Origin of the sequence: Salana multivorans, assembly GCF_003751805.1 — a bacterium.
In the GTDB taxonomy this organism is placed as follows: Bacteria; Actinomycetota; Actinomycetes; order Actinomycetales; family Beutenbergiaceae; genus Salana; species Salana multivorans.
Genome location: NZ_RKHQ01000001.1, coordinates 225,979 through 687,351, shown reverse-complemented (window position 1 = coordinate 687,351; position 461,373 = coordinate 225,979). Strand labels below are relative to the sequence as shown.

Annotated in this window: 391 protein-coding genes, 8 tRNA genes, 3 pseudogenes and 1 riboswitch (2 of these 403 cut by a window edge); of the genes and pseudogenes, 222 read left to right on the top strand and 180 right to left on the bottom strand. The window is 72.8% G+C overall.

Features of this window, described 5'->3' with window-relative positions; genetic code table 11:
- The 9 genes in view from nuoH to EDD28_RS03150 are tightly spaced (at most 15 nt apart) and all read left to right on the top strand, a layout consistent with a single transcriptional unit that may run on beyond the window.
- Nucleotides 1-634: the final stretch of an NADH-quinone oxidoreductase subunit NuoH gene (gene nuoH / locus EDD28_RS03190; protein ID WP_123738300.1), read on the top strand. Its footprint begins 746 nt before the window's first position; 634 of the gene's 1,380 nt are visible here — the last part of the coding sequence; the start codon falls outside the window, past its left edge; it ends in the stop codon at nt 632-634.
- Nucleotides 627-1,346: an NADH-quinone oxidoreductase subunit NuoI gene (gene nuoI, locus EDD28_RS03185; protein WP_123738299.1), complete on the top strand. Its 720-nt coding sequence runs from the start codon at nt 627-629 to the stop codon at nt 1,344-1,346. Before nuoH ends, nuoI begins: the two co-directional genes overlap by 8 nt.
- Nucleotides 1,346-2,332, top strand: a complete 987-nt coding sequence (locus EDD28_RS03180) for an NADH-quinone oxidoreductase subunit J (RefSeq protein ID WP_123738298.1) — start codon at nt 1,346-1,348, stop codon at nt 2,330-2,332. The genes nuoI and EDD28_RS03180 overlap by 1 nt, the downstream gene beginning before the upstream one ends.
- Nucleotides 2,329-2,628, top strand: coding sequence for an NADH-quinone oxidoreductase subunit NuoK (nuoK, locus tag EDD28_RS03175; RefSeq protein WP_123738297.1), 300 nt, complete (start codon nt 2,329-2,331; stop codon nt 2,626-2,628). Before EDD28_RS03180 ends, nuoK begins: the two co-directional genes overlap by 4 nt.
- 2 nt (nt 2,629-2,630) lie before the next feature.
- Entirely contained in the window at nt 2,631-4,562 is a 1,932-nt protein-coding gene (nuoL, locus tag EDD28_RS03170; protein ID WP_123738296.1) for an NADH-quinone oxidoreductase subunit L, read from the top strand.
- Nucleotides 4,563-4,577: 15 nt separating this feature from the next.
- A complete protein-coding gene (locus tag EDD28_RS03165; protein WP_123738295.1) occupies nt 4,578-6,125 on the top strand; it encodes an NADH-quinone oxidoreductase subunit M in 1,548 nt (515 codons plus the stop codon).
- Nucleotides 6,122-7,696 carry an NADH-quinone oxidoreductase subunit NuoN gene (gene nuoN / locus EDD28_RS03160; protein ID WP_123738294.1) on the top strand — a complete coding sequence of 525 codons (1,575 nt, stop codon included), beginning with the start codon at nt 6,122-6,124 and terminating at the stop codon, nt 7,694-7,696. The genes EDD28_RS03165 and nuoN overlap by 4 nt, the downstream gene beginning before the upstream one ends.
- A 5-nt stretch (nt 7,697-7,701) precedes the next feature.
- Nucleotides 7,702-8,772, top strand: a complete 1,071-nt coding sequence (locus tag EDD28_RS03155) for a polyprenyl synthetase family protein (RefSeq protein WP_123738293.1) — start codon at nt 7,702-7,704, stop codon at nt 8,770-8,772.
- Nucleotides 8,735-9,589 carry a putative protein N(5)-glutamine methyltransferase gene (locus EDD28_RS03150; RefSeq protein WP_123738292.1) on the top strand — a complete coding sequence of 285 codons (855 nt, stop codon included), beginning with the start codon at nt 8,735-8,737 and terminating at the stop codon, nt 9,587-9,589. The genes EDD28_RS03155 and EDD28_RS03150 overlap by 38 nt, the downstream gene beginning before the upstream one ends.
- A gap of 16 nt (nt 9,590-9,605) precedes the next feature.
- Here the strand turns inward: EDD28_RS03150 and eccCa are convergent, their stop codons facing one another.
- Complete coding sequence (gene eccCa / locus EDD28_RS03145) at nt 9,606-13,613, bottom strand: type VII secretion protein EccCa (protein ID WP_123739895.1); 4,008 nt, start codon at nt 13,611-13,613, stop codon at nt 9,606-9,608.
- 117 nt (nt 13,614-13,730) lie between these two features.
- On the opposite strand from eccCa, the gene EDD28_RS03140 reads away from it, so the two are divergent.
- The 14 genes from EDD28_RS03140 to EDD28_RS03075 all read left to right on the top strand — a co-directional run bounded on the left by EDD28_RS03140 (nt 13,731) and on the right by EDD28_RS03075 (nt 29,791).
- Complete coding sequence (locus tag EDD28_RS03140) at nt 13,731-15,335, top strand: hypothetical protein (RefSeq protein WP_123738291.1); 1,605 nt, start codon at nt 13,731-13,733, stop codon at nt 15,333-15,335.
- On the top strand, nt 15,308-16,291 hold the full coding sequence (locus tag EDD28_RS03135; RefSeq protein WP_123738290.1) for an RDD family protein: 984 nt from the start codon (nt 15,308-15,310) through the stop codon (nt 16,289-16,291). Before EDD28_RS03140 ends, EDD28_RS03135 begins: the two co-directional genes overlap by 28 nt.
- A gap of 38 nt (nt 16,292-16,329) precedes the next feature.
- The gene (locus tag EDD28_RS17120; RefSeq protein ID WP_170169329.1) at nt 16,330-17,664 is read left to right on the top strand and encodes an EsaB/YukD family protein; all 1,335 of its coding nucleotides are present in this window, start codon (nt 16,330-16,332) and stop codon (nt 17,662-17,664) included.
- The gene (locus EDD28_RS03125; protein ID WP_170169328.1) at nt 17,664-19,190 is read left to right on the top strand and encodes a type VII secretion protein EccB; all 1,527 of its coding nucleotides are present in this window, start codon (nt 17,664-17,666) and stop codon (nt 19,188-19,190) included. The genes EDD28_RS17120 and EDD28_RS03125 overlap by 1 nt, the downstream gene beginning before the upstream one ends.
- Entirely contained in the window at nt 19,187-20,464 is a 1,278-nt protein-coding gene (locus tag EDD28_RS03120; RefSeq protein WP_148059531.1) for a S8 family serine peptidase, read from the top strand. The genes EDD28_RS03125 and EDD28_RS03120 overlap by 4 nt, the downstream gene beginning before the upstream one ends.
- 192 nt (nt 20,465-20,656) lie before the next feature.
- Entirely contained in the window at nt 20,657-20,968 is a 312-nt protein-coding gene (locus EDD28_RS03115; RefSeq protein WP_123738287.1) for a WXG100 family type VII secretion target, read from the top strand.
- A 25-nt stretch (nt 20,969-20,993) separates the two neighbouring features.
- Complete coding sequence (locus tag EDD28_RS03110) at nt 20,994-21,278, top strand: WXG100 family type VII secretion target (protein ID WP_123738286.1); 285 nt, start codon at nt 20,994-20,996, stop codon at nt 21,276-21,278.
- Nucleotides 21,279-21,462: 184 nt separating this feature from the next.
- Nucleotides 21,463-21,936: a hypothetical protein gene (locus tag EDD28_RS03105; protein WP_123738285.1), complete on the top strand. Its 474-nt coding sequence runs from the start codon at nt 21,463-21,465 to the stop codon at nt 21,934-21,936.
- Nucleotides 21,936-23,477, top strand: a complete 1,542-nt coding sequence (locus EDD28_RS03100) for a hypothetical protein (protein ID WP_123738284.1) — start codon at nt 21,936-21,938, stop codon at nt 23,475-23,477. The genes EDD28_RS03105 and EDD28_RS03100 overlap by 1 nt, the downstream gene beginning before the upstream one ends.
- The gene (locus tag EDD28_RS03095) at nt 23,474-24,892 is read left to right on the top strand and encodes a S8 family serine peptidase (RefSeq protein ID WP_123738283.1); all 1,419 of its coding nucleotides are present in this window, start codon (nt 23,474-23,476) and stop codon (nt 24,890-24,892) included. The genes EDD28_RS03100 and EDD28_RS03095 overlap by 4 nt, the downstream gene beginning before the upstream one ends.
- An 81-nt stretch (nt 24,893-24,973) precedes the next feature.
- Nucleotides 24,974-25,261 (top strand): type VII secretion target, encoded by a 288-nt coding sequence (locus EDD28_RS03090; RefSeq protein ID WP_170169327.1) that lies wholly within the window; start codon nt 24,974-24,976, stop codon nt 25,259-25,261.
- Nucleotides 25,261-27,633, top strand: coding sequence for a DUF6571 family protein (locus EDD28_RS03085; protein WP_123738281.1), 2,373 nt, complete (start codon nt 25,261-25,263; stop codon nt 27,631-27,633). Before EDD28_RS03090 ends, EDD28_RS03085 begins: the two co-directional genes overlap by 1 nt.
- Before the next feature lie 38 nt (nt 27,634-27,671).
- Complete coding sequence (locus tag EDD28_RS03080) at nt 27,672-28,235, top strand: hypothetical protein (protein ID WP_123738280.1); 564 nt, start codon at nt 27,672-27,674, stop codon at nt 28,233-28,235.
- Between the two features lie 158 nt (nt 28,236-28,393).
- Nucleotides 28,394-29,791 carry an FAD-dependent oxidoreductase gene (locus EDD28_RS03075; protein WP_123738279.1) on the top strand — a complete coding sequence of 466 codons (1,398 nt, stop codon included), beginning with the start codon at nt 28,394-28,396 and terminating at the stop codon, nt 29,789-29,791.
- A gap of 186 nt (nt 29,792-29,977) precedes the next feature.
- Here the strand turns inward: EDD28_RS03075 and EDD28_RS03070 are convergent, their stop codons facing one another.
- Nucleotides 29,978-30,262 carry a hypothetical protein gene (locus EDD28_RS03070; protein WP_123738278.1) on the bottom strand — a complete coding sequence of 95 codons (285 nt, stop codon included), beginning with the start codon at nt 30,260-30,262 and terminating at the stop codon, nt 29,978-29,980.
- A gap of 169 nt (nt 30,263-30,431) precedes the next feature.
- On the opposite strand from EDD28_RS03070, the gene EDD28_RS03065 reads away from it, so the two are divergent.
- From EDD28_RS03065 to EDD28_RS03055, 3 genes are all read left to right on the top strand, one after another.
- Nucleotides 30,432-31,193, top strand: a complete 762-nt coding sequence (locus EDD28_RS03065; RefSeq protein WP_211339193.1) for an ABC transporter ATP-binding protein — start codon at nt 30,432-30,434, stop codon at nt 31,191-31,193.
- A 13-nt stretch (nt 31,194-31,206) separates the two neighbouring features.
- Nucleotides 31,207-33,852 carry an ABC transporter permease gene (locus tag EDD28_RS03060; RefSeq protein WP_123738276.1) on the top strand — a complete coding sequence of 882 codons (2,646 nt, stop codon included), beginning with the start codon at nt 31,207-31,209 and terminating at the stop codon, nt 33,850-33,852.
- Nucleotides 33,853-34,140: 288 nt separating this feature from the next.
- Nucleotides 34,141-34,833, top strand: coding sequence for a hypothetical protein (locus EDD28_RS03055; protein ID WP_123738275.1), 693 nt, complete (start codon nt 34,141-34,143; stop codon nt 34,831-34,833).
- 190 nt (nt 34,834-35,023) lie between these two features.
- On the opposite strand, the gene EDD28_RS03050 is transcribed toward EDD28_RS03055, so the two are convergent.
- Nucleotides 35,024-35,635, bottom strand: a complete 612-nt coding sequence (locus EDD28_RS03050) for an MBL fold metallo-hydrolase (protein WP_123738274.1) — start codon at nt 35,633-35,635, stop codon at nt 35,024-35,026.
- A complete protein-coding gene (locus EDD28_RS03045; RefSeq protein WP_123738273.1) occupies nt 35,632-36,771 on the bottom strand; it encodes an S-(hydroxymethyl)mycothiol dehydrogenase in 1,140 nt (379 codons plus the stop codon). Before EDD28_RS03045 ends, EDD28_RS03050 begins: the two co-directional genes overlap by 4 nt.
- Nucleotides 36,772-36,838: 67 nt before the next feature.
- Here EDD28_RS03045 and EDD28_RS03040 point away from each other — a divergent pair, with 67 nt between their 5' ends.
- The 4 genes from EDD28_RS03040 (at nt 36,839) to EDD28_RS03025 (ending at nt 42,425) form a co-directional block, all read left to right on the top strand.
- The gene (locus tag EDD28_RS03040; protein ID WP_211339099.1) at nt 36,839-37,219 is read left to right on the top strand and encodes a MazG-like family protein; all 381 of its coding nucleotides are present in this window, start codon (nt 36,839-36,841) and stop codon (nt 37,217-37,219) included.
- Nucleotides 37,216-37,716 carry a hypothetical protein gene (locus EDD28_RS03035; RefSeq protein WP_123738271.1) on the top strand — a complete coding sequence of 167 codons (501 nt, stop codon included), beginning with the start codon at nt 37,216-37,218 and terminating at the stop codon, nt 37,714-37,716. The genes EDD28_RS03040 and EDD28_RS03035 overlap by 4 nt, the downstream gene beginning before the upstream one ends.
- A gap of 129 nt (nt 37,717-37,845) precedes the next feature.
- Nucleotides 37,846-39,120 (top strand): exonuclease SbcCD subunit D, encoded by a 1,275-nt coding sequence (locus EDD28_RS03030; RefSeq protein WP_123739894.1) that lies wholly within the window; start codon nt 37,846-37,848, stop codon nt 39,118-39,120.
- Nucleotides 39,117-42,425 (top strand): AAA family ATPase, encoded by a 3,309-nt coding sequence (locus EDD28_RS03025; protein ID WP_123738270.1) that lies wholly within the window; start codon nt 39,117-39,119, stop codon nt 42,423-42,425. Before EDD28_RS03030 ends, EDD28_RS03025 begins: the two co-directional genes overlap by 4 nt.
- A 120-nt stretch (nt 42,426-42,545) precedes the next feature.
- Here the strand turns inward: EDD28_RS03025 and EDD28_RS03020 are convergent, their stop codons facing one another.
- From EDD28_RS03020 to EDD28_RS03005, 4 genes are read right to left on the bottom strand one after another with little or no spacing between them, the layout of a single operon-like run.
- Nucleotides 42,546-43,916 (bottom strand): ADP-ribosylglycohydrolase family protein, encoded by a 1,371-nt coding sequence (locus tag EDD28_RS03020; RefSeq protein ID WP_211339098.1) that lies wholly within the window; start codon nt 43,914-43,916, stop codon nt 42,546-42,548.
- A 3-nt stretch (nt 43,917-43,919) separates the two neighbouring features.
- Nucleotides 43,920-45,170: an ABC transporter ATP-binding protein gene (locus EDD28_RS03015; RefSeq protein ID WP_170169326.1), complete on the bottom strand. Its 1,251-nt coding sequence runs from the start codon at nt 45,168-45,170 to the stop codon at nt 43,920-43,922.
- A complete protein-coding gene (locus EDD28_RS03010; RefSeq protein ID WP_123738269.1) occupies nt 45,163-46,194 on the bottom strand; it encodes an ABC transporter ATP-binding protein in 1,032 nt (343 codons plus the stop codon). Before EDD28_RS03010 ends, EDD28_RS03015 begins: the two co-directional genes overlap by 8 nt.
- Nucleotides 46,191-47,375 carry a LacI family DNA-binding transcriptional regulator gene (locus EDD28_RS03005; protein ID WP_170169325.1) on the bottom strand — a complete coding sequence of 395 codons (1,185 nt, stop codon included), beginning with the start codon at nt 47,373-47,375 and terminating at the stop codon, nt 46,191-46,193. Before EDD28_RS03005 ends, EDD28_RS03010 begins: the two co-directional genes overlap by 4 nt.
- A gap of 395 nt (nt 47,376-47,770) precedes the next feature.
- On the opposite strand from EDD28_RS03005, the gene EDD28_RS03000 reads away from it, so the two are divergent.
- The 7 genes from EDD28_RS03000 to EDD28_RS02970 all read left to right on the top strand — a co-directional run bounded on the left by EDD28_RS03000 (nt 47,771) and on the right by EDD28_RS02970 (nt 57,280).
- Entirely contained in the window at nt 47,771-49,774 is a 2,004-nt protein-coding gene (locus EDD28_RS03000) for an ABC transporter substrate-binding protein (protein WP_148059530.1), read from the top strand.
- 82 nt (nt 49,775-49,856) lie between these two features.
- Nucleotides 49,857-50,840, top strand: a complete 984-nt coding sequence (locus EDD28_RS02995; protein WP_123738266.1) for an ABC transporter permease — start codon at nt 49,857-49,859, stop codon at nt 50,838-50,840.
- An 18-nt stretch (nt 50,841-50,858) separates the two neighbouring features.
- Nucleotides 50,859-52,064: an ABC transporter permease gene (locus EDD28_RS02990; protein WP_123738265.1), complete on the top strand. Its 1,206-nt coding sequence runs from the start codon at nt 50,859-50,861 to the stop codon at nt 52,062-52,064.
- A gap of 18 nt (nt 52,065-52,082) precedes the next feature.
- Nucleotides 52,083-53,483 carry a glycoside hydrolase family 32 protein gene (locus EDD28_RS02985; RefSeq protein WP_123738264.1) on the top strand — a complete coding sequence of 467 codons (1,401 nt, stop codon included), beginning with the start codon at nt 52,083-52,085 and terminating at the stop codon, nt 53,481-53,483.
- A 61-nt stretch (nt 53,484-53,544) separates the two neighbouring features.
- Complete coding sequence (locus EDD28_RS02980; RefSeq protein ID WP_123738263.1) at nt 53,545-54,639, top strand: glycoside hydrolase family 172 protein; 1,095 nt, start codon at nt 53,545-53,547, stop codon at nt 54,637-54,639.
- Nucleotides 54,640-54,681: 42 nt separating this feature from the next.
- A complete protein-coding gene (locus EDD28_RS02975) occupies nt 54,682-56,256 on the top strand; it encodes a glycoside hydrolase family 32 protein (protein WP_123738262.1) in 1,575 nt (524 codons plus the stop codon).
- Nucleotides 56,257-56,389: 133 nt separating this feature from the next.
- Nucleotides 56,390-57,280, top strand: a complete 891-nt coding sequence (locus EDD28_RS02970) for a hypothetical protein (protein WP_148059529.1) — start codon at nt 56,390-56,392, stop codon at nt 57,278-57,280.
- Between the two features lie 16 nt (nt 57,281-57,296).
- On the opposite strand, the gene EDD28_RS17825 is transcribed toward EDD28_RS02970, so the two are convergent.
- The gene (locus tag EDD28_RS17825; protein WP_123738260.1) at nt 57,297-59,936 is read right to left on the bottom strand and encodes a helix-turn-helix transcriptional regulator; all 2,640 of its coding nucleotides are present in this window, start codon (nt 59,934-59,936) and stop codon (nt 57,297-57,299) included.
- Nucleotides 59,937-60,201: 265 nt separating this feature from the next.
- On the opposite strand from EDD28_RS17825, the gene EDD28_RS02960 reads away from it, so the two are divergent.
- The 11 genes from EDD28_RS02960 (at nt 60,202) to EDD28_RS02910 (ending at nt 72,412) form a co-directional block, all read left to right on the top strand.
- Nucleotides 60,202-61,590: an MFS transporter gene (locus EDD28_RS02960; protein WP_123738259.1), complete on the top strand. Its 1,389-nt coding sequence runs from the start codon at nt 60,202-60,204 to the stop codon at nt 61,588-61,590.
- A 2-nt stretch (nt 61,591-61,592) separates the two neighbouring features.
- Nucleotides 61,593-62,603 (top strand): alpha/beta hydrolase fold domain-containing protein, encoded by a 1,011-nt coding sequence (locus tag EDD28_RS02955; RefSeq protein WP_123738258.1) that lies wholly within the window; start codon nt 61,593-61,595, stop codon nt 62,601-62,603.
- Nucleotides 62,604-62,674: 71 nt separating this feature from the next.
- Nucleotides 62,675-63,808 (top strand): crotonobetainyl-CoA dehydrogenase, encoded by a 1,134-nt coding sequence (gene caiA / locus EDD28_RS02950; RefSeq protein WP_123738257.1) that lies wholly within the window; start codon nt 62,675-62,677, stop codon nt 63,806-63,808.
- A 35-nt stretch (nt 63,809-63,843) separates the two neighbouring features.
- Nucleotides 63,844-65,061 (top strand): L-carnitine CoA-transferase, encoded by a 1,218-nt coding sequence (gene caiB / locus EDD28_RS02945; RefSeq protein ID WP_211339097.1) that lies wholly within the window; start codon nt 63,844-63,846, stop codon nt 65,059-65,061.
- A 51-nt stretch (nt 65,062-65,112) separates the two neighbouring features.
- A complete protein-coding gene (gene caiC / locus EDD28_RS02940) occupies nt 65,113-66,711 on the top strand; it encodes a crotonobetaine/carnitine-CoA ligase (protein WP_123738256.1) in 1,599 nt (532 codons plus the stop codon).
- 3 nt (nt 66,712-66,714) lie between these two features.
- Nucleotides 66,715-67,569 carry a MaoC/PaaZ C-terminal domain-containing protein gene (locus tag EDD28_RS02935; protein WP_123738255.1) on the top strand — a complete coding sequence of 285 codons (855 nt, stop codon included), beginning with the start codon at nt 66,715-66,717 and terminating at the stop codon, nt 67,567-67,569.
- A gap of 57 nt (nt 67,570-67,626) precedes the next feature.
- On the top strand, nt 67,627-69,072 hold the full coding sequence (locus tag EDD28_RS02930; protein ID WP_123738254.1) for an MFS transporter: 1,446 nt from the start codon (nt 67,627-67,629) through the stop codon (nt 69,070-69,072).
- Nucleotides 69,073-69,086: 14 nt separating this feature from the next.
- Nucleotides 69,087-69,860, top strand: coding sequence for an electron transfer flavoprotein subunit beta/FixA family protein (locus EDD28_RS02925; protein ID WP_123738253.1), 774 nt, complete (start codon nt 69,087-69,089; stop codon nt 69,858-69,860).
- Nucleotides 69,861-69,904: 44 nt separating this feature from the next.
- Nucleotides 69,905-70,816 (top strand): electron transfer flavoprotein subunit alpha/FixB family protein, encoded by a 912-nt coding sequence (locus EDD28_RS02920; protein WP_123738252.1) that lies wholly within the window; start codon nt 69,905-69,907, stop codon nt 70,814-70,816.
- Between the two features lies 1 nt (nt 70,817).
- Nucleotides 70,818-72,128 carry an FAD-dependent oxidoreductase gene (locus EDD28_RS02915; protein ID WP_123738251.1) on the top strand — a complete coding sequence of 437 codons (1,311 nt, stop codon included), beginning with the start codon at nt 70,818-70,820 and terminating at the stop codon, nt 72,126-72,128.
- Between the two features lie 5 nt (nt 72,129-72,133).
- A complete protein-coding gene (locus tag EDD28_RS02910; protein ID WP_123739891.1) occupies nt 72,134-72,412 on the top strand; it encodes a ferredoxin family protein in 279 nt (92 codons plus the stop codon).
- 265 nt (nt 72,413-72,677) lie between these two features.
- Here EDD28_RS02910 and EDD28_RS02905 read toward each other — a convergent pair whose 3' ends face one another.
- The 3 genes from EDD28_RS02905 to EDD28_RS18035 are packed head-to-tail and all read right to left on the bottom strand — an operon-like array spanning nt 72,678 to nt 74,485.
- Nucleotides 72,678-73,358, bottom strand: coding sequence for an alpha/beta hydrolase (locus EDD28_RS02905; RefSeq protein ID WP_123738250.1), 681 nt, complete (start codon nt 73,356-73,358; stop codon nt 72,678-72,680).
- 19 nt (nt 73,359-73,377) lie between these two features.
- Nucleotides 73,378-73,872 (bottom strand): YajQ family cyclic di-GMP-binding protein, encoded by a 495-nt coding sequence (locus EDD28_RS02900; RefSeq protein WP_123738249.1) that lies wholly within the window; start codon nt 73,870-73,872, stop codon nt 73,378-73,380.
- A 58-nt stretch (nt 73,873-73,930) separates the two neighbouring features.
- On the bottom strand, nt 73,931-74,485 hold the full coding sequence (locus tag EDD28_RS18035; RefSeq protein ID WP_123738248.1) for a TetR/AcrR family transcriptional regulator: 555 nt from the start codon (nt 74,483-74,485) through the stop codon (nt 73,931-73,933).
- 149 nt (nt 74,486-74,634) lie between these two features.
- Here EDD28_RS18035 and EDD28_RS02890 point away from each other — a divergent pair, with 149 nt between their 5' ends.
- A complete protein-coding gene (locus EDD28_RS02890; protein WP_123738247.1) occupies nt 74,635-76,356 on the top strand; it encodes a 3-ketosteroid-delta-1-dehydrogenase in 1,722 nt (573 codons plus the stop codon).
- A gap of 67 nt (nt 76,357-76,423) precedes the next feature.
- Here EDD28_RS02890 and EDD28_RS02885 read toward each other — a convergent pair whose 3' ends face one another.
- Complete coding sequence (locus EDD28_RS02885; protein ID WP_123738246.1) at nt 76,424-77,404, bottom strand: NAD-dependent epimerase/dehydratase family protein; 981 nt, start codon at nt 77,402-77,404, stop codon at nt 76,424-76,426.
- Between the two features lie 327 nt (nt 77,405-77,731).
- Here EDD28_RS02885 and EDD28_RS02880 point away from each other — a divergent pair, with 327 nt between their 5' ends.
- The gene (locus EDD28_RS02880; RefSeq protein WP_123738245.1) at nt 77,732-78,604 is read left to right on the top strand and encodes a histidine phosphatase family protein; all 873 of its coding nucleotides are present in this window, start codon (nt 77,732-77,734) and stop codon (nt 78,602-78,604) included.
- 69 nt (nt 78,605-78,673) lie between these two features.
- Here EDD28_RS02880 and EDD28_RS02875 read toward each other — a convergent pair whose 3' ends face one another.
- From EDD28_RS02875 to rarD, 3 genes are all read right to left on the bottom strand, one after another.
- Nucleotides 78,674-80,569, bottom strand: a complete 1,896-nt coding sequence (locus tag EDD28_RS02875; RefSeq protein ID WP_123738244.1) for a BCCT family transporter — start codon at nt 80,567-80,569, stop codon at nt 78,674-78,676.
- A gap of 321 nt (nt 80,570-80,890) precedes the next feature.
- A tRNA-Tyr gene (locus EDD28_RS02870) sits at nt 80,891-80,971 on the bottom strand.
- Between the two features lie 43 nt (nt 80,972-81,014).
- On the bottom strand, nt 81,015-82,073 hold the full coding sequence (gene rarD / locus EDD28_RS02865; protein WP_123738243.1) for an EamA family transporter RarD: 1,059 nt from the start codon (nt 82,071-82,073) through the stop codon (nt 81,015-81,017).
- Between the two features lie 57 nt (nt 82,074-82,130).
- On the opposite strand from rarD, the gene EDD28_RS02860 reads away from it, so the two are divergent.
- From EDD28_RS02860 to EDD28_RS02840, 5 genes are all read left to right on the top strand, one after another.
- Nucleotides 82,131-82,203 (top strand) — tRNA-Thr (locus tag EDD28_RS02860).
- A gap of 67 nt (nt 82,204-82,270) precedes the next feature.
- Nucleotides 82,271-82,347: transfer RNA gene (locus tag EDD28_RS02855), tRNA-Met, on the top strand.
- A 98-nt stretch (nt 82,348-82,445) separates the two neighbouring features.
- Complete coding sequence (gene rpmG / locus EDD28_RS02850; protein ID WP_123738242.1) at nt 82,446-82,616, top strand: 50S ribosomal protein L33; 171 nt, start codon at nt 82,446-82,448, stop codon at nt 82,614-82,616.
- A 30-nt stretch (nt 82,617-82,646) separates the two neighbouring features.
- The gene (locus EDD28_RS02845; RefSeq protein ID WP_123738241.1) at nt 82,647-83,099 is read left to right on the top strand and encodes an FAS1-like dehydratase domain-containing protein; all 453 of its coding nucleotides are present in this window, start codon (nt 82,647-82,649) and stop codon (nt 83,097-83,099) included.
- Nucleotides 83,096-83,557, top strand: coding sequence for a MaoC/PaaZ C-terminal domain-containing protein (locus EDD28_RS02840; protein ID WP_123738240.1), 462 nt, complete (start codon nt 83,096-83,098; stop codon nt 83,555-83,557). The genes EDD28_RS02845 and EDD28_RS02840 overlap by 4 nt, the downstream gene beginning before the upstream one ends.
- Before the next feature lie 14 nt (nt 83,558-83,571).
- On the opposite strand, the gene EDD28_RS02835 is transcribed toward EDD28_RS02840, so the two are convergent.
- The gene (locus tag EDD28_RS02835) at nt 83,572-84,666 is read right to left on the bottom strand and encodes a LacI family DNA-binding transcriptional regulator (RefSeq protein ID WP_123738239.1); all 1,095 of its coding nucleotides are present in this window, start codon (nt 84,664-84,666) and stop codon (nt 83,572-83,574) included.
- 127 nt (nt 84,667-84,793) lie between these two features.
- On the opposite strand from EDD28_RS02835, the gene EDD28_RS02830 reads away from it, so the two are divergent.
- From EDD28_RS02830 to EDD28_RS02780, 11 genes are all read left to right on the top strand, one after another.
- Entirely contained in the window at nt 84,794-86,161 is a 1,368-nt protein-coding gene (locus EDD28_RS02830; protein WP_123738238.1) for an MFS transporter, read from the top strand.
- Between the two features lie 49 nt (nt 86,162-86,210).
- Entirely contained in the window at nt 86,211-87,296 is a 1,086-nt protein-coding gene (locus EDD28_RS02825; RefSeq protein ID WP_123738237.1) for a UDP-N-acetylmuramate dehydrogenase, read from the top strand.
- A 64-nt stretch (nt 87,297-87,360) separates the two neighbouring features.
- Entirely contained in the window at nt 87,361-87,981 is a 621-nt protein-coding gene (locus EDD28_RS02820; protein WP_123738236.1) for a PadR family transcriptional regulator, read from the top strand.
- Nucleotides 87,978-88,760, top strand: a complete 783-nt coding sequence (locus tag EDD28_RS02815) for an ABC transporter ATP-binding protein (RefSeq protein WP_123738235.1) — start codon at nt 87,978-87,980, stop codon at nt 88,758-88,760. Before EDD28_RS02820 ends, EDD28_RS02815 begins: the two co-directional genes overlap by 4 nt.
- A gap of 10 nt (nt 88,761-88,770) precedes the next feature.
- Entirely contained in the window at nt 88,771-91,554 is a 2,784-nt protein-coding gene (locus tag EDD28_RS02810) for an FtsX-like permease family protein (protein WP_123738234.1), read from the top strand.
- A 199-nt stretch (nt 91,555-91,753) separates the two neighbouring features.
- The gene (locus EDD28_RS02805; RefSeq protein WP_123738233.1) at nt 91,754-93,373 is read left to right on the top strand and encodes a xylulokinase; all 1,620 of its coding nucleotides are present in this window, start codon (nt 91,754-91,756) and stop codon (nt 93,371-93,373) included.
- Between the two features lie 32 nt (nt 93,374-93,405).
- Nucleotides 93,406-94,101: an L-ribulose-5-phosphate 4-epimerase gene (locus EDD28_RS02800; RefSeq protein WP_123738232.1), complete on the top strand. Its 696-nt coding sequence runs from the start codon at nt 93,406-93,408 to the stop codon at nt 94,099-94,101.
- A gap of 55 nt (nt 94,102-94,156) precedes the next feature.
- The gene (araA, locus tag EDD28_RS02795) at nt 94,157-95,692 is read left to right on the top strand and encodes an L-arabinose isomerase (protein ID WP_123738231.1); all 1,536 of its coding nucleotides are present in this window, start codon (nt 94,157-94,159) and stop codon (nt 95,690-95,692) included.
- Nucleotides 95,693-95,743: 51 nt separating this feature from the next.
- The gene (locus EDD28_RS02790) at nt 95,744-96,202 is read left to right on the top strand and encodes a hypothetical protein (RefSeq protein ID WP_123738230.1); all 459 of its coding nucleotides are present in this window, start codon (nt 95,744-95,746) and stop codon (nt 96,200-96,202) included.
- Nucleotides 96,203-96,349: 147 nt separating this feature from the next.
- Nucleotides 96,350-97,144, top strand: coding sequence for a DsbA family protein (locus EDD28_RS02785; protein WP_123738229.1), 795 nt, complete (start codon nt 96,350-96,352; stop codon nt 97,142-97,144).
- Nucleotides 97,145-97,246: 102 nt separating this feature from the next.
- Nucleotides 97,247-97,323 (top strand) — tRNA-Thr (locus EDD28_RS02780).
- A 209-nt stretch (nt 97,324-97,532) separates the two neighbouring features.
- On the opposite strand, the gene EDD28_RS02775 is transcribed toward EDD28_RS02780, so the two are convergent.
- The 15 genes from EDD28_RS02775 to EDD28_RS18185 all read right to left on the bottom strand — a co-directional run bounded on the left by EDD28_RS02775 (nt 97,533) and on the right by EDD28_RS18185 (nt 110,626).
- Complete coding sequence (locus EDD28_RS02775) at nt 97,533-97,958, bottom strand: hypothetical protein (RefSeq protein ID WP_123738228.1); 426 nt, start codon at nt 97,956-97,958, stop codon at nt 97,533-97,535.
- Between the two features lie 56 nt (nt 97,959-98,014).
- Nucleotides 98,015-98,305, bottom strand: a complete 291-nt coding sequence (locus EDD28_RS02770; protein WP_123738227.1) for a hypothetical protein — start codon at nt 98,303-98,305, stop codon at nt 98,015-98,017.
- 3 nt (nt 98,306-98,308) lie between these two features.
- A complete protein-coding gene (locus EDD28_RS02765) occupies nt 98,309-99,595 on the bottom strand; it encodes a M15 family metallopeptidase (protein ID WP_123738226.1) in 1,287 nt (428 codons plus the stop codon).
- Between the two features lie 131 nt (nt 99,596-99,726).
- A complete protein-coding gene (locus tag EDD28_RS02760; protein WP_123738225.1) occupies nt 99,727-100,374 on the bottom strand; it encodes a hypothetical protein in 648 nt (215 codons plus the stop codon).
- Nucleotides 100,375-100,397: 23 nt separating this feature from the next.
- Nucleotides 100,398-101,324, bottom strand: a complete 927-nt coding sequence (locus EDD28_RS02755) for a hypothetical protein (RefSeq protein WP_123738224.1) — start codon at nt 101,322-101,324, stop codon at nt 100,398-100,400.
- On the bottom strand, nt 101,317-102,495 hold the full coding sequence (locus tag EDD28_RS02750; protein WP_148059528.1) for a hypothetical protein: 1,179 nt from the start codon (nt 102,493-102,495) through the stop codon (nt 101,317-101,319). The genes EDD28_RS02755 and EDD28_RS02750 overlap by 8 nt, the downstream gene beginning before the upstream one ends.
- 51 nt (nt 102,496-102,546) lie before the next feature.
- Nucleotides 102,547-103,368 (bottom strand): hypothetical protein, encoded by an 822-nt coding sequence (locus EDD28_RS02745; RefSeq protein ID WP_123738222.1) that lies wholly within the window; start codon nt 103,366-103,368, stop codon nt 102,547-102,549.
- Nucleotides 103,362-106,244 carry a tape measure protein gene (locus EDD28_RS02740; protein ID WP_170169324.1) on the bottom strand — a complete coding sequence of 961 codons (2,883 nt, stop codon included), beginning with the start codon at nt 106,242-106,244 and terminating at the stop codon, nt 103,362-103,364. The genes EDD28_RS02745 and EDD28_RS02740 overlap by 7 nt, the downstream gene beginning before the upstream one ends.
- 347 nt (nt 106,245-106,591) lie before the next feature.
- Nucleotides 106,592-106,900, bottom strand: a complete 309-nt coding sequence (locus tag EDD28_RS02735; RefSeq protein WP_148059526.1) for a hypothetical protein — start codon at nt 106,898-106,900, stop codon at nt 106,592-106,594.
- Between the two features lie 32 nt (nt 106,901-106,932).
- The gene (locus tag EDD28_RS02730; protein WP_123738219.1) at nt 106,933-107,613 is read right to left on the bottom strand and encodes a hypothetical protein; all 681 of its coding nucleotides are present in this window, start codon (nt 107,611-107,613) and stop codon (nt 106,933-106,935) included.
- A 105-nt stretch (nt 107,614-107,718) separates the two neighbouring features.
- Nucleotides 107,719-108,246, bottom strand: a complete 528-nt coding sequence (locus EDD28_RS02725) for a phage tail tube protein (protein WP_123738218.1) — start codon at nt 108,244-108,246, stop codon at nt 107,719-107,721.
- A gap of 408 nt (nt 108,247-108,654) precedes the next feature.
- Entirely contained in the window at nt 108,655-109,482 is an 828-nt protein-coding gene (locus EDD28_RS02720) for a hypothetical protein (protein WP_148059525.1), read from the bottom strand.
- Between the two features lie 49 nt (nt 109,483-109,531).
- On the bottom strand, nt 109,532-109,939 hold the full coding sequence (locus EDD28_RS02715; protein ID WP_123738216.1) for a hypothetical protein: 408 nt from the start codon (nt 109,937-109,939) through the stop codon (nt 109,532-109,534).
- 162 nt (nt 109,940-110,101) lie between these two features.
- Complete coding sequence (locus EDD28_RS02710) at nt 110,102-110,377, bottom strand: hypothetical protein (protein WP_123738215.1); 276 nt, start codon at nt 110,375-110,377, stop codon at nt 110,102-110,104.
- A 66-nt stretch (nt 110,378-110,443) separates the two neighbouring features.
- Nucleotides 110,444-110,626, bottom strand: a complete 183-nt coding sequence (locus EDD28_RS18185; protein ID WP_425469975.1) for a helix-turn-helix domain-containing protein — start codon at nt 110,624-110,626, stop codon at nt 110,444-110,446.
- A gap of 127 nt (nt 110,627-110,753) precedes the next feature.
- Here EDD28_RS18185 and EDD28_RS02700 point away from each other — a divergent pair, with 127 nt between their 5' ends.
- From EDD28_RS02700 to EDD28_RS02690, 3 genes are read left to right on the top strand one after another with little or no spacing between them, the layout of a single operon-like run.
- Entirely contained in the window at nt 110,754-111,155 is a 402-nt protein-coding gene (locus tag EDD28_RS02700) for a helix-turn-helix domain-containing protein (protein WP_123738213.1), read from the top strand.
- A 9-nt stretch (nt 111,156-111,164) separates the two neighbouring features.
- Nucleotides 111,165-111,569 (top strand): ImmA/IrrE family metallo-endopeptidase, encoded by a 405-nt coding sequence (locus tag EDD28_RS02695; protein WP_123738212.1) that lies wholly within the window; start codon nt 111,165-111,167, stop codon nt 111,567-111,569.
- Nucleotides 111,566-111,847: a DUF3263 domain-containing protein gene (locus EDD28_RS02690; protein WP_123738211.1), complete on the top strand. Its 282-nt coding sequence runs from the start codon at nt 111,566-111,568 to the stop codon at nt 111,845-111,847. Before EDD28_RS02695 ends, EDD28_RS02690 begins: the two co-directional genes overlap by 4 nt.
- A 127-nt stretch (nt 111,848-111,974) precedes the next feature.
- Here EDD28_RS02690 and EDD28_RS02685 read toward each other — a convergent pair whose 3' ends face one another.
- Nucleotides 111,975-112,463, bottom strand: a complete 489-nt coding sequence (locus tag EDD28_RS02685; protein WP_123738210.1) for an META domain-containing protein — start codon at nt 112,461-112,463, stop codon at nt 111,975-111,977.
- Between the two features lie 209 nt (nt 112,464-112,672).
- Nucleotides 112,673-113,545 (bottom strand): SGNH/GDSL hydrolase family protein, encoded by an 873-nt coding sequence (locus EDD28_RS02680; RefSeq protein ID WP_123738209.1) that lies wholly within the window; start codon nt 113,543-113,545, stop codon nt 112,673-112,675.
- 63 nt (nt 113,546-113,608) lie between these two features.
- On the opposite strand from EDD28_RS02680, the gene EDD28_RS02675 reads away from it, so the two are divergent.
- The 9 genes from EDD28_RS02675 (at nt 113,609) to EDD28_RS02635 (ending at nt 131,123) form a co-directional block, all read left to right on the top strand.
- Complete coding sequence (locus tag EDD28_RS02675; RefSeq protein WP_123738208.1) at nt 113,609-114,283, top strand: uracil-DNA glycosylase; 675 nt, start codon at nt 113,609-113,611, stop codon at nt 114,281-114,283.
- A gap of 162 nt (nt 114,284-114,445) precedes the next feature.
- Nucleotides 114,446-114,754 (top strand): DUF3263 domain-containing protein, encoded by a 309-nt coding sequence (locus EDD28_RS02670; RefSeq protein WP_123738207.1) that lies wholly within the window; start codon nt 114,446-114,448, stop codon nt 114,752-114,754.
- Nucleotides 114,755-114,782: 28 nt separating this feature from the next.
- Nucleotides 114,783-115,415 (top strand): LytR C-terminal domain-containing protein, encoded by a 633-nt coding sequence (locus EDD28_RS02665; protein ID WP_123738206.1) that lies wholly within the window; start codon nt 114,783-114,785, stop codon nt 115,413-115,415.
- A 19-nt stretch (nt 115,416-115,434) separates the two neighbouring features.
- The gene (mqo, locus tag EDD28_RS02660) at nt 115,435-116,955 is read left to right on the top strand and encodes a malate dehydrogenase (quinone) (RefSeq protein WP_245967892.1); all 1,521 of its coding nucleotides are present in this window, start codon (nt 115,435-115,437) and stop codon (nt 116,953-116,955) included.
- Between the two features lie 186 nt (nt 116,956-117,141).
- The gene (locus EDD28_RS02655; protein ID WP_123738205.1) at nt 117,142-119,319 is read left to right on the top strand and encodes a prolyl oligopeptidase family serine peptidase; all 2,178 of its coding nucleotides are present in this window, start codon (nt 117,142-117,144) and stop codon (nt 119,317-119,319) included.
- Nucleotides 119,320-119,517: 198 nt separating this feature from the next.
- Entirely contained in the window at nt 119,518-121,143 is a 1,626-nt protein-coding gene (gene groL, locus EDD28_RS02650; RefSeq protein ID WP_123738204.1) for a chaperonin GroEL, read from the top strand.
- 384 nt (nt 121,144-121,527) lie between these two features.
- A complete protein-coding gene (gene pulA / locus EDD28_RS02645; protein ID WP_245967891.1) occupies nt 121,528-127,659 on the top strand; it encodes a pullulanase-type alpha-1,6-glucosidase in 6,132 nt (2,043 codons plus the stop codon).
- Nucleotides 127,660-127,776: 117 nt separating this feature from the next.
- Nucleotides 127,777-130,518, top strand: coding sequence for a pullulanase-type alpha-1,6-glucosidase (pulA, locus tag EDD28_RS02640; protein WP_123738203.1), 2,742 nt, complete (start codon nt 127,777-127,779; stop codon nt 130,516-130,518).
- Nucleotides 130,519-130,655: 137 nt separating this feature from the next.
- Nucleotides 130,656-131,123 carry a DUF4190 domain-containing protein gene (locus EDD28_RS02635; protein WP_123738202.1) on the top strand — a complete coding sequence of 156 codons (468 nt, stop codon included), beginning with the start codon at nt 130,656-130,658 and terminating at the stop codon, nt 131,121-131,123.
- 96 nt (nt 131,124-131,219) lie between these two features.
- On the opposite strand, the gene EDD28_RS02630 is transcribed toward EDD28_RS02635, so the two are convergent.
- The 5 genes from EDD28_RS02630 to EDD28_RS02610 form a co-directional block, all read right to left on the bottom strand.
- A complete protein-coding gene (locus EDD28_RS02630) occupies nt 131,220-131,801 on the bottom strand; it encodes an RNA polymerase sigma factor (protein WP_245967890.1) in 582 nt (193 codons plus the stop codon).
- On the bottom strand, nt 131,798-132,460 hold the full coding sequence (locus EDD28_RS02625) for a hypothetical protein (protein WP_123738201.1): 663 nt from the start codon (nt 132,458-132,460) through the stop codon (nt 131,798-131,800). Before EDD28_RS02625 ends, EDD28_RS02630 begins: the two co-directional genes overlap by 4 nt.
- 85 nt (nt 132,461-132,545) lie before the next feature.
- On the bottom strand, nt 132,546-133,463 hold the full coding sequence (locus EDD28_RS02620; protein ID WP_123738200.1) for a DUF4031 domain-containing protein: 918 nt from the start codon (nt 133,461-133,463) through the stop codon (nt 132,546-132,548).
- Nucleotides 133,464-133,474: 11 nt separating this feature from the next.
- Entirely contained in the window at nt 133,475-134,068 is a 594-nt protein-coding gene (locus tag EDD28_RS02615; RefSeq protein WP_245967889.1) for an NUDIX hydrolase, read from the bottom strand.
- The gene (locus EDD28_RS02610; RefSeq protein ID WP_123738199.1) at nt 134,065-135,519 is read right to left on the bottom strand and encodes a glycoside hydrolase family 32 protein; all 1,455 of its coding nucleotides are present in this window, start codon (nt 135,517-135,519) and stop codon (nt 134,065-134,067) included. The genes EDD28_RS02615 and EDD28_RS02610 overlap by 4 nt, the downstream gene beginning before the upstream one ends.
- Before the next feature lie 189 nt (nt 135,520-135,708).
- Between EDD28_RS02610 and EDD28_RS02605 the strand changes: the two genes are divergently transcribed.
- Nucleotides 135,709-135,996 carry a hypothetical protein gene (locus EDD28_RS02605; protein WP_123738198.1) on the top strand — a complete coding sequence of 96 codons (288 nt, stop codon included), beginning with the start codon at nt 135,709-135,711 and terminating at the stop codon, nt 135,994-135,996.
- A gap of 401 nt (nt 135,997-136,397) precedes the next feature.
- Here EDD28_RS02605 and EDD28_RS02600 read toward each other — a convergent pair whose 3' ends face one another.
- From EDD28_RS02600 to EDD28_RS02560, 9 genes are all read right to left on the bottom strand, one after another.
- Nucleotides 136,398-136,691, bottom strand: a complete 294-nt coding sequence (locus EDD28_RS02600; protein WP_123738197.1) for a WXG100 family type VII secretion target — start codon at nt 136,689-136,691, stop codon at nt 136,398-136,400.
- Between the two features lie 57 nt (nt 136,692-136,748).
- Nucleotides 136,749-137,822, bottom strand: coding sequence for an HD domain-containing protein (locus EDD28_RS17645; protein WP_211339096.1), 1,074 nt, complete (start codon nt 137,820-137,822; stop codon nt 136,749-136,751).
- A 128-nt stretch (nt 137,823-137,950) separates the two neighbouring features.
- Entirely contained in the window at nt 137,951-139,534 is a 1,584-nt protein-coding gene (locus EDD28_RS02590) for a sensor histidine kinase (protein ID WP_123738196.1), read from the bottom strand.
- Nucleotides 139,531-140,271 carry a response regulator transcription factor gene (locus tag EDD28_RS02585; protein ID WP_123738195.1) on the bottom strand — a complete coding sequence of 247 codons (741 nt, stop codon included), beginning with the start codon at nt 140,269-140,271 and terminating at the stop codon, nt 139,531-139,533. The genes EDD28_RS02590 and EDD28_RS02585 overlap by 4 nt, the downstream gene beginning before the upstream one ends.
- Before the next feature lie 644 nt (nt 140,272-140,915).
- Complete coding sequence (locus tag EDD28_RS02580) at nt 140,916-141,482, bottom strand: NYN domain-containing protein (RefSeq protein ID WP_123738194.1); 567 nt, start codon at nt 141,480-141,482, stop codon at nt 140,916-140,918.
- A 266-nt stretch (nt 141,483-141,748) separates the two neighbouring features.
- Nucleotides 141,749-142,516: a PspA/IM30 family protein gene (locus EDD28_RS02575; RefSeq protein ID WP_123738193.1), complete on the bottom strand. Its 768-nt coding sequence runs from the start codon at nt 142,514-142,516 to the stop codon at nt 141,749-141,751.
- A gap of 89 nt (nt 142,517-142,605) precedes the next feature.
- On the bottom strand, nt 142,606-144,681 hold the full coding sequence (locus EDD28_RS02570) for a TPM domain-containing protein (protein WP_123738192.1): 2,076 nt from the start codon (nt 144,679-144,681) through the stop codon (nt 142,606-142,608).
- A 78-nt stretch (nt 144,682-144,759) separates the two neighbouring features.
- Nucleotides 144,760-146,457 (bottom strand): DNA repair helicase XPB, encoded by a 1,698-nt coding sequence (locus tag EDD28_RS02565; RefSeq protein WP_123738191.1) that lies wholly within the window; start codon nt 146,455-146,457, stop codon nt 144,760-144,762.
- Between the two features lie 80 nt (nt 146,458-146,537).
- Nucleotides 146,538-148,526 carry a helicase-associated domain-containing protein gene (locus EDD28_RS02560; RefSeq protein WP_123738190.1) on the bottom strand — a complete coding sequence of 663 codons (1,989 nt, stop codon included), beginning with the start codon at nt 148,524-148,526 and terminating at the stop codon, nt 146,538-146,540.
- Nucleotides 148,527-148,625: 99 nt separating this feature from the next.
- On the opposite strand from EDD28_RS02560, the gene EDD28_RS02555 reads away from it, so the two are divergent.
- The 4 genes from EDD28_RS02555 (at nt 148,626) to EDD28_RS02540 (ending at nt 151,746) form a co-directional block, all read left to right on the top strand.
- A complete protein-coding gene (locus tag EDD28_RS02555) occupies nt 148,626-149,009 on the top strand; it encodes a cold-shock protein (protein WP_123738189.1) in 384 nt (127 codons plus the stop codon).
- Nucleotides 149,009-149,848 (top strand): DUF3027 domain-containing protein, encoded by an 840-nt coding sequence (locus EDD28_RS02550; RefSeq protein WP_123738188.1) that lies wholly within the window; start codon nt 149,009-149,011, stop codon nt 149,846-149,848. Before EDD28_RS02555 ends, EDD28_RS02550 begins: the two co-directional genes overlap by 1 nt.
- Before the next feature lie 159 nt (nt 149,849-150,007).
- Entirely contained in the window at nt 150,008-150,442 is a 435-nt protein-coding gene (locus tag EDD28_RS02545) for a MarR family winged helix-turn-helix transcriptional regulator (protein ID WP_245967888.1), read from the top strand.
- Complete coding sequence (locus EDD28_RS02540) at nt 150,439-151,746, top strand: MFS transporter (protein ID WP_123738187.1); 1,308 nt, start codon at nt 150,439-150,441, stop codon at nt 151,744-151,746. The genes EDD28_RS02545 and EDD28_RS02540 overlap by 4 nt, the downstream gene beginning before the upstream one ends.
- Before the next feature lie 135 nt (nt 151,747-151,881).
- On the opposite strand, the gene serC is transcribed toward EDD28_RS02540, so the two are convergent.
- On the bottom strand, nt 151,882-153,054 hold the full coding sequence (gene serC / locus EDD28_RS02535) for a phosphoserine transaminase (RefSeq protein WP_123738186.1): 1,173 nt from the start codon (nt 153,052-153,054) through the stop codon (nt 151,882-151,884).
- A gap of 100 nt (nt 153,055-153,154) precedes the next feature.
- Between serC and EDD28_RS02530 the strand changes: the two genes are divergently transcribed.
- The 6 genes from EDD28_RS02530 (at nt 153,155) to EDD28_RS02505 (ending at nt 162,456) form a co-directional block, all read left to right on the top strand.
- The gene (locus EDD28_RS02530) at nt 153,155-153,841 is read left to right on the top strand and encodes an iron-dependent transcriptional repressor DtxR (protein WP_123738185.1); all 687 of its coding nucleotides are present in this window, start codon (nt 153,155-153,157) and stop codon (nt 153,839-153,841) included.
- A 254-nt stretch (nt 153,842-154,095) separates the two neighbouring features.
- A riboswitch (cyclic di-AMP (ydaO/yuaA leader) is annotated at nt 154,096-154,265 on the top strand.
- A gap of 9 nt (nt 154,266-154,274) precedes the next feature.
- Nucleotides 154,275-155,057 (top strand): C40 family peptidase, encoded by a 783-nt coding sequence (locus EDD28_RS02525; protein WP_123738184.1) that lies wholly within the window; start codon nt 154,275-154,277, stop codon nt 155,055-155,057.
- 243 nt (nt 155,058-155,300) lie between these two features.
- The gene (locus tag EDD28_RS02520; protein WP_123738183.1) at nt 155,301-156,248 is read left to right on the top strand and encodes a universal stress protein; all 948 of its coding nucleotides are present in this window, start codon (nt 155,301-155,303) and stop codon (nt 156,246-156,248) included.
- A gap of 71 nt (nt 156,249-156,319) precedes the next feature.
- A tRNA-Arg gene (locus EDD28_RS02515) sits at nt 156,320-156,392 on the top strand.
- A gap of 70 nt (nt 156,393-156,462) precedes the next feature.
- Nucleotides 156,463-157,440 carry an aldo/keto reductase gene (locus EDD28_RS02510; RefSeq protein WP_123738182.1) on the top strand — a complete coding sequence of 326 codons (978 nt, stop codon included), beginning with the start codon at nt 156,463-156,465 and terminating at the stop codon, nt 157,438-157,440.
- Between the two features lie 123 nt (nt 157,441-157,563).
- Complete coding sequence (locus EDD28_RS02505) at nt 157,564-162,456, top strand: hypothetical protein (protein ID WP_148059523.1); 4,893 nt, start codon at nt 157,564-157,566, stop codon at nt 162,454-162,456.
- A 118-nt stretch (nt 162,457-162,574) separates the two neighbouring features.
- Here the strand turns inward: EDD28_RS02505 and mscL are convergent, their stop codons facing one another.
- From mscL to EDD28_RS02485, 4 genes are all read right to left on the bottom strand, one after another.
- On the bottom strand, nt 162,575-163,009 hold the full coding sequence (gene mscL / locus EDD28_RS02500; RefSeq protein ID WP_123738180.1) for a large conductance mechanosensitive channel protein MscL: 435 nt from the start codon (nt 163,007-163,009) through the stop codon (nt 162,575-162,577).
- Between the two features lie 63 nt (nt 163,010-163,072).
- Complete coding sequence (locus tag EDD28_RS02495) at nt 163,073-163,732, bottom strand: SAF domain-containing protein (RefSeq protein ID WP_123738179.1); 660 nt, start codon at nt 163,730-163,732, stop codon at nt 163,073-163,075.
- 110 nt (nt 163,733-163,842) lie between these two features.
- On the bottom strand, nt 163,843-164,202 hold the full coding sequence (locus EDD28_RS02490) for an FmdB family zinc ribbon protein (RefSeq protein WP_342769918.1): 360 nt from the start codon (nt 164,200-164,202) through the stop codon (nt 163,843-163,845).
- Nucleotides 164,203-164,327: 125 nt separating this feature from the next.
- Nucleotides 164,328-165,002 (bottom strand): 5-formyltetrahydrofolate cyclo-ligase, encoded by a 675-nt coding sequence (locus EDD28_RS02485; RefSeq protein WP_245967887.1) that lies wholly within the window; start codon nt 165,000-165,002, stop codon nt 164,328-164,330.
- Between the two features lie 82 nt (nt 165,003-165,084).
- On the opposite strand from EDD28_RS02485, the gene EDD28_RS02480 reads away from it, so the two are divergent.
- Entirely contained in the window at nt 165,085-165,744 is a 660-nt protein-coding gene (locus tag EDD28_RS02480; protein ID WP_123738178.1) for a GNAT family N-acetyltransferase, read from the top strand.
- Nucleotides 165,745-165,915: 171 nt separating this feature from the next.
- Nucleotides 165,916-166,890, top strand: a complete 975-nt coding sequence (locus EDD28_RS02475; RefSeq protein ID WP_123738177.1) for a hypothetical protein — start codon at nt 165,916-165,918, stop codon at nt 166,888-166,890.
- 111 nt (nt 166,891-167,001) lie between these two features.
- Here the strand turns inward: EDD28_RS02475 and EDD28_RS02470 are convergent, their stop codons facing one another.
- Entirely contained in the window at nt 167,002-168,777 is a 1,776-nt protein-coding gene (locus tag EDD28_RS02470) for a phospho-sugar mutase (RefSeq protein WP_123738176.1), read from the bottom strand.
- 116 nt (nt 168,778-168,893) lie between these two features.
- The gene (locus EDD28_RS17815) at nt 168,894-169,796 is read right to left on the bottom strand and encodes an EamA family transporter (RefSeq protein WP_123738175.1); all 903 of its coding nucleotides are present in this window, start codon (nt 169,794-169,796) and stop codon (nt 168,894-168,896) included.
- A 178-nt stretch (nt 169,797-169,974) separates the two neighbouring features.
- Here EDD28_RS17815 and EDD28_RS02460 point away from each other — a divergent pair, with 178 nt between their 5' ends.
- Nucleotides 169,975-171,222, top strand: coding sequence for a carbohydrate-binding domain-containing protein (locus EDD28_RS02460; protein ID WP_123738174.1), 1,248 nt, complete (start codon nt 169,975-169,977; stop codon nt 171,220-171,222).
- A gap of 245 nt (nt 171,223-171,467) precedes the next feature.
- Nucleotides 171,468-171,851: a helix-turn-helix domain containing protein gene (locus EDD28_RS02455; protein ID WP_148059522.1), complete on the top strand. Its 384-nt coding sequence runs from the start codon at nt 171,468-171,470 to the stop codon at nt 171,849-171,851.
- 47 nt (nt 171,852-171,898) lie between these two features.
- Here EDD28_RS02455 and EDD28_RS02450 read toward each other — a convergent pair whose 3' ends face one another.
- The 5 genes from EDD28_RS02450 to EDD28_RS02430 all read right to left on the bottom strand — a co-directional run bounded on the left by EDD28_RS02450 (nt 171,899) and on the right by EDD28_RS02430 (nt 178,347).
- Entirely contained in the window at nt 171,899-172,255 is a 357-nt protein-coding gene (locus tag EDD28_RS02450) for a sulfate permease (protein ID WP_123738172.1), read from the bottom strand.
- Between the two features lie 248 nt (nt 172,256-172,503).
- A complete protein-coding gene (locus tag EDD28_RS02445; protein ID WP_123738171.1) occupies nt 172,504-173,796 on the bottom strand; it encodes a hypothetical protein in 1,293 nt (430 codons plus the stop codon).
- On the bottom strand, nt 173,793-175,994 hold the full coding sequence (locus EDD28_RS02440) for an ATP-binding protein (protein ID WP_123738170.1): 2,202 nt from the start codon (nt 175,992-175,994) through the stop codon (nt 173,793-173,795). Before EDD28_RS02440 ends, EDD28_RS02445 begins: the two co-directional genes overlap by 4 nt.
- Nucleotides 175,991-177,160 carry a TRM11 family methyltransferase gene (locus EDD28_RS02435; protein WP_123738169.1) on the bottom strand — a complete coding sequence of 390 codons (1,170 nt, stop codon included), beginning with the start codon at nt 177,158-177,160 and terminating at the stop codon, nt 175,991-175,993. Before EDD28_RS02435 ends, EDD28_RS02440 begins: the two co-directional genes overlap by 4 nt.
- A 176-nt stretch (nt 177,161-177,336) precedes the next feature.
- The gene (locus EDD28_RS02430) at nt 177,337-178,347 is read right to left on the bottom strand and encodes a helicase C-terminal domain-containing protein (protein WP_211339095.1); all 1,011 of its coding nucleotides are present in this window, start codon (nt 178,345-178,347) and stop codon (nt 177,337-177,339) included.
- 35 nt (nt 178,348-178,382) lie between these two features.
- Between EDD28_RS02430 and EDD28_RS02425 the strand changes: the two genes are divergently transcribed.
- A complete protein-coding gene (locus EDD28_RS02425; protein WP_123738168.1) occupies nt 178,383-179,945 on the top strand; it encodes a recombinase family protein in 1,563 nt (520 codons plus the stop codon).
- A gap of 323 nt (nt 179,946-180,268) precedes the next feature.
- Here the strand turns inward: EDD28_RS02425 and EDD28_RS02415 are convergent, their stop codons facing one another.
- The 5 genes from EDD28_RS02415 to EDD28_RS02395 all read right to left on the bottom strand — a co-directional run bounded on the left by EDD28_RS02415 (nt 180,269) and on the right by EDD28_RS02395 (nt 186,656).
- On the bottom strand, nt 180,269-181,141 hold the full coding sequence (locus EDD28_RS02415) for an exopolyphosphatase (RefSeq protein WP_123738166.1): 873 nt from the start codon (nt 181,139-181,141) through the stop codon (nt 180,269-180,271).
- A 459-nt stretch (nt 181,142-181,600) separates the two neighbouring features.
- Complete coding sequence (locus EDD28_RS02410) at nt 181,601-184,228, bottom strand: ABC transporter permease (protein ID WP_123738165.1); 2,628 nt, start codon at nt 184,226-184,228, stop codon at nt 181,601-181,603.
- Complete coding sequence (locus EDD28_RS02405; RefSeq protein WP_123739884.1) at nt 184,225-184,911, bottom strand: ABC transporter ATP-binding protein; 687 nt, start codon at nt 184,909-184,911, stop codon at nt 184,225-184,227. Before EDD28_RS02405 ends, EDD28_RS02410 begins: the two co-directional genes overlap by 4 nt.
- Nucleotides 184,912-184,993: 82 nt before the next feature.
- Nucleotides 184,994-185,959 carry a sensor histidine kinase gene (locus EDD28_RS02400; RefSeq protein WP_211339094.1) on the bottom strand — a complete coding sequence of 322 codons (966 nt, stop codon included), beginning with the start codon at nt 185,957-185,959 and terminating at the stop codon, nt 184,994-184,996.
- 10 nt (nt 185,960-185,969) lie between these two features.
- The gene (locus tag EDD28_RS02395) at nt 185,970-186,656 is read right to left on the bottom strand and encodes a response regulator transcription factor (protein WP_123738163.1); all 687 of its coding nucleotides are present in this window, start codon (nt 186,654-186,656) and stop codon (nt 185,970-185,972) included.
- A 224-nt stretch (nt 186,657-186,880) separates the two neighbouring features.
- On the opposite strand from EDD28_RS02395, the gene mobF reads away from it, so the two are divergent.
- Both mobF and EDD28_RS02385 read left to right on the top strand, forming a co-directional pair.
- Nucleotides 186,881-190,348 carry a MobF family relaxase gene (gene mobF / locus EDD28_RS02390; protein WP_123738162.1) on the top strand — a complete coding sequence of 1,156 codons (3,468 nt, stop codon included), beginning with the start codon at nt 186,881-186,883 and terminating at the stop codon, nt 190,346-190,348.
- Between the two features lie 10 nt (nt 190,349-190,358).
- Nucleotides 190,359-191,231, top strand: a complete 873-nt coding sequence (locus tag EDD28_RS02385) for a serine hydrolase domain-containing protein (RefSeq protein WP_123738161.1) — start codon at nt 190,359-190,361, stop codon at nt 191,229-191,231.
- 19 nt (nt 191,232-191,250) lie between these two features.
- Here EDD28_RS02385 and EDD28_RS02380 read toward each other — a convergent pair whose 3' ends face one another.
- The 3 genes and pseudogenes from EDD28_RS02380 to EDD28_RS17810 all read right to left on the bottom strand — a co-directional run.
- Complete coding sequence (locus EDD28_RS02380) at nt 191,251-191,829, bottom strand: GNAT family N-acetyltransferase (RefSeq protein WP_123738160.1); 579 nt, start codon at nt 191,827-191,829, stop codon at nt 191,251-191,253.
- Nucleotides 191,830-191,911: 82 nt separating this feature from the next.
- Nucleotides 191,912-192,937: pseudogene (locus tag EDD28_RS02375) on the bottom strand (AAA family ATPase); the annotation flags it as partial.
- Between the two features lie 15 nt (nt 192,938-192,952).
- A pseudogene (locus tag EDD28_RS17810) lies at nt 192,953-193,177 on the bottom strand (relaxase domain-containing protein); the annotation flags it as partial.
- 490 nt (nt 193,178-193,667) lie between these two features.
- On the opposite strand from EDD28_RS17810, the gene EDD28_RS02370 reads away from it, so the two are divergent.
- The gene (locus EDD28_RS02370; RefSeq protein WP_148059521.1) at nt 193,668-194,909 is read left to right on the top strand and encodes an ImmA/IrrE family metallo-endopeptidase; all 1,242 of its coding nucleotides are present in this window, start codon (nt 193,668-193,670) and stop codon (nt 194,907-194,909) included.
- A 219-nt stretch (nt 194,910-195,128) separates the two neighbouring features.
- The gene (locus EDD28_RS02365; protein ID WP_245967886.1) at nt 195,129-196,277 is read left to right on the top strand and encodes a DNA cytosine methyltransferase; all 1,149 of its coding nucleotides are present in this window, start codon (nt 195,129-195,131) and stop codon (nt 196,275-196,277) included.
- 44 nt (nt 196,278-196,321) lie between these two features.
- On the opposite strand, the gene EDD28_RS02360 is transcribed toward EDD28_RS02365, so the two are convergent.
- Complete coding sequence (locus EDD28_RS02360; RefSeq protein WP_211339093.1) at nt 196,322-196,852, bottom strand: aspartate/glutamate racemase family protein; 531 nt, start codon at nt 196,850-196,852, stop codon at nt 196,322-196,324.
- A gap of 143 nt (nt 196,853-196,995) precedes the next feature.
- On the opposite strand from EDD28_RS02360, the gene EDD28_RS02355 reads away from it, so the two are divergent.
- Nucleotides 196,996-197,652, top strand: coding sequence for a helix-turn-helix domain-containing protein (locus EDD28_RS02355; RefSeq protein WP_170169323.1), 657 nt, complete (start codon nt 196,996-196,998; stop codon nt 197,650-197,652).
- 81 nt (nt 197,653-197,733) lie between these two features.
- On the opposite strand, the gene EDD28_RS02350 is transcribed toward EDD28_RS02355, so the two are convergent.
- Nucleotides 197,734-198,135, bottom strand: a complete 402-nt coding sequence (locus EDD28_RS02350) for an MmyB family transcriptional regulator (RefSeq protein WP_211339092.1) — start codon at nt 198,133-198,135, stop codon at nt 197,734-197,736.
- Nucleotides 198,136-198,208: 73 nt separating this feature from the next.
- Between EDD28_RS02350 and EDD28_RS02345 the strand changes: the two genes are divergently transcribed.
- From EDD28_RS02345 to EDD28_RS17800, 4 genes and pseudogenes are all read left to right on the top strand, one after another.
- On the top strand, nt 198,209-198,727 hold the full coding sequence (locus EDD28_RS02345; protein WP_123739882.1) for a hypothetical protein: 519 nt from the start codon (nt 198,209-198,211) through the stop codon (nt 198,725-198,727).
- Nucleotides 198,727-198,933, top strand: a complete 207-nt coding sequence (locus EDD28_RS02340; RefSeq protein WP_123738156.1) for a hypothetical protein — start codon at nt 198,727-198,729, stop codon at nt 198,931-198,933. The genes EDD28_RS02345 and EDD28_RS02340 overlap by 1 nt, the downstream gene beginning before the upstream one ends.
- Before the next feature lie 160 nt (nt 198,934-199,093).
- Nucleotides 199,094-199,690 carry a recombinase family protein gene (locus tag EDD28_RS17805; RefSeq protein ID WP_245967885.1) on the top strand — a complete coding sequence of 199 codons (597 nt, stop codon included), beginning with the start codon at nt 199,094-199,096 and terminating at the stop codon, nt 199,688-199,690.
- An 18-nt stretch (nt 199,691-199,708) separates the two neighbouring features.
- Nucleotides 199,709-200,161: pseudogene (locus EDD28_RS17800) on the top strand (recombinase family protein); the annotation flags it as partial.
- A 72-nt stretch (nt 200,162-200,233) separates the two neighbouring features.
- Here EDD28_RS17800 and EDD28_RS17795 read toward each other — a convergent pair.
- The 4 genes from EDD28_RS17795 to EDD28_RS02325 form a co-directional block, all read right to left on the bottom strand.
- Nucleotides 200,234-200,422 (bottom strand): hypothetical protein, encoded by a 189-nt coding sequence (locus EDD28_RS17795; protein ID WP_245967884.1) that lies wholly within the window; start codon nt 200,420-200,422, stop codon nt 200,234-200,236.
- A gap of 78 nt (nt 200,423-200,500) precedes the next feature.
- On the bottom strand, nt 200,501-200,761 hold the full coding sequence (locus EDD28_RS17790) for a hypothetical protein (protein WP_245967883.1): 261 nt from the start codon (nt 200,759-200,761) through the stop codon (nt 200,501-200,503).
- Nucleotides 200,762-200,788: 27 nt separating this feature from the next.
- Nucleotides 200,789-200,864 (bottom strand) — tRNA-Ala (locus EDD28_RS02330).
- A 132-nt stretch (nt 200,865-200,996) separates the two neighbouring features.
- Nucleotides 200,997-202,715: a dolichyl-phosphate-mannose--protein mannosyltransferase gene (locus EDD28_RS02325; RefSeq protein ID WP_170169321.1), complete on the bottom strand. Its 1,719-nt coding sequence runs from the start codon at nt 202,713-202,715 to the stop codon at nt 200,997-200,999.
- 39 nt (nt 202,716-202,754) lie between these two features.
- Between EDD28_RS02325 and rsmI the strand changes: the two genes are divergently transcribed.
- Together rsmI and EDD28_RS02315 are read left to right on the top strand one after the other, a co-directional pair.
- A complete protein-coding gene (rsmI, locus tag EDD28_RS02320; protein ID WP_123739881.1) occupies nt 202,755-203,681 on the top strand; it encodes a 16S rRNA (cytidine(1402)-2'-O)-methyltransferase in 927 nt (308 codons plus the stop codon).
- Between the two features lie 254 nt (nt 203,682-203,935).
- Nucleotides 203,936-205,399 carry an asparaginase gene (locus tag EDD28_RS02315; RefSeq protein ID WP_245967882.1) on the top strand — a complete coding sequence of 488 codons (1,464 nt, stop codon included), beginning with the start codon at nt 203,936-203,938 and terminating at the stop codon, nt 205,397-205,399.
- 84 nt (nt 205,400-205,483) lie between these two features.
- Here the strand turns inward: EDD28_RS02315 and EDD28_RS02310 are convergent, their stop codons facing one another.
- Nucleotides 205,484-206,059 carry an isochorismatase family protein gene (locus tag EDD28_RS02310; RefSeq protein WP_123738153.1) on the bottom strand — a complete coding sequence of 192 codons (576 nt, stop codon included), beginning with the start codon at nt 206,057-206,059 and terminating at the stop codon, nt 205,484-205,486.
- Between the two features lie 129 nt (nt 206,060-206,188).
- On the opposite strand from EDD28_RS02310, the gene EDD28_RS02305 reads away from it, so the two are divergent.
- The 5 genes from EDD28_RS02305 (at nt 206,189) to rsmA (ending at nt 212,623) form a co-directional block, all read left to right on the top strand.
- The gene (locus EDD28_RS02305) at nt 206,189-207,385 is read left to right on the top strand and encodes an aminotransferase class I/II-fold pyridoxal phosphate-dependent enzyme (RefSeq protein WP_123738152.1); all 1,197 of its coding nucleotides are present in this window, start codon (nt 206,189-206,191) and stop codon (nt 207,383-207,385) included.
- A 314-nt stretch (nt 207,386-207,699) separates the two neighbouring features.
- Entirely contained in the window at nt 207,700-209,529 is a 1,830-nt protein-coding gene (gene metG, locus EDD28_RS02300; protein WP_123738151.1) for a methionine--tRNA ligase, read from the top strand.
- Between the two features lie 2 nt (nt 209,530-209,531).
- Nucleotides 209,532-210,488, top strand: coding sequence for a TatD family hydrolase (locus tag EDD28_RS02295; RefSeq protein WP_123738150.1), 957 nt, complete (start codon nt 209,532-209,534; stop codon nt 210,486-210,488).
- 141 nt (nt 210,489-210,629) lie between these two features.
- Nucleotides 210,630-211,688, top strand: coding sequence for a resuscitation-promoting factor (locus EDD28_RS02290; RefSeq protein ID WP_170169320.1), 1,059 nt, complete (start codon nt 210,630-210,632; stop codon nt 211,686-211,688).
- A gap of 41 nt (nt 211,689-211,729) precedes the next feature.
- Nucleotides 211,730-212,623, top strand: a complete 894-nt coding sequence (rsmA, locus tag EDD28_RS02285) for a 16S rRNA (adenine(1518)-N(6)/adenine(1519)-N(6))-dimethyltransferase RsmA (protein ID WP_211339091.1) — start codon at nt 211,730-211,732, stop codon at nt 212,621-212,623.
- 46 nt (nt 212,624-212,669) lie between these two features.
- On the opposite strand, the gene EDD28_RS02280 is transcribed toward rsmA, so the two are convergent.
- Nucleotides 212,670-213,302, bottom strand: a complete 633-nt coding sequence (locus tag EDD28_RS02280) for a helix-turn-helix domain-containing protein (protein ID WP_123738148.1) — start codon at nt 213,300-213,302, stop codon at nt 212,670-212,672.
- A gap of 28 nt (nt 213,303-213,330) precedes the next feature.
- Here EDD28_RS02280 and EDD28_RS02275 point away from each other — a divergent pair, with 28 nt between their 5' ends.
- From EDD28_RS02275 to EDD28_RS02260, 4 genes are read left to right on the top strand one after another with little or no spacing between them, the layout of a single operon-like run.
- The gene (locus EDD28_RS02275; protein WP_123738147.1) at nt 213,331-214,299 is read left to right on the top strand and encodes an NAD(P)/FAD-dependent oxidoreductase; all 969 of its coding nucleotides are present in this window, start codon (nt 213,331-213,333) and stop codon (nt 214,297-214,299) included.
- On the top strand, nt 214,296-214,946 hold the full coding sequence (locus EDD28_RS02270) for a class I SAM-dependent methyltransferase (RefSeq protein WP_123738146.1): 651 nt from the start codon (nt 214,296-214,298) through the stop codon (nt 214,944-214,946). The genes EDD28_RS02275 and EDD28_RS02270 overlap by 4 nt, the downstream gene beginning before the upstream one ends.
- Before the next feature lie 4 nt (nt 214,947-214,950).
- Complete coding sequence (locus EDD28_RS02265) at nt 214,951-216,060, top strand: CobW family GTP-binding protein (protein WP_245967881.1); 1,110 nt, start codon at nt 214,951-214,953, stop codon at nt 216,058-216,060.
- A gap of 48 nt (nt 216,061-216,108) precedes the next feature.
- Nucleotides 216,109-216,837, top strand: a complete 729-nt coding sequence (locus EDD28_RS02260; protein WP_211339090.1) for an SAM-dependent methyltransferase — start codon at nt 216,109-216,111, stop codon at nt 216,835-216,837.
- 121 nt (nt 216,838-216,958) lie between these two features.
- On the opposite strand, the gene EDD28_RS02255 is transcribed toward EDD28_RS02260, so the two are convergent.
- Nucleotides 216,959-217,252 carry a hypothetical protein gene (locus tag EDD28_RS02255; protein ID WP_123738144.1) on the bottom strand — a complete coding sequence of 98 codons (294 nt, stop codon included), beginning with the start codon at nt 217,250-217,252 and terminating at the stop codon, nt 216,959-216,961.
- Nucleotides 217,249-217,593, bottom strand: coding sequence for an ArsR/SmtB family transcription factor (locus tag EDD28_RS02250; RefSeq protein ID WP_123738143.1), 345 nt, complete (start codon nt 217,591-217,593; stop codon nt 217,249-217,251). Before EDD28_RS02250 ends, EDD28_RS02255 begins: the two co-directional genes overlap by 4 nt.
- Before the next feature lie 191 nt (nt 217,594-217,784).
- Between EDD28_RS02250 and EDD28_RS02245 the strand changes: the two genes are divergently transcribed.
- The 3 genes from EDD28_RS02245 to EDD28_RS02235 are packed head-to-tail and all read left to right on the top strand — an operon-like array spanning nt 217,785 to nt 220,546.
- The gene (locus EDD28_RS02245) at nt 217,785-218,492 is read left to right on the top strand and encodes a TetR/AcrR family transcriptional regulator (RefSeq protein ID WP_123738142.1); all 708 of its coding nucleotides are present in this window, start codon (nt 217,785-217,787) and stop codon (nt 218,490-218,492) included.
- Entirely contained in the window at nt 218,489-219,772 is a 1,284-nt protein-coding gene (locus EDD28_RS02240; protein ID WP_123738141.1) for an MFS transporter, read from the top strand. Before EDD28_RS02245 ends, EDD28_RS02240 begins: the two co-directional genes overlap by 4 nt.
- An 18-nt stretch (nt 219,773-219,790) precedes the next feature.
- The gene (locus tag EDD28_RS02235; RefSeq protein WP_123738140.1) at nt 219,791-220,546 is read left to right on the top strand and encodes a Pr6Pr family membrane protein; all 756 of its coding nucleotides are present in this window, start codon (nt 219,791-219,793) and stop codon (nt 220,544-220,546) included.
- Here EDD28_RS02235 and EDD28_RS02230 read toward each other — a convergent pair.
- From EDD28_RS02230 to EDD28_RS02200, 7 genes are all read right to left on the bottom strand, one after another.
- Entirely contained in the window at nt 220,474-221,445 is a 972-nt protein-coding gene (locus tag EDD28_RS02230; protein ID WP_123738139.1) for an alpha/beta hydrolase, read from the bottom strand. The genes EDD28_RS02235 and EDD28_RS02230 overlap by 73 nt on opposite strands.
- A 1-nt stretch (nt 221,446) precedes the next feature.
- Nucleotides 221,447-223,294 carry an ABC-F family ATP-binding cassette domain-containing protein gene (locus EDD28_RS02225; RefSeq protein WP_123738138.1) on the bottom strand — a complete coding sequence of 616 codons (1,848 nt, stop codon included), beginning with the start codon at nt 223,292-223,294 and terminating at the stop codon, nt 221,447-221,449.
- A 189-nt stretch (nt 223,295-223,483) separates the two neighbouring features.
- The gene (locus EDD28_RS02220) at nt 223,484-223,699 is read right to left on the bottom strand and encodes a helix-turn-helix domain-containing protein (protein ID WP_123738137.1); all 216 of its coding nucleotides are present in this window, start codon (nt 223,697-223,699) and stop codon (nt 223,484-223,486) included.
- On the bottom strand, nt 223,699-224,175 hold the full coding sequence (locus EDD28_RS02215; RefSeq protein WP_123738136.1) for a DUF2975 domain-containing protein: 477 nt from the start codon (nt 224,173-224,175) through the stop codon (nt 223,699-223,701). The genes EDD28_RS02220 and EDD28_RS02215 overlap by 1 nt, the downstream gene beginning before the upstream one ends.
- An 84-nt stretch (nt 224,176-224,259) precedes the next feature.
- A complete protein-coding gene (locus tag EDD28_RS02210; protein ID WP_123738135.1) occupies nt 224,260-224,793 on the bottom strand; it encodes a gamma carbonic anhydrase family protein in 534 nt (177 codons plus the stop codon).
- Nucleotides 224,790-225,395 carry a MarR family winged helix-turn-helix transcriptional regulator gene (locus EDD28_RS02205; protein ID WP_123738134.1) on the bottom strand — a complete coding sequence of 202 codons (606 nt, stop codon included), beginning with the start codon at nt 225,393-225,395 and terminating at the stop codon, nt 224,790-224,792. The genes EDD28_RS02210 and EDD28_RS02205 overlap by 4 nt, the downstream gene beginning before the upstream one ends.
- Before the next feature lie 91 nt (nt 225,396-225,486).
- Nucleotides 225,487-226,083: a TetR/AcrR family transcriptional regulator gene (locus EDD28_RS02200; RefSeq protein ID WP_123739878.1), complete on the bottom strand. Its 597-nt coding sequence runs from the start codon at nt 226,081-226,083 to the stop codon at nt 225,487-225,489.
- A 135-nt stretch (nt 226,084-226,218) separates the two neighbouring features.
- On the opposite strand from EDD28_RS02200, the gene EDD28_RS02195 reads away from it, so the two are divergent.
- The 3 genes from EDD28_RS02195 to EDD28_RS02185 all read left to right on the top strand — a co-directional run bounded on the left by EDD28_RS02195 (nt 226,219) and on the right by EDD28_RS02185 (nt 228,964).
- Nucleotides 226,219-226,290, top strand: a tRNA-Gln gene (locus EDD28_RS02195).
- 125 nt (nt 226,291-226,415) lie between these two features.
- A complete protein-coding gene (gene glmU, locus EDD28_RS02190) occupies nt 226,416-227,987 on the top strand; it encodes a bifunctional UDP-N-acetylglucosamine diphosphorylase/glucosamine-1-phosphate N-acetyltransferase GlmU (protein ID WP_123738133.1) in 1,572 nt (523 codons plus the stop codon).
- A complete protein-coding gene (locus tag EDD28_RS02185; protein WP_123738132.1) occupies nt 227,984-228,964 on the top strand; it encodes a ribose-phosphate diphosphokinase in 981 nt (326 codons plus the stop codon). The genes glmU and EDD28_RS02185 overlap by 4 nt, the downstream gene beginning before the upstream one ends.
- A gap of 56 nt (nt 228,965-229,020) precedes the next feature.
- Here EDD28_RS02185 and EDD28_RS02180 read toward each other — a convergent pair whose 3' ends face one another.
- Nucleotides 229,021-229,872: an inositol monophosphatase family protein gene (locus EDD28_RS02180; RefSeq protein ID WP_170169319.1), complete on the bottom strand. Its 852-nt coding sequence runs from the start codon at nt 229,870-229,872 to the stop codon at nt 229,021-229,023.
- 8 nt (nt 229,873-229,880) lie between these two features.
- Nucleotides 229,881-230,540, bottom strand: a complete 660-nt coding sequence (locus EDD28_RS02175; RefSeq protein WP_245967880.1) for a CYTH domain-containing protein — start codon at nt 230,538-230,540, stop codon at nt 229,881-229,883.
- Between the two features lie 243 nt (nt 230,541-230,783).
- Here EDD28_RS02175 and EDD28_RS02170 point away from each other — a divergent pair, with 243 nt between their 5' ends.
- From EDD28_RS02170 to EDD28_RS02150, 5 genes are all read left to right on the top strand, one after another.
- Nucleotides 230,784-231,365: a 50S ribosomal protein L25/general stress protein Ctc gene (locus EDD28_RS02170; protein ID WP_123738130.1), complete on the top strand. Its 582-nt coding sequence runs from the start codon at nt 230,784-230,786 to the stop codon at nt 231,363-231,365.
- A 94-nt stretch (nt 231,366-231,459) separates the two neighbouring features.
- Complete coding sequence (pth, locus tag EDD28_RS02165; protein ID WP_123738129.1) at nt 231,460-232,056, top strand: aminoacyl-tRNA hydrolase; 597 nt, start codon at nt 231,460-231,462, stop codon at nt 232,054-232,056.
- A gap of 10 nt (nt 232,057-232,066) precedes the next feature.
- The gene (gene mfd / locus EDD28_RS02160; RefSeq protein ID WP_123738128.1) at nt 232,067-235,852 is read left to right on the top strand and encodes a transcription-repair coupling factor; all 3,786 of its coding nucleotides are present in this window, start codon (nt 232,067-232,069) and stop codon (nt 235,850-235,852) included.
- Between the two features lie 45 nt (nt 235,853-235,897).
- A complete protein-coding gene (locus tag EDD28_RS02155; RefSeq protein WP_123738127.1) occupies nt 235,898-236,422 on the top strand; it encodes a hypothetical protein in 525 nt (174 codons plus the stop codon).
- Nucleotide 236,423: 1 nt separating this feature from the next.
- Nucleotides 236,424-237,272 (top strand): MazG family protein, encoded by an 849-nt coding sequence (locus tag EDD28_RS02150; protein ID WP_245967879.1) that lies wholly within the window; start codon nt 236,424-236,426, stop codon nt 237,270-237,272.
- A gap of 6 nt (nt 237,273-237,278) precedes the next feature.
- Here EDD28_RS02150 and arfA read toward each other — a convergent pair whose 3' ends face one another.
- The 6 genes from arfA to EDD28_RS02120 are packed head-to-tail and all read right to left on the bottom strand — an operon-like array spanning nt 237,279 to nt 246,027.
- A complete protein-coding gene (gene arfA, locus EDD28_RS02145; RefSeq protein ID WP_123738126.1) occupies nt 237,279-238,814 on the bottom strand; it encodes an arabinosylfuranosidase ArfA in 1,536 nt (511 codons plus the stop codon).
- Nucleotides 238,811-240,661 carry a glycoside hydrolase family 2 protein gene (locus tag EDD28_RS02140; RefSeq protein ID WP_123738125.1) on the bottom strand — a complete coding sequence of 617 codons (1,851 nt, stop codon included), beginning with the start codon at nt 240,659-240,661 and terminating at the stop codon, nt 238,811-238,813. Before EDD28_RS02140 ends, arfA begins: the two co-directional genes overlap by 4 nt.
- Nucleotides 240,658-242,793: a glycoside hydrolase family 2 TIM barrel-domain containing protein gene (locus EDD28_RS02135; protein WP_123738124.1), complete on the bottom strand. Its 2,136-nt coding sequence runs from the start codon at nt 242,791-242,793 to the stop codon at nt 240,658-240,660. Before EDD28_RS02135 ends, EDD28_RS02140 begins: the two co-directional genes overlap by 4 nt.
- A 58-nt stretch (nt 242,794-242,851) precedes the next feature.
- Nucleotides 242,852-243,733 carry a carbohydrate ABC transporter permease gene (locus tag EDD28_RS02130; RefSeq protein ID WP_245967878.1) on the bottom strand — a complete coding sequence of 294 codons (882 nt, stop codon included), beginning with the start codon at nt 243,731-243,733 and terminating at the stop codon, nt 242,852-242,854.
- Between the two features lie 3 nt (nt 243,734-243,736).
- Entirely contained in the window at nt 243,737-244,666 is a 930-nt protein-coding gene (locus EDD28_RS02125) for a carbohydrate ABC transporter permease (RefSeq protein WP_123738123.1), read from the bottom strand.
- Nucleotides 244,663-246,027 carry an ABC transporter substrate-binding protein gene (locus tag EDD28_RS02120; RefSeq protein WP_123738122.1) on the bottom strand — a complete coding sequence of 455 codons (1,365 nt, stop codon included), beginning with the start codon at nt 246,025-246,027 and terminating at the stop codon, nt 244,663-244,665. The genes EDD28_RS02125 and EDD28_RS02120 overlap by 4 nt, the downstream gene beginning before the upstream one ends.
- Before the next feature lie 164 nt (nt 246,028-246,191).
- On the opposite strand from EDD28_RS02120, the gene EDD28_RS02115 reads away from it, so the two are divergent.
- From EDD28_RS02115 to EDD28_RS02100, 4 genes are all read left to right on the top strand, one after another.
- Nucleotides 246,192-247,187 (top strand): LacI family DNA-binding transcriptional regulator, encoded by a 996-nt coding sequence (locus EDD28_RS02115; protein ID WP_123738121.1) that lies wholly within the window; start codon nt 246,192-246,194, stop codon nt 247,185-247,187.
- Between the two features lie 281 nt (nt 247,188-247,468).
- A complete protein-coding gene (gene eno, locus EDD28_RS02110) occupies nt 247,469-248,746 on the top strand; it encodes a phosphopyruvate hydratase (RefSeq protein ID WP_123738120.1) in 1,278 nt (425 codons plus the stop codon).
- A 316-nt stretch (nt 248,747-249,062) separates the two neighbouring features.
- Nucleotides 249,063-249,599 carry an FtsB family cell division protein gene (locus EDD28_RS02105; RefSeq protein ID WP_123738119.1) on the top strand — a complete coding sequence of 179 codons (537 nt, stop codon included), beginning with the start codon at nt 249,063-249,065 and terminating at the stop codon, nt 249,597-249,599.
- Nucleotides 249,600-249,891: 292 nt separating this feature from the next.
- Nucleotides 249,892-250,326, top strand: coding sequence for a DUF501 domain-containing protein (locus EDD28_RS02100; RefSeq protein ID WP_245968021.1), 435 nt, complete (start codon nt 249,892-249,894; stop codon nt 250,324-250,326).
- A gap of 30 nt (nt 250,327-250,356) precedes the next feature.
- Here EDD28_RS02100 and EDD28_RS02095 read toward each other — a convergent pair whose 3' ends face one another.
- Entirely contained in the window at nt 250,357-250,605 is a 249-nt protein-coding gene (locus tag EDD28_RS02095) for a PLDc N-terminal domain-containing protein (RefSeq protein ID WP_123738118.1), read from the bottom strand.
- 111 nt (nt 250,606-250,716) lie between these two features.
- On the opposite strand from EDD28_RS02095, the gene EDD28_RS02090 reads away from it, so the two are divergent.
- Nucleotides 250,717-251,241 (top strand): hypothetical protein, encoded by a 525-nt coding sequence (locus EDD28_RS02090; RefSeq protein WP_123738117.1) that lies wholly within the window; start codon nt 250,717-250,719, stop codon nt 251,239-251,241.
- Here EDD28_RS02090 and dinB read toward each other — a convergent pair.
- A complete protein-coding gene (gene dinB / locus EDD28_RS02085) occupies nt 251,222-252,388 on the bottom strand; it encodes a DNA polymerase IV (protein WP_123738116.1) in 1,167 nt (388 codons plus the stop codon). The genes EDD28_RS02090 and dinB overlap by 20 nt on opposite strands.
- A gap of 98 nt (nt 252,389-252,486) precedes the next feature.
- On the opposite strand from dinB, the gene EDD28_RS02080 reads away from it, so the two are divergent.
- The 4 genes from EDD28_RS02080 to EDD28_RS02065 all read left to right on the top strand — a co-directional run bounded on the left by EDD28_RS02080 (nt 252,487) and on the right by EDD28_RS02065 (nt 255,733).
- The gene (locus EDD28_RS02080; protein ID WP_281272542.1) at nt 252,487-253,434 is read left to right on the top strand and encodes a Ppx/GppA phosphatase family protein; all 948 of its coding nucleotides are present in this window, start codon (nt 252,487-252,489) and stop codon (nt 253,432-253,434) included.
- A 110-nt stretch (nt 253,435-253,544) separates the two neighbouring features.
- On the top strand, nt 253,545-253,871 hold the full coding sequence (locus EDD28_RS02075; protein WP_123738115.1) for a PadR family transcriptional regulator: 327 nt from the start codon (nt 253,545-253,547) through the stop codon (nt 253,869-253,871).
- 1 nt (nt 253,872) lies between these two features.
- A complete protein-coding gene (locus EDD28_RS02070) occupies nt 253,873-255,168 on the top strand; it encodes a hypothetical protein (RefSeq protein WP_123738114.1) in 1,296 nt (431 codons plus the stop codon).
- A gap of 79 nt (nt 255,169-255,247) precedes the next feature.
- Complete coding sequence (locus EDD28_RS02065) at nt 255,248-255,733, top strand: aminoacyl-tRNA deacylase (protein WP_123738113.1); 486 nt, start codon at nt 255,248-255,250, stop codon at nt 255,731-255,733.
- 29 nt (nt 255,734-255,762) lie between these two features.
- Here EDD28_RS02065 and EDD28_RS18180 read toward each other — a convergent pair whose 3' ends face one another.
- Nucleotides 255,763-256,062 carry a response regulator transcription factor gene (locus EDD28_RS18180; RefSeq protein WP_123738112.1) on the bottom strand — a complete coding sequence of 100 codons (300 nt, stop codon included), beginning with the start codon at nt 256,060-256,062 and terminating at the stop codon, nt 255,763-255,765.
- Between the two features lie 97 nt (nt 256,063-256,159).
- On the opposite strand from EDD28_RS18180, the gene EDD28_RS17115 reads away from it, so the two are divergent.
- From EDD28_RS17115 to EDD28_RS02015, 9 genes are all read left to right on the top strand, one after another.
- Nucleotides 256,160-256,948: a hypothetical protein gene (locus tag EDD28_RS17115; RefSeq protein ID WP_148059519.1), complete on the top strand. Its 789-nt coding sequence runs from the start codon at nt 256,160-256,162 to the stop codon at nt 256,946-256,948.
- A gap of 55 nt (nt 256,949-257,003) precedes the next feature.
- Nucleotides 257,004-257,312 carry a hypothetical protein gene (locus EDD28_RS02050; protein ID WP_148059518.1) on the top strand — a complete coding sequence of 103 codons (309 nt, stop codon included), beginning with the start codon at nt 257,004-257,006 and terminating at the stop codon, nt 257,310-257,312.
- A gap of 90 nt (nt 257,313-257,402) precedes the next feature.
- A complete protein-coding gene (locus EDD28_RS02045) occupies nt 257,403-258,809 on the top strand; it encodes an NAD(P)/FAD-dependent oxidoreductase (protein WP_123738109.1) in 1,407 nt (468 codons plus the stop codon).
- Between the two features lie 18 nt (nt 258,810-258,827).
- Nucleotides 258,828-258,900, top strand: a tRNA-Leu gene (locus EDD28_RS02040).
- A gap of 229 nt (nt 258,901-259,129) precedes the next feature.
- Nucleotides 259,130-260,632, top strand: coding sequence for an MFS transporter (locus tag EDD28_RS02035; RefSeq protein ID WP_123738108.1), 1,503 nt, complete (start codon nt 259,130-259,132; stop codon nt 260,630-260,632).
- A 52-nt stretch (nt 260,633-260,684) separates the two neighbouring features.
- Nucleotides 260,685-261,257 (top strand): TetR/AcrR family transcriptional regulator, encoded by a 573-nt coding sequence (locus tag EDD28_RS02030; RefSeq protein ID WP_123738107.1) that lies wholly within the window; start codon nt 260,685-260,687, stop codon nt 261,255-261,257.
- A gap of 89 nt (nt 261,258-261,346) precedes the next feature.
- Nucleotides 261,347-262,156 (top strand): YggS family pyridoxal phosphate-dependent enzyme, encoded by an 810-nt coding sequence (locus EDD28_RS02025; protein ID WP_123738106.1) that lies wholly within the window; start codon nt 261,347-261,349, stop codon nt 262,154-262,156.
- A gap of 5 nt (nt 262,157-262,161) precedes the next feature.
- Nucleotides 262,162-263,019 (top strand): bifunctional hydroxymethylpyrimidine kinase/phosphomethylpyrimidine kinase, encoded by an 858-nt coding sequence (locus EDD28_RS02020; protein ID WP_148059517.1) that lies wholly within the window; start codon nt 262,162-262,164, stop codon nt 263,017-263,019.
- Nucleotides 263,020-263,080: 61 nt separating this feature from the next.
- The gene (locus EDD28_RS02015) at nt 263,081-265,018 is read left to right on the top strand and encodes a bifunctional 3'-5' exonuclease/DNA polymerase (RefSeq protein ID WP_245967877.1); all 1,938 of its coding nucleotides are present in this window, start codon (nt 263,081-263,083) and stop codon (nt 265,016-265,018) included.
- Nucleotides 265,019-265,181: 163 nt separating this feature from the next.
- Here the strand turns inward: EDD28_RS02015 and EDD28_RS02010 are convergent, their stop codons facing one another.
- From EDD28_RS02010 to EDD28_RS01990, 5 genes are all read right to left on the bottom strand, one after another.
- The gene (locus EDD28_RS02010; protein WP_245967876.1) at nt 265,182-265,769 is read right to left on the bottom strand and encodes a GNAT family N-acetyltransferase; all 588 of its coding nucleotides are present in this window, start codon (nt 265,767-265,769) and stop codon (nt 265,182-265,184) included.
- A 154-nt stretch (nt 265,770-265,923) separates the two neighbouring features.
- Nucleotides 265,924-266,595 (bottom strand): response regulator, encoded by a 672-nt coding sequence (locus tag EDD28_RS02005; RefSeq protein WP_123738104.1) that lies wholly within the window; start codon nt 266,593-266,595, stop codon nt 265,924-265,926.
- On the bottom strand, nt 266,592-268,076 hold the full coding sequence (locus EDD28_RS02000) for a sensor histidine kinase (protein ID WP_123738103.1): 1,485 nt from the start codon (nt 268,074-268,076) through the stop codon (nt 266,592-266,594). The genes EDD28_RS02005 and EDD28_RS02000 overlap by 4 nt, the downstream gene beginning before the upstream one ends.
- A 45-nt stretch (nt 268,077-268,121) precedes the next feature.
- A complete protein-coding gene (locus tag EDD28_RS01995) occupies nt 268,122-269,000 on the bottom strand; it encodes an ABC transporter permease subunit (protein ID WP_123738102.1) in 879 nt (292 codons plus the stop codon).
- Nucleotides 268,997-269,959 (bottom strand): ABC transporter ATP-binding protein, encoded by a 963-nt coding sequence (locus EDD28_RS01990; protein WP_123738101.1) that lies wholly within the window; start codon nt 269,957-269,959, stop codon nt 268,997-268,999. The genes EDD28_RS01995 and EDD28_RS01990 overlap by 4 nt, the downstream gene beginning before the upstream one ends.
- Before the next feature lie 247 nt (nt 269,960-270,206).
- Here EDD28_RS01990 and EDD28_RS01985 point away from each other — a divergent pair, with 247 nt between their 5' ends.
- The 5 genes from EDD28_RS01985 (at nt 270,207) to EDD28_RS01965 (ending at nt 276,694) form a co-directional block, all read left to right on the top strand.
- The gene (locus EDD28_RS01985) at nt 270,207-271,115 is read left to right on the top strand and encodes a Bax inhibitor-1/YccA family protein (protein ID WP_123738100.1); all 909 of its coding nucleotides are present in this window, start codon (nt 270,207-270,209) and stop codon (nt 271,113-271,115) included.
- A gap of 85 nt (nt 271,116-271,200) precedes the next feature.
- Nucleotides 271,201-272,187, top strand: coding sequence for an acetylxylan esterase (locus tag EDD28_RS01980; RefSeq protein WP_123738099.1), 987 nt, complete (start codon nt 271,201-271,203; stop codon nt 272,185-272,187).
- A 134-nt stretch (nt 272,188-272,321) separates the two neighbouring features.
- Nucleotides 272,322-272,732: an FKBP-type peptidyl-prolyl cis-trans isomerase gene (locus EDD28_RS01975; protein ID WP_123738098.1), complete on the top strand. Its 411-nt coding sequence runs from the start codon at nt 272,322-272,324 to the stop codon at nt 272,730-272,732.
- Between the two features lie 137 nt (nt 272,733-272,869).
- Complete coding sequence (locus EDD28_RS01970; RefSeq protein WP_123739870.1) at nt 272,870-273,910, top strand: PHP domain-containing protein; 1,041 nt, start codon at nt 272,870-272,872, stop codon at nt 273,908-273,910.
- A gap of 312 nt (nt 273,911-274,222) precedes the next feature.
- Nucleotides 274,223-276,694 carry a glycogen/starch/alpha-glucan phosphorylase gene (locus EDD28_RS01965; RefSeq protein ID WP_123738097.1) on the top strand — a complete coding sequence of 824 codons (2,472 nt, stop codon included), beginning with the start codon at nt 274,223-274,225 and terminating at the stop codon, nt 276,692-276,694.
- 72 nt (nt 276,695-276,766) lie between these two features.
- Here the strand turns inward: EDD28_RS01965 and EDD28_RS01960 are convergent, their stop codons facing one another.
- The 3 genes from EDD28_RS01960 to msrA form a co-directional block, all read right to left on the bottom strand.
- A complete protein-coding gene (locus tag EDD28_RS01960; protein ID WP_148059516.1) occupies nt 276,767-277,549 on the bottom strand; it encodes a lipase family protein in 783 nt (260 codons plus the stop codon).
- On the bottom strand, nt 277,546-278,472 hold the full coding sequence (locus EDD28_RS01955) for an alpha/beta fold hydrolase (RefSeq protein ID WP_123738095.1): 927 nt from the start codon (nt 278,470-278,472) through the stop codon (nt 277,546-277,548). The genes EDD28_RS01960 and EDD28_RS01955 overlap by 4 nt, the downstream gene beginning before the upstream one ends.
- An 85-nt stretch (nt 278,473-278,557) precedes the next feature.
- Entirely contained in the window at nt 278,558-279,196 is a 639-nt protein-coding gene (msrA, locus tag EDD28_RS01950) for a peptide-methionine (S)-S-oxide reductase MsrA (protein ID WP_123739869.1), read from the bottom strand.
- Nucleotides 279,197-279,271: 75 nt separating this feature from the next.
- Here msrA and EDD28_RS01945 point away from each other — a divergent pair, with 75 nt between their 5' ends.
- On the top strand, nt 279,272-280,555 hold the full coding sequence (locus EDD28_RS01945) for a threonine ammonia-lyase (protein ID WP_245967875.1): 1,284 nt from the start codon (nt 279,272-279,274) through the stop codon (nt 280,553-280,555).
- 142 nt (nt 280,556-280,697) lie between these two features.
- On the opposite strand, the gene greA is transcribed toward EDD28_RS01945, so the two are convergent.
- Both greA and EDD28_RS17785 read right to left on the bottom strand, forming a co-directional pair.
- Nucleotides 280,698-281,180, bottom strand: a complete 483-nt coding sequence (greA, locus tag EDD28_RS01940) for a transcription elongation factor GreA (protein ID WP_281272541.1) — start codon at nt 281,178-281,180, stop codon at nt 280,698-280,700.
- 141 nt (nt 281,181-281,321) lie between these two features.
- Nucleotides 281,322-281,861, bottom strand: a complete 540-nt coding sequence (locus EDD28_RS17785) for a DUF4307 domain-containing protein (RefSeq protein WP_245967874.1) — start codon at nt 281,859-281,861, stop codon at nt 281,322-281,324.
- A 163-nt stretch (nt 281,862-282,024) separates the two neighbouring features.
- Between EDD28_RS17785 and mca the strand changes: the two genes are divergently transcribed.
- The 3 genes from mca to EDD28_RS01920 are packed head-to-tail and all read left to right on the top strand — an operon-like array spanning nt 282,025 to nt 284,202.
- Nucleotides 282,025-282,897: a mycothiol conjugate amidase Mca gene (gene mca, locus EDD28_RS01930; protein WP_123739867.1), complete on the top strand. Its 873-nt coding sequence runs from the start codon at nt 282,025-282,027 to the stop codon at nt 282,895-282,897.
- Nucleotides 282,894-283,325 (top strand): hypothetical protein, encoded by a 432-nt coding sequence (locus EDD28_RS01925; protein ID WP_123738092.1) that lies wholly within the window; start codon nt 282,894-282,896, stop codon nt 283,323-283,325. The genes mca and EDD28_RS01925 overlap by 4 nt, the downstream gene beginning before the upstream one ends.
- Before the next feature lies 1 nt (nt 283,326).
- A complete protein-coding gene (locus EDD28_RS01920; protein ID WP_170169317.1) occupies nt 283,327-284,202 on the top strand; it encodes a nitrilase-related carbon-nitrogen hydrolase in 876 nt (291 codons plus the stop codon).
- A 54-nt stretch (nt 284,203-284,256) separates the two neighbouring features.
- Here the strand turns inward: EDD28_RS01920 and EDD28_RS01915 are convergent, their stop codons facing one another.
- Together EDD28_RS01915 and trhA are read right to left on the bottom strand one after the other, a co-directional pair.
- Nucleotides 284,257-285,321 (bottom strand): PPK2 family polyphosphate kinase, encoded by a 1,065-nt coding sequence (locus EDD28_RS01915; protein ID WP_123738090.1) that lies wholly within the window; start codon nt 285,319-285,321, stop codon nt 284,257-284,259.
- Between the two features lie 81 nt (nt 285,322-285,402).
- Nucleotides 285,403-286,200: a PAQR family membrane homeostasis protein TrhA gene (gene trhA / locus EDD28_RS01910; RefSeq protein ID WP_123738089.1), complete on the bottom strand. Its 798-nt coding sequence runs from the start codon at nt 286,198-286,200 to the stop codon at nt 285,403-285,405.
- A 221-nt stretch (nt 286,201-286,421) separates the two neighbouring features.
- Here trhA and EDD28_RS01905 point away from each other — a divergent pair, with 221 nt between their 5' ends.
- The gene (locus EDD28_RS01905; RefSeq protein ID WP_123738088.1) at nt 286,422-287,192 is read left to right on the top strand and encodes an isoprenyl transferase; all 771 of its coding nucleotides are present in this window, start codon (nt 286,422-286,424) and stop codon (nt 287,190-287,192) included.
- Here EDD28_RS01905 and EDD28_RS01900 read toward each other — a convergent pair.
- On the bottom strand, nt 287,189-289,696 hold the full coding sequence (locus EDD28_RS01900) for an MMPL family transporter (RefSeq protein WP_123738087.1): 2,508 nt from the start codon (nt 289,694-289,696) through the stop codon (nt 287,189-287,191). The two genes, EDD28_RS01905 and EDD28_RS01900, sit on opposite strands and share 4 nt — an antisense overlap.
- Before the next feature lie 133 nt (nt 289,697-289,829).
- Between EDD28_RS01900 and EDD28_RS01895 the strand changes: the two genes are divergently transcribed.
- The 4 genes from EDD28_RS01895 (at nt 289,830) to EDD28_RS01880 (ending at nt 293,483) form a co-directional block, all read left to right on the top strand.
- Nucleotides 289,830-290,456 (top strand): TetR/AcrR family transcriptional regulator, encoded by a 627-nt coding sequence (locus EDD28_RS01895; RefSeq protein ID WP_170169316.1) that lies wholly within the window; start codon nt 289,830-289,832, stop codon nt 290,454-290,456.
- A gap of 223 nt (nt 290,457-290,679) precedes the next feature.
- A complete protein-coding gene (gene phoH2, locus EDD28_RS01890) occupies nt 290,680-291,981 on the top strand; it encodes an RNA 5'-3' helicase PhoH2 (RefSeq protein ID WP_245968020.1) in 1,302 nt (433 codons plus the stop codon).
- A 120-nt stretch (nt 291,982-292,101) separates the two neighbouring features.
- The gene (locus tag EDD28_RS01885) at nt 292,102-292,455 is read left to right on the top strand and encodes a TIGR04076 family protein (protein ID WP_123738084.1); all 354 of its coding nucleotides are present in this window, start codon (nt 292,102-292,104) and stop codon (nt 292,453-292,455) included.
- Nucleotides 292,452-293,483, top strand: a complete 1,032-nt coding sequence (locus tag EDD28_RS01880) for an LLM class flavin-dependent oxidoreductase (RefSeq protein ID WP_123738083.1) — start codon at nt 292,452-292,454, stop codon at nt 293,481-293,483. Before EDD28_RS01885 ends, EDD28_RS01880 begins: the two co-directional genes overlap by 4 nt.
- Before the next feature lie 127 nt (nt 293,484-293,610).
- Here the strand turns inward: EDD28_RS01880 and EDD28_RS01875 are convergent, their stop codons facing one another.
- The 6 genes from EDD28_RS01875 to EDD28_RS01850 form a co-directional block, all read right to left on the bottom strand.
- Nucleotides 293,611-294,354 (bottom strand): hypothetical protein, encoded by a 744-nt coding sequence (locus tag EDD28_RS01875; RefSeq protein ID WP_148059515.1) that lies wholly within the window; start codon nt 294,352-294,354, stop codon nt 293,611-293,613.
- A 175-nt stretch (nt 294,355-294,529) separates the two neighbouring features.
- Nucleotides 294,530-295,180, bottom strand: coding sequence for a carbonic anhydrase (locus EDD28_RS01870; protein ID WP_123738081.1), 651 nt, complete (start codon nt 295,178-295,180; stop codon nt 294,530-294,532).
- Between the two features lie 29 nt (nt 295,181-295,209).
- Entirely contained in the window at nt 295,210-296,136 is a 927-nt protein-coding gene (locus EDD28_RS01865) for a carbohydrate kinase family protein (protein ID WP_123738080.1), read from the bottom strand.
- Nucleotides 296,133-296,417 carry an exodeoxyribonuclease VII small subunit gene (locus tag EDD28_RS01860; RefSeq protein WP_123739866.1) on the bottom strand — a complete coding sequence of 95 codons (285 nt, stop codon included), beginning with the start codon at nt 296,415-296,417 and terminating at the stop codon, nt 296,133-296,135. The genes EDD28_RS01865 and EDD28_RS01860 overlap by 4 nt, the downstream gene beginning before the upstream one ends.
- Nucleotides 296,418-296,431: 14 nt before the next feature.
- The gene (gene xseA, locus EDD28_RS01855) at nt 296,432-297,889 is read right to left on the bottom strand and encodes an exodeoxyribonuclease VII large subunit (RefSeq protein WP_245967873.1); all 1,458 of its coding nucleotides are present in this window, start codon (nt 297,887-297,889) and stop codon (nt 296,432-296,434) included.
- Between the two features lie 30 nt (nt 297,890-297,919).
- A complete protein-coding gene (locus tag EDD28_RS01850; protein WP_123738078.1) occupies nt 297,920-299,386 on the bottom strand; it encodes a DNA recombination protein RmuC in 1,467 nt (488 codons plus the stop codon).
- A gap of 69 nt (nt 299,387-299,455) precedes the next feature.
- On the opposite strand from EDD28_RS01850, the gene ychF reads away from it, so the two are divergent.
- Nucleotides 299,456-300,535 (top strand): redox-regulated ATPase YchF, encoded by a 1,080-nt coding sequence (gene ychF / locus EDD28_RS01845; RefSeq protein WP_123738077.1) that lies wholly within the window; start codon nt 299,456-299,458, stop codon nt 300,533-300,535.
- Between the two features lie 105 nt (nt 300,536-300,640).
- On the opposite strand, the gene EDD28_RS01840 is transcribed toward ychF, so the two are convergent.
- The 3 genes from EDD28_RS01840 to EDD28_RS01830 form a co-directional block, all read right to left on the bottom strand.
- On the bottom strand, nt 300,641-301,057 hold the full coding sequence (locus EDD28_RS01840) for a barstar family protein (protein ID WP_123739865.1): 417 nt from the start codon (nt 301,055-301,057) through the stop codon (nt 300,641-300,643).
- Between the two features lie 81 nt (nt 301,058-301,138).
- Nucleotides 301,139-301,696 (bottom strand): dihydrofolate reductase family protein, encoded by a 558-nt coding sequence (locus EDD28_RS01835; RefSeq protein ID WP_123738076.1) that lies wholly within the window; start codon nt 301,694-301,696, stop codon nt 301,139-301,141.
- Nucleotides 301,697-301,834: 138 nt separating this feature from the next.
- Nucleotides 301,835-302,134 carry a DUF1905 domain-containing protein gene (locus EDD28_RS01830; RefSeq protein WP_123739864.1) on the bottom strand — a complete coding sequence of 100 codons (300 nt, stop codon included), beginning with the start codon at nt 302,132-302,134 and terminating at the stop codon, nt 301,835-301,837.
- A gap of 168 nt (nt 302,135-302,302) precedes the next feature.
- On the opposite strand from EDD28_RS01830, the gene EDD28_RS01825 reads away from it, so the two are divergent.
- Both EDD28_RS01825 and EDD28_RS01820 read left to right on the top strand, forming a co-directional pair.
- Nucleotides 302,303-302,830 (top strand): DUF1697 domain-containing protein, encoded by a 528-nt coding sequence (locus EDD28_RS01825; RefSeq protein ID WP_123738075.1) that lies wholly within the window; start codon nt 302,303-302,305, stop codon nt 302,828-302,830.
- 58 nt (nt 302,831-302,888) lie between these two features.
- Complete coding sequence (locus EDD28_RS01820) at nt 302,889-303,149, top strand: hypothetical protein (RefSeq protein ID WP_211339089.1); 261 nt, start codon at nt 302,889-302,891, stop codon at nt 303,147-303,149.
- A 30-nt stretch (nt 303,150-303,179) separates the two neighbouring features.
- Here EDD28_RS01820 and EDD28_RS01815 read toward each other — a convergent pair whose 3' ends face one another.
- The 5 genes from EDD28_RS01815 to EDD28_RS01795 all read right to left on the bottom strand — a co-directional run bounded on the left by EDD28_RS01815 (nt 303,180) and on the right by EDD28_RS01795 (nt 307,987).
- Nucleotides 303,180-303,857: a class I SAM-dependent methyltransferase gene (locus tag EDD28_RS01815; RefSeq protein WP_245967872.1), complete on the bottom strand. Its 678-nt coding sequence runs from the start codon at nt 303,855-303,857 to the stop codon at nt 303,180-303,182.
- 49 nt (nt 303,858-303,906) lie between these two features.
- Nucleotides 303,907-304,857 (bottom strand): hypothetical protein, encoded by a 951-nt coding sequence (locus EDD28_RS17625; protein ID WP_211339088.1) that lies wholly within the window; start codon nt 304,855-304,857, stop codon nt 303,907-303,909.
- A gap of 645 nt (nt 304,858-305,502) precedes the next feature.
- Nucleotides 305,503-305,946 (bottom strand): AAA family ATPase, encoded by a 444-nt coding sequence (locus EDD28_RS01805; protein ID WP_123738073.1) that lies wholly within the window; start codon nt 305,944-305,946, stop codon nt 305,503-305,505.
- 225 nt (nt 305,947-306,171) lie between these two features.
- Nucleotides 306,172-307,398 carry a pyridoxal phosphate-dependent aminotransferase gene (locus EDD28_RS01800; RefSeq protein WP_123738072.1) on the bottom strand — a complete coding sequence of 409 codons (1,227 nt, stop codon included), beginning with the start codon at nt 307,396-307,398 and terminating at the stop codon, nt 306,172-306,174.
- Between the two features lie 52 nt (nt 307,399-307,450).
- Nucleotides 307,451-307,987 (bottom strand): helix-turn-helix domain-containing protein, encoded by a 537-nt coding sequence (locus EDD28_RS01795; RefSeq protein WP_123738071.1) that lies wholly within the window; start codon nt 307,985-307,987, stop codon nt 307,451-307,453.
- A gap of 119 nt (nt 307,988-308,106) precedes the next feature.
- Here EDD28_RS01795 and EDD28_RS01790 point away from each other — a divergent pair, with 119 nt between their 5' ends.
- The 5 genes from EDD28_RS01790 to EDD28_RS01770 all read left to right on the top strand — a co-directional run bounded on the left by EDD28_RS01790 (nt 308,107) and on the right by EDD28_RS01770 (nt 315,992).
- Nucleotides 308,107-309,375 carry a metal-dependent hydrolase family protein gene (locus EDD28_RS01790; protein WP_123738070.1) on the top strand — a complete coding sequence of 423 codons (1,269 nt, stop codon included), beginning with the start codon at nt 308,107-308,109 and terminating at the stop codon, nt 309,373-309,375.
- Nucleotides 309,372-311,066: a DUF885 domain-containing protein gene (locus EDD28_RS01785; protein ID WP_123738069.1), complete on the top strand. Its 1,695-nt coding sequence runs from the start codon at nt 309,372-309,374 to the stop codon at nt 311,064-311,066. The genes EDD28_RS01790 and EDD28_RS01785 overlap by 4 nt, the downstream gene beginning before the upstream one ends.
- 226 nt (nt 311,067-311,292) lie before the next feature.
- Nucleotides 311,293-313,143 (top strand): ABC transporter family substrate-binding protein, encoded by a 1,851-nt coding sequence (locus EDD28_RS01780; RefSeq protein WP_123738068.1) that lies wholly within the window; start codon nt 311,293-311,295, stop codon nt 313,141-313,143.
- Between the two features lie 189 nt (nt 313,144-313,332).
- Nucleotides 313,333-314,874 (top strand): ABC transporter permease subunit, encoded by a 1,542-nt coding sequence (locus tag EDD28_RS01775; RefSeq protein WP_123738067.1) that lies wholly within the window; start codon nt 313,333-313,335, stop codon nt 314,872-314,874.
- Nucleotides 314,871-315,992 carry an ABC transporter permease gene (locus tag EDD28_RS01770; protein WP_123738066.1) on the top strand — a complete coding sequence of 374 codons (1,122 nt, stop codon included), beginning with the start codon at nt 314,871-314,873 and terminating at the stop codon, nt 315,990-315,992. Before EDD28_RS01775 ends, EDD28_RS01770 begins: the two co-directional genes overlap by 4 nt.
- A gap of 5 nt (nt 315,993-315,997) precedes the next feature.
- Here the strand turns inward: EDD28_RS01770 and EDD28_RS01765 are convergent, their stop codons facing one another.
- Nucleotides 315,998-316,645, bottom strand: coding sequence for a PH domain-containing protein (locus tag EDD28_RS01765; RefSeq protein ID WP_123738065.1), 648 nt, complete (start codon nt 316,643-316,645; stop codon nt 315,998-316,000).
- 26 nt (nt 316,646-316,671) lie between these two features.
- Between EDD28_RS01765 and EDD28_RS01760 the strand changes: the two genes are divergently transcribed.
- Nucleotides 316,672-318,681 (top strand): dipeptide ABC transporter ATP-binding protein, encoded by a 2,010-nt coding sequence (locus tag EDD28_RS01760; RefSeq protein ID WP_245967871.1) that lies wholly within the window; start codon nt 316,672-316,674, stop codon nt 318,679-318,681.
- Nucleotides 318,682-318,722: 41 nt separating this feature from the next.
- On the opposite strand, the gene EDD28_RS01755 is transcribed toward EDD28_RS01760, so the two are convergent.
- The 4 genes from EDD28_RS01755 to EDD28_RS17235 are packed head-to-tail and all read right to left on the bottom strand — an operon-like array spanning nt 318,723 to nt 324,914.
- The gene (locus EDD28_RS01755; protein ID WP_123738064.1) at nt 318,723-319,490 is read right to left on the bottom strand and encodes an ABC transporter ATP-binding protein; all 768 of its coding nucleotides are present in this window, start codon (nt 319,488-319,490) and stop codon (nt 318,723-318,725) included.
- On the bottom strand, nt 319,487-320,338 hold the full coding sequence (locus tag EDD28_RS01750) for an ABC transporter ATP-binding protein (protein ID WP_123738063.1): 852 nt from the start codon (nt 320,336-320,338) through the stop codon (nt 319,487-319,489). The genes EDD28_RS01755 and EDD28_RS01750 overlap by 4 nt, the downstream gene beginning before the upstream one ends.
- Nucleotides 320,335-323,082, bottom strand: coding sequence for an FtsX-like permease family protein (locus EDD28_RS01745; RefSeq protein WP_123738062.1), 2,748 nt, complete (start codon nt 323,080-323,082; stop codon nt 320,335-320,337). The genes EDD28_RS01750 and EDD28_RS01745 overlap by 4 nt, the downstream gene beginning before the upstream one ends.
- Entirely contained in the window at nt 323,082-324,914 is a 1,833-nt protein-coding gene (locus EDD28_RS17235) for a hypothetical protein (RefSeq protein ID WP_170169315.1), read from the bottom strand. Before EDD28_RS17235 ends, EDD28_RS01745 begins: the two co-directional genes overlap by 1 nt.
- A gap of 198 nt (nt 324,915-325,112) precedes the next feature.
- On the opposite strand from EDD28_RS17235, the gene typA reads away from it, so the two are divergent.
- From typA to EDD28_RS01725, 4 genes are all read left to right on the top strand, one after another.
- Nucleotides 325,113-327,059: a translational GTPase TypA gene (gene typA, locus EDD28_RS01740; RefSeq protein ID WP_123738061.1), complete on the top strand. Its 1,947-nt coding sequence runs from the start codon at nt 325,113-325,115 to the stop codon at nt 327,057-327,059.
- A 17-nt stretch (nt 327,060-327,076) separates the two neighbouring features.
- Nucleotides 327,077-328,576 (top strand): PIG-L family deacetylase, encoded by a 1,500-nt coding sequence (locus EDD28_RS01735; protein WP_123738060.1) that lies wholly within the window; start codon nt 327,077-327,079, stop codon nt 328,574-328,576.
- A 2-nt stretch (nt 328,577-328,578) separates the two neighbouring features.
- A complete protein-coding gene (locus tag EDD28_RS01730) occupies nt 328,579-329,064 on the top strand; it encodes a flavin reductase family protein (protein ID WP_123738059.1) in 486 nt (161 codons plus the stop codon).
- A 147-nt stretch (nt 329,065-329,211) separates the two neighbouring features.
- Nucleotides 329,212-331,449 carry a VanW family protein gene (locus EDD28_RS01725; protein ID WP_123738058.1) on the top strand — a complete coding sequence of 746 codons (2,238 nt, stop codon included), beginning with the start codon at nt 329,212-329,214 and terminating at the stop codon, nt 331,447-331,449.
- Nucleotides 331,450-331,477: 28 nt separating this feature from the next.
- On the opposite strand, the gene EDD28_RS01720 is transcribed toward EDD28_RS01725, so the two are convergent.
- Complete coding sequence (locus EDD28_RS01720) at nt 331,478-331,735, bottom strand: putative acetyltransferase (protein WP_123738057.1); 258 nt, start codon at nt 331,733-331,735, stop codon at nt 331,478-331,480.
- Between the two features lie 59 nt (nt 331,736-331,794).
- Between EDD28_RS01720 and fdxA the strand changes: the two genes are divergently transcribed.
- From fdxA to EDD28_RS01705, 3 genes are all read left to right on the top strand, one after another.
- Nucleotides 331,795-332,118: a ferredoxin gene (gene fdxA / locus EDD28_RS01715; protein ID WP_123738056.1), complete on the top strand. Its 324-nt coding sequence runs from the start codon at nt 331,795-331,797 to the stop codon at nt 332,116-332,118.
- A gap of 7 nt (nt 332,119-332,125) precedes the next feature.
- Nucleotides 332,126-333,334, top strand: coding sequence for a succinyldiaminopimelate transaminase (gene dapC, locus EDD28_RS01710; protein ID WP_123738055.1), 1,209 nt, complete (start codon nt 332,126-332,128; stop codon nt 333,332-333,334).
- A 97-nt stretch (nt 333,335-333,431) separates the two neighbouring features.
- Nucleotides 333,432-334,754, top strand: coding sequence for a citrate synthase (locus EDD28_RS01705; protein WP_123738054.1), 1,323 nt, complete (start codon nt 333,432-333,434; stop codon nt 334,752-334,754).
- Nucleotide 334,755: 1 nt separating this feature from the next.
- Here the strand turns inward: EDD28_RS01705 and EDD28_RS01700 are convergent, their stop codons facing one another.
- Together EDD28_RS01700 and EDD28_RS01695 are read right to left on the bottom strand one after the other, a co-directional pair.
- On the bottom strand, nt 334,756-335,724 hold the full coding sequence (locus EDD28_RS01700) for a hypothetical protein (RefSeq protein WP_245967870.1): 969 nt from the start codon (nt 335,722-335,724) through the stop codon (nt 334,756-334,758).
- On the bottom strand, nt 335,721-336,848 hold the full coding sequence (locus EDD28_RS01695; RefSeq protein ID WP_123738053.1) for a DapH/DapD/GlmU-related protein: 1,128 nt from the start codon (nt 336,846-336,848) through the stop codon (nt 335,721-335,723). Before EDD28_RS01695 ends, EDD28_RS01700 begins: the two co-directional genes overlap by 4 nt.
- 325 nt (nt 336,849-337,173) lie before the next feature.
- Here EDD28_RS01695 and EDD28_RS01690 point away from each other — a divergent pair, with 325 nt between their 5' ends.
- Complete coding sequence (locus tag EDD28_RS01690; RefSeq protein WP_148059514.1) at nt 337,174-347,061, top strand: DUF7933 domain-containing protein; 9,888 nt, start codon at nt 337,174-337,176, stop codon at nt 347,059-347,061.
- Between the two features lie 284 nt (nt 347,062-347,345).
- Here EDD28_RS01690 and EDD28_RS01685 read toward each other — a convergent pair whose 3' ends face one another.
- The 5 genes from EDD28_RS01685 to EDD28_RS01665 form a co-directional block, all read right to left on the bottom strand.
- Nucleotides 347,346-349,217, bottom strand: coding sequence for an ATP-binding protein (locus EDD28_RS01685; protein ID WP_123738051.1), 1,872 nt, complete (start codon nt 349,215-349,217; stop codon nt 347,346-347,348).
- Nucleotides 349,218-349,448: 231 nt separating this feature from the next.
- Nucleotides 349,449-350,186, bottom strand: a complete 738-nt coding sequence (locus EDD28_RS01680) for a Maf family protein (RefSeq protein WP_123738050.1) — start codon at nt 350,184-350,186, stop codon at nt 349,449-349,451.
- A 19-nt stretch (nt 350,187-350,205) separates the two neighbouring features.
- Nucleotides 350,206-351,885 (bottom strand): DUF885 domain-containing protein, encoded by a 1,680-nt coding sequence (locus tag EDD28_RS01675; protein WP_123739861.1) that lies wholly within the window; start codon nt 351,883-351,885, stop codon nt 350,206-350,208.
- 96 nt (nt 351,886-351,981) lie between these two features.
- Nucleotides 351,982-352,395, bottom strand: a complete 414-nt coding sequence (locus EDD28_RS01670) for an acyl-CoA carboxylase subunit epsilon (protein ID WP_123738049.1) — start codon at nt 352,393-352,395, stop codon at nt 351,982-351,984.
- Nucleotides 352,392-354,017, bottom strand: a complete 1,626-nt coding sequence (locus tag EDD28_RS01665; protein WP_245967869.1) for an acyl-CoA carboxylase subunit beta — start codon at nt 354,015-354,017, stop codon at nt 352,392-352,394. The genes EDD28_RS01670 and EDD28_RS01665 overlap by 4 nt, the downstream gene beginning before the upstream one ends.
- A gap of 32 nt (nt 354,018-354,049) precedes the next feature.
- On the opposite strand from EDD28_RS01665, the gene EDD28_RS01660 reads away from it, so the two are divergent.
- Nucleotides 354,050-354,868: a biotin--[acetyl-CoA-carboxylase] ligase gene (locus tag EDD28_RS01660; protein ID WP_123738048.1), complete on the top strand. Its 819-nt coding sequence runs from the start codon at nt 354,050-354,052 to the stop codon at nt 354,866-354,868.
- A gap of 16 nt (nt 354,869-354,884) precedes the next feature.
- Here EDD28_RS01660 and EDD28_RS17620 read toward each other — a convergent pair whose 3' ends face one another.
- Nucleotides 354,885-355,133: a type II toxin-antitoxin system VapC family toxin gene (locus EDD28_RS17620; RefSeq protein WP_211339086.1), complete on the bottom strand. Its 249-nt coding sequence runs from the start codon at nt 355,131-355,133 to the stop codon at nt 354,885-354,887.
- Nucleotides 355,134-355,349: 216 nt separating this feature from the next.
- On the opposite strand from EDD28_RS17620, the gene EDD28_RS01650 reads away from it, so the two are divergent.
- From EDD28_RS01650 to EDD28_RS01630, 5 genes are all read left to right on the top strand, one after another.
- Nucleotides 355,350-356,411: an adenylate/guanylate cyclase domain-containing protein gene (locus tag EDD28_RS01650; RefSeq protein WP_170169292.1), complete on the top strand. Its 1,062-nt coding sequence runs from the start codon at nt 355,350-355,352 to the stop codon at nt 356,409-356,411.
- Between the two features lie 195 nt (nt 356,412-356,606).
- Nucleotides 356,607-356,813 (top strand): hypothetical protein, encoded by a 207-nt coding sequence (locus tag EDD28_RS01645; RefSeq protein WP_123738046.1) that lies wholly within the window; start codon nt 356,607-356,609, stop codon nt 356,811-356,813.
- An 82-nt stretch (nt 356,814-356,895) separates the two neighbouring features.
- Nucleotides 356,896-357,579: a response regulator transcription factor gene (locus tag EDD28_RS01640; RefSeq protein ID WP_123738045.1), complete on the top strand. Its 684-nt coding sequence runs from the start codon at nt 356,896-356,898 to the stop codon at nt 357,577-357,579.
- A 29-nt stretch (nt 357,580-357,608) separates the two neighbouring features.
- A complete protein-coding gene (locus EDD28_RS01635; RefSeq protein ID WP_123738044.1) occupies nt 357,609-358,934 on the top strand; it encodes an ATP-binding protein in 1,326 nt (441 codons plus the stop codon).
- A 63-nt stretch (nt 358,935-358,997) separates the two neighbouring features.
- On the top strand, nt 358,998-359,612 hold the full coding sequence (locus EDD28_RS01630; protein WP_211339085.1) for a GtrA family protein: 615 nt from the start codon (nt 358,998-359,000) through the stop codon (nt 359,610-359,612).
- A 33-nt stretch (nt 359,613-359,645) separates the two neighbouring features.
- Here the strand turns inward: EDD28_RS01630 and purE are convergent, their stop codons facing one another.
- Together purE and EDD28_RS01620 are read right to left on the bottom strand one after the other, a co-directional pair.
- On the bottom strand, nt 359,646-360,197 hold the full coding sequence (gene purE / locus EDD28_RS01625; protein WP_123738043.1) for a 5-(carboxyamino)imidazole ribonucleotide mutase: 552 nt from the start codon (nt 360,195-360,197) through the stop codon (nt 359,646-359,648).
- Nucleotides 360,194-361,372, bottom strand: a complete 1,179-nt coding sequence (locus tag EDD28_RS01620; RefSeq protein WP_123738042.1) for a 5-(carboxyamino)imidazole ribonucleotide synthase — start codon at nt 361,370-361,372, stop codon at nt 360,194-360,196. Before EDD28_RS01620 ends, purE begins: the two co-directional genes overlap by 4 nt.
- Before the next feature lie 89 nt (nt 361,373-361,461).
- On the opposite strand from EDD28_RS01620, the gene manA reads away from it, so the two are divergent.
- Nucleotides 361,462-362,694: a mannose-6-phosphate isomerase, class I gene (gene manA, locus EDD28_RS01615; RefSeq protein ID WP_123738041.1), complete on the top strand. Its 1,233-nt coding sequence runs from the start codon at nt 361,462-361,464 to the stop codon at nt 362,692-362,694.
- A 5-nt stretch (nt 362,695-362,699) separates the two neighbouring features.
- On the opposite strand, the gene EDD28_RS01610 is transcribed toward manA, so the two are convergent.
- The 4 genes from EDD28_RS01610 to tagD form a co-directional block, all read right to left on the bottom strand.
- Nucleotides 362,700-364,154, bottom strand: a complete 1,455-nt coding sequence (locus tag EDD28_RS01610; RefSeq protein WP_245967868.1) for an LCP family protein — start codon at nt 364,152-364,154, stop codon at nt 362,700-362,702.
- Nucleotides 364,155-364,230: 76 nt separating this feature from the next.
- Complete coding sequence (locus EDD28_RS01605; RefSeq protein WP_123738040.1) at nt 364,231-365,526, bottom strand: LCP family protein; 1,296 nt, start codon at nt 365,524-365,526, stop codon at nt 364,231-364,233.
- A gap of 106 nt (nt 365,527-365,632) precedes the next feature.
- A complete protein-coding gene (locus EDD28_RS01600) occupies nt 365,633-366,640 on the bottom strand; it encodes a glycosyltransferase (RefSeq protein ID WP_123738039.1) in 1,008 nt (335 codons plus the stop codon).
- A gap of 75 nt (nt 366,641-366,715) precedes the next feature.
- Nucleotides 366,716-367,111, bottom strand: coding sequence for a glycerol-3-phosphate cytidylyltransferase (gene tagD / locus EDD28_RS01595; RefSeq protein WP_123738038.1), 396 nt, complete (start codon nt 367,109-367,111; stop codon nt 366,716-366,718).
- Between the two features lie 111 nt (nt 367,112-367,222).
- On the opposite strand from tagD, the gene glf reads away from it, so the two are divergent.
- Genes glf through EDD28_RS17225 form a run of 3 tightly spaced genes read left to right on the top strand, consistent with a single transcriptional unit; the run spans nt 367,223 to nt 369,914 of the window.
- Nucleotides 367,223-368,362, top strand: a complete 1,140-nt coding sequence (glf, locus tag EDD28_RS01590) for a UDP-galactopyranose mutase (protein ID WP_123738037.1) — start codon at nt 367,223-367,225, stop codon at nt 368,360-368,362.
- A 14-nt stretch (nt 368,363-368,376) separates the two neighbouring features.
- Nucleotides 368,377-369,195 (top strand): NAD-dependent epimerase/dehydratase family protein, encoded by an 819-nt coding sequence (locus tag EDD28_RS17230; protein WP_170169314.1) that lies wholly within the window; start codon nt 368,377-368,379, stop codon nt 369,193-369,195.
- A complete protein-coding gene (locus EDD28_RS17225) occupies nt 369,192-369,914 on the top strand; it encodes an IspD/TarI family cytidylyltransferase (protein ID WP_170169313.1) in 723 nt (240 codons plus the stop codon). The genes EDD28_RS17230 and EDD28_RS17225 overlap by 4 nt, the downstream gene beginning before the upstream one ends.
- Here EDD28_RS17225 and EDD28_RS01575 read toward each other — a convergent pair.
- The 8 genes from EDD28_RS01575 to EDD28_RS01540 all read right to left on the bottom strand — a co-directional run bounded on the left by EDD28_RS01575 (nt 369,898) and on the right by EDD28_RS01540 (nt 378,693).
- On the bottom strand, nt 369,898-370,194 hold the full coding sequence (locus EDD28_RS01575) for a hypothetical protein (protein WP_123738035.1): 297 nt from the start codon (nt 370,192-370,194) through the stop codon (nt 369,898-369,900). The genes EDD28_RS17225 and EDD28_RS01575 overlap by 17 nt on opposite strands.
- The gene (locus EDD28_RS01570) at nt 370,194-371,777 is read right to left on the bottom strand and encodes a class I SAM-dependent methyltransferase (protein WP_123738034.1); all 1,584 of its coding nucleotides are present in this window, start codon (nt 371,775-371,777) and stop codon (nt 370,194-370,196) included. The genes EDD28_RS01575 and EDD28_RS01570 overlap by 1 nt, the downstream gene beginning before the upstream one ends.
- 102 nt (nt 371,778-371,879) lie before the next feature.
- On the bottom strand, nt 371,880-372,788 hold the full coding sequence (locus EDD28_RS01565; RefSeq protein WP_245967867.1) for a glycosyltransferase: 909 nt from the start codon (nt 372,786-372,788) through the stop codon (nt 371,880-371,882).
- A 32-nt stretch (nt 372,789-372,820) separates the two neighbouring features.
- A complete protein-coding gene (locus EDD28_RS01560; RefSeq protein WP_123738032.1) occupies nt 372,821-373,696 on the bottom strand; it encodes a glycosyltransferase family 2 protein in 876 nt (291 codons plus the stop codon).
- Between the two features lie 70 nt (nt 373,697-373,766).
- Nucleotides 373,767-374,741 (bottom strand): glycosyltransferase, encoded by a 975-nt coding sequence (locus EDD28_RS01555; RefSeq protein ID WP_123738031.1) that lies wholly within the window; start codon nt 374,739-374,741, stop codon nt 373,767-373,769.
- The gene (locus EDD28_RS01550; RefSeq protein ID WP_123738030.1) at nt 374,738-375,028 is read right to left on the bottom strand and encodes a DUF6752 domain-containing protein; all 291 of its coding nucleotides are present in this window, start codon (nt 375,026-375,028) and stop codon (nt 374,738-374,740) included. Before EDD28_RS01550 ends, EDD28_RS01555 begins: the two co-directional genes overlap by 4 nt.
- Nucleotides 375,025-376,608, bottom strand: coding sequence for a class I SAM-dependent methyltransferase (locus EDD28_RS01545; RefSeq protein WP_123738029.1), 1,584 nt, complete (start codon nt 376,606-376,608; stop codon nt 375,025-375,027). Before EDD28_RS01545 ends, EDD28_RS01550 begins: the two co-directional genes overlap by 4 nt.
- A gap of 180 nt (nt 376,609-376,788) precedes the next feature.
- Nucleotides 376,789-378,693 carry a glycosyltransferase gene (locus EDD28_RS01540; RefSeq protein WP_123738028.1) on the bottom strand — a complete coding sequence of 635 codons (1,905 nt, stop codon included), beginning with the start codon at nt 378,691-378,693 and terminating at the stop codon, nt 376,789-376,791.
- A 286-nt stretch (nt 378,694-378,979) separates the two neighbouring features.
- Between EDD28_RS01540 and EDD28_RS01535 the strand changes: the two genes are divergently transcribed.
- Both EDD28_RS01535 and EDD28_RS01530 read left to right on the top strand, forming a co-directional pair.
- Complete coding sequence (locus EDD28_RS01535; RefSeq protein ID WP_123738027.1) at nt 378,980-380,476, top strand: excalibur calcium-binding domain-containing protein; 1,497 nt, start codon at nt 378,980-378,982, stop codon at nt 380,474-380,476.
- A 156-nt stretch (nt 380,477-380,632) separates the two neighbouring features.
- On the top strand, nt 380,633-382,576 hold the full coding sequence (locus tag EDD28_RS01530; RefSeq protein ID WP_342769916.1) for a DUF6541 family protein: 1,944 nt from the start codon (nt 380,633-380,635) through the stop codon (nt 382,574-382,576).
- Here EDD28_RS01530 and EDD28_RS01525 read toward each other — a convergent pair.
- The 13 genes from EDD28_RS01525 to EDD28_RS01460 all read right to left on the bottom strand — a co-directional run bounded on the left by EDD28_RS01525 (nt 382,560) and on the right by EDD28_RS01460 (nt 396,486).
- Entirely contained in the window at nt 382,560-383,675 is a 1,116-nt protein-coding gene (locus EDD28_RS01525; RefSeq protein ID WP_123738025.1) for a glycosyltransferase family 4 protein, read from the bottom strand. The genes EDD28_RS01530 and EDD28_RS01525 overlap by 17 nt on opposite strands.
- Nucleotides 383,672-384,922 (bottom strand): lipopolysaccharide biosynthesis protein, encoded by a 1,251-nt coding sequence (locus tag EDD28_RS01520; RefSeq protein ID WP_123738024.1) that lies wholly within the window; start codon nt 384,920-384,922, stop codon nt 383,672-383,674. The genes EDD28_RS01525 and EDD28_RS01520 overlap by 4 nt, the downstream gene beginning before the upstream one ends.
- A gap of 15 nt (nt 384,923-384,937) precedes the next feature.
- Nucleotides 384,938-385,792 (bottom strand): LicD family protein, encoded by an 855-nt coding sequence (locus EDD28_RS01515; protein WP_123738023.1) that lies wholly within the window; start codon nt 385,790-385,792, stop codon nt 384,938-384,940.
- Between the two features lie 3 nt (nt 385,793-385,795).
- A complete protein-coding gene (locus EDD28_RS01510; protein WP_123739856.1) occupies nt 385,796-386,188 on the bottom strand; it encodes a DUF2304 domain-containing protein in 393 nt (130 codons plus the stop codon).
- A 5-nt stretch (nt 386,189-386,193) separates the two neighbouring features.
- The gene (locus EDD28_RS01505; RefSeq protein ID WP_123738022.1) at nt 386,194-386,904 is read right to left on the bottom strand and encodes a glycosyltransferase family 2 protein; all 711 of its coding nucleotides are present in this window, start codon (nt 386,902-386,904) and stop codon (nt 386,194-386,196) included.
- The gene (gene galE, locus EDD28_RS01500) at nt 386,901-387,878 is read right to left on the bottom strand and encodes a UDP-glucose 4-epimerase GalE (RefSeq protein WP_123738021.1); all 978 of its coding nucleotides are present in this window, start codon (nt 387,876-387,878) and stop codon (nt 386,901-386,903) included. Before galE ends, EDD28_RS01505 begins: the two co-directional genes overlap by 4 nt.
- 78 nt (nt 387,879-387,956) lie before the next feature.
- Entirely contained in the window at nt 387,957-388,937 is a 981-nt protein-coding gene (locus EDD28_RS01495; RefSeq protein WP_123738020.1) for a DMT family transporter, read from the bottom strand.
- The gene (locus EDD28_RS01490) at nt 388,934-390,748 is read right to left on the bottom strand and encodes a phosphotransferase (protein ID WP_123738019.1); all 1,815 of its coding nucleotides are present in this window, start codon (nt 390,746-390,748) and stop codon (nt 388,934-388,936) included. Before EDD28_RS01490 ends, EDD28_RS01495 begins: the two co-directional genes overlap by 4 nt.
- A 214-nt stretch (nt 390,749-390,962) precedes the next feature.
- On the bottom strand, nt 390,963-393,365 hold the full coding sequence (locus EDD28_RS01485; RefSeq protein ID WP_123738018.1) for an LGFP repeat-containing protein: 2,403 nt from the start codon (nt 393,363-393,365) through the stop codon (nt 390,963-390,965).
- Nucleotides 393,362-393,637 carry a hypothetical protein gene (locus EDD28_RS01480; RefSeq protein WP_123738017.1) on the bottom strand — a complete coding sequence of 92 codons (276 nt, stop codon included), beginning with the start codon at nt 393,635-393,637 and terminating at the stop codon, nt 393,362-393,364. Before EDD28_RS01480 ends, EDD28_RS01485 begins: the two co-directional genes overlap by 4 nt.
- 365 nt (nt 393,638-394,002) lie before the next feature.
- A complete protein-coding gene (gene rfbB / locus EDD28_RS01470; protein WP_123738016.1) occupies nt 394,003-394,992 on the bottom strand; it encodes a dTDP-glucose 4,6-dehydratase in 990 nt (329 codons plus the stop codon).
- A gap of 31 nt (nt 394,993-395,023) precedes the next feature.
- Nucleotides 395,024-395,884: a glucose-1-phosphate thymidylyltransferase RfbA gene (rfbA, locus tag EDD28_RS01465; protein WP_123738015.1), complete on the bottom strand. Its 861-nt coding sequence runs from the start codon at nt 395,882-395,884 to the stop codon at nt 395,024-395,026.
- A complete protein-coding gene (locus EDD28_RS01460; protein ID WP_245967866.1) occupies nt 395,884-396,486 on the bottom strand; it encodes a dTDP-4-dehydrorhamnose 3,5-epimerase family protein in 603 nt (200 codons plus the stop codon). Before EDD28_RS01460 ends, rfbA begins: the two co-directional genes overlap by 1 nt.
- A 275-nt stretch (nt 396,487-396,761) precedes the next feature.
- On the opposite strand from EDD28_RS01460, the gene EDD28_RS01455 reads away from it, so the two are divergent.
- Nucleotides 396,762-397,844: a glycosyltransferase family protein gene (locus EDD28_RS01455; protein ID WP_123738013.1), complete on the top strand. Its 1,083-nt coding sequence runs from the start codon at nt 396,762-396,764 to the stop codon at nt 397,842-397,844.
- Complete coding sequence (locus EDD28_RS01450; protein WP_148059511.1) at nt 397,841-399,016, top strand: MATE family efflux transporter; 1,176 nt, start codon at nt 397,841-397,843, stop codon at nt 399,014-399,016. Before EDD28_RS01455 ends, EDD28_RS01450 begins: the two co-directional genes overlap by 4 nt.
- Nucleotides 399,017-399,060: 44 nt before the next feature.
- Here EDD28_RS01450 and EDD28_RS01445 read toward each other — a convergent pair whose 3' ends face one another.
- Entirely contained in the window at nt 399,061-399,756 is a 696-nt protein-coding gene (locus EDD28_RS01445) for a TIGR03089 family protein (protein WP_123738011.1), read from the bottom strand.
- Nucleotides 399,757-399,902: 146 nt separating this feature from the next.
- Here EDD28_RS01445 and EDD28_RS01440 point away from each other — a divergent pair, with 146 nt between their 5' ends.
- From EDD28_RS01440 to EDD28_RS17220, 3 genes are all read left to right on the top strand, one after another.
- Complete coding sequence (locus EDD28_RS01440) at nt 399,903-400,205, top strand: WhiB family transcriptional regulator (RefSeq protein ID WP_123738010.1); 303 nt, start codon at nt 399,903-399,905, stop codon at nt 400,203-400,205.
- Nucleotides 400,206-400,271: 66 nt separating this feature from the next.
- The gene (locus tag EDD28_RS01435; RefSeq protein WP_148059510.1) at nt 400,272-403,649 is read left to right on the top strand and encodes a glycosyltransferase; all 3,378 of its coding nucleotides are present in this window, start codon (nt 400,272-400,274) and stop codon (nt 403,647-403,649) included.
- Nucleotides 403,646-405,724, top strand: coding sequence for a DUF5719 family protein (locus EDD28_RS17220; RefSeq protein WP_170169312.1), 2,079 nt, complete (start codon nt 403,646-403,648; stop codon nt 405,722-405,724). The genes EDD28_RS01435 and EDD28_RS17220 overlap by 4 nt, the downstream gene beginning before the upstream one ends.
- A gap of 39 nt (nt 405,725-405,763) precedes the next feature.
- On the opposite strand, the gene rfbD is transcribed toward EDD28_RS17220, so the two are convergent.
- On the bottom strand, nt 405,764-406,606 hold the full coding sequence (gene rfbD / locus EDD28_RS01425) for a dTDP-4-dehydrorhamnose reductase (RefSeq protein WP_123738008.1): 843 nt from the start codon (nt 406,604-406,606) through the stop codon (nt 405,764-405,766).
- Nucleotides 406,607-406,667: 61 nt separating this feature from the next.
- Nucleotides 406,668-407,168, bottom strand: coding sequence for a metallopeptidase family protein (locus EDD28_RS01420; RefSeq protein ID WP_245967865.1), 501 nt, complete (start codon nt 407,166-407,168; stop codon nt 406,668-406,670).
- An 88-nt stretch (nt 407,169-407,256) separates the two neighbouring features.
- On the opposite strand from EDD28_RS01420, the gene EDD28_RS01415 reads away from it, so the two are divergent.
- From EDD28_RS01415 to EDD28_RS01380, 8 genes are all read left to right on the top strand, one after another.
- Nucleotides 407,257-407,610 (top strand): DUF3499 domain-containing protein, encoded by a 354-nt coding sequence (locus EDD28_RS01415; RefSeq protein ID WP_123738007.1) that lies wholly within the window; start codon nt 407,257-407,259, stop codon nt 407,608-407,610.
- A gap of 2 nt (nt 407,611-407,612) precedes the next feature.
- Nucleotides 407,613-407,849, top strand: coding sequence for a Trm112 family protein (locus tag EDD28_RS01410; RefSeq protein WP_342769915.1), 237 nt, complete (start codon nt 407,613-407,615; stop codon nt 407,847-407,849).
- 68 nt (nt 407,850-407,917) lie between these two features.
- Nucleotides 407,918-408,736 carry an ABC transporter permease gene (locus EDD28_RS01405; RefSeq protein ID WP_245967864.1) on the top strand — a complete coding sequence of 273 codons (819 nt, stop codon included), beginning with the start codon at nt 407,918-407,920 and terminating at the stop codon, nt 408,734-408,736.
- Complete coding sequence (locus tag EDD28_RS01400) at nt 408,736-409,488, top strand: ABC transporter ATP-binding protein (protein WP_245967863.1); 753 nt, start codon at nt 408,736-408,738, stop codon at nt 409,486-409,488. The genes EDD28_RS01405 and EDD28_RS01400 overlap by 1 nt, the downstream gene beginning before the upstream one ends.
- A gap of 73 nt (nt 409,489-409,561) precedes the next feature.
- Nucleotides 409,562-410,503: a cation diffusion facilitator family transporter gene (locus EDD28_RS01395; protein ID WP_123738005.1), complete on the top strand. Its 942-nt coding sequence runs from the start codon at nt 409,562-409,564 to the stop codon at nt 410,501-410,503.
- 158 nt (nt 410,504-410,661) lie between these two features.
- Nucleotides 410,662-411,624 carry a PDDEXK family nuclease gene (locus tag EDD28_RS01390; protein WP_148059509.1) on the top strand — a complete coding sequence of 321 codons (963 nt, stop codon included), beginning with the start codon at nt 410,662-410,664 and terminating at the stop codon, nt 411,622-411,624.
- Between the two features lie 100 nt (nt 411,625-411,724).
- Complete coding sequence (gene ahcY, locus EDD28_RS01385) at nt 411,725-413,293, top strand: adenosylhomocysteinase (RefSeq protein WP_123738003.1); 1,569 nt, start codon at nt 411,725-411,727, stop codon at nt 413,291-413,293.
- A 392-nt stretch (nt 413,294-413,685) separates the two neighbouring features.
- Complete coding sequence (locus EDD28_RS01380; RefSeq protein WP_123738002.1) at nt 413,686-419,790, top strand: discoidin domain-containing protein; 6,105 nt, start codon at nt 413,686-413,688, stop codon at nt 419,788-419,790.
- Between the two features lie 94 nt (nt 419,791-419,884).
- On the opposite strand, the gene EDD28_RS01375 is transcribed toward EDD28_RS01380, so the two are convergent.
- Nucleotides 419,885-420,859 (bottom strand): hypothetical protein, encoded by a 975-nt coding sequence (locus EDD28_RS01375; RefSeq protein ID WP_123738001.1) that lies wholly within the window; start codon nt 420,857-420,859, stop codon nt 419,885-419,887.
- 18 nt (nt 420,860-420,877) lie between these two features.
- Here EDD28_RS01375 and mtrA point away from each other — a divergent pair, with 18 nt between their 5' ends.
- The 8 genes from mtrA to secA all read left to right on the top strand — a co-directional run bounded on the left by mtrA (nt 420,878) and on the right by secA (nt 433,010).
- Nucleotides 420,878-421,561, top strand: coding sequence for an MtrAB system response regulator MtrA (gene mtrA / locus EDD28_RS01370; RefSeq protein ID WP_123738000.1), 684 nt, complete (start codon nt 420,878-420,880; stop codon nt 421,559-421,561).
- Nucleotides 421,545-423,191 carry an MtrAB system histidine kinase MtrB gene (mtrB, locus tag EDD28_RS01365; protein ID WP_245967862.1) on the top strand — a complete coding sequence of 549 codons (1,647 nt, stop codon included), beginning with the start codon at nt 421,545-421,547 and terminating at the stop codon, nt 423,189-423,191. Before mtrA ends, mtrB begins: the two co-directional genes overlap by 17 nt.
- On the top strand, nt 423,188-425,116 hold the full coding sequence (locus EDD28_RS01360) for an LpqB family beta-propeller domain-containing protein (RefSeq protein ID WP_170169311.1): 1,929 nt from the start codon (nt 423,188-423,190) through the stop codon (nt 425,114-425,116). Before mtrB ends, EDD28_RS01360 begins: the two co-directional genes overlap by 4 nt.
- 28 nt (nt 425,117-425,144) lie before the next feature.
- Nucleotides 425,145-426,026: a ComF family protein gene (locus EDD28_RS01355; protein ID WP_123737998.1), complete on the top strand. Its 882-nt coding sequence runs from the start codon at nt 425,145-425,147 to the stop codon at nt 426,024-426,026.
- Between the two features lie 311 nt (nt 426,027-426,337).
- Nucleotides 426,338-426,988 (top strand): ribosome hibernation-promoting factor, HPF/YfiA family, encoded by a 651-nt coding sequence (gene hpf / locus EDD28_RS01350; RefSeq protein WP_123739851.1) that lies wholly within the window; start codon nt 426,338-426,340, stop codon nt 426,986-426,988.
- A 114-nt stretch (nt 426,989-427,102) separates the two neighbouring features.
- Nucleotides 427,103-428,338 carry a winged helix-turn-helix domain-containing protein gene (locus tag EDD28_RS01345; protein ID WP_123737997.1) on the top strand — a complete coding sequence of 412 codons (1,236 nt, stop codon included), beginning with the start codon at nt 427,103-427,105 and terminating at the stop codon, nt 428,336-428,338.
- 112 nt (nt 428,339-428,450) lie between these two features.
- Entirely contained in the window at nt 428,451-429,803 is a 1,353-nt protein-coding gene (locus EDD28_RS01340; protein WP_245967861.1) for a threonine/serine exporter family protein, read from the top strand.
- Between the two features lie 231 nt (nt 429,804-430,034).
- Nucleotides 430,035-433,010 (top strand): preprotein translocase subunit SecA, encoded by a 2,976-nt coding sequence (gene secA, locus EDD28_RS01335; RefSeq protein WP_425469959.1) that lies wholly within the window; start codon nt 430,035-430,037, stop codon nt 433,008-433,010.
- 889 nt (nt 433,011-433,899) lie between these two features.
- Here secA and EDD28_RS01330 read toward each other — a convergent pair.
- Together EDD28_RS01330 and EDD28_RS18030 are read right to left on the bottom strand one after the other, a co-directional pair.
- Nucleotides 433,900-434,388, bottom strand: a complete 489-nt coding sequence (locus EDD28_RS01330; RefSeq protein ID WP_123737995.1) for an Rv3235 family protein — start codon at nt 434,386-434,388, stop codon at nt 433,900-433,902.
- A complete protein-coding gene (locus EDD28_RS18030; protein WP_123737994.1) occupies nt 434,385-435,560 on the bottom strand; it encodes a LysM peptidoglycan-binding domain-containing protein in 1,176 nt (391 codons plus the stop codon). The genes EDD28_RS01330 and EDD28_RS18030 overlap by 4 nt, the downstream gene beginning before the upstream one ends.
- A 161-nt stretch (nt 435,561-435,721) precedes the next feature.
- Between EDD28_RS18030 and EDD28_RS01320 the strand changes: the two genes are divergently transcribed.
- On the top strand, nt 435,722-436,222 hold the full coding sequence (locus EDD28_RS01320) for a hypothetical protein (protein ID WP_148059508.1): 501 nt from the start codon (nt 435,722-435,724) through the stop codon (nt 436,220-436,222).
- Nucleotides 436,223-436,229: 7 nt separating this feature from the next.
- Here the strand turns inward: EDD28_RS01320 and EDD28_RS01315 are convergent, their stop codons facing one another.
- Nucleotides 436,230-436,442: a helix-turn-helix domain-containing protein gene (locus EDD28_RS01315; protein ID WP_123737992.1), complete on the bottom strand. Its 213-nt coding sequence runs from the start codon at nt 436,440-436,442 to the stop codon at nt 436,230-436,232.
- Nucleotides 436,443-436,580: 138 nt separating this feature from the next.
- On the opposite strand from EDD28_RS01315, the gene EDD28_RS01310 reads away from it, so the two are divergent.
- Genes EDD28_RS01310 through EDD28_RS01300 form a run of 3 tightly spaced genes read left to right on the top strand, consistent with a single transcriptional unit; the run spans nt 436,581 to nt 439,069 of the window.
- Nucleotides 436,581-437,231: a hypothetical protein gene (locus EDD28_RS01310; protein WP_123737991.1), complete on the top strand. Its 651-nt coding sequence runs from the start codon at nt 436,581-436,583 to the stop codon at nt 437,229-437,231.
- Nucleotides 437,224-438,597, top strand: coding sequence for a CpaE/TadZ family protein (locus tag EDD28_RS01305; RefSeq protein ID WP_148059507.1), 1,374 nt, complete (start codon nt 437,224-437,226; stop codon nt 438,595-438,597). The genes EDD28_RS01310 and EDD28_RS01305 overlap by 8 nt, the downstream gene beginning before the upstream one ends.
- Nucleotides 438,566-439,069 carry a DUF6912 family protein gene (locus EDD28_RS01300; RefSeq protein ID WP_123737989.1) on the top strand — a complete coding sequence of 168 codons (504 nt, stop codon included), beginning with the start codon at nt 438,566-438,568 and terminating at the stop codon, nt 439,067-439,069. The genes EDD28_RS01305 and EDD28_RS01300 overlap by 32 nt, the downstream gene beginning before the upstream one ends.
- Before the next feature lie 43 nt (nt 439,070-439,112).
- On the opposite strand, the gene EDD28_RS01295 is transcribed toward EDD28_RS01300, so the two are convergent.
- From EDD28_RS01295 to EDD28_RS01280, 4 genes are read right to left on the bottom strand one after another with little or no spacing between them, the layout of a single operon-like run.
- The gene (locus tag EDD28_RS01295; protein WP_123737988.1) at nt 439,113-439,913 is read right to left on the bottom strand and encodes an inositol monophosphatase family protein; all 801 of its coding nucleotides are present in this window, start codon (nt 439,911-439,913) and stop codon (nt 439,113-439,115) included.
- Nucleotides 439,910-440,989: a ribosome small subunit-dependent GTPase A gene (gene rsgA, locus EDD28_RS01290; protein WP_123739849.1), complete on the bottom strand. Its 1,080-nt coding sequence runs from the start codon at nt 440,987-440,989 to the stop codon at nt 439,910-439,912. Before rsgA ends, EDD28_RS01295 begins: the two co-directional genes overlap by 4 nt.
- Nucleotides 440,990-440,994: 5 nt before the next feature.
- Complete coding sequence (gene aroA, locus EDD28_RS01285) at nt 440,995-442,365, bottom strand: 3-phosphoshikimate 1-carboxyvinyltransferase (protein WP_123737987.1); 1,371 nt, start codon at nt 442,363-442,365, stop codon at nt 440,995-440,997.
- A 9-nt stretch (nt 442,366-442,374) separates the two neighbouring features.
- A complete protein-coding gene (locus tag EDD28_RS01280) occupies nt 442,375-443,079 on the bottom strand; it encodes a DoxX family protein (RefSeq protein WP_123737986.1) in 705 nt (234 codons plus the stop codon).
- Nucleotides 443,080-443,236: 157 nt separating this feature from the next.
- On the opposite strand from EDD28_RS01280, the gene EDD28_RS01275 reads away from it, so the two are divergent.
- The 4 genes from EDD28_RS01275 (at nt 443,237) to EDD28_RS01265 (ending at nt 445,546) form a co-directional block, all read left to right on the top strand.
- A complete protein-coding gene (locus tag EDD28_RS01275) occupies nt 443,237-443,923 on the top strand; it encodes a sigma-70 family RNA polymerase sigma factor (RefSeq protein WP_123737985.1) in 687 nt (228 codons plus the stop codon).
- The gene (gene rsrA / locus EDD28_RS01270) at nt 443,920-444,210 is read left to right on the top strand and encodes a mycothiol system anti-sigma-R factor (protein WP_123737984.1); all 291 of its coding nucleotides are present in this window, start codon (nt 443,920-443,922) and stop codon (nt 444,208-444,210) included. Before EDD28_RS01275 ends, rsrA begins: the two co-directional genes overlap by 4 nt.
- An 88-nt stretch (nt 444,211-444,298) precedes the next feature.
- Complete coding sequence (locus EDD28_RS18175; RefSeq protein WP_425469974.1) at nt 444,299-444,373, top strand: 50S ribosomal protein bL37; 75 nt, start codon at nt 444,299-444,301, stop codon at nt 444,371-444,373.
- A 177-nt stretch (nt 444,374-444,550) separates the two neighbouring features.
- A complete protein-coding gene (locus tag EDD28_RS01265; protein WP_123737983.1) occupies nt 444,551-445,546 on the top strand; it encodes a zinc-binding dehydrogenase in 996 nt (331 codons plus the stop codon).
- 39 nt (nt 445,547-445,585) lie between these two features.
- Here EDD28_RS01265 and EDD28_RS01260 read toward each other — a convergent pair whose 3' ends face one another.
- Nucleotides 445,586-446,179 (bottom strand): GDSL-type esterase/lipase family protein, encoded by a 594-nt coding sequence (locus EDD28_RS01260; RefSeq protein WP_425469973.1) that lies wholly within the window; start codon nt 446,177-446,179, stop codon nt 445,586-445,588.
- Nucleotides 446,180-446,447: 268 nt separating this feature from the next.
- Between EDD28_RS01260 and EDD28_RS01255 the strand changes: the two genes are divergently transcribed.
- From EDD28_RS01255 to EDD28_RS01230, 6 genes are all read left to right on the top strand, one after another.
- Nucleotides 446,448-446,942: a septum formation family protein gene (locus EDD28_RS01255; protein ID WP_123737981.1), complete on the top strand. Its 495-nt coding sequence runs from the start codon at nt 446,448-446,450 to the stop codon at nt 446,940-446,942.
- Nucleotides 446,943-447,156: 214 nt separating this feature from the next.
- Nucleotides 447,157-448,158, top strand: coding sequence for a DUF2510 domain-containing protein (locus tag EDD28_RS01250; protein WP_170169309.1), 1,002 nt, complete (start codon nt 447,157-447,159; stop codon nt 448,156-448,158).
- A gap of 121 nt (nt 448,159-448,279) precedes the next feature.
- On the top strand, nt 448,280-448,795 hold the full coding sequence (locus tag EDD28_RS01245) for a type III secretion system chaperone family protein (RefSeq protein WP_245967858.1): 516 nt from the start codon (nt 448,280-448,282) through the stop codon (nt 448,793-448,795).
- Nucleotides 448,796-448,797: 2 nt separating this feature from the next.
- The gene (locus tag EDD28_RS01240) at nt 448,798-449,322 is read left to right on the top strand and encodes a type III secretion system chaperone family protein (protein WP_123737978.1); all 525 of its coding nucleotides are present in this window, start codon (nt 448,798-448,800) and stop codon (nt 449,320-449,322) included.
- Nucleotides 449,323-449,332: 10 nt separating this feature from the next.
- Nucleotides 449,333-451,249 carry an HSP90 family protein gene (locus EDD28_RS01235; RefSeq protein ID WP_123737977.1) on the top strand — a complete coding sequence of 639 codons (1,917 nt, stop codon included), beginning with the start codon at nt 449,333-449,335 and terminating at the stop codon, nt 451,247-451,249.
- Entirely contained in the window at nt 451,246-453,315 is a 2,070-nt protein-coding gene (locus EDD28_RS01230) for a hypothetical protein (RefSeq protein WP_123737976.1), read from the top strand. Before EDD28_RS01235 ends, EDD28_RS01230 begins: the two co-directional genes overlap by 4 nt.
- Nucleotides 453,316-453,487: 172 nt before the next feature.
- Here EDD28_RS01230 and EDD28_RS01225 read toward each other — a convergent pair whose 3' ends face one another.
- From EDD28_RS01225 to EDD28_RS01215, 3 genes are all read right to left on the bottom strand, one after another.
- Entirely contained in the window at nt 453,488-453,661 is a 174-nt protein-coding gene (locus tag EDD28_RS01225; RefSeq protein WP_123737975.1) for a YbdD/YjiX family protein, read from the bottom strand.
- A gap of 65 nt (nt 453,662-453,726) precedes the next feature.
- Nucleotides 453,727-456,081 carry a carbon starvation CstA family protein gene (locus tag EDD28_RS01220; RefSeq protein WP_123737974.1) on the bottom strand — a complete coding sequence of 785 codons (2,355 nt, stop codon included), beginning with the start codon at nt 456,079-456,081 and terminating at the stop codon, nt 453,727-453,729.
- Between the two features lie 179 nt (nt 456,082-456,260).
- Nucleotides 456,261-460,049, bottom strand: a complete 3,789-nt coding sequence (locus EDD28_RS01215) for a multifunctional oxoglutarate decarboxylase/oxoglutarate dehydrogenase thiamine pyrophosphate-binding subunit/dihydrolipoyllysine-residue succinyltransferase subunit (RefSeq protein WP_123737973.1) — start codon at nt 460,047-460,049, stop codon at nt 456,261-456,263.
- 314 nt (nt 460,050-460,363) lie between these two features.
- On the opposite strand from EDD28_RS01215, the gene EDD28_RS01210 reads away from it, so the two are divergent.
- On the top strand, nt 460,364-461,149 hold the full coding sequence (locus EDD28_RS01210) for a hypothetical protein (protein WP_148059506.1): 786 nt from the start codon (nt 460,364-460,366) through the stop codon (nt 461,147-461,149).
- A gap of 24 nt (nt 461,150-461,173) precedes the next feature.
- Here the strand turns inward: EDD28_RS01210 and EDD28_RS01205 are convergent, their stop codons facing one another.
- Nucleotides 461,174-461,373 carry the end of a HAMP domain-containing sensor histidine kinase gene (locus EDD28_RS01205; RefSeq protein ID WP_123737971.1) on the bottom strand. The gene runs 904 nt beyond the window's last position, so only the last 200 of its 1,104 coding nucleotides appear in the window; its start codon lies off the right edge, out of view — the gene reads right to left on this strand; it ends in the stop codon at nt 461,174-461,176.

Below are 461,373 nucleotides of genomic sequence, written 5' to 3'. Positions count from 1 at the left end.
CGCCTGGTTCTTCCTCGCCGAGTACATCAACATGTTCAACGTCTCGGCGATCGCGACGACGCTCTTCCTCGGCGGCTGGCGCGCCCCGTGGCCGATCTCGGCCATCGCGGGCGGCATGTTCAACGAGGGCTGGTGGCCCTTCCTGTGGTTCTTCCTCAAGATGTGGCTCGTCATGTTCTTCTTCTTCTGGGTCCGCGGGACGCTGCTGCGCTTCCGGTACGACCAGTTCATGAACATCGGCTGGAAGGTCCTCATCCCGACGGCGCTCGTGTGGCTCGTCGCCGTCGTGGCCGTGCAGGCGACGCGCCAGTTCGCTGAGGTCCAGCTCTCCACGCTCCTGTGGTGGATCGCGATCCCGCTCGGGGTCGCCCTCGTCCTGCTCCTGGTCTGGCCGACCAGGAAGGAACCCGAACCGGTGGTCGCCGCGACCGTCCCGCGGGAGTACGACCCGCTGGCGGACGGCTACCCCGTCCCGCCGCTGCCCGGCCAGGTCCTCCCGCCGGCCCCCCGGCGTCGCACCGTGTCCGTCGGGCTCGTCCCGGGCACCGCGACGGCGGGCACCGGCCCGGCCGCCGACGCCGGTGCCACCCCATCGTCCGCACCGTCCGGAAACGAGGAGTCCAGCCATGGCTGAGCCAGAGCAGAGGGCCGGCTCGACGGGGTCCAGCACGCCGATCACGGACGCCGCCGTCGCCAGGCGCGGCAGCGCGATCGCGGAGCTGTTCGCCCCCGTCGCCGGCTTCGGCGTCACGTTCTCGAACATGTTCCGGCCGATGGTCACGGAGCAGTACCCGTTCGTGAAGCACCCGACGCAGCCGCGCTACCACGGCCGCCACCAGCTCAACCGCTACGCGGACGGGCTGGAGAAGTGCATCGGCTGCGAGCTGTGCGCGTGGGCCTGCCCGGCGGACGCGATCTTCGTCGAGGCCGGCGAGAACACGCCAGACGAGCAGTTCTCGCCCGGCGAGCGCTACGGCCGCGTCTACGAGATCAACTACCTGCGGTGCATCTTCTGCGCCCTGTGCATCGAGGCGTGCCCGACGCGCGCGCTCACGATGACGAACGAGTACGAGCTCGCCGGCCCGACCCGCGAGGGCCTCATCTTCACCAAGGACGAGCTGCTCGCCCCGCTCAGGGAGGGGATGCTCGCCGCGCCGCACCCGATGGTGGAGGGCACGACGGACCGCGACTACTACGCGGGCGACGTCACCGCGCCGACCCCGTCCCAGGTGGCCTGGGTGGAGCGGGAGCGTCCCGAGGACCCGAGCCTCCCGGCGGCCGTCAAGGCGGCCGGCGCGGCACCGGCTGGATCCGCGGGCGCCTCGTCCGCCAAGGGGAGGGACTGATGGACTCCGTCGTCGGAACCGGCGGGGAGGTCGCGATCTTCTGGATCATCGCGCCCCTCATGGTGATCGCCGCGCTCGCGCTGCTGTTCGCGCGCAAGCCGGTGCACGCCGCCGTCGGGCTCATCTTCGTCATGATCGGCATGGCGTTCCTCTACACGATGCTCGAGGCGCCGTTCCTCGGCGTCGCTCAGGTGGTCGTCTACACCGGCGCGATCATGATCCTGTTCGTCTTCGTGCTCATGCTCGTCGGGGTCGATGCCGCCGACGCCGCGGTCGACACGCTCAAGGCGCAGCGCTGGGTCGCGTACGTCCTCGGGGCCGGCCTCGTCGCCGTCCTGGCCGGCGTGATCGTCACGGCGACGCTGCCGGACGCCGTCGGGCTCGAGGTCGCCAACGCCAACACGAACCCGGCCGGCGTCGCCCACGTGATCTTCGGCGCGACCGTGTTCACGCTCGAGCTCGTCGGGGTGCTGCTCATCGTCGCGGCGCTCTCGGCGATCACGCTGACCCACCGCGAGGCGCTCCAGCAGGCCCGCAACCAGAAGGCGACCGTGCGGCTGCGCCAGCGCGCCTACGCGCGCGGCGAGGGCTCGCAGGTACTCACCCCGATGCCGGCGCCCGGTGTCTACGCCGAGCACAACGCCGCCGACGTCCCGGCCCTCGACCCGTACGGCCGCCCGATCGACATCTCGGTCCCGCGCGTCCTGCGCATCCGGGGCCAGGAGCTGGACCCGGCGAGCTTCGACGGTCACGTCGCCCAGATCGCCGAGGGCCGCTACCTGTCCCGGCCGCCCGCGCCAACGCCCGAGCAGTCGGCGGCCGCGCTCGCGGCCGAGGCCGACGTCGAGCGCGCGGTCGTGACGGAGACGGTCGAGGACATGCTCGCCGAGGAGCGCGGCGACCTGCCGGAGCCCGAGTCCGATCACGAGTCGGAACCGACCGACGACGGCCGGTCCGACCTCGAGGAGAAGGGGGACCGGTCGTGACCCTCATGCACTACCTGGTGCTCTCGAGCATCCTGTTCACCATCGGGGCGGTGACCGTGCTCACCCGCCGCAACGCGATCCTCGCGTTCATGGGTGTCGAGCTCATGCTCAACTCGTGCAACCTCGCCCTCGTCACGTTCTCCCGCGTGCACGGCCAGCTCACCGGTCAGGTCATGGCGTTCTACGTCATGGTCGTCGCGGCGGCCGAGGTCGTCGTCGGGCTCGCGATCATCGTGTCCATCTACCGCGCCCGACGGACCGTCTCCGTCGACGAGCCGAGTCTCCTGAAGGGCTGAGGATGATCGAGTACTCCTGGCTCGCCATCGCCGTCCCGCTCGCCAGCTCCGGGCTGCTCCTGCTGCTCGGCCGGCGATCGAACGCGTGGGGCCACCTGCTCGCGACGGTCGCGTCCGCCGCGTCGTTCGTCGTCGGGCTCCTCGTGCTGCTCGAGGTGATGGGTCGCCCCGTCGCCGAGCGCGTGATCGACGTCCCCCTCTACGACTGGCTGCCGGCCGGCGACCTGTCGGTGGAGGCCGGGCTGCGGATCGACCCGCTGTCGCTGACCTTCGTCATGCTCATCACGTTCGTCGGCACGCTGATCCACGTCTACTCGATCGGCTACATGGCGCACGACCGGGCCCGCCGCCGGTTCTTCGCGTACCTCAACCTGTTCGTCGCCGCGATGCTCGTCCTGGTGATGGCGGACTCCTACGCGCTGCTGTTCGTCGGCTGGGAGGGCGTCGGTCTCGCGTCCTACCTGCTCATCGGGTTCTGGAACTTCCACACCCCGAACGCGGTCGCGGCGAAGAAGGCGTTCGTCATGAACCGCGTCGGTGACATGGGGCTCATCGTCGCGATGGGGCTCCTGTTCGCCACGTTCGGCAGCGTGAGCTTCGCCGACGTCGACGCCGGTGTCGCCGCCCTCTCGACCGTCAACTCCCCGATGCTGATCGCCACGGGCCTCATGCTCCTGCTCGGCGCGTGCGGCAAGTCGGCCCAGGTCCCGCTGCAGGCGTGGCTCGGTGACGCGATGGCCGGCCCGACGCCGGTCTCCGCGCTCATCCACGCCGCCACGATGGTGACGGCCGGCGTCTACCTCATCGTCCGGTCGGCCTCGATCTTCGACGCGGCGCCGACCGCGCAGCTCGTCGTGGTCGTCATCGGTGCCGTGACACTCCTGTTCGGGGCCGGCGTCGCCTGCGCCAAGGACGACATCAAGAAGTCGCTCGCCGGCTCGACGATGTCCCAGATCGGCTACATGGTGCTCGCGGCCGGGCTCGGCCCGATCGGGTACGCGTTCGCGATCTTCCACCTCGTGACGCACGGCTTCTTCAAGGCCGGTCTGTTCCTCGGGGCCGGCTCCGTCATGCACGGGATGGGCGACGACGTCGACATGCGCCGCTACGGCGCCCTGCGCAAGTTCATGGTCGTCACCTGGCTGACGTTCGGCGCCGGCTGGCTCGCGATCATGGGCGTCCCGCCGTTCGCCGGGTTCTACTCCAAGGACAAGATCATCGAGGCGGCGTTCGTCGGCTCGGGCTGGCAGCCCTGGGTGCTCGGCACCGTGACGCTGGTCGGCGCGGGCATCACGGCGTTCTACATGTCGCGGATGTTCTTCATGACCTTCACCGGCAAGGCGCGCTGGGTCGACAACGCCGACCTGCTCGGTCCCGACGACCGGCGCCCCGTCCGCCACCCGCACGAGTCCCCGGCCGTCATGACGATCCCGATGATCGTCCTCGCGATCGGGGCCGTGACCCTCGGCTTCCTCCTCTCGCTCGGCGACGGCATCGTCGGCTGGCTCGAGCCGGTGACGGGTCACGTCGACCACGAGGCGCACCCGCCCGTGCTCCCGGTGCCGGTCATCATGGGCGTCTCGCTCGCGCTCGTCGCGGTCGGGATCCTGCTCGCGTGGCGGCAGTACGGGCGCAACCCCGTCCCGATCACCCCACCGACCGGCAGCGTGCTCACCCGCGCGGCCCGGCAGGACTTCTACGGCGACGCCGTCAACGAGGCGGTCTTCCAGCGCCCCGGCCAGGACCTCTCGCGCACGCTCGTCTACGCGGACACCGCCGTGGTCGACGGCGCGATCCGGGGGGCCGCCGAGGGCACCGTCGGGCTCGGGCGGGCGCTGCGCAAGCTCCAGAACGGCATGGTGCGCAGCTACGGCCTCATGATCCTCGGCGGGTTCGTCCTCATCGCCGTCGTCCTTCACTTCGTCCGGATGTAAGAGAGGAGGAGACACTTGAGCACCCTGCCCTGGATCACCGTCCTGATCGCGCTGCCGATCATCGCGGCGGCTCTCCTCTGGTTCGTCCCCGCCCTGCACAAGGTGGCCCGCGCGTACGGCCTCGTCGTCTCGCTCGTCGTCGTCGCGATCGCGGTCGCGATGGCGACGCAGTTCGACGTCGCCGACGCCGCGCGCGTCCAGCTCACGCAGACGGCGCCGTGGATCCCCGCCATGGGCGTCAGCTACGCGGTGGGCGTCAACGGCCTCGGCCTCGTCATGGTCCTCCTGGCCGTCGGGCTCGTCCCCGTCGTCATCGCGTCGGACTGGCGCGCCGTTCCCGACGACGACGCCGACCCCGCGCTCGTCGCCCGGCGCCGCGCGACGTTCATCGCGCTGCTGCTCTCGCTCACCGGCCTCATGGTCGCGGTGTTCGCGGCACGCGACCTGTTCCTGTTCTACGTCGTGTTCGAGGTCATGCTGCTGCCCGTCTACTTCCTCATCGGGATGTTCGGCGGACCGAACCGGCGGGCGGCCGCGGTCAAGTTCCTGCTGTACTCCCTCGCGGGCGGGCTGGTCATGCTCGTCGGCGTCGTCGTGACGTTCCTCAACGGGCCGGGCGGGGAGCAGGGCTTCCTCATCGACAACCTCGCCGGCGTCATCGCCGACCCGACGATGGAGAAGTGGCTGTTCGTCGCGTTCTTCGTCGCCTTCGCGGTCAAGGCCCCGATGTGGCCGGTCCACACCTGGCTGCCCGACGCGACGGCGCAGGCCACGCCGGGCACCTCCACGCTGCTCGTCGGCGTGCTGGACAAGGTGGGCACCTTCGGGATGCTCGCGCTGTGCCTCCCGCTGTTCCCGAACGCCTCGCGCTGGGCCGCGCCGGTCATCGTCGTGCTCGCGATCGTCTCGCTGCTCTACGGCGCGCTGGTCGCGATCGGCCAGCAGGACCTCATGCGGTTCATCGCGTTCACGTCGGTGTCGCACTTCGGGTTCATCGTGCTCGGCATCTTCATCGGCTCGCAGGTCGCGCTGACCGGTGCGATGTTCTACATGCTCGCGCACGGCCTGTCGATCGCCGGGCTGTTCCTCCTCGGCGGCTTCCTCACGGAGCGCTCGCTCGAGGGCGGCCCGACGTCGCCGCAGGCGCGCCGGATCGCGGCCTGGGGCGGGATGCAGAAGGTCACGCCGATCCTGGCCGGGCTGTTCCTGGTCTCCGGCCTCGCCTCGGTCGCCCTGCCCGGCTTGTCCGGGTTCGTCGGGGAGTACCTCGTCCTCATCGGGTCGTTCCCCGAGTCGATCGCCGCCGGCGTGGTCGCCACGCTCGGCGTCGTGCTCGCCGCGGTCTACTTCCTCCTCGTCTACCAGAAGGTCTTCACGGGCCAGCCGTCGGAGGAGGTCGCGCAGGCCGCCGAGTCGGGCCGGATCACCGACCTGTCCGCGCGTGAGCGCTGGGCGATGGTCCCGGTCGTCGCCGCGATGCTGATCCTCGGGTTCGTCCCCGGGCCGGTCCTCGACCTGCTCACCCCGATCTCGCAGGTGCTCGCCATGGGAGGCGCCCAGTGAACTCGTTCGTCGCACCCGAGATCCAGTGGGCTGCGCTCTCGCCGATCCTCGTCGTCGTCGGGGCCGCGATCCTCGGGGTCGTGGTCGCCACCTTCGTCCCGAAGACCTCCCGCCGCACCGTCCAGGTGTTCGTCGCGCTGGCCGCGCCGCTCGTGGCGCTCGTCCTCGTCGCGTGGCGCTGGAGCGTCGTCGTGGGCGGGGGCGAGTCGACCCTCGTCGCCGGCCAGCTCGCCGAGGACGGTCCGACGCTCGCCATCCAGATGGTCCTCTGCCTGGTCGCGCTCGTCGGCTTCGCCGTCATGGCGTCGCGGCTGCCCAGCGGCGAGGAGGCGTTCGCGCCCCAGGGGGCCGCCGCGCCCGGCTCGCCGTACGAGGAGGCCGCCCGCAAGGCCGGCCTGGAGCAGACCGAGGTCTTCCCGCTCGCGCTGTTCAGTCTCGCGGGCATGCTCGTCTTCCCGATGGCGAACGACCTGCTCGTCCTGTTCGTCGCCCTCGAGGTGCTCTCGCTGCCGCTGTACGTGCTGACCGCCCTCGCGCGGCGGCGCCGCGTGCTGTCCCAGGAGGCGTCGCTCAAGTACTTCCTCCTCGGCGCCTTCTCCTCGGCCCTGTTCCTCTTCGGCGTCGCGCTGCTGTACGGCTTCTCCGGCTCGCTCGGCTACGCGGACCTCGGGACGGCGGCCGAGATGACCGTCGGGATGGACGGGATGGCCGTGATCGGCTTCCTGCTCGTGCTCGTCGGGCTCCTGTTCAAGGTCGGCGCCGTGCCGTTCCACGCGTGGGTCCCGGACGTCTACCAGGGTGCCCCGACCCCCGTGACGGGCTTCATGGCCGCCGCGACGAAGACGGCGGCGTTCGGCGCGATCCTGCGCCTGCTCTACGTCGCCGCCCCCGGCTTCGGCTGGGACCTCGAGCCCGTGCTGTGGACGGTCGCGATCGCCTCGATGCTCGTCGGGACCGTCCTCGCGATCGTCCAGACGGACATCAAGCGGATCCTCGCTTACTCCTCCGTCGCGCACGCCGGGTTCGCGCTCGTCGCCATCGCGACGCTGTCCCCCTCCGGCCCGTCGTCGCTCATCTTCTACCTGCTGGCGTACGGCCTGGCGACGGTCGGCGCGTTCGCCGTCATCACCCTGGTCCGCGAGCGCGACGCCGAGGGCAACGTCACCGGCGAGGCGACCCACCTGTCGCAGTGGGCCGGGCTCGGCCGCCGCCACCCGGTGCTCGCCGGGATGATGACGCTGTTCCTCCTGTCGTTCACGGGCATCCCGCTGACGGCCGGCTTCGTCGGGAAGTTCGTCGCGTTCGTCTCGGCCGTCGAGGGCGGCGCGTGGCCGCTCGTCGTCGTCGCCGTCGTGGCCTCGGCCGCCGCCGCGTTCTTCTACGTCCGGATCATCGTGCTCATGTTCTTCACCGAGCCCGAGGAGTCCGAGCGCCCCGGATCGGACGCGGTGACGCCGGGTGCGCTCACGGGCGTCGCCCTGTGGGTGTGCGCGATCGCGACGGTGGTGCTCGGTGTCTGGCCGACGCCCGTGCTCGACCTGCTCGCGCAGGCGGCTAAGTTCGTCGTGTGACTGACGTGACGACGACCGGGGACACCGGGGCTCCCGCGAGCCCCGGGGGCGCCCCGCCCGCGGGTCCGGCGGCCGCCTCGGCCCCGCTCCCGACGAACGACCCCGAGCTCGAGGCCGCCCTCGTCGACGGTCTCGCCGAGATCGAGCGCCGCCTCGAGGCGGCCGTGTCGGCGACCTCGGTGCTCGACGACGCGCCGTCCTCCCACCTGCTCAGCGCGGGCGGGAAGCGGATGCGCCCCGCGCTCGCGCTGCTCGCCGCCCAGCTCGGGACGGGGACGAGCGAGGAGGTGCTCGAGGCCGCCGTCGGCGTCGAGCTCACCCACCTCGCCTCGCTGTACCACGACGACGTCATGGACTCGGCCGCCACCCGGCGCGGGGTCCCGACGGCGCACGAGGTCTGGGGCAACTCCGTCGCGATCCTCGCGGGCGACCTGCTCTTCGCGCGCGCCTCGCAGACCGTCGCCGGGCTCGGTCCGGTGGCCGTCCGGATCCAGGCCGAGACGTTCGAGCGGCTCTGCGTCGGACAGCTCCACGAGACGCTCGGCCCCCAGGAGGGCGACGACCCGGTCGAGCACCACATCGGCGTCCTGGCCGGGAAGACGGGGTCGCTCATCGCGGCGGCCGCGCACTACGGGGCCATGTTCGCCGGCCTGTCGGGCGAGGAGCTGCGCGCGGTCGTCGAGTACGGCGAGCGCGTCGGCGTCGCCTTCCAGCTCGCCGACGACGTCCTCGACCTGACCTCCTCCGCCGAGGTCCTCGGCAAGACGCCGGGGACGGACCTGCGCGAGGGTGTCCCGACGATGCCGGTGCTGCTGCTGCAGCGCCGTGCCGCCGACGGGAGGATCGACGACGAGGGGACCGCGATCCTCGACGCGCTCGCGGGCGACCTCGGTTCGCCGGAGGCGCTCGAGGCCGTGGTCGCCCGACTCGCGGCGCACCCCGTCATGGAGGAGGCGCGCGAGATGGCTCGCGCCGTCGCCGCCGAGGCCGTCGCTCAGCTCGACGTCCTGCCCGACTCCGTGGCCAAGCGGGCCCTCGGTGAGTTCGCCGACGTCGTGGTCGAGCGCCTCGCCTGAGACCGGGCGGGCCGCCGCGGCCGGCGACCCGCCCGCCGGCGACCCGTCCGCCGCCGACCTGGTCGCGCGGCTGCGCGCCGCCGGCTGCGTCTTCGCCGAGGACGAGGCCCGGCTCCTGGGTGAGCTGCCCGAGGCGGGCGGGGCCCGCGAGGCCGCCGTGCGCCGCCGGGTCGCCGGCGAGCGGCTCGAGCACGTGCTCGGCTGGGCCGAGCTCTCCGGCGTGCGCATCGCCGTGACGCCGGGCGTCTTCGTGCCGCGCCGCCGGACGGAGGCGCTCGTCGCCGTCGCCCGACGGCTGCTCGCCCCCGGCGGCGTGCTCCTGGAGGTGTGCTGCGGGTCCGGCGCGATCGCCCGCGTCCTCGCCGAGCTGTGCGGGCCGGCGCGCGTCCACGCGAGCGACGTCGACCCCCGGGCCGTCGCGTGCGCCGAGCGCAACCTCGCGGGGTGGGGCGACGTGAGCGTCGCCGACGTCGTCGACGGGGTGCCGACCGACCTGCGGGGACGGGTGACGCTGCTGGTCGCGAACGTGCCCTACGTCCCGACGGACGAGCTCGACCTGCTGCCGCGCGACGCCCGCGACGGGGAGCCGCGCCGGACCCACGACGGTGGCGACGACGGGCTGGACGTGCTCCGGCGCGTGCTCGCCGCGGCGGGGGAGTGGCTCGCCCCCGGAGGCGCGACCGTGAGCGAGCTGGCCCCCGGCCAGGGCGCGGCCGCGATCGCGGCCGCGGTGCACGCCGGTCTCGCGGCGCACGCGGTGCTGGCCGACGACGAGGACGGGGCGGGGACGCTCGTCCTCGTCGCCCGCCGCCCCTGACCCGGGGCGCCGGGACTCAGGCGGTCGGGGCCGTCCAGGCGAGCTGGGCCACGCGCGTCCCGTGCTCGCGGGAGACGAGCTGGGCGCGTCCCGGCACCGCCCGGCGCGCCTTGACGGCACCGATGAGCTGGCCCTCGGCTGGGTCGCCGGAGAGCAGGACGCCGGGGGAGGCGAGGTCGCGGAGCGCCTGGACGACCGGGTCGTACAGCGCCCGGCTCGCGCCGCCGCTGCGCCGGGTCAGCACGACGTGCAGACCGACGTCCCGCGCCTGCGCGAGCAGCGGGACGAGCGCGGCCAGCGGGTTCCCGGCGGACGTGGCGACGAGGTCGTAGTCGTCGACCATGACGACGACCTCGGCCCCCGACCACCACGACCGCGAGCGGAGCTGGGCCGGCGTGACGTCGGGACCCGGCAGCCGCGTGCGCAGGTAGTCGGCGAGGTCGCGGAGCTGGGCGGTCGCCTGGTCGTGCGTCGTCAGGTAGCCACCGAGGTACTCCTCGGGGATCTCGCCGAGCAGCGCCCGGCGGTAGTCGACGGCGAAGATCTGCACGGCGTCCGGGGCGGCGACGCGGCGCAGCTCGGCCGCGTACGCGCGCAGGAACGCCGACTTGCCGGAGCCGGTGTCCCCGAACAGGTACAGGTGCGGGTCGTGCGCGAGGTCGAGCCGCAGGGGCGCCAGCGCGGCCTCGTCGATCCCGAGCAGCAGCGGCGCCGGCCGACCACCGCGCCGGACGGGCGCCACCGTGGGGTCGGCCCCCGCGAGCGTGCGGACCTCGGCGAGCGTGATCCGCTCCGGCAGCAGCCGCAGCTTCGGGCCGGCGGGACCGGTCCATGCGCGCTGGACCACCTGGACGAGGTGGTCGACCCCGTCCGCGAGCGTCGCTGCCCGCGGACGCCCGTCGATGCGCGGGAGCGCGAGGAGGACGTGGTTCTTCGTCGTCGCCAGCCCTCGGCCGGGGCGTCCGGCCGGAACCGTCGCCGCGACCCGTCGGTCCACCTCGGAGTCGGTCGGGTCGCCGAGCCGCAGCTCGACGCGGCTGCCGAGCACGTCCTTCATCGGCGCGCGGAAGTCCATCCAGCGCCCAGCGGCGACCACGACGTGCAGGCCGTACGTGAGACCGCGCGCGGCCAGGGCCTGGATCTCGACCTCCATCTGGTCGAAGTCGGCCCGCAGCGTCGACCAGCCGTCGATGACGAGGAACACGTCGCCGTAGCCGTCGTCGATGCCGCCCTGCTCCGGTCCCCGGCCGGGGACGCGTCGCGCCCGGTAGGTGTCGATCGAGTCGACGCCGATCTCGCGGAAGAACCGCTCCCTGGCGTCGACGATGCCGCGCACCTCGGCGAGCATCCGGTGGACGATCTCCTCCTCGCTGCGCGTGGCGATCCCGGCCACGTGCGGCAGGTCCCGCAGCGGCGCGAACGTCCCGCCGCCGAAGTCCATGACGTAGACCTGCACCTCGAGGGGCGAGTGGGTCAGCGCGAGCGCCGTGACGACCGAGCGCAGCGCCGTGCTCTTGCCGCTGCGCGGGCCGCCGACGACGGCGAGGTTGCCGCCGGCCCCCGACAGGGTGACCGTGAGCGTCTCGCGCCGCTGCTCCAGCGGGAGGTCGACCATGCCGAGGGGCAGCACGAAGTCGCCGGCCGCCCGCCACGCCGGCGAGTGCAGGCCGCGCCCGGGCAGGACCGCGAGGTCGGGCATCAGCTCGTCGTAGGTGAGCGGGGTCTCCAGCGGCTCCAGCCAGACGCGGTGCGCCGGGCGCCCGTGCCCGGCCATCCGCGAGACGGCGATGTCGAAGGTCGCGCGCGCGTCGTCCGGCTCCGCTCGTCCGGGCTGAGCCGCGTCCGCGGACTCCGGCTGCGCCGAGCCGACCGGTGCCGCCGTGAACGGCACGAGACTGACCTCGCCGTGCACGGCCGACGCGTCGGCGCCGCGCCGGCGACGCCGCCGGGGCGGCGGACCCGAGACGTACGCGGCGCGGAACTGGAGCATCGTCGTCGTGTCGGGCTTGAGGTAGCCCGTTCCCGGGATCGACGGCAGCTCGTAGGCGTCCGGCACCCCGAGCACGGCGCGCGACTCCTGCGCCGAGAACGTGCGCAGCCCGATCCGGTAGGACAGGTGCGACTCCAGACCGCGCAGCCGGCCCTCCTCCAGCCGCTGGGAGGAGAGCAGCAGGTGCATCTGGAGCGAGCGGCCCAGCCGCCCGATGGCGACGAACAGCTCGGTGAACTCGGGCTTGGCCGAGAGCAGCTCGGAGAACTCGTCGCACACGATGAGCAGGGCCGGCAGCGGCTCCAGCTCGGGCCGGTCGGTGGCGCGCGCCTTCTCGTACTCCGTCACGTTCGTGAAGTTGCCGGCCGCGCGCAGCAGCTCCTGGCGTCGCGTCATCTCCCCGCGCAGCGCGTCCTGCATCCGGTCGACGAGCGAGAGCTCCTGCCCGAGGTTCGTGATGATGGCCGAGACGTGCGGCAGGTCGGACATCCCGGCGAACGTCGCGCCGCCCTTGAAGTCGACGAGGACGAAGTTGAGGTCCTCGGAGGAGTGCGTCATCGCGAGCGCCAGCACGAGGGTGCGCAGCACCTCAGACTTGCCGGAGCCGGTCGCGCCGATGATGAGGCCGTGCGGCCCCATGCCGCCCTGCGCCGCCTCCTTGATGTCGAGGTGGACGGGCTGGCCGTGCGGCGTGAGCCCGATCGGCACGCGCAGGCGGTCGCGCAGCGCTCGGCGACGCCAGGAGCTCGTGACGTCGAGGTCGCGCACGTCGCCGAGCCCGAGGAGGTCGACGAGCTCGGCCGACGTCTGCGGTCGCGTCCCCTCGACCTCGGAGCTGGGCAGGCCGTGACGGGTGAGCCGGCGCGCCGCCGCCTCGGCCTCGGCGACGCCGAGCGCGTCCGCCCGCGCGAGGACGCCCGGGACGCCGGGGCGCAGCAGCTCGACCTGGATGCCGCCGGGCTCGCCGGGCCGGCCGCGCAGCAGGAGCCGGGCGCGGGCCGGGTCGTCGAGCTCGTTCCAGGCGGCCGGCAGGTCCAGGACGGTGACGCCCTGGAGCCCGGCCGCGAGGTCGTGCCCGAGCGGCGGCGTCACCCCGTCGAGGACCACGACGACGTGCGGGAGCTCCTGCGTCCCCCGCGCGGAGAAGTCGGGCCGGCCGAGGATGCCGGCGAGCTCGAGCGCCTCGTCGACGTCGTTCGTCACGAGCCGCCGGGGACCGGCGCCGTCGCGAGCGCTCGGCGACCACGCGTGCGGCAGCCACTTGACCCACTCCCACTCCGGGGCGGCCGAGGCGCCGGCGACCACGACGATCCGCAGGTGCTCGGGCGAGGCGAACGCCGCCAGGTGGACGAGCATCGCCCGCGCGAGGGCGCGCGCCGGGGCCTCGAGCCCGGCGACCTCGACGTGGCTGTGCTGCTGCAGGTCGAGCGGCAGCGGCAGGTCGTGCGCGATCGCGTGCGTGAGGAGGAACCGGTGCGCGGCCGACGCGGCGACCGGGTCGAGCTGCGCGAGCGGCGCGGTCTCCGGTGGCAGCAGCTCGAGGCAGAGCTGCGCGTCGCCCGTCCCGAACCGCGCGTGGAGGAAGTCCGGGTCGACGGGCGCGCGCTCCCAGACACGCGAGCCCTCCTCGACCAGCAGCGGCAGCATCGGGGGGTCGGGGAGCTGCCACAGCGCCGCGCGGCGCTGCCGGGCGCCCGCGGCGCGGACGGACTCGCGCAGGTCCGCGAGGTAGAACAGGTACTCGCGCCGGTTCGATGTCACCCGCGCCCGGTGCTGGCTGCGCTGGCGCAGCAGGTTGACGACGACGAACCCGAGCGAGGCGACGAGGATGCCGGCGCCCATGAGGATGCGGGTCTGGCCGCCTGGCCCGCCGGCCCCGAACGAGATGAGCGCGATCGAGCCGACCGACCCGACGACGGGCATGATCGACATGAGCGCGCCGCTCGCGCCCTCGGGCCGCACGAGCTCGGGCGGGGGCTGGAGCGTCACCGTCCCGGAGGGGACGTCGGGCGCCGCCAGACGCCCCACAACCACGCTGGGCTCCGCGCTCATCGGGTCTGCACCGTCCTAGTCGTCACGCACCGAGCCTAGAGGGCCCCCCACTAGACTCACCGTGCCACTCGTACGCGCCTGGGGCAGGAAGGGGCACCGGTGGGACCGCAGTCGACGCAGGGCCTGTCCCTCTCCCTGCTCGAGCGCGGCGACCGCCGCGACGTGCTCGTGCCCGTCGGGGCCCGCGCCGCCGACGTCGCGCGGGCGCTCGCCGCCCGCGAGCTGCTGCTGCCCGACGGCACCCCGCTGGACTCCCGCGCCGTCCTCTCCGACGTCGTCCCGCCCGGCCAGGTGCTCGTGCTGCGGGGAGCTCCGACCCACCCGGGCGACCCGGCCGACCCGGGCGACGCCGCGGACCGTGCCGCGGACGCCGGCCGGCCCCCGGGCGCGACGGGGCCGAGGACGCGCGCCGAGCTGCGCGCCGGCCGCGCGGCGACCCGGACCGGCCGGGGGGCCCGCGGCGCCTCCGCCGGGTGGACGCCCGCCGCGGGGAGCGCCGGTGCCGTCCGCGACACGCGCCCCGGCGTCGCCCGGGCGGGCACCGCCGCGGTGCCGGAGCCGACCCGGTCGACGCTGGTCGCCGCGTGGAGCGCCGCGGCCCTGCTCGCGACGGGGGTCGCGCTGCGCGTGCTCGCGCTCGTCCTGCCCGGCGACGGCGGCACCGGTCTCGCCGCCGGGTCCGCGGCCCCGATGCCGGCCGTGGTCGGCATCGGCGTGGCCGCCGTCCTGGCCGCGCTGGTCCCGGCGCCGGGGCTGCCGGTCGGCACGGACGATGCCGCCCGCCCGGCGCACGTCGTCCGCGCGGGCGTCGCCGACGCCGTCACCTCGGCGGTCTGGCTGCTCGGCGCGCTGGCCGGCCTGCTCGCCGCCGATGCCGCCGGCGTCGCCGGCGTGTCCCTCCCGGTGACGCTCGGGCTCGTCGCGGCCTGCGTCGTCACCGCCGTCCGGCTCGCGCGGATCCGGGAGAGCACCGCGCAGCCGCTGGCCGGCCTCCTCCTCGCCGTCACGGCGCTCCTGGCGCTCGCGGGCGTCGTCGCGCTCGAGCTGCGCGAGGTCTACCCGGCCGCGGTCGTCCTCGGCGCGCTGCCCGTCGCGCTGCGCGCGCTGCCGTCGTGGAGCTTCGACGTGCCCGACGGCGTGCTGCTCGACCCCGAGCCGGCGCAGCGCACCGCGATGGCCGTGCGCGTCCGGCCGACCGTCTCGCCGGCGAGCGTGCGGCGCTCGACCGTCGAGCGCAGCGTCCTCGACGCCCGCTCCCGGGCCCGGTGGTCGGGCCTCGTCCTCGCGGTCTGCGGGGCCGCGCTGGTCGTCGCGACCGCGCTGCGGGAGCCCGGCGACCTCTGGGAGACGCTCGGTACCGGCCTGCTCCTGCTCGCCGTCCTCACGGCGGCGGCGCTGCTGCCGCGGGGCCGGCGCGGCGGCGTCGAGCGCGCGGCGCTCCGCTCGCTCGCGGTGCTGACGCTGCTCGTCTCGGGGGCCTGGCTGCTCGGTCGCGGCGTCCCCGGGGTCTGGCTGGCCGGCGGCGCCGCGACCCTCGCCGTGGTCGCGATCGCCTCCGGCGTCGGGATCGGCCGCGGCTGGCGGTCGGTCCGGTGGTCGCGCGCGGCCGACCTGGTCGAGTCCCTCGCGGTGGCGTGGGCCCCCGCGCTCGGTCTTCTCGCGGGAGGGGTGGTCGCATGGATGCGCCTGCTGGCGTCCGGGTGAGGTCGGGGCGGCGCGCGGCCGGCGCGCGCCCCACCGCGCACCGGCTGCTGCTCGAGGACGGCGACGGCGCGACGTTCGCCGCGTCCGCCGGCCGGCGGCTCGGCGGGTACGCGGTCGACGGGGTCGCGGTCCTCGCGCCGAGCCTCGCCGCGCTGCTGCTCCTGCGCAGCCCGGCCCTGGCGCTCACGGTCGGCGTCGAGCTCGTCCTCGTCCTCGCGCTGTGGGAGGCCCGCACGGGTCGCACCCTCGGCAAGCTCCTCCTCGGCCTGCGCGCCGCCCGCGTCGACGCCCCCGTCGCACCGGGGCTCGGCCGCAGCCTCGCGCGCGCCGTCCTCGTCGTCGGCGCCCAGCTCACTGCTGTGACGGTCCCGCTGCTGTGGTTCCTCGGCGTCGACCGGCGCGGTCAGGCGGGGCACGACCGGATCGCCGGGACGCGCGTGGCGACGCGTCGCCCGCCCCGTCCCCCGCGACCGCGGGGCGACGCAGCCGCGCCCGGTGCGGCCGCCGCGGGGGCGGGCACCGTCGGTGCGGCCGCCGTCGGCGCCGGTGCGTCGGTCGCGACGGGTCATCCCGGCGGTGTCCGGCTGGGCAGCGGCGACTCGCCCGAGGCGACCACGGCCCAGATCCCCGTCGTGGCCTCGGTCACGCTCGTCCTCCCGGACGGACAGCGGCTCACCCTCGTGCGCGACGCGGTCGTCGGCCGCGCGCCGGAGCCGCTCCAGCGCGGTCAGGAGGCGCTCGTCCTCGCGGACGCGACGAACTCGGTCTCGCGCAGCCACGCGCTGCTGCGGCTGCGCGGCGGTCAGCTCTGGGTCGAGGACCTCGGCTCGGCGAACGGGACGACGCTGGTGCGCCCCGACGGGCACGTGCACTGGGTGGAACGCGGCGAGTCCAGCAGGGTGGAGCCCGGGATGCGGATCGGGTTGGGACAGATGATCGTGACGGTGGAGCTGTGAGCGACGTGGGTGGAGCTGTGACGAGTACCAACGACCTGGTGAGGCTCACGGTCGTCGGCGGCCGGCGCCGGCTCGACCTGTCCGTGCCGTCGGCCGTGGCCGTCGCCGAGCTGCTGCCGGCCCTCGCCCGGCGCCTCGGCCTGCTCGACCCCGCGCTCGCGCACTCCGAGCTGCGCCCGACGACGGCCGGCGGCCTCGTGCTCGCGACCGACCGGAGCCTCGGCGACCAGGGCGTGCGCGACGGCGACGTCCTCACGCTCGTCGTCGACGCCGACCCCGGGGCCGTCCCGCGATACGACGACATCGTCGAGGCCGTCGCCGACGTCGTGGAGAGCGCGACGCCCGCGTGGACGCCGGCGGACGGCGCCCGGACCGCAGTCGGCGCGGCCACCGCGCTGCTCGTCACCGGGGCCGGCCTCGTCGTCCTGTCCGACCTCGGCGCGGCGGCCGCCGCCGCGATCGTCGGGTCGGCCGCGCTCCTCGCGCTGCTCGCCGCCGTCGTCCTCGACCGCGCCGACGCGCCCCGCGGGGCCGGCGCCGTCATCGGCGTGGTCGGGTGCTTCCTCGCGGGGCTGGCCGGCTACCTCGGGCTCGGCGGACCGACGGACCTCGCGCCGGGATCGGGCAGCCCGGCCGCGCTCGGCGTCGGGGCCGGCGTCGCCGCGCTGGCCGCCGGCATCCTCGCCGCGAGCGTGCGGACGCTGCGCCAGGCCGCGGCCGTTCCCGCCGTCGTCGCGCTCGCCGCCGCGGTGGTCGCCGGAGCCGGGACGTTCGGTGCCGCGCCCACCCGGATCGCGACCGTCACGGCGTTCGCGCTGCTGGGCTGCGCGCCGCTGGTCCTGCCCTGGCTGGCGCTCGCCGCCACCCCGATCCGCGTCCTGTCCCCGCGCGAGGACGCCGAGATCCTGGCCGAGCCGCCGGTCATCGACCCGGCGCTCGTCCGGCTCCAGCTCCTCCAGGGCCACTGGCTGCTCGTGTCGCTGCGGATCGGCGCCGGGATCGCGCTGCTCGGGCTCACGCCCAGCGTGGTCGGCACCGGGTGGCCCGGTGTCGCGCTCGCCCTCGTCGTCTACCTCGCCGTGCTGCTCGACGTGCGGGACAGCGCCTCGCGCGCCGACGTCGCCACCGGCGTCGTCGTCGGGGTCGTCGGCGTGCTCACGACCGCCGTCGTCGTCGCGCTCGTCGCGCCGGCCTGGACCGCGGCCCTCATGGTGACGCTCCTGGTCGCGGGCGTCGCCGTCCTGGTGCTCGCGCTGCTACGCACGGAGCGCCACGTGCGGCTCGAGCGCGTCGCGGACGTCGCCCGCGGGGTGCTGCTCGCCGCGGTCCCGCTGCTCGGCGTCGTCGCGGCCGGCGGCGGAGGGGTTCTGTAGTGGCGACGAAGAAGGAGCTGCTCGAGGCGCAGTCGTTCTCGCGTCGCCGGCTGCTGACGGCGTTCACCTCGGGCGCGCCCGGCGGTCGCGAGCTCGAGCCGGCCACCCCGCTGCGCGGCCTCGTCGCCGGCATCGTCCTCGCCGCGCTCGTCGTCGCCGGATCGTTCGCGGCCGGGCTGTTCAACCGCGCGCTGCCCGACGGCTGGGACAACGGCGCGATCATCCTCGTCAAGGACAACGCCGCGCGCTACGTGAGCGTCGACGGCAGCCTCGTCCCCGTGCCGAACATGGCGAGCGCGCGGCTGCTCGCCCCGGCCGACGCCCCGATCATCACGGTCGCCGCGGACAAGGTCTCCTCGGTCGAGCGGCTCGGCCAGGTCGGCATCCTGACGGCGCCGGACTCCCTTCCCGCCCCGGCGAACCTCGTGACGGACGGGTGGCAGGCGTGCCTCGCGCAGGACGGGACGACCTCCGTCGCGGTGCTCTCCGGCGCGGTCGGACCGGGGGCCGCCGCCTCGCCGGCCGCGTCGTCGACGCGCCCGCCGGGGCCGGTCGACGATGCGGCCGACGACGCCCCGCCGCCCGAGGGCGAGGTGAGCGCGCTCGTGCGCGTCGCCGACTCGCTCTACCTCGTGCAGGGGACCCGCCGGCACCTGATCCCCGAGACCGATCACACGCTCGGCGTGCTGCGCGCGCTCGGCTACGTCCCGCAGGACGCGCGGCCGGCCGAGGCCGGCTGGCTCGCGCTGCTGGAGGAGGGCAGCGACCTCGACCCGTTCGAGGTCGCCGACGCCGGCTCCCCGGTGCCGGGCGACCTGGCCGACGTGCCCGGCGTCGTGGTCGGCAGCGTCGTCGTGCCCGACGGCGCGAGCGCGGCCTACGTCGTGACGGCGGACGGCGAGCTGGCGCGCCTCGACCCGTTCGCGCGCGAGCTGTACCGCACCGGACCCGGTGGGCTGCTCGGCGAGGAGGTGGTGCCGGCGGCGGTGCTGTCGTCGGTGCCGGACGTGCTGCCGGACGACTCGCCCGTGCCGCGGGACTGGCCCGTCGCGGTCGTCCCGCCGACCGACGACGGCGCCTGTCTCGTGCTCGACCGGTCGTCCTTCACGTCGGTGCTCCTGCCCGGCCCGAGCCCGGCCGTCGGCGGCGTCTACGTCTCGCCGGGCGCCGGAGCGCTCGCGACGTTCGCCGCGACGCCGGACTCGACGGCGGGCGTGCTGCGCCTCGTGGACGAGAACGGCGTCGCGTTCCCGATCGAGGGCTCGGCCGAGGTGACGCTCGCCGAGACGCTGCGCCGCCTGTTCGGGACGACGCCGGGGGCCGAGCCGGTCACCGTGCCGTACGCGTGGGGCGACCTGTTCCCGTCGGGACCGGTGCTGTCCGTCGACGCGGCGGCGCTCCCGGCCGGCGTCGCCGCCGACCCCTCGGCGGGTCCGACCGCGTCCGCGTCGGTCTCCCCGTCCGCGTCGCCCTCGCCCACCGCGTCGCCCACCGCGTCCGGCGACCCGTCGGACGGCGCGGGATGAGCAGCCGCGCCGGATCGGCACGGCTCGCGGGACTCGTCGGGGCCGGGGCGATCCTCGGCTCGCTCCTCGCGACCGGACCCGCCCTCGCGCCGCTGCCGGCGCCGCCCGCCGCCGCCGGGACGCAGCCCGCGCAGTGCGAGGACGGGGCGGGGCTCGTGGCCGAGCCCACGTGGAACGTCGAGGCGCTCGACCTCGCGGGAGCGCACCGGCTCGCGACGGGTGCCGGGGTGCGCGTGGCCGTCGTCGACTCCGGCGTCGCCGCCGACGGCCCGCACCTGGAGGGGGCGGTCCTGCCGGGCGTCGACGTCGTCGGGGCCGACGCCGAGGTGACCGACGGGCGAGCGGACGCCTACGACCACGGCACCGCCGTCGCGACCCTCCTCGCCGGCCGCGCGACCGAGGGGTCGGGGTTGATCGGCGTCGCCCCCGACGCCCTCGTCATCCCGATCCGCGTGTACTACGCCGTCGGGGACGACGCGGAGCGGCGGGGCGTCGAGCTCACCGAGGCGAGGCTCGCCGCCGGCATCAGGGCCGCGATCGACGCCGACGCGGACGTCGTGGTCGTCGCCGTCTCCTCCTACCGCGACGATCCGGCGGTCCGGGCGGCGGTCGAGGCGGCCGAGGCGGCCGGCGCGCTCGTCGTCGCGAGCATGGGCAACGTCACGCGGGACGCCGCCGAGGTCGACCGGCCGCGCTATCCGGCCGCCTACCCGGGTGTGCTGGCCGTCGCCGGCATCGGGGAGGGCTGGCAGGACGGCGGCGGTCACGTGGGGGAGCACGCCGACCTGGCCGGACCGGGGATCGCCGTCCTCGCCGGCCTTCCCAACGGCTCCGACTGCGTCGTCGGGGAGGCCGGGAGCTCGACGAGCTGGGCGACGGCCCAGGTCGCCGGCGCCGCGGCCCTCCTGGTCGAGCGGTTCCCCGACGAGGGGCCGGAGATGCTGGCCTACCGGCTGACGGCGACGGCCGCCCGCCCGGACCCCGACGGCTGGTCCGAGGCGACCGGGTGGGGACTCGTGCAGCCGCGTGCCGCGCTCGAGCTGGTCGACGACGGGAGCCGGCGCGGAGTCGACTCCCCGCGGGTGGTCCGACCGTCGATCGACCCGGTCGCGGTGGAACCTGTCAAGGTGATCCCCGTCACAGATCCGTGGGTCGACACGCGCCGCACCGTCGCCTGGTGGGCGGTGGCCGGCGCGGCCGCGCTCCTGGCCGTCGTCATCACGGGATCGCGCAGGTCAGGGCGGGTCGTCGACCGTCCCGGACGCCGTTCCTGAGGGCCTCGGGAGCGCCTCGTCGCGGCCCGGCCGCGGGTGTCGAAGGCGCAGAACATGCGATTTACCCACATCGGCGCGCCGGCGTCAAGGGGCTGTTAGGTGAAGTTCGGCGCGTCCAGTCTCCGTGCTACGTTGTTGACCACATCGGTGGCGCCCCGGTCCGAGGCGCCCACGAACCCGGAAGGGGTGGGTATGGCTGAGAACGTTCGTGTAGCAGAAGGCGCCATCCAGCGGGGGGCCGACATCGTGTCCTCCTCCCGCGTGGAGCTGCGTCGTGAGCTGGACGCCCTGCAGGGGCGCCTCGCCTCGCTGCCGTCGCGGTGGAAGGGGCTCGGCTCGGTCGCCTTCACGTCGCTGATGGAGCGGTGGCAGGGGGACGCGACCCGGATCATCGCGGCGCTCGACGAGTTCGAGGCGCAGCTCCTCGGCTCGCAGAAGTCCTACGACGAGTCCGACGAGGCGGCCCAGGTCTCGATGAACACCCTCACCGCTCGGCTCGGCTGAGCGACGGACCGGAAGGAACAGACACATGCCTGAACTCGCATTCGACCCGGCCTCCATCGCGACGGCCTCGGGCGACATCAGCACGGGTGCCAGCGGCGTGCGCCGCATCCTCGACGACATGGACGCCCAGCTCGCGCCGCTGCGCGAGACCTGGACCGGTGAGGCGTCGAGCGCCTACACGGCCGCGCAGTCGAAGTGGAACGCCGCCATCGCGGACATGAACCTGCTCCTGCAGGACATCAGCCGCGCGGTGGGCGACGGCGGTCAGAACTACGACGCGACGGAGCGGAAGAACACCGCACGCTGGTGATCTGAGGTTCTGACCGGGCCGGCGCCCTCGGGTGCCGGCCCGGTTCTGTCGCAACCGGGGTGGCGCGGCCGCCTCAGGTTGCGTATTGTTCGTCGGTTCGGCTGCCGCCGTCGGGGTGGCGCGTCGAGCACGACGGGATCCCGGGGGGATCCGCGGTGATCAGGACGGATGGCAAGGGGAGGACATGGTGTTCACAACGGTGACGCCGGAGCGGGTCACGCAGCTCGTCGGCCGGCTCGACGACCTCGTGGCGCGGTTCGACTCGCAGCTGGCGGCGCTCGCGCCGGTGCGGGTCCAGCAGGGGTCGGGCGTGTGGTCGGAGTTCTCGCCTGCGGCGAGCTTCGGCTGGAACGTCTCCGCCGCCGTCGGCTCGGCCATCCTCGACGTCGAGGCGTCCCGGGAGCAGGTGCGCACCCTGGCCGAGAACCTCCGGCTGACGCTGTCCTCCGTCCTCGCGACCGACGAGTCGGTCCAGGAGTCGTTCGCCGCGATCCAGGCACGCCTGGACGCGCCCCCCACGACGACGGTGCTCGAGTGCACCGCCAACGACCTTCTCGGCACCTACGACGCGCCGACCGCGCAGGTGCCCGGCTCCGCGGCCGAGGCCCCCGAGGTGGTCCGCGTGCCCGAGGCCGACACCGACGAGGGTGAGGGCTGATGGGTCAGTACACCGACCTGCTGCGCAGCGTCGCCGATGCCGCCGACGGCGGCGCCGACAGCCGTCTGCGCGACCGCGACCGGCTCAAGGAGCTGCACGCGACGCTCGGCGAGATGATGGACGTCATCTCCGACGCCGCCGCCGACGTCGGGCACGAGGGACCGGCCGCGCTGAACGCCCAGGACGCGTTCGTCAGCTACCGCGCGCGGCTGTCGACGATCCAGAGCAGCGTCGTCGCGCTGCACGATGCGCTCGGCACGGCCGACACCGCGATGAAGACGGCGCGGGACGCGCACGCGGCGCTCCCGTCCAGCGGTCTCAGCCCCGCGGAGAACGCGCTCGTCCGAACGGCCATGACGACGGGCGTGGTCGGCGCCGCGACGGGCATGGTGCCGGTCGCCGGCGTCGGTGTGGTGACCGCTGGCGTCGCGTCGTTCATCTTCGCCCAGCGCGCCGAGGCCGAGCGCGAGGACGCGGCGCTCGCGGCGCTCCAGACGCTGCAGGGGAGCCTGCCGGGCGTGGCGTGGGACAGGGGTGCTCTCGACGACGGGCAGTCGGAGCCCACGGGCGACGGCGTCGAGTCCTCGGGTCCGTCGCCGCAGTGGTCGCCGAGCACGGGGACCAGCTCCGGGGTGACGGCGGGCGCCATCGGTGCCACCGGACCGGCCGTCGCGGCGTACGTCCCGACGGGATCGCGTCCGACGGGTTCCAGCGGCGACGGGACGCAGACCGGGCGCCTGGAGCCGATCGCGGGCTCCGACGGTGCGGGCGCGCGGCCGGGTGCCGTGGGGCCGTCGCCGGCTCCGATCGGGGCGGGCGGGCGCATCTCGCCCGACGGCCTCCTGCCGAGCGGGACCGGTGGGGCGCCGGCGGCGGCGGGTGGCCTCGGTGTCGGGGCCGGCAGCGGCTCGGGGACCACGGGGGTCTTCACGGGGCCCGGTGCCGGTTCGACGGGCGCCGCGGCCGGCGGTCTCGGGACCGCGGCCGGTGGCCTTCTGCTGGGGCGTTCGGTCCTGGGCTCGATGAGCGCGGTCGCCGGCGGCACGGGCTCGATGCTCGGGGCCAGCGGGGCGACCCTTGGCGCGGCGGGCGGCTCCGGAGCGCCCGGTATCGGCGCCCCGGGCGTCACGCAGACGGCGGCCGGTGCGCGGCCGGGTGCGATCGGCGCCGGGTCGCGGGCGGGTGCGGCCGGCTACGGCGGCGGAGCCAGCACGGGCTCGGCCGGTGCGGGATCGCGTGCCGGCACCGCCGGCGGCTCGGCCCTCAGCACGCGTAGCGGGCTCGGTACCGGGCCGGGGTCCTCGTCGTCGTCCGGCTCGGCCGGGAACGGCGCCGCGGCCGGCGGTCGCGGCAGCGGCATGATGCCCGGGGGCTCGGCCGCGGGTGGTCGGGGTGAGGAGAAGCGTCGCGAGCGTCGCGGTCTCGCTCTCGCGGCCGCGCCCGAGATCGAGGACGTCGCACCCGAGCTGGACGACGTCGCCCTGGCCGGGAGCCGCGGCGAGACGTTCGACCCGATCGAGCTGGGGGACGACTCCTGGTGACCGCGGGGCGCTCGTCGCGAGCGTCGCGACGACTCGCCGCGACGGCGGTCCTGGCGGTCGGCGCGCTGCTCGCCGCCGTGGGCGCCGCCCCGGCGGCCGCCGCTCCGACGGACCCGGGGCTGTGGTACGCCGACGTGCTCCGGCTCGACCAGGTGCACGCGGTGACGCGGGGCGAGGGCGTGACCATCGCCGTGATCGACAGCGCGATCAACCCGGCCCAGCCCGAGCTCACCGGGGCCGACCTGGAACCGTATCCGGACAGCCTGTGCCGCCTGGCCAGCCCCGACATGCTGGGGGACGCGCCGGTGACGACGAACGACAGCGCCGGGTTCCACGGGACCGCGGTGGACATGCTCCTGGTCGGGAACGGGGTCGGCCCCGGCGGGGCGCCGGGGGTGCGGGGGATCGCGCCGGGGATCCGGCTGCTGCACTACGCCAACTCGATGAGCGCGACCGGTACCGAGCTGTGCAGCTTCGGTCAGGCCGTGGCACTCGGGATCGATCTGGCGGTGGAGGCGGGCGCGGACATCATCTCGCTGTCCCAGGGGTCCTACTCCGATGCCGCCAAGTACACCGGTGAGATCGCCGACTGGGACACCGTCATGCAGTATCCCGACAGCCGGGCGGAGGTGGAGGCCCTCGTGCGGGCGCAGCAGGCGGGGGTGATCGTGGTCGCCGGGCACGACAACGCGACCGATGGGCCGCCGCCGTTCGTCGGGATCCCCTCGGGGGTGAACGGTGTGGTCGGCGTCGAGGAGTACGGGCCCGACGGCGTGGACCAGCCGCAGTACACCGGGCCCGAGGTGGGTCTGGTCGGGCCGGGGACGGACATCCTCACCTACCGGGCGAGCTTCCTCGAGGAGGTATGGACCGAGCAGCAGCTGAGCTCGGGCACCTCGTTCGCGACGCCTCTGGTGTCGGGGACGATCGCGCTGGGGATGGCGGCGTGGCCGGACGCGACGCCGAACCAGATCCTCCAGCTCGTCGCGTCGACGGCGACCCCGGTGACGGGTGCACAGGGCGAGCACACGAACGACTCCGGGTTCGGCCTGGTCGACCCGCTGGCGGTGGTGACGACGGACCCGAGCGGTCTGCCGGACGTGAACCCGTTCCTGCGCGCGGACGGGTTCCCGGCCGCGGAGGAGATCCTGGCCGGAGGCGAGAGCCCGACGACCGACCCCACCGCGGACCCCTCGGCGGCCGCCTCGCCCGAGGAGAGCGACGCCCCGGCGTCCGCCGACCCGGGTGGGACCGACGAGCCGGCCGCGAGCGAGTCGCCGGCCGTGACCGGTCCCTCCGGCCCGGGCGCGCTGCCGATCGTCCTCGGCGCTCTCGCGCTCGTCGTGGCCGTCGGCGTCGTCGTCCTGGTTCTGACGCGGCGTCGCGCGAGACCGGGGAGCGGGTCGGATGCGTGACCGCGCCGGGCGACACCTCGCCCGCGCCGCCCGTGCCATCCGCGCCGCTCGCTCGACCACTCGATCCGAGGGAGGCCACTCGTGGGAACGGTGAACACGGCGGAGCTGCGCGCCGCCGCCACCAAGCTCGACTCCGCGTCGGAGACGATCGGGGCCAACGTCCCCGCGCTCTCGGGTGTCGGGACGGCGCTGCCCGGGAGCACGAGCGCGGGCGCCGCGACCTCGCTGGACTCGGCGTGGAGCACGGCGTTCGAGGGCCTCGGTGAGCGCGTGAGCGCGAGCGCGACGAGCTACCGCGCGTGCGCCGACGCCTGGGACGCCACGGACCAGACGGTCGCGGACTCCCTCGACGACGACGGGGAGGGCTGATGGCGACGCTGGAGGACGTCCGGTCCTGGGAGCCCGGGACGCTGTCATCGGCGGCCGACACGCTCGTCGCCGCCCGCACCAAGCTCGTGCACGGCAGCGACGACCTCGTCGACGGCCGTCCGCCGGCGAGCTGGACGACGGCCGACGCGACCCCCGCGGCGACCGAGATCGCGTCGATCGAGTCGAGCCTCGCCACGCAGGTGGCGGAGATCTCGACGGTGGTCTCGGCGCTGGACGCCGCGTCGTCGTCGATCGCCACCGCCAAGAACGACATCGAGGCGGCGCTGGGCCAGGCGTCGGCGAACGGCATCACGGTCGACCTCACGACCGGCGCGGTCACCTCCACCAGGACGTTCACGCAGGAGCAGGAGGCGGAGCGGCAGGACCTCCAGCGGATCGTCGACGACGTCGCGGCCCAGCTCACCTCCGCCCTGGAGGCGGCGACGACGGCGGACGCGGACCTCAGCGCGGTCCTGACGTCGGCCGCGACGACCGACGACGCGGCCGGGCCCTCGCTCGAGGCGATCGACGCGTTCCTCGACCTGCCGCCGGGAAAGAAGGTCGACTACCTGCTCGACCACCCCGAGCTGGCCGAGGGCCTGCTCCCGTACGCGAGCGACGACGTCAAGGACGAGGTCGGCCGCGAGCTCGGCGAGCGGTTCGACGCGATCGGCCGCGACCCCCGGCAGACGATGCTCCAGGACCCGGAGACGCTCGCGCGGTACACCGCCTACCTCGAGGGCTTCGGCGGGGACGGGACGGTCATGGCTGCGTTGTACACGCGGCTCGGACCGGACGGGCTGACGGCGGCGCTCGGCACGATCGGCGACTCGATGCTCAACTCGGCCTACTCCGAGGAACAGGCGGACCTCGCGGTCAGGCTGCGGGACGGGCTCGGGGTCGCGTCGACGTCGGACGGGTTCGACGGCGAGAGGTTCGGGCGGGACCTCGTCCGCTACGCCGCACCGTCGGGACGCTCGCCGCTGTCCGAGGACGAGCTGCGCCTGTTCGATGACGCCTACCCGTACGCGGGATCCGACCCGTCCGTCCTCGACTTCCTCATGCGGGACGGCGACTACTCGGGCCAGCTCGTGCGGGGCGTCGCGGACGAGCTGGACGCGTTCGAGCGCGCGGACCCGATGTCGGCGCAGACGTGGTACTCCCACGGCGCCTCGCCCCTCGGCACGATCGGTCTCGGGCCCGACGAGTGGGCGCGGCCGACGGATCCGATGGCCGCCGTCATGGGGCAGCTCGGCAGGCACCCGGAGGAGGCGCTGCGGTTCTTCGATCCGCCCAGCCCGTACTGCACGGCCGACGTCGACGTCGACGCGCAGTCGCGGGCGCAGTACTACTTCGCCGAGCGCGACTGGCGCAGCGACGGGTACGAGGGCGTCTCCCAGGCGGTGCACGCGATCGGCACCGACCCCGACCTGCGGGCCGCCGAGCCCGGTCGGACCGCGATGACCGTCTCGCGCTTCTTCGACGAGATCACGGACAACGATCACTTCACCGCGGACGACGCGAAGCCCGCCTCGCCGATCATCGGCGACCTCATGAAGCACTACATGCCGTCGCTGCAGTCCTCGATCAACGCTCCGGACTCGGGTCCGGACACGATCGACTTCGACCGGGACCAGTACCTCCCGGAGCTCCTCGACCAGCCGCAGCTGGACGACGCGGCTGGCCGGTCCCTGCTCGCGGTCGCCATGGCGTCCGACGAGGGGATGGCCCGCGTCGCCGAGGGCTTCGCCGGCTATCGGCAGATGCTCTTCAACTCCTTCGCTGGTGCGGGCCTCGACGTCCGCGCCGACGGCGAGGTGCTGCGCAACTACATGGAGAGCGCCGCGACCCTGGAGGGGCACGTCCAGAAGATCGCCGGCGACGCCGCGATCGACCGGGGGCGCGAGGTCGACGCGCAGATCGCGACCTTCACCGACCTGGTGTCGGATGCGGCCGGCTGGATCCCCGTCCCCGGCGCGGACGTGGTCGGGGACGTCGTCGGGACGGTCGGGAAGAACGCGTACACCTGGATGGTGAGCGAGGGGCGCTCGTGGTCCGTCAGCGAGATCAACGGGCTCGTGGCCGACAACGAGTCCACGGCGAGAGCCCTGGCCAACGAGGAGGCCCGGGTCGGTCAGGACAAGGTGTTCGTCTCGACCTACCTGGCGTTGGCTGAGGCCGGGATCGTCGACCTTCCGGCCGACTGGCGGGTCGGCGCCGACGGGGCTCCCGTGCAGGTCTCGGACATCACGGTCCAGCAGCTGCAGCAGTACCGCGCCGACGTGACCGGCGGCGGGGTCGCCTTCCTGAACGAGCAGAACCTGCTCGACGCCTACGGTCGTTCGTTCGAGACGTACTGGGCGGACAGGTGAGACGCGCGGAGAGGACGTCCCGGTTGCTCCGTGCTGCGGTGACCGCGCTGGCTCTGACGGCCGTGGTCTCCTGCTCGGAGCCGTCCGCGACGGTCCTGGATGCCGACGACGTGCCCGAGGCGAGCGAGGTGGTTCACGCGACGGGGGAGCGCGAGGGCTCGGTCGGCTGGGGTTGGTTCCCGGGGTGCGACGACCTGTCCCTGAGCTCGCAGGTCCGGCTCCCGTACGACGCCACCTGGATGAGGCTTCCCGGGTCCGACGGTGTGGACTCGTCGCTGGGCGCGATCCTCGGGGCGCCCTTCACCACGCCGCAGCCGCCCTCGCTGGAGGAAGCGACGGCGGAGCTCGCCGGCGACCTCGAGCTCTGCGGCGAGCACACCACCACCGAGGTGGTGCCGCTCGACGGGCTGGGGACCGAGGCGGTCGGATGGCGGGTCACTCCGCGGGACCGGGACGAGGTGTGGAGCGAGCTCGCCGCCACGATGGTGGGGGATCGCCTCCTCATCGTCCAGGTGAGCACCGCCGAGGACGAGCTGCCGTACTCGATCGAGGACGTGCTCGCGCTCGGGCTGGCGGGCGCGGAGCGGGTCGCCGGGTCGTGAGGGTGGTCGCGGGCCGGCCCGCGACGAGCGGCCGGCGGTGGCGCACATCACCCCGTCGTCGGGGCGATCCGACGTAGACTGCTGAGCGGTCCAGCGCCCGGCATCCGCCGGCCTCGTCGCCCAGTGGCGCGGCCCACCGACTCCTCCGTCTCCCACCGATGAGGTCCGACGTGACTTTCCGTGTTGCCGTGGTCGGTGCCGGTCCTGCCGGCATCTACGCCTCCGACATCCTCTCCCGCGCCCTGCCCGGCACGGAGATCGACCTGTTCGATCGCCTCCCGGCGCCGTACGGCCTCGTGCGCTACGGGGTCGCGCCGGACCACCCGAGGATCAAGGCGATCGTCGGGGCGCTCGACAAGATCCTCGCGCGCGGCGACATCCGCCTGGTCGGCAACGTCGAGATCGGCGACGCCGAGAACGGCCTGTCGGTCGCGGAGCTCGGCCGGTACTACGACGCCGTCGTCCTCGCCACCGGCGCCATCCGCGACGCCGACCTCCCCATCCCCGGGATCGACCTGCCCGGCAGCTTCGGCGCCGCCGACTTCGTCTCCTGGTACGACGCCCACCCCGACTACCCGTCGGCGTGGCCGCTGGAGGCCCGCGAGATCGCGGTCATCGGCGCCGGCAACGTCGCGCTGGACGTGGCCCGGATGCTGGCCAAGCACCCGCGCGACCTCGCCTCGACCGAGATCCCCGAGCAGGTGATGCGCGGGCTGGAGGCCTCGCCGGTCACGGACGTCCACGTGTTCGCGCGCCGCGGGCCGGCCCAGGCGAAGTTCTCGCCGCTGGAGCTGCGCGAGCTGGGCCACGTCCCCGACGTCGACGTGCTCGTCGACCCCGAGGACTTCCAGTTCGACGCGGGCTCGGAGGAGGCGATGGCGTCCTCCAACCAGACGAAGCAGGTCGTCGCGACGCTCATGGACTGGGCCCTGGTCGACCCGAGCGCGTCCACCGCCTCGCGCCGCATCCACCTGCACTTCCTCCACCGCCCCGTCGAGGTGCTGGGCGGCGTGGACGACGACGGCGTGACCCGCGTCGCCGGCCTGCGGACCGAGCGCACCGAGCTGGTCGGGGACGGCACCGCCCGCGGCACCGGCGTCCTCGTCGACACCCCGGTGCAGGCGGTCTACCGCGCCGTGGGGTACTTCGGCTCCCCGGTGCCGGGCGTCCCGTTCGACGACGCCCGCGGCGTCATCCCGAACGCCGGCGGTCGCGTGCTGGACGACGCGGGCCGTCCGGTCCCCGGCCTGTACGCCACCGGCTGGATCAAGCGCGGCCCGGTCGGGCTCATCGGCTCCACCAAGTCGGACGCGCAGGAGACGATCCGCCACCTGAGCGAGGACCTCGCGTCGGGGATCGCGCTGGGCTCGACGCCCCGCTCCGACGAGGACGTGGTCGAGGTGCTCGCGTCGCGCGGGATCCCGGTCGTCACCTGGGAGGGGTGGGAGCTCCTCCAGGCCCACGAGCGCGCGCTCGGCGCCGAGCAGGGGCGCGAGCGGGTCAAGGTGACCACGCGCCAGGAGATGACCGACATCAGCCGCGGCGCCCGGGTCTAGCCGGCGCCGGGTCCGCCGGGGCCGGTCCATCGGGGCCGAGGGCGTCCGCTCTGCGCGGATCCGCGGCGGCGGCTCCCGCCGAGCAGCGGCGTGTCGTCCCAACGCGCCGCGGTTCCCCCGCGGGACGTCCCGGTCGATCCGCACGGAGCGGACCCCCGGACGCGCGCGACCCGGCTCAGCCGTGTGTCACCACTGCCAGCCGCGCGAGGCGAGGTCGAGCTCGAGCGAGACGACGTCGCCCGGGCCGTGGATCTCGTCGTTGGTGCCGACGTGCCGCAGCGACTGCCGCAGCGTCGTCTCGTAGGCGCTCAGCGCGGCGCGCGAGTGGTGCGCGGCCGCGAACCCGCGATGCGTGTCGCAGCGACGCAGCTCGGCGGCGAGTCGGCCGAGGCGCGTCTGGAGCTCGAGCGTGCGCATCGGGTCCAGCGTCGGCGTGCGCCAGCCGCGCAGCAGACCCCACCACTCACCCATGGCAGCTCCTCGGCAGCGAGGGCTCGAACTCGGTCCCTCAAGCGTAGGAAACGGATCGGCCGATGACCAGGGGTCGGCGCCGGTGAACGGTGCCCGGCTCACCCGGCCGGGTGCCGTCCCGCGTGCGAGACTGAGCCGCGTGAGTCCCAAGCACGCGGCGGCCCCCGACCTGCCGCACGGCACCACCCCCAGCGCGACCGGAGAGGTCATCGCGAGCGCGCGTGATCTGCGCAAGGTCTACGGACGCGGCGACACCGAGGTCCGCGCGCTCGACGGCGTCGACGTCGACCTCGAGCGCGGGTCGTTCACGGCGATCATGGGCCCATCGGGCTCGGGCAAGTCGACGCTCATGCACTGCATGGCCGGCCTTGACCGCCCGACGTCGGGCAGCGTCGTCGTCGACGGCGAGGAGATCGCGACCAAGAGCGAGCGGCAGCTGACGCGGCTGCGCCGGACGCGGCTGGGCTTCGTGTTCCAGGCGTTCAACCTCATCCCGACGCTCACCGCGCGGGAGAACATCACCCTGCCGCTCGACATCGCGCGGCGTCCGGTCGACGAGGACTACCTGCGGCTCGTGGTCGACGCCGTCGGTCTCGCCGACCGGCTGGACCACAAGCCGGGCCAGCTCTCCGGCGGTCAGCAGCAGCGGGTCGCCTGCGCGCGAGCGCTCGTCGCGCGGCCGGCCGTCGTGTTCGCCGACGAGCCGACGGGCAACCTCGACTCGACCTCGTCGGGGGAGGTGCTCTCCTTCCTGCGCTCGAGCGTGGAGGAGCTGGGCCAGTCCGTCGTCATGGTGACGCACGACCCCACCGCGGCCTCCTACGCGCACCGCGTGCTGTTCCTCGCGGACGGCCGGCTCGTCGCCGAGCTCGCCGACCCGACACCCGACTCCGTGCTCCAGGCGCTCGCCGGCCTCCGGCGCGCCGGCTGAGGCCGCGCCCACCATGCTCAAGGTCGCCCTGCGCGGGATCCGGGCCCACCTCGTCCGGTTCCTCATGTCGCTGCTGGCCGTCGCCCTCGGCGTCGCGTTCGTGGCGGGGAGCTTCGCGCTGCGCGCGATGCTCTCCGGCACGTTCGACCAGATCGTTGACGCCTCGACGCCGGCCGACGTGTACGTCCGCGTCGCTCCCCAGGGGTCCGGCGACGGCGGCGACCCCGATGCGGCCGACGGCGGGTCCGGTGACGCCGGCGGGTCCGGCATGGCCGCGCTCGCCGGCGCGGCCGCACCCGTCCCGCCCGAGGCGCAGGCCGTCGTCGAGGCCGTCCCGAGCGTCGCCCAGGTGCTGCCGGAGGTCCAGGGCAGCCTCGTGCTCGTCGGGGCCGACGGGACGGCCGTCGCCGCGGCGGGCGGGGCGCCGACCTACGGCCTCGCCTACTACCCGGACGACCCCGCGACGCGGATCGTCGCGGGCCGTGCCCCGACCGGGGACGCCGAGATCGCGCTCGAGAGCGGCGGCCTCGCCGTCTCGGGGCTCGCGGTCGGGGACACCACGACGATCGTCGTCGCCGGCGACGTCCGCGAGGTGACCGTCGTGGGCGAGGTCGCCTACGACACCCCGGCGGCCGGGACGACGCTCGTGCTGTTCCCCGCGGACGTCGCGCTGGCGGCCTTCGGCCCCCTGGGTCCGGCGCAGCTCGCGATCTACGCGGCCGACGACGTCGACCCGGAGACGCTGGCCGCCGACGTCGGGGACGCCCTCGCCAGCGCGCAGGCGGCCGGGACCGTGCCCGCGAGCGACCTCGAGGTCGTGACCGGCGAGCAGCTCCGGCAGGAGAGCAAGGACGCGATCGGCGAGGTCCTCGGGTTCATCACGACGTTCCTGCTCGTCTTCGCCGCGATCGCGCTGTTCGTCGGCGCGTTCATCATCTCCAACACCTTCGCGATGAGCGTGCGCCAGCGGATGAAGGAGTTCGCGATGCTCCGCGCGGTCGGCGCCTCGCCGACACAGGTGTTCGTCTCGATCCTCGTCCAGGCCGCGGTCGTCGGGCTCGTCGGCTCGGCGTTCGGCCTCGCGGGCGGCCTCGCGCTCGTCGAGGGCCTCCAGGCGTTCCTCGCGGCGATGGGGATGGAGCTCGGCGGGTCCGTCCCGGTCGACGCGCCGACCGTCGTCGTCTCCGTCCTCGTCGGCACGGTGGTGAGCGTCGTCGCCGCGGCGGTGCCGGCGCGCCGCGCGGCGCTCGTGCCGCCCGTCGAGGCGATGCGCGAGGAGGTCACGACGACGGACGCCTCGCTCGTCCCGCGCTCCGTCGTCGGCGGGGTGCTCGTCGCGCTCGGGGTCGCGGCCGTCGCGCTGGCGACCGCCGACCCCGGCCGCGCCCAGGTCGGCTGGTGGCTGGGTGCCGGCGCGGGCGGCGTCCTCGTCGGCGTGCTGCTGCTCGCGCCCGTGCTCGTCCGGGCCGCGCTCGGCTGGCTCGCCTGGCCCTTCGCCGTCGCCGTCCGGCCGATGGGCGGTCTCGCCCGCGGGAACGTGACGCGCAACCCGCGCCGGACGGCGAACACGGCCGGTGCGCTCATGATCGGGATGGCGCTCGTCGGCGCGGCCAGCGTCATCGCCACGTCGACGCAGGCGAGCGTCGCCGACATCGTCGCCGAGCAGACGGACGCGGACCTCATCGTCACGTCGGCGTCCGGCGGCGTGCCGGACGGTGTCGCCGACGCGGTCGCGGCCGTGCCCGGCGTCGGCCGCGTCGACGAGGTGAGGTACGCCCAGGCGGAGCTGCGGGACGCGGCCGGAGCCTCGCTGACGGACGGGCCGGGGCCGGGGCTGGTGGTCGCTCTCGGGCCGGGGACGCTCGGCACGACACTGCTCGTCGACGTGGTCGACGGCGATCCCGACGCGGCGCTCGCCGCAGGCGAGGCCGTGGTCAACCGGTCCATCGCGCCCGACCTCGAGGTGGGGGACACCGTCGACGTGGTCGGCGCCACGCGGCTGACGCTGACGGTCGGGGCGGTCATCGACGGCTCGGTGCCCCGCGGCCCCTTGACGGTGAGCCGCGAGGTGCTCGACGAGATCGCGCCGCCGGCGGCGCAGGTGGTCGACTCGCTGTTCGTCCAGGCGGCGGACGACGATCTCGACGCCGACGGGCTCGCCCGGCTCCAGGACGACGTCAAGGCGGCGGTCGTCCCGTTCGTCGTCGTCTCGGTCCTCACGAGCGACGAGTTCGTCTCGCAGCTGTCGAGCCAGGTGGACCAGGTGCTCGCCATCCTCTACGCGCTGCTCGGGCTCTCGATCGTCATCGCGGTGCTCGGAATCGTCAACACCCTGGCGCTGTCCGTCATCGAGCGGACGCGGGAGATCGGGCTGCTGCGCGCGGTCGGGCTCGGCCGGCTCCAGCTCTCGGTGACCATCGTCATCGAGTCGGTGCTCACGGCCGTGTTCGGGACGGCGGTCGGGCTGGTCATCGGGGTCGGGCTCGCCGCGACGCTGCCGACGATCTACGCCGACCAGGGGCTGTCGGAGCTGGCGATCGGGTGGGCCAACCTCGCCCTGATGCTGCTCGTGGCGGTCGTGGTCGGCGTGCTGGCCGCGGTGTGGCCGGCCGTCCGGGCGTCGCGGCTCAAGGTGCTGGACGCCGTCAGCTACGAGTGAGACGCGGGCGCGTCGGTGCCGCCGGACCCCGGGTGGCACGGGCGCCGGGCACCCCTCTCGGAGCCCGGCGGAGTCGATGTCGGGGTGCACGTTGGGTACTACGTCCCTTGTCGGGCGCCGGGCGGTTTCGGTGGTGGCGTCGGACACACGGCCCGCCCGCGCTTCCGGGCCTAAAGTCCCCGGTCCGGTGGCTCGCCGTCTGACACTTTGGTTACCGTTCAACTTAGTTCGTGGCAGCCTGTCACGACCCGGCGGGAAACTTCCCACACACCGAAAGAGAGGAATGCCATGCGCTCGGCATTCGACAAGCTCATCTCCTGGACCGGCTTGGCCCTGGCCCTCGTGCTGCTCGTGGCCGGCGGCCTCCTGACCTGGGCGTCGTCCTTCGTGGACTCCCAGGTCAAGAGCCAGTTCGCCATGCAGGACATCACGATGCCGGTCGACGCGGCCATCGACGCCCAGGTCGAGTCCGGCAGCCTCACGGAGGCGGACGCGGCGGCGCTGCGTCCCTTCGTCGGCACCGAGCTCGACAGCGGCGCCAAGGCCCGCGCCTACGCCGACCACTACATCCTGGCCCACATGAACCACGGCACGACGACGCTCGCCGAGAGCCTGTCCGAGTTCGGCATCGACGCCGAGTCGCTCGAGGGCTGGAAGGAGCCGCTGACGTACGAGGCCGCCGGTACCGTCGCCAAGTCGATCGGTGCGGACGACACGCTGAGCGAGGACGACCAGACGGCCGCCGTCGCCGCGGTCAACACCTTCCGGTCCGAGACGCTCTTCAAGGGCAACACCCTGCGCGGTCTGCTCCTGTACGGGTACGCGTTCGCCACGATCGGTGAGATCGCCGGCATCGCCGCGATCGTCTGCTTCGTCGGCGCCGCCGGGCTCGTCGCCCTCGGTGTCCTCGGCCTGCGCCACGCCGGCAAGGTCGCCGAGAAGGAGAGCGCCGAGCTGTCGGCAGCTGGCGCCTCGGCCTGACGCGACTCGTCGGGTTCCCGGCACCACGCCGAACCACACCACGAGGCCCGGACCTGATGGTCCGGGCCTCGTGCCGTGTCCGGGTGGTCACGGGGCTCGTGGTGGTCACGGGGCCGGCGGTGGCCACCGTAGGACCGGCTGCGGGCGGCGAGGCGGCCCCGGCGTGGCCACGGCGACCGCGATGGCCCCGTCAGCGACCCAGCGCGAGCGCCTCCGCGCCGATCGTCGTCGAGTCGCCGTGCCCGGTGAGGACGAGCGTCCCGTCCGGCAGGGCGAACAGGATGCGGCGGATCGAGTCGACGATGAGGTCCGCGTCGGAGAACGACCGGCCGGTCGCCCCCGGACCGCCGTTGAACAGGGTGTCGCCCGTGAGCACGACGCCGAGGTCCGGCGCGTGCAGGCACACCGCGCCGGGTGTGTGCCCGGGGGTGTGGAGCACCGTCAGCTCCGTCCCCCCGATCGCGATCAGCTGCCCGTCGGCGAGCCCGGCGTCGGGGTCGACGTCGGGGTGGGTGAGCCGCCAGACCGGCTCGTCGGCCGGGTGCAGGAGGATCGGGGCGCCCGTCGCCTCGCGCAGGGCCGGGGCCTGGCGCACGTGGTCGTCGTGCGCGTGCGTGCACACGATGGCGACGACGCGGCGGTCCCCGACGACGGCGAGCACGTCCTCAACGGAGTGCGGGGCGTCGATCACGAGGCACTCGGTGTCGTCGCCCACCACCCAGACGTTGTTCTCGACGTCGAACGTCTCGCCGTCGAGCGAGAACGTGCCCGAGCTCGTGCCGTGGTCGATCCGGGCGGTCATGCCGGGACCCCCGCCCGCTCGCCGTCGTGCTCGCGGTCAAGGACGACGACGCTGCGCAGCACGTCGCCGCCGTGCATCCTCTCGAACGCCGCCTCGACGCCGTCGATGCCCGTGGTCTCCGTGACGAACGCGTCGAGCGGCAGCCGGCCCTGCAGGTAGAGGTCGATGAGCATCGGGAAGTCGCGGCTCGGCAGGCAGTCGCCGTACCACGAGGACGTGAGCGCGCCGCCGCGGCCGAACACGTCGAGCAGCGGGATGTCGGGGATGCGCATCTCCGGCGTCGGCACGCCGACGAGGACGACGGTCCCGGCCAGGTCGCGCGCGTAGAACGCCTGCCGCCAGGTCTCGGGCCGGCCGACCGCGTCGACCACGACGTCGGCGCCGTGGCCGCCGGTCAGCTCGCGGACCGCCTCGACGACGTCGACCTCACGCCCGTCGACGGTGTGCGTCGCGCCCAGCTCGAGCGCCCGGTCCAGCTTCCGCCGGTCGACGTCGACGGCGATGATCGTGCCCGCCCCGGCGAGCCGGGCTCCCACGACGGCCGCCATGCCGACGCCGCCGCAGCCGATGACGGCGATCGAGTCGCCGCGCCCGACGGCGCCCGTGTTGATCGCGGCGCCCAGGCCGGCCATGACGCCGCAGCCGAGCAGGCCGGCGACCTCCGGCGCGGCGGCCGGATCGACCGTCGTGCACTGACCGGCGGCGACCAGCGTGTAGTCGGTGAACGCCCCGATCCCGAGCGCCGGGGAGAGGGCGGTGCCCGCGTCCGGGCCGTCGGCGATCGTCATCCGCTGCGTGGCGTTGTGGGTGGCGAAGCAGTACTGCGGTCGGCCCCTGGCGCACGCGCGGCACTGGCCGCAGACCGCGCGCCAGTTGAGCACGACGTAGTCGCCCGGCGCCACCTGCGTGACGCCGTCGCCCACCTCCTCGACGATCCCGGCCGCCTCGTGCCCCAGGAGGTACGGGAAGTCCTCCCCGATGCCGCCCTCGCGGTAGTGCAGGTCGGTGTGGCAGACCCCGCACGCGAGCACCCGGACGACGGCCTCGCCGGGCCCGGGATCGGGGACCTCGATCGTGACGAGCTCGACGGGCGCGCCCTTGGCCCGGGCGATCACCCCGCGGGAACGACGTGGCATGGTGACTCCTTCGTCGGCGGTGACGGTCGGTCCTGCGACTCTAGCCCGGCGGGGGAGAATGGCCGGCGTGACCCCGACCGAGAAGCTCGTCGCGCTGTCCCGATGGATCGACGCGCCCAACGCGCACCGCGACCCCGAGGCGCAGGCGTGGAGCCGGATCGCCAAGGTGTCGGAGGAGAACGGCGAGGTGGTCGCGGCCTTCATCGGCGCGATCGGCCAGAACCCCCGCAAGGGCGTGACGCACACGCGGGAGGACGTCGTCGAGGAGCTGCTCGACGTGGCCCTCACGGCGCTCGCGGCCGTCGAGCACCTGCGCGGGCACGACGGTGCCGCGCTGGACCTGCTCGACGACAAGCTCGACCGGGTGGCCGCGCGAGCCGGCGTCGTCACCGACCAGCCAGCCGACGCCGCGCGGGCGGCCCGGCCCCGACCCGAGGGAGCAGCATGACCACCGAGCCGCCCACACCGGCCGAGTCCCCGACGCCGACCGAGTCCGAGTCGACGACGCCTGAGCCGACGGGGTTCCCGTCGGCGGAGACCATCGCGAGCATCGACGCCCGGGCGGCCGCGTGGCGCGAGCACCTCGACGACGTCGAGCTCCAGGCCGCGCTCTGGCGCGAGGTGTTCGCGCTGGAGCACTGGTTCTTCGTGCCCCGCGGCACGCCCGAGGCGCCGCAGCCGCTCATGCTGACCCTCTCGGAGGGGCCGGCGATCCTCGCGTTCACCTCGCCCGACCGGGCCCGGGCCGCGGCCCAGGGGCTGGGGCTGCCGGCGGAGGCGACGGACCAGGTGATCTCGGTCCAGCTCCCCGACGCGATCGAGTGGGTCGCGGGCCTCGCGCAGCACGGCGTCCGCGTGGCGGTGTTCGACTACGGCGTCCAGGGGTACCTGGCGCAGCTCGGCAACCTCGTCCCGATCCGCGACTGGCTGGCGGCGCGCGGCTGACGAGTCGGCGCGACGACCCCGTCGCGTCGGGAGGCGGTGCGCCCGCGGGAAGGGTGCGCCGACGCCGTCGTCCACAGGACGCGGCGTCCCTCCCGCTCGATGTCGGCCGGCGCGGATAGCGTGACGGACATGCGGATCCTCCACACCTCCGACTGGCACATCGGGCGGACCTTCCACGGTCACTCGACGGACCAGCACCTCGAGCTGGTGCTGACTGCCCTGGCTGAGTCGGTGCGGGAGCTGGCGGTCGACGTCGTGGTCGTGGCGGGGGACGTGTTCGACCACTCGGCGCCGAAGGCCGACGCCTTCGCGCTGCTCAACCGGGCCGTCGGGCGGCTGCGTGAGGCCGGGGCCGTCGTCGTCCTCACCTCCGGCAACCACGACGGGCCGGCGCGGCTCGGTCACCTCGCCGAGTTCGCCGCCCGCGGCGGCGTGCACGTGCGGACCTCGCTGGCGTCGCTCGGCGAGCCGGTGATGATCGACGCGACGGGTGCGGATGGTGCGGCCGATGGCGACGCGGGGCCGGTCGCGTTCTACGGGCTGCCCTACCTGCACCCGGCGCTGCTGGCGGCCGAGCACCCCGAGTTCACGGGGACGACGCACGCGGAGGCGCTCGACTTCGCGATGGGCCTGGTGCGCGCCGACCACGAGTTGCGGGGCGGCCGGTGGGTGGTCGCCGCCCACTGCTTCGCGCAGAACCTGGCGGCGGACGAGGACGCCGGCCGCGACGCGCGGACGAGCGACGCCGCGGAGCCGGTGCGCGAGACGCGCGAGGACGGCGGGCTCACGGAGGAGCGGGACATCACGCGGGGCGGTCTCGACCTCGTCCCCGTCTCGGTGTTCGACGGGCCGGACTACGTCGCGCTCGGGCACATCCACGGCCGGACGACGTTCTCACCCCGCGTGCGCTACTCGGGCGCGCCGCTGCGGTTCTCCTTCGGCGAGCGGGACAAGCCGCGCGGGGCGTGGCTCGTCGAGCTCGGGGAGCCCGGTGGTGGCGACGACGGCCGGGCGGCGCTCACGGTCGAGTGGCTCGACCTCCCGGTGCCGCGCGAGGTGGCGCGCCTGCGGGGCACGCTCGCCGAGCTGCTCGCCCCCGGGGCGCACGAGGACGCCCGGGACGCCTGGGTCGAGGTCGTCCTGACCGATGACGTGCTGCCGCACGAGGCCATGCGCAGTCTCCGCGAGCGGTACCCCTACGCCGTCACGCTGGCTCACCGTCCAACCCACGCGTCCCGGCCGGAGGCCCGCAGCTACGCCGAGCGGGTGCGCGGCCGCTCCGAGACCGAGCTGGTGGAGGAGTTCCTCGTCTTCGTGCGGGGCGGGGCCGGGTCGAGCGCCGCGGAGCGCGAGGTGCTCGCCGAGGCGATCGCGCTGCGGGATGCGACGGAGGCCGCCCGATGAGGATCCTCGGGCTCGAGATCGAGGGGTTCGGGCCCTATCGCGAGCGGCAGACGATCGACTTCCGCGCGTTCGAGCGCGCCGGGCTGTTCGCCATCACGGGTCGGACGGGAGCCGGCAAGTCGACCGTGCTCGACGCGGTGCTGTTCGCGCTGTTCGACGCGGTGCCGCGCTACGAGGGCGCCGAGCGGAGCGTGCGGAGCGACTTCGCCCGCCCCGAGGACCCGACGCGGGTCCGGCTCGACTTCGAGGTCCGGGGCGAGCGCTACCGGGTGACCCGGACGCCCGCCTACCTGCGACCGAAGCGACGCGGGACGGGAACGACCGAGGAGAAGGCGACGGCCCTGCTCGAGGTCTGGGAGCCGCGAGGGTCCGTGGGACCGGGACCGGGACCGGCGGCCGAGGGGCCGGTGGGCGAGGGGTCCGCCGGCGGGTCGATCGGTGACGGGGGTGGGCGGGCAGCTGACCGCGGCACCTGGCGCGCGCTCGACGTGCAGCCGCGCGAGGTCGGGCCCCGGGTCAGCGCGATCCTCGGGCTGGACGCCGCCCAGTTCCGCCAGGTGATCCTGCTGGCCCAGGCGCGGTTCGCCGAGTTCCTCCACACCGACACCAAGACGCGGCGCGGCGTGCTGCGGACGCTCTTCGACACCGGCCGGTACGAGCACCTCGAACGAACGGTCCGGGACCTCGCGCGCGCCGCGGAGCGGGAGGTCGCGGACGTCGACCGGGCGCTCGCGGCGCTGCTGGACCAGGCGGTCGAGCTCGCTGCGACGCCGGAGCTGGTCGGGGCCGGGGTCGGCGTGGCCGGTGCGTCGCCCGACGGCGCCGGGCAGCTCGGAGGCGCCGGGTCGTTCGACGGCGCCGGGCCCTCGGACGACGCCGGGCTGTTCGAGGGCACCGGACTGCTCGGTGGTCCCGGCTCGCTCGACGACGCCGAGCGGTCGGGCGGCGCCGAGGCGAGCGTCGGCCAGGGACCGCCCGTCCGGGGCGAGGAGGAGACCTGGTTCCGCGTGCACGCCGAGGCCCTGGCCGGTCTGGCCGAGCGGGCCCGAACCGTCGAGGAGGCGGCCGAGGCCGCGGCCCGGCGGGCCGCGTCGACCTGGGAGCGCGCGCGGGGCGAGGAGGCGGCACGGGAGCGTCGCCGGCTGGCCGAGGCGCACCTGGCGGGGCTCGAGTCGCGTCGCGAGCGGGCCGAGGAGGACCGGGCGCGGCTCGCGGCCGCCCGTCGCGCGGCGCCGATCGACACGGCCGCCGCCAGCCTGCGCCGCGCCGAGTCGGCGGCCTCGGCCGCGCGCACCGTGGCCGAGGCCGCCGCGCGAGCGGTCGCGGACCTCGACGGCGGGCGCGCGCTGCCCCCGTCGTTCGCCGCGCTCGCCGGCGACGCCGACCACCTGGCCGCCGCCTCGGCCGCCGACCTGAGAGAGGTCGCGGCGCAGCTCGCCGCGGTGTCGGGCGAGCTGCGCACGGCGCTCGCGGCCGAGACCGAGCTTCCCGGGCTCGTCGGGGCGGTCGGGACGGCCGAGACGGAGCTGCGGCGCTCCGTCGATCGCCGGGTGGAGCTCGCGGAGCGGCGCGCGGCCGCGCCGGCCGAGACCGCGCGGCTTCTCGCCGTGCTCACCGAGCACGAGGGGGTCGCCGCCGGGATCGAGGAGCGGATCGGCGCACACGCGTCCGCCCGGGACCGGGTCGCGGCGCACGCGGAGGTCGAGCGGCTGACCGTCGCCCTCGCCGCCGCCCGGACCGCGGAGGCCGAGGCCTCGGCCTCCGCCCTCGCCGCGCGGGCCCGGCACGACGCGCTGCTGCGCGCGCGCCTCCAGCAGTCGGCCGCCGTGCTCGCCCGGGAGCTCGCGGCCGACGAGCCGTGCCCGGTCTGCGGGTCGGTCGAGCATCCGGCACCCGCCGTCGCGTCGTCCGACGACGTGACGGACGAGGCGGTCGACGCGGCCGCGCTCGCCGCCCACGAGGCCCTCGGTGCGCTCGGCGCCGCCACGGAGAAGGCCGCCGCCACGGCGACGGCCCTGGCCGGGGCGACCGCGTCGGCGGAGGGCACCCTCGCCGAGGCGAGGGCCGAGCTGGAGCTGGCGAGCGCGGAGCTGGAGCGTGCTCGCACGGCCAGGGTCGAGGCCGTCGAGGCACGTGCGGCGCTCGAGCGGCACCGCACCCAGGTCGAGACCGACCGCGAGGCGATGGCGGAGCTGGACGTCGAGATCACCCGTCTGACGTCCGAGCACGCCGCAGCGGTCGCGGAGGTCGCCCGCGTCACCTCGCTCGTCGACGCCGCCCGCGGTGAGGCCGAGTCGGTCGCGGCGCTCGCTCGCGTCCTCGGGGCCGCGCGGGAGGCGACGACGGCGCTCGCCGCCGCCCGCGAGGCCGAGGCCGCCCGGAGCCGGGAGGCGGAGCAGCGCCGGACGGAGCTGACCGAGGCGGTCGCGATCTCCGGGTTCGACTCGGTGGACGAGGCCCTGGCGGCCGCCCTGCCCCGCGCCGAGCTGGAGAACCTCGAGGTCGAGGTGGCCGAGTTCGACCGCGCGCTGGCGGCGGCCCGGGGCAAGCTGGACGAGGCGAGCGCGGTCGCGGTCCCCGACGAGCCGGCGGACCTGGCGGGGCTCGAGACCGCCAGCCGCGACGCCGCGGCGGCCCGGGCCGACGCGGCCCGGGCGGCGACGCTCGCCGAGGCCGACCGCGCCCGGTTCGAGGCGCTGCGCGCGGCCTACGCGGAGACGGCCGCGGGATCGCGGGCGACGCGGGAGCGGGCCGACGTCGTGCGGGCGCTCGCGGCGACGCTCGAGGGCGGCGGCGGGAACACGCGGCGGATCCGGCTGGAGTCGTTCGTGCTGGCGGCGCGCCTGGAGTCGATCGTGGCCGCGGCCAACCGCCGCCTGCTCGCCATGACGAGCGGTCAGTACGCGCTCGAGGTGGACGACGGGCACCAGTACCGCAACGTCGAGTCGGGGCTCGGGCTGCGGGTCGCCGACGCCCACACGGGCGTCTCCCGCTCGACGGCGTCGCTCTCGGGGGGCGAGACCTTCCTCGCCTCGCTCGCGCTGGCGCTGGGCCTGGCGGAGACCGTCGCGGCCGAGGCCGGCGGCATCCAGCTCGACACGCTGTTCATCGACGAGGGGTTCGGCGCCCTCGACGCCGACACGCTCGAGATCGCGATGGCGACGCTGGAGGATCTGCGCTCGGGCGGGCGCGTCGTCGGGCTCATCTCGCACGTCGAGGCGATGAAGGACGACATCCCGGCTCAGCTCCGCGTCACCCGGCTCCCGGACCGCTCCTCGCGCGTCGAGGTCGTCGCGCCGGCCTGACCCGGGCCGCGGCGGTCCGTCGACGCAGGGCCGGCGCGCTGCTGCCGCTCGGACCGCGTCGGCGGGCGGCGACGGGCGGGCGGGCGCGACCCGAGCGGCGACGGGCCGCTCGGGGACGGGCTACTCGGGGACCAGGGCGAGCGTGCGCTCGGCGAGGTCGGAGATCCGCGACCCGTCGTAGCCGTGCACGGCGCTGGAGATCCGGTCCTCCAGCGGGTCGACCAGGTGCGCCGGCAGCGCCTCGACCCCGTGCAGGGCCCCGAGCACCGAGCCGACGGTCGCGGCCGAGGAGTCGGTGTCGAGCCCCGCCTGGACGGTGAGCCCGAGGCTGCGCGCCACGTCGTCCTCGCCCCACAGCAGTCCGGCCGCGATCGCCACGACGTTGCCGAGCGTGTGCACCCACGAGTGGTCGGCGAACGCCGCGTCGAGCCAGGCCATCGCCTCGTCCCACGTGGCGCCCGACGCGTGGAGCCGGATCGTCTCGCCGAGGGCGGCGTCCAGCCGCGACCCCGCCGGCACCCAGGCGCGCGAGCGGAGCACGGCGTCGCGCGTGTCGTCGGCGACGAACGCGCCGGCGATGAGGGCGGCCGCCCACAGCTCGCCGTAGACCCCGTTCGCGGTGTGGGACAGCGACGCGTCGGCGTAGGCCATCCGGACGGCACCGAGCGGGTCGCCCGGGTTGACGTACCCGAACAGGTCGGCGCGGATGAGGGCCCCGATCCACTCCCGATAGGGGTTGTCGCGGGTCCCGGCCTGCGCCACCGGCAGCCCGGAGACCAGGTTGCGGTACGTGACCCGCTCGGCCGTGCAGACCTGGAGGAACGGGAGCAGCGTGAGCCACGCGTCCGCCACGTCGTCCCGGGTGAACGCGCGCCCCCTCGTCTCCACGAGGTGCAGCGCGAGGATCGTGTAGTCCATGTCGTCGTCGCGGGGCATCCCGTGCACCCGGCCGCGCGTCGCGACGGTCCACCACGGGTTCTGCCACGGGACGGGGGTGGGGTCCAGCAGGGGGACGTAGTCGGTCAGCGGCCAGGCGTCGGCGGCGCGCAGGTAGGCGCGGATGTCCGCCGTCGTCATGCCCTCGACGGGCTTGCCGAGGCAGCACCCAGCCGACCGCGCCAGCCACGCCCCGTGGATCCGGGACCGCAGGCGTCCGCGGTCGAGGCCGCGACCCGCACCCGTCGCCCCGGGCACGTTTCCGCCCGACGCGACGGACGCGTTCCCGCCCGACGCCCCGGGCGCACCCGCACCCGTCGCGCCGGGCATGGCCGCGAGGATGTCGTCGAGCTCCTCGGGCTCGCGGTAGGGCCAGTCGGCCCGGCGCGGGACGCGCCCGAGGTCGGGCAGCAGCGCCAGGAGCCCCGCCCGGTCCCCGGCCGCCGCGGCGGAGCGCACGGCATCGCGCAGCGGCGGCGGAACGTCGTACCCGGAGGTGAGGAGCTGGTCGAGCTCGTCGGGGACCGTGTCGCACGGGTCCATCACGTCGTGCACGGACTACTGCTCCCCCTGCTGCCAGAGCTGCTCCTGCACCCGCTCCTCGAGCGCCTCGCGCTCGGCGCGGGCCTCGTCGACCGCCTGCTCGGCGGCCACGGCCTCGACCGCCTCGTCCTCGACGACGTCGGCAACGGCCGCCAGCGAGGACGCCCGCTCGAGCAGCGCGGCCTCGGCGGGATCGAGCGGCGGTGCGACGGGGCCGGCGAGCTCCAGCTCGTCGGCGAAGTGGCACGCGGCGAGGTGCCCCGGCGCGACCTCGCGCAGCACCGGCGCCTTCTCCGCGCAGACGTCCTGGGCGTACGGGCAGCGCGGGTGGAAGTAGCAGCCGGACGGCGGCGACGCCGGGTTGGCCACCTCGCCCTTGAGCACGATCGTCGGACGCGACCGCTCCTCGTCGGGGACGGGCGCCGCCGAGAGCAGGGCCTCCGTGTACGGGTGGCGCGGCCGCGCGAACAGGTCCGTCGTCGGCGCCGACTCCACGACCTGCCCCACGTACATGACCGCGACGCGGTGCGCGAGGTGCTCGACGACCGCGAGGTCGTGCGTGATGAACAGGTAGGACAGGTCGAGGTCGCGCTGCAGGTCCTTGAGCAGGTTGAGGATCTGCGCCTGGATGCTCACGTCGAGCGCGGAGACGGCCTCGTCGCACACGATGAGGCTGGGCCGGCAGGCGAGCGAGCGGGCGATCCCGATCCGCTGGCGCTGTCCGCCGGAGAACGCGTTCGGGTAGCGGGTGAGGTGGCGCTCGCCGAGCCCGACCAGCTCCAGCGTCTCCAGCACCCGGGCGCGCAGCTCCGGCCCGCGCAGGCCGAGGTTGTTGACCAGCGGCTCGCCGACGATCTCCTCGACCGTCATCCGCGGGTTCAGCGAGGAGTACGGGTCCTGGAAGATCATGTGGAAGCTGCGGCGCGCGCGCTTGAGGTCGCCGGGGCTCGCGGCCGTCACGTCGACGAGCTCGCCGCGGTCGTCGCGGATCAGGACGGTGCCCGTCGTCGGCTCGATCGCCCGGACGATGACCCGCCCGAGGGTCGTCTTGCCCGAGCCCGACTCACCGACGATCCCGAGCGTCTCGCCCTTGCGGAGAGTGAGCGTCACGTCGTCGACGGCGTGCACGACGCCGCGCGACCCGCCCCACATCCCGCCGCGGATCGGGAAGTCCTTGCTCACGTGCTGCACGGCGAGGACGAGGTCCTGCGCGATCTCGTCGACGAGATCCTCCACCGTCGCGGTCGACGTCCGGGACTCAGACATTGCTCCACTCGCTCTCTTCCTCGACGGCGTCCGAGTACAGGAAGCACCGGACGGCGTGCTGGGCGCCCTCGTCGTCGGTCACGGTCGTCATGGCCGGGACGGCCACGTCGCACACACCCTCGATGGCCTGCTGGCAGCGGCTGTAGAAGCCGCACTGCGGCCGCAGCCCGATCGGGATGGGGACCGAGCCCTCGATGATCTCGAGCCGGTCGACGGGGTGGCCGGGCTTGGGCACCGAGCGCAGGAGCTTCTGCGTGTACGGGTGCCGCGGGTTCGCGAACAGCTCCTTGGTCGGGGCCGACTCCACGACCCGGCCGAGGTACATGACGTAGACCCGGTCGACGTGCTCGGCCACCACGCCGAGGTTGTGCGTGATGTAGAGGACCGACATGTGCTCCTCGGCCTGGAGGTCCTTGAGGAGCTGGAGGATCTGCGCCTGGATCGTCACGTCCAGCGCCGTCGTCGGCTCGTCGGCGATGAGCAGGGCCGGCCCGCAGGCGAGCGCCATCGCGATCATGGCGCGCTGGCGCATGCCGCCGGAGAACTCGTGCGGGTACTGGTCGAACCGCTGCTCGGGGTTGGAGATCCCGACGCGGCGCATGAGGTCGACGACGCGCTCCTCGATCTCGTCGTCGTCCAGGTCGGTGTGCTGCTGCAGCATCTCGCCGATCTGCGACCCGATCGTGTGGACGGGGGAGAAGCTCGCCATCGGCTCCTGGAAGATCATCGCGACCTCGTTGCCGCGGATGTCGCGCAGCTCGTCCGAGTCCGGCTCGAGCGCGAAGACGTCCCGCCGCGTCCCGTCCTTGAGCCGGACGACGGCGGTGCCGTCGACGATGTCGCCCGGATCCTGGATGAGCCGCAGGAGCGAGTGGGCCATCGTCGACTTCCCGCACCCCGACTCGCCGATGACGCCGACGGTCTCGCGCTCGCCGATCGTCAGGTCGACCCCGTCGACGGCCTTGACCACCCCCTCGTCGACGAAGAAGTAGGTGCGCAGATCCTTCACGTCGAGCAGGCTCATGACGTGACCTCCAGGGGGACTCGTTCGCGTGGTGCTGGGGCGTCGATCGGTGACCCGACCGGGTGCTGGACGCGAGCTCGGGGCCGGCTGCTGGGCGCGGCGACGGACTGACGGATGACGGGCTCGCAGGCGATCTCGGTCACGTGGGAGCCGGTCGCCCCGCTCGTCGTGCTCGCGACGACCCGCGTGCCACCCGCGGCACCGGTCGCGGCCCCGGCCGTCCCGCCTGCGCCGGCCGCGGCTCCGCCCTTCCCCGCGCGCTCGGGGGCGAGGAGGAGGTCGACCGCGGCCAGCCCCATCTCGTAGTACGGCAGGCTGACGGTCGTCATCGCGGGGACGGCGTGCTCCGAGAACTCGGTGTGGTTGTCGTACCCGACCACCGAGAGGTCCTCCGGGATGCGCAGCCCGCGCTGGTAGGCGGCGTAGTAGGCGCCGACGGCCATCCGGTCGCTGGCGCACATGATCGCCGTCGGCGGGTCGGCGCGGTCCAGCAGCGCCATGGCGTGGCGGTAGCCGCTGTCGGTCTCGTAGGTGCCGGAGCGCACGAGGGTGCGGTCGTACTCCAGGCCCGCCTCGCGCAGGGCGTCGCGGTAGCCGAGCCGGCGCTCGCCCGCGGCCCAGGTCGTGCGCAGACCGTTGATGAAGCCGATCCGGGTGTGACCGGCGTCGATCAGGACCTTGGCGGCACTGCGGGCGCCGGCTCGCTCGCCCGGCAGGACCGTGCGGTAGCCGTCGCCCGAGAAGCAGTTGAGCAGGACGAGCGGCATGGCGGCGAACTCGCTCGGCACCGTGACCTCGTGCGTGTACGCGGTCGTGACGATGACCGCGTCGAACTGGCGCGCCAGCACCATCTCGACGGCGTGCGCGGCGAGCTCGGCGTTGTCGTCGGTCGTCATCGTCGTGACGAGGTAGCCGCCGGCCCAGGCGCGCTCCTGGACGCCGCGGATCGTGGAGTTGGCGAACGGGACGGCCGTGAGGTGGTCGGTGAGCACGGCGATCGAGTGCGACCGCTGCGTGCGCAGACCCCTGGCCTGCAGGTTGGGCCGGTAGTCGAGCATGCGAACGGCCTCGAGGACCCGGTCGCGGGTCGCCTGCGTCAGTGTCTTCGCCTTGGGGTCGTCGTTCACCACGAACGAGACCGTCGCGATCGAGACCTCCGCGAGCCGAGCGACCTGTGCCATGGTCGCTCGGTTACGAGACTTCGGTGTCTTCACGGCATTGCCTTCCGTCTGGTTAAAGGAATAACAGGACGGCTGGCCGGCGTCAACCCCGACGGCCTCCGTCGCCCGCGGGGCCGTGAGCGTGTGGCCCCCTGCACATCCCATGCTTCTCCATCGTGGCGCATCGTTCAAGGCGGCTCGCCGCTATCTTCTAAGGGAATCCTGTGTGACCTGGCTCACCTCGTGACCAGATCGTGACCTGCCGTCGAGGCGGATCGCCTTGACGTGGCGCGAAGCTCGCTGCTAGACCTGTGGCTGGTTAAACGTCTAACGGCGCGGCGTAGGAGTCGCGTCGGAAGCCCGGGCACAAGGGCCGCGGGCAGGACAACCATCCGAGCAAGGGAGCTTCGGCAGAGATGAGTCGGAAGAGTGCGAAGCGCCGCAATCGGCTGATTGCCGGTGGTGTGGTCGCAGCAGTGGTGATCGGCGGAGCAGCCTTCGCCATCGCGAACATGGGCGGCAAGGACGACGGGGGAGGTGCCGCGGCCGCGGAGGACATCACGCCATCGGAGCGTGGCTTCCTCGAGCCGCCGATCTTCGCCGATCGCGTCGAGGCGGGCGAGCTGCCGCCGATCGACGAGCGGATGGTCCCGGACCCGCTGGTGGTCGGTCCGGGGACCTACCTCCAGGAGGAGTACCTCGACTGGCAGAACGGTCGCTACGGCGGTGAGATCCAGTTCTCGGCGCTCGCCTCCAGCGGCTTCGTCAACATCGTCGGCAGCACGATCCTGCGCTCGCCCGGCCAGACCACCGAGGCGAGCGTCCCGAACGTCGTGAGCGAGTTCGAGCACAACGACGACTACTCGGCCTACACGATGTCCTTCCGTGAGGGCCTGCGGTGGTCCGACGGCGAGCCCGTCACGACCGAGGACGTCCGGTTCACGCTCGAGGACCTCTACGGGAACCCGGACGCGAACCGCCCGGCCCCGAGCTGGCTCTACACGCAGGGCAACCCGGCCAAGCCGCTCGCCCAGCTCGAGATCAAGGACGAGCGCACGTTCACGCTGACGTTCGCCGAGCCGTACGGCCAGTTCGTCGCCGACCTCAACTCGTGGATCCCGAGCTACGCCGAGCTGGTCAAGCCGGCGCACTACCTCAAGCAGTTCCACGCCGACTACGCGGACGCGGCGACGCTCGACGCGCTGGTCAAGGAGAACGACCGCAACGACTGGCAGTCGCTGCTCGACTACAAGGACGTCCCGCACTGGGACGTCGGCGAGCCGCGCGGCATGGGCCTGCCGACCCTGAACCCGTGGATCCTCGTCGAGTCCGGCGAGAACCTCACGGTGTTCGAGCGCAACCCGTACTTCTGGCAGGTCGACTCCGACGGGCACCAGCTCCCGTACATCGACCGCGTCGTCGTCAACCGGGTCGTCGACTCGGACGCGCGGACCAACGCGATCCTCGCGGGCCAGGTCACGCTCGCCTCCGGTGGCGAGGTCTCGCTCAACAACATGCCGATCTACAAGCAGAACGCCGAGCGGGCCGGGCTGACCGTCTTCACGACGGGCTCGTTCAACAACCCGCTGCAGCTCTTCCTCAACCGCGACTACGAGTGGGACGTCGAGGGCAGCCAGTGGCAGGCCGTGATGAACGACCCGGACCTGCGGTTCCAGAAGGCGATCGCCGCGTCGATCGACGACAAGGCGGTCAACGACGCGGTCTACTTCGGTCTCTACGAGGACCTCGACCCGTCGTGGCGCACCTACGACCCCGAGCAGGCGGCGACGCTGTTCGACGAGCTCGGCATGACGGCCGGTGCGAACGGCCAGCGGACCTTCCCGGACGGCAGCCCGTTCGTGCTGACGCTGACCTACACGGGTGGCCAGTCCGACTTCAACCCCGTCGCGGAGCTCCTGCGCGAGCAGCTCGGCGCCGTCGGCATCAACGTCCAGCTCGAGGCGGTCGACGACACCCTGTGGGGTCAGCGCAAGGACGCCAACCAGGTGATGGCCTCGATCATGGGCAACGACGGTCCCGGCTGGCCGTCCGGCATCTCCGAGGACTACCTGCCGGCGCACAAGGGCCCGTGGGCGCCCGAGCAGTACCAGTACTTCCTGTCCAACGGCGAGCGTGGCCGCGAGCCCGACGCCGCGCTGCAGGAGTTCTTCCAGCTCCACACCTCGCGCAAGGAGGTCCCCCCGCAGTCCGAGGAGGGCGTCAAGCGCTGGGAGGCCCTCGAGACCTGGTTCAAGGAGAACTACGCCTTCATCCCGATCACGGGTGCCCAGGTCACGCCGACGGTCGCCGACCAGCGGCTGCAGAACCTCCCGAAGGAGGGGTCGCCGGTCAACCTCGACGTCTACATCGGCTCGCCGGGTCTCTGGTTCGCCGACGCCGACGAGAGCGCCGCCGAGTAGGCGACGGACCAGTCGACACCGACCACTAGGCATCTAGACCGATGACCACCCCGACGTCCAGAACCAGTCCTGGGAGCCAGTCATGACGCAGTTCGTGATCCGACGGCTACTCCTGCTCATCCCGTTCCTCTTCCTCATCTCCGTGGTGGCGTTCGTCATCATCCAGCTCCCGCCGGGTGACTTCGTCGACACCTACATCCGGAACCTGGAGATGCAGGGCGGAACGGTCAACCAGGCGCAGATCGACGCGCTCCGTGCCCGCTACGGGCTCGACCGGCCGCTGATCGCCCAGTACTGGCTCTGGATGTCCAACCTGCTCCGCGGGGACTTCGGCAACTCCTTCCTGTACGACAGGCCGGTTGCCGCGGTCCTCGCGGAGCGGATCCCCCGCACGATCGCGCTCGCCCTCGTCTCGATGCTCGTGACGTGGGTCATCGCGATCCCGGTCGGGATCTACTCGGCGCTGAAGAAGTACTCCTTCGGCGACCACCTCGTCACGTTCCTCAGCTTCGTCGGCGTCGCCGTCCCGCCGTTCCTGCTCGCGCTCGTGTCGATGTACCTCATCTTCGACAACACGGGCTTCCTCATCACGGGGCTCTACTCGCCGGAGTTCCGCAACGCCCCGTGGTCGGTCGCCAAGTTCCTCGACCTGCTGAAGAACACGTGGCTGCCGATCGCCGTCCTCGCCATCACCGGTGCGGCCGGCACCATCCGCGTGCTGCGCTCCTCGCTCCTGGACGAGCTGAAGAAGCTGTACGTCACGACGGCCCGGGCGAAGGGCCTCCCGGAGCACAGGGTGATCCTCAAGTACCCCGTCCGGATCGCGATCAACCCCCTGGTCTCGACCATCGGCTGGATGCTCCCGGCGATGGTCGGCGGCGAGGTCGTCGTGTCGAAGGTGCTCAACCTGCCCACCACGGGACCCGTCCTGCTCGAGTCGATCCTGTCGCAGGACATGTACCTGACGGGGGCGATCGTCCTCATCCTGAGCGCGCTCACGATCGTCGGGACCCTGCTCTCGGACATCCTGCTCGCGGCCATCGACCCCCGCATCCGATACTCCTAGCGCGGCGAGGAGACAGCCATGACCGTCGTAGAAGAACGACCCGTCGAGACCGAGGAGCACTACGTCCGCGAGCGGGGGCAGGAGCGGCTCAAGCAGCTGCGGTCCCGGCGCGGGGCACGGGCCCGTCGCACGCAGGAGCGACTGCGCGACGCCTCCCAGGGCAAGCTCGTCTGGCACCGGTTCCGCAAGCACAAGCTGGCGCCGATCGCGCTCGCCCTCCTCGTCCTGCTGTACGTGATCGCGCTGTTCGCCGACGTCGTCGCGCCGTACCGGGTCCAGCAGCAGTTCCCCGAGCAGCAGTACTCCCCGCCGACCCTCGTCCGCATCGTCGACCGGGACGGCGGCTGGCACCTGCCGTTCATCTACGAGACCGAGACGGCGCTCGACCCCGACACGTTCCGGTACGAGACCGTCATCCCCGAGGACGCCGAGCGCATCCCGGTCCAGCTCTTCGTGAAGACCACGCCGTACAAGGTCCTCGGGCTCATCCCGGCCGACCGCGTGCTGTTCGGGACGCCGGAGGGGGCCCAGCCCGTCCTGCTCTTCGGGGCCGACAACCTCGGCCGCGACCTGTTCTCCCGGATCGTCGTCGCCTCGCGGGTGTCGCTGTTCGTCGGCCTCGCCGGGGTCGGGATCAGCTTCGTCCTCGGCGTCGTGCTCGGGGGCATCTCCGGCTACTTCGGCGGCCGGATCGACTCGGTCATCCAGCGCATCATCGACTTCATCATCTCGATCCCGCTGATCCCGCTGTGGATGGCCCTGTCCGCGGCGATCCCCCGGTCGTGGAGCGGCATCCAGACCTATCTAGCGATCACCGTCATCCTCTCCCTCGTCGGCTGGACCAACCTCGCCCGCGTCGTGCGCGGCAAGCTCATGTCCCTGCGCGAGGAGGACTACGTCACCGCGGCGCGGATCTCCTCGGCCAGCCACAGCAAGATCATCGGCCGCCACCTCCTGCCGGGCGTCACGAGCTTCCTCATCGTCCACGTCACGCTCGCGATCCCCGGGATGATCCTCGGCGAGACGACGCTCAGCTTCCTCGGCCTCGGCATCACGCCGCCCGACGTGAGCTGGGGGACGCTGCTGCAGCAGGCGCAGGACGTCACCGTCGTCGCGAACTACCCGTGGCTCCTGCTGCCGGCCGTCGTGCTCGTCTATGCCGTCGTCCTGTTCAACTTCGTCGGCGACGGGCTGCGCGACGCGGCCGACCCGTACTCGCGCTGACCCGTCGATCGGAGAACCGTGGAGATCTTCTACAAGCCGGAGTTCGGCGTCGTCGGGGACTGCATCCCCTACTACTACGACGGCCGCTACCACCTGTACTACCTGCGCAACTACCGCGACACCGACTCCCACGGCTGGGGGAGCCCGTGGCACCACGTCTCGACGCTGGACGGCGTCACGTTCGTCGACCACGGCGAGGCCATCCCCAAGGGCGGTGACGCCGACCAGGACCCGGGCGTCGGGACGGGCTCGGTGTTCACCGACGACGACGGCCTGCACCACATCTACTTCACCGGGATCAACCCGCTCTTCCGCACCGACGAGCTGCGGGAGCAGGTCGTCCTGCACGCGACGAGCCCCGACCTGGACCACTGGACCAAGGACCCCGACTTCGAGCTCGTCGCCGACGAGAGCCGGTACGAGCGCCACGACTGGCGTGACCCGTTCGTCTACCGTCACCCCCTGACGGGCGACGTCACGATGCTCGTCGCGGCGCGGACCCGGTCCGGCGAGCCGACGGGGCGCGGCTGCACGGCCGTCCTCACGAGCAGCGACCTGCGCACCTGGGAGCACGTGCGCGACTATGCCCCCGGGCGCTACCACGGTCACGAGTGCCCCGACCTGTTCCGGATCGGCGACTGGTACTACCTCGTCTTCTCCGAGTACACGACCCACACCGCGACCCGGTACGTCATGAGCCGCAGCCCCGACGGCCCCTGGATCACCCCGCGGGACAACCAGTTCGACAACCGCGCGTTCTACGCGGCGAAGTCGGCCGGCCCCGAGGACGGCAGCGGCCCGCGGCTGCTGTTCGGCTGGAACCCGACCAAGGTCGAGGACCGCGACGACGGCGACTGGCAGTGGGGCGGGTGTCTCACGGTGCACGAGATCGTCCAGCGCGAGGACGGGACGCTCGCCGTCCGGCCCCCGCTGGCGCTGCCGGACCGGTTCGGCGAGCCGGAGCGCGACCCCGTCGACCTCGTGGTCGACGCGGCGTACGAGCGCCGGACCGCGGTCCTCGGCCGGCTGCCGTCCGCGGCGCTCCTCGAGGGCGAGCTGACCCTCGCGTCGAGCACGGGCTCGGCCGGCATCCTCCTCGACGTCGACGAGAACGGCGAGGGCGGGTACTTCCTCCGGCTCGACGCCGAGCTCCAGGTCGTCCAGCTCGGCCGCGTCGGCGGCTACCGGAGCTGGTACGTCGACCACTTCCCGGAGCTGGACCGTCCGCTCGCCATCGAGCCGGGTCGAGCGATCCCGTTCCGGATCGTCCTCGACGGCTCCGCCGTCGTGGCCTACGTGGGCGACGTCGCGCTCAGCGGCCGCGTCTACCACCGTCCGCGTGGCTGGTACGGCGTCGTCGCCGACGGCACGCGCGCCGAGCTGCGCCACCTCCTCGTCCGCCCGCCCGTCCTCGCCTGACGTCCGCCCGGCCGGCCCCGAGGCCCGTCCGACCGTCCCCCGACCACCTGACTGGAGCGTCTTGTCCGTCTTCTCCACCGTTCCGCCCGTCGGCACGGGTCTGCTGTCCCGATCGATCACCGCCGAGAACCCCGACGGAGCCCCGGGGGGCGGCGGCCACGCCGTCTCCGACCTCGGCCCCGGGCGGAAGGGGCGCCCGTGCCTGACCCTCCCGAGGGGTGAGGAGACCGTCCTCGCCGACATCGACGGCGCCGGCGCGATCACCCACCTGTGGTTCACGACGGCCGACCACACGAACGCCGTCGGTTTCGTCCTGCGCGACCTCGTGCTGCGGGCGTACTGGGACGGGGAGGAGACGCCGAGCGTCGAGGTCCCGCTCGGCGACTTCTTCTGCTGCGGGGCCGGCGCGCGCACGCTCGTGACGTCGGTGCCGATCGTCGTGGCGCCGTCCGGCGGGTTCAACAGCTACTTCACGATGCCGTTCGGCTCCCGCGCCCGGATCACCGTGACGAACGAGCACCCGGTCGACGTCGAGGGCTTCTTCTTCCAGGTCGACTACACGCTCGACCCGCGCGGCCAGGCCGACCCCGCCCGGTTCCACGCGCAGTGGCGCCGGGAGAACCCGACGACGCTCGGCGTCGACCACACGATCCTCGACGGCGTGCGGGGCCCGGGCGCCTACGTCGGCACCTTCCTGTCGATCACCTGCCTCGAGCGGTACTGGTACGGCGAGGGCGAGGTGAAGTTCTTCATCGACGGCGACGACGAGCACCCCACCATCTGCGGCACCGGGACGGAGGACTACGCCGGGGGAGCCTGGGCCTTCCAGGACCGGCTGTCCTCCGAGGTCGAGCCCGAGGTGCTCACGTTCAGCGCCCCGTACTGCGGCTACCCGCAGCGGCTGGTGGCCGACACCTCGCGCCAGTCGGTGTACGCGACGCCGATGGCGCCCGTCCACGGTCTGTACCGCTGGCACCTGCCGGACCCGATCCACTTCTCCGACTCCCTGCGGGTGACGCTGCAGCAGATCGGCCAGACCGGGCCCATCCTGTTCGAGCGCAGCGACGATGTCGCCTCGGTCGCCTACTGGTACCAGGTCCCGCCGCACGCCCCGTTCCCGCCGTTCCCGACGCGTGAGCAGCGCCGCCCCCGCTGACGCCGCCCACCCCATCCCCCCATCCCCGCGATTCGGAGTGTCATGACCAACCCCGCAGCCTGGCAGCACGCCTTCCACCTGACCGTGCCCGACCACTGGCTCAACGATCCGCAGCGCCCCATCCACACCGGTGGCGCATACCAGTACTTCTACCTCTACAACGCCGACTACCCGCTGCCGACCGGTACCTCCTGGCGCCGGGTCTCCACGACCGACGGCATGCGCTTCCGTGACCACGGCGTCCCGATGGACAAGTGGTCCCAGCCCAACCGCGACCTCTGGTCGGGATGCCTCGTGGTCGACGAGGAGGACACCGCCGGGTTCGGTCCCGGCGCCGTCGTCGCCCTCGTGACGCAGGTGGACCGGGCCAGCGGCCAGAACGGCCAGGCGCAGTTCCTCTGGTACTCCACCGACGGGGGCGAGACGTTCACCAACCTCTCCGACACCCCCGTGCTCGCGAACCGCGGGTGGGAGCACTTCCGCGACCCGAAGATCGAGCGGGTCGACGGCCGCTGGATCATGGTGCTCGCCGAGGACACGGACCTGGGCTTCTACGCCTCCGACGACCTGCGGACCTGGACCGAGGTGAGCCGGTTCCACGAGGACCGGATCGGGATGCTCGAGTGCCCCGACCTGTTCCGCATGACGGCCGACGACGGCACCTCGCACTGGGTGCTCGCGGCGAGCCCGCAGCGCTCCGACCCCTCCCGGGCCGACCGCCCCGGCACGTACGCCTACTGGGTCGGCGACATCGAGGGCGACCGGTTCGTGCCGGTCGACCGGGAGCCGCGCTGGCTCGACTTCGGCTTCGACTGGTACGCGGCGGTCAGCTGGCCGGTGCACGACGCCGACGGCGTGGCGACCACGGACCGCCGCTGGGCCATCGGTTGGATGAACAACTGGGCCTACGCGATGAGCGTGACGCCGGTCGGCGACGGGAGCGGCGAGGTGGTCGGGCACCCCGACGCCGACCGGGTCGGCCGCGAGATGGCGGCCGCCGGCGCCGAGGGCCGGCCGGAGGTCGGCGCGCGCCTCCTGCGCGACCTCGAGGCGTCGTTCTCGATGGCCCACCCGCCGACCTGGACCGAGAGCGGCTACAACGGCATCGACTCCGTCGTCCGCGAGCTCACGCTCGTGCGGACGGACCGCGGGTACGAGCTGATCTCGCGCCCGCTGCGCGAGCTGGCGGGCGCCTACGAGCCCCTCGCCGCGGGTGACGCGGTCCAGGCGGCGCCGGCGGCGGCGTCGGTCCTCGCGCGCGTGACCCCGGCGCCGGAGGGTGCCGGCGTCCGCGTCAAGTGCTCGGCCGACGCCTCGCGCGGGGTCGACGTCCTCGTGACGCCGACCGAGATCAGGGTCGACCGCGGCAGCTCCGGCTGCCCGGGTGACGGCACGCTCGCGCTCGCCCGCGCGCCGTGGCGCGGGGGACCGGTGGACCTGGAGATCCTGGTCGACCGCGCGACGGTGGAGGTGTTCGCCGACGGCGGGCGCATCGCGCTCAGCATGCTGTCGTTCGCCCCGGCCGAGGACACGGGCGTCCAGCTCGTCGGTCCGGCCGGGAGCGTGACGGACGCCGCCGTCGCCGAGGTGGCGGCGACGGCACTCCAGGAGGCCTGAGCTCGCCCGCTCCGGTCTGCGCTGGCCGGCTCCCGCCGTTCGTGGCTCGCCCCCCGGGGCCGCGAGCGGCGGGAGCGCGCCCCGGTGTGGCATGCTGTCCGGTTCGCCCGAACGGGAGAGCTGGGAGGAAGCGATGAGCGAGGACGAGCGGGACCCGGTCGACTGGTGGGGTGCTCAGGGCCCGAGCCGCCTTCCGGGGGTGCCCGGAGCGACGGGCGCGCCCGGTGCGTCTGGACCCGGTGCGCCTGGTGCGCCGGTCCCGGGAGACGCGCCGGCGGGGCCGCCGGTCGGCGTGCCCGTCAGCCCGTACCGGACGGGACCGTCGACGGGAAGCGGCTCCGGCACGGGCCGTGGTCTCGTCATCGGCGCCGTGGCGGTGGCGGCCCTCGTCGTCGTCATGGCGCTCGTCGTCATCCTCCTCGTGATGCGTCCCGGCCCCGCCGGGCCGGACCCGGTGGCGTCCCCGGCGCCGGCCTCGACACCTGCCCCCGCGACCTCGTCCCCGGCCTCGTCGCCCGATTCGACGGGCGCCTCACCCGAGGCGACGGGGGATCCGAGCGCGGACCCGACGGGGGACCCGAGCGCGTCGGCCGACCAGCCGTTCGACGTGGTGGACGGCCGCGTCGTCCTGCCGGAGTGGTTCTCGTTCGCACTGCCCGACGGCTTCGAAACGGAGGGCGGCGACGGCGCGATCGTCCGGACCTCCGACGGGACGGTCGACCTCGTGGTCTACGAGCTCGCCTGGTACGGCGCGAGCGACGCGACGGACCGGTGCATGCGTGAGCTCGACGTGGTGCAGATCTGGAGCCCGGACGGGACCGTCGAGGCGCTCCCCGAGATCCAGCTCGACGGTCTGCCGGCCGGGGGCGGCAGCTTCGCCAGCCCGGAGGGCCGGTACGTCGAGATGTACTGCATCGACGTCGGCGGGCGGATCGTCAATCCCGTCGCCAGCTCCCCGTACGAGTGGGGCGACGCAGCGCACGCCGCCCTCACCGAGGTGATCGACTCCTGGCGCTGGGAGTGACGCCCGGCCGGCGACGCTAGAACGCCTGGCAGGACAGCCAGGTGCGGGCCACCTTGGCGAGGCGGTCACGGCTGTCGAGGCCGAGCTTGCGGCAGGCGGAGAACACGTGGTTGTCGACCGTCCGCACGCTCAGCACGAGCCGCGTCGCGATCTCCGGCGAGGACATCCCCTGTGCCACGAGCACCGCGATCTGGCGCTCGCGGCCCGACAGGCTGACGGCCCGGTCGAACGGGCGGAACAGCCCGCACAGGTCCCGACCGCGCAGCCCCGCCCTGCTCCACGCCTCGTCGGCGCGCTCGATCGCTGCCTCCCGGTCGCCCTCGCTCAGCAGCTCCATCGCGCAGGAGACGGCGGCCCGCACCGCGTGCAACCGCATCCCGGCCGCGCGCAGCCGCGGCTCCAGCGCGGCGAGACCGGCCGGGTCCGTCGCGAGCGTCCGCGCGTAGTCGGCGAGGTGCCGCAGCAGCGGCGCGCCGCTGCCCGCGGCTGCCTCCGCGATGCGTCGCGCGCGGGCTGGGTCGGCCCGGCGCTCGATCGATGCGACGCCGACGACGACGCCCGACGCGACGTACCCGTGCTCCAGCCGCTCCTCGGCCAGGTCCCACAGCGCGTCCGCCGGTCGTGCCCCGTCCTCGACTAGCCGCGCGATCGCCTCGGGCACGAGATAGGGGTGCGCGCCGGGTGCCGGGGGCAGCCCGACGGACTGCGCCGCAAGCGACTCGGCGTAGTCGTGCCGGTTCTGCCAGCGCGCCGCCTCGGTCGCCAGTGCGGCGATCCCGACGTCGATGGCCGGCTGGTGCGCCGACCCCCCGGTGAGGGCGAGGCTCGCGCTGGCGACCGCCTCGAGCTCGACCGCCCGGCCCTGGAACGCGAGCGCGAGCCCGGCGACGTAGCTGTGGACGGAGACGGCGCCGACGTCGAGCGCCGTGCGGGCCTGCCGCAGCCGCCGCCGCGCGCGGTCGAGCGCCTCGTCGAACCGGCACAGGTAGACCAGCGCGAGCCCCGTGGCGAGGTCCGCGCCGAGCGCGACGGTGCGATGACGGGGGCGGAAGCCGTCGAGCGTCGCGAGCGCCTCCTCGGCCCGCCCGGCCGCCACCAGGGACTCCGCCCGCACGACCGTGAGCAGGTCCCGGGCGAGGTCGTCGTCGTCCGCGCCGGGGACGAGCGCGTCGGGGTCGGGGACGGCCTCGAGCTGGAGGGTGAGGTAGGCGTCGAACGCGCGCAGCGCGCCCGCGGCACCGGGGGCGAGGCCGCGGGCGGCCGCGAGGGCCTCGCGGCCCACGTCGACCGACTGCGTCAGCATCGCCTCGTACACGGCGGCCCAGCCCGCGGCGCAGGTGGTCGCGGAGCCGGCGGCGCCGCTCGGCCCGGCGGGTCCGATGCCGTCGACGACGCCGGACCCGGTCCGGGTGCCGTCGATGACCCGGCGCACGTCGTGGGGACGTGAGCGCAGCGTCAGCATCGTCTCGAGCACGGTCGCTGCGTGCTCCGGCGTCGGGCTCTCCTCCCAGGCGCGCCGCTGCGCGCGGAGCTGGTCGGTCCAGTGCGCGTGCACCGTCCGCGAGTAGATGGCGCTCGTGCAGGCCCCGTCGTCGAGCAGGAGGACGGCGGAGCCGTCGGGGTCGCGGTCGCTGCCGGGACCCACCCCAACGCCGGCGTCGGGACCGGCACCCGGACCGAGCGTCTCGACGGCGAGCAGGTGCCGCGTGAGCGCCCCCTCGTGCCGCAGGTACTCGGCGATGAGGGGCGGGAAGATCCCGAGCCCCGCGCGCTCGCCGTCGGTCAGCACCTGCACCAGCCCGAGGTCGTCGAGCTGGGTCAGGGTGCGCGCGTGGATGTGCCGGCGCGCCACCTCCAGCGGGAGCTGGGGACGCAGCGCGAGCAGCGTCAGCGCGTCGACCATCTCCTCGCCGAGGTCGGCCAGGTAGGGCTCGACCGCCTGCGCGAGGGCCGGCGTCCACAGCTCGTCGCGGAAGGTCCAGAACCCGCGCCGCGGCAGGAGTCGCTTGCCGCGGCGCGCCGCGTCGACGATCGCCACGACGAGGCCCGGCAGCCCGCCCGACCACGCCGCGATCTGGGCGACGGCGTCGGGGTCGACGGGGGCGTTGAGCGTGTCGTGGACCAGCCGGTGGACGCGGTCGAAGGACAGCGGGCCGAGCGTCACGCTCGCGGCCGGACGAAGCTGCAGGTGGGGCGGCCCACCGACGAGACCGTCGGCGCTGCCCCCGGGGCCGGACGCGCGCCGCGCGAGCGGGCGGCGGGACATGACGGCCGGGATCCCGGCGCGGGTGCAGGCGGCGACGATGACGCCGGCCGTCGCGGGGTCGAGGTCGTCGGCATCGTCGACCAGGACGACGCCGGGTCCCTCCTCCAGGAGGGACAGGAGCAGCTCGACCGCGGAGGACAGGCCCTGGAGCGACCCAGGGCCGGGGGCCACGCCGGCCACCGAGAGGGCGCCCAGCGGCCGGTCGGCGAGCGCGCGGACGCCGTCGATCCGGACCACCCGCGTGCCCTCCCGGGTCAGGCGCTCGGCGATCCGGCGCAGCACCGTCGAGCGCCCGGAGGACAGGGGGCCGACCAGCGTCACGGTGGTGCCGTCGTGGAGGTAGCCAAGGGTCTGCTCGATCTCGTCGGCGTACAGCTCCGGTGCGTCCACCCCTCGAACGTATCGGCCCGGACGCGTGGAAGCTCGGGACCTGTGGCCGCTCCGGGCGGCTCCCGACCCGGCGGGCTCGGCCGATCCGGCACCCAACCCGGGATGTGGCGCACACCACTGCCTGGCGGCCGGTTACTCACTTCCTCCCCGACCGTTACCCAGTGCCCCGTCCCGGGACAACAAGTCCCAGGTCGCCCGACGGCCGCGTTGCGATGGTTGCCGCGGTGCTCGTCGGCGTGGGTTCGGCGGCACCAGGAGGAAGACGATGGCCAAGAGCGCCAGAGTGGAAAAGAGCGCGCGGGAGCTCGGTGCCGCGCGACGATGGATCGTGCTGATCCTCGTCAGCATGGGCAGCTCGACGATCTACGCCCCCGCATACCTGAAGAACACGTTCTACGATGCGCAGCTCCAGGCGCTGAACATCACGAACGTCCAGGTGGGGCAGCTGATGAGCGCCTACGCATGGACCGCGGTCGCGGTCTACCTGTTCTCCGGGCTCATCGCCGACCGGATGCGCATGCGGACCCTGTCCGCGACGGGCTTCTTCCTCACGGCGATCCTCACGTTCCTGTACGCGATGCTCCCGTCCTTCACGATCCTCATGCTGGTCTTCGTCGGCATGGGCTTCTCGACGATCCTCCTGTGGTGGGGCGTGCGCTACAAGCTGGTGCGGCTCGTCTCCGAGGAGGAGGAGTACTCCCGCAACATCGGGATCAGCTACGGCTTCTACGGCGTCGCCGGCCTGCTCATCGGCGTCATCGGCACCACGGTCCTCGGGGCCTTCTCCGCCGACCCGGCCCGCGCCTTCCAGGTCTTCCTCGTCGTCATCGGCATCCTCATCGCGACGCTCGGCGTGCTCTCGCTCGTCTTCATCCCGTGGTTCGAGGGCGAGGTCGCCCCGGCCGGCAGCGGAGCGAGCAGCGTCAAGGCCGTCATGGGCGACGCCGTCGCCGCCCTGCGCAACCCGGTCGTCCTGCTGACCTCGGTGACGCTGTTCTTCGTCTACTTCTTCTACACCTGCACGTCCTACACGGCTCCCTACATGACGGCCCTCGGCGCCGACGCCAACGTCACGAACATGGTGAGCGTCGTGCGCACCTACGGCATCACGCTCCTGGCCGGCCCGATCTTCGGCTTCCTGACCCACAAGGCCGGCAAGTCCTCGCTCGTCATCTGGATCGGCTGCGCCGTCGCGGCCGTCACGTTCGGCATCGTCGCGATCCTCCCGCAGTCCTCCGGCATCATCGTGACGCTGGCCGGCCTCGCGATCGCGCTCGGGTTCATCTCCAACGGCGTGTTCGGGATCGTCTCGGGCATGTTCACGGAGGGCAAGGTCCCGCTCGCCGCGTTCGGTGCCGCGACCGGCGTGCTGTCCGTCATCGGCTTCCTGCCCGACACGTTCTCCTCGATCTGGCTCGGCTCGTTCCTCGACAGGGCCGAGGCCGCCGGCGACGTGACGACGGCCTACCCGACGATCTTCTGGATCCTCGCCGCGATCGCCGCGATCGCCGCCGTGTGCGCCCTCGGCCTGTCCGCCTACGTCAAGGCGAACCGGGCCCGGCTCGACGCGGCGTACGAGGAGTCGGAGCGGATCGCCGCCGAGGCGGCCGAGCTCGCCGCCACCGGTTCGACCGAAGCGGTCGGGGTCGCCTGATCATGGCGGTCCTCGACGTCCTCGCCCGCACCTCGCCGCGTCAGCTCGAGGCGCTGGCGATCCAGGAGCGGCTCGCGGGAGACGCGTTCGCGACGGACGCCCCGCTCGCCACGATGCGCGAGCGGTACACCGTCGAGCGCGCCTTCTGGAACGAGGGCGGCCCGGTCATGGACCGCACGGACGACGACGTGGTGCCCGGCCCCGCCGGCCCCGTCGCCGTCCGGGTCCACCGGCCCGGCCCGGGACGTCGAGGCTGCCTGGTCTACCTGCACGGCGGGGGCTTCGTCCTCGGGAACCTCGACACGCACGACCGGATCATGCGCACGCTCGCCGAGCGCTCGGGTGCCGTCGTGGTCGGCGTCGACTACACGCTCTCGCCCGAGGCGAAGTTCCCCCGGGCCATCCACGAGGCCGGCGCGGTCGTGGCGTGGCTGGCCGAGCGCGCCGACGACCTCGGTCTCGACGGGACGATCTCGCTCGCCGGCGACTCCGGCGGGGCGATGCTGGCGCTCGCGACGGCCACCTGGCTGCGGGACACCGGCGGTCCGGCGATCGAGCAGCTCCTCCTCTACTACGGCATGTACGGCCTGGCCGACTCCGCGTCGCGCCGCCTCTACGGCGGCCCGTGGGACGGGCTGACCCGCGAGGACCTCGCGTACTACCTCGACGCCTACACCGGTGGACCGGACGACCTCGCCTCGCCGTACCTCGACCTGCTGGCGAGCGACCTGTCCGGCCTCGGCGCCTGCTTCGTCGCCGCGGCGGAGCTCGACCCGCTGATCGACGACTCGGTCCTGCTGGACCGGGTCCTCGCCGAGGTGGGGACGGCCCACGAGCTGCGCGTCTACGACGGCGTGCTGCACGGGTTCCTCCACCACTCGCGCGTGCTCCCGGAGGCGCTCCAGGCGCTCACGGACGGCGCCGACTTCTACCGCGCCTACCGCGCGCACCTCGCCGGGGACGCCACCGAGGGCGCGACCGACGACCCGCGCGCCGCCAGCCTCCCGTCCTGACCCGCCCGCCCGGACCAGCCCGGCCATCCGGCCCACACCTCACGACCAGACCGAACGAAGGATCGATACCGATGGACTTCAGCCTCACCGAGGACCAGCAGCTCATGGTCCAGGCCATCCGCGAGCTCATGTCGCGCGAGAACTGGGAGGCCTACTTCGCCGAGTGCGACGCCGCCCACACCTACCCGCAGCGCTGGGTCGAGGCGCTGTGCGAGATCGGCGTCGACACGATCCTCCTGCCGGAGTCGGCCGGCGGGCTCGACGCGGGCTGGGGCACGATCGCCGCGGTCTGGGAGGAGCTGGGCCGCTGGGGCGCCCCGACGTACGTGCTCTACCAGCTCCCGACGCTGTCCTCCGTCCTGCACGTCGGAACGCCGGAGCAGCAGGAGAAGATCCTGTCCTACGTCGGCACGGGCAAGCAGATCTGGAACTTCGCGATGACGGAGCCGGGCGCCGGCTCGAGCTTCAACGACATGGCGACGACCTACACCCGCCGCGACGGGAAGGTGTACCTGAGCGGGCACAAGACGTTCATCACGTCATCGCTCGGCGTCGACCAGCTCGTCATCATGGCCCGCAACGCCGAGGACATGAGCCAGTACACCGAGTGGTTCGTCGACATGTCCCTCCCGGGCATCACGAAGGAGCCGCTGGACAAGCTCGGCCTGCGGATGGACTCGTGCTGCGAGATCTACCTCGACGACGTCGAGCTGCGCGAGGAGGACATGTTCGGCGAGGAGGGCCAGGGCTTCGCCCGGACCGTCGCCGACTTCGACCTCGAGCGGTTCCTCGTCGCGGCCTGCGACTACGGCTGGGCGCTGTGCGCCTTCGAGGACGCGGCCCGGTACGCGAACCAGCGCGTCCAGGGCGGCCAGGCGATCGGGCGCTACCAGCTCATCCAGGAGAAGGTCGCGTCGATGTGGACCGAGCTCACCAACATGCGCAACATGATGTACGAGGTCGCGTGGAAGGCGGACACGGACCAGCTCGGCAGGGGCGACTGCTCGATGCTCAAGCTCTACTGCACGCAGGCCGCCTCGCGCGTCGTCGACCAGGCGATCCAGATCCTCGGCGGCATCGCCGTCACCGGCAACCACCGCGTCGCGCGGTTCTTCCGCGACCTCCGCGTCGAGCGGATCTCCGGCGGCACCGACGAGATGATGATCCTCACGGCCGGGCGCGCCGCGCTCAAGGAGTACCGCTGAGGATCCCCGGGAAACCAAGGAAGGAGAGAACTCCCGTGACTCAGCGCAGCACGTCAGCCATCCCCGGCTTCGGCCCTCTCGAGGGGGTCAGGGTCGTCTACTCGGCCGTCGAGATCGCCGCCCCGACCGCCGCGGCCCTGCTCTCGGAGTGGGGCGCCGAGGTGATCTGGATCGAGAACACCCGCACGGGCGACTCGATGCGTGACACCACGTACGTCAAGGAGCTCGAGCGGCGCAACCAGCGCAGCATCGCGATGAACCCGTTCAGCGAGGAGGGCCGGACGGTCCTGTTCGAGCTGCTCCGGGACGCCGACATCTTCATCGAGTCCTCCAAGGGCCCGACCTACGCGCGCCGCGGCCTGACCGACGACGTCCTGTGGGAGCACAACCCGGCCCTCGTCATCGCCCACGTGTCCGGGTTCGGCCAGTACGGCGTGCCGGAGCGGGTCAACCGCGCCGCCTACGACCTCACGGTCCAGGCCTACTCCGGGTATCTCGCGCAGAACGGGACGCCCGAGCAGCCGATGGCACCCCTGCCCTACGTCGGTGACTACTTCACCTCCGAGATGGTCGCGGCGTCGGTCCTCGCCGCCCTCACCAAGGCGCGCGCCACGGGCCAGGGCGAGAGCATCGACATCGCGATGTACGAGGTGATGCTCCGCATCGGCGCGTACTACTACATGGACTACCTCAACGCCGGCACGCGCTACCCGCGCCCCGGCGCCCGTCACCCCAACCTGTGCGGCATCGGCGAGTACGCGTGCAAGGACGGGTACATCGGCCTGTGCGTCTACGGCGTCCCGCAGAACAAGTACCTGCTCGAGCGGATCGGGCTGGGCCACCTGTGGGGGACGGAGGAGTACCCGGAGGACACGGCGGCGCTGTGGCTCGACGGGCCGAAGGCCGAGCTGATCGAGCAGAGGCTCGACGAGTTCTGCCTCACCCAGAACCGCTTCGAGCTGGAGGAGGAGTTCTCCGCCGTCGGGATCGCCGCCAACGCGATCCTCGAGTTCGAGGACCTCGACCGCGAGGAGCACCTGCGTCAGCGCGAGGCCATCGTCGAGTGGGAGAACACCGCCGGCGACACCGTGCGCGGGATCGGCATCGTGCCGAAGTTCACCAGGAGCCCGGGACGGATCTGGCGGCCGATGCCGGAGCTCGGCCAGGACACGGACGCCGTCCTGACCGAGGCCGGCTTCACCCCCGAGCGGATCGCCGAGCTCGAGGCCAACGGGACGATTCGGAGAGGATGACACCCGCCTCCGGGGCGCGCCTCACCGCGCGCCCCGGACGAGGTGACGCACATGGACATCGTCGCTAGCCGCACGGTCGCCGACCAGTGGCGCGAGCTCGCCCGGACGTGCCCCGACCACACGTTCCTGGTCCACGAGGACCTCGACGGGCGCACCCGCGAGCTCACCTACGGGCAGGTCGCCGACCAGGTGGTCCGCACCGCGAACCTGTTCCACGACCTCGGCGTGCGCCGCGGCGACGCGGTGGCGCTCCACCTCGGCAACACCCCGGAGATGGTGCAGTGCCTGTTCGGGCTGACCGTCCTCGGCGCCGTCGCCGTGCCGCTGCACCCGCGGGTGGGCGCGCAGGAGTGCCGCGACGTCCTCGAGCGGGTGCGGGCCAGCGTCGTCGTCGCCGAGCCGGCGACCGCCGGGATGTACGACCGCGGCGGCGCGACGGGTGGCGTGCGCGTCGATCGCGTCGTCGTCGCGGGGACGGGGGAGCCGGGCGGGTTCGAGGACCTGCGCGACCGCCGGGGTACCGAGCCGGTCTTCGACGAGGAGCCCACCAGCGACGACCCGGCGACCATCGTGTTCACCTCGGGATCGACGGCCCGCCCGAAGGGCGTCGTGGTGACGCACGCGAACCTGCTGTTCTCCGGCATCTTCGTCGGCTGGCAGGCGTCGCTGCGGCCGGAGGACCGGCTGCTCACGACGATGCCGGCCTGCCACGTGAACTTCCAGCTCAACGCACTCATGCCGGTCGTCATGGCGGGGGCGACGCTCGTCATGGTCGAGCGCTACTCGGCGAACCGGTTCTGGGGCCAGGTGCGCGCGCACGGCGCGACCGTCGTCCAGGCGATCGCCACGATCCTGCGCACGCTGCTGCTCCAGCCGGAGCGCGCGGCGGACCGGGACAACGACGTGCGGGAGGTCCTCTATTACCTCCCCGTCACCGACGAGGAGAAGGAGCGGTTCGAGGACCGGTTCGGCGTGCGGATCCTCAACTCCTACGGCAACAGCGAGTGCCTCGTCGGCGCCATCACGGACCCGCCGCTCGGTGAGCGTCGCTGGCCGTCGATCGGTCGCGTCGGGCTCGGGTACGAGGCCCGCGTCGTCGACGAGGACGGGCGCGAGGTGCCCCCCGGCGTCGAGGGGGAGATCCGTCTGCGCGGCGTGCGGGGACGGACCCTCATGCTCGAGTACTTCGAGGACCCCGAGGCGACGGCCGCCGCGTTCGACGCCGACGGCTGGCTGCTCACCGGCGACATCGGCTACGTCGACCACGACGGCTGGTTCTACTTCGTCGACCGGCGCAGCCACTTCATCAAGCGGGCGGGGGAGAATATCTCCCCGGCCCAGGTCGAGGGCGTGCTCACGAGCCACCCCGACATCGCGGACGCCGCCGTCGTCGGCATCCCCGACCCGATCCACGACGAGGCGGTCAAGGCCGTCGTCGTGCCGCGCCCCGGGGCTCGGCTCGACGTCGAGGCGGTTCTCGCCTACTGCCGCGAGCGCCTCGCCGACTTCAAGGTGCCCGGCGTCGTCGAGGTGGTCGACCGACTGCCGCAGACCCGCAGCCTCAAGGTCGCCAAGACCGAGCTGACCGCCGCCGCACCTCCAGCACCGAGGACGACCCCCGTCCGCACCCCGTCAGAGAAGGAGAACTGAACGATGGCGATCAAGACCGAGATGGTGGGCCAGACCTTCGGCCCGTTCGAGCGCGACTACACGACCCGCGACCTGAGCCTGTTCGCGCTCGGGTCGGGCTGCGCGATCGACGGCAAGCAGGACCTGGAGTACGTCTACGAGAAGGACATGAAGGTCCTGCCGACGTTCTGCGCCATGCCGATCGTCGACTCCGAGGTCACCCGGACGATCGACTACGGCTACAACTACGCCGGGTCGCTGCACTGGAGCTTCGACGTCACCTTCCACCAGCCGATCACGCGGCTGAACGGGAAGCTCTCGACGAAGGTGCTGCTCAAGGGCCTGTACGACCGCGGTGAGGGCAAGGGCCTGCTCGCCCAGCACGTCGGGGACACCTACGACGAGGACGGCACCCTCCTGTTCACCAACGAGAGCTGGGACTGCCTCATCTACGACGGCGGCTGGGGCGGCCCGGCCGCGCCGAAGGACATCGTCGAGATGCCGGACCGCGAGCCGGACATGGTCGTCACCGAGCGCATCCCGGAGAACCAGGCGCTCATCTACCGCCTCTCCGGCGACTACCACCCGCAGCACGTCGACTGGGAGTACGCCGCGGCGAACGGCATGCCGCGCCCGATCCTGCACGCGGTCAGCTTCGCCGGTGTCGTCTGCCGGCACTTCATCGCCAGCGTCATCCCCGGCGAGCCCGAGCGGATGACGCGGTTCAAGACCCGGATCACCGCGCCCGTCCTGCCGGGAACGACCGTCCGGACCGAGATGTGGCGGATGGACGACGGCCGCGTGCACTTCCGCCTCGTGAACGCCGACGACCCCGCCGCGAAGCCCTTCCTCAACTGGGGCGTCATCGAGTGGCGGTGAGCGAGGGCTGAGCAGGTGACCGACGAGACAGCGACCCCCCGGAAGGAGCCGAGGACCATGACGAGCGAGCCGACAGCGGCGAGCGCGAGCGCGCGGACGAGCGCGGCGAGTGCGCGGACGCAGCTCGACGACGTCGAGATGACGCCGTTCCTCAAGCGCGTCACCCTCTTCTCCGCCGGGGGGCCGTTCCTCGACGGGTACGTGCTCTCGATCATCGGGGTCGCGCTCATCCAGCTCACCCCGAGCCTCGACCTCGACGCGACGTGGATGGCGCTGACGGGTGCCGCGGCGCTCGTCGGCATCTTCCTCGGCACGTCCGTCGGCGGGTACCTGACCGACCTGATCGGCCGCAAGCGGATGTTCGTCATCGACATCGTCGGCATCGCGGTCATCTCGCTCGCGACGGCGTTCGTCCAGGCGCCGTGGCAGCTCGTGGCGATGCGGTTCCTCATCGGGATCGTCATCGGCGCCGACTACCCGATCGCCACGTCGATGGTCGCGGAGTTCACCCCGCGCCGGTACCGGGCCATCTCGATGGGGTTCATCGCCGCTGCCTGGTACCTCGGGGCGAACGCCGCCTATCTCGTCGGCTACTTCCTGCTCCCCGTCGACGGCGGCTGGCGGTGGATGCTGGCCAGCGCCGTCGTGCCCTGCCTCGTCATCCTCATCGGCCGCTGGGACATCCCCGAGTCACCGCGCTGGCTGTCCCGCAAGGGCCGGTCGGCCGAGGCCGACGAGATCGTCCACCGCATCTACGGCACCCAGGTCGAGCTGGAGCCGGAGGCCGTCGTCAAGACGCGCTACTCCGTGCTGTTCCGGCCGCGGAACCTCGGCACGTGGGTCTTCGTCGGGACCATCTGGCTCTGCCAGGCCGTGCCGATGTTCGCGATCTACACCTACGGCCCCGAGATCATGCGCCAGCTCGGCTTCGGCGAGAACCAGGTCGCGACGCTCGGCGAGATCGCCATCGGCACGTTCTTCCTCATCGGCTGCATCCCGGCGATGTTCTGGGCGAACTCGCTCGGCCGGCGCAAGCTGCTCATCGGCAGCTTCGCGCTCATGACGGTCGCGCTCGTCGTCCTCGGGCTCGTCCCCACGCCGGCCGTCGTCGTCATCATCGGCTGCCTCGGCACGTACGCCTTCTTCTCGGGCGGCCCGGGCAACCTGCAGTGGCTCTACCCCAACGAGCTGTTCCCGACGGAGATCCGCGCCTCGGCCGTCGGCGCCGCCATGGCGTTCAGCCGGATCGGGACCGTCATCACCACCTACCTCCTGCCGGGGTTCCTGCTCACGCACGGCACGCGCGCCACCCTCCTGGTCGGCGCGGCCATCTCCGGCATCGGCCTGATCGTCTCGGCGCTGTTCGCGCCCGAGACGCGCGGGCTCACCCTCGCCCAGTCCTCCCGGATGGGTCTCGGTCCGCGCGCTCACCACGAGGTGACGCCGGACGCCACCGGCACCGACCCCTCCGACCACCCAGAGACCTCGCCGCAGCGCCGGTGAGGAAAGGAGCAACCATGAAGATCGTCGTCGCCTACAAGTGGGCGCCGAACCCGCAGGACGCCTCGGTCGGGTCCGACGGCTCCGTCGACTTCTCGCGAGCCAAGCCGGCGCTGTCGGAGTACGACCCCGTCGCGATCGAGCTCGGTCGGCGGCTCGCCGACGCGAGCGGCGCGGAGCTCGTCGGCGTGAGCGTCGGCGGGACGGACGTCGCGAGCGCGCTCGCGAAGAAGGCCGTGCTCTCCCGCGGGCTCGACCGCGCGGTCGTCACGGCGGACGACGCCCTCGTCGGGGCCGACTCCGCCCGGACCGCCGCGGCGCTCGCCGAGGTCGTCCGCGGCCTCGACGACGTCGCCGTCGTGCTGACCGGCGACTCCTCCGTCGACGTCGGGGCGCAGCTCGTCCCGACGCTGCTGGCGGCCCAGCTCGGCTGGCCGGCCCTCACCAACGTCACGGCCGTGTCGGGGACGGCCGGCGACCTCACGGTCGAGCGGGCGCACGAGGGCGGCTCGCAGGTGCTGCACGCCACCGGTCCCGTCGTCCTCGCGGCCGCGACCGACGCCGTCGTGCCGCGCGTGCCCGGCATGAAGGACATCCTCGCCGCAGGCAAGCGTCCGACGGACGAGGTCGCGCTCGACGCGGCCGCCGCGGGTGCCGTCGCCGCCGTCGAGGTGGTCCGGACCGCCCCGCCCGAGCTGCGCGCGCGCCGCGGCGTCGTCATCGACGGTTCCGACGCGGCGGCCGCCGCGGCCCAGCTCGTCGCCGCCCTGCGTGCCGACGCGCGCATCTGACCGCCCCGACCCGTCTCTCAAGACTCGCTGAAGGAACACGACTCATGAGCACCTCCTACCTCCTCGTCGCGGGCGACGCCCGGATCGAGACCCTCCTGTCCCTGGCCGCCGGCACGACGACCACCGCCGTCGTCGTCGGCCCGCGCGCCGTCGCCGAGACCGTCGCGGCCTCGGGCGTCGACGCGGTCACCTGGCTCGGCGAGCCCGGCGACACCCCGCTCGAGGCCTACGCCGTCGCGGTGGCCGGGATCGTCGGCGCCGCGCGGCCCGACCTGGTCCTCGCCTCGGCCCGGCCGGCCGACCGCGTCCTCGCCGGCGCCGCGGCCGTTGCGCTCGGTGCCCCCGCCTTCACCATGCCGACCGCCGTCGCCGTGGTGGACGGCGGCGTCGAGATCACCCGGTCGGTCTTCGGCGGCATCGCGCTCGAGACGGACCGCGTCGCGGGGCCCGCCGTCGTCGTCGTGGACGGCGGTGGCCTCGTCGCCGGCGCGGACGACGCGGCCGGGGCGGCCGAGATCGCCGAGGTCGCGGCCGCGCCCGTCGGCACGCTCACCGTGGTCGAGACACGTCCGGCGACGCGGGCCGAGGTCGACCTCGGCAAGGCCGGGCGGATCGTCGCGGTGGGCCGCGGGCTGAAGAGCCAGGACGACCTCGCGCTCGCCGAGGCGCTCGCCGCCAAGCTGGGCGCCGAGCTGGCCTGTTCGCGGCCGCTGGCCGAGGGCCTCGGATGGTTCACGCACGACCGCTACGTCGGGGTGACCGGCGCGCACGTCGCCCCCGAGCTGTACGTCGCGCTCGGCATCTCCGGACAGCTCCAGCACACCGTCGGCGCACGCGCCGCCGGCACGGTCGTCGTCGTCAACACCGACGGGAACGCGCCGTACGTCAAGGAGGCCGACTACGCGGTGGTCGGCGACCTGTATGACGTGGTGCCCGCCCTGACGGAAGCGCTGTGACGTGAGTGAGGAGCTGGAGCCGGACTTCGACGTCATCGTCGTCGGGGCCGGGATCGCCGGGTGCGTCACCGCGTACCGGCTCGCGCAGGCGGGCCGGTCGGTGGTGTTGATCGAGCGGGGTGAGGCGCCTGGGTCGAAGAATCTGTCGGGTGGGGTGTTGTACTCGCGTGTGATGGAGGAGGTGTTCCCGGGTTTCCTTGAGCGGGCGCCTGTTGAGCGGCGGATCACGCGGAACTATGTGCAGTTCTTGAATGCGTCTTCGTCGGTCGGGATCGATTACGCGGATGAGCGGCTGGGTGATCCGGTGAATGCGGTCACGGTGCTGCGGGCCAGGTTGGATGCGTGGTTGGGGGAGCAGTGCGAGGAGGCGGGGGTGTTCCTGATGCCTGGGGTGCGGGTGGATGAGGTCCTGCGCGCGGGTGGTGAGGCCGGCCCGGTGGTGGGGGTGCGGGCTGGTGAGGACGAGCTGCGGGCGCGGGTCGTGGTCGCGGCGGACGGGGTGAACTCGTTCCTGTCCCGCGCGGCGGGGCTGCGGGGGAAGGAGCCGGAGAACCATCTGGCGATCGGGGTCAAGGCCGTCGTGAGGTTGGGCGAGGAGCGGGTGCGTGAGCGGTTCCACCTGGGCCAGGACGACGGTGTGGCTTATGCGGTGGTGGGGGACTGCACGCTGGGGGTTGGTGGTGGCGGGTTCCTGTATACGAATCGGGACTCGGTCTCGATCGGTGTGGTGCTGCGGCTGGATGATCTGATGGCGCGGGGGTTGGAGTCCTCGGTGGTGTTCGATCACTTCCTCGCGCACCCGTTCGTGGCGCCGTTCCTGGCCGGTGGGGAGGTCTCGGAGTACGCGAGCCATCTCGTGGCTGAGGGTGGGATCGCGATGCTGGGTGAGATCGCGACCGATGGGCTGGTGGTCGTGGGTGACGCGGCCGGGTTGACGCTGAACACGGGGTTGACGGTGCGGGGGATGGACCTCGCGGCGGCCTCGGGCATCGCGGCCGCGACCGGGATCGAGGCGGCGCTGGAGAGTGGTGACGTGTCGAAGGCGGGGCTGGCGGGCTACCGGGAGGCGCTCATGGCGTCCTTCGCCGGACGTGACATGGCGACCTATGCGAAGGCGCCGGCGTTCTTGGAGCGGCCGCGGATGTATGCGGAGTACGGGCAGGTGCTGGCGGATGTGTTGTACGGGGCGTTCGACCATGATCTGACCCCGCGCAAGCACCTGGTGGCGTTGGCGCGGGGTGTGGTGAAGAAGTCGGGGGTGCGGATGCGGGATCTGGTGTCCGACGCGATGGCGGGGGTGCGGGCACTGTGAGGCAGATGTCGATTCCGGAGCGGCTGGCCGCGAACCGGTATGAGACCGACGAGGAGCAGTCCCACATCCACGTCGATCAGGACCTTGCTCGTTCGACCGGGACCGGTGAGCGGATCATCGCGGTGTGTCCGGCGAAGGTCTACGCGCGGGAAGCGGACGGAAGGATCTCGGTGGAGTACGCCGCGTGCTTCGAGTGCGGGGCGTGCCTGGCCGTGGCCGCGCCGGGGGCGTTGGAGTGGCACTACCCGCGCGGCGGCATGGGCATCCAGCTCCGCGAAGGCTAACCACCACCCACCCCGAACCAGGCCCGCCGGGCCTGGCCGCCGGGCCGGGCCGGCTCGGGGCGGGGCAGTGGGGGGTCGAGCGGGGTCCGGGGCGGACGAGTAGAGCGCACTCGTCCGTCCCGGACCCCGCTCGACCACCACCGGAGACCCGCCGCTCGGCAGCCCGGCTCACGCCCCCACACCCTCCGATACCGGGGTAGAACCGATCGCGAATCACGACCCGATCCACCCCACCACCGGAGACCGACCGCTCGGCAGCCCTGGCTCAGGCCCCGCGCGCCCGGACTCCCGCGAGGAAGCCGCGCGCGTCGCGCAGCTCGGTCGCGTCGACCGCGTGCGCCAGACCCGGGTAGATGCGCTCGGTGAGGTCGGTGTGTTCGCGGAGCCAGCGCAGGGTCCGCTCCTCGACGTGGGGCGGGACGACGGCGTCGACGTCGCCGCGGCCGTGGAAGACCGGGACCCCGTGGGCGCGCAGCGCGTCGTCGTTCGTGGTCATGGCCGGTTCGTCGACGCCCTCGACATAGCCGGACAGCGAGACGAGGCAGGCCACCCGCTCGGGCGCGCGGCGCAGCAGCTCGATCGCCATCGCCGCCCCCTGGCTGAACCCGACGAGGACGACGGGAGCGGCGGGTGAGTGCGCGTCGAGCAGGGCCAGGAGCTCCTCCGCCAGGGCCGCGGTCGCCTCGGGCTGCGGGGCGAAGCCCTCGTCGCCGGCGACGTCGCCGAGCCAGGCCCACGCGTCGGGACCGAACCCGGCGCCGAGGCGGATCGGGGCGCGCGGCGCGAGCGCCGGCCCGGTGTGCCCGAGCAGGTCGACGAGCGGAAGCAGGTCCCGCTCGTGCGCGCCGTAGCCGTGGAGCAGCACCAGGAGCTGCGCGTCGTCCGGGCGGTCACCCGACCCGTCGGGCCGGGCCGGCACGCGGACGGTGGCGTCGTCGTCGATCACCGCACCGGGCTCCGCCGCGTCAGCGGTAGTTGACGAACTGGACCGCGAAGTCGAGGTCCGCGCCCTTGAGCAGCGCGATGACCTCCTGGAGGTCGTCGCGGCTCTTGCTCGTCACGCGCACCTCGTCGCCCGTGATCTGCGTCTTGACGCCCTTGGCGCCCTCGTCGCGGATGAGCTTGGTGATCTTCTTCGCGTTCTCGGAGCTCAGCCCCTCGCGCAGCGTCCCGGCGAGCCGGTACTCCTTGCCCGACGCCTTTGGCTCCTTCTCCCCGAAGTCCAGCGACTTCAGCGAGACCCCGCGGCGGACGAGCTTGGTCTCGAACACGTCGAGCACCGCGAGCACGCGCTCGGCCGAGTTCGCCACGATGACGACGGAGTCGCCGCTCCACTCGATGGACGCGCCGACGTTCCGGAAGTCGTACCGCTGCGCGACCTCCTTCGAGGCCTGGTTGAGGGCGTTGTCGACCTCCTGCCGGTCGACCTTGCTCACCACGTCGAACGAAGAGTCAGCCACGAGATTGCTCCTTGGGTACGGGTTCGGCTCTCCTCCCACCGTAGCGCGCGACGCCCGGTCACCAGGGACCGAGCAGCGCCTCGCCGACCTCGACGATCCCCGCGCGCAGGTCGTCGTCGGCCATCGTCGCGAGCGTCGCGTCCGCGGTGTGCGCGGCGAGACCGGACAGGAACATCCCGACGCGCACGACGGTGGCCGGCGTGCCGTCCGGGCCGATGAGCAGCGCGTGCAGCTCGTCGAACGCGGCCGTGGCCGCGCGGGCGGAGTCCTCGGCGAGGACGGCGCCGACGGCGACGTCGCGCAGCATGACCGCGTACACGGCCCGGTTGCCCACGGCGTTGGCCGCGAGGTCGTGGACGAGGAGCCGGCGCCGCTGCGCGAGGTCGGGCACGGTCCGCGCCGCGGCGGTGGCCCGCGCGACCTCGTCGAACGCCGGCGCGAGCACGGCAGCGACGAGCGCCGACTTCGTCCGGAAGTGGTGGTAGACGGCCGCCTTGGTGACGCCGAGGGCGTCCGCGATCTGCTGGAGCGAGGTGCCGGCGACGCCGTTCCTCGCGAACAGGCGCAGGGCGACCTCGAGGATCAGCTCGGCGGGGGCGTCGCCGCGGGGCATGCGGGCTCCTCTCGGGTGGCCGGTGGATCCGGCCGGTGGTGCGGGGCGTGCCCAGTCTTCCGGCTCGCCGGGACCTTTGGAACTTTACGATCGGCTAGGAGCGAGGGATGCTGGAACCACGCCAGACGATCGAGACACGAGGAGCGACGATGCCCACCACCACGACGTCAACCCCCAGGGGGCCGCGAGCCGTCGACGCGACGGTCGACCTGCTCGTCATCGGCTCCGGCACCGGCATGGCCGCCGCGCTGGCGGCGACGGAGCTCGGCCTCGACGCGCTCGTCGTCGAGAAGACCGAGCTCGTCGGCGGCTCCACCGCGCGGTCCGGCGGCGCGTTCTGGGTCCCGGCCAACCCGGCGCTGCTCGCCGACGGCTCCACCGACACCCTGGAGCAGGGGGAGACCTACCTCGACGCCGTCGTCGGCGACTCGGCGCCCAAGGCCCGCCGCGACGCGTTCCTGCGCAACGGTCCGGCCGCCGTCGCGATGCTCCAGCGCCTGACGCCGCTGGAGTTCTTCTGGGCGCGGGGCTACTCGGACTACCACCCCGAGCTGCCCGGGGGGATGGCGGTCGGCCGCACCTGCGAGGCCAAGCCGTTCAACGCGGCGGTCCTCGGGCCGGAGCTCGCCCGACTGCGCGGCGGTGTCGTCGAGGCGCCGGTGCCGATGCCCGTGACTGGCGCCGACTACAAGTGGATGAACCTCATGATGCGCAAGCCGCTCGTGGCCTGGCCGAAGATCCTCAAGCGCGCGACGCAGGGGATCGGCGGGATGGCCGTCGGTCGGCACTACACCGCGGGCGGTCAGGCGATCGCCGCCGGCCTGTTCGCCGGGCTCGTCAGCGCCGGCGTCCCGGTCTGGACGCGGACCGCGCTGACGGAGCTCGTCGCCGAGGCCGGCCGCGTCGTCGGCGCCGTGCTGACGCAGGACGGGCGCGAGGTGACGGTCCGGGCGCGACGCGGCGTCGTGCTGGCCGCCGGCGGGTTCGACCACGACATGGCGTGGCGCCACCGCTACCAGTCGCCGTCGCTGCTCCCGGACGCCTCGCTCGGCTCGCCCGGCAACACGGGCGACGCGATCAGGGCCGGCCTCGCGGTCGGCGGCGAGCTCGACCTCATGCGCGAGGCGTGGTGGTTCCCGGCCGTCGCGCCCGCTGGCCCGGACGCCGCGCCCCAGGTGCTCCTGGCGGAGCGCTCGCTGCCGGGCTCCTTCATCGTCGACCAGGACGGGCGGCGGTTCCTCAACGAGGCCGAGGACTACATGTCCTACGGCCAGCGGGTCCTCGACCTCGAGGCCGCGGGGACGCCCGTGACGCAGATGTGGCTCGTGTTCGACCAGACCTACCGCAACCGGTACATGTTCGCCGGGTCGGTCTACCCGGGCGCGCCGCTCCCGAAGGAGTGGTACGAGGCGGGGATCGCCGTCCAGGCCGACGACGCCCGCGGGCTCGCGGCCGCCGCCGGGCTGCCCGAGGACGACTTCGTCGCCCAGCTCGAGCGGTTCAACCAGCTCGCGTCCTCCGGCGTCGACGGCGACTTCGGACGCGGCAACTCCGCCTACGACCGCTACTACGGTGACCCGACCGAGCAGCCGAACCCCAACCTGCGTCCGCTCGGCGGGAAGCTCTACGCCGTCCGCGTCGTGCTGTCCGATCTCGGCACGTGCGGTGGTCTGCGGGCCGACGAGCACGGGCGCGTCGTTCGTGCCGCCGCGGACGCGTCGACCGACGGCGCGGTGGTCGAGGGGCTGTACGCCCTCGGCAACACCGCGGCCAACGCGTTCGGCACGACCTATCCCGGCGCGGGCGCGACGATCGGGGAGGGCCTCGTCTACGGCTACATCGTCGCGAGGCACGCCGCGTCGCTCGGCTGACCGCGGCTCGATCGACGCCGGACGGCCCCGGCGCGATCGCGCCGGGGCCGTCCCGCGTCGGCGGGTGCTACACGGTCGCCGGGTGGGCGACGCACCAGGCGAAGGTCTCGCGGATGGCCGCCGGCACGTCGTCATCACCCATCCCGAGGACGGAGCTCAGCCCCGGGTCGGACACCGCGTCGCGCGCCTGGAACTCGGCGGTGTCGACCATGTGGATGCCGTGCTCGAGGCCCGCGGCGGCCGTCTGCGCGTCGATCTGCGCGAACGCCGGGAGGAAGGCCTCCTTCGGTGCGACGACGACGTCCCGCGGGTCGCGCCCGATCGCCTCGCAGGCGAGCCGGTGGAGCTCGGCGTAGCCGAGGTCGTAGGCGTTGATGGGGTACCGGCCGCCGTGCGTCCCGTGCTCCATGGCGCCGACCGCCGCCCGGCCGACCTGGCGCGCCGTGACCGACGACGTCGATCCCGCGGGGACCGCGACGACCGGCTGCTGGCTCGCGACGACGTCCAGGACGAACTGCCACAGCGGCCGCTGCCCGGCGACGAGCCCGAAGATGTAGGGCAGGCGCAGCGTCATGACGTCCATCGCGCCGATGCCCTCGAGCTCGGCGATCTCCTCCTGGGCGAGGCGGGTGCGCGGGTAGCCGTTCGCCGCGTAGGGGATGTCGGTGTACTCCTGCGCGAACTGCGCCGTGTACGAGCCGAAGACGACGAGCTTGCGGACGCCGGCCCGGCGCGCGAGCCGCGCGAGCCGCTGGGTGGAGCGCACGTTGGCCTCGTAGAAGAAGTGCGCGGCCGGCGCGGGTGGCGTCGTTCGCTCGTCGGCGCCGATGGCGTAGAAGACGGCGTGCTTGCCGTCGAGCAGGGCGAGGACGTCCTCGTCCGGCATCTCCTCGAGGTTGCCCCAGACCGCCTCGACCCGCTCGGGCAGCAGGCCGTCGGGCGCTCCCGGCAGCGCCAGGCTGGTGACGTCGTGCCCGCGCTCCAGCAGCTCGGTGACGGTGTGGAAGCCGAGGAGGCCGGTGCCTCCGACGACGAGGGTTGCGCTCATGCTGGCTCCTGGGGGCGGGCCGCCGCGGCTGGTCCGGGCGGGCGGGGAGGTGCGGTGGTCACCGGTCCCGGTGACCCATCTCCCACGCTAGGAGCCGTCGGGTCGCGGGTGCCGGGCCCAAGTACCTAGCCGGTCGGCAAGGTAGTGCTCTGGTCACGACTCGACCACGATCGGTCGACGAGGAGTCAAGTCGTCGTACAACCTGTGCCGCGAAAGCGACAGGTTGTGCATGCGCCGCCCGCAAGAAACCGGGCGGCTGGTTCGGTGTCGGTGTCGCGACATGGCCGTCGCGACTCGTTCCCCGTCCGATCCAACGAAGGACCGTTCATGAAGGCACTCACGAAGACCGCAGCGGCCGCAGTGCTCCTGGTCGCCCTCGCCGGCTGCACCCAGGCGCCGGCGGGCCAGAGCCCGACCGAGGCGTCGTCGACCCCGTCGTCCGACGCCTCCGCCGGGGCATCGACCGACGGCTCGGCCGAGCCGACCGGCGAGGTCACCACCGACGAGATCACGATCTACGTCGTCCGGCACGGACGCACCATGCTCAACACCACCGACCGCGTCCAGGGCTGGTCGGACGCCGTCCTCACGCCCGAGGGCGAGGAGGTGGTCGAGGCGGCCGGGCGCGGTCTCGCCGACGTCGAGTTCCAGTCCGCGTACAGCAGCGACAGCGGCCGCGCCATCCAGACGGCCGAGATCATCCTCGCGGCGAACGGTGCCTCGGGGGACCTCGCCCTCGTCCACGACCCGCGGCTGCGCGAGTTCAACTTCGGCACGTGGGAGGGCGACCTCAACCACACGATGTGGCAGGCCATCGCCGACGACCAGGGCGTGACGCTGGAGGAGTTCCAGGCCACCTTCACCCCCGAGGTCTTCGCGAACTCGGTCGCGAAGCTCGACGCCCAGAACCCCGAGGCGGCCAAGAACTGGCCCGCGGAGGACTACGCGACGATCGAGGCCCGGCTGAGCGAGGCGCTGGACGAGATCGTGGCGACCGAGACGGCCAAGGGCAACGGCAACGTCCTCCTCGTCTCGCACGGGCTCAGCATCTCGGCCCTGTTCGACATGCTCATCGAGGACTACGAGGGACCCCAGGGCGGCCTGAAGAACGCGTCGGTGTCGATCCTGAGGTACGCCGACGGTGAGTACACGCTGGAGTCGCTCAACGACGTCAGCTACATCGAGGCCGGCCAGGGGTAGCCGGCGGACCCCGGTCGCCGGGCGGGCCTCCCGAGGGTCCGCCCGGCGACCGGGGCCAGCCTCGCGGGGCTAGGGGGCGCGGCCGTCCGTGCCGGCGTCCGCGTCCCGTCCCGCGGCGTCGGTGCCTCGTCCCGCGGCATCGGTGCCCACGCCCGCGGTGCTCGTCCCCGGGTCCGCCGCGGTGCCCGGGCGCGGCTCGCCGTCGTCCGAGCCGCGCGGCGGGCGCAGGATCGGCATCTCGAGCGCGCGGATGACGCGGCGCCCGAGGTCGCGTGCCGGCGGCCGTCGCCACGGGGTGATCGGCGGCGCCGGCTCGGTGATCGCGAGGACGAGGGAGTCGCGCAGCTCGGGGTCGTTCGCGACGGCCTCGACGACGTGCGCCGCCACCTCGTCCCGGTCGGCCAGCCGGTCGCGCACCTGCAGGCGCGCGTTCTCCCGGGAGAGCGACTTCGCCAGCGCCACCATCATCCCGATGAGGACGACGCTGAACGGCAGCGCGATGAGGATCGTCGCCGTCCGCATCGTGTCGAGGCCGCCGCGCAGGAGCAGGACGATCCCGACCGCGCCGAGCGCCGCCGTCCACAGGATGCGCATCGGGATGGACGGCTCCGTCCGGCCGGAGGAGAGCATCCCGACGACGAGCGCGCCGGAGTCGGCGGAGGTGACGAAGAAGACGGCGATGAGCAGGAGCATCGCGGCGATCCCGATGCGGCCGGCGCCGAGTCCGTCGAGCAGGTCGAACATGACGAAGTCGACGGGGACGTCGCCGTTCGCGTCGGTGAGGTCGCCGGGGCCGAAGAGCTGCCGGTGGATCGCCGCGCCGCCGAAGACGCCGAACCAGACGAACGTCACGAGCGTCGGCGCGAGCATCGTCCCGAGCACGAACTGCCGGATCGTCCGCCCGCGCGAGATGCGCGCGATGAACAGCCCGACGAACGGCGCCCAGGAGATCCACCAGCCCCAGTAGAAGACCGTCCAGGACTGCTTCCACTCGGCTCCGGCGTCGCCGTCGTAGGCGAGCAGGTCGAAGGACAGGCCGACGTAGCCCTGGAGGAAGGCGCCGATCGACTCGATCGTCTCGCGCAGGAGGAACAGGGTCGGGCCGAGCGCGACGACGACGAGCAGCAGGACGCCAGCCAGGACCATGTTGAGGTTCGACAGGATCCGGATCCCGCGGTCGACGCCGGAGACGACGGAGATGGTGGCGAGGATCGTGACGGCGACGACGACCACGACCTGGACGATGGGGGTCGCGGGGGCGAGCCCGGTGTGGTCGAGGCCGGCGGTGATCTGGAGGGCGCCGAAGCCGAGCGTCGTCGCGACGCCGAAGACGGTGCCGAGGACCGTGACGATGTCGATCGCGTCGCCGAGCCCGCCCTTGACGCGGCTGCCGAGCACGGGCTCGAGCGCCCAGCGGAAGGAGAGCGGGCGACGCCGCCGGTGGAGCGTGTAGGCGATGGCGAGGCCGACGGCCGCGTAGATCGCCCAGGCCTGCGGACCCCAGTGCAGGAACGTCTGCACCATCGCGGCCTGCGCGAGCTCAGGGCCGGTCCCCGTGGTCCCGGGACGCGGGTGGACAAAGTGGGACAGCGGCTCCGCCGGTCCCCAGAACACCAGGCCGATGCCCATGCCGCAGGCGAAGACCATCGAGAACCACGCGCCGAGGGAGAACTCGGGTGGCTCGTCGTCGCGGCCGAGCCGGATGCGCCCGCTCGGGCCGAACGCGAGGATGAGGCAGAACACGACGAGCGCCACGACCAGCAGCGTGTAGAACCAGCCGAACGAGCCGATGACGTTGCGCTCCAGCCAGGTGAGGGCCCGCTCGGTCTGCTCGGGCAGCAGCAGCGTGACGGCGAGGAACGCCAGGATGAGGGCGACCGAGACGCGCAGCACCGTCCCGGCGCTGGCCTCGCTGCGGCGCTCCGCGGCCGACGGACGCGGCGGGGTCGGGACAGGGGTGCTCATGGATCGGACGTCCTTCCGGCTCTCGGCGTCGTGCCGACGGCGCAGTGTCCGGACTCTCCGGCACCCACTGCAGGACGGGGCTCTCCCGCCGGTCCGCGAGCCCAGGGCTGGGCGCGACCGACTCGTCGGGAGCGGGTGCGGACCGTACGCCCGGGGTGGCGTCGGACGCGCTCGACGCGGTCCCGATCCCCGGACGTAGGCAAAGACCTTACCAAGGGATGGTGCGCGGCCGGTCCCGTCGTGGCGGCGCGGCGGTGGCCACGGCGGCCCGGATGCGACGAGGGCCCGGAATCTCGGCGATTCCGGGCCCTCGTCCTGAGGTGGCGGGTGAGGGATTCGAACCCCCGAAGCTCTCGCAGCTGATTTACAGTCAGCCCCCTTTGGCCACTCGGGTAACCCGCCGTGTTCAGTTGTCGCCGTGCCCGGGAGCGGTCGTCCGCCCCGGTCAGGGCCGGTCAATCGTAGCCGACGTTCCGCCGTTCCGCGAAACCGGCGGCGCCGGCCTCGGCTCGGGTGCCCCGTCGGGTTCCGTCGCGGGCGTCGGCCCGCCCTCGGGATGGGCCGCCTCCTCCCCGTCCCGGTCCCCGGCGCGACGCGGCCGCGGCGTCCGGCGCAGGCGGCGGAGGCCGTCGGCGGTCAGGACGAGAAGGCCGACCCAGACGAGCCCGAACCCGATCCAGCGCGCCGTCGGCATCGGCTCGCCGATCACGAGGACCGCGACGAGGAGCTGCATGACCGGCGCGATGTACTGCAGCGATCCCATCGTCGCGAGCGGCAGCCGCCGCGCTGCCGCGGCGAACAGCAGGAGCGGCACGGCCGTGATCGGCCCGGACAGCGCGAGCGCGACGCCGTACCAGACCGGGTCCGGGACGTGGACGCCGGGGTGCCCGAACGCCGCGATGCCGCGCGCCTGGAGCCAGCCGAGGTAGCCGATCGCCACCGGGGCGAGCACGAGCGTCTCGACGGTGAGCCCCGGCACGGCGCCGACCCGGCCGCCGATGCGGTTCTTGATCAGCCCGTACAGCCCGAACGAGAACGCGAGGACGAGCGAGATCCACGGGACGCGCCCGTACCCGACGACGATGACGAGGACCGCGGCCGCCGTGAGACCGAGCGCGACCCACTGCGCCGTCGCCAGTCGCTCGCGCAGGACGAGGAGGGCGAGCAGCGACGTCACGATCGGGTTGATGAAGTACCCGAGCGCGGCGTCGGCCGCGTGCGCCGTGGCGACCGCGTAGACGTAGGTGATCCAGTTGACGGCGATGAGGACGGCGGCGACGGCGAGCGTCCCGAGCGTCCGGCCCTCGCGCAGGAGCGCGAGGAGGTCGCGCCAGGAGCGGGTGAGGACGAGCAGGAGCGCGCAGAAGCCGAGGCTCCACAGGATGCGGTGCGCCACCACCTCGACGGGCGCCGCGGGCGCCAGGACGAGGAAGTAGAGCGGGAGGAAACCCCACAGCACGTAGGCGCCGAGGCCGGTGAGCAGACCACCGCGGGAACCAGGCACCGGTCGAGGCTACGCGATTTCGCATCCGCGGCGGGTTGCGTGTACCCTCGCATGGCTGCCCCAATAGCTCAGTCGGCAGAGCGTCTCCATGGTAAGGAGAAGGTCAAGGGTTCGATTCCCTTTTGGGGCTCTGATTGCTGCCTCTCGCAGGCGTGCGACACTACGGTGTCGCCTCTCGCGAGAGGTGGGCGATCGGCGGCGGGATAGCTCAGACGGTTAGAGCGCACGACTCATAATCGTGAGGTCGCGGGTTCGATCCCCGCTCCCGCTACCAGACGCGGCTCTCGGGCCGCTTTTCGCGTGCCATCGCCCGGGCTGCAGCGGTGGCCCGGGCAGGACCAAGCAGTCGCCAGCTGAGAGAAGGACCAGGCCGTGGCCAGCAAGACCTCTGACATCCGCCCGAAGATCACGCTCGCGTGCTCGGAGTGCAAGGAGCGCAACTACATCACGCGCAAGAACCGTCGGAACAACCCCGACCGGCTCGAGCTGAAGAAGTTCTGCTCGCGCTGCAACGCCTCCACCTCGCACCGCGAGACCCGCTGAGCCCTCGGCTCCTGCGGTAGGCGCACGAGCGTGGGCGACGTCGATCTCTCCCGGGTCGGGAGTGTCTTCACGGGCACTCCCGCGTACGAGGTGACGCGCCGCGCCATCGCCGCCTTCGCCGACGTCACCGGCGCCGCCAGCCCGATCCACCGCGACCCCGCGGCCGCTCGGGCTGCCGGCTTCTCCGACGTCGTCGCCCCGGTAACCTTCGCGGTGGCCGTCGCCCAGGAGGCCGAGTCGGAGTACATCGCCGACCCGGCCTCCGGCATCGACTTCTCGCGCGTCGTCCACGCCGACGAGACGTTCACCCACCACCGGCCGATCGTCGCCGGCGAGTCGCTCAGCACGGCCGTCCACGTCGACGCCATCACGGCGCGCGGCGGGTTGACGCTGGTCACCACGCGCACGGAGATCAGTGACCCGGCCGGGGAGCCCGTCGCCTCGGTCGTCTCGACGCTGGCCGTCCGCGGGGCCGACGCATGAGCGCCGGGGTCGCGGAGAACCCGCTGGTCTCGGCCGCGGTGGGCGACGTGGTCGTCGAGCGCGAGGTCGAGCTCTCGCGCGACCGCCTCGTGCGGTACGCCTCCGCGAGCGGCGACTTCAACCCGATCCACTACAACGACGCGTTCGCGCAGTCCGTCGGCCTGCCCGGCGTCATCGCGCACGGGATGCTCACGATGGGCGTCGTCGGTGGTGCGCTGACCGACTGGCTCGAGAGCTGGGACCCGGCCGGCATCGCCCGCGTCGCCCGCTACGGGACGCGGTTCGCCCGTCCCATCCCCGTGCCGGCGCTGGAGTCGGTGCGCGTCGTCGTCACCGGCACCGTCGGGGCCTTCGGCCTCGCCGACGACGCCGGGGCGCCCTGCGTCCGCGTCGACCTCAGGGCGACGCTCGACGGGGTCTCCGTCCTGGCGAAGACGCAGGCGCTCGTCCGCGTCTGACCCGTCGCGCCGTCCTACCGGCGCGGTGCCGGACCCAGCGTCGTGCCCGGCCGCGGCGTCACCTCGAGCACGACCTGCCTCGGCTCCTCGCCCCGCGACATCGCGATCGCCAGCTCGCTCGCGAGCTGACCCTTGCGCACGGCCGGCTGCTCGACGGACTCCAGGACGTCGGGCGCCAGCCACGGCAGGTCGACCCCGTCGAAGCCGGTGACGCTGAGGTCCTCGGGGATGCGCAGCCCGGCCTCGCGCGCGGCGAGCACGACACCGGCCGCCAGCAGGTCGGACAGCGCCATGATCGCGGTCGGCGGCTCGGGCAGGGCGAGCAGCGCCTTGGCCGCCTCGAAGCCCTCCTCGACCAGCGAGCCGCGCGTCTCGTAGACCGCGACCGGCTCGATGCCGCCGGCCAGCAGGCCGGCCATGCGCTCGGACGTCCAGCGGGGTGCGCCGAGGGCGACCTCGAGATCGTCGCGCAACCCGGGTCGGGCCGGCCACGACCAGGGCAGGGTGACGAAGGCGACGCGCTCGTGACCCGCCCGCCGGACGCGGCGCGCCAGCTCGGCCAGCCCCTTCGCGTCGTCGACGACGACGCTGGAGACGTCCGGCGCGACGGACTCCATGAGGACGACGGGGACGCCGCGCGCGACCAGCGCGCGGACGACCGGGTCGTCCAGGTCGGGGCCGTGCAGGAAGATGGCCGCGTCCATCGCGGCCTGGGCCGCGAGGCCGGGCCCGGGCGCGACCGGCTCGTCCACCCCGGGCGCGACGTTCGCCCAGTGGGCGACCGGGTCGGCGCCGGCCCGGATGAGCAGCATGCCGCGGTCGTGCGCGTCGAGCGCGTCCGCGATGCCGTCGATCGTGCGGATGCCGACGGGGTCGCGCAGGTGCAGCGCGAGCTCGCCGTGGGCGACGACGCCGATGACGCCGCTGCGGCCGCGGCGCAGGGAGCGGGCGAGCGGGTCGGGGCCGGTGAACCCCAGCTCCTGGGCCGCGGCGAGCACGCGCTCGCGAGTGGCGGCGGAGACGGGGCCGGTGCCGGAGAAGGTGAGCGAGGCCGTGGAGGGCGACACCCCGGCCAGCCGCGCGACCTCGGCGAGCGTTGGACGGGCCATGGCGGACTGCCTTCGTGTCGGGAGCCGGCGGGCCGGGTCGGCCCTCCGGGACGACGGCGCCCGCGCCCGGTGCCGGAACCCGGTCCGGCGGTCGCGAGCCGCCCTCGTCGTGCCCCACACTAGTGGTATGGGTCGAAACGATTCGACGGAGCCCGTCGCGACGTCCGGCGCCACCCCGTCGCGAGGGGTCGGCGCGCTCGGGTCGCGCGCACCGAGGCCGCGTGCGCCGCGCCGGGTCCGCGCCGCCTCGTGGGCCGTGTTCGGCGTCTTCGTCCTCAACGGGTTCATCTTCGCGTCGTGGGTCTCGCGCATCCCCGCCGTCCGCGACGGGCTGGAGCTGCGTCCGTCGACGATCGGTCTCGTCCTGCTCGTCGGCTCGCTCGGCTCGGTGGGGTCGCTGCCGCTCGCCGGCCCCCTGGCCGAGCGGATCGGCACGAGGCGGACCGCGATGCTCGGCGCGTGCGTCGCGTGCCTCGGCTACCTCGGCGTCGTCGGCGCCTACCTGATCGGCAGCATCCCGCTCATGGCGGTCGCGATGGCGTTCGGGTCGGTCGGGATCGCGACCTGGGACGTCTCGATGAACCTCGAGGGCGCCATGGTCGAGCAGGGCCTCGGGCGCTCGATCATGCCGGTCTACCACGCGGGGTTCTCCGGCGGGACGGTCATCGGCGCCGGGGTCGGGACGCTCGCGGCGCGCGCGGAGATCCCGTTCGAGGTGCACGTGCCGGTGGCCTGCGTGGTCGCGGTCCTCGCCGTCGTGGTGGCGGTGCGCTGGTTCCTGCCGGAGCGGACGGGTGTGGACGGGGCCGTCGGGAGCGGAGCGGACGTGCCCGCCGCGACGACCGCGCCGGGCGCCACGGCCGCGACGTCGCCGGCCGTGCGGAGCAACCCGTTCGGCGCGTGGCTCGAGCCGCGCACGCTGCTCATCGGCCTGCTCGTGCTGTCCGCCGCGCTGACCGAGGGCTCCGCCAACGACTGGCTCAGCCTCGCCAGCATCGAGGCGTTCGACCTCACGAACTCCGGCGGCGCGGCCATGCTGACCGTCTTCCTCGTCGCCATGACGAGCATGCGGTTCCTCGGGACGCCGCTCCTGGACCGGCTGGGCCGCGTCGTCGTGCTCCGGGTGTGCATCGTGCTCGCGCTCGTGGGGCTGGCCCTGTTCGGGTTCGCGCCCGTCCAGTGGGTCGCGATCGTCGGCGTGGTGCTCTGGGGCTGCGGGGCGGCGCTCGGCTTCCCGGTCGGGATGTCCGCGGCGTCCGACGAGCCCGAGCGGGCCGCGGCGCGCGTGTCCGTCGTCGCGACGATCGGGTACACGGCGTTCCTCGCCGGGCCGCCGATCCTCGGCTTCATCGCCGACCACGTCGGCTACCGCGGCGCGCTCCTGTGCATCCTCGTGCCGCTCGGCGTCAGCCTGTTCGTCACGCGGTCCGCCGCCCCGCCGCCCGGCTCGGTCGGTGCGACGGAGGATCCGGTGGACGTCCCGCTCGTCCGCTGACCCCCTCGCCGAGGGTCCGGCGGCCGGCCCTGGAACTACGCTCGATCCCATGACGACGCTCGCCGACCTCACCACCCTGCGCGTCGGCGGCCCGGTCGCCGAGTACGTCGAGGCGACGACGGAGGCGGAGATCCTCGACGTCGTCCGCCGGGCCGACGCCGAGGGGCGCCAGCTCCTCGTCCTGGGCGGCGGGTCCAACCTGCTGGCATCGGACGAGCCGTTCGACGGCGTCGTCGTCCGCGACCTGCGCCGCGGTCTCGCGCTTCGGGAGTCCTCGGCGTGCGGCGGTGCCGACGTTGTCATCCCCGCCGGGCACGGGTGGGACGACGTCGTGGTCGAGGCGATCGAGAACGACTGGTCGGGGATCGAGGCCCTGTCGGGGATCCCGGGGTCGGTCGGCGCGACGCCGGTGCAGAACGTCGGCGCCTACGGCCAGGAGGTCGGGGACGTGCTCGCATTCGTGCGGACGTGGGACCGCGGCACCGGCCGGATCAGGACGCTCGCTCGCTCCGAGCTGGGCCTCGGCTACCGCACGTCGATCCTCAAGCGATCGATGCGGGACGGCGACCCGGTCGGGGACGACGGCGAGCCGGCCCGCCGCTGGGCGCCGACGCCGCGCTACGTCGTGCTCGAGGTCGGCCTCCAGCTCCCGCTCGCGTCGCGCTCGGCCCCGGTGCGGTACGCGGAGCTGGCGCGGACGCTCGGCGTCGAGGTCGGTGCCCGCGTGCCGTCGCGCGACGTGCGCGCCGCGGTCCTCGGGCTGCGTCGCGGCAAGGGCATGGTGCTCGACGCGGCCGACCACGACACCTGGTCCGCCGGCTCGTTCTTCACCAACCCGATCGTCTCCGACGCGGTCGCCGCCGGCCTGCCCGAGGGGGCGCCGCGCTTCCCGCTCGGGGACGGGCGGGTCAAGACGTCGGCGGCCTGGCTCATCAGCACGGCGGGGTTCGAGCGGGGGTTCGGCCTGCCCGGTCCGGCGTCGCTGTCGACGAAGCACTCGCTGGCGCTGACCAACCGCGGCACGGCGACGGCGGCCGACCTCCTCGCCCTCGCCCGGACCGTGCGCGACGGCGTCGCCGCGGCCTTCGGCATCGTCCTGGAACCGGAACCGGTGCTGCTCGGCGTGGAGCTGTAGCGCTCGGCGGTGGTTTCCGAGTAACGTGCAGTCAGCGGTTACCCGGAAACCATCGGAGGATTCCATGTCGGTACGCAACGGGCTGGTCGCGCTCCTCGCCGAGCGCCCCATGGGCGTCTACGAGCTGCGCAAGGAGTTCGACGCGCGCACGGGCGGCACCTGGCCGCTCAACATCGGGCAGGTCTACACGACCGTCCAGCGCCTGGTCCGGGACGGTCTCGTCGAGCCCGTCCCCGAGGAGTACGAGGCCGGCGACGTCGACCCGTACCGCCTCACCCGGGCCGGGTACGACGAGGCCGAGAGCTGGTGGCGCCGTCCGGTCGACCGCGCGACGCCGACCCGCGACGAGCTCGCGATCAAGCTGGCGCTCGCGGTGACGTCGCCGGACGTCGACGTCGCGGCCGTCGTGCACGCGCAGCGCGTCGAGTCGATGCGGGCCCTGCGCGACTACACGCGGCTCAAGGCGCGGCTGCCCGAGCGCCCCTCGTCCGGCGACCTCGCCTGGTCGCTCGTGCTCGACAGCCTCGTCTTCGCCGCCGAGGCCGAGGTCCGCTGGCTCGACCACGTGGAGGCCGCGGTCGCCCGCGCCGAGCTGGCGCACGGCGCGTCGGCGTCGGACGACTCGCCGGGGGCGTCGGACACCCCGCCCGTTCCGCGCCCCGCGACGAGCAGGACGCGGCGATGAGCCCCGCGACCGAGGCGTCCGAGCCCTCGCCCGTGCTCCTCGAGCTCGTCGGCGTGACCCGGGTGCACGGCGACGGGGAGCGGCGCGTCGTCGCCCTGCGCGAGGTGGACCTGCGGGTCCGGCTCGGCGAGCTCGTGGCGGTCATGGGGCCGTCCGGGTCGGGGAAGTCGACGCTGCTCAACGTCGCCGGCGGGCTCGACACGCCGCAGTCCGGCGCGATCCGGCTGGGCCGGGACGTGCTGACGGACCTCGACGTCGCCGGCCGCGCCGCGCTGCGCCGACGCAAGGTCGGCTACGTGTTCCAGGACCTCAACCTCATCCCGGCGCTCACCGCCGCGGAGAACGTCTCGCTCCCGCGGGAGCTCGACGGCGTCCCCTCGCGCCAGGCGCGCAAGGAGGCGCGGGCCGCGCTCGCCGAGGTCGGCGTCGTCGAGCTCGCGGACCGGTTCCCCGAGGAGATGTCCGGCGGGCAGCAGCAGCGGGTGGCGATCGCGCGAGCCCTGGTCGGCCCGCGCCGGCTCGTCCTCGCCGACGAGCCGACCGGCGCGCTCGACTCCCACACGGGCGAGGCGGTCATGCGGGTCCTGCGCCAGCGCGTCGACGCGGGTGCGGCCGGCCTGCTGGTGACGCACGACCCGCGGTTCGCGGCCTGGGCGGACCGGACGGTCTACCTGCGCGACGGCGTGATCGTCGACGCGACCTCGGACGACGACGCGTCGGAGCTGCTGGTCGGCGCCGGGACGGGGCGCGGGCGGCACGCCGGCGACGCCGGGGACTGAGGGCGGCGCGATGACGACGACGATCGAGCGCCCCGCGGCGCCGGCCCCGCCGCCCGAGCCCGAGCCGGCGGCGCCGGCGCGGGGTCGCCGCGGCCCGGCCGGATGGGCCGTCCGCTGGCGCGTCGCGCTGCGGATCGCGACGCACAGCGCCCGACGCAACCGGCTCTCCACCGTCATCGCGACGACGATGATCGCGCTGCCGGTGGCGGCCGCGGTCTTCCTGCTCTCCGTCATGGCGTCGGCGAGCGGCACGGCGATCACGACGTTCGAGGCGAGCTACGGCGCGGACACCCAGGCCTACCTGCAGGTGCCGCCGGCGTGCGAGGGCTGCACGATCGAGCAGTCGCCGGACGGAGCGGGGTGGGGCGGCGACCGGGCGACGGGCACGGGAACCGCCGCGACGGACGCCGAGGTCCGCGCGCTGCTCCCCGCGGTCGCGCCCGCCGACATCGTGCCGCAGCACAGCGGGACGCTCGTCCTGGAGCGCGACGAGGGCGTCCGCCGTCCGTTCGGGGTCGTGTCGCTGCCGGCCGACCGGGTCGGGGAGATCTTCGCCGCGCGGACCGGCCGGCTGCCCGAGAACGACCGCGAGGTCGCGCTCTCCTGGCGCGACGCCGAGTGGCTCGGCGTCGAGATCGGCGAGCAGGTGCGGATCGGGACGGTCGACGCGACGCTCACGGGCATCATCGACTCGCGCAACCGGCCCGTGGCGGGCGTCCTCACGGTCGGTGACGCGCTCGACCTCCCGGAGTCCGCCTGGTACGTGCTCGGCGACACGCCCGTGACGTGGGCGGACGTCGAGGGGCTCAACGCGATCGGCGTCTTCGCGATCTCCCGGTACGTCATCGACAACCCGCCGCCCGACGAGGAGTCGTGGACCAGCTCGGCGCTGGACGCGCAGGGCGTCGGGATCGGAGCAGCCGTCGCCGCGATCGCCGTGATCGAGGCCGTCCTGCTCGTCGGCCCGGCGTTCGCGGTCGGCACCCGGCGGCAGACGCGTCAGCTCGCGCTCGTCGCCGCCTCCGGCGGGTCGCGTCGGGACAACCGCCGCATCGTCCTGGCGACCGGGCTCGCGATCGGGCTGGCGGCCGGCGTGGTCGGCGTCGTCGTCGGCCTCGCGGCGCTGACCGCGGTGTGGCTCGTGCTCGCGCAGGGGTGGGACCCGCTCCCGCGGTTCGCGGTCCCGTGGTGGGCGGTGCTGCCCCCGGTGGCCTTCGCCGCTGGGCTCGCCCTGCTGGCCTCGCTCGTCCCGGCGCGGAGCGTCTCGCGGCTCGACGTCGTGGCCGCGCTCGCCGGGCGCCGAGCCGAGGCGACGCCGCGCGGGCGCGTCCCGTGGATCGGTGTCGCCTTCGCCGTCGTGGGCCTCGGCGTGGCGGTGACGGGCGGGGTCACCTCGTCCATGCTGCTCGTCGTCGTCGGGATCGTCGTGCTCGAGCTCGGTATGGTCCTGAGCACGGGCGGGATCCTCTCGCTCGTCGGGCGGCTCGCCCCGCGGCTCGGGGTCGCCGGCCGGTTCGCGGTGCGGGACGGGCTGCGCCAGCGCTCGCGCACGGTGCCGGCCGTCGCCTCCGTCATGGCCGCCGTGGCGGCCGTCGTCGCCGGCTCGGTCTACGTCGCCACGGCCGAGGCCGAGCAGCGCGCGGTCTGGCGGCCGGGCGTCGGCGTCGGGCTGATCTCGCTGCAGGGCGACTACCTGCTCCGGTCGGACGAGGTCGCCGACGCCGTGCCGGAGGCCATCGCCTCGATCGAGGAGAACGTGGCGCTCGAGGGGTGGGCCTACACCTACGACATCCGCACGCGCGAGACGCTGGAGAGCATGCCGACCGCCTCCGTCGAGCTGCTCATCAACCCGGACCGGGACTGCCCCGCCACCGAGGACACGACCCAGGCCGAGTGGGAGGAGCTGCAGCGGGACGACCCGCGCTGCGTCGGGCGGTCGTACTCGCAGTCGTTCTGGTCGCCCTACGGCGACGGGTTCCTCGTCGACGACGGGTCGGTCGTCTCGCTGCTCCTGGCCGACGGGGCGGCCGACGCGGCGCGCGCGCTCGCGGCCGGTTCGATCGTCGTCGAGAACGAGGACGACGTGTGGGACGACGGGACGGCGCACCTGCAGATCTCGTTCGTCGACGAGACCGATCCCGAGGTGCCCGGACGGGTCGAGACGATCGTCGCGCCGGCCGTCGTGAGCGGGCTGAGCGTCTCGCGGGCGATCGTCCCGCCGGCGCTCGTCGAGGGCGTCGAGGGCGCGGAGACCGTGCTCATCGGGGCGGTCGCCCGGCCCGCGGTGCCGTACGAGGCCGAGTGGGCCGATCGGATCACGGGGCAGCACGGCGGGATCGACGTCGACGTCATGCGTCCGTTCCAGTCCTCGATGGACGTGCTCATCGCGGCAATCGTCGGCGTGGCGACCGTCATCGCGCTCGCGGCGACGTGGCTGAGCGTCGCGCTGGCCGGGGCCGAGACGCGGCCCGATCTCGCGACGCTGTCCGCCGTCGGTGCCGGACCCGGCGTGACGCGCCGCGTCGCGGGGGCGCAGGCCGCGGTGGTCGCGGTCGTCGGGGTGGGCGTCGGCATCGTCCTGGGGCTCGCGCTCGGCTGGGTCCTGGGGGACTGGACGCTGCGGACCAACGAGGCGCTGGCCGAGCTCGCGCGCGAGGGCGGCCAGGTGCCGTCGGTGACCGTGCCGTGGCTGTGGCTCGTGGTGATCGCGGTGGTGCTGCCGGCGCTCGCGGTCGCGGGTGCGTGGCTGACGGCGCCGCGGCGGCTCCCGCTCGTGCGGCGGCTGGCGCAGTAGGAGCCCGCGCGGCGCCGGGCGGGCGGCGACGGGGCCTGCGCGGGGGCGACGGCGCCCCGCGCTGGCCCGGCGCAGCCGGCCTCCCGTCCCGATCCCGCGGGTGCCGCCGGTCCGCTGACACCGCCGGGTCGCGGTGCTAGTGTGAACGCTCACAACCACTGACCGCCCGGCGTCGACGCCGGCCGTGGAGGGAGACCCGATGAGCGACACCCCGGCAGCGCACGCGCTCGCCTCCGGCACCGCGGTCCTCGGGATCGAGCTGGGCTCCACGCGCATCAAGGCCTGCCTGCTCACGCCCGGCACCTCAGCCGAGCCGCACGCCGTCATCGCCACCGGCTCGCACGCCTGGGAGAACCAGTTCGTCGACCGGCTGTGGACCTATCCGATCGACGACGTCTGGACCGGCCTGCGGGCCGCCGTCGCCGATCTCCTCGCCGACGCGGAGCTCCGCCACGGCATCCGGCCGTCGGGTCTCGGTGCCATCGGCGTCTCCGCGATGATGCACGGCTACCTCGCGTTCGACGCCGCGGGCGAGCTCCTCGTCCCGTTCCGCACCTGGCGCAACACGAACACCGAGGCCGCGGCGCGGGAGCTGACCGACCTGCTGGACCACAACGTCCCGCTGCGCTGGTCGATCGCCCACTACGCGCAGGCCGTCCGCGACGCCGAGCCGCACGTGAGCGACGTCGCCTTCCTCACGACGCTGTCGGGCTACGTGCACTGGCGGCTCACGGGGGAGAAGGTTCTCGGCGTCGGGGACGCCTCGGGCATGTTCCCGATCGACCCGGACACCGGGACGTACGACGCGGGGCGCCTCGCTCTGCTCGATCGTCACCTGGCCGAGGCGGCCCCCGGCGCTCCGGCGCCGAGCTCGCTGCTGCCGACGGTCCTGCGGGCGGGCGAGGCCGCCGGCTCGCTCACCGCGGAGGGCGCGGCCCTCCTCGACCCGACCGGCGCCATCGCTCCCGGCGTCCGGCTGTGCCCGCCCGAGGGCGACGCCGGCACGGGCATGGTCGCCACCAACGCCGTGACGAGGCGCACGGGGAACGTGAGCGTCGGCACGAGCATCTTCGCGATGATCGTGCTCGAGCGGCCGCTGGCGGCGGTGCACCACGAGATCGACCTCGTCACGACGCCCGCCGGCGACCTCGTCGCGATGGTCCACTGCAACAACGGCGCGAGCGAGCTGGGGGAGTGGGCCGGCGTCTTCGGCCAGTTCGCCGCGGCGCTCGGTCACGAGACGGCGGACGACGACGTCTTCGGCGTCCTCCTGCGCGCCGCCCTCGACGGCGAGGCCGACGGCGGGGGCCTCCTCGCCTACAACTACCTGTCCGGCGAGCCGGTGACGGGCCTCGCGGAGGGGCGGCCCCTCGTCGTCCGCACGCCCGACTCGCGGCTCACGCTGGCCAACCTCATGCGCGCGCAGGTGTACGGCGTCTTCGGCACGCTCAGCCTCGGCATGCGCATCCTCGAGGCCGAGGGCGCCGGGGTCGACCGGCTCCTCGCGCACGGCGGCGTCTTCCGCACGGCGGGTGTCGCGCAGCGCTTCCTCGCGGCGGCCGTCGGGACCCCCGTCGCGGTCGGCGAGACCGCGAGCGAGGGCGGGGCGTGGGGCATCGCGATCCTCGCCGACTACCTCCTGGCCCGGGCCGACGCGCCCGGTCTGTCGCTCGCCGACTACCTGGACGAGCGCGTGTTCGCGGGCGCCGACGTCGTCGTGGTCGACCCCGATCCCGACGACGTGGCGGGCTACGCGCGCTACCTCGCGACCTACGAGGCCGGCCTCGCCGTCGAGCGCGCCGCCGGCGACGCACTGTAGCCCCCACCCGGGCGAAGGACGAAGGAGCTCCCATGGGCACCATCCCCGAGTCGATGCGCGAGAGGGTCGAGGAGACCCGCCGGATCGTCTCCGACCTGCACGCCGAGCTGCCGCGCTGGGGCCTGGTCGTGTGGACGGCGGGCAACGTCTCCCAGCGCGTGCGCGGCGAGGCCGCCGACGGCAGCGACGACCTGCTCGTCATCAAGCCGTCGGGCGTCACCTACGACGAGCTGACACCCGACGCGATGGTCGTGTGCGACCTCGACGGCGCGCTGGTCGACGGCACGCGCTCCCCGAGCAGCGACACGGCGGCGCACGCCTACGTCTACCGGCACATGCCCGAGGTCGGCGGCGTCGTGCACACGCACTCGACGTACGCGACGGCGTGGGCCGCGCGGCGCGAGCCGATCCCCTGCGTGCTCACGATGATGGCCGACGAGTTCGGCGGTCCCGTGCCGATCGGCCCGTTCGCCCTCATCGGCGACGACTCGATCGGCCGCGGCATCGTCGAGACGCTGCGGACCTCGCGCAGCCCGGCCGTCCTCATGGCGAACCACGGGCCGTTCACGATCGGGAAGGACGCGAGGTCCGCCGTCAAGGCCGCCGTCATGGTCGAGGAGGTCGCGCGGACGATCCATGTCGCCCAGCAGCTCGGCCAGCCGCACCCGATCGACGCGGCCGACATCGACTCGCTGTACGACCGCTACCAGAACGTCTACGGGCAGTAGCGCCCGCGCCGCGTCCGACCCACCAGCCCGAGCCCGACCCTCCGAGGAGTCCGACATGACCGTCCCGCCCACCAACCCCACGTCGGCCGACCCGTTCTCCGGTCGCGAGATCTGGTTCGTCACCGGCAGCCAGCACCTCTACGGCCCGGAGACGCTCGAGGAGGTCGCGGCCAACTCGCGCGAGATCGTCGCGCAGCTCGATGCGGCGGGGGAGATCCCGGTCCGGGTCGTGTTCAAGGAGCTGCTCACCGACACGGAGGCGATCCGCGCCATCGCGAACGAGGCGAACGCGAACGACGCGGTCGTCGGCGTCATCGCCTGGATGCACACGTTCTCGCCGGCGAAGATGTGGATCACCGGCCTCGACGCGCTGCGCAAGCCGTTCCTGCACCTGCACACGCAGGCGAACGTCGAGCTGCCGTGGGCCGAGATCGACATGGACTTCATGAACACGAACCAGGCGGCGCACGGTGACCGCGAGTTCGCCTACATCGCGACCCGGCTCGGGGCGCCTCGCAAGACGGTCGTGGGGCACGTCAGCTCGGCCGACGTCCGGGAGAGCATCGGCACCTGGGCCCGCGCGGCGACGGCCTGGGCGCACGTGCGCGGCCTGCGGCTCGCCCGGTTCGGCGACAACATGCGGTTCGTCGCCGTCACCGAGGGCGACAAGACGGAGGCCGAGCGGGTGCTCGGCGTCCAGGTCAACACGTGGGGCGTCAACGAGCTCGCGGCCCGCGTCGCCGAGGTGACGGACGCCGAGGTCGACGCGCTCGTCGCCGAGTACCTCGACGCGTACGACGTCGCCGAGGAGCTGCGTCCCGGCGGTGAGCGGCACCAGTCCCTGCGCGACGGCGCCGCGATCGAGGCGGCGCTGCGGGCGTTCCTGGTCGAGGGCGGGTTCAGCGCGTTCACCACCTCCTTCGAGGACCTCGGCGAGCTCAAGCAGCTCCCCGGCCTCGCGGTGCAGCGGCTCATGGCCGAGGGCTACGGCTTCGGCGCCGAGGGTGACTGGAAGACGGCCATCCTCATCCGCGCGGCCAAGGTGATGGGGCACGGGCTGCCCGGCGGCGCCTCGCTCATGGAGGACTACACCTACGAGCTGAGCGAGGGGCGGCAGAAGATCCTCGGTGCGCACATGCTCGAGGTCTGCCCGTCGCTCACGACGTCCCGGCCCCGGCTCGAGGTGCACGCGCTCGGCATCGGCGGCAAGGAGGACCCGGTCCGGCTCGTGTTCGACACGGACCCGGGCGCGGCCATCGTCGTGGCCATGTCCGACCTGCGCGAGCGGTTCCGCCTCGTCGCGAACGTCGTCGAGGTCGTGCCGCCCGACGCCGAGCTGCCCAACCTCCCGGTCGCCCGCGCGGTCTGGGTCCCGGAGCCCAGCTTCAAGGTGTCGGCCGAGGCGTGGCTGACGGCCGGCGGCGCGCACCACACGGTCATGTCGACGGCCGTCGGGGCCGAGGCGTTCACGGACTTCGCCGAGATCGCCCGGATGGAGCTCGTGCTGATCGACGCCGACACCACGATCCGCGGACTCAAGAACGAGCTGCGCTGGAACCAGGCGTACTACCGGCTCGCGCAGGGGTTCTGAGGCCGGGTCGGTCGGCGGGCCGCGCGGCGGTCGGTCCCCTACACTGAGCCGATGACCCGGAGGCCGACGGCGCTGCTCGCCGCTCTCCTCACGCTGCCGCTGTGGGTGGCCGCCGTGAGCGGAGCGGTCGAGGTTCGCGCCTGCGTGCCGGTCGGGTCGCCGCTGCTCGGCGCCGAGCTGCTGCTCCTGCGGCCCGACTCGGCGTGCACCAGCGGCCAGGCGCTCGGCGACGGCGCGCTCGTCGTCGTCGGGACGATCTGCCTGGTGACGCTCGGCGCCGGCCTCGCGTCGCTCGCGGCGCTCGCCGGGCTCGGCTCGGTGCTCGCGCGTCTCGCCGGGCTGATCTCCCGCCTGGTTGACGCCGTCACCCCGTGGCGGCGCGCGCCCCGCGGCCTGTTCTCGATCTCGTCCCGGTTGCGTCGCGCGCTCGCGTCGAGCCGGGTCGTCCCGGTGCTCGAGCGGGTGCTCGACGCCGCCGTCCCGCGTCGCGGGCCTCCCGCCCTCGCCTGACCGAGGTCGCGTCGCCGCAGCTCGTCCTGTCGGCGCGTCCGCCTCGGCTCCGTCCGCGCGCACCTCTCCCGGGCCGGCGCGCCTCGACCGCGCGGCACTCGCCGCGTCGTCGATACCGGGACCACGAACTCAGCGAAGGAACATCCCATGACCGCATCACGCGAGGAGCGCCGCCAGGCGGCGCGCACCAAGGCCGAGAAGCTCCGCCAGGAGCAGGCGGCCCGCGAGCGGCGCAGCCGCAACATCCTCATCGGCGTCCTCGTCGGCATCGTCGCCCTGGTGGCCGTCGTCGGCGTCTTCATCTTCCAGGAGTCGAAGAAGACGCTGCTCGACGACTTCGCCGGCGCGAAGCCGGCGAACGCCGACAACCACGGCGGCATCGTCGTCGGCGCGACCGGCACGGCCGGGGAGAAGACCGGTGGGGGCAAGAACCTCCAGGTCTACCTCGACTTCATGTGCCCCTACTGCGGCGACTTCGAGGCCGCGAACGCCACCGACCTCGACGACCTGCGGGCCAGCGGTGGGCTCAACGTGACCTACCACGTGATGTCGAACCTCGACGGCCTCTCCTCCGGCACCGCGTTCTCGACGCGGGCGGCCAACGCCGCCGCGACCGTGGCGAGCGAGTCGCCCGAGCACTTCGTCGCGTTCGTCGAGGGCATGTTCGCCAACCAGCCCGAGGAGAACTCCACCGGCCTGACCGACGAGGAGATCGCGTCGATCGCGGTCACCGCCGGCGTGCCGCAGGAGGTCGCCGACACGTTCGCCGCCGGCACCTACACCGAGTGGGTGGGCGTGGCGACGCAGCAGGCCAAGCGCGACGGTGTCGGCGGCACCCCGACCGTCCTGTTCAACGGCAAGAAGGTCGAGCAGGTCGCGTACTACACGCAGGGCGAGCTGGCGACCTGGCTCAAGGACCAGGGCGTCTCGATCGGCGACTGACCGCCCGACCCGTCCGCCGGGACCGGCCTCCGTCCGACGCGCCTCGCGCCGGGCCGGGGCCGTTCCCGGCGGGGTCGGCGCCCGCCTATGATGGCGGCGCCCGCCTCCTTAGCTCAGCTGGCCAGAGCAGCTGTCTTGTAAACAGCAGGTCGTCGGTTCGAATCCGACAGGGGGCTCCACCCGTCCGGGACGGTCGACCGCGCGTGACGTCTCCCGGGGGCCAGGAGCAGGTCGGCCGCGGCGGCTGGCGTCCGTCGTCGCGGCGGGCGCCAGCCGTCCCCGTCGTCGTCGCAGCAGGCCCGGGCCGCCGCGCGGCTGCGGTAGGCGCTCTCGCATGCGTCGCACGTCCACTCGTCCGGGTCGTCCCACCGCGGTCGGCGCGACGCCATCAGAACGGGTCGACCCTCGGCGAGACGGTACCGGGGAGCCACGACGGACCGGCGTGTCGAAGCTCGTGGGCGACGGACACGGCGAGCTCGGTCGGATCGATGTACGGCTCGCCGGTCGCGGGGTCGATCACGAGCCGCGCCAGGGCGGAAGAGGTGAGGACGTCGAGAAGCGCGTCCCGAAGGTCGTCCTCCGCGGGGCGCGAGGTGACGTGGCCCGGCCCGGGCGCGGCGTGAGCACCGACCGGGATCGTGTTCGCGGCCGCGACGAGGCCGACGGCGGCGCCGACATAGGCGTAGATGGACAGCGCGCTCGCAACCCAGATCGCGTCCGTCGCGATGTCGATCGAGCCGAGGACGATGCCGAGGACGGCGTAGACGATATAGAGAGGCTGGCGCACGCCAGCCGGGAGGATGTCGATGAGCACGGGATCTCCACGTTTCTGGTCGGATGGACGATGCTCTGAACCGGGTGGTCCGAGGATCAGATGCCGTCGGGGCGTGGCGGCGGCGGGGGTGGCTTGCCGGCCCAGATGTGGGCTTCGAGAGCGTCGATGAAGTCGCCGAGCTGGCGGATCAGCACGGCATCGTCGCGTCGCCGGGCCTCGAGGCTGTCGACGCGGGTCTCCAGGGCCGTGATCCTGGCGTGGTCGGTCTTGCGGACCTCCAGCGCGAGCACGGCGGCCTGGGAGCGGCGGGATGCCGTGGCGGCGATGACGGCGGCGACGATCATGCCGGCCGTCGACACGCACGCCACGACGATCGAGACCAGCACGGGTCAGCCCACATCTGGCTTCGCGGGGATGCCGAGGGCGACGATCGTGTATGGGCCGACGACGCGGTCCGGTCTCGGGCCGAAGTGTGTCGGGTTCGCCTTCTGCGCCTGGTAGACGGCGCGATCCGTTGCGGAGGCGTAGTCCCCGTCGACGAGGAGCTGTGGTCTCACGGCCTTCCACCGGTTGAGGGCGGTCTGGAGCTGGCGGACCCACGCGCGCCAGCGCTGCGACTTTGGCCCGTCGATGCCGTCCTCGACCAGACCCGCGCGTCCCCATCGGTTCTGGCGCTGCTGCCACGCGAGGTGTTGGGCTTCGTCTGCCGACGTCGTCGGGAGCGACGTCGTGGGAGCCGACGGAGTCGGCGTGCCAGGTGGGACGTACGGCGCCGAGCCGGGAGTGACGCCGAAGGCGCGGAAGTCGATCTCGGGGTCGCGTGTCCTGCCGTGTGCGTTCCACACCTCGAAGTGCAGGTGGTAGCCGGTCGTGATCCCCGACAGGTCGGTGACGCCCGAGCGGTCGCCGACATCGACCGTGTCGCCGACCCTGAGCCCGGCGTCGACCGTGACGTGACCGTAGAGCTGGCGTTCCCCGTCCGGGTTGCGGACGACGATGCCGTTCCCGGACCGGCCCGGTGCGAGCACGGGGCCGGTCGACGCAGGCTGACCGGGGCGACGTCCCCGGACGATCCGCTCGACGGTGCCGGCGAATGCTGCGCGGACGACGCGGGGGAGACCGCCCCCGGCGATGTCGAGCCCGGCGTGGAAGCCACCCGACCGCGAGCCGTAGCGACTCGAGACGTGTCCCTGGGCGGGGCTGGTCATGCGAGGTGCTGCCATGGTGGTCCCTCCCAGGGTCGCGGCGAATGCGGTGAGTGCCGTCGGGGCGACCCGGATCTCGACGTGCATCTCGTCGAGCTCGGACGGTGGCCAGTCCCCGCCCCACCGCAGGACGGGGTAGCGGACCAGGAGTGCGCGGATCGCCGCCCTCTGGGCCGCGGTGTAGGTCGAGCGGAACTCGGGGTGGCGGGAGGCGTTGATGTCGATCGCCGTCCCCGAGGCGTGGTTGGACCAGCGGGTCGAGCCGTGCTGGCGACGTGGCGCATACCCCCACGAGTCGGCCGTCACGATCGGCTCGACCTCGCGCGCGAAGTCCTCGCAGAACGCGGCCAGCACGGCCGCGACGTCGCCGGCGCGGACGTTCCCTCGGCCGGCGACCGCACCGAGGGTCCCCAGCGCGGGGTCGCCGTAGTCGGGAACGACGGCCCACCCGTTGGGCGTCGTGACGGTCACGTCAGCTCGTCCCCGTGCGTGCTCGTCGTTCCGCCCCCCGGGGGACGGAACCGGATCGGTGGGGTCACGGTGCCTCCTCGGACATGGCGGGGCCCCCGCGCCGGATGACGCGGGGGCCGACGAAGGGCCGTCTACGGCTCCGGATAGTTGAGAAGAACGTTGACGCTGTACTCACCCGCGGTGCCGTAGGTCTGGATCGAGGAGCCGGGAGGCCCCTGGACGATCTCGACGCGGCCCGTGGGCCAGACACGACCCATGCCGCCCCGAACACCGCCCGAGGTGTGACGGAAGACGATCGGTGCCGGATGGAGGTACTGCGGTGCCCATGCGGAGTTGATCGTGGCGATCTCGACCGTCGCGAAGACGCCGTTGGCGTCGGGGCTGATGACGCCAGCGGTGCGTCGTGCACGAAGTGAGCCCCAGATCCATCCCGCGCGCCGATAGATGACGGAGTTGAGCGTCGGCTCGAGAGACCAGCCGGATGCTGCGGTCGCGAACCCGTCGCCGCTCCAGTTGTTGTAGAGGCTTCGCCAGGTCGTGCCGTTGGTCGTGAGCTCGATCTCCCATCCCGTGGCCGCGTTGGCGCGGTGCACGTACAGCGGCCGGGTCGGCGTCGGGGTCCACCCCAGGCCGGCCACGAGCGCGTCGCGACCGACGGTGTTCGCGACGGGGACGATGCTCGATCCCCCGATCGACGACGCCAGCTTGCGCATGTCGCCGGATGGATCGAAGGTGTCGGAGTCGAGCGGGACCCGCAGGTTGATGTCGTTGAGGGCCATGGGGTTGTTCTCCTTAGGTGGTCTTAGGTGGTCCAGGCAAGTGACAGGGCCCCGGACCGGGGGTCGTTGGTGATGCCGACGACCCCCAGGTAGGGGGCGCCGGAGATGCTGATCCCGCCACCGCCGTCGACGATGGACTGCCCCCAGGCAGCCGGGATCTCGAGCCACCCGCCGCTCCACTGGTCGATCGGCGCAATGGTGACGGAGTGGGGCCCGGCGACGCGGGTGACGTCGCCGGAGGGGCGGGTGCTGCTGGTGTGTCGGTAGAGGTTGATCGCGAGCGGGGTGTTGTAGGAACCGACACGAACGCGGGCCGGGACGTACACCCGGGCCTGCGTGATCGTCTTCCCGCGGAGCGCGGTGGGTCTGGACCCGTAGAACCAGGCTCCCGTCGACGGCACCTCAGACGAGTAGCGCCACTGGCGCACGCTGTCGCCGTAGCGCCGCCAGCCGGACGCGGTGCCGTAGGTCGAGGACTCCACCGCCGCGAACTCGTTCTCGCCCGTTCGGGGCGGAGGCGGTGGCGGCGGTGGCGGCGTCGGTCCCGACCCGTCGGACTCCGACTCCGAGGACGCGACCGCGGCGAGCGGCCAGATCCACGGTGTCGCACCCGCCCAGTCGAGCCGGACGAGAGAGCCGGTCGCCGGAGGTGTCCCGACGTAGCGGCATCGCAGCACGCCCGTGGCGGTGGTGACCGGCACGAGGCCCCCGAGTGCGGCTCCCGTGATCGTGCCCGTGAGCGGACGTGCCCCGACGTGCGCGTGACCGAGCACGTAGGCCGAACCGGCGCGGACGATGACGACGACGGAGTCCCCCGCGGTCGGGATGTAGGCCCCGAGCCACAGCGGATCCAGCAGGACGCCGGCGACGTTGACTGCCAGGGTCGAGTCCTCGCGCGCCTGAACGGTTCCGAGGGTCAGGTCCCACGGCACCTGCGCCGGGCTACCCATGGAGGGCTACCCGGTGCGCGATGGTCTCCAGCCGGTCGCTCGGGACGGCCACGACCAGGGACATGTGCTTGCTCGGGGTGGCACCGCCCCCGGAGATGGACGACGCGGAGATGCCGACGACGCGACCGGAGAGCGACTCGTCGCTCCCGACGGTCGGCGCGACGACGCCCACCCAGTCGTGGATCTGGATGCCAGGATGGAAGAGACACTCGACGTCGATCTCGACCTCACCCTGGGTCTGACGGCTGGTCAGAAGTGCCTCCGCATCGGCGGCGGCGCCCGCCTGGGAGGTCGCCGCCGACTGGTGGAAGAGGGGCTGTGGTCCGAACGGGCCGTCCCAGGCCAGGGGACCGGTGGAGATCCGCGCCCGCCCGACGATCTGGGAGCGCGTGCCACCGGAGCTGATCTCGGCTCGCGACGTGACGCCGTTGTAGACGTCCCTGTCGGACAGGGAGGTCTCGATCCCGATGAGCGCCCCCTCGTCGCCGCCCTCGATGGTCCAGACGGGGTCCATGACCGTCGGCACGATCTGGAGGGATCCGTCCGGTCCCATCCGTTGGGCCGCGTCGAGCTGGACGAGGTGGTCACGCACCGCGTCCAGGCGGCCGTCGTCGTACACCAACCCCGACGGGCACGGCTTGTCCGCGACGCCCTGGACGTCGACGCTCATCCCGATGAGGTTCATGAGACGGCGCACCTCCCCGAGACGCGACGTGCTCGACGGCACGTCCGCGTCGAGACGGCACCGATCGGCCGTGCACTGAGGGTCGGAGTCGGCCGTGAGGCGGACCTGTCCGCCGCCGTGGATCCGCCGGATCCCGTCCTTGGCGACGAGCCACTGCGTCCGCGGGTCCGCCTTGCGGAGCCGAAAGACTCCCCAGGGCACGCGAAGGCCGGTGCTACCGCTCACCCAGGCGACGGAGACCCGTGAGCCGAACGGCGCCAGGGTGTCCGATAGGCCCCACGGTGTGAGGAGGCCGTCCCGGTCGTCGACCGTGAGGGTCAGCTGGTCGGGGATCGCCCGATCCGCCGACGAGATGGCCCACGAGACGACGTCGAGTCGGAGAGGGGGACTCGAACCGCGCCAGGCGATGACCTCCAGACCGTCACCCCGGCTGGTGCCGATGACCTCGGCCGCCAGGTCTTCCCACACGTCAACGGGTACACGCACGAACACCACCACCTAAGAGAGAACGAGAGAGCCGACGACCAGAGCGTTCGGTCACGGCTCGGGGGTGCGCAGCCAGTCGATGTACGACTCGCCGGGCCTGGCGGACCTGACGTCCGCATAGGAGGTCGGCCACATCTCCCGCACCTGCTGATACGTCCAGAACGGAACACTGATGCTCATGTTCATGGGCCGTGTCTGATGAACGGTGAGCCGCCAGTCGGCCAGTGCTCCAACGACCCCGCCCACGACCGGGAGGACGTCCACGTCGGGAGCGGTCACGTGTGCCACCGCGTCCAGCCCGAGCACAGGCGGCAGGCCGCGAAGCACGATCTGGGTGCCGGAGGAGATCAGGGCGCGCATCGCGTTCACGAGCTCGCCCTGCGCCGAGGCCGCGGCACGCAGGTGGAGACGCATGTCCGCCGGGGCGAGCCGTGGCCCGAGCGCCGCGACCGGATAGACCGAGTCCTGCACGGTCACCATGTCGACGACCTGCCGTCGTGACTGCTCGCCCAGTGACGGTGACAGCAGCGTCAGACCCCCCTCTCCGCGGTGACAGAGCACCGGGACCGCGCCGCGCGGGTCGAGCGGGTCCTGCACCCACGCGACGTCGGATGGCACCGTGACCGGCTCCGCCGTCGTCGTGATCTCGTTGACCGTCACCCGGTAGATGGCCGGCACGTTGAGCGGCGCCACGTGATCGCGCACGTAGGTGGAGCCCACCACGGTCGTCGAGCGAGCCCGCACGCGTCGCCACGACGTACCTCCGTCCCAGGACACCTCGAACCGGGCTGGTCCCGTGCCGGCGCCCGTGAGAGTCAGGCCCACCATCGGCGGCGGACCGTCGAGAACCTCGGCTACCAGCGTCGTCACCACATCGGCCCCCTCGTCTGGAACTCGCTCCCCTGCGATCTCGCGGCACCCGCGAGGTTCGACTGGGAGATGTCTGCTGCTGCTGTTGTCGATACGCGCGCGAACTCCGAGACGGCGTCCCGCACGATCTGTCGCACCGCCGAGAGGTCGGCCGTCGGTGTCGTGTTGACGTACACCTGCGGGGAGACCCGAGGCGTGAGGTACCGGGGCTCGATGCTCCCGCCCCCGGCTCGGTAGCTGACCCGTCCGGTGAGCGCTGCGCGGCGCAGCCGCAGCATCTCCCCGTGCCCTCCGACGGCGGCCGTCTCGCGTGCCGTCCATACGTGCTCTCCGTTGGAGAGCTGGTACCGGGACCCGAACGGACCGGTTGCCGGAACGCTGTCGCTCGTACCGGTGCCAGGCCCGTGGACGGGGCCGCCCGCTGCGCGATACGTCACGGGTCCGCCCTCGCGAAGCCCGAAGAATCCCGGGATGAAGGCCGAGACGGACACCCTCCGTGCCCGGGTGAGCACGGAGATCTTCTCCTCGGCATCCGACGTCGACGCGGACACCTGGATCGAGGCGCGACGTTCGTTCGTCGTGCCGACGAAGTTCGTGACCGTCGTCTCCGCGCCGCCGGTCCCGGCGTCGACCTGCACCTCCGAGCGGGAACCGTCCGCCCACGTGATGAAGGCACTGACGCTGCCCGTCGCCTCGTCGGTGGAGGCACTGAACCTGGCGCTGGGGTCGAGGCTCTGGACCCAGCTCGTGAATGCGTCCACCGTGACGGTGGCCTCTCCGGTGTCGGCATCGCACACGATGATCGGCTCCGTCGACTGTGCCCACGCGAGGAACTCCTCGGCGATCGTGCGGGCTGGTCCAGCGCTCGACAGGATCGGCACGACGACATTCGCGTCGCCGGCATAGGCGAGCATCTCGTCGAGCGTGAGCGTGGCCGGCGTCGTGTCGGCGTCGACCTGAGTCGTCGTGGTGGTGTCGAGGAGCTGCTCCTCGAGCTCGCGCACCTTCTCCTCCGCAAGCGCGGTGCGTGCCAGGACGTCGATGGTCGGAGGCGTCTCGCCGACGAGATCCGTCGCGAGGTTCTTGCCGTCGAACGCCCTGATCATCTCCTGACGCCACTCCGGTGTGCCATCGACCCAGGCCTGGAGCATCGGCATTCCATCGGCCCCCTTGGCGACCAGGTCCTGGATCATCGCAAGCGCTGACTCCTGAACCTCAGCCGGCATCCCGCGCACCTGGGTCATCGCCGTCTGGTAGTTGCTCGCCCAGTTCTCGGTGGCCCGCTGCTGCTCCTGCATCTGAGCTAGCCAGTCGTCGTGCGAGACGGACATATCTTTGTAGAAGTCCGTCCACGACTTCAGGCTCGCGTCGTTCGCCGCGAGCCCTTCATTAGCCCGATCTGCCTCGCTCTGCGCGATCTCTTTGTTCTTCTCGATCACGGCGTCGTAGGCGCTGCTGATCGTCCCGAACGTGTTGCCCGCGCCTTGGGCCGTCTCCAGCCACGCCTGCGCGAACTGCTGCGCGGCTTCGGCAGCAAGACGCGTCTGCTCGGCTTGTTCCTCGGTGAGGAAGGTGGTGCCCGCCGTGAGCTCCTGGAAAATTCTCTGTGCCTCGGCCGCCGCCTCCATCGCGGTTCGTTGCTCACCAATCTTGTTGAGGTACTCCTGGCCAACACCGGTCCCGTAGCCCATGGCCGTGGACGTATCGAGGATCGACTTGCTGTAGGCGTCATACTCTTCCGAGCTCATTGAGAGCGAGCGCGAAATGTCGTCCGCGGACTGGCCCAGCATGGAGGCTGCCTCCACGAACGACTCTGCTCCCATCTCAAACCACTCGGTGCGAGTGTTCCATTTCTCGAACCAGCCCCAGTCCGAGTTGGTTCCGGTGAGGAGGTTGTTGGTTGCGGTCGCCACGGTACTCGTCATGTTCCCGATGGTCTCCGAGAATGAGTCGACCCGAGACTTCGTCGCCGCTGATTTCTCGCCCCAGATCATGAGCGCTATCGACGCAGCCGCGAAGACCCCGGCCAGGGGAAGGGCGGCGGCGCGAAGGAGGCCCACGGCCTTTCCGGCGGCCCCGGCTGTTGTGATGAAGCTATTGAGCGAGTCCTTCCACTTGACCCACTTGGGATAGGAACTGACCAGGGCCCCGGAGAGCAGAGAGATCCCTCCCGTGACTCCCGCGACCGTCGTGGTCGCCGCCTTGACCGGGTCTGGCAGCGCCTGGAAGTTCCGCATGAGATCGGCGGCACCATTGGCGAGGCCCACGAGGATGCCGCCACCGTCGGTGCCGACCAGTGGCTGCGCAAGCTCGGAGGTCAGATCGCTCCAGGCGCTCTTGACCCGCTCGAACGCGCCGGCGAAGGTGCTCTTGACGTCGCTCGCAGCCCCGCCGTACCGGCTCTGCATACCTGCGGCGAGTGCGTCGAGGGCGGTACCGGCATCGAGCGTGCCGGCCGTGATCTCCTCGCGGATCTGTGTCCCGGTCCGACCGAGCTGCGAGCCGATCAGCTCCGCGGCGTCGACGCCGTGCTGACCGAACTGGGTCAGATCGCCGGCCGTGATCCTCGACGCCGCGGAGATCTGCGACATGATCGACGAGATGTCGGTGATCTGCTGGTTGGACCCGCCCATCGCGGCGACGGCGTTCTGGACGGCGTCCAGGTAGGGGAGCACCTTCTGCGTGGCGACGCCGAAGCCGAGCATCTGCTGCTGCGCCGTGACGAACGTCTTCTTCGCGAAGGGAGAGTTCCGCGCGAAGTCGTCCAGCCTGCCCATCTGCGCGGCGGCCGCCTCCGCGGAGCCGAGGAGGGTCGTCAACGCGGTGCGAGAGGTCTGCTGCAGCGTGTTGTAGGCGATGCCGGCCTTCGCCGCGGACACGGCGACGTCCATGATCGACTGGCCGATCTTCGTGAGGGCTCCGCCGACGGTCGCCCACGCCTCCTTGTTGTCACGCGCAGACTGGAGCATCTTGGCGAACGCCGTCTGCGACTGCTTCGCTGCCTTGTCCGCTGACTTTCCGAGCGACTCCGTCGCTCGGGTCGCCCGCTCGACCTCGGTCGTGTACTGCGTGACCGAGATGGTCAGTGCGACCTTGATGGTCGGATTGGCCATGGGTACCTCCTCGGGATGTCGATGGCCCCCGACGTCGCGGGGACGAAGGGGATTGCGGTGTGGTGGTTGGTGGGGGCGAGCGGATCGAGACCCCGCTCGCCCCCGCGGGGCGCCTATCCCGCTGGTGCGGTGCTCGTGGTCGAGGGCGCCGTCACCTCCGAGCTGACCTCGAGCACCGCGAGGATCAGCCCGGGAGTGTCGACGTCGGACTTGCGGATCCCCTCCTGGGCCTCCTCGTAGACGGCCATGGCCCGGTCGACGTTCTCGTCGACCGTGAATCTGCGACTCGGGTCGCGTGCGATCCAGGACGGAATGCCGACCGGGTTGAGGCTCGCCTCGTACTCCTCCAGTCCCTCGGCGAGGGCGCGGTCCCTGCCCGTCCACCGCTTCCCGGTGGCGCCGAGGTACTTCATCGGACGCACGCCCCACGCCCTCGCGGCGCGGAGCGCCCGGATCAGGCCGGGGAGTTCGTGGAGCGCCCGAGCCACGTAGGGCGCGGCACGTCCGGGTCCTGGGTCTGCGCCTCGTCCAGGGCTGACCAGAGTCGGTCGATCCACTTCTGGCCGCCGGGGCGGGCGTCGATCGCATGGAGCTGCTCGACGCTGGCGCCCTCGGCCGTGCCGTGAGGGGTCTCGACGGACACGACGGCGCGGGAGAGGAGCGCGTACCGCTGCTCCCGCTGGGTCCTGTCGACCGACTCCCGATAGGCCAGGTAGCGCTCCTGGTAGCGTTCGCGCTCCCGCTCGCTCGCGCTGTCCTTCGCGGGGGTTGGCATCTTCGGCAGCGGGTGCTCGGCCATGATGTCGTCGGCGGTCTCCGAGGAGAGCGCCTGGACCGTCCACACCGATCGCGAGGCGTCGAGGCGCTCCTGGGCCGCACGGGCACGGTCGAGGAGGAGCCCGACCCCGGCGGGCTCGCTCGGCTCGTCCAGCGGGCCGTCCTTGGGCGTCGACGGGCGCGGCTCCTCGTCATCGGACCAGCCCAGCGCGCGCAGCGCCGCGAGTGCGTCGATGAGCTCGCCGGCGGCTTGCTCGTCGGCGTAGATCACGACCTCGCGGCGCGCGACCGTGCCGGAGTTGATGTAGCTGATGAGGTCGAAGTCGACGGCGATCGTGGTCTCGGGAGTAGTTGTCACAGGCTCATTCCTTGTCTTTGGTGGCGGGCGGGGGCACAGGCGTCGGTCGGGGAGCCTGCCGCGCCGGAGAGCCTGTGAGTCATCCGGCGCGGCAGGGGTTCTAGATCACGGTCCGGCGGGAGCGACGACCTTGAAGCGGCGTCGACCCTTGACGGAGAGCGGGATGGTCTCCTTCGAGTAGCCGGAGCGGTCCTGCGGGACCGACGGCTCGTCGGACTCCGCCTCGTAGATCCAGCCCTCGTCGCCGATGGCCAGCGGGGTCTTGGCGGACGGGCCCGTGCGCTCGGCGTACCAGGCCCGCGCACCCTTCTCGCCGATCACGGCGTAGACCGTGTCCGTCAGGGGATCGATATGACCCGTCTCGTCGTACTGACGCAGCACCGAGAGGGTGCCGGTGAAGGTCGAGGCCCCGAAGGCGTTGCCCTCGCCCTTCTCGCACAGCGGCTGGTCGGCCACGGTGGCCGACGGTCCAGCACCCAGGTGGTAGTCCGGCTTGTTGATCTGGCCGCAGGTGTCGACCGCGTCCGCGAACGCGGACAGCGGAAGCTCGACCGTGCCGTCACCCACGTCCCAGCCAGCAGGCTTGGTGGGCAGGATGTCCAGGCGGGTGATGCCATCAGAGAGCAGCAGCATGTTCACTCCTTGTCTTCCCCGACTGGCGGGGCGTTGGTTGTCGCCGCACGTGCGGCTTTCTTCTCCCTCCGTCGCCCGATGGCGCGACGAAGAACCCCGCGCGGGATGCGTGGGGCTGAGGATGGATGGGCTCAGGGCGGGAGCCGAACTGGTGCTGGCCGGTCGCCGCTGAGCACAAGAGGGTCGCGAGAGCGCGGAGCTGGCCGCCTCGCACCTCTCCGTCATGGGAGAGCGAGCAAGGGGACGGGTGCCTGCGTCGGGGTAGGCCTGAGCTTTCCCCGGAAGGTGACGGCCCGGAGGAAAGGGCCGCCTCCGATGCCGGTCGCGCCTACGACAAAGGCCGGGGTCTCAGTTGACTCCCGGCCTTTCGTGGGTGTTGTTCAACACCATCGCTTGCAGCGTACCTGACTAGTGGGCGGAAGGCACGCGTCGCGCTCCTGCGCTCCTTTTCGCCCACTGCTCGGCCAGCTCGACCGCGTCGCTGAGCCGGTAGAGCCCCTCGTCGGCGACCGCCTCGGGGAGCCGAGCCGGTCGACCCCGGAGCTGCTGGGTCCACGACTGCACCGTCTTGATCGACACCTCGTAGCCGAGCACGACGAGCGCCGCGCGGATCTCGCTCTGGGTCATGACGAGCTTCTCGAGCACCGAGGCGACGTGGTCGCGCTGGTCGTCGAGCGTCGTCGCCTGCCCGCAGTCGGGGCAGCGCATGTCGGCGAACCCGTCGTACCGGTAGAGCGACCCCGAGCAGGGGAGACCGGAGACGTCCTCGCCGTCGCGCCGGGTCCCTTCCGGGTAGGTCATGGGGCAGTCGCCCATATAGGCGGACGGGGCCCTCCCCTCGATCGTGCGCCGGACCTTGCGCCAGTAGGTGCTGGCCCACCCGACGAACGCGAGGGCTGTCTGCTCGTCGCCCGTGGTGAAGTGACCGTGGTGTCGTGTCGCGATCTCGCGGAGCAGGGCGACTCCCGTCTGCGCGGGAGTCCACGGTCGGCCCGTGCTCCTGGGCAGCTCGTCCATGAGCACGTGGGCAAGGGAGGCCGCCTCGTTCTCGATCTCGGTCATCAGGTCGAGGACGTGGACGTCGAGCACCAGCGGCCGGCTCCTGCTGCCGGAGACGCGGTCCCCGGCCGGTTGTCTGCTCGAGCGGTGAAGACGAGCGCGGAGCGCCGGCCATGCGTCACAGATCTGGAGGAGGTCGTCGCGTGCCTGGTGGGCTTCGATTGCTGAGATGGTCATGCTGTCCTCCCGGTTCGTGGTGAGGGTGGGCGTGCCGGAGTGCGTCGTCTCAGGAGGCCCAGCCCCGGTCGATGGCGAGGGACCAGCGACGGACACCCTCCGCGTGGCTGAGCCCGGCGACGCGCAGCGCCTCGTCCCAGCCGTGCTGTTGGCGGGCCTCGACGAGCGACGCGGCCTGTTCCTCCTGCAGGTCCTGGGGAGGGATGTCGAGCGACGCGGGCGGGGTCCACGAGCTCGGCAGGTGGAGCGTGACCTGCCGCCGGTACACGCGCGTTCGTCCGACGAGCACCACGGCGACGTACGGGTTCCCCTCGCGACCGGTCACCACACCCCGGCGAACCCGCTCGCGGTCCACCCAGGTGATCGTGTCCCCGACGCGGATGTCGTCCGGGTACCGGTCACGGGTCCCCTTCGATCGACCGGAGGGGGAGAGGGCCGGCTCGGTGAGAGCGGTCATCGTTCGCCACCCCGCTCCAGGAGCGGCCCCAGGAGCGGGGGCAGGTGGGGGATGTCGCGTTCGCGGCGGGTTGGCCGGGGCTGGATCTCGGTAGGCATGGGTACTCCAGGGATGAGAAAACCCCGCGCCGCTGTGGCAGCGGGCGGGGCCGGGGTGGATGGGTCAGGCGGATCGTCTGGTCGTGATGCGTCTCCGAGCCGCGGCCGCATTCACGACGGCGCGCTCGATCGCCGCGTTCGGGAAGGCGGTCGCCGGAGTCGGGTCGGGGATCGTCCCGTCGACGCTCCAGTCGCCGGGCCGCTCGTCGAGCGCCGCCTCGTACCTGTGAGCAAGGAGCCCGGCGCAGTCACGGACTTCCTTCTCGGTGAGGATGTGTCCCTCGGCATCGGCCGCGTCGCGGACGAACGACCGCCATTCGGCGCGGGTGAAAATCGACATGGCTGTGCCTCGTCTCTCGCTGGCGCGTGGCCCGGCGGTTCGACGTCGTCCACCGAGGGACGACGATCAGGGATGCTCCGTCCTCGATCGAGCGAGGAGGTCCGATGCCGTGGTCCCGAGGGTTCGTGCCACCCGAGACAGGGCGTCGATGGTGAACGCGGTCTCTCCCGCTAGACACCGGTTCAGCGTGCCGAGACCGATGCCGGATCCGGCCGCGAGGTCCGAGAGGGAGACCCCCCGGAGGTCCATCTCCGCCAGGACCTCCGCCTGGAGCTGCTTCTCTCGAGATCTGTAGTTCATGGAGATAGTCGTAGTCCAGATGAACTAGAAGAGTCAAGTCTGGACTGAAGTCGGTTGTGCTGGCATACTCGCGGCCATGACGAACGTGACCCTTCCCGGTGTCATCACCCGCAACGTCGCCGCGGTGCTGCGAGCACGTGTCGCGCGTGTCCAGGCGACCCAGACCGAGCTGGCAGCGGTCTCAGGGGTGTCGCAGTCGCAGCTCTCCAAGATCCTGCGCGGTACCCGGGCGATCGACCTTGACGTGCTCGACCGGCTGTGCTGGACCCTCGGGCTCGACGTGGCCGACGTGCTGGCCGAGGCGGAACGCGATGCCGCCGATCTCCGCGGCCGGGGGTACCCCGACCCCATCTTTTACCGCGACGGGGGCCGCACGATCTTCGGCGGCCGATCGATGTCGGAGGGCGGTGGCACGCTCATGGCAGCGCGAGAGGATGACGACGACGCCGAGTCGGAGGCGCAGCAGGACGAGCCATAGGAGGGTCGCGTGGAGGAACTGATCTGGCTGGCGGGGGCGATGGGGATGCGAGTGGTCTTTCGCGATCTTGGCAGTCGTTCGGGGGAGGTGCACTCCACCGGCATCATCTACGTCAACCCACGCAAGACCCTGCTGACACAGCGGACGACGCTTGCTCACGAGCTCGGGCACGTCCATCACCGGCACGACTGGCGGACCAGGCACGATCGCGAGCGGGACGAGCGAGAGGCGAACCTCTGGGCGGCGCAGACGCTCATCTCGTCGCTGGAGTACAGCCTGGCCGAGCGTCTCGTGGGCAACCATGCCGGTGCGCTCGCCAAGGAGCTCGGTGTCACCGTTCAGCTGGTCACCCTGTACCAGGGGCATCACGACGGTCGTGGCCGGACGATGCGCATGGACGAAGGAGTGGCATGAGCCCGGTGCCGTCCGGCCGCGTCGTCGGATCCTCGACGGGTCTGTCCGAGCGCGAGAGGGAGATGCTCGACTTCGAGTCTCGCCCTCATCGGCTCGGCGGCGCCAAGGAGGCGGCTCTACGGGCGGAGTTCGGCGTGAACGAGACGTCCTACAACCAGGTGCTCAACGCACTCCTGGAGCGACCGGACGCCCTCGCGCACGCGCCGGTCGTCGTGAACCGGCTCCGGCGGCTCCGTGACGCGCGTGCGGCTCGCAGGCGATCAACTCCTGGGGTTTGATCTGCCCAGATCAAGCTCTCGGTCGCGGAAGGGCCGGGGCGGCAGCCGCGCGTCGAGGACGACGGCGACCGCGCCGTCGTCGAGGTGGGCCTGCGCCGCGACGGGTCGACGGAGGTTCGCGTCGGGCTCAGCCGGCGGAGGTGAAGACCAGCTCGTCGCCGTCGGACGTCCCGAGCACGAGGCTCGCGCCGTCGACCGTGCCCCGGGTGACCGTCTCCAGTCGCGTCAGGTAGGCGTGCTCGGCGTCCATGACCGCCTGCTCGCACGCCATCCGCGTGCTGGCGGCCGGGCCGAACGTGAGGTCGCCCGTCGCCTCGTCGCGGGTCACCGTCGTCATGTACGTGTTGCAGCCGCCGCTGCCGGACACCTGACCGGTCTCGGTGACCTCCAGGGTGATCGCCGGGTCGTCCGCCAGGACCCACGAGCCGGCGATGCCCGGGTCGGCGCCCTCCGCGCTCTCCGTCGCCGGCGCGTCGGTCGTGGCGCCGCTCTCGGTCGCGTCGCCGGTGGCGTCGGCGGTACCGGAGTCCCCACCCGACGCGCAGGCGGCGAGCAGGACGATGGCGGCGACGAGCGCGATGCTGGTGCGCGCCGCGCGGTGCAGGGCGGTGGTCATGGGGATCCTCCTCGGGGATCGCGGGTGGGGCTGGTCGGACCCACGCGGTGCGGACCGACGCGGGCGAGCCGCGTCGGTCGCGGTGGGCCGCGCTACCCCGGATGTGTCGGCTCGGCCGGCTCCTCTTGCACGCGCCGCTCGCCGGCGCCCCGCGCGCCCGGCGCCCAGCGCGTCCGGTGCCCCGGCCCGGCGCTCCCCGTGTGTCCCGCTCAGTCCGGCGGGTCGCCGTCGACCACCTCGACGTACTCGGGGAACTTCGGCAGGCGCTCGACCTCGGACGACGTGCCCCGGAACCGCCGCGTGGCCCAGGGATAGGCGTGGTGGCGCACCCAGGCGGCGTTGTGCGCGAGCTGCTCGCGGACGGGCAGCTGCGGCAGGTCGATCTCGGCGTCGTCCCACGCGGGGTCGTCGGCGGCGAGCCCGAGCCCGGCGAGCGCCGCCTGCGCCACCCGCTCGTGCCCCTTCGCCAGGAGGTGGATGCGGTCCTCGCTCCAGCACTCCGGGTCGCGCAGGCTGCGCATGCCCCACAGGTCGAGCACGTAGGCGCCGTGCCGCCGCGCGATCGAGCTGATGTTCGCGTTGAACAGCGCGACGCGAGAGCGGGTCGCCGACAGCATCGAGTGCGACTTCATGTCGAACCCCGTCGCGAGGAGCACGTCGATGCCCTCGGCCCGGAGCCGGACGACGGCCTCCTCGAGCTGCGCCGAGATCGAGTCGATGTCGACCGAGGCGCGCAGGATGTCGTTGCCGCCCCCGACGAACGACACGAGGTCCGGGCGCAGCGCGATCGCCGGCTCGAGCTGCTCCTCGACGATCGGGCCGAGGAGCTTGCCGCGGATCGCGAGGTTCGCGTACGACAGCGGTTCCTGTCGCCGGCGCGCCAGGTGCTGGGCGAGCAGGTCGGCCCAGCCGCGCAGCCGGAGCGTCGGGACGTCGGGGTCGTGCGGGTTGGCCGTCGCCCACGTGGACAGGTCGGGGCTGGGTACGCCGTCGGAGTCGAGGACGTCCCACAGGCCCTCCGTGAACGAGTCGCCCATCGCGACGTAGCTGCGCCACGGCGGTGTGGTCGGTGTGGTCACCATCCCCTCACGCTAACCGTCGGCGTCGTGCTGGCCCCGCGACCCGACACCTGCCAGGATCGTCGGATGCCGCAGCCGCTCGCCGAGATCATCGCTCCCGACTGGGCTGAGGCCCTCGCGCCCGTCGAGGCCCAGGTGCACGAGCTGGGGGAGTTCCTCCGCGCCGAGACCGCGGCCGGGCGCCGCTACCTGCCGGCCGGGCGCCACGTGCTCCGCGCGTTCGAGCGACCGCTCGCCGACGTCAAGGTGCTGATCGTCGGCCAGGACCCCTACCCGACCCCGGGGCACGCGATCGGGCTGTCCTTCGCGGTCGACCCCCACGTCCAGCCCGTCCCGCGCTCCCTCGCCAACATCTACCGCGAGCTCGGAACGGACCTCGGCCTGCCGACCCCGACGACCGGCGACCTCACGCCGTGGGCCGACCAGGGCGTCCTCCTGCTCAACCGCGTCCTCACCGTGCGCGCCGGGGCCGCGGGCTCGCACCGCGGCAAGGGCTGGGAGCAGGTGACGCAGCGCGCGATCGAGGCGCTGGTCGGGCGCGGCGGGCCGCTCGTCGCCGTGCTCTGGGGCCGCGACGCGCAGGGCCTCACGCCGATGCTCGGCGACGTGCCCGTGGTCGCGTCGCCGCACCCGTCGCCCCTGTCGGCGAACGCCGGGTTCTTCGGATCGCGCCCGTTCTCCCGCGCCAACGCGCTGCTCGAGCAGCAGGGCGCCTCGCCGGTCGACTGGTCGCTTCCCTGATCGGGAGGCCGGCCTCGCCCGGGGGAGACGCATAGCACGGCGGCCCCGTGTCGTCGGCGAATGACACGCGTGTGGTTCACCGCATAGGATGGGGCAGCACCGGGACCGGCTCCCGGGCGCAGCGCACGTACCGGGCGCACGAGACTCACGAGGGAGGTCGGCATGGCCACGACGGCGACGGCCGCGGTCACGGCGGCTCCGGAGAGCGCCCCCGAGGGTGGCCTCACGGAGCGCGAGCGCGAGATCCTCGAGTTCGAGACCGGCTGGTGGCGCTTCGGCGGTGCCAAGGAGGCGGCGATCTCCGAGGCGTTCGGCATGAACGCCACCCGGTACTACCAGGTGCTCAACGCGCTCATCGACCGACCCGAGGCGCTCGCGGCCCAGCCGCTCCTCGTCAAGCGCCTGCGCCGGATGCGCGCGAGCCGCCAGCAGGCGCGTTCCGCGCGTCGTCTCGGCGACGTCACGGGCTGAACCGCCCCGTCTCGGTTACCCTCGCATCGTGGCTGAGGACACCTACCCCTTCCCCGACGACGAGTTCGACGAGCTCGGACGCCAGCGCGTCCCGCAGGGGGTTCACCGTGCGCCGCGACCGTGGTGGCGCGTGTGGGGGCCGCTCATCGCGGTGGTCGTCCTCGCTCCCCTCCTCGCCTGGGGCCTGGTCCGCATCGCCGCCGGCGGCGGTGACGACGGCGCGGCTCCGACCACGCCCAGCATCACCGCGACGGACGGCACGCCGACCGACGCCGCCACCGACGGCACCGAGCCGGCCCCCGAGGAGAGCACGGGCGCCGGCGAGGGCGAGACCAGCGAGGAGCCGACCCCCGAGGAGACGGCGACCGAGCCGGAGCCCGAGCCCGTGGACCGCGCGGTCGCCGTGTCGGTGCTCAACGGCGCCAGCGTCCAGGGGCTGGCGGGCCGGACGCAGGAGAAGCTCGCCGGTCTCGGCTGGAGCAACATCACGAGCGGCAACTACCAGTCGGCGCAGCCCGAGGTGTCCACCGTGTTCTTCCGCGACGAGTCGCTGCGCGCCGCGGCCGAGGCCGTCGCGTCCGAGCTCGGGATCGCGCAGGTCAGCGAGCTGGCCGACGTCGCGTCGATCACCGTCGTGCTCCGGTCCGACTTCGCGGAGTGAGCGCGGAGTGGACCCGGCAGTGACGTCAGCACCCAGCGGCTCGCGCGTGGCCCGCGGCTCCCGTCGGCCCCGGTCGACCCGCCCGGCGACCCCGCCCGTCGACTACGTCCTCATCGGCGGCGGCATCATGTCCGCGACGCTCGCGGTCCTGCTCAGCGAGCTCGACCCGGGCGCCAGCATCCACGTCTTCGAGCGGCTGCCGGAGCCAGCGGACGAGAGCTCGAACCCCTGGCGGAACGCCGGGACGGGGCACGCGGCGCTCTGCGAGCTCAACTACACGCCGCAGCGCGCCGACGGCTCGATCGACATCACCAAGGCCGTCGCCGTCAACGAGCAGTTCCACGCCTCGCGCGAGCTGTGGGCGCACCTGGCCGGGACCGGCGCGATCGACGGCGAGGACTCCTTCCTCAGCCCGGTCCCGCACATGACGTTCGTGTCCGGCCAGGACGGCGTCGACTACCTGCGGGCTCGGTACGAGGCCCTCTCGGCCCACCCGAACTTCGCGGACATGGAGTACTCGGAGGACCTCGGCGAGATCGCCGAGTGGGCCCCGCTGCTCGCGGCCGGCCGTCCCGCCGACGGCCCCGTCGCCGCCACGCGCGTGCGCAGCGGAACCGACGTCGACTTCGGCCGTCTCACCACCGAGCTGTTCGACGCGGCCCGCGCCCGCGGGGCCACCGTCCACCTCGGCCAGGAGGTGCGCTCGATCCGCCGGTGCGGCCCGGGCTGGCGGCTCACGGTCCGGGACCGGTCCTGGCAGACCATCGGCGAGCCCCGGACGGTCGACGCGCGATTCGTGTTCGTCGGCGCCGGCGGCGGCGCGCTGCGGCTGCTCCAGGGCACGCGCATCCCGGAGATCCGCGGCTACGGCGGCTTCCCGATCGCCGGGCAGTTCCTGCGCACGTTCGACGAGGACCTCGTGGCCCGGCACCACGCCAAGGTGTACGGCCGCGCCGAGGTCGGCGCGCCGCCGATGTCGGTCCCGCACCTGGACACCCGCGTGGTCGACGGCCGCACCGCGCTCATGTTCGGCCCGTTCGCCGGCTTCTCGGTCAAGTTCCTCGTGCACGGCTCGATGTTCGACGCGCTGCGCACGGTCCGGCTGCACAACGTCCGCTCGATGCTCTCGGTGGCCCGGGACAACCTCGACCTGGTCAAGTACCTCGTCAAGGAGCTCATCGCGTCGCCGGCCGCGCGACTGCGGACGATGCGCGGCTTCTTCCCGGCAGCCACGCAGGAGCCCTGGACGCTCATCAACGCCGGCCAGCGCGTGCAGATCATCAAGCCGCACCCGACCAAGGGCGGCACCCTCGAGTTCGGCACCGAGGTCATCGCGTCGGCCGACGGGACGGTCGCCGGCCTGCTCGGCGCCTCGCCCGGTGCCTCGACGGCCGCGTTCGCGATGGCCAAGGTCATCAAGACCTGCTTCGGCGACGAGCACCCGGAGTGGGTCGAGCGGCTGCACGAGATCATGCCGAGCCTCGTGGTGGCCGGCGACGACAAGCGCAAGGACCCCGCCAAGCCCGCCGGGCCGGTCTAGCCCGGTCCGCTCGGTCGGCCGCCAGGGTGTCCGCTCTCCGCGGATCCGTCCCGGCGTCATCGTGCTCCACACGGCGTGTCCAGTGCGACGCGCCGCATCGGTCGGGGTGGCGGGTGCGACGATCCGCGGAGAGCGGACGGGGCCTCGAGCCAGCGCCGGCTGCGACCGCTGGCCTAGGGTCGAGGGGTGAAGCCCGAGCACCTCGACCTCCTGCGCATCCCCGGCCGTCCCGCGGTGAGCCCGGACGGCGCCCTCGCCGTCGTCGCCGTCTCCCGGCCCGACCTCGACGCCGACGCCTACCGCTCCCGGCTCTGGCGACTCGACCTCGCCGAGCCCGGCGCCCCGGCGCTCGCGCTGACCGCGGGCCCGCGCGACAGCGAGCCGGTCGTCTCGCCCGACGGCCGCTGGATCGCGTTCCTGCGCGCCGGCGAGTCGGGACCCGCGCAGCTCGCGGTGCTCGACGTGCGCGGCGGCGAGCCCGTCGTGCTCACGAGCCACCAGCTCGGCGTCTCCGGCCGCCCCGCCTGGTCGCCCGACTCCGGCCGGATCGCCTACGTGGCGCGTGTCCCGGAGGAGGGCCGCTACGGCACGACCGACGGGGTCGGTCCCGACGCCGAGCCCGCGCGCCACATCACCACCTTCACCTACCGTCACGACGGCATCGGCTTCACCGAGGGCCGCCCCGCCCACGTGTTCGTCGTCGACGTCCCGCTCCCGGCCGCACCCACCGCGCCGCCGGCCACGCCCAGGGCACCGCTCCGCCTCACCGGTGGCGACACCCCGGAGGCCGGTCCGTCCTTCGCCGACGTGACGTGGACGCCCGCCGGCGACGCCCTGCTCGTGCGCCGGGGGCGGGACGACGCGCTCGTCACGGACCTCGTCCGGCTCGCGCTGCCCGAGGTCGCGGAGATCGAGCGGGCCACCGACGGCACCGCCGACGACTCGCGCACCGCTGACGACTCCGACGCCGCAGCTCACCGCCGCGGTCTGCCCGTCCCGGTCCGGCAGGAGGTCGTCGCCCTCGACGCGCTCACGCCGTTCACGCGGGACGGCGTCGCAGACGGCCTCACGGTCGACGCGCTCGCGGTCGCGCCCGACCCCGACCAGGCGATGCTGCTCCACCTCCTCGTGCGCGACCTCGGGGCTGACGGCCTCGACTACGTCGGCCGCAACCCCGCCCTCGTCCGCGCCCGCCTGGTCGGCACCGGGCTCGTCGACGCCGAGCGGCTGACGGACCCCGAGGTCGACGACCTGCTCGGCGGCGTCGGGGCCGGGGCGTTCGAGACCACGGCCGACGGGGGCGCGCTGCTGCGCCGGACCCGGCGCGGTCGCACGGAGCTGGTCCGCGTGAGCGGTGACGGCGGCGTCGACGTCGTCCACCCCGGCAGCGTGACGGGCGCGGCGTCGCTGCCGGACGGCCGCGTCATCGCGAGCGTGACGCTGCCGGACAGCCCCGGCGAGGTGGTGCAGATCGAGCCGGCGACGCTCGACGCCGGCGGCGTCGACGGTCTCACCGCGCTGACCGACCTGGCGGCGCCGCTGCGCGACGCCGTCGGCGGCGAGCTCCGGCTCCCGGTCGAGCTCGACGGTGCGAGTGCGCCGGACGGCACGCCCGTGCACGGCTGGCTGGTGACGCCCGACCCCGAGGAGTTCGGCGCCGGGCCGTACCCGACGCTGCTCATGATCCACGGCGGGCCGTACGCGGCCTACGAGGACGTGTTCTTCGACGAGGTCGCGGTGGCGGCGGGCGCCGGCTACGCCGTCGTCTACGGCAACCTGCGGGGGTCGGCGGGCTACGGCAGCTCGCACGGGCGCGCGATCCTCGGCGGTTTCGGGACGGTGGACGCCGACGACGTCCTCGCCCTGCTGGACCACGCCCTGGCGACGCACCCGGAGCTCGACGCCGACCGCGTCGGCGTCATGGGCGGCTCCTACGGCGGCTACCTCACGGCGTGGCTGACGACCCGGCCCGACGCGGCCGAGCGGTTCCGCGGGGCGATCGTCGAGCGCGGGTTCCTCGACCCGGTCAGCTTCGAGGGGTCGAGCGACATCGGCTGGTTCTTCGGGCTGCGCTACGTCGGTGAGGACCCCGAGCTGGTCGCGGCGCAGAGCCCGATGGCGCGCATCGGTCAGGTCGTGACCCCGACGCTGGTCGTCCACTCCGAGCAGGACTGGCGCTGCCCGGTGGAGCAGGGGCAGCGCTGGTACGTGGGGCTGCGCCGGCGGGGTGTCCCGGCCGAGCTGCTGCTGTTCCCGGGGGAGGGGCACGAGCTGTCCCGCTCGGGTCGTCCGAAGCACCGGCGGCAGCGGTTCGAGGCCGTGCTCGACTGGTGGGAGCGTCACCTGCCCCGCCCGCGGGCCTAGCCGGTCGACGGGGGAGCGCTGCTTGCACTCTCGGTGCGAGAGTGCCAAAATCTCAGTTAGCACTCTCGCATCGAGAGTGACAACTGTGACCAGGGTGGCGAGGTCACGCGGCGGTCGGGACAGGCCCGGCCGGTGCGGGGCCGTCCGTCGCGGGCGTCGCCCGGTCCGTTCGAATCTCACCAGGAGGATCGCAGCCACATGGCCAAGATCATTGCCTTCGACGAGGAGGCCCGCCGCGGGATGGAGCGTGGCCTCAACCGCCTCGCCGACACCGTCAAGGTCACGCTCGGCCCGAAGGGTCGCAACGTCGTTCTCGAGAAGAAGTGGGGCGCCCCCACGATCACGAACGACGGCGTCTCCATCGCCAAGGAGATCGAGCTGGAGGAGCCGTTCGAGAAGATCGGCGCCGAGCTCGTCAAGGAGGTCGCCAAGAAGACGGACGACATCGCGGGTGACGGCACCACGACCGCCACCGTGCTCGCCCAGGCGCTCGTTCGCGAGGGTCTGCGCAACGTCGCCGCCGGCGCCAACCCCATCGCCCTCAAGCGGGGCATCGACAAGGCCGTCGCGGCCGTCACCGAGGCGCTGCGCGAGCAGGCCAAGGAGGTCGAGACGCAGGAGCAGGTCGCCGCGACCGCCGCGATCTCCGCGAACGACGTCGAGATCGGCGAGAAGATCGCCGAGGCGATCTTCAAGGTCGGCAAGGAGGGCGTCATCTCGGTCGAGGAGTCCAACGCCCTCGGCATCGAGCTCGAGTTCACCGAGGGCATGCGCTTCGACAAGGGCTACCTCTCGGCGTACTTCGTCACCGACCAGGAGCGTCAGGAGGCCGTCCTCGACGACCCGTTCATCCTGCTCGTCGAGTCGAAGATCTCCTCGGTCAAGGACCTGCTGCCGCTGCTGGAGAAGGTCATCCAGTCCGGCAAGCCGCTCCTCATCATCGCCGAGGACGTCGACTCCGAGGCGCTCGCCACCCTCGTGGTGAACAAGATCCGCGGCATCTTCAAGTCCGTCGCCGTCAAGGCCCCGGGCTTCGGCGACCGCCGCAAGGCGATGCTGCAGGACATGGCCATCCTCACGGGCGGCCAGGTCATCTCCGAGACCGTCGGTCTCACGCTCGAGAACGCCGACCTGTCGGTGCTCGGCCAGGCGCGCAAGGTCGTCGTCTCCAAGGACGAGACCACGATCGTCGAGGGTGCCGGGGACAAGGAGCTCCTCGACGGCCGGATCAACCAGATCCGCGCCGAGATCGAGAACTCCGACTCCGACTACGACCGCGAGAAGCTCCAGGAGCGCCTCGCGAAGCTGGCCGGTGGCGTCGCCCTCATCAAGGCGGGTGCCGCGACGGAGGTCGAGCTCAAGGAGCGCAAGCACCGCATCGAGGACGCCGTCCGCAACGCCAAGGCCGCGGTCGAGGAGGGCATCGTCGCCGGTGGTGGCGTCGCGCTCATCCAGGCCGGCAAGGAGGCCCTCGCGGGCCTCGAGCTCGTCGGTGACGAGGCGACGGGCGCCAAGATCGTCGAGGTCGCCATCGACGCCCCGCTCAAGCAGATCGCCGAGAACGCCGGTCTCGAGGGCGGCGTCGTGGCCGAGAAGGTCCGCAACCTCCCGGCCGGGCACGGCCTCAACGCCGCGACCGGCGTGTACGAGGACCTGCTCGCCGCGGGCGTCAACGACCCGGTCAAGGTGACCCGCTCGGCGCTGCAGAACGCCGCGTCGATCGCCGGTCTCTTCCTCACGACCGAGGCCGTCGTCGCCGACAAGCCGGAGAAGGCTCCGGCCGTCCCGGCCGGCGGCGACGAGATGGGCGGCATGGGCTTCTGATCGAGGCCTAGGCGCTCAGCCTTCCGCATCACCGCAGCGGCGGGCGGTCCACCCTCGGGTGGGCCGCCCGCCGCTCGGCTTTTCCCGACGCGTCGCGCACGCTCCGCTGCTCCGCCGCCCCCCGTCTGCGCCGCTCCGACGCGGCGCTCGGCCGCCCGCCGCAACTCGCGCCCGCAATCGTTGCAACACGCCCCCCTCGACACGCCGACGCTGTGACCCCCTTCACACTCCCGCAGTCACAAATCAGCGCTAATCGTCCTCACGTTGATGCAACTTCGCTGCAAGTCTTGCGCAACGTCCCATGCCTTGGGACGATGGTGACCTCGCGGGGCGCCAGTGCAGGCGTCACCGCGGAACCCCCGCAGCCGACGAACGGATCGTCCCGTGTCTCAGCACAGTTCTTCGCGCGGCGTCAGCACGAGGCGGCAGAGCCGTCGCCCGGCTGCCGCGCTCGCCGCTCTCGCCCTCGCCGCGACCGGTCTCGGCGCGGCTCTCGCCGCGACGCCGGTCGCGCCGGCGGCGGCAGCCCCGCGGCCCCTCACCCTCGTCGGCAGCCTGCAGTCCGAGCTCGGCTGCGCCGGTGACTGGCAGCCGGAGTGCACCGCGACCGACCTCGCGCCGACCGGGACCGACGGCGTCTACGCCGCCGAGTTCACGCTCCCGGCGGGCAGCTACGAGTACAAGGTGACCTACGACCACGCGTGGGAGGAGTCCTACGGCCGCGAGGGCGGCTCGGGCAACACGCCGCTCGTGCTCGCGGGGGAGACCCGCCTGCGGTTCACCTTCGACGCCACCACCAAGCGCACGGGCCTCGTGCCCCTCGACCTGGCCGGCGATGTGAGCGACGCCGACTCCGCCCTCGTGGCGGACCCCGTCCGGCAGGCGGGGGGCGACGAGGTCTTCTACTTCGTCATGACGGACCGGTTCGCGAACGGCGACACCACCAACGACCGTGGCGGCGAGGACTCCGACGACCGTCTCGTCACCGGCCTCGACCCGACGGACAAGGGCTTCTACCACGGCGGCGACATCGCCGGTCTGCGTGACAGGCTCGACTACATCGAGGGCCTCGGCACCACCGCCATCTGGCTCACGCCGTCGTTCAAGAACCGCCCGGTCCAGGGCACGGGCGCCGACGCCTCGGCCGGGTACCACGGCTACTGGGTCACGGACTTCACCCAGATCGACCCGCACCTCGGCACGAACGACGAGCTCGCGGACTTCATCGACGCCGCGCACGACCGCGACATCAAGGTCTACTTCGACATCATCACCAACCACACGGCCGACGTCATCTCCTACCAGGAGGGCCAGTACGGCTACGTGCCGCAGGCGTCGTCGCCCTACCGCGACGCGAACGGCAACCCGTTCGACCCGGCCGACTACGCCGGGACGGACACCTTCCCCGAGCTCGACGCCGCGACGTCGTTCCCCTACACGCCGGTGATCGACCCGGCGGACGCCGACCTGCGCGTCCCCGCGTGGCTCAACGACCCGACGCTGTACCACAACCGGGGCGACTCGACCTGGGAGGGCGAGTCCGTCACCTACGGCGACTTCAGCGGCCTGGACGACCTGTTCACGGAGCACCCGACGGTCGTCGACGGCTTCATCGACGTCTACGACGCGTGGGTCGACCTCGGCATCGACGGCTTCCGCATCGACACCGTCAAGCACGTGAACTTCGAGTTCTGGCAGGCGTTCACCGCAGCCGTCTCCCAGCACGCCACCGCCGTCGGCAACCCCGACTTCTTCATGTTCGGCGAGGTCTACGACGCCGACCCGGTCAAGCTCAGCCCGTACGTCCGTCGCACGCAGATGGACTCGGTGCTCGACTTCTACTTCCAGCAGCAGGCCCTCACCTTCGCGAGCGGCGGCCTGCCTAGCTCGCTGTCCGCGCTGTTCGCCGGAGACGACTACTACACGACGCCGACCACGTCGGCGTCCGCGCTCCCGTCCTTCCTCGGCAACCACGACATGGGCCGCGTCGGCTACTTCCTGCGCACCACGGACAACCCGCTCGAGCGCAGCGAGCTGGCGCACGAGCTCATGTTCCTCACGCGCGGCCAGCCCGTCGTCTACTACGGCGACGAGCAGGGCTTCGCCGGCACCGGCGGCGACAAGGACGCCCGGCAGGACATGTTCGCGACGCAGGTGGCCGAGTACGCGAACCAGCCCCTCGTCACGGGGGTCACGGCCGGCTCGGTCGACCGGTTCGACACGTCCGCCCCGCTGTACCGGACGATCGCGGACGTCGCGGCCCTGCGTGCACAGCACCCGGCGCTGAGCGACGGCGCCCAGATCGAGCGGCTCGTCGACTCCAGCGGCGTCTACGCCTTCTCCCGCGTCGACCGCGACGAGAAGGTCGAGTACCTCGTCGTCGCGAACAACGCGGCCGCCGCGCGCACGGTCGACGTGCCGACGCTGACGGCGGACGCGACGTTCGCGCCGCTCTACCCGCTGGACGGGAGCGTCACCGGTGTTGTCACGGGCACCGACGCGGTCGCGAGCGTGACCGTCCCGGCCCGCTCGGCCGTCGTGCTCCGGGCCGACGGCACCGTGACCGCCCCGGCGGCGGCCGCGGGAGTCACGGTCTCCACCCCGGCGCCCGGTGCCTCGATCGACGGCCTCGTCCCCGTGTCCGCGTCGGCGGACGACCACTGGCGCGAGACCTCGTTCGCCTGGCGCGTCGTCGGCGACGACGAGTGGACTCAGCTCGGGACCGCCGAGACGACGAAGCCGCGCGTCTTCCACGACACCGCGGGCCTCGCCGACGGGACGCTGGTGGAGTACCGCGCGGTCTCCCTCGACGCGGCCGGGAACGTGTCGGCCGCCTCGAGCTACGGCTCCGTCCGGGTCGGTGTCACGACCACCGAGCCCGAGGAGCCGGGTCCGTCGACCTACGACGCCGTGAGCGTCCCCGGCAGCCACAACTCCGAGATGGGGTGCAGCGCCGACTGGCAGCCCGGCTGCACGCAGGCCCAGCTGACGCTGCGTCCGGACGGGATCTGGTCGGGCACGTTCGACCTGCCGGCCGGCGACTACGAGTACAAGGTCGCGATCGACGGGAGCTGGGACCTCAACTTCGGCGCCGGGGGCGTCAAGGACGGTCCGAACGTCACCTACACGCACGCCGGCGGCCCGATCACGTTCTACTTCGACCCGGTGACCAACCGGTTCAGCAACACCTCGTCCGGCCCGATCATCACGCTCGCCGGTGACTTCCAGTCCGAGCTGGGCTGCCCCGGCGACTGGCAGCCGGCCTCGATGTGCGCCTGGCTGCAGGACGACGACGGGGACGGCATCTACACGTTCTCGACGACCGGCATCCCGACGGGTGCCTACGAGGTCAAGGTGGCCCACGGCCTGTCCTGGGACGAGAACTACGGCGTCGACGGGGTTCGCGACGGATCGAACTACCGGTTCTCCGCCACCGGCGGCAAGGTCGTCGCCTTCTCCTACGAGATCGCGAGGCACCTGCTCACGATCACGGTCGAGGACCCGCCGCTGCCGGGTACGGGCGAGCTGCGTGCGCACTGGGTCGGCGAGGACCTCCTCGCCTGGCCGCGGACGCTCGGCGTCGCCTCCGGTGCGAGCTGGTCGCTGCACCACTCCGCCGACGCCACCCTGGCCGTCGCGGACGGGGCGGTGACGGGCGGGTCGAGCATCGACCTGACGCCGGTCGACCTGCCCGCCGAGGTCACCGAGCGGTTCCCGGCGCTCGCCGGCTACCAGGGCCTCGCCCTGCCCGACGACGTCGACCGCGACGCCGTCCGGGAGCTGCTGACCGAGCAGGTGTGGGTGTCCCAGAGCGCCGACGGCGCCCTCACGGCGGCGACCGGCGTCCAGGTCCCGGGTGTGCTCGACGACCTGTACGCCGCCGCGGTGCGCGACGTCGAGCTCGGTGTCGTCTTCGCGGACGACGCCGGTCGCCCGGTGCCGGACGCGGCGCCCGGTCGCGGCGTGCCCGCCGCGGGGCGGGCGCTGGCGGCCGGCGGGACGGCCAGCGCCCGGCTGTGGGCACCGACCGCCCAGTCGGTCGAGCTGCAGCTCGGTGCGGGCGGCGGGGAGCCGTCGGACGACGTGCCGGCATCCCTCGACCCCGTGACGGGCGTGTGGTCCGTGCCGGACGGGACCCTGGCCGGCGGTGACACCTACCGGTGGGTCGTCACCGTCTACGCGCCGACGACGGGTCGGATCGAGACGAACACCGTCACCGACCCCTACTCCCACGCGCTGACGCTCAACTCCCTCGCCAGCGTCGCCGTCGACCTGTCCGACCCGGCGACCCAGCCGGCCGAGTGGGTCGAGGAGACGGCCGACCCGGTCGCCAACGCGGCGAGCCGCGCGATCTGGGAGCTGCACGTCCGCGACTTCTCGATCGGCGACGCGAGCGTCCCGGCGGACGAGCGCGGTACCTACAAGGCGTTCACCCACGAGGACTCCGCGGGCATGACGCACCTGACCGAGCTGGCCGAGGCCGGGCTCACCACGGTGCACCTGCTCCCGACGTTCGACATCGCCTCCATCGAGGAGGACCGGGACGCCCAGACGACGCCGGACTGCGACCTGGCGGCGCTGAGCGCGGCCGACCCGGCCGGGACGCAGCAGCAGGCGTGCGTCGGCGCGCAGCGCGGCACCGACGGGTACAACTGGGGCTACGACCCGTGGCACTACCTGGCGCCCGAGGGCTCCTACGCGAGCGACCCCGACGGGGCGGCCCGCGTGACCGAGTTCCGCGAGATGGTCGGTGCGCTGCACTCGATCGGGCTCGAGGTCGTGCTCGACCAGGTGTACAACCACACCGCCGCGTCCGGGCAGGCCGAGAAGTCGGTGCTCGACCGCGTCGTCCCCGGCTACTACCACCGGCTCGACGCCGGGGGCTCGGTCCAGACCTCCACGTGCTGCCAGAACATCGCGACGGAGCACGAGGTCGCCGAGAAGCTCATGGTCGACTCCATCGTCATGTGGGCGCGCGACTACAAGGTCGACGGCTTCCGGTTCGACCTCATGGGCCACCACTCCCGGGAGAACATGCTGGCGATCCGCGACGCGCTCGACGAGCTGACGCTCGCCGACGACGGGGTCGACGGCTCCCGGATCTACCTCTACGGGGAGGGCTGGAACTTCGGTGAGGTCGCGAACAACGCCCTGTTCGAGCAGGCGACCCAGGGGCAGCTCGGCGGGACCGGGATCGGCTCGTTCAACGACCGGCTCCGCGACGCGGTGCACGGCGGCGGCCCGCTCGACGGGGACTCGCTCTTCGACCAGGGCTTCGGCACCGGGCTGGCGACCGACCCGAACGGGAAGAACCGGACCGACGATGCGGCGCTCGGCCACCTGACCGACCTGGTGAAGCTCGGGATGGCCGGGAACCTGCGCGACTACGTGCTGCTCACGAGCGACGGAACGGAGCTGCGCGGCGACCAGATCGACTACAACGGGGCGCCGGCCGGCTACGCCGACTCGCCGGAGGAGAGCGTCAACTACGTCGACGCGCACGACAACCAGACGCTCTACGACATCGCGGCGCTCAAGCTGCCGCAGGACACGTCGATGACCGACCGGGTGCGGATGAACACGGTGCAGCTCGCCACGGTCACGCTCGGTCAGTCGCCGTCGTTCTGGCACGCGGGCACCGAGCTGCTGCGGAGCAAGTCGCTGGATCGCAACTCCTACGACTCCGGTGACTGGTTCAACCGGATCGACTGGACCGGCGCGGAGACCACGTTCGGCTCCGGACTGCCGCCGGCCTGGGACAACGAGTCGGCGTGGGCGCGGATGACGCCGTACCTGAGCGACGCGAGCCTCGCCCCGGACGCCGCCGCCATCGCGGCGGCCGACGGCCAGGCGCAAGACCTGCTGCGCGTTCGGAGCGAGGTCGACCTGCTCACCCTCGGCAGCGCCGAGCTGATCGAGGAGAAGGTCTCCTTCCCCGGCAGCGGCCCCGACGAGGCACCGGGCACGCTGGCCATGCTCGTCGACGACACGATCGGCGAGAGCGCGTCCGACACGCTCGACGCCGCGCTCGTGCTCATCAACGCCAGCCCCGAGGCGGTCACGCGGACCTTCCCGGAGCTCGTCGGCCGGCCGTTCGTGCTGACGCCGGCGCAGGCCGACGGCTCCGACCCCGTGGTCGCGGACGTCGAGTGGGACGAGGCCGACGGCTCGGTCGTCGTGCCCGCCCGCTCCTACCTCGTCCTCGTCGAGGCCGACGAGACCGAGCCGTCGCCGACGCCGAGCGAGCCGTCGACACCGCCGACGGACGGGTCATCCGGCCCGACCGGCGGTCCGACCGACGGGTCCTCGGGCCCGACCGGCGGTCCGACGGACGGCTCGACCGCCCCGACGGGTGGGTCGACCGGGTCGACCGGCGGCGGCACGGCGGCGCCCGGTGCTCCGGGCGGACCGGGCGGCATCCCGACGACCGGCGTCACGCTCGGGCTGCTCGGGGTGGCCGCGCTGCTCCTCGGGGCCGGTGCCCTGCTCGTCCGGCGGCGTCGCGCCCTGGGCTGATCCGGGGCGCCGGACACCCCGGCGCACCAGCACGGCACGCACCGCCGGGCGGGTCCGTCCCGCCCGGCGGTGCGTGCTGCCGACGGCCCGAGCCCGGGCCTCGACGAAGGAGTGACCTTGCCCGACCGGCCGCACGCGTCCGACCGCCCAGCCGACCTCCTCGCGCACTGGCTGCGGCCGGACCTGCTGGCCCTGCCGTCGTCCTGGCCGGAACGGGCCGCGCTGCTGCCCGCCGCCGTCGGGCCGGTCGAGCTGACCCGGGACACCGCGCGCGACGCTCAGGTGCCGCGCTACCTGCGCGAGGCCGGCTGGGTCGCCTGGTCCGCGCCGATGAGCGCCGACCGGGCCCGGGAGGCGGTGCGCGGACGTGTCGTCGTCGTCGATCACGACGGGGCGACCGGTGCGGCGGCGACCGGCGACGCCGGTGCGCGCCGGGTGACCGGTGTCCAGCTCGGCGAGCTGCTCGACGCGCTCTACCCCGAGGCGGTCACCTCGGCGCCGCTGGGCGCCACGGTGGCGGCGGACGGCGCGGTGACCGCGCGGCTGTGGGCGCCGACGGCGTTCGACGTCGGGCTGGAGCTGCTCGAGGTGGTCGAGCCGGAGCACGGGACGGTGCGCCCGGGGGCGGTGCTGCCCGCCGCGCGGGACGAGGCGACCGGAGTCTGGGCCGTCGGCGGCAGCGGGGGCGGCGACGCCGGCGCTGCCGGGCTCGTCGTCGGCGCCGCGTACCGGTGGCTCGTCGAGGTGTACGCGCCGTCGACCGGTCGCGTCGAGGTCAACCACGTGACCGACCCGTACTCGTTCGCGCTCACGACCGGATCGACGGCCGGCGTCGTCGTCGACCTCGCCGACCCGGACCTGGCGCCCGAGACCTGGCGACGGACCCCGGCACCGCGGCCGGCGCGGTCGGTCGACCACCTCGTCACCGAGCTGCACGTGCGGGACCTGTCCCGCGACGCCGACGGCCTCGACCCGGCCGAGCGGGGGACGTACCGCGCGTTCACGCGCGACATCCCGGGCACGCGGCACCTGCGCGCGCTCGCGGAGGCCGGCGTCACCACCGTCCACCTGCTGCCCGTCTTCGACATCGCGACCATCGAGGAGGACCGCAGCCGGTGGCCGGCGGCGCAGGCCGTCGCCGATCCCGCCGTGCTCGCGGGTCTGGACCGCGCGGGTGAGGAGCAGCAGCTCCTGGTCGGCGAGGCCAACGCGATCGCCCGCACGTTCAACTGGGGCTACGACCCGTTCCACGTCTTCGCGCCCGAGGGCAGCTACGCGGTGGACCCGCACGGCGCGGCGCGCGTGGCGGAGGTCCGGGAGATGGTCGGCGCGCTGCACGCGACGGGGCTGGCCGTCGTGCTCGACCAGGTCTACAACCACACGCACTCCTGCGGGCAGGACCCGACGTCCGTGCTGTGCCGGGTCGTGCCGGGCTACTACGCCCGGCTGTCGCCGACCGGGGAGGTCGAGACCTCGACCTGCTGCCCCAACGTCGCGACCGAGCGGGCGATGGCGCAGCGCTGGATGGTCGACGCGGTGGTCCACTGGGCGCGCGCCTACCGCGTCGACGGGTTCCGGTTCGACCTCATGGGCCACCACTCGCGGGAGAACCTGCTGGCGGTCCGGCACGCGCTCGACGGGCTGAGCCTCGAGGAGGACGGGGTCGACGGCCCGGGCATCCTGCTCTACGGCGAGGGCTGGAGCTTCGGCGAGGTCGCGGACGACGCGCGGTTCGTCCAGGCGCGCCAGGGCAACCTGGGCGGCACGGGGATCGCGACGTTCTCCGACCGGCTGCGCGACGCCGTCGACGGCGGCACCCCGTCGGAGCGCTCGACGCTGCGGGAGCCGGGGTTCGCGACGGGACTCGGGTTCGCGGTCCATGACGGTGAGGGCGCGGGCGGCGATCCGGGCGGTCGCGACCGCCCGGCTGGCCCGGCGGTCGCGGAGCTGCGGCGGCGGGCGGCGGCGCTGCTGCGGCTGGGGCTCGCGGGCAACCTGCGCTCGGTGCGCATCCCCGTGGCCGGGGGCGGCGTCGTGCGCGGCGACGAGATCCCCTACGGCGACGGCGCGGCCGGCTACGCGGACTCCCCGGACGAGGTCGTGACCTACGTCGACGCGCACGACAACGAGACGTTCTACGACCTGGCCGTGCTCAAGCTGCCGGTCCTGACGGGCCCGCGCGAGCGGGTCCGCGTCAACACGCTCGGTCTCGCCGCGGTCGCGTGGAGCCAGACGCCGGGATTCTGGCACGCCGGCAGCGAGCTGCTGCGGAGCAAGTCGCTCGACCACGACTCCTACGACTCCGGCGACTGGTTCAACCGCGTCGACTGGACGGGCGAGACCTCGGCGTTCGGCAGCGGGCTGCCGCCGGCGTGGCGCAACGTCGCGGAGTGGGACCTGCTGCGTCCGCTGCTCGCCGAGCCGCGCCTGCGGCCGAGCGCCTCGATGATCCGGGCGGCGCGCGAGGCGGCGTTCGCGGTCGCCAGGACCCGGCGGGACGTGCCGCTGCTCCGGCTCGGTTCGGCCGAGCTGATCGAGGCCGCCGTCGACTTCCCCGAGGGCGAGCGGACCGACGTCGTCGCGGTGCTCGTCGACACGGTCGGGCTTGCGGAGCACCAGGCCGCCGCGGCGGCTGCCGTCGACCCGCGGCACGGCGCCGCGCTCGTCGTGCTCAACGGGTCCGATCGCGAGACGCGGGTGTCGGTCCCGCGGATGCGGGGCCGGGTGCTGCGCGCGGCGCCGGCGCTGGCGGAGTGGGCCGCGAGCGCGGGGGAGGAGCTGCCGGAGTGGTACCTCGCCACCGGGGTGCTGCGCGTGCCGCCGCTCGGCTGCGCGGTGCTCGTGGAGCCCCGCGCCTGATCGCCGACGCGCGGGGTGCGCCGCCGGGGTGCGCCGCCGGGGCGTCGGACCGACCATGATGTGGCACCGTCCGCCCGCGGCGGCGTGAGACGCTACCCTGTACGGTTCACGTCAGCCGCAACATAAGGAATGCCACGATGACCTACCCGCAGCAGCCGGGCGGCAACGACCCCCAGACGCCCCAGACCCCGCCGGTGCCCTCGCCCTACGACGGCACGCCGGCCGAGTACGGCCAGCCCGCGCCCTCCGCGCAGCCCGTCCAGCCGCCCTACGGCTCACCCGTCGCGCCGCCCCAGTACGGCCAGACGACCGACGTCCCCGGTGCCCCGGCCGCGCCCGGCTACACGGACCCCTACGCCGCGAGCCCGTACGCGCAGGGCCCGCAGGGCGTCCAGCCGATGACCTGGCGGACCGTCCTCGGCTACGTCTTCGGTGCGATCGCCACGCTGTTCGTCCCGATCGTCTTCGGCGTCCTCGCCATCGTGTTCGCCTCGCTCGCCGTCAAGCGGAACGAGAAGACGTCGCGGATCGCGCTCGGCGTCGCGGTCGCCGGGACGATCATCGGTTTCATCCTCGGCGCGCTCTCGACGCAGATGCTCACCTGAGCCGGCGTCCTCGCCTCCGACGACGGGGTGACTCCCGGGCTCCCACGAGCCTGGAGGTCACCCCGTCGTCGTCGGTGGGATGGGTCGCAGCGGAGATCAGCTCGCGGCGAGCAGCTCGGCCAGGCGCTCGCGGGCCCGGGCGTAGTGCGAGCGGGCGGTCGAGGCCCTGATGCCGGCGATCTCGGCGGCCTCCGTGAGCGAGAACCCGTCCCAGTGCACGAGCGCCACGAGCTCACGCTGGCGCGGCGGCAGCGCCTGGACGGCCGCGCGGACCTCGCGTGCCCGCTCGCCCGACTCGCTCCCGGGGAAGCCCGCCTCCCGCAGCGCCGGCAGCGCGTCGGTGAGAGCCGTCTGGAGTCGCTCCGTCAGCGCCGAGGCGCGCGAGCGCGAGCGCCGGTGGTTCGCCAGCGTGCGGCGCGCGACGCCGAACAGCCACATCCGCGCACGCGTCGGGTCCTCCGGCACGACGTCGCGTCGGCGCCAGACCGTGACGAACACCTCCGAGAGCACGTCGGGCGCGTCGTCCCGGTCCGTCCGCCGCAGCAGGTAGCCGAGCAGGTCGGAGGAGCTGGCGCGAAGCGCGGCCTCGACGCGGTCGGCGACGACGGTCTCGTCGCCCCCGACCCGTGTCGGCCTGAGCTCCCGGTGCGACTCGAGCACGACGACGTCCGCGGTCACGAACCGCTCCACGGCTGGGAGCCGTCGGACGAGACCCCGCAGGAGACGGCCGTCACGAGGTCGGCCGAGCCCCCGGCGTTCAGCCCCTCGCGCTCGAGCGCGGCGGTGATCTTCGCCTGGACGCCGTCGAGGTCGACCGTGCCCGACTCCTCCACGCCACCGCCCGGCACCTCGTCGTAGGTCGTGTTCTCCCACTCGACGCCCGCGAGCTCCGCGTCCCAGTCGTGGGTGGCCATGAAGTCCGCGACGGCGTCGTACTCGGCCTGGTCGAACGTCTCCGGCGAACCCGACTGGATCGTGACGCCGGACGCGTCGGTGCGGGCCTCGCCGTCCGCCGGCAGCACGTTGACGAAGAGGCCGCACCCGCCGGTGCCGCCGGCCAGCTCGTGCGTCGTGGAGAGGTGGATGGGGGAGTCGGCGGAGAACAGGTCGAACACGCCCTCGGCCGCCGCGGCGGTGGCGCCGAGGGTGAGCACCCCGGCCGCGACGGGGACCGCCCACCGGCGGACGGGCATCCGGCGCCGGGTGCCGAGGGGGAGCGGCTCGACGGCCGCGGTGTCGGCGACGAGGTCGGCGAGGGCCGCGTGGACCGCGGGGTCGTCGAGGGCGGGTCGGGCGGGGTCGGCGCTGACGAGCAGGTCGTCAAGGGTGGCGCGCATCGTGTTCCTCCACGGGTGATCGGGACGCTACACCGGGAACGTGTCCGGGACGCCGGCCGGCGTCCACCCGCCGGGTCCGGCCGCGTCAGGCGCGCAGGGCGGCGACCTCGGCCTCCAGGTTGGCCCTGGCCGCGGCGTCCCAGCGGTGGCGGGCGGTGGCGGTGCCGTAGAGCTCACCGTCCAGGAGCGCCTCGAGGATCGCCGCGCGTCCGGGGCGGAACACCGCGTCGGGCACGTGGGCGTACTCCTGGCGGATCGCCGCCGCGTAGTCCGCGTACCGCTGGGGGCTCGCGCCGAGCACCGCCAGGTCGGCGTCGGACAGGAGCAGGGCCGCGTCGTCGTCGGCGGCTGGGTCGTGGGTCGCGGTCATCAGGACGACGCCGGCCACCCGTCCGGCATCCGGGTCGTCCGCGAGGAGGCGGAGCGCGAGGTCGGCCGACGCCGCCTCGTCGGAGCCGGCGGGGTCGGGGTGCGGCTCGTCGCGACCGAGCCCCGAGGCGTGGACGGCGTCGTGGAACCACGCGCCGAGCCGCGCGACCCGCAGGTCGGCGGCCGGCGCGGTCTCCGCGTCGGCGAGCAGGTCGATGGCGTCCAGCACCTCCGACAGGTGCCGGGCGTCGTGGTGCAGCCGGCCGCGCTGGGACCACCGCGCGAGGAGGTCGACGCCCGCGGCGGCGAGCGTCTCCTGCCTCGGCCCGGCCGCCTCCCGCCACCGCAGGAGGAGGCGAGCGCGCTCAGCCGCGCGCAGCCGCGGCGGGCGGCGCAGACCCGAGGCCCGCAGCCGCGTGATGAGCTCGTGCCCGCCGACGCGCTCGGCGCCCAGCGCCGCGAGGTCGTCGACCCGGGTCGCGGGGACGTCGTAGTGGTCCTGGTCGAAGCCGCGGGCCGGCACGCCCGCACGATGGGCGAAGGCGTGCAGCTCGCCCAGCGAGGAGTCCGAGACCAGGTGCGACCACAGCGTCCCGTGGGCCGGCCACCGGGCGGGATCGACGAGGACGGCCACGGCGCGACCGGCTAGCGGCCGGCCGGGACGGCGAGCGCCGCCGCGACCTCGACGGCCAGCCGCGGCGTCGTCGGCTCGGGCAGGGCGTCGACGGGCCACCAGCGCACGTCGAGCGACTCGTCGCTGCACACCGGCGTGGGCGGGAGGCCGTCCGGCGTCCCCGCCGCGCGGACGACGTAGCCGACGTCCAGGTGGCGCGTCGGGATCCCGAGCGCGCACGTGAACGGGTGCGCGTCGAGAAGGAGCGGGGTGGCGTCGACGCGGGCCCCGACCAGCCCGGTCTCCTCCGTGACCTCGCGCAGCGCCGCCGCGGCGAGCGAGTCGTCGCCCGGCTCGAGGTGGCCGCCGGGCGGCAGCCACCGTCCAGCCCGCGGGTGCAGGACGAGCAGGACGAACCGGCGGGTCGCGTCGAGGACGAGGCCCGACGCCGTGAGGTGTCCCGGCGCGTTGGCGCGCCACAGGCCATCGGGTCCGGCGAGCAGGAAGGCGAGGTAGGCCTGGCGAAGGCTCGCCTGGTCGTGCGTCGGCGGCTCCCAGGAGGCCAGCTCCTCGACGGACGCCGCGTGCAGCCCGGGCGACGGCACCGGGGCCGCGGGCGTCGTCACGCTCCGCGCCCGTTCTCGTAGCCGGACTCGTAGCCGGTCTCGTAGCCGGTCTCGTCGGTGACGGCGACGGTCGCGTCGCCCGCGCCGGTGACCCGGACCCGCAGCAGCTCACCCGGTCGGAGGTACACGCGGACCGTGTGGGCCTGCCCGTCGACGAACGCCTCGAGGACCGAGGCGTCACCGAGCACCCCGACCCGGGCGCCCGCGAGGTCGAGGACGGGACGCGCGGGGGCCGCGGGAGTCGACGGAGCCGTCGCGGCGAGCGGCGTCAGCGCGGGCTCGACCGCCGCGCCGGTGTCGTCGACGACGTCGATCGTGACGCGGGAGGCGTCGGCGTCGGCGGCGCTCGTCCCGGTGGCGCCGGCGTCCAGCAGCCAGGCCCGATCGGACGGCGCCGTCCAGGCGTCCCCGGTCGCGACGGGCTCCCGGCGGCCGAACACGTCGAGGACCGGCGGCGCGAGGCGGCTCGTGAGGCCCGTCGGGCCGAGCTCGAGGACGCGGGGGAGCGCGAGCAGGCCGGCCCAGTCACGTCCGTCTGGGACGCCGTCGCTGCGCGTCCCCTCCCAGACCCAGGTCCAGGCGAGCACCTCGCCGGACTCGGTCGTGACGAGCTGCGGGGCGTAGGCGCACGTCCCCGTGTCGTAGGGGCCGCCGGTGCTGGGCACGAAGCGGAGGCCGTCGGGGCTGTCGGCGCCCTCGGCCGTGAGCGTCCCCGCGAGCCACGCGACGCGCTGCGGGCCGAAGTGCTCGCAGCCGGGCGGGCGGTCGTCCCAGAGGGCGAGGACGAGCACCCACGTCTCGCCGAACCGGACGAGCTGCGGGCACTCCCACAGGAGCGATGCCGCCAGCTCGGCCGCGAGAGGGTCGTCGCCGGTGAGCAGCCGGCCGAGGTAGCGCCACTCGTCGAGGTCGCTCGCGTCGTAGAGCAGCACGAGCGGCGTGCCGTCGTCCGTCCCGGCGCCCTGGATCGCGAGCCGTCGCCCCTGCCACTCGAACAGGTAGGGGTCGCGAACGTCGCGGACGTCCTCGAGCGCGGGCGGTGTGACGCCGGCGTCCGGCTGGCGCCAGGCGCTCGCGTCGTCGGCCACGGGCTCGGCGACGGCGACCCGGGCCGACCCCGTCCCCGCCTCGGGCACGGCGGTGTAGACGAGCGGCGGCCGACCGGCCGGGGCCGGTCCACCCGAGGCTCCGACGCTGAGCGCGACCCCCGACCACGCGCCGTTCCCGTCGATCGTCCCGGGGCGCTTGTGCAGCGCGATCGGCTCCTCCCGCCAGTGCACGAGGTCGGTCGAGGACAGGTGTGCCCAGGTGATGTCGCCCCACACCGGGGAGCTCGGGTTGTGCTGGCACATGACGTGCCACCGACCGTCCCAGAAGCCGATGCCGTTCGGGTCGTTGATCCAGCCCGTTCGGGGACGTGCGTGCAGGTGAGGGCGGTGGAGGTCGGTCACCGTCCGAGGCTACCGGCGCACCGCGGGACGGCCGCCATCGTGGGCGCCGCCGGCGGACCGAGCGCCCGGACTTGACCCTCGACTGCTACCTGTGAGTAGCATCGCGGGGAGTCGGTTTCGGATGGTTCAGGGGTGCTCATGGGGTCTGGTGAGGTTTCGCGGGTGTGGATCGACGCGTTACGCCGTGCGGTGTCCGACTGGACCGCCCAGGCCGAGGGGCTGAGGTCGGCCCGCGCGGTGCTGCTCGACGTCGAGGACGGAGTGGGCGGCCTCGGGCATCGGGTGGGCTCGGCCGCCCGGGCGTTCGTCTCGGCGTGGATCGATGCGCTGACCGGTCGCCGGAGCGACGCGCTGGCGCATGCGGAGACCGTGGAGGTCTCGGCGGACGCCTACGCGGAGGTGGACGCGGAGCAGGAGGCGGCGCTCCTCGCGCTGCTCCCGGTGGGCGACTGGTCGCTGCGGCCGGGGCCGTCGTGACGGCAATGGCGACGAGATCCTCAGCGGTGGCGACGCTCGCTCCGGCGTCAACGCCGCGATCCTGCCGGTCACCGGCTTCGCCCGACGACGGAGGACAGGCGGACGTGCCGTGCGTCGGGTCCGCCGGGCCGCCGTCGCGGCTCGGCTGGCCGTGGGATCGATCGTCCTCGGGCGCTGCGTGACCGCCCCCGAGACCCCCAACGCGCTGAGCTCGAGGCGGACGTCCAGGGGAGGGCCCGGCGGACCACCGAGGTGCGGACGAGGTGGCCGTCCCGGAGACGGCGAGGACGCCGTGCGCGGGACGCTCGCTGCTCCGGCATGACACCGACGCGTCGCGAGCCCGCCGGGTGCAGCCCGCGTCGCGAGCCCGCCGGGTGCAGCCCGCGTCGCGGGGCCGCCGGCTAGACCGGGATGAAGAGCCGTGTCGCGGCGTCCTCGGTGTCGGTGTACCGGCGTGCGGCGGAGTCCAGCGCGACCCCGATCGCCGTGAGGCTCGACTCGACCTGCGTCTGCGTGGTCCGCCACTGCTGGGCGAGCAGCCCGAGCTGCGTGGCGGCCGAGCCCTGCCAGGACGACTCGAGCGTGGTGAGGTGGTTCATCATCGCCTGCACCTCGGAGGCGATGACCTGGCCGGAGGCCCTCGTGGCGGCCGCGGCGCCCGCCACGGCCTCGGCGTCGACTCGGTACTGCGTCATGGGTGGTCCCTCTCGACTCGTGCTCCGCGGCCCGGACGGGTCGTGGAGCACCAGACGCTAGGGGCGGCCGCGGAACCGCGGGATGCGGTTGAGCGTGGAGTAGCCCTCGTCGACATCCGGCTCGTCGGTGGACAGCCCTCGACCCTCGCGACCACCGGCGTCGCGCCGGTCCGCGGGGATCTCCCGGATGCTGCGCCGGACGACCTGGTGCTCGTCCGGCGTCACCGGTCCGGAGTCGCGACCCGAGCCGCGAGCCTCGGGGGCGAGCGGACCGGACGCCGTCCCGCCCTCCCCGCCCGTGGCGCGGACGTGCGCCGCGTCGCCGTCGGCTGCGCCGACGTTCATCGCGTCCTCGTCGCCCGCGTCGTCGCCCGCGACCGCGTCACCGCGCTCCGCGTCCCCGCCCGACTCGGCGGCGAGCCGCTCGCTCTCGGCGTGCTCGGCCTCCTCCAGGTCGACCAGCTCGCCCTCGAGCAGCTCCAGCTCCGCGGCGAGGTTCTGCCGCGCGGGCTCCTCCCAGTCCTGGGCCATCGGGCTGGTGAAGATGCGCGAGCGGGAGGCGAGCTTGCGCAGGATGGTGATGCGGGCCTCGAGGTATGCGGCCGGGTCGATGTGCGCGTACTCGGCGCGGATGTTGCGCCGGTACTCGGCGTAGCGCTGCGGCTCGGCGGCCAGGCCGGACAGGTCGGCGTCGCACAGCGCCTGCGCGTCGAGGTCCCGGGGCGCGGCGGAGTGCCGGTGCATCTGCTCCTGGAGCTCGGCGACCCGTGTCACCGTCTCCTCGGGCACCCCGAGCCGTGGCAGCTCCTCGCGGGCCCGGTCGGCCCCGCGGACGGGGTCCTCGCCGCCCTTGTGCGCGAAGGCCGTGCGACGCTCGGCGGAGAACTCGGCGCCGTGGTACCAGGCGGCGATCCGGACGACGTCGGGGTCGTGGGTCTCCTCCGCGAGCTGGTCGATGCTCGCGAGCACGTCGACGAGGTGCCGCAGCGCGTGGTGGAACCGGTCGGGGCTGCGCCAGCTCGCCACGAGGGCGTTGGCCACCGCCTCGATCTCCTCGGTGCCGGCCGTCGCCCCGATCGCCTTGGCGCTTCGCACGAATGAGGGGACGAGCCACTGGGGTGCCTCGGTCATGCCCATGGTCGAACAGTCCAGTCCATCGGAGTCGGCACCGGTCCGGGTCGGACCAGCGCGCGCAAACGTTGGCGATGATACGCCAGCCTCGTCGGGAGGATCGTCCGCGGTGGCCGCGGCCTCGGCGGTCAGGCGCGGGGGAGCGTGACCCGCATCGTCGCGCCGCCGCCCGGCGTCTCGACGCACACGACGTCGCCGCCCAGCACCCGCGCGGCGTCGCGCGCGATGGCGAGCCCGAGCCCGGAGCCGCCCTCGTCCCGTGAGCGCCCCGCGTCGAGCCGGGCGAACCGTTCGAACACGCGCTCGCGATCGTCGGCGGGAATGCCGGGACCGTGGTCACGGACGTCGATGACGACGACGTCGGGGTCCTCCGTGGTCGCCACGAGCTCGATCGGTGAGCCCGACGGGGTGTAGGCGACGGCGTTGCCGACGAGGTTCGTGAGGATCTGGCGGAGCACTCCCGGATCGGCCCGGAGCGCGAGCTCGGCACCGGGCCCCGCGTCGGTCGACGGCACGACGCCGGCGTCGGGCCCGCCGTCGCGACCGGTCTCGTCGTCGGGCGCGCCCGACGTGGTGGGCCGCCCCGTGACGTCGACCGTCACCTCCCGCGCGGGGTCGAGGGCGCGCGCGTCCAGGGCGAGGGAGTCGAGCAGCGCGCCAACGGCGACCGCCTCGGGGGCCAGCGGCGCCGACTGGTCGAGCCGCGTGAGGGCGAGGAGGTCGGCGACGAGGGCCGACATCCGGCCCGCCGACTCCTCGATCCGGCCGAGGACCTCCGGCACGTTCTCGGTCGGGACGCCGCCGAGCCGGTACAGCTCGGTGTAGCCGCGGATGGCGGCGAGCGGGGTGCGCAGCTCGTGCGAGGCGTCGCCGACGAAGCGCTGGAGTCGCTCCTCGCCCGCGCGGCGGGCCTCGAACGCCGCCTCGAGGTCGGCGAGCATCGTGTTGAGCGACCGGGCGAGCGAGCCGACCTCCGTGCTCGGGGGAAGCTCCTCGACGCGCTGGGAGAGGTCCCCGTCCGCGATCTGCGCCGCGGTCGTCTCGATCCGGCGCAGCGGACGCAGGCTCTGGCGCACGACGCCGTAGGTGAGCGCGGCCGCCGCCAGCAGCACGCCGCCGCCGACGGCCATGAGCGCGCCGCCCATCCAGCGGACCGTCGCGTTGACCGTGTCGAGCGGCAGCGCGATGGCGGCCGTGCCCTCGACGGTGCCGCTCTGCCCCTCGGCCGTCCGCACCGTCACCCGCCACGTGCCGGTCCCGTCCTGCGAGCGCACCGTGAAGGGGTCGGACCCGCGGGCCACCACGGCGTCGAGGTCCAGGGACCCCAGCCGCGGGTACGTCGCGGCGGTGGAGTAGCGGTGCACGACGTTGCCGTCGACGTCGGCGATGATGACGGCGTACTCCGCCGGGATGAGCGGGTTGTTGGCGGTCTGCGCGTTGATCGACTCCCACACGAGCGACTGCGCGGCCTTGTCGAGCTGTTCGTCGACGGCGGTGAGCAGCGTCGAGCGCAGCATCGTGAGCGCGAGCGTGCTGAGCGCCCCGATCGCGATGAGCAGGAGCGCGACGAACAGCACGACCAGGCGGACGCGCAGCGGCTCACGCCGCCAGGCACTCGTCGCCCCGGCCCGCGACGTGGTGTCCGCCCGGGGTCGCGGGTCGGTCGGGTCGCTGGCGGGCTCGCCCGTCGCGCCGGCGCGGGGCTCGGTCACGGGGTCTTGAGCACGTAGCCGAGCCCGCGCTTGGTGTGGATGAGCGGAACCGGCTTGTCGCTTCCGGACCCGTCGGGGGACGGCTGGTCGATCTTGCGCCGCAGGTAGGAGATGTAGGACTCGACGATGGTCGGCTCGCCGCGCCAGTCGTAGTCCCACACGTGGTCGAGGATCTGCTGGCGCGAGAGCACGCGGCCCGCGTTGGCGGTGAGGTAGCGCAGCAGCTCGAACTCGGTGGGCGACAGCTCGATGATCCGCCCGGCGCGCCGCACCTCGTGGGCGTCGGAGTCGATCTCGAGGTCGGCGTAGCGCAGGACGGCGGAGGCGGCCTTGGCGCTCGCGGTCCGACGCAGCACCGCGCGGATGCGGGCGACCAGCTCCTCGAGGCTGAACGGCTTCGTCACGTAGTCGTCGCCGCCGACCGTGAGGCCGGTGACGGTCGACGGGACGTCGTCGCGCGCCGTGAGGAAGAGGACCGGCGTGGTGATGCCGCGCTCGCGCAGGCGGCGGGTGACCTCGAAGCCGTCGAGGTCGGGGAGCATGACGTCGAGCACGACGAGGTCGACCCGCTCGTTGAGCAGGGTGACGATCGCCTCCTGCCCGGTGGCGGCGCTCACGACCTCGAAGCCCGCGAACCGCAGGGACGCCTCGAGAAGCTCGCGGATGTTGCGCTCGTCGTCGACGACGGCGATCCGTGCCTCGCGCTCGTCGGACCGCGGCTGCCCCAGGGTGCTCACCGGTCCATCCTGCACCGCGACGCTGGAAGGTTCCTGGGTGTCTCCTGGGTGGCCGCGCGGGGGCGGGTGTGAGGGCTCGCGCGTGGCCACCGGAACCACCGTGGCCACGGAGCGACCGGGTGGAATCGGTGATCCGGTGCCGGGGTGGCCTCGGCGGTGGCCGTGGCCGGCTGGTTCGCCGTGGCCACGCGTGGGCCGGGTCCCCGGGGTGAGGCGGTCCGGGGGTGGTCACGGCCATCGCGGTGGCCACGGAGCGACCGGGTGGGGGCGGCGATCCGGCGCCAGGGTGGCCACGGCGGTGGCCATGGCCGGCTGGTTCGCCGTGGCCACGTGTGGGGCGGGTCTCCGGGGTGAGGCGGTCCGGGGGTGGTCACGGCAGTCGCGGTGGCCACGGAGCGACCGGATGGAATCGGCGATCCGGTGCCGGGGTGGCCACGGCTGGATGGCCGCCGTGGCCATGGCCGGCTGGTTTGCCGTGGTCACGCGTGGGCCGGGTGTCCGGGGTGAGGCGGTCCGGGGGTGGCCACGGCCATCGCGGTGGCCACGGAGCGACCGGGTGGGGGCGGCGATCCGGCGCCAGGGTGGACACGGCGGTCCCGGGGTGGCGGCCGCCGACGGGTCGCGGCGTCGGCGACCGCGGACCGTCAGAGGTAGCGCGTCGGGTCGAACACGTCGATCGGGATGATCCGGACCCGCGGCAGCGGCGCGGTGAAGGCGCCGAGGTCGTCCTCGAGGTCGTGGATCGTGAGGCCCTGCTCCGTCAGCTCGGTGAACTGGGCGTTCGCGAACTCGCGGAACGCGAGGAGACCGACGCGGTGCGGCCCGTCGAGCAGCGCCTCGACCTGCGGGAGGAAGTCGCCGTCGTGGCTCGCGAGGAGGACGTCACCGGGACGGTCGACGAGGGCCTCCAGCGTGCGCTGGATACCCATGTCGACGACCTTTTCGTGGGCCTGACCCGACAGCGGGATCGGGTGGTAGCCGAGGGCGAGGAGCGCCTGGACGAAGCCCATCGGCATCTGCCCGGACGAGGCGTTGAGGAAGAACAGCGCCGTGACGGGCTGGTGCCACAGCTGCTCGGCGAAGGTCGCGACGCGCTCCCAGCGCGGACGCTCCTCCGGGTTGGGGCGGCGTCCGAGGACGCTCATGCCGAGCGTTGCGTCGATGTTCTCGCCGTCGACGAGGAGGTACGTACGGCGTCCTGGCTGCTCCATGCCGCCACCCTACGGCGCGCGACCGTTGACGCGCAGGGGCCCGGCCTCGCCGCGTCGGATCCGGCCGAAGCGGAGCATCCGATCGCAGCGCTCCGGCTCGGGCGCGGCCAGCTCACGGACCGTGGCCCGGACCCTCGCTCCCCACGGCCTCCGCCCGCCTCGCCGCAACCGCCCGCCCCGCGGCCCCCTTCACCCGGCGGAACGACGAAGCCGGACCCGGCACGCCTGGTGGGGCGCGCCGGGTCCGGCTCCCGGACCGGGTCGGCTCAGCTCTCGAGCTCGTCGTACGTGCGGGCCGGCGGGAGGACGCCCCCGGCCGGGTTGCCCGACTTCAGGGCCTCGAGGCGCAGCTCGATCTCCGTCTTGTCGCCCTCGGCCTCGAGCGCCTCGAACTGCGACTCGAAGCTGGACGCCGCCAGCTCGGCCTGGCCGGCCGCGTGGGCCTCCTCGCGACGCACCGAGTCCTCCCAGCGGGAGATCTCCGAGGTCGGGTCGAGCACGTTGATCGAGCCGATCGACTCCTGGACCTGTCGCTGGGCCTGCGCGGCCTTGGCGCGGGCGACCAGCTCGTCGCGCTTCGACTGGAGCTGGGAGAGCTTGTCCTTCATCCCGGCGAGGCCGGCCTTGAGCTTCTCGGCCGTGTCCGCCTGGCTGGCGACGAGCGGCTCAGCCGAGGCGACCTCGCGCTCGTACTGGAGCTGCTTGCCGAGCGCGACCTTCGCGAGGTTCTCGAACCGGGCGGCCTCGGTGGTGTCGCCGTCGGCGGCCTTGCGCTGGGCGGTCGCCGCGGCGGCCGCGGCCTTCGCGCCCCACTCCTGGACGGCGGCGCGGTCCGACTCGAGGTCGGCCTGCGCGAGGCGCACGTTGCCGATCGTCTGGGCGATCGCGTTCTCGGCCTCGACGATGTTGTTCGTGTAGTCCCGGATGAGCTGGTTGAGCATCTTCTCCGGGTCCTCGGCCCGGTCCAGCAGCGCGTTGATGTTCGCCCGCGCGAGCTGGCCGATGCGGCCGAGGATCGTCTGCTTCTCTGCCATGTGCTTCACCTTTCTGTCCCCCGCGGGTGCGGAGTGGGAGTGTGCGGCGACGACGGCGTCGTCGCCGGGATCTGTCGTCCTGACCGGTCCTAGAACCGGCCGCCGCGGCTGCGTCCGCTCGACCCGCCGCGCGAGCCGCCGCCGGAGCTGCGGGAGCCGCCGCCGAAACCGCCTCGGGAGCTGCCGCCGCGCGACCCGCCGCGGGATCCGCTCGACCCGCCCCAGGAGGAGCCGCCACCCCACGACGAGCCGCCGCCCCAGGAGCTGCGCCGTCCGCCGCCGGCGAGGAGGCCGCCGAGGATGAGCGAGCCGACGTCCACGCCGCCGCCCCCGCCCCCGTAGCCGCCCTGACCGCTCTGCCACGTGCTCACGTCCTGCTCAGCGAGCATGCGGGCTCGGCCGACGTGCACCTCCGCCTGCCGCAGCGTCTCGAGCGCCTGGGCCGGGTCGGTCGCGGCGATCTGCTGGGACAGCGTGTAGAGCCGGATGCCCTCGGCGAGCTCGGTGCGGGCGGTCGGCCCGACGGCGCCGCGGCGGGAGGTGATGTAGTCGTTGACCCCGCGGATGGTGGAGTCGAGCTGCGCCGAGCGGTTGGCGAGCTGCGCCTTGGCCCGCTGGAGGACCTCGGCCTGCTCCCGGTAGGGCGCGAGCGCGGCGTCGAGCGCCGTCTCCGCGCCGCCGAGCGCGGCCAGCGCCCCGAGCGGGTCCCCCTGCGGCGTCATCGCGGTCTGCGCCTGGGCGACGGCCGCCTGGCCGGCCGTGACGAGCGTCGTGACGGCCGGGTCCGACGGTGCGAGCCGGCTGGCGTCGGCGAAGTCGCTCGTGATCGACGCGACGGCGGCCTGGAGCTTGGGACCGGCCGCCGCGAGGTCGTCCTTGGCGCGGTCGACGGCGCCGAGCAGGTCGCGTGCCTGGCCGAGCGCGTTCTCCGCGACCCGGAGCTGGGACACCGCGCCGCTCGCGTTCTGGGCCGTGAGCTCCTGCTGCGCCGTGGCGAGCGCGCCGCGCGCCCCGTCGACGAGGCGCGCGGCCTGGTCCGGGTTGCCGCTCACGGTGGCGAGGGCGCTCGGCGGGTACTGGACGCCGAGCATGTCGAGCGTCGAGCGCGCCGGGGCCACCCGTCCCGCGACCTCGTCGGCCTGCTGGAGGAGCTGCTGCAGGTGCTGCGGGGCGTCGGCCTGCTCCCGGCGCAGCGCCTCGAACGCCTCCGACTGCTCCCGCAGCGCGGCCGAGACGTGGTCGCACGTCGTGAGGATCTCGATCGCGAGCGCGCGCCGCTGGGGCTCCTGCGTCGCCTGGTCGAGCTGCTTGCGCTGCGCGAACGCGTGCGAGACCCGCGCCTTGGCGTCGGCCAGCACCTGCGCGAACGTCCCCGTCGCGTCGCTGCCGAACTGGGCCTCGGCGAACCCGAGGTCCTCCTCGAAGCTGCGCAGCTCGTCGTCGATCGCGACGAGGGCCGTCCCGGACCGGGCGACCAGCTCGTCCGTCGGCAGGGCGTTCGGGTCCTGGGCGCCCGCAGCCCCGGCGCCCTTCTTGCGCCGCGAGTAGGCCCAGGCGCCGACGCCGGCGGCGCCGGCACCGAGCACGCCGACGACGACCCAGCCGGCCGCACCCGAGCCGTCGCCGCCCGAGAGCGTGTCCGCCGCGGCGACGACCGCGCCCGACCACGGGGCGCCGTCGTCGGCCGCCGCGGACAGGGCCTCGATCACGCGGTCCTCGACCCGGTCGTACAGCCCGTCGGACACGTCGTTGCCGGCCCAGAGGCCGTACGCCCGGTCGTCGACGGCCACGGCGACGAGCACGTCCGACGTCGACAGCGACGACATCTCCGCGCTCTGCTCGGCCCACTCGTACCCGGAGGTGCCGTCGAACGAGTCGACGTACACGGCCCACAGCCGGTACCGCCCCTCGGCCTGCAGGTCCGAGATCGCGGTCTCGGCGTCGGACCGGCCGTTCTCCAGGACCTGCGCCGACGTGAGGTCGGTGAGGGGCTCCGGGACGAACATCGGGGCGTCGGCACGCGCCTGCGGCGCGAGGAGCAGCAGGCCGGCGCCCGCGAGCACGACGGCCAGCAGCCCCGTCAGGAGCGCGAGCGCGAGGGCTCGCGACCGCGTCGGGGCGGTGAGGTGGCCGGGCGGGAGGACGTGCGTCGGGGATCCGTGCATGTCCCGATCCTTCCTCCCGTCACCGACATTGGCAACGACTCCGGCTCGGCCGTCCACAGGCGGCGACGGCGGCCGGCGCTACTCCAGCTCCGCGAGGTCCTCGGCGTCGACGATCGTGTAGGAGTACCCCTGCTCCGCGAGGAACCGCTGGCGGTGGGCGGCGAAGTCGGCGTCGACCGTGTCGCGCACGACCACCGCGTAGAACCACGCGGAGCGCCCGTCCTCCTTCGGTCGCAGCAGCCGGCCGAGCCGCTGCGCCTCCTCCTGGCGCGACCCGAACGCGCCCGACACCTGGATGGCGACCGTCGCCTCCGGCAGGTCGACGGAGAAGTTCGCGACCTTCGAGACCACGAGCGTGCGGACCTCCCCGGCGCGGAACGCGTCGAACAGGCGCTGGCGCTCGCGGACCGTGGTCGAGCCCGTGATGAGCGGCGCGTCGAGGGAGGCGGCGAGCTCGTCGAGCTGGTCGAGGTACTGCCCGATGACGAGCGTCTGCTCGCCCGCGTGCCGCTCGAGCAGCGCGCGCACCGCGTCGATCTTGCCCGGCGCGGTCGCCGCGAGCCGGTAGCGGTCCTCCGGCTCGGCGGTGGCGTAGACCATCCGCATCGGCTCGGGCAGCGTGAGCCGCACCTCGACGCACCGCGCGGGCGCGATCCAGCCCTGCGCCTCGATGTCCTTCCACGGCGCGTCGTAGCGCTTGGGCCCGATGAGCGAGAACACCTCGTCCTCGCGGCCGTCCTCCCGCACGAGCGTCGCGGTCAGCCCGAGCCGCCGCCGCGCCTGCAGGTCGGCCGTCATGCGGAAGATCGGCGCGGGCAGGAGGTGCACCTCGTCGTAGACGATGAGCCCCCAGTCCTTCGCGTCGAGCAGCTCCAGGTGCGGGTAGGCGCCCTTCCGCCTCGTCGTGAGCACCTGGTAGGTCGCGATCGTGACCGGCTTGATCTCCTTGCGCTGCCCGGAGTACTCGCCGATCTCCTCGGGCGTGAGCGTCGTGCGGCGGATCAGCTCGTCGCGCCACTGCCGCGCCGAGACGGTGTTCGTGACGAGGATGAGCGTCGTCGCGCTCGCCTGGGCCATCGCCGCCGCGCCGACGATCGTCTTGCCGGCTCCGCAGGGCAGGACGACGACGCCGGAGCCGCCGTGCCAGAACGTCTCGACGGCCTGCGACTGGTACGGGCGCAGGGCCCAGGGACGACCCGGCGTGCCGTCCGCCGCCGGCCCGCCGGACAGGTCGAGGTCGATCGGGTGGGCCTCGCCGTCGACGTAGCCCGCGAGGTCCTCGGCCGGCCAGCCGAGCTTGAGGAGCACCTGCTTGAGGTGGCCGCGCTGGGAGGGGTGGACGACGACGCTGGTCTCGTCGAGCCGTTCCCCGAGCAGTCCGGCCGTGCGCCTGGACCGCAGCACCTCCTCGAGGACGGCGCGGTCGAGCGCGTGCAGGACGAGGCCGTGCGCCGGGTCGCTCAGGAGCTGGAGCCGGCCGTAGCGGGACATCGTCTCCGCGACGTCGACGAGGAGCGCGTGCGGCACCGGGTAGCGGGAGTACCGCACGAGGGCGTCGACGACCTGCTCGGCGTCGTGCCCGGCGGCGCGCGCGTTCCACAGGCCGAGCGGCGTCAGCCGGTAGGTGTGGACGTGCTCGGGGGCGCGCTCGAGCTCGGCGAACGGTGCGATCGCGCGCCGGGCGTCGCCGGCCAGCTCGTGGTCGACCTCGAGCAGGAGCGTCTTGTCCGACTGGACGATGAGCGGGCCGCCGGTCGGGGGAGGGACGGAGGGCATCCCTCCATCTTCCCCCAGTGCGTCGGCCCCAGTGCGTCGGCCCAGTGCCTCGGGCCCAGACCCGATGGGTCGGCCAGGCCTCAGCGCTGGTCGACGCTCGCGACCCGGTGCAGCGCCACCGTGACGTCGGCCTCCCGCGTGAGGTCGCGGGCGACGAGGCTGCCGCCGCTCAGTCGCAGCGGGCGCACCAGCCGGCGCGATCGAGCGCCGTCGGACGCGACGATCTCGATCTCGACCTCCTGCCGACCCGCGACGGCGGCGCGCAGCGCCCCGGCGACGTCGGCCGCGTCGCCCCGCGCCGCGATGAGCTCCTCGCTCTCCCGGAGCGCCGCCACGAGAGCCGTCGTGTCCCGCTGCCCGACCGCCGTTCCCGCGCCGCGTCCCGGCGCTAGCCAGCGCGGCTGCCGCGCCGGCGGGGGACGGTGCAGGTCGAGCACCTGGCCGCCCGGACCCTCGACGACCACGGGCCGCCCCATGCCCCCGAGCAGCGTGGCCAGGTGCGCGGCCGGCAGGGTGGAGACCGCGACGGTCGGCGCGAGCAGCAGGAGCCCCAGCTCGTCGGCCTCGACCAGTCCGAGCAGGGCCACCGGGTCCTCGGCCCGCAGGTAGCTCGACGCCGGTCCGGCGCGCAGACCGCCCTGGCGGCGCTCCGCGTCGCGCACCGCATACTCCAGCGCCTGCGGCACGGGGGTGAGGCTGAGGTCGGCGAGGTCCGCGAGGAGCTCGCGCGCGGTGACACCGCTCGCGACCGCGCGCTCCAGCGATGCCGGGGTGAACCGGGCCGTCACCGCGTCGCCCGTCGACTCGATCTCGGTGGCCAGCCGCAGGAGGCGCGCGACGGCGGGAGCCGGGCGTCCCGGGACGACCGCCGTGAGGTCGCCCTGGAGCAGGACTCGGTCGACGCTGGCCGGCAGCAGGCCGCGCAGCGCGGTCGCGAGCTCCGGCCCGTCCGGGTCCGCGAGCAGCGCGCGCCCCGTCGGCGCCAGCGACCCGGCCCCGGTGAGGCCCAGCATCGCCGCCTCCGCGAGCACCGCCCGGACCGTCCCGAGCGGCGGGGGCAGCAGCGGGCTGTGCCAGGCCAGGTGGGCGCGGACCGCCTCGGCGTCGGGGGCGGCCCCGGCGGGCCACGCCGCGAGCGCCTCGAGGACGCGTCGCCGCAGCCGCCGGGCCCAGGCCCGGTCGAGCCCGTCGCCGAGGGGCGCCCGGCGCGATCCGTCGGGCGCCACCGTCCCCGCCAGCGCCGGTGCCCGGTCGCTCCACCACCACGCGAGCACCACCCGCGCCCAGCGCAGGTCGTCCGCGTCGTCGTCCGCGTCCTCGTCCGGCCGTCGCGTCCCCGCGAGCCGGTCGACGCCGGTCGCCCCCTCCCGGGAGGCGCCCACCTCGGACGGTGCGAGCGGCGCCCACGCGCGGTCGTCGCCGTGCTCGCGCAGGCCGACCTCACCGCCGATCCCGGCCAGCTCGACGAGCCGGACGACGTCGGCCTCGTCGAGGTCGAGCGCGCGGGCGACGCGACGCACCTCGCGCACGGCGACGCCGCCCGTGCGCACCGTGACACCGGGCTGCTGCGTCCACAGGTCGGCCAGCGCGGTGAGCCGGCGCAGCAGCGTCGTCGCGGCGCGGGCCGCCTCCGCGTCGACCACGGACTCGGCCAGCGCTGGCGCGTCGGCTAGCGGGGGAGTCGCCTGCGCCGGGTCGAGCAGGGTGCCGTCCTGGGCGCGCAGCGTCGCGAGCGTCTCGGGCAGTCCGCGCGCGGGGGACCAGCCGGCGGGCGCGTCCTCGTCGGGGACGACGAGGCCGCGCGCGGCGAGGTCGGCGATCGACGCGGGTGACGTCGCGGCGTCGCTCGCCCCGGTCGCGCCGTCCGCGAGCGACGCCAGGAGCGCCAGCCGCGGGGTGTCGAGGGCGTGCAGCGCGAGCGTGAGCGAGCGGGACGTGCTGGCCCGCTCGGCCAGCGTGGCGAGCGAGCCGGGCAGGGGCGCGGCGAGGTCGGGGCGCAGGCGCAGGAGGTCGGCGAGCTGGGCATCCGACCAGGTCGCGAGCTGCGGGACGCGCTGAGGCGGAACCATTCTCACCAGGCTAGTCGGCCCGCGGGGACGGACTCGTGCCACGGTGCGGGGCCGGTAGAATGATGAGGCCCCTGACGCCTCATCAGAGACGGACTCGCCGTGCCCACTGGCAAGATCAAGTTCTTCGACACCGAGCGTGGTTTCGGCTTCATCGCCGGCGACGACGGCTCGCAGGTGTTCCTGCACGCCACCGCGCTGCCCGAGGACGTCACCGCGCCCAAGCCCGGGACGCGGGTGGACTACGGCGTCGCCGACGGTCGCAAGGGGCCGCAGGCGCTGTCCGTGACGATCCTCGACCCGGCCCCGTCAGTCGTGCGCGCCCAGCGCCGCGACCCCGAGGAGATGGTCCCGGTGGTCGAGGACCTCATCAAGCTGCTCGACCGCGCGTCGGGCTCGCTGCGCAAGGGGCGCTACCCCGAGCGTGACTTCTCCGCGCGGCTGGCCAAGGCCATGCGCGTGATCGCCGACGAGCTGGACGCCTGATGGGCGAGGGCGAGCCCGGCGGCATCTCCGTCGACGAGGGCCAGGAGGTCGTGGAGAGCCCGGCCCCCGCGGCCGCTCCGGCGACGGTCCGCAGGGACGCCGTGCTCGCGGACGCGGTCGAGCTGGCCCGCGAGGCCGCGCTGGAGACCTCCGGGATGGGCGACGTCGGCGAGCACCTCGGCTACCTCCAGGAGGGCGAGCGGCTCGGCAGCCACTACTTCGCCACGACGGCGCAGGGCTACCGCGGCTGGCGCTGGACCGTGACCGTCTCGCGGATCGCGCGCTCCAAGAACGTGACCGTCTGCGAGGTGACGCTGCTCCCCGGCGACGGGGCGCTGCTTGCGCCGGCCTGGGTGCCGTGGGCCGACCGCCTCGCGCCCGGCGACCTCGGCGCGACCGACGTGCTGCCGTTCGACGCGACGGACGAGCGCCTCGAGACCGGCTACCGGCGCTCGAACGGCGAGGACGAGCTCGCCGTCGCGACCGACCACGTGGCGATCGTCGAGCTCGGGCTGGAGCGGGAGCGCGTCCCCACGCGGGCGACGCTCAACGCGGCGGCCCAGCGGTGGCTCGACCAGGGCCGCGGTGCCGACTCCCCGGGAGCGCGCGCGTCGTCGGAGGACTGCCAGACCTGCGGGTTCCTCGTCCCGCTCGGGGGCTACCTCGGGTCGATGTTCGGGGTCTGCGTCAACGCGTGGTCGCCGGACGACGGCCGCGTCGTCGCGTTCGACCACGGCTGCGGCGCCCACTCCGAGACCGACGCCCCGAGCGGTGGCGGCGACTGGCCGGACCCCGCGCCGGTCGTCGACGAGTTCGAGCTCGAGGTCCACGCGCAGTAGTCGACGGGGCGCCGCCCGGCATCGGGCGAGCGGCGCGACGATCGTCTTGCCCTGCCCGGGCACCCAGGCCCACCCCGGACCGAACCGTGGCGCGACCGCGGATCCCGTCCGTCCGGGTCGATAGTTACTTGTGCTAACTAATTGGTGTAGACTGCGGGCGTGCCAGCAGAACCGCCCGACGCCCTCGCCGACCTGGCCTCCCGGCTGCGTCGCGGCGTGCTCATGACGTCCCGGCGGCTGCGCAACGAGCGGACCGCCAACCTCACCGAGGGCCAGTACTCGGTCCTCGCCCACCTCGAGGGTCAGGGCCCGGGCACCCCGTCCGACCTCGCCGCGCGGGAGTGCGTCTCGGCCCCGTCGATGACCCGCACGATCTCCTGCCTCACGGAGGACGGCCTGGTCGAGCGGGCGGCCCACCCGACCGACGGCCGCGCCGTCGTCGTCGCCATCACCGACGCCGGACGCGAGGCGCTCCATGCGACCCGCCGCCGCCGTGACGCCTGGCTCGCCATGCGCCTGGACGACCTCGAGCCGGACGAGCTCGAGGCCCTCGGGCGCGCCGCCGACATCCTCAGGAGGATCGCCACCCAGTGACCACGATGTTCGCCTCCCTCAACCACCGGGCCTACCGACTCTGGTTCGCCGGTGCGCTCGTCGCCAACGTCGGCACGTGGATGCAGCGCATCGCCCAGGACTGGCTGGTCTACACGGACCTCTCGGCCGAGTCGGGGATCGCGATCGGGACCGTGACGGCGCTCCAGTTCCTCCCCGCGCTGCTGCTCGGGCCGTACGCCGGGCTGCTGGCCGACCGCCTGCCGCGGCGCGGGCTGCTCATGCTGACGCAGGCGCTCATGGGGCTGCTGGCGCTGGGGCTCGGTCTGCTGGTGCTGCTCGGCGAGGCGACCCTGTGGCACGTGTGGCTGTTCGCGCTGGGGCTCGGCGTGGTGTCCGCGCTCGACAACCCCGTCCGGCAGACCTTCGTCGCCGAGCTCGTGCCGAACGAGACGCTCCCCAACGCCGTCGCCCTCAACAGCGCCTCGTTCAACGCCGCGCGCCTCATCGGCCCGGCGGTCTCGGGGCTCGCGATCGCCGCGTTCGGTGCCGGCTGGGTCTTCGTCATCAACGCGGTCTCGTTCGTGTTCACGATCATCGCGCTGCTGGCGATGCGGACCTCCGACCTCGTGCCGGTCCCGCACGCCGAGCGGGCGAAGGGGCAGCTCCGCGAGGGGTTCGCCTACCTGCGGCGGCGCAGCGACCTCATGCTGATCCTCGTCGTCATCGGCGTCGCGAGCGCGTTCGGCCTCAACTTCCAGATGACCTCGGCGATGATGGCCCGTTCGGAGTTCGGCCAGGGTGCGGCCGACTACGGCATCCTCGGCTCGATCATGGCCATCGGCTCCCTGGCCGGCGCGCTCCTGACGGCGCGGCTCGGCAAGCCGCGGGTGCGTCGGATCCTCGTGGCGTCGCTGCTGTTCGGCGTGACGAGCTGCCTCATGGCGATGGCGCCGACCTACTGGACGTACGCCGTCGCGACGATCCCGGTCGGGTTCTTCACGCTCACGATGCTGACATCGGCCAACACGTACATGCAGACCTCGACGGCGCCCGAGATGCGCGGCCGGGTCATGGCGTTCTACCTCATGGTCCTGCTCGGCTCGACGCCGATCGGCTCGCCCGTCGTGGGCTGGATCGGGGAGACGCTGGGGCCGCGCTGGAGCATCGGCGCGGGCGGGATCGCCACCGTCGTCATCGCCGCGGTCGGGATGGCGTGGGCGCGGCGACGCTGGGACGTCGAGCTCCACTACGTCCCCGGAGCCGCGCGGCGCACGCAGCGGTTCCAGGTCACCAGCGCGGCCGACCGCGCGCGCGTCGACGAGGCGGCCCAGGAGGTCGCCTGACCGCGCTCGGCTCCCGTCCGATGTTGGGGTGGATCGCGTCGCGTTTCGCGATCTGATCCACCCCGATATCGGACGGGGGTACGCGGTGGGACGGGCTACGCAGGGGGCTGGGCGAGCTCCGCGCCGGGGGCGCGGCTACGCGCCGAGGCGCTCGACCACGTAGTCGACGCAGGCCGTGAGGGCCTCGACGTCGGCGGGGTCGACGGCCGGGAATGCCGCGACCCGGAGCTGGTTGCGACCAAGCTTGCGGTACGGGAACACGTCGAGGACGCCGTTCTCGCGCAGGGCCGAGATGACCTGGCCCGCGGGCACCGACGCCGCCAGGTCGATCGTCGCCACCACGGGCGAGCGGTGCGCGGGGTCCGCGACGAACGGCGTGGCCCACTCGCGAGCGTCCGCCCACGCGTACAGGTGGTCCGTCGACCGCCTCGACCGCGCGGCCGCCCACTCGATGCCGCCGTTGTCGCGGAACCAGTCGAGCTGCTCGGCCAGCAGGACGAGCGTCGCGAGCGCCGGGGTGTTGAGCGTCTGGTCGAGCCGCGAGTTGGTCACCGCCTGGGACAGCGCGAGCGACTCGGGGATCCAGCGTCCGCTCGCGGCGATCTCCTCGATGCGCGCCAGCGCCGCCGGTGAGACGACGGCCAGCCACAGCCCGCCGTCGGACGCGAACGCCTTCTGCGGGGAGAAGTAGTAGACGTCGCTCTCGCGCAGGTCGACCGGAGTCGCGCCGGCGATCGACGTCGCGTCCACGAGCGTCAGCGCGTCGTCCGTCCCGCCCGCCGGCCGGACGACGGGGGAGGCCACGCCGGTGGACGTCTCGTTGTGCGCCCACGCGACGACGTCGGCGGCCGTCGACGGGGCGGGCAGGGCGAGCGAGCCGGGCTCGGCCCGCACGACCTCGGACTCCTCGAGGAACGGCGCGGCGTTCGTCCCGGCGTAGAACTTGCCCGAGAACTCGCCGTTGACGGCGTGGTGCGCCCGCGAGCGGGCCAGCGAGAACGTCGCGGCGTCCCAGAACGACGTCGCACCGCCGTTGCCGAGCAGCACCTCGTACCCCTCGGGAGCGCCGAGCAGGTCGGCGACGCCCTCCCGGACGCGGCGCACCAGCGAGCGGACCGGGGTCTGGCGGTGGGAGGTGCCCATGAGCGTCTCGCCGACGGCGGCCAGCGCGGCCATCTGCTCCGGACGGACCTTCGACGGCCCGGACCCGAACCGCCCGTCCCGGGGCAGCAGGTGCTCGGGGATCCGGATCGGCGTCGCGGGCGTCGCGCTCGTCGAGGTGGTGGAGGTCGGGGCGGCAGGCGGCATGTCCCCATCCTTCCGCATCGGTGCGACGCCGGGCGGTGCACGACGTAGGGTGGACACAGCGACCTGACGAAGCGACACCAAGACCTGAAGGGGCCGAGGCGTGAGCGATCTGATCGACACCACCGAGATGTACCTCAAGACGATCTACGAGCTCCTCGAGGAGGGCATCGTCCCGCTTCGGGCGCGCATCGCGGAGCGCCTGGGGCACTCGGGGCCGACCGTCTCGCAGACCGTCGCCCGCATGGAGCGGGACGGCCTCGTCCTCGTCACCGACGACCGCCACCTCGAGCTGACGCCGCTCGGCCACGGCCGCGCGATGCACGTTATGCGCAAGCACCGTCTCGCCGAGCGGCTCCTCGTCGACGTCATCGGCCTCGACTGGGCGCACGTCCACGAGGAGGCCTGCCGCTGGGAGCACGTGATGAGCGAGCAGGTCGAGCAACGTCTCGTCGAGCTGCTCGACCACCCGACGCACGACCCGTACGGCAACCCGATCCCCGGCCTCGACGAGCTGGGGCAGCCGAGCACCGAGCCGTTCCTCACCGGCGTCACGTCCCTCGTCGCAGCCAGCGCGAGCGGTCAGACGCAGGCGACCGTCCGCCGGATCGGCGAGCCGCTGCAGGTGGACGTCGAGCTGCTGCGGCGTCTCGAGGAGGCCTCGCTCCGGCCCGGCGCGGTCGTCTCGATCGTGCGCGACGGCTCGACGCTCGAGGTCCGCGCCACCGGCAGCGACGTCGTGCTCGACCTGCCGACCGAGCTCGCGCGGCACATCTTCGTCAGCGTCTAGCGCGTCGGGTCGCCGCCTCCGGTTCCCCGTCGGCGGCCGATCGTCGACGGGGAACCGGAGGCGGCGACCCGCGCGTCGTCGCGGGAGTCGTCGCCCCTCCCCGGCGCCCTCGCGTGCCCTCCTTTCGGCGTGTCGCGGGGCGTGTCGCACGCCACTCGACAAGACCGTGACCGAAACGTGACATTTCTCCGAACGGTCCGGTAACCTCGTCCTGTCTCCGGCACCCGGAGGCGTCCCACGCGGTAGCGCCGAGCCCTACCACCGCGCCCGGGGCCGGATGTACAGGTAGGGACGGGGGACCCAGGTTCTCCGGAGTCCGGTTCGCCGGCTCCTTGGGGTGAAGCCACTCGCTGCGAGGCGAGCGGCCGGGCAGTCTCCAGCCCGAACCCGACAGCTCACCTCGCAGGCGTTTCGGAGGAATGACTTGACCCAGGTGATCCAGCGCGGACGTCATCGCGCCGCTGGCCGTCCTCAGACGGCGCTCGACGATCTCGCATCGTCCCTCACCTCCTCGATCCCCACCGGCCTCGGCCGTGGTGCCGCCGCCGTCGTCGCATCCTCGGGCCTCGTGCTCGCCGGTGCCGCCGCGGCCCACGCGGCTCCGGGTGGCGACTCGATCGGAACCCCCAGCCTCAAGGCGACGCAGCTCGATGCCGAGGGCATCGCCCGCGCGGGGACGCAGTCGCGGATCACGGCCGACGCCGAGGCTTCCCTCGCGCTGACCGCCGCGACCGTGACGGCCGAGGCGCCGCCGCCCCCGCCGCCCGTCGTGCGCACCGTGACCTCCCGCACCCGGACGGCGGCCACCGCCGTCGCGACCGGTGGCGGCAGCGAGGGTGCGACCGAGGAGTCCTACGCTCCGGCCCCCGTCATCGACGGCGACCTCGCGGCCGCCATCGTCGCCGAGGCGTACAAGTACATCGGCACGCCGTACGTGTCGGGCGGCGCGAGCCCGGGCGGGTTCGACTGCTCCGGCTTCACCCAGTACGTCTACGGCCAGTTCGGCATCAGCCTGCCCCGCACGTCGGGCGCGCAGCGCAACGCCGGCTACGTCGTGTCGGCCTCCGAGGCCCGCGCCGGCGACCTCATCTGGGCCCCCGGCCACGTCGGCATCTACCTCGGCGACGGCCAGCACATCGCGGCCCGCAACCCGAGCACGCCGCTCGCCGCCGGACCGGTCTACATGAGCAACCCGGTCTTCATCCGCGTTCTCTGACCGCACCGTTCCTCTACGAAGGGCCCCGGACCATCACGGTCCGGGGCCCTTCGTCCTCCCGTCCGCGGGTACGTCGGCGGGCGTGGCGCCGGTCGCGCGTCCCTCGGACCGGGTCGAGGACCGCGCTTCCACTCCCGCTCGGGGTCCGCACGGGTTAAGGTCGAGGTCACCGGAGGGTAAACGGGAGCTGTGCTCCTCACCGCACTCCGGGAACTGCTGGCCAGGCACGCGGAGGTGGTTCGGATGACACACGCGACACGGGTTGCGGTCGGGGTCGACGGCTCGGCATCGAGCGAGGTCGCTCTCGAGTGGGCGCTCCAGGAGGCCGCCCGGCGGGGCTGGGGGCTCGATGTCATCTGCTCCTACTCCCTGCCGTCGTTCACGGCGGCATCCCTCGACGGCGGCTACGCGGCCCTCGACGACACCGCGATCCGCGCCAGCGCCCAGGCCGCCCTCGACGAGGCCGTCGCGCAGGTGAGCGACCGCGGCGTCGAGGTGACCGGCCGGCTGGAGACGGGTGACCCGGCCGGAGCGCTCATCGACGCCACCTCCGAGGCGGGGCTCGTCGTCATCGGGACCCGCGGCGGCGGGGGGTTCACGGACCGACTGCTCGGCACGGTCTCGACGGCGGTCCCGGCGCACGCGCACTGCCCGGTCGTCGTCGTCCCCGTCAAGGGGAGGGACGACGCCCAGCGCACCCCGGTGACGGCGCCGCGCCGGATCGTCGTCGGCGTCGACGGCTCGCCGTCGGCCCGCATCGCGCTCGCCGCGGCGATCGAGGAGGCCGTGCTGTGGGACGCGGAGCTGGTCGTCGTCGGGGGCGTTCCGCTCGCGACCGGCTCGGGCGTGCTGCCCTGGCTGCCCGCGAACGTCGACCGCGCGCAGCTCCTGGCCGACGTCGAGGCCGGCCTCAAGGTGGTGGTCGAGGAGGTGCGCGCCGCGTCCGGCCACGACCTCGCGATCACCTCGAGGGTGCTCGACGGGTCGGGCGCCGCGCTGCTCATCGAGTTCTCGACGGCGGTCGACCTCGTCGTGGTCGGCTCGCGCGGCCGCGGCGGCTTCGCCGGCATGCTGCTCGGCTCGACGAGCCAGTCCGTGCTCCACCACGCCGCGTGCCCCGTGCTCGTCGTGCCCGCGCGGATCCAGCGCGAGGAGGGCTCCGTCCCCGGCACCTTCCCCTGGGAGGGCTGAGGCCGCGGAGCGCGGCCCGCGCCCTGACCGTCCCGGCCCGCGACGCATCGGGACTAGACTCGACCGGGCCCGCCCTCGTAGCTCAGGGGATAGAGCAACCGCCTCCTAAGCGGTAGGTCGCGCGTTCGATTCGCGCCGGGGGCACTCGACCATCGACGCGGCAGGTCTCGGCCGCCGCTCGACGACGCACCGACCCCCACCCCGGAGCTGATCGATGACGCACGTGCCCACCGCGACGGACCCGACCGCGACCCCCGCAGCCCCGCTCGGCGACCTCGGCAGGCTCGTGCTCGGCGGGAACGTGTTCGGCTGGACCGCCGACCGCGCCGCCAGCTTCGCGGTCCTCGACGCGTTCGTCGCGGCCGGCGGACGGGCGATCGACACCGCCGACGCCTACTCGTCCTGGGTGCCGGGCCACGTCGGCGGGGAGTCCGAGTCGATCATCGGGGAGTGGCTCGCGGCCAACGGCGCCCGGGACGAGGTCGTCCTGTGCACCAAGGTCGCCAAGCACCCGGACCTGCGCGGCCTGGCCCCGAGCGTGGTGGAGCGGGCGCTCACCGCGTCGCTGAGGCGACTGCGCACCGACAGCATCGACCTCTACTACGCCCACGAGGACGACCCGGCGCTCGACCCGGACGTCATCGCCGCGACCCTCGCCGGCACCGTCATCGACGGTCGCGTCCGCGCCCTCGGCCTGTCGAACTTCCCGGCCGACCGGCTGCGCGCCGTCGTCGGGGCGGCGCACGACGCCGGGCTGCCGGCGCCCGCGTACTCCCAGGACCGGTACAGCCTCGTCGAGCGCGGGCTGGAGACGACGCTCGTCCCGACGCTGCTCGACCTCGGCGTCGTCGAGCTCCCGTTCCACTCGCTCGCGGCCGGCTTCCTCACGGGCAAGTACCGGCTCGGCGCCGAGGACGCGGACTCCCCGCGCTCCGCCACCGCGGCCGGGTACCTCGCGCGGCCGGGCGCCCACCGCCTGCTTGCCGTGCTCGACGGGATCGCGGCGGACGCCGGTGTCCCCGTCGCCGCGGTCGCCCTGGCCTGGCTGCGCGAGCAACCGGGCGTCGGCGCCCCGATCGCGAGCGCGCGCAGCGTCGAGCAGCTCGAGGCGCTCACCGCGAGCTTCGCGCTCGTGCTGGGCGAGCGCGAGCTCGCCGACCTCACCGCGGCCTCGGACGCCCTGGACGGGTGAGGCGACCCGCGGGCCGGCCCGGGCGCCCCGACGAGCCGAACGGATCGCCCCGCAGGGTGAGTCACGCCCGCCTTCCCGGCCGCGCGGCCGTTAGCCTGCCAGTGTCGAGGAGCGGAGGTGCACGTGGCTGTCGATGACGGGCACGAGACCGACGTCGCCCCCGCGCAGTCCCCTGCGCGCGCGGACGACGCCGGCGAGATCGGGACGGACGTCGAGGCCGAGGCCAGCGTCGCGCCCGCCGGGAACCACGGCTCCGCCGCGCCCACCCCACGCCCTGACCGCCCCGAGGACCGCCTCGCCCGCGCCGTGCGCGGGTGGCGCGAGTCCCTGTCCTCCCTCGGCGGCGAGTCCGCGCTGCGCGACATCGACACGTTCGCCGACGCCACGCTCGACCTCTCGGCGGCGCACCCCGGCGGCATGGCCCAGCTCCTCGCGGGCAAGCCGACGCCGCTCTCGCTCCTCGTCCGGGAGCCCAGCGCGCTCGCGGCGGCGCGGCGTCGGGCTCGCGCGGTCATCGCGCAGGCCGGCGAGCACTCGCAGAGGTACGGCGTCGCGGCCACGACGGCGGCGCTCGGCATCGTGAGCTGGTCGGGCGACGCGGCCGAGGCGGCCGACGATCGTGACGCACCCGACGGCGGCGAGGCGACCGATTCCGGCGCGAGCCCGCGGACGTCCGGGGGAGTCGCGGCCGGGGGCGGCCAGGCCGCCCCGACCGGCCCGTTCGGCCCCGCGCCCGTGTTCCTGCGCCCCGTCGCGCTGAACGAGGACGAGCAGGGCCCCGTCCTGCAGCTCCTCGGCCGGGCCGCGCTCAACCCGGTGCTCGAGCACGCGCTCGTGCGGGCCGGTGTCGACGTCGACCCGATCGTCGCCCCCGTCCTCGGCGCCTCCTCCGACCTGCGCGAGACCCTCGACGGGGTGCTCGCCGCAGCTCGCACGCGCCTGGCCGAGGTCGAGGTGACCGAGCGGATCGTCGTCGGCTCGTTCGCCCACCCGGGCCAGATCCTCGCCGACGACCTCACGGGCGGCTGGCTCGAGCGGCACCGCCTCGTCGCGGCGCTCGCCGGGGACCCCGAGGCGCGCACGTCGTTCGACGTCCAGCTCCCGCCGATCGTGCGCGCGGACCGCGAGCCCGGCACGGAGCGCGGCGTCGGCGACCTCGACGCGAGCCAGCAGCACGTGCTCGACGTCGTGGCGAGCGGGATCGACGTCGTCGTCGACGCGCCCCCGGGTACCGCGACGACCGAGACCGTCGCCGCGGTCGTGGCGGACGCCGCCGCGTCCGGCCGCACGATCGTGCACCTCGCGGGCACGCGGCGCGCGGCGGAGTCGCTCGTCGCCCGGCTCATCGAGCTCGGGCTCGACGGCATGGCGCTCGACGCCGCGGCCGGCGCCGGGCAGGGCCGCGAGGTCGGCGCGCTCATCACCGACCGGCTCGGCGCGAGCCTGCCCGACATCGACGCGGCCGGCATCCAGACGATGCGCACCGAGCTCTCGCGGCTGCGCGGCACGCTCACGGCCCGCGTCAGGGCCTGGCACACGGAGCAGCCGGAGTTCGGGGTCTCGGCCGCCGACGCCATGCAGGCGCTCGCGGAGATCACGCTGCGTCGCCCGGCCCCGCGCACCCAGGTGCGGCTGTCGCCGACGACGATCAAGCGGCTCGCCGGACGCGGCCTGGAGAACGCGCGCGGCGAGCTGGCGAAGGCCGCGACGCTCGGCACGTTCCAGCTCCGCCGCAGCGACAGCCCCTGGTACGGCGTCGCGCTCGCCGACGGTGAGGAGGCGCGCTCGACGGTCGAGCGCGTCCAGCGGCTCGGCGCCCGGACCCTCCCGCTGCTGCGCCAGCGGATGGCCGTGGCCGCCGCGCAGACCGGCCTCGAACCGGCCGAGACCCTCGCGGTCTGGGTGGAGCAGCTCCGGATGCTCGAGGGCATCCGCGCCGCCCTCGACGTGTTCCAGCCCGCGATCTTCGAGCGGTCGGCCGCCGACCTCGTCGCGGCGACCGCTCCCCGCGCGTCCCGCGAGTCGCACGAGGTGCTTCCGCAGGCCGTCCGCCGTCGCCTGCGCAAGCAGGCCAAGGACCTCCTGCGCCCCGGGCGCCACGTGACGGACCTGCACGCCGAGCTGGTCGCCGTCCAGGAGGAGCGCGAGATCTGGCGGCAGCACTGCACCGCCGGTGGCTGGCCGAGGCTGCCCGAGGAGATGTCCGAGCTCATCGCCGTGACCGACGAGGTCGTCGCGGCCGTCGCGGAGCTCGACGGCCCGCTGCGCTCGACCATCGGCGACGGCACCGTCCCGCTGGACCACGTCGACCTCGACCGGCTCGGCGACCATCTGCTCAGCCTCACCGAGGACGAGAGCATCTCCCGCGCCCTGCCCGAGCGCACCGACGCCATCGCGCGGCTGGAGGACCTCGGCCTCGGCGACCTGCTCGACGACCTCGCCGCCCGGCGCGTGCCGCTCGAGGCCGTGACGAGCGAGCTGGACCTCGCGTGGTGGTCGAGCGTGCTCGAGCACATCATCCAGACCGTTCCGGCCGTCCGCGGCGCCACGAGCTTCGCGGACGAGGTCGACCGGCTGCGCGAGCTCGACCTCGCGCAGGTGGACAGCCTCGTGCCGCCCGTCGCGCTGGCGACGGCGTCGCGGCTGCGGTCGGTCGCCGTGGCGGACAAGACCCAGGCGCGCGAGCTGTTCAAGGCCGCCGACCGGGCACGCCGGGGCGTCGAGCAGCTCGACCTGCGCTCGCTCGCGGAGTCCTACGGGGCCGTCGGTCGCACCGTCGTCCCGGCGTGGAGCGTCCCGCCGATGCTCGTCCCGCAGGTGCTGCCGCGCCCCGACGCCGACGGCGCCGCGACGATCGACCTCCTCGTCCTCGACTCGATCCAGAACCTCGCGCTGGAGCAGGTCGTCGCGGCGATCGGCCGGGCGCGCCAGGTCGTCGTGGTCGGCGACGTGCGTCGCGGCGGGACGGGCGCCGTCGCGCGCCTGGCCGAGGTGCTGCCGCACGTGCAGCTCGACGGCTCGCGCACCGACCGGGACTCCTCGCTCGCCGCGTTCCTGGAGAAGCACGGCTACGCGGACGCGCTCGTCGCGATCCCGTCCGTCCCCGGCCCGTCGACCATCCGGCTCGACGTCGTCGAGGGTCGCGCGCTCGCCGTGCACGGCGGCGTCGTCGAGAGCGTGCCGGACGAGGTCGAGCACGTGGTCGACCTCGTGATCGACCACGCGCTGGCCCGGCCCGAGGAGTCGCTCGCCGTCATCGCGCTCAACCCGCGCCACGCCGCGCGCATCCGGGACGCCGTCGCGCACGCCGTGAGCGATGCCCGCGCGATCGCGGACGCCCTCGACCCGGCGCGGCTCGAGCCGTTCGTCGTCGTCGACGTCGAGCAGGCCGCCGGCATGCGTCGGGACGCGATCATCCTGGCGGTCGGGTACGGGAAGACGCCGCACGGGCGGGTGATCCACCAGTTCGGCGCGGTCAGCTCGCCGCGCGGGGTGTCGCTGCTGGTCGACGCGCTGGAGGCCTGCCGCACGCGGCTCGTCGTGACGAGCCCGCTCGCGCCGACCGACCTCGACGCGCAGCGGCTCCGCTCGCCGGGCTCCACGATGCTCGCCGACCTCCTGGCCTTCGCGGCCGAGGGCGGCATCGCGTCCAGCTCCAGCCGCGAGGGCTCACCCGACCCCCTGCTCGTGGACCTGGCCGACCGGCTCTGGCGGATGGGGCTCGAGGTGGCGGCGAGCTACGGGCCGCCGGACGGCGTGCGGATCCCGCTCGCGGTCGGGCACCCGTCGCTGCCGGGGACCTACGGCGTGGCGATCCTCACGGACACGCCCGAGTACGTCGCGACGACCAACCTGCGGATGCGCGACCGGTACTGGCGGGAGCGGCTCGAGCGTCGGGGGTGGGACGTGCTCGTGCTGTCCTCGCTCGACGTGTTCCTCGACCCGGAGGCCGCGGCCCAGGCCGTGCTCGACGCCGTGTCGGCGCGCGTGCGCGCGCTGCCGCAGCCGGAGACGTCGGTCGTCGCGCCGCCGATGGTGGACGACGACGCCGAGGGAACCGCGGCCGACGACCTCGTCGCGGTCAACGGCGCCCATGCCCGGGAGGGCGAGCGACCCGACGTGTTCGCCGGGCTCCCGATGGGGGCGTACTCGGCCCGCGAGCTGGAGGCGCTGGCCCGGTGGGTCGGCAGCGACGGTGTCGTCCGCGACGTGCCGGAGCTGGCCGGGGAGCTCGCGCGAGAGCTCGGGCTTCCCCCGGGCGCGCCGCGCGCCGAGGAGGTCCTGACCGAGGTGGCCCAGCGCGTGCTGGCGCCCGAGCGCCCCGAGGGTGCGGAGTCCGACGGCAGCGGCCGGATCGTCCTCGACGACGTCGAGACGCGCGAGCTGCCGCTGGCAGCGACGGCCGCCGAGATCGTGGCCGCGAACGAGGAGACGAGGTTCGACCTGGCGGCGACGCCGGCCGCGGACGACGGTGCGGCCGACCCCGGCCGGGAGGACCCGGAGCCGCCGACGGACGTCATCCCGCTGAACGAGCGTGGGCTCGCCGAGGGGGAGCGTGACGCCGAGGCCGAGCGTGAGGCCGAGGCCGGCATGGCGGCCGACGAGTCGGACGGTGGCGACACCGAGGCCGACGACGACGTGGCGGCCGAGGCCGGCGTCGAAGGCAGCACCGAGGGTGTCGGCGGCGACGCTGGTTCCGGGGACGCCGAGGACGCCGAGGACGGGGACCCCGAGTCACCCCGGGCGACCCCCGACGAGGACGTGACCGACCGGAGCCCGGGTGGCGCCGGGAACGAGGAGTCGGCCGACGAGTCGGGGCGGACCGACGACGAGGACGGGAACGCGGAGGCGAGCGAGGCCGAGCGGGCGCGCGAGTCCGGCGAGGGGGTCGTGCAGCCGACGCTCGGCGACTCGGTGCTGCCCGACCGCGCGTGGGAGGACACCGACGGGGCGTGGGGCGATCGCCGCGGGGACGACGACGACCGCATCCTCCGCGAGCGTCCGCCGCACTGGTAGAGCGCATCCGCCCGACCGCGGCCGCCGCGACGCGGTGACCGCCCGAGCGATCGAGCCGAACGAGCGAGGCCCGGCCCCCGACAGGGGACCGGGCCTCGCTCGTTCGGCGTCGGTGCGTTCAGACCTGCGGCTTCTGGGAGGCCAGGAGGTCGCGGATCTCGGTGAGCAGGATGGACTCCTGGGACTTCTCCTCCGGAGCTGGCTCCTCCTCCGTCTTGGCGCGCTTCGCCGCCAGGGCGTTGAGCGGCATGACCACGAGGAAGTAGATGGCGGCGGCCACGAGGAGGAAGTTGATGAGGGCCGTCACGACGGCGAACGGCTGGATCGCCGCACCGTTGAGGTTCCAGGTCCAGATCCCGGTGAGGTCGGGCTTGCCGAAGATCGCCGCGATCAGCGGCTCCAGGATGGAGGTGACGATGGAGTCGATGACGGCGCCGAACGCCGCGCCGATGACGACGCCGACGGCGAGGTCGACCGCGTTGCCGCGTGAGATGAACTCCTTGAAACCGTTGAGGACTCCGCCGGTCTTCTGGAGGGCGTTGGTGGTGGACATGGGGTCTGGCTCCCTGCGTCGGTGGTGGGTGAGGCGGCCTGCCGTGCGCATGGCCGGCGCGCACTACAGGTGGGCGGGCGCGAGCGCAGCGGTGAGTGTGCCACGGGCGCTCGCATCAAGCACGAGCGTAGCCCTGCCCTCCGGGACCGCGACAAGGAGGAGGGGCGAGCCGGGCGTGCCGCTGCCCAGCAGGCCTCCACCGGCCACGTCGTCGACGATGGCGAGGATGCGCGCGTCGGCGGTGAGGGAGGCGGTCGCCTCGCCGTCCGCCCGGACCAGCTCGACGCGGTCGCCGGCCTCGAGCAGCGCGGCGACGAGCGGGTCCGCCAGGCGGACGGGGACGGCGCTCTCATCGTGTGCGAGACCCCAGCCGCCGTCCGCGAGCGCGAGCGGGACGACCGCGACGCCAGCGGCCACCGCGTGCCGGAGCTGGTGCCCGACCGCGTCGCCCGTCCCGGCCAGCGCCGAGGGCGGGGCGTGGCCGCGGGGAAGCTCCCAGAGCGTGACGTCCCCCGGAGCGAGCACGGTCCCCGCCGCGAGGTCCCGGGTGGCGACCACGACGGGCACCGTCGCCGTCGAGGGTCGGGCGAGCGGAAGGGCCGCGAGCACGAGCCAGAACGTCAGCCCGCCGACGAGGAGGGGCCGGTAGCGCCACCACAGCGAGCGCATGCCGCGGGAGCGCCGCCGTGCGGCGGCGGCTCGGTCGGGCGTCGGTGTGTCCATGCCGTGACCGTAGGAGGGCCTCGGCGGATCGCGCTCGGGGGGTGGGGACGACGGCGGGGCGGGGGACGCCTCGCCTCGCTGTGGACAGCCGGCCCGCAGCCGGGAGAGCGCTAGGAGCCGGCCGACCCGGACGTCGAGCCGGCCGACGCGCTCGACGAGGCCGGCGACGTGCTCGACGACGACGTGCTCGCCGCGGGCGCGGGCGTCGTCGACGAGGCCGAGTCCGACCCGCCCGTGCCCTTGCCCTTCCCGGCCTTCGTGCCCTCGGCGCGCGAGTCCGTGCGGTAGAACCCCGAGCCCTTGAACGTGACGCCGACCCCGGAGATCACCCGGCGCACGGGGCCGCCGCACTCGAGGCACTCGACGAGCGGGTCGTCGCTGAAGGACTGGTAGGTCTCGAACTCATGGCCGCACTCGGTACCGCGGTAGGCGTAGGTGGGCATCGTGCTCCTGACGACGTCGATGGGCACGGCAACGCTACACGCCTCCCGCGCGTGGCGACCTGCCGCGGCCCGGAGGGCAGACATGAGAGGTCGGGGGCCGTACCAGCTCCGGTTCGCGCCAGCGCCGGCTCACGCCCGAGCGGCCGCGCGCCTCAGGCGCCGATGCGCCACCGTCGCGTCGGCGTCAGGACGCTGCCGACGGGCAGGTCGTGATCGCCGCGGGGGAGCGGGGTGTCGGCGACCTCGTCGTCGTACACGATCCCGACGATCGCGGAGACGTCGCGCGCGTGCTGGAGCGCGCGGTCGTACCAGCCGCCGCCCTGGCCGAGGCGGTAGCCCGCCTCGTCGATCCGCAGCGCCGGCACGAGCACGAGTCGCGCCTCGCGCAGCAGCGAGCAGTCACCGGCAGCCTCCGGCGGCTCCATCGGCCGGCCGGGAGCCCGATGGTCGAGGTCGCCGACGCCGGTGAACTCGCCCCAGTCCCGCGTCAGCGCCTGGCCGAGCACGGGCACGAGCACGCGCAGCGAGCGCTCGCGCAGCAGCTCCAGCGTCGGGAGGGTGCCCGGCTCGACCGGGCGGGAGACGTACGCGGCGACGGTGTCGCCCGGACCCAGCTCGAGCTCGTCGACCAGCTCGGCGACCTGGAGCGCGATGCGTTCGGCCGCCTCCTCGCGGAAGCGGGCGTCGCGGCCGCTGCGCCTCTTCCGGGCCGCGCGTCGCAGCTCGTCCTTGAGATCCTCGAGCTCGTCCAGGTCGTCGATGAGCGGTCCGCGTGCTGGGGCCGGGGGGCCCGCTGCCGGGGCCGCGTCGGCGTCGCTGCCTGTCACCCCTCCACTGTGTCACACCCGCGCGGCGGCTGGCCCGGGCGTGCCGAGCGTGTCCCGGTCCTCGCGCACTACCCTCGGGGCAATGTGGCCAACGCGCATCACGGACGGGCGCCTCGAGCTGAGGCCCCTGCGCCGCCGTGACTTCCGGGAGTGGAACGAGCTGCGCCGTCGCAACGCCGCGTGGTTGCAGCCGTGGGAGGCGACCGTCCCGCCCACCGAGGGCCGACCGGCCATGACCTTCGGCCAGTGGATCCGCGAGAGCAACCGCGCGGCGCGGGCCGGGCAGTCGCGACCGTGGGCGGTCTGGCTGGAGGGGCGGCTGGTCGGGCAGGTCACCGTCACCGGCATCACCCGCGGATCGCTCAGCTCGGCCGCGATCGGGTACTGGATCTCGCGGGACGTCGCGGGCCGGGGGATCACGCCGCGGGCGGTCGCGCTCGCCGTCGACGACTGCTTCGGCACGCTCGGCCTGCACCGCGTCGAGATCAACATCCGCCCGGAGAACGCGGCGAGCCTGCGGGTCGTGGCGAAGCTCGGGCTGCGCGACGAGGGCGTGCGCAAGGCCTACCTGCACATCCAGGGGCACTGGGCCGACCACCGGACCTTCGCCATCACGGCCGAGGAGGTCACCGGCACGATGGTCGAGCGGCTCGAGGCCAACCTGGCCGCAGCCGCAGCCGCAGCCGCAGCCGCAGCCGCAGTCCCCGCGGCCCCCGAGCCGAGGGAGATCCCCGGGTCGTGAGAGTCCCCCGGAGGTCGCTCTCGGCGCTCCCGGGCCGCCCCGGCCGACGTGAGATCGGCGGAAGATCGACGCTGGACCGGCCGGCTCCGTCCCCGTCGCCGCCGGGCCAATCGGGCGACACGCCCGGCCACCTGCGGTGACGCCTCGCACCCGCGCCCTACCGTCGTCGGTGTGAGCGTGAGTCCCGCCGGCTTCGTCGTCGCGGCGGTGGCCGCGCTGCTGCTGGGGTACCTCGTTCCGGCACTCGTCCGGCGGCGTCAGGCCGTCGGGGACGCGCGCGTCCCCGACCGGTTCTCGACGCGGCTGCGGGTCGTGGAACGCAGGTCGACCCCGGTGAGCGGCGGGGCCTCCACCGAGGCACTGGTCCGGTCGACGATCCGGTCCGCGCCACACCAGATCGCCGAACGACGTGAGGAGCAGGCCGTGAACCGACCCGCTGGCATGGCAGAGCGCCGCACCGCCGCCGAGGCGCGCCGCGTCGCCGCCGTCCGGGCCGCCCTGGCGGCTCGACGTGCCGAGCAGGCCGCGGCCGCCCGTCGGCGCCTCGTCCTCACGCTCGTCGTGCTCGGGGTCACCGTGATCGCGTGGGTCGCCGTTGCCGTGGCGAGCTTCCAGTGGTACCTCGCGCTCTTCCCGACCGTGGTCCTCGGCGCGACGCTCTACCTTGGCGTCCGCGCGGCGCAGGCGGAGCGGGCGGAGTGGTCGCAGGTCCCCGAGAGCCTGCGTGCGCCGCGTGCCGCGACGCCGTCCGGCCCGTCCTACTCGCCGTCGCAGCTCCGGGCGCACCTCACCGCGACCGGTGCGGCCCCGGAGGGCGTCGACGCCCGGTCCGGCCTGCGCTGGGACACGGGTGAGATGCCGCTCGACGTCGCCTCGGTGGCCGAGGACGTCGAGGCCGTGGCCGAGCAGGCTCCGGAGGCGGACGCCGCCGGGACCTGGACGCCCGTCCCCGTCCCCGTGCCGACCTACACGCTCAAGGCCGCCGCGCCGCGCCGCGAGACCGAGGTGACGGCCGAGCCGTCCGCGGTCGAGATCGCGTCGTCCGACGACGCCGGCGTCGTCGTCGCCGAGGTCGAGGAGACGTCGGCGACCGACGTGCCGAGCATCGACCTCAACGCCGTGCTGGCCCGCCGCCGCGCGGTCTGAGGTCCGCGGGGCCGGTGCGCCCGCAGTCGGGTCGTCGCCCCTGGCCGTCGGGGTGACGTTCCGGTCCCGTCGCCGGAGGCGTCACTCCGACGCCGGACGGGGCCGCCCGGGTCAGAACCCGAGCGCCGCCGTCATGTCCGCCTTGATCCGCGTCAGCCGCTCGGCCGCCGCGGCTCGCGGGATCACGCCGTCATCACCGACCGGCAGCACCACCTCGAGGTAGCACTTGAGCTTCGGCTCGGTGCCGGAGGGGCGCGCGATGACCCGGTCGTCGGCCGCCGTCACGTACATCAGCCCGTCCGTCGGCGGCAGGTCGGCGCTGCCCTGCGCCAGGTCTCGCGTCTCGACGACGGGCGACCCCGCGAGCGAGTCGATGCCGTTCGCCCGCAGCCGCGCCATGCCGTCGGCGATGAGCGAGACGTCGGCCACCCGGAAGCTGAGCTGCGCCGTCGCGTACAGGCCGTGCCGGCGCGCGAGGTCGTCGAGCAGGTCCTCGATCGTCCTGCCCTGTGCGGCGAGGTCGTCGGCGAGCGTCGCCACCCGGACGGCCGCGGTGACGCCGTCCTTGTCGTGCACCGCCTCGGGGTCGGTGCAGTAGCCGATCGCCTCCTCGTACCCGAACCGGATGTCCGGGGTGCGGGCGATCCACTTGAACCCGGTGAGCGTGGCGGCGCTCCGGAGCCCGTGCCCCGCTGCGATCCGCCCGAGCAGCCGGCTGGAGACGACCGAGCAGGCGAGCGTGCCGCCCGACCGGGCCGGGTCGGCCGCCGCCTGCTCGCCGAGGATCGCGCCGATCTCGTCGCCGGTGAGCTGACGCCAGCCGCCGTCCCGCAGCGGGATCGCGACGGAGCAGCGGTCGGCGTCCGGGTCGAGCGCGACGACGACGGTCGCGTCGAGCTCCTCGGCGAGCTCGATCGACAGGTCGATGGCGCCCGGCTCCTCCGGGTTGGGGAAGGAGACCGTCGGGAAGTTGGGATCCGGGTCGGCCTGCTTGGGGACGAGGTGGACGTCGGGGAAGCCGGCCTCGTGCAGCGCGCGCTCCGCCGTCTCGCCGCCGACACCGTGCATCGGCGTGAGGACGATCCGCACGCCGGAGCCGCCGAAGTCACCCGAGTCGCCCGAGTCGGCTGCCGCGTCCTCGCCCCGTCCGCGCAGCGACCCGGCGCGGGCGACGTAGTCGCGCACGACGCCGTCGCCGGTCGGGACGATGCCCTCGCGCGAGCGCGGGACCTCGTCGGCCGGCGGTGCCGCCGCGATGCGGGCGGCGATGTCGGCGTCGGCCGGCGGGACGATCTGGACCCCGCGCCCGTCCTCGTCGGTGAGGCGGCCGCCGAGGTAGACCTTGTAGCCGTTGTCGGCCGGCGGGTTGTGCGAGGCGGTGATCATGACGCCCGCGTCGCAGTCGAGGGCGCGGACGGCATAGGCGGTGACGGGTGTCGGGAGTCGCTTCGGCAGCGTGCGGACCTCGGCACCGCTCGCCGCGAGCACCTCGGCCGCGGCGTCCATGAACTCGCTGGACCCGTGGCGCGCGTCGCAGCCGATGACGACGCGGGCGCCCGGCCCGACGGTGTCGAGCAGGTAGCGCGCGAGTCCCGCCGTCGCGCGGACGACGACGGCGACGTTCATCCGCGACTCGCCGGCCGCGACCGCGCCGCGCAGCCCGGCCGTGCCGAACTGCAGCGGTCCGCTGAATCGCGACGCCAGCTCGGCGAGGGCGTCCTGCGCCGATCGCTCCCCGCCGATGGCGCTCGTCGCGTCGTCGGCATCACCGGCGGTGTCGCCGGTCTCGGCGAGCGCGACGAGCGCGAGCAGCTCGGCCCGGGTGCGGGGGTCGGGATCGTGCGCGGCCCAGTCGCGGGCGCGGGCGACGAGGTCGGTGTGGTTCATGACGCTCCTTCGCTGGTCCTGGGCTCCAACGGTAGAGGACGGGCGCGGCCCGCGAGCCTGCCGAGGGTCCCGGGACAGCACGCGATGGCCCTCGCGTCGAGGCCGACAGGGTCGCGCTACAGGAGCATGACGAGGGTCCCCGCGACCACGACGGCCAGGCCGGCCAGCGCGCGCCGCGTCAGGCGCTCGCCGAACAGCAGCCACGCCAGCGCGGCGGTGACGAGGATGCTGAGCCGGTCGACCGGTGCGACAAGGCTCGCGGGGCCCTCCTGCATGGCCCGCCAGTAGCAGAGCCAGGACGCGCCGGTCGCGGCGCCGGACAGGGCGATGAACAGCAGGTCGCGCCGCGGAATGGCGCGGATCTGCCGGCCCTCGCCGGTCAGCCCGACCACCACCCACACCATGACGAGCACGACGACGGTCCGGATGGCCGTCCCGAGCGAGGAGTCGACGTCCTCGATGCCGACCTTGCCGAGGATCGCCGTGAGTGCGGCGAAGACCGCCGAGCCGGCGGCGTACCCGAGCCAGGCCCGTCGGGGGCGGGTCGGCACGGCGGGGCGGGTGGCGTCGTCGTCCGCCGCGACCGGGGCCGGCGCCGCCGCCCGCTCGATCATCAGCCACGTCCCGGCGGCGATCAGCGCGACGCCGACGAGCCGGAACGCGAGGTGGTCGGTCTCGCCGAGCAGGGTGATCGCGAACAGGACGGTGAGGACGATGCCCGACTTGTCGACGACGGCGACGCGCGTCACCTCGCCGAGCTGGAGCGCGCGGAAGAAGCAGAGCCATGACGCGCCCGTCGCCAGGCCCGACAGGACGAGGAAGGTGAGGGTGCGGCCGCTCAGGTCGCCCAGCGTCCCGGCCGAGCCGACGATGGCGACCATGCCGACGGCGCACGCGAGGACGACGATGGTGCGGATCGCCGTGGCGAGGTTGGAGGAGGTGCGCCGGATGCCGGCCTTGGCGAGGATCGCGGTGAGCCCGGCGAACACGGCGGCCCCCGAGGCGTAGAGCAGCCACATGCCGGTGTCCTCCGTCTCGCGCGCCCGCCGGACCGGTCGAGCGCGGAGACGATTATCCCGGTTCGGCCCGGCGACCGACTCATGCAGGTGGCACACGAGCGGCACAGGAGGCTCACAGAGCCCCGGGGTGGAGTGGTCCCACGACACGAGGCCACAGGCGCCGAGGAAGGACACCACGATGAGACGCCCCACCCTGATTGCCACCGCACTGCTAGCCCCCGCCCTGCTGCTGGCCGGGTGCGCCGCCGCCGACTCCGCGGCCGGCGGCGCCGCGAGCGAGGCCGGAACGACCGCGTCGACGGAGGCCGCGTCGTCCGAGACGACCGCGACCGCGGACGCGACGGAGGAGACGACCGACACCGCCGCGACGACGACCACGGCCACCGACACGAGCGACCCGAGCGGTGACATCGACTGGACCACGCTGCCGACCACCGAGGTCACGCTCACGGACGACGGCCTCGCCATCACCGAGGCCGGCACGTACGTCCTCAGCGGCACGACCACCGGCCAGGTGACCGTCGACTCGGACGGCTACGTCCGGATCGTCCTCGACGGCGCGACGATCACGTCGGGCGTCGGGGCCGCGATCGAGGTCGCGAGCGCCGAGACGACGGTGATCGAGCTGGCCGACGGCACGACCAACGTCGTCGCCGACGCGGCCACCCGCACCGACGAGGAGATCGACGGTGCGATCTACTCCGCCGACGACCTGGTCGTCACGGGGACCGGGTCGCTCGAGGTCACGGCGAGCTTCGCCGACGGCATCGTCGGCAAGGACGACCTGTGGATCTCGGCGGGAACGATCACCGTGACGAGCGTCGACGACGGCATCCGCGGCAAGGACTCGCTCACCGTGGCGGGCGGCACCCTCACGATCGACGCCGCGGGCGACGGCCTGAAGTCGAGCAACGACACCGACCTCGGCGCGGGACAGCTCACCATCACCGGCGGTGACCTCACCATCACGTCCGGCGACGACGCGATCAAGGCCGAGCAGCAGATCCGGATCGCCGGCGGGACCATCGACATCGTGGCGTCCGTCGAGGGGATCGAGGCGCCGGTCATCGTGATCGACGACGGCGACATCTCGCTCAACGTCTCCGACGACGGCATCAACGCGTCGTCCTCGGCGATCGTCACGACCGGGCTGAGCGTCACGATCAACGGTGGCAGCCTCACCATCGTCATGGGCCAGGGCGACACCGACGCCATCGACAGCAACGGTGACCTCGCGATCACGGGCGGCACGCTCGACATCACCGCCCAGTCCGCGTTCGACTACGACGGGACGGGCAGCCTCACCGGCGGGACCATCACCGTCAACGGCGAGCGGGTGACGGAGCTGACGAACCAGATGATGGGCGGTGGCCAGATGGGCGGCGGCGCGCCCGGCGGCGGGCAGATGGGCGGCGGGCGGCCGTAGCGCTCGACGGCGGCTGGCCGGCGCCCCCGCCCTGGCTCCGTCGCTGGGGTGGATCGGATCGTCATTGACGATCCGATCCACCCCACCAACGGAGCTCCGCAGCCTGCGTCGACAGGGCCGAAGGGCGTGGCCGGTATCTGGGGGCTGGGGGATGGCCCGAGACGACGAAGACCCTCTGACCTGAGAGCTCAGGTCAGAGGGTCTTTCCGTGGAAGTCTCGAGAGTACGTTCCAACCCTGCCCCCGGTGGCAAAGTCCCTGATCAGCGGCCTGTCCACAGGAACCTCGGTGGCCGAGCAGGGGCCAGGATCTGTCGCATCCGGCCCGGTTGCGGGCACTCGGCAGACGCAGAAGCGGCTCGACGCAGCCTCGGTCGATGCGCTGGTGAACGGCTACCTGAGCGGTCAGAGCGTGTACGAGCTGGCCGGCGAGTTCGGCATCGAGCGCCGCACTGTGAGCGCGCACCTGCATCGGCGTGGCGTCCCGATGCGACGGCGCAGTCTGTCGCTCGCACAGAAGGAGGAAGCGTTCGCGTTGCGGGATCGTGGCTGGTCATTGGCTCGGATCGGTGCGCAATCCGATGTCTCGGCAGGGACGGTGCGCAGTCGCTCGGCGTCGCCGGCGCGGTGACCGCACGCCCGTCGAAGGCGCTGGCTGCTATCGCGAGGCACCGATCATCAACTCGCCGACCTCGGCCGACTCATCGGCATGATCGGCGCGCGGCGCCTTGCGACGGCCTCGCGGACGCGCGCACGAGTCAGGTGCGCGAGGCTGATCGGTCCCATGATGATGAACTTGAGTGAGTTCCACACAAACAGGAGCACGAGCAGACTGAGCCAGCCCGGGCCGCCGTCTGCGATCAGGCTGGTGCAGATGCTCGCGGCGAGCAGGTACGGGATGGCAAGCAACATGGTGGGCACGCCCCACTTCAACCCGCGGCGGGTACGGATCGCGTCGAGGACGACGTTGGTGGGCATGTAGCGCCGCTGGTAGTAGCGGGTGTGGCCGCTGGCGGCCCAGAGCAGTCGGAACATGGACTTTCCTCTCATCACACGAATGTTGAAGCGAGACAGTGCGTCAGAGAGTGGCCGAATCCGGCCTGCCCGTGAGGGCGCCATTGTGGAGGAGAATGCTGCCTCGTGTACCAGCCTACGACTGAGCAGCGACACTTGGAAGGCCCGAGCGTCCGTGCGCCAGACCACTACGCCCCAGCACGACATCCGCAGCAACGAGGCACCGGAAAGTCCCGGGCCATATCGCGCGGAGCAGACGACCGGCAGACCTACTCGGCGTCCGCCGCCGACGTGTCCCTCGTCTGCGTCACGGTGACCGCCGGGTCATACAAGTCGGCAGGCAGCCTAGGCATCCCCTTGCGGATAGCAACGGAAGCGAAGCTCTGCTGGAGGAAGGTTGAGTAAGGTGGGAGCAGCCGGCCAATTCGTGTGCGCCCGGGCCAAATGACGAAATCGTCATCCGTCCTCGTCGGCACAACGGTCTCGGATGACCACTCATTCACAGCGATATCGTACTCGGCGCAGTCCTCAGTCAAGAGGTTCACAGTCAGGAACCACTCTCGTGATCTCGACAACTTCCACGCCTCTGCCACTCGATTCTTCGATAGCTTCGACTCGCGCGGATTGCGGATAGCTGTCAACGTTGTGAACCGCCACTTGTCATCGCGCAAAGTAAGATCACACTCAGGGGTAAGAAGAATACTGATCTCCCGAAAAGGCTCCGATGCTCCCTGGGGTACGAACAAATCACCAGTGCTCACCTCAGCAGGAGCCAAGGAACTGTCGGGCACAACGGCGCCGTAGTGCAGCACGCGGCGAAGTGCAGTTGCATCATCGAGGGCGCCGTCCAGAACGACATCTCCAAGAGCGACTTCGAGCGGACCAATCCGATTCAGGACATTCGCCGCGATTAAGTCACGGAGCATGACCGGGATCTCAGTCTCATCCGCCTTCGCCGCTCTCTGAACTGAAGCAACCCAGTCATGCTGCGCGCGCGAGAACTGGTGGAACACATCGATCTCGGCCGCAACATACGCCCTGCGCCAAGCGTTGAGAATCTGAAGTGCCGGCCGGGATGAGATCCATCTGCCGATTGTCTCGAAGAGATTCGGCTTGAGTTCGCTCTTGCTGAAGACATGCACCCGCTCCGCGTAGGTCGGGGTCGTCGCCTCGAAGGCGTCACGCAGGGCGGTGCTCACCTCATCAAGCGCCTCGTTGGTAGCGATGAAAACTGGTAACGCGGTCTGTTCGAGGAGTGCACCAATGAAGTTGATGTTGCGGCCAACAACCTCCTGGGACAGGGTTGACGGAACCTGCACTCCGCGGGGGATCTCGATCTCGGGGTCGTCATCGACATCAGTTAGCGCCCAATCCATGACGATAAGGGCGAACTGTCTCCAATGAACCAGCGCATCGGTAGGCGGAAGCTTCTTGAGCTTCACCGTGGGGACTGCCTCATCATCGAGTTGCTTTAGCAAGTCATCGATGTCGGTTTCCTGGCCGATCCGATCGTCGATCACGACCGCGGCGCCTCGGACCACATCAAGAGCAGTCATCGTCATTTGGAAGCCCTCAGCCGAAATGTGGCGGGGATGCGTCCTCGGGGGTCAGCCTCGGCGACTTCCAGGACGCCAAGTTCAAGGCCATCGCGAGCAGCGACCTGGCGAGAGATGTAGAGACCAAGGCCGCGACCCTCATCGCCTTTTGCGGAGAAGAACGGCTCAAAGATGTATGGCAGGTCCAGCACAGCGACACCGGGACCATTGTCCGTGAAGACAACTTCTCCTTCCGCAGCGTGGATCGTGACCGTGATCCGGGGTTTCTCCACCTCGCCAACCCTCAACCAGTACACGGCGTTATCCGTCAAGTTAAGGAAGACTTGTAGCAAAGTCGGCTCGTGGGCGACAAAATTGAGACGTTCGTCCCCGACGATCTCGAATTCAATTCCTGCTTCAGCGAGCGTGCGCGAATAGATCGAACGAATCTTTCGGACGTACTGCGCAGCGTCCAGCGATTTAGCGCGCCTCCTGCTAGAAACGAAAAGTCCTTGCACATCCTGCAGCCGCGCGACGATGAAAGACAGCGTCTCGGACAAGGCTTTCGCTCGGATCGTAATCTCATGTCCAAGCCCCAGTTCAGCGCTCAACTGCTGGACCAAGCGGACTCCATCCGCGTATGCCTGGTTGGACGCGGCGATCACGTCATGCGAGGCTGTTTCGACTGACAGGCCGACTCCAGCAAGATCCTCGGACTGCTCAACCCGAGCCTTCATGAAGTCGCGCTCGACCGCGTAGGAATCAACGAACTCATCGAGGGCTCGCTTCGCTGCCGGTAGGTCCTTGATCGACGCTCGTACAGCCTCAATTCGCTTGTCGATGGCTCCGATCGCCCGATTCTTGTCTGCGTCTGATCTCTTGCGCGACTCCTGCAGATAGCGACCGAAGTCGCCCTTTCGTAAGTAATTGATGAGGAGTTGCAATAGGTGGAGAAAGTCCCTGTACGCATCTCCTGAATCGATCAGTCCCTCGCGGTTGGTCTTGTCGCGAAGTTCCGGATTCCCTTCTTGCGAGATATACACGAATCCGATCGTCTGGTCGTTACCCAAGACCCGGTTCGCCCCCAAAGTTCCCCGGATAGTATCTAGTTGGAGCCAGTCGTCATCGGGATCGCCATACGGTAGTACACGAACGCCGTCGCGGTACAGATAGATTCGATGGTTCTTGATGAGATCCTTGTCAACCGGGTTGAGTTGGTATCCCGCTTCCGCGCTTGGACGAAGATCGAAAACCATCAACTCGAACGCGAAATCGCCACATTTGAACTGGTGGGCTTTCCGTTCCTTCGAGACGCGCCTGTATAGCTCTAGTCCGCGGATCTCTTCTGAGGTCAACTCAACGGTGCGATCTTCTTCGTTCACTGTCAATGTAAAGGAGTTGGACGCGGAGTCGTACTCTCCGATCACCTTGAGCACCGCGTGCTGAGCGATGTTCTCAAGAAGCTCGTCTGGGTCCTTGAGCGATGAGGGCCTTTCACCGTTGACGAAGTAATCGATCACGAACTCGCGCTGATCGGTCCCCGAATCCCCGGTCAAGAGTTGCCGAAGGGGCCTGAGGCGCAGTAGATCCTGATGGAGATTCTCGAGACTTGACCAGGACCAACTGCTCCGAAGTGAGCGAATGATCAACTCGGTTCCATGCGAGCCGATCTCCGATTCGTCAGTAAATCGGATCGGTGGGCGAACGGTCACTGAGGCCTGGAGTTCGTCCAGATAGGTCAAGGTGGGCTCGTCGTCCGGCCCTTCTCTGTCGTCAAGAAAGCCAATGTCTAGTTTCGTAGAGACTTCGAGGCTTTCGCTTTCGGAACGAGTTGTCAGTTCCACTGACGATCCCAGCTTGAACATCGCAAACCGGCCGATCCCCTTCTCGCCCTGGATCACCCGGCCGCCAGCCGTCCTGGATTCCCCCTTGCGCTTCTTTTCGGCCTTGACGTTCGTAGCCGGGTTCAACCAGTGCTCCCGCACCACGTTCGCGGACATGCCGGTTCCGTTGTCAGTCACGGCGATGTGGGAGCCTGGAAGCGTCTCCAGATCGGGACCGAAGCCCTCAAGTCTGATCTCAACCTTCGTGGCATCGGCGTCGTAGCTGTTCTTCACCAACTCCGTCAGCGCAATGCGGTCGTTCTTGATCAGTTGCTCGCCGAGCATCGTCAGCAGGCGGGCGTATGGCCGGAGCGGGACAGAAGTCGTTGACTCGGGCGTCACAGTGCGGCCTTCGTCGCGGTGATGACATATTCACTCTTCATCCGCTTCGAGAGTTGGTCACCCGCGCCAGAGACTGGCAGATAGCGAAGCGTCGCGGGAATCTCCCGAGTCTGGACCGACTCGACCTTCAGGCCCTTATCGGCAAGTGCAGTCCTGACGATTTCGCCGGTCGGGATGCGTTTCCCCTTCAGCACCGAGTCGGCCACGACAACAACGACCTGACCGCCTACAACGAGACAATGGCCGATGTTCCCTGCCAGCTCAAGCATGTCATGCGCATATCTGAGGACAAGCCGCTGGACGCGCTCGTCATGTTTCGGGGCGTCCTTGAATACCCTGGAAACGAGGTCGGCATGTTCCTCAGTCGGGTCCCCCTGGCGCGCCGCCTCCGCTCCGATGGACGTGCCTCGAATACTCCGGAGCTCCGACAACGTGTGACCAAGCCAGATCAGCGCCATTCGGTGGCCGCGCAGGTAGTCAATAGCGTTGAGGTACGGAGGGGACGTCACGACCAAGTCGAAACTGGTCGAGGCGAAGAGTGTCCTGTCGCGAGCATCGCCGCGCCTGATGCTGGCCCTGCCCACAAGCTCCCGGGCATCCAGCGTTGATGTCATTGCCGCAACCGAAGCTCGGAAGCCTTCATAGACGTCGTACTCGGACTCATCGAGGACCCGATGCGGCCGGCTGTGCGCGGTGTCCGCAGCCAACGACGCTCGGGGCGACTTGGTAACGACCAACCTACTGAGCCCGACCTGGAGCGCGTCACGCTCCGGGCTGGCATCGAGATCGTTCACCGCGCGCGACAAGCGAACAAGCTGAGTCCGCTGTGAGTCCCCAAACCAGTAGCGCGCGAACTCCCGGGTTTCGTCGTCGGACCATCGAACATCCGTGGAGCGGGCGCGCCGTGCCGTCGTCAGACACTCGTTGGCAAGGCCGCCCAATGCATCGGTGTCGACCGGTTGAGTAGCAACGCGAGCCATAAGGACGGCGAGTGGGTCAAGGTCATAGCCTGTGACCTGGTGCCCGTGGTGGACACCGAGGCTGAGCACGGTTCCAGACCCACACATCGGATCCAGGACCCGCATCGGGCGCGCCGACCCCCCAACGACCGCGAGCGCCACTTCGGGCGCCATGCGTGCCGGGAACGGGTGGATTGCGCGGGCCAAAGGGGTGCTCCTGCTCGTACGGGCGTGTCGTGGTCTACCCTATTGGACGGGTGCTCGAGGCGGACGACTGCTTGGGTAAGTCGTACAGGACACTAGTGGCTACGATCGACTCGGCCGACTCTACGACGTCTCTGACGTAGTGGCCTGTGCGGGCGCTGGCCATGCTGGTGGTCTGTTCAGAGCACGCGGCCCACCGTCTCTCGTCCTGCGGGGCGATCCGGCGGTATCTCGCGGTCGTGGGACGACTTGCGTGCCCTGTCGAGCGCGGTCCTGGCGTGCGCGGCGTCGATCTTCTGCGCGGTGCTCTCAGCCGGGGCGCCGAGAGCGGTGGTCGCTGTGATGTTGTAGTGGTCGCGGTAGGCGGCCACGGTTCGGGCGTGGTGCCGCCAGGTCGCGGCGGCGCGCTCATCCTTGGGCGGCGTGCCCAGAGCGGTCGTCCAGCTCTCGCTGTCGTTGAAGGCTTGATCGAGAATCGCGTCGGCGCGGGCTTCGATGAGGCCGCGTCGTTCGGTGAGCGCCCTGCGCATGTCGGCGGTCATGGTGCCGGCGGCTTCGGGGATGAGCCCGACGATGAGACGCGGGGCCTTGCGGGCGCGGCCGGAGCCGGCGGGGCGGGCGGTGGCTGTGGCGACGCGGTGGTGGAGGACGGTGGCGATGTCGTCGGCGTCGACGAACCAGCGCGCTCGGACCAGTCGTGGCAACAGGGTCTCGATGTCGTGGTGGTTGGCCTCGGCGCGTCGGAGTTCGACGGCGAGCGCCCCGAAGGCGTCGGAGGCGATCGCGTCGTCGCTGAGCCCGCATGCCCGGACGAGGGCGACCCAGCGGTCGTGTTGGGCGGCTGCGGCGATGGTCTCGTACTCGGCGGCGAGCTGGGCGATCGATCCCCAGGTGTCTTGCTCGGCGGTGATGGTCTCGTGTGCGGACAGCTCGGCGCCGACGTGTTGGAGGACTCCGAATAGGACGCTGCGGCCGGTCGCTTCGGTGTGGTCGCCAGGATGCGGCCCCTCGTGTGCGGCGTCGAACTTGTCGACCGCGACATAGGCCATGTTGGATTCGCGGCCGCGGGTGAGGGCGACGTACAGGTTCTCCCGTGTCATGGCAGCGTCAACCAGCACGTGCGCGGTGTCGGTCGTGATCCCCTGCGCCCGGTAGGAGGTGACGGCGTAGCCGAGGTTCTGTAAACACACCTACCTCTCACAAGAGTAGGAAGGTGGGCCAAAGCATGGGCCACGAACAGCAGAGCGTCGAGCCGTTGCGGGCGGTGGTGTACGTCAGGATCAGTGACGACCCCGAGGGCACCGAACGCGGAGTGGATCGGCAGGAGGCCGACTGTCGCGCCTACGCCGCTGCCCACGGCTGGGAAGTCGCGGCGGTGTTCCGGGAGAATGACACGTCGGCGTTCAAGCAGCGCACGATCACGTTGCCGTCTGGCGAGCGGGTGCGGCGAGTGATCCGCCCGCAGTTTCGCGCCATGCTGACGCACCTCGACTCTGGTGATGCGCAGGTGATGATCGCCTACGACCTGGATCGAGCGGTGCGCGACCCGCGCGACTTGGAAGACCTCATCGACGCGAAGGTGCTCGGCGGGTTCACCGCCCGCTCCGTGACCGGCTCGCTCCGTTTGGATACGGACTCTGATGTGGCGATGGCCAGGGTGCTGGTCGCGATGGCGAACAAGTCATCCGCTGACACCGCCAGGCGTGTGGCTCGGGCGGCGAAGCAGCAGGCAATCGATGGTGCGTGGCACGGTGGCCGGGTGCCGTTCGGATACCGGGCAGAGGCAGGCGCGCTCGTGATTGATCCGGTGACGGGGCCGCTGGTAGTCGAGATGTACCAGCGGGTGCTCGCCGGTGAGTCGTTGTATCGGATTCGGAAGGACTGGAACGAGCGCGGCATTCTCACCACTCACGGCTGCATGTGGTCGGATCGGACGCTCAAAATGGTGCTGCGCAACCCTTCCAACAAAGGAGTGCGCGAGTACCGGCCCGTACTCCCTGACGGGAGCCGAGCGAGAACGTCGAGGATGCAGGTGCAGGCGGCGTGGCCTGGCCTGGTGGACGAGGACACCTGGCAGCAGGTCTCCGATGTGCTCGACGCGCGGAAGAAGGCGCGGAACTTCCATGAACCGGGCAGCGGTGCCGCTGTGCGGATGTATCCGTTCTCGGGGCTGATCCGCTGTTCTTTGTGTGGAACGTCGATGATTCATCGGGGCGGCGTGTATCAGTGCTTACAGCCGACGCCGGGCGGGTGTACTCGTTCGATTCGCTCCGCTGAAATCGAGAGGCTCGTGGAAGAAGCAGTGCTCGCAACGTTCGAGCAGATCACCCTCAAACCTCAGAACCGGCGAACTTCCGACAACTGTCTAGCTGCGCGGGTTGGGCTGACGGCGACGCTCGACGCGGATCGGGAACGCTTGGCACAGCTTGATGACGACTACTACGACGGGCTAATCGACAAGGCCATGTGGGTACGACAGCGCGCGAGAATCGCGGAACGGATCGACGCCACGCGCCGCCAGTACGCGGCGACGATGCCCGAGCAACATGCCGGGCCGAGCATCGACATTACGACGGTTGCGGCGGAATGGGAGGGGCGCACTCCCATGTGGCAGTACCAGGCGACGAGCCTGATCCTGCAAGCGGTGCTCGTGCACGCGCACCCGGCGGACATGATGACCGCTGTGCCCAAGCGCCGCAACGAGAGCACCGAAGCGTTCCATGATCGCCGCGACGCTCACCGCGCCGCAGTGCTCGCACGACGGGTCGAGTTCGTCTGGCGCGCATAACCCGCGCACGGAGAACATGGATGGCCCCGACGCTTGACCGGCGTGACGGTTCAGGGGGCGGGGCCGTCACGCTCCTCGATCACAGGAAGACCCTTTGGCCTGGGGGCCGCACAGAGCCCGTGCAGTGCGACGAGTACCGAAAGGTCGCGTACCTCAGGATCGAGGCCTTGCGCGCGTCGCGAGGCCGCAGCCAGACGCGCGCCGAGCGTTGAACCCACAGAAGGTGCGACGGTAGCGCCTGTCGCGGTGGTGGAGATGGCAGCGGTGGTGGTTGAGGTGCTCATACTGACAGGTACGACGCCTCGCCCGCGCTCCGTCGCGACTCAGGGAGAATCCGACTTGTTCGGGTTGGCGGCCCAGATCGCCGCCAGCAAGCCGGTGTCGCAGCGCAGCGAGTCGAGAGGTTCCCCGTCGAGGAGCCGCAACAGAACGCCTTCGCCGGTCGGGGTGCCCGCGTGCTTCCGATCAGGGTTCCCAAGGACGATCCGCAACAGTGCCGTCCATGATCTTGGTGGGATGCCCAGCAGTTCAGGGGTGGCGCGGTCACGGCGCAACACCTCGACCGCGCGAGCACGCGATGGCAGATCAGCCAGCCGGTACGTGGCATGCTCAACACACGCCACGACGAGCGCGACATCCCAGCCCGCAGAGAGGAACAATCCCACGGTGTCCGAGAGTGCCGTGGTGACCTTGGCGCGGTCACCGTTTTCGGAGTCGTCGTCTTCGTCGGTCGCGGGATCGACGGCGAAGGCTGGGTGGTAGTCGGTCAGGTGCTCTCGCTCGGCGAACCGGATCGCGTCGTGGAAGCCCGCGATCCTGGATGTGTGGCGCACCTTGCTGATCGAGGTCAGCATCCCCGCGGCCCGAGTCTCGGCGAGACACGTGATCCGCACCGCGTGAGTGACGACCGCCCATGGGTTTCCCGCGTTCCGTGTTGATGGTGCAAGCATCACCTCGAATGCCGCCGAAGCGACCGCCCAGGCATCGAGTCCGTATTTGCGCGCCAACTGCTTGTATCTCGCCGCTGTGAACCGCATCAGCTCAGCCGCTTCACGATCATTCCGCCATGCCCCAGTCCCGGACTCATGTAATCGGATCAGCAGGGCGCGTAGCCCTTCCGGGCTCTCGAAACTGCCGCTGGTCGAGCCAGCCTGCCCCGCAGCATGGTTGCTGGCGGGTGAGGTGTGTTCGTCCACGGTGACGCCTCCTAGAAGGGAGGTGCGCCGTGGACGACCAAAAGTGGGTGATCTCCCCGCTACTTCTGGTCACGATGCAAGCCGGAAATGGCCTAGCTGTTCCTGAGCCGTGTATGTCGTGGGCCTCAAGTCTTGAGATTCACTTGGAATGGAGATTGAAGCTTTGCCGAGGGGATATCCAGGGCGTCGAGTTCTCACAACGGGTTATCGATTGCTTGCGTCTTCATAAGAAGCAAGAACCCACTCGAAGTTCGTGTGTTGCCGGCCCCTTGATTCGGGTTCTCGCATTGCTCGAATCCGCACCATCTGATTTGAGGGACTCGCGAACCCGAATTCGCGCATGCTGCAACTACACGTTCACGGAGCAGCCAGCGATGAAATCCCTCGTATGCAGGGCCTCGACTTCAATAGACCATTGGGCGGGGCCTGTTGCGTTGGATTCGCCCCGCCCAGATGGTGCTATAGGTTGTCGCTGCGGAGAGCGTTGATGATGTTCTCTTTCTTGAGTTTGCGAATCGAGAAACCCATGGTCAGCGACACGATAAGGAGTACGCCTGCGGTGCTAATCGCGATACTTGCCCAGGGGAAAACGAAGTCAAATCCCTCCACGCTCTCGACAGTTGCAAGACCTGAGTGAATGAGCCAAGTCACAAGAATCGTGAGCGGAATCCCGATGACCAGAGTACGGGCCCCGTAGAACACGCTTTCCAGGCCCATCATCCGGTTGAGTTGTGCGTCTGACATGCCAACGGATCTCAGCATGGCCAGCTCTCGTTTCCGAAGCTTGATATTTGTGGAAATGGTGTTGAAGACGTTCGCGACCGCAATCAGCGTTATCAGAAGTACGAACCCATAGGTGAATACTTCAACGACGAAGGTAACGCTCTCAAATTGCTCGACCATCGAGTAGACATTGTGTAGCTGGTAGTCGGAAGAAATTCCGAGCGACTGGATGAGAGCTTCCATCTGCTTGGTTGTCTCGGACGGTGTCGAGGATTGGAAGGCCATCGCAACGGTTTCCCCGACTCCACTAACGGTGAAGGCGTCCTCCATCGAGGAGGGCGCGATCACGATAAACACATAGGGTGAAGTTGCGCCTTCAACGTTCGTGGGGGCAGGTAAAGTCCCTTTCCCAGGCGGCGGGTCGACCGGGTACGTGTCGACGAATCGAACTGAGATCTCCGCAGGTGTACCGACCGGTACACCGTCTGGCGCAATTGGTGTGATGGTGAGTGGCTCGGCTGCGCCACCGAAGAGGTCGACCAGCGAGGTGTTCTGGTTGGTCCCATCCGTGTCCGAGGTCGGCATTTGGGCTTTCGCGACCGCGACCATTTCCGGGAGGCTCCCAGTGTGGTGTTCCGTATCGACGCCTTGTTCCGCTGCGAACGCTGCATACTGATCGTCTGCAATGAACTGGAAATGAAACGGCAGCGTGACCGTTTCCGCCATTTCCGTGCCGCCGAGTTCCGAACGGTATTCCGGGGAGAGGGTTTCGGGTCCTACTTCGACGGTGTAGTCGAGTACGGTCTGAGAGCTGCCGTCGGTCACCCCGAAGGCGCTCATGAGGGTGTCGAAGGTTTGATCGGCTTCCAACGCTGGGAGGTTATCGGCCACGAACAAGACGTCATAATCGAAGTCCATCGTGATGAGATCCGCAAGACGCTTCAAAGTCGAACCGAAGGCTGTTCCGGCGGCGAATAGGACAACACTGAGTACGAGTGAGAGAACGATGGTCCGATAGCGGCGGCGATTTCTCTTGAAGTTCTTCATCGCGAGCGCACCTTCAAGACCAAGGAGGCGAGCCGCGAACGACGAGGTGCGCACCTTCTCTGACGTGATGAGTACTTCGTTGGTTTCTCTCAAGCTTTCCATCACTGGCCGGATCGCGGCCTTACGCGCAGGTACATATGCCGAAACGAGGATCGTGACCAGGCTGACAAACGCGGCTGCAATAAGAGCCGGTATCGAGATGGAGAGCGTGAGGGGCACTGAGTTCTCTGCGAGCGTTCCCATGTTCTTCTCGATGACGGGGAGGACGGCGGCGATACCGCCGGTACCGATGATGAGCCCGATGGGGATGCCGAGCGCTGCGAGGCACAATCCTTCGAATATCACAGAGTTGCGCAGTTGCTGCGGGGTGGCGCCCACAGACGACAAGATGCCGAACTGTTTCGTGCGTTCGCTCGTGGAAATGCTGAACGAGTTATAGATGAGGAACACCGACCCGATCATGATGATCAGGATGACAATGCCCACCAGTGTGTAGAGGATCAGGTTGAAGGTGGCGCTGCCCGACCCGCCGAGGAAGCGCAAAACATCCTCGTTCAGCACGTATGACGATCCGATCCCTGACTGTTCGGCCCAGGACCCTGCGTTCGCGGGACTCTCGACCGTCACGAAGGCGGTCGAGAGCGTCGGCGTCGTTCCCGCATCTGCCTTCGTTAATATCGTGTAACCAGGGGCCGTCTGCGTCTCGAACTCCGGCCGTTCCATAGTGCCGACGACCGTGTAGATGCGCTGCATCGTGGGCGTGAACTGCTCCGGGTTCTCGCCCTCCTTGCCTGCAGAATACGGGTCGTTCTGCGAGAGCGTCACGTCTGCGAGGTGTCGTTCACCAACGGCAAGGGGCACCTGGTCGCCAACCTGGAGCCGCACGCCTCCTTTGGCTGCGAGGTGTGAAGGAACGATGATCTCGTCACTTCGTTCGGGGAGACGTCCTGAGAGCACAGAGATCGGAAGGGTGTCTACAGCGCCCTCAGTGAGCCCGGCGATGAACACGTAGGGCTTATCTTCGCTGCGGATCCCCGGGAGCGCCGCATACCCGACCTCGTCAATAGTTGAAAGGTGAGTAACCTCGGGATCTGCGGTCAGGGCATCGATACCCGCCGCATCGACGTTCGTGAACTGCACGTGCCAATTGCCGGTCTTCGCAAGAGAGCTTTCGACAAGATAGTTCTGCAGAGAAGCACCGAACGTCGCGACGCCTGCGATCATTGCAGTTGAGAGCACTATGCCAACGATCGTCACGATCGTGCGTGCGGGGCTCTTACGCATCCCGGCGAGCGTGACTTTGTTGAGGATACTCACGTTCGGGAGATCCTCTCGTCCCGCGCAACTCTCCCATCGGAAATCCCGATGATCCGATCCGCCTGCAACGCGATGCTCTCATCATGGGTGACCAGGAGCAGGGTCTGCCCAAACACCCGGTTGCTTTCCTTCAAGAGTCTGACGATCTCCTGCCCGTTCGAGCTATCAAGGCTTCCCGTCGGTTCATCAGCCAGCATCACGGCAGGAGCGTTCATCAATGCTCGACCGATGGACACGCGCTGCTGCTGACCGCCTGACAGCTGGTTGGGAAGATGGTTTTGACGGTTCTCGAGCCCCAGCATCTCCAGTAACGTGTTCAGCCTGTCCGTGTTGACTTTCCGTTTGTCGAGCAACACTGGCAGGGTGATGTTCTCAACCACGTTCAGGGTGGGCAGCAGATTGTGGAACTGGTAGATCAGACCAACCTGACGTCTCCGGAAAATGGCGAGCTTCTCGCGGCTTTGAGCGTACACGTCTACCCCGTTGAGGAGCACTCTGCCCGAAGTGGGTACATCGACACCGCCGATCATGTGCAGGAGCGTGGACTTCCCAGATCCGGATGCTCCGATAATCGCGGTGAACTCTCCCTGTGTGAAATCCAGTGAGACATCGTTTACAGCGGCAACCTGGCTCTCGCCAGTGCCGTAGACCTTGCTGAGGTTCTCAGCTCGCAGAAAGTGCATCCGACCTAACTCCATTCCTATCCATCGTTCTCACGATAAGGAGCAGGTCTTGCACACGAGTGACGACAAAGTGAGAGAACTGTCACTTGGGGAAGCGAATCACGAACTCGGCACCACCGGTCTGGCGATTCCGCACAACGATCGAGCCGCCCTGACGAGTGATGATCGTCCGGCTCAGAGCCAACCCGATCCCATACCCTCGGCTGTGTTTGTCTTTGCTCTGGTAGAAACGTTCGAACACGCGGGGAAGATCCGCTTGATCGATCCCGTCGCCATTATCGGCAATCGTGATCTCCGTGTACAGAGGCGTCTCTACACAGCCCACTTCAATGACGCCGCCGACGCCAGCGCTCTCAATGCAATTCTTCAGTACATTACGAATCGATTCGCCAATCCACCTCGGATCACCGTGCAACGAAGCAGTCTCAGGGATATCGGCATGCCAGGACACATCTCGGATATCCAACAGGACCAACAGCGGCTGGATGGCCTCATCAATCAGCTCAGATACATAGACAGAGGTGTCTTGGAAGCTGACAACGCCAGCATCAAGCCGGGATAGCTTCAACAGAGAGGTGAGGAGCCAATCCATTCTGCTCAGTAGGTCTTCAGCCTGCCGCGTGAGCGCCCTCCGCTCCTCTGGGTCACCTTGATCAGCGATGAGCGACATCGTAATCGTGGCTGAAGTGAGAGGGGTGCGTAGCTGATGTGCAATATCTGCCAGAGAATCAGAAAGATGCTCCTTTTCGCGTCTGAGCGCGGCATTCTGTTCCTGAACCCGGAGAAGGAGCTTGTGTATCTCGCTTTGAAGGACAGACAGTTCCCCTTCTTCGAGACTGTCGAAGCGAAAGTCAGTTCCCTGATGGAGTGCGATATCGATCTGGTGAGTCAATTCCGCGATGCGCGCGTATCTCAGCCGGATGTGCACAAATAAGATCGCGCAGAGCGCCAGCGACACGCCGCCCGTGACAAGTCCCGCCGCAGTCCCATGAAGAAACGCAACGAGCGTTCCGCAGACTGCCACCGCGGCCGCGAGCACGGCCGGCACGCGAACCTCTCTATTTCTCAGCATGATTTCGGCCGAGACGATAGCCGATCCCTCGAATGGTCAAAATAATTGTCGGCCTGGATGAATCATCTTCGATCTTGTCACGAAGCCGTTTAATGTACACCGACAACGTGTTGTCAGTGACGAACTCCCCGGCAGCATCCCACAGTTCGTCGAGCAGACGTGAACGCGTCAGCACATTCGACGGGTTAGTAAGAAAAAGCAGCAACAGTCGATACTCGAGGGCCGACAGCGCAACATCCCGTCCACGCTTAGACACTGTCCCACTGGCAAGATCTGCCACCAGGCCATTTACCTCGACCCGAGAAAGCGAAGGGCTGTTCTTTCGCAGCGTCGCATGAATACGCGCGAGAAGCTCACGGGGGCGAAACGGCTTTTGAACATAGTCGTCGGCTCCCATGTTCAAACCAGTAACCACGCTGGCCTCGTCTCCAGAAGCCGTCAGAAAGATCACTGGGACACCCTTATGTGCTTTGACCTCAGTGCAAATCGAGTAACCGTTACCATCCGGCAACGAGATATCGACAACAGCTACATCGAAGTCTCTCGCTGTCACCGCTTCTAGAGCCTCTGCCCGAGTAGCAGCGTGGATGGAAGCAAAACCAGCTGACTCGAACAATTTCGTGAGGCCATCAGCAATGTCCCGGTCGTCTTCCACAAGCAGAATTGTCTGCATACCTCAACTCCTACTATTTGCAGACATCCGACCACCCCAGCAGTCGATCCAGGCTCCGCTACTTCTCTACCCTAACTCGCCCCGACCATCTCACCCATGAGCACCACAGCGACAACTCCCTGAGCTCCCGAAGCGTCACAGCATCCTGACCCATCAAATCATTCACGGTTATGCACGTATGCCACGGCGGGGCCGTGGCGCACACCTCCCTCATGAGACGACTCATGAGGGAGGCCGAGATGAAGGGCGGGGTGATCCTCTTCCGCGGCAACGGTGCCGCCGCGCGCCGGTACGTCGAGGCCGACCGCTCCCGTGCCGACGACTACTACCTCGGCGCAGACGATACCGTAGCCGAGTACGCGGTGCTCGACGCGCGCGGCGAGGTCACCGCCGCCCGGTCGTTGTCGGCGGTCGAGTATGAGGGTTGGGTGGACTGGATCAACCCCGAATCTGGTGAGTCGATGGGCACTCCACGCCAGGCGGGCGAGAGGTCGAAGGGGTCGCCGTTGTTCGCCGAAATGACGATCAACGCGCCCAAGTCCCTGTCGGTCGCCGCCGCCCTCCACCCCGAAGTCTCCGAAGCCCTCGACGCCGCCCAACAAGACGCCCTCACCGAGATACGCCGCTGGCTCGGTCAGCATTCCGTCACGAGGGTTGGCCCGCGTAATGCGCGGGAGGTCGTACCCATCGAACACATGCAGGTCGTCGGCATCACTCACAAGACCTCCCGTGCGGGTGATCCGCACCGGCATATCCACATGCAGATCGGCACCCGCATCTTCGCCGCCGGGAAGTGGCGGGCACTGGACACGGCGGCGTTGTTCAAGCAGCAAGGCGCGATCCGCGCCCTCGGCACGGCGGTGATCGCCGCGCACCCGCAGCTCGCTCAGACCCTCGCAGAGCACGGCCTGACACTTGATCCGGCGTCCGGTGAGGTGTCCGAGTTGCAGCCGTTCAACGGGGTGATGTCGAAGCGGTCGGCGCAGATCAAGCGCAACTTGGAACGCCTCGAAGCCGAATGGGAGCAGGCGCATCCGGGTGAGCAACTGGGGCCGGTGATGACGGCGCGTTTGCAGGGCATCGCCTGGACGTATCAGCGGCCAGGAAAGAAGCCCGCCGACTTGAAGAACGAGCAATGGTGGGTGCAGGAACTCCGCGACGCGGGATACGACCCCGCAACGTCTGAGCGCCGTGCCGCGCAACCTGCGGTGGCAGTAGATGAGCTATCCGTGCAGGAGGTTGCATCGCGTGCGCTCGATCGCTGTGCGGCGGGTGCGTCAGCGTGGACGCGGCACACGATCCAGGAGCATGTCACTCGCATCACCACCGAGGCAGGCGTGCAAGTCGCACCCGCTGAGTTGCGGGAGTTCATCACCGTGGCGACTGAGCTTGCCGCCTCGGACTGCTTTTCTGTCCTGCCGCCCGGTTCGGCGACGCCGGAGCATGTCGCACATCTGACGAGCCTGAGCGTGGTTGCCGCTGAGACCGCGCTACGCGACCAACTCACCGCCGCAACACAGCGCCGTGAGCCAGAGCACCCCGACGTGACCGAAGCCGCGCGAACGGCTGGACTCGATGAAGGGCAGACCCTCGCGGCAGCAGCGGTGGCCTCGACCGATGCGCTGGTGATCGTGGAGGGCGCGGCGGGCAGTGGAAAGACGAACATGCTGCGCGCCGCTATCGAAGTTGCCGCCGAGCATGGCAGGGCATCGCGGGTGGTCGCGCCGACGTTGCGCGCCGCGCAGGTCGCGCACGAAGAACTCGGGGTGCCCGCAACCAGTGTTGCGGCGCTCGTGTATGCGCACGGGTGGCGGTGGAACCGTGACGGCGTATGGACACGCCTCGCTGTGGGCGACCTCGATCCCGAGAGCAAGCGCACCTACACCGGCCCGCCGAAGGATGCAGTGTTGTCGCGGGGTGAGCGGGTGATCGTGGATGAGGCCGGGATGCTCGACCAGGACACCGCCCACGCCCTCTTCGCTGTGACCGCCGAGGCGGGGACGACGGTCGCACTCGTCGGCGACCGCGCCCAGCTCCCCGCGGTTGGTCGGGGCGGGGTGCTCGACATGGCCGCGCAGATCAGGGGCCGCCGCTACGACATGACCGAGCTGCACCGCTTCACCGATCCCGACTACGCGGCGCTCACACTGGCGATGCGCGACCGCGAGACCCCTGGCGACGTGTTCGACCAACTCGCCGCGATGGGGCTCGTGACGCTGCACGCTGATGATGAGCAAGCCCGCGAGCACATCGCTGAGCACGCCCACGACGGCGAAGCGATCACGGTCGCCACGAACGACGAAGCGGCGGAGTTGAACGAGCGCATCCGTACCGGCCGGATTGAGCGGGGTGAGGTCGATGACGAGGTGACGGCGACCGGCAGTGACGGTCTCGCCATCGGGGGCGGTGACCTGATCCAGACCCGCAGAAACGACACTGCGCTCGGGGTTGCGAATCGGCAGCAGTGGATCGTCCAGCAGGTCACCGACGACGGCACCGTGTATGCCCGCGAGGTTGGCAGCGGCCGGAAGAACCCCCGCACAGTCACCCTTTCGCCCGAGTATGTGGGCGAGCACGCGCACCTGTCCTACGCGGCGACCGCGTACGGCGTCCAAGGCGCAACCGTCGCCGCCTCCCACACGATCCTGTCGGAGGCGACCACCGCTGCCGGGGTCTACGTCGGCATGACCCGAGGCCGCGAGGTAAACCGGCTCCACGTCGTCGCCGAGAACATGGCCGACGCCAGGGCACAGTTCATCGAGGCATTGGAACGCGACCCGGCAGACCGAGGCCTCGCCCATGCCACCCGCGCCGCCGAGGACGCCGTTCGCGGCATGATCGTGGACGGCCCCGTTCAGTTCGTGAACGATGAGATTGCTGCCCTGTTGCAGCGCGCCGACAGTGCCCAGGTGGTGGCTGAACGCTGGCAGCGAGTCAGCGCGGCTCTCTCCAACTTGAATGCTGGTGAGATGGCGCGACGCGAGACGGCGCGGGCCACCGAGCAAGCCGCCCGCGCGCGGGTCGAACAGATGCGTGAGCAGATCACCACGCCGCTCGTTTCATCCGCGAGAGCAGCGTTTACCGCGTGGCAGCAGAGTGAAGCTGCCGAGCGCGCAGCAGGATCGCAGCTGAGGGAGGCGTCGTGGTTGGGGAAGCGTCGCGCACGTGAAGAGCACGAACGCGCCACCGCGCGACTCAACGATGTTCGCGAGCAGTTGACGAACGAGTGGGGCGAATCCCCGAGATGGAACGACCGCGTGGACGGCTGGGTCGAGCGAGTTACCCGGCCCAGGATCGATAACGATCCTGGCTTGGCTGACGCTGAACGGGAGCATCGGGCCGCACGCGATGCGTCGCTGAGTAGGCCGGAACAGGCAAGGGCAGCGAGGCTTACGGCGGTCGCGCGCGTCTTCGGCGTGGACACGGTAGCCCGCAATCGACAGGCGTACCTCACCGCGAACCCCGCGCAAGAAGCCGCACGCGCCGCGAAGACCGCGAACCAGGCGAGAAAGGAAGCCGAGTTGTTGCGGTCCCTGACACCTGCCGAGGCAGTCGCACGGATCGAGCGCACCCGTGCTGCGCAGAGGGCACGTCAGGCTGAGCAGGTCGAGCAGGAACGCCGACGTCGGTCTGCTTTTGACCAGCAGCGCAGGAGTACGCCGGAACAGGGCGGTTTCAGTCGGGGTCTATAGGCTTGGCGGCATGAGTTGGTTGGTGCGTCAGAAGAGCGTGGCGTACCGGCTCCGAGACGGCGGAACGGTCACCGCGGAGAAGTTCGGGCGGCTGCATCAGGGTGCCCCGATGCTCGAGTGGGGGTCGATCACCAAGACCGTCACCGCTCGAATCGCCGAGCAGTTAGATCAGGCAGCGACCCTCGATCTCTCTGCGCCCGTCGCCGAGTACCTGCCGGAGTCACAGCTCCCGGAAACGGTCGATGTTCGTTCGCTCGTCACGCACACCTCCGGTCTGCCGAGGCTGCCAGAGGGGATCATCACTAACCTCGTGGAACTGCGCGACCCGTACGCGAAGTACACCACCGCATACTTCGACGCTGAGGTGCTGCCCACGCTTGCCGGTCAGCACACCGGCACCGTGGGATCGTTCGACTACTCGAACCTCGGATACGCAGTCCTCACGCGGTTACTCGAAGTTGTCACCGGGCGTGACTGGTGGACACTCGCCACCGACGAAGTGTTCGCGCCGCTCCGGATCGCCGAAGTCACCATCACCCCACCCCCGGACCGGGTGCCAGTGCTGCGCACCTGGACCGGCAGCGTTCGTCAACAGTGGAAAGACACCGGCCCGTTCATCGGCGCGGGCGGCGTGCACGGCACCTTCGACGCGCTCGAACAATACGCCACGGCCGTCGCCCGGCACACTCTCGGCAAGAAGCCCCTGGGATGGATGGACGACCCCCTGCTCTGGTGGCACAACGGCCATAACCGCGACCACGGAGCATTCATCGGCATCTCGCACGACGGATCACGAGTCATCACCGTGCACACACTCGGACACAGGGCCGGACGCGCAGACACAACCGCCACTGCACTTGTACGAGACCGCTTACGCACCTGACGGATAGTGGGATATCTCTTTAGTTCTGTGCGAGCATTTTCCGCATGAGTACGCGAGGAAAGCCCTCGATCATCGATGCTGTCTCGGCAGCTACCGTGAATCCCGCGCTTTCAAACAAGCTCCGTGTGCCTATGTACGCCATAGTGAGGCTGATCTTCTCACCGCCATTATCGACGGGATACCCCTCGATAGCGGGTGCGCCATGGTTACGTGCGAAGGTGACGGCACCATCAATGAGGGCGTGCATGATTCCTTGCTTGCGATACCCGGGTCGCACGCGAAAGCACCAAAGCGCCCAGGCATCGATCTCGTCCACATGGGGAATAGTCCGGCTTCGCGCGAAGTTCGTGTCTGAACGTGGGTGAACAGCGGCCCAGCCAACGGGCTCGTCGTCAAGGTAAGCAATCACCCCAGGGGGCAGTTCCTCTTGACACAACTCTCGCACCCGATCAGCGCGAGCGGCACCCCGCAGACTAGTGTTTTCCTTGGTGCTGATCCGATCAGCGAGACAGTAGCACCCGTTTGAAGTCGGCTTCTTCGGCCCTACCAAGAGCGCCACATCCTCGAACACTGTGGCCGGTCGAATCTCTAGTCCCACGGCACAAGTTTAGTCGAGAGCGCTCAGTAGACTATTCTTGCGGACACAATCACAGGTGAGTGCGTTTGGGGCACCTCGGCTAGCCGAGCTCGACATGCTCGGCCGCGTACTCGGCCGGGATCACGACCGAGCCGCCCCATCGCTGGCCGGCGCGGCGGAGAGTGAGAGAGCCGTCGTCGCGGACCTCGGTAACCGTCCACCTGTTGCCGTTGCGAACCCAGCCTCGACCCGCGCGGAGGCGGCGGTCGTTGTTGCGGGTGATGACGGTATCGCCGGCCGCGGCACGCTGACCGTTGTGCAGCTCGACCTCGCGGCCGGCGTTTACCGTGCCGTCCAGGATCAACTCGGCGCGCGCCCGCTCGTTCAACGCCTGCACCGACTCGTTCGAGTCCGCGACCAGCACACTCGCCCACCCGCCGAGCACATCGGCGCGCCAGGCGGCGTAGGCGGCCTCGATCATTACCTCCATGTCGCCCTCGCTGATGCGTTGATGCGTCGCGTAGGCCTCGATGACGGTGGCGTCGCCGTGCCGCAGGCCGAGGGAGGCCGCCTTCTCCCACTCGTTCCTGAACCTGTGGATGTCGACCAGCTCGGGGGCGTCGTCGCGGTCATGGACGAGCATCGCGTAGGCGTCGGATGCGGTCGGTGACTGGAGCTGGGCGTAGTCCCCGACCAGCAGCGTCTTCGCCCCGGCTTCGACGGCAAGGGCGGTGATGCGGTCGAGGGAGACGGTGCCGGCCAGGGATGCCTCGTCGATGATGACGAGCTGGCCCTTGCGGAACGTCTCGCCGTACATGATGTGGTTCTGCCACCACTTCGCCGTGTTCTCTGTAGCGATCCCGAGGTCATCGGCAAGGACCTGCGCCGCGACCGCGGACGGCGCAAGCCCGACCACGCTGCCGTGCCCGTGCTCGTGTTCCCAGGCGCGTCGTAGGGCGTTCATCGCGGTTGTCTTCCCAGCCCCGGCGGGACCCACGAGCACGTCGATGAGTCGGCCGGAGAGGGCGATCTTCGTTAGCACGTCCGCTTGGTCTTGGCCGAGGGTGCGGCCGTGCCGGTCGGGGCGGCGGGTGATGCGCTCCACGGTGACGAGGGGCACGGTCGGCCCGGGCGGGGCACCCGTGACGGGGTGCCGACCGAGGCCGAGGAGAAGTTCGAGCTGAGCTTCGGTGACCTGATCGCCCTCCGCGATCATCCCTCCTAGCGCCGCGACGCCAGCGCCGAGCCACTGCCCCGGCGGAGTGCCCGCCTCGGCGTAGTAGCGCGTCAGCGGGGTTGAGAGCGACCTGTCGCCGTGCCCGGCGACGACCGTGCGCAGCAGGTACCTGTAGCCATCACCCGCACTCATCACCCGCATCGACACTGTCACTGGCAGGACCTCCTCAGTCTGAGGTACGCATCACGCTCGGCCGTGGCAATGCTGCTTGGTAGCATCGCGATATGAGAACGCCTGGTAGGAGACGCCCGCGACCCCAGGCGCTCGCGACCCATCCAGAGGCACGCGAGTTGGAAAGATGGGCCGAGAACGTCACCTACATCGGTTCCCCCGAGCACAAGACATACCCCTCGTTCGCCGGGCGTCCCAAGCTTCGGTCAGATGCGACGCCGTGCCCGAAGGAACTCAACAACGCGGACTCGATCGGCACTTGGCTGCGCGAGGCTATCCTCCGCGGAAACGTCAGCGCGTACCGGGATCAGGGAACGTACCCGCGCTATGTCTGGGACATTCGCGAAGGCCGATGGTTCGAAGCCCGACTGGTGAATGCTGTCTCGGGTACCTACAAGGGCTATCCCGTCACAGAAGACAGCATCCCTCGCGAGCTGCGAGAGCGAGCGTCATGACGCTCGCGATTGATTGCGCCTGGGAGTCTGCCCCCGGGGTACGAGCGCCCGAGCTGCGAGCGACCTGGGCGCGACTGCGCATCACAGTTGGCGACCAGACTGCGACGCTCGTGAAGGAGCGAGAAACTCCAGCTCAGGTGCGCGAAAGCATCGATGTTGCCGCCTACCCGCTGGCCGAGTGGCTGGCCATTAACTGGTGGGCGCTTGACACTCGATCTCACCTTCCGGACTACGAAGGGCTGAATCTCGCCGGTGCCGGCGACGGATTCCCATGGCCGACGATGGTTCTCCGTTCGGACCGCCAGCAGATGTGGGTGCGGGTTACGCCTCGCCAGGATCAAGGTCTGAGGGTCCACAGTCTCGCGTCTATCAATGCGGTGCTTGACGGTGATGAAGTACTTCGCTCGCTGGGTCGTTTCATCGATGCGACCGTGCGTCGTCTCGACGAGTCCGGCGTCACAGGAACGCTGCTGCAGGACGAGTGGTCAGCGATCCAAGAAGCCGACGCCGAAGTGCGGCAGTTCGCGATGGTTGCAGCGTCATGGGGCTTTGATCCGTACGACATCTCCGACGACGTCGCACACGCGCTGCTGTCCGCAGGCGAGGCTCTCAACGACAATGCCTTACTTGCGGACCTTGCGCGCGCCGTTCCATTCTCAGCCCTGGAATCAGCCGAGAACTGGCTGCGGGACGCAATTCGCGCTAAGCGGTCGGCCGATGCGCGAGTTCGACCGCTGCCCGCCTTCGAGCCATTGTTGAGCGTCTCCGGCGCGGCACCGTGGCGAGAGGGTTACCGCAGGGCAGACGCTCTGCGCGAGGAGCTCGGTCTTTCGCTCACGGACCCGGTCCCGATCGAGGACTTCGTGGCGCTCTCGCATGCGTCCAGTCAGCCGCCGGAAAACGTCGAGGCTCTCGCGAGAGTGGATGGCGACGAGACAGCCGCGATAGTTGGTCCGGACATCGACCCGTCGGCTCCGCGAGGCCGATTCATCGGTGCTCGCGCGCTCGCCCGCCGGATCACAGATCCTCGGACGCGATCTTCCCTTCTGACACGCGGCGCCCGATACACGGACAAGCTTGAGCGAGCGTTCGCTGCCGAGTTCCTCGCCCCCGCGGCAGGGCTGCGTGAACTTCTCGATGGCGACTTCAGCGAAGAGTCGCAAGCTCGGGCCGCCAGAGCATTTCGGGTGAGTGACCTCGTTATCGGCCACCAGATCGACAACCAGCTGGCGGCGTAGTTCCTTTTCGGCTGCTGGCCGCTGCTACCGCGTACCTGATCCGTGCTCGTCTGATACGGGCGACCGCGCAATCTCTAGCGACGCATTGGTGTGCTGTTGCTGCCCCTCGATCTGCAAGAGGCGTGATCGCTCAGAACCGAGGCGAGGAAGCGGGCTCCGGCGAGCCCGTCAGCGGAGCTGGGTCGTTCGGTCGCAGGAGGCGCGGCGAGCACCTGGCAGGTGACCAGCCCGGCGTCGAGTTCGCGAGCGGACCTCGGCCGGGATCACCGAGCTGCCGGAGTCCTCATCCACGAGCCGAACACCGACGAGGACGAGCGCCTGCGGGTCGGGTCGCTGTTCTCCGGCTACGGCGGACTCGACCTCGCCGTCGAGGAAGTCTCTGACGCCCGCACCGCGTGGTTCTCCGAAATCAACGAGCCCGTCGCCCGCGTCTTCGCCCACCACTGGCCCGACGCCCCGAACCTCGGAGACATCACGACGATCGACTGGAGCAGCGTCGAGCCTGTCGATGTTCTCTGCGGCGACTTCCCCTGCCAGGACGTGTCCACGGTCGGTCGCATGGCCGGCCTCGCACCCGGCACTCGCTCCGGCCTGTGGGCGCACATGGCGACCGCGATCGAGGCGCTGCAACCCGAATGGGTCGTTATCGAGAACGTCCGTGGCCTGCTCTCCGCGACCGCGACCCGCGGCGCGAAGCCGAAAGGAGACGACGATGAGCGACGCAACCCCGCCAACGCAACCCCCGGCGCTGCAACCCTTCGCAACCTGGAACCCGAGCCGTGGGATATGGGAGACGAGCCAGCCCGACCTCTACGGGCACTTGGCGCCGTACTCGGAGACCTGGCCGACCTCCGGTATGACACGCGATGGATCGGCCTACCTGCTTCCGCGATCGGCGCGCCCCACCCCCGATTTTGCATCTTTATCCTCGCCCACCGCGCTGTTCCGCACACCGCTCGCCTCGGACTCAGCCAAGGGCGGCGAGACGCTGGACCACGTGCGGGCACGTCGGGGAACGATCGCGCTGAGCCACCAAGTGATCGACCTCGTGACCAAGCGAGGGCGGCGTCCATCCCCGGAGGCGACGTTCGCGCTGATCGAGGAGTTCTTCGAGGCTGGGGACGCTACGCCGGAGCCATCACCCGATGGGAGCGCATTACCGGACGACCCGCCCCAGCTCCCGCCATCCTGAACGACGACATGGGGCACCGTCCTGCGCCTGAGTTCGTGGAGTGGTTGATGGGGCTTCGTGAGGGCTGGGTCACCGATCCCGCGTTCGGCCTCACGCATGCGCAGCAACTCGCCGCTCTCGGGAACGGGGTGCTGCCTCGCCAGGCTCAGGCGGCGCTCGCCGTTCTGCGCGGCTGACGGTCAGCTCGGACCGATGATCCCCCTCACGCGAGGTTCACGTGTCACTTCTCGGTGAGGCTGACGTTGACAATGGCCTCGACGTGCAGGGCTGTGGAGTCGAGCAGGGGCAGTGAGGGGAAGTCGTTCGGTCCGACGAGTTGGGTGATCTCGGTGCAGCCCAGGACGATGGCCTCGGCGCCGCGGTCGCGCAGGTCGTGCATGACCCGCACGTACTCGCGGCGTGAGTCGTCGGTGAAGACGTTGAAGGTCAGCTCATCGAAGATCACCCGGTCCACGAAGGCGCGGTCATCCTCGGCTGGCGCGACAATCGACAGTCCGTGCGAGGCGAGTCGGTCCTGATAGAAGCCTGCTTCCATGACCGGCAGCGTGCCGAGCAGCCCCAGGGCGCCGACGCCGGCTCGCCGTGCGGCCTGCGCGACGACATCGACGATGTGGAGGAAGGGGACGGATACGGCGGCCTCGATCGCGGGGCTGACCCGGTGCATCGTGTTGCTGCCGCAGGCGATGAAGTCTGCACCGGCCCGTTCGAGCCCCTGGGCTTTCTGCGCGAGGTAGGCGGCGGCTTCACCCATGCCTGAGCCCTGACGCATCGCTCGATGACCGCGAAGTTGACGCTGGACAGGAGCAGCTCGGCGCGTTCGTGGCCTCCTCGGAGCTGGTTCACGCGCTCGTTGATCCGTTCGTAGTAGTCCGTCGTGGCGACACTGCTCATGCCGTGAAGGAGCGCGATCGTCTTCATGTCCCGCATTCTCCGGTTCGCTATGATGACAAACGTACCAGTAACCCGAACTTCGGCGGTGGTGTCGTGGGAAACGGAACAGCGGCGGTCGCCAGGAACGTGCAGCGTCTGCGGGCCGACCGCGGGCTGACGCTGGCCGTCTTGGCGGAACGGTCCGGGGTGGCGAAGGGAACGATCAGCGAGTTGGAGAGGGGCCGCGGCAATCCCACCGTCGAGACGCTGTTCGCGCTCGCCTACGCGTTGGACGCGACCCTGGCCGACCTCGTGGAGGAGGAGCCGCCCGCCGGGGTGCAGATCGTCCGCGCCGCCGAAAGGCCACCCATCCCCGGTCAGCCCCTCGACGCCCGGCTGTTGCAGCGCTCCCGGCACACCCATGTCGCCGTCGAGACCTACGACTTCTCGCTCCACGCCAACTCCGATCACCACGCGAAGGCGCACCGACCCGGAACCCGCGAGCATGCCTATGTCCTCAGCGGCGAGGCCGACGTGGGACCGGAGAGCGCCCACGTACGCCTCGGCCCTGGCGACTATGCCAACTACCCCGCCGACGTTCCCCACGTGTACCGCAGCGCCGAGGGTGCCCAGCTCTTCCTCATCATGCTTGTCCCCACGACCACCCCGCCTTCACCGTGACCTCGCAGCCCCGAAGAGCCTGCGGGCTGAGATGGGTAGGCGGTTGTTCTCCCGATACGCAACGAGATGCCAACCGAGTCGTCAGCAGGACAGGGGCGACGTGGATTCTGCGACGGTGATCGTGTCGTTGTGTAGGACGTCGAGGAGGGCGAGGGCGTCGGCGGATGCCTGGTCGGCCGGGGTGTAGACCTCGATGCGGTGGTCGGGGGTGTCGGACTGCACCCACAGGTGGAAGTCGACGGTGAGGTCGCCGATGAGCGGGTGGCGCAGGCGCTTGGTGCCGGCGGTGCATTCGCCTACCCGGCCGGATGCCCACATCGCCGCGAAGCCCTCATCTCTCATGCAGAGCTCGCCGACGAGTTCGGTCAGGTGCGGGTCGTCGGGATGCTTGCCGCTGAGCAGCCGCAGATAGGCGACGTACTTCCTGGCCTCGGCATCCCAGTCCTGGAAGGTGCCGCGGAAGTCGGGGTCGAGGAACAGCATCCGGGGCAGGCAGGGCCTGACCCCACCGTTCCCACCCGACCCCGACGAGGCCGGCGAGCCCGACTTCGAGGACATCGAGCCTGATGACCCCACGCCGCCGGCCGACGATGGCCTGCTGCCCGAGCCGCCGCACCCGATCAACTGGAACCTGCTGACCGCCGACGAGGCCGAGACCGAGTGGCTGGAGCTCAACGCCTGGGTGAACTGGCTGCGCCGCACCTACGGGCTCCCGGCGAGCGTTGTGCCGCCGTTCTGGCGCCGGCACTCCGAGCTGGTGTGGGAGCTGTCCGCGCTGCACCTGCACTGGCTGTGCGCCTACGACCCCGAGCAGAACGGGTCCGCGCCGTTGGGCTGGCACCGCGACTTCGCCGACGCCCGCCAGCGGCTACGCGATTGGGTCGCCGCCTCCGGCACCCGCATCGACCGCGACCGTCCCACCCGACAGACCACCTGGCCCGGCGAGGACCCCGCCGAGCAGGTGGAGGACACGATCATCGCCCACCGTGACCAGGACTTCGTGCAATGGGTGCTCGATGACGTGGCCGACCGCCAACAGGCCGAGGACGAGTTCTACGCCGGCGGTGCGAACTGATGGTCCGCAACTACGAGCGCAAGACCAACCGGCGCCCCGAGAGCGAACGCGGCCTGCGCGTCGTCGTCACGCCCCGCCGCGAACCCGACCTGGAACTGCTGGCGCGGGTCATCGTGGACATGGCGATGACCGACCCGCTCGGCCTCCACCCCGCCAGCGACGAACCCGCCGCGCCGGACCTGGATCGTCGCGACACCAGCCGGTAGAATGGTGGTGTTGCCCTTCGAGGGCGCAATCAGTCGCTTCGGGTCCACCGGCATCATCGGTGGCTTACTTGACCGGCATCGCCGGTCATGCTCTTTCTCTCAACTGGCGCTCGCGGGATCACCGCGGAGGGCAGGCGACCGCCTGAGAGGAACGAGCACCATGCCCACCGCCACCCAAACTCCTACAACCGCCGAAGCCCCCGCCACCACACCGATCACCGGCGACGGCCTGAACGACGCGCAGCGCGCCATCGCCTACATCCGGGTCTCCACCAAGGAACAGGCCGAGCGCGGCGGGTTCGAGGAAGGCTTCTCCATCCCCGCCCAGCGCGACGCGATCCGCCGCGCCGCCGCCGAGGCCGGCGCGGTGATCGTGGAGGAGTTCATCGACGCCGGGGAGACCGCCACCAACGCCCGCCGTCCCGACCTGCAACGGATGCTCGCCTACATCAAGAGCAACCGGGTCGATCTGTGCATCGTCCACAAGCTCGACCGGCTCGCCCGCAACCGCGCCGACGACGTGGCGATCCACCTCGCGCTGCGCCAGGCCGGGGTGACGCTGGTGTCGGTCACCGAGAACATTGACGAGACCCCGACCGGGATGCTGCTGCACGGCATCATGTCCACCATTGCGGAGTTCTACTCCCGTAACCTCGCCGGCGAGGTCACCAAGGGACTCCAGCAGAAAGCCGCCGCCGGCGGCACCGTGTCCAAGGCCCCACTCGGGTACATCAACGTCCGCGAACGCGACCCCTAAGGCCGCGAGGTCCGCACTGTGACCGTGGACCCCGAGCGCGCGCCGCTGGTCGCGTGGGCGTTCGAGGCATACGCCGCGGGCAATCGTTCCCTGTCCGACCTGGCCGACGAACTCGCCGCCCGCGGGCTGACCAGCCTGCCCACCCCGAAGCGGCCCGCCAAGCCGATCGGGGTGTCCACGTTGCAGCGGATGCTGCGCAACCCGTACTACAAGGGCGACATCATCTACAAAGGCGCCCGGCACCTCGGCACCCACGACCGGCTCGTGCACCCGACCGTGTGGACCAAGGTGCAGAACGTCCTCGACGCCCACAACGTCGCCGGGGACCGCACGCAGACCCACGAGCACTACCTGAAAGGGTCGCTCTACTGCGGATGCGGCGCGCGCATGACGATCAACAACGCTCGCAACCGGCACGGCGAGACCTACCCCTACTTCATCTGCCTCGGCCGCCACGCCAACACCACCGCGTGCGAGCGCCAGGTGGTGCTCGTCTCGACCGTGGAGCACCTGGTCGCCGAGCACTACCGCACCATCGAGCTCTCACCCGAAGCCGCCGACGCGCTCACCGGGATGATCGAGGACATCTTCGACCGCATTGACGCCGAATCCGAGGCCCAGCGCCGCGACCTGACCCGCCAGAGGGAACGTCTCGAAGATGAGCAACTGCGGCTGCTGCAAGCCCACTACGCCGACGCGATCAGCCTGCCCGTGCTCAAGAAGGAACAGCACCGCATCGAAGGGATGCTCGCCGACATCGACCAGCGCCTCAACGCCTACCGGGCCGGACGCGAGGACGCCAAGCTCCGGCTACGCGCCTACCTGCACCTGGCGACCAACGCCCACGCCTTCTACCTCGCCTGCGACGAGGGCCGGCGGCGGCTGTGCAACCAGGCGTTCTTCACCAAGATCACCCTCACCGAGCACCTGGACGTGACCTCGGAGTTCACCGGCGTCTACGAAACCATCCTCGACCCGACCAACCGACTCCACGCCGAGTTCTGGCAGCGCACCGGCCAGCTCCACCCCGACATCGACCTCAACAACGAAGCAACCCTGCCCACCGATCACGGGGGCAGGGTTGGAACTTCGACCAAATGGTGGAGCAGAAGGGACTCGAACCCTCAACCCCCTCGATGCGACCGAGGTGCGCTACCAATTGCGCTACTGCCCCGTGAGCGCCGTTCCCGGCCACTCGTGGGTCCTGCCATGCGTCCCGGGCAGGCCCGGAAGCGCCTGACGATCCTAGCACCGTGTGCGCGCCGACGACGAATCGTGGCCGACCCCACCGGCTGGATCGACCCGGCTAGATCCAGCCGATGCGCAGCGACTCGACGTTCGGGATCCACATGTGGGTGCGCCAGTACTCGTACGGGATCGGCTCGCCGCTCCAGATCGGCCAGAAGTAGGCGGCGGCCACGAGCGCCAGCGCCACGACGGCGACGTAGATCCCGGCGCGCCAGCGTCGCTCGACCAGCGGCAGCGACGGACGGCCGAGCAGCACCCCGAGCCCGAACGCCAGCGCGAGCGCGACGTACGGCGCGAACGCCACCGTGTAGAAGGTGAAGATCGTCCGGTTCGCGAACGGCGCCGAGTAGGTGAACCACGGCAGGTACATGGCGGCGTAGCCGGCGAGGATCGCCCAGGCACGCCAGTCGCGGCGGCGCACGGCGAACCAGATGACGACGAGCAGCGCCGCGGCGCCGCCCCACCACACGACGGGGTTGCCGACGGCCAGCACGGCCTCGACCCAGCGTCCGCTGGCCCCGGCCGGGGTGTCGACGTCGCGCCACGCGAACGAGGTCGGACGGAGCTGGAGCAGCCAGCCGACCGGGTGGGAGGAGTAGGAGTGCTCGGAGTCCAGCCCGACGTGGAAGTGCCACGCCTGCAGGTGGTACTCGAGCAGCGAGTTGAGCGCATCGGGCAGCCAGGTGCGCTGCGGCACGTCCGCGACGGCGTTGACGTCGCTCGCCCACTGCCGGTCGTACGCGTTCGTCGAGACGAACCAGCTCGTCCACGCCGCCAGGTAGGCGAGCAGGGCGGCGGGGACGAGCGCGAGGAACGACGAGAGGCCGTCCCGCACCGCGCCGGCCCCGAACCACAGCCGGACGCCGACCGCGCGCCGGGCTGTGATCGACCAGACGACGGCGAGGACGCCGAACACCGCGACCGCGTACAGCCCCGACCACTTGACGCCGCACGCCGCACCGAGCAGCACGCCCGTCGCGACCAGCCACCACCGCGGTCCGACGCGCACGCCCCACGGGTCACGCAGCCGCCCGTGCTCCGCCAGCTCGGTCGCGGTCCGTTCCGCCAGCCGCCGACGGTAGGAGTCGCGATCCAGCAGCAGCGTCCCGAACGCGGCGAGCACGAGCGTCGAGAGGAAGATGTCGAGCAGGCCCGTGCGGGACATGACGATGTGGATGCCGTCGACCGCGAGCAGCAGCGCCGCCGTCGTGCCGAGGAGCGTCGAGCCGAGCAGCCGCCGGCCGATCCGGGCCACGAGCAGGACGCCGATGGTGCCGGCGATCGCGGCGGACAGCCGCCAGCCGACGAACGACTCGGTCCCGAGCAGCCGCATCCCGATCGCGATGAACCACTTCCCGAGCGGCGGGTGCACCACGTAGTCGGGATCGGTGCCCAGTCCCGAGTAGTCGCCGGATGCGAACGCCTCGTCGACCTCGTCGGCCCACCGCCCCTCGTACCCGAGCACGAGCAGCGAGTACGCCTGCTTGACGTAGTACGTCTCGTCGAACACGAGCCGCGCCGGGATGTCGAGCCGGACCAGCCGCAGCACGGCGGCGAGCGCCGTCACCGCCAGCGCGCTCAGCCACCCCCACAGGCGGTTCGTCTCCAGGGGGGCGACGAGCCGCGGCAGCAGCTCGGCGAGGTGCTCCGCCCTTGGCCGCCGGGCCTCGGTCTCCGTCGGGTCCGTCGCCGTCGGGTCGTCGACGACGCGGGTGTCCGCCGGCTCGGCGTCCTCCTCGACGATCGACGACGGCGGCGTGGACGGGGGCAGGCTCACGGGTGCGAGTCTAGGCGGGCGCCCGGGGAGAATGGCGGGATGGAGACGCCGAGGGACGACGAGCACGGTGCCAGCGAGGTGGCCGGCGACGACGGCGGGACCGGCGGGGCGAGGACCGCGTGGCGGCGGCGCGGCATGGTCGTGCTGGCCGGGACGCCGATCGGGAGCGCGCGCGACGCCTCGCCGAACCTGCGCGACCTGCTGACGGACGCCGACGTCGTGGCGGCCGAGGACACCCGGACGCTGGTCGAGCTGCTGCGCCGGCTGGACGTCGTGGCCCGCGGCACCCTCGTCAGCTACCACGAGCACAACGAGCGGGAGCGGGCGGCCGAGCTCGTGGCGAGAGCGGCGGCGGGGGAGACGGTCGCGGTCGTGACCGACGCCGGCATGCCGTCGGTGTCCGACCCCGGCTTCCGGGTGGCGGCCGCCGCGGCCGAGGCCGGCGTCCGGGTGACGGCGCTGCCGGGGCCGTCGGCGGTGGTGACGGCGCTCGCGGTCTCGGGGCTGCCGAGCGACCGGTTCTGCTTCGAGGGGTTCCTCCCGCGGCGGGCGGGGGAGCGGGACCGCGCGCTCGCCGAGCTCGCCGCCGAGCGTCGGACGATGGTGTTCTTCGCGAGCCCGCACCGGCTCGCCGCGGACCTCGCCGCGATGGCCGAGACGTTCGGCGCCGCGCGCGCCGCCGCCGTGTGCCGCGAGCTGACCAAGCGGTACGAGGAGGTGCGACGCGGGTCGCTCGCGGAGCTGACCGCGTGGGCAGAGGCGGGGGTGCGCGGTGAGATCACCGTGGTCGTCGCGGGTGCCGCGGCCGCGGAGATCGCCGAGCGGGCCGGGACGTCGGCCGACGTCGGCGCCCAGGCCCGCGAGCTGGCGGCGTCGGGGATGCGGCTCAAGGACGCGGCGGCGGTCGTCGCCGAGCGGACCGGGTCGACCCGGCGCGAGGTCTACGAGGCGGCGCTCCGGTCGTGACGGTCGGCCGACGCTCGTTCGAGCAGGTCGGCGTGAGGCGCGACGCGAGGTCGTGACGCGACGGTCGTTCGACCGACACCGCCGCGAAACGCCGGGGCAACGGCGGGTCAGCAGGCTGCGAGGACACGGCTGGCCACCGTGTCCCCCCTGACCTCACGACCGGAGGACCCGGAATGACCTCATCGACCCCTGCCCGCCCATCGGACTCGGCGCGCCGACGCGGCTCAGCGCGCCCGATCGCCGCAGCGGGTGCCGTGACCCTCGCGGTCGTCGGCACGCTCGCGCTCGCCTCTCCCGCTGCCGTCGCCGCACCGGACAAGCCCGTCGTCACGGTCGTCGCCACCGGCGGGACGATCGCGGGCAAGGCCACCGGACGCGAGGCGTTCACCAGCTACCGGGCCGGCACCTACACGATGGACGACCTGCTCGCCCAGCTCCAGCCCGAGATCGCCGAGATCGCCGACGTCAACGTCATCCAGTTCGGCAACAAGGGGTCGGGCGGGTACACGATCTCGGAGTTCTACGACCTCACCCGCACGGTCGAGCAGGCGCTCGAGACCAGCGACGGCGTCATCGTCACGACCGGGACCGACACCCAGGAGGAGTTCGCCTACTGGCTCGACCTCACGGTGCAGAGCCCCAAGCCGGTCGTGACGACCGGGGCGATGCGACCGTGGGCCGCGGGCGACAGCGCGGGCGAGGCCCCGGTGTTCGGCGCGGACGGTCCCGCCAACCTCTTCACGGCGATCCGGCTCGCGGCCAGCCAGCAGACCTACTGCTTCGGCACCGTCCTCATGCTGAACGACGAGATCCACGCGGCCCGCGAGGTGACCAAGGGCAACGCGACCATGAACGACACGTTCCAGACGCGGCTGGTCGGCGCCCTCGGCTGGGTCGCCGGGTCCGACATCTACCTCAACCGCGCCCCGGCCCGCGTCCTCGACTGCGGCACCGACGCGTGGGCGACGCCGTTCGACCTCTCGACGATCTCGGCCGGCGACCTGCCGGCCGTCGAGATCATGTACAACTACCAGGCCGCGAGCGGCGCCGGCATCCGGGCGTTCGCCGACGCGGGCGCGACCGGCATCGTGACGGCCGGGACGGGAGCCGGCGGCATCTCGGCCGACGCCAGCGCCGCGCGACGCGACGCGGTCGCGCGGGGCGTCTGGTTCGTCTCGACGACCCGGACGGGGTCCGGCGCGGTCGAGAGCACGGGGGAGGGGATCATCGCCGGCCTCGATCTCCTCCCGCAGAAGGCCCGGCTCATGCTCATGCTGACCCGCGCGTTCACCACGGACATCGAGCAGGCGCGGGTCTGGTTCGACACGGTGGCGGCGCCGTCCTTCGACATGTCGGCGTACGCCGACGCGGGACCGGAGCCGACGCCGAGCGAGGAGCCGACGACCGAGGAACCCAGCGGCGAGCCGACGACCGGTGAGCCGAGCGAGGAGCCCAGCGGTGAGCCGAGCGAGGAGCCGAGCGGAGAGCCGACGGACGGGCCGAGCACGGACGCCCCGACTGGTGTCACCGACGAGCCGTCGGACACGTCGAGCTCACCGGCCGGCGCCGCCTCCGGCGGGTCGAGCGGCGGCCCGCTCGCCTTCACCGGTGCGGGATCTGTCCCGCTCGTGCTCGGGGTCGCGCTCGTCCTGATCGTCAGCGGGGCAGCCGTCCACGGGCATCGGCGTCGTGCCCGTCATCTCACGATGACCGCCTGACGGGTGCCGGGTGGGGCCGATCAGACGTGGGTCGGCCCCACCTCGCCAGACCGGGCGCCGTGCCGTCGGGCCGGGAGCCGCCGGTCAGGCGGCGTCCTCGCTCGCGACCAGCACGACGCCCGCCCGGGCCATCTGCTCGCGCGCGGCGGCTCCCTGCTCGGGCGTCACCGGCACGGTGAGGTCGGTGATGACGCGGACGCCGAAGCCCTCGGTCACGGCGTCGAGCGCAGTGCGCAGCACGCAGTGCGACTCGGCGATGCCGACGACGTCGACGGAGCGGACCCCGGCGTCGTGCAGCAGGTCGACGAGGCGGCGACCGTCGGCGTCGTGGCCCTCGAAGCCGGAGTACGCCGCCTGGTACTGCCCCTTCTTGATCGCGGCGTCGGCGTCGAGGTCCGCGAGCGCCGGGTGCAGCTCGGCCTCCGCGGTGCCCGCGACCCCGTGCGGCGGCCAGGTGTCGACGTAGTCGGGCTGCTCCGAGAAGTGCTCGCCCGGATCGATGTGCCAGTCCTGCGTCGTGACCACGAGGTCGTACTCGCCGCGGTGGTGCGCGGCGTAGTCCGCGATCGCGGACGCGACGTCGTTGCCGCCCGCGACACCGAGGGCACCTCCCTCGCAGAAGGTGGGCTGGACGTCGACGACGATGAGTGCGCGTGCCATCGCTCCAGGCTAGATGACGGGTCCAGACGTCGTGAGTGCGGTCACCGGCCGACCCGGCCGGCCGGTCGGCTCCGTCCGGGCTCCGGTCCCCCGCGCCCGCCCGTCCTCGAACGCGAGTAGGTTCTCGCCATGGACTTCCGGCGCATCTCGGGCCTGCCCCCGTACGTGTTCACCATCATCGACGGGCTCAAGGTCGAGGCCCGGCGCGCCGGTCGGGACGTCGTGGACCTCGGCTTCGGCAACCCGGACCTGCCGAGCCCGCAGATCGCCGTCGACAAGCTGGCCGAGGCCGCCCACAACACGCGCAACCACCGCTACTCCAGCTCGCGCGGCATCCCGAAGCTGCGCGAGGCGGTCGCGGGTGTGTACGAGCGACGCTTCGGCGTGACGCTCGACCCCGAGCGGGAGATCCTCACGACGATCGGCGCCAAGGAGGGGTTCAGCCACCTCATGTGGGTGCTGCTGCAGCCCGGTGACACCGCGATCGTCCCGACGCCGAGCTACCCGATCCACATCTGGGGGCCGTACTTCGCGGGCGCCTCGACCCTGCAGGTGCCGATCGGCCTCGAGGAGGACGGTCCGAGCGGCGCCAGCTACGTCGACCGGGTGATGGAGGCGTGGGAGCTGGGGTCGCCCAAGCCGCGCGTGGTCGTCCTGTCCTTCCCGCACAACCCGACGACGGCGACGGTCGAGCTCGCCGACCTGCAGCGGCTCGTCGACTGGGCGCGGGAGCGCGACGTCGCACTGGTGCACGACCTCGCGTACGCCGACATGTGCTTCGACGGCTGGCAGCCGCCGTCGATCCTGCAGTGCGAGGGCGCCAAGGAGGTGGCCGTCGAGCTGTACTCGCTGACGAAGTCGTACTCGATGGCCGGCTGGCGGGTGGCGTTCATGCTGGGCCGGCCCGACGTCATCGCCGCGCTCACGCAGCTCAAGAGCTACCTCGACTACGGGACCTTCCAGCCGATCCAGATCGCCGCGACGGTGACGCTCAACGAGGCGACCGACTATCCGCGCGAGCTCTCCGACGTCTACGAGTCGCGTCGCAACGCGCTCGTGGACGGGCTGGCCCGCGCCGGGTGGGAGATCCACCGGCCGCGCGGGACGATGTTCGCCTGGGCTCGCATCCCCGAGCCCTACCGCGAGATGGGCTCGATCGAGTTCGCGACGCACCTGGTGCGCGAGTGCGACGTCGCGGTCTCGCCCGGCGTGGGGTTCGGGGCCGGCGGCGACGCGTTCGTCCGGTTCGCGCTCATCGAGAACGAGCAGCGGATCGCCCAGGCCGCCCGCGCGATCAAGCGAGGGCTCACGCGCCTGCAGGGCTGAGCTCCCGGAACGTCTGCACCGGCCGGGCAGCTCACGGGGCTCGACCCTTCGGGCCCCTGACCCTCATCGCGAGACCAGTCCACCAGGGCTGGCTCTCGTGGCACGCGGCGTAGTGCGTGGGCTTCGCCTCGAGCGCCGTGGTCGCGCCTGACATCCATCGGTCCAGGTGCACGGCGGCCGCCGGTCACCTGCGAGCGAGGCCCTCCGTCTCCGCGTCCGGCCACGTGGACTCTGCTCGGTGGCGGGTGCCCGACCCGTCGACCGGCACCTGCCCCGCCCGCGGTGACCGCGCCGCTCACTAGACTGCTGACCCCGTGAGCCACATCCTCTCCGCCGTCGCCTGGCCCTACGCCAACGGCCCGCGGCACATCGGTCATGTCGCCGGCTTCGGCGTTCCCTCCGACGTGTTCAGCCGGTACATGCGCATGGCGGGGCACGACGTGCTCATGGTCTCCGGCACGGACGAGCACGGCACCCCGATCCTCGTCCAGGCCGAGCAGGAGGGCGTCGCCCCGCAGGTGCTCGCCGACCGGTACAACCGCGTCATCGTGGAGGACCTCGCCCAGCTCGGGCTCACCTACGACCTGTTCACCCGCACCACCACGCGCAACCACTACGCGGTCGCGCAGGAGCTGTTCCGCCAGGTCCACGCCAACGGCTACATGATCGAGCAGACCACCGTCGGCGCCATCTCCCCGAGCACGGGCCGCACCCTCCCGGACCGCTACATCGAGGGCATCTGTCCCATCTGCTCCTACCCGCACGCCCGCGGCGACCAGTGCGACAACTGCGGCAACCAGCTCGACGCCTCGGAGCTCAAGGAGCCGCGCAGCCGGATCAACGGCGAGACGCCCGTCTTCATCGAGACCGAGCACTTCTTCCTCGACCTGCCGGCCCTGGCCGACGCGATCGCCGCCTGGCTCGAGACCCGCTCGAACTGGCGTCCCAACGTCCTCAACTTCTCCCGCAACCTCCTGCAGGACGTGCGCCCGCGCGCCATGACCCGGGACATCGACTGGGGCATCCCCGTCCCGCTGGTCGGCTGGGAGGAGAACCCGGGCAAGCGCCTGTACGTCTGGTTCGACGCCGTCGTCGGCTACCTCTCGGCCAGCATCGAGTGGGCCCGCCGCGAGGACCTGCGCGCGGGCGGCACCGGTGAGCTGACCGCCGAGACCGCGCAGCGCTGGCGCGAGTGGTGGAACGACCCGATGGCCCTGTCCTACTACTTCATGGGCAAGGACAACATCACGTTCCACTCCCAGATCTGGCCCGGTGAGCTGCTGGGCTACAACGGCCAGGGCAGCCTCGGCGGCCAGCCGGGCGCGTTCGGCCACCTCAACCTGCCGACCGAGGTCGTCTCCAGCGAGTACCTCAACGTCGCCGGCCAGCAGTTCTCCACGAGCCGCGGCGTCGTCATCTACGTGCGCGACATGCTCTCCCGCTTCCAGCCCGACGCGCTGCGCTACTTCATCGCGGCCGCCGGCCCGGAGTCCTCCGACGCCGACTTCACGTGGGAGGAGTTCCAGCGCCGGACCAACGACGAGCTCGTCGCCGGCTGGGGCAACCTCGTCAACCGGACGGCCACGCTCGTCCACAAGAACTTCGGCGAGATCCCGACGCCGGCCGAGCGCACCACCGCCGACCTGGAGCTGCTGGAGCTGACCGATGCCGGGTTCACCCGCGTCGGCGACCTCGTCCGCGGCCACCGTCAGCGCGCGGCCGTCGGCGAGGCCATGCGCGTCGTGAGCGAGGTCAACCGGTACGTGAGCCAGCAGCAGCCCTGGACGCTCAAGACCGACCGCGAACGCCTCGGCACCGTCCTGCACACGATGTCGCAGGCGGTCGCCGACTGCTCGCGCCTGCTTGCGCCGTTCCTGCCGCACTCCAGCGACCAGGTCCACGACCTGTTCGGCGTCCCCGGCCCGCTCGCGCCGCAGCCGGTGGTCGAGGAGGTCACCGACCTCGACGACGCGACGCGCGCCTACCCCGTCATCACGGGCGACTACCGCCTCGGCGAGACGGTCGGCGCCTGGGAGCGGGTCGACGTCGTGCCGGGCACCCCCGTCGAGAAGCCCACGCCGGTCTTCACGAAGCTGACCGACGAGACCATCGCCGAGGAGATCGAGCGCCTCAAGGCCGAGTGAGCATGTCACGCAAGCATCGCCCGACCGGCTGGCCGCCGGCGCCCGAGCCGCTGCCGGGTCCCGTCGTCGACGACCACACCCACCTCGACTCGCTCGCGGAGTGGGTGGCGCCGGGCTGGGGGGCGAGCGAGGACGACGACGCGCCCGTGCCGCTGGCCGCCCACCTCGGGCGGGCGGCCGGCGTCGGCGTCGATCGCGTCGTCACGGTGGCCTGCGACGTCGACGCGATCCGGTGGACGGACGCCTTCCTGCGAGACCTCGAGGACGGCGTGCTCGCGGGCGTCGGCGTCCTGGCCGCGGCGGCGATCCACCCGAACGAGGCCGCGCTCCACGCTGGCGTGCGCGAGATCGCGCCGGACGGGCTCGACCCCGACCCTCGCCCGCGGCACGACCTCCAGCTCGACGAGGCGATCGCCCTCGTCGCCGCCACCGTTCGCGCCAACCCGCGGTTCCGCGCCATCGGCGAGACGGGGCTGGACTTCTTCCGCGCCGGCCCGCGCGGCCGCGCGGTGCAGCGCGAGGCGTTCCGGGCCCACGTCGCCCTCGCGAAGGAGCTCGGCCTGCCGCTGCAGATCCACGACCGGGACGCGCACGCGGACGTCGTCGAGATCCTCCTGGCCGACGGCGCCCCCGAGCGCACGGTGTTCCACTGCTTCTCCGGCGACGTCGAGCTCGCCCGGACCTGCGCCGAGCACGGCTGGTACCTCTCGATCGCCGGTCCCGTCACGTTCCGCGCGAACGACCAGCTCCGCGCTGCGGTCGGGTCGGTGCCGCTCGAGCTGCTGCTCACCGAGACCGACGCGCCCTACCTCACGCCGCACCCCGACCGCGGCCGGCCGAACTCGCCCTACCTCCTGCCGGCGACGCTGCGCGAGATCGCCCGGGTCCGCGACGAGCCGCTGGAGCGCGTCTGCGCCGTGACGGCCGCGACCGCCGAGGGCCTCTACGGCCCCTGGTAGTCGCGCGTCGGCGGCCCGCGGCGGACGCGTCCGACGTGTGCCGGCCGCCACGGGCCCTGGTCAGGAGCCGCCGACGGGGTTACCGTTGAAAGGTTGTCCCGCGGCGTGGAGGTGTGTCAGGTGGTGTCTGAGGTCTCGGACGTGACCGAACGAGCCGGCTCGCGCGGTCGCAAGACCGCGGCGATCGGCGGCGTCGCTGCGCTCGGCGTCGCCATCGGGACGCTCGTCTGGCTCGCGCCGTTCGACGGCGGGACCGACCCGGCCGCCGCGGCGCCATCGCCGTCCGTGACGTTTGCCGAGAGCAAGGACGTCCCCCTCGCCGCCACGCTCGCCGCCGACGAGGTGCGCGGCCTCTTCCCGACCGTCTCGCGCGCCGAGCGCGCGGCCCTGCTCGACGGCGCCGGCGTCACGTTCACGGTCGTCGTCGACGGTGAGACCTACGAGCTGACGACGGCCGCCGAGACCTTCGGCGATGCGCTCGCGCAGGCCGGCATCGTCGTCGGCTGGGACGACGACATCGCGATCGACCTGTCCGCCCCACCGGTCGAGGGCGCCGAGGTCAGGATCGGCCGCGTCACGACCGGGACGGTCACCGAGCAGGTGACCACCCCGCACGAGACCGAGGAGCGGAACACCGGCTCGCTCGACCTCGGCAAGACCCGCGTCGTCCAGGAGGGCGCGGACGGCGTCGCCAACGTCACGAGCACCGTGCGCTACATCGACGGCGTCGAGGTCTCCCGCACCCAGCTCCTCTCCGCGGTGGTGAGCGACCCCGTGACGGAGGTCGTGGAGGTCGGGACCCGCAAGCCCGTCGTCGTCGCGGCACCCGCCACCGGCGGTGGCGACTCCGGCGGCGGCTCGGACGCCGGGTCGGGCGCCAGCTCCGGCGGCACCGCGAGCACGAGCGCCGAGTACACGCTCGCGCAGTTCAAGCGGGCCGGCGTCGTCAACTGGGACGGCAAGAAGTTCACCTACTACTCGCAGAGCGTCCTGCCCGGCGGCGGCCTCTCGATCCCCGGCCGGCACGTCAACGGCGACGGGTACGTCGCCGACGGCGACGGCTACATCGTCCTCGCCGCCCCGTACGGGGTGGCGCACGGCACCGTCTACTCGACGCCGTTCGGTTCCTCCGGCAAGGTCTACGACACCTGCGCCACGTGCAGCTCCAGCCCGCTCTGGCTGGACGTCTACATCAAGTAGCTCCCCGGGTCGTGCTCGTCGGGTCCGAGTACCCTGCTGGGGTGCCCGACGCCTCCGAGACCGCCGACCGCCCCGAGCTGCCGCTGCTCACCACCTCGGACGTGCGCGAGCTGCTCGGGCTGACCGGGGTCCGTCCGACCAAGACGCTGGGCCAGAACTTCGTCACCGATCCCGGGACGGTCCGCCGCATCGTCCGGTCCGCCGGCGTCCGCCCCGGCGAGGTCGTCGTCGAGGTCGGGCCGGGGCTCGGCTCGCTCACGCTCGGTCTGCTCGAGGCGGGGGCGCGCGTCGTCGCCGTCGAGATCGATCCCGTGCTCGCGCAGCGGCTCCCGTCGACGGTCGCGGCGCGGGCGCCCGAGGTGGCCGACCGGCTGCGCGTCGTGCCGGCGGACGCGATGGCCGTCGACGACGTGACGTTCGACGGCGAGCCGCCCACCCGGCTCGTGGCCAACCTGCCGTACAACGTGGCGGTTCCCGTGCTGCTCACGATGCTCGAGCGGTTCGGCTCGCTCGAGGAGGTCCTCGTCATGGTCCAGGCGGAGGTCGCGGACCGGATCGCGGCTGCGCCCGGGTCGAAGATCTACGGCATCCCCTCGGCGAAGGCCGCCTGGTACGCCGCGGCCAGCGGCGCCGGCAAGGTCGGTCGCACGATCTTCTGGCCGACCCCCAACGTCGACTCCTCGCTGGTCCGGCTCGTCCGCCGCGACCCGCCGGCGGTGGCCGTCGCGTCAGGAGTCGAGCGGGAGTCCGTCTTCGCCGTCGTCGACGCGGCGTTCGCCCAGCGTCGCAAGACGCTCCGCGCGGCGCTCGCGGGGTGGGCCGGGTCGCCGCAGGCCGCCGAGGACGCGCTGCGTTCCGCCGGCATCGACCCGACCCGGCGCGGCGAGACGCTCACGATCGAGGAGTTCGCGGCCATCGCCGCCGCCCGGGCCTGACGCCCCGAGCGCCGGGGGCGGCGCGGGGGACCGACCTCGGCGTGCGTCAGTCGTCGGGCTCGGCCGAGCCGTCCGCGACGACGCGGGTGTGGATGCGGGCGCCACCGTCGTTGAAGATGCTGATGACCTGGGCCGGACGACCCCCGGCGGCCGAGATGGCGTGCGGGATCCGCGTGTCGAACTCGGCCGCCTCGCCGCGGGTGAGCACGAGGTCCTGCTCGCCGAGGCGGAGCCGGAGGCGCCCGGCGAGGACGTAGAGCCACTCGTAGCCGTCGTGGACCCGCAGCTCCGGCAGCTCCCGCGCGGGCGGGTAGGTGATCTTGTAGGTGTCGACCGGCGAGCCCTCGGGGGCGAGCGGCGCCACGACGAGGCCGTCGCGCCGGATCGCCGGCCGGCGCACCCGTGGGTCGGGGGCGTCGAGACGGACGAGGTCGTCGATGCGGATGCCGAGCTGGCGGGTGAGCGGCAGCAGCAGCTCGAGGCTGGCCTGTCGCTTGCCCGACTCCAGGCGCGACAGCGTGCTCGTCGACATCTCGGCCCGCGCCGCGAGCTCCTCCAGCGTCCACCCGCGGGCGTGCCGGGCCGCGCGCAGCCGGGCACCGACCTGGGACAGCTCCTCGTGCACGTCGGCCTCCTGGCTGGCGATCCCTCTTGCCAATACCGCAAGAGTGCTTGCCATTCTGCCATGTGTCGCCTGGACTGGTCCCATGAGCACCTCAGCAGACCCCGGCGCCACGTGGGACGCCATCGTGATCGGCGGTGGGGCCGCCGGCCTCTCGGCCGCCCTCCTCCTCGGCCGCGCGCGACGCCGCGTCCTCGTCGTCGATGCCGGCAGCCCCCGGAACCGGTTCGCCGACCACATGCACGGCGTCCTCGGCAACGAGGGCACCCCACCGGCCGACCTCCTGCTGCGGGGCAGGGGCGAGGTGGCCGACTACGGCGTCGAGTTGCGGGACGGCGCCGTCGAGACCGTGCGGGACGAGGGCGCCCGGCTCGCCGTGACCCTCGCCGACGGCGGCGTCGAGCTCGCCCGCGCGCTCGTCGTCGCGACCGGGCTGACGGACGAGCTGCCGGACCTGCCCGGCCTCGCCGAGCGCTGGGGAACGAGCGTCCTGCACTGCCCCTACTGCCACGGCTGGGAGGTGCGCGACGAGCGGATCGGCATCCTCGCGACGTCGCCGATGGCACTGCACCAGGCGCGGCTCGTGCGCCAGTGGAGCGACCGCGTCACGCTGCTGGCCGGCGCGCTCGGGCCGCTCGACCCCGGCGAGGAGGCCCGGCTGCGGAGCCGAGGCGTCGAGGTCGTCGCCGAGCCCGTGGTCGAGGTGCTCGGGGACGGACCGCGGGTCACGGGGGTGCGCACCGCCGATGGCCGCGTCGTGGAGCTGGACGCGATCTTCACGGCCGGCGCCCCGCGTCCCCACGACGCCTTCCTCGCCGACCTCGGCCTCGCCCGGGCCGACCTGCCGTTCGGGCTCGGCTCGTTCCTCGCCGTCGACCCGACGGGCAGGACCAGTCACGAGCGCGTCTGGGCGGTCGGCAACGTCGTCAACCCGATGGCCAACGTGCCGATGGCGATCGGCGCGGGTGCGTTCACGGGTGGCGCCGTCAACGGCGCCCTCGTCGAGGAGGACTTCGACCTCGCCGGCGCCGCCCGCGAGGGGGCCGGATCATGACGGAGACGGCCGCCTCGTTCTGGGAGGCCCGCTACGCGGACGCCGAGCGCGTGTGGTCGGGCCGGGTCAACCGCGTCGTCGCCGTCGTCGCCAGCGCCCTCCCGCCGGGGCGAGCGCTCGATCTCGGCTGCGGTGAGGGCGGCGACGCCGTGTGGCTGGCCCGGAACGGCTGGACGGTCACCGGCGTCGACCTCTCGCCGACCGCGATCGCGCGCGGTCGCGCCGCCGCCTCGGCCGCGGGCCTCGGCGAGGGCGAGCTGCGCCTGGAGGCCGCGGACCTGGCCACGTGGCGGGCACCGGGGGAGTACGACCTGGTCTGCGCGTCGTTCCTCCAGTCCTGGCCGGTGCCCATCCCGCGCGAGGACATCCTGCGGCGGGCGACCGGCTTCGTCGCCCCCGGCGGCCGGCTGCTCCTGCTCGCGCACGCGGCGGCGCCGTCCTGGTCCGACCACGCGATGGTCCACGACCACCCGTTCCCCACGCCCGAGGAGGACCTCGCCGCCCTCGCGCTCGACGCGGCGCACTGGGAGGTGCTCGTCTGCGAGACGCGGGAGCGCGAAGCGACGGCGCCCGACGGCAGCCCCGCCACGCTGCTCGACGCGGTCGTGCTCGTGCAGCGCAGGCCCGGCGGCTCGCCGGAGGCGTGACCGGGTGGTGATCGGGCAGCGCACGTCGCCGGCGCGAACCGTCGGGCCGCCGGACCGCGTGCCGGTCGTCGCGGTGACCGGCTACCTCGGCGCGGGCAAGACGAGCCTGCTCAACCACCTGCTGCGCCGGCCCGGTGCCCGGCTCGGTGTCGTCGTCAACGACTTCGGCGAGCTCAACGTCGACGCCGCGCTGGTGGCCGGTCAGGTGGACGAGGCGGCCGCTATCTCGGGCGGGTGCCTGTGCTGCCTGCCCGACGCCGGCGGGCTCGACGACGCGCTGGAGCGGCTCGCCCAGCCGCGGCTGCGCCTCGACGCGATCATCGTCGAGGCCAGCGGGGCCGCCGAGCCCCTGGCGCTGGCGCGGCTCATCCGGTTCAGCGGTGTGGAGCGCGTCCGTCCCGGCGGGGTGATCGAGGTGGTCGACGCCGTCGCGCACGCCGACACCGTCGACGTCCGCCCCGAGCCGCCCGCGCGCTACGCGGCCGCGACGCTCGTCGTGGTCGGCAAGACGGACCTGCTGCCGGCGGGGGAGCGCGACGGGGTGGTCGCCCGCATCCGCGCCCGGGTTCGCGAGCGCAACCCGGTGGCCCCGATCGTCGTCGCCCGACGCGGCGCCGTCGACCCGGCGCTGGTGTTCGACGCGGCCTCCGACTCCGACCCGGTCGACGAGCTGCCGATCGCCCGGCTGATCCGCGAGGCTGCCTCGGGCGAGGGCGAGGGGCACGATCACGGGGGCGACCACACGGGGCACGGCCACGGCCATGACCACGTGGCCGCGCTGGCAGCCTCGGTCCGGCTGGCGGGGCCGGTCTCGCCCTCGGAGCTCGTCGACCTGCTCGAGGACCCGCCGCCGGGTGCCTACCGGCTCAAGGGGCGGGTGCGCGTGCGGGGTCCGCGGGCCGAGCGCGGGTACGTCGTCAACGTCGTGGGGCGGTCCGTCAACGTCGCGCGGCTCACGCCGCCGCCGCCGACCGGTGAGCTCGTCGCGATCGGCGTGGATCTCGACCTCGACGCGGCTCGCGCGCGCCTGGCGGCCGTCGCAGAGGCGACGGCCGAGCGGCCCGACGCCGGCGGCCTCCGGCGGCTGAGCCGCCACCGCCGACTCAGCGACTGAACGGCCGAGTGCACCTGATACTCATTCTCAATAGGCTACGGTGAAGCGGTGAGCGCACCGGACCCCTATGCCGCGACCGCCGGTCTCTACGACCTCGTCAACGCCTCCTTCCGGGCCGGGCAGACCGCCGCCGTCGAGGCGCTGCTGCCGCTGCTCCGCCCCGACGAGGGGCCCGTGCTGGACGTCGGCGCCGGCTCGGGGCTGAACCTCGCGCTCGTCCTGGACCGGCTGCCGCGGGCGCGGGTCGTGGCGCTCGAGCCGAGCGCGGCGATGCGCTCGCTCGCGCTGGCGCGGGTCGCGGCCCGTCCCGAGTGGTTCGACCGCGTCACCGTCCGCCCGGAGGACTTCTTCTCGGCGCAGTTGCCCGAACGCCTCGGCGGCGCGATCGCGCTGGGCGTCGTCGGACACTTCGACGCCGGCGAGCGGGCCGCGGTCCTCGCGGAGCTGGCCGCGCGGCTGCCCCGGGGTGGCGCGGCACTGATCGATCTGCAGGACCCGCCGCGCCCGGCGCGCGTCGAGGCGCGGGAGTTCACCGTCGCCCGGGTGGGGGAGCTGGACTACCGCGGCATCGCCGAGGCGTGGCCCGTCGACCTCGAGCTCATGCGCTGGCGGATGACGTACCTGACGCTCGAGGGGGAGCGGGTCCTGGTCGAGGAGACGGCCGAGCTCGACTACCGTCACCCGGCGCCCGATGTCGTCGCTCGCGAGGCGGCGGAGGTCGGGCTCGGGCTCGACCGGCTGGGCGAGACGACCTACTGGCTGCTGACGCGCGACTGATCGTCCGCACTCGTCGGCTCGTGCCGCGAGGGGCGGGCGGACGGGGAGCGACGACGGGGGAGCGTGACGGTCGTCGCGCGCCCCGTCGTCGGAGAGCGTCGTCCCGGCCGGGTGGCCCGGGTCAGTGCTCGTCGTAGTGGTCCCCGTGGGCCGCGTGGCGGTGCTCGCCGTGCACGTAGTCGACGTGATCGCCATGCTCGACGGCCTCGTGGCCGCAGTCGCCGCCGTGGGCGTGCTCGGTCGCGGTGTGCTCGGCCACCGACTCGTGCTCGTCGTAGTGGTCGCCGTGCGGGGCGTGGTGGTGGGTGCCGTGCACGTAGTCGACGTGGTCGCCGTGCTCGACGGCCTCGTGGCCGCAGTCCGCGCCGTGGGTGTGCTCCGCGGTCGTGTGCTCGGCGTGGATGTCCGTGGTCATGCTGACTCCTTCTGCTCCGATGGGGATGACGCCTGGTCCGCGAGGTCGTTCGCGGCAGGCTCTCGGACGTGGGCGAGCGCGTCGGCGATCACGTGGCTCACGTGCAGGTCCGTCAGGTGGTACGTGACCTCCTTGCCGCTGCGGCTCGGGGTCGCGAGACCGGCCTGGCGAAGGGTCCGCAGGTGCTGGGACACCAGCGGCTGCGACATGCCCGTCGCTTCCGCGAGCGCCCCGACCGTGTGCGGCTGCTGCCCGATCAGGCGCAGCAGCCCGAGCCTCGACTCGCTGCCGAGAACCTTGAAGAGCTGCGCCGCCTCGGCGAGTCCCGGTTCCACGTCCATGCCTCCATCCCACCACACATATAAACGTATTGCAATGCGTACATTCTATTGAGAGGGGTTCTCGTCGTCAACTCGCCCGATGGCGGGTGGGCGCGTCTCGCCGACCGAGAATCATTCTCACCATCACGGCGAACAGTGTTCTAATGGAGCAGCGGTGCTGCCGCGAGTCGAGGATCGAGACAGGAGTCGATGTGACCGGGACGACCGTCGCACCCTTCCACGTCGGGCTGACGCCGGAGCTCGTCGTCGACGCCGCCGTCGACCTCACCCGGGCCTCGCACCTCATGACCTGGTCGATCCGCGACCTGGCGTCCCGGCTCGGCGTCGCCCCGTCCGTCGTCTACCACCACGTCGGCGGGAAGGACCTGCTCTGCCGCCGCGTGGTCGAGCGGGTCCTCGCCCTGATCGAGCTCCCGCCGGACGGGCTGGACTGGCGAGACTGGTACCGCCGGCTGCTGTCCGGGATCGGACCGCTCGCGGCGCAGTACCCGGGCGTCGCGAAGTGGATGCTCCTGCACGGGCCGACCATCCCCGCCGCGCTGCCGGTGCTCGAGACCGGCACCCGCGTCCTGCGCGCGGCCGGCTTCGGCGAGCGGGCGAGCCTCGCGTACGCGCTGCTGCTCAACAACGCCATGCTCACCGTCGCGATCGGCGACGACCGGCGCCAGCACGAGGGCGACGGCCCCCGTGACCACGCGACCATGATGGCCGAGTTCGCGCAGACGGCCACCGCGTCCGACGAGCTCCGAGAGGCGTGGCACGGCTTCATCGGGCCGTATCTCCGGGGCGACGGCGCCGCCGCGCGGATGCGGGAGGCCTACTACCGCGTCGTCATCGACACGACCATCGCCGGCCTCGAGGCCATGCTCGCCGGCACGACCCCCGAGGAGCCCGCATGACCGCGCCCGACGCCACCACCGGCGCGACCACCGGAGTGTCCGGCGACGCGACCGTCGTCGACGTCGCGTCCGCCGCCGACGCGGTGCCCGACGCCCGCCCGCAGATCCCGCTGCTGCTCGGGTCCGTCCTGCTCGTCTACCTCGGGCAGATGACGCTCAACCCGATCATCGCGCCGCTGTCCCGCGAGGTCGGCCTGGCGGAGTGGCAGGTCGGCGTCACGATCAGCACGGCCGCGCTCATGGTCGTGCTCACCAGCCAGTTCTGGGGACGTGCCTCGCAGTCCTGGGGGCGCAAGCCGGTGCTCGTCGCCGCCTTCGTGCTCGCCACGCTCACGATGGCGCTGTTCGCCCTCCTCGCCCGGCTCGGCATGGCCGGGATCGTCACGGGCGCCACGCTGTTCGCCCTGTTCGTCCTCCTGCGCGGGGTCGGCTTCGGCGCTGCGATCGCCGCCGTCCCGCCGACGGCGCAGGCCTACGTCGCCGACGTCACCGACGACGGACCGGCCCGCGTCCGCGGCATGGCCGGGATCGGCGCCGTCCAGGGCATCGCCATGGTCGGCGGCGCGATCGTCGGCGGCGTGCTGGCCCCGCTCGGACTCCTCGTCCCGCTCGTCGTCGTCCCCGTCCTTCTCGCGGCCGGTCTCGTGCTCATCGCGGTCCGGCTGCGCCGCGAGCCCCGCGCCGAGCTGGTCGAGCGGCCCCCGCTGGTCCGCCCGCTCGACCCGCGGGTGTGGCCGTTCCTGCTCGCCGGCTTCGGGATGTTCACCGCGCTCGGGTTCATCCAGGTCGTCACCGGGTTCCTGGTCCAGGACCGCCTCGGCCTCGACGCGCGGACGACCGGGCTCGTCACCGGCGGCGCCCTCGTCGCGGCTGGCATCGGCATGGTCCTCGCGCAGTCCATGATCGTCCCGCGCAGCGGCTGGGCCCCGCCGAGACTGCTGCGCGTCGGCGGGGTGGTCGCGCTGGCCGGGTTCGTCGTCCTGGTCCCGGACGCCGGCATCGTGCCGCTGTTCGTCGGGATCCTGCTCGTCGGCCTCGGTCTCGGCATCGCGATGCCCGGGTACACCGCGGGGCCGTCGATGCTCGTGCGACGGGAGGAGCAGGGCGGGCTGGCCGGGCTCATCGGGGCGACCAACGGTCTCACCTTCGTCGTCGCGCCCGTCCTCGGCACCGCCCTGTACGGCGTGTGGGGCCAGCTCCCGATCCTCATCGGCGGCGTCGTCATGGCGGTCGTCGTGCTCTTCGTGCTCGCCCACCCCCGCTTCCGCGCCCTCGGCTGAGGCCGCTACGGTGGCGCCGTGCAGCCTCCACCGGTCCGCCTCGGCGCCTGGTCCGTCGTGCGTCTGCTCGGGTCGCTCCTCATCCTCGCGGCCGTCGCGCACCAGCTCACGGTGACCGTCTCGAACGCCCTCGCCTCGGCGACGCCGCACGGCTCGCACCTGCCGACCGTCGTGGTGAACTTCGTCAGCTTCTTCACGATCGAGTCCAACCTGCTGGCGGCCGCGGCGCTGGCGCTCGCCGGGGTGTGGGGGCTGCGGGCCGCCGGCGAGGGCCCCGAGCCGCGCTGGCTCGCGGTCCTGCTCGCCTGCGCCTCGACCTACCTGATCGCCACCGGCGTGGTCTACAACCTGCTGCTGCGCGGCGTCGAGCTGCCGCAGGGCACGACCGTCGTCTGGGCGAACGAGGTGCTGCACGTCGTCGGCCCGCTCCTCCTGCTCGCGGACGTGCTCCTCTCCCCGCGACGGCGACGCCTCGCGTGGCGCACCCTGGCGCCGATCGTGGCGTTCCCGATCGTCTGGGTCGCCTACACGCTCGTGCGGGGCCCGCGGGTCACGAGCCCGCTCACCGGCAACCCCTGGTGGTACCCCTACCCGTTCCTCGACCCGCACCAGCCGGGCGGTTACGCCACCGTCGCGCTCTACGTCGGCGCCATCGCGGTGTCGATCCTCGCCATCGGCGCCGGTGTCGTGCGGGTCTCGCGTCAGCGCGGCATCCCGGGGAAGGCGTCGGAGAAGAACGCGGCGGCCAGGCGGGCGGGCTCGGTCGGGTCGTAGTAGAAGCTGTGGTCCTGCTCGGGGAGCAGGTGCAGGCCGGCGTCGGCGAAGATCGTGACGTAGCCCTCCGCGTCGCTCGCCGGGATGAGGTTGTCGGCCTCGCCCTGCACGATGCTGACCGGTCCGGTGAACCGTGCCGGGACGTCGCGGACCGCCAGCTCCTGCGCCGTGACGAGGTAGTCCCGGCCGAGCTCGATGCCCAGCGCGGGCACGGGGACCGACGCGGGCGGGTTCGCCGGGTCGAAGACGGCGTCGATCAGGCGGCCGGCGGCGGTCTCGTCCGGGATCCGCACGGCCGGCGCGAGCAGCATGAGGCCGGCGACCCCGTCCCCGAGCTCACCGGCCAGCATCGCCGCGACGACGCCGCCCTGCGAGTGCCCGAGCAGGCCGATGTCGGAGACGAACGGCAGCGACCGGGCGTAGTCGTAGACGGCGCGGGCGTCCTCGATCTCGTGCGGCACCGTCATCTCGAGCATCGTGCCGCCGCTGGCGCCGTGGCCGTCGAAGTCGAACCGGATCGTCGCGATGCCCGCCTCGCGCAGCGCCGTGGCGCTGGCCCGGATCACGGAGGCGTCCTGGCTGGCCGCCAGGCCGTGCATGAGGATGACGAGCGGCACGGTCTCGCCGTCGGCGAGCTCCGGGACCTCGAGCGTGCCGACGATGCGGACGTCGTGCCGGGTCACCTCGAACGTCTCGGAGGTCCAGCTCGGGCTCGGCGACGGCGCCGCGCTCGACGACGGGGACGGGGCCGGCGACGCGGCGGCGCCCCCGGCGTCGTCCCCGGCCGTGCACCCGGCGAGCGCAAGGGCGAGGCCGAGCGACCCGCCCGCGGCGGCGCGTCGCCAGCGCCCGGCTCGGGTGTCCGCCGGGCGGCGGCGCGGCGCGATCGTCCCGGCCACGTCAGCCGAGCGTCTCGGACAGCTCGAGCCAGCGCTCCTCGAGCTCGCCGATCTCGGCCTCGACGGCGCGCAGCCGCGCGCCGAGCGCCGCCAGGCCCGCGTAGTCCGCGACGTCGTGCGCCGCCATCTCCTCGTGCAGCGCGACCGCATCCGCCTGCCGCTTGTCGAGCTTGCGCTCGATCGAGGCGAGCTCCTTGCGGCTCGCGTGCCGCGCCGCGCCGCCCGGCTGGGCCGCGGGGGAGGCCGGCGTCGTGCCCGTCGGCGTGCCCGGTGCGGACGCGGCGACGGAGCCCGACGCGGCGGAGCGAGCCGACGGCGCGGAGGAGGACGTCGTCGTCCCGCGGCGCGCCCGCAGGGCGAGGTACTCCTCGACGCCGCCGGGCAGGTGACGCAGCGACCCGTCGAGCACCGCGTACTGGTCGTCGGTGACGCGTTCGAGCAGGTAGCGGTCGTGGGAGACGACGACGAGCGTGCCCGGCCAGCCGTCGAGCAGGTCCTCCATGGCGGCGAGCATGTCGGTGTCCATGTCGTTGGTCGGCTCGTCGAGGACCAGGACGTTGGGCTCGCCCAGCAGCGTCAGCGCGAGCTGGAGCCGGCGCTTCTGACCACCGGAGAGGTCGCGGACCGGCGTCGCGAGGTGGGCGGAGGTGAAGCCGAGGCGCTCGAGGACCTGCCCCGGCGTGAGGTCGTCGCCCGTCGAGGAGCGCATCGAGACGCGCAGCGGCGCGATGACGTCGGCGACGCGCTTGTCCGCCTCGGTGGTCAGCTCGGCGAGGTCCTGCGACAGCCAGGCCGCCTCGACGGTCCTGCCCCGCTTGACCCGGCCGGCCGTCGGGGCCAGCGTCCCGGTGACGAGGCCCAGCAGCGTCGACTTGCCGGCCCCGTTCGCGCCGAGGATGCCGACCCGGTCGCCCGGGCCGAGGATCCAGGAGATGCGGTCGAGGACGTCGGTCCCGGGCACGTAGGAGACGCTGGCGTCGACCAGCTCGACGACGTCCTTGCCCAGGCGCGCGGTCGCCATGCGGGTGAGGGCGACGCTGTCGCGCACGGGTGGCACGTCGGCGATGAGGGCGTTGGCGGCGTCGATGCGGAACTTGGGCTTGCTCGTCCGGGCGGGTGCGCCGCGGCGCAGCCACGCGAGCTCCTTCTTCATCAGGTTCGCGCGCTTGGCCGCGACGGTGGCGGCCTGGCGGTCGCGCTCGACGCGGGCGAGGACGTACGCCGCGTAGCCGCCCTCGAACGGCTCGACGATCCCGTCGTGGACCTCCCAGGTCGCGGTCGTCACCTCGTCCAGGAACCAGCGGTCGTGCGTGACGACGGCGAAGGCGCCGCTCCCGCGCGCCGACCGCTCCTTCAGGTGGTTCGCGAGCCACGTCACACCCTCGACGTCGAGGTGGTTGGTCGGCTCGTCGAGCAGCAGGACGTCGGGGTCCTGGACGAGGAGGGCCGCCAGGGCGGTGCGGCGCCGCTGCCCGCCGGAGAGCGCGCCGACGGGCTGGTCCCACGGGACGTCGGCGAGGAGGCCGTCGATGATCGACCGCGCGCGGGGGTCGGAGGCCCACTCGTGGTCGGCCGCGTCACCGACGACGGCGTGCCCGACGGTCGCCTCGGGATCGAGCGAGTCGGTCTGGTCGAGCAGCCCGACGCTCGTGCCGCGCCGCAGCGTGACGCGGCCGGAGTCCGGCGTGGTGCGCCCGGCGAGCAGGCGCAGGAGGCTCGACTTCCCGTCACCGTTGCGACCGACCACGCCGACGCTGTCCCCGTCCTCCAGGCCGAGGCTCACACCGTCGAGGACGGTGCGGTTGGGGAACGCGAGGCGGATCGAGTCAGCGCCGAGAAGGTGTGCCATAGCGCGGTCAAGGCTAGTGCCAGCCGCCGGGCGCTCTTCCCCCGTCCGCTCTCTGCGGACGAGCGCGACGATCCCGCGGGGCGCAGCCCCGGCCCGGCCTCGCGACCTGCGGCGATGCCGGAGCTCGGCCGGTGGGCGCTCCGCCCGTCCGCGGAGAGCGGACACCCGGAGCGGCAGCCCGGGCGCGCGCTACTCCGGCTCGTCGGGCACCCAGCGCAGGACGTCGCCGGGCTGGCAGTCGAGCACGCGGCAGATCGCCTCCAGCGTGGAGAAGCGGATCGCCCGCGCGCGGCCGTTCTTGAGGACGGCGACGTTGGCCGGTGTGATCCCGACCGCCGCCGCGAAGTCGCCGACCGCCATCTTGCGGCGCGCCAGCATGACGTCGAGGTCCACCACGATCGGCATCAGATCACCCCGTCCAGCTCGCCGCGGTCGTGCGCCGCCGATCGGAGCAGCCCGCGCATGACGACCATGAGCAGCGCGAGCGCGATGCCGGCGGCGACGGTCCCGAGCAGCGTGAGGGCCACGCCCGGCCCGCCGACCTGCGCGACCCCGACGAGGTGCACGAGGACGCCGGCGCTCAGGACGGTGGCCACGCCGATCGCCACGACGATGGCGTCGACCCAGCGCAGCGAGCCGACCGAGAAGATCATCCCGTCCGCGACGAGCGAGAGGAGGCGCCAGATGACGACGAGGACGACCTCGGCGCACGCGATCGCGAGGATCGCGGCGACCGAGTACGGGACGACGAGGTGCTCGACCTCGGGGTAGAGGACGCCGATCTCGGACGCGGCGATCGGCACGAGGACCTGCGCGAGCACCGCGCCGAGGAGCAGGACGATCAGCATGACCCGGAGCAGGACGATGACGAGTCTGGACATGTGTCGATGATCGATCGTTACCGATCGATAGTCAATAGGTATCCGGAAGTCGGGCGGGTTCGGCCGGGCGGCCCGGGTGGCGGCTCAGTCCGCGTCGTCCTCGGCGCGGTGCGCGGCCGCGAGCTCCAGGTAGTGCGCGGCGTTGTGCCGCAGGTGCTCCTTCTCGGCGTCCGTGAGGTCGCGGACCACGCGCGCCGGGACGCCGGCCGCGAGCGTCCCGCTCGGGACGACCTTGCCCGGCGTCACCAGCGCGCCGGCCGCCACCATGGCCCCGGGCTCGACGACGGCGCCCGACATGACCGTCGAGCTCATCCCGATCAGGCAGCCGTCGCCGATCGTGCAGCCGTGCAGCACCGCGGCGTGGCCGACGGAGACGTCGTCGCCGACCACCGTCGGGAACTCGTCGTCGACGTGGACCACGACACCGTCCTGGAGGTTGGAGCGCTCGCCGATCGTGATGGACGCGCAGTCCGCGCGCAGCACGGCCCGGTAGAAGACGGCCGAGTCGGCGCCGATCCGGACGTCGCCGACGACGACGGCCCCGGGGGCGAGCCAGGCGCTCGGCGCGATCCGCGGGGCGGTGCCGGCGAACGGTCGGACGACGGGTGACTCGGTCATGCGGATCCTCCGGTGCCATCGGGTGACGGGGTGGCGGGTGGCTCGTCGGACGAGCCAGCGGCCACCCGACCGCCGGCCGCCCGCGCGGACGGCTCGTCCGCCCGTCCGACCGGGCTCGGCTCGAACGCGCCGAGGAGTCGGCGCAGCAGTGCGGCGAGCGTCTGGGAGTCGCCCTCGGTGAGGGGGGCGAGCAGGTCGCGCTCGTGCGTGACGAGGTCGGCCACGGCGGCGTCGACGGCGGCGCGACCGCGCGACGTCAGCCGGACGAGCACGATCCGGCGGTCGCCCTCGGAGCCGCGGCGGTCGACAAGGCCGCGCTCGACGAGCCGGTCGATCCGGTTCGTCATCGTTCCGGAGGACACCCGCGTCTGCGTCACGAGCTGGCCGGGCGTGAGCTCGAACGGCTCACCCGCGCGGCGCAGCGCGGCCAGGACGTCGAACTGCCAGACCGTGAGGTCGTGGCCGGCGAACGCCCGAGCCCGCACCTCGCCCACGTGGTCCGCGAGCCGGTACAGCCGGGAGAAGACCTCCATGGGCTCGACGTCGAGGCCCGGCAGCTGGGAGCTCCACGCGGCGGTGATGCGGTCGACGACGTCGGACATGAGGGAACCCTAACTTCTCGACGTCGAGAATCTCTAGCATCAAGATGTCGAGCCCGACGGGGCGGACCCCGACGCCGTCGCCCGGCGACGGTCAGCGGGTCCGCAGCTCGGGGGAGTCCTGCAGCTCCGCCAGGCCGTTCCACGCGAGGTTCACCAGGTGCGCGGCGACCACGCGCTTGTCCGGCGAGCGGGCCTCGAGCCACCACTGGCCGGTGAGCGCGATCATCCCGACGAGCATCTGCGCGTACATCGGCGCCGTGCTCGGGTCGAGCCGACGCCGCTCGAACTGCCGCGCGAGCAGGTGCTCCACCTGGGTGGCGACGTCCCCGATGAGGGAGGAGAACGTGCCCGTCGCCTGCGCGACCGGAGAGTCGCGGACGAGGATGCGAAAGCCGTCGGTGTGCGCCTCGATGTAGTCGAGCAGGGCGAGCGCCGTCTGCTCCAGCGTCACCTTCGGGTGCTGGGGACGGGACAGCGCCTCGCCCAGCACGCTCGTGAGCCGCTGGACCTCGCGGTCGACGATGACGGCGTACATCCCCTCCTTGCCGCCGAAGTGCTCGTACACGACGGGCTTGGAGACGTCGGCGCGCGCCGCGATCTCCTCGACGCTCGTCGCCTCGAACCCGCGCTCGGCGAACAGCACCCGGCCGACGTCGAGGAGCTGCTCTCGCCGCTCCCGCGCCGTCATCCGCTGCCGCGCCGCGCGGTGGGGCCGCGGGCGCAGCTGACCGGGGGTCTCGGGAAGGCTCACGGGACCATCATGCCCTGGGGCCTCCGGCGCGCCCTGGCACAATCGCTGGGGCGGAGGGCGTGACCCCTCCGGTCCGCCCTGGTGTAACGGCAGCACGCCGGCCTTTGGTGCCGGGAGGTCCGGGTTCGAATCCTGGGGGCGGAGCCCGCGCGGCGCTCGCGGGGGCCGCGTCGGCTCGGCTCCGCTCGGCCCGCTCGCGGAGCGGGTGGGGTGATCGGCGCACTAGAGTGGTCGAGCCCGCCCCGTTCGCGTCTCTGGGAGTCCACCACGTGACCGACCCACGCCCCGCCGCCGTCATCGTCCTCGCCGCGGGTGAGGGTACCCGGATGAGGTCGGCCACCCCGAAGGTCCTGCACGCCATCGGCGGTCGCACCCTCCTCGGCCACGTCCTCGCCACGGCGCGCGCGCTGGACCCGGAGGCGCTCGCCGTCGTCGTCCGGCACGACCGGGACCGGGTCGCCGAGCACGCCCTCGCGCTGGACCCCGACGTCCTCGTCGCCGACCAGGACGCGATCAAGGGCACCGGGCGCGCCGCCTGGTGCGCGCTGGAGGCGCTCGACTCCGCCGCGACCGCGACGACCGGCGCCCCCGTGAGCGGTCCCGTCGTCGTCCTCGCGGGCGACGTCCCGCTGCTCGACGCCGGCACGCTGGGCGAGCTGCTGGCCGCGCACACCGCCGACGGCAACGTCGTGACGGTGCTGACCACGCGCGTGCCGGACCCCACGGGGTACGGCCGGATCGTCCGGACGGACGACGGCCAGGTCGAGCGGATCGTCGAGCACCGCGACGCGAGCCCCGAGGAGCTGGCGATCGACGAGATCAACACCTCGGTGTACGCCTTCGACGCCGACGTGCTGCGCGCCGGGCTCCGCACGCTGCAGGACCCGGCGTCGGACGCCGCGTCCAACGCGCAGGGCGAGGTCTACCTCACGGACGTGCTCGCGCTGGCCCACGCCCACGGTGCCGTCCGCGCGATCGAGACGCCCGACCCGATCATCGTCGAGGGCGTCAACGACCGCGTCCAGCTCGCGACGCTCGGCGCCGAGCTCAACCGCCGGGTGCTCGAGACCGCGATGCGCTCCGGCGTCACGGTCGTCGACCCGGCGAGCACCTGGGTCGACGTCACGGTCACGCTCGAGCAGGACGTGACGCTCCTGCCGGGGACGCAGCTCCTCGGCAGGACCAGCGTCGCCACCGGCGCCGTCATCGGCCCGGACACCACGCTCGAGGACGCGACGGTGGAGGCGGGCGCCCGCGTCCTGCGCTCGCACGTGACGGACGCGCGGATCGGCGAGGGCGCGTCGGTCGGCCCGTACACCCACCTGCGCACGGGGACGGTGCTCGGCCCGCGCTCGGCGATCGGCGCGTTCGCCGAGACGAAGAACGCCGAGCTCGGCGCGGGCGCGAAGGTGCCGCACCTGTCCTACGTCGGCGACGCGGTGGTCGGCGACGCGGCGAACATCGGCGCCGGCGTCATCACGGCCAACTACGACGGCGTCGGCAAGCACCGCACGGTCATCGGCGCGGGCGCGTTCGTCGGCTCCGACACGACGCTGGTCGCGCCGATCGAGATCGGTGGGGGCGCCTTCGTCGCCGCCGGCTCGACCGTGACGCGCGACGTCGCCCCCGGTGCGCTCGCCGTCGAGCGGGCGCAGCTCAAGATCATCCCGGGCTGGGTCGCGCGGCGCCTCGAGGGCACCAAGTGGGCCGCCGCGGCGCAGCGGGCGATCGAGGCGCTCGGGGAGAGCGTCGACGAGGAGTCGGGCCGCGACGCGGCGGGGCCGAGCGGGCCGGCACGCCCGAGCGGGACGGACGAGGCACACGGAGGACACACGGCATGAGCGGCATCACCACGTTCGGCGAGCGGCGGCTCGTCCTCATCTCGGGACGGGCGCACCCGGAGCTCGCCGAGCGGGTCGCGGAGGAGCTCGGCGTCGACCTCGTGCCGACGACCGCCTACGACTTCGCCTCCGGTGAGATCTACGTGCGGTTCCAGGAGAGCGTGCGCGGCGCCGACGCCTTCGCGCTGCAGAGCATGACGGCCCCGATCAACCAGTGGATCATGGAGCAGCTGCTCATGGTCGACGCGCTCAAGCGGGCCTCGGTCAAGACGATCACGGCCGTCATGCCGTTCTTCCCCTACGCCCGGCAGGACAAGAAGCACCGCGGCCGCGAGCCGATCTCGGCCCGCCTCATGGCCGATCTCTACAAGACCGCCGGCGCCGACCGGCTCATGTCGGTCGACCTGCACGCCGCGCAGGCGCAGGGCTTCTTCGACGGCCCGGTCGACCACCTGTTCGCCATGCCGACGCTGGTCGACTACGTCCGCACCCGCGTCGACACGGCGAACGTCACCGTCGTCTCGCCCGACGCCGGCCGGATCCGCGTGGCCGAGCAGTGGGCGGCGAAGCTCGGGGGCAACCCGCTCGCGTTCGTCCACAAGACGCGCGACATCACGCGCCCGAACTCGGCCGTCGCCAACCGCGTCATCGGCGAGGTCGCGGGCCGCGACTGCGTGCTCGTCGACGACCTCATCGACACCGGCGGCACCATCGCCGAGGCCGTCCGCGTGCTCCGGGAGAACGACGCCCGGTCCGTCATGATCGTCGCGACGCACGGCGTCCTGTCCGACCCCGCCCCGCGCCGTCTCGCCGAGTGCGGCGCCAGCGAGGTCGTCATCACCGACACCCTCCCGATCCCGCGGGACAAGCGGTTCCCCGGCCTCACGGTCCTGTCGATCGCGCCGCTCCTGGCGCGCGCGATCCGCGAGGTGTTCGACGAGGGCTCGGTCACCAGCCTGTTCGACGGCAACGCCTGAGGCGCGGCCCGGCGGCGTCCGCCCGGGCGTCGCCCGACCCCGGGCGGCGGGAGAGCTCAGGCGTTCCCGATGACGTCGAGCAGCCGCTCCGCGTCGGCCTCGGTGGCCGCCGCCAGCACGGAGTCCGACCCGAACGTCCACGGCTCACCGTGGACGTCGAGCGCGACGCCGCCCGCCTCGCGCACGGCGAGCACGCCGGCCGCCGTGTCCCACGGGTGGTTGCCGAACAGCACGGCGGCGCTCGTCCGGCCGGTGGCGACCCAGATCAGCTCGGTCGCGGAGCTGCCGACCATCCGCAGCCGCCCGACGACGTCCGACACGGCCGTGACGATCCGGGCGCGCGTCCGGCCGGGCCACGGACCGGAGTTCGTCCACGAGAAGTCGCCGACGGTGACGCACCCGGCCGCGAGGTCGCCGCGGTAGGTCCGCGTGCGGAACGCCTCGCCCGACGGCGGGACCTCCCACGTGCCGCGGCCGAGCGCGCTCCACACGATGCGACCGCTCGGCATCTCGCCGGTGGCGCCGGCGACCGGGCGGCCACCGCGGGCGAGCGCGACGTTGCTCGCGACCAGGCCGATGTCCGCGACGAAGTTGGCGGTCCCGTCGACCGGGTCGACGATCCACCGGTCGGGGGCGTCGAGGTCGGGGGAGCCCTCCTCGCCCTGGACGGGCAGGTCCGAGGAGCTGAGGACCGCGCGGATCGCCTCCTCGGCGGCCAGGTCGGTGGCCGTGAGCAGGTCGGCAGCGTGACCCTTGACGGCGACGACGTCGCGGGTCGGCGCCGTGGCGATCACGGCGAGGCCGGCCCGGACGGCGGCGACCGCGAGGGCGGCGTCGGCGGTGTCGTCGGCGGTCGCGTCGGGTCCGACGTGCGCGACGGGGACCGGGCCGGGGGTGAGGTCGGACATCGGGGGCATCACTCCGGGAGAAGCTGGGCGTTGGTGCCGAAGTCGCCGCGCATCCGGGGTCCGGCGGCGGCTAGCTCGGCCAGGTAGGTGGCGGCCCACTCCCCGTAGGGGCGGGCGGCGAGCGACTCGTTCGAGAACCGTCGGTCGTCGGTCAGCTCGGTGACGCACCACGACGGGATCTCGAGGTCGGTGACCGGGGCCGAGCGCTCGCACTCCGCGACGACGAGCGGGGCGTTCGCGCCGCCGAACACATCGACGGCCCAGCCGTCCGAGCCGGCCCACACCGAGTAGCGCGTCTTGACCATCGGCATCCCGCCGCGGCGGATCAGCTCGACCGCGACGTCCGGGTCGACGTGCCGCTCCGACTCGTACCGGGTCCCGCCGACGGCCGGCCCCTTGATGGTGACCGTCGCCAGCGTCGCGGCGTCGTGGAACTCGGCCAGCACCTCGAGCGGCCGGGAGGACGCCGACAGGTTGGCCTCCACGTCGCTGGCCTGGACCCGGACGCGGAGGGCGTAGCCCGCGTCGGCCAGGTAGTAGGACTGCACGATGAGGGCGGGCGCGTCGCGGAGCTGCGCCGGGAAGTCGGTCACGAGGAACCGGCGCTCGTACTCGAAGTCCTGCGCGTCGGCGAGGGACTCCAGCGACGGCGGATCGTTGCGTTCCACGCCTCCATCCTCCCATCCGCTGGCCGACTCGGGGGCGGCGCGGGGCCGACTCGGGGGCGGGGCGGGCCGGCCGAACACCGCGCGAGCGTTGCGCGCGGCCCGTGTAGACTGTTCCGGTTGCCTCGGCGAGGGATGAGAGATCCGTAATCGGCGCGGCGGGCCAGCGCCTCGAGCGCGCCCGACGCCGCGCGAGACCGGCGATCCGGCCCTGCCGCCCCCGACTACGTTCCCTGGAGGACCCCCATGTCCGATGTCATCAACGGCACGAAGCGCACCGAGTTCGGCAAGGGCGCTGCCCGTCGCCTCCGTCGCGCCAAGCAGGTTCCCGCGGTCCTCTACGGCCACGGCACCGACCCCGTCCACCTCGCGCTCCCGACGCACGACGTGTTCATGCTCGTCAAGGGCTCCGCGAACGCGGTCGTCGAGATCAGCTTCGAGGGCGGCAAGGAGCTCGCGCTCGTCAAGTCCGTGCAGCGCGACGTCGTCTCGAACGACATCGAGCACCTCGACCTCCTCCTCGTCCGTCGCGGCGAGAAGGTGACCGTCGACGTCCCCGTCCACGTCGTCGGCGAGTCCGCCGTCGGGACGAACCACCAGCTCGAGCTCCTCACCCTCGAGCTCCAGGCCGAGGCCACGAACATCCCCGAGGTCATCGAGGTCGACGTCGACGGCCTGACCGACGGCACCGTCGTCCGGGTCGGCGACCTCAAGCTCCCCCAGGGCGTCACCACCGAGATCGACCCCGAGGCCGACGTCCTCACGGTCTCCGAGATCCGCGTGGTCGAGGACGAGGCCGACACCGAGACCGGGGCCGAGGAGGCCTGATCTCCCACGTCGAACCGGGGAAGGTCGGCGGGCTCACGGCCCGCCGACCTTCCCCGTTCCCGTTCCCACCCCGTCGTGTCCGCGAGGAGGACGCATGACCAGCCCGTGGCTCGTGGTCGGTCTCGGCAACCCCGGCGCGCAGTACGAGGGGAACCGGCACAACGTCGGGGCGATGGTGCTGGCCGAGCTGGCGCGCCGGATGGGCGGGCGGCTCACCTCGCACAAGGCGCGCGCGAGCGTGCTCGACGGCCGGCTCGGCCTGCTGCCGGGCGGTGTCCCGGGTCCGCGCGTCGTGCTGGCCCGCCCCGCCACGTACATGAACCTCTCCGGCGGCCCCGTCGCCGCGCTGGCGCAGTTCTACGGGATCGATGCCGACCACGTCGTCGTGCTGCACGACGAGCTGGACATCCCGGCGCACGAGGTGCGGATCAAGAAGGGCGGCGGCGAGGGCGGCCACAACGGCCTGCGCTCGATCTCCTCCGCCATCGCGACGAAGGACTACGTGCGCGTCCGGATCGGCGTCGGACGCCCCCCCGGTCGGCAGGACCCGGCCGACTACGTGCTGTCCAACTTCCCGGCGTCCGACCGGGACGACCTCGGCGTCACCATCCAGCTCGCGGCCGACGCGGTGGAGGACATCGTGACGAGCGGCGTGCTGGCGGCGCAGAACACCTGGAACGCGAAGTCCTGAGGGGGACCCCATGAAGCTGTCCGGCATCCTCCCGATCCTTGCCGAGGACGCAGCGACCCGCGCCGCCCTCGCCGTCCTGCCCGCGCGGGGCGAGCTCGACGTCGTCGCGCCCGCGGGCGTCCGCGCCCCGTTCCTCGCCGAGCTCGCGGACGCCGCCGGGAGCGGCGGTGGCACCCGGGACGGCGGCGGCGCCCGGCAGCTCGTCGTCGTGACGGCGACGGGTCGCGACGCCGACGAGCTGGCCGCCGCGCTGCGCGCCTACCTGCCCGCCGACTCCGTCGCGGTGCTGCCGGCCTGGGAGACGCTGCCGCACGAGCGACTCAGCCCGCGCGCCGACACGGTGGCCAAGCGCCTCGCCGTGCTGCGCCGGCTGGCCCACCCCGAGGTCGCGGAGGCTCCGGGCGTGCCCGGGGCCGGCGCACCCGACGCCGGCGCCCGCCCCGGGCACGGCGGGCCGATCCGCGTCCTCGTCGTGCCGTCGCGCGCCCTCCTCCAGCCCGTCGCCACGGGGCTGGGCGACCTCGCCCCGGTGAGCGCGCGCGCGGGCGAGACGCACCGCATCGAGGACCTCGCGGCCGCGCTGACGGCGGCGGCCTACACGCGCGTCGACATGGTCGAGAAGCGCGGCGACTTCGCCGTCCGGGGCGGCATCCTCGACGTGTTCCCGCCGACCGAGGACCACCCGCTGCGGCTCGACTTCTGGGGCGACGACATCGAGGAGATCCGCTGGTTCGCGGTCGCGGACCAGCGCAGCCTCGAGATCGCGCCCGACGGGCTGTGGGCGCCGCCGTGCCGCGAGCTGCTCCTCACGCCGCGGGTGCGCGAGCGGGCGCTCGGCCTGCGTGACGCCCTGCCCGGCGCGACCGACATGCTCGAGCGGATGGCCGAGGGCATCGCCGTCGAGGGCATGGAGTCGCTGACGCCGGCGCTCGTCGACGGCATGGAGCAGGTGCTCGACCTCGTCGACCCGGACGCGCTCCTCGTCCTGGTCGATCCCGAGCGCATCCGCCGCCGGGCGCACGACCTCGTGGCGACGACGGACGAGTTCCTCGCCGCCGCCTGGACCTCGGCGGCCGCCGGCGGCTCGGTCCCGCTCGACCTGTCGGCCGCGAGCTTCGTCACGCTCGCGCAGGCGCGTGCGACGGCTGCGCGGCGCGGGCTCGGCTGGTGGTCGCTCACGCCGTTCGCGCTCGGCGGTGTCGACGACGCGGACGCCCCGGCCGACGCGGACGCCTCGGCCGACGCGGACGAGCCGATCGGCGCCGCGACCACGCTCCGCGTCGACGCGCGCGACGTCGAGGGGTACCGCGGCGAGATCGCGCGGGCGATCACGGACCTGCGCGACCTGATCCGCGACGGCTGGCGGCTCGTGCTCGTCACCGAGGGCGCCGGGCCGGCGCGCCGCTGGTCCGAGCAGCTCGGCGAGGCGGACGTCGCGGCGCGGCTCGTGGCCGACCTGCCCGAGGAGCCCGAGCCCGGTGTCGTCCACGTGACGACCGCGACGATCGGCAAGGGCTTCGTCATGCCGGCGGAGCGGTTCGCCATCTTCACCGAGGCCGACCTCACCGGCCGCGCCGGCACGTCGACGCGCGACATGCGGGCCCTCGCCCCGCGGCGGCGCAACGTCGTCGACCCGCTCGCGCTGCGCGCCGGCGACTACGTCGTGCACGAGCAGCACGGCGTCGGGCGGTTCGTCGAGCTGGTCCAGCGCACCGTCACGGCCGGCGGCCGGCCGGGCAGCGACAGCTCGGCGATGCGCGAGTACCTCGTCATCGAGTACGCGGCGAGCAAGCGCGGTCAACCGGGTGACCGGCTCTACGTGCCGACCGACGCGCTCGACCAGGTCACGAAGTACGTCGGCGGCGAGGCGCCGAGCCTGTCGAAGATGGGCGGCGCCGACTGGAAGAACACCAAGGCGAAGGCGCGCAAGGCGGTCAAGGAGATCGCCGGCGAGCTGGTCCGGCTCTACGCGGCACGGCAGGCGACCCAGGGGCACACCTTCGGCCCTGACACCCCGTGGCAGCGCGAGCTGGAGGACGCCTTCGACTACGTCGAGACGGCCGACCAGCTCGTCACGATCGACGAGGTCAAGCGGGACATGGAGAGGTCGGTCCCGATGGACCGGCTCATCCTCGGCGACGTCGGCTACGGCAAGACCGAGGTCGCCGTGCGGGCCGCGTTCAAGGCGGTCCAGGACGGCAAGCAGGTCGCCGTCCTCGTGCCGACGACGCTCCTCGTCTCCCAGCACCTGCAGACCTTCACGGAGCGGTACGCGGGCTTCCCGGTCAACGTCGCCGCGCTCTCCCGGTTCCAGACGGACGCGGAGTCGAAGACGGTCAAGGAGGGCGTCGCCGACGGGACGATCGACGTCGTCATCGGCACCCACCGCCTGCTCACCGGCGAGGTCCGGTTCAAGGACCTCGGCCTCGTCATCATCGACGAGGAGCAGCGGTTCGGCGTCGAGCACAAGGAGACGCTCAAGCAGCTCCGGACCAACGTCGACGTCCTCGCGATGAGCGCGACGCCCATCCCGCGCACGCTGGAGATGGCCGTCACGGGCATCCGGGAGATGTCGACGCTCGCGACCCCGCCGGAGGAGCGCCACCCCGTGCTCACCTTCGTCGGGCCGTACGAGGAGAAGCAGATCACCGCGGCGATCCGTCGCGAGCTGCTGCGCGAGGGCCAGGTCTTCTACGTCCACAACCGCGTCGAGTCGATCGAGAAGGCGGCGTCGCGGCTCGCCGAGCTCGTGCCGGAGGCGCGGATCGGCGTCGCGCACGGGAAGATGAACGAGCACCAGCTCGAGCGGGTCATCCAGGACTTCTGGGAGAAGCGGCTCGACGTGCTCGTCTCCACCACGATCGTCGAGACCGGGCTCGACATCGCCAACGCGAACACGCTCATCCTCGAGCGGGCCGACGTGCTCGGCCTCTCCCAGCTCCACCAGCTCCGCGGACGCGTCGGCCGCGGACGGGAGCGCGCCTACGCCTACTTCCTCTACCCGCCGGAGAAGCCGCTCACCGAGACGGCGCACGACCGGCTCGCCACCATCGCGGCCAACACGGACCTCGGTGCCGGCATGCAGGTCGCGCTCAAGGACCTGGAGATCCGCGGCGCGGGCAACCTGCTCGGCGGCGAGCAGTCGGGGCACATCGCCGGCGTCGGGTTCGACCTGTACGTCCGGATGGTCTCCGAGGCGGTCGGCCGCTACCGGGGCGAGGACGTCGAGGAGCTGGCCGACGTCACGATCGAGCTGCCGCTCGACGCGCACATCCCGCACGAGTACGTTCCGCACGAGCGGCTGCGGCTCGAGGCGTACACCAAGATCGCCTCGGCGGCGACGCCCGAGGACGTCGAGGCGGTGCGCGAGGAGCTGGTGGACCGCTACGGTCCCGTGCCGCCGAGCGTCGAGCTGCTGTTCCAGGTGGCCGGCCTGCGGACCGTCGCGCGGTCGGTCGGGGTCACCGCCATCACCGCCCAGGGCCAGTTCATCCGGTTCGCGCCGGTCGAGCTGCCCGACTCCGGCGTCGTCCGGCTCAAGCGGCTCTACCCCCGCTCGATCATCAAGGCGGCGGTCCGCACGATCCTCGTGCCGGCCCCGACGCAGCGCTCGTCGTCCTCGCCCGTCGCGGGGGAGATGCTGCGCGACGGCCCGCTCGTGGAGTGGGTGCTCGGCGTGCTGCGCGGCGTCGTCGGCGGCAGCGTCGCGGCCGCCGCCGCCACGGCCGCCGCGGCCAGCGACGGGACGGGTGACCGGGCGTCGTCCGCGTGGTCCCTCGGGGCCCGGCGCGGCTAGGATCGGCCCAGGCCCCTGTTCCCGATCCGTCCCCCGGAGGTCACCGTGCGGCTCCGCACAGCTGCCCGCGTCGCGCTCGTCCCCGTCGCGCTCGCCCTCGCGCTCGGCGCGTGCGCCCGCCCGGGGACGGCGGCCACCGTCAACGGCGTCCGGATCACGGACGCGGAGCTCGCGGCCGTCGCGAGCGACTACGCGCGGCTCAACCTGCCGGCCGATGCGCCGACCGTGCTTTCCGACGTGGTCGCGACCGTGCCCCTGATGGAGGCCGGCGAGCGGCTCGGGTTCGGCGCCTCGCGCGAGCAGGCGGTCGCGCTGCTCGACCAGACCGCGACGGCGAACGGCGTCGAGCCGTTCGAGTACTCCGAGCCGATGATCGCGATCGCGCAGCGGGTCGTCATGCTGTCCTCGATCGAGGACGAGCAGACCCAGGCGGAGCTCGTCTCAGCCTTCGGCGAGGCCGACATCACCATCAACCCGCGCTTCGGAACGTTCGACGCCACGACCGGGCTCGGCCCCGCCTCGTGGGAGTGGATCATCGGCTCGGGCTCGGACGCCCTGGCCGCCGGCTGACGTGACGGACCGCGCGTCGAGCGACGGCGCGTCGGCCGAGCGCCCGTCGACCGACCGCGCGCAGCCGCCGAGCTCCGCGCCGGCCGAGCGGGTCGCCGCCGCGCTGCTCGACGCCGTCGCGGTCATGCACGAGCTGCGCTCGCCGGGCGGCTGCCCGTGGGACGCGGAGCAGACCACCGCCTCGCTCGCGCCGTACGCGGTGGAGGAGGCGTTCGAGGTGGCGGAGGCCGCCGAGTCCGGCGACCTCGACGCGCTGCGCGAGGAGCTCGGCGACCTGCTGCTCCAGGTGCTGTTCCACGCCCGGGTCGCCTCGGAGGTGCCGGCCTCGGCCGGCGGGTTCTCGCTCGCCGACGTGGCCGAGGGGCTGAGCGCCAAGCTGCGCCGCCGCCACCCGCACGTGTTCCCCGACGCCTCGGGGTCCGTGACCGACGCCAGCGACGCCGAGGCCGTCAACCGGCAGTGGGACCGGATCAAGGCGGCCGAGCGGGCCGCGTCCGCGGAGCCGGGCGCCGCCGGTGCGGCTGCCGACGGCTCGGGACGCTCGTCCGTGCTCGACGGCATCCCGGAGGCGCTGCCGGCGCTCATGCGCGCGCAGAAGGTCCTGCGGCGCGCCCGGCGCGCCGGCATCGCGGTGGGCCCGGTCTTCCCCGATGCGCTCGACGACCTCCGTCCGGCGGGCGAGGGCGCGGCTGCCGATGCCGCCGCCGACGCGCTGGCCGCCGAGGTCGGCGCCGAGCTGCTGGCCGTCGTCGCGCGCGCCGAGGCGGCGGGCGTCGACGCGGAGGGCGCGCTGCGCGCCCAGGTCCGCGGCATCGGCGCCCAGGTCCGCGAGGCGGAGCACCGGGGCTGACGCCCCTCAGCTCGGCCCGGCCACCCTGAGCCGCACGACGTTCCACGAGATCGGCGGCAGGTCGAGGCGCACGACCCCGCCCTCGACCCGCACGTCCGCCGCCTCCCGCGGCAGCACCGTCGCGTCGTCGTCCGCGCTCGCCTGCCAGGTCGGGTCCGCGTGCCAGTACGTCGTGGCGGAGACCACCTCGACGTGCGCCCAGCGCAGCGCGACCTCGAGCTGGAGCGGTTCGTCCTGCGCGCGGCTCACGGCGAACACGGTGACCTCACCGGCCTCCTCGTCCCAGGTGGCGGTCGCGTCCACCAGGGGCACGTCGCCGTACGCCTGGGTCGGGTACGTCGGCGACTCGACCGCCGCGCGCAGGACGACGCCGCGCGCGAGGGCCGCCGCCTGGGCGAACGGGTGGAAGATCGTCTGCTTCCACGTCCCGGCGCCCGGCTCCGTCATGATCGGCGCGATGACGTTGACGAGCTGGGCCTGGGCCGCCGCGTGCACCCGGTCGGCGTGCCGCAGCAGCGAGATGAGCAGGCTCCCGACGACCACGGCGTCCGCGACCGTGTAGTGGTCCTCGAGGATCGCGGGGGCGACGGGCCAGTCGTCGCCGCTGGGCGGGACCGACTCCGGCCGCACCCGGGAGACGTTCCACTCGTCGAAGGAGATGCCGAGGACCCGGTCGGACTTCAGCTCCGCCCGCACGGCGTCGATGGTGGCGACCACCGAGTCGATGAAGCCGTCCATCGCGACGGCGGAGCCGAGGTAGGCCGCCAGGCCCACCTCGCGCTCGTTGAAGTAGATGTGCGCGGAGACGAGGTCGACCAGGTCGTAGGTCTCGCGCAGGACGGCGTGCTCCCAGGCGCCGAAGGTCGGCATCCCGGGGAACGACGACCCGCAGGCGACGAGCTCGAGGTCGGGCTGGAGCTGACGCATGGCCCGGGCGGTGGCCGCGGCGAGCCGTCCGTACTCCTCCGGGGTCTTGTGGCCGGTCTGCCACGGCCCGTCCATCTCGTTGCCGAGGCACCACAGCCGGATCCCGTGCGGATCGTCGGCCCCGTTGGAGCGCCTCAGCTCGGACAGGGCCGTCCCGGCTGCGACGTTGCTGTACTCCAGCACGTCGAGCGCCTCGGCGACGCCGCGGGTGCCGAGGTTGATCGCCATCATCGGCTCGACCCCGGCCTTGGCGGCCCAGACCATGAACTCGTCCAGCCCCACCGTATTCGGCTCCGTGGAGTGCCACGCCAGATCCAGCCGCCGCGGCCGATCCTCCACCGGCCCGATCCCGTCCTCCCACCGATACCCCGACACGAAGTTCCCACCCGGGTAGCGGACCATCGTGACGCCGAGCTCGCGCACGAGGTCGATCACGTCGGTGCGGAAGCCGTCCTCGTCCGCCAGCGGGTGGCCGGGGTCGTGGATGCCGCCGTAGACGCACCGCCCGAGGTGCTCGACGAAGGAGCCGAACAGCCGCGGCCGGACGCGGCCGACCCGGAACGCCGGGTCCACCACGACCCGGGCCGCGACGTCCGGGCCGGCACCGGCCGTCATCGTCGCACCCCGCCCGAGCGGATCGCCGCCGCGATCCGGTCCGGGTCGGCCTTGGGCTCGCGGTCCTCGGTGAGGAGCCCGTTGCGCTCCTGCTCCGTGTCGGTGAGCTGGGTGTAGCAGAAGCCGGCGATGCCCGAGCCGACGACGGCCGTCACGAGGCTCTCGAGCCGTTCGAGCAGCTCCTCGCCGTCGGCGACGCCGCCGTACCCCGCCCACGTGCCGTCGTGCGTGGCGAGCGTGAAGCCGCCGAACTCCGACAGCACGACCGGCCGTCCCTCGGCCGCCTCCGGGCAGCCGGCGGCGTCGAGCACGACGCGGCGTCCGCTCACGCTGCTGGTCGTGACGAGCGCGGCGCGGTCGGCGAGCATCGCCGCGAGCGCGTCGGGGTCGTGCCGGTAGTCGTGGACGCCGACGACGTCGCCGGCCACGTACTCCCAGCCGTCGTTCCCGATGACGGGGCGCGTCGGGTCGAGCGCCTTCGTCAGGTGGTGCAGCGCGCGGACGGCGTCGCGCTGACGCGGGTCGACGGAGACCTGCTCGACGCCCCAGCTCTCGTTGAACGGCACCCACGTCACCACGCTCGGATGGCTGCGGTCGCGCCGCACGAGGTCGAGCCAGCCGCGGACGGTCCGGTCCAGCGACGTCGTGGAGTAGCGGAAGCTCGCGGGGGAGTCGACCCAGACGAGCAGCCCGAGCCGGTCGCACAGCTCGAGGAAGCGCGGGTCCGCCGACGTCTGGTGCATCCGCAGCCCGTTGAAACCGAGCCGCTTGATCCAGCGCACCTCCTCCTCTAGCGCGGCCTCGCTCGGCGCCGCGAGGTGCGACGTCGGCCAGTAGGCCTGCTCCAGGACCAGGCGCAGCAGGTACGGCCGCTCGTTGAGCAGGAACGCCCGGTCGTCGACGCGCGCCGAGCGCAGGCCGACGTAGGAGCCGACCGCGTCGAGCTGGGCACCCGCCGTCGTGCCCGCCGCGTCCGTCGCGCCGGACGCGTCCCCGGACCCGCCGCCCGCGCGCAGCTCGATCCGCGCGTCCAGGAGCACGGGGTGCTCGGGGGACCACCACAGCGGCTCGAGCGTCGCGCCGCCGACCGCCTCGCGGAGGCTGAGGCTGACCTCGGCCCTGGCCGCGGCGACGGAGCCCGACGCGGAGGCGAGGTCCCGCCCCTGCGCCGAGAGCACGACGCGGACCTCGGCGCCGGGCGGCGTCGCCCGCGACGTCTCGACCGTGAGGTCGACGATCCCGGCGATCGGGTCGGTGCGCCACCACAGCTCGGCGACGTGCGCCTCCGGCACCTGCTCGACCCACACCTCGCGCCAGATCCCGCTCGTGCGCTGGTACCAGATGACGTGCGGGTCGACCTCCCAGTCCTGCTTCCCGCGCGGCTGCTCCAGGTCGGACCGGTCGTCGCGCGAGCGGACGACGACGACGTGCGGGGCGTCGGGCCGGGCCGCGACCTGCGGCGTGACGTCGACCTCGAACGGCGTGAAGCCACCGACGTGGTGCGCGACGTGCTGCTCGTCGACCCAGACGTCGCACTCGAAGTCGACCGCCTCCAGGTGCAGGATCGTCAGCATGCCCGGCCGGGGGTCGAGCCGGACCTCGCGGCGGTACCAGTGGATCGCCACGTCGTCGATCTCGACACCGGAGGCCGCCGACTCGGGCGGGAACGGGACCTCGATCGTGCGCTCGAAGGCGGTCCCGGTCCGCCACCACTCCTCGGTCAGCCCCACCTCGGCCGGGTCGGCGCGGTGCTCCCACGGCCCGGTCAGCGAGGTCCAGCCGGGTCGCGTGAGCTGCGGACGGGGATGGGCGGCAGGTCGTCCTACCTGCGTCGTCTCGGTCGTCATCGTTCCTCGCTCCTCTCGATGCTGCCCGCGTCGACAACGGCGCGGGCGTGGGAAGTTCCGTCGTCGCCCTCGAACCAGACGAGGAGCCGGGCCGGGCCGTCGGGCCGCGGCACCGGCAGGGCGACGGGGGCGCTCAGCACGAAGGGCTCGACCGTCATGGCGGGCCCGTCAACGACGCCGGCACCGTCGCCGAGGCCGGCCCCGACCGTGCCGCGCGGCCGGGTCCATCGCGCGCGCAGGCGCCCGGTCAGCCGCCGCGTCCCGTGGTGGGACACGTGGACCGGGAGCGCGTCCGGCCACCGGTCCGGGTCGATGTCGGCCCCGGGAGCCGCGGGCAGGACGTCGACGACGAGCGTCGTCGGGGCGTGCACGTCGGAGCTCGCGAGGCCGCCCGTGTCCTTGAGGCTGCGGTCGGCGAAGTGGATGCCCGCGTTCTCGTGCTCGACGTCGGTCAGCTCGCAGTAGACGTAGCCGCTGCCCGCGTCGTGCCGGCGCAGCTCCTGGGTCTGCCACTGCATGGCCCAGGCGCGGTCCACGGTCGTGTGGCCGGTGCCGTACTCGCTGTTGAGGACCGGCGCGCCGGGCGGCACGCGGCGCGGCTCGACGTGGAGCGCGCGCTCGTGCCACAGCCCGGACGGGAAGGGGACGGGGAAGCTGCCGCGGGTGCCGTTCGTCAGCCCGGCGGTCACCTCGGCCCACGTCGGCAGGTCGGTGATGTAGCAGTGCCAGTCGACCAGGTCGGTGTCGACGTGGTGCCAGCCCGAGTTGTCGACGACCGGCCGGGTGGGGTCCAGCGCGCGGAACCGGGCGACCAGCCCGGCGAGCTCGTCCTGCCAGACCGGCTCCCGGTGCAGCCCGAAGTCGTAGCCCCACTCCTCGTTGTAGAGACCCCAGACGACGATCGCCGGGTGGCTCCCGTCGCGCCGGACCATCCCGGCGGCGACCTCCTCGAACGCGGCCGCGCCCTGAGCCGAGTGTCGGCCTGGGCTCGGCGGCTCCGCCCAGACCAGCATGCCGAGCCGGTCGGCGTGGTGCAGCCAGCGCGGCTCCTCGAGCTTGATGTGCTTGCGGACGAGGTTGAACCCGGCTCGCGCGGCCAGCTCGAGGTCGTGCCGCAGCGCGTCGTCGCTCGGGGCGGTCATGCCGGTGCGCGGCCAGTAGCCCTGGTCGAGCACACCGCGGACGTACAGCCGCTCGCCGTTCAGCCAGAGCGCGCCGTCCCGCGTCTCGACGCGGCGCAGCCCCGCCCAGGTGGTGACGCGGTCGACGCCGTCGGAGCTCTCCGTCGTCACCCGGAGCCGGTGCAGGACGGGCGCGTCGGGGTGCCACGGGGCCGCGCCCGGGGTGTCGAGCCGGAGCCGGGCCGTCCCGTCGTCGTCGGTGGAGCCGGACACGGGGACGGGCGCCGCGACGGCGCTCGCGACGGCCTCCCCGGCGTCGGCAGCCGCCTCGGGGTCCCAGGCGATCGTGACCCGCGCGTCGGCGCGGCGGGGACCCGCGACGTGGACGACGACGTCGAACCCGGTGAGCGAGTCGCCGCCGGCGACGACGGCCGCGGCGTGGGTGGCCGCCCGCGGCTCCAGCCAGACGGACTGCCAGATCCCCGACGTCGGGCTGAACGAGACGCTGTCGTAGTCGTCGGAGGGGAGGGAGCGCTGCTTGCCGTGCGGGAGGTCCCGCTTGTCCAGCGGCGCGTGGACGCGGACGACGATCTCGGCCGCGCGGTCCGCGTCGAGCGCGTCCGTGACGTCGACGTCGAAGGGCAGGTAGCCGCCGACGTGCTCGGCGAGCAGCCGCCCGTTCACCCACACCCGGGCCTCGTGGTGCACCGCGCCGAAGCAGAGGAAGACGCGGTCGGCGCCCCAGCCGTCCGGCACCGTCACCGTCCGGCGGTACCAGGCCGTCGCCAGCCACGGCTCGTGCACGCCGGACGCCTCGCTGCTCCAGGCGAACGGCACGGTGATCCGGCTCGCCAGGCGGTCGGGCAGGTCCGCCGGACCGTCCGGCGCGAGGGTGCCGGACTCGTCGGGCTGGAGCTCCCAGGTGCCGTTGAGCGCGAGCCAGCGCTCGGAGCGGTCGAGGTCGGGACGCGGGTACTCGGGTCGGGGGACCGGGGTGGGGCTGGGGGACACGGCGTGACTCCGGTGGTCGGGGGGAGGGGGTGAGGGGACGGGAGGACGTGACGGCCGGTCAGCCCTTGAGGCTGCCGCCGACGATCCCGTTGACGAAGTGCCGCTGGAGCAGCATGAACAGGACGATGAGCGGGATCATCGCGATGGTGCTGGCCGCGAGGAGCTGGCCCCACACCGAGGCGAAGTCGGTGGAGATGTTGTTGCCGGTGATGTTCTGGGCCAGCGTCGACAGCACGACCTGCAGCGTCGCCATCCCCTCGGTCGAGGTGATGACGACCGGCCAGACGAAGTCGTTGTAGATGTTCATGATCGTGAGGACCGCGAGGCCGGCCAGTCCCGGCCGGATGACCGGGACGACGATCCGGGCGAAGATGCCCAGCTCGCCGCAGCCGTCGACGCGGGCCGCGTCGAGCAGCTCGTCCGGCACGCCGGAGATGACCTGGCGCATCCAGAAGATCGCGAACGCGTCGACCGCGCCCGGCAGGATGAGCGCCGGGTAGGAGTTGACCCAGCCGAACGTCTTCATCTCCAGCAGCAGCGGGATCATGAGGACGACGACCGGCAGCATGAGCGTCACCATGACCGTGCCGAACAGGATCCGCTTGCCGCGGAACTCGTACTTGGCGAACGCGTAGCCCGCGAGCGGCGCGAAGACCATCGTGATGCTGCCCTTGACCAGCAGGACGATCGCCGTGTTGAGGAACCCGGTCCCGATCGGCACGTTGGCGAACATCGCCTCGAAGTTGCTCAGCGTGAAGGCCGACGGGTCGAACGTGAGCGGCTCGCGGATGATCGACGCCGGCGGCTTGAACGCGGACGCGACGGCCCACAGGATCGGCCACAGGCTGAGCACGACGAGCAGGACGACGACGGCCCAGGAGAACGGTCCGGGCGGGCGCTCGATCATGGTCGAGCGACGTCGGAGGGGAGTGAGCGCCACGGGTCAGTCCTTCGGCCGCAGGAATCGGATGGTCGCGAGCGAGAGCAGCACGACGATCACCACGAGCAGGAACGAGTTCGCGGCGCCGGTGCCGAGGTCGGACACCCGGATGTACTTGTAGAGGTTGTAGCCGGCCGTCGTCGTCGACCCGTACGGACCGCCCTGGGTGAGCATGAACGGCTCGGCGAACATCTGGAACACCGCGAGCGTCTGCATGACGACGAGGAACGCCGTCGTCCGGCGCAGCAGCGGCAGGGTGATCTCCCAGAGCTGACGCGCGCGGCTGGCGCCGTCGAGCGCGGCGGCCTCGTACACGTCGCCGGGGATCGCCTGGAGCCCGGCGAGCAGGATGATGACCGCGAAGCCCGTCGTCTTCCACAGGAACAGCAGCGCGATCGTCGGCTTGGCCCAGACCGTCGTCGTGAGCCAGCCGATGTCGGGCAGCCCGAACAGGCCGAGGAACGCGTTGACCGCGCCGTGGTTCTGGTCGAACGTGATGATCCAGACCTGCGCCATCGCGACCAGCGGCGTCACGAACGGCAGGAGCAGGAACGATCGCGCCAGCCCCCGGCCCCGCATGAGGGTGTTGTTGAGGATGACCGCGGCGATCGTGCCGACGAGGATCTGGACGGGCACCGTCATGAGCCAGAGCGCGCCCGAGGTGGCGAGCGAGCTCCAGAACGCCGGGTTCTGCAGGAGGTAGAGGTAGTTGTCCCACCCGACCCACTGCGCCGTGCCGGCACCGCGCCAGTCCGTGAAGCTGAGCTGGAGGGCGAACAGCATCGGGTAGACGCCGAACGCGACGAAGAACGCGAGGAACGGCGTGACGAACAGGTAGGGCGCGAGGGTCCGGTACAGCCCCCTCCCGCGCCGCCGACGCGGCGCGGGAGGGGCCTGGACGACGCCCGGGGCGGTCGACGTGGCGAGGGTCATCCCCGGTCCACCAGGTTGGTCTGGATGTCCCGGGTCGAGCTCTCGATCACCTCGTCCGGCGTCATCGTCCCGTCGAGCAGACGCTGGAGGTTGTCGCCGAGGTAGTCGACGGCGCTGGGCCACCAGGACGGCGTCGGCACGCCGCCGGGCACCTCGTTCGCCGCCTGCGACGCGATCTCCCACAGGTTCTGGTCGCCGAGCGCCGGGACGGGGTCGAACAGCGGCTCGCCGCGCAGCGCGGGCAGGTAGGACGGGATCGAGGTGTTGAGCCCGCCGGGGTAGATCTCGTTCGGGCCGTAGACGAGCTGGTAGCCCTCGGGGTCGAACACGAGGAACTCGTAGAACAGCCAGGCGAGCTCGGGGTTCTGCGCGTCCTTCGGGATCGCGAAGCTCGAGCCGCCCATGGCGCCCGAGCGCGCACCGCCCTCCTCCCAGGCGGGCAGGAGCATGGCGCGCCACGCGCCCTGCGTCTGCGTGAGCACCGTCTGCGGGACGTAGTCCCACCAGATCGACCACGGGACGAAGACCGTCGTCCCGTCGTCGAGGCGCTGCAGGTCGGTCGGGTCCATGTAGGTCGCCTTGGCGCCGAGGTCCTCCTGGACGACGGTCTGCAGCCAGCCGAGGATCTGGCGGTACTCGTCGGAGTCGAGCCGGAGGTTGCCCTCCTCGTCCGTCATGTTCGTCCCGGCCTGGTTGGCGAACATCTCGAGCCACATCTGGCCGAGGTAGGCGCCCTCCTCCAGCCGGATCGGGTAGCTGTCCGGGTTCTTCTCCTTGACCGTGCGCGCGGCCTCGAGGAGGTCGTCGTACGTCGCGATGGAGTCCGGGTCGACGCCGGCGTCCTCGAGCACGTCCGCGCGGTAGTAGAGCAGCCCCGGGTCGAGGTCCCACGGCACGCCGTAGAAGCGACCGTCCTTGCTGCCGACGGCGAGCTTCTGGGTCACGATGTCCTTCTCGTACGGCGCGAGCAGCTCCGTGAGGTCGTACAGGTGCGGGGAGAGCGTGCTCACCTGGGAGTCGTCGATGAACGTCCCGTCCGGCACCTCGGCGCCCGAGATGAGCGTGTTGGCCAGCTTCGCGTCGATGTCGACGGCGAGGTGGTTGACCTTGATGTCCGGGTACTTCTCGTTGAACCGCTCGATGACGGTGTCGAACACCTGGAAGAGGTCGCCCGAGCGGTCCCAGATCGTGATCTCGCCGGACGGCTCGAAGTCCTCCGGCAGGGTCAGCGCGTCGCCGTCGCCGGCGTCGTTCGAGATGGACGGCCCGCAGGCCGCCACGGCCAGGGCGCCCGCCAGGAGCGCGCTCACCGCGAGCCCGGTCCGTCGCCATCGGCCGTGAGCTGCACTCACAACAGCCATGTCTTCACTCCTTCGTGTCAACGGGTGATGCGTGGCCGGCCCGAGGGCGACGACCAGTTGCATCGTGCGCAACCAGGCTAGTGCGCGACTTGCATCGTGCGCAAGTGCCCTGTTCGAGGAAGTGCATCGTGCGCAAGTGCGGGCGAGCGCGCTACAGTCGCGCCGTGGCGGTGACACTCAAGGACGTGGCGCGGCGCGCCGGGGTCTCCCCGCGCACCGTCTCGAACGTCGTCAACGGTCACGGGCCGATCGCGCCGGCGACGCGCAGCCGGGTCGAGGACGCGATCACGGATCTCGGCTACCGACCCAACGTCCTGGCGCGCACGCTCCGGACCGGACGCACCGGCATCATCGCGCTGGCCATCCCCGAGCTCGACGTCCCCTACTTCGCCGAGCTCGCCCGGTTCGTCGTCGAGGAGGCCGAGGCGCTCGGGTACCGCGTCATGCTCGAGCAGACCGACGGGCGGGTCGCGCGCGAGCGGGAGCAGCTCCGCTCCGGCCCCGCGCCGCTGTTCGACGGGCTGATCTTCTCCCCGATCTCGCTCCACGGGTCGGACATCCACCGGCTCGCGGCGCGCAGCCCCGTCGTGCTCCTCGGCGAGCGCTCGGACGACGGCCTGTGCGACCACGTGATGATCGACAACGTCGGCGCGGCCCGCGACGCGACGGCGCACCTCATCGCCTCCGGGCGGCGCCGCGTCGCGGCGATCGGGGACCAGCCGCACGTGACGGCGCGGATGCGGACGGCCGGCTACTCGGCGGCGCTCGCCGACGCCGGCATCGCCTTCGACCCCGAGCTGCTGGTGGGCGCCCGGCGGTTCCACCGCGCGGACGGTGCGACGGCCATGCGCGGCCTGCTCGCGGGCGGGGAGCCCCCGGACGCCGTGTTCTGCTTCAACGACCTGCTCGCGCTCGGCGCGATGCGGGTGATCCTCGGTGCCGGGCTGCGGGTGCCGGAGGACATCGCCGTCGTCGGCTTCGACGACATCGAGGACGGGCAGTACGCGACGCCGTCGCTCACCACGGTCGCGCCGGACAAGCGGTTCATCGCGCGGGAGGCGGTGCGGCGGCTCGTCGCCCGGATCGCCGACCCGGGCCTCGCGCCGCAGGAGGTCGAGGCGCCGTACGAGCTCGTCGTGCGGGAGTCCAGCGGCGGGTAGGCGCCCGGGGGTGGGCGCCGGTGCCGGGGGTGGCCAGCAGTGGTGCCGGGGCGCGCGGGCCCGTCGCGACGGGTCTCGGAGCCGGCCTCGTCGGGCCCCGCCCGGGGGCGCGGCGGCGCCGTCGCGAGTGACGAACGTCCCGTGCCCGGCCGGGCGCTCATCCTCTAGGCTCGTCGGTGGAGAGGTCCCCGCCAGACCGGGGACCGACCGGCACCCAGCTGGCCCATCCGGCGCCGGGCGACGAGCCCCGGTGGCCACCTGCAGAACCGACAGGAGCATTGATGGCTGCAATCATCGACATCCACGGCCGCGAGATCCTCGACTCCCGTGGCAACCCGACGCTCGAGGTCGAGATCATGCTCGAGGACGGCAGCTTCGCGCGCGCCGGCGTTCCCTCGGGCGCCTCGACCGGTGCGTTCGAGGCCGTCGAGAAGCGTGACGGCGACAAGAGCCGCTACCTGGGCAAGGGCGTGGCGGAGGCCGTCGCCGCCGTCAACGACGTGCTGGCGGAGGAGCTGCTCGGCTACGACGCGTCCCAGCAGCGCGAGCTGGACCAGGCGATGATCGACCTGGACGGCACCCCGAACAAGGGCAAGTACGGCGCCAACGCGATCCTCGGCGTCTCCCTCGCTGCGGCGCAGGCCTCGGCCAAGAGCGCCGAGCTCCCGCTGTTCCAGTACATCGGCGGCCCGAACGCGCACGTCCTGCCCGTCCCGATGATGAACATCCTCAACGGTGGGTCGCACGCCGACTCCAACGTCGACATCCAGGAGTTCATGATCGCCCCCGTCGGCGCGCCGACGTTCAAGGAGGCCCTGCGCTGGGGCTCCGAGGTCTACCACTCGCTCAAGTCCGTGCTCAAGGAGCGCGGTCTCGCGACGGGCCTCGGCGACGAGGGCGGCTTCGCGCCGAACCTCGAGTCCAACCGCGCCGCGCTCGACCTCATCCTCGAGGCCATCGAGAAGGCCGGCTTCAAGCCGGGCGAGGACATCTACCTCGCGCTCGACGTGGCCGCGACGGAGTTCTTCAAGGATGGCGTGTACAAGTTCGAGGGTGGCGACAAGTCGCCCGCCGAGATGATCGAGTACTACGTCCAGCTCGTGAACGACTACCCGCTCGTCTCCATCGAGGACCCGCTGAGCGAGGACGAGTGGGCCTCCTGGGCCGAGGTCGTGGCGCGCGTCGACGACAAGGTCCAGATCGTCGGTGACGACCTCTTCGTGACCAACCCCGAGCGTCTCGCCCGTGGCATCAAGGAGAAGTCGGCCACGTCGCTGCTCGTCAAGGTCAACCAGATCGGCACGCTGTCCGAGACCCTCGAGGCCGTCGCCATGGCGCAGCGCGCCGGCATGACCACGATGGTCTCGCACCGCTCCGGTGAGACCGAGGACACGACGATCGCCGACCTCGCCGTCGCCGTGAACGCCGGTCAGATCAAGACCGGTGCGCCCGCCCGCGGTGAGCGCATCAACAAGTACAACCAGCTCCTGCGCATCGAGGACGTGCTGGGCGACGCGGCGAGCTACGCCGGCCGCTCCGCCTTCCGCCGCCTGGGCTGAGTCGGTTCGACGAACCCCCCGTCCGGTCTCCGGGCGGGGGGTTCGTCGTTCCCGCGCCGAGGACGACCCGGCGCCGCGCACGCGTTGACCCTCGGGTCCGGCGGCGCGGCAGCTCGGCGACGGCGGGGGCGTGGTGCACCATGACGGGGTGAGTGCCCGAACGACGTCTCCGACGCGTGCCCCGGCGAAGCCCGGCTCGCGTCCGGCGTCCCGCCCGGGTGCACCGGGGCGGGCTCCGGCCAGGACGCGGGCGGGATCGAGCGTCCCTGCGGGTACCGCCGAGCGCGACGAGCCGCCCGAGTCGCGGCGCTTCACGATGCGCACGCTCGGCGTGGTCCTCGCGCTGCTCGTGGCGTTCATCATCCTGGCCCCGACGCTGCGGGCGTACGTCGCCCAGCAGGAGCAGCTGCGGGAGCTCAACGGCCAGCTCGCGCAGACGCAGGAGCGGATCGCGGCCACCGAGGCGGAGCTCGCGCGGTGGCAGGACCCCGAGTTCATCAAGGCCCAGGCGCGCGACCGGTTCTCCTACACGCTGCCGGGCGAGACGCTCTACCGCGTCATCGATCCCGAGACGGTGACCGGGGACGGCACGTCGACGGAGGACGACGGCGACAGCCGCGCCGGCTACGAGCCGTCCGTCGCCGATCCCTGGTACGTGTCGGTCTGGTACTCGGTCGACGTCGCGGGCGCGGCCGCCGAGACGATGCGGACCGAGGCGGCGGAGCGAGCCGCGTCGGACGAGGCGCCGGCCGGGACGGACGAGGCTCCCGCCGAGGGTGGCGAGGGGGCCGACCCGGCCACCGGCACCGATGCCACCGGCACCGATCCGGGCGAGGGCGGCGCCGCGGGCTGACGCGTCGGCTCGGCCCGGCCCTCCCGCTCGCCGGCAGCTCCCGGTGCTCCGCCGCGTCGTCCTCGGCGACAATGGTGGGGTGATCGACCCCGAGAGCCAGCCGACGCCCGGCGTCGCCGGCGTGCGCGCGCACCGCGACCTGCCCGGCACCGATGCCCGCGAGGGCGCGGTGGCGGTCGAGGCGCCGGCCGCGTCCGCGCCGGCCGCGTCCGCGTCGTCCGGTGGGGAGGCGTCGGGGGAGGGCCGTGTCGACGAGGCGGACCTCGCGGCGGTTGCCGAGCAGCTCGGCCGCGTGCCCCGCGGCGTCGTCGAGGTGGCCGCGCGCTGCGTCTGCGGACGCCCGACGGTCGTGCGCACGGCCCCGCGTCTGCCCGACGGCACGCCGTTCCCGACCACCTACTACCTCACGGCGCCGGGCGCGGTGGCCGCGGTGTCGACGCTCGAGGCGAACGGCGTCATGGCCGAGATGACGCACCGGCTGGCCGAGGACCCCGAGCTGGCCGCCCGCTACCGGGCGGCGCACGAGGACTACCTCGACCGGCGCGCCGAGCTGGGCGACGTCCCCGAGATCACCGGCATCTCGGCCGGCGGGATGCCCGCGCGCGTCAAGTGCCTCCACGTGCTCGTCGGGCACGCGCTCGCGCGGGGGCGCGGCGTCAACCCGCTCGGCGACGAGGCGCTCGACCTCATCGCCGACGAGTGGCGCCCGACCCGCTGCACCTGCTGAGGCGCCGACCGGCTCCGGCGTGACCGCGGGCTAGGGCTTGACGCGCCCCGCGGCCAGGTAGGTGATCGGCCCGACCCAGTTGACCGCGAGCGACAGCGCCCACGGCAGCTTGTGCCCGCCCTTGACCTGCTCGGCCGGCCGGTGCCACAGGTCGTACGCCGCCCACGCGGTGAGCGACACCTGGACGGCCCCGAGCACGACGATCGCGCGGCGCTTGCCTCGGCCGAGGTCCTCCCACCGCTCGTGCGGACTCTCGTGTGGACGCTGCTTGCGGGCCATGGCTCCTCCTCGGGTGCGCGTCCCCCCATTCTCACCCCGCCGGAGGATCGGCGGGAGGCGATCCGCGGGCGTCCCCGGGACACGGAGCCCCGCCGTCCCTAGCATGGCGCCATGCACCGCCGCCGGGCCGTCCTTGGCGCCCTTCTCCTCGGTCTCCTGCTGACCGGCTGCGTGCGGCCGTCGGACGCCGGGCACGCCGCGTCGCCCGCCGCCGGGACCACCACGGCCGGGACCGCCGCCACGGCCGACGCGACCGCGGCGTTCGACGTCGACCACCTCGGCCTCGCCTTCCTGCTCCCGGACGGCTTCGTCGCGACCGACGACGGCGGGTTCGACTTCTCGGCCGAGCGGGCCGACCCGGTCGCGAGCGTCACGATCGTGGCGGGCGAGATCCCCGACGGGGAGTACCCCGCGCGGGACGGCGAGACGGTCTCGACCAGGACGATCGACGGCGTCGAGGTCGTCGTCGAGGGCTCGGCCATGGCGGGGCTGCCCGGTGGTATCGCCGCGAACATGCTCCTGGCGCGCAACGGGGAGCGGTCCTTCTCGCTCATCATGTCCTGCGAGGAGGCCGACCTCGCGGCCGCCTGGTCCGTGCTGATGGACTCGCTCGACCTCACGGCGGGGGCCGGCTGAGCAGGCTGGCCCGGGTGAGGCTGCCTCGGCCGTGGCGCGTCCGCAGCCCGTCGACCGTCGCGTCGAGGGTCGTCGTCGGCTCCCCGAGCATCGGCTGGTAGGCGCCCGCGTCCGACAGGTCGGTCAGGGCGACGCCGACGAGCGTCAGCCCGCGTCGCGCGATCGTCGCGACGTCGCGATCGAGCAGCCGTCGGGCCGTCTCGGCCACGCGCGCCGTCGATCCGGTGGGATGTCCGAGCCGGTGCGAGCGGCTGGCCCGGGTGAAGTCCCCGTAGCGCAGCCGGACGACGACGCCCCCGGCCAGCAGCCCCGCCGACCGTAGCCGCTCGCACACCCGGTCGACGAGCGAGAGCAGGACGCCCTCGACCTCCCGCCACGGACGCGGCCGGCTCCCCAGGGCGTGCTGAGCGCCGATCGAGCGGCGGGTCTCGGCGTGGACGCGCGTCTGCGTGAGCCCGTGGACCGCGCGGTACAGGTGGTGGCCGCCGCCCGGTCCGAGGATCCCGACGAGGAGGCCGAGGTCGAGGTCGGCCACGTCGCCGGCGGTGTACAGGCCGAACCGTGCGAGCCGGCGCGCGGTCACCGGTCCGACGCCCCACAGCCGGCCGAGCGGGAGCGGGCCGAGGAACGCCGCCTCCTCCCACGGCTCGACCACCAGCAGCCCGTCCGGCTTGGCCACGCCGCTCGCGACCTTCGCGAGGAAGGGCGTCCGCGCCACGCCGGCGGTGATCGCCAGCCCGACCTCCTCGCGCACCCGCCGCCGGACCCGCGCGGCGATGTCGCTGGGCGCCCCGTCGATCCGGCGGAGGCCGGCGACGTCGAGGAACGCCTCGTCGATCGAGACGCCGCGGACGTTCGGCGTCGTGTCCCGGAAGATCTCGAACACCGCGCGCGACGCCGCCGTGTAGGCGTCGAACCGCGGTCGGACGACGACGAGGTCGGGGCACAGCCCGCGCGCCTGACGGATGCCCATCGGCGCCTGGACGCCCAGCCGCTTCGCCTCGTAGCTCACCGCCAGCAGGACGCCGCCGCCGACCGCGACGGGGCGCCCCCGCAGCCGGGGCGAGTCCCGCTGCTCGACCGAGGCGTAGAACGCGTCGAGATCGGCGTGGATGACGGTGGCTCGCGCCCCGTCCGGACTGGTCATGCCCAGAGAGTCGCACGACGGTACGACATCGACCCGGGGTGGGTCGGACGGCGACCGCGACGCGTCGGATGTCGGTGGGGCGCAATAGGCTCCTCGTCGTGACTCGCGTTGCTGCCATCGACTGTGGGACGAACACCGTCCGCCTCCTCATCGCCGACGTCCTCCCGGGCGTCGGAACGACCACCGAGGTGGTCCGCACCGGGACGGTGACGCGGCTCGGCCAGGGCGTCGACCGGACCGGCCGACTCGACCCGGAGGCGCTGGGCCGGACCCTCGACGCGCTGCGCGAGTTCGCGGAGCTGATCGCGGCGCACGACGTCGAGCGCACCCGGTTCGTCGCGACGTCGGCGACCCGCGACGCCGAGAACGCCGGTGAGTTCGCCGGCGCCGTCGAGGAGATCCTCGGGATCCGCCCCGAGGTGGTGACCGGCGCCGAGGAGGCCGAGCTGTCGTTCGCCGGGGCGGTGTCCGTCGCCTCCGGTGAGCACCCGGGTCCCTACCTCGTCGTCGACCTCGGCGGCGGCTCGACGGAGCTCGTCCTCGGCGAGCGCGAGCCCGTCGCGGCCATCTCGCTCGACGTCGGCTCCGTGCGGCTGCACGAGCGGCACCTGCACTCCGATCCGCCCACCCAGGCCGAGATCGACGCGGCCGCCGCCGACGCGCGCGAGGCCCTCGACCGCGCGGCCGCCGCGGTCCCGCTGGGGGAGACCGCGACGCTCATCGGCGTCGCGGGAACGGTCACGACGCTCACGGCGCACGCGCAGCGCCTGCCCTCGTACGTGCGCGAGCGGATCGACGGGGCCGTCCTGCCCGCCGGGATCGTGCTCGCCGCGGCGCAGGACGTGCTGCACCTGACCCGGGCCGAGCGCGGCGAGCTGCCCTACCTGCAGCCCGGCCGGGTCGACGTCATCGGCGCGGGCGCGCTGGTGTGGTTCGAGGTGGTCTCGCGCGTGCTCGCCGAGGTCGAGGCCGCGGGCGGCGAGCTCGCCAGCGTCGTGACGAGCGAGCACGACATCCTCGACGGCATCGCCCTCTCCCTGCGCTGACGGTCGGACACGCCGTGCCGGGCTGTGTTCCGCGCACTACTTCGCATTCCGCGCTACTGTGTCGTCACGAACACCGCTCCGAGGTGGGAGCGCCTGATCCGGGAGGTCCGATGGACACCACTCAGCTCCTCAAGGGGGTGCTCGACGTCGCCGTCCTCGCCGTGGTCCGTCGTGAGGACTCCTACGGCTACGACGTCGTGCGCAAGCTCCGGGCGGCCGGCCTCGCCGAGGTCGGCGACGCCTCGGTCTACGGCACGCTGCGTCGCCTGTACGCGAACGGCTCGCTCACCAGCTACGTCGTCCCCTCGGAGGAGGGGCCGCACCGCAAGTACTACGGAGTCACCCCGCAGGGGCGGACCGCGCTGGCCCACCAGGCCAAGCAGTGGGACGAGTTCTCCGCCACCCTGTCCGACCTGCTCGCCGACGCGGAGGCCTGAGATGAGCACCCTGACCCGTTCCGAGGCCGTCACCTTCTACGCCGCCCGCGTCCGCGCGGCCCTGCACCCGCTCACGCCCGACGTCGTCGACGACCTGACCGACGGCCTCGAGGCCGACCTCACCGAGGCGGTGCTCGACGAGCTGGAGCTCACCGAGGGCGACGACGGCGAGCGCCCCGGCGCGGCGCTCGCCTCGCTCGACCCGGACGCACTCGAGGCGCGGTTCGGCGCCCCGCACGCCTACGCCGCCGAGCTGGCCTCGGCCGCGGGCGTCGAGATCGGGGACGGAGACGCCGACGGCGCCGCCGTCCCGCGCCCGACGATGCGCGAGCGGCTGGCGGCCCGGCGGCAGCGGGTGCGGGCGCGGGTCGAGGCGTTCGCCGAGGCGAACCCGCTCGCGCGGACGGGGCTCGAGATCCTCGCGGTCCTGCGGCCGGTCTGGTGGGTCGCGCGCGGCTGGGGCTGGTACGTGGTGGGCTTCGCGCTGCTCGGGCGCCAGGTCGCGAGCTACCGCCACCTCTACCTGCCGGGCCATCTCCTGGGCTGGCTGGTCCTGCTGACGTTCGTCGTGCTGTCCGTGCAGCTCGGCCGGGGGAGGTACTGGCAGGGGCGCTGGACCCGGCGGCTCGGGCTGCTCGCGAGCTGGGTCGGCGGCGTCGCGGCGTTCGTGGCGCTGGTGAACGTCACGTCGATCACCACGACCGACTACTCCGGCAGGGAGCACGCGGCGTACGTGATGGGTCTGGACGAGCGCTCGAACGGCGTCTACATCGACGGCGCCGCCGCCACGAACCTGTTCGTCTACGGTCCCGACGGACAACCGCTCCCCGACGTGCGGATCGTGGACCAGGCGGGGCGCTGGGTGGTGCTCTCGTCCCCGTGGGACGGCCGCCGGACGTGGAACGACGTCGACCCGGAGGAGGCGGCGTGGTGGTCGGAGGACGTGCCCCTCGCGCTGTTCGACGAGGACACCGCCGTCAACCAGTACCCGCTGGTCTTCATCAACCGGGACGAGGGTGGCTACCCGGCGGTCGAGCGGGACGAGGACGGGAACCTGCGGCTCCCGACCGGCGCCGACCTCGCGCAGCCCGTCTGGCCACAGCCCTCGCTCCTGCCGCTGCCGGGGTTCGAGCAGCCCGCCGCGGTGACGCCGAGCCCGGAGCCCACGGCCGGTGCGGCCGAGCCGTCGGCCGCGCCGACGGGGGAGACCGAGCCCGACGCGGAGACGGTGACGACGCCCGAGCCCGAGGCGTCGACCGGCGCCGGTGCCGCGCCGGAGGCGACGGCGGGGCCCTGAGGTCGGGCGGTCGCTCGGGCGGGGCGGCGGCGTCCGGGCGGTGCGGCTACGGGGCGTCGGCGGCGGCGATAATCGGGAGATGAGCGAGCACCCCCGACCCGTCGACGGCGAGACCCGCGTCCGCGAGGCGCTCGACCGTCTCGGCGTTCCCCACTCGGTGACGCGGCACGGCCGGGTCGGCTCGCTCGCCGAGGCGGCCGCCGCCCGCGGCGTCACGCCCGACCGGCTGGTCAAGACGATGGTCGTGCGCCGCGGCGAGGACGACTTCCTGCTCGTCCTCGTGCCGGGTGACCGCACGATCTCCTGGCCGAAGCTGCGCGCGCTGCTGGGCGTCAACCGGCTGTCGATGCCGGACGCCGCCACGGCGCTCGCGGCCACCGGCTTCGAGCGCGGCACGATCACGCCGCTCGGCACGATCCGGCCCCTGCCCGTCGTCGCCGACGCGTCGATCGCCGGGACCATCTCCCTCGGCGGTGGCGCGCACGGTGTCGGCGTCACGGTCGACGCCGACGAGCTGCTGCCCGCCATCGGTGCGACGTCGGCGGACGTGACCGATCCGGAGTGAGGGGCCGGAGCGCGCCGCGGGTGACGACGTCAGGGCGTTGCGTGGGAGGACGTTGGCCGTCGTCGTGCGTTCTCGATCGGCTTGACCTCGCCGCTTGGACGCGCCTGTCGAGCACCGAGGATGCCCAGCTCATAGAGTCTCGCCACTAGATGGGTCCTGTTCTTGGCGCCTACCCGCTCGGCAGCGTGGGCGAGGTCTCGTGCGACGGTTTCGGGGGAGATGCCGACTGCCCGAGCGATCGCGGCAGTGGTCCAGCCGTCTGCGGCGCGCCGGACAACCGTAAGTTGCCTGTCGGTCAGCACTGTTCCCTCCAGTTTCTCTCGAACCATTCCAACCTAGACGACCTGACTGTTTCGCGTCATAACCCTGACAAGAACATGTCAAGACCCTGTACCAGGGCCAGATCGACGTGAAATCTGCGTCGGTATGGCGCACGAACCCTCGTTCTCATCGCAAGCTCACCCCGTCCTCGTCCGCGCGTTCGTCCTGCTGGTGTCGCTGGTGCTCGCGGCCGTCGTCGTGCCGGCGGCTCTAGTCCCTGCCTCTGCGGCCAGTCCGGTTCTTGATACCTACATCTCAGTGACCAGCGTGAAGGTGAACGGCAACCGCTCCATCACGGTGGCGTTCAACGTGAAGCGCGACATACCGAGCCAGGTGGGAATCACCGTCTCGTGGAAGTACGCGAACGCCTCTCGCAGCAACGCGAGTCATGGTCTGACGAGCATCACAGGAAAGGCTGGCCCTCGGACGGTGACGTTGTCGCCGCCGCCAGCCTCGCCGATGCTGGTCCGCGTGGTCTTCGCTTTGGCTCGCCCATCGGAGTCGCTCGAGCGACATGTGTTGATCGACCCCGGCATGCGGACGACGACAACAGTTGTCTCGCCCGGGCTCGCGGCGGCGAACGCCGTCGCCCAACACATCCCGGGTGCCATTCTCACGTTTGCTCCTCAGGGGCGCGCCGTTCGCTTCGTCGGCGCCCTCGTCCTCGGCTGGTCTGTCTTCAGTGACGTCCGCACGACGTTGACGGGGAGGACGAACGCGTGTCCCAAGATGGAGAAGGGGCAGGTGGTTCAGACCACCACATGGGTGACGTCGGCAGGTGGCCTTGGTGCTCAGTACAACGTGCGAACGAAGGTCTGGAAGGACGCGGTGTCACGCGATCGGGGAGTCAGGCCGCTATGTGATGTTTCATATGTCGCAGCCTCGTGGAGCTGAGCCCGTATCGGTTGTTCAGGGTGCGGAGCAAGTAGACCTGGTACGGTTCGATCGCATGAGACCTGAACCTCTTGGTCGTCTCCTGGGAGGCCTTGTCGGGCTGGCGATTGGTTATGCGCTGTGGTCTGTCCTGCTCGGTGCCGTGCGCGCCGAGGTGCCGAGAGCGGTCATCGACTCCTCGGAGGCTCTGGCCACGGCGCTGGCCGTGGCTGCCGTTGCGATCGTGCTCGGTTGCGGAGTGGCCCTTGCTCTCGTCGGGGTCCTGCTCGCCCGAGCTCTCTCTCGACGCACTCGCCGCGCCATGTCGTCAGCGGGCGGTGTCGATGGCCGTCCGGACGTCGAGTCCCTCGACCCGTCGGTGTGACCCAGCGGGTCATTCGCCGTGCCCCGTGGGTGACGATGCACACAGGGATGCCCGTTCCCTGGGTCATAAGGCCCACCTAACATGGATCTCATGACGTCCTCCACTGCCCCAACGGTTCGAGCCGCAGCGCGCAAGACGCCCCGGATCCTCATCCTCGGCGGCGGGTACGTCGGCCTCTACACGGCCATCCGCCTCCGTCAGCACCTCGGCCGGCAGGACGCGGCGATCGTCGTCGTCGACCCCCGCTCGTACATGACGTACCAGCCGTTCCTGCCCGAGGCGGCGGCCGGCTCGATCGAGCCGCGCCACGTCGTCGCACCGCACCGGCGCGAGCTGCGGGGGACCACGTGCATCACCGGCGCGATCACCGCCATCCAGCACCACCTGCGCGCGGCCGAGATCACGCCGGTCAACGGGGACTCGTACTGGGTGCGCTATGACCACCTCGTCGTCTCCCTCGGCGCGGTCGCCCGGACGCTGCCGATCCCCGGCCTCAAGGAGGTCGGCATGGGCTTCAAGCAGGTCGAGGAGGCGTTCGCGCTGCGCAACCAGGTCCTCGGGATGCTCGACGCGGCCGCGTCGACCTGGGACCCCGAGGTCCGCCGGCGGATGCTCACCTTCACGTTCGTCGGCGGCGGCTTCGCCGGGATCGAGGCGCTCGGCGAGATCGAGGACATGTGCCGCGACGCCTGCCGCGACTTCGACTCGATCGACCGCGACGACCTGCGGTTCGTCCTGATCGAGGCGAGCTACCGGATCCTGCCCGAGCTGGGTGAGGAGCTCGGTGGCTACGCGCTCGAGCAGCTGCGCGGGCGCGGCATCGAGATCAAGCTCGGGACGTTCCTCAACTCGTGCGTCGACGGCCACGTGGTGCTGTCCAACGGGGAGGAGTTCGACTCCGACACGATCGTGTGGACGGCCGGGGTCAAGGCCAACCCGATCATGCGCCGCTCCGACCTCCCGCTCGACGAGGCCGGCCGCATCCGGTGCAACGCGAACCTCCAGGTCGTCGACGAGAACGGCGAGGTCGTCGAGAACGCCTGGGCGGCTGGTGACTGCGCCGCCGTCCCGGACCTCGCCAAGGGGGACGGGGCCCTGTGCGCGCCGACCGCGCAGCACGCGGTGCGCCAGTCCAAGCACCTCGGCGACAACATCGTCCGCGACCTGCGCGGCGAGACCCTCGTCCCATACGTCCACGCGAACCTCGGGACGGTGGCGTCGCTCGGCCTCGGCAAGGGCGTCGCGCAGATCTTCGGCGTCAAGATGCGCGGGCCGATCGCCTGGTTCATGCACCGCAGCTACCACCTGTGGGCCATGCCGACGCTCAACCGGAAGGTCCGCATCGTCCTGGACTGGACGACGGCGATCCTGTTCCGGCGCGAGCCGGTCGCGCTCGGTGGCGTCAGCCACCCGCGGGCGGAGTTCGTGGCGGCGGCCGCCGAGCCGCCCAGCCGCGAGGACCTGCCGGTGCCGCCGGGGATCGGCACGCGCGCCTGACCGACTAGCCTCGGCGGTGCCCCCGTAGCCCAATGGCAGAGGCAGCTGGCTTAAACCCGGTTCAGTGCGGGTTCGACTCCCGTCGGGGGCACGACGTCGAACCGCCCGCTCCCGACTGACTCCCCGCGCGGCCCAGCGCGCCGCCGGAGCCGCGCCCGGCGGCGCCCCGCTGGCCCGTCGTCCCCGGGGCGGACGATGGGCGGGCGCCCGGCCGATCCGCCGGCCTCGGTCCCACCACGAGCTCGCCCGGACTCGTCGCACGGATGAAACTGTACCGGCGAGACGGTATAGTTCTCCGGAGTTCCACGAGGAGGAAGACGATGAACGACCTGATGACCCCGGCGAGGCGGTGGGCCTCGCTCGCCGTGCTGGTGGGAGCCGTGCTGCTGCTGGCCATCGATGCGACCGTGCTGTACCTGGCCGTTCCGTCGCTGACGGCCGACCTGTCCCCGACGGCGTCCCAAGTCCTCTGGATCGGGGACATCTACTCCCTCGCGCTGGCCGGTCTGCTGGTCACGATGGGCAACCTGGCCGACCGGATCGGTCGCAAGAGGCTGCTGCTGATCGGGGCCGCCGGGTTCGGTCTGGCCACGATCCTCGCGGCGTTCGCCCCGACGCCGGAGGTGCTCATCGCGGCACGCCTGCTGCTGGGGGTGGCGGGCGCCACGATCATGCCGTCGACGCTGTCGCTGATCCGCAACCTCTTCACCGACCCGATCGAGCGCACGCGCGCGATCGCGATCTGGTCAGCGGCCGCCGCCAGCGGCATCGCTCTCGGCCCACTGGTCGGCGGGGTGCTGCTGGAGAACTTCTGGTGGGGCTCGGTGTTCCTCATCAACCTGCCCGTCATGGCGCTGGTGATCGGCCTCGGCGCCTGGCTGCTGCCCGAGTCCCGCGATCCCGCCCCGGGCAGGTTCGACCTCGTCTCCAGCTGCCTGTCGATGCTCGCGATCATCCCGTTCGTCTACACGATCAAGCAGGTCGCCGGCGGCCGGTTCGAGCTGACCACCGCGGCCGCGATCGTCGTCAGCATCGTCGGGGGAGCGCTGTTCGTGCGGCGTCAGCGCCGGGTCGCCTCCCCGATGATCGACGTGGGCCTGTTCCGCAACCCCGCCTTCAGCGGCGCCGTGCTGGTCAACTTCATCTCGGTGTTCGCCCTCAGCGGCGTGCTGTTCTTCTTCTCCCAGTACCTCCAGCTCGCTCGCGGTCTCAGCCCGCTCCAGGCGGGACTCGCGCAGCTGCCGACGGCGCTCTCGGCGATGGCGGCCGTCGCGCTGGTCGGGCTCCTCCTCTCGCGGCTCGGGCGGGGGCGGGCCATCGCCGTCGCGCTGGTGACCGGAGCGGTCGGACTCGGGCTGCTGGCCGCCCTGGAGAGCAGCGAGCAGCTCGTCTGGGTGCTGCTGGCCGTCGTCCCGCTCGGCCTCGGCATCGGCGTCGCCGAGACCCTGAGCGTCGACGCGGTCGTCTCCGCCGTCACGCCCGCCAAGGCCGGAGCCGCCGCCTCGGTCTCCGAGACCGCCTACGAGCTCGGCGTCGCCCTCGGCATCGCGGTCCTCGGCTCGCTGATGACCGTGTTCTACCGCTCGGGCCTCGACCTGCCGGGTGACCTGCCCGGCGAGGTCGCGGCGCGGGCCGAGGACTCGCTGGCCTCGGCCGCTGCGGTCCTCGAACCCGGCAGCCCGGCCCTGGACGCGGCGCGGCACGCCTTCGTCTCGGCGATGCAGTCCACCACCCTGATCGCCGGCGCCGTGATGGTCGTGGCCGCCGTCGCGGCCGCGACCCTCATCCCGAACGGCCGGAGCGCCGTCGTCGTCGAGCACTGAGCACCCGACGACTGACATCCTTGGGGCGTACCCACGAGAAGGGAGCCGGGGCATGGGACGGACCGCCGGACGCAGCGCGGACGAGACGAGAGCGCTGATCCTGGCCTCGGCGGCGCGCCTGATCGGCCGTCACGGGACCGCGGTGCCGGTGACCGACATCGCCGCCGACGCCGGGGTCTCCAAGGGCGGCCTGCTCTACCACTACCCGACCAAGGAGGCCCTGCTGGACGGCCTGGCCAGGGACGTGATGGGCCGGTTCCGCAGCCAGGTCGAGCTGGCTGCCGAAGAGGAGCCCGAGGGGACGCCGGGCAGGCTCACCCGCGCCTACGTCCGCGTCAGCTTCGCCGACGCCGGAGACGTCGTCGAGCTGCGTGACGCCATCGGCCTCGCCGCCAACCTGATGTTCGAGCCCGGCCTGGAACGGCTCGCCCAGGAGGACGCGGCGAGGTGGCGCGCCGCGCTCTCCGACGACGGGCTCGACCCGGCGCTGACCCGCCTGGTCATCGCCGCCACCGACGGCAGCAACACCGGACCGCTGTGGGGCGCCGTCCTGACCCAGGCCGACCGGGACGCCCTCGAGGCCGACCTGATCGCCCTCACGCGCCGCGACGACTCCTCCGGCTGACCCCACGCCGGCCGCCGCGGCCCGCAGGTCGGCCGCCCCGCCCCGATACCGAGGCGCCCGATGCGGGGAGTCGCCGTAGCCTGGGGGCCATGTCCCACCCCACCCCCGCCGCCGACGTGGCGGCCGGCCGGTACCCGACGGCCACCTCCGTCGAGGACTTCGCGCGCAACCTCGCCGACGTGCGCGCCCGGATCGCGGCGGCGGCCGAGCGCGTCGGGCGCGATCCCGCCGACGTCCGGCTCCTGCCCGTGAGCAAGACCGTCCCGGGCGAGCGCATCCGCCTGGCCGTCGCCGCCGGCTGCCGCGAGCTGGGCGAGAACAAGGTCCAGGAGGCCGCGCGCAAGCACCGCGAGCTGGCCGACCTCGACGTCGCCTGGTCCGTCATCGGCCACCTCCAGACCAACAAGGCCCGCGACGTCGCCGCGTTCGCCGCCGAGTTCCAGGCGCTCGACAGCCTCCGCGTCGCCGAGGCCCTCGACCGCCGGCTCCAGGCGGCCGGCCGCCCGCTCGACGTCTACGTCCAGGTCAACACCTCGGCCGAGGAGTCGAAGTTCGGGCTCGAGCCGGCCGCCGTCCCGGACTTCCTCGCCGAGCTGCCGCGCTACTCGGCGCTGCGCGTGCGCGGGTTCATGACGCTCGCCGTGTTCTCCGACGACGAGGAGCGGGTGCGCGCCTGCTTCCGCGTCCTGCGCGACGTGCGCGACCGGGCCCGCGACGTCGACCCGGACGCCGTCGGCCCCGGCGACCTCTCGATGGGGATGTCGGGCGACTACGAGACGGCGGTCGAGGAGGGCGCGACCTGCGTCCGCGTCGGCCAGGCGATCTTCGGCGCTCGCGCCACGCCGGACAGCCTGTACTGGCCCGGCACCGTGGCGAGCGACGACGGCCCGGTCCCGTGATCTTCGTGAGCGCGGACGCCGCCGGCGCCCACGGCCTCGAGCTCGACACCCGGACGGTCGACGTCCTGGCGATCGGCTCCCAGCTCGTCCACGGGTCCGTCGGGCTCAACGCGGCTCTGCCCGTCTACACCGCGGCGGGCCTGCGCCGCGCCGCCCTGCCGACGACGATCCTCAGCGTCCTGCCGCACTACCCGTCGATGCACCGCGTCGACATGTCGGCCGCCTGGCTCGGCGACACCCTCGACGACCTGGCCGCGAGCGGGGCGCTCGACGGGCTGCGGGTCGTCGCCGTCGGCTACCTGCCCGTCCCGGAGCACGCGGGCGTCGTGGCGCGGTGGTACGACGGGTGGCGCGCCGCGCGCCGCGCCGCGGGGGTTGACGTGCCGCAGCTCGTCCTCGACCCGACGCTGGGCGACGTCGAGGTCGGCTTCTACAACGACCCGGCGGTCGGCCCCGCCCTGCGCCGCGACCTCCTGCCCGTCGCGACGGGAGCCGTCCCGAACCTGTTCGAGCTGGCGCACCTGGTGGACCGGCCGATCGAGGAGCTCACCGGCGACGCGCTCCTGGAGGCCGCCGCGTCGCTCCTGGACGACGGGCTCGACTGGCTGGTCGTCACCGGGCTGCGCTGGCAGGTCGGGGAGCGGCCGGACGCCGACGGGATCGGCGAGCTCGTCCTCGTCGGCGGCTCCGCCCAGCTCCGCCGGCACGAGCTGCTGCGGTCGACGGCCAAGGGCGTCGGCGACGTCTTCACCGCCGCGCTGTGCGCGCGGATCGTCGCGGGCGGACACGTCGTCGAGGCCGTCGACGCGGCCGCCGCGATCACCGCCGACCACATCCGGCGTGGCGCGGCGGGCGACTCGTAGCCGCTCGGCGCGGCGACCGGTCGTCGGCGGAGATGTCGGTGGGCGGTGGCACGCTGAGGACGTGGGCAGCACGTCGGCGGTGATCGAGGGCACCGGAAGCGCGGGAGCGCTGGTCGTCGTCCTCGATCGCCCCGGCGACGACGGCTCCGCCGACCGCGGGGCCGACGGCGACGTCGTCCGCCTCACCGTCCTGTCGTCGAGCGCCGCGTCGGACGAGGACGCCGGCGAGGCCGGCGTCATCGATGAGCGCGAGATCGATGCGCGGGAGCTGGCCGGCGTCGTCGCCGACCTGGACCGGACGCGACAGGTCCGCTGGGTCTGGGACTCGACGGCGGCCTGGTACCCGGACCTGGTGGCTGGCGGGACGAGGGTCGCGCGCTGCCACGACCTGCGGCTGGCGCGGATGATCCTGCGCGGCTCCGAGCTGGCGCGACCGGCGGACCCGGGGTCGGCGCTCAGCGCCGACCCGGCGTGGGACGACTGGGACGGCGGCTGGGCGGCCGGACCCGAGAGCACGGCGGCGCGGCTCGCGCTGGCCCAGTCGGCCCAGGAGTCGCCGTTCCTCCAGGACGCCTTCGACCTGCCCCTCGACCCGCCGGTCGCCGGGGAGTCGGTGCCGGCGGAGCCCGGTGGCGGCGCCCTCGCGCGCGACGCCGCGGGGGAGTGGCGTCGCCAGCAGTCCCTCCTGCGCGCGCTCGCCGGGACGCACCCCGGCAGCGCGCACCGCCTGCGGCTCCTGCTCGCGGCCGAGTCGTCGGGGGCGCTCGCGGCCGTCGAGCTCCACCACGACGGCCTGCCGTTCCGCCGCGACGTGCACGAGCGGACGCTGGCCGACCTGCTCGGCGAGCGGTCCCAGCCCGGGGCGCGGCCGAGCAGGCTCGAGGCGCTCGCCGCGGAGGTCCGCGGCATCCTCGGCGCGCCGACCCTCAACCCCGACTCGCTCCCGCACCTGCTGCGCGAGCTGCGTCGCAACGGGCTCGACGTCTCCTCGACGAGCCGGTGGGAGCTCGAGAGCCTCGACCATCCCGTCGTCGCGCCGCTGACGGAGTACAAGCGGCTCGCCCGCCTCATGTCGGCCAACGGCTGGGCGTGGCTCGACGCCTGGGTCGCCGAGGACCGGTTCCGGCCCGACTACGTGCCCGCGGGCGTCGTCACCGGTCGCTGGTCCAGCCGCGGGGGAGGGGCGCTGTCGCTGCCCCACGTCATCCGCGACGCCGTCCGCGCGCGCGAGGGGTGGCGCCTCGTCGTCGTCGACGCCGCCCAGCTCGAGCCGCGCATCCTCGCCGCCATGTCCCGCGACGAGGCGATGCTCGCGGCGGGTGAGGGGCACGACCTGTACGGCGGGCTGGTCGACGCCGGCGTCGTCGACACCAGGGCGCACGCCAAGGTCGGGATGCTGGCCGTGCTCTACGGCGGGACGTCCGGCAGCGCGGCCGTCCTGCTGCCGCGGCTAGCCCGCGCCTACCCGCGCGCCATGGGGCTCGTCGACGCCGCCGCCCGGACCGGCGAGTCGGGCGGCATCGTCACGACCTGGCTCGGTCGCAGCTCCCCGGCCCCCGGCCCGGAGTGGCGGGCGACGCAGGCCGCGGCGTCGGACGTGGGCGCCGGTGCCGCCGAGGAGTCGCGGGCGCGCAGCCGGGCGCGTGACTGGGGCCGGTTCACCCGGAACTTCGTCGTCCAGGGCTCGGCGGCCGAGTGGGTGCTCGCGTGGCAGGCCGGCGTGCGGCTCGCCCTGCGTCGCCTCGCCGGCGACCACGGGCTCGGCCACGACGAGGCGCCGCAGCTCGCGTTCTTCCTGCACGACGAGCTCGTCGTCCACGCGCCGCGCGAGCTCGCGCCGCAGGTGGCCGTCATCGTCGAGGAGGCGGCTCGGGCCGCGTCGGTGCTGCTCTTCCCGCACCTCGACCTCCCCGGGCTGGTCCCGCTCGACGTCGCCGTCGTCGACTCCTACGCCGAGGTGGACGGCCCGGCCTCGACCGGCGGTGACGCGGAGGTCTGAGCGCCGCCGGGTGTCCGCTCCCCGCGGATCGATCGCGGACGCACCCGGTCGGGGACGGCATCGGCCCAGGTGGGAGCGCCGGGGGACCTGGCGAACCCCGGTGGCCGGTCGGCGGGTCCGCGGGGAGCGGACGGCCCCGGTCGCACGCGCGACCGGGCGGGACCTAGGCCGGCTGGTCCGGCGGCTCGGGACGGGTCGAGCCCGGGAGGATCAGGTCGAGCACGAGGGTGACCGACTCGGCGCTGGCGCCGGGCGCGTCCGGCACGGGCTGGAAGCCGAGCGCCACGTACAGCGCGAGCGCCGGGTTCGCGCGCGCGACCGAGAGGCTGACGTGCCCCGTCCCCTGGGCGCGGGCCCGCGCGAGGAGGTTGATGAGGAGGGCGCGACCGATGCCGCGGCGCCGATAGCCCGGCACGATGGCCAGCGACACCTCGGGGATGCCGGGGGCGACGAAGCCGTAGCCCGGCTCCTTGCTGGGAAAGTAGCGCAGCCACGCGGCGCCCACCGGGACCTGGAGCCCGCGCGGCCCCTCGAGGTCGACGGCCACCAGTCCCAGGTCGCCCGGCCGGCCCCAGCCGACCGCGTAGCGGGCGAGCCGGGGCGAGCCGAGCACCCCGCGGCGCGTGTGGTGCTCCCCGCTCCAGTTGACGGCCTCGACCACCATGTCGACGAGGAAGTCACCGTCGGTCGGGGTGAGCTCGCGCACGCCGATCCGCGGCTTGTCAGCCTGGGTCGTCGACTCCGTCGTCACGCCCGTAGGCTACCGGGCCCAGCGCGTGGTGTCCGATCGGACGTCCGGGACGTGCTCCGACGCGGTATGACGCGGCTGCGGCATCTGCGGCATCCGCGGGTGTCTGCGGCCACGACCGCGGCATCCGACGGAACCGAACACCCGCCGCCGGGTCTCAGGCCCCGGGCCCGACCAGCCCCGTCGCGTGCGCGAGCACCACGGCCTGCACGCGGTCGCGCGACCCGGTCTTCGCCAGGACGTTGCCGACGTGCGTCTTGACCGTCGCCTCGGACACGACGAGCGTCGCGGCGATCTCGGCGTTGGACAGCCCCTGCCCGATGAGCGTCAGCACCTCGAGCTCCCGCGGCGTCAGGCAGGCCAGCTCGGCCGCGACCCCGCCGTCGGTGCCGCCGGCCACCTCGGGAAGGCGGTCGGAGAACAGCTCGAGCATGCGCCGCGTGATCCGCGGGGAGACCACGGCGTCGCCGCTCGCCACGACCCGGATCACCTCGATCAGGTCCGCCGGCTTGGTGTCCTTGAGCAGGAACCCGCTGGCCCCGGCCCGCAGCCCGGCGAAGGCGTACTCGTCCAGGTCGAACGTGGTGAGGATGAGCACGCGCGTGCTCGGCAGCGCCTGCGTGATGGCCTGCGTCGCCTCGATCCCGTTGCGTCCGGGCATCCGCACGTCCATGAGGATGACGTCGGGCTCGAGCGCGCGGGCCATCTGCTCGGCCGCCGCACCGTCCCCCGCCTCGCCGACGACCTCGATGTCCTCGACCGCCTCGAGCACGAGCCGGAAGCCGGTGCGCAGGAGGGCCTGGTCGTCGACGAGCAGCACGCGGATCATGCGGGGTCCTTCCAGGGGAGGGTGGCGCGGACGCACCAGCCGGTGGGGGTCGGTCCGGCCTCGAGCCGTCCGCCGAACACGACGACGCGTTCGCGCATCCCGATGAGGCCGCGGCCGGAGCCCGGCGCCGGCGCGCTCGGTCCGGGACCGGTCGCGTTGCGCACCTCGACCTCGACGGCGTCGTCCGTGCGGGCGACGGTCACGTCGATCGACGAGGCCAGCGGCGCGTAGCGCAGGACGTTCGTCAGCGACTCCTGCACGATCCGGAACACCGTGAGCCGCAGCCCGGTGTCGGCGGGCAGGTCGGTCCCGCTGCGGGTGAGGCTGACCGGCAGGCCGGCCGCCCGGAACCGGGCCACCAGGTCGTCCAGCGCCTCGGTCGGGGCCGGGGCGAGGGGCGCGTCGTCCGTCACGAACGACGACGGGGAGCGCCCGTCGGCGATCCCGAGGGTCAGGTCGCCCTCGGAGCGCAGGACGCCGACGACGCGTCGGGTGTCGCCCAGGGCGTCGCGCCCGGTCTGCGCGACATCGCGCATGACGCCGGCCGCCCGGGCGGGGTCGCGCTCGACGATGCCGGCCGCCCCCTCGGACAGCGTGATCATGACGGTGAGGGAGTGCGCGACGACGTCGTGCAGCTCGCGCGCGATCCGGGCCCGCTCGTCGGCGACGGCGAGCTGCTCCCGCTGCTCCTGCTCGAGCGCCAGCCGGTCGGCCCGGTCCATCAGCTCCGCGACGTAGCGGCGACGGTTGTGCACGGAGACGCCGATCGCGAGGGCCACGAGCGACGGGGTGAGCACGGCGAGGCCGATCACCGCCCAGAGCATGATCGAGGTGGCGCGTGGGCTCAGCTCGGGCGCCGGCTCCGACATCGCGATCGAGAACGACTCCGAGATCGACTCGGAGGCCACCATGGCGCCGATGAGCAGCACCCCGGTGATCGCCAGCGCCACCCACGCCGGGCGCGAGCCGCGGACGGCGGCGACGGCGTAGAGCGCGAACGCCGCGGCGTACTCGAACCCGCCGGACTGCTGCATGACGAGCATGAACACGACCCCGAGCGCCACCTCGACGCCCAGCACGAGCACGGGCCGCTGGCGTCGCCACCACAGGGCGGCGGTGCCGACCGCGGCCGCCGCGAGCGCGGCGGCCGTGTAGCCGGGTCCCCAGGGCAGGTCGGTCACCGGGGCGCCGAGCTGGTCGTTGTAGACGGCCGGGTCGAGCCCCTGGTACGGCATCGAGATGAACGTCGCCGTGATGAACGCCGGGACGCCGAACCACGCCATGACCAGGACGTCCATGACGCGGGGGTGGCGCAGGAAGAACCGGCGCACGCGACCGACGTGCGCCGTCGGCAGCGGGTCGCCGGGACGACGGGGGAGCGGTACGGCGGTCACGTCGACGAGGTCCGCCGCGTCGACGGCCGACGCCGCAGGGGGCGCAGCCGTCGGCTGCGCCCCCTGCGGGGAGTCGGGGGTGACCATGGGTCAAGCCTGCCCGATGACGTGACGCGGTGGTCGCTCAGGAGCTCACGCGTCCCGGCTCTTGACGAGGACGCCGCCGATCACGGTCAGGATCGCGACGAAGCCGAGCATGACGAGCCCGCCCTGCCACCAGCTCAGCAGCGTGTAGTCGACCATCGCCGCGTCGACCTCGGCCGAGACCGACATGAGCCGCGCACCGGCCTCGCTCGGCAGGTAGGTCATGACGTTGCTGGCCCACTCCTGGCCGAGGCCGACGAGGATGTTGAACGCCAGCGGGAGCATGAGCAGGATGCCGAGCACCGCGGCGATCGCGCCGGCCGAGCTGCGGACGATGACGCCGATCGCGAAGGCCATGAGCGCCACGAGGACGAGGAAGGCGCCGAGCCCGGCCAGGCCCCGCCAGGCGAGCGGGTCGGAGAACGACGCGGCCGTGTCCGCCGGCAGGATCGGGATCGACACGGCCCAGGAGATGAGGCCGCCAACGATGCCGGTCACGAAGACCACGACCGAGAGGACGACGGCCTTCGCGCTGAGCGCCGAGAGACGCCCGGGGGCGGCCGTGAACGTCGAGCGGATCATGCCGGTGGAGTACTCGCCGGTGACGACGAGGGCGCCGAGCACCGCGACGGTGATCTGGCCGAGGAAGTAGCCGAACGTCACGACCTGGACGCCGAGGCCCTGGAGGTCGGAGACGGGGATCTCCTGCGTGAAGGCCGCCATCGAGATCGCCATGAGGAAGGACATCCCGACCATGCCGAGGACGGTGAGGCCGAGGGTCCACCAGGTCGAGCGGAGCGAGACGAGCTTGATCCACTCGGAGGCGACGAGCCGGCCGAAGGAGAGGCGCTCGCTGCCGCGGATCGCGCTGGTCGTGGGGGTGAAGGCCGGTGCGCCGGCGGGCGGCGTCGCGGTGAGCGTGCTCATGCTGCGTACTCCTTCGAGGCAGCGGCGTCGGCGATGCCGGCCGCGTCGGGGGCTGCGGCGCCGGACGTGTACTCGACGTCCTGCGCCGTGAGGGTCATGTAGGCGTCCTCGAGGGAGGCGCGCTGCGGCGTCAGCTCGTGGAGCGCGAGGCCGGAGTCGGCGGCGATGTCGCCGATCTGGGCGGCCTCGAGGCCGCGGACCTGGAGCGAGCCCGGCTCGGAGCTGGTGATCGAGATGCCGGGGCCGGCCAGCAGCGCGGCGAGGTCGGCGGCGCGGGGCGAGCGGACCAGGACGGACGTGCCGGAGACGGCGTCGATGACGGACTGGACCGGGCCGGCGGTGATGATCCGCCCGCGGCCGATGACGACGAGCTCGTCGGCCGTGACGGCCATCTCGCTCATCAGGTGGGAGGAGAGGAAGACGGTGCGACCCTGGTCGGCCAGGTAGCGCACCATCGTGCGGACCCACTTGACGCCCTCGGGGTCGAGGCCGTTGACCGGCTCGTCGAGGATGAGCGTCTTGGGGTCGCCGAGCATGGCCGCCGCGATCCCGAGGCGCTGCCCCATCCCGAGGGAGAAGCCGCCGACGCGCTTGTCGGCGACGGAGGTCAGGCCGGTCATCTCGATGACCTCCGTGACCCGCTTGTCCGAGATGCCCTCGGTCGCCGCGAGCGCGCGCAGGTGGTTGCGGGCCGAGCGTCCGGTGTGGACGGCCTTGGCCTCGAGCAGCGCGCCGACCTCGCGGAGCGGGGCGCGCAGGCTCGTGTAGTCCCGGCCGTTGACCGTGACGTGCCCGCCGGTCGGGCGGTCCAGCCCCATGATCATCCGCATGGTGGTGGACTTGCCGGCGCCGTTCGGGCCGAGGAAGCCGGTGACCCGGCCGGGGTGGATCTGGAAGGACACGGAGTCCACCGCCACCTTCGTTCCGTACCGCTTCGTGAGGTTCGTCGCCTCGATCATCTGCTCGCTCCTTTCGCGAATGCCTCGACGCTACGGACACGACCGGCGCGGGTGGTACCGGCGACGGGTGGAACTGCCGCTCGGCCCCTCTCCCGCGCCGTGGGGAGGCCCCTCATCCCGTGGGTGGAGGTCGTCCCCGACGGCGACCCCGACGGGAACACGGACCGCGGCGGTAGCGTTACTCCTCGTAGCGCGGCTGGTCCGCCGTGTCCAGAACGCACACGCCCACACCCCTAGGAGAGTCCGCGTGAGCAACCCGTACTTCACCAACGATCCGTACTTCGGCGACTCGGAGTCGGCGCGCAAGGAGCGGCAGAAGCTGGGTCTCACCCCGGCCGGTGCCTCCGCCGCGCCCGCGGGCCCCTACGGCTCCTACCAGCAGCCCGCCTCGGGCACGTCGACGCTGCCCCCGATCCCGCAGGCCGGCGCGCCGGCCCAGATGGACGCGCTCGAGCACGCCTACGCGGCCCCCGCGGCCACCGCCTACGAGACCGGCCGCATGACGTACGACGACGTCATCATGAAGACCGGCATCCTGCTCGGCGTCATCGTGCTCGTCGGGGCGCTCGCGTGGGTCGCCCCGCCGGGGATCCAGCAGATGCTCATGATCGTCGGTCTCATCGGCGGTCTCGTCCTCGGCCTGGTCAACTCCTTCCGCAAGAAGGTCTCGGTCCCGCTGATCCTCGGCTACGCCGTGTTCGAGGGCCTGTTCCTCGGCGCCATCTCGAGCTGGTTCGAGGGCCAGTGGTCCGGCATCGTCATGCAGGCGATCCTCGGGACGCTCGCGGTGTTCGCGACGATGCTCGTCCTCTTCCGCAGCGGGAAGGTCCGCAACACCCCGAAGTTCCAGCGCATCGTCATGCTGGCGCTGGTCGGCTACGCGGTCTTCGCGCTGGTCAACCTGGTCCTCGTGTGGACGGGCGTCATGGGCGGCTGGGGCATGCGCTCGGGCGGCCTCGGCCTCCTCATCGGCGCCGCCGCCGTGGTCCTCGCGGCCGCGACCCTCGTCATCGACTTCGACTCCATCCAGCAGGGCGTCCGCCGCGGCGCCCCCGCGCAGTACTCGTGGGCCGCGGCCTTCGGCCTCGCGGTCACGCTCGTGTGGATGTACCTCGAGATCCTGCGGATCCTCGCGATCCTGCGCGGCGACAACTAGCGTCGCCCGCCCGCGACGCGCGACGGCGGCGGTCGGCTCCCACCCCGGGAGCCGGCCGCCGTCGTCGTCGTCCTAGAGTCGTCGGGTGGCGTACTTCGACCTCCCGCTCGACCAGCTCACCGCCTACCGTCCGGAGCTTCGCGCGCCCGACGACCTCGCGCGGTTCTGGAGCGACACGCTCGCGCAGGCGCGCCAGCACGACGTCGACGTGGTGCTGGATCCCGTCCCCACCGGGCTGCGCACGGTCCAGGTGTACGACGTCACCTTCCGCGGCTTCGCCGGCGACCCCGTCAAGGGGTGGTTCGTGCGTCCCGCGAACGACGAGGTCGTCCCGACGGTCGTCGAGTTCGTCGGCTACGGCGGCGGCCGGGGCCTGCCCCACGAGCGCCTCGCGTGGGCCAGCGCCGGGTACGGGCATCTCGTCATGGACTCCCGCGGGCAGGGGTCGGGGTGGGGGACCGGCGGGGGGACGGGCGACCCGCACGGCTCCGGTCCGCACCGCCCCGGCTTCATGACGATGGGCATCGAGGCCCCCGAGCACCACTACTACCGCCGGCTCTACACCGACGGTGTGCGGGCCGTCGACGCCGCGCGCGCCATCCCGGGCGTCGACCCCGAGGCGATCGCCGTCACGGGGGTCTCCCAGGGCGGGGGCACCACGCTGGCCGTCGCCGGTCTCGCCGACGGGCTCGTCGCCGTCATGCCCGACGTGCCCTTCATGTGCCAGATCGACCGGGCGATCACGATCACGGACGCGTACCCCTACCGCGAGGTCGTCGACTACCTGCACGTCCACCGGCAGGCCGAGCAGCGCGTCCTCGACACGCTGGCCTACCTCGACGCGGCCTCGATCGCTCGCTCCGCGAGCGCGCCGGCGCTGTTCTCCGTCTCGCTCATGGACCAGACCTGCCCGCCCTCGACGGTGTACGCCGCGTTCAACCACTACGGGCACCCCGAGGGCAGCGAGATCGACGTGTTCAAGTACAACGGCCACGAGGGCGGGGAGGGGTACCGCTGGCCGCGGCAGCTCGCGTTCCTCGAGCGCGTCCTGCGCGCTCGCCCGCGGGGCTGACGCGGGGCGGCCGCTCGCCGACACTCGGTCGGCCGCTCACCGGGGGCCGGCCGGCCGCCGACGGACGAGTGTCGGACCCGGGTCGTAGGGTTGTCCGGTCGGCACCCGCCGCGCCTCCCGACGAAAGGCACCCCATGTCAACGCTCCCCACCGCGTCCGGCTCCTTCGGCGACAAGCCCGTCCTCACCTTCCCGGACAGCGCGGCCCCCGAGGACCTCGCGGTCGTCGTGCTCGAGCAGGGTGACGGCGCCGAGGTCGAGGCCGGCCAGTCGATCGAGGTCAACTACCTCGGCCAGACGTGGGCTCCCGGCGGCGGTCGCATCTTCGACAACTCCTACGACCGCGGCAGCTCGATCTCGTTCCCGATCGGCGTCGGCGCCGTCATCGCCGGCTGGGACGACGCGCTCGTCGGCCAGCAGATCGGCTCGCGCGTCCTCGTCTCCATCCCGCCGCACCTGGGCTACGGCCACCGGGGCATGCCCGCCGCCGGGATCAAGGGGACGGACACGCTCGTCTTCGTCGTCGACATCCTCGGCGCTCGCTGAGACGTCCCGGACCCGCCCCGGCCATGACCGACGAGAGCGTCCAGCCCGCTTTCCACGGGCCGCCCGGGTCCGCGCGCGCTGACGGGCCGGACGCCGGTGCGTGGACGGCGAGCGCCGGGACGTCGGTGGCGCCCGCGGTGCCCGTCGTCGCCGCGCTGCGCGAGATCGCCTTCTGGCGCGAGCGCGCACGGACCGACCCCCACCGCGTCATGGCGTACCGCAACGCCGCCGATCTCGTCGCCGGGCTCTCCGGCGACGAGATCGCGGCGCTCGGGACGGTCCAGGCGGCCTGGAAGCGGCTGCCGGGGATCGGGGCGTCGACGGCTGCGGCGATCTGCTCGGCCCTGGCCGGGACGGTGCCGGGGGCGCTCGTCGAGGCCCGCGCCGAGGCGCGCGAGCTGCTCCCCGACGACGACGCGGCGTCCCGCGCGCTCGCCGCCCGGCTGCGCGGCGACCTGCACGCCCACTCCCACGCGTCCGACGGCAGCGCGTCGATCGCGGAGATGGCGGCGGTCGCGCGGGCCCTGGGCCGGGAGTACCAGGCGATCACCGACCACTCGCCCCGCCTGCGCGTCGCGAACGGCCTGAGCGCCGACCGCCTGCGCGCGCAGCTCGACGAGGTCACCGCCCTCAACGCGGCCTTCGCTGCGGAGGGCGCCGACTTCCGCGTCCTCACCGGCATCGAGGTCGACATCCTCCCCGACGGCACGCTCGACCAGGACGAGGCCCTCCTGCTCCGGGTCGACGTGGTCGTCGCCTCCGTCCACTCCGAGCTGCGGATGGAGCGCGAGGCCATGACGGTCCGGATGGTCGCCGCCGCGGCGAACCCGCGCGTCGACGTGCTGGGGCACTGCACGGGGCGGCTGGTCGAGGGCGAGCGCGGCGTCCGGCCGCCCTCGGAGTTCGACGCCGAGGTCGTGTTCGAGGCGTGCGCGCAGTTCGGGACGGCCGTCGAGATCAGCTCGCGTCCCGAGCGCCGCGACCCGCCGCTGGACCTGCTGCGGCTCGCCGTCGAGGCGGACTGCCTGTTCTCCATCGACTCCGACGCCCACGCGCCCGGCCAGCTCGCCTGGCTGCCCTGGGGCGCCCAGCGGGCCGTCGCGGGAGGCGTCGACCCGGACCGCATCGTCACGACGTGGTCGCGCGACCGGCTGCTCGCCTGGTCGCGCGGCGAGTAGGCCCGGCGTCGGGCACCCGCGCGACGCGCGGAGCCTCGCCGTGGCCCTCGCGGGACGCGCGTCGACTCGCCACGCCGGAGCGCGCCACGTGTGAGTTGGGTCACATCGTTGCAACGGCTTGCGGAAAACTTGCAGCGCGGAACGCCCGCGTGGCGGCCCTTCCCGAGCCCCCGTGCTCACCCCCGGATCGCGGGCCCGAGCGCCGCGTCGGGACCATCGCCGTGCGCGGGAGGTGCCCGACTCGTTACCGTGGCACCCGTGTCCACCGAGAGTCATGACGAAACCGCCGTCCCGGCCGACGCCGCCACGGCTGTGAAGACCCACCCCCTCGCCACCGCGCCGGTCGCGGGGCCGCCGACGTCCGTCGACGGCTTCGTGAAGGAGTTCCTGCGCGAGCTGAACTTCGGCCAGGGCGTCACCCTCGCCCAGTCGACGGTCAACGACCAGTACCTCGCCCTCGCCCGCACCGTGCGCCACTACCTCATGGCGCGCTGGCTGGAGACCTCGCGTCGCCAGTTCGAGCAGCAGACCAAGGGCGTCGCGTACCTGTCCGCCGAGTACCTGCTCGGCCGTCAGCTCGGCAACGCGCTCCTCGCGACCGACCTCACCGAGGTCGTCGAGGACGGGCTGCGCAGCCTCGGCATCGACCTCGCGACGCTGCGCTCCCAGGAGGTCGAGCCCGGTCTCGGCAACGGCGGCCTCGGCCGTCTCGCCGCGTGCTTCATCGACTCGCTGGCCACGATGGGCGTCCCGTGCATCGGCTACGGCATCCGCTACGAGTACGGCATCTTCCGCCAGACGTTCGTCGACGACCAGCAGGTCGAGCAGCCGGACGGCTGGCTCGCGCTCGGCGCGCCGTGGGAGTTCCCGCACCCCGAGCAGGCCCAGCTCATCGGATTCGGCGGCCACACGGAGACCTACGACGACGAGGGCGTGACCCGCACGCGCTGGGTCCCCGCGTGGGACGTCAAGGCGCTGCCGTACAACTACATGGTCCCCGGCTACCTCAACGGACGCGTCAACACGCTGCGCCTGTGGCGCGCCGTCGCGACCGACGCGTTCGACCTCAAGATCTTCAACGCCGGCGACTTCGAGGAGGCCGTGCGCTCGCAGACCTTCGCGGAGAACATCTCCAAGGTGCTCTACCCGGAGGACTCCACGCCCCAGGGCAAGGAGCTGCGCCTGCAGCAGCAGTACTTCTTCGTCGCCGCGTCGATCAAGAACTTCGTCTACGACGTCCTTCCCGAGGGCTTCGACCTGCACGAGCTGCCCGAGCGGATCATCTTCCAGCTCAACGACACCCACCCCGTCATCGGCGTCCCCGAGCTCATGCGCGTGCTCGTCGACGAGAAGAAGATGGACTGGGACGAGGCCTGGGCGATCACGAAGCAGTGCTTCGCCTACACCTGCCACACCCTCCTGCCGGAGGCGCTCGAGGTCTGGTCGGTCGACCTGCTCGGCCGCCTGCTGCCGCGCCACCTCGAGATCATCTACCGGATCAACGACGAGTTCCTCGCCGAGGTCCGGGAGAAGTTCGGTGACGACGAGCTGCGCATCCGCCGCATGTCCATCATCCAGGAGTACCCGGCCCGCGCCGTCCGGATGGCCTACCTCGCGACCGTCGCCGGCGCGAAGGTCAACGGGGTCGCGGAGCTGCACAGCCAGCTCCTGCGCGAGAAGGTCCTGCCGGACTTCGACGAGTTCTACCCCGGCAAGTTCACGAACGTGACGAACGGCGTGACCCCCCGCCGGTTCCTCCGCCTCGCGAACCCGGCGCTGTCCGAGCTCATCACCGAGACGATCGGCGTCGGCTGGATCACGGACCTCGAGCGGCTGCGCGAGCTCGAGCCCTACGCCGAGGACGAGGAGTTCCGCGCCCGGTTCGCCGCGATCAAGGCGCACAACAAGCGCCGTGCCAACGCCGTGCTCCTCGAGCGCGACGGCTTCACCGTGCCGGACGACCACATGGTCGACGTCATGGTCAAGCGCCTGCACGAGTACAAGCGCCAGCTCCTCAAGGTGCTGCACATCGTCACGCTGTACGACCGGATCGTCTCGGGCGAGGTGGCGGCGGCCGACGTCACGCCGCGCACGTTCATCTTCGGCGCGAAGGCGGCCGCGGGCTACGCGATGGCCAAGCGGATCATCCACCTCATCAACGCGGTCGGCTCGACCGTCAACGCCGACCCGCGCGTCGAGGGCCGGCTCAAGGTGCTCTTCCCGCCGAACTACAACGTGACGCTGGCCGAGAAGGTCATCCCGGCGGCCGACCTGTCCGAGCAGATCTCGCTCGCGGGCAAGGAGGCCTCCGGCACGGGCAACATGAAGTTCGCGCTCAACGGCGCCCTCACGATCGGCACGGACGACGGCGCCAACGTCGAGATCCGCGAGCTGGTCGGGGACGAGAACTTCTTCCTCTTCGGCATGTCCGAGCCCGAGGTCCAGGCGCTGCAGGACGCCGGCTACCGCCCGAGCGCGTTCTACGAGAGCGACCCGACGCTGCGCCGCGCCATCGACCTCATCGCGAGCGGCGCGTTCTCGGGCGGGGACCGCTCGACGTTCGAGCCGGTGGTCTCCAACCTCCTGCACCAGGACCGGTTCATGGTGCTGGCGGACTTCGCGTCCTACATCGCCGAGCAGGACCGGGTGGACGTGGCCTACGGCGACCAGGAGCAGTGGACCCGCTCCGCGATCCTCAACGTCGCGCGCACGGGCTTCTTCTCCTCCGACCGCTCGATGGTCGACTACATCGACCGGATCTGGCACACGCCGCCGGTGCGCTGACCGGCCCCGCCGGACGTCCCCGACGCGGAACGACCCCCGTCGCCACGACTCGCTCGTGGCGGCGGGGGTCCTTCACGTCCCGGCGGTGTCGAACCGGGCGACGGCGTCGAGCACCGCTCGACGCACGTCGGGATGGCCGACGATCCGGAAGTGCCCGACGGCGTCCACCCGCACGTTGCGCGCCCCCGCCAGGAAGGAACCGCCGGGGACGTGCGGGTCGAACGCCGCGTAGATCGACACGATCCGGTGGTCGGCGTCGCGGCGGCGGGACAGGTCGCGGATGGCGAGGTCGCGGTCGGACAGCGCCCGCACCGGGCCGCCGGGGAACCACCGGGCGCGCGTCGAGCCGGCGAACGGCGTGTTGATCGTGACCATGCCGCGCACGCGGTCGCCGAGCCGGCCGAGCATGAGCTCCTTGCCGACGAGGCCGCCCTTGGAGTGGCCGAGGACGACGAGGTCGCGGGTCCCGGCCACCCGCAGCCGGGCGGCGACGACGCGGCCGGACTCCGCGAGCCCCGACACGTTCCGGCCGAGCTCGGGCACGGCGACGACGGGGTGACCCCGGCCGTTGAGCAGGCGTGCCAGCGGCTCGAGGTAGTACCAGCTCTCGTAGATGCCGGGCAGCAGCAGGATCGGGACGCGGTCGCCCTCGAGCAGCTCCCGTGGGGGCTCGGGGGCGAGCCGCGCGCGCAGCTGCACGCCGAGGATGTAGCGGTAGTCGTCCGCCCAGGCCGCCGCGACGCGCACCGCGTCGCGCAGCCGCCGCGGCTCACCACGCTGCGGCTCGCGACCGCGCGTCTCGTGACGGGACGGCGACGGGGGCCGCCCTCCCGGCCGTCCGGCCGGTCGTGTCACCGTGCGGTCTCCGCCGGGTCGATGGCCTCGGCGACCCGGGCCGCGTCGTCCTCGGCGTCCTCCTCGGTCCCGACGGCCAGCCCGTCGGGGGAGGCGATCGGGTCGCGCCCGTCCACCAGCGTCCCGTCGAGCTCCGAGCCGTCGGCGTGGGCGATGACGAGCTCGGTCAGCTCGGCGAAGTGCTCGTACACGACCGAGTGGGAGGCGCCCGTGATCTCGGCGAGCGAGCCGGCCGGAAGGGTGTCGGCGAGCAGGGTGGCCCACTCGCGCGGCGCCACCCGGTCCCAGGTCCCGCGCACCACGAGCGTCCGGGCCTCGACGAGCGCGACGCGGTCCTCGATCGGGTACTCGAGCAGGCCGGGCAGCACGGCGAGGATCCAGTGCGGACCGCAGCGCAGGTAGCCGGCGACCGCGGTGCGCCGTGTCCCGAAGGACTCGTGCAGCGAGCTCTGGGCGAGCCGGAGCGCCTGGCGCACGGGCGAGCGCTCGGAGGCGTTGACGGGTGGGCCGACGAGGACCGCGCGGGTGGCGAGGTCCGGGTACCGGGCCAGCACCTCGACCACGACCTGCGCGCCCATCGAGTGACCGACCAGCACGGGGTCGGCGAGCCCCTCCCGGCGGACCCAGGCCGCGACGACGTCGGCGTAGCCGCCGATGCCGAGCCGGCGCCCGTGGTGCGGCACGCCGTCGAACCCGGGCAGGTCGAGGAGGTGGACGGTGCCCGTGCGCGCGAGCCGCGCCGCGATCGGCTCGAAGTACTCGCTCGACACCCCGAGCCCGTGCACGAGGACGTAGTGCCGGTCGGCCGGGGCGTCGTCCGTCGTCAGCCGCCAGACCCGGAGGTACTCGTCGTCGACGAGCAGGCGCTGCAGGCGAACCGTGAGGCCGTTGGGGGCCAGCTTCATCTTGTCCAGGCGCGGCACGCCTCGACCGTACCAAGGTGCGCGGGCCGGACGGGCCGAGTCCTCCGAGACGCCCAGCGTGCCGGGGCGCCCGCCCGGCGCGGGGCTAGAACGTGACGCCGGTGGCGTGGGCCGGGCAGTAGCCCGTCGGGTTCCACGCGAGGTACTGCTGGTGGTACGGCTCGGCGTACCAGAAGGGACCCGCCTCGCTCGCCGGCCGGATCTCCGTGGCGATCTCGCCGTACCCGGCCTGCGTCAGCCGCTCCTGGTAGCGCTCGCGGGAGGCCTCGATCGCGTCGCGCTGCTCCGGCGTCGTCCAGTAGATCGCCGAGCGGTACTGCGTGCCGCGGTCGTTGCCCTGGCGGTGGACCTGCGTGGGGTCGTGCTGGGTCCAGAACGTCTCGAGCAGCGTCCCGAGCTGCACCTGCTCCGGGTCGTAGGCGATCATCACCGTCTCCGTGTGGCCGGTCTGCCCGGTGCACGTCTCCTCGTACGTCGGGTTGGGCGTGAACCCACCCATGTAGCCGACGGCCGTCGTGACGACGCCGGGGAGCTGCCAGAAGTGCTTCTCCTCGCCCCAGAAGCAGCCCATCGCGACGTACAGCACCTGCGTCCCCTCGGGGAACGGCCCCTGGATCGGCGTGCCGAGCACGCGGTGGACGCCCGCCGTGTCGAACGCGGGCTCCTGGCGCCCGGGGAGGGCGTCGTCGAGCGTGACCATGTGGGGAGCGGTGCGGAAGAACATGCTCAGGTCAACGACGTCGGCGACCCGGCTGTTCCCCGGCTCCCGCGGCGCGCCCGACGGTGGCAGGCTTGACCCGTGACTCCCGTCCCCTCCGGCCGCGCCGATCCGTGCGCCCCCGTCCCCGCCGTGACGCGCGAGGACGTCGAGCGCGCGCGGCTCACGATCGCCGACGCGCTGCACCGCACGCCCGTGCTCTCCTCCGAGGCGTTCTCGGGGCTGGCCGGCACCCACGTCGAGCTCAAGGCCGAGCACCTGCAGCGCACGGGCAGCTTCAAGGTCCGCGGTGCGCTCGTCCGGCTCGCCAACCTGACGCCGCAGGAGCGCGCTCGCGGCGTGGTCGCCGCGTCGGCCGGGAACCACGCGCAGGGCGTTGCGTGGGCCGCGCGCCGGCTCGGGATCGACGCCGAGGTGCACATGCCGGCCGACGCCTCGCTGCCGAAGGTCGACGCGACGCGCGGCTACGGCGCCGGCGTCGTGCTGGGCGGGCTGAGCGTCGAGGACGCGGTGGCCAGGGCCCGCGAGGTCGCCGAGCGCGAGGGCAGGACCTTCATCCACCCGTACGACCACCCCGACGTCGTGGCGGGCCAGGGCACGATCGGGCTGGAGATCGTCGAGCAGGTGCCGGACGTCGGGACCATCCTCGTCCCGACGGGCGGCGGCGGTCTGCTCGCCGGCATCGCCGCGGCCGTCCCGGACCACGTGCGCGTCATCGGCGTCCAGGCCGAGCGCGCCGCGTGCTACCCGCCGGCGCTGGCGGCGGGCGAGCCCGTGGTCGTCGCGACCGAGCGCACCATGGCCGACGGGATCGCGGTCGGGATCGCCGGCGCGGTGCCGCTCTCGGTCGTGCGCGCCCGCCACGTCCCCGTCGTGACGGTGACCGAGGACTCGCTCTCGCGCGCGGTCCTCTCGCTGGCCGAGCGCGCCAAGCAGGTGGTCGAGCCCGCGGGGGCTGCGGGGGCCGCCGCCCTCGTCCAGGGCGCCGCCTCGCCGCCGCACCAGGGCATCGACGCGCTCGGCGAGCTCATCGACCCGAGCCGGCCCCTCGTCGTCGTGCTCTCGGGCGGGAACGTCGACCCGATCGTGCTGCGCAAGGTGTTCCGCCACGGCATGTCGGCCGCCGGCCGCTACCTCCACCTGCGCTGTCACCTCACGGACCGGCCGGGCCACCTGGCGCGGCTGCTCGGCGTGATCGCCGAGACGGGCGCCGACGTCGTCACGGTCGGCCACGTCCGGACCGGGTCGGGGCTCGGGGTCGACGAGACCGCCGTCGACATCGAGGTCGTCACGAAGGGCTGGGAGCACTCGGGCGAGGTGCTCTCCCGGATCCGCGAGGCCGGGTACGACGCGGCCGAGCGCTGACGGCCGGCCGCGTCCCCGGCGCTGAGCCCACCCCGCCCGCCGGCCGCCCCACCAGCGCCGGGCACGCGGAACGCCCGGGTGGCCGAGGCCGCCCGGGCGTTGCGTCGTGTCGGTGTCGTCGGCGCGGAGCGCGCCGACGACGTCAGCCCTGGTAGGGCGTGGCCGCGAGGATCTCGACGGCGACGTCCGTCCCGCGCGGGGACTTGTACGCCGTCGTGTCGCCGACCTTGGTCCCGTTGATCGCCGCGCCGAGCAGCGAGGACGGGGAGAAGACCTCGATGTCGATGTCGTCGGCCTGCACCTCGCGGGAGGCGAACAGGAACGTCATCTCGCGACCGGCGACGCTGGCCGTCACGACCATGCCCGGCTCCACCACGCCGTCGTCCGGCGGGGCCTCGCCGACCTCGGCGTGGCGCAGGATCTCCTCGAGCTGCCGGATCCGGGCCTCGGCCTTGCCCTGCTCCTCGCGCGCGGCGTGGTACCCGCCGTTCTCCTTGAGGTCGCCCTCGCTGCGGGCCTGCTCGATCCGAGCGGTGATCTCGCTGCGGCCCGGCCCCTTGAGGTGCTCGAGCTCGGCGGTGAGTCGGTCGTAGGCGTCCTGAGTCATCCACGTGGTCTCAGCCACGGCTAGCTCCTTCGTACGTGGAACGCCGTCCACACGCGGAGGGCCGCGGGGCCCACGGTGCGGACGGCGATGAATCTCCCATGATAGCGCTCCGGGCGGCCCGCGACGCCGGAAATGCCCTCGGAGGGCCCGTCGGAGGCCTCAGGGCTCGATCGCGAAGCACCCGTTCTCGACGGCGCGACCCTGCTCGGCGCGCGCGTACGTCGCGACCTCGACCTCGAGCGTCACGGTGTGCCCGCCGCCCGGCCGGGCCGCCACCTCGACCGTGCGCGCGCCGACCTGGGCGAGCGAGGCGTCGACCGCCTCGACCGTGCAGGTGACCGCCACCGCGGGATCGGGCCGCGTGACGGCGAGCTGGACGACGACGGCCTCGTCGGACGTCACCTCGTAGGAGACGGCCTGCGCGGTCGCGACGGCGTCGTCGCCGAGCACGTTGATCGCGACGATGATCGCGGTGAGGACGACGGCGACGAGGGCGCTGCCGATCCAGGCGACCCAGCGGCCGAACCCGGGGCCTGAGCCGCCGGCGGCGCCGTCCGGGTCCTCGGCACCGTCGGGCCGGTCCGGCCCGTCCGGACGGCCGGCTGGCCCGGCGGGGCGGGCGCCGGGGTGCGCCCCCGGCCGGGTGCCGTACCGGCGGGCGAGGCGCTCGGCGCTCGTTCCGGGGGCGGGAGACGTCACGGACCCAGTCTGCCTCACCGGGCGGCTCACCGGGCGGCTCACCGGGCGGGTGGCCCGGCGGCTCATCCGTCCGGACCAGGTGCGAGAATGGCCGGGGCCCGATCCGGGCCGGCACCACCGCAACCGAGGACATTCAGGAGGGTTCGTGAGCGAGCTGCGTCTCATGGCCGTGCACGCGCACCCGGACGACGAGTCGAGCAAGGGCGCCGGGACGATGGCCCGGTACGCGGACGAGGGCGCCGACGTCCTCGTGGTCACGTGCACCGGCGGCGAGCGGGGAGACATCCTCAACCCGAGCCTGCTGCACGACCCCGAGGTCCTCGCGGACCTGCCCGCGCGTCGCCGGCTCGAGATGGCCGCGGCCGCCAGCGCGCTCGGCGTGCGGCAGACCTGGCTGGGATTCGTCGACTCGGGCCTGCCCGAGGGCGACCCGCTGCCGCCGCTGCCGGAGGGCTGCTTCGCGCTGACGCCGCTGACCGAGACCGTTCCGGCGCTCGTCGCGCTCATCCGCGAGTTCCGTCCGCAGGTGCTGCTCACCTACGACGAGAACGGCGGCTACCCGCACCCCGACCACATCATGACCCACGTGGTCTCGATGGCCGCCGTCGAGGCCGCGGCCGACCCGGAGCAGTACCCGGAGCTCGGCGCCGCCTGGGACGTGGCGAAGGTCTACTACCACGTGTCGTTCCGCCGCTCGCAGATGAAGGCGGTCCACGAGGCGCTTGTCGCGCGCGGGCTGGAGTCGCCGTTCGGCTCGTGGCTCGAGGACTGGGACGACCACGACGGGCGCGCCGCGACGGCCCGCGTCGACGTCGCCGGCTACTACCCCCAGCGCGACGCGGCCCTGCGCGCCCACGCGACCCAGATCGACCCGGACGGGTTCTTCTTCGCCGTGCCGCGTGACGTCGAGGCGGAGATCTGGCCGTGGGAGGAGTTCGAGCTGGTGCGCTCGACGATCCCGCCGACCCGCCCCGACGGCGAGCCCGAGGAGGACCTCTTCGAGGGGATCCGGACGCCGGTCGAGGTGGCGCCGTGAGCACCGCCGTCGACGCGCTGGCCGCCGGCGTCGTCGTCCTCGCCGACACGCAGCCGGAGGACTGGGAGGTCTCCCCGGGCCTCGTCGGGTTCGTCGCGACCTTCCTCCTGGCGCTCGCCGTCATCGCGCTCATGCTCTTCTTCGTGCGCGACCTGCGGAAGGTCAACCGCGCGTTCGCGCGCCGCGACGGCACGTCCGCGACGTCGACGACGCTGAGCAACGACCGCAACGTCGAGTCGTCGATCGGCTCGCCGTGGCCCTACGCCGACGGCGAGGCGGCGACCGAGGCGGACCGCGCCGCGCGGATCCAGGGCGGAAGCCCTGAGAGTCCCGCGAGTCCCGCGCGTCCCGGCGGCCCCGACGGCGGCGCGGCCGCCGTGACCACCGCGACCGATGACTCCCGCGGCGGCGGGTCGGCCGGGGCCTGACGTGTCCGTGCGGCTGGCCGTCGCGCAGCTCGCGGCCGACGGTCCCGCCGCCGGCGAGGCGCTCGGCGCCTGGCGCGACCGGCTGCTGACCCTCGCCACCCGGGCGGTCGCGGCGGCGGGCGAGGCCGGCTGCGGCGTCGTCGTCCTGCCGGAGTACACGTCGGGCTGGCAGGCGCGGCTCGGTCCCGAGCTCGCCGACGACGAGGGCGGGGCGCTGGTCGTCGGGCTGCGCGCCGCGGCCCGCGCGGCCGGGATCGCCGTCGTGGTCGGCATCCTCGTCCCGGCGAGCAGCGATCGGGCACGCAACCTGACCCTCGTGATCGCGCCGGACGGCGAGGTCGTCGGCCGGTACGCGAAGGTGCACCTGTACGACGCCTACGGCGCGCGGGAGTCCGACCTGCTCGACGCGGGCGAGCCGGACCGACCGCTCGTCGTCGACATGCCGACCGCCGACGGCTGGGTGCTGCGCCTCGGCGTCGTGACCTGCTACGACCTGCGGTTCCCCGAGTCGGTGCGCGCGCTCACGGACGTCGCCGGCGGCGCCCCCGTCGACGTCGTCGCGGTCGGCGCTGCCTGGAGCGGCGGGCCGGACAAGGCCGAGCAGCTCCGGACGCTCGTGCGGGCCCGGGCGATCGAGAACACGGCCTACGTCGCGCTGGCGTCGCAGGCGGGACGCGGACGTGTCGGCGGGTCGGCGATCGTCGACCCGCGCGGCGCGGTGCTCGCCGCGGTGGACGACGGGGCCGACCGCGGCAGCCGGGTGGGCGCGGACGCGCCGGTGCTCGCCGTCGCGACGATCACCGGCGAGGAGCTCGCGCGGGTTCGCGAGGCCAGCCCCGTGCTCCGGCACCGGCGCTACCGCGTCACCCCGGCCTGACCGGTCCGCCCGCGGCTCGGCTCCGCGGTGCGGCGCGGGACCAGCCGCGCGGGGCTAGACGGGCTCGTCCTGCTGCGCGTCCAGCGCTGCCGTCGCCTCGGCGACGTCGAAGTCGGCCGGCGGCCACGACAGGTCGAGGTCGCGCAGGGCCTGGACGACGAGCTCGGCGACGGCCAACCGCGCGAACCACTTGTTGTCCGCCGGGATGACGTACCACGGCGCCCACGACGTGTTCGTGCGGTCGAGCACGAGCTGGTAGGCCTCGTCGTAGGCCGGCCGCTTCGCCCGGACGGCGAGGTCGCCGAGGGAGAACTTCCAGTACTTGTCGGGGCGCTCGAGCCGCTCGCGCAGGCGCCGGTACTGCTCGTGCGGCGAGACGACGAGCGCGACCTTGACGATCGAGGTCTCGCGCTCGACGAGCGCCCGCTCGAACTCGTTGATCTCCTCGTAGCGGCCCTCGATCTCCTCGAGCGGGGCGAGGGAGTCGACGCGGACGACGAGCACGTCCTCGTACTGCGAGCGGTCGAAGACGCCGATCCTGCCGCCGGCCGGGAGCGAGCGGTCGATCCGCCACAGGTAGTGGTGGCTGCGCTCCTCCGGCGTCGGCACGCCGAACGACCGGATGGAGACGCCCTGCGGGTCGACCATGCCGACGACGTGTCGCACGATGCCGCCCTTGCCGGCCGTGTCGAGCCCCTGGAGCACGAGGAGGACGGCGCGGCGCCCGCCCGAGCGACCCTCGGCGAACAGGCGCTCCTGCAGCTCGGACAGCTCCTCGCCGAGCGCGGCCAGCCGGGCCTCGGCCTCGGCCCGCGAGCCGGTCCAGCCGGGCGTCGCGGCGGCGTCGAGGTCCGCGATCCGGAAGCCATCGCCGACGGCGAGGGCCTCGCGCGGGGGCGTCGTCCAGTCCTCGGACCCGGCGGTCGTGACGGGGACGGGCGCGAGCGAGTCGTCGCCCGTCGCGGCCCCGCGGGACGTGGCTGCCTTGCCGGACTTCTTCGACTTCTTCGGCTTCTTCGCCTTCTCGCCCCGGTCGGCCTTCGTGGCCTTGCCGCCCGCGCCCGGCTCGTGCGACTTCTTCCCCGTCCCGGACTTCTTCGACGCCTTGTTCTTGGCCACGGCTGGCTCCCTTCGACTGGGCAGGTTGTCCCCGAGCGTAGTTCCCGTCGGGGTCGACCCTCCCGGGCGTCGGCGGACGTCCTACATCGCGGTGCGCAGCTGCAGGACCACGAGGAAGATCGCGATGGCGTGACAGGTGTACCCGCCGAGGGTGCCGACGTGGAAGATCTCGTGGAACCCGAACCAGCGCGGGCTGGGGTTGGGGCGCTTGAGCGCGTAGACGACGGCGCCGAGCGTGTAGCAGATGCCCCCGGCGATGACGAGCCACATGACGGCGGGGCCGCCGGCGCGCTGGAAGGCGGGGAGGAACCACACGGCGACCCAGCCGAGCGCGATGTAGATCGGCACGTAGAGCCAGCGCGGGGCCGAGAGCCAGAACACGCGCAGCCCGATCCCGACGAGCGCGCCGGACCACACGACGACCAGCAGGATCCATCGGGTCGGGGACGGGAGCAGCAGCACGGCGAGCGGTGTGTAGGTGCCGGCGATGACGAGGAAGATGTTCGAGTGGTCGAGGCGGCGCAGGACGGCCAGCGTCCGCGCGCTCCACGTGCCCCGGTGGTAGACGCCCGACATCGAGAACAGCGCCGTCGTCGCGATCCCGAACACGGCGGTGCTCCACCGCGCCTCGGCGGTCGGCGACAGCACGACGAGCACGATCCCCACGGCGACGACGAACGGCGTCATGCCCGCGTGGATCCACCCGCGCAGGCGTGGCTTGACCGCGTCGACGAGGTGCTCGACGGCGGACTCGACGGTCAGCCGAGCAGGCTTGTCCGATCCTGGGGTGCTCACGTCACCGCTGCGCTCGCTCGTGGTCGGCTCCTCGTTCCGGGGCGCCGGCGCCGAGCCGGAGCCCTTCGAGATGGTGCTGGACATCGTGCCTCACTTCTAACCTACGTCACCGTAGGTTAGCCCAGGCGGCGGTCCGGGACACGTCCGCGGGCGGCCCGGGGCGTGAGGAGTTCGTGACGGTTGAGCGCGCGGCGTCCGGCGACCGCCTGCGCGCGCGCCGGCTTCGGTAGGTTGACCCCCGGACACCGGACCGGCGCCGAGCGCCGGCCCGGCACGGGTGTCGGGCAACGTCGGAGGGAGGCGCCGTGGCGGAGAACGTCTTCGACCGCGCGCTCTACGGGCTGTACGAGCGACGGCTGACGCGGGCGGTGGCGGGCAAGCAGGTGCCGAACCACATCGGCATCATGATGGACGGCAACCGCCGCTGGGCCCGGCAGGTCGACGCGCCGCCGGCGCACGGCCACCGCGCGGGCGCGGACAAGATCGTCGACGTCCTCGGCTGGGCCGACCAGGTCGGCGTCAAGATCGTCACGCTGTGGATGCTCTCGACGGACAACCTCAACCGGGACCCGGAGGAGCTGACCGCGCTCGTCCGGATCATCGAGGACGCCGTCGCCGACCTCGCCGCGTCGCGACGCTGGCGCATCCGGGCCCTCGGCAACCTCGACCTCCTGCCGCCGTCGACGGCCTCCCGGCTGCGCGCCGCCGAGGACCTGACGCGCGACGTCGAGGGGATGACCGTCAACGTCGCCGTCGGGTACGGCGGGCGCCAGGAGATCGCCGACGCCGTCCGGTCGATCCTCTCGGAGCGCGCCGAGGCCGGCGAGACGCTGGAGGACGTCGCGCGCACGCTCACGGTCGAGGAGATCACCGAGCACCTCTACACCCGCGGGCAGCCCGATCCCGAGCTCGTCATCCGCACGTCGGGGGAGCAGCGCGTCAGCGGCTTCCTGCTGTGGCAGAGCGTCCACTCGGAGTTCTACTTCTGCGAGGCGTACTGGCCGGACTTCCGCCGCGTCGACTTCCTCCGCGCGATCCGTGACTACACGACGCGGGAGCGTCGGCTCGGCCGCTAGTCCGAGGCGGTCGAGGCTCCCGCGGCTGCCGGTGCCGCCGACCTCGCGTCGCCGCCCGGCAGGTCGGCCGGGTCGCCGGCGGGCTCGGACGACGACGGGATCGGGTGCGCGCGCTCGAGCGCCGCCCCCTCGACGTCGACGTTCGGCAGCAGGCGGTCGAGCCAGCGGGGCAGCCACCAGACCCGGTCGCCGACGAGGTGCATCGCGGAGCTGACGAGCAGCAGGCGCACGACGAACGCGTCGACGAGCACGCCGACCGCGAGACCGAACCCGAGCGGCCGGATCATCGTGAGGTGGGAGAAGGTGAAGCCGCCGAAGACCGCGACCATGATCGACGCGGCCGCGATCACGACCGCCCGGCTCTGGTGCCGTCCCGCGCTGACGGCCGCCCGGGCGCTCGCCCCGTGGGCGTAGGCCTCGCGCATCGCCGAGGCGAGGAAGAGCTGGTAGTCCATCGCCAGCCCGAACAGCACGCCGGTGATGATGAGCGGCGCAAAGCTCAGGAGCGGCCCCGGCTCGTTGACGCCGAACACCGAGCCGAGCCAGCCCCACTGGAAGATGGCCGTCGTGGCGCCGAGCGCGGCGAGCAGGGACAGCACGAAGCCGGCGGTCGCGAGCACGGGCAGCACGAGCGAGCGGAAGACGATCACGAGGATGACGAGCGAGAGCCCGACCACGACGACGAGGTAGAGCGGCAGCGTCTCGCCCAGGCGCTCGGAGATGTCGATGTTGCCCGACGCGAAGCCGGCGACGCCGAGGGGCGAGCCGGTGTCGAGCACGTCGAGCCCCCGCAGGTCGTGGACGAGCGCCTCGGTCGACTCGCTCGAGGGCCCGTCGACGGGGACGACCTGGAAGGCGAGGAAGTCGGCGTCGTCCGAGACCCCGATCGGGGCGACGGCGACGACGTCGCCCGCGTCCATGATCGCCCGCGCGATCGCGACCTGGGTCGGCAGGACGTCGAGCTCCTCCATCGGCGCGTCCAGCGACGCGGTGACGAGGAGGGCGCCGTTCTGCCCAGCTCCGAACTGCTCCGCCGTGAGGGCGTAGGCGCGGTACTGGGTGCTGTCGGCGCTCTCCGTCGCCCCGTCGGGCAGGCCGAGGCGCATCCCCAGCGCGGGGATCGCCATGACGGCGAGCAGGGCGACGCCGGCGACGATCGACGCGACGGCGCGCGACGTCCGCATCGGCGCCGGCGTCGGGTGCGCGACGGGAGCCGCCCCACGCTCGCTGCGACGCAGGACGCGGGTGCCGATGAGGCCGAGCAGGGCCGGGGTGAGCGTGATCGCGACCAGCACGGCGATGAGGACGCAGCCGGCGCCGACCGTGCCCATGAGGCCGAGGAAGCCGATGCCGGACACGTTGAGCGCGAGGAGGGCGACGAGGACGGTCGCGCCCGCGAACACGACCGCGTTGCCGGCCGTGCCGTTGGCCAGCCCGATCGACTCGCGCACGTCCATGCCGGCGCGGACCTGGGTGCGGTGGCGGTTGACGATGAAGAGGGAGTAGTCGATGCCGACCGCGAGCCCGAGCATGAGCCCGAGCACCGGCGTCACCGACGACATCTCGACGAGGCCGGACAGCGCCATCGCGCCGGCGACCCCCACCCCGACGCCGACGAGGGAGGAGACGACGGGCAGGAGCGCCGGCAGCGCCGTCCGGAACATGAGGAACAGCACGAGCGCCGCCACGACGAGGCCGACGATCTCGCCCGGTCCCACGATGCCGTCGACGGACGTGGCGAGCTGGCTGGAGTACTCGACCGCGACGCCGTCGGGGGCGCCGTCGTCGAGCGTCGTCATGATGGCGTCCTTGAGGTCCTGCCCGACCGACATGGCGTCCTGCTCGAACGAGACGACGCCGATCGCGGTGCTGCCGTCCGGCGAGACCGTGCGGATCCCGGCGGCGAACGACATGAGCTCCTGGCCGAGCGCGAGCTGGTCCGCCTGGATCTCGAGGCCGGCGAGCTGGGTCTCGACCTCCGTGAGCTGCGCGGTGAGCGAGTCCACGTCGGTCGCGGGGTCGGCGTCCTGGGCGGCCGCGCCGGGGTCGGCGGCCTGGGCCAGGGCGGCCTGGAGCTGGTCGCGGCTCGCGGTGAGGGCGGTGGTCGCCGTCTCGTTGTCGGCGAGCTGGGTCGCGAGGTCCTCGGCCTGGAGGGTCATCTCCTCGACCGTGGCGAACGGGTCGACGACGCGGTCGACGCCGTCGAGCTCCGCGACCCGGGCGAGGGCGTCGCTGATGCCCTGGCGCTGCGCGTCGTCGAGCGGTGCGCCGTCCCGCGTGTGAAGGACGACGTTGGCGGTCGCGCCCGACGTGCCGAGCTCCTCCGCCAGGAGCGAGCTGACCCGCTCAGTCTCCGTCCCGGGGATCGAGAAGGACGAGGCGAGGGTTCCGCCGAACGTCAGGAACGCCCCGGCGGCGAGGCCGAGGACGACGAGCCAGCCGGTGACGACGAGCCAGGCGCGGCGGGCCGCGCCGACGCCGATCCGGTAGAGCAGGGTGGCCATGGGGATCCCTTCGAGAGGAGACCGAGCGTCCGGGGCGCCGAGCCCGAACGTCGGAGCACGGGAACTTTAAACCACACTTGTCGACTATCCAACTAGTGTCGGTTACTTTGTGATCTATGGCACGATGCGGGGCATGGACCCACGCATCGCGCGGACGCGGCGCAGCCTGCGCGACGCGCTGTTCTCGCTCGCCCGGGAGCGGGCGCTCGACGAGATCTCCATCTCCGACATCGCCGACCGGGCCGGGATCAACCGGAGCACCTACTACCAGCACTACTCCGACAAGGACACGCTGCTCGCGGAGGCGCTCGACGCGGTCATCGAGGACACCGTGGCCGAGGCGACCGAGAGCCCGATCACCGAGGCCGACGGCGCCCGGCTGCTGGCCGCCTACCTCGACCACGTCGAGCAGAACGCCGCGCTCTACCGCAAGCTGCTGGGCGAGTCGGGGTCGGCCGCGATCCAGGTCCGGATGACGCGGCGGCTGCAGTCGATCATCGCGGCCGCCCTCGACCAGGCCGAGGGGGACGCCCGCGGGGCGGGCGGGGCCTGCGGGCCCGGGGCCGCGGCCGGGGTGCCCGGGATCGCCGGCCTGCCGACCGGGATCGTCGCCGCGGCGATGGCCGGCTCCGCGCTCGCCACCGTGCGTGCCTGGCTCGACCTCGAGCCCCTCCCGCCGACGCGGACCGCGCTCGACTGGATCTGGGCGGTGCTCACGGCGTACGACGGCGGCGAGCGCACCGACCGCTCCGCCCGATAGCGGGGGGAGATCCGGTCCGGCCGGACCCTCGAAGCGCCGGGTCACGGTTCCGGGCGTGTCGCGCGTGTCACAGCGCTCCGGCGGGCGAGGCTCGGCGTAGCGTGCGAGACGTCAGCCGTTCGGACAGCTAGCCCGCCAGGGAGGCACCGTGAGCGAGACCACCCCCACCCACCCCACCACGAGCGCGGAGACGCCGGTCGACGAGGGGAGGGAGGGGGAGCGCATCACGTACGTGCTCGACACCTCCGTCCTCCTGTCCGACCCGCGTGCCCTGTTCCGCTTCGCCGAGCACGACGTGGTGCTGCCCGTCGTCGTCGTGACCGAGCTGGAGGCCAAGCGCCACCACCCCGACCTCGGCTACTTCGCCCGCAGCGCCCTGCGCGCGCTGGACGACCTGCGCGTCACGCACGGCCGGCTGGACCGGCCCGTCCCCGTCGGCACCGAGGGCGGGACGCTGCGCGTCGAGCTCAACCACACCGACGCGAGCGTGCTGCCCTCAGGCATGCGGCTGGGCGACAACGACACGCGGATCCTCTCCGTCGCCGGGAACCTCCGCTCGGAGGGGCTCGACGTCGTCGTGGTGAGCAAGGACCTCCCGATGCGGGTCAAGGCGAGCTCGATGGGGATCGCGGCGCAGGAGTACCGGGCGCAGCTCGCGGTCGAGGTCGGCTGGTCGGGGATGGCCCAGGCGGACGTCGACGAGGCCGAGCTCGCCTCGCTCTGGGGCGGGGACCCCGTGGCGATCTCGGACCTGCGCGACGGCAGCCAGCTGCGCGACCTGCCCGTCCACACCGGGCTGGTCCTGCACTCCACCCGCGGCTCCGCGCTCGCGCGGATCACCGCCGACAAGCAGCTCCAGCTCGTCCGCGGCGACCGCGAGGTGTTCGGCGTGCGGGGCCGCAGCGCGGAGCAGCGCGTCGCGATCGACCTCCTGCTCGACCCCGAGATCGGGATCGTCTCGCTCGGCGGTCGCGCCGGGACGGGCAAGTCGGCACTCGCGCTGTGCGCCGGCCTCGAGGCGGTCCTGGAGCGGCGCGAGCACCGCAAGATCATGGTGTTCCGGCCGCTCTACGCGGTGGGCGGCCAGGAGCTCGGTTACCTGCCGGGCAGCGAGGCCGAGAAGATGAACCCCTGGGCGCAGGCGGTCTTCGACACGCTCGGCGCGATGGTGTCGAGCAACGTCGTCGAGGAGGTCATGTCCCGCGGGATGCTCGAGGTGCTGCCGCTCACGCACATCCGCGGGCGCTCGCTGCACGATGCGTTCGTCATCGTCGACGAGGCCCAGTCGCTCGAGCGGAACGTCCTGCTCACGATGCTCTCGCGGATCGGGCAGGGCTCCCGGGTGGTGCTGACGCACGACGTCGCGCAGCGCGACAACCTGCGGGTCGGGCGGCACGACGGCGTCGCGGCGGTCATCGAGGCGCTCAAGGGCCACCCGCTCTTCGCCCACGTGACGCTCACCCGCTCGGAGCGCTCGCCCGTCGCCGCGCTCGTGACGGAGCTGCTCGAGGGGATCGACGTGTAGTCGAGGGCCAGCGGGAGGTCGGCCGCCGGACGGCCGCCGCCCGGTGGTCGCGCCGCCGGGGTGTCGTCCACGTGGTGGTCGGCCGGTCCGGCGACGGTGGGTCGGGGTCAGAATGGCCGCGTGAGCGATGCAGCCGATGACGCGAGCGCGCCGGACGGGCAGGACGTCACGGAGCTGGCGGACCTGCGCGTCGTCGTGGAGCGCATCGAGGGTCGGTCCGTGTGCGGCATGGCCGTCGGCGACTACCTCGAGGTGACCCGGTCGAGCCAGGTGCGCATCCCGGAGGGGCGGCACTTCTGCCTCTACGCGCTCGCCTCGCTCCTCCCGCTGTTGCCAGCCAAGCAGCGCGCGCTCGCGCCGGGGGACTGGCTCGCGCAGGACTGCCACGTCGCCTGCCCCGACCCCGAGGAGCGACTCGTCATGCGCATCGAGCGCCTCGGCACATCCCGCATCCCGACGTCGGAGCTGACATGAGCACGCCTGCGAACCCGGGCGCGCGGCGCCGGGTCACGATCGCCCTCCAGTCCGACAAGGCGGTCGCGACGTACGCGCACCTGGCGACCCAGGCCGAGCGGTCCGGGTTCGACGGGCTGTCGGTGTACGCCGACCTCGGCTTCCAGCCGCCGCTCGCGGCGCTCGTCACCGCGGCTGGCGCGACGTCCCGGATGACGCTCGGGCCCGCCTGCCTCAACCCGTACCTCACGCACCCGGTCGAGATCGCGGGGCAGGCCGCCGTGCTCGACGAGGCGAGCGGCGGGCGCTCCTACCTCGGCCTGGTGCGCGGCTCGTGGCTCGACCGCGTCGGGGTCGACCAGCCACGACCGCTGGCCGCGATCGAGGACACCGTCGAGATCGTGCGCCGCCTGCTGGCGGGCGACACGAGCGGCTACGCCGGGCGCGTGTTCACGCTCGAGCCGGGCATGGCGCTGCACTACACACCGCTGCGGTCCTCGATCCCCGTCCTCATCGGGACGTGGGGGCCGCGCGGCGCACAGCTCGCCGGCCGCGTCGCGGACGAGGTGAAGATCGGCGGGAGCACGAACCCGGACATGGTCCGGCTGATGCGGACCTGGCTCGACGAGGCGGCCCTCGCCGCCGGACGGCCCCGCGACGCGGTGGCGCTCGCGGCGGGCGCCGTGACGGTGGTGGCACGGGACGGTGCGGCCGCCCGCGCGCACGCGCGCGAGCAGGTCGCCATGTACGTCGACGTCGTGGGGGCGCTCGACCCGACCGTGCACATCGACCCCGAGCTTCTCGCGGGTCTGCGGGAGCGGCTCGAGGCCGGTGACGTCGCCGGGGCCGGCGCCCTGGTGCCGGACGACGTCCTGGATCGCTTCGCCTTCGCCGGGACGCCGGAGGAGGTGGCGGCCCACGCCGTCGAGCTCTTCGAGGCGGGCGCCGACCGCGTCGAGTTCGGAACCCCGCACGGGCTCACCGAGTCGGAGGGGTTCGACCTCCTCGGCGGCGCGGTGCTCCCGGCCATCCGCGAGGCCGTTGGCTGAGGTCGGTGCAGCGGAGGACGTCGAGGACTCCCACTCCGACAACGACGACGGCGGGTGGCCACCCCTCTCGGGGTGACCACCCGCCGTCGTCGTTCGTCGAACGCGTCAGCGTCCGACTCGGCCGGGCTCAGCGCCAGACGATGGGGCTCCCGACGTACGGGTTGCCGTCGGTGGCGAAGAAGGCGCCGTAGCTCTCACCGTTGAACATCGCGCCGACGAGGGGCTGGCCGCTGCCGAGGCCGACCATGCAGGTCACGAGCGTGCGGGTCGCCTCGTCGTAGGGCGGGAGCTGGAGGCCGCAGGAGTCGCCCGGGCTGCTGAACATCGTGGTGAACATGCCGGACACCAGGTACTGCGCGTCGCTGCCGTCCTCGTGGATCGGGAACAGGGCGGGCGACGTGGGCTTGTAGCCCTCCGGGGCGTCGTAGAGCCACTGGACCTGGTAGATGATCGCGTACGGCTGAAGCCCCGCGAACTCCTCGGCGTTCTCGTAGTCGTCGAACATGCTCGCGTCGAGCTCCTGGATCGCCAGGATGCTGACACCGACGCCGCCGGTGGTCTCCTCCTCGCCGAAGTTCTCGGTCTGGTTGACCCAGGCGGGCTGGCCGAACGCGAGCTGGGTGCCCGGGTCGGTGGTCGCGCCGGGCTCGCCGAAGTCGACGGCCTCGGCGGCGTAGTTGGTCGAGAGGGCCGTGGACGAGGAGGTCTCCTCCTCGGGCTCCGGCTCGCTCTCGGTCTCGGTCGGCTCGGCGTCCGGGGTCTCGGCGGTCTCGGAGGACTCGGGGGTGGTCGTCTCCTCGGAGGCGCCGTTGCCGGACGTGCCGCAGGAGGCGAGCAGGACGGCCGCGAGTGCGGCGGTCGAGATGGTCACGATTCGGCGCTGGGCGGATCGCATGAGGGTGTCACTCCTTGGTCAGGGAAGTAGGCGAACACGCGAACGTAGCGGAGGCGCGGGGCGCGCATCAACCTGAGGGCGTGTGACGTGTCTCACGTCGGGGTGGTGGGAGGGCTCGAGGGCGGTGCCGACCCGCCCCGTGGGCAACCCGTCAGGTGAGGTCCGGCTCGACGCCGACGTCACCCTGGACGGACACGAGTCGCGCCCGGCCCTCGGCGAGCGTGTACTCGGCGCCCACGACGGCGAGGCGGCCCTCGGCGACCGCGTCCGCGAGCACCTGCGAGTACGCGGTCAGGGTCTTGACGGTGTTGGTCACGTGCTCGCGGAGCAGGGCTTGGCGCACGGGGTGGTGCGGGAGCCCGAACCGCTCGGTGTCCTCGAGGGAGTTGTGGGTGAGGATCGACGGGATGACGCGGTCGACGATCGCGCGGACGAACCCGGGCGGCATCTCGCCGGTCTCCAGCGCGTCGACCGCCGCGCCGACCGCCCCGCACGAGTCGTGCCCGAGGACGACGACGAGCGGCGTGCCGAGGATCTCGGTGCCGTACTCGATCGAGCCGATGACCGTCGTGTCGATGACGTGACCGGCCGTGCGCACGACGAAGGCGTCGCCGAGCCCCTGGTCGAAGATGAGCTCGGCGGCGAGCCGCGAGTCCGAGCAGCCGAAGATGACGACGAACGGGTACTGCGACGCCTGGAGCGACTGGCGGTGCTCGACGGACTGCGAGGGGTGCTCGGCCTGTCCGGAGACGAACCGCTCGTTGCCCTCGACGAGGAGCGCCCAGGCCTCCGCCGGGGTCATGGTCCGGGGGGTCGGTGCTGCGGACTCGCTCACGCGCTGGCTCCGTTCTCGCCGAGCTCGGCGCTGGTGGGGGGATTGGCGCCCGGTCGCGACACCGTGATCGCGGCGATGCGGGCGCACCGGTCGAGGAGGAGGCCGAGCTCGACCTCGGACAGGTTGCGCAGGCGATCGCGGTTCTCGGCCCCGAGCAGGCCCGCCCGCCACAGCCCGCTGACGAGCCCGCCCATGAAGGAGTCGCCGGCACCGACCGTGTCCGCCACGACGATCTTGGGCGCCCGGAGGTCGTACTCGGCGCCGCCGGCCGTGACGCCGAGCGCGCCCTCGCCGCCGCGCGTCACGACCACGATGCCGGGACCGTAGGTCGCCCACTCGCGGACGACGTCGTGCGGGTCGCGCCCCGGCTCCAGCCAGGCGAGGTCCTCGTCCGAGACCTTGACGACGTCGGCGAGCCGGACGAGCTCGAGCACCCGGTCGCGGACGGCGTCCGGCGAGCCCATGATGCTGGGCCGCAGGTTCGGGTCGTAGCTGATGGTGGCCTGGGCGCGCGCGGCCCGCAGCAGGTCGCGGACCTTCTCGTACCCGGGGTCCAGCACCGCGCCGATCGACCCGACGTGCACGGCCGCCACGTCGTCGTCGATCGCGTGGTCGGGGTAGTCGATCGTGAGGTCGAACTCGTACTGGGCCGCGCCGTCCTCGCCGATCCGGGCGAGCGCGACGGAGGTCCGGTCGGCGCCGTTCGAGCCCGGCGCGACGGCGACGCCGCTGGAGGCGAGGTGCTCGCGGACCAGGTCGCCGTACTCGTCCGGGCCGAGCCAGGTCAGGAGCACCGCGGGGTGGTCGAGCCGGGCCAGACCGATCGCGACGTTGGCGGGCGAGCCGCCGGGGAACGCCTGCGGTTCCTGGTCGGGGCGGACGACGACGTCGACGAGCGACTCGCCGATCACCAGTGCCTTCATGCGCGGGGCTCCTCGGGGTCGGGGCGGGAGACGTCTCCGGGGCGGTCGCCCGGGGCGGTGGGGTTCGACGCGGCCCGCAGGCGCTCGCGGGCGCCGTCGAGCCAGGTCTGGCAGCGGGTGGCGAGGGCCTCGCCGCGCTCCCAGAGCGTGAGGGAGTCCTCGAGCGTCGCCGCGCCCTGCTCCAGGCGCTGGACGACGTCGACGAGCTCGGCGCGCGCCTGCTCGTAGCTCAGGGTGGCGATGTCGGCGAGGTGGTTCTCGCCGGGGGAGGACGTGGACATCGAGGTCACACCAATCAGTCAAGCAGACGGGAGGCGGGGCGTGGTGCGGACGTCTCGCGGGACGTCGGCACCTCGTCGGACGACGAGGTGCCGCCGGGGGTCGGCGCCTCGTCGGACGACGAGGCGTCACCGGGGGTCGGCGCCTCGCGGGGCGACGACGTCGTGCGAGAGGACGACGTCGTGCGGGGCGTGGGCGTCTCGCGGGCGGTGGCGCGGCGCAGGTCGAGCCGGCCCCCGGAGACGATGGCCTCGACGGGCTCGTCCTCCGCGACCTCGGCCGGCTCGCGGACGACGATCCCGCTGGCCGTGCGCAGGACCGCGTAGCCGCGGTCGAGCGTCGAGGCGGGGGAGAGGGCCCGGACGTGGGCCGCGAGCGAGGTGACGGCCGCGTGCTCGCGGTCGAGCCGCGAGCCGAGGCAGAGCCGGAGCGTCCGGCGCGCGTGGACGAGCTCGTTCTCTCGGGCGGCGACCATGACGGTCGGGTCGGCGAGGACCGGCCGCGTGCGCAGCGCGTCGAGCCGGTCCTGCTCGACGTCGACCCGGCCGCGGATGGCCGCCTCGAGCCGCCGCCGCGCGAGCACGATCTGCTGCCGCTCGATGGCGACGTCCGGCACGATCCGCTTCGCTGCGTCCGTCGGCGTCGACGCGCGGTAGTCGGCCACGAGGTCGAGCAGCGGTGCGTCCGTCTCGTGACCGATCGCGGAGACGACCGGCGTGCGAGCCGCCGCGACCGCGCGGACGAGCGACTCGTTCGAGAACGGCAGGAGGTCCTCGACGCTGCCGCCGCCGCGCGTCACGACGATGACCTCGACGGTGGGGTCGGAGTCCAGTGCCGCGAGTGCGCGGGTGACCTCCGCCACGGCCTTGACACCCTGGACGGCGACCTGTCGCACGTCGAAGGTGACCTCGGGGAACCGCTCGCGGGCGTTGACGAGCACGTCGTGCATCGCCTTGGCCTCCCGGCCGCAGATGAGACCGATCTTCGCCGGCAGGAAGGGGAGCTGGTGCTTGTGCCGGGCGTCGAACAGTCCCTCGGCCGCGAGCACCCGGCGGAGCTGGTCGATCCGCGCGAGGAGCTCCCCGACCCCGACGGGACGGATCGCCCGCGCCTGGAGGGAGAGCGTGCCGCGCTTGGAGTAGAAGGTCGGCTTGGCGTGGACGACCACGTGGCTGCCGGGCGCGAGCGGACCGGGGAGACGGTCGAGCACCGACGAGAACGCCGTGAGGCTGAGCGACATGTCGGCCTCGGTGTCGCGCAGCGTGAAGAAGCTCATGCCGGAGCGACGGTTGGCCTCGACGATCTGCCCCTCGACCCAGACCGGCGCCATCTTGTCGATGTACTCGCCCATCTTGAGCGAGAGGAGCCGCAGCGGCCACGGCCGCTCCGCCGTCGTGTCGAGCGCGCGCTCCGGCAGCTGCTGCGGGCCGTCGCCGGCGGGCAGCGGCGACGGGTTCTCGGCGCTCGCGGTCACGGGGACAAGCCTGCCGCACGCCGACGACATCTAGGCACTCGCCTCGGTGATCGCCCGTCCGCCGGGCGAGGGTGCCGGCTCCAGCTCGGGCTCCCGGCGCGGCCCGAGCACGTCCTCGAACAGGTCGGGCTTGTGCGCGGGGACGGCCTGGACCTCCAGCGGGGGCGGCACGGTCGCGGCCGCCTCGTCGAGCCCCTGGAGCGCCGAGAACCGCTGGAGCTGGGGCACGACCCGCGAGTCGAGCGAGGACGTCATCGCGTTGAAGGCCGTGACCGTGCCGTTGAGCTTGCGCGCCACCGTGTCGAGGTGGGAGCCGAACGTCGCCAGCCGCTTGTGCAGCTCCCGCCCGACCCGGAACACCTGGGCCGCCTCGGCCGCGAGCTGCTCCTGGCGCCAGGTGTAGGCGACGGTGCGCAGGAGCGCGACGAGCGTGGCCGGGGTCGCGAGCACCACGTCGTGCTCGAAGGCGTACTCCAGCAGGGACGGGTCCTGCTCCAGCGCCGCGTCGAGGAAGACCTGCGACGGCACGAACATGACCGTGAACTCGGGTGACCCCTCGACGTGGGCCCAGTACTCCTTCCCGGACAGGGCGTCGACGTGGGCGCGCAGGTGCCGGGCGTGGGCGGCGAGACGGGACCGGCGCGTCGCGTCGTCCCGGGCCTCCATGGCCTCCAGGTACCCGTTGAACGCGACCTTGGAGTCGACCACGACTCGCTTGTCACCGGGGAGCGAGACCACGAGGTCGGGACGCAGCGCGCCGTCCTCCAGCCGCACCTGCTCGGCGAAGTCGACGTGCTCGACCATGCCGGCCGCCTCCACCGTCCGGCGGAGCTGCAGCTCTCCCCACTGGCCGCGGACCTGGGGCGAGCGCAGCGCCGTCACCAGCGCGCCGGTCTCGCTGCGCAGGGCCTCGCCGGTCTCCTTCATGCCGCGCACCTCCTGCGCGAGCGCGGCGTGCGCGACCGCGCGCGAGCGCTCGGCCGCCGTGACCTCCTCGCGCACCTGCGCCAGCGTCTTCTCCAGCGGCGCCACGAGCGAGCGGACCGCCTCCTCCCGCTGCTTGAGCTCGCCGGCCTGCTCGGCCTGGGAGCGCTTGAGCCGCTCCTCGGCCTGCGCGAGGAACGCCTCGGTGTTCGCGGCGAGGGCGCGCCGGGACAGCGCGTCGAACTCGTCGGCCAGGCGCGCCGTGTCCTCGCGCAGCTCGGCCAGGCGCGCGTCCCCGTCGGCCCGGAGCCGCTCGATCTCGTCGGCATGCCGCTCCTCGGCCTCCGCCAGCGCGCGCAGCGAGCGCCGCTCGGCCTCCGACACGCGGGTCGCCGCGTCCGTCCGCTCCCGGTCCAGCGTGCGCTCGAGCTCCGCCGCTCGGGCGCGCGTGGCGACGAGCGCCGCCGCGTCGTCGTCCCGCTGGGAACGCGAGCGCACGAGCGCGAGGAGGTACCCGATGACGAGGCCAGCGGCCAGCGTGGCGGTCGCGACGAGAAGTGCCGAGGAGTCCATGCCAGCACTCCACCACCGAGGTCTGACATGAAGCCCGGCGGCTGTGGAAACCGCGTAGAATCGCCGCTCGTGGCTCTCACTATCGGCATCGTCGGCCTGCCCAACGTCGGCAAGTCCACCCTGTTCAACGCCCTCACCCGCGCGAGCGTGCTCGCCGCGAACTACCCGTTCGCGACGATCGAGCCGAACGTCGGCGTCGTGCCGCTCCCGGACGAGCGGCTGAACAAGCTCGCCGCGGTGTTCGGTTCCGAGCGGATCGTGCCGGCGACCGTGTCGTTCGTCGACATCGCGGGCATCGTCAAGGGTGCGAGCGAGGGGGAGGGGCTCGGCAACCAGTTCCTCGCGAACATCCGCGAGGCGGACGCGATCTGCCTGGTCACGCGGGCGTTCGCGGACCCGGACGTCGTGCACGTCGACGGGCGCGTCGACGCGCTGGCCGACGTCGAGACGATCATCACCGAGCTCGTGCTCGCCGACGTGCAGACGCTGGAGAAGGCGATCCCGCGGCTGGAGAAGGAGGTTCGCGGCAAGAAGACCGACGCGGCCGTCCTCGACGTCGCGCAGCGGGCGCTCGCGCTCCTGCTGACCGGCGAGACGATCGACGCGCATCGCGCCGAGTTCGACGCCGAGATCCTCCGGCCGTTCGGGCTGATGACCGCGAAGCCGTTCATCTACGCCGTGAACACGGACGAGGCAGGGCTCGCCGACAAGGACTTCCAGGCCACGGTGCGCCGGCAGCTCGCCCCGGCCGACGTGATCTTCCTCGACGCGAAGTTCGAGTCGGAGCTGGTCGAGCTCGAGCCCGAGGACGCGGCCGAGATGCTGACCGACTCCGGGCAGGACGAGGCCGGCCTCGACCAGCTCGCGCGGGTGGGGTTCCACACGCTCGGGCTGCAGACCTACCTCACCGCTGGGCCGAAGGAGGCGCGCGCCTGGACGATCCGTCAGGGCTGGACGGCGCCGCAGGCGGCCGGCGTCATCCACACGGACTTCCAGAAGGGGTTCATCAAGGCCGAGGTGATCGGCTTCGAGGACCTCGTGGCGGCGGGTTCGGTGGCGGCGGCGCGCGCCGCGGGTCGGGCCCGGGTCGAGGGCAAGGACTACGTGATGGCGGACGGCGACGTCGTGGAGTTCCGGTTCAACGTGTGACCTGGGTCGGCGATCGAGCGTTCGAAGCAGACTGAACCGGGCTGAGCTCCCGGATGGCGGGCGCAGAGCGGTGACGTCGAGGGATCTGGCCGTGCGTCGAAGCGGTCAGTCGAGTTCCAGGCGAACGTCCGGGGCGTGCTCGGCGAACACCTCCAGGACGATCTCGAAGTAGGTCTTCCCCTCACCGGACATCAGCGCGTCCCGTTGCGCTCGGATCGTTTGCACGTCGAAGGAGTCCGGGTGACGCAGCTTCTCCTCGAGCCACCGCGCGGTCGCTGCCCGGCCGAGGGCCTCCCGACTGTGCCCGTGATCCGCCCAGACGAACACCGTCGGACCGACGACGTTCTTGGGGTTGAAGCGATACAGCACGTCGTTCAGCGCATCCAGGCTTGCCCCCAGCTCCCAGTCCTCCTCCTGCATCAGCAACGTGTTCAGTTGCGCGTACAGGTCCTCGATCGTGTCGATGCGGGCACCCTCGATGCGGAACACGTGAGCTGAACCGTTACGGGACTCTTCGGCCATGCTTCGAGTCTGACAGAGGCTGCGCGCGCTGGTCGGGAGGGCACTCACCGGTCTTCGTCGACGTCGCGACGTGGCTACGGCTCAGGACGAGGCTTCGTCCGCACGTGAGTAGGTCAGGGCGAGGTTTCCCCTGGGGAACGACGTGACGTCGATCAGCTTCAGCCTGGTGAGCTCGGTGAACAGCGGGCTCCCGCCGCCGTGCGCGAAGGGGCTGATCAGCAGGTGGTACTCGTCGACGAGGTCGGCGCGGACGAGCGCCTGGGCGAGCCGAACGCCGCCGTGCGCGAGGATCGGGCCGCCGTCCTGGGCCTTCAACGCGGCCACCTCGGTGGCCAGGTCCCCTGAGCAGACGGTCGTCGTCGCCCACGGGGTGTCGATCGGCGAACGCGAGAAGACGACCTTGGGGATGGCGTTCATCGCGTCGGCCTCGGGCCCCTTCTGGAACGGCCAGTACCCGGCCATGTCCCGATAGGTGCGAGCGCCCATCGCGTGGACGCCGGCCGATCCGAGCACGGTGGCCATGTGCGCGACGAACTCCTCGTCCTCGTCGTACTCGAGGAAGAAGTCGTCGTGTACGCCCGCGGGTGCTGCGGCATACCCGTCGAGGGACAGGCTGTGTCGGAGGACCAGTGGACGCATGACGACTCCAGGTATCGGTTCGCCCCGGCCTCGTGGAGGGCGGCGATCTCACCGTATCCCGATGCGTCCCTCAGGGGGCCGCCGACGGCTCATTGAGGCTTGCGGGACCGGCGCTCCGGTGGCTCGGTCGCGTCTCGACTACGGCCGGGCGCGTCCGGTCCGCAGCGAGAGCCCGATCCGGACGACGTCGCCCACCTCGGTGCCTTCGGCCCGTCTGACCGCGACACGCAGGGGCACCAGGTACGCGTCGTCCTTGGGGAACAGGGCCGTGTCGAACGCGGCACCGCCCAGCCGTGCCCGCACCGGCACCTGCCCCCAGTAGACGAGGTCGCGGGCGGCCTCCCGTACGTCGTCGCTGACGTCCACGGGCATGCGTGCGAAGACGAACGGTGCCGGCCCGCGCCACTCGACGACCTCCGCCTCGAACGTCCAGTCCATCTCGCGATGGTAGAGGCGTCCCGCGTCGGAGGAGCGAGCGCCCGCGGCCGGCGCGACGAGCTCGGTGAGCGGTGCAGGATGAGCGTGTGACCGAGTCGTACCGGGACGACGTCGCACCGCGCCCGTCATGAGGAGCTCCATGCGTATCCACTCGAACGGACCGGCCCGATGAGCGGGCGGCGGATCTTCCTCGTGCGCGCCGTCAACGTGGGCGGGGCGAAGCTGCCGATGGCCGACTGGCGCGTCCTCGCCGAGGAGCTGGGCGCAACGGACGTGTCCACCTACATCGCCTCGGGCAACCTGGTGTGCACGCCGCCCTCCGACGTCGACGCCTTCGAGCGAGCCCTGGAGGTCGCGGTGCAGGAGAGGTTCGGGTTCTTCCGAGAGGTGATCAGCCGATCGGTCGAGGAGGTCCGGGCCGCGCTGGACGCCCACCCGTTCGAGGTGCTCGAACCCCGGTTCTCCTACGTCACGTTCCTCGCGGCCGAGCCGACGCCCGACGCGATCGCCAAGGCGCGGATCTTCGAGACCGGCGAGGACCGGTGGGAGGTGATCGGCCGCGAGCTGCACGTCCGGTACGCCGGCGGCGCGGGCCGCCCGCAGATGAAGGACGCGTCGATCGGGCGGGCGCTCGCGGTCCCGGGCACGGCGCGCAACCTCAACACCGTGCGCAAGCTCCTCGAGCTCGCGGGCTGAGCCTCGAGCCGACCAGAACCACCGACCAGGAGAACCACCGACCGAAGGAGGTCGTCACGTGTCAGAGACGGACGACGGGCTCGTCCCCGTCTTCATGCCGCCCCTGGTCGTCCTGCTCCAGGCGGCGGAGACGGCGAAGGGCCTTCCGCTGAGCCGGGACGAGGTGCTCGCGATCCGCGACGACGGCGTGTGCGTCATGCTGCGACGCTCGGCGGCGCGGGCCATGTCCGAGGCGCGGGGGTACGCCGACCTCGACCCCGGGGCCTGCTGGGAGCAGTGGCAGGTCCGGCGCGCCGGAGGACCGGGGGAGACGGCCTGATCCCGAGCGACGGGATCGCCGCCCGGCCGGTCACTCCTCCGGCTTGGTCCAGTCGATCGTGTGCCGGAAGCCGAGGTGACGACGCACCCGCGCGCCGGGCATCGCCTCGTCGAGGACGGCCCGGACCTCCGCCAGCGTCACCTCCGGGTCCCTGACCGGGATCGGTGGCGGCACCGACCCGGCCGCCGCCGCCCACGGGTGCCGGACGTACCCGATGATCGGGTTCGTCACCATGGACGCCACGTCCCACGCGTGATCGGCCGCCGACTCGGGCCGGGCCAGCCCGACGCACAGGAACCGCCCACCCGGGTTCAGGACGCGGCGCACCTGCTCCAGCGCCGACCCGAGGTCCAGGTGGTGCAGCACCGCCACCATGGTGACGAGGTCCACGCCGGCCGGAACCTCGGCGAGGTCCGCCCCGTCCACCGTGACGTTCGTCAGACCGGCGCAGCGCGTCCTGCTCGCCTGCCGCATCCCGGCGTCGACGTCGAGGCCGCGCACGTGCTCGAAGCGTTCCGCCAGGACGGCGAGGAGCTCGCCGCGTCCGCAGCCGACGTCCAGCGCCTCGGCCCGCCGGTCCGGCAGCCGCGTCACGATCCAGGCGTGGAACGCCTCGTTGTGGCTCCACGGGTGCCGCTCGTTGAGCCGGCGCATCACGTCGGCCGCGCGCCCGCCGAACCGGTCGCGTGCCGCTGCTCGAATGTCCACGACGCCAGTCTCACACCCGGTCTCACCGCGCCAGGCGGCACGGCGCGGTTCAGCGGTCGCGGTGCCACGTCCAGCGGTGCGCGTCGAGGGCGCGCGGCGCCTCCCGGCTGATCGTGATGGTCGAGATCGACGTGCCGTCGGCCGCGTGGACGTGGATCCAGCCCTGGTCGAAGTCCCGCAGGTCGTCGCGATCCCCGACGTACGAGGGTCGCCCGAACGGCACGTCCGTCCGCGTCGGCTCGCCCGGCATGCCGTCGACGAAGGCCGCGAGCCGCTCCGTCCGGTGACCGGCGTCCCCGATCACGACCTCGGCGACGACGCCACCGTGGACCCCGAGGCGGACCCCGGCGAGGTTCCGCACCTGCCCGACCAGGGGATGCGACTCCTCGAGCCCGAGGACGTCGAGGAACAGCGCGAACTCCCCGGACCGCCACCGGTGGATCCCGTGGGAGACGCTGGTTCCGGTGGGCACCGCCGTCATCTCGCGCGCGATCCCGCCCGCCGCCCCCGGGCCGTACTCGACGACGAGGTCGCACCCGCCGCGCCGGTGCAGCTCGACGCTCCCGCTCGTGGCGGCCGGCGGGCCGAGCGCCCGGTGGAGGTCGTCCCGCGACGGTGACCGGGGCACTCCCACCAGCAGGCCGCCGGCGTGCCGATAGACCCCGCCGCCGGCCTCGTTCACGAGGCGGATGCGCGAGCTCAGGACGCGGGCGTCCTCGACCTGCAGCTCCACACCGCCGTCGAAGGCGATCAGCCGTCGGAGGAACCCCGACGAGACCGCCCACCGCCGGGCCGTCCCGCCGGCGAGCGCCGCGACCGCCCGGCAGGCCGCGCCGCCGTCGGGCTCGCCGAGCACCTCGAGGAACGCCCGGATCCCTCCCTCCGGGAGCCCCTCGGACGGCGGGCGTTCGAGGGAGATCTCGACGAGGCCGTCGCCGGCGAACCCGAGCCGCACGCGGCCCGCCTCGACGGCGTGCACGACGGACCCGTCGGCACTCACCTCCACGGGGTCGCCGAGCACCGATCGCGCCCGCTCCCGGTCGACGCCAGCCGTGAGTCCGGCGACGAGCGCGGCGGGGCGGGGGTACGCGCCGTCGCCGACGAGGCGGAAACGTCAGGCCGACCACGCCGTCGGCATCCGTCGTGACGAGCGCCGTCCCGGCCGCGAGCGCCCGCGAGACGGCGAGCCTCGCGCTGCCCTCGGGCCGTCCGAGCGCGTCGACGTGGTGCCAGATCTCGCCCACGAGCCGCGGCGGGATCATCCGCGAGCGCAGGCCGGTCCACGGGTGCGTCGGCGGCCCCGTGCGCGGGTGGCGGAGCAGCAGGTCGTCGTGCTCGCCCCGCCAGCACTCCATCTCGAAGATCCCGATCGCCGACGGGTCGATCAGGGCCGCGGCGTACTGCTCGTCGGTCAGGGCGAACAGCGCGTCGGCGGAACCGTGCCCCACCTGCTGGTCGACGCCGACCCACGCCCGCCCCGTCGCGACCTCGACGCCGAGGCTCGGCTGCCGCGCGACCTGCACGAAGCTCCGCGCGTCCGGCTCGCCGCCGGAGACGCCCCTGGACCTCCTGGCGCCCCTGGTGCTCCTGCCCATCGTCGTGCTCCCCCTCCGTCCCCGTGACCCGCTCGGTGCTCGCGCCGCGGTCAGGGGCGCCCGAGCGCCTCGACCGCGTCGGCCAGCTCGACGACCGGGCGGCGTCCGTCGAGCTCGACGGACGCCCCTCGCCGCAGCAGGGGCTCGACCTCGACCACGTACCGGCGGATCTCGTCCTGCTGCTCCGGGCTGCGCCCGTAGGGGTTGTTCGTCCGGGTCCGCACGCGCTCGATCAGCGTGTCCACCGGGGCGCTCAGCAGCACGACGTGGTCGAACCGGTCGTAGAAGCCGCCCTGGTTCTCGACCGTTCCCGACACCACGACGTCGCCGTGCCGTGCGAGCAGGTCGCTCATCCGGGGCTCGTCCCAGAAGCCGTCGGGCAGCTCCCACCCGTCCTCGTCGGTGTCGACGGTGCGGTGGCCGCGCCGGGCGAGCTCCGCCAGCAGCGTCGACTTTCCGGCTCCCGACATGCCGGTGACGAGGATGCGAGGCATGACGTCAGCCTACGAGCGGGACGCGGCGCGCCGGCCCGACGCAGTCGTGTCGCGGGATCACCGGCCTCCCGTCGAGACGTGGGCCCCCGGACCTGGCCCGACTCGAACGGGCGGTCACCCTCTCCGTGCGACGGGCGGCCTGCTCCCGTCCCGGGTAGGAGCGGCTTGAGCAGGTTCGCCGCCGGGCCACCGCGATGCGCGAGGCCTGGCCGGCCGGCGCAGCCGCTACTCGACCAGCCCGCGCTCGGCCGCCAGCTCGAGCAGGGCCGCGCGGACCCGCGTCAGCACGGTCTCGAGCTGCGCGGCGGAGCGGTAGCAGCCGAACACCAGCCGGACGTGGTCCGCACCCGACGGCCCGTACGCCGCGCCGTCGTTGACGAGCACCCGAGCGTTGCGGACGAGGTGGTCCGCCACCTCGGCCCCCGACCCGAGCGCCGACACGTCGAGCCACAGCAGGATGCCGCTCTCGGGCCAGGTCGCGCGGACGCCGGGGACGTCGTGCAGGAGCCGCCAGGCGACCTCGCGGTGCTCCAGCAGCTCGGCCCGGTTGGCCGGCAGGATCGTCGGGTCCTGGAGCGCGGCGACGGCCCCGGCCTGCGAGACCGTCGACGTCGCCCCCACGACGTTGACCGCCGCGCCGTAGTACACGTCCATGAACGGGGTGTCGGCCACGACGTACCCGACGCGCAGCCCCGACAGCCCGAGCCCCTTCGAGATGGAGTACACGCTGATCGTGCGCTCCCACATGCCGGGCAGCGTCGCCGGGGTGACCATCTCCAGGTCGTCGTACACGTGGTCCTCGAACGCCTGGTCCGAGACCAGGACCAGGTCGTTCGCGACGATCCACGCCGCGAGCTCCTCGAGCCACTCGCGGCGGAACACCGTCCCCGTCGGGTTGTTCGGGTGGGACAGCAGCACCACCCGCGTGCGCTCCGTCCGCGCCCGCTCGAACGCGGCGACGTCGAGCCGGTACCCGTCGGCGGCGTCGAGCGGCACGGTGACCGGGACGGCGCCGAGGATCTCGACGTCGCGCACGTTCGACGGGTAGGACGGGTCGGGCACGAGCACCTCGTCGCCCGGCTCCAGCAGCGGCATGAGCGCGAGCAGCAGCCCGGAGTCGGACCCCGGCGTCACGATGACGTGCCGCTGCGGGTCGACCTGGAGACCCGTCGTCGCCGCGATCCGCGCCGCGATCGTCCGGCGCAGGCCGAGGTCGCCGATCGGCATCGTGTAGTGCTCGGGCAGCCCGGCCTCGATCTCGGCGAGCATCGCGGCGCGCACGGACGCGGGCAGGCTGCGGTCGGGGAAGAACGGGTCGGCCCAGGCCAGGACGTCGTAGCCCTGCTCGAGGAGCCGCCCGGCGGTCTCGCCGACGTCGGCCTTGGAGACGGGGGAGAGCAGGCCGCCCGTCACGTGCCGGAACCGGGTGGCGATGGGGGACGTGCGTGTCATGTGGACCTCACGGTGTCGAGGGTGGAGTCGAGGACGTCGCCGTGCGCCGGCCTCACGGCGTCGGCGGCGTGACGCTCACGAGGATCTCGGCTGCGTCGTCGAACGGGTTGCGGAAGCGGTGCGGGAGGCGGGAGTCGAACGTGATCGACTCGGCGGTGCGCACGTGGTGCTCCTCGGCGCCGATCTCGACGACGACGGCGCCCGCCACCACGTACACGCACTCGGTCGACTCGTGCCCGCGGGGCTCGGCGGCCGAGGCCTCGCCCGGCTGCAGCACGGCGCGAAGCACCTCGAGGTCGCCGCGCCCTGGCGTGAGCCGCTCGTAGCCGACCATCCCGGTCGGTGCCGTGAGGATGGTCCGCGCGCCGGGTCGGGAGAGGTGGACCCGCGGCGCCGCCGGCTCGTGGAACAGCTCGGCGATGTCGGCGTCGAACACCGGCGCGAGCTTGCGCAGCGTCGCGATGCTCGGCTCGGAGCGCCCGTTCTCCACCTGGCTCAGGAGCGCGACCGAGACCCCCGACGCGGCGGCGAGCGCGCGCAGCGAGAGGCCGTGCAGCTCGCGCAGCTCCCGCAGTCTCGGACCGATCACGGCGGCTCCCTCCGGCGACGACGATGGTCGGGTGCTCGCCCGGGGCGAACAGCGTTCGCTGCAAGTGTACGGTGGGGGCGACGGGCTCGACGCAGACGCTTCAACTCTGGAGGTAGGACGTGGCCGCAACAGCTTGGATCGGCTGCTCGCTGTGGGACGGGGTCGCCGACACCTGGCGCGACGACGCCGGTCTCGTCGTGGGTGACGACGGTCGGATCGCCTTCGTCGGCGCCGCGGACGAGGCGCTCGCGATCGCTCGCTCGGCCGACACCGGCACCGATGGCCCCGATGGCACCGCCGGGGTCGTCGAGCTCGACGGGGCGAGGGTGGTGCCGGGCCTCGTCAACGGGCACGTCCACTTCTCCCTCGCGCTCCCCGGGCCGATGCAGGACTCCGTGCACTCCTCGACCGAGGCCGACCTCGTCCTGCTCATGGCGGGCAACGCGCGCGACACGCTGCGGGCCGGCATCACGTCGGTCCGCCTCGTCGGCGAGTCGCGGTTCGCCGACATGGCGCTGCGCCGCGCGATCGACGCCGGCCTGGTGTCCGGCCCCCGGATCCGCACCGCCGGGCACGCGCTGTGCTGCACGGGCGGTCACGGCTGGGACGCGGACGGTCACGAGGCCGACGGCGCCGACGGCTTCCGTCGCGCGACGCGCGAGCAGCTCCGCGCCGGGGCCGACCTCATCAAGGTCTGCATCTCCGGCGGCATCGCGGGCGAGCACGAGGCGATCGACACCCCCCAGCTCACCCAGGACGAGATGCGCGCCGTCATCGAGACCGCGCACGCGTGGGGTCGCAAGGTCACCGCGCACGCCGGTCCAGCCCACGTCTCCGAGGAGGCCGTCGCTCTCGGGCTCGACGGCATCGAGCACGGGTACGAGCTGACCGCGGGGCTGTGTGCCTCGATGGCCGAGCGCGGCGTCTGGTACACCCCGACGATCTCGGTCTCGCGCTGCGAGGACTTCTTCGTCTCCAACGGCGTCCCGACGTGGATGATCGACCGCGCCCTCGGCGCCGGCCCGCGCCACTGGGAGAGCCTGCAGCACGCCATCGCCGCCGGCGTCCCGATCAGCCTCGGCACGGACATGCCGCCGCAGGCCGCCTACGACGGCACGACCGCGACCGTCCGCGAGATGGAGCACATGCAGGACGCGGGCATGACCGCGCTGGAGGTCATGCGGGCCTCGACCGCCGCCGGGGCGGAGTGGATGCAGGAGCAGGGCCAGTACGGCACGCTCGTCCCGGGCGCCGCGGCCGACCTGGTGGTGCTCGACGGCGACCCGCTGGCCGACGTGGCAGCGCTGCGCGAGCTGTGGGGCGTGGTCAAGGGCGGGGACGTGGTCCGCGACGACCGGGGCGCGCTGCGCGCGCGGGTGCTCTCGTGAGCGCCGGCCGGCCGACCGGGCGCGGCAGCGCCTCCGGGCCCTGGAGCGTCACGGAGATCGCCGACGCCTACCTCGAGGACCTCGCGCGGCTCGACCCCGACGCGGCGCAGGCCGTCGGCGAGGACCCGGAGATCCAGATCCCCGACCTGAGCGACGACGCGTTCGCCGCGCGCGCCGACCTCGCCCGCGAGACGGTCGCGGCCCTCGAGGTCGCCCGCGCCGGGACCCGGGGGGACCACCTCCTGCGCTCGGCGATGATCGAGCGCCTCGGCAGCGACGCGGCGCTCGACGAGGTCGGCTTCACCCGCCGGCTGCTGGCCCCCCTGGCGACCCCGGTCCACGGGGTGCGACAGGTCTTCGACAACCTCCCGAGCGGCACCGACGAGCAGGTCGAGCGCGTCCGGGCCAACCTCGCCGCCGTCCCCGGCGCCTACCGCGACTACCTCGCGACGCTCCACGCCGCGGCCGACCGCGGCCACGTCGTGGCCCGTCGCCAGGTCCTCGGCGTCGCCGAGCAGTGCGACGGCTGGGTGGCGACCGGGTACTACGACGGCGTCGCAGCCGGTGACGAGCGGCTCGTCCCGCTCGCCCGCGAGGCGGCGCAGGCGACGAGCTGGCTCGCCGAGCGGCTGCGCGAGGAGCTCGCGCCGCGGGCCGGCGAGACCGACGCGGTCGGGGCCGAGCTCTACACGGCGACGTCGACCGCGTTCCTCGGCACGGCGGTCGACCTCGAGGAGACCTACGCCTGGGGCTGGAGCGAGCTCACCCGGCTGTGGGCCAGGGCCACCGAGCTGGCCAGGGAGAGCACGGGGCAGGACGACGTGCTCGCGGCCGCCGCCATCCTCGACGCGCGACCCGAGGGGCGCGTGCCCGTCGCGGAGCTGGAGGGCTGGCTGCAGGCGCGGCTCGACTCGGTGACCGACGCCGTCGACGGCGTGTGGTTCGACCTGCCGGCCGCGTCGCGTCGCGTCGAGGCCCGCCTCACGGCGGCCGCCTCCGGCGTCATGTACTACTCGCCGCCCGACGTCGCCCACACCAGGCCGGGCCGCGTCTGGTGGACGGTGCCCTCCGGCTCGACGGACGTGCCGACGTGGCGCGAGGTCAGCACCGTGCACCACGAGGGCGTCCCCGGGCACCACCTGCAGCACGCGATCACGTTCGGGCTGGCCGACCTGCACCCGTGGCAGCGGTACCTGTGCCAGGTCCACGGCTACGCCGAGGGCTGGGCGCACTACGCCGAGCAGCTCGCGGTCGACATCGGCCTGGCGACCGCGGCCGACGAGCGCCTCGGTGTCGTGCTCGCGCAGCTGTGGCGGGCCTGCCGGATCGTCATCGACCTCGGCCTGCACCTCCAGCTCCCCGTCCCTGCGGGGAACGGGCTCGTGCCGGAGGTCCCGTGGAGCATCGACCTCGGCGTCGACACGCTCCAGCGCCTGGCCGGGGTCGACCCCGAGACGGCGCGGTTCGAGGTGCTGCGCTACCTCGGCTGGCCGGGCCAGGCGCTCGCCTTCAAGGTGGGTGCGCGGCTGTGGGAGCAGGCGCGGGACGAGGCGCGCGGGCGTGAGGGCGCCGACTTCTCGCTGCGTCGGTTCCACGCGCGCGCGCTCGGTCTCGGCCCGATGGGCCTGGGGCCGCTGCGCGACGCGCTCGCGACGATCCCGGACGACGGGGACGGGTCCACCGGGCGCTGATCGAATACCGATCCGCCAGGTGTCAGCGGGGTAACAGTGGCATTTCCCGCGTACCAATTAGGTAACGATTGCGTCGCGGGCGCCGTGCTGGTGCGGCGTCCGGCCCGACTCTGTGGTTACCGTTGGGCCACATTCGTGCCAGGACCGGGGCGCCCACGAACGCGCCGGTTGGCGGGTCGACCGCTCAACCTGTCCAGGGTCACGGCTCATCCATGATGGAGGAACATTGAAGATCAGGCGTATCACGGGTGGGGCGGCCGCGGTTGCGGCGCTTGCCCTTGTGCTCACGGCGTGCGCGAACACGCCGCAGGGCGAGTCCACCCCGACGGGCGGCTCCGAGACCACGGGCGGCGAGACGGCGACCGACGGCGGCGAGGCCACCGGCGGCGGCACGATCACCGTTGCCGAGACCAACGCCTTCACGGCGTTCAACTCCGACACCTCGGACACGAACCTCGACATCAACGGCAAGATCGCCTCGGCGACGCACGGTGGGTTCTGGTACCTCAACCCCGACATGGAGATCATCCACGACGAGGACTTCGGCTCCTACGAGCTCGTCACCGAGGACCCCCTGGTCGTCAAGTACACCGTGAACGACGGCGTCACCTGGTCCGACGGCGAGCAGATCGGCGCCGCCGACCTCCTGCTCTCCTGGGCGATCTACTCGGGCCACTTCAACGGCCCGGGCCCCGACGGTGAGCCGCAGACCGACGACGACGTCGCCTACTTCGACTACGCCGGTGACACGGGCACGCTCGCCCTGGCCGGCGTGCCGGAGCTGAGCGAGGACGGCCTCAGCATCACCTTCACCTACACCCAGCCGGCCGCCGACTGGGAGTCCGCGTTCAACATCGCGCAGACCCCCGCCCACGTCGTGGCCAAGAACGCCGGCCTCGCGGACAGCGCCGCGCTCGTGACGCTCCTGCAGTCGGCGACCCCGGGCGAGGAGAACGCCGAGCTGCGCGCCGTCGCCGACTTCTGGAACACGGGCTTCAACTCGACGACCCTGCCGAGCGACCCCGAGCTCTACCTCTCCAGCGGCCCGTTCATCGTCTCCGACGTCGTCGAGAACCAGACGGTGACCCTCGTCCCGAACGAGAAGTTCTACGGCACCGCGCCGAAGCTCGACACGATCATCATGCGCACGATCGGTGAGGCCACGGCCGCCGTCCAGGCGCTCCAGAACGGTGAGGTCGACGTGATCTCGCCCCAGTCCTCGGCCGACACGCTCCAGGCGCTCGAGGCCCTCAGCGGCGTCGAGATCGTCACGGGCGACCAGCTCGCCTACGACCACCTCGACCTGACCTTCAACAACGGCGGCCCGTTCGACCCGGCCACCTACGGCGGCGACGCCGCGAAGGCCAAGCTCGTCCGCGAGGCGTTCCTGCTCTCGATGCCGCGTCAGGCGATCCTCGACGCGATCGTCACGCCGCAGAAGCCGGGCGCCGAGGTGCTCAACTCCCAGCTCTTCGTCTCCTCGCAGGAGGGCTACGCCGACGCGGTGGCCAGCAACGGCTCCGACGCCTACCCGCTCGAGGGTGACATCGACGCCGCCAAGGCCAAGCTCGCCGAGGCCGGCGTGAGCAACCCGACGGTCCGCATCCTCTACAACACGGACAACCCGAACCGCGTGAACTCCTACACCCTCATCGCCTCCGCCGCGACCGAGGCCGGCTTCACCGTGGTGGACGAGGGTGACCCGAAGTGGAGCGCCCGTCTCGGCGACGGCTCCTACGACGCGACGATCTTCGGCTGGATCAGCTCGGGTGTCGGCGTCTCCGGCGTCCCGCAGATCTTCTCCTCGACCGGTGGCAGCAACATGAACGGCTACAGCAACGCCGAGGCCGACGCCCTCATGCAGCAGCTGCTCGTGACGGTCGACAAGGACGAGCAGATCAAGATCCAGCAGCAGATCGACCCGTTCTTCTTCGCTGACGGCTACGGCCTCCCGCTGTTCCAGTCGCCGGGCCTCGAGGCTCACACCGAGCGTGTCGAGGGCTTCGACGTCTACATGGCGAACCAGACCGGTGTCTGGTGGAACGTCGGCGAGTGGTCGGTGACCGACGCGGCCTGATCGGACCGCTCGGGTGGGGTCGTTCACCGGGTGACCGGCCCCACCCGACACGCCAGTTCTCACGGAAGGGGTGCGGGTCCGCGCTCAGCGCGGGCCCGCACCCCTTCCGTGTCGTAAAATGCCGGTCAACGGTAGGCATTCCGAGTCCTCTAGACTCTCGCGAGCCACACACGTCAGCTAAGGGGATCGATGTCGTCCTACATCTTCCGCAGGCTGCTGCAGTCAGCGCTGATTCTGCTAGCAGCATCGTTCGTCGTCTTCTGCCTCGTCGCGTGGTCGGGTGACCCGCTCCGCGAGCTGCGCCAGAGCAACGCCCCGAACCGCGACCAGCTGATGGCCGACCGCTCGGCGAAGCTCCACCTCGACGTGCCGCTGGTCCCGCGCTACTTCCTGTGGCTGCGCGGGGTGGTCGGGTGCGTCGCCCCCTTCGCCGGAACCTGTGACCTCGGCACGAACACGGGCGGCCTGCCCGTCACGAGCCTGCTCCGGGCGGCGATCCCCTCGACGCTCCAGCTCGTCACGGCCGCGACGCTGCTCGCCATCATCCTCGGCGTCACCATCGGCATCGTGACCGCCCTGCGGCAGTACTCGGGGTTCGACTACCTCATCACCTTCGGCACGTTCCTCTTCTTCTCGCTGCCGTCCTTCTGGGTGGCGGTGCTGCTCAAGGAGTTCGGCGCGATCCGGTTCAACGACTTCCTGGTCGACCCGACCATCCCACCCGGCGCGATCATCGGCATCGGCGTCGTCACGGGTCTGCTGGCTCTCCTCGTCGCGAGCGGGAGCTGGCTGCGGCGGCTCGCGTTCCTCGGCGGCGGGATCGTCGTGGGCGCCGGCGTCGCGTTCTACCTCTCCGCGAGCAGGTGGTTCCTCTACCCGGGTCTCGGCATCCCGCTGGTCGCCGTGTTCGGCGTCGCCATCGCGTTCGGCGCCACGGTCCTGTTCGCCGGGCTGAAGAACCGCAAGGCGCTGTGGTCCAGCCTCATCTCCGTCGGGCTCGGCCTCGTGGCGATGGTCGTGATGGTCCCGCTGTTCGAGCGCGCGACGTTCTGGCTCATGGTCGGGCTGTGCGCCCTCGCCGTCGGGGCCAGCGTCCTGGTCGGCTACCTCATGGGCGGCTACGACCGTGGCCAGTCGATGAAGGCGGCCGGGCTCACCGGCTTCCTCGTCGCCCTCCTCGTGGCGCTCGACCGGTTCTTCCTGGCCTGGCCCGGGTACATGTCGCACCCGCGCGTGCGCGGCCGCCCGATCGCGACCATCGGCTCCTCGACGGCCGGCCTCGACGGCGACTTCTGGACCTCCGGCATCGACACGTTCACCCACTTCGTGCTGCCGACCGCGGCCCTCGTCCTCATCTCCCTCGCGTCCTACACGCGCTACTCGCGGGCCTCGATGCTCGAGGTGATGAGCCAGGACTACGTGCGGACCGCGCGCGCGAAGGGCCTGTCCGAGCGCGTCGTCGTCACGCGGCACGCGTTCCGCAACGCGCTCATCCCGATCGCGACCATCGTGGCCTTCGACATCGGCGCCCTGCTCGGTGGCGCCGTCATCACGGAGCGGATCTTCTCGATCCAGGGCATGGGCACGTTGTTCATCCAGGGGCTCAGCAACATCGATCCACCCCCCGTCATGGGCTTCTTCCTCGTCACGGGCCTCATGGCCGTCGTGTTCAACCTCCTGGCGGACCTCGCGTACTCCGCCCTCGACCCGAGAGTGCGGGTGAAGGCATGAGCTCCCCGGAGAACCTCGAGAACGTCCGTCCGGTGGACGCCGCGGCAGGCGGCACGGACGGCGACGACGTCAAGGGCCTGAGCCAGGGCGCCATCGTCCGCAAGCGGTTCCGCGGCCACACCGGGGCCATGGTCTCCATCGTCGTGCTCGCGTTCGTCGTGATCCTCGCGATCACCTCGATCGGCCTGGGCCCGATCCCCGGCTGGTGGAAGTACGGCTACGCCGGGAAGATCCCGACGCTCGTCGACGGCGGCCGCCCCTCGCTCCAGCTCTGGCCGTTCTCGCTCGGCGAGCACCCGTTCGGCCAGGACTCGGTCGGGCGCGACTACTTCGCCATGACGATGCGCGGGATCCAGATCTCGCTCTTCATCACCGTCGTCGTCGGCGCCATCGCCGCCTTCGTCGGGGTCGTCATCGGCGCCTGCTCGGGCTACTTCCGCGGCAAGGTCGAGACCGTCCTCATGCGGTTCACCGACGTCATCATCATCATCCCGGCGCTCGTCGCCGCGGCGGTCGTCGGGCAGAACGCGTCCGACGGGGGCGTTCTCCTGCTGGGTGTCTTCCTCGGCCTCGTGAGCTGGACCGGGATGGCGCGTCTCACCCGCGGTGACTTCCTCACGCTGCGCGAGCGGGAGTTCGTCGACGCCGCGCGGCTCGCCGGCGCCTCGAACAACCGGATCATCTTCAAGCACATCCTGCCGAACGCCGTCGGCGTCATCACGGTCAACACGACGCTGCTCATGTCCGCGGCGATCCTCACCGAGACGGCGCTGAGCTACCTGGGCTTCGGCGTGCAGGCGCCGGACACCTCGCTCGGCAAGCTCATCAGCGAGAACCAGGCCGCGTTCTCCACCCGGCCCTGGCTGTTCTGGTTCCCCGGCATCTTCATCATCGTCATCTGCCTCTGCATCAACTTCATCGGCGACGGTCTGCGCGACGCCTTCGACCCGCGGCAGAAGAAGATCTCCCTGCGTCGCGTGGCCGACACGGGCGAGGCCGAGCGTCGCCGCGAGGCCAATGCGCGGATCGTGTCGGAGGCCGGGGCCACGACGTCCGGGCCGCCGCGGCCGCTGGACCAGCGCTCGAGCGGCTTCGGCATCGGCGGGCTGGGGTCGTGACGACCTCAGCCGAGCAGGGCCGCGCCGACGCCGACCAGTGCGGTGACGGCGAGCGCGGCGACCCACGGCCACGCGACGCGCGTGCGCACCGGGGTCTCCTCGGCGACGCCCGCCTCGACGGCGCCGGCGTCGACGAGGTTCTGCCACCGCTCGCGCACGTGGTGGGCCGCGACGCCGGACGGCGAGCTCGGCAGGTCGCCGAGGCCGACGCTGCCGGTGCTCCCGCCGGTCCGGCTGACCGCGCGCACGTCGACGGCGGTGGACATGGTGGCGGCGTGCCGGCCGGGGCCGGGCGCCGCCCAGGCGCGGTGGTTCCCACCGGGCGTGTGCAGGGTGAGCGCGTAGCGCGTGCTGACGTGCACGAGCGCCGGCCACGGCACGACGACGGTGCGCAGCGGGTTGACCAGCGTGACGCCGGCGTCGTCCACCTCGACTCTCGGCCGCACGAACACCGTGTACCCGGCGGTAGCCAGGAACAGCAGCCACGGCAGCGCGACCAGCGGCCGGAACGTCCCGTCGGCCAGCGTCGACCACGTCCAGCCGGCCAGCACCACCGCGAGGATGGCGGCGTAGACCGAGGAGCTCCGGGGTCGGTAGACCCACGTCCCGCCCGGTGTCGAGGTGTCGTTGCGTCCGTCCCCGCGTGTTCTCACTCCAGCATGATCCCAGGAGGTATCCGATGACCGACAACAGCTACGCCGCCGTCGCGGTGGATGCGGCGCCGGACCTCGCGACCGGAGACGTCGTCCTCGAGGTCTCCGGCCTGTCGGTCGACTTCGCCGTGGACCGCAAGTGGGTGCCGGCAGCGATCGACCTGAGCTACACGGTCCACGCGGGCGAGGTGCTCGCGATCGTCGGCGAGTCGGGCTCGGGCAAGTCGGTCTCGTCGATGGCGATCCTCGACCTGCTGCCGAAGAACGCGCGCATCTCGGGCAGCGTCAAGCTGTCCGGCCGCGAGCTGCGGGGGATGTCGCCGGCCCGGATGCGCGGCATCCGCGGCGACGAGATCGCGATGATCTTCCAGGAGCCGATGACGGCGCTCAACCCCGTCTACACGGTCGGCAACCAGATCGTCGAGACGCTCCGGCTGCACAACCCGCTCTCCCCGGACGCCGCCCGCGACCGCGCGATCGAGCTGCTCACGATGGTGGAGCTGCCCGACCCGGTCAAGGCGTTCCGGTCCTACCCCCACCAGCTCTCCGGCGGGCAGCGGCAGCGCGCGATGATCGCCCAGTCGCTCTCCTGCGACCCGAAGCTGCTCATCGCCGACGAGCCGACCACCGCGCTCGACGTCACGGTCCAGGCCGAGATCCTCGACCTCATGCGCAACCTCAAGGACCAGCTCCAGAGCGCCGTCATCCTCATCACGCACGACATGGGGGTCGTCGCCGACCTGGCGGACGAGATCATCGTGATGCGTCACGGGCTCATCGTCGAGCGCGGGACGTCGAACGAGATCTTCAGCGAGCCGAAGCACCCGTACACGCGCGAGCTGCTCGCGTCCGTCCCGGCGCTCGGCGGCGCGGACATCGACCTCACGGCCTCGCTCGCCTCCGCCGTCGGCGAGGGCAGCGCGCTCGTCGACGTCGACCCGGAGGAGATGGCCCGACGCGAGGCGGCCAACGCCGAGGCGCTCGCCAAGGCGGAGGCCGCGGCCGCGCGCTCGGACGAGCTCGCCCGGACGACGCCGATCCTCACGCTCGCGGACGTCGCGATCGAGTACCCCAAGCAGGGCCGGATCCCGGCGTTCCGGGCGGTCGAGGGCGCCAACCTCGAGATCCGCCCGGGCGAGGTCGTCGGCCTGGTCGGGGAGTCCGGCTCCGGCAAGACGACCATCGGGCGGGCGGCCGTCGGCCTGCTCCCCGTCGTCGAGGGCACGCTGACGGTCGCCGGCATCGACGTGAGCACGCGCGACCGCAAGGTGCGCGCGCAGCTGCGGCGCAAGGTCGGCATGGTGTTCCAGGACCCGTCGTCCTCGCTCAACCCCCGGCTCCCGATCGGCGAGTCGATCGGTGAGCCGATCTACCTGGCCGGCCTCGCCAAGGGCGACGCGCTGCAGAAGCGGATCGAGGAGCTGCTGGACCAGGTCGAGCTGCCGCGGGCCTACCGCAACCGCTACCCGCACGAGCTGTCGGGCGGCCAGAAGCAGCGCGTCGGCATCGCCCGGGCGCTCGCGCTCGGGCCCGAGCTGCTCGTCGCGGACGAGCCGACCTCGGCGCTCGACGTCTCCGTCCAGTCGCACGTCCTCGAGCTGTTCCAGCAGATCCAGGCCGAGCTCAAGTTCGCCTGCCTGTTCGTCACGCACGACCTCGCGGTCATCGACCTGCTCGCCGACCGGATCGTCGTGATGCAGCACGGACGGATCGTGGAGGAGGGGACGCGGGACGAGATCCTGCGCGCCCCGCGGGAGGCCTACACGCAGCGCCTCATCGCGGCCGTCCCGGTCCCCGACCCGGACAAGCAGCGCGAGCGCCGCGAGCTGCGGGCCGCGCTCCTCGAGGTCGGCCTCGGGCTGGACGGCCGCGCCGAGCAGCGTCCGGTGGCCGCGTCGGCGGGCACGGACAGCGACGTGCCCCGCACGCTCAGCGAGTGGGGGCCGGACGAGGCCGACGCGGACGCCGCGAGCGACGCCGCCTGGCCCCAGGGCCCGACCGGGCCGTCCCGTCCGGAGGACGACGAGCGGTCCTGACGCCCACCCGCGGGGAGAGGCCAGCGCGCCGGGCCGGCGCGCTAGTCGTCGACGAGGCGGCCGTCGCGCAGCCGGAGGACGCGGTCGGCCCGCTCGAGCATGAGCGGGTCGTGCGTCGCTACGAGCGCGGCGAGCCCGCGCGCGTGCACCACCTCGGCCAGCAGCTCCATGATCTCGGTCCCCGTGGTGGAGTCGAGCTGACCGGTCGGCTCGTCCGCCAGGAGGAGGCGCGGCTCGGCCACGATCGCCCGCGCGATCCCGACGCGCTGCTGCTGACCGCCCGAGAGCTCGCCCGGCCGCTGATGGGCGTGGGGCGCGAGACCGACCGCGCCGAGCACCGCGTCGACCCGCAGGTCGCGCTCGGTCGGGGGCGTGCCGCGCAGCCGGAGCGGCACCTCGACGTTCTCCCGGGCGGTGAGGTCCCCGATGAGCCCGAACGCCTGGAAGACGAACGCCAGCGTGGTTCGGCGCAGCGCGAGCCGCGCCGACTCGTCCAGGTCGGCCAGGTCCTGCCCGTCGACCCGGGCGGTGCCCGACGTCGGCTCGTCGAGCCCGCCGAGCAGGTTGAGCAGCGTGGTCTTGCCCGAGCCGGAGGGCCCGCGCAGCGCGACGAGCTCGCCGGGGCGCAGGTCGAGCGAGACGTCCGCGACCGCGACGACGTCGCCCGCGGGCGTCGGGAAGACCCGGGAGAGACGCTCGGCGACGAGCACCGGGGCGACCGCGGCACGGGCGCGCTCCCGGCGTTCCCGCCTCGTCCCGGGCGAGTCGCCGGGGCCGTGCGCCTCCGGACCGTGCGTCTCGGGACTCATGACTGCTCCTTCCCCGGGTGGACCTCGACGTGATCGGGCTCGAGCGTGAGCCGCACGCGGTCGATGAGCTGGAGCCGCGCGACGTACTCGCTCGGGAGCTGCAGGCGTCCCACCCGGTCGATGACCGTGTACTCCTGCGGGGAGTGGTGCTCGCCGCCCTCGCCCTGGCTCCGGTGGACCTCACCGGCCACGCGGCCGTCGCGGATCTGGACCGTGCGGGCGACGTGGTCGCTGACGGCGCGGTCGTGCGTGACGATGAGCGTCGTCACCCCCGTCTCGGCGTTGACCCGCCGGATCGCCTCGAGCACGGTGGCGCTCGTCTCCTCGTCGAGCTGACCGGTCGGCTCGTCCGCGAGCAGCACGTCCGGCTCGTTCGCGAGCGCGACGGCGATCGCCACCCGCTGCTGCTGACCGCCGGACATCTCCTCGGGCCGGCGGTCGGCCAGCTCGCCGACCTCGAGCAGGTCGAGCAGCTCGCCGGACCGTCCCCGCCGAGCCCGCGCGGTGCCGGCCACCATCATCGGCAGCGCGACGTTCTCGGCGGCGGTGAGGTAGGGCACGAGGTTCTGGCCCGTCTGCTGCCAGACGAAGCCCACGTGCTCGCGGCGGTAGCCGACCCGGCCGCGCCGGCCGAGCGAGGTGAGGTCGCGGCCCGCGACCCGCACGGCTCCCGCGCTCGGGACGTCCTGCGCCGAGAGGATGTTGAGCAGGGTGGACTTGCCGGAGCCGGACGCCCCGACCACCGCGACCAGCTCCCCCTTCTCGATCCGCAGCGACAGGCCCTGCAGGGCCTGCACCTCGACCCCCTCGCCGCGGAAGATCCGCACCAGGTCCTCGCACACGATCATGACGACCCCTCTCCGACTCGTAGGACGACGGCGGCGCTGCGGCGCCCGGACGACCAGGCGGCCACGACCACGGAGACGACAACGGCGAGCACCGCCCCAGCCAGCGTGAGCGTGAGCCCGAGCGGCTCCAGCGCGATCGACGGCTGCTCGACGGTCCCGGTGAACGGCCGCAGGTCGGTGACCCGGACCAGCAGGGCGCCGAGGCCGACACCCAGCCCGGCGCCGAGCACGAGCGCGAGCCCGACCGCCGGCGCGATCTCCCACAGCACCAGCCGGAGCTCAGCGCGCGGCGGGAGCCCGAGCGTGCGCAGCACGGACACGAGACGCGTGCGCGGCTCGTTGGCCCCGGCGAGCGTCAGGAGGACGGCGACGACGGCGGCGCCGATCCCCAGCCAGCTCACGATGGCCAGGCCGGTGCGCAGCGCTCGCGCGGTGGGCGCCTCGGCCAGCTCGGCCACGCGCTCGTCGTAGGACGCGACCGTCGCGCGGTCGCCGAAGTGCTCCCGCAGCGCCGCGACGACCGCCGCCGTCGCCGCGCGGTCGTCCGGGTCGACGGACAGCAGGGCCGATCCGGGCGGCAGGTCGATCCCGGCCTCCTGGAGCGCGGCGACGTCGACGGCGCCCCACGTGCCGCTGCCGGTGAGGCCGGGGGCGCGGGCGGCGAGGTGGTCGACCACGGCCGGGGACCGACGGCTCGCGACCAGCTCGCCCGCGGTCCCGGGCGGCTGACCGGCGCGCTCGGACAGCACGAGGTCGGCCGGCGCGCCGGCCCGGTGCGTCGGCACCTCGAGCGCGCCGGGGACCTCGGCCTGGACGGCGGCAAGGGCGGCGGGGTCGACGGCGTAGAGCGTGAAGGTCGTCGTCGGCCCGTCGGCGGCGATGAACGTGGCCGAGGAGTACGGCGAGACGACCGTCGCCACCGCCGCGACCCCGTCCAGGTCCTCCAGCCAGGCGACGTCGTCCGGGGACAGTCCAGCGGTGATCCGCACGTCGGCCCCGACCGAGGTCCTGGCGGCCTCGTGCAGCCCGTGCGTCACCGTGGCCGTCGCGACCTGCCCGAGCACGGCGACGGCGGCTCCGGTCGCGACGGCGATCGTGCTCGCCAGCGGTGGCCGGCGGCGGCTCGCGAGGGTCGAGCCGAGGGCCGGCACGAGGTCGTCTCGCCGGCGCAGCCGCGCGGCGACGGGCCGGACCAGCGCCGGGAGCAGGTGGAGACAGACGATGGCGACGCAGACGGCGAGCAGGAGCGGTGTCACGAGGACGAGGGGATCGGTGCCTCCCGACGCCGCGCCGACGGCGGTGGTGCCGATGCGGCGGGCGGTCAGGAGCGTGACCGTTGCGGCGAGCGTGAGGAGACCGACCGCGAGCTCCGTCACGAGGCGGACCCGCGGACGCGGTCGGCCCCCGCCGCCGAGCGCGAGCGAGCAGACCGGGGCGGCCGCGACCGCCGCCGGTCCCGCCCACCACCACGGCGAGGCGTGGGCGGGGACGAGGGCCGTGGCGAGGACGCCCCCGGCGACGGCGGCCGGGACCGCCACGAGCGCCGCCTCCGCGCCCAGCAGGGCGCGCACCTGGCCGGGCGACGCGCCGCGCGCGGTGAGGAGCCCGAGCGCCGTGCGGCGCGGCTGCACGATGACGCTCGCGGCGAGGGCGAGGAGCACGAGGAGGACGCCGGCCGGTGCCGCCACCGCGAGGCCGAGCACCGCGTTCGTCGCCAGCTGCCGGGCGGCGACGTCGTCGATGATGTCGGGCGCCGACGTGGTGAACGAGACGGACCCGTTCTCGACCGGGACCGGGACCTCGACGAGGTCGCGGAGCTGCTGCGCGAGCAGCCCCGCCTCGTGCATGGTCACGGTGGAGGCGGTGAACGGGTACCAGAGCCGGACGTAGGACGGCTGGTTGGAGCTGGTGTCGGCGGCCCAGAGCCGCATCATGGCCCCGCCCGGCGGCACGTAGGCCCGCGCCTCGACGAAGACGTCCTGGTAGATCGAGTACGACGTGGTGGGGTGCAGGAGCTGCGCGGCCTGGTTCGCCCAGCCGGAGGCCTCGGACTCCGGCGTGGCCCGGAACGTCGCGGTGAGCACGATCTCCTGCGTCCAGGGGTAGCGCGTGGCCACCACGCGGGACTCGCCGACCGGCCACATGAGCGCCTCGGCCGCGTCCTCGGACAGGGCGATCTCCAGCGGCGGGGACTCGTACTCCTCGTACCCCGGCTCGCCCTCGATCGGGAAGAGGACCTGATCGGACGGGATCGGCACGTAGGCCGGCGGGCGTCCCTCGACCAGCTCGACGCGGTCGAGGACGTCGGGTGCGGTGAAGCCGCGGATCGACATCCCCGTGATCCCCGAGCCCCCGGGGACCGGGAGCTGGACCTGCCCCGTGACGACCGCGAACATGCCCGGGTCGTCGAGGACGTCGCGCAGGGGGGAGGGCGCGTCGTCGTGGACCTGCGTCAGCGTGCGCTGGACCGCCCCCCACGCGTAGGCCTCGGCGGTCTCGGCCGAGGGGGCCGGCCGCATGACGTCGATCCACAGGGAGCTGGGCACGGCCGTCGGGTCGACGAAGCCGGAGGCGGACAGCGCCTGGCGCAGCTCGTCGGTCGCGCTGCGTTCGATCCACCGCGGCCAGATCATGACGGCGGCCGAGGTCACGAGGACCACGAGCGCGAGCACGCTCCAGCGGGCCGCGCTCAGCCGCAGGTGCCGGGCGAGCAGCCGCCCCCAGCCCAGTCCGGCCGCGGCCATCAGGAGCCCCCGCCCACGGTGGGCGTCTCGAGCAGCTCGGGTGCCAGTGCGGCGGCGACGGCGGCCCCGACCGCGAGCGCGACCGCGGCCGTGACGACATCGCTCGCCGTCGAGCCGAGGCGACCGGTGCGCGGCGGGACCCCGCTCGCCGTCGCCCCGGCGAGCCCGCGACGGCGCCGCTCGCCGGCGGCGGCGATCCCCACCGCCGTCGCGAGCGCCGCGCTCGCGACGGCCGCGCACAGCAGCGCCAGGGCGAGGGGCCGGCCGAGCTGGTCGTCGGCGGCCGCGGCCCGCGTCGCCAGGAGCGCGGCGCCGCCGGTGACGGCCGCGGCGGCCCCGAGCGTCGGGTGAGGGCCGTGCGCGAGCCGTCGCAGCGTCAGCAGCGGGCCGAGCCCGCGCCGCGCGAGCCGGGTCGCGGCCCGCGCCACGGGGCGCAGCAGCGAGGTCGCGGCAACCCCGGCGACCGGGAGCAGCAGCGGGAGCGCGAACGCCGCGGCGAGATCCGCTCGCACACCGGTCCCGGTCCCGACGAGGAGGCCGCCCGTGAGCAGGCGCCAGAGCGTCCAGGCGGTTCCCACCGCGAGGATCGTCCATCCGACGAGCCGGCCGAGCCCCGGCCGGAACCGGTCGACGGCGAGCCGTCGCCGCGTCAGGGCCCACGTCCCGAGGCCGGCGGCGAGGAACGCGCCGAGCGCCCACCGGGCGGCGTCGCCAGCCCCGACACCGCCACCGCCGGCTCCCACGGCGGCGAGGATCGCGCCGAGTGCGAGCCCGCAGCCGAGCCCGACGCCCGCCCCGAGTCCCGCCGCGGCCACGACGCCGGGCGCGTCGACGGCACCGACCTGGAGCTGGCCAGCCCCGCGCGCGAGCAGCAGGCGCGTGCGCGCGAGGAGCGCTCGGCCCAGCGCGGCGCCGACGGCGAGCACACCCACCGCGCCCGCCACGACCACGAGCGCGGCGGCGCTCTGACCGCGCGCCCCGACGTCCGCCGCGCGGGCCGCCAGCGCGGCGAACGTCGCCGGTCCGCCGCCGCTCACCGCCGAGCCCTGCGTGAACACGCCAGCCCCGGCCAGCCGGTCGGGTGCCGCGGCGAGGGCCTGGGCGACGCGGGGGACGTCCTCGCCCCGCAGGTCCGGCGCGGGCAGGAGGATCCAGCGCTGCCGCGCGCGCTCCACCGTCGGCAGGAGGTCGGCCGGGTCGGCGACGAGGAGCGGGCCGATCGCGCTCCCGCCGCCCGTCGTGACATCGGTCACCTCGCCGTCCGCGACGCCCGGGTCCCCGAACCACGCCGCGTCGTCGTCGGTCGTCTCCCACAGCCCGACGACGACGACCCGCGTCGCGCGCTCCCCGAGCGTGAGCACGTCGCCGATCGCGAGACCCGAGGGGGCGGGCGCCACGACCTCCAGCCGCGCGGCCCCGTCGGCGGACGACGGCAGCGTCCCCGCCACGATCCGGACCGCGTCGGCGAGGTCGTCGGTCGCCATGAGCACGACGGAGTCCCGGCCGCCCGGAAGCTGCTCGGCGCTCGCGAGCGGGTAGGTGAGGCGCTGGGTGATGACGTGCAGCGCGGGGGCGCCGGGCAGCGCCGCGAGCACGTCGTCGGCTCCGGCGAGCTGCTCGGCGGGGTCGTCGGCCGTGCGGGTCGCGATGGCGAGCCCGCGGTCCGGCGTCGGCAGGTGGGCCAGGACGCCCGCCGCGCCGGCGTCGTCCGCGCCGCGGGCCAGCGCGAGGGCGAGCGGACCCGCGAGCGACACGATCGCGACGACGAGGGCGAGCAGGGCCAGCGGCAGCCGGGCCGCACGAGGGCCGCCGAGGACGAGTCTGCCGCGCATGCCACCCTCTCGACGCCCGGGCGCGGGCCCGTTCCCGCGCCCTTCAGGCTACGGCGTAGAATGATCGATTGCGCGTTGCAGTGCCCCGGCGTGGGCGGCTCCGCCACTCACCACCCGCTCCCCGGAGCACGCTTCGGACGGCACCGACCGGAGCTTCAGCCAGCACCCGACGACCGAGATGAGTCGATGAGCCCCGCTATGCCCGAAACCTCCGCCGACGCCACCACCGCGACGCGCGGGGACCTGCGCAACGTCGCGATCGTCGCGCACGTCGACCACGGCAAGACCACCCTCGTCGACGCCATGCTCTGGCAGTCCGGCGCGTTCGGCGAGCACAGCCACGTCGAGGAGCGCGCCATGGACTCCGGCGACCTCGAGCGCGAGAAGGGCATCACGATCCTCGCGAAGAACACGGCGGTCCGCTACTCCGGTCCCGCGGCCGCCGCCGTCGGCCAGCCCGACGGCATCACGATCAACGTGATCGACACCCCCGGGCACGCCGACTTCGGCGGCGAGGTCGAGCGCGGCCTGTCGATGGTCGACGGCGTCGTCCTCCTGGTCGACGCGAGCGAGGGCCCGCTGCCGCAGACGCGGTTCGTGCTGCGCAAGGCGCTCGCCGCGCACCTGCCCGTCATCCTCGTCGTCAACAAGGTCGACCGGCCGGACTCGCGCATCGAGGAGGTCGTCCACGAGACGACGGACCTGCTGCTCGCGCTCGCCTCGGACCTGGAGGAGGACGGCGAGACCGAGGTCGACTACGACGCGATCCTCGACCTGCCCGTGCTCTACGCGGCGGCGAAGGCCGGCCGCGCCAGCGTCGAGCGTCCCGGCGACGGCCAGATGCCGGACTCGCCGAACCTCGAGCCGCTGTTCGCGACGATCCTCGACCGGATCCCCGCGCCGACGTACGACCCGGCCGCGCCGCTCCAGGCGCACGTGACGAACCTCGACGCGTCGCCGTTCCTCGGCCGGCTCGCGCTCCTGCGCGTGCACAACGGCACGCTGCGCAAGGGCCAGACGGTCGGCTGGGCCCGGCGCGACGGCTCCGTGACGAACGTGCGGATCTCCGAGCTGCTGGAGACCAAGGCCCTCGAGCGCGTGCCGGCGCAGGAGGCCGGGCCGGGTGACATCGTCGCCGTCGCGGGGATCGAGGAGATCACGATCGGCGAGTCGCTCGTCGACGCCGACGACCCGCGTCCGCTCCCGCTCATCACGGTCGACGACCCGGCCATCTCGATGACGATCGGGATCAACACCTCCCCGCTCGCCGGCAAGGGCGGCAAGGGTCACAAGATGACCGCGCGCCAGGTCAAGGACCGCCTCGACCGCGAGCTCGTCGGCAACGTGTCGCTGCGCGTGCTCCCGACCGACCGCCCCGACGCCTGGGAGGTCCAGGGCCGCGGCGAGCTGGCGCTCGCGATCCTCGTCGAGCAGATGCGCCGCGAGGGGTTCGAGCTGACCGTCGGCAAGCCGCAGGTCGTGACGCGCGACATCGACGGCAAGGTGCACGAGCCGATGGAGCGCCTGACGATCGACGTGCCCGAGGAGTTCCTCGGCGCCGTGACGCAGCTCCTGGCCGCGCGCAAGGGCCGCATGGTGACGATGAGCAACCACGGGACGGGCTGGGTCCGGATGGAGTTCCTCGTCCCCGCCCGCGGCCTCATCGGCTTCCGCACCCGGTTCCTCACGGAGACGCGCGGCACCGGCATCGCCTCGTCGATCGCGGAGGGCTACGAGCCGTGGGCCGGCGCGATCGAGATCCGCACGACCGGCTCGCTCGTCGCGGACCGCGCCGGCGTCGCGACGTCGCACGCCCTGATGAACCTGCAGGACCGCGGGACGTTCTTCGTCACGCCGACGCAGGACGTCTACGAGGGCATGGTCGTCGGGGAGAACACCCGCGCCGACGACATGGACGTCAACATCACCCGCGAGAAGAAGCTCAACAACATCCGCTCCTCGACGGGCGAGGAGCTCGAGCGCCTGACGCCGCCGCGGATCCTCACGCTCGAGGAGTCGCTGGAGTGGGCGGCCGAGGACGAGTGCGTCGAGGTGACGCCCGAGATCGTCCGCATCCGTAAGGTTGCCCTCGACCAGCACGACCGGGCGCGGGCGGCCTCTCGGGCCAAGCGCGCGAACGCCTGAGCCAACCCGAGGGCCGCATGTCCACGACGCCTCCCACCCCGCCGTCCGGCGGTGCCGGTGACGCGGGCGCCCCGCTCCTCGCGGTCTTCGCCCACCCGGACGACGAGACGCTCCAGGCCGGGGCGCTGCTCGCGCTGGAGGCGGCACGCGGCCGCCGCGTCGTCGTCGTGACGGCGACGCGCGGCGAGTGCGGCGAGATGATCGGGATGCACGAGACCGAGGGGACCGCCGAGGTCGCCGAGATCCGGATGCGCGAGCGCCGCGACGCCCTCGCGGCGCTCGGCGTCCACGAGAGCCACGTCCTCGACGAGCTCGCCGGCGACGGCGTGCGGTGGACCGACTCGGGGATGCGCTGGGTCGCGCCGGGCGTCGCCGGTCCCGCCGCCGACGCACCCCCGACCGCCCTCACCTCCGGCGACCTCGACGGGCAGGCAGCCGCGCTCGCCGGGCTCGTGCGCCGGCTGCGGCCGGGCCTGGTCGTCTGCGACGAGCCGGGCGGGGCCTACGGGCACCCCGACCACGTCCGGACGCACGCGATCACGATGGCCGCCGTCGACCTGGCGGCCCGGGGCGACGGTGCCGCGGCCACCGCGGACGGCGGCGACGGCCCGTGGGTCGTGCCGGCCGTCGGCTGGGTCGCGCAGGAGGCTGACCGCCTCGTCGCGGCGCGCGCCGAGGTGGCGCGCGGGATCGCGTTCGAGGGCGCCGTCGGCGAGGACGGGGAGGCGCTCACGGTCGAGACCGGGGAGCTGCCGTCGATCGCCCGGTCCGCGGCCGACGTCGACGTGACCCTCGACGCCACGCGCGTCGTCCCGAACCTCCTGGCCGCGATGCGGTGCTACGACTCGCAGGTGCAGGGGGCGACCGTCCCCGCGATCGATCGCGCCCTCCTCGCGGGCCGGGGCGTCCGCGCCCTCCGGACGGACCAGGCAGCGGTCGGCTGGTTCGCGCTGAGCAACGGCGTCGCCCAGCCGATCCTGCCCGTCGTGAGCCTCGAGCTCGCGCACGGCGACGCGGCGGCCGCCGGCCTGACCGCCTCGGTCGTCGTCGATGACGCCCGGCGCGAGGACGGTGCCGGTCCCGCCGACGGCGCCTCGACGAGCCCGCTCGCGCCGCGGGAGGACGCTCCGGCCGCGGGCGGGCGAGCGGAGCGGACCTGGGTCCGCGTGCTGACCGGCGTGCTGCTCGGCCTCGTCGCCGCGACCGCCGGCACGCTGCTCCACCGCGCGCGCCTCGGCCACGTCCCCTACGGCATGGTGCTCGCCTGCGCGATCGTGCTGGTGGCCGCGATGCTCGCGCGCTCGATCGGCCGCGGTCCCGGCGTCGTCGGCTCGATCCTCGGTGTGCTCGCGGGCATCCAGGCGCTCACCTACCTCGGCCGCGGGGGCGACGTGCTGGTCGCCCAGGACGGCTTCGGTCTCACCTGGCTCGGGCTCAGCCTCGCCGCGGCGGTCGCCGCCGCCTTCGTGCCCGACCGCTGGGTCGGCGAGCGGACCGGGTCGCGGGGGAGCGGCTGACGATGGGCCTGGAGCAGACCTACCGCGCGGCCATGCAGCGACTGCCGGGCGGTGTCGCGGTGGTCGCCGCCCGCGCGGGCGGCCGGGACATCGCGGCCGTCGTCACCTCGCTGGTCTCGGTGTCGCTCGACCCGCCGACCGTCCTCGTCGTCGTCCACGGCGCCGGCCGGCTGGCCGACCTGCTCGACGTCGACTCGCTCTGGGCCGCCACCGTCATGGGCGCGGGCCAGGAGGGCACCGTCGCCTGGATCGCCGAGCCCGGACGGCCGGACATCGGCCAGCTCCAGGGCATCGCGTTCCGGCCCGGCGAGCTCACCGGTGCCGCGATCCTCGACGGCGCGGCGTGGCTCGAGTGCCGCACCACCGTGGTCGTCGAGGAGGGCGATCACCGGATCGTCGTCGGCCGCGTCCTCGCCGCCGGGACCGGGACGCGCGACGGCGCGCTCGTCCACCGGCTCGGTCGCGTGCGGGACGTCACAGCCGACTGATCGGTCCGCGCGGCGTGGAAATCCGAGCGTGCTGCGTAGAATCGCCCGTTGGGGCCCACGCGGATTGCCGGGCACACGTGTATCCACTTCCGACAAGGGGACGTATCGGTGAAGGAAGCTGACGGAGTCACGGGCGAGCACCCGGACGTGACCGAGCCAGTCACCACCCCCGAGTCGGGTGAGGTCGAGCTGCCGGAGAGCGCCGCCGAGCGCACCGAGATCGTCCCGCCGATCGTGGAGGACGGCATCGAGGACGCGGTCGTCGTCGAGGACGACGAGGGCGTCGAGACCGAGGCGAGCCTCGAGTCGGGCGGCCTTCCCGAGGACGCCGAGCCCGACCGTCCCGAGAGCGACGCCGAGCTGACCGACGTCATCGCGCCGCTCCCGGCCGAGCCCGAGGCCGTCGAGCCCGAGGCCGGTGAGCCGGACCTCGACCCCGCGGCGACCACCCTCGTGCCAGCGGTCCCCGAGGCGACCGACGACGCGGAGGCGACCGAGGCGACCGACGACGCGGAGGCGACCACCGTCGTGCCGCTGGCGGCCGCCGAGCCGGAGCGTACCGAGGTCCTGCCCGAGACCGGCTCCGACGACGGTGGCGACGACAGCGACGGGGGCGACGACACGCCCGCCGGCCTGCTCGACGAGATGCCGGAGGAGCGCCGCAGCGGACGGACCTGGAAGGTCCTGACGGGGGTCGGCATCGGGATCGTCGTGCTCGCCGGCGTGTACCTGGGCGGCGTGTTCTACACGGCCGACCGGACGCCGCCGAACGCGACCGTCTCCGGCGTCGACGTCGGCGGCATGACGACCTCGGATGCGGTCTCGACCGTCCGCGCCGCGTTCGACCCGCGCGCCGACGCGGCCATCCCGCTCACCATCGGCGAGATCGAGGCGACGATCGAGCCGGCCGCCGCCGGACTGACCTACGACCCGGAGGCGTCGGTCGGTCAGATCACCGGCCGGTCCTGGGACCCGCGGGTGATCTGGGAGCGACTCGCCGGCACCGTCGACGTCGAGGCCGTGACCCACGTCGACCAGGCCGCGCTCGAGGAGCAGCTCGACGAGGCCGCGTCCTACGTCGCGGTCGCGCCGCAGGACGCGGCGATCGTGTTCGCCGACGGCCGCGCCGTCGTGACCGACCCGGTCGACGGGGCCGAGCTCGACGTCCCGGGCGCCGTCGCGATCATCTCCGAGGACTGGCTGACCGCCGAGGGCTCGCTCGACCTGCCGCTCTCCGTCGTCACGCCCGACCTCGATCAGGCCGCCGTCGACGCGGCGATGTCGACGATCGTCGACCCGATGATGTCCGCGCCCGTCACGCTCCAGGCGGGGGAGCAGCAGCTCGCGATCGAGCCCGTGACCCTGACGGAGATCTCCTCGCTCGTCGGCGCGGACGGGGCGTTCGAGCTCGTCGTCGACCCGACGAAGGTGGCCGAGGTCGTCGCGACGGGCCTGCCGGATCTCGGCGGCGAGCCGAAGGACGCGAGCTTCCAGTTCGTCGACGGCGTTCCGACCGTGGTGCCGGCCGTCGAGGGGACCGGGATCGACGCGCAGCAGATCGCCGACGTCGTGGCCGCCGCGGCGATCGAGCCGACGGGACGCGTCGCGACGGCCGAGCTCGTCTCGGCCGAGCCCGAGTTCACGACGGCCGCCGCCGAGGCGCTCGGCCCGCTCGAGGTGATTGGGGAGTTCTCGACCCCGATGCCCTACGACCCGCCGCGCACCGAGAACCTCGTCATCGGGACGGGCCGGATCACCGGCACCGTCGTCATGCCGGGCCAGGAGTTCTCGCTGCTCGGCACCATCGGCCCGATCTCGACGGCCAACGGGTACAACGTCTCGCACGGCGTCGACCAGGGGCTCGTCGTCGACGTCGCCGGCGGCGGCCTCTCGCAGCTCTCGACCACGACGTTCAACGCCGCGTTCGAGGCGGGGATGGTCGACGTCGAGCACCGGCCGCACACGCGCTGGTTCGACCGCTACCCGCCTGGGCGCGAGGCGACCGTGAACGACCCGGGCCTCGACATGCGCTGGCGGAACAACACGCCGTACCCGATCCTCATGCAGGCGGGCGTCGCGGACAGCCGGACGTGGGTCAAGCTGTGGAGCGTCCCCTACTGGGACGTGGAGATCGTCTCGGGCGCGAAGTACAACTTCACGTCCTCGAAGACGATCTACAACACGAAGGCCAACTGCCAGGCCGAGTCGGGCGGGAAGCAGGGCTTCTCGATCAACGTCGAGCGGACCGTCTCGCGCGACGGCGTGGTGGACACCGAGGCGTCGGGCACGCTGTCGTGGACCTACACGGCGTGGCCCAAGGTGGTCTGCGGGCCGGACCCCGCGACGCTGCCGCCGCCGACGCCGGAGGCTCCGGCCGAGGGCTGATCCCGGCGCCACCCGCGGCCGGCGCCGCTCAGGCGAGCGGACGCGGCGGATCCACCGGGCGCGTGCGTCCCCGCGGTGGCGGGGGCGGCGGGACCCGCTTGACGAGCAGGATGGCGTCGTGCGGGATGGTCACCGGCCCCCGCCTCGTCTGGACGACGACGGCGTCCGGACGCAGCTCGACCAGGCGTCCGAGGGCGTCGGACAGGCTCGGCCCGAGCCCGTCCGACGTGTCGTTCGGCAGGCGGTAGCGGATCACCACCCGCTCCCCGAGCTGCAGCCTCTCCATCCAGGAAGTGTCCCACCGGCCTGCGATACTGGTGGCAGGAGTGTTGGAAGGAATCCCCAGTGACCTACGTGATCGCGCTGCCGTGCGTCGACGTCAAGGACAAGGCGTGCGTCGACGAGTGCCCCGTCGACTGCATCTACGAGGGGGAACGCTCGCTCTACATCCACCCGGACGAGTGCGTCGACTGCGGCGCGTGCGAGCCGGTCTGCCCGGTCGAGGCGATCTACTACGAGGACGACGTCCCGTCGGAGTGGTCCGTCTTCACCGCCGTCAACGCCGACTTCTTCGACGACCTCGGCTCGCCCGGCGGCGCCGCCAAGCTCGGGCTCATCCCCACGGACGCCCCCTACGTCCAGGCGCTCCCCCCGCAGGTCGAGGACTAGACCGCGGATGGGCTTCCACGAGCTGGGGGTCGCCTACCCCTGGGACGCCGTCGTGCCCCTGCGCGAGCGCGCCGGCCGGCACCCCGGCGGCCCGGTCGACCTGTCGATCGGCACCCCCGTCGACCCGACCCCGGCGCTCGTCCAGGACGCGCTGCGCGCGGCGGCGGACGCGCACGGCTACCCGACCGTCGCCGGTCCAGCCTCGCTGCGCCGCGCCGTGGTGGACTGGTACGCGCGCGAGCGCGGCGTCAGCGGGCTGCGTCCCGAGGCCGTCCTGCCGACCATCGGCTCGAAGGAGCTCGTCGCCCTCCTGCCGAGCCAGCTCGGGCTGGGGCCGGGTGACGTCGTCGTCGTCCCGACGATGGCGTACCCGACGTACGAGGTGGGCGCGCGCCTCGCCGGTGCCGACGTGCTCGCCTCCGACGATCCGTCCGAGTGGGCCGGGGACCCGGCGGTCCGCCTCGTCTGGCTCAACTCCCCGGCGAACCCGACCGGCGAGGTCCTCCCGCGGGAGCTGATGGCGGCAACCGTGCGCGCGGCGCGCGCCGTCGGCGCCGTCGTGGCGAGCGACGAGTGCTACGCGATGCTGCCGTGGACCGAGCCGTGGTCGCTGCCGCGCTCGGCCGGCGGGGGAGTGCCGTGCGTGCTCGAGGACGCGGTCAGCTCCGGCGACCACACGGGGCTGCTGTCGGTCTACTCGCTCTCCAAGCAGTCGAACCTCGCGGGCTACCGCGCCGCGTTCGTCGCGGGCGACGCGGACCTGGTCGACCGGCTGCTCCAGCAGCGCCGGCACCTCGGGATGATGCCGCCGGCGCCCGTGCAGCGCGCGATGGAGGTCGCGCTCGGCGACCGGGAGCACGTGGTCGAGCAGGTCGCGCGGTACGCAGCGCGCCGCGAGCTGCTCGCCCCGGCGCTGGAGGCCGCCGGCTTCGTCATCGACCACTCCGAGGCCGGCCTGTACCTCTGGGTGCGCCCGGGGGCCGGGCTCGAGGAGCTGCTGGCCGCGCGCGGGACCGGCGGCGACGCGTCCCGTGGACCGCTGTGCTGGCCCGTCATGGAGCTGCTGGCCGACCTCGGGATCGTGGCGGGACCCGGGATCTTCTACGGTCCGGCGGCCGGCGACCACGTGCGCGTCTCGCTGACGGCATCGGACGCCGACGTCGCCGCGGCCGCTGAGCGGCTCTCGGCTCTCGCGGGTCCGCGCGCCTCGGCGTGAGACAATCGACACCTGATCTTTGCCCTTCCGTGGCATCGCGCCGCCCCGCCGGTGGTGCGCGCCTGGCAGGACCGGCACCACTGCGAACGGAGCTCCGATGACGGCGACCGACACCCCCGACACGATCCCGACGGCCACCCCGACGCTGACCGTCGACGAGACGAGCCTCGAGCTCTCGGTGGTGCCGGCGGTCGAGGGGGCCTCGGGTCTCTCGATCAACTCGCTCCTCGGCACGACCGGGATGGTGACGTACGACCCCGGGTTCATGAACACGGCGGCGTGCCGTTCGGCGATCACCTACATCGACGGCGACGCGGGCATCCTGCGCTACCGCGGCTACCCCATCGAGCAGCTCGCGGAGAGCTCGAGCTACCTCGAGACGGGCTACCTGCTGAGCCACGGCGAGCTGCCGACGGCCGAGGAGGCGCTCGAGTGGGAGGACCGGATCCTCCGGCACACCCACGTGCACGACGACTACCAGCGCCTCATCTCCTCGTTCCCGCGCGAGGCGCACCCGATGGCGATCCTCTCCTCGGCGGTCGCCGCCATGCCGGGGCACTACCACGAGGTCTTCGACATCACGAGCGCCGAGCAGATGGACCTCGCCACCGTGCTGCTGCTGGCAAAGGCGCCGACGCTCATGGCGTACGCCCTGCGGCACGCGCGGCACCAGGACAAGCCCGACGTCGCGCCCGAGATCGGCTACGTGGCGGACATGCTGCGCCTGTCCGTCGGACCGCACCGGCGCTGGGAGCCGGACCCCGCGATGGTCCGCGCGCTCGACGTCCTCCTGCTGCTGCACGCCGACCACGAGCAGAACTGCTCCACGTCGACGGTCCGCAACGTCGGGTCGGCCGGGGCGAACCTGTTCCTGTCCGTCTCCGCCGGGATCAGCGCGCTCGCCGGCCCCAAGCACGGCGGCGCGAACGAGGCCGTCCTCGCGATGCTCGAGGAGATCCGCGACTCCGGCGTCGCCGTCTCGGAGTTCATGACGAAGGTCAAGGACAAGTCGTCGGGCGCGCGACTCATGGGCTTCGGGCACCGCGTCTACAAGAACTACGACCCGCGCGCGGCGATCGTCAAGAAGCTGGCGGACGAGGTGCTCTCCTCGATGGGCAAGCGGGACGAGCTGCTCGACATCGCGATGGAGCTCGAGGGCATCGCCCTGGCGGACGACTACTTCGTCGAGCGCAAGCTCTACCCGAACGTCGACTTCTACACGGGCCTCATCTACCGCGCGATGGGCTTCCCGACGTCGATGTTCACCCCGCTGTTCGCGATCGGCCGGATGCCCGGCTGGATCGCCCAGTGGCGCGAGATGATGCAGGACCCGAGCACCAAGATCGCCCGGCCGCGCCAGGTCTACACGGGTCCGCTCGAGCGGGACTTCGTCCCGGTCCAGGACCGTCCCACCCGCTGAGTCAGGGGGCGACGACGACCATGCCCAGCTCGGGCACCGCCTCGTTCTCGCCCGCCGCCCGCCAGCGTCCCGTCTCGCGCTCCCACACGGAGGCGGCCACGCGCACCGTCCCGGCTCCCGTGTCGACGGCGCCGGCGACCGCGCCCTGGGCGATCGCCCAGGCGAGCCGCGTCGTGTCCTCGTCCGGACGGCCCAGCGAGCGGGCGTCGAGGATCGCGACGTCGGCCCAGCCGGCCTCGGCCCGCGCGGCGTCGCCGGCACCCCGGGACCCGGACGACGGCGTGCTCGCGGTGCTCAGCGTCGTCACGGTGCCGACCACGCCGTAGTCCCGCTCCAGACGCGTGACGACGGCCGGTGCCACCGCGGCCGGGTCGCCGTCGAACGGGTCGAGCACGCAGCGCAGGTCGGCCTCGGTCCACCCGGTGAGCGCCGAGGCGAACGCGCGCGCCAGCTCCTCGTGCTGGGCGTACGCGTCGGGGAAGCCGCTGCGCTGGACGGCCTGCGCCGCCTCGGTCACGGCCATCTCGGTGTAGCCGGGCACGGCGACGAGGTGGTCGTAGAAGATGTTGACGGCGTACACGGGGTCCATCACCTGCTCGGGCGTCCCCCAGCCCTGGGACGGACGCTGCTGGAACATCCCGAGCGAGTCCCGGTCGCCGTAGTCGATGTTGCGCATCCAGGACTCCTGCAGCGCCGTCGCGATGCCGATCGTCCCGGCGCGCGCCGGCAGCCCGCGGCGCACGGTCGTCCCGACGATGAGCGCCGCGTTGGCGGCCTGGTCCGGTGCCACCCGGTACTCGCCGGCGACGCACTCGGGGCTGACCTGCGCCGCCGGCTCGAGGCTGCGCAGCCCCAGCACGACGGCCCCGATGGCGAGGGCGAGGGCGACGGCGAGCGCCGTGAGGACGAGGATCCAGCGGACGAGCAGGCGACGCCGGGAGGCCCGGGGGCGCTGCGCGTTGACGCTCACGGGGCGTGCAGCGCCGCGTTGAGCTCGACGGTGCGAGCCTTCCGCGGGAGCGCCTCGACACCGCCCGTGAGCGAGTTGCGGCGGAACAGCACGCCGTCGACGCCGGACAGGACACGCGCCGCCACCACCGGGCGGCCGGCGTCGTCGCGGGCGACCCGGGTCGCGCCGGACGCGTCGTCCGACGTCTCCCCCGACGCCTCGCCGGTGAGACCGAGGTCGTCGGCGAGGGAGCCGATCACCGTGACCTTGGTGCCGGCGGTGACGTAGAGGCCGGCCTCGACCACGCAGTCGTCGCCGAGCGCGACGCCGAGCCCGGCGTTCGCGCCGAGCAGGCAGCGCTCGCCGAGGCCGACCCGCTCGCGACCGCCGCCCGACAGCGTGCCCATGATCGAGGCCCCGCCGCCGATGTCCGTGCCGTCGCCGAGCACGACGCCCTGCGAGACCCGACCCTCGATCATCGCGGTGCCGAGCGACCCGGCGTTGAAGTTGACGAAGCCCTCGTGCATCACGACCGTGCCCGGCGCGAGGTGCGCGCCGAGCCGGACGCGTGAGGCGTCGGCGATCCGGACGGACGGCGGCAGGACGTAGTCGGTCAGGCGCGGGAACCGGTCGACGCCGTGGACCGTGAGGCCCGGGTGCGCGAGGAGGAGGCGCAGGCGGGTGCTCTCGAAGTCGACGGGGCTGCACGGCCCGGCCGAGGTCCACACGACGTTGGCGAGCAGCCCGAAGACACCGTCGAGGTTGATCGTGTTCGGCGCGACGAGGCAGTGCGACAGCAGGTGGAGCCGGAGGTAGACGTCGGCGGCGTCGGTCGGCGCCGCGTCGAGGTCGACCACGGTCCGCACGACGCGCGAGCGCACCCGACGCGCCGGGTCCATCCGCTCGAGCGCGCCGAGCTCGGCCGGGGCGTCCCAGGGGCTCGCGGCCGGGGCGGCGCCGAGGCCGAGGTAGGGGTAGCGGACGTCGAGCGTCGCTCCGTCGAGCTCGCTCACGCTCGCGAGCCCGATGCCCCACGCGGTCCGCCCGGCCGCCTCGCTCCCACTGCCGGCGGTGGGCTCGGTTGGCTCGGCGGCTCGGCCCGTCGGCTCAGGGGTCGCCGCGTCGGGCGTCGGGGTGGTGGACATGCCGCCCAGCGTAGCCGCGCCGCCGTCTCGCGGGGTGGGACCAGGGGCGGGACCCGAGCAGCGTCGGAGCAGCGTCCGTGGTGGTCGCCGGGCCGAGCGGACCGCCTCAACCGGTGCCGGTGCGTCCCAACCCGGCGCACCCTTCCGACCCCTGTGATCTGGGTCTCCCCGGGCCATCCGGAAGCGCTCTCGGTTGTCGAGACGCGGGAGCCGTTCCAGCCTAGGATCGGTGACGCCTGCGCCGTCTGGCGTGGAGTGGGGGACTCGTTCCGCGTGGGGTGGAACGAACAGTGAGTGGGGAATCTTCGTGCTGCGCACCGTAGGGATGGACATTGTCGGCGCGACCCGGGGGGACGGGTCGGCCGGATCGAGTCGGCGGCGAGGGATCGTCGCGACCGTCGTGGCCGCGCTGGTCCTGGCGCTCGGCGTCGTGCTCCCCGGGGCGTTCGCCCCGGCGCTCGCGGACGCGCCGGGAACGCCGGCCGCCGCGCAGAACACCAACCCGCTGACCGTCACGGACTCGGGCACGGACGTCCTCGCGGGCGCGACCGGCACCGTCCGCGTCACCGCCGCCTATCCCGTCGACGGGCCGGGCGCCGACCTCTACAACGCGAGCATCGTCGTCGTCCTCCCGCCCGGCATCGCCTACGCCGGCGGCGCCTCGGGCATCCAGGGCCTCGGCGAGCCCCGCCAGGTGACGTACGTCGTCACCCCCGCCTCGCCGGGCGTCCCCGCCGTCACGGCCACGGCGCTCGTGTGGGACAACGTGACCGACGTGCCCAAGGGCTCCGAGCTGGAGATCTCGGTCCCGGTCACCGCCGACCCCGCCGCCTACCCGGCCGGCTCCAGCTTCACCGTGGACGCCGGCGTCTACGCCAACAGCAACGAGCGCGTCGTCCCGCGGATCACGGTCCCGCCGGTCGGTCCGCCGACGGTCGACGCGACGGACGGCTGGGGCGACGACGCCGTCGAGCTCGACGTCATCCCGCTCGAGCTGACCAAGACCAACGACGACGCCGAGAGCGAGGTGTACCGCGGGCCGGACAACGCCACGCGGTACACGCTCACCGTCCGCACGGCGCAGGTGGCCGGGACGAACGACGTCGTCGTCGTGGACCGGGTGCCGGCCGAGTACGTCGTGACCGGCTGCTCCGACGGCTGCACCCGCGAGATCGTCACCATCGACGGCGCGGTCTACACGCAGCTCACCTGGAACCTCGGCGACCTGCCCGGGGCCTCGGTCACGACGCTGACCTACGACGCCTACGTCGGGCTGCGGACCATCACCGCGCCGGACGGCACGCAGGACGGCGAGCCCACCCGCCCGGGCGGCTCCGGCGACGCGATCCGCAACACGGCGACCGCGACCGGAACCTACGGGGGCGACGTCGCCGCCGGCGCCTCGACCTCCGTGGAGACGAGCGACACCGCGACCGCGACGCTGCTCGACCTCGGCGCCGTGAAGACGAGCGCGGCGGGTGACTTCCACGCTGGTGAGCGCGCGACGTTCACCCTGCACGTCCGCTCCAGCCAGTACGTCGACGCCGCCGACGTCGTCGTGACGGACACCGTCCCGAACGGCATGTGCCCGATCGTGCCCGCCGGCGTCGACGTGACGGGGGCCGCGTGGCCGGCCGACTGCCCGCAGCCGGGCACCGCCGCGACCGACGGGAGCGTCACGGGCGGGACGATGACGGGCGTCGTCGTGGGCGCCAACGGCACGTTCACCGTGACGTTCGCGCTCGCCGACGGGGTCGAGCCCGAGGACCTCGAAGAGGCGATCTCCTACCAGGTGCACATGCGCGAGAGCTACCAGGACGGCTCGCTCACGTCGGTCGGCGACGGCTTCGTCAACACCGCGCAGGTCACCGGCGACCTCACGCCGACCGAGGAGAACACGGTCGACGACGACCTCGTCACGGGCACGAACGGCTCGGCGGCCGAGCTCAGCACGGGCGACGTCTCGATGGACAAGACCGTCTGGTCCAACCCCGAGCGCGTCCGGATCAGCGCCACCGCGCCCGCGACGCCGGGTCAGGCGATGACGAACCTGACCTGCGCCGACGGCACCGCGCCGGCGTCCGAGTGGGTGGGCGAGGGCGGCCCCAACCTTCAGCTCGGCGACCTCGTCTGCTTCACGATCAGCTCCGTCTTCCCGGCGGGTGTCGCGACGCGCGACGTCCGCCTCGTCGACTTCCTGCCCGAGGGCACCGAGCTGGTCGGCTGGGCCCCCGGCGCCGGTGCCCCGGAGTCGGGCACGTCGCCCGCGGTCCCGGCCAACACCGTGACGATCACCCAGCCCGACCCGGCCGTCGCGTCGTGGCTGCTGGGGGACCAGCTCGGCTCCTCCCGCGTGGTCGAGCGCGGCGAGGTGCTCACCCTCGTCGTCCTCGCCCGCGTCACCGAGGTCAGCCAGAACGTCCCCGACGTCACGGGCAACCTCGCGAAGATGCGCTACACGGACGGCCACGGCCGCGTCGTCGGTCTGCGCGACCAGGTGGACCTCACGCTCGCCCCGCCCGTGCCGCTCGCGACCGAGAAGCTCGCCGACGGCGTGAGCGTCCGGGACGTGAACGAGTCGAGCGTCGTGACCTTCACGGTCGACGTCGCGCACCGCGGGACCGCCGAGAACCGGACTGACTACCCGCTCGACTCCGTCGAGGTGTGGGACGTGCTGCCCACCGGCTTCTCCTGCGACGACCTCCTGGACGCCACGGTCTCCCCGGCCTTCGAGGTCTGCACGCCCGCCGTCGGCAGCATCCCGGCGACGATCGTCTGGAAGCTGACCGGCCCCTCGCTGCGCACGGCGCTCGAGGCGGGCACGGGCAGCGACGGCGACGAGCTCTGGGAGCCGGGCGAGACGCTCCGCATCACCTACGACCTCGACGTCCCGTCGCCGCTGTCGATCGGCACGGAGCACACGAACACGGCCGCGGTCACCCGCTACACCGCGCCCACGACCGACGGCATCGCGCCGACGACCGCTCCGTACTACCCGACCAACCCGGTCGGCGCCTACCCGGACGAGACGAAGAACGCCCCCGAGGCCAGCGACACCGCGACGCTCCGGCTTGCGAACGCCACGGTCGCCAAGACGGTCTACGCGACCCAGAACGGCGGCATCGGCGCCCCCGCGACCGCGACGATCGGGGAGTGGGCGGTGTACCACTACTCCGTCACCGTCCCGCCGTACACGTCCGTGTTCAACGGTGTGCTCGACGACGCCCTCCCGATGGACCGGTTCGAGCAGGTCGGCACGCCGTCGATCCAGGGCTTCCCGACCTTCGGAGCCTCGGCGCCGACGGACGCGAGCGCGGAGTGCGTCGCCAGCGCCGACGGGTCGCAGTTCGTCCTGTGCGAGGACGGGCGCCTGCTCTTCCCGACGACCTGGACCAACACGACCGGTGACCCCGTGACGTTCACGATCGGCTTCACGGCGAAGGTGCGCGACGTCCCGGCGAACCAGCACGGCGTCACGATCCCGAACACCGCGACGTTCACCAGCTCCTCGACCGTCGCCGGCTCGCCCGTCCTGCGCGACAGCGCGGTCGCGACGCTCGGCGTCGTCGAGCCGGCCCCGGCCGTCCGCAAGTACGTCTCGACCCCCCAGCCGACCACCTCGGTGCCCGGCAACGACGTGTCGATCACGACCACGGGCGGCGCGACCGCCTTCTTCACGATCCGCGTCACCAACCCGGCCGGCCGGTCCACGGCGCACGACACCGTCGTGACGGACTGCGTCCCGGCACGGCTGGGCGACGTCACGCAGGTGGGGACGGCGCCCCAGGGCAGCGTCGCCATCGGCGCCGCCGGCTCGTGCGCCAACGGCGGCAGCCAGATCACCTGGACGGTCGGTGACGTCCCCGCGAACGGCACGCTCGACCTGTTCCTCGCCACGACGGTCGACGAGACCGCCGCGGCCGGGAACGTCTTCGCCAACCGCGCCGACCTCACCGCGACGTCGATGCCCGGCGTCGTCGACGGCGAGCGGACCTACACGAGCTCCGACGGGGCCGAGGTCCGGATCGCCAACGTGACCGGCGCCAAGTCGGCCCAGGTCCTCGGTGCGCCCGGGAACCAGCCGGCGGGCAGCGCCGTCCCCGGCCAGACGATCCGGTGGACCGTGCGCGCCGACATCCCCGGTGAGACCTCGGTCTACGACTTCGCGCTCGTCGACCTGCTGCCGCGCGGCGTCGGCTCGCCGACGAACGTCACGGTGACGTGCTCGTGGACGACCGACCCGTCGCTCTGTGCGGTCACCCAGCTCGCGTCGACGACGTCGAACAACCGCGAGCGCGTGGCGTTCCTCCTCGGCGACGTCACCCAGGCGGGTGGCACCCGCACCGTCACGGTCACCTACGACACCGTGGTGAACACCGTCGCCAGCGGTGGGTACCCGGTCCACTCGCAGACCCTGACGAACGCGGCGCAGCCCCGGTGGAACGCGTCCTCCGACGGCACCCCGCCCACGAGCAGCGGCGGGACCTGGGACATCTCCGGCTCGGAGGTGGCCGCGTCGGTCACGGTCCGCGAGCCCACCGTCTCGACGCAGAAGTCGGTCACGAACACCCGGCCGGCCCAGGGTGACGTGTTCACCTACTCGGTCCAGGCCGCCGCGGTGACGACCGACACCGCCTCGAACCGGCGCAACGTGACGGCCTACGGCGTCACGGTCGTCGACACGGTCCCGGCCGGGGTCGTCCCCGTCGCCGACGCGTCGGGCACCCCCCTCGCCGACGGCGCGACGATCACGTCGGGCGCGCTCACCGGGACCTGGAACGCGGGTGCCCGCACCATCACGTGGACGATCGCCCAGCTCGTCCCGGGGACGCCGCAGACCTTCTCCTACTCCGCGAAGCTCGCGCCGGCGAGCAGCCTCACCGGCGCCGGGCTGGTCAACCGCGCGGGCGCCACGGGGTGGAGCTCCCTGCCGAGCGGCGGTCGCGACTACACGGCAACGGCCACCTCCACGACGACGGTCACCCCGCAGTTCCCGCTCGTCGACACGGTGAAGCGCCGCGTGACGGGCAACCCGGTCTACATCGGCCAGGAGGTCGAGTACACGATCACGCTGACCAACCGCGCGTCGGACGCGAACCGCACGGGCGCCGTCGCGGTCTCGCTCGACGCCGTCGACACGCTCCCGGCCGACTGGGCGTTCGTGCCCGGCTCCGCGACGGTCTCGGTGCGCGGCGCAGCCCCCGTGGCGCTCGCCGACCCGTCGATCGACGCGCGGGTGCTCACCTGGGCCGGTGTCGGTGGTTCCGGCGTCGACCTCGCGCCCGGTCAGTCGGTGGTGATCCGCTACCTCGCGACGCCGCTGACCACCGCGGCCGCCGGCATGTCCGTCGACCACACGAACGACGCGACGGCGGCCAACGTCACCGACCGCACGGGCGGCACGTCGTACAACGGCGGCTCCGGCTCGTACGTCGGCACGCGGGGGTCGGCGACGGCGAACATCGCGCTGGCCGACCTGCGGGTGACCAAGTCCGCGAACGACGACTTCGTCGCCGGCGCCACCGCGCCGGGCACCTGGCGGCTCACGGTGGACAACCTCGGCCCCGATGCCGCGGTGGGCGTCGCGATCCACGACGTCGTCACGCTGCCCGAGGGCGTGACGAATGTGACGACGCCGAACGCGGCCGCCGAGGGGTGGACCTGCGCCCCGGCCGTCGTGGCCGGCGGAACGGCCACGATCGACTGCGTCCGCAGCAACGCCAACGAGCAGCTCGCGGTCGGCCAGACCCGCACGCTGACGGTCGCGGCGTCGGTCGCGGCGTCCGTCCCGGCTGGCACGCAGGTGCCCAACACCGCGACGGTCTCGGCCACGACGCTCGACCGACAGCCGGACAACGACACCTCCAGCGACCCGGGCATCGTCCGGGGCGAGGCCGACCTCGGCGTCGTCAAGGCCGTGACCGACCCCGCCGCGCCGGCCACCGCCGTCGTCGCCGGTGAGCCGATCGGGTGGAGCGTCACGCTGACGAACCACGGACCGAGCGTCTCGCGGGGCAGCTCCGCCGCCCCGATCCTCCTGACGGACTCGCTCCCGGCGAACGTCACGGACGTCGTCGTCGACGAGGCGGCCCTCCCGGCCGGCGTCACCTGCGACGCGCCCGCCGGCGGATCGCTCGTCTGCCGCGTCACGCGGGACCTCGCCGTCGGGGAGTCGGTCGTCGTGCGGCTCGCCGCGCAGGTGCCGGCCGACGTCGCGGCCGGCGGGTCGGTCGTCAACTCGGCGACGGTCACGCCCGTGACGCCGGAGCCCGCTGGCTCCACGGGGAACAACACGAGCACGACGACGACCCCGACCGCGGTCCGCGAGGCCCTGACGATCCAGAAGTCGATCGCCGCGCCCGAGGGCACGCCGGTGGCGGGTGACGTCATCACCTACCGGGTCGCGGTCTCCAACGCCGGTCCCTCGGTGGCCCGCGGCGTGTTCGTGGTCGACGCCTCACCGGCGCACACGTCGTTCGTCCAGCTCACCGAGACCGACAGCGGGGCGTGGAGCACCACGGCGGCCGCGGGCCAGCGCGGGAACCTGCGCCTCGACCGCGGTCCCGTCCTCGGCGTCGGCCAGACGACGACCTTCGAGATCGCCGTGCGGATCGACGACGACTACGTCATGCCGGACCCGCCGGTGGACCTCGTCAACGTCGTGACCGTCAGCTCGGCGTGGCGTGAGGACCAGGACACCTCGCAGGTCGGCGTGAACACCCGGGAGGAGGCGGACCTGGCCATCGTCAAGACCGTCTCGGCCGACGTGGTGATCGCCGGCGGTGAGGGCGTGACCTACACGCTCGCCGTGACGAACAAGGGGCCGTCCCAGGCGACCGACCTCGTCGTGAGCGACACCCTGCCCGCCGGCGTCACGCTCGACGGCGACGTCCCGGCCGGGTGCACGACGAGCGAGCAGGACGGCCGGCAGACCGTCACCTGCACCCGGGAGACGCTCGGGACCGTCGCGTCCGGGGCCACCCCGTGGCTCATCGAGCTGCCCGTCCTGGTCGCCGCGGACGTCCAGGCCGCCGGCCTGGACAACACGGCCACCGTGACGAGCGCGACGCCGGAGGACCCGGCCACGCTCGAGGACAACACGAGCACCGTCCCGCTCGACGTCCTGCAGCGGGCGAGCCTCCGGGTGGAGAAGTCGGGCGCGCCCGACCCGGTGACGGCCGGCGAGGACGTGACGTGGACGATCGTGGTCCACAACGACGGCCCCTCCGACGCGCAGGCCGTGACCCTCGCGGACACGCTCGACCCGCGGCTGGCGTTCCGGTCGGTGATCGCCGAGCAGGGCTCCTGCTCGGGCGCGCCCGACCTCGCCTGCACGCTCGGGACGATCCCGGCCGGCGGCTCGGTCACGATCACGCTCGTCACCCGGGTGGCCTCCTCGGTCCCCGAGGGGACGGACGAGGCGCCGACGCTGATCGGGAACGAGGCCGTCGCGACGTCCTCGACCCTCGACGCGGAGACCGACGAGCCGGCGACGGCGCGGGACGACGACGACGTGCGCGTCGTCGCCAGGACCGCGCTCGGGATCGACAAGCGCACGACGACGCCGGTCGTCGACGCGGGTGCCGACGCGACGTTCGAGATCGACGTGACGAACGCCGGACCGTCCGACGCGGCGGCCCCGGTCGTCGTGACGGACACCCTGCCGGTCGGGATGACCTTCGTCTCGCACGGCACGGTGACGCCCGGCGGGTCCACCTGGGCCTGCGCCGCGCAGGAGCCGACGGACGCCGGCCAGGTCGTGACGTGCACGCTGCGCACGGCCGACGACTCGGCCGACGCGACGCTGCCGGCCGGGACGGTCGACGCCCCGGTCGTGGCGCCGACGCTGCGCCTCACCGCGCACGTCGACCAGGCGCTCGAGGCCTCGACGCTGACGAACGACGCGAGCGCGACGAGCCCGAGCTCGCCGACGTCGCCGGAGGACACCGCGGACGTCGAGGTGGTGACGCACGCCGACCTCACGGTCGAGAAGTCGCACGACCCGTCCGTCCAGGCGATCGCCGGGACGCCGTTCACCTGGACGGTCGTCGTGACGAACAAGGGCGCCTCGCGGTCGGTCGCGACCGCCGACGACCCGATCGTCGTCACCGACGTGCTGCCGCTGGGTGTCACGCTCTCGACCGACCCGGGGCTCGGCTCCGGCGGTGAGGGGACGACGTGCGCCGCGCTGCCCGACCTCGACGACGACGGCCACCAGGTCGTGGTCTGCGAGCTGACCGAGTCGCTCGACGCCGGTGCGTCCGTCACGCTCACGCTCAACGTCGACCTCGACGAGGCCCTGACGGGCAGCGTGACGAACCTGGTCAACGTCGCTCCCGGCCTGACGCCGCAGCCGGACCAGCAGGTCTGGCCCGACACGGACACGGACGAGGTGCCGATCGTCGAGATCGCGGACCTCGCGATCGCCAAGGAGGTGACGACGGACCCCGTCGTCGCCGGTCGCGCGGTGTCGTGGGACGTCACGGTGACGAACCTCGGGCCGTCCAACTCCGACGCCGACCCGGAGCACCCGATCACGGTGACGGAGACGCTGCCGCTCGGGGTGACCGGGGCCGTCGGCGCGGGCGAGGGCTGGGAGTGCGTCGCTGACGCCGGTGAGGGAGGCGCGGAGGGTCGCGAGGTCCTCACCTGCACGCGGGACGCCGACCTGGCCGTCGGCCAGGCGCCGGTCATCACCGTGACGGGGACGCTCGCCTCGGGCTGGCTCGAGCCGATCGTCAACGACGCCGCCGTCGCCCCCGGGCTGACCGATCAGCCGGACACGGAGGAGGCGCTGGAGAACGACACGACCCAGGTCACGACGCCGATCACCACGCTCGTCGATCTCGTCCTCGGCAAGGCCGTCTCGGCCGACCTCGTGGCCGGGGCGACGGGACGCTACGTGCTCACGGTGACGAACCTCGGTCCGTCGGACGCGCGCGACGTCACGCTCGTCGACACGCTGCCGGCCGGGGTCGAGCTGGTCGGGGTCGTGCCCGGCGCCGACGGGACCGACCCGGAGTGGACCTGCGAGGTCGCGACCGGTGAGCCGGGCGAGCCCGGTGAGCCGGACCCGTCGGCGGGCCAGGCGGTCGACTGCGCGCTCGTCGCCGACGGCGGTGTGCTCGCGGCCGGCGGCACGATCTCGTTCGAGATCGAGGTCTCGGTGGCCCAGCAGCTCCAGGGTGACATCGTCAACACGGCGACGGTCACGTCGACGACGCCGGAGGACCCCGCGACGCTCGAGGACAACACCGCGACCGCGACGGGGACCGTCGCGGAGGTGGCCGACCTGTCGATCGTGAAGTCGGCGCTCGGCAGCCCGGTGGTCGGGCAGGCGCTCGAGTACGAGCTGGTCGTCTCGAACGCCGGCCCGTCCACGGCCCGCGGGCTCGTGGTCTCAGACCTCGTGCCGCCGTCGCTCCAGGTGACCGGGGTGTCGGTCGACGACTCGGGCGAGGGCTCGACGGACGCGACGCTGGACTGCGCCGCGCTCGCGGCGGGCGAGACGGGGACCCCGGTGGTCTGCACGCTCCCGGAGCTCGCCGCTGGTGCCACGGCCCCGACGATCACCGTCACGGTGACCGTGCTCGCCGCCGCCTACCCGTCGGTCGTGAACACGGCGACGGTCGACGCGGCGACGCCGGAGGACCCCGCCACGCTGGAGGACAACACGTCGTCCGTCGTGCTCGAGGTCCCGGCCCTCACCGACCTGGTGATCGACAAGGAGCTGACGGCTCAGCTCGTCGCGGGTCGGACGGGGACGTACACGCTCACGGTGACGAACGAGGGCCCGACGCCCGAGCCCGGCCCCGTGACCGTGACGGACGAGCTGCCGGCGGGGCTGACGCTCCGCTCGGCCGCGGTGGCCGACGACGCCGGGCAGTGCTCGACCGGGTCGGGCACGGCCGGTCGCGACCTCGTGACGTGCACGCTCACGACCACCCTGGCGGTGGGTGAGTCGGCCGTCGTGACGCTCGTGGTCGACGTCTCGCGCGACGCGTCGGGGACGATCGTCAACACGGCGGGCGTCACGTCGCCGAACGACCCGACGCCGGGCACGGACTCCGCCTCCGGCGAGGTCGACCGGAGCAAGCTGCCGGCGACGGGGGCCCAGATCGGGGCCGCGGCGGCCGGGGCGGCACTCCTGCTCCTGCTCGGCGCCCTGCTCGTGGTCTGGCAGCGTCGTCGCCGGTCCGCGCTGACGGACTGAGCACGGAAGGCCGGGCTCCGGGGTCGACGACCTCGGAGCCCGGCCTTCGTCGTCCCCGGCGGGGTCAGGTTCGCTGAGCCCGCTCCCGGGCGTGCTGACCTCGGCCCGCGGACGGGCGGGGCTGGGTCGCGGTGCGCGCCGCGGGGGTTCGAACGGGCCGCGCTGGACGCACCGGTAGGCCGCGCGCCGGGCACGCCGAGGTCGTCACGCTGGGCGCGCGGGTGAGTCGACCCGATGCGCGGGTGGGCCGAGCTCGGCGTGGCCCGCCGGGCTCGGGGGAGGGGCTACGCCGGGTCGGTGATCTGGCAGAGGACCTCGCCGGCCGAGACACCCGTCCCGGGCGCGGCGGCGAGCGAGGTGACCACGCCCGCGCGGTGCGCGGTCAGCGGCTGCTCCATCTTCATCGCCTCGAGCACGACGACGAGGTCGCCCTCGGCGACCGTGTCGCCCTCGGTGACGGCGACCTTGACGATCGTGCCCTGCATGGGCGAGGTGAGCGCGTTCCCCGACGCGCCGGCGGCGCCGGCACCGCCGGAGGCGCCGGCCCGCGGCACGGGGCGCGAGCGGCCCGGACGGCTGCGGGCCTTCGCGGCCCCGCCGAGGATGCCGAGGCTCGCCGGGAGGACGACCTCGAGCCGCTTCCCGCCGACCTCGACGACGACGCGCTCGAGCGTGTCGTCCGCGTCGGGGCCGGTGCCGTTGGCGGGGGAAGGCGCGCCGGCCCCGGTCGGCTTCTCCAGCGTCGCGAGCCGCGGTCCCATCTCCGACTCGATCCAGGTCGTCCACACGCCGAGGGACTCCTGCGCCTCGCCGGGGACGCCGGCGAAGGCGGGCTCGCGCAGCACGGCGCGATGGAACGGCAGGACGGTCGGGAGCCCGACGATCTCGGCCTCGCCCAGTGCGCGCCGGGCCCGCTCGACCGCCTGCTGGCGGGTCGCGCCCGTGACGACGATCTTGGCCAGCATCGAGTCGAAGTTGCCGGTCACGGGCTGGCCGGCGACGATCCCGGCGTCGACCCGGACCCCCGGGCCGGACGGCCACGTGATGGCCGTCGGCGTGCCGGGCGCGGGGAGGAAGTTCGCGGTCGGGTCCTCGCCGTTGATGCGGAACTCGATGGAGTGCCCCCGCGTGACGACCTCGTCGTAGCCGAGCTCTTCGCCGGCGGCCAGCCGGAGCTGCTCGCGCACGAGGTCGATCCCGGAGATCTCCTCGCTCACGCAGTGCTCGACCTGGAGGCGGGTGTTGACCTCGAGGAAGGAGATGGTGCCGTCGACGCCGACGAGGAACTCGCAGGTGCCGGCCCCCTCGTAGGCGGCCTCGCGCAGGATCGCCTTCGACGCGGCGACGAGCTCGGCGTTCTGGGCGTCGGTGAGGAACGGCGCCGGCGCCTCCTCGACGAGCTTCTGGTGGCGGCGCTGCAGCGAGCAGTCGCGCGTCGAGACGACGACGACGTTGCCGTACGCATCGGCGAGGCACTGCGTCTCGACGTGGCGGGGCCGGTCGAGGAAGCGCTCGACGAAGCACTCGCCCCGGCCGAACGCCGCGACGGCCTCGCGGGTCGCCGACTCGAACAGCTCGGGGATCTCCTCCAGCGTCCGCGCGACCTTGAGGCCGCGGCCGCCGCCGCCGAACGCCGCCTTGATCGCGACGGGCAGCCCGTTCTCCCGCGCGAACGTGACGACCTCGTCGGCCGAGGCCACCGGGTCGGGCGTGCCCGCGACGAGCGGGGCGCCGGCGCGCTGGGCGATGTGGCGGGCGGAGACCTTGTCGCCGAGCGCGTCGATCGCCTCGGGGGAGGGACCGATCCAGGTGAGGCCGGCCGCGATGACGCGGCGGGCGAAGTCGGCGTTCTCGGAGAGGAACCCGTAGCCGGGGTGGAGGGCGTCGGCGCCCGCGCGGCGGGCGACGTCGAGCACCTTGGCCGTGTCGAGGTACGTCTCGGCCGCGCGCGCGCCGCCGAGGGCGAAGGCCTCGTCGGCGTAGCGGACGAACGGGGCGTCCCGGTCGGAGTCGGCGTAGACCGCGATCGAGACGAGCCCGGCGTCGCGAAGGGCGCGGACCACCCGGAGGGCGATCTCGCCACGGTTGGCGACGAGGACCCGGGTGACGGGACGGGAAACGGTGCCCGAAGCGGGCCGGTGCAGCACGGACGTCATGCACACTCCTTCGCGATCGGCTCACGGTAACGCTCGGGACCGGCCTGCCCCAAGGCCAGCGCGCCAGCGTCCGGAAGTCTGTCGAGGCGGGCAAGGACTTCCGTGCCCGCTTGTGGGAAACCTACAACAGGGTCGTTGTCGAGCCCGCCCTGATGCGCTGGGCGTCGTCGATTATCCCCAAACGGTCGAGCTCGACACGCGGGCGGGCCGCGCGCGGCGTCGGGAAGGGGGTCAGGTCCAGAGCGACGGGTAGTCGTGACCGAGGTCGCGGACCAGCCGGCGCAGCAGCGGAAGGCTCAGACCGACGACGGCGTGGTGGTCGCCGTCGACCCCCTCGACGAACGCGCCTCCGAGCCCGTCGATCGTGAAGGCGCCCGCGACGGCGAGCGGCTCCCCGGTCGCGACGTAGGCGTCGATCTCCGTGTCGGTGACGTCGGCGAACCGGACCAGCGTCGAGGCGACGCCGCTCGCCGAGCGGCCGGTCGCGAGGTCGAGGAGATGGTGGCCCGTGTGGAGCGTGCCCGTGCGCCCGCGCATCGCGCGCCACCGCTCGCGCGCGACCGCCGGCGTCCCCGGCTTGCCGTGCGCCGTCCCGTCCAGCTCCAGCAGCGAGTCGCCGCCGAGGACGAGCCCGGCGTCCCGAGAGCCGCCCGCGTCACCGGCGTCGCCGGCCGGTCGCAACCGGCCGGCGCGACGGCGCGCGACGACGGCGCTCGCCTTCGCCTCGGCCAGGACGGCGACCTGCTCCGGGACGGTGAGGACGTGCCCCCGCGCGAGCGACGCCCGCGCGAGCACGGCGTCCTCGTCCACGTCCGAGACGAGCACCTCCGGCTCGATGCCGGCGGCGCGCAGGGTCGCCAGCCGGGCGGGGGACGCCGAGGCCAGCACCAGGGGCAGGCGCGCCCCCGGTGCCGGCCGCGCGTCCGGCGTCGCGCCGTCCGTCGTCCCGTCGGCGCTCGTCGGCCTCATCGGTCGCCCGCGTCGCGACTCAGCGCATCGCCTCGGCGAGCGTGTCGAGCCCGACCGAGCCGATGTCGAGCGCGCGACGGTGGAACGCGCGCAGGTCGAACGCGTCGCCCTCGCGGGCCGCCGCCTCGTCGCGGATCTGCTCCCAGAGGCGCTGGCCGATCTTGTACGACGGCGCCTGGCCCGGCCAGCCGAGGTAGCGGTCGAGCTCGAACAGGACGAAGCCCTCGTTCATGTTGACGTTGGCGAAGAGGAACGTCTTGGCCTTCTCCGCGTCCCACGTCCCGCCGCCGAGGTGCTCGGGCGCGGGCTTGCCGAGGTGGACGCCGATGTCGAGGACGACGCGGGCCGCCCGCAGCCGCTGGCCGTCGAGCATGCCGAGGCGGTCGGCCGGGTCGTCGAGGAAGCCGAGATCGGCCATGAGGCGCTCGGCGTACAGGGCCCAGCCCTCGCCGTGGCCGCTCACCCAGGAGACGAGCCGGCGCCAGCGGTTGAGCAGCTCGCGGCGGTAGACGGTCTGCGCGACCTGCAGGTGGTGCCCCGGGACTCCCTCGTGGTAGACCGTCGTCTTCTCGCGCCAGGTGCCGAACTCCGTGACGCCCGGCGGGACGGACCACCACATGCGACCGGGACGGGAGAAGTCGTCGGTCGGGCCGGTGTAGTAGATGCCGCCGCTCTGGGTCGGGGCGATGCGGGCCTCGAGCGTGCGGACGGGGCCGGGGATGTCGAACTGGGCGCCCTCGAGCGCGGCGATGGCGGTGTCGGCCGTCTCCTGCATCCAGCGCTGGAGCGCGTCCGTCCCGTGGAGCTGGCGCTCGGGGTCGGCGTCGAGGCGAGCCATGGCGTCCTCGGGCGTCGTGCCGGGGCCGTACAGCTCGGCGGCGGCCTCCTCCTGCTCGGCGACGACGCGCGCGAGCTCCTGCAGGCCCCACTCGTAGGTCTCGTCGAGGTCGACGGTCGCGCCGAGGAACTGGCGGGAGTGGAGCTGGTACCGCTCGCGGCCGACGCCGTCGCGCTCCGGCGCGGCGTGGATGAGCTCGCCGCGCAGGTACTCGGCGAGCTCCGCGTAGCCGCGGCGGGCCTTCTCGGCGCCCTCCGTGAGGGCCGCCGCGAGCTCGGGGTGCGCCTCGGTGCCGCGGGTGGCGAGGCTCGACCAGAACGACGTGTCGATGTCCGCGAGCTCGTCGGCCTGCTTCGCGACGGCCTCGACCTGGCGCTGCGCCGGCACGATGCCGGTCCCGACGCCCTCGCGCAGCGACTCGATCCAGCCCTCCAGCGCGTGCGGGACGTTGCCCATGCGCGCGGCGACGACCTCCCAGTCCTGCGAGGTCTCGGTGGACATGAGGTCGAAGATGTCGCGCGTGCTCTGGGCGGGGGAGGCGATGACGTTGAGGTCGGCGAACTGCTCGCCGGCGTCGTAGAGCTCGGACTCCAGCCCGATCCGCTCGCGCATCGCGGCGATCGTCACGCGGTCGACGTCGTCGGCCGGGGTGGCCTTCGCGAGCCTGGCGAGGACGGCCGTGCGCTCGGCGTCGAGCTCGGCGAGGCCGGCGGGCGAGACGTCGTCCAGCTCGGTCTGGTCGCCGGGGAGGCCGAGGTAGGTGCGGATGCCGGGGGAGAGCCGGCCGAGGGTGTCGACCCACTCCTCGGCGATGGCATCGACGGCGGTCGGGGTGCGGGGGCTGGGCGAGTTCTCGGTCACGTCCACAACCCTACGTCGGACCCGCTCCGACGTCGGGGTGGACCGGGTCGCGTATGGCGATCGGACCCACCCCGATGTCGGAGGCGGGCGGCGGGATCAGGGGTGGAGCGACCAGCGCCAGGCGTTCGCGCCGCGCTCGGGGAGGCCGCGGTCCCCGCCGCGCAGGGCGTGCGACCGATCGGCCCAGCGGTGCCGCGTCGCCTCCTCCTCCGAGTCGTCGACGGAGGACGCAGCCGCCGTCAGCCCCGCGATGAGGGCCGCCAGCTCGAGGGCGTCGGGCTCGCCGCGCACGACGCGGACGACCGGCTCCGCGACGCCGGCCTGCCCGGCGGCCGTCCCGTCGGACGCCGCGGTCTCGGAGCGTGCCGGTGGCATCTCGCCGTACAGCTCGCCGAGGCGCGTCCGGTCCGAGGCGCCGGGAAGGTCCGCCCCGCTCGCGCCGCCGAGCTCGCCGTCGACACCGCCCGCGGTGCCGGACGCGATGCCCGCGTCACCCTCGTCCGCGCTCACAGCGGGATGTTCCCGTGCTTCTTGGGCGGCAGGGCCGCGCGCTTCGTCCGCAGGGCCCGCAGGGCCGACACCACCTGGACGCGCGTCTCGGACGGGGCGATGACCGCGTCGACGTAGCCGCGGTCGGCCGCCTCCCACGGGTTGACGATCGCCTCGTTGTACTCGACGACGAGGCGGGCTCGCTCGGCCTCGACGTCGCCGCCGTCGGCCGCCACCGCCGCGAGCGGCGCGCGCTGCAGGATGTTGACGGCCCCGGCGGCGCCCATGACGGCGATCTGCGCGGTCGGCCACGCCAGGTTGACGTCGGCCCCGAGCTGCTTGGACCCCATGACGATGTACGCGCCGCCGTACGCCTTGCGCGTGATGACGGTGACGAGCGGCACGGTTGCTTCGGCGTACGCGTAGATGAGCTTGGCGCCGCGGCGGATGATGCCGTTCCACTCCTGGTCGGTCCCGGGCAGGAAGCCGGGCACGTCCACGAACGTGAGGACGGGGATGTTGAACGCGTCGCACGTGCGGACGAACCGGGCGGCCTTCTCGGCGGCGTCGATGTCGAGCGTCCCGGCCATGACGAGCGGCTGGTTGGCGACGACGCCGACCGCGTGACCCTCGACGTGCCCGAAGCCGACGATCACGTTGCGCGCGAACAGCGGCTGCACCTCCAGCAGCACGTCGTCGTCGAGCACGCGGCCGATCACCGCGCGCATGTCGTAGGGCTGGTTGTCCGAGTCGGGGACGACGGTGTCGAGCGCCAGGTCCTCGTCGGTCACCTCGACCACGTCGTCCTCCGCGGCGTCGTCGTAGGCGGGCGGGTCGGCCAGGTTGTTCGACGGCAGGTAGGACAGGAGCGCGCGGACGTACTCGAACGCCTCCTCCTCGTCGGCCGCGAGGTAGTGCGCGACGCCCGACCGCTCGTTGTGCGTGCGTCCGCCGCCGAGCTCCTCGAAGCCGACGTCCTCGCCCGTCACCGCGCGGATGACGTCCGGCCCGGTGATGAACATGTTCGACGTCTGGTCGGCCATCACGATGAAGTCCGTCAGCGCGGGGGAGTAGACCGCGCCGCCGGCCGACGGGCCGAGGATGAGCGAGATCTGCGGTACGACGCCCGAGGCGGCGACGTTGCGCCGGAAGATCTCCGCGAACTGCGTGAGCGCCGCGACCCCCTCCTGGATGCGGGCGCCGCCGCCGTCGCTGATCCCGATGATGGGGACGCCCGTGCGCAGCGCGAAGTCCTGGATCTTGGCGATCTTCTCGCCGTGCACCTCGCCGAGCGAGCCCCCGAAGACGGAGAAGTCCTGGCTGTAGACGCAGACGCGGCGCCCGTCGATCGTGCCGTGGCCGATGACGACGCCGTCGCCGGCCGGGCGCCGCTTGTCCAGGCCGAAGGCGCGGGAACGGTGCCGGGCGAACGCATCGATCTCCGTGAAGGAGCCCGGGTCGAGCAGCGCGTCGATGCGGCCACGCGCCGAGCCCTTCCCGCGCGCGCCCTGCTTGGCCTCCGCCGCGGCCGCCGCGGCCTCGATGTCCTCGCGACGGCGTCGCCGCAGCTCCTCGAGCCGGTCGGCCGTCGTCGGCGCCGGAGTCGGCGCGGGGGCAGGCGTCTGGGTCACGTCGTCGCTCACGAACGCGAGGCTACCGTGGCACGCTGGCCCGCATGGCTGATGAGGTTGGACTCGCCCGGCTCGTGGTCGTCGAGGAGAGCCCGTCGACGAACGACGAGCTCACCGCCCTGCGCGCCGCCGATCCCGCGGCGTGGCCGCACCTGTCCGCGCTCGTGGCGCGCCACCAGAGCGCGGGCCACGGCCGGCTCGGCCGGGGGTGGACGACACCCCCCGGGCAGGCGCTCACGATCTCCGTCGTGGTCGAGCCGGGGCCGCTGCCGCGCGAGGAGTGGCCGACGCTGTCGCTCGTCGCCGGGCTCGCGGCCGTGCGAGCGTGCGAGCGCGTCGTCCCCGGCGTCGACCTCGGGCTGAAGTGGCCGAACGACGTCGTCGTGGTCGACCCGAGCGCGGCCGACGACGCGGTCGCCCCGGGGTGGGTCGGCATCCGGAAGGTCGGCGGGATCCTCGCCCAGGCGCAGCCGGACGCCGTCATCCTCGGCGTCGGGATCAACGTGTGCCAGCGCGAGCTGCCCGTGCCGTGGGCGACGTCCCTTGCGCTCGCGGCCGGGCCGGTGGACGACGACGCCGGCGCTCCCTCCGCCCCGGATCCCCTGGCGCTCGCCGGGGCGCTCGGGGCGGAGCTGGCGCCGCTCGTCGAGCGCTGGCGCGCGGGTGGGTTCGCCGTCCTGCGCGAGGAGGTCGCGGCCCGCCTCGACACGCTCGGCCGACGCGTGTCGGTCGAGCTCGGGGGCGGGCGCACCCTCACGGGGATCGCCGAGGCGCTGGGGGCCGACGGCCGGCTCGTCGTCCGGGACGGCGGGACCCTGCACGACGTGGCGGCCGGCGACGTCGCGCACCTCCGCGCGGGCTGACCGGCGGCCGTTCCCCTCAGCTCCGCGCGCCGACCAGCGGGTTGACCACGCGCAGCCGGGGGAACCAGGTGAGGTCGCGATCGGCCGACCACAGCTCGGAGACCCCGTTTGCCAGGCAGAGTGCGGCGATGCGCGCGTCGTGGATGCGCGGGCCGACCACGCCCGGCGCGTCCGCCAGCAGGGCGGCGAGCACGTCGAGGTGGTCCGGCGTCTCGTGCAGGAAGGTCGTCGCGGGGAGCCGCCCGATCGCCTCGACCGCCGCCATGGCCTGCGCCGCTGTCGACGGTGGCTGATAGAGCCGTGGCCGCGTCACGACGGCGAGGAACTCGTGGACGCAGGGCCACGGGACGGCCCAGGGGGCGCTGCCCGACGCGAGCGCGTCGAGGGCCGCGAGCGCCTCGGCGTGGTGCGGGCCGTACCGTGATCGATTCCGTCCCCGACCGCACCTCGTGGTGGGACGCCCGTGACTAGGGTTTGGTCCGTGGCACAGGTCCGGGACGACGACGCGCGACCGAGCGCGCCCGTCCCCGACGAGCGCCCGACCCTCGCGCGGCAGACCGAGGTCCTGCTCGGGACGCTGCCGACGATGGACGCGTACGACGTCGCGCGCGAGGTCGGGACGAGCGCTGCGCGGGTGCTGCAGTTCTGGCGCGCGCTCGGCTTCGCCGGCGTGCCGGCGAGCTCCCGCGTCTTCGCCGGCTCCGACGTCGAGGCGCTGCGGGCCGCGCTCACCCTCGTCGAGAGGCTCGGCCTGTCCGACGACGCCCTGCGCACCCTCGTCCGCGGCGCCGCGCACTCCGCCGACCGGCTCGCCGTGTGGCAGCTCGAGGCACTCGTCGCCGATGCGGAGGAACGCTTCGAGCTCGACGACGTGTCGGCCCGCCTCGTCGTCGTCGACACGATCGGCGACACGATCGAGCCGCTGGAGCTGCTCGTCACGCACGCGTGGCGACGCCACCTGCTCTCGCTGCTCGACCGCACCGAACGCTCCGTCGCCCACCTCGGCAACCAGGCGACGGGTGACGAGCTGCCGCTGGAGCGCGCCATCGGGTTCTGCGACGTCGTCTCCTACACCTCGCGCACGCTCGACCTCGGTGCGTCGGACCTGGCCGAGCTCGTCGTGGCGTTCGAGGAGCGTGCGCGGGACGTCATCACCGAGGTCGGCGGTCGCGTCGTCAAGACCATGGGCGACGGCGTGCTGTTCGTCGCCGACGACCTCGCGACGGGGCTGCGCGCCGCGCTCGGGCTGTCGGAGACCTACCGCGAGGCGCCGGTCCCGCTCGAGGTGCACGGCGCGGTGACGTGGGGCCGGATCCTCCCGCGCAGCGGCGACGTGTTCGGGCCGTCGGTCAACCTCGCGGCGCGGCTGGCCGATCTCGCCGAGCCCGGGCAGCTCCTCACCGACGTCGCGACGTGGCAGCTCGTCGAGGGCTCGGCGCTCGTCGACCTGGTCGACGGCACGCTGCTCCCGCCCGCCGTCGCCGCCGGGATCGGGACGGTCGAGCCGGTGCTGCTGCGCCGCCGGGGGATCGCGGGGGCCTAGGCCGGGAAGCTGGCGCCGCTCGGACGGGCGCCGGTCGCGGCTCCGTGCGTCCGCGTCGTGGCGGGGCGACCGACCCGCGCGCGTGGAGCGAACAGCGACGGACGACGCGCTGGCACGGTCGTGCCCGTTCGAGGAGAATCGGTGCTGTCGTGGGCGACGTGCCCCGGTAGCCCGAGGTGTCCCCTAGGAGAACCGATGAAGAACCTGCAGGTCTGGGTTGCCGTGGGCGGTCTCGTCCTGACCGGGGTCCTCAGCTTCGTCCTCGACTGGGAGTGGTGGGTGCTGGCGATCGTCGCGTTTCCCCTGATCCTCGTCGCGCTGTTGCTCGCCGCCAGGAGCGAGCGCCGGCGAGCGAGCATCGACTCTCGCCCGGTGCGGCGTCTCGGAGAGCGAAGGTCCTGAGCCGGGCCGCATCTATACCGAATCGATAACGGACCTTGCACCGGAACGGACCGCAGCGAGCCGTCTGGTTTACCATGCAGGTGTGACCAAGGTGCTGCTCGCTGAAGATGACCCCGCGATCGCCGAGCCGCTCGCGCGCGCCCTGGCCCGCGAAGGGTACGAGGTCTCCGTCCACGGGACCGGCCGCGGAGCGATCGACGACGCGCACACGGCCGACCTGTTCGTCCTCGACCTCGGGCTGCCGGACATGGACGGGCTCGACGTCGCGCGCTGGATCCGCTCGCAGGCGATGTCGACCCCGATCCTCGTGCTGACGGCGCGGGCCGACGAGGTCGACCTCGTCGTCGGGCTCGACGCCGGAGCCGACGACTACGTGACGAAGCCGTTCCGGCTCGCCGAGCTGCTCGCCCGCGTCCGGGCGCTGCTGCGCCGCGCGGGCGTCGAGGGCGAGGAGTCCGACGAGCTCGTCGCGCAGAACGTGCGGGTCGACGTGTCGGCGCACCGCGCGTTCCAGGGCGAGCGCGAGCTCCAGCTCACCGCGAAGGAGTTCGACCTCCTGCGGGTGCTCGTCCGCGACGCCGGCTCGGTCGTCTCGCGCGAGGCGCTCATGCGCGAGGTGTGGGCGTCCGACCCGACGGGCTCGACCAAGACCCTCGACATGCACGTCTCGTGGCTGCGCCGCAAGCTCGGCGACGACGCGGGCGCCCCCCGCTACATCTCGACGGTGCGCGGCATGGGCTTCCGCTTCGAGGCGACCCCCGCCTAGCGGCCGGGTCCTAGCGGCCGGGTGGTGCGGTGCAACGGAGGTTTCTCACCGCGACGATCGCCGCGGTGGTCGTCGCGGTGCTGCTCGTCGGCGTGCCCGCCGCGATCCTCTCGGCCCTGACGGTCCGCTCCGGCATCGAGGCGAGCCTCGAGGTGCGTGCCCAGCTCGTCGCCCGCCTCGTCGAGCGACGCGTGGCCGTGCGCGACGTCGTGACGGAGGACCTCGTCGCCCCGCTCGTCTCGGAGGGCAACCAGCTCCCCATCCGCATCGAGGTGACGGAGCCGCGCGGCAACGTCGTGATCGTCGGGCCCGACATGCCCGAGGGGCGCACCGTCACCCGTGAGATCAACACGACCTCCGGCGCCAACGTCCTCGTCTCGATCAGCGGGGACGAGCTCGCGTGGCGGATGGCCCAGGCGATCCTGCTGGTCACGGGCATGTCCGTCGTCGCGATCTTCGTCGCCGTCGGGCTCGCCCGCTGGCAGGCCCGACGGCTCGCCGCGCCGCTGCTCCTGCTCGCGGCCTCGGCCGAGCAGCTCGGCTCCGGCCAGGTTCGGCCGCGGATGGCCGACACCGGCATCGAGGAGATCGACCTCGTGGCGGCCGAGCTCGGCCGCACCTCCGACCGGCTCGCCGCGCGGCTGGCGGCCGAGCGCCAGTTCTCCTCCGACGCCTCCCACCAGCTCCGCACGCCGCTCACCGCGCTGTCGATGCGGCTCGAGGAGATCCAGCTCCTCTCCGAGCAGGAGGACGTGCGCGAGGAGGCCCGGATCAGCCTCGAGCAGGTGGAACGCCTCGTCGGCGTCGTCGACGACCTCCTGTCCCGCTCGCGCAAGGCAGCCGGCGGGACGACGGGGGTGGTGGCGCTCGCGGAGGTGTTCGCGCAGCAGGAGGAGGAGTGGGGGCCGAGCTACGGCAAGGCCGGCCGCTCGCTCGTGTTCTCCCCGGCCGGGTCGACGGCCGTCCTCGCGACGCCCGGCGCGCTGGCGCAGGTGCTCGCGACGCTGCTGGAGAACTCCCTCAAGTACGGCGACGGCACGACGCGGGTCTCCGTGCGACCGACGACCTCGCGCGAGTCCGTCGTCATCGAGGTGAGCGACGAGGGGGCTGGCGTCGCGCCGGAGCTGGCGCCGCGGATCTTCGAGCGGTCGGTGTCGGGCGGGAAGAGCACGGGGCTCGGCCTCGCGCTCGCGCGCGACCTCGTCGCGAGCGACGGCGGCAAGCTCGAGCTCGTCCAGGCCGTCCCGGCGGTCTTCCAGATCTTCCTCTCGGCCGCGCCCGGTGCGCTCGACCCGGCGCGCGTCCTTCCGCCCGGGGCGCTCGTGGCGGTCGGCCGCCGCCGGCGGCGGCCGTGAGCGTGGCGAACGGGTCGCGGACGACGCGACGGCAGCCGTGACGCGCCCGTAGTCTTGACCGCGATGTCGATGACAACCGATGCCGGCCCCGAGATCCCGCTCGAGCCGGTCGAGCCAGCGGGCTCCCCGCGGGCACCGCAGCGCCGGCGGCGCCGGATCGGGCTGCTGCTGCGTCAGGCGGTCATGTTCGGACTCGTCGGGGGCGCCGGCGTCGTCGTCAACATGGCGGTGGCGATCGGGCTCAACGCCCTCAACGGCGGGCCGGCGAACGCGCAGCAGATCCTGTTCCCGATCCCGGGGACGGACTTCAACGTCCGGTTCACCTCGCTCGTGTGGATCGTCGCGTTCCTCGTCGCGAACCTCTTCAACTTCCAGCTCAACCGGTCGTGGACGTTCCGCGAGATCGGACCGGACGCGCCGCTCGCCGGGGCGTGGTGGTCGGAGTTCTGGCGGTTCCTGCTCGTCGGCAGCGTCGCGGCGTTCGTCGGCCTGTTCATCAAGATCGCGCTGACGAACCCGTCCTCGCCGATCTACCTGCCCTCGCCCTGGTTCCACGAGGACATGGGGCTGCACTCGCGGGAGTACTGGGCGCAGCTCATCACCATCGTCGTGACGATGCCGATCAACTTCCTCGTGAACAAGTTCTGGACGTTCCGCCGCGGGGGGCCGGCGGCCTAGGCCGCGGCGCATCGGCGCGCCCCCGGCGCGTCGTCAGCCGGCGGAGAACCCCGTCGTCTGCCTGCGGGAGGCGCGCAGCGAGGCGCCCTTGGCGTGGGCGACGCGGCCCAGCTCGGCCTGGAACTCCTCCATCCGCCCGCGCAGCCGCGCGGCCTCGTCACCCGCGCCGGACGCGAGGATCCGGGCGGCCAGCAGCCCGGCGTTGCGCGCCCCGCCGATCGAGACGGTCGCGACGGGGACGCCGGCGGGCATCTGCACGATCGACAGGAGCGAGTCCATCCCGTCGAGGTAGCGCAGCGGGACGGGCACCCCGATGACGGGCAGCGGCGTGACCGACGCGAGCATGCCGGGCAGGTGGGCCGCGCCGCCGGCCCCGGCGATGATGACCCGCAGGCCGCGCGCGGCGGCACCGCGCCCGTACTCGATCATCTCGGTCGGCATGCGGTGGGCCGAGACGACGTCGACCTCGACGGGCACCCCGAACTCGGCGAGCGCGTCGGCGGCGGCCTCCATGGTGGGCCAGTCGGAGTCCGACCCCATGACGATCCCGACCAGCGGGGCGGTGTTCTCGGACGGTGCGCTCATGACTCGGCCTTCCCGGAGAGGATCTCGATCGCGCGTGCCGCCTGCGCGCGCAGGACGTCCAGGTCGTCCCCGACGACGGTGACGTGACCGAGCTTGCGCCCGGGCCGCACCTCCTTGCCGTACAGGTGGACCTTGGCGGCGGGCAGCTCGGCGAGCAGCGTCGCGTAGGACGACGACGGCTCGGCCAGCTCGGACCCCAGAAGGTTCGCCATGACTGCCCACGGCGCCCGCTGGGCGGTCTCGCCAAGGGGCAGGTCGAGCACGGCCCGCAGGTGCTGCTCGAACTGCGAGGTCACGTGGGCGTCGATCGTGACGTGGCCCGAGTTGTGCGGGCGCATGGCGAGCTCGTTGACGAGCAGGCGATCGGGCTCGCCCTCGGACTCGACGAGGAACATCTCGACCGCCAGCACGCCGGTGACGCCGAGCCCCTCCGCGACGAGCCGCGCGATCCCCTCGGCCTGGCGCGCGGTGGTGGGGTTGAGGTCCGGCGCGGGGGACAGGACCTCGGCGCACACGCCCCCGCGCTGGATGGTCTCCACGACGGGCCACGTGCGCAGCTCGCCGTTCGGACGCCGCGCGACGAGGGCCGCGAGCTCGCGCGTGAACGGCACGCGCTCCTCGAGGAGCAGGGGGTGGTCGGCGTCGAGCTCGAACGGGAGCCCCGCGCCGCCCGCCGGACCGCCCGCCGAGACGTCCGCGCGCTCGACGAGTGCGACGCCCTTGCCGTCGTAGCCACCCCGCGGCGTCTTGACGACGACGGGCCAGCCGACCTCGTCGCCGAACTCCGCGACGTCGCTCGCCGAGTGCGCGACCCGCCACCGGGGGCACGGCACGCCCAGCTCGGTGAGCCGACGGCGCATGACGAGCTTGTCCTGCGCGTGGACGAGCGCCTCCGGCCCGGGCTCGACCGGGTGACCGTCGGCGCGCAGCTCCGCGAGGGCAGCGTTGGGCACGTGCTCGTGCTCGAAGGTGAGGACGTCGGCCTCGTGCGCCAGCGCCGTCAGGGCCGCGACGTCGTCGGCCCGACCGACGCGCGCGTCGGGGACGACCTGCGCGGTCGAGGAGGTGGGCGACTCGACGAGGGCGACGAGCCGGACCTGGAGTCCGATCGCCGCCTGCTGCATCATCCGGGCGAGCTGACCGCCGCCGACGACGGCGACCGTGGGCTGGGGCATCCCACGAGCCTACCGACGCCTTCGGGTGCGGGCGCGTTCGTCCCGCCACCCGTCCTCCGTCGCGGCCGGCGGCTCGGTAGGGTCGAGGGATGCTCCTGCTCTCGCCCGCGACGATGCCCTACGACTGGGGCTCGCCGACCGCGATCCCCGACTTCCTGGGGCTGACGGCCGACGGGTCGCCCGTCGCGGAAGCATGGTTCGGAGCCCACCCCGTCGCGCCCTCGCTCGTCACGGGCATCGTCGACGACACGGATGCGACGGACCATGCCGCCGTCATCGTCGAGGGCACGCACCGACACCTCGGGGAGGTCATCGCGGCCGATCCGGTGCGCATGCTGGGGGAGGACGTCGCCGAGCGGTTCGGGAGCGGGCTGCCGTTCCTGCTCAAGGTGGTGGCGCCGGCGCGGCCGCTGTCGCTGCAGGTGCATCCCTCGGCTGAGCAGGCGGCGCTCGGGTTCGTGCGCGAGGAGCGCTCCGGCAAGCCGATCGACGCGCCCGACCGCACGTACCGGGATGCCAACCACAAGCCGGAGATGCTGCTCGCGCTGACCGAGTTCGAGGCCCTGAGCGGCTTCCGGACGGCCCGCCGCGCGCTCCAGGTCCTGGCCGGGCTGGACGTGCCGCTGGTGACCAAGGCCGTCGAGCGCGTGCGGCACGGCTCCTCGGCCGAGGGGATGCGCTCGGCGCTGGAGTACCTGCTGCTGGGAGCCCGCGACCGTGACCACGACGTCGACGCCGTCGTCGCGCTCCTGCGTCAGCGCCTGGCGGCGGGGGAGAGCCCCTCGGAGCACTCCGATCGTGTGGCGCTGGCCCTCGCCGAGGCCTTCCCGGGCGACCGCGGCGTCGTGGCCTCGCTGCTGCTCAACCCGGTCACGCTCAAGCCGGGCGAGGTCATGTTCGTGCCCGCCGGCTGCGTGCACGCCTACGTGTCCGGGTTCGGCGTCGAGGCGATGGCGAGCTCCGACAACGTGGTGCGGGCCGGTCTCACCCCCAAGCACGTGGACGCGCGCGCGCTCATGGGCATCGTCGACGTCCGCCCCGCCCCGCCGATGCGCGTGGCGCCCGAGCGGGTCGACGACGGCATCGAGATGTACTACGCCCCCGTCGAGGACTTCGAGCTGGCCGTCATCGAGACGGACGGCGCCCCGGTGCATCTCGGGCACCCCGGCCCGCGCATCCTGCTCGTGCTCGACGGGTCGCTCGAGGTCTCGACGCCGGACGAGCGGGTCTTGCTGGAGCGCGGCCGGGCCGTCTTCATCACGGCGGGGGAGGATGTGGTCCTCGGCGGCTCGGGTCGCGCCGTCGGCGTGTCCGTCCCCTGAGGCCGTCAGCCCTCGGCGTCCTTCGCCTTCGGGAGCGTCCCGTCGAGGATCTGCTGCCACATGAGGGCCGAGCCGTCCGGGTCGAGCAGGATCGTCGAGCCGATCCCGTCGCCGCGGTAGTCGTAGTCGGCGATCGGCGGGGTGCCCTGGTAGCCGTTCGGGCCGGTCGCGTCGCGGAAGGTCAGCGCCATCTTCCCCAGGTCGATGATGCCGGTCCCGGTGCTCGTGACGAGCGACCCGGTGACGGCGTTGACCAGCTTGACCTGCGTCCCCGGCACGAGGACGTCCGTGCCCTTGACCTCGCTCATGACCGCCTGGATCACCATGCGCTGGCGGAGCTGACGGCCGATGTCGCCCGTCGGGTCGGCCTTGCGCATCCGCGCGAAGGCGAGCGCCTGGGCGCCGTCGACGTCATGACAGCCGGGCGTCCACTCCATGCCGGACTCCGGGTCGTGCACCTCGGTGTCCCAGCACAGGTTGATGCCGCCGACGGCGTCGACGACGTTCTCCACGCCCAGCATCCCGATCTCCACGTAGTGGTCGACCGTGATCCCGGTCAGCCCCTCGACCGCCGAGACGAGCCCCTCCGGGCCGCCGTAGACGTAGGCCGCGTTGAGCTTCACCTTCCCCTGGCCGGGGTAGTCGATCGGGACGTCTCGGGGGAGCGAGATCAGCGAGGGCGTTCCGCTCGCGGGAGCCGTCAGCAGCATGATCGTGTCGGTCCGGGCGCCCGTGACGTCGGGCTGGTCGCCGACCGAGCCGTCGTCGCGGGAGTCGGACCCGGCGAGCAGGTAGGTCGTGCCCGGGGTCGGGGCGCGGTCCGTGAGCGCGTCGACGTGCTGGATCTTCCCGTTCGCCCACACCACGAGCCCGATCGGCCAGGCCAGGAGCAGCACGAGGACGACGAGGATGCCGACGACGATCCGGCGCCGCCGGTAGACGGCCCGGCTGCGCGACGGTGGACGGGCACTCGGTCGCGGGGCACCGCCCGGAGGGCGCCCGGGGCCGCCGGGGCCGCCGGGGCCGCCGGGCCTGCTGGAGCCTGCCGAACCACCGACGCGGACCGGGCGGGCGCCCGAGGCCGGCGGCGTCCCCATCGGCACCGCGCGGGTCGCGCCGAGTGCCGGGTCGGTCCGCGATCGGCCGGACGCTCCGCTGCCCCGCACGGGGATCGGCCGCGCCGCGGTCTCGTCGAGGCCGGCGCTCGGGTCGACGTCCGGCGCGGTCCGGGGCGGACGGGCGGCCGGACGACGCGCGGGTGCTCCGGGAGTCGCGCCGGAGCGCGGGGGTGCCGCCGCGCTCCGGGGAACGCGACGGGGGGCTGGCGACGCGCCGTCCGACGTCGTCCGTCCGGGGCTGGGCGCGGCAGCCGGGCGCGCGCGCTCGGTCCGCGGGGGGACGGGATCGATCCTGCGGCCGCTGCCGGGTTCGAACGACGGCGGGATCACGTCGTCGGGCATGGTGCTCCTTCGGCGGTCGGCGCTACGCGGCCCACGGTAGGTGCCGACGTGGGAGCGCGAGCGGTAGGCGCGCGGGTCAGCAGGCCGGTTCGGTGAGGCCCGTCTTGAGGTCCCACGGGTCGGTGGGCGTCTCGGTCGGCTCGGTCGTCGACGTGTCCGCGGTCTCGTCCGCGGTGGCGTCCTCGGCAGGGGCCGTTCCGTCGGGCGCGGCCGAAGTGGTGCCGTCCGTGGCCGTGGCAGCCGTCGCGCCGGTGCTGGCCGGCGGCTCGTAGGCGGAGTTGACGGGAATGCCGTTCCGGAGGCGGTCCCACAGGACCTCCGCCTCGGCGCTCGCGACGAGGCGGTTCTTGTTCTGCGAGTACTCCTCGGTCGGCATGGTCACGAACGTCACCCCCTCGGCGCCGATCGGTGCGAGGACGTTCGCGAGCCCGGCCAGCTGCATCGGGTTGCTGAGTCCCTGGCTCGTCGTCAGCGAGGAGGTGACGGCGTCGAGGAACTGGACCAGCTGGAACGAGTCCGTCACGAGGTTCTTCGACAGCACCTGGCGGACGATCGCGGCGAGCAGCTCCTGCTGGTGACCGATGCGCTTGATGTCCGAGCCGTCGTCGCGGCCCTTGCGCATCCGGGCGAAGCCGAGGGCCTGCTCGCCGTTGAGCGTCTGGTAGCCGGGCTGGAGGTCGATCACCGCGTCGGCGTTCTTGAGCGGCTCGGTGATGCACATCGGGACGCCACCGATCGTGTCGACCACGCGCTTGAAACCCGAGAAGTCGACCACGGCGTAGTCGTCGATCGTGAGACCCGTCATCTTCTCCACGGTGAGCAGCGTGCAGAGCGCTCCAAGCCCGAGGTCGCCCTCCCAGGCGCCGGTCATGAACGCCGCGTTGAACATCTCCATGTCCTGCTCGTAGCTCGTCTTCGAGCCGTCGGCATTCATCGGGCAGGAGGGGATGTCCGTGAGGAGGTCACGCGGGATCGAGACAGCCTCGACGCGCGAGCGGTCCGCCGGGATGTGCAGCAGGATCGTGGTGTCCGCGCGCGCCCCCTCGATGTCGGTGCCATCGGCGTTCTCACCCGCTCGCGTGTCCGTGCCCATGAGCAGGATGTTGATCTCCTGGCCGGCGCGCGGGTCGGTCGGGGTGGGGTCGGGTGTGTCCGTGTCCGACGGCGTGGGCGTCGGCGTCGTGGTGCGGAAGTCGTCCACCGAGTAGTCGGAGGAGATGTTGCCCATGAGCTCGGAGTAGAGCGCGTACGCACCGGTCCCGGCGAACAGGAGGGCACCCGCGACGACGCACGCGATCGCCCGCAGGACGTGGCGACGCGGCAGCCTCCGGGCGTGCCGGAAGGACTTGCGGGGGGCGGGTTGTCTGGCCATCCCGACGATCGTAGGTGGCGGGAGCGCGGGCGTGAGGGCGGTCGCGCGCTCGACCTGTGAAAGGTGTGTGCGCGTTGGCCGGCGAGGTCGGGGTGAGTCGAGGCGCCTACTCCACCGGCAGCGGGGGCATCGGCCGCCAGGTCGTGTCGGCGGCGACCTCGCGAGCGTCCCGCAGGCCCCGCCAGAGATTCTTCGCCCCGGCGATGGACCGGCGCTCCACCGCGACGAGCCGGATCAGCTCCTTGCAGAAGGTCGCGGCCGTGCCCGCGGCGAACAGGAGCGGGCTGTAGGCACCGTAGGCCCGATAGTACTGCTTGATGTAGCCGCGGTTACGCATGATGTAGTAGCGGTACGCGTCGCTCGACGCCCGCAGGTTGCGCACCCCGAGGTTGACCATCTTGATGTCGCGCGTGCGGCGCAGGATGAAGTCCTCGACGGCCACCGACCGCGTGATCCGCGACGCCAGCCAGCCGTACACCTGGTCGTCCCAGTAGATGAAGAACCGGGGGTCCGGCAGGCCGATCCGCTGGACGATGCTGCGATGGACGAACATTCCCTCGAAGCAGCCGGAGTTCATGGGCTTGTAGCCGCTGGCGTCGAACTTGCTCGGCGCGAACGGGATCGGGATGCCCATCCGCGGCGCGATGCGGTACTGCCAGTAGAACGGTGAGCCGTCGTAGTCGTAGCGACGCCCCTGGATGCTCCTGAACCGGGGGGTCCACCGTCCGAGCAGGGCGAGTGCGTCGGGGATGACCTCGACGTCGTCGTCCATGAGCCAGATCCACTCGGCGCCGAGGCCGTAGGCCGTCTCCATCCCGGCGCTGAAGCCGCCGGAGCCGCCGGTGTTGGTGTCGAGGCGGCGGTAGACCAGCTCGGTCCCGGCGGCGGCGAGGCGCTCGCGGTAGGACTCGACCACGTCCGTGGTGTCGTCGTCGGAGGCGTTGTCGATGACGACGATGCGTCCGGGCTTCGGCTCCATCGCGCAGATCGACGTCAGCAGCGTCGTGAGCAGGTGACTCCGGTTGTACGTGACGACGACGATCGCGACGCTCGCGGGGTCGAAGGGGTCGGGCTGCGTTCGAGGACCACGCGTGGCGGGGCTGTCGTCAGGCACGGATCGAGTATCCCACCGGCGGTGGTTCCACGGGTCGGGGTCGGGCCGCGCGGGGTCGGGACGTGTCAGGACGGGTCACGGGAGCGGGTCGGTGAGGTCGTTCTTGATCTGTGTCGTCGAGATCTCGGGCGTGCGGGGGAGGTAGACGATCTCGGCGAGGTGGCCGAAGTGGTCGAACTTGCCGGCCCAGTCGTCGCCCATGACGAGCTTGTCGGCCCGATAGCTCACGATGTCCTCGGCCTTCTGTTCCCAGGTGACCTCGGGAATCACCAGGTCGACGTAACGGATCGCCTCGAGCATCCCCCTGCGCTCCTCGTAGGAGAAGTAGGCCTTCTTGCCCTTGCCGGCGTTGAACTCGTCGGTCGACAGCGCCACGATGAGGTAGTCGCCCTCCGCCTTTGCCCGACGCAGCAGGTTGATGTGCCCGTAGTGCAGCAGATCGAACGTCCCGTAGGTGATGACCCTCTTCATGCCGTGCCCTCCGTCGCAGGGGTTCCGTCGCGTGGTTCCGCACGACGGAGCCACGGCCTCGACGGTACCCTTGACCGCTGACGGTCGTCGCTCCCAAGCCGAAGGAACATCGTGAACGCTGATCTCGTCGTGGTCGGTTCGGGCCTGTTCGGTCTCACCGTTGCCGAGCAGATGGCCCAGCGAGGTCGGAAGGTCCTGATCGTCGATCGGCGGCACCACATCGGAGGGAACGCATACTCCGAGGCAGAGCCGGAGACCGGCATCGAGGTCCACCGGTACGGGGCACACCTGTTCCACACGTCGAACGAGCGGGTCTGGGAGTACGTCAACCGGTTCACGGCGTTCACGCCGTACGTGCACCGCGTGTACACGACGCACCGCGGCGAGGTGTTCCCGATGCCGATCAACCTCGGCACGATCAACCAGTTCTTCCGGTCGGCGCACGGACCGGAGGCAGCGCGCGAGCTGATCCGCGAGCAGGCGGCCGAGCTGGGCGGCAGGACCCCGGAGAACCTCGACGAGCAGGGGGTCAACCTCATCGGTCGCCCGCTGTACGAGGCGTTCATCCGTGACTACACCGCCAAGCAGTGGCAGACCGACCCGCGAGAGCTCCCGGCGTCGATCATCTCCCGCCTCCCCGTGCGGTACACGTACGACAACCGCTACTTCAACGACACGCACGAGGGCCTGCCCGTCGACGGGTACACGGCCTGGCTCGAGCGCATGGCGGACCATCCGAACATCGAGGTGCGCCTCGACACGGACTTCTTCGACACGGCCCAGCCGGTCAACAAGGCGGCCGTCGTCGGCCAGGTGCCCGTGGTCTACACGGGCCCGGTCGACCGCTACTTCGACTACGCGGAGGGCGAGCTGTCCTGGCGCACGCTCGACTTCGAGGAGGAGGTCCTCCCGATCGGGGACTTCCAGGGCACGAGCGTGATGAACTACGCCGACTCCGACGTCCCCTACACGCGCATCCACGAGTTCCGGCACTTCCACCCCGAGCGGGACTACCCGACCGACAAGACGGTCATCATGCGCGAGTTCTCCCGCTTCGCCACGCGCACCGACGAGCCGTACTACCCGGTGAACACGCCGGCCGACCGCGCCGGTCTGCTGCGCTACCGCGAGCTGACCGAGGCCGAGCCGCAGGTCTACTTCGGCGGGCGGCTCGGCACGTACCAGTACCTCGACATGCACATGGCGATCGGTGCCGCGCTGTCGATGGTGGACAACAAGCTCACCGACTGAGCAGCGGGAGCGTCGTGCGCACGGCACTGGTCGGTCATACGGGATTCGTTGGCTCGAACATCGCCGCGGCGCACGATTTCGACGACCTCTACAACTCGAGGAACCTCGAGGAGATCGCCGGGCGTCGCTACGACCTCGTGGTCAGTGCCGCCGCCCGCGCGGACTCCCACCGGATCAACCAGAACGAGGATCTCGACCGCGCAGAGATCGAGGGCATCGCGGCCGCGATCTCGAGCGCGCGGATCGAGCGGTTGGTGCTGATCTCCAGCGTGTGCGTCTATCCCGGAGGTGGCAGTCCCGACGAGTCGACGCCGCTGGCCGGGGAAGCCCTCACCCCGTACGGCCGCAACCGGCTGCTCCTCGAGCGGCTTCTCGCATCGCGGTTCCCGGCGACCATCGTGCGGCTGCCCCAGCTCTTCGGTCGGAACATGAGGAAGGGGATCGTCAACGATCTCCTTCGCGATCACCGGGTCGAGCACATCGACCCGGACGGCGAGTTCCAGTACTACGACCTCGGCCGGCTGTGGTCGGACATCGAGCTCGCCCTCGCCAACGAGCTGGCCTCGCTCAACCTGGCCACGCCGCCCCTCCCGAGCTGGCGGGTCGCCGCCGAGGTGTTCGGTCGAGACATCCGCGGTCAGCGTCCGCCGGAGCCCCCGTCGCGCTACGCGACGATGTACACCCGGGACATGCGGACGCGGCACAGCGACCTCGTCGGCGGACCGACGGGCTACGTCGCCTCCGAACGGCAGGTCCTGGACGACCTCCGGCGTTTCGTGCGGTGCCGGACGGCCGACGCCTCGGACGCGGTGCGCCCGGGAGGTGTCTCGTGATCGGCACGCACCGCGTGTCCGCCATCGTCACGTGTGCCGGGAGGGCGACCCGGTTCGGCAGCAACAAGCTGCTGGTTCCGATCGACGGTGTGAGCGTCCTGGAGCGCACGGTCCGGCAGGTCGTGCACCCGCTCATCGACGAGGTGGTCGTCACGGTGAACGCCGACTTCCGGGGCGTCTACCGGAAGATCCTGGTCGAGGACGCCGGCCTCCCGGTGACGCTCGTCGACGGCGGTTCCGAGCGTTTCGTCTCCGCGTGGAACGGGCTGGCGGCGACCACCGGAGACATCGTCCTGGTGCACGACGGGGTACGGCCCTTCGTGCGCTCCGAGCACATCGAGAGGGTGCTCGAGGCCGGGGTGTCCGAGGGTGCCGCCATGCTCGGCATCCCCACCGTCGTCCAGCTCAAGCTCGTGGACGACGACGAGTACGTCACCGGCTCGCTCGACCGAGCGCACTCGTGGCTCGGGCAGACACCCCAGGTGTTCCGGCGCGACCTGCTGGAGCACGCGTACCGTGCGGCCCTGCGGTCCGAGTACCGCCGGGTCAGCGACGACGCCGACCTGGTCGCCGAGTTCACCGGTCACCGGGTGCGCATCGTCCTGGGGGACGACGACAACATCAAGATCACGACGCGCAACGACCTGGCCCTGGCCGAGGTGATCCAGCGTCGTCGCTCCGGCAGCGGCGCCGGGGCGGACGTCAGCTCCCAGCCGTGACCGCGGACCCGTCCTCGAGCCCGCGGACCACCGCGTACAGCTCGACGTAGCGGCGCTGGTCCCGGCGGAGCAGATCGAGGTCGTCCTGCTGACGCCCGAGCGAGGCCGACAGCTCGGTGACCTCCGTCCGCAGCGCGGCGAGCTCGGCCCGGAGCGTGACGATCTCCTCGGCCAGCCCTTCCAGCGCCTGCGCGTGCTGCGGCACGGTGTCCAGCGCCGCGACTGGACCGGGCGCGATGCGCCGGGCGATGCGGCGAAGCAGCTCTCTCATCGAACCCATCACTCCATCCTCCTGAGGTTTGTCGGCTCGGGCTCATCGAGGTCCGCCGAGGAGAGGCGGAGGATCATCGTGGCCTCCAGCCGGTGGCCCGAGGCGTGCGGGACACGGCGCGTGCCGGTGACCTCGACGCTGAGGCCGGCCGCTCCAGCCTCCTCCCGCACCCACTGCTCGCGCATGTGCCACGTCGACGGGTCCGGCCGGTCGAAGTTCTCGGCGAAGTCCGTGAACACCGTGAGCAGCGCGCACGTCTGCGGCCCGAGCAGGCCGGCGATCGTCGCGAAGGCGGTGATCCTGCCGTCCTTCGGGATCGTGTGCAAGGTCTCTCTGCTGAAGACCCACCAGGGCCCACGTCCGCGCATGCGCCGGACGAACCGTGCGGCGTCGTATCCGTCGTTGAGGTTGAGGTAGGCGAACGTGGCGTCGGTGCGCGAGGCACCTCGAGCGAGCGCGAGCGCCTCGATGCTGTAGTCGACCCCGACGACGTCGAGGCCGCTCTCCGCGAGTGCGTCGGTCAGGCGTCCGTCACCGCACCCGAGATCGACGACGGGTGCTCCGCGCGGTGCCATCCGACAGAGCTCGGCGACGGTCGCGAGACCGTCCTCGCTCTCGTCCCGGTCTCGTCGCGCGCCGTAGTGCAGCTCCCAGAAGAGGCGATTGGCGTTGTAGGTCCCGAACGTCATGCGGAAGAAGCGCTGGATGTGCCGCGGTGTCTCGAACCGGAACGACGGATCGGGAACCAGCCATCGCGGGCCGTACGCGAACTCGAGCCAGGCCTCGGGACGCGCGGGGGCGGGATACTCGTGACCCGACACGCTCAACGTCGTCGGCGGGAGGATGGCCTCGGGAGGAAGATCACCGGCGAGCGCGAAGGGCTGGTAGTAGACGCCGTCGCGGTGCCAGCCCGTGAAGATGTCGACGTGGTGGTCGCCACGTCGGTCGGGACCGAGGAACGTCACCTGGATGTGGGTCTGGCTGTGGCGCACGACGAAGTACCCCGCCTCCTCCAGCAGGTCCTGCATGCGGTAGCTGCCGAGCGCGAGACCGATCGGGTCGGAGACCGGGCTGAGCCACGCCAGGTCCACGTCGTCGTCGAACGGCAACAGCTCGCCGCTGCGCAGGGCGCCGAGAAGGGTTCCGCCCACGATGTAGGGCTGGTATCCCCACCGGAGGAGGTTCTCGACCAGACGGTCCGAGCTCGTGAGCAGGCGGTGCGTGAGCTCGGGATCCTGACCCTCGAACGAGACACCCAGCTGATCCCACTTGCTCACCTGGAGCCAGCGGCCCGCCGGGTCCACGACACGCACCCGACCTCCGCCGGGGAACGTGACGGTCCCCTCGGCGAGCAGCTCGCCGTCGGAGGATCGGCGTACGGTGACGTCCGCGGTCCCGCGCAGGTGGGGTTCGAGTGCTGGATGCCACGGGAGGAGGTGCGGGGCTCCGACCTCGTCGGGCAGCCTCGCCGACCAGACGCGGTGGCCCTCGAACCAGACGTCGACGACCTCGGTGCTCGAGCAGTCCCCGTCGATCGTGAGCCCCCGGTCGGTGATCGACACCCGGGGCAGGGAGGCGGAGAGGCTGGACACGGTCTTCTCTCCGATCGCGCTGGGGAGGAGGCCTTCCTGAGCTCGTCAGCGAGTGGGTCGGGGCCTCGTTCAGCGACAGTAGCCGAGTTCGCTGGTCCGTGCTCAGGCCACGCGCTCGGCCGCCGGGTTGAACCGGACGGCCGCGAGCAGCTGCCGGGTGATCCGGCGACGCAGCCGCCAGGAGACCCGCCCGCGGTGCATGAGGATCTCGACGCGGGCGCAGAACCGCAGGTACGCCAGGAGCGACCCGTGGTGCAGGTGGAACGAGGCCTCGTTGCGTGCTCCGTAGGCGAACTTCCAGACGTTCGACTCGTCGATCTTCGAGAAGTCGGGCGGCAGGTTGGTGGGGGTGTCGTGGAGGACCTTGCTGTCCAGGATGCACACGCCCGGTCCGACCCCGACGCTCGCGAGCCGCGCGTAGGCGGCGTCGTCGAACCAGATGAAGTACTCCCGGAAGGGGAGGCCGATGCGCTCGACGGTCTCGCGGGTGTACAGCGCCGACACGAACGAGCAGGTCTGCACCAGGGCGGAGCGCTGCCCCTTCGCCCACAGCGTCGCCCACTTCCAGTCCGGTGCGGCGATGTTCATCTCGGCGATCTCGTCGTCGCGGTAGAGGACGAGCGAGCAGGCGAAGGCGACGCCACCGGGCATGGTGCGCTGGGCCTCGGCGTGTCCGTCCACGAGCTTGTCCAGCGCCTCGGGCTCCGGGTAGCAGTCGTCGTCCATCAGCCAGAACAGGTCGGCCCCGAGCTCGTACGCGCGCTTCATGCCCGTCGCGAAGCCACCGGCACCGCCGGTGTTCTCCTCCAGCCGGATGATCTCCAGCGCCGAGGTCCCGAGCGCGTCCTCGGCGAGGCCGGCGAGGTACTCCTTCGTCCCGTCGTTCGACGCGTTGTCGACGACGACGACCCAGGCCGGTGGTGCGGTCTGGGAGCGTAGCCGGTCGAGGACGGTGATGAGCTTGTCGTGCCGGTTGTACGTCACGACGACGGCGGCGACTCGCTGGGTCACGGTGGAACCTTCCGTTGTAGGCGGCTGCGACGTCATCGACGACGGCCGAGGCGCAGGAGCGTTCGCCCTCGGTCGCGGACGCGATGGAGCACGCGGCGGACCGTCTCCTGGAGCGAGTAGTACCTGGCGGTCTCCTCGATGTAGCCGGCGAGGAACAGCAGGCCACCGATCCCGTTGCGCTCGATGTAGTCGCGCAGCTCGCGGTCGCGCACGTGCCGGTCGAAGAACAGATGGTGGTCGGCGCCGCCGAAGATGCTGTTCGACGCGGTCCCCTCGGCGCGCCGCCGCTGGTGCCAGAACGCGAGCGGCTTGCTCCCCACGAAGACGACCCGCCCGTGCTGGAGCAGCCGGAGGTTGAACTCCCAGTCGCCGACCGCCTTGAGCACCGGGTCGTAGAGCCCGATCTCGTCGTAGACGCGACGCCGCACGAGCAGGGAGATCGGGACGACACGGTTGGTCCTGAGCAGGTCGAAGAGCGAGACGACCTCGCCCGGCGGGACGAAGGGCTCACGCCTGATCTCCGTCGCCGACGTCCCGTCGAAGTCCTCGTGGACGATCTCGGTCCGGGCGGCCGCTGCGACGGCCTCCTCGTCCGCGTCCAGCGCGGCGACCATCTCCTCCAGGAAGGTGGGCGCCCACGTGTCGTCGTCGTCGTGCACGACGACGAAGTCGCCCCGGGCGCGCTCGACACCGAGGTTCGCGGCGGCCTCCATCGAGCCGCTGCCGCCGTCGACGTGGACGACCTCGACGCGCCCGTCGAAGGCCGTCTCGCGCTCGGTCAGGAGGACGTCGACCGGCTGCCGGGCCCCCCCGTCGTTCACGACGACCAGATGCCAGGCCGCGAGGGTCTGGGCCAGGACGTCGTCCAGCGCGCGCCGGAGCAGGGGAGCCCTGTCCTTCGTGCGCATGACGATCGTGACGCGTTCGGCGTCACGGCGTCGGGCGGGTGCAACGCGTTCACGAGGTTCCGGCACGGCGTCAGCCTAGTCCGGCCTCGGCCTCGACGATGGCCTCGTCCCACGGCAGACGGTCACGGACCTGTCGCGGCTGGGGGTTGAACGTCTTCCCCTCGGCGAGCGCCTCGCGCATGGTCTCCTGCAGGTGCTCCGGCAGGTTGGCCCGCGCCATCCGGTCCTGCACGCGCGTCGCGTACTCCTGGTAGCTCGGCTCACCCTCGTGGTGCCAGCGGTAGGAGGCCTGGTTGCGGGCGCCGTAGCGGAACTTCCACAGGTCCGAGTCCGTGATGCGGCCGTAGTCGACGCCGCGGTTGACGCCCATGTCGTGCACGACGCGCGAGTCGAGCACCTGCAGCCCCGGCCCGAACCGGCGCGTCGCCCGCTTGGTGTACTCCTTGTCGTCGAACCAGATGAAGTACTCCACCAGCGGCAGACCGATCGTCTCGACGACGTCGGCCGGGAAGAGGACCGAGACGAACGTGCACTCGCGGACGCGGACGGCGTTGAACCCCGCGAGCAGCGGTCGCGGCCAGTCCCAGGTGGTGACGGCCTCGTTCATCTCGCACAGCGCCCCGTCGACGGCCTGCACGAGCGAGCAGGAGAAGGGCACCCGCGCCCCGGTGTGCGCCTCGACCGCGCGATGCTCCTCGAGCAGCCGTCGAAGCGCTGGCGGCTCCGGGTAGCAGTCGTCGTCCATGATCCAGAACCAGTCGAACCCGAGCCGCCACCCCTCCTGGAGACCGGCCGCGAATCCTCCCGCGCCCCCCACGTTCTCCGGGAGCTCGAGCACGATCACGTCGCCGTCCTCGGCGATCGACGCGAGGAGCTCTGCCGTGTCGTCCGTCGACGCGTTGTTGACCACGATGATCGCGTCCGGTCGCACCTCGGAGGCGCGCAGCGCCGCGATCGTCCGCTCCAGCTTCCGACGCCTGTTGAAGGTGACGACGACGGCGGCGACCGAGCCGTGCTCCGGCGGGGCCTCGGGGGAGGGACTCACGGCTGCTCGGGGTTCGTGCCGCTCAGGCGCTGCTCGACGATGTCCGTGAGCTCGGCGATCCGCAGCGCGTCGCCGCGGCACTCGTTCAGCTCGGCGCGCAGCTCCGCGACCTCGGCGCGCAGCTCCGCGAGCGCCTCCACGAGCATGAACACGGTCTCGTTCTGGAGCGACTCCTCCAGCCGGCGGACTCGCTGGTGGCTCGCGGGCAGGTGACCGCGCAGCTCCACGGCGCGATCGAGGGCGCGGGGCGAGATGCTGCGCAGCGTTTCGACGATGGAGTGCTTCATCGTGCCGTCTCCTTCGGGAGGTGAGGGTTGGCCGGCTGTCGGCTCGTCATCGGGACCACCTCAAACATGACGGTTCCGCGAGCGCGATCTCTGGGTGTCTCGCGCAGCGGACGGATGCCACTGACAGTGAGGCCCAGGTCCGCGAGCTCCTTCTTGAGCGCACCGACTTCCAGGTGCCACGTCACCGCCTCGGTCCGGTCGAAGTCGGGGCCGATCTGCGTGTCGAGAGCGACCACCACCTGGGATCCGGAACGCACATAGGTCTGCAGAAGACGGAGCACTGTTCGGCGCAGGTGGCTCCCAGTGCGCTCCAGAAGATGGCTGACCAGGACGTGTCGTGGCTCAGCCGTCTCCCGGATCAGCAGCGACAGTTCCGCTGTATTGCGATGTTCGGCCAGGTTGAGACGTCGCCAGTCGACCTCGACGCCACGCTCGCGGGCGAGGGCCGTCGCTCGTTGCAGTGCGGCGGGAGAGTAGTCGACGGCCACGGTCGGGTGGCCCAGGTCCGCGAGGTGGACCGCGTTCGCCCCGGAGCCACAACCTATATCGAGGACCGGAGCTCCCGGCGGGATGACGCAGTGGAGCCGATCAGCTGCGCGTACGTCGTGGTCGGCCGGAGTTGGGCCGTCGCCGTAACGCCCTTCCCAGTAGTCGCGCAGGAAGTTGAACCACCCGAACCACGACATGAACCGCCGCTTCGTTGAGCCCGGCGTCCGCAGCACGTATCCAGGCAGCGGTGTGCGCCAGTTATGGTCGTAGTTCAGGGTCAGCCAGTCCTCGGGAACCGCCGGGGCGGGATAGGTCCGCCCCTCCAGCGTGACCGCGGAGAACGGCAGCATGCTGCTCTCGTCCATCGGGCCGCGCACGTGGAAGGGCTGGTTGATGATCCCCTCCGGCTTGAAAAAGGCCGTGAACAGGTCGACATAGGCGTCGACCGTCCCGTCCTCGTGGCGCCACGTCAGCTGAAGATGCGCGGCCGAATGGCGGACGACCTCAATGCCCATAGCGACCAGCTCGCGCTCGATCGCGAAGCTCTCGAGTGCGAGATCGCTCGGGTGGGTGTGGTGTGAGAGGTAGGCGAGATCCGCGTCGTCGTCGTGCCCGAGGATCTTCCCCTCGCGGACGGCGCCGAGCAGCGTCCCCCCGACGACGAACGGGCTCAGGTCACGTGCCTCGCAGAAGGCGACGAGCTCGTCCAGTCGGTCCAGCACCCGAGTCCGGAGCGTGTTCTCGCTGCCCTCGAACGACTTGCCGAGGCGTCCCCACTTGTTGATCGCCAGGTGCCGGTTACCGGAGTCGAGCACCTCGATCGGGTCGCTGCTTGTGCCGAGAGCCACGTCTGCGGACGCGAGGAGCTCGCCAGTGGCCGAGTCGCGCAGCTCGATCTGAGCGACGCCGTCGAGATAGGGCCTCAGTGGCGCCGGCCACGTCCAGCATCCATCGGCGTACCCCTCGGAGCTCACGAGGTCGATCGACCATGTTCGATGTCCGTTGATCATGACGTCGACCGATGCGCGACCCCGCAGGCACGTCGTATCGACGACGACTCGCTCGACTGTGACGTCCAGACTCTGAGGCATGGGGAAGCGCGGCTCCTTGGTGTGCGATCGGATCAGTCTATCGACACCTCGGCGTTGGCTAGCATTCGGTCGTGACCACCACGAGTCGGGAGCGTGAACGGGCGACGGCGATCCGGTGGTGTTCTGGCCGCGTGTTCCCTCCGCCGATGCTCGTCGGAAGGACCGTGATGAGACTTCGGGTCAGAGCCCGATCGTCCGGCGCCAGGTCGTCTCGCTCGTCAGCCCGCCCTCTGCTGCTCGGTACTCGGCCTGCAGCTCCGGCCACCGACGCCGCAGCTCGAGGCTGAGACGAGCCGCCTCCACCAGCTGCCTGATCATGAGCTTACGGCTGCGACGCAACCAGAAGTAGGCCTGGTTGTCGGCAGTGGGCACGAGGACGGAGTCGAAGTGCGGCGTACGCCACCACTCGCCGTACCGATGGGCGAAGCTCGCCTGGGGCGAAGTGCCCTTCGCAGCCCGGGCCGGCGTCAGCAGCGAGCGGACGAGTGTCCTGGCGGCGAAGGCAATGAAACCGAGTCCCCGTGGCTCGCCCTCCATCGTCGTCGCGGCACCGAGGGTGGTGCCCTCGATCGAAGGACTTGGGAGATCGGCGGGATCGTGGCGCACCATGTCCGCGTACGTTGCGGCCTCCGCGCGTATGTCGGCGATGACGGTGCCGATGCCCTCATGAAGAGTGTGCGGGCCGTGGAGGATCTCGCGGAGTGCCCGCAATCGGATAGCGGTCGTTCCATACTGCATCGCGAGCGTCCGGCGCACGAGCCAGCGGAACTCGAGTGCTGACAACGGGCTTCCGAGCCCCTGGCGGCCGTGCAGCAGCGCCACGACAAGGCGGTTCCGCGCGTGAAAGTAGGACTGCCAGTCGAGCGTGTCGTCCTTGTCGAGCCACGTGACGTGCCAGATCCACGCACCCGGCAGGCTCACGGTCGGCACACCGTGCTCAGCGGCTCGCAAGCCGTACTCGGTGTCGTCCCACTTGAGGAACAGCGGGAGCGAGTAGCCGATCTCCTTCAACGTCGACACCGGAATGAGGCACATCCACCAGCCGTTGAAGTCACCTTCGATGCGCTTGTGCAACCACGGGGTCTCCAGCAGTGACCGGCGGGAGAAGTCGTGCTTTCTGTGGCTCTGAGGCGCTGGCGCCCATACGAACGTCTGAGGATCGACCCACTCTGCGAACGCGTGCAGCACAGCGGGTCGGTTGAGGTCGAACATCTGACCTCCCACGATCACCGGCGTGCGCGCGAAGCGGGAGAACGTGATGGCACGCCGGATCCCCTCGGGATCGAGCCGAACATCATCGTCGAGGAGAAGGGCGTTCTCGGTGCCCTCGCGGTGCACAGCCTCGATCATTCCTCGGGTAAAACCGCCGGAGCCACCGAGGTTCCCCTGGCGCACGACCCTGAGTCTCTCGCCGAGGCCGGACGCCACCTCGTCGAATCCTGCGGCGTCCGTCAGGAGGTCGGTGCCCTGGTCCACGACGACGACCTGCGTCACAAGCTCGAGTAGGTCGGCTGAATCAGCCAGCCGCCGGAGCGAGGACATGCACCAGGTCGGCTTGTTGTGAGTCGTGATGCCGATGCTTGTCAGCCCGGTTCGGAGCGGCTCTGACGGGGTGGTCCAAGCGCCTGAACGCAGCGTTAGGCGCTCGGCGCCCGCCTGTAGCTCGAACCAGATCCAACCGCCATCTTGACATTGTCCGAGAGGGATCTCGATCTCGACCCGACCGCCTGTTGGTACCGGAACATAGCTGATCCCGAACCGCTGCCCCTCGTGATCCGAGCGGTAGACGGAGATCGTGCCGCTCCCTTCGAGGTCGAGCTCGAGGGTGACGTGCTCAACCACCGTGTAGGCGCGCCAGTAGGAAGCGGGGAAGGCGTTGACGTAGGTACCGAAGCCAGCCTCGATCCCGGGCTCGAGTGTGAGCAGGTGATCGGCCCCGAGGGTGATCGGCCGGCCGTCTCCCGCCGCGGGTTCGGTCTGGCCGTCGCCCCACGGGGACACCTTCGTCCACGGCGACTGGACGTAGAGGGGCAGCGCCTCGGAGTTGTCGGGGCTCGGCATGACGACACGCTGGAGGAGGGACATCGATTCCTTCTGGCGATGGGGGCGGAGCGCAGTGGGCGCGACTCCACAGGCTATCAACCCGGCAACGGCGATGGTTGCGTGCCGGGACGCGTGTGAGTCGGTGTTGTGTGCTTCCGCTCGGGTCCTGGGCCGCGACCCGGCCTGCTGCTAACACGCGGCTTCTCCCCGTCATTCCCCGCGCGACGGCGTGGCTGGCCGCCTACGATCGAGCGAAGAGATCCGCAGACATGCGGTCCTTCGGCCGGCGTTGCGTCAGCCGATCACCTCGACGGGAACGAGCGCGCCGATGAGCCCGATTCTTCGCTATTCACGCAGCGCCCTCTGGGCATTGTTGACGGGAGCGCTGGTGCTCTCGTCCGGTGTCGTCGCGCAGGCGGCACCCGCGGGCGAGGGCGTCGGTGCCACCTCATCGCTGAGCCGAGTCGAGCGAGGGACGGCACCGGGCAGTGCGATCGAGGCAGCCGCGCTGGCGTCTCCTCTGGGCGTCGTTCTCACGCTGGACCGCGCCGACGCGGTCGTCGGAGATGAGCTGACCGTCTCGTGGGACGCGCAGGGCGGGGAGGCTCCGGAGGTGTTCGCGATCGAGGCCTGGACCGAGATCGACGACGCGCCCGTGGAGTTCTTGACCGGATGGGAGGTGAGTGGGCCGTTTCCGGCCGAGCGGTCGGGCAGTGTGACGCTGACCGTCCCCGGCTCAGGCGACCGGCTCTCGGTCCTGGTGGGGGTCCGGGACGGCGGCGAGGAGCACTGGTTCAGCACGGACGCGCTGGGGGTCGTGGGGTTCGACCGCGGCTCGTACCGAGGCTTCGGGTACGTGCGCAACGTCGCAACGGGCGCGGAGGGCGTCGGCTACTTCGCCGGCGGCGGCGTCGTGCGCGGGTGGTTCCTGGTCGCCGGCGAATGGTCGTGGTCCGACTCCAGCGGCGTCATGCGGACGGGCTGGCTGCAGCAGGGTCGTAGCTGGTACTACCTCGACGACAGCGGCGTGATGCGCACGGGATGGACCCAGGTCGGGAGCTCCTGGTACTACCTCGGGACCGACGGCATCATGCGCACCGGCTGGACCAAGATCGGTTCGTCCTGGTACTTCATGAGTGGCGGCGGTCAGATGCAGACCGGCTGGCTGCAGCAGGGTCGTGACTGGTACTACCTCGACGACAGCGGCGTGATGCGCACGGGATGGACCCAGGTCGGGAGCTCCTGGTACTACCTCGGGACCGACGGCATCATGCGCACCGGCTGGACCAAGATCGGTTCGTCCTGGTACTTCATGAGTGGCGGCGGTCAGATGCAGACCGGCTGGCTGCAGCAGGGTCGTGACTGGTACTACCTCGACGACAGCGGCGTGATGCGCACGGGATGGACCCAGGTCGGGAGCTCCTGGTACTACCTCGGGACCGACGGCATCATGCGCACCGGCTGGCTGCAGCAGAGCGGCAGCTGGTACTACCTCGACGGCGGCGGCGTCATGCGCACGGGATGGACGAGGATCGGCTCCTCCTGGTACGTGATGAACGCGAGCGGACAGATGAGGACCGGCTGGTTCCAGCAGGGCGGAAGCTCCTACTACCTCAGCGCGAGCGGACCGATGGTGACGGGGACGGTCACGGTGGCCGGCCGCTCGGCCTACTTCCGCGGTGACGGTGTGTGGCGAGGCTACTGGGACGTCAGCTATCGCAACTGCACCGAGGCGCGGAACTCCGGTCTGGCCCCGATCTACCGGGGCGAGCCTGGATACGCCGCCCACCTCGATCGAGACGGTGACGGCGTCGCGTGCGAGTAGTCCCCCGAGCGACGCCATCACCCGGGTGACGGAGGTCTCGTCGGTGCGAGCCACCCCGAACGGGCCGTGTGACGTAGGCTCGGCGCCGCGGCGGGCCTTACGCCGTGCGCCCTGCTCGGCGCTGGCCGTGTGTACCTGAGAGGACTCCCGGGTCTGATGGACCAATCCTGGACTGTCATCGTCCTCCCCGCTCTGGTGGCGGTGGGACTACTCCTCGTCCCCGGGTGGCTGGTAGCACTCGCCGCTGGCGTGCGTGCCCCAGTCGCCCTGATGGTGGGGCCAGGCGTGAGCGTGGCCGCCGTCGGGATCGCGTCGATCGTCGCGAGCATGCTCGGAGTGCGGTGGGGGATCCTTCCCCTGCTCGTGGTCGTGGTGGTGCTCGCTCTCATCGCGGCGCTAGGCGGTCGGTTCACCCGACGCTGGCGGGTCGCGGTCCTCGATCGGGGTGAGCTGATCTCGGGGAACGCCTGGGTCGCTCTTCTCGCGGTCCCGGTCGCCGCTCTCGTCATCGGGTTCTGGACGCTCCATGGATTCGGTGCGCCCGACGCGTTCAACCAGACGTGGGACAACGTCTTCCATCTCAGCGCGATCCAGTACATCCTCGAGAACGGCGACGCCTCGTCGCTCACGATCCTGTCGATGACCTGGAACGAGGGGCCGTACGGCTTCTACCCGGCGACCTGGCACGCGCTGGCCTCACTCGTCGCGGAGGTCACCGGCGCGAGTCCGATGGTCGCGGCCAACGCGACCAACCTCGTGATCGCTTCGCTGGTGTGGCCGCTCAGCGCCACGGCGTTGACTCTGACGCTGCTCCGGCCCGGGGTCAAGACGGCACTCGTCGCCGGCCTCGTCTTTGCCGGCTTCTCCGGCTTCCCGTACCTGCTCCTCGAGTACGGCGTGCTCTACCCGAACTTCCTCTCGTACGCGCTCATCCCCGCGGTGCTCGCGCTGCTCGCCGCGTTCCTCGGTGTCGGGACGTACCGGCTGACGACGACGTTCCGTGGACTCGGGCTGGGTCTCATGGGCCTGGTCGGTGTGGCGCTGGCCCACCCGAACGGTGGGATGCTCGTCGCGGCGATCGCCCTAGTCCCGATCGGCTTCGTCGCCTTCCGGGTCGGCGTGCCGCTCTGGCGCGCGCGCCGGTGGGGACGGCTCGCTCTGCTCGGTGCCGCGGCCGTCTGTCTGCTCCTCGTCTACTGCGTCGCGTGGGGCAAGCTGCGGCCAGCCGAAGGATGGCCACCCGTCGAGCAGGTGCCTCAGGCAGTGGGAGAGCTGATCTTCCAGTCGGGGTACGCGCGTCCCGCGGCCTGGGGTATCTCGGTGCTCGCGGTCGTCGGTGCCGTGACGCTCGTGCGGCGTCGCTCACCCAGCTCCTGGCTGGTGGGAGGCTGGGCCCTCGTCGGGGTGCTCTTCGTCATCGTCGCGAGTGTCGACTCCGAGCGGCTCCGATGGTTCACCGGGGTCTGGTTCAACAACACGCCGCGGCTTGCGGCGGCGCTCCCTCTCGTGGTCGCGCCCGTGGCCGTCTACGGCGCGCAGGTCACCTGGCGATGGATCAGGACGAGGCTTCCGCGGGAGACCCCGCGCTCGCGGGTGCTCCTGGTCGGTGCGCTCTGTGCGGCGCTGCTGGTCGCCACCGTCGTTCGGACCGCCCAGTCGAGCTCGGGATGGATCGCTTCGCTCATGCGCGTCGTTGACGATGCCCGGGCCCTCAACCCCGACGAGTTCGCCCTCATCGAGCGACTGCCCGACACCGTCGGCGACGACGCGCTCCTTGCCGTGAACCCGTTCTACGGCGGCTCGTTCGCCTACCCGCTCGTCGGCGTCGATGTCACGTGGCACCACCTCGGTCACGGGCCGGACGCGGACGTCGACCTCATCGACTTCGGCTTGAGCACCGCGGAACCGGGCGACGAGGTGTGTCAGGCGGTCATCGACTCCGGCGTCACGCACGTGCTCGACTTCAGCGGCAACCCGATGGCGCCGAACAACCCGAACGCCGAGCTCCCCGGGCTGGAGAACCTTGCGGACTCCGACGTGGTCGAGCTCGTGGACAGCCAGGGCGACGCCAAGCTGTGGGCGATCACCGGCTGCGGATGAGGCGGTCGCACGCGTCCGTGAACTGCGCGGCACGCGCCGGCCAGGTCCAGGCGTCGACATAAGCGGGAGCCGCCGGCGCCGGTGGCTCCCGGAGGAGGTCCTCGAGCGCAGCCAGGAGGGCGGCGCCCGACCGCTCCGCCGTCACCACGACGGGTGCCCCGTCCGCGGCGAGCACCGGCGCTCCGGGAACCGGGTACGTGACGACGCGGCCACCCTCCGCGATCGCTTCGAGCAGCGTCGTCTGGAAACCCTCGGACAGCAGTGTCGGGTTCACCAGGGTGGCGCCGCGCAGGGCCTCGCGGACGGACCGCGAGTCGACGCGACCACGCACACGGATGTCCTCGCCAAGACCGGCCTCGGCCACGGCCGCGAGCAGTCGGGGCATGTCCGGCCCGTCGCCGAGCATCTCGGCCGTGACGGCGTGGCCGGTGCGCCGCAGCGTCGCCACCGTGTCGACGAACGTGTCCCAGCCCTTTCCGGGCACGATGCGACCGACGAACACGAGATGTCCCGGTCGGTCCGTCCGTGGCGAGTCCTGAGTCGACGATGGCTCGATGGCGTTGTAGAACAGCTCGCCCTCTCGCCCGCTCAGCCGGCCGACGAAGTCGAGCACGCTCTCGGAGACGCCGAGCACCGCGTCGGCGGCTCTCAACGACCAACGTCCGAGGGTCAGGTCGACCAGTCGACTCGCATGCGTGATGAGAGCGGAGCCGGAGGCGACATGATCGCTTCCGTGCTCGGTGTGGATGACGGGCAGGCCCATCCGGTGAGCCGCCCTGACCCCCAGCCACGTGAGCGGGAAGAACCGCGTGTGCACCGAGACCACGTCGATCCGGTGGCGACGCAGGATCCGCCGCAGCCGCCTCGATGTCCCCGGCGGAGGAAAGCCGAGCACGTCGCCGACCCGGACCAGCTCGCGGCCCCTGAGCACCCGAACGCCGTCGACCACGGACCGTCGAGGCAGCTCAGGGTCGTCCGAGATGGTGAACACCAGGACGTAGTGGCCCTCGGCCGCGAGCCGTCGGGCGAGGCTCGCCACGTGATTCTCCACCCCGCCCACGCGCGGGGGGTAGTTGTTCACGACGAAGGCGACCCTCATGCCGGCGTGCTCCCCGCGACGTCGCGACGAACGGCCAGGGCCAGGAGGATCCCGAAGCACAGGGCAAGCGTGAGCATCGCCCCAACATACGTGAGGCCGGCCCCCATGATCCCGAGGTGGGGCACGAGCAGCCAGCCGAGCGCGGTGACGACGACGGATGCCAGGACGTATCCGCCGAGGACCGCCCGGCGGAGGCGAAGCGTGACGAGCGCGTAGTAGAGGATGACCCCGAGGGCGTTCAGGGCGCCGCCGCCCACGAGCACGAGCAGCTCCGGCCGGTATGGCCCGAGGTCAGCGGCAGCGAGCGCGCCGAGGAGCGGGATGCCGATCGCCCAGGCCGCGACGAGGGTGACGACGAACGCTCCGAACGCCCCGGCGATCCCACCACGGATGACCCGGAGGAAGCCCGGCCGATCTCCGCTCTCCCAGAAGGTCGCCATCCGGGTGAGCAGCGGTCGGAAGATGAAGAGGCTGAGCACGTTGATGGCCAGTGCAGGCACGAACAGGATCGCGTAGATGCCCTGGTCCTCCTGGGAGAGGAAGCGCTCGATCCCGAACCGTGGAGCGTTGGAGAGGTAGAGCGCCAGGAAGGAGGCGACGAACAGCGGCAGGCACGCGAGCGCGAGCGTGCGCACCGTCGAGGTCCGGAACACCGGCCGCAGGGGAAACATGGCCCGGGCCGGGGGGACGACGAAGACGTACAGTGCGGCCGCCGACACCACGATGGTCACCGCGCATGTGATGACGAGGTCGCGACTGGCGACGAGGGACACGACGAAGGTCACCGTGGTGACGAGCGTTCGGAGGAAGAGGGCGCGGCCGGCGATGTCGAGCCGGCCGAGACGCTGGAACTCGCCGTAGAACACGTCCTCGAATGCGTCGAAGGCGCGCAGCACGCCCACGAGGACGATGACGACGGCCGTGCTGGTGGGGCCTCCGGCGACGATGGCGTAGCCGATGATGCTCACGAGCATGAGCGTCGTGGTGAGGATCCGCAGCGCGTAGTAGCTGCCGAAGGAGAAGCGCCCGGTGACGTCGGTCGCCTGGTAGGGACGGACCTCGAACGCGCCGATCATCTGGAACTGCTGGCCGAGGCTGAGCGCGAACGCGAAGATCCCGCCGAGGGCGAGTCCCAGGACGCGAGTGACGGCGAACTGCAGAAGGACGAGTGAGAGCGCTCCCATGACGCTGCTCGCCGTGTTCCAGATGTAGTCGCGCTTGAGCTGCGAGCCGGATCCCTTGGGCACGTGCTGGAACCGGGCTCAGGCCGGCCCGAAGTCGATGAGGTAGGGCTGGTGGTTCTTGCGCTTGTCCACCGGCGGGATCTCCATGTACTCGCCGTAGCCGCGTCGCAGGATCGTGTCGTAGGCGTGCGGGAGACGCACGGCGATGCCCTCGAAGGCGACCTCGACCGTCGGGAAGAGCTCGTCGTACGACACGGCCCAGGCCATGGGGTTCATGTCGGAGTAGTCCGCCATGAAGTGCGTCGTCGCGTGCTCGTACTGGCGCGCGGCGCTCTCCCACCGGCGCTGCAGCCAGCGGGGTGAGATCCTCAGCACCCGCATCACCGTGTGGGCCGTCCAGCTCGCCGCGAGGACGACGGAGCGCTTCCATCCCGCCAGCTCGAGGTAGGGGGTGCCGCTCGCGCGGAGGTAGACGAGGCGGCCCCACACCCACGTGCGCAGTCGCTGACGCTGGTACGCCCTCGGGTCGTCCGGGACGTTGTCGAACGGCATGAGATCGATGCTGAGTGGCATCCGGTAGCTCGCGTCCTTGATGAACTCGGGGATGAAGAGCGTCCCTCGCAGACCGAGCTTGGTGAACATGTTCGGGAAGTCGGCGTGCGTGCGTGAGTTCTCGATCGTGAACTCCTCCCCGAGCACGGCCGGTGCCTCCGTGAGGAAGCGCTCGTAGGATGCCCGGGGAAGACACACGTCCACGTCGTCGTCCCACGGGATGAACCCGCCGTGGCGCACGGCGCCGATCGCCGTGCCGGCGTAGATGGCGTAGGGGATGTCCAGGAGCCGGCACACCCGGTCGAGCTCACCGAGGATCCTGGTCGAGGCAAGCTGGACCTGGCGCAGGACGGCCGGATCCTCGTACTCCTTGAACGCCACGGTCTAGCCCTCCGACTCGCCGGCGGCACTGTTGACGAGGCGTTCGCCGGCCTGTTCGGCCGGCTCGGCGCGTTCGATCGCGACCGCGCGGGCCAGCTCCGTGAAGCGCCGGTCGTCGGCTGCGTGACGGGACTTGGACGCGATCGAGTGACTGATGAACACGAGGATGAGGCCGTACAGGAGCAGGTCGGCGCCCCGCCCGACCCCAACGGTCTCGGCGACCCACGTGAGCCACGCGGGATAGACGACGGCGGCCACGGCCGCTGCCAGCAGCGCGACGTAGGTGAGCCGTCGGATGGCGAGAGGCCGGGCACCGCGTCGTGGGACGACGAGGACGGCCATGAGGCCGACGAGCACGACGACGAGGATGGCCTTGGCGATGAACTGGTCGCCCATGTCGGTCACCGATCCAGGAACAGTTCGTTGAGGATGTTGACGGAGTTCCAGAGCGACTGGCCCTTGGCGCGGGAGTAGTCCGTGTAGATGATGTGGACCGGCTCCTCGCTGTACCGCAGACCTTTGCGCGAGATCTCCTGGAGGATCTCCGAGCCGTGCGCCATCCGGTTCTGCTGGATCCGGATCGCGCTGGCGCCCTGGCGGCTGAACGCGCGCAGGCCGTTGTGGGTGTCGGTGACCCGGAGCCCTGTGGTGATCCGCTCGAACAGCACCGCTGCCTTGAGGACGAGGCGCTTGAGCAGGCCGGCCTCGATCGGCGTGTCGAGGAACCGGGAGCCGAGGACGACGTCGAGGTCCTCGGTCCGCAGTCGCTGCACCATCCGCGCCGCGTCCTCGGTGCGGTGCTGGCCGTCGGAGTCGAAGGTGACGAAGTACGACGCCGCGGGATCGCCCAGCGCATAGGTGAGCCCCGTCTGGAGCGCAGCCCCCTGGCCGAGGTTCACCGGATGGTTGACGACGACGGCCCCGGCCGCGCGGGCGACGGCGGCGGAGTCGTCGCTCGAGCCGTCGTCGACGCAGACGATCTTGCTGAACGTCTCGCGGGCCCCGCGGATGACGTCACCGACGACGGTCGACTCGTTGAACAGCGGGACGATGAGCCAGGTGTCGTCGTTGCGGGTACCGCGGCCGGACTCGGGAGATGCGGACGTGCTCACGATGCGTCGGCCTCGGGTCGCGCCCAGGCCCGCCAGGCCGACTCGACGATCTCGCCCAGCCCCCTGCGGGCACGGAACCCGAGTCGTGACTCGATCAGGTCGGCGTTGGCGACGAGGCTGGGCGGATCACCGGGACGGCGCGGTTCGACGAGCGGCGCGATGTCGATGCCGGAGACCTGCTCGACCGCGTCGATCACCTCCGTGACGGAGGAACCGGCTCCGGTGCCGACGTTGAACACGGTGCTCGGCAGGCCGTCCCTGAGCGCTTCGAGCGCGGCCACGTGCGCGGCGGCGAGGTCGGCGACGTGGACGTAGTCGCGGATGCACGTGCCGTCCGGCGTCTCGTAGTCGTCGCCGAAGATGCGGGGTGCCTCGCCCGCCACCAGGCGCTCGAGGACCATGGGGATGAGGTTCATGACGGCGGTGTCGCTCAGCTCCGGCCACCCGGTGCCCGCGACGTTGAAGTACCTCAGGGCGACCCAGCGCAGACCCCAGGCGCGCTCGCAGTCGGACAGGAGCCACTCGCCGACGAGCTTCGTCGCGCCGTAGGGGTTGATCGGGTTGGTCGGGGCGGACTCGTCCACCACCGGGTCGAGGGACTCCCCGTAGACGGCCGCGGAGGAGGAGAAGATGATCGAGCTGACCCCCTCCTGCTCCATCGCCGCCAGCAGGTTGACCAGTCCGCCGACGTTCTGCTGGTAGTAGTACAGCGGTCGCGCGACCGACTCACCGACCTGCTTCTTCGCCGCGAAGTGGATCACCGCATCGACGTCGTGGTCGCGGATGACCTGCCCCAGCCGGGCGGTGGCGTCGAAGGCCGCCACGTCGAGCTCGACGAGCGGCACTCCCGCCACGCGCTCACGTGACGACGTGGACAGGTCATCGACGACGACGACGTCGGTCCCCGCCTCCGACAAGAGGCGGACCACGTGAGAGCCGATGTACCCAGCTCCCCCGACGACGAGGACACTCATCCGGACTCCCAGCGATGTGACGATGGCCCGGGTTGGGGGCCGCGTCTGTGATGGTATCGCGACACTGGACGCGGCGTATCAGCTCGTCGCCGCGACCACGTCGTCCTTGTCGGAATCGCCGCCGGACGGCGGTCCGCCCCGCCAGAAGCGGAGCTCGCGCCAGTTCGGCGAGGCGGCGAGGACGGTGCCGACCAGGATGACGAGGCAGCAGACGATCACGATGGGGCTGGGGATCGCGCCGAGCAGGATGACGCCGAACACGACCGCCCAGGCCGAGTACGAGATGTTCAGCGCCATGCTCCTGGCGGCACCGATGCGGTTGATCGCGGTGTAGTAGAACAGGTACGACGCCGTGCCGGCCACGGCCGCGATCGTGAGCACCCCCATCGCGGGCGTGGGGATCGCGTTGAACGAGAACCGGAACGCCCCGAAGACGGGCAGGAGCACCGCGGCGTACACCAGGGCCGAGGTCGTCTCACGGATCTGGAGCGCGGTCTCGTTGTCCACGATGTCGTCCTTCATCGCCCACGCGAGGATCACGGCCTCCGAACCCCAACCGACGACGCACATGAGTGCGGCGAGGATGCCGACGATCGCCAGGCCGGGGGTCTCCGAGTCGGTGGAGACCCAGCCGATCGTGATGACCCCGGCCAGGGCGACGAGCAGGGCGATGAACTGCCCGAGACGCATCCGCTCCTTGAGGAAGATGAACGCGAGGACGGCGCCGAACGCGGGGTAGAAGGACGAGATGATCGCGGTGAAACCGGGGCCGATGTTGTTGATGGCGATGAGGTACCCGGTCATCCCGACCGGGCCTCCGAGCAGCGCCGCTCCCATGACGGCACGGCCGCTGCGGGTCTTCGCGGCGGACATGGTGGCCCGCAGTCGCCCCTTGATCCCCATGTAGACGAAGAGGATGACGGCGCAGGCGAGGTCGTGGAGGAACGCGCTCGAGATCGCTGCCTCGGGCGCCCCGAAGAACGGGACCAGCACGAGCGCCATGCTGAGGATGACGGTGTCGAGGCCCCACGTCAGGCCGCTGAGGATTCCGAACTTCATGCGTGCGTCCCCGTCTCGATCATGGTCTCGGTGGTGGCGGCGTCGTTCTCGTACCAGTCGAGGACCTTGTCGAGGTAGTCGACCGCGTAGCGGTAGTACACGTACAGCCATTCGCCGACGTTGCCGCCCTGGGCCTCCTTCGCGAGGGCCCAGACGTACCAGCACCACCCGGCGAGCGCGGTGTAGGCGAAGAAGTGACGGGTCTCCTCGAACGTCGCCGGACGGCCGAGGTGGTACTCGAGGGCCCGGTGCATCTCGTCCTCGTCGAGCTGCCCCGAGACGGCGAAGGTCCCGAAGTCGTTCGCGGGGTCGGACATGCCGGCGTACTCCCAGTCGATGAGGTTGACCTCGCCGGAGTCGGAGATGAGGAAGTTTGCGCCGAAGAAGTCATTGTGCGACGGCACGAGGGGGTACCCGTCGGCGTCGGCGAGGGACTTCAGCCGGATCGCCTTCCGCTTGAGCTCCTCGTAGCCGGGCACGTCGATCGGCCCGTACTGCTCGAGCAGCTCCTCGTACGCGTGGCCCTCCTCGAGGTAGTCGAAGCGACGATCGAGCTGGGCTCCGCTCTCGTGGAGGCGCCGCCCCATCTCCATCGCGATCCTGACCTCGGCCGGGTCGTGGTCCTCGAGCGTGCGCGCGTTCGGCACGAAGTGGGAGATCTTCCACCCCTCGGCCGGGTCGCTCACGAGGAAGGTCGTGTCGAGGCCCAGCTCCTTCGCGAGCTCGAGGGCAGCCGTCTCGGCGACGCGGTCGATCATCTTCTCCGTCCCGATCCCCGGGTGCCGGTAGACGTACTCGGCCCCGCCGAACGAGAAGTGGCAGGACAGGTTCGTGATGCCCTGCTTGAGCGGGTAGAAGTCGGTGATGTCGCTCTTCTCGCACCCGAGCGTGCGGGCGATGTTGTCGAGGACCCGGGAGTTGACGTTCTCGATGAAGGCGGCGTCGAACCCCTGCACCTCGTCGAGGGAGTCGAACTCGTAGATCACGCCGTCCGGGTAGCGCCGGATCCGCATCGGGAGCTGGTCGACGTGGTCGAGATAGACGGTCTCCCACGGCTTCCGCTCGGTCTCCGCGTGGTGGTAGACCTCCTCGAGGATCTCGCGGAACCGGGTCGAGAACGCGCGGTCGAAGTAGACGTGGCCGAGCATGACCCAGGCGTCGGCACCGCCGATCGGGGCCGCGGTGATGACGTCGTCCTCGTCGGTGAGGATGCACCACTCCTCGGTCTCGCCCTCGACGTAGGTCGCGGCGTAGTAGGCGCCGTAGACGTATCGCTCGAACGGGTTCTCGGTGAAGTAGTCGTCGGAGGAGCAGACGAACGTGTTGCCGAGGCGCTCGCGGACCACCCAGAGCGACGAGCTGTTGTCCCTGGTCGCGTAGTCCGGGTTGACGACGATGTCGACGCCGTACTTGCTCGCGAGGTAGAAGTAGTACTCCGCCCGATAGCCGACGACGACGGTGATGTCCGTGATCCCGGCCTCGAGCAGCTGGCGGATCTGTCGTTCGATGAGGATCTCCCCGCGCACCTTGAGCACGCCCTTGGGCTTCTCGTAGGAGATCGGGGCGAATCGCTGGGAGAACCCGGCGGCCATGATGACCGCGTTGTCGACGCGGTAGGGCTCGAGGGCCGCGCACCCCAGGTCGGTGAGGCGTCCATCGCTCACGTAGCCGTGCTGCTCGCAGCGTGCGAGAACCTCGGTGACGTCCTCCTGCGGGAGGGAGAGGTGGTCACTGAGACCTGCATCGGTGTGGATCTCGCCACTGGTGGTCAACGCGACGAGCAGCCTGAACTCGTCGTGGGGGAGCGCCATGGGTCGTCCCTTCCTCGGGAGGCCGAACGAACCATGGACAACATGGCCGCCCTGGGAGAGTAGCGGACCTGTGAACCGGTCATGAACAGGCTTTGAACTGCTTGTGTCGGCGAGGGGTGCCGAACCGGTCGCATCGCCTGCTCGTGAGACGCCGCAGGCGCCGCAGCGACTGCGGCGCCTGCGGCGTGTCGGGGTGTGTCGTCGGTCGAGTGCGCTAGTCGGCCGTGGACGAGGTGACGCTCGGCGACGCCGTGGCGGACGGATCCGTCGCGGCCGGTCCCGAGGGGCTCGGGGACGGGCTGGCCTGCGGTGACGCCGGCTCGCTCGGGGACGCCGACTCCTCGGGAGTCGTCGCGCGATCCGACGGCGAGGTGGAGTCGGGGGCCCGCCCGGCCGACGGGGCGGAGAGCTGCGACGTCTTCCCGGCCCGGGGTTGGGTGGTGGTGCCGGTGGTGGCGGTCCAGGTGGCGATGACGTTGGTGTAGGTGATCTGGCAGGTGCCGTTGGTGCAGGTCTCCTGGGTCAGGGGCCAGCCCCAGGTGCCGTCCTGTGCGCCGGCGCGCTTCCATGCGGTGGTGATGCCGGTGCCGTGCTGGTGGTAGGCGCCCACGCCGGTGGCGGTGTGGGTGATGATGCCGTTGGTGAAGTTCTGGTACCAGCCCCCGCCGTTCGCGGTGGACCAGGTGATGGGGCCGGTGGACAGGCCGGGGCCTGCGAGGCCGCCGTACTTGTTCCACGTGCCGGCGATCCCGCCGCTGACCTCGTACGGGTGACGGGGTTGGGTGGTGGTGCCGGTGGTGGCGGTCCAGGTGGCGATGACGTTGGTGTAGGTGATCTGGCAGGTGCCGTTGGTGCAGGTCTCCTGGGTCAGGGGCCAGCCCCAGGTGCCGTCCTGTGCGCCGGCGCGCTTCCATGCGGTGGTGATGCCGGTGCCGTGCTGGTGGTAGGCGCCCACGCCGGTGGCGGTGTGGGTGATGATGCCGTTGGTGAAGTTCTGGTACCAGCCCCCGCCGTTCGCGGTGGACCAGGTGATGGGGCCGGTGGACAGGCCGGGGCCTGCGAGGCCGCCGTACTTGTTCCACGTGCCGGCGATCCCGCCGCTGACCTCGTACGGGTGACGGGGTTGGGTGGTGGTGCCGGTGGTGGCGGTCCAGGTGGCGATGACGTTGGTGTAGGTGATCTGGCAGGTGCCGTTGGTGCAGGTCTCCTGGGTCAGGGGCCAGCCCCAGGTGCCGTCCTGTGCGCCGGCGCGCTTCCATGCGGTGGTGATGCCGGTGCCGTGCTGGTGGTAGGCGCCCACGCCGGTGGCGGTGTGGGTGATGATGCCGTTGGTGAAGTTCTGGTACCAGCCCCCGCCGTTCGCGGTGGACCAGGTGATGGGGCCGGTGGACAGGCCGGGGCCTGCGAGGCCGCCGTACTTGTTCCACGTGCCGGCGATCCCGCCGCTGACCTCGTACGGGTGACGGGGTTGGGTGGTGGTGCCGGTGGTGGCGGTCCAGGTGGCGATGACGTTGGTGTAGGTGATCTGGCAGGTGCCGTTGGTGCAGGTCTCCTGGGTCAGGGGCCAGCCCCAGGTGCCGTCCTGTGCGCCGGCGCGCTTCCATGCGGTGGTGATGCCGGTGCCGTGCTGGTGGTAGGCGCCCACGCCGGTGGCGGTGTGGGTGATGATGCCGTTGGTGAAGTTCTGGTACCAGCCCCCGCCGTTCGCGGTGGACCAGGTGATGGGGCCGGTGGACACGCCCGGGCCGGCGACACCGCCGTGTGCCGTCCACGTGGACAGGATCCCGCCCTCGACCGGATAGGCGTGGGCGATGCCCGTCGGAGACCCGAACCAGTCGCTCCAGAACGTCCACGTGTTGATCTGGGCGAACGACGTGCACGAGTCGCCGTTGCCGTAGATGTTCTTGAGGATGGCCTCGTTGGCCTGGAACGGCGTGTAGATGTAGAGCGCCCGCGTCGCCTCGTTCTGGATGTAGACCGGGCCGCTGCCGCACGAGGCCTTGAAGTTGTACGGGATGGTGTTGACGCGGCCGGCTTGGAATCCGTACGAGGTCGGCCGCGACTTGTACACCTTGTACTGCCATGCCGCGCGGTACACCTGGTTGAAGAACCCGTAGTACTCGGCGTCGCACGGCTGTCCGTCCGGGCAGCCGTACCCGGTCGCGATCTGGTAGGCGCGATTGGTCGGCTTCGTCCGGGTGATGAGGCTCTGCTCCTTCTGCAGGAGCACGACGAGCGCCTTCTGGCTGATCCCGCACGACTTCCCGACCCCGGCGATGATCTCCGCCGCGGTCTGCGTGCCAGCCGCGTAGCCGTTGCAGTAGGAGTCCTTCGCCTTCGCGACCGTCGGTCCCTGCCAGCTCTTGATGCAGGGCTGCTCACCGGCGACGCAGCTCGTCCCCTTGGAGTTGAGGAAGGTCTGCACCTCCTGGGCCGTCATCGCGTTGCCGTCGTAGAAGTTCTCGTCCGAGATGATGTATCCCGGGTCGTAGTCCTTCCCGTCGGCGGCCTCGGCGGTCGCCGGACCGCCGGGCAGGACGGGGGCGACGAGGGCGGCCGCCGACACGAGGACGGCCGTGAGCAGCAGGGTCAGGGATCGACCGGCGCGGACGGTCATGGGGCTCCGATCGGGGCAGTGGCGCGACCGCTGGTGGTCGCGGAACGGTACTCGAGCGTGACCTCGTCGCCGACCTTGGCGTTCGGGGCGTCGACGGTGATGGGGTCGCACCACGTCACGGTGGCGTCGGCGAACGCGGCAGCCGAGGCCGACACGGTCTGACCGCCGGACGTCACGGTCGCCGTGCAGGTCCCGCCGTCCTCGAGGACCCCGGCGACGAAGCCGTTGACCTCCACGACGCCGTCGCGCAGCTCGGCGTAGCTGATGCTCACCGCGGCACCGCCCTGGCCGGACGAGGTGGGCTCCGGCGTCGCCGATGCCGTCGCGGACGGCGACGTCGACGGTGAGGGTGACGACGACGGCGTGGGGGAGCCGCTCGTCGAGCCGCTTGGCGACGGCGTCGAGGACGCGCTGGTCGACGGGCCGGTCGAGGGCGTCGAGGACGACCCGCTCGGCGAGGACGACGGTGACGGAGTCGTTCCCGGCTGCGGCGACGTGCACGCGGCGAGGAGAGCGACGCCCAGCAGGGCAGCACCCAGCCCGGCGCGTTGGCGGCTTGTCATCCCGTCATTGTGCCCATCGAGGCGTTCACATCCCTGCAGGCGCGCCCCGGTGTACAGGGATCGTCCGAGCCGCTCTACTGGTGGCGCGCCGCGTAGGACGCCTCGACCGCTGCCTTCGCCGGACGCCACCACTCCTCGTTCTCGCGGTACCAGTCGACCGTGCTGAGGAGCCCGTCGCGGAAGCTCGGGTGGCTCGGTCGCCATCCGAGCTCGTCGCGCAGGCGACTCGCGTCGATGGCGTACCGGAGATCGTGTCCCGGGCGGTCGGCGACCAGCTCGATGTCATCGGGATCCCGGCCGAACGCTTCGAGAAGAGCGCGCGCGACCTCGAGGTTCGACAGCTCGCAGTCGGCTCCGATCAGGTAGGTCTCCCCGATCCTTCCCCGCTCCAGCACGGACCAGACGGCGCGGTTGTGGTCGTCGACGTGGATCCAGTCACGGACGTTGGCGCCGGAGCCGTACACCCGTGGCCGCACACCGTCGATGAGACCGGTGATCTGGCGGGGGATGAACTTCTCGACGTGCTGATACGGCCCGTAGTTGTTCGAGCAGTTCGAGATCGTCGCCTCCAGGCCGAACGAGCGGACCCAGGCCCGGACGAGGAGGTCGGACCCCGCCTTCGTCGAGGAGTACGGACTCGAGGGGTTGTAGGGAGTCTCCGGGGTGAACCTGGCGGGATCGTCCAGCTGGAGGTCGCCGTAGACCTCGTCGGTCGAGATGTGGTGGAACCGGGTGCCGTGCCGCCGGGCGGCCTCGAGAAGCGTGAACGTCCCGACCAGGTTCGTGTGGACGAACGGCGACGGGTCGGCGATCGAGTTGTCGTTGTGGGACTCCGCCGCGAAGTGCACGACGGCGTCCGCCTCCCGCACGAGCTCCTCGACGAGGTCGCGGTCGGCGATGTCGCCCTCGACGAACCGGATCGGCAGCCCGTCGAGCGAGCGTCGATCGCCGGCATAGGTGAGGCGGTCGAGCACGGTCATGCTGACGTCGGGCCGCTCCGCGGTCGTGAGTCGGACGAAGTTGGATCCGATGAATCCAGCACCGCCCGTGACGAGAAGTCTCATGTCCACCCTTTCGTGGGTTCGGCTCCAGGAGTCAGCCGAGGAGCCGGAGCAGGTAGTCGCCGTAACCGGACTTCGCCAGTGAGTGCGCTCGCGCCCGGAGGTCGTCGTCCGTGAGGAACCCGCGCCGCCACGCGACCTCCTCGGGGCAACCGATCTTGAGATCGGTTCGCTTCTCGATCGTACGGACGTAGTTCGCGGCGTCCAGCAGGGAGTCGAACGTCCCGGTGTCGAGCCACGCGGTCCCGCGTGGGAGTGGGGAGACCAGCAGCTTGCCCGCCTCCAGGTAGGTGCGGTTGACGTCGGTGATCTCGTACTCCCCGCGCGCGGACGGCTCGATGTCCCGCGCGATCGCCACGACGTCGTTGTCGTAGAAGTACAGGCCGGGGACGGCGTAGGAGGAGCGGGGTCGCGCGGGCTTCTCCTCGAGCGAGAGCGCGACTCCATCGGTGTCGAACTCGACGACCCCGTAGGCCGTGGGGTCGGCGACCTTGTAGGCGAACACAGCGGCGCCGTCCACGTCGGAGAAGTTCATGAGCTGCGAGCCCAGACCGGGTCCGTAGAAGATGTTGTCACCGAGGACGAGCGCCACCTTCTCGCGCCCGATGAAGCTCGCGCCCAGCACGAATGCCTGGGCCAGGCCGTTCGGCTCCGCCTGCACCGCGTAGTCGATGGAGATGCCGAACTGGGCTCCGTCACCAAGGAGACGCTGGAAGGAGACGACGTCGTGCGGCGTCGTGATGACGAGGACGTCTCGTATCCCGGCGAGCATGAGCGTCGAGAGCGGGTAGTAGACCATGGGCTTGTCGTAGACCGGAGCGAGCTGTTTGCTGACCCCCATCGTGACGGGGTGCAGTCTGCTCCCCGTGCCGCCGGCCAGGATTATTCCGCGCATCAGTCGTCCTCGTGCTCGTGTGCCTCATGGGAGCGCAGAGCGGCGAGCGCATCCGCGAAGGAGGGAGCCGCCGCGTCCTTCTCCGAGATCTGGTCCCGGTCGCCCGGGTCGATCGGGATCGGCCAGGCGACGTCGAGGGAGGGGTCGAGCGGGGTGATCGCGACCCCGGCCATGCCGGGCCGCCACTCCTCGTCGAAACAGTAGAGGTACTGGCTCCCGCCCGGCGAGATCGACTGGAAACCGTTGCAGACGCCTCGCGGAACCAACACCTGGACACCGACGACGAGGGGCACCGTGACCACCTGCCCGAGTGTCGGCGACGTGGGTCGGGCATCGACGTAGACGCCGAACGCCTCCCCGCTCGCGACCGCCACCAGCTTGGTCATGTCCTCGCCGTGCAACCCTCGCACGGCGCCCTGGCGCGTTGCGGTGAGGTTGATCTGGCGCCACGGACCGATGTCGACTCCCGTCCGGCCGAACGTGCTCGAGCGGAAGAACTCGCGAATGGTCCCTCGGCCGTCCGATATCTCCTTGGTCCTCAGGACGAGGAGGCCGTCGATGGCGCTTTGCTCTGCCGCGAGCGAGTCGGTCGTGGGGGGCACGGAGTTCCTCTTCGAGAGTGCGTTTCGCCGAGCGCACGGCACGAGCGATCGTGGGAGAGGCGCTGACGCCGAGGTCGGTGGCGCGTTCGAGCCACGCTGGTAGCGTATCGCCGGTGACTTGCGAGGATCCAAGCAACGCGCCGCGTCGCTCGTCGCTCCCGCGGCCGGCTCACCCCCTGGACGGGATCGGTCCGGACGGGGCATGGCACGCCCCGCGCCCCCGGCCCTCGTCGTGCGAGTGACATCGTGACGGTGACACCCAGAGCTGCGCGCACGTGAGCTCGCAACCGCTCGTCGTCGCCTCGCAGTACGGCGCTGGCGGGAGCAGCACGCGCGTCAGGCTGTACGACTGGCTCAGCCACACCGGGATCGAGCCGGTGCAGCGGTTCGAGTACCGCGGAGCCTCGTCGAACTCCCCGGTGGCACTCGTGCGCGACCCCGTCGGCACGTGGCGGGGAGAGCGCGCGATCACGAGGCTCGTGACGTCCGCCCCCGGACACACGGTGCTGCTCTCACGAGAGCTCTCGCCGCTCGGAACGGGACGGTCGGAGGCACGTCTGCTGACCCGCGCCGCCCGCGGTGTCTACGACTTCGACGACGCTCTCTACGCCGACCTGCCGGGGGTGCCGTTCGGCAACCTGCTCTCCCGGCGCCGCACCTGGGCCCGCGCCGTCGAGGCGGCGGACGTCGTCATCGCCGGGAGCGACGAGCTGGCGGAGCACGCGGCCGAGCTCAGCGATCGCGTCGTCGTCATACCGAGCTGTGTCGAGCACGAGAGCTACGACGTCAAGACCGACTTCGAGATCGTCGACCGACCCGTCGCCGTGTGGATCGGCTCACCGGCGACCGAGCCCTACCTCCACCTCATCGGCGATCAGCTGCTGCGCGCCCATCGAGAGCTGGGGCTGCGGCTGCGGGTCATCAGCGCAGGCAGCCGCAGCCTTGGCGAGCTCGATCGCATGGTGGACCGCACGCCGTGGCGTCCGGACACCTTCGCGGACGAGCTCTCGGCCGCCGACCTCGGGATCATGCCCCTGCCGGACGACGAGTGGACGCGCGGCAAGTGCGCCTACAAGCTGCTCCAGTACGCGGCAGCCGGCCTGCCGCTCATCGGTAGCGCGGTGGGTGCGAACATCCCTGTCCTGGAACGCCTCGGTGGTGTCGCCGCCGCGACCGATACGGAGTGGTACGACGGTCTCGTCGGTCTCACCCGCGCCACGGCATCGGAGCGGGCCGCCTCGGGTCGCAGGGCGCGCGAGGGGGTTGTCGCCGACTTCAGCTTCTCCGCCTGGGAGGGACGATGGCGGGACGCGGTGGGGCTGGGGACGCAGCCGGCCGCATCTGGCAGCCCCGCGTGAGGGGGTCGCTGGGGCACGTGCCGTTCGGGGCGCTCTACTCCGCCCTCACGCCGGTCGTCGCTCTTCTCGTCCTCGCGCCGACGGAGTACGGCCAGTTCTCCGTCGTGTACCTGGTCGCGGCGTTCGGAATCTCCACGCAGTTCTCTCTGGTCAGTGAGGCCTGGCTGCGTGACGGCGGACTCCTGGACGACACGCGCGGAGCAGCCGATCGCTATCTCGGTGCGGCGACGAGCTGCGCGATCCTGTTCGGGGTCGCGGGCGCGGTCGCGACCCTCGTCGTTCTTGGGCCATCGCCCTTCCACCTGGTCAGCGGGTTCCTCGCCGTTGCGTTCACCACCTATCGGATGTCGACCCGCTACGCGGCCGTTGCCCGCGGCCAGCACAGGAGAGCGGTCGCCAGCGATCTGGTCGCGACGGGTGTCTTCGTCGCGGTGCTGGTCGGAGCGTGGGGGTCGGACCACCTCATCTGGACCGCGTGGGCCGCGAGCTCGGTCGGAGCCGGCATCGTCCTCGCGGTCCCGCGCATCCCGGCCGGGTGCGGACTCGTGGCGTGGGTCCGAGAGAAGAGGCGCCACATCGGCGTGCTGCTGGCGGACTCCGCTCTGCTCGACCTCGGGTCCATCGGAGTTCCGCTGATCCTCGCGGGGCTCATGCCGGCCGCCAGTTTCGGCGTCTACCGCGCCGTCTCCAGCGCGGCGATGCCGGCTGGTCTGCTTCTGGAGCCCATGCGTCCGACTCTCGCCCACCTCGGACCGCGGGGGCTGTTCACCGTCCGCGTGCTCGCCGGTCTGGCTGCGGCAGCTGCGGCGTGCGCGCTGGCGGTGTGGGGTGTGCTGGAGCTCGTGCTCCCCGCCATCGGCCGACCGGCCGGGACCCTGTCGGCGCTCGTCCCGTACGCGCTGCCGACGGCCCTGTTCGTCGGGAGCTTCCTGGTGGGCCAGGTCGCCTACATCGTGGCGCGCGGGACGACGGGCTGGCGGGGCCTGATGACGGGTCGGGTCGGGCAGACCGTCGCCGCCATCGTGCTCCCCATCGCCGGGTTCGCGCTGGGAGGACTGGGCGGTGCGATCTGGGGGTTCGTGGCATCGGCGGGTGCGGCGGCCGTGATCTGGATCCTCGTGTGCCGCCGGCACGCGGGTGACCCGCCCGGAGAGCCGTCGCCGAGCCGCTGAGGGTCACCGCCTCCGCCGCGCGACCGCCGGTGACGCGGGGGAGCTCAGCCGGCGCCCTCGAGGACGACGTCGGCGTCGGAGGACCACTCGCGCACCGCGACGGCTCCCCACCACGTCTCCCCGGTCCCGCCCGGCTCCTCGCGGCCGAAGAGGTCGGCGAACGTCCACGTCCGCCCGTCCAGCTCCAGCGCGGTCCGGGCCGCCTCCGTCGTCCGGACGGGCCCGAGGTCGTCCGGCTGCGCCGCGACGTCGGCCGCACCGTCGAGCGCCCCGGCCGGGAGCCCACCCACGACCCGGAGCGCGAACGACGCCATGGGCACGAGCACCACGAGCTCGACGCCGTCGCGCACGGCGTCCTTGGCCGCGGAGGCCGACGCGGTCACGAGCACGTCGGGCAGCTCGGAACCGCCGGGAGGGTGCTCAACGTCCGGCGCGTCGACGATCTCGGCCGCGACGACGGTCGCGCCGGTCAGCCACGCGCCCGTCGCCCAGGCGAGCGTGCGCCAGTGCAGGGGCAGGTCGAGCACGACGCGGGTGCCGGGTCCGGCGTCGATCTCCTCGACGAGCAGGTTCGCAACTTTGTTCGCCCACGTCGCGCTGACCCGGCCGGACAGCTCGAGTCGTTCGGGCGTGCCGTCGACGACGCCGGTCCAGCTGAGCCGGGGGAGCGGTCCGCTGGCCGCCAGCGAGGCGAGCGCGGAGGACACGCGCGGGGCGCCGTCGGAAGGGCTCGGGATCATGCCCCCAACCTAGGTCGAAACCCGCTCGACACGCCGATGTCCACACTTTCGTTACGCCCCAGCGGCTTGACGGGACGGGATTACACGCGTGTAATTCAGGTACGCCCTGTGGGGGCACACGGCGCACACGATCTGGAGGCATACGGATGTGGAACATCCTCGGCGAGGGACCGCTCTCGTCGCCGACCGCCTGGAACGCGATCAATCTTGGACCATTCACGGGCGAGGGGGCCCTCGAGTGGCAGGAGCGCGCCCTGTGCGCGCAGACGGACCCGGAGGCGTTCTTCCCTGAGAAGGGCGGATCCACGCGGGAGGCCAAGCGGGTCTGCGCCTCCTGCGAGGTCCGGGCGGAGTGCCTCGAGTACGCGCTGGCCAACGACGAGCGTTTCGGCATCTGGGGCGGGCTGTCGGAGCGGGAGCGTCGGCGCCTCAAGCGCCGCGCCGTCTAGCCGCCTCCGGAATCCGAGGCCATCGCCATCGTGACGTCAGCCGTGTCAGGGCGCGAGCATCCGAGCGTGCTCGCTCTCGTGGTGACCCGCGGCGTGAGTCCGTGGCTCCCCGACGCCCTGCGCGCCCTCGCCGCCTCGCGGCGGGCTCCCGAGCGGGTCGTCGTCGCCGTCGTCGACCCGGGCGCCGTCGTCGCCGTCTCGACCCTGTGCCAGGAGAGCGGGCTCGCGCACGCCGACGTCGTGCCGGCCGCCGGCGCGGCGACCTTCGGCGCCGCTGCCCGCGCCGTCCTCGACCGCTTCCCCGCCACTCGCAACCAGTGGCTCTGGCTGCTGCACGACGACGCCGCCCCGACGCCGACCGCGCTGACCGCGCAGCTCGCCGCCGTCGAGCAGGCGCAGTCCGTGGTGATCGTCGGCGCGAAGAACGTCGAGTGGAACGCCCCGGACGAGCTCATCTCCGTCGGCGTCGGCATGACCCCCTCCGGTCGGCGGTTCACCGCCATGGAGGAGAGCGAGATCGACCAGGGGCAGTACGACGACCGGTCCGACGTGCTCGCGGTCCCGCTCGCGGGCGCGCTCGTCCGCCGCGACGTCTGGGACGCGCTCGGCGGGCCCGACCCCGCGCTCGGGCCGTACGGCGACGGAGCCGATCTCACCCGGCGCGCCAGGCTCGCCGGGCACCGGGTCGTCGTCGCGCCGCGCGCCGTCGTGCGTCACGCCCGGGCCTCCTACCTCTCCCTGCGCTCTCCCGAGCACGGTCCGCCCGGCCCCTCGGCCGAACCCGACACCGAACGGTCCTGGGCGGCCCGCCGCCAGGCGGTGCTGCACTCGCGGCTGGCGGGCACGTCGGGCGTCGGGTTCGTCCTCGCCTTCCTCGGGATGTACCTGCTGGCGCCCGTCCGGGCCCTCGGCCGGGTCGCGACCAAGGAGTTCGGGCTCATCGGGGCCGAGCTGCGGTCGCCGTTCGTCGCGACGGCCCGGCTCGGCGCCGTGTTCCGCGCCCGGTCCCGCGCCCGGGCGACCGCCGTGCTGCCGCGCCGCGTGCTGCGCCCGCTCCAGGTCGGCCTCGGCGCCCGGCTCGCGGTGTGGCGCGACGCGCGGCTCCAGGCCGCGGCGAGCCGCCGGGCGGCCCGGGCGCGCAGCGAGCTCGAGATCGCCGAGGCGGCGGCGCTCGCCCGGAAGCGGCGCTGGGTGCTGCTCGGCGTCGCCGTGCTGACGGTCGGCGTCGCCGCGGTCGCGCTGGCCCCGCTGATCTTCGCCGGGCCGCTCACCGGCGGCGGCCTGCTCCCCGTCTCCTCGGACGTGCACCGGCTGTGGCAGGACGCCGTCTCGCCGTGGCTCGCCGTCGGCGACGGGCACGCGCTGCTCGCGCAGCCCTTCCTGCTGGTCCTGGCCGGGCTCACCGTCCTGCTCGGCGGCCTGTGGGGCACCCCGGTGTGGGTCGCCGTCACGGTCCTGCTCGTCGGCGCCGTGCCCCTCGCCGGCCTCGGTGCCTGGTTCGCGGCCGGCGCCGCCACCCGCAGCCGCGCCGCTCGCGCCTGGGCCGCGCTCGCCTGGGCGCTGATGCCCCCGCTGCTGCTCGGCGTCTCGCAGGGACGGATCGGCGCCGTCCTCGCGCACGTGACGCTGCCCTGGGTCGCCCTCGGGATCGCCCGAGCGCTGGGCGTCCAGGCTCGCGACGTCATCCTCTCCGGGATGGTCGGGGCGCGCCGCGTGCACGTCTCGGAGACGGACGACGCCGACGGCCGCGTCGACGGGGCGGTCGGCGACCCGGCTGGTGACCCGGCGGCGTCGAGCATCGAGCCCACCGCGCGCCGACGCCCCGCCGGGTCGATCGCGGCCGCGGCCGCCGCCGGTCTCGTCCTCGCCGTGGCGAGCGCCGGTGCCCCCGTGCTGTTGCCGCTGTCGATCGCCGTCGTCGTGGTGCTCCTCGTCCTCCTCCCGCGCCGTGTGCGCGGCCGGGCGCGCCTGCTCCTGGTGCCACTGCCGTCGATCATGCTGCTCGGTCCCTGGCTCGCCGCGCCGTTCACGGCGACCGAGGAGGCCGGGGCGCTGGACGTCGCGCTGCGTCGTCTCCTCGGCGAGGCCGGGGTCCCCGTCGCCTACACGCAGGCCGCGCCGTGGCAGTCGCTGCTGCTGTGGCCCTCCGACCCGACGGCGGAGAGCGTGACGGCGCCGCTCACCGGATCGCTGCTCGTGCTCGCCATCGCCACCGGGGCGAGCGTGCTCGTCGGCGCGCTCGTCGCGCTCCTGCGCTCGGGTCCCCGGGCGCCGGGGGTCCGGCTCGCCTGGCTCGTCGCCGTCCTGGGGCTCGCGGCGGCGCTCCTGCTCCCGCTCGTGCCGGTCGGGACCGTGAGCGGCGCCGACACCGCCGGGCTGGCGCAGCCCGTCGCCGACGCCTGGCCCGGTCCGGCGCTCTCGCTGCTGCTGCTCGGGCTCCTCGTCGCCGGGACGTGTGCGATCGACGGTGCCCGCGACCGGTTGGCGGAGGCGTCCTTCGGGTGGCGCCAGGCCTCCGGGGGCATCCTCGCGCTCGTCCTCGGCGCCGGCGTCGGTCTGGCGGGGGCCGGCTGGATCGCGCTGCTGCGCACCCCGGACGCCGTGCTCGTCGAGGCGCGCGGGGACCGACCGGTGCCCGCCCTCGGCCTGCAGGTCCAGGACTCGGCCGCGGCGAGCCGGGTGCTCTCCATCCTTCCGACGGCCGAGGGGCTCGACGTCCAGCTCTGGCGCGCCGACGGCCCGCAGCTCCTCGACGCCGCGCTGGCCTCGGACGCGCTGACCGGGTCGCTCCTCGACCCGACGACGACGGCGCCGGACGCAGCGACCCAGTCGCTCGCCGTCGCGGTGTCCCAGCTCACGGTCTCCGCCGACGAGGCCGTCCCGGGGCTCGTCGAGCACGCCATCGCCGCGGTCGTCGTGCCGCCCGCCGGCTCGGCCGTCCGGCCCGGCGTCGACGAGACGGCGGCCGCGACGCTCGCGGCCGCGCTCGACGGCACGGCGGGCCTCGAGCGCGTGACGACCAACGCGTCCGGAACGGTCTGGCGCGTCGTCGCGACCGACGGCGTCGCCCGCGTCCGGGTGCTGGACGCCGAGTCCGCCCTGCCGTCGGACACCGTCGAGAACGCCGGCCCGGACCTGCCCGTCGGAGCGCTGGCCTCGGAGGCGGTCACCGCGCGCGGCTCCCTCGCGCCGAGCCCGGACGAGCGCGTCGTCGTCCTCGCCGACCGCGCGGCACCGGGGTGGCGGGCCACGCTGGACGGGCGCGAGCTCGAGACGCGGACGTGGGGCTGGCAGCAGGCGTTCACGGTGCCGGCCGACGCGTCCGGCACGGTCCGCATCGAGTACGACGACCCGGCGCGCACGGCGTGGGGCTGGGCCCAGGGCATCGTCCTCGGTCTCGTGGCGCTCCTCGCGCTCCCGACGCGGCGGCGGGAGGACGCATGACCGACGACGACACGACACCGCGGCTGAGCTCGCCCTACTCGCTCGAGCCCGACCCGGAGCCGCCCGTCCGGCCAGAGGCCGCCGAGCCCGACGAGGTGACGGGGACGGCGGGGGAGACCGACGAGGCCGCGAGCGAGGCCGAGGTGACGGACGCGGACGTCGCGCCCGAGCCGAGCGCTCCGGAGCGCCCGGAGACGACCGCCGCCGGCGACGACTCCCGTCGCGAGACGACGACTGACGACGCGACCGAGGGCGACGTGACCGAGGGCGACGTGACGGAGCCGGCAGCAGCCGAGCGGGAGCCCGAGGCGCCAGAGCGCGAGCCGGAGCCCGCCGGTCCGGCGCCCTCCGGCGACGGCGGGTCCGCCGCGGCGACGGCCGTGAGCCCGACGGCCGCGGCGGCGGCCGAGCCCGCGAAGCGTCGGGCTCGGACCTCACGCGCCGAGAAGACGAAGGACGCGGCGCGTCCGGGACGGACAGCTCGCGCGGCGCGTCCGGACCGTGCTGCACGCCCGCGTCGTCCGCTCGTCACGACCCTGCGCGCGGTGACCGGCCTCGCCGTCGTCGCGCTGGCCGCCGGGGCGGTGGCCGCGGCGGGCACGCTGCCGGCCGGTCCGGAGCTGGCCGCGGCACCGCTCTCGGTCGACGTGCCGCCGACCGAGGTCGCCCTCGTCTGCCCGGCCCCCGCGACGGGCGCGGGCGGCGGCGGTTCCGACGCGGAGCTCGGGGGCGCGTCGGACGTCAGCTCGGCCCTGGTGGCCGGCGTCCTGACGCGCGACGACGGACTCGGCACAGCGACGCTCGGCGCCCTCCCGGACGGGAGCGTCACCGAGCTGGAGCCCGGCGACGCAGCGGCCGCCGGGTCGCTGGCCGCCGTCGAGACCGGCACGGTGCTCCGCGGCGAGCCGACCGGCGTCGCCGCGTTCGCGAGCGCGGGGCTCGCGCAGCGCGCGCTCTCCGGTGACCTGCGCGGCCTGGGCGCCCTGGCGTGCCCCGGCGGCGGGACGACGGCCTGGTTCGTCGCCGGTCGCACGACCGTCGGGTCGAGCACGGTGCTGCAGCTCGCCAACCCCGGCTCGACGCCCGCGACCGTGTCGGTGCGCGCCTGGAGCGAGACCGGCGAGGTGTCGATCGACCGCGGTGAGGTCGTCGTCGCGCCGGGCGAGACCATCGAGCAGGCGATCGAGGCGCTGGCGCCGGACGTGTCGCGGCTCGCCCTGCTCGTCAGCTCGCGCGGCGGCGTGATCGCCGCGTCGCTGCGCACGACCGACCTCGACGGGCTCACGGCCGCCGGGCTGGACCTCGTCGGCGCGACGGGCGGCCCGGGGACGGACCTGGTCGTGCCCGGCGTCGTGCTCGGGTCGAGCACCGTCGACGACGGCGACCCGTCCCTCGTGCGTCTCCTCAACCCGGGCTCCGAGCCGGCGGAGGTCGTGCTCGAGCTCGTCGGAGCCGACGGCGTCCACCTCCTCGGCGGCGACCAGCGCTTCGTCGTCGATCCCGGTGTCGTGGCGGAGGTCTCGCTCGCGGGGGCGCCCGCCGGGACGTACGCGCTGCGGGCCACCTCGGACGTGCCGATCGTGGCCGGCGTCTCGCTCGTCCGCGTCGGCGGGCCCGACCCGATCGATCCGGACGTGCCCCTGGTGGACCGGGCCTGGCTCGGCTCCGTGCCGCTCGCGGCGAGCTCGGTGGTCGCGGTGCCGGGGCTGGGCTCGCTGGCCGACCGCGCGGTGCTCGTCCTTGCCGGTGAGGACGGCGGCGCCGACGGCGAGTCCGACGAGGACGCGGCGGAGGCGGCCGACGTCGAGGTCGCGGTCACCGCGATCGGCGCGGACGGTTCCGTCGTGGGCGAGACGTCCGTGACCGTGCCGGCCGGCCGGTCGACGGCGGTCGACCTGACGGCGCTCTCACCGGCGACGGCGCTCGTCCGGCTCGACGCGACCGGCGGCGCGGGTGTCAGCTCCGCGGTCGTGCTGACCTACGCCGACGAGCTGGGCGAGCTCATCTCGGTGGTACCGGCGACGGAGGACCCGCAGGTCGAGCGCACCGTCCACGTGGCCGTCACGGCCGGCTGAGCGCCACCCCTTCAGCGGCCGGCTGCTCCCGGGCGGCGGTCACGCCAGGATCGCGGGCGCCGCGATCTCCCAGCGTTCCCGCCAGGGCCCGATCGGGGTGACGCCGATGTCGTGGAGCCGGTCGTGTCCGAGGACGGAGTAGGCCGGTCGAGGGGCCGGACGCACGAACGCATCGCTCGTGGTCGGTCGCACCATCGCCGGTTCGAGCCCCTGGGCGGCGACCACGGCCTGGGCGAACGTGAACCAGGTCGTCTCACCGGACGAGGTCGCGTGGTAGCAGCCTCCCGGCGCGTCCGACTCGACGAGTCGAGCCACCAGGTCGGCCACGTCGACGGTCCAGGTCGGCTGTCCGACCTGGTCGTCGACGACGTCGAGGTGATCACGCTCGCTCGCGGCGCGTCCGATCGTTCTGGGGAAGCTGCCGCCGCCGGCACCGTACAGCCAGGCCGTTCGCACGACGAGGTGTTCTGCTCCGGCGGCGCGGACGGCCCACTCGCCCGCGGCCTTCGTGCGGCCGTAGGCGGACCGCGGGCGCGCGGGATCGTCCTCGGCGTACGGCGAGTCGGCCGTTCCCGAGAAGACGTAGTCGGTCGAGATCTGGACCAGGCGTGCCCCGGCGGACGTCGCCGCGCGAGCCAGGAGCTGGGGCGCGACCGCGTTGAGCAGGAATGCCTCCGGCTCACGCTCCTCCGCGGCGTCGACGTTCGTCCACGCGGCACAGTTGACGACGACGTCGACGTCGCGAACCGCCAGGTCGACCTGGCTCGGGTCGGTGATGTCGACCTCGCCGCGGTCGGTCGCACGCACGTCGTGCTCGCTCGCGAACCGCTGGCAGAGGTCCTTGCCGAGCATTCCTTCGGCACCGGTCACGAGAACGCGCACCTGGAGGTCTCCTTCGTCGAGGTCGTTGGTTCGTTCGTCACGACCGGCTGAGCGCTCGGCGTCAGTCGGCGTGGTAGGTCGGGTCGATGTCCTCGGGGGAGCGGCCGAGCATCTCGGCCACCTGCTCGACGACGACGGCGCGCACGAGCGAGCGCATGTCGTCCGGACCGTCGGCGCGCGCCTCGACGACGCGGCGGTAGAGCACGACGCGCGCTGGCAGGCCGGCGACCGCGTCGCTCGCGAACGAGCGGCCGAGCGGCACGCCGCGCTCCCACGGCGAGGGGTCCGACGGCGGGACCTCCTCGATCCCGAACTCGACGTCGCGCAGCTGCTTCGCCCAGGAGCGCTCGAGCAGCTCGACGGTGTCCAGCACGGCGTCCTCGAACTCCTCGCGCCTGCTCTGCGCCGCTGGCATCCCGGGCGGAAGGAGCGGGCCGCGCAGGCCGCGGCCGCGTCGGTCGCGCCGTCGTCCGGAGCGGCGGGAGGGCAGCGCGAGCGTGTCGAGCGAGTGCGGGTCGTGCACGTGCCCGCCGGTGCGCTCGGGGTCGCGGGAGGCTGCCACACGTCGAGGGTACGCGTCCGCGCGGGCGAGGGTGCGACGGTGGGCGCGGTGCGCCGGTGAGGGCCGGGCCAGCGGGTACCGTTGGCGCGTGAGGATCCGTCAGTGCACCCGTGCCACGTGCACGGCATCGGCTGTCGCGACTCTGACGTACGTGTACGCGGACTCCACGGCCGTCCTCGGCCCCCTCGCGACCCACGCCGAGCCGCACTCCTACGACCTGTGCGCCGACCACGCCGAGCGCCTCACCGTGCCGCGGGGCTGGGAGGTCGTGCGGCTCCAGGTGGACCTCACGCCGGCGCCGCCGACGCCGGACGACCTCGTCGCGCTCGCCGAGGCCGTCCGCGAGGCGTCCCGCCCCCCGGCCGCCGTGACCGAGCCGGCGCCGTCAGCCCGCGCGGGATCCCGCCGCGGGCACCTGCGAGTCCTCGACGGAGGAGAGTGACCGTGACCTCGTTCCCCACGCCATCCGAGCCCGGTGAGACCGGGGTCGTGACCCCCGACGATCTCGGCTGGGTCCGCGACCACCTGCGCTGCCCGGTGACCGGGACGCGGCTGCGAGAGCGGACCGGGCCGGACGGCGAGCCCGAGCTCGTCAACGACTCCGACGAGCGGCCGCTCGCCTATCCCATCAGCGACGGGGTGCCCGTGCTGCTGCCGAGTGCCGGGCGTCCGGTCGAGTGAGGATCGGTAGGCTCCTCCTGGCCGTCGACCAGGAGGTGAGGTGACCCGTGTCGAGTGACACCACTCGAGTGACGCGCCGGACCAGCACGCTGGTCTCGCGTCCCGCGACCGTCTGGCAGAACCGGAAGATCCTCGGGCTGCTCGTCAAGCGCGACCTCTCGGTCCGCTACGCCAGCTCGGCGCTGGGCTACGTCTGGTCGGTGCTCGACCCGCTGCTCATGAGCGCGGTCTACTGGTTCGTCTTCACGAAGATCTTCAACGGCCGCCACGTCGGCCAGGAGCCCTACGTGATCTTCCTCATCGTCGCGCTCCTGCCCTGGACCTGGTTCCAGAACGGCGTCGTCGACTCCTCCCACGCGCTGCAGAGCGAGTCCCGGCTCGTCCGCTCGACGGCACTGCCGCGGGAGCTGTGGGCGATCCGCGTCGTCCTGTCGAAGGGCACCGAGTTCCTCTTCTCGATCCCGGTCCTCGTCGTCCTCATCCTGTTCTTCAAGCCGGCGGTCAACGCCAACCTGTGGATGTTCCCGGCCGCGATGATCACGCAGGTCATCTTCATGGTGGGCCTCGCGCTCCTGCTCGCCCCCGCCACGGTCCTCCTGCGCGACGTCGACCCGCTCATCAAGATCGCGATGCGGTTCCTCTTCTACGTCTCGCCGATCATCTACGGCGTCGAGGACATCCTCAAGATGGACACCCCGGGCTGGATGAAGGAGCTGTTCCTGCTCAACCCGATGACGGGGATCATCTCCGGCTACCGTGCGGGGTTCTTCGACCAGCCGGTCGACCCGAAGATCTACCTCACGGCCCTCGTCATCTCGGTGCTCACGCTCCTCGCCGGACAGATCGTCTTCTCGCGCCTCGAGCGCCAGGTCCTCAAGGAGATGTGATGAGCGAGACCATGGTCGGCACCGAGCCCGTCATCTCGGTCCGGGGCCTCGGCGTGAAGTTCACGCTCGGGCGCCGCAACCAGGGGCTGCGCGAGCTCATCCTGCGTCCCGGTCGCGCGAAGCAGTTCAAGGCGAAGTCCTTCTGGGGACTGCGCGACGTCAGCTTCGACGTCCACGCGGGCGAGGCGATCGGTGTCGTCGGGCGCAACGGCCAGGGCAAGTCGACGCTGCTCAAGATGGTGGCCGGCGTCATGATCCCCGACGAGGGGTCCGTGGCCGTCACCGGCGTCGTCGCCCCGCTCATCGAGCTGACGGGCGGCTTCGTCGACGACCTCACCGGTCGCGAGAACATCTATCTCGCCGCCGGTCTGCGGGGGATGTCCAAGGCGACGATCGACGAGCGGTTCGAGCGGATCGTGGACTTCGCCGAGGTGCGCGACTTCCTCGACACCCCGTTCCGGCACTACTCCTCCGGGATGAAGGTGCGCCTCGCGTTCGCGGTCATGTCGCAGCTCGACGGCAACATCCTGCTCGTCGACGAGGTGCTCGCCGTGGGCGACAAGGCCTTCCGGGAGAAGTGCTACCGCCGGATCCGGGAGCTGCTCGACGAGGGACGGACGCTGTTCCTCGTCTCCCACAACGACGGGGACCTGCGCCGCTTCTGCACGCGCGGGCTCTACCTGCGCGAGGGCCGGCTCGTCGCCGACGGTCCGCTTGAGGACATCCTCAAGCGGTACGCGGCGGAGGGCTGAGCCCGACCGGACCGGCGAGGCCGCGCGGCTCGTCGTCCTCCATCACGCACCACCGGCACACAAGGGGAACCGCATGTCCGCCCAGCACGGGACCAGGGCGATCCTCGCCGCACTCGCGGCGAACCTCGGGATCGCGATCACCAAGTTCATCGCGTTCCTCCTGACCGGGTCGAGCTCGATGCTCGCCGAGTCGGTGCACTCCATCGCGGACTCGGGCAACCAGGTGCTCCTGCTGTTCGGGGGCCGCCGCGCGACCCGCAAGGCCGACGCCTCGCACCCGTTCGGCTACGGCCGCGCGCGCTACTTCTACGCGTTCATCGTCTCGATCGTGCTGTTCACCCTCGGTGGCTGCTTCGCGATCTACGAGGCGGTCGAGAAGTTCCGCCACCCGCACCCGATCGAGGGGCAGTGGTGGTGGGTCCCGCTCGCGGTGCTCGGCGCGGCGATCCTCATGGAGAGCTACTCCTTCCGCACGGCGATCCACGAGGCGCGACCGCACAAGGGCTCGGGGTCGTGGTGGCAGTTCATCCAGCGCTCGAAGTCGCCGGAGCTGCCCGTCATCCTGCTCGAGGACTTCGGCGCGCTCATCGGCCTCGTCTTCGCGCTGTTCGGCGTCGGGATGACGCTCCTGACCCACGACGGACGCTGGGACGCCGTCGGCTCGGCCGCGATCGGCGTGCTGCTCGTGTGCATCGCGTTCGTGCTGGCGCGCGAGACCAAGTCGATGCTCCTGGGGGAGGGCGCCGAGGCCGGGGTGGTCGCCGCGCTCGAGGACGCGCTCGTGGGCGCCGCGGTCCCCGGTGGGTCCGGCGTCTCCTCGGTCATCCACCTGCGCACGCTCTACGTCGGCCCCGAGGACCTGCTCGTCGCGGCCAAGATCGAGGTGCCGGCCGCGTCGTCGGCCGCGCAGGTCGCGGCCGCGATCGACGGGGCCGAGGCCCGCGTCCGCCAGGCCGTCCCCGAGGCCACGCTCATCTATCTCGAGCCGGACCTGCGCCGGGCCGTCGCCGGCTGACGGACGGCGTGCGATGTCATCGAGTGGGTGCGACAGTCGCACCCGCCCGACGACATCGCACCCGCCAGCTGTCCACTGGCGCGCGAGATGCGCTCCGCCGCCGGTCTGGCCACACCCCCGTGGCGGAGAGCGCCCGAGCGCCGCGAGGGTGTGTCGTCATGACCTACCCCGATGCCTGGACCGGCCTGCGTGCCCCGACCCGCGGATCGAGAGTGGAGCCGCGCGGCTTCCCGCCGATCCTCCGCCTCGCCGAGCTGACCCCGGCCGAGCGCCGTGCGACCCTGCTCGACCCGGCCTGCTCTCGCGTCAGGCACGGGTACGTCGCGCGGGCCGCGTCCGCCGATCGTCCGTCCGCCGAGCGTCGTATCCACGACGTGCTCGTCGGTGCTCGCGCGGTCGTGACCACGGCCAGGACGCTCACCGCGGTCAGCCACGTCACGGCGGCGATGGCGCTCGGCTGCTGGGTGTTCCAACCACCGCTCGTCGTCCACGTCACGCAGACGGGCCATCGCAAGGGGGCCTCGGGCATGGTGCCCGTCCGGCGTCACGTGGCGGCGCTGCCCGACGCGGACCTGCGCCTCCTGGGTGACGTGATGGTGACCTCACCGGCGCGGACGGCGATCGACGTGGCACGCACCGAGCCGTTCCTCCGGGCGCTCCCCGTCGTGGACGTGCTCCTCAGGCTCGGCGTCGAGCCCGACGAGCTCACCGCGCGCGTCAGCGCGCTGGGGTCCGTCCGCGGCGCTCGCGCGGCGGCCGCGGTGGTCTCGTCCGCGACGGGACGGGTCCACGCCATCGGGGAGTCGATCGTCCGCGGGCACGCCATCCTCATGGGGCTCCCACCGGCTCACACGCTGTACGCCGTCGACACGCCACGCGGGCGGTGGGAGGCGGACCTCGCCTGGCCCGAGCTCAAGGTCGCCATCGAGATCGACGGAGCGACGAAGCTCGCCGGGCTCAGGGGTGAGGCACTGACCCGCGCGCTCAACGCGAGTGCGGCGCGGGAGGCGGCGCTCGTGGAACAGGGGTGGGTCATCCTGCACGTGACCTGGCGCGACCTGATGGAGACCGACTCGCTCCGCCGGGCGCTGGCGCGGCTCGTGCGGCACCGGGTGGTCTGAGCATGGGTGCGTTGTCGCCGAGTGGGTCCGACACTCGCACCCACTCGGTCCCAACGCACCCGCTCGGTGCACGCGAGAGGTCGCACTACCCTGGTGGACCGTGACCTCTCCTGAGAAGCAGACCAGCGGCTCGCTGGACCACCGCGTCCGCGACCTCTCGCTCGCCGAGGCCGGCCGGCACCAGATCCGGCTCGCGGAGCACGAGATGCCGGGCCTCATGGCGCTGCGCCGGGAGTACGCGGACACCCAGCCGCTGGCTGGCGCGAGGATCGCGGGCAGCCTCCACATGACCGTGCAGACCGCCGTGCTGATCGAGACCCTGGTCGCGCTCGGCGCCGAGGTCCGCTGGGCGAGCTGCAACATCTTCAGCACGCAGGACGAGGCGGCCGCGGCCGTCGTCGTCGGGCGGCCGGAGAGCGGCGGGACGCCCGAGGACCCGCGCGGGGTCCCGGTGTTCGCCTGGAAGGGCGAGACCCTCCCGGAGTACTGGGAGTGCACGGACGAGATCCTGCGCTGGATCGACCCGGCGACGGGGGAGGACGTCGGCCCCACGCTCATCCTCGACGACGGCGGCGACGCCACCATGCTCGTCCACGAGGGGGCCGCGGCCGAGCGCCGCGGCGGCGTCGAGGCGGACCCACAGCCCGGTGAGCGCGGCTACTCCGCGGAGAAGCTCGTGTTCCTCGAGACGCTGCGGCGCAGCCTCGCCCGGGACCCCGAGCGGTTCACGCGGCTGGCCCGCACCATCCGCGGCGTGAGCGAGGAGACGACGACGGGCGTCAACCGCCTCGCCCAGCTCGCGGCGCGCGGTGAGCTGCTGTTCCCCGCGATCAACGTCAACGACTCCGTCACCAAGTCCAAGTTCGACAACCGCTACGGCATCCGGCACTCGCTCCCCGACGGCCTCAACCGCGCGACCGACGTCCTGATCGGCGGCAAGACGGCCTTCGTCGTCGGGTACGGCGACGTCGGCAAGGGCGCGGCCGAGGCCCTGCGCGGCCAGGGCGCCCGCGTCATCGTCTCCGAGATCGACCCCATCTGCGCGCTCCAGGCCGCGATGGACGGCTACCAGGTGGCGAACCTCGACGACGTCGTCGGCAGCGTCGACTTCATCATCACGACGACGGGCAACGTCAACGTGGTGGGCCTCGACCACATCCTCCGGATGAAGGACAAGGCCGTGCTCGGCAACATCGGGCACTTCGACAACGAGATCGACATGGCGGCCCTCGAGGCCCTCCCCGGTGTCGTCAAGACCGAGATCAAGCCGCAGGTGCACGAGTGGACGCTGCCGGCGGTGTCGGCGCAGGACGCCCCGGACGGCCTCGAGCGGGGCGAGCGCAGCGTCATCGTCCTGTCGGAGGGGCGCCTGCTCAACCTGGGCAACGCGACGGGGCACCCGAGCTTCGTCATGAGCGCGTCGTTCGCCAACCAGGTCCTCGCGCAGATCGAGCTGCACCGTGGCGCCGAGGAGGACACCGAGGCACACGACGACGAGGAGAACGCCACGCCCGGCCTGTCCCGGCTGCCGAAGATCCTCGACGAGAAGGTCGCCCGCCTCCACCTCGAGGCGCTGGGTGCGCGGCTCACCGAGCTCACCAAGGACCAGGCGGAGTACATCGACGTGGACGTCGCCGGGCCGTACAAGCCGGAGCACTACCGCTACTGACGCGGGCGCGTCGACGGCTCGGAGAGCCGGTGCGCCGGTGTGACGGTCCCCGTCGCCCCGGTGCGTCCCCTCGCCGCGGCCACCCGCGCCCTCGCCCGTCTCATTGCGTGGACACCTCGACGATGCCGTGCGCTCCGTGACCGCGTCGCGGTTTGACGACGTCGGCGACGGGTCGCGGACCCCTGTCACCGTGTGACGCGGACCACGGTCGCGCCTGAAGCGCATCAGTGATCGTGGATGATCGGATGTGATTGAACGAGGATTATTCTAAGGGGTAGCAATAGGGCGCGCATCGGGCTAGCGTTCCGTCCACCGGTCGTGCGGTCCGCGTCGTGGCGGGGTGTGCCGATCGGTGATGATCACTTTGCTTCGCCCGATCAAAGAGGACCGCGATGCCTACCGCCCTGACCCGGACGCGCCGTGGCGCGCGCCGCATCGGTGCCAGCCTGACCGCTGCGCTCGTGCTCACGCTCGGCCTGTCGACCGCCGCCCCGGCCCTGGGAGCGACGGCCGACGAGGTCGCCGCAACCCCCTCGGCCACCGAGGACTCCGTCGCGACGTCGGGCGGGACCCCGGCGGAGGAGTCGGCGGAGTCCGCCGCCCCCGATGCGTCCGTCCCGTCCACGCCCGACGCAGCCGACGGCGACGACGCCGCCGCCCCGTCGACTCCCGCCGACCCCGACGCAGCCGCCCCGGCCCCCGCCGCCCGCGCGGCGGTCACCGCGCTCGCGGCGACGCAGGCCCAGCCCGTCACCGTCGCGACCACGGTTGGCGCCGCGCCCGCGCTCCCCGCGACGGTGCGCCTGTCGAGCGACGGGGGCGACGTGACCGTCCCCGCCGCGTGGGACGCCTCCGGTCTCGACCTCACGACCCCCTTCACGTCGGTGACGGTCCCGGGCACGGCGGACCTCGACGGCGAGGACGTGGCGCTGTCCGCCACGGTCTGGGTCGTCCCGGCCGACCTCGTCTACCTCATCGACACGGGCCGGGTCGCGCCGAACACCTCCGACCTCTACGACGCCGCCGCGGCGCTCGCGCCCGGCACGCTCCTCAACGACGTGCCCGACCGGCGCGTGACCGCGGACGCCGACACCTGGGGCTACATCGAGCGCAACCCCGCCAACGACCAGAAGGTGTCGGTGACCCCGGGCAACGCCGCCGACTTCGCGTCCTCCTTCACGGGCGATGAGAACGACGCCGACGAGGGCCTCGTCTACCGCCTCACGCTCGACCCCGGCACCTACCGCGTCCACGCAGCGCACGTGCCGCGGCGCACGCAGGACCACGGGAGCTGGCTCAACGTCGACGGCCAGAAGGTCGACCAGAGGACCGTCCAGGTCACGCAGTCCGCCGACGGCATCCACCCGCCCGTCTGGGTCACCCACGACCTCACGCTCACCCGGCGCACGACGATCAGCCTCGAGACGCAGAAGCTCCAGGCCTCCGGCGGCTACAACGCCCACCTCGGCCTCGTCGCCGTCGAGCGCCTCGCCGGTCCGCCGGCGCCGCAGGCGTGGGCCGGCACCGCCACCCTGTTCCGGCTCGAGGGCGAGAGTGCCGTCACGAACGCGACGGTCACCTGGCCCGCCCGGGCCGACGCCGACCGGTACGAGGTGCTCGTCGACGGCGAGGTCGTCGGCTCCGCCACGGGCGACACCCTCGACGTGCTCGGTCTCGAGCCGGACCGCGCGCACGTGCTCGAGGTCCGCGCCTACGCGGGCGAGTCGCTCGTCGCGTTCGACGAGCTCGCACCGCTGACGCCGTTCACGCCGTCGTCGTCCCCCATCGTGTGGGACAACACGGCCGCGGGGTCGAGCCTCACGCCGCCCGGCACGCCGACCGGCATCCTCGTCGGCGGCACCTACTACTCCTACGGCACCGACGCGTCGGGCTCCGGCGCCGAGCGCACGGTGACGATCTGGGAGCGCTCCTCGGCCGACGGCGTCGCCTTCGGCCCGAAGCGCGCGCTCGCGACGCTGACCGACGCGAAGCTCGAGGGCTTCGGCGCCCGCCTCAACCCGACGACGGGCCGCGTCGTGATCGACGGCCACTACGAGAACGGCTCGGACTACACCCTCGCGCAGCACTACTTCGCCGAGGTGACCCCGGGCGGGGCGCTCGTCGAGACGTACAACGCCCGGCCGCTCGGGCTCGACGCGCGCGATGCCTCGGTGTTCGTCGACGATGACGGCGCCGCCTACCTGCTGGCCGCGACGCGCACCAACAGCGACGTCTCGATCATCGCGCTCGACGAGCGCTGGACCGCACCGACGGAGCTGGTCGCGACGGCCTTCGTCGGCGAGCACCGCGAGACGCCGAGCATCACCCGGCGCGGCGACACCTACTACTTCTTCTCCTCGCGCGCCTCGGGCTGGTACCCGAGCCAGGCGATGTACGCGTCCGGCACGGACCTCGCGGGGGAGTGGACGTCGCTGCGCGAGATCGGCAACGCCGCGACCTTCGGGACCCAGTTCAACTCGGTCCGGACGCTGGACGGCGCCGACGCGATGGTCGGCTACCGATGGGGCGCGCAGTTCCACCACCCCGACGCCGGCGGCACGTACCCGCGGATGTTCCCGCTGACGCTCGACGGGGGCGTCGCGAGCGCCGAGTTCTACCCGACGCTCGAGTACTACCCGTCCGTCGGCCTCGTCGGCGTCCAGCCGGGGGAGAACCTCACCCGCGGCGCGGCGGTCTCGGCCTCCAGCCAGGCCGCCGGGTCGGCTCCGGCCGGCGTGGTGACCGACGGGGCGGATCTCGCCTCTTCCGGCTACTTCCAGGGCGGGAGCCACCCGTACACGCTCACCGTCGACCTCGCCGGGCGCGCCGTCGTCGACGCGGTCCGGCTGACGACGCGGCTCGTCACGGGTTCCGAGACGGCCTACCGCTACACGATCGACGGTTCCCTCGACGGCGCGGCGTGGACGACGCTCGTCGACCGCTCCGACAACTGGCAGGTCGGGTTCCTCGCCGACGACGTGACCGACGAGGGGGAGTACCGCTTCCTCCGGCTGTCCGTCACCGGCATCTACAACGTCACGAACGACAACGCGGCCACCTGGGCCGACGGCGTCATCGAGCTGGCCGCCTTCGGCGAGCGGGTCGAGGGCGAGCTGCCCGAGCCGAGGCCCGCGCGCCAGACCGAGACCATCCGGACCGCGACCTTCCAGGGCGAGGAGCCCGAGCTGCCCGAGCGGGTCGGCTTCGTCGACGTCGTCGGCAACGCCGTCCAGGTGCCCGTGACGTGGGACATGGCCGACTACGACTTCGACCGGCTGTACGCCGAGTACGTCGTGACGGGGACGACGCGGGACGGGGTGGTCGCCACCGCCGTCGTCGAGGTCCTGCCCGACGGCCTCGCGTACTACGTCGACTCCGGGACCGTCGGCCGGGCGTCGACGCCGTACGCCGCCGCCGCGGCGCTCGCGAGCTCCGCGGGCGCGGCGCTGCTGAACGACGCGTCCGACCGGCAGGCGAGCGGGACCGGCTGGGGCTACGTCGCCGACGCCGGCTACGACGGCACGCGCACCCCGAGCCCCGACACCCCGGGGGACCGGACGAGCCAGGGCCTGTACGGCAAGAACGCCCCGTCGACGGCTCCGCTGACCTACCAGCTCCCGGTGACCGAGGCGGGCACCTACACCGTGACCGTCGGCGCCCAGGAGTGGTGGAGCGGGCCGCGGACGTTCACGGCGAGCATCTCGGGCGGCGGGCTGACCGCTCCCGTGCAGATCGGCTCGCCCGTGACGGTCTCCTCGAGCAACCGCACCGGTCTCGTCACGGGCACGGTCGAGGTCCCGCAGGCCGGCGTCCTCACGCTGGCGCTCACCCGGACCGCCGGGACGGAGGCGCCGGCCGTGTCCTGGCTGGCGCTCGCGCGCGGCGAGCACGTCGTCGACACGACCCCGGTCGTGGTCGCGGCGCCGACCTCCTCGCTCCCGCCCGGCGTCCAGTCGGACCAGGCCGAGGTCGAGCTGGCCAGCGCCACCGCCGGCGCGGCGATCTACTACACGCTCGACGGGTCGACACCGTCCGTCACGAACGGGACGCGCTACACCGCGCCGATCCGGCTCACCGCGTCGGCGACGCTGCGCGCGGTCGCCCTGCGCAACGGGTTCTCCAGCGCGGTCAGCAGCTTCGAGTACATCGTGGAGCCCCTCCCCGTTGACGGGTACACCTCCGTCCCGATCGGCCGGCCCTGGTTCGACACCGACGGCGACACGATCCAGGCCCACGGCGGCGGCTTCCTGCAGCACGACGGCTGGTTCTACTGGGTCGGGGAGAACAAGAGCCACAACCGCGCCGTGCTGCACGCCGTGTCGCTCTACCGGTCCAAGGACCTGCTCAACTGGGAGTTCGTCCACGACCTGGTGACCACCGAGACCCCCGGGGTGTGCGAGACCGGCACCTACGCCGAGGCCGAGTGCAAGTGGGAGCGGCCGAAGCTGCTCTACAACGAGGAGACGGACACCTTCGTCCTGTGGGGTCACTGGGAGACCGCCGACTCCTACGCGGCCTCGCACCTCATCGTCGCGACGAGCCCGACGATCGACGGCGACTACACCGTCGTCCGCAACTTCCGGCCCGGCGTCGGCGAGATCGCGACGGACGCGGCCGACCCGACCTACCCCGGGACGGACGGGAACTGGGGCTACGGCTCACGCGACTTCACGGTCTTCAAGGATCCCGACTCCGACGCCGCGTACCTGTTCAGCGCGCAGGACCACCAGGACATGCGCGTGTACCGGCTCACGGACGACTACACCGACGTCGAGGTCGACACCTCCTACCCGCTGTTCGTCGGCGGGCACCGCGAGGCGCCGGCCGTCGTCAAGGTCGAGGGGCGCTACTACGTCGTCACCTCCGGGCAGTCCGGCTGGTACCCGAACCAGACCCGGGTGGCCTCGACGGACGACCTCGGCAGCCCCGACGGGTGGAGCGAGCTGTCGATGATCGGCAACAACACCTCGTTCTACAGCCAGCCGACGAACATCATCACGCTGGAGAACGAGGCGGGCGACCGCTCGTTCATCTACATGGGCGACCGGTGGAACTCCAAGATGCTCGGGGCCTCGACCTACGTGTGGCTCCCGCTCACCATCGGCGAGGACGGCGTCGAGCTGACCTACCAGCCGGGCTGGAGCTTCGACATGGCCTCCGCCAGCATCGACATCCCCGGCGCGGAGCTGCTCTCCCAGGGCAAGCCGGCGACGGCGAGCTCCGAGGCGTCCGCGACGGGGGAGAAGGGCCCGGCCGGCGCCGCGAACGACGGCGTCGTGACGAACACCGCGCTCTCCGGCGACTCGACCAACTTCTGGCAGCCGTCGACCGTCCCGGCCACGTGGACCGTCGACCTGGGGGAGCCGCGCGAGCTGAGCCGGATCGACCTGTCCTGGCGGCAGTGGAACGGCTCGGAGACGCGGTCGACGTACTCGGTGCTCGGCTCGCTCGACGGCGAGACGTGGACGACGCTCGCCGACCGAGAGAGCAACCGGCTCGTCGCGTTCACGACCGACGACCTCGCGGGCAGCTACCGCTACGTCCGGGTCGCGCTCTCGTCCGTCGTCAACGACCACAACGGCAACGCGGCCGCCTGGGCGGCCGGCCTCGTCGAGGTGCAGGTCTACGGGCCCCCGCCCGTCCCGTCGCCCACCGGCGTCTCGGTGACGCCGGCGACCGCGACGGTGGAGGTCGGGGCGAGCGTGACGCTGACGGCATCGGTCGAGCCGGCCGGTGCCGACCAGGACGTCAGGTGGACCTCGTCGGACGAGTCGGTCGCGACGGTGTCGCGGGACGGCGTCGTCACGGGAGTCTCGGCCGGTGAGGTCGAGGTCGTGGCCAGCTCCCTCGCCGATCCGGCGATCACCGGGACGGCGACCGTGACCGTGACGGCGACCCCCGCGGGCGACCCGGCGTTCCCGGGGCACGACGCGCTGACGCCCGACACCCGCGGCTCGGTCACGCTCGACCGTGACCGGGTCGAGGTGGGCGGCAGCGTCGTCATCCGAGGGCTGGGCGAGCGCGAGCGCGTCTACGTCTGGGTGGCGTCCGACCCGGTGCCGGCCGGCTGGCTGGACGTGCGCGACGGCGCGGCGACGCTGGTGCTGCCGGCGGCCGTCGAGATCGGCGACCACCAGGTCGTCGTGCTCGACGAGGACGCGGAGCTCGTGGGCTGGGCGCCGCTCGAGGTCGTCGCCGACGACGGCGGGACCGAGACGCCGACCGGCGGCGAGACGCCGACGGGTGGTGGCACGCCGACCGGTGGTGGCACGCCGACCGGCGGCAGCGGGTCGCCGACCGGCGGTCCGAGCGACGGTGGCCCGAGCGGGACGTCGAGCGGCGGCGCGTCGACCGGTGGCGCGTCCGGTACTCCGGGCGCATCGGACGGGCTGATCGACACGGGTGCCACCCCGGCGCCGGTCCTGGCCCTCGCGGCCGTGCTCCTGCTGCTGGGTGCCGGCGCGCTCGCCGTGCGCCGCCGTCGCGCCCTGGGCTGACGCCCCGCGTCGAGCCGGCCCTCCGGCCGTGAGGGCGGACCTCCGCGAGGTCTGCCCCACGCCCGGAGGGCCTCGCTCGGGACGGGAGCCGGATCTAGCCGCGCGGGCGCAGGTCGGCGTGGACCAGGGCGAGGACGAGTGCGCCGATCGGTGCCGTGACCGCCGCGGAGACCGCCCCGCCGACGACCCAGGCGACCGCCGTGCCCGCGCCGTCGCCCACGCCGGCGAGCCAGGTCGAGAGCCAGCCGAACGGGCCGGAGATCACGCCGCCGGCCAGGGCCAGCACGATGCTCGTGAGCAGCCAGACGCCGACGAGACGCCACCGCGCCCCGCGCGCGAGCCGCGAGCTCCGGGCGAGCGCACCGCCGGGGAGCGCGGCGGTGGGCGCGACGTGCTCGGGCAGCGCGAGCGCGAGCACGGGCAGCAGCCACAGCGCGAGCACGACGCCCCCGATCGCCACCGCGACCCCACCGCCGATCGCGACGCCCCACGCCCCGGCGGCCCCGAACGCGAGCAGCCAGACGACGGGCAGCGCCACCAGGGCGCCGATGGCGACGGCGAGCAGGAGCGCGAGGCCGACCGCGCCCGCGGCCCGCGGCCGGAGCGCGGCCCACACGGCGGCGACCGACGGCCGGGTGGGAGCGCGTCGCAGGTCGTCGTCCGTCGACAGCCCGCCGCCGGCGCGATCGACGACGACGGCGGCCGCGCCCGCGCACAGCGCCGTCGCGACGAGGCCGGTCACCCACGCGATGACCGAGACGACGGCGCTCGCGGCGAGCGCCGGGAGCTGGGCGTCCAGGTCGGTGAGGTCCTCGGTCCCGAGCGCCTCGACGTAGCCGCGCAGGCCGAGGGCCGCGGCGAGACCGCCCTCGACGAGCGCCAGGACGCCGACGATCGCGCCGCCGAAGGCCCAGGTGACGCCCGGCGCCCAGCGGATCGTGGCGATCGTCCGGTCCATCAGCTCGCCGAGACCCAGCAGGGGACGCGCGCTGTCCACCGGGACGTCGGACGTCGGTTCGGACGGTGTCTGTCCCCAGGTGGGCTCACCCCAGCCGCGCGGACCGCTCATGGATGCCACCATAGGGGCATGACCTGCACCATCCTCGTGGTCGACGACGACCCGGCAATCTCGGAGATGATCGGCATCGTGCTGGCCTCGGAGGGCTTCGAGGCCGCGTTCTGCCAGGACGGTGAGCACGCCATCGAGGTGTTCAACGAGGTCGGGCCCGATCTCGTGCTGCTCGACCTCATGCTCCCCGGCAAGGACGGGATCGAGGTGTGCCGCGACATCCGCCGCCTGGCCGACACGCCCGTCGTCATGCTGACCGCCCGGAGCGACACGATCGACGTCGTCCGCGGGCTGGAGGCGGGCGCCGACGACTACATGGTGAAGCCGTTCAAGCCGCAGGAGCTCGTGGCGCGCGTGCGCGCCCGGCTGCGCCGGCAGGACCACGACGCGTCGGAGCGCCTGCACATCGGCGACCTCGTCATCGACGTCGCCGGCCACCGCGTGATGCGCGGGAACGAGCAGATCCAGCTCACCCCGCTCGAGTTCGACCTCATGGTGGCGCTCGCGCGCAAGCCGTGGCAGGTGTTCAGCCGCGAGGCCCTGCTCGAGCAGGTGTGGGGGTACCGCCACCAGGCGGACACGCGCCTCGTCAACGTCCACGTGCAGCGGCTGCGCGCCAAGGTCGAGAGGGACCCGGAGCACCCGGAGGTCGTCGTGACCGTCCGCGGGGTCGGGTACCGGGCCGGTGCCGCGACCTCCTGAGCGACGCGCCGTCGTCGCCCGGCTCGGCTCGCTGGCCCGCCGGGCGCGGCTGGCGTGGGGATCGTCGCTGCGCCTGCGGGTGCTCGCCGTCACCACGCTCGTCGGCATCATCGCGCTGATGCTCGTGTCGGTGACGCTGTCGGACCGGGTGCGGGACACGCTGTACGACCAGCGCGTCGACGAGGCGCTCGCGGACGCGGCGAGCCGCACGTCGCTCATCCAGACGCAGCTCGATAACACGACGGCGGGGACGCCCGCGCAGATGCAGACGGTCGCGGCCGAGATCATCAAGGCGAACCAGTCGCCCGGCTCGGGTGCCGTCGGCACGCTCCTGCGCCGCAGCCCGTCCGAGGCGGCGGGCATCCCGATCGACTTCACGGTCGGCAGCAGCGTCGAGCTGTCCCCGGAGCTGCGCGAGGCCGTCCAGACGAACACGGTCCAGCAGTGGCAGCCGATCGCCGTCACCACCACGAGCGGTTCCGGCCCCGGCATCGTCGTCGGTGCCCAGGTGCAGATCCCCGACGTCGGGCCGTACGAGCTCTACTTCGTCTACAGCCTCGTGCCGGAGCAGGCCACGCTCCGGCTCATCCAGCAGACCCTCGTCGTCGCCGGCCTGGCGCTGCTCGGGCTGCTCGCCGCCATGGCGTTCTACCTCGCGCGGCAGGTGCTCGGCCCGGTGCAGCGCGCCGCGCACGCGGCCGAGCGGATCGCCGCGGGCCGGCTCGACGAGCGGATGAGCGTCGCCGGGCGGGACGAGCTCGCGACGCTGGGCCGCTCGTTCAACGAGATGGCCTCGAGCCTGCAGGACCAGTTCGAGCGGCTGAGCGGGCTGTCGAAGGTGCAGCAGCGCTTCGTCTCGGACGTCTCCCACGAGCTGCGGACGCCGCTCACCACGATCCGGATGGCCTCGGAGATGATCTTCGACGCGCGCGGGGCGTTCGACCCGGGCACGCGCCGCTCGGCCGAGCTGCTCCACACCCAGGTGGACCGGTTCGAGTCGCTGCTCGCGGACCTCCTCGAGATCTCCCGGTTCGACGCGGGCGCCGCCGTCCTCGACGTCGAGCACCTCGACGTGCGCGTCATCGTCCGCCGGGCGGTCGACCTCGCGGCGCCGCTCGCCGAGCGGATGGGCACGACGCTGGTCCACACCGAGCCGGACGAGGCGTGCCGCGCGGACGTCGACCCCCGACGGGTCGAGCGGATCCTGCGCAACCTCCTGGCGAACGCGGTCGAGCACGCGGACGGGAAGCCGATCGACATCGTGGTGAGCGCCGACGAGCGGGCGGTCGGGGTCAGCGTCATCGACCACGGCCTCGGCATGACCCAGCGGCAGACCGAGCAGGTCTTCGACCGGTTCTGGCGCGGCGACCCGTCCCGCGCGCGGACGATCGGCGGCACGGGCCTCGGCCTGGCGATCTCGTCGGAGGACGCGCGGCTGCACGGCGGCCTCCTCGAGGCCTGGGGCCGGCCGGGGGTCGGCGCGACCTTCCGGCTGACGCTGCCGCGCCGCGCCGGCGTCGTCATCACGGACCCGCCCGGCCAGCTCGAGCGGGCGCACGAGGACGTCGAGCCGGAGCCCGTGCGGCACGGGCCATCGCCGGCGGAGCTGCCCGACCTGGAGGAGCTGTGAGGCGGCCGGCGGGTCGCGTCGCGACCCTCGTCCTCGCGCTCGTCGCCTGCCTCGGCCTGGTCGCGTGCGCCCAGCTCCCGACGAGCGGCCCGGTCAAGACCGGGCGGACCGAGGCCCCGGCGGCGGGCACGATCCAGTACGACGCCTCCCGACCCTCGCCCGGCACGCAGCCGCGCGAGCTGGTCCAGGGCTTCCTCCAGGCCGGGGCAGCCGGCCTGTCGGGCGACGACTTCGAGGTGGCGCGCACCTTCCTCACGGCGCAGACCGCGGCCGCCTGGGCGCCGCTGTCCCAGGTGCTCGTGGCGGCGAACGACGAGCCGCAGACGCTCCGCGTGGTGCTGCCCGACGACGCAACCGTCGAGCCGGCGGCCGAGGAGCTGGCGGACGCGGACCGCGTCTCCGTCGTCGTCGAGGTGGTCGCCGTCGGGGGCCTCGACGCGGTCGGCGCGTACCTGCCGGAGATCGGCCGGGCGCCGTCCGAGCTGACGTTCGGTCTCGCGCGCGTCGACGGCGAGTGGCGGATCGAGTCCCTGCCGGACGGGCTGCTGCTGACCGAGGGCACGTTCGCGACGGTGTTCCGACCGGTGCCGGTGGCGTTCCTCAGCCCGGACCACGAGGTGCTCGTGCCCGACGTGCGCTACGTGCCGACGCGGCGGGCCGCGCGCTACGCCGTCGAGCAGCTCCTCGCCGGCCCCGTGCCGTGGCTGACCGACTCCGTCACGACGGCCGTCCCGGACGGTCTGCGCGTCGACACGGCGGGCGTCGTGCTCAACGAGGCGAACGGGAACGCCGAGGTCCACCTCGACGGGGCCGACGTGCCGCGGGACGTTGCCGACCTGCTCTACGCGCAGCTCCGCCAGACCCTGATGAGCCTGCCGAGCGTGTGGGGCGTCACCGTCTGGTTCGGCGACACCCCGTACGAGCCGGCCGCCGACGTCCAGCTCCCCGAGCTGCCCGGCGGGGTCGGCCAGACGATGATCGCGCTGTCCGGCGGGCGGCTCGTCATGCTGACGGGCGAGGAGCTCGTCCCGCACCCGGCCTTCGCCGCGACGGACGGGACGACCGACGGGTCCGGCGACGGCTCGGCCGGCGCCGAGGCCTCCGGGGCCCCCGAGGCGACCGATGCCGCGACCGCGCCGGAGGAGCCGGCGAACCCGGACGAGCCTGATGCCCAGCCGGAGGAGGCGACCGACACCGGTGCGACCCAGCCCCCGGACACCGGCTCCTGGCGGGCGCCGACGCTGGCCTACGGCACCGATCCGGACGTCGCGGTCGTCGCAGGCGAGGACCTGCTCCTGGTCAGGACGACCGGAGAGCAGCGCGTCCTCGCGCAGGGGGGCGACCTGCTGGCGCCGTCGTTCGACCGGTTCGGCTGGGTGTGGTCGGGGACGGCCGACGGCGTGTTCGCGGTGCGCGCCTCCGACGGGGAGCGAGTCGACGTCGCGGTCGGCCCCGACGAGGCGGACGAGGCGGACGGTTCCCTCGGCGCGGCTCTCGGGCCGGTGCTCGGCGTGCGCGTGTCTCGGGACGGCGCCCGCGTCCTCGTCACCCGGCGGGAGGGGGACGACGTCGTCGTCAGCGTCCACGGCATCGTCCGCGGCCGGGACGACGCGCCCGTCTCGATCGGCGACGGCGTCGCGCTCGCGGCGTTCGACGACGTGCTCGGGGCGGTCTGGGCCGACTCGACCGTCGCCGTGACGCTCGGGATCTCGGCCGGCGACGGACCGCTCCTCGCGCGCACGACGACGGTGAGCGGTCCGACCTCGTCGCTGTCGGCGACGGCGCAGCCCGTGTGGGTCGCGGCCGGCGACGGCGTCTCCCAGGTCTTCGTCGCGACGGGCGACGGGCGTCTCCTCGCCCGCGCCGCGACCCGCGGCTGGTCGCCCCTGGCCGAGGACATGGCCTACCCATCCTTCCCCGGCTGACCCAGCGGCCGGCGAGCGGGACGGGGCGGTGCGCGTCGGGAGCCGGGCGTGGCGGGAGGTCCGGGAGACCGTGTCGGCGCTCGCGGACCTCGTGGTCCCGCTCGAGTGCGCCGGGTGCGGCGAGCCGCGGGTCGTCGTGTGCCCCGCGTGCCGGGACGAGCTGCGGCCGGTGGGGCTCGACGCCGACGCACCGGCGCTCGACGGCAGCTTCCCGGTCTGGGGCCTCGGGCACTACGAGGGCGGGCTGCGGCGCCTGGTGCTCGGCTGGAAGACCGGTGGCCGCCGCGACGTCGAGCTGGTGCTCGCACCCCGCCTGGCGGAGGTCGGCGCGCTCGTGGCAGGCGAGCGCGGCGCCGGAGGTGCGGTCGGGAGCGAGCGCGGCGGGCGCGGTGCGGTCGGTGGCGAGCGCGGCGCGCCCGCGCGCCTCGTCCGGCGCGCGCTCCTCGTCGTCCCGGTGCCCTCGGGTCCGCGCCGACGCCTGCGCGGCCGGCCCGACGTCGCCCGGCTGGCGGCCCCGGTCGCCCGGGGAGCGTCGCTCGCGGGCCGGGACGCGCTCGTCGTCGCCGCGCTGGGCCAGCCGCTGCGCCGGCTGCTGCGTCCGGCCGCGTGGCGTGGTCAGCGCGGCCGGGGCCAGCGCGCCCGGATCGGGGCTGACGGGGCGGGTGGCACCGGCGGGCGCGCTGGCGGCCCGAGCGTGCGGGCCCGGCTCGACCTCGCCGGCCACGACGTCCTCCTCGTCGACGACGTCCTCACGACCGGTGCCACGCTCGCGCGCTGCGCCGAGGCGGTGCGGGCGGCCGGCGGGGTCGTGGTGGGCGGCGTCGTCGTCGCGGGCGCCCGGGTCCGGGGGCGCCGTCGTCAGGACGCGGGGCCAGCTCCGGCCGGGGCGCCCGGGCGGTCCCCGCGGTAGTCGAGCGCGTCGAGCGCTCCGTCGATCGGCCGGCGGCGCCGCTCCTTGACGGTCGCTTGACCGGGTCTTGTGCCGACCACAACGTGAGACGAACCCTCGACACGACCCGGCGAACTGTCTCCCGCCGGTGCTTTCGACTAACGTCGACGCATGGAGTACCGAGTGATCCAGCCGCACTGGCGCGGCAGGCCGACCAGGCCGGACCCGGTGCTCGGCGAGGGGGTGAGGCCGCAGTCGAGGCGCCCCTAGAGGGGCGTCGTCCCGTCAGCTCGTCCGGCGCAGGTGCGCCGGTGAACACATCGGAGGTCACGATGGAAATCGTCGTCGTCGGTCGTCACACCGAGGTCCCCACTCGCTTCCGCAGGCACGTCGAGGACAAGCTCTCGAAGGTCACCCAGCTCGCGCCCTACGCGCAACGGGTGGACGTCGAGGTCATCCACGAGGCGAACCCGCGTCAGGCCGCGGCCAGCGAGAGGATAGAGCTCACCGTTCGTGACCGTGGACCGGTCGTGCGGGCCGAGGCCAGCGCGTCCGACCCGTACGCGGCCCTCGACGTCGCGATGACGAAGCTGATGGAGCGACTGCGCCGCGCGCACGACCGCCGCAAGGCGAAGTCCGCGCGCCGCGAGGCGCGGGCGCTGGCGGCGATCGACCCGTCGACGCTGCCCGAGGGCACGGAGGAGGTCGCCGAGGAGGCGGCGCCGTCGCGCATCGAGGCTCCGACCGAGCACGACGTCGCCGTCGAGAGCCAGCTCGGCGACTCGCCGGTCATCGTGCGGCAGAAGGTCCACCGCACCACCCCGATGACGGTCGAGCAGGCCATCGACGAGATGGAGCTGGCCGGCCACCCGTTCTTCCTGTTCATCGAGGCCGAGACGATGCAGCCCGCCGTGGTCTACCACCGGCGCGGCTGGACGTTCGGCGTCATCCGGCTCGACGCGGAGGCCGCCGTCCGCGACTGACCGTCGCCGCGGCCCGCGCCGCGCGAGAGGCTCGACATCGGCCGCCCGGTCCATCCGGGCGGCCGATGCGCATGTCGGGCCGAGAATGTCGGTGGGGCGCGCAAGGATGCCCCCGTGGCTCACGCATCGACCGAGACGATCTCCCTCGCCCGCGCCCGGCGCATCGCCCTGGCCGCCCAGGGACTGGCCGGCCCGCGCCCCGCACCGACCCGCGCGGCCGTCGTCCGGACGGTCGAGCGGCTGGGACTGCTCCAGGTGGACAGTGTCAACATCCTCGCGCGGGCGCATCGGCTGCCGCTGCACTCCCGGCTCGGGGCGTACGACACGGCCGACCTCGACCGGTTGAGCTCGCCGCAGCGCCGAGGCCGGCGCCGGCTGGTGGAGTGCTGGGCACACGAGGCCTCGCTCGTGCCGCCCGAGGTGTACCACGACCTGGCCTGGTGGCGGGAGGCGTCGCGGACGCGCCCCTGGGCGGTGCACCGGTTCGACGCGGGGGAGACGCTCGCCGGGGAGATCCTGGCCGTCGTGCGCGACCGCGGACCGAGCACCTCCCGCGAGATCGAGGACGCGCTCGGCGTGGAGCGACCCGGCGGTGGCTGGTGGAACCACAGCGACGCGCGGCGGCTCATCGAGGCGCTGTTCATCCTCGGGGAGCTCGCCTGCTTCGAGCGGACGGCGTCGTTCGAGCGCCGCTACGACCTGCCGGAGCGGGTCATCCCGCCGGCCGACGGTCCGAGGTCGACCGAGGACGCGCAGCGCGACCTCGTCCTGCGCTCCGCCCGGGCCCACGGGATCGCCACGGTCCGCTGCCTGCGCGACTACTACCGCCTGCGCGCTGACGTGGTCCTCCCGGCCGTCGAACGGCTGCTCGAGGAGGGCGAGCTCGCCCCCGTCACCGTCCCGGGCTGGGGCCGCGCCTATCTCGCCGCGGGGGCGCGCGAGCCGCGGCGCGCGTCGGGTCGCGCGCTGCTCGCGCCGTTCGACCCCCTGGTGTTCGAGCGCTCCCGGCTCCTCGGCCTGTTCGGGATGCACTACCGCATCGGCATCTACACCCCGGCCGAGCAGCGCACGCACGGCTACTACGTCCTGCCGTTCCTCCTCGGGGACGAGCTCGTGGCGCGCGTCGACCTCAAGGCCGACCGTCGGGCCGGCGTGCTGGTCCTGCGCGAGGCCCACCTCGAGCCCGTGCCGGCGGGCCGGTCCCGGCGCGAGCTCGCGGCGTGGCCGTCGCCGGTCCGCGTCGCGGCCGAGCTGGTCGCCGAGCTCGCGACGATGGCCGAGTGGCTGGGGCTGGCCGACGTCGTCGTCGATCCCGACGCCCGCGGCGACTTGGTCTCGCACCTCTCCTGACCGGCACCCGACGGACCGGCGCACGGGTACCCCCACCGCCCACCGCTGGCCGCGGTGGTGGCAGGCCCGAGGGCCCAGTGCTCCGGAAGGCGTCCGTGCCATGCTGGCCGGTGTGGAGGCACCCAGGAGCGACGCCGCGGCAGGCCGGCGGCAGGTCGAGCGCCGGATCCAGCGCGAGATCGAGGAGGAGCTGGGCGCCGGCTACGACGACGAGCTCGACCTCGTGCACCGCTCGGGCCTCGTGCTGCGCGTCGGGCGGATGAGCCTCGCGTCTGGCACCGGGAGCTACCGCGTCAAGAACCACATGGCGAACGTCGCGGCCGCGCTGGGGATCGAGCGCCACCACGCGCTCGTCACGCTGACGGAGATCACCACGACGTCCCACCGCGGGCACTCCTTCCGCACCGAGGTCACCGAGCTGCGCGAGGTCGGCGTCAACGCCGACCGGCTGGTCCGGCTGCAGGACCTCGTGGGCTCGCTCGCCGGCCGGTCGATCGAGCCGGCCGAGCTGGAGCGGCGGCTCGACGCGATCGAGGCCCGCCAGCCGCTCTACTCCTGGTACCTGTCCGGCCTCTTCGCCGGGATCGCCTGCGGCGCGTTCGCGTTCCTGCTCGGCGAGGGCTGGGGCGAGCTCATCGCGGCGGCCGTCGGCGCGGCGCTCGGGCAGATGACCCGCCGGCTCATGCACCACGCCCGCGCCAACATCATCGGGACCACGATGGTCGCGGCTCTCGTCGCCTCGCTCAGCTACCTCGCGCTCACCTGGATCCTCGGCGCGACGCTGGGCGAGGCCTGGGGCGGCAGCAACGGCTACATCGCCGCCGTCCTCTTCCTCGTCCCCGGCTTCCCGCTGGTCACGGCCGCCCTCGACCTCGCCCGGCTCGACATCTCGGCCGGCGTCGCCCGGCTCACTTACGCGGTGATGATCGTGTCGGCGGCCGCCGTCGTCGTGTGGGGGATCGCGCACACGCTCGGCGGGGCGCCCGATCCCGCGGTCACGCCGGACCACGACCTGTGGGGGCGGCTCGCCCAGCTCGTCGCGAGCTTCGCCGGCGTGCTCGGGTTCGCCCTCATGTTCAACTCGCCGTGGCGGGTGGCGCTGACGGCGGCCGCGGTGGGCGCCGGACCGAACGTCGCGCGCATCCTCATGGTGGACTCGGGGACCCCGCCGGCGGTCGCGGCGGCGTCGGCGGCGCTCGTGGTGGGTGTCGTCGCCGCGTACGTCGCGCCGGCGATCGGCTCGCCGCGGGTCATCGTCTCCGTCCCCGCGGTCGTCATCATGGTGCCCGGCACCACGACCTACCTCGCCATGTCCGGCCTCGGGGACGGCGCCACCTCCTCCGCGATCGCCTACGGCGTGCAGGCGTGCGTCGTCATGCTCGGGATCGCGATCGGCCTCGCGGTGGCCCGGATGCTCACGGACCGCGAGTGGGGCTTCGAGGCGCGCCAGCCGAGGGCGCGCTGACCTCGGACCGGGCGGTGCGGCGAGCGGCGCGGTCCCCGTCGCCCCCTCCCGCCCGCGGCCTGGCCGCCCGGTGCGCCGTGCGGCGCGGCGACCGCCTACGATGGAACGCGCACCGCGGTAGCGGTGACGGTGACGCGTGCCCGGTCGGAGGAGTCCGAGCCGGGCGCAGGCGCAGCCGACGACGACCTGGGAGCTGAGCACGTGGCCTCGATCCTCGACCGAATCCTCCGCATGGGCGAAGGCCGTGTCCTGAAGAAGCTGCAGGGGATCGCCGCGCAGGTCGGCGCGCTGGAGTCCTCCTACCAGGACCTGACGGACGCGGAGCTGCGCGAGGAGACGGACACGTTCCGGGCGCGGCACAAGGACGGCGAGAGCCTCGACGCCATGATGCCCGAGGCGTTCGCGGTCGTTCGCGAGGCGGCGTGGCGCGTGCTCGGGCAGCGCCCGTTCGACGTCCAGCTCATGGGCGGGGCCGCCCTGCACCTCGGGAACATCGCCGAGATGAAGACCGGTGAGGGCAAGACCATCACCGCGACGCTGCCCGCGTACCTCAACGCGATCTCGGGCAAGGGCGTCCACGTCGTCACCGTCAACGACTACCTCGCGAGCTACCAGAGCGAGCTCATGGGGCGCGTGTACCGGTTCCTCGGCGTGTCCTCCGGGGTCATCCTCTCCGGCATGAAGCCGGCCGAGCGGCGCGCCGTCTACGCCGCCGACATCACCTACGGCACGAACAACGAGCTGGGCTTCGACTACCTGCGCGACAACATGGCGTGGACGACGGACGACCTGGTGCAGCGCGGCCACAACTTCGTCATCGTCGACGAGGTTGACTCGATCCTCATCGACGAGGCGCGCACGCCGCTCATCATCTCCGGGCCGGCCGGCGGCGACGCGAACAAGTGGTACTCCGAGTTCGCGCGGGTCGCGCGGCGGATGGAGCGCGACGTCGACTACGAGGTCGACGAGAAGAAGCGCACCGTCGGCGTGCTCGAGCCCGGCATCGAGAAGGTCGAGGACCACCTCGGCATCGAGAACCTCTACGAGTCGCTCAACACCTCCCTCATCGGGTTCCTCAACAACGCGATCAAGGCGAAGGAGCTCTTCAAGCGGGACAAGGACTACGTCGTCCTCAAGGGCGAGGTCCTCATCGTCGACGAGCACACGGGCCGCGTGCTGGCCGGGCGTCGGTACAACGACGGCATGCACCAGGCGATCGAGGCAAAGGAGGGCGTGGCGATCAAGGCCGAGAACCAGACGCTCGCCACGATCACGCTGCAGAACTACTTCCGTCTCTACGACAAGATCTCCGGCATGACCGGTACGGCCATGACCGAGGCCGCCGAGTTCCAGAGCACGTACGAGATGGGCGTCGTGCCCATCCCGACGAACCGCACGATGCAGCGCATCGACCAGCCCGACCTCGTCTACGTGAGCGAGGACGCGAAGCTCAACGCGATCGTCGAGGACATCGTCGAACGGCACGCGACGGGGCAGCCCGTCCTCGTCGGCACGACGTCGGTGGAGAAGTCCGAGGCGCTGTCGACGCGGCTCAAGCGGCAGGGCGTCCCGCACGAGGTGCTGAACGCGAAGAACCACGCGCGTGAGGCCTCGATCGTCGCGATGGCCGGGCGCAAGGGCGCCGTCACCGTCGCCACCAACATGGCCGGCCGCGGGACCGACATCATGCTCGGCGGCAACTCCGAGCACCTGGCGGTCGCGGCGCTCACCGACCAGGGGTACAGCCCGTCCGAGACGCCGGAGGAGTGGGACGCCCTGTGGCCGGCCGCGCTCAAGGAGGCGCAGGAGTCGGTCGCGGCGGAGCACGACGAGGTGGTCGAGCTCGGTGGCCTCTACGTGCTCGGCACCGAGCGCCACGAGTCGCGCCGGATCGACAACCAGCTCCGCGGCCGCTCCGGCCGTCAGGGCGACCCGGGCGAGTCCCGGTTCTACCTGTCGATGCAGGACGACCTCATGCGGCTGTTCAGCTCCGGCCTCGCCGAGCGGTTCATGAACTCCTCGGCCTACCCCGAGGAGCTGCCGCTCGAGTCCAAGATGGTCTCGCGCGGCATCGCCTCCGCGCAGGGGCAGGTCGAGGGGCGCAACTTCGAGATCCGCAAGAACGTCCTCAAGTACGACGACGTGCTCTCCCGCCAGCGCGAGGCCGTCTACGGCACGCGCCACCGCGTGCTCGAGGGCGAGAACCTGCAGGAGCAGGTCCAGACGTTCGTCACCGAGGTCCTCACCGCCGCCGTCACCAACGCGACGGCCGAGCCCGACCCGGCGCAGTGGGACCTCGAGGAGCTGTGGGACCTCCTCAAGCCGATCTACCCGATCGGGATCACCGTCGCGGAGGTCGACGAGGCCGTCGGCGGCCGGGTCCAGCTCACGCGGGAGCGCCTGCTCAGCGAGGTCCTGTCCGACGCGCAGCACGCCTACGGCCGCCGCGAGGAGCAGCTCGGCTCCGACCTCATGCGTCAGCTCGAGCGCCGCGTGGTGCTCGCCGTGATGGACCGCAAGTGGCGCGAGCACCTCTACGAGATGGACTACCTCAAGGAGGGCATCGGCCTGCGCGCGATGGCCCAGCGCGACCCGCTCGTCGAGTACCAGCGTGAGGGCTTCCTCATGTTCAACGCGATGAACGACGCGGTGCGCGAGGAGGTCGTCGGCTACCTGTTCAACTTCGAGGTCCCGGCCAGCGCCAGCGACTCCTCGGACGAGCGCGCGGCGGCCGCGGCCGGGGCGACCGGCGCGGGTGTCACCGTCGCCGTCGAGGCGGCCGCGGGCGATGCGACGGACTCGGCCGACGGTGCCGCCACGGCGGACTCGGCGGACGACGATGACGTCGCGACCGTCGAGGACGCCGTCGACGGCGGGGCGGATGAGGGCTCCGGCTCGGGCAAGCCGCCCGCCCCGGCGACTCCCGGGCAGGGCGACCGGGCCGCGGCGCTCGACCGCGCCCTCGGCATCGACGCCCCGGCGACGTCCGGCGCGCTGAGCTACTCGGCGCCCGACGAGAGCGGCTCGGCCTTCGTGGTGTCGAACCGTCCGGGTGGCAAGGGCGGTCCGCGGGCCGCCGGCTCGGGTGGCGCCGGTGGTGGTGCGGGTGCCGCGGGCGCCGGAGCCGGTGCTGCGGCGTCGTCGTCCGGCTCGGGTAACCGCGAGGAGCGCCGCCGCGCCCAGAAGCAGGCGCGCAAGCGCAAGTAGCCGACGCGCCGAGCGGCCGTGGCGTGGCGTGGCCGTGGGCGCCGCCGTGGCCACCGCTGAGCCGGATAGCCGGTGTCACCCGGACCGGGCGTGGCCACAGCCGACGCCATAGCCACCGCTGAGCCGGATAACCGGTGTCACCCGGTCCCGGCGTGGCCACAGCCGATGCCGTGGCCACCGCTGGACCGGCTGCTTGGGCCGATGCCGCCGTGGCCACCGCTGAGCCGGATGGCCGGTGTCACCCGGTCCCGGCGTGGCCACAGCCGACGCCATAGCCACCGCTGGACCCGCTGCTTGGGCCGATGCCGCCGTGGCCACCGCTGGACCGGATAGCCGGTGTCACCCGGTCCCGGCGTGACCGCAGCCGACGCCATAGCCACCGCTGGACGGGCTGGCCGGTGTCACCCGGTCCCGGCGTGGCCACAGCCGAACCCGTGGCCACCGCTGGACCGGCCACTCGGGCCGCCGCCGCCGTGGCCACCGCTGGACCGGATAGCCGGTGTCACCCGGTCCCGGCGTGACCGCAGCCGACGCCATAGCCACCGCTGGACGGGCTGGCCGGTGTCACCCGGCCCCGGCGTGGCCACAGCCGAACCCGTGGCCACCGCTGGACCGGCCACTCGGGCCGCCGCCGCCGTGGCCCCCGCTGGGCCGGCTGGTCGGCATTACCCGGTCCCGGCGTGACCACAGCCGATGCCGTGGCCCCCGCTGGACCGGCTGGCCGGTGTTACCCGGTCCCGGCGTGGCCACAGCCGATGCCGTGGCCGCCGCTGGACCGGCTGGCCGGTGTCACCCGGCCATGGCGTGGCCACAGCCGACACCGTGGCCACCGCTGGACCGGCCACTCGGGCCGCCGCCGCCGTGGCCACCGTTGGTCCGGATGGGCGGGTCAGCCGACCTCGGCGTCGACGACGTGCCAGCGGCCGCCGACCCGGCGCATGCGCAGGGCGACCGCGCGGACCCGCTCGCCGTCGTGCACGGCCGCGCTGACCTCGTGCTCATCCGGGACGGGCTCGCTCAGCCGGAGCCCGATGACGTGGGCGCGGGCCGGGTTCGTCGGTCGACCGCCCAGCCGGACCGCCAGTCCCGCCCGCCGCGCGACCCTCGCGTAGAGGTCGGGTTCCAGCCACCGGTTGAGCTGCTGGGCCGGCCGCGCCCCCATGAGCACCTCGGCGAGCGCGATCACGACCGCGCGCGCCCAGGTGTCGGGATCCACCGGCCGGGCGGCCCGCGGTCGCGGTCGCGTGTCCTCGCGATCGCGCGGCGACGCCTCGACGGGCACGGGGCGAGGCCGCATGAGCGGTGCGGGGCGGTACGGCGTGATCGGCGTTCCGCCGGGCTCCGGGGCGGGGAGGACGGTGATCGGCTCGGCGCTCACGACGGGGCTCCCGTCAGGTCGGCGGCCGGGACCCGGAGGATCTGGCCGGGCTGGATGAGATCGGGGTTGGCGCCGATGACGTCGCGGTTCAGCTCGTACCAGCGCGGCCAGGCGTCGGCGATCTCGGCGTCCGTCTCGGCGCCGTGCGCCCGCGCGATGTCCCACAGGCTGTCGCCCGACCGCACGGTGTACGCCGCGGGAACGCCCTCGGCCGAGGCGCCCTCGACGGCGGGGGCGGGGACCGTCTGCGACGCACTCACCGGTTCGGCCGTGGGCGATGCCGAGGCTGACGTGTCGAACGGCGGGGCCGGCGTCGGCATCGTCGGTGCACTCGTGGCCGTTGCGTGGCCGGTGCTCTCGGGGTCGCTCGGATCCGCGCCGGCGGATGCGGGCTGCGTCGTCGGGGTCGCGCTCGGCCTCACCTTGGCGCCGGTCACCGCCGGCGCGCCGGCCAACGCCCCCGGCCCTCCGCGATCGGCCGGGAGCCCCTCGCCGTCCGCCTCGGGTCCGTCGCCTGATGCCACCGCGCCCGAGCCGAGGTCCGAGCCGTCGTTCGTCGCGCCGTCGGTTGCGTCGCCTCGTCCGGCGCCCTCGCTCGACGAGACGGCCTCCGCGTCGAGACCCGTCCCGGAACCCGCCTCCGGGACGGCCTCAGCTCCGGCCGCCGGGGTGACCGTGCCGCCGTCACCCGGGGCGGTCGGGCGCACCTTCTGCCCCAGCATCCCCGGGGCGGTCGACCGCACGCCGAGGTCGATCTCCGCGGCCTCGTCGGCCGCGACCACCGTGCTCCCTCCCGCGGGCGAACCGGCCTCGGTCGCGCCGGACCCGACCCCCGGCAGGGCGAGCGCCCCCGATCCCACCGACAGCAGCGTCGCCGTGCCGAGCGAGGCCGCGGCGAGCCGGCGGACCCACCGCGGCCCCACGGCCGCGAGGAGACCGGCCGAGACCCGTCGCGAGGCCGAACCGCCGCGTCCCACCGCCAGGCCGGCGAGCGCCGCGAGGGCGTAGCGCAGGCAGGCGAGCGCACCGAGGAGGGCGAACCCGCGCCGCACCAGCCGGTCCGGCCCGATGCCGTCCTCGGCCGAGACGAGGAGCAGCAGGGCGGCGCCGGTGATCCCCAGTGCGAGCAGCAGGATCAGGGTCAGGCGTGCCCGCCATCGTGACCTCGACATGGCGACCTCCTAGAACGTGACGGCGAGTGATGCCGTCACAGCGTGAAGGAGATTGTTTGAGGCTGTCAAGCGCTCCGATATCCATGGGTAGCATCTGTGGACGGACTGCCCATTCGACGGTGGCTGAGGCGCTGTCCGAGACGGTGTGGCAGGGTCGAGCCATGCGATGGGACGAGCTGTTCGAGGATCTCGAGGCGCAGGCCGAGGCCCAGGTCGCGGTCGAGCGCGAGGACCTCGTCGCGGAGGTGGACGCCGCCGAGAGCGCGCGCCTCCTCCTGCTGGACCGGCTCGGCCGCGGCGACGTCGCCAAGGTTGCGCTCGCCTCGGGTCTGATCGTCGAGGGTGCGGTCGCCGACGTCGGTGTCGGCTGGTTCCTCCTGCGCGCGCGACCGCGCGAGCTCCTCGTCGCGCTGCGCGGGGTGGAGTGGCTCGAGGGTGCGACCCGGGCCGACCCGGACCGCGAGCGCACCGCCCGTCGGCTCGGCCTCGGTCATGTCCTGCGCGGGCTGGCGGCGCGCGAGGTCGAGGTGGTCGTCGAGACGCGAAACCACGACGTGGCCGGCACGGTCACGAGGACCGGTGCCGACCACGTCGATGTCGAGAGCGACCGCGGGCGAGTCGCGAGCGTCCCGTGGGACGCGATCGTGTCGGTCGCGATCTAGGGGCTGGTCAGTCGCGCGAGAGCGCCTCGCGGCGCGCGACGGCGGCCGCCTTCTCGCGCTCGACGTACGCGTCGAGCTCCTTGGACTCGACGCGCCACATGCCGCGGCCTCCGACCTGGAAGCCGAAGATCTCGCCCGAGCGGACGAGGGAGCGTGCGGTGGGAACCGTGACGTCGAGAATCTCCGCGACGTCGGCAAGGGTGAGCATTCGATCGGCCATGTCTCCATAGTGACACCGTTCGCCCAGGTTCGCACGGCGAAGATGGGTGCTTGTGGACATCTCGAAATGTCTAGGTGCGCCTGGCACGATGTCACATGGGTCGGGCCAACCTGGTCCACCACTCTCGAAAGGAGCGTCATGGCACCACACTCGGAGGGTTCGGCCTGGGAGGCAGCCCCCGCCGCGGCGACGATCGCCCGACCTCCGCTGTGGCGAAGCCCACGCCTGCTGCTCGGCGTCCTCCTCGTGGCGTCCGCCGTGGTGCTCGGCGGCTGGGCCGTCGACCGGGCATCGGGTGGGACCGAGACGCTGGTCGCGCGTAGTGACCTTACGCCGGGTCAGCGGATCTCGCTCGGCGACCTGGAACCGGTCCGGATGGGCTGGGACGGCGGGTCCGGCGTCTACCTCACCGAGCTGCCCCCGGACGCCGTGGTCGTGAGCGCCGTCGGCGCCGGGGAGCTCGTGCCGGCCTCGGCGATCGGGAGCGCCGCCGACGTCGACGGCCGGCCGATGGCGGTGCCGCTGCCGGTCGGCGCCCGAGCCGCGGCCGGGGAGGTGGTGGACCTGTGGGTGGTGACGGGTGGCAACCGGTCGCTCGGTGACGAGGCGACGGCCGAGCTCCTTGCCGCCGACGTGCTCGTGCTCGGGGTCGAGTCGGACACCGGCCCCTTCCGCAGCGGCTCCGGCAGGATCGCGCGGATCCTCGTCCCGGAGGACGTGGTGGATCGCGTGCTCGAGGCCCAGGCCGCGGGGGAGGAGCTCACCGTGGTGGAGCGTGCCGGTGGCTGAGGTGGCGGGCGTCCTCGTCCACGTCGAGGGACCGGCGGAGCCCCAGGTCGTCGCGCGACTCGGCACCGTCGACGGGCTGCGAGTGGAACGGCGCTGCGCCGATCTGGCCGAGCTGCTCGGGGCCGCCCGGGCGGGGATCGGCCGGGTCGCGGTGCTCTCGCTCGGGCGCGGTGTCGACCGGCCCCTGCTGGCGGAGCTGAGCCGGCTCGGTGTCGGCAGCGTCGTCCTCGCCGGGCCGGAGGACCTGCACCGGGCGGGCGCGCTCGGGGCGGGGCGGGTCGTCCCGGACGGCCGCGAGGTCGCCGAGGGCGTCGAGGCCGCCGTGCTCGCGCTGATCGCAGACATCGCCCCCGGCGCACCCGGCGCCCCCGGCGCGCCCGGCTCCGAGGGGACGGTCCGCGCCGGATCCGACCGTCACCGCATCGCGGGGCCGGTCGGGGATCGTGCGGCGTCACCACCGCCGGGGCCGCGTGGCCTCGTCGACCCCGCCGCCGCGACGGCCGCAGGCCCCGGCCGCCTCGTCGCGGTGTGGAGCGCGGTCGGCAGCACCGGACGGAGCACCGTCGCGGCGGCGCTCGCGGCGGAGGCCGCTGGCGCCGGGATCGCCTCGGTCCTGGTCGACGCCGACACCGTCGCGCCGGGCCTCGTCCAGCTCCTCGGCGTCCTGGCGGAGGGCGCGGCCCTCCCGGCGCTGTGTCGTGCCGCCGCAGGCGGCACGCTGGACGCCGACGGCCTGGTGCGGCGGCTGGTCCGCGTCGACCCGGGCCTCGAGCTGGTCAGCGGGCTCACCCGCTCGGACCGCTGGCGCGAGGTCGAGCCGGAGTCCCTGCGCGTCGTGCTCGAGTCGCTGCGGGCGCGCGCCCGGCTCGTCGTGGCCGACGTGGCGGGTGGGCTGGAGCCGCCGCCGTCCCGCGGCGCCGACCGCTCCGGCGCGGCGCGCACCGTGCTCGCCGAGGCGGACGACGTGCTCGTCCTCGTCCCGCCCGACCCGGTCGGCGTCCGCCGGGCCGCGGCGCTGCTGGCGGACGAGCCGGCCGTGGGTGCGCGGGGCCGCGTCGTCCTCGTCCACACGCGCCCGGTCGGCGCCCGTGAGGCGGCGGACGCGCGTGAGGCGATCCGCCGGTTCGGAGGCGTCGAGGTGCTCGTCGAGATCCCGTACGACGACGCCGTCCCGGGCGCTCTCCTGGCCGGTCGGGCGCTGCCCGTCCACGCGCCCCGCTCGGCCGCCCGGCAGGCGGTCCGGACGCTCGCCGAGGAGCTGCTGGGCGCACTGCCGGACCGACGGGTGCGCGTCCGTCCGCGCGACGCGTCGCGCCGGCTGACAGACTGGGTCCGTGCGCCTCTACGTGCCAGCGACCACCGCTGACCTCCTGCCCGCCGATGCCCCGATCGACGCCGCGGCCGGAGCCACGCCGTCGCTGCGCCGCCTCGCGTCCGCCGTGACGCCCCGGCTGCGGGCCGCCCTGCCGGACGAGGACGACGAGGGCCTCGAGCTCTCGGCCTTCCTGACCGCCGCCGACCTGTCGGTCCTCGAGATCGCCGCGACGGGCGCTCCGCCCCGCCGGGTGGTCCTCGCCGTCGAGGCCGACGCCGGCACCGTGCGCGACGGCGAGGTCCCCGCGGGGCTGGCGGACCTGCCGAGCATCGTCGGTGTCGTCGACCTCGCGTGGCGCGACGTCGTCGCGATCCACCTGGACGACGACGCGCCCGCGACCGCCGCCCTCGTGCGCCGGGCCGTCGACGAGGAGGCGGCTCTCGAGGAGCTGGGGGAGGTCGATCTCCAGTGGTTCGACCCGAGCGAGCTCGGCGACCTGCGGGTGCTGCTGAGCGACTCCTGACCGGAGGGTCGAGCTCGGCGGGTGAGGTCTCGGTGCCGTGGGGTCAGCGGAGCGCGGCCAGGGCCGCGTCGTGGAGCAGGCCGTTCGTGGCGAGCGCGTTGCCGCCCCACGGGCCCTCGACGCCGTCGACCGACGTGAACCGGCCCCCGGCCTCCCGGACGATCGGGACGAGCGCGGCCATGTCGTGCAGCGCGAGCTCGGGCTCGGCCGCCACGTCCACCGCCCCCTCGGCCAGCAGCACGTACGACCAGAAGTCGCCGTACCCGCGCGTGCGCCAGGCGGACGACAGCAGCGCGAGGAACGCCTCGTACCGCCCGATCTCGCGCCAGCCCTCGAGGCTCGCGTAGGACACGGACGCGTCCGCGAGCGCGCCGACGCCGGACACCGCGAGCCGGCGCGGCGCCCCGTCCCCGACGCGCGCCCAGGCTCCGTGGCCGGTCGCCGCGTACCAGCGTCGCCCGAGGGCCGGGGCCGACGCGACGCCGACGACGGGCTCGCCGTCCTCGACCAGCGCGACGAGGCTCGCCCAGACGGGCACGCCGCGGACGAAGTTCTTGGTCCCGTCGATCGGGTCGATCACCCACTGCCGGCCGGTGCGGGCGACCTCGCCGCCGTACTCCTCGCCGAGCAGGGCGTCACCCGGCCGCGCCCGCGCGATGATCTCGCGCGCGAGGGTCTCGGCCGCGGTGTCGGCGTCGGAGACCGGGGTGGCATCGGGCTTCGCGGTCACGACGAGGTCGACGGCACCGAACCGCTCGGTCGTGAGCGCGTCGAGCGCGTCGGCCACCTCGAGCGCCAGGGCCAGGTCGGCGGGCAGGTCAGCGTCCAGAACGGCGTCGGTCATCGGGGTCCCTCGAGGTCGTCGGATCGGGAGAGCAGGAGGCGGCGCAGCGAGTCGACCCGGGCGCCCAGCGCCGCGCGCTCGCCCTCGGGTGCCGCGGCCAGGGCGGCGTCGAGCGCGCAGCCGGGGGAGGCGGGCAGGTGCGTGCACAGGGGCAGGCAGGCCGTGGTGATCTCGGCGAGGTCGGGGAAGGCGCCGATGACGTCCTCGACCTCGACGTGCGCGAGCCCGAACGAGCGCACGCCCGGGGTGTCGATCACCCAGCCCCCGCCCGGCAGGGCGAGCGCCACCGCGTTGGTCGACGTGTGCCGGCCGCGCCCCGTCACGGCGTTGACGTGCCCGACGGCGCGCGCGGCGTCCGGGACGAGCGCGTTGACGAGCGTCGACTTGCCGACGCCGGAGTGCCCGACGAGCACGGAGACCCGGCCGGCCACCCGCTCGCGCAGCTCGTCGACGCCGACGACGTGCCCGTCCTCCCGCCGCGTCACGACGGCGGGCACCCCCAGCGGGTCGTAGAGCGCGAGGAACTCCTCCGGTGAGGCGAGGTCGGCCTTGGTGAGGCAGAGCAGCACGTCCATCCCGGCGTCGTAGGCGGCGACGAGGCACCGGTCCACCATCCGGGGGCGCGGCGCCGGGTCGGCCAGCGCCGTCACGACGACGAGCTGGTCAGCGTTCGCGACGAGGACGCGCTCGTGGCCGCCGGGGGAGTCCTCCGAGCTGCGGCGCAGCGTGCTGGTGCGGTCGACGACGCCGACGATCCGCGCCAGCGCGTCCCGCCCGCCCGACAGGTCCCCGACGACGCGCACCCGGTCGCCGACGACGACGCCACCGCGGCCGAGCTCCCGGGCCGTCACGGCCACGAGCGTCTCGCCCTCGCCGCGCTCCAGCGCGCGCTCGACGTCCCGGCGCCGACGCGACGGTGGCGGCACCAGCACGTCGTAGCGTCCGCGGCTCACCCCGGTGACGAACCCGTCGACGGCGTCGCTGTGCGCCGGTCGCTGCTTGGTGCGCGGGCGCGAGCCGCGTCGGCCGGGCCGGACGCGGACGTCCGACTCGTCGAGGTCGAGGTGGTCCGGCAGGTCCGTCACGGGGCCTCCGCGCCGCTCGCCACCATGGCCGTCCACATCGCGGGGAAGTCCGGCATCGTCTTCGCGGTCGTCGCGACGTCGACGACGCCCACCCCGTCGACGGCCAGGCCGACGATGGCGCCGAAGGTGGCCATCCGGTGGTCGTGGTAGCTCTCGACGTCGGCGCCGTGCAGGGCGCCGGGAGCGATCGCGACCCCGTCGGGCAGCTCGGCCGCGACCCCGCCCAGGCGGGTGATCTCGGTGACGAGCGCCGCCAGCCGGTCGGTCTCGTGCCCGCGCAGGTGCGCGATCCCGGTGAGCCGCGACGGGCCGTCGGCCACCGTCGCGAGGGCCGCGACCGTCGGCGCCAGCTCGCCGGCGCGGGTGAGGTCGAGATCGACGCCGGTGACGACGCCGGTGCCCGTGACGCGCAGCGTCCCGTCCGCCTCGTGGTCGACCTCGCCGCCCATGAGCCCGAGGATCTCGCGCAGGTCGTCGCCGGGCTGCGTCGTGGTCGCCGGCCAGTGCGGGACGCGCACGGTGCCCCCCGCGACGAGCGCCGCCGCCAGGAACGGCCCGGCGTTGGACAGGTCCGGCTCCACCCGCACCTCGCCGCCGGCGATCGGGCCGGGGGCGACGCGCCAGTGCCCGGGCGCCAGCTCGCGTGCGTCGACGCCGCGCTCGCGCAGCACGGTGATCGTCATGTCGATGTGCGGCTGGCTGGGCAGCCGGTCGCCGACGTGCCGGACCTCGAGCCCGTCGGGCAGGCGCGGCGCGACGAGCAGGAGGGCGGAGACGAACTGGCTGGAGGCCGAGGCGTCGACCTCGACCGAGCCGCCGCGGATCGCCGGCCCGCCCCCCGCGCCGTCGGTCCTGGTCACCCCGCCGGCGCCGTCCGCCGCTCCGCGCACGGTGAACGGCAGGGTGCCGCGTCCGTCGTCGTCGACCGCCAGGCCGAGCCGGCGCAGCGCGTCGATGATGCCGCCCATCGGGCGCTCGCGCGCCCGCGGGTCGCCGTCGAACGTCACGGGGCCGTCGGCGAGCGCGGCCAGCGGCGGGACGAAGCGCATGACGGTGCCGGCGAGCCCGCAGTCGACCTTCGTCTCGCCCTCGAGCACCGAGGCGCCGCCGGGCCGGGACGGCGGCGTGATCTCGAGGTCGCCGCCGGGCAGCTCGACGATGGTGACGCCGAGCGCGCGCAGCGCCTCGATCATGAGGAAGCTGTCCCGCGAGTGCAGCGGCGAGCGCAGCGTCGTGGGGGAGTCCGCGAGCGCCGCGAGGACGAGGTAGCGGTTGGTGAGCGACTTCGATCCGGGGACCGCGACGACGGCGTCGAGCTGGCGGTGGGCGCGGGGAGCCGGCCACACGCCGGATCTGGGGTCAGTCACCCCGCCAGCCTATCGAGCGGCGATCTTCTCCCTGGCGCCGTCGACCACGTCCCCGACGACCCCGCCGACGGTGTGCTCGACGTCCTTCACGGCCGCGCGCAGGTCGCGCTCGATCCGCTTCGCCGCCTTCCGCGCGTCCCGCGTCTTGCGTCGGGCCGTGCGCTCGATCGTCGCCTCGAGCTTCGCGACGTCCCGCTCCGCGCTCGTGATGACGGCCTTCGTCGCTCGCTTGGTCCGGTCGCGGGCCTCCCGCGTGGCGTGCTTCGCCGCTTTGGCCGTGTCATGCCGTGCGGCCTCCGCACGCCAGGCCAGCGACGGCTTCCCGGCGGTGTCGCCGGAGGCGAGCAGGAGCCCGCCGAGGATGGCGGCGTCGCGGACGAGGCCACCGATCGCCTCGCGGCGCGCGGCACCGGTCTCGGTCCAGAACGGGTTGCGCGCCAGCATCGTCGGCGTGTGGAGCACGGCGAGGAGGCTGGCGGCGGCGCGTGGCGCGACGCCGAGCCCGAGCGCGACGCCGGCGCCGGCCTTCGCGACGCCGAGCGCGCGGACGAGCAGGTCCGGTGAGACGGGCACGGGGATCTGCTCGGCGACGCGGCCGAGCGCCTCCTCGGCGCGCGGGAGGTTCTCGATCTCCTCCCGGGGGCGCAGGGCGGCCCGCAGACCGTCGACGACGAAGACCGAGGCGAGCAGGGGACGGGCGATGCGGCGCAGCATCCTCCATGCCTACCGCACGAACGGCCTCCTGGCGAGTGCCAGCTCCCGGATGGCGACGAACGGACGTGGAGGATGCGGGAATGGTCGTGGCGGGGGAGGTGTTGAACCGGTCGTGAGCACGCTCCTTCTGACCGACGCACCCGTAGGGTGGGGTGTGATGAGTGCTCCCGCGGACGGTGCCGACAACACCGACGGACTTGCCGTGCACAACGGCGCCGTGACCGACGCCGCCCTCGACCCGGGTGCCGCCGGTGCCGTCGACGTGCGGGAGACCGAGACCGAGGCCGAGCGGCTCCTGCGGTTCGAGTCCGAGGCGCTGCCGCTGCTGGACCAGCTCTACAGCGCGGGCCTGCGGATGACGCGCAACCCCTCCGACGCCGAGGACCTCGTGCAGGAGACCTTCGCGAAGGCGTACGGCTCGTTCCACCAGTACCGCCCGGGCACGAACCTCAAGGCGTGGCTCTACCGGATCCTCACGAACACCTACATCAACTCCTACCGCAAGAAGCAGCGCGAGCCGCTGCAGTCGGACGCGGGGGACGTCGAGGACTGGGAGATCGCGCGCGCCGCGTCCCACACGTCCGCCGGGCTGCGCTCGGCCGAGGTCGAGGCGCTCGACCGGCTCGGCGACTCCGTCGTGCGCGACGCCCTCGCCCAGCTCTCCGACGACTTCCGGCTCGTGGTGTACCTGGCCGACGTCGAGGGGTTCGCGTACAAGGAGATCGCCGAGATCATGGGGACGCCGATCGGCACCGTGATGTCGCGGCTGCACCGGGGCCGCGGGCAGCTCCGCGCCCTCCTCGCCGATCACGCGCGCGGGCTCGGCATGCAGGTGGAGTCATGACCGGCGTCTCGGCCGAGGACGGCTTGCCCCTCCCCGGCGCCGGCCTCTCCGCGGAGGGCGGGACGTGCGCCGAGACGCTCGCCCGGCTCGCTGCCCTGCTCGACCATGCGATGGCCGAGCCCGACGCCGACGCCCTGCGCGCCCACATCGAGGGGTGCGACCCGTGCACCGAGGCGGCCGACGCCGAGGAGGCGGTGCGCGCCCTCATCCGGCGTGCCTGCCTGGAGAGCGCGCCGGAGACCCTGCGGGTGCGGATCCTCTCCCAGCTCATCGTCCGTCGGCTCTGACCTCGCGGCGCCGGACCGGCGGCTCGTCTGCCCGCTGGCCGCGATGTGGGACGATAGGGCGTTCCCATCGATCATGAGGAGTACGCCCATGAGCAAGCGCGGTCGCAAGCGCAAGTCCCGCAAGGGCAACGCCGCCAACCACGGCAAGCGTCCCAACGCCTGAACCGGTGCCTCGCGGCACCGAGTCGACGTGACGAGACGGCCGTCCCCGATCCGGGGGCGGCCGTCTCTCGTCGTTCCGGCCTCCCCGCGCCGCCGGGTGCCTCGACTCGTTCGATCGTCAACGACGCTGGGCCCTCGGCCCCACCCCGCCCCGCCGGGACGGGGCTAGCGTGGCTGCATGAGTGAGTCCTCGAGGTCGAGCGCCGTCGTCGTCGAATCCTTCCGGCCGGACGACCCGGGGGTGGGAGCTCGGCTCGCGAGCGTCGAGCTGCACCGGCCCGAGCCGGGCTGGATCCCCGTCACGGTCGAGGCCGCGTCGCTCAACCACCACGACGTGTGGTCCTGTCGCGGGGTCGGGCTGCGTGAGTCGCAGCTCCCGATGGTGCTGGGAACCGACGCGACGGGGACGCTCGAGGACGGCACGCCCGTCATCGTCCACGGCGTCGTCACCTCGCCGACCTGGCGCGGGGACGAGACGCTCGACCCCACCCGCTCGCTGCTGAGCGAGCGCTACCCGGGCACGCTCGCGGAGCGCGTGTGGGTGCCGGAGGGCAACGTCGTCGCGCGACCCGCCGGCCTGTCGGCGCACGAGGCGGCGTGCCTGCCGACCGCCTACCTCACGGCGTACCGGCTGCTGTTCACCGCCGCCGGTCTGCGGCCCGGTCAGAGCGTCCTCGTCCAGGGTGCGGGCGGCGGCGTCGCGACGGCCTGCATCCTGCTCGCCCGGGCGGCTGGCCTGCGGGTCCTCGTCACGAGCCGGTCGGAGAGCCGGGCGGAGCGGGCGCGCGAGCTCGGCGCGCACGTCGTCGTGGAGTCCGGGGCGCGCCTGCCGCACCTCGTCGACGCCGTGATCGAGACGGTCGGCAAGGCGACCTGGTCGCACTCCCTGCGATCCCTGGTCCCGGGCGGCGTCGTGGCCGTGGCCGGCGCGACGACGGGACCGGACGCCGACGCCGACCTCAACCGCGTCTTCTTCAAGGGCCTGCGCGTCGTCGGCTCGACCATGGGCACCCGCGTCGAGCTCGAGCGGCTCGTGTCCCTCCTCGTCGCGACGGGTGTTCGCCCGCTCGTCGACCGCGTCGTGCCGCTCGACGGCGTGCCGGGCTCGGACGGGGCGCTCGCGGCGCTCGCGGCCGGCGAGGTGATCGGGAAGGTCGTCGTCGACGTCGCCTGACGTCGCCCGGTGCGGGTGCCGGTGAGGGGCGCGGGTCGCTCAGGCGGGCGCCGGCACCCCGAGCCAGGAGTACCAGCCGTGGTGCAGCACGAGCCACGCGAGCAGCCCGTAGCCGGCCTGCCCCGGGTGCACCCCGTCGCCGGCGGCGAGGTCCGCGGCCCACTGCTCGTGGTCGACGAGCGGCGCGAACGTCTCGACGTAGGGCACGCGGCGCCGGCCGCACACGTCGGCGAACGCCTCGGACAGCTCGCGCTGGGCCGCTCGCGGCAGGTCGGAGCGCGGCGGAGCGCCGACGACGAGGACGGGGAGCTGCGCCGAGGCGGCCGCGTCGAGGACGTTCGCGAGGTTGAGCCGGCTGCGTGCCATCGACGTCCCGGCCACGAGGTCCCCCGCCCCGGGAGCGACCACGAGCCACGTGCGCTCGCCGCGCCGCGAGGAGAGCTCGCGCTCCCATCGGGCGGCCAGCGCCGTCGTCGTCTCGCCGGGGACCGCCAGGGGGAGCGTGAGCAGCCCCTCGCCGTCGCCCTGCGACCGGGCGGCGACGCGGCCGACCCAGCCGAGCGCGCGGGGGTCGCCGAACCCGGCGACGAGCTCGTCGCCGACGACGACGAGGCGTCGCGCCTCCTCCAGCAGGTCGGTCACCGCACGATCTCCTTCCGGTCGACCGGGACGTCGCCCCGGCGTGTGGCCGATGGCACAGGCCGGCCGACGATCCCATCGTGCCACCTGGGCGGTAGGGTTCGGGGTGGGCTGACGCACGCGTGATCGTTTCGGGGGGACTCGGGGAGGCTCGCGGAACGCGGCGGAACGGGCTCGGGGGTGCCAGGTAGCACCGGTAGCCGACTGTCGTCGCACCCGTCCAGCCCACCTGACCGCATCGCTCCACTGCCCTGGAGGCCCCATGTCCACCATGTCACCCCTTCGTCGCACCCTGGCCGTCGCCGGGGCCGCAGCGCTCGCCCTCGGTCTCGCCGCCTGCAGCTCCGGCGGGGAGACCCGCGACGAGGCCGGCGAGATCGTCAGCGGCGGCGACACCGACGTCTTCACGATCAAGATCGGCGACTGCTTCAACGACGTCGACTCCGACAGCGAGGAGATCTCGAGCCTGCCGACCGTTCCGTGCGCCGAGGCGCACGACAACGAGGTCTACGCCGAGACGTCGCTGACGGGCGACGAGTACCCCGGTGACGACGTCGTCGCGCAGCAGGCCGACCAGTACTGCTACGAGCAGTTCTCGGCGTTCGTCGGTGTCGACTACGAGAGCTCCACGCTGGAGTACTACCCGATCACGCCGCTCCAGGGCGGTTGGGAGCAGCTCGGTGACCGGCTCGTGTCCTGCGTCGTCTACGACCCCGCGGAGTCGACGACGGGCAGCCTCGCCGGCGCCGCCCGGTGACCTCGCGCCACCACTAGCCCGCCCCGGTCCGTCGCCCCCGCGACGGTTCCCGGGTGAACGGCCCCGCCCCGATGGGCGGGGCCGTTCGTCGTCCCGGGGCGGTCGTCGCTCGCGGGGCCGTCGCGCTCCCTGCCACGGTCGGTGGCGCGTGGGACGTCGGGCCCGCGACGGCGGTAGGCTCGCGCCACCGAGCGCCGAGTGCAAGGAGCTAGCCGTGTCCAGTCCCGCGGGGTGGTACCCGGACCCGAACGACCCGAGCCAGAGCAGGTACTGGGACGGTGCCGCCTGGACGGAGCACACGCACGGCGCGCAGCCGGCCGCCCCGTCGACGCCGGCTCAACCCACGCAGGGCGACTACCAGCCCGGGACGACGCAGCCCCTCGGCTACCAGCCGGGTGGGTACCAGCAGCCCGGCGCCTACCAGCAGCCCGGCGGGTACGACGCGGGCGCGGCCCAGCCGACGGGTTACCAGCCCGGCGGGTACCAGCCGGGCACGACGCAGCCGGGCTACCAGCCCGGGGCGTACCAGCCCGGCGGGTACGCCCCCGGCTCGACCACGCCGGCCGGCTTCCTGCCCGCGACCGGGTACGGCGACCAGGCCGGGCAGCGGCGCCCGAACCGCGCGCCGCTGTTCGTCGGCCTCGGTCTCCTCGCGGTCGTCCTCGTCGTCGGCGGTGTCTTCCTCGCCATCAACCTCATGGGTCGGGGTGACGCCCCGATCGCCGACCCCGGCCCGTCCTCGACCGACACGGCGACGACGCAGGACGACCCGACGACCGACGAGCCGACCGATCCCGCGACCGACCAGCCGACCGACGGCACGGGAGCGACGGACGAACCGGTCGGCGGGGACGTCGACGTCTTCTCCATCGTCGTCGGCGACTGCTTCAACGACCAGTCGACCGACAGCAGCGAGATCTCGAGCGTGCCCGTCGTGCCGTGCAGCGGCCCGCACGACAACGAGATCTACGCCGAGACGGAGCTGACCGGGGACGCCTACCCCGGCGACGACGCGGTGGCGCAGCAGGCCGACCAGTACTGCTACGACCAGTTCGAGACCTTCGTCGGGGCGCCCTACGAGACCTCGGCGCTCGACTACTACCCGATCACCCCGCTGCAGTCGGGCTGGGAGGAGCTCGGCGACCGGCTCGTCTCCTGTGCCGTCTACGACATGGCGGGGCCCGTCACCGGAACGCTGCGCGGCTCCGGCCGCTGACCGGTCCGGTCGGGCGTTCGGACGCCGCGGCGACCGCATTGATGTCGGTGAGCGCTGCTAGCCTCGCTGGAGACGCCGCGACGGCGTCCGGTCCACGACGACGTCGTGCACCGTCCGAGACATGGAGGCAGCGATGGGCTTCTTCACCAAGTCGGCAACGGGCGGGGGCCTCGCGCCCCTGAGCAAGGAGCGCATCAAGGCGACTCTCGACGCCCGGGAGGCCAACTACGGCGAGGACAACGACGGGGACATCGGCGGCTACTGGGACGGCCACCTGTTCTACTTCTTCGTCACCGGCCGGGACGGCGAGTACTTCCAGGTGCGCGCCCGGTGGAACCGCGTCATCCCCATGTCCGAGTGGTGGAAGATGCTCGACCTCATCAACCAGTGGAACACCGAGAAGTTCTGGCCCAAGTGCTACGCGCGCCAGGAGAAGAACAACCCGGAGGACCCCGAGCCGACCGTCATCGGCGTCTACACCGAGCACAACGTCGACTACGAGCACGGCCTCACCGACGAGCAGCTCGACCAGCACCTCGCCTGCGCGATCGCCACCTCCGGCTCGTTCTTCGACTTCCTCGACGAGCACTACCCGGAGGAGGCCGCCCGGGCCAAGGCAGAGTACGAGAAGGAGTGACGATGGGTTTCTTCACCAAGAACGAGACGACCGGCGGCGACGGACTGCTCCCGCTGACCGAGGACCGGATCGCGGCCCAGTTCGACCGTCGGGGCGAGCACTACGGCCGCAACGACAACGGACAGATCGGCGGCTTCTGGGACGGTCACCTGTACTTCTTCTACGTGCTCTCGGACGGGCTCAAGGCCCTCCAGGTCCGCGCGCGGTGGAACCGGGACCTCCCGATCGACCAGTACGGCCGGCTGCTGGAGATCCTCAACGCCTGGTCGCGGGACAAGATCTGGCCCAAGGTCTACCTCGTGCTCGACCGGACGGACAACCAGGCGGGCGACCCGGACAACTGCAGCGTCTTCGCCGAGTTCGCGGTCAACTACCCGCACGGGCTCACGGACTCCCAGCTCGACGAGCACCTGTCGTGCGCGCTCGGGACGATCGGGCAGTTCTTCGACCACCTCGACGAGCACTACCCGGAGGCCGCGGCCGCCGCGAAGGCCAAGCAGGAGCGCGAGCGCGAGAGCGGAGCCTGAGCGACACCGCATGACCCAGACCTTCCAGGTCGACCTGCGCGGCATGGTCGACCTCCTCGCTCGTCACCTCTACTCCGGGCCTCGCGTCTACGTGCGCGAGCTGCTGCAGAACGCCGTCGACGCGGTGACCGCGCGGCGGGAGCTCGATCCGGACGCGCCCGCGCGCGTCCGGATCACGGCCCTGCCGGGCGGCCCGCAGGTGCCCGGGAGTCCTGTCGCGCCGGGCGGCGCGGGCGGACCCGACCTCGTCGGCGCACCCGGCTCCGGTGGGCCGATGCTCGAGGTCACGGACACGGGCGTCGGCCTCACCTTTGCCGAGGCCACCGAGCTGCTCGCGACGATCGGCCGCTCGTCCAAGCGGGACGCCGACCTGGGCCTCGGCCGGGCGGAGTACATCGGGCAGTTCGGCATCGGCATGCTCGCGGCCTTCATGGTCGCGGACACGATCGAGGTGGTCTCGCGCTCGGCGCGGCCCGGCGCGAGCGTCGTGCGGTGGACCGGCCACGACGACGGGACGTTCGAGATCGAGGAGGTCACCGACCCGGTCGACGACCTCGACCCGGCCGACGTCCCCGTCGGCAGCCGGGTCCGGCTGCGGGCCCGGCGGGACGCCGAGCACTGGCTGTCGGTGGAGACGGTCACGGCGCTCGCGACCGAGTTCGGCGAGCTGCTCCCGATCGACGTCGCGGTCCTCCAGCCCGCGGGCGGGGAGCTCCTCACCCGCCGGATCACGCACGAGGCGCCGTGGCGCGCGACCCACGAGACGCAGTCGGCCCGGACGCAGGCGCTCGTGCGCTACTGCGAGGAGACCTTCGGCTTCACGCCGATCGGCCACATCGACCTCGCGGTGCCGCTCGCCGGCGTCACGGGCGTCGCCTTCATCCTTCCCTCGGCCGTCGCCCCCGGCAGCGGCCGGCACCGGGTCTACGTCAAGCGGATGCTGCTCGGCACCCGCGTCGACTCCCTGCTGCCGGACTGGGCGTTCTTCGTCCGCGCCGTCGTGGACGCCGACGGCCTCAGCCCGACGGCCTCGCGCGAGGACCTGCACACCGACGAGGTGCTGCTGGCGACGCAGGAGGCGCTGGCGGCCCAGCTCAAGACCTGGGCGACCGAGACGCTCGCGAGCGGCAGCAACCTCGCGCGTCGCTTCATCGAGACCCACCACCTCGCGCTGCGCTCGCTCGCGCTGTCCGACGACGACATGCTCGACCTGGCGGCCCGCGTCCTGCCGTTCGAGACGACGGACGGTCCGACGACGCTGGCCGATCTCGCCGAGCACGGGGACGTCGTCTACACCTCGACGCGGGAGGCCTACCAGCGGGTCGCGGCGGTCGCGCGGGCGCAGGGCCTCGTCGTCGCCAACGCCGGCTACGTCTACGACGCCGACCTCCTCGCCCGGCTGGCCCGCCGGCCCGGCTGGAGCGTGCGCGAGCTCGCGACCGACGACCTGGTCCAGGTGCTGCGCCCCCTCGTGCCGCAGCGCGAGCTCGAGGTGATCGACGCGATCGAGGCCGCGCGGGAGCTCCTGGCGCAGGAGGACTGCGACGTCCTGGTCCGCGAGTTCGCCCCGGACGACGTGCCGGCGATGCTGCTGCGGGACCGCGAGGGCGAGCACCAGCGCGCGCTCGCGCGGGAGAAAGCGGAGGCGGACACCGTCTGGGGTGGCGTGCTCGCGGCGTTCGAGCGCCCGGCGCGCAGCCGGCGGCTCGTGCTCAACGACACCTCGCAGCTCGTCCGGCGCCTGCTCGCCGCCCCGCGCGGGGAGGTCTTCGCCGCCGGGGTCCGCGCGCTCTACCTCACGGCACTCATGCTCGCGGGCGACGGCCTGCGCGGGCGCGAGGTGAGTCATCTGAACGGGGCGCTCGGCGTCCTGCTGTCGGCCGGACTGACCGCCCAGAGCGGTCCGCGTGGAGAGGACGTGGCATGAGCCTGAGCACCGGGGAGGCCGTGGCGGCCGTCGGCGAGATCCGACAGATGCCCTACGGGCTCGCGCGCACCCAGCTTGCCGAGACGCTGGCGCGCCGGATCGACGCCGAGGGCCCGATCGAGGTGCTCGCCTACGCGCTGTTCGCGCAGGTCGAGTCCTACGTCTGGAGCGAGGAGCCCGACAAGGCGCACGTCCCGTTCCAGCGACTGCTGCGGCTGTGGGACTCCTCACCCGAGGTGTTCGACGAGACGGACCGGCAGAACTTCTTCTGGGCGTTCAAGTGGATGGTCGGCGGCCTCAAGAGCTACCCGGAGATCCCCGCCAGCCAGATCGAGGCGACGCTGGCCGACATGGAGCGGCGCTACGCCCTCGCCGGGAACGGCATGGACGCCGTCGCCTACTGCACGTTCGCCTGGGCGAACCACCGGCGCGATCCCGACGTCGAGCTCGCGTTCGACGCCTGGGTCGCGACGCCCCGGGACGACTTCTCCCAGTGCGAGGCGTGCTCGCTCGGCGACGAGGCCGAGTACCTGTGGAGCACCGGACGCGCCGAGCAGGCCGTCCGGCACATCCTCGACGTCCCGCCGACGACGCGCTGGTGCGCCACCGAGCCCGGCGACATGCTGGCCGTGCTCGCGCTCGCGCAGGCCGAGCTGGGCCGGCTTCGCGAGGCGGCAACCGCGCACCGCCGCGCGGCGGCCGCGCTGCAGACCAGTGAGTCCGACATGGCGGAGGCGCGCGGCCGGGGCTTCCAGCTCCTGGCCCGCGGCGGTCAGGTCGAGCGCGCGCTGGAGTGGCTGGCGCGGGACGGTCACCTGCTCGTCGGCGCGGAGACCCCGCTGTCCCGGCTCCACTACCAGCTCGCCGTCCTCGCGGGGCTCGCCGATCTTCCGGAGCCAGACTTCCAGCGCACCGTGTCCCTGCCGGACGTGCCGGCCCGGACGCTCGGGGAGCTGCGGGCGTGGCTCGAGCCGCGGGCGCGCGACCTCGCGGCCCGGTTCGACGCGCGCAATGGCACGGACCGCTGGGCCGGCGAGCTGGAGCGCGCGCTCGGGCGGCGGCGGTTCGCCGAACCCCTCGACCTCGCCGTCATCCGGCTCGACGCAGACGACGACGCGGTCCTGCTCGGGGGCGTCGCCGCCGGGTCGGATGACGCCGACGGGCTGGCCGGTCCGCTCGGAGCGGCCGGCGTCGTCGACGGAACGAACGGCGGCGCGACCGGCGAGGTGAGCGGTGGTGCGGCCGGCGCCGTCGACGCCTCCGGTGCGGGCGCCGCGGACCCGGACGGTGCGACCGAGCCCGCCGGCTACGTCGACCGGCTCGCCCGGGCCGAGGCGGCCAGCGGCGAGGGCGACCTCGCGGCGGCCGCGGCGGCCTACCTGGCCGGGGCGCGCGGCGCGCAGGAGGCGGGGGAGCTGCTCGACTCGGGCTTCGCCTACGCCGAGGCGGCGCGGTGCGCCCAGGAGCTCGGCGACGAGGACGGCGCGCACCAGGCGTACGAGGCCGCGATGGTGCGACTGCGGGCGGCCGGTGCCGACCCGGAGCTCATGGTGCAGGTGATCGTGGCGTGGGCGCCGGCGGCCGCCCGCCCGGACCGCGCCGAGGTCTACCTCGATGCGGCGAACGCGCTGCTGGAGCGGCTCGCCGGCGTCGATCTCGGCGAGATCCCGGACGAGCGGCTGCGCGAGCGGCGGACGAGGGAGCTGAGCCTGCGCCGCGCCGAGCTGGACGACGCGCTCGCGCGGGTCATCGCCTCGGTCGGTCAGATCGGCGTGTGGGGGACGAAGGACGCCGTCGACCTCGCCGTCCGGGCCGCCGAGCTGTTCGCCGAGTGCGGCGACGTCCCCAGCGCCGCCCACGCGTTCTGGGCCGCGGGCCGGATGCTGCGCGACGCGACCGGCGACGAGGAGCTCGAGCGCGCGGTGTTCTGCCTGGAGTCGGCGGTCGAGGGCTTCGGGCTCGTCAAGGACCGCACGAACCGGGGTGAGGCGGCCAACGAGCTGGTCGCGCTCCTGCGGGCGACGGGCCAGGACGCGCGCGCCGAGGAGATCCTCGGCACGCTCTGACCCGGGCCCGTGCCCTGGGCGCGATGCCGGTTCGCGGCCGGCGCGGGTCCCGCACGGCCGGGGCGTCGTCGCGTCCCGCGTACCGCCCACGCGTGCCACCCGCCCGTGCACGTGCCGTCGACCGCGTCGACCCGCACCGATCGGCACGCCGCAGGCGTCCGGCCACCGTGCGTCAGCAGCACCCCTTCGGGGTCGCCTCGTCCTGCCGCCGACGCCAGAACTCCCGCTCGGACAGCGGCGCGTGGTCGGGGTGGTCGATCCGGTGCCGCGCGACGTAGGTGTCGTAGGCCGAGGCCCCGAGCACGCCCCTGACCCACCACCGCAGCGCGCGCCACGCCCCGCGCACCCCGGTGAGGGTGCGCGGGACGCGGCGCGGCGAGCCGCCCGCGGCGGCCGCGGTCGGGTCGGTGCTCAGTGGTGGCCTCCCGCCATGAGCCGGGGATCGCCGACGATGGCGTGCTCGGCCTCGATCTTCTTCTCCAGGGGCGTCGTGTAGGTGAGCGTCTCGGGGGCGTAGAAGTTGGACTCGACGAACGGGTCCTCGCTCGAGTGGTCCTCGCCCGTTGCGCCCGTCCGGATCGCCTTGACCACGACGATGACGGCCGTCGCCATGAGGCACGCGACCAGCACGACGAACAGGATCGACAGCGTCCCCTGGATGGCCGTGTTGCGGACGGTGGCCTGGGCGTTGGCCAGGGCCACGTCGTCCAGCCCGCCGGCCGCAATCTTCGCCTTGGTCGCGTTGTGCAGCGCCCAGTAGCCGAGGTTGAGGTCCGTGGAGAAGATCTTCTGGAACGACGCCGTGAACGTCGTCGCCGTGTCCCAGACGAGCGGCACGAGCGGGATCCAGACCCACTTGAGATAGCCCTTCTTCACCACCATGACCGTGACGATGGTGAGGGCGCACGCTGCGATGAGCTGGTTGGCGATGCCGAACAGCGGGAACAGCATCCGGATGCCGCCGTTCGGGTCGGTCACGCCCATGAGCAGCAGCGAGCCCCAGGACGCGACCACGACCGCCGTCGTGAGCCAGCCGCCGATCCGCCAGGAGGGGTCGCGGAACTTCGGGGCGAAGTTCCCGATCGCGTCGCCGAGCTGGAACCGGGCGACGCGGGTCACGGCGTCGACCGCCGAGAGGATGAACAGCGCCTCGAACATGATCGCGAAGTGGTACCAGAAGGACATCATCCCGGTCCCGCCGAACACCCGGTGGAGGATGTTCGCCATGCCGACGGCGAGCGTGGGCGCCCCGCCGGTCCGCGAGACGATGCTCGGCTCGCCGACGTCCTGCGCCACGGCTTCGAGCGCGTCGGCGCCCGTGAACGTGACGGTCTCGCCGTCGCGCTCGGTCTCCCACTCGACCTCGACCAGCCGGCCGTCCGGGTTGACGTCGAGGTTCCCGACGGCCGCCGCCGCGTTCTCCTCGGGCGTGGCGTCGGCGGAGTAGGAGTCGCCGGCGGTCGTGGCGATCGACGCGCTCGACATGTTCATCGAGAAGTAGACGCCCTGGTTGAGCGAGACGGCCGCGGCGAGCGCCATGATCGCGACGAAGCTCTCCATGAGCATGCCGCCGTAGCCGATCATCCGGACCTGGGACTCCTTCTGGACCATCTTCGGGGTGGTGCCGGAGGCGACCATCGCGTGCATGCCGGAGAGCGCGCCACAGGCGATCGTGATGAACAGGAAGGGGAACAGCGCGCCGGCGAAGACCGGGCCGTCGGTGTTGAACGCGAACTTCGTGAAGTCGGGCATCTGGGCGAGCGGGCGGGCGACGATGATGCCGATCGCGAGGATGACGATCGTGCCGACCTTCATGAACGTCGACAGGTAGTCGCGCGGGGTGAGGAGCAGCCACACGGGCAGCACCGCGGCGAAGAAGCCGTAGATCACCATGCAGATGACCAGCGTCGTCGGCGTGAGGTGGAGGAAGTCCCCCCAGGAGGACTCGGCGACGTAGCGACCGCCGATGATCGCGGCGATGAGGGCGAGGAAGCCGATGATCGAGACCTCGGTGACCTTGCCGGGGCGCAGGAAGCGCAGGTAGAGCCCCATGAGGAGCGCGATCGGGATCGTCATGCCGACGGAGAAGACGCCCCACGGGCTCTCGGCGAGCGCGTTGACGCAGACGAGCGCGAGCACCGCGAGCACGATCATGAGCATGACGAAGACGACGACGATGGCCACCGTGCCGCCGAACCGCCCCATCTCGTCCTTGGCCATCTGGCCGAGCGAGCGGCCGCCGCGGCGCATCGAGTAGAACAGCACGAGCATGTCCTGGACGCCGCCGGCCACGACGACGCCGAGGATGATCCACAGCGTCCCGGGCAGGTAGCCCATCTGGGCCGCGAGGATCGGTCCGACCAGCGGTCCGGCGCCGGCGATCGCGGCGAAGTGGTGGCCGTACAGGACGCGGCGGTCCGTCGGGTCGAAGTCGCGGCCGTTGTTGATCCGCTCGGCCGGCGTCGCCCGACGGTCGTCCGGGCGCATGATCCGCTTCTGGATGTAGAGCGCGTAGAACCGGTAGGCGATCGCGTACGTGCAGATCGCGGCGACGACGAACCAGACCGTGTTGACGTGCTCGCCGCGGATGATCGCGAGCATCGTCCAGCCGACGCCGCCCGCCAGGGCGATCGCGACCCAGATCGCGATGCGCAGCGGCGTCCATCGGCGATGCTCGCGTGCGCCGACCGGGGTGCCGCGGGAGTTGCGGATGACGTCCGCCTCCTCCTCCGGCGTGTACGTGGGGAGTTCCTGCGTTGCGGTCATCTCAGCTCCGAGGTGGCGGGCGGACGCGCCACGTCGACGTGGCACGTCCCCACACCGTAGGAGGTGCGGACGCGGTGGGTGTGGGACCAAAGGCACCCGCGCGGGACGACCCCCGTCGCGCAGCCGGGTGGCTGCGCGACGGGGGTCGTCCCGTGTCCGGCTGGTCCGGGCGTCGTCGGCTAGCGGGCGAACGCCTCGCGGATGATGTCCTGCTGCTCGGCGGTGCTGACCTTGGCCGATCCGGTCGAGGGGGCGGCCGACGACGGACGGGAGACCCGCCGGATCGGCACGCCGTCGAGCTTGCGGGCGGTGATCCCGGCCAGGTAGAGCCACGGGCCCTGGTTGGCCGGCTCGTCCTGGACCCAGATGAGCTCGGCGCCCTGGTACGGCGCGAGCACCGCCCGGAACTCCTCCTCCGGCAGCGGGTAGAGCTGCTCGAGACGCACGATGGCGGTCCGCTCGTCGGCACCGTGCTCGCCCTTCGTGCGCGCGGCCAGCAGGTCGTAGTAGACCCGGCCGGAGCAGATGAGCACGCGGTCGACGCCGCTCGGGTCGACCGTGTCGCCGATCGCGCCCTTGAACGTTCCCGTCGTGAAGTCCTCGACCGAGGAGGTCGCGGCCCGCAGGCGCAGGAGCTGCTTCGGCGTGAAGACGACGAGCGGCTTGCGCGGGCGGGCGTAGGCCTGACGGCGCAGCAGGTGGAAGTAGTTCGCGGGCGTCGAGGGCTGGGCCACGATCATGTTGTCCTCGGCGCACAGCTGGAGGAAGCGCTCGATCCGGCCCGAGGTGTGGTCGGGGCCCTGGTGCTCGTACCCGTGCGGGAGCAGCATGACGACCGACGAGCGCTGGCCCCACTTCTGCTCGGCCGAGGAGATGAACTCGTCGACGATGGTCTGGGCGCCGTTGACGAAGTCGCCGAACTGCGCCTCCCACAGGACGAGCGCGTCCGGCCGCTCGACGGAGTAGCCGTACTCGAAGCCGAGCGCGGCGAACTCCGACAGGGAGGAGTCGTAGACCCAGAACTTGCCCTGGTCCTGGGAGAGGTACCACAGCGGCGTCCACTCGGCGCCCGTGCGGTGGTCGTGGAGCACCGAGTGACGCTGGACGAACGTGCCGCGGCGCGAGTCCTGGCCGGTGAGCCGGACCGGCGTGCCCTCGAGCAGGAGGGAGCCGAACGCGATGAGCTCGCCGAAGCCCCAGTCGATGCCGCCCTCGCGCGACGCCGTCGCGCGGCGGTCGAGGAGCTGACGCAGCTTCGGGTGGACCTCGAAGCCCTCGGGCGGCGCCAGGTGCGCGTCGCCGATCCGCGCGACGACGGACGCGGGGACGGCCGTCGTCCAGCCGACCATCGTGCCGGCGTCCTCGCGCTGGGACTCGGGGACCTCGAGGCCGGCGTTCGACTCCTCCCGCGGGGTCTGCCGGCCCTCCTTGGTCTCGCGGAAGGCGCGCTCGAGCTCCGCCTGGTAGTCGGCGAGGGCCTGCTCGGCCTCCTCGGCGGTGAGGTCGCCGCGACCGATGAGGGAGGAGGTGTAGATCGTGCGGACCGACTCCTTGCCCTCGATGAGCGAGTACATGACGGGCTGCGTCATCGACGGGTCGTCGCCCTCGTTGTGCCCGCGGCGGCGGTAGCAGACGAGGTCGATCACGACGTCCTTGTGGAACTCCTCGCGGAACTCGAACGCGAGCTGCGCCACCTGCGCGACGGCCTCGGGGTCGTCGCCGTTGACGTGGAAGACCGGGATCTGCAGGCCCTTGGCGACGTCAGTTGGGTAGAGCGTCGAGCGCGAGCTGGAGGAGCCCGTGGTGAACCCGACCTGGTTGTTGATGATGATGTGGACCGTGCCGCCCGTGCGGTAGCCGCGCAGCTGGGACAGGTTGAGTGTCTCCGTCACGACGCCCTGGCCGGCGAAGGCCGAGTCGCCGTGGATGAGCACCGGAAGCCAGGAGAAGCCGTCGCCGCCGAGGTCGATCCGGTCCTGCTTGGCGCGCACGATGCCCTCGAGCACGCCGTCGACCGCCTCGAGGTGGGAGGGGTTGGCGGCGAGGTAGACCTGCGTCGTGTTGCCGTCGACGCCCGTGTAGGTGCCGACCGTCCCGAGGTGGTACTTCACGTCGCCCGAGCCCTGGACGGTCTTGGGGTCGACGTTGCCCTCGAACTCGTTGAAGATCTGGCCGTAGGACTTGCCGGCGATGTTGGCGAGCACGTTCAGCCGGCCGCGGTGGGCCATGCCGATCCCGACGCCCTCGAGCCCCGCGTCGGCCGCGGCGCCGAGGAGCGTGTCCAGCAGCGGGATGACGGACTCCCCGCCCTCGAGGCTGAACCGCTTCTGCCCGACGAACTTCGTCTGCAGGAACGTCTCGAACGCCTCGGCCTGGTTGAGCTTGTGCAGCACCCGGCCGATCTGCTCCCGGGTCGGGCGCGGCCAGCCGCCCTCGATCTTCTGCTGGAGCCAGCGGCGCTGCGCCGGGTCGTGCAGGTGCATGTACTCCGAGCCGATGGTCCGGCAGTACGCGTCGCGCAGCCGGGCGAGGATGTCGCGCAGCGTCGCCTGCGGCTTGCCGCCGAAGCCGCCGGTGGGGAACGTGCGGTCCAGGTCCCACAGCGACAGCGCGTGGTTCGCGACGTCGAGGTCCGGATGGCGGCGCTGGCGGTAGGCGAGCGGGTCGGTGTCCGCCATGAGGTGGCCGCGCGAGCGGTAGGCGTGGATCAGCTCGGCGATCCGGGCGGGCTTGCCGAGCGCGGTGGCGGCGTCCTCGACGATGTCGGTCTGCCAGCGCACCGGCTCGTACGGCACGCGCAGCGCGGCGAAGACGCGGTCGTAGAAGCCGTCCTCGCCGATGAGCTTGGTGTGGATGATCCGCAGGAAGTCGCCCGACTGCGCGCCCTGGATGATCCGGTGGTCGTAGGTCGAGGTGAGCGTCAGCACCTTGGAGATGCCGAGGTTGGCGAGCGTCTCGGGCGAGGCGCCCTGGAACTCGGCCGGGTAGTCCATCGCGCCGACGCCGATGATCGTCCCCTGCCCCTGCATGAGGCGCGGGACGGAGTGCACCGTGCCGATCGTGCCGGGGTTGGTGAGGGAGATCGTCGTCCCGGCGAAGTCGTCGGCACCGAGCTTGCCGCCGCGCGCCTTCTTCACCAGGTCCTCGTAGGAGGCCCAGAACTGCTGGAAGTCGAGCGTCTCGGCGTTCTTGATCGACGGGACGAGGAGCTGGCGGGTGCCGTCCGGCTTCGCCAGGTCGATCGCGAGGCCGAAGCCGACGTGCTCGGGCCGGTCGACGGCCGGCTTGCCGTCGACCTCCGCGTAGCGCGCGTTCATCTCCGGCATCTCGGTGAGCGCCTCGACGACCGCGTACCCGATGAGGTGCGTGAACGAGACCTTCCCGCCGCGGGTGCGGGCGAGGTGGTTGTTGATGACGATCCGGTTGTCCCACAGCAGCTTCGCCGGCACCGCGCGCACGCTCGTGGCGGTCGGTACGCCGAGCGAGGTCTCCATGTTCTGGACGACGCGGGCGGCCGGACCGCGCAGCTTCGTGGTCCCGGCGTCGGGAAGGGCGACGCCGCGCTGCGTCGCGACCTCACCGACGTAGACCGCCGTCGCGGGCTGCGGGACCGCGGGCGGAAGGTCGGCGCGCACGTTGTCCTGGGGGGCGAGCTGGCCGCGCGGGTCAGCGTGCGGCGAGGTGGGGACGGCGCGGGGCGCGGGGGTCGGTGCCGGGGCGGCGGCGGGTGCGGGCGCCGGACGCGCCGCTGGCGCCGGACGTGCGGGCGCCGACGACGCGGGTGCCGGGGTCGCGGCCCCTCCCGACGCGGGGGTCTCGTCCGGGGCCGGGGAGCCGGCGAAGAAGGCCTGCCACTCGGACGTCACGGAGGCGGGATCGGCGAGCCACTGCTCGCGCATCTCGTCGATGAGCCACTCGTTCGCACCGAACGCCGTCGTTCGGGCTGACCCCTGAGAATCGTGCTCCACGCTCGCTCACTCCATCGCCATCGTCTGCCTGAGCCGTTCCAGCCTAGGCCCAACGTCCCGGTGCAGAGACCGCCGGGGACCGGCGTTTCGACGCCCCGTCAGGTCGCTCACCATCGCATGGCAAAGCGCCGAACAAGAGGGGGTGTGTCGCCGGTGTGGGGCCGGCAACGAAGGTCACGACTCCCGCGTCCCGGGGGAGGATCGGCCGGTGTGACGCCGGTGCACCTGTCCGCGATGCGGCCTGCCCGCCCCTGGTTGAATCGCGTCGAGGAGGTCGTCCGACGGGGACGGTCGTGTGCGGCGGAGGATGGACGATGAGCGATCACGGTGGACCGGGCGGCGGGTCCGGCACGGCTCCAGGGGTGCGCGACCTGGAACCTCGCATCGCGGCGCTGCGCGAGGCGTGCGCGAGCACGCCGGGCGTGACGAGCCTGCTGGTGTTCGGCTCGACGACGCGCGCGGCCGCCCACCGCCGGGACGCGTGGTCCGACCTCGACTTCAACGTCTTCCTCGCGCCGGAGGCGGCCGCGGACCTCGCCCGGACGTGGGCCTTCCTGCCCGAGCGGGACCGGATCGTGCTGACGGCGCGCGAGGGGGAGAACGGCGGCGTCGCCCTGTACGAGGACGGGCTCGTGGCCGAGTTCGGCGCGGGGCCGGCCTGGGTCGTCCGCGACCCCGACCGGGAGGTGCTGCTCGACGGCGGTGACGTGGTCACCCAGCCGCCGCCAGCCCTCCCGGACCCCCGCGACCAGATTGGGCTGTTCCTGGTCAAGCTGGTGATCGGCGTCGGCCGGATCCGGCGCGGCGAGCGGATCGTCGGCGGCGCGCTCGTGCGCACGTACGCGCTGACGCCGCTGTGCGAGGCGCTGCGCCAGCGTCTCGCGCCGGACCTCCCGCGCAACCCGTTCGACCCGCTGCGCCGGATCGAGACGGCCCTGCCGCGGGTGGCCGCGCGGATCGGCGACCTGCTCGACGGCGAGGTCGAGGCGTGCGCACGGGGACTGCTCGTCCTCGCGCGCGAGGAGCTGGAGCCGGGGTGGGAGGACTTCCCGTCCCGCGCGTTCGACGTCGCCGCCCGCGCGCTCGGCTGGGCGGACTGACGGCCGGGCGCCCGCCGACGCGGGTCAGGGGGTCGGCGGCTGGTCGGGGAGCGTGAGACGGAGCGTCGCGCCGTCGCGCTCGCCCGGGTCGATCGCGGCGAGCGAGCCCCCGTGCAGGCCGGCGGCCCAGCGCGCGATGGCGAGCCCGAGGCCGGTGCCGCCGGTCGAGCGGCCGGCGGCGTTCGGCGCCCCCGTGCCGCGCTCGAAGCGCTCGAAGATGCGGT

Coding starts and splice junctions, on each gene's coding strand:
- EDD28_RS02480 (WP_123738178.1), top strand. CDS start 165,085: ATGTGGCCAACGCGCATCACGGACGGGCGCCTCGAGCTGAGGCCCCTG.
- EDD28_RS03030 (WP_123739894.1), top strand. CDS start 37,846: ATGCGGATCCTCCACACCTCCGACTGGCACATCGGGCGGACCTTCCAC.
- EDD28_RS02240 (WP_123738141.1), top strand. CDS start 218,489: ATGACCGCGCCCGACGCCACCACCGGCGCGACCACCGGAGTGTCCGGC.
- EDD28_RS03070 (WP_123738278.1), bottom strand. CDS start 30,262: ATGGGTGAGTGGTGGGGTCTGCTGCGCGGCTGGCGCACGCCGACGCTG.
- EDD28_RS03120 (WP_148059531.1), top strand. CDS start 19,187: ATGAGCAGCCGCGCCGGATCGGCACGGCTCGCGGGACTCGTCGGGGCC.
- EDD28_RS01545 (WP_123738029.1), bottom strand. CDS start 376,608: ATGCCTCAGAGTCTGGACGTCACAGTCGAGCGAGTCGTCGTCGATACG.
- EDD28_RS01850 (WP_123738078.1), bottom strand. CDS start 299,386: ATGGACTCCTCGGCACTTCTCGTCGCGACCGCCACGCTGGCCGCTGGC.
- EDD28_RS02045 (WP_123738109.1), top strand. CDS start 257,403: ATGACGTCCTCCACTGCCCCAACGGTTCGAGCCGCAGCGCGCAAGACG.
- EDD28_RS02935 (WP_123738255.1), top strand. CDS start 66,715: ATGGCGATCAAGACCGAGATGGTGGGCCAGACCTTCGGCCCGTTCGAG.
- EDD28_RS02095 (WP_123738118.1), bottom strand. CDS start 250,605: ATGGCCCGCAAGCAGCGTCCACACGAGAGTCCGCACGAGCGGTGGGAG.
- EDD28_RS02450 (WP_123738172.1), bottom strand. CDS start 172,255: ATGTTCCGACTGCTCTGGGCCGCCAGCGGCCACACCCGCTACTACCAG.
- EDD28_RS02825 (WP_123738237.1), top strand. CDS start 86,211: ATGACGACGCTCGCCGACCTCACCACCCTGCGCGTCGGCGGCCCGGTC.
- EDD28_RS02785 (WP_123738229.1), top strand. CDS start 96,350: ATGACCGCATCACGCGAGGAGCGCCGCCAGGCGGCGCGCACCAAGGCC.
- EDD28_RS02210 (WP_123738135.1), bottom strand. CDS start 224,793: ATGACCGAGTCACCCGTCGTCCGACCGTTCGCCGGCACCGCCCCGCGG.
- caiC (WP_123738256.1), top strand. CDS start 65,113: ATGGACATCGTCGCTAGCCGCACGGTCGCCGACCAGTGGCGCGAGCTC.
- EDD28_RS01230 (WP_123737976.1), top strand. CDS start 451,246: ATGAGCCTGAGCACCGGGGAGGCCGTGGCGGCCGTCGGCGAGATCCGA.
- EDD28_RS02250 (WP_123738143.1), bottom strand. CDS start 217,593: ATGGACGTGGAACCGGGACTCGCCGAGGCGGCGCAGCTCTTCAAGGTT.
- EDD28_RS01745 (WP_123738062.1), bottom strand. CDS start 323,082: ATGGCCGCGGCCGGACTGGGCTGGGGGCGGCTGCTCGCCCGGCACCTG.
- EDD28_RS01375 (WP_123738001.1), bottom strand. CDS start 420,859: ATGAGCGGTCCGCGCGGCTGGGGTGAGCCCACCTGGGGACAGACACCG.
- EDD28_RS01755 (WP_123738064.1), bottom strand. CDS start 319,490: ATGAGTCCCGAGACGCACGGTCCGGAGGCGCACGGCCCCGGCGACTCG.
- EDD28_RS02180 (WP_170169319.1), bottom strand. CDS start 229,872: ATGTCCGACCTCACCCCCGGCCCGGTCCCCGTCGCGCACGTCGGACCC.
- EDD28_RS01995 (WP_123738102.1), bottom strand. CDS start 269,000: ATGAGCACGCTCACCGCGACGCCGCCCGCCGGCGCACCGGCCTTCACC.
- EDD28_RS01880 (WP_123738083.1), top strand. CDS start 292,452: ATGAGCACGCCTGCGAACCCGGGCGCGCGGCGCCGGGTCACGATCGCC.
- EDD28_RS02090 (WP_123738117.1), top strand. CDS start 250,717: ATGCACCGCCGCCGGGCCGTCCTTGGCGCCCTTCTCCTCGGTCTCCTG.
- EDD28_RS02125 (WP_123738123.1), bottom strand. CDS start 244,666: ATGACCCTCGCCACGTCGACCGCCCCGGGCGTCGTCCAGGCCCCTCCC.
- EDD28_RS01685 (WP_123738051.1), bottom strand. CDS start 349,217: ATGACGTCCGTGCTGCACCGGCCCGCTTCGGGCACCGTTTCCCGTCCC.
- EDD28_RS02385 (WP_123738161.1), top strand. CDS start 190,359: ATGAGTTGGTTGGTGCGTCAGAAGAGCGTGGCGTACCGGCTCCGAGAC.
- EDD28_RS02255 (WP_123738144.1), bottom strand. CDS start 217,252: ATGACCACGGACATCCACGCCGAGCACACGACCGCGGAGCACACCCAC.
- EDD28_RS03180 (WP_123738298.1), top strand. CDS start 1,346: ATGGACTCCGTCGTCGGAACCGGCGGGGAGGTCGCGATCTTCTGGATC.
- EDD28_RS02930 (WP_123738254.1), top strand. CDS start 67,627: ATGACGAGCGAGCCGACAGCGGCGAGCGCGAGCGCGCGGACGAGCGCG.
- EDD28_RS01730 (WP_123738059.1), top strand. CDS start 328,579: ATGGGCCTGGAGCAGACCTACCGCGCGGCCATGCAGCGACTGCCGGGC.
- EDD28_RS17645 (WP_211339096.1), bottom strand. CDS start 137,822: ATGACCGAGGCACCCCAGTGGCTCGTCCCCTCATTCGTGCGAAGCGCC.
- EDD28_RS01805 (WP_123738073.1), bottom strand. CDS start 305,946: ATGCCTCGCATCCTCGTCACCGGCATGTCGGGAGCCGGAAAGTCGACG.
- EDD28_RS02425 (WP_123738168.1), top strand. CDS start 178,383: ATGGGCCACGAACAGCAGAGCGTCGAGCCGTTGCGGGCGGTGGTGTAC.
- EDD28_RS03105 (WP_123738285.1), top strand. CDS start 21,463: ATGGTGTTCACAACGGTGACGCCGGAGCGGGTCACGCAGCTCGTCGGC.
- EDD28_RS02720 (WP_148059525.1), bottom strand. CDS start 109,482: ATGACCATCTCAGCAATCGAAGCCCACCAGGCACGCGACGACCTCCTC.
- EDD28_RS01320 (WP_148059508.1), top strand. CDS start 435,722: ATGCGATGGGACGAGCTGTTCGAGGATCTCGAGGCGCAGGCCGAGGCC.
- EDD28_RS03000 (WP_148059530.1), top strand. CDS start 47,771: ATGAGTCGGAAGAGTGCGAAGCGCCGCAATCGGCTGATTGCCGGTGGT.
- EDD28_RS02185 (WP_123738132.1), top strand. CDS start 227,984: ATGAGCGGCATCACCACGTTCGGCGAGCGGCGGCTCGTCCTCATCTCG.
- EDD28_RS17620 (WP_211339086.1), bottom strand. CDS start 355,133: ATGGCGGCGGTCGAGGCGATCGGGCGGCTCCCCGCGACGACCTTCCTG.
- msrA (WP_123739869.1), bottom strand. CDS start 279,196: ATGTTCTTCCGCACCGCTCCCCACATGGTCACGCTCGACGACGCCCTC.
- EDD28_RS02570 (WP_123738192.1), bottom strand. CDS start 144,681: ATGCACGGATCCCCGACGCACGTCCTCCCGCCCGGCCACCTCACCGCC.
- EDD28_RS01560 (WP_123738032.1), bottom strand. CDS start 373,696: ATGCGCACGAAGGACAGGGCTCCCCTGCTCCGGCGCGCGCTGGACGAC.
- EDD28_RS01485 (WP_123738018.1), bottom strand. CDS start 393,365: ATGACCGTCCGCGCCGGTCGATCCCTGACCCTGCTGCTCACGGCCGTC.
- EDD28_RS02005 (WP_123738104.1), bottom strand. CDS start 266,595: ATGATCCGCGTGCTGCTCGTCGACGACCAGGCCCTCCTGCGCACCGGC.
- EDD28_RS01605 (WP_123738040.1), bottom strand. CDS start 365,526: ATGGCCAGACAACCCGCCCCCCGCAAGTCCTTCCGGCACGCCCGGAGG.
- EDD28_RS01870 (WP_123738081.1), bottom strand. CDS start 295,180: ATGACCCCGGCGGAGGCCTGGGCGCTCCTCGTCGAGGGCAACGAGCGG.
- EDD28_RS02510 (WP_123738182.1), top strand. CDS start 156,463: ATGACGCACGTGCCCACCGCGACGGACCCGACCGCGACCCCCGCAGCC.
- EDD28_RS01770 (WP_123738066.1), top strand. CDS start 314,871: ATGAGCTCCCCGGAGAACCTCGAGAACGTCCGTCCGGTGGACGCCGCG.
- EDD28_RS01835 (WP_123738076.1), bottom strand. CDS start 301,696: ATGCGTCCACTGGTCCTCCGACACAGCCTGTCCCTCGACGGGTATGCC.
- EDD28_RS01630 (WP_211339085.1), top strand. CDS start 358,998: ATGTCGATGACAACCGATGCCGGCCCCGAGATCCCGCTCGAGCCGGTC.
- EDD28_RS02760 (WP_123738225.1), bottom strand. CDS start 100,374: ATGGCCCTCAACGACATCAACCTGCGGGTCCCGCTCGACTCCGACACC.
- mobF (WP_123738162.1), top strand. CDS start 186,881: ATGAGGGAGGCCGAGATGAAGGGCGGGGTGATCCTCTTCCGCGGCAAC.
- EDD28_RS02050 (WP_148059518.1), top strand. CDS start 257,004: ATGAGACCTGAACCTCTTGGTCGTCTCCTGGGAGGCCTTGTCGGGCTG.
- EDD28_RS02120 (WP_123738122.1), bottom strand. CDS start 246,027: ATGGCTGTTGTGAGTGCAGCTCACGGCCGATGGCGACGGACCGGGCTC.
- EDD28_RS02690 (WP_123738211.1), top strand. CDS start 111,566: ATGAGCCCGGTGCCGTCCGGCCGCGTCGTCGGATCCTCGACGGGTCTG.
- EDD28_RS02310 (WP_123738153.1), bottom strand. CDS start 206,059: ATGGCACGCGCACTCATCGTCGTCGACGTCCAGCCCACCTTCTGCGAG.
- EDD28_RS02955 (WP_123738258.1), top strand. CDS start 61,593: ATGGCGGTCCTCGACGTCCTCGCCCGCACCTCGCCGCGTCAGCTCGAG.
- EDD28_RS01775 (WP_123738067.1), top strand. CDS start 313,333: ATGTCGTCCTACATCTTCCGCAGGCTGCTGCAGTCAGCGCTGATTCTG.
- EDD28_RS01720 (WP_123738057.1), bottom strand. CDS start 331,735: ATGGAGAGGCTGCAGCTCGGGGAGCGGGTGGTGATCCGCTACCGCCTG.
- EDD28_RS02445 (WP_123738171.1), bottom strand. CDS start 173,796: ATGACGATGACTGCTCTTGATGTGGTCCGAGGCGCCGCGGTCGTGATC.
- EDD28_RS02625 (WP_123738201.1), bottom strand. CDS start 132,460: ATGCGCGCCACCCTTGACGACCTGCTCGTCAGCGCCGACCCCGCCCGA.
- EDD28_RS03050 (WP_123738274.1), bottom strand. CDS start 35,635: ATGACCGCCCGGATCGACCACGGCACGAGCTCGGGCACGTTCTCGCTC.
- EDD28_RS03035 (WP_123738271.1), top strand. CDS start 37,216: ATGACCACCGAGCCGCCCACACCGGCCGAGTCCCCGACGCCGACCGAG.
- EDD28_RS01530 (WP_342769916.1), top strand. CDS start 380,633: ATGGACCAATCCTGGACTGTCATCGTCCTCCCCGCTCTGGTGGCGGTG.
- EDD28_RS01495 (WP_123738020.1), bottom strand. CDS start 388,937: ATGAAGTTCGGAATCCTCAGCGGCCTGACGTGGGGCCTCGACACCGTC.
- EDD28_RS02065 (WP_123738113.1), top strand. CDS start 255,248: ATGAGCGAGCACCCCCGACCCGTCGACGGCGAGACCCGCGTCCGCGAG.
- rfbB (WP_123738016.1), bottom strand. CDS start 394,992: ATGAGACTTCTCGTCACGGGCGGTGCTGGATTCATCGGATCCAACTTC.
- EDD28_RS02030 (WP_123738107.1), top strand. CDS start 260,685: ATGGGACGGACCGCCGGACGCAGCGCGGACGAGACGAGAGCGCTGATC.
- EDD28_RS02305 (WP_123738152.1), top strand. CDS start 206,189: ATGGACTTCCGGCGCATCTCGGGCCTGCCCCCGTACGTGTTCACCATC.
- manA (WP_123738041.1), top strand. CDS start 361,462: ATGCTCCTGCTCTCGCCCGCGACGATGCCCTACGACTGGGGCTCGCCG.
- mtrA (WP_123738000.1), top strand. CDS start 420,878: ATGACCTGCACCATCCTCGTGGTCGACGACGACCCGGCAATCTCGGAG.
- EDD28_RS02070 (WP_123738114.1), top strand. CDS start 253,873: ATGAGCACCCTGACCCGTTCCGAGGCCGTCACCTTCTACGCCGCCCGC.
- EDD28_RS02600 (WP_123738197.1), bottom strand. CDS start 136,691: ATGACGCAGTACCGAGTCGACGCCGAGGCCGTGGCGGGCGCCGCGGCC.
- EDD28_RS01690 (WP_148059514.1), top strand. CDS start 337,174: ATGGACATTGTCGGCGCGACCCGGGGGGACGGGTCGGCCGGATCGAGT.
- EDD28_RS03015 (WP_170169326.1), bottom strand. CDS start 45,170: ATGTCTGAGTCCCGGACGTCGACCGCGACGGTGGAGGATCTCGTCGAC.
- EDD28_RS03055 (WP_123738275.1), top strand. CDS start 34,141: ATGCGCTCGGCATTCGACAAGCTCATCTCCTGGACCGGCTTGGCCCTG.
- EDD28_RS02755 (WP_123738224.1), bottom strand. CDS start 101,324: ATGGGTAGCCCGGCGCAGGTGCCGTGGGACCTGACCCTCGGAACCGTT.
- EDD28_RS17805 (WP_245967885.1), top strand. CDS start 199,094: ATGCCCACCGCCACCCAAACTCCTACAACCGCCGAAGCCCCCGCCACC.
- EDD28_RS02700 (WP_123738213.1), top strand. CDS start 110,754: ATGACGAACGTGACCCTTCCCGGTGTCATCACCCGCAACGTCGCCGCG.
- EDD28_RS02215 (WP_123738136.1), bottom strand. CDS start 224,175: ATGTCCAGACTCGTCATCGTCCTGCTCCGGGTCATGCTGATCGTCCTG.
- EDD28_RS02350 (WP_211339092.1), bottom strand. CDS start 198,135: ATGCTGTTCCTCGACCCCGACTTCCGCGGCACCTTCCAGGACTGGGAT.
- trhA (WP_123738089.1), bottom strand. CDS start 286,200: ATGTCCAGCACCATCTCGAAGGGCTCCGGCTCGGCGCCGGCGCCCCGG.
- EDD28_RS02105 (WP_123738119.1), top strand. CDS start 249,063: ATGCGCACGCTCGGCGTGGTCCTCGCGCTGCTCGTGGCGTTCATCATC.
- EDD28_RS02220 (WP_123738137.1), bottom strand. CDS start 223,699: ATGCCGATCGTGGTGGACCTCGACGTCATGCTGGCGCGCCGCAAGATG.
- EDD28_RS02200 (WP_123739878.1), bottom strand. CDS start 226,083: ATGACGGCGCGGGAGCGGCGAGAGCAGCTCCTCGACGTCGGCCGGGTG.
- EDD28_RS02710 (WP_123738215.1), bottom strand. CDS start 110,377: ATGTCGATTTTCACCCGCGCCGAATGGCGGTCGTTCGTCCGCGACGCG.
- EDD28_RS03005 (WP_170169325.1), bottom strand. CDS start 47,375: ATGGCACAGGTCGCTCGGCTCGCGGAGGTCTCGATCGCGACGGTCTCG.
- EDD28_RS01865 (WP_123738080.1), bottom strand. CDS start 296,136: ATGAAGGCACTGGTGATCGGCGAGTCGCTCGTCGACGTCGTCGTCCGC.
- EDD28_RS01210 (WP_148059506.1), top strand. CDS start 460,364: ATGAGCGATCACGGTGGACCGGGCGGCGGGTCCGGCACGGCTCCAGGG.
- EDD28_RS03045 (WP_123738273.1), bottom strand. CDS start 36,771: ATGCCACGTCGTTCCCGCGGGGTGATCGCCCGGGCCAAGGGCGCGCCC.
- EDD28_RS01975 (WP_123738098.1), top strand. CDS start 272,322: ATGTCAACGCTCCCCACCGCGTCCGGCTCCTTCGGCGACAAGCCCGTC.
- EDD28_RS02565 (WP_123738191.1), bottom strand. CDS start 146,457: ATGCCCTCCGTCCCTCCCCCGACCGGCGGCCCGCTCATCGTCCAGTCG.
- EDD28_RS02470 (WP_123738176.1), bottom strand. CDS start 168,777: ATGAACCACACCGACCTCGTCGCCCGCGCCCGCGACTGGGCCGCGCAC.
- EDD28_RS01830 (WP_123739864.1), bottom strand. CDS start 302,134: ATGGACTGGACGTTCGAGGCGGAGGTCGTCGAGTGGCGCGGGCCGGCA.
- nuoL (WP_123738296.1), top strand. CDS start 2,631: ATGATCGAGTACTCCTGGCTCGCCATCGCCGTCCCGCTCGCCAGCTCC.
- EDD28_RS01840 (WP_123739865.1), bottom strand. CDS start 301,057: ATGGCCGAAGAGTCCCGTAACGGTTCAGCTCACGTGTTCCGCATCGAG.
- EDD28_RS02680 (WP_123738209.1), bottom strand. CDS start 113,545: ATGGTGACCACACCGACCACACCGCCGTGGCGCAGCTACGTCGCGATG.
- EDD28_RS02910 (WP_123739891.1), top strand. CDS start 72,134: ATGTCGATTCCGGAGCGGCTGGCCGCGAACCGGTATGAGACCGACGAG.
- EDD28_RS01315 (WP_123737992.1), bottom strand. CDS start 436,442: ATGGCCGATCGAATGCTCACCCTTGCCGACGTCGCGGAGATTCTCGAC.
- arfA (WP_123738126.1), bottom strand. CDS start 238,814: ATGACGGCCGGTGCCGGCCCGGACGTCGCGGCCCGGGTCGTGGTGGAC.
- EDD28_RS02990 (WP_123738265.1), top strand. CDS start 50,859: ATGACCGTCGTAGAAGAACGACCCGTCGAGACCGAGGAGCACTACGTC.
- EDD28_RS03110 (WP_123738286.1), top strand. CDS start 20,994: ATGCCTGAACTCGCATTCGACCCGGCCTCCATCGCGACGGCCTCGGGC.
- EDD28_RS02885 (WP_123738246.1), bottom strand. CDS start 77,404: ATGAGCGCAACCCTCGTCGTCGGAGGCACCGGCCTCCTCGGCTTCCAC.
- EDD28_RS01265 (WP_123737983.1), top strand. CDS start 444,551: ATGAGTGAGTCCTCGAGGTCGAGCGCCGTCGTCGTCGAATCCTTCCGG.
- hpf (WP_123739851.1), top strand. CDS start 426,338: ATGGAAATCGTCGTCGTCGGTCGTCACACCGAGGTCCCCACTCGCTTC.
- EDD28_RS02140 (WP_123738125.1), bottom strand. CDS start 240,661: ATGACGACCGAGACGACGCAGGTAGGACGACCTGCCGCCCATCCCCGT.
- EDD28_RS01400 (WP_245967863.1), top strand. CDS start 408,736: ATGAGCGAGACCATGGTCGGCACCGAGCCCGTCATCTCGGTCCGGGGC.
- mca (WP_123739867.1), top strand. CDS start 282,025: ATGGCCGTGCACGCGCACCCGGACGACGAGTCGAGCAAGGGCGCCGGG.
- pth (WP_123738129.1), top strand. CDS start 231,460: ATGACCAGCCCGTGGCTCGTGGTCGGTCTCGGCAACCCCGGCGCGCAG.
- EDD28_RS02170 (WP_123738130.1), top strand. CDS start 230,784: ATGTCCGATGTCATCAACGGCACGAAGCGCACCGAGTTCGGCAAGGGC.
- EDD28_RS17235 (WP_170169315.1), bottom strand. CDS start 324,914: ATGCGCGGCAGACTCGTCCTCGGCGGCCCTCGTGCGGCCCGGCTGCCG.
- EDD28_RS02840 (WP_123738240.1), top strand. CDS start 83,096: ATGAGCGCCGGGGTCGCGGAGAACCCGCTGGTCTCGGCCGCGGTGGGC.
- EDD28_RS02725 (WP_123738218.1), bottom strand. CDS start 108,246: ATGCTGCTGCTCTCTGATGGCATCACCCGCCTGGACATCCTGCCCACC.
- rsmI (WP_123739881.1), top strand. CDS start 202,755: ATGGAGACGCCGAGGGACGACGAGCACGGTGCCAGCGAGGTGGCCGGC.
- EDD28_RS02295 (WP_123738150.1), top strand. CDS start 209,532: ATGTCACGCAAGCATCGCCCGACCGGCTGGCCGCCGGCGCCCGAGCCG.
- EDD28_RS02280 (WP_123738148.1), bottom strand. CDS start 213,302: ATGGCAAGCACTCTTGCGGTATTGGCAAGAGGGATCGCCAGCCAGGAG.
- EDD28_RS01380 (WP_123738002.1), top strand. CDS start 413,686: ATGCCTACCGCCCTGACCCGGACGCGCCGTGGCGCGCGCCGCATCGGT.
- EDD28_RS02025 (WP_123738106.1), top strand. CDS start 261,347: ATGTCCCACCCCACCCCCGCCGCCGACGTGGCGGCCGGCCGGTACCCG.
- dapC (WP_123738055.1), top strand. CDS start 332,126: ATGGGCTTCCACGAGCTGGGGGTCGCCTACCCCTGGGACGCCGTCGTG.
- EDD28_RS03135 (WP_123738290.1), top strand. CDS start 15,308: ATGGATGCGCCTGCTGGCGTCCGGGTGAGGTCGGGGCGGCGCGCGGCC.
- EDD28_RS01990 (WP_123738101.1), bottom strand. CDS start 269,959: ATGATCGAGGCGACGAACCTCACGAAGCGGTACGGAACGAAGGTGGCG.
- EDD28_RS02685 (WP_123738210.1), bottom strand. CDS start 112,463: ATGACCACCGCCCTGCACCGCGCGGCGCGCACCAGCATCGCGCTCGTC.
- EDD28_RS01900 (WP_123738087.1), bottom strand. CDS start 289,696: ATGGCCACCCTGCTCTACCGGATCGGCGTCGGCGCGGCCCGCCGCGCC.
- typA (WP_123738061.1), top strand. CDS start 325,113: ATGCCCGAAACCTCCGCCGACGCCACCACCGCGACGCGCGGGGACCTG.
- EDD28_RS01280 (WP_123737986.1), bottom strand. CDS start 443,079: ATGCTGCGCCGCATCGCCCGTCCCCTGCTCGCCTCGGTCTTCGTCGTC.
- EDD28_RS02395 (WP_123738163.1), bottom strand. CDS start 186,656: ATGCAGACAATTCTGCTTGTGGAAGACGACCGGGACATTGCTGATGGC.
- EDD28_RS02715 (WP_123738216.1), bottom strand. CDS start 109,939: ATGACCGCTCTCACCGAGCCGGCCCTCTCCCCCTCCGGTCGATCGAAG.
- EDD28_RS02370 (WP_148059521.1), top strand. CDS start 193,668: ATGACGCTCGCGATTGATTGCGCCTGGGAGTCTGCCCCCGGGGTACGA.
- EDD28_RS02670 (WP_123738207.1), top strand. CDS start 114,446: ATGGCCACGACGGCGACGGCCGCGGTCACGGCGGCTCCGGAGAGCGCC.
- serC (WP_123738186.1), bottom strand. CDS start 153,054: ATGCCGCCTGCCGCCCCGACCTCCACCACCTCGACGAGCGCGACGCCC.
- rfbA (WP_123738015.1), bottom strand. CDS start 395,884: ATGCGCGGAATAATCCTGGCCGGCGGCACGGGGAGCAGACTGCACCCC.
- EDD28_RS01395 (WP_123738005.1), top strand. CDS start 409,562: ATGTCCGCCCAGCACGGGACCAGGGCGATCCTCGCCGCACTCGCGGCG.
- EDD28_RS01390 (WP_148059509.1), top strand. CDS start 410,662: ATGACCTACCCCGATGCCTGGACCGGCCTGCGTGCCCCGACCCGCGGA.
- EDD28_RS17220 (WP_170169312.1), top strand. CDS start 403,646: ATGACCGACGACGACACGACACCGCGGCTGAGCTCGCCCTACTCGCTC.
- EDD28_RS01575 (WP_123738035.1), bottom strand. CDS start 370,194: ATGGGTTCGATGAGAGAGCTGCTTCGCCGCATCGCCCGGCGCATCGCG.
- EDD28_RS02925 (WP_123738253.1), top strand. CDS start 69,087: ATGAAGATCGTCGTCGCCTACAAGTGGGCGCCGAACCCGCAGGACGCC.
- EDD28_RS02550 (WP_123738188.1), top strand. CDS start 149,009: ATGGGCGAGGGCGAGCCCGGCGGCATCTCCGTCGACGAGGGCCAGGAG.
- EDD28_RS01235 (WP_123737977.1), top strand. CDS start 449,333: ATGACCCAGACCTTCCAGGTCGACCTGCGCGGCATGGTCGACCTCCTC.
- EDD28_RS01440 (WP_123738010.1), top strand. CDS start 399,903: ATGTGGAACATCCTCGGCGAGGGACCGCTCTCGTCGCCGACCGCCTGG.
- EDD28_RS02810 (WP_123738234.1), top strand. CDS start 88,771: ATGACGACGACGATCGAGCGCCCCGCGGCGCCGGCCCCGCCGCCCGAG.
- EDD28_RS02495 (WP_123738179.1), bottom strand. CDS start 163,732: ATGGACACACCGACGCCCGACCGAGCCGCCGCCGCACGGCGGCGCTCC.
- EDD28_RS03010 (WP_123738269.1), bottom strand. CDS start 46,194: ATGAGCCTGCTCGACGTGAAGGATCTGCGCACCTACTTCTTCGTCGAC.
- EDD28_RS03085 (WP_123738281.1), top strand. CDS start 25,261: ATGGCGACGCTGGAGGACGTCCGGTCCTGGGAGCCCGGGACGCTGTCA.
- EDD28_RS17815 (WP_123738175.1), bottom strand. CDS start 169,796: ATGTGGCTGCTCTACGCCTCGGGGGCCGCCGTGTTCGCCGGGCTCACC.
- EDD28_RS02805 (WP_123738233.1), top strand. CDS start 91,754: ATGAGCGACACCCCGGCAGCGCACGCGCTCGCCTCCGGCACCGCGGTC.
- EDD28_RS02580 (WP_123738194.1), bottom strand. CDS start 141,482: ATGGAGCAGCCAGGACGCCGTACGTACCTCCTCGTCGACGGCGAGAAC.
- EDD28_RS02815 (WP_123738235.1), top strand. CDS start 87,978: ATGAGCCCCGCGACCGAGGCGTCCGAGCCCTCGCCCGTGCTCCTCGAG.
- EDD28_RS02675 (WP_123738208.1), top strand. CDS start 113,609: ATGCCGCAGCCGCTCGCCGAGATCATCGCTCCCGACTGGGCTGAGGCC.
- EDD28_RS01800 (WP_123738072.1), bottom strand. CDS start 307,398: ATGACACGCACGTCCCCCATCGCCACCCGGTTCCGGCACGTGACGGGC.
- EDD28_RS01540 (WP_123738028.1), bottom strand. CDS start 378,693: ATGTCCCTCCTCCAGCGTGTCGTCATGCCGAGCCCCGACAACTCCGAG.
- EDD28_RS01680 (WP_123738050.1), bottom strand. CDS start 350,186: ATGAGGCCGACGAGCGCCGACGGGACGACGGACGGCGCGACGCCGGAC.
- EDD28_RS02340 (WP_123738156.1), top strand. CDS start 198,727: ATGGTCCGCAACTACGAGCGCAAGACCAACCGGCGCCCCGAGAGCGAA.
- EDD28_RS01255 (WP_123737981.1), top strand. CDS start 446,448: ATGTCCACCATGTCACCCCTTCGTCGCACCCTGGCCGTCGCCGGGGCC.
- EDD28_RS01295 (WP_123737988.1), bottom strand. CDS start 439,913: ATGACCGACGCCGTTCTGGACGCTGACCTGCCCGCCGACCTGGCCCTG.
- EDD28_RS18030 (WP_123737994.1), bottom strand. CDS start 435,560: ATGTCGAGGTCACGATGGCGGGCACGCCTGACCCTGATCCTGCTGCTC.
- EDD28_RS02275 (WP_123738147.1), top strand. CDS start 213,331: ATGAGCACCTCAGCAGACCCCGGCGCCACGTGGGACGCCATCGTGATC.
- EDD28_RS02790 (WP_123738230.1), top strand. CDS start 95,744: ATGACCCGGAGGCCGACGGCGCTGCTCGCCGCTCTCCTCACGCTGCCG.
- EDD28_RS03100 (WP_123738284.1), top strand. CDS start 21,936: ATGGGTCAGTACACCGACCTGCTGCGCAGCGTCGCCGATGCCGCCGAC.
- EDD28_RS01220 (WP_123737974.1), bottom strand. CDS start 456,081: ATGACCGCAACGCAGGAACTCCCCACGTACACGCCGGAGGAGGAGGCG.
- EDD28_RS01645 (WP_123738046.1), top strand. CDS start 356,607: ATGAAGAACCTGCAGGTCTGGGTTGCCGTGGGCGGTCTCGTCCTGACC.
- EDD28_RS01240 (WP_123737978.1), top strand. CDS start 448,798: ATGGGTTTCTTCACCAAGAACGAGACGACCGGCGGCGACGGACTGCTC.
- purE (WP_123738043.1), bottom strand. CDS start 360,197: ATGAGCGCACCGTCCGAGAACACCGCCCCGCTGGTCGGGATCGTCATG.
- EDD28_RS02000 (WP_123738103.1), bottom strand. CDS start 268,076: ATGGTCACCCCCGACTCCCCGCAGGGGGCGCAGCCGACGGCTGCGCCC.
- EDD28_RS02960 (WP_123738259.1), top strand. CDS start 60,202: ATGGCCAAGAGCGCCAGAGTGGAAAAGAGCGCGCGGGAGCTCGGTGCC.
- EDD28_RS01825 (WP_123738075.1), top strand. CDS start 302,303: ATGAGCGGGCGGCGGATCTTCCTCGTGCGCGCCGTCAACGTGGGCGGG.
- tagD (WP_123738038.1), bottom strand. CDS start 367,111: ATGAAGAGGGTCATCACCTACGGGACGTTCGATCTGCTGCACTACGGG.
- EDD28_RS18180 (WP_123738112.1), bottom strand. CDS start 256,062: ATGGTTCGAGAGAAACTGGAGGGAACAGTGCTGACCGACAGGCAACTT.
- EDD28_RS03060 (WP_123738276.1), top strand. CDS start 31,207: ATGCTCAAGGTCGCCCTGCGCGGGATCCGGGCCCACCTCGTCCGGTTC.
- EDD28_RS01705 (WP_123738054.1), top strand. CDS start 333,432: ATGACGGCGACCGACACCCCCGACACGATCCCGACGGCCACCCCGACG.
- mscL (WP_123738180.1), bottom strand. CDS start 163,009: ATGTCCACCACCAACGCCCTCCAGAAGACCGGCGGAGTCCTCAACGGT.
- EDD28_RS03115 (WP_123738287.1), top strand. CDS start 20,657: ATGGCTGAGAACGTTCGTGTAGCAGAAGGCGCCATCCAGCGGGGGGCC.
- EDD28_RS02225 (WP_123738138.1), bottom strand. CDS start 223,294: ATGGCACACCTTCTCGGCGCTGACTCGATCCGCCTCGCGTTCCCCAAC.
- EDD28_RS02205 (WP_123738134.1), bottom strand. CDS start 225,395: ATGTCCGACGTCGTCGACCGCATCACCGCCGCGTGGAGCTCCCAGCTG.
- EDD28_RS01620 (WP_123738042.1), bottom strand. CDS start 361,372: ATGCCCCAGCCCACGGTCGCCGTCGTCGGCGGCGGTCAGCTCGCCCGG.
- EDD28_RS02875 (WP_123738244.1), bottom strand. CDS start 80,569: ATGAGCACCCCTGTCCCGACCCCGCCGCGTCCGTCGGCCGCGGAGCGC.
- EDD28_RS02635 (WP_123738202.1), top strand. CDS start 130,656: ATGACCTACCCGCAGCAGCCGGGCGGCAACGACCCCCAGACGCCCCAG.
- EDD28_RS02890 (WP_123738247.1), top strand. CDS start 74,635: ATGCCCACCACCACGACGTCAACCCCCAGGGGGCCGCGAGCCGTCGAC.
- EDD28_RS18185 (WP_425469975.1), bottom strand. CDS start 110,626: ATGGACCTCCGGGGGGTCTCCCTCTCGGACCTCGCGGCCGGATCCGGC.
- EDD28_RS01660 (WP_123738048.1), top strand. CDS start 354,050: ATGGCTGATGAGGTTGGACTCGCCCGGCTCGTGGTCGTCGAGGAGAGC.
- EDD28_RS01490 (WP_123738019.1), bottom strand. CDS start 390,748: ATGGCGCTCCCCCACGACGAGTTCAGGCTGCTCGTCGCGTTGACCACC.
- galE (WP_123738021.1), bottom strand. CDS start 387,878: ATGAGTGTCCTCGTCGTCGGGGGAGCTGGGTACATCGGCTCTCACGTG.
- EDD28_RS18035 (WP_123738248.1), bottom strand. CDS start 74,485: ATGCCCCGCGGCGACGCCCCCGCCGAGCTGATCCTCGAGGTCGCCCTG.
- EDD28_RS01610 (WP_245967868.1), bottom strand. CDS start 364,154: ATGCCCGACGACGTGATCCCGCCGTCGTTCGAACCCGGCAGCGGCCGC.
- EDD28_RS03025 (WP_123738270.1), top strand. CDS start 39,117: ATGAGGATCCTCGGGCTCGAGATCGAGGGGTTCGGGCCCTATCGCGAG.
- EDD28_RS03075 (WP_123738279.1), top strand. CDS start 28,394: ATGAGGTCCGACGTGACTTTCCGTGTTGCCGTGGTCGGTGCCGGTCCT.
- EDD28_RS01275 (WP_123737985.1), top strand. CDS start 443,237: ATGAGTGCTCCCGCGGACGGTGCCGACAACACCGACGGACTTGCCGTG.
- EDD28_RS02460 (WP_123738174.1), top strand. CDS start 169,975: ATGAGACGCCCCACCCTGATTGCCACCGCACTGCTAGCCCCCGCCCTG.
- EDD28_RS02975 (WP_123738262.1), top strand. CDS start 54,682: ATGACCAACCCCGCAGCCTGGCAGCACGCCTTCCACCTGACCGTGCCC.
- secA (WP_425469959.1), top strand. CDS start 430,035: ATGGGCGAAGGCCGTGTCCTGAAGAAGCTGCAGGGGATCGCCGCGCAG.
- caiA (WP_123738257.1), top strand. CDS start 62,675: ATGGACTTCAGCCTCACCGAGGACCAGCAGCTCATGGTCCAGGCCATC.
- groL (WP_123738204.1), top strand. CDS start 119,518: ATGGCCAAGATCATTGCCTTCGACGAGGAGGCCCGCCGCGGGATGGAG.
- EDD28_RS01895 (WP_170169316.1), top strand. CDS start 289,830: ATGGACCCACGCATCGCGCGGACGCGGCGCAGCCTGCGCGACGCGCTG.
- eno (WP_123738120.1), top strand. CDS start 247,469: ATGGCTGCAATCATCGACATCCACGGCCGCGAGATCCTCGACTCCCGT.
- EDD28_RS02520 (WP_123738183.1), top strand. CDS start 155,301: ATGACACACGCGACACGGGTTGCGGTCGGGGTCGACGGCTCGGCATCG.
- EDD28_RS02800 (WP_123738232.1), top strand. CDS start 93,406: ATGGGCACCATCCCCGAGTCGATGCGCGAGAGGGTCGAGGAGACCCGC.
- nuoI (WP_123738299.1), top strand. CDS start 627: ATGGCTGAGCCAGAGCAGAGGGCCGGCTCGACGGGGTCCAGCACGCCG.
- EDD28_RS02360 (WP_211339093.1), bottom strand. CDS start 196,852: ATGGGTGAAGCCGCCGCCTACCTCGCGCAGAAAGCCCAGGGGCTCGAA.
- EDD28_RS01510 (WP_123739856.1), bottom strand. CDS start 386,188: ATGGGCGACCAGTTCATCGCCAAGGCCATCCTCGTCGTCGTGCTCGTC.
- EDD28_RS02880 (WP_123738245.1), top strand. CDS start 77,732: ATGAAGGCACTCACGAAGACCGCAGCGGCCGCAGTGCTCCTGGTCGCC.
- EDD28_RS01550 (WP_123738030.1), bottom strand. CDS start 375,028: ATGAAGCACTCCATCGTCGAAACGCTGCGCAGCATCTCGCCCCGCGCC.
- EDD28_RS02820 (WP_123738236.1), top strand. CDS start 87,361: ATGTCGGTACGCAACGGGCTGGTCGCGCTCCTCGCCGAGCGCCCCATG.
- EDD28_RS01735 (WP_123738060.1), top strand. CDS start 327,077: ATGTCCACGACGCCTCCCACCCCGCCGTCCGGCGGTGCCGGTGACGCG.
- EDD28_RS01245 (WP_245967858.1), top strand. CDS start 448,280: ATGGAGGCAGCGATGGGCTTCTTCACCAAGTCGGCAACGGGCGGGGGC.
- EDD28_RS02995 (WP_123738266.1), top strand. CDS start 49,857: ATGACGCAGTTCGTGATCCGACGGCTACTCCTGCTCATCCCGTTCCTC.
- EDD28_RS01760 (WP_245967871.1), top strand. CDS start 316,672: ATGACCGACAACAGCTACGCCGCCGTCGCGGTGGATGCGGCGCCGGAC.
- EDD28_RS01695 (WP_123738053.1), bottom strand. CDS start 336,848: ATGTCCACCACCCCGACGCCCGACGCGGCGACCCCTGAGCCGACGGGC.
- EDD28_RS02575 (WP_123738193.1), bottom strand. CDS start 142,516: ATGGCAGAGAAGCAGACGATCCTCGGCCGCATCGGCCAGCTCGCGCGG.
- EDD28_RS02830 (WP_123738238.1), top strand. CDS start 84,794: ATGGGTCGAAACGATTCGACGGAGCCCGTCGCGACGTCCGGCGCCACC.
- EDD28_RS02970 (WP_148059529.1), top strand. CDS start 56,390: ATGAGCGAGGACGAGCGGGACCCGGTCGACTGGTGGGGTGCTCAGGGC.
- EDD28_RS01535 (WP_123738027.1), top strand. CDS start 378,980: ATGAGCCCGATTCTTCGCTATTCACGCAGCGCCCTCTGGGCATTGTTG.
- rsrA (WP_123737984.1), top strand. CDS start 443,920: ATGACCGGCGTCTCGGCCGAGGACGGCTTGCCCCTCCCCGGCGCCGGC.
- EDD28_RS01445 (WP_123738011.1), bottom strand. CDS start 399,756: ATGATCCCGAGCCCTTCCGACGGCGCCCCGCGCGTGTCCTCCGCGCTC.
- EDD28_RS02920 (WP_123738252.1), top strand. CDS start 69,905: ATGAGCACCTCCTACCTCCTCGTCGCGGGCGACGCCCGGATCGAGACC.
- EDD28_RS01750 (WP_123738063.1), bottom strand. CDS start 320,338: ATGATCGTGTGCGAGGACCTGGTGCGGATCTTCCGCGGCGAGGGGGTC.
- araA (WP_123738231.1), top strand. CDS start 94,157: ATGACCGTCCCGCCCACCAACCCCACGTCGGCCGACCCGTTCTCCGGT.
- EDD28_RS02270 (WP_123738146.1), top strand. CDS start 214,296: ATGACGGAGACGGCCGCCTCGTTCTGGGAGGCCCGCTACGCGGACGCC.
- EDD28_RS01310 (WP_123737991.1), top strand. CDS start 436,581: ATGGCACCACACTCGGAGGGTTCGGCCTGGGAGGCAGCCCCCGCCGCG.
- dinB (WP_123738116.1), bottom strand. CDS start 252,388: ATGACCAGTCCGGACGGGGCGCGAGCCACCGTCATCCACGCCGATCTC.
- EDD28_RS01860 (WP_123739866.1), bottom strand. CDS start 296,417: ATGTCCACGTCCTCCCCCGGCGAGAACCACCTCGCCGACATCGCCACC.
- EDD28_RS17115 (WP_148059519.1), top strand. CDS start 256,160: ATGGCGCACGAACCCTCGTTCTCATCGCAAGCTCACCCCGTCCTCGTC.
- EDD28_RS01525 (WP_123738025.1), bottom strand. CDS start 383,675: ATGAGGGTCGCCTTCGTCGTGAACAACTACCCCCCGCGCGTGGGCGGG.
- EDD28_RS02075 (WP_123738115.1), top strand. CDS start 253,545: ATGGACACCACTCAGCTCCTCAAGGGGGTGCTCGACGTCGCCGTCCTC.
- mfd (WP_123738128.1), top strand. CDS start 232,067: ATGAAGCTGTCCGGCATCCTCCCGATCCTTGCCGAGGACGCAGCGACC.
- EDD28_RS02405 (WP_123739884.1), bottom strand. CDS start 184,911: ATGCACTTTCTGCGAGCTGAGAACCTCAGCAAGGTCTACGGCACTGGC.
- EDD28_RS02835 (WP_123738239.1), bottom strand. CDS start 84,666: ATGGCCCGTCCAACGCTCGCCGAGGTCGCGCGGCTGGCCGGGGTGTCG.
- EDD28_RS02035 (WP_123738108.1), top strand. CDS start 259,130: ATGAACGACCTGATGACCCCGGCGAGGCGGTGGGCCTCGCTCGCCGTG.
- EDD28_RS02560 (WP_123738190.1), bottom strand. CDS start 148,526: ATGGTTCCGCCTCAGCGCGTCCCGCAGCTCGCGACCTGGTCGGATGCC.